This is a genomic window from Kitasatospora gansuensis (assembly GCF_014203705.1).
GTDB classification, from domain to species: Bacteria; Actinomycetota; Actinomycetes; order Streptomycetales; family Streptomycetaceae; genus Kitasatospora; species Kitasatospora gansuensis.
The window spans coordinates 3773001-4227798 of record NZ_JACHJR010000001.1; the positions used below are offsets into that span (position 1 = coordinate 3773001).

Consider the following 454798-nt stretch of genomic DNA (forward strand, 5'->3'; position numbering starts at 1 on the left):
ATGTTGGTGTGCTGGAGCCTGGCGACCGCCTGCGCCTCCCGGCGGAACCGCTCCCGGAAGGCCGGTTCCCGACCCAGCTCGGTGTGCAGCGTCTTCACCGCGACCTTGCGGTCCAGCACGGTGTCGTGGGCCAGGTGCACGGAGGCCATCCCACCCTGGCCGAGCAGGTGCCGCAGCACGTACCGGCCGCCCGCCAGCGAGTGGCCCTCGACCGTGCTGCCGTCCTCGCCGCTCATGCTCCCCTGCTTCCCCCTCCGGCTGTGGAGGTGTCCCGGCTGCGCGGCCGTCCGGGTGCAGAACCGGACCGACCCCGGCCGCCGGCCCGCGAGGGCCCGACGACAGGGGTCAGGGTATCGGCTCGACCCACCGCCATCAGGGCCGGGGCGAGGCCGTGTCCGAGCTGGAACGAAGTCCGCGCAGCAGCTCTACAGGTAGGGGCCCGAACGGATGCCGCGGCCCTCCACCGGCTCGTCGAACTCCGCCTCGGCGCCGTGGCTGCCGGGCGGCAGCGCGCGCCGCATCTGCTCCAACTGGGCCCGGGCCGCCATCTGCTGGGCGAACAGCGCGGTCTGGATGCCGTGGAACAGGCCCTCCAGCCAGCCGACCAGCTGGGCCTGGGCGATCCGCAGCTCGGCCTCGGTCGGGATGGAGTCCTCGGTGAACGGCAGCGAGAGCCGCTCCAGCTCCTCCACCAGCTCCGGCGCCAGGCCGAGCTCCAGCTCCTTGATCGAGCTGGCGTGGATGTCCTTCAGCCTCGCCCGGCTGGCCTCGTCGAGGGGGGCCATCCGGACCTCCTCGAGCAGCTGCTTGATCATGCTGCCGATCCGCATGACCTTGGCGGGCTGCTCGACCATCTCGGTCACCGGCAGCTCACGCGGCTCCATCGCCTCGCCCTCCCCGATCCGGCCGAACCCGGACCCGGGGACCGCGCCGACCGGCATCCCGTCCGGGCCCACGATCAGCACCTTCGGGGCGTCCTCCGACTGCGACCGTTCGTTCATCGGCTTAGTCATAGCTCCTTCATATGCTTCACGCGGGGGGAGGGTCAACTCACCCACCATCATGCCGGGTACGAGGCCGCCCGCGCCGGTGATCCGCCCTGACCCGGCGTCAGCGGCGGCGCAGCCGCAGGCCCACCAGCGCCAGCCCGCAGCCGATCATCGCCAGCCCGGCACCGAGCGGCAGCTGCAGGTTGGAGGCGTCGGTCCAGCGCAGCGGGGCGGCGAAGTCGGCCGCCATCCGGACGGCCGCCGGGGCCCGGTCGGCCACCTCGGCCGGAGCGGACGGTTCGGCCTCTCCCTCCCACTCGACCGGCTCGGCCGGGGCGGCCCAGCCGGGCAGCGGGACCACCGGCTCGGCGGCGGGGGCCGCCGGCGCGGGCGGCCGGGGCGAAGGCTCCTGCTGCTGCCGGGCGGGCGCCACCGGCAGGACGGGCGCGGCCGGACGGGCCGGGATGGCCGGGGTCGCCACCGGGCTCGGGAGCGGGGTCGGGGTGGGCTCCACCGCCGCCCGGGTGGGCGTCGGGGCCGGGCTCGGCTCGGCGGACGGCTCGGCACTGGGCGCGGCGCTCGGCGTCGGGGCGGGCGAGGGCTCCACGGACGGCACCGGCGAGGGCTCGACCGGCTCCGACGGCTCGGGCTTCGCCGGGACGGACCGTACCGGGCTCGAACTCGGGACGACCGGGAGCTGAACGGTGGGCAGCACGGGCAACGCGGGCAGCTGAGGGAGTACAGGCAGCGCGGGGAGCTGGGGTATCAGCACCGGCGGCACGGTGGGCAGCACCACCGCCACCTGCGGCGGACCGGCCTGCTCCCGCTCGTCCGCCAGCGCGGTCGGCCCGGCCAGCAGCAACGGCACCGCCACCCCGGCCAGCACGGCGGTGCGCCACACCACCAGGACCGGAACGGGACGTGCTGAGAACGCGAACGGAAGTGCGGCCACGACGGGAGGTCCTTCCGACGGCCGACCGCGCTGCGACGCGGGCGGCGGCGGGACAGCTCCGCACCAGACTCACATACTCCGACAATCAAGGCATTTCGGACTCGCCGGGAGCTCGCCGGGCCGACCGCACCTGCGGCCGGCCCCCGGTGCTCAGCGTGCCAGCAGCACCTTGCCGACCTGCTCGCCCGCCTCCACCACGCGGTGCGCCTCGGCCGCCTCGGTCAGCGGCAGCACCCGGTCGATCACCGGCCGCACCACCCCAGCCTCGATCAGCGGCCAGACGTGCTCGCGGACGGCCGCCACGATCGCCGCCTTCTCGCCGAGCGGGCGGCTGCGCAGCGTGGTGGCGGCCACCGCGGCCCGCTTGGCGAGCAGCTTGCCGAGGTCCAGCTCGCCCTTCACCCCGCCCTGCAGACCGATCACGACCAGGCGGCCGTTGGTGGCCAGCGCGTCGATGTTCCGGTCCAGGTACTTGGCGCCAATGATGTCCAGGATCACGTCCGCCCCGGCCCCGCCGGTGGCGGCCGCGACCTCCTCGACGAAGTCCTGCTCGCGGTAGTCGATGCCGACGTCCGCCCCGAGTTCGGCGCAGCGGGCCAGCTTGTCGGGGCTCCCCGCGGTGACCAGCACCTTGGCACCGACCGCCTTGGCGAGCTGGATCGCCATCGTGCCGATACCGCTGGCACCGCCGTGCAGCAGCACGGTCTCGGCGGGGCGCAGGTGGGCCACCATGAAGAGGTTGGACCAGACCGTGCAGGCCACCTCGGGCAGCGCGGCCGCCTCGGTCACGCTCAGCCCCTCCGGTACCGGCAGCAGTTGGCCGACCGGCACGGCCACCAGCTCGGCGTACCCGCCGCCCACCAGCAGCGCGCAGACCTGGTCGCCGACCGCCCAGCCGGCCACCCCGGGCCCGAGGGCGACGATCCGCCCCGAGCACTCCAGCCCGGGGTACGGCGAGGTGCCGTCCGGCGGTGCGTAGCGGCCCTGCCGCTGCAACAGGTCGGCCCGGTTCACCGCGCTGGCCGTGACCTCGACCAGCACCTCCCCCGCGGCGGGCACCGGATCGGGCACCTTCGCCCACACCAGCGCTTCGGGACCACCGGGCTGAGGAATCGTCATCGCATGCATGCGTCCGACGGTACTGCCCCGGCCGGGGCCGATCACGGACGCCGCCGGGGCGGTCTCAGGCGGGCTTGATGGTGATGACGCGGTCGGTGAGCTGCAGGACGGCGGCCTCAGGTTCGGTGTAGTTGAGGACCCGCCGGCCGCGGACCACCGCGACCACCAGATCCACGCAGTCCCTCGGGCTGTGCCCCGCCTCGGCCTTGGTGACCGGACGCTCCACCACGTCCAGCCCGTTCCCGTACGTCAGCAGATCCTCCATCACCGCCCCCGCATGCGGACTCAGCATCGACATCCCCAGCAACCGACCCGCCGAACTCGAACTCGTCACCACCACATCAGCACCGCTCTGCCGCAACAACGGCGCGTTCTCGTCCTCCCGCACCGCCGCCACCACCGTCGCGTGCTTGTTCAACTGACGCGCCGTCAAGGTGACCAGCACCGAGGTGTCGTCCCGGCCCGGGGCGACCACCACCCGGGCGGCGCGCGCCAGTTCCGCGCGGAGCAGGGTCTCGGTGCGGGTGCCGTCGCCCTGGACACCGACCAGCCCGTCCATCGCGACCTGATCGATCACCTTGGCCTGCGGGTCGACGATGACGATCTCCCGCCGGTCGACCCCCTGACCCAACAGGGTGGCCACCGCATGGCGGCCCTTGGTGCCGTAGCCGATGACGACGGTGTGCTCCCGCACGGTGTCCTTCCACCGGCCGATCCGCCACTGCTGGCGGGTCCGTTCGGTCAGCACCTCCAGGGTGGTGCCGACCAGGATGATCAGGAAGACCACGCGCAGCGGCGTGATCACCAGGATGTTGGTGAGCCTGGCCCCGTCGCTGACCGGGGTGACGTCGCCGTACCCGGTGGTGGAGAGCGTGACGGTGGCGTAGTACGCGGCGTCCAGCAGGTCCACCGAACCGTCGGAGTTGTCGTTGTAGCCGCTGCGGTCCAGCCAGACGATCAGCGTGGTGGCGACCAGCACCGCCAGGGCCAGCACCAGCCGCCTGGAGACCTGCCGCAGCGGCGGCTGCGGCGGCTGGGTCGGCAGGGTGATCCGGCTGCCGGACTCGGGGTCCGAGTCCGGGCGTCTGCTCAGGCGGTACCTCGATCGCCGCGAGGGGGTGCGGCCGGGCCCGGAGGGCTGATCGTTTTTCGTCACGTGGACCAGGATGCCGCCGACCGTCGCACCAGGGCCGCTCCGGCCTGGCGAGTCGCGGATCCCTGACGGCCCGGCCGTGACCGGGTATCGTCTCGCGCACGCCAAGTGGGCCAGGACGGTGCCCACTTCGGGATTCCTCTGGAGGAACGTCTTGAGTCTCAGCTTCCTGCTGACGTCCCTCGCCATCGTCGCGACGCCCGGCACCGGTGCCCTGTACACCGTCGCGGCCGGCCTGTCCCGCGGCACGCGAGCCAGCGTCGTCGCCGCCGTCGGATGCACGCTCGGCATCGTGCCCCACATGATCGCCGCGATCACCGGCCTGGCCGCGCTGCTGAACACCAGCGCGACGGCCTTCCAGACGATCAAGTACGCCGGTGTCGCGTACCTGCTCTACATGGCCTGGGGCACGCTGCGGGACAAGGGCGCGCTGGCCGTCGAGGAGGACGCGCCCGCGCTGCCGGCCCTGAAGGTGATCACCACCGGGGTCGCGATCAACCTGCTCAACCCGAAGCTCACCATCTTCTTCTTCGCCTTCCTGCCGCAGTTCGTGGACTCCGGCCGTCCGGACTCCTGGCTGCGGATGACGGAGCTGAGCCTGGTGTTCATGGCCCTGACCTTCGTCGTCTTCGTGGCCTACGGCCGCTTCGCCGCCGCCTTCCGGGACCGGGTCGCGGCCCGTCCCTCGGTGGTGACCGGCATGCGCCGCACCTTCGCCGGGGCCTTCGCCGCGCTGGCCGGTGTGCTGGCTTTCGAGATCTGACCGCTGTCGGGGGCGTGAACGCCGTCGACCGGCCGGTGGGCTCGGTATCGTCGCCAGCACGCCCAGTCGTCGACCCGCTGGAGGTCCACCGTGCGGGAGCACACCGTCGTCATCGGCTACGGCACCAAGGGCCGCCATGCGGTGGCCACCCTGTTGGGTCAGGGGGTCGACCGGCGGGAGATCGTCATCGTCGACCCGCAGCGCAAGGTGATCGACCAGGCCACCCGGGACGGACTGACCGGCGTGATCGGCGACGCGACCAGGACCGAGACCCTGCTGCGGGCCGAACTGCCCACCGCCAGCCAGGTGGTGGTCGCACCCGAGCGGGACGACACCGCCGTACTGGTCACCCTGACGGCCCGCCAGCTCAACAAGACGGCCACCGTCGTGGCGGCGGTGCGGGAGGACGAGAACGCGCCGTTGTTGCGGCAGAGCGGTGCTGATGTGGTGGTGACCAGCTCCAGCTCGGCGGGTCGGTTGCTGGGGATGTCGATGCTGAGTCCGCATGCGGGGGCGGTGATGGAGGATCTGCTGACGTACGGCAACGGGCTGGACGTGGTGGAGCGTCCGGTCACCAAGGCCGAGGCGGGGCACAGTCCGAGGGACTGCGTGGATCTGGTGGTCGCGGTGGTCCGCGGCCGGCGGGTCCTCAACTACACCGAACCCGAGGCCGCCGTCCTGCAGCTCACCGACCGCGTCATCACCATCAAGCCCGCCTGACCGGGGGTCAGGGCGTGGCCAGGGTCTCGGCCCGGCCGTCGGCCGGCACGCCGCCGGGCGGGACCACCGCGAGTGCCTCGGCCAAGGCCAGGCCGCGCAGCATCGCCGGACCGTCGAAGGCCAGCGGCACCAGACCCCGGTCGGTCCTGACCACCGGGAGCAGCCGGGTGTCGGTCGGATGGCCCGGCAGCGCGGCGGCCACCGGCTCGGTCCGCAGCTCCGGGCCCGGGCGGCCGGCCAGCCGGCCGAGCAGCGGCAGGGCCAGCGTGACGGCGCCCGCGACGGCGGCCAGCGGGTTGCCCGGCAGGCCCACCAGGTGGCGGCCGTCCGGCAGTTCGGCCAGCAGCATCGGGTGGCCGGGGCGGACCGCCACCCCGTCCACCAGCAGCCGGGCGCCGGTGGCGGTGAGGGCCTCGTGCAGGAAGTCCACCGGCCCGGCGGCCGTCCCGCCGGTGGTGACCACCACGTCCGCGGGCGAGTGCCGGATCGCGTCCCGGAGCAGCCCGAAGTCGTCCCCGACCCGGCGCTGTCCGATCAGCTCCGCACCCGCGGCGGCCAGCCACGGCGGCAGCAGCGGCCCGAGCGCGTCCCGGACCAGACCCGCCCCCGGGAGGCCGGAGTCCAGCAGTTCGTCACCGAGCAGCAGCAGCTCGACGGTCGGACGGCGGTGCACGGTCAGCCGGTCGTACCCGCAGGCCGCGGCCAGCCCGAGCACCGCCGGGGTCACCACCGTCCCGGCCGGCAGCAGCGGCTCACCCCGGCGGCACTCCTGGCCACGCGGCCGGACGTCCTGACCCGGCGTCACTTCGCCCAGCCCGTGCAGCACCACCCCGTCGGTCCGGCCGTGCTCCCGGCGCAGCACCCCGGTGGCACCCGGCGGCAACTGCGCCCCCGTGGCGATCTGCACCGCCGCCCCGTCGGCCAGCGGCCCGCACGACTCCCCCGCCAGCACCCGGCCCGCCAGCCGCCACGGCCCGGGACCGGCCACCGCCCAGCCGTCCATCGCGGACGTGTCGAAGGCCGGCAGATCGGTGAGCGCCTCCAACGGCCCCGCCAGGGTCTGCCCGAGCGCCGCACCCAGCGCGAGCCCGACGGTCGGCAGCGGCTGACGGACCGCCAGCCGGGCCGCCCGCCGCGCCTGCGGCCACGGGCAGTGCCGCAGGGCCCGTACGGGAGCGGCGGCCGCCACCGTGGTCACTCCTGCTCCCCGGCCCAGCGTTCGGCCAGCGCCGCCGTCCTGGCCTGCGCCCGGGCCACCTCGGCCGGTCCACCGCCCTGCTGGGCGGCCGCGTAGCCGACCAGGAACGCCGTCAGCGGCGCGGCGGGCCTGGCCACCCCGTGCGCCACCACCCGGGCGAGGTCCAGCAGCCCGGCCACGTCCACCTCCAGGTCGATCCCCAGCTCGGTGGCGACGTCGGCGATCCAGTCATCCAGCGTGCGCTCCATGGCCCCATGCTGCCTGATCCACCGCCGCCCACCACGCTCCGGGCCATGAGCATCGCGCGTCGTTTCCCTCACCCGCCCCGGGGCTCACCCGTGAGCTCGACGCCAGGTGGCACACGCAGGGGCTCCGTCCCCCTAAGACATGTCTGCACGCCGGATTGCGTGCTGACGGTGGCCCCGCCCGGATCTCGCCGGAGCGGGGCCATGGTGGTACTACTGCTGGCCGAGGAGCTTCCGCACGGCGGGAGCGTCCTCGGGGCAGGCGTAGACGGACCATGCGGGGCCGCTCTGCCGCTTGATGGCGCCGACCAGCACCGGGGTAGCCGTAGGCCGGTTACAGCGGCAGCAGCGCTGTTTGATGGGCTCGGCCTGCCGGGGGCCGAACTCGCGGTCGCAGAGCTGACAGTCCCACGGCCCGGAGCATCGCCGCTCGGTGCTGTCGTTCTGCGGCCACTGGTCCCCGAGGCCGTTCGCGTGGTCGTCCTGGTGCTCGGGGTCGAGTACGCACGGAATGCGGTGCCGCCCGACAGGGAATCCGTTCTCCCATCCGGGACGGCGCGCGCCACAGGTGGGCGTCTTGGTGGTGGGCTTGGTCATCACGCCACAGCCCCGGCGAGGCAGTGCGCACCTTCGTACGTGTAGCCGGGATCGGGCAGCTCATTGGACACCACCGCGAGGGTGCGTCGTCGCTCGACTCGCTGCCGTTCTTCGTCCCGCTCCCACAGCGGCACCACCTTTACGGGCTCGGGCTCCACCTCGGAAGTCGGCTCGGACTTCGGCTCGACAGCCGCGGGGATGTGGTGGGCTCGCCGCTCCCGCTCGACTGCTGCGGCGGCGACTTCCTGCCGGGTCGGGCCGACGGGCAGAATCCGAACCGGGGCAGGCTGGACTGCGGGCGACGGGTTCGGCTCGGGGGTGGTTACGGGGAACACGGGCCGCTCGCGGTAGTGGTAGGCGGGCACCCGCAGTGCGGGCACGTCCACGGGGATCGGTCGCGGTGCTCCGACTCGGTGGCGGCCGGTCGGGGTGTTCGTCGCGCCGCTCATGTAGAGCGCCAGGACGAACGCTGCGACCAGGCAGCCGGCCACTGTGTATAGCCAAGCCCTGAATATAAGGTCGGACATGTCGGCAGCTCCCTAAAGCTGTGCAGACGTGCCCCGGTGACTGTTAGCGCAGTCCCGGGGCGTTTCAGTTACGACGGTAGACCAACTCCTCTACCCTCGTCTACCAACGTTGGCCTATAGCTTGGGATGTCCCCCGTTGTCTACCCTTGCGGGATGGCCTCGGAAATCGACTACGACTCGCCCACCCCGCCGTACCAGCAAATTGCGGCGGAGATCATCCGCGACATCGAGTCCGGGGCCCTCGCGGTGGATCGGCCCATCCCGTCAGAGTCCAAGCTGATTCAGCGATGGGGCGTGGCACGGGACACCGCTCGACGGGCGGTCCGGCATCTGCGCGAAGAGGGGTACGCGTACACCGTCCCGCAGCGCGGCACCTACGTTGCGGATCGGAGTGGCACCACACCGCAAACCCGATCGGGCGATCCCAGCTAGTTGCGGAGGCAGACAGCCCGCAGCATGGCGGCATGGCTATTGACGCGAACGAGTACGTACGCAGTAGCACTGAGGCGCTTACTCGCATCTGGGGCCTGAGCATGGGCCATCCCGTCCCGCGAGAGATCCTGGCGGCCGTGGCTGACCTGACTCAACTGGTGATCGACTTGGAGACCGATCAGAACGTCTCTCCGAAGGTCACGGACCAACTTAGGGCGACCGCTAAGAGCTGGGAGGCTGCCAATCGAGGGGCGTAAGCCCCGCCGCCGACGCGAAGCAACCCCGCCCGGGTCACCTCCGGACGGGGCTGGCCACGCTGACGGCGTCAGCTTTCGAAACTCTCGCCTGAGCGCTGCTGGTGAACCCCGGCCAGCAGGTAGCCGAGTTGGTCACTGTTCAGCGCGTCGCGCAGGGCTGTCAGTTCGGCGGGGGTACCAACGACCACGGCGCCGGGGCTGGCCACGTTGGCCAGTGCGATTCGGCGGTCGGCCATGACGGCCAGCACGAACCCGTCCACGTCTCCGTCATCATCCGGCGGTGCCGCTGCTTCCCAGTGCAGGCCCCAGAACCCGTCCGGGTAGAACTCGACTGTACTCACTGCTTCTCCTCCGGCATCTTCACATGTACGTCGGTCCAAATCGCTTGCCAATCAAGCCTGTTGATGTGTCCGTACCTGTCGCCCTGCTCCATCACCCGCAGTGTGGCCATGGTCAACGCTTCGTCAGGCTGCTCCGTGAGCCGCAGAGACACCCGCAGGTGCCCCTCCTCAGTCCATGTGATCGACGGCGGACGCCCGTACAACATGTGAAGCGCCTTGGCGATCTCCCGCGCTCGTGCCTTGGCGTCTTCGCGCGGCGACGCCACTACGCCGCCGCCGGCTGAATCGTCACCAGATGGGACCAGCCGACCAGCGCGAACGACAGGTCGAGACGACCGTCACGGGTCAGAAACTCCGTCACTCGTTCCACCGCATCCGGCCGGGTCAGGAAGTACTGGTAGGCGTCCGCCTGCACCGCGCCGAGCGGCAGCACCCGCAGCGACTCCCACAACGCCGCCAGTGCGTCCGGCAGATGCTTGAACGTGGCGGGCTCGGTGATGCCCTCGATGGACACCGTTACGGCGGTCGTCGTTCGCTTTCCCAGCAGTACCGACATGGGCTGCTCCCCTCGCTGTGGAGACGCCAGGTTGGCACTCCCTTTCGGACGTATCAGGCCCATAGCCCAGACAGTTGGCGCGTTCCGGCGGTAGCGTCAGAGAACGCCCAAACGTCTATGGGGGATGACTTGAACACTGCCCTACGATCAGCTATGTCCGCTGCTGGTCTTACGCCACGCCAGTTGGCGGGCCGTGTGGGAGTGACGGGCAAGACGGTCGAACGCTGGCTGTCGGACGATGACCTGATCCCCCACGCGCGGAACCGGGAGGACGCCGCTCAGGCGCTGGGAGTTGACGCAACTATGCTGTGGCCGAAGGCAGTTCGGGACGTACTGAAGACCGGGTCAGATCGGGAGATCGTCCGCAGCTACCCGTACCGATCGGCATGCCCGTCCTCTGTATGGGGAGAGCTGATCACAAGCGCGAAGTCCGAACTCTTCTTTGCCGGATATACGAACTACTTCCTGTGGCTCGAACAACCGAACCTGGTCGAGACACTCCGACGCAAGGCCGCCGCAGGCTGCCGGGTCCGCTTCCTCATGGGTGACCCTGCCGGGGAGGTCACGCGTCAGCGCGAGGCCATCGAGGACGTGGCACTCACCGTCTCCACCCGCATCCGGATCACCTTGGAGCACCTGCACCGGCTCGGGCCCGTCGAGGGCGTGGAAGCTCGGTTCACTGCCCCGGAAGACGCGATGAACCACGTGAGCCTGTCCGTGTTCAGGTTCGACCACAGCGCCCTGGTGACGCCACATCTCGCCCGCCTCGTCGGACACGACTCACCGCTCATGCACCTGCGAGGCGCAGGGGAGGGCGGAATGTGGTCCCGATTCACCGACCACGCCGAGGAACTGTGGGAACGAGCAACCCCCGCGCTCTGAACCGTCTCAGCACGTCAAGGTCCGGAAATGCCGAAACGGCCCCCGACCCACCGCCCGCTAGGGGAGGTAGATCAGGGGCCGTTGTGATGCTGGTTGCGGGTCAGTCCCAGATATCGGAGTCGTCGTCCGGTTCGGGTGGGGCGATGGCGACCCGCGCGCTCGGCGAGAGCCCCAATTCGCGGATGTAGCGTGCGAGTTGTGAACGGTATTGCGCAGCGATGGTGGCGGCGCCGTTCTTCACAGTCCCGCGCTCGGCGGTCACCATCAGCCCGCGCTCCGAGAGGTCCCGCTCCGCCTGGTCGATGCGGGCCACGCAGACGCACAGGTCCTTGACGGTGGTGTGGTCCACCTCGCCGAGGCCGGCTGCCACCTCAAGCGCGGGAACGACGCGCCGCCACTCCTCGGACGCCACCGCGCGGCACCGGGCGTTGGCGCGCTCGGTCTCAGTGAAGCGGGACGTGGTGAACACCTGCCGCCAGTCGGGTTCGGTGAGCACGGCGCGCGGGACGATCACCCCCTCTTTGATCTCTCGTTTGGATGGATTCCCTTCCCGTACCCGCACGTTGGCGGGTGTGGGTCGGTATCGGTCGGCCATTCGGTCTCCTCTCGGCATCGTGTCCGGGATGCCGGGCTGCCCAAAAACGGTCACAGCTCCGGCGAGAGTTTTTTGCCTCCCGCCCGCGCTTTGGGCCCCGGGAGGGGAGTCACCCCCCTGGGCAACGCCCCTGGTCAGGGCCTCGGAGGGGCTTGACGCGCTCGCTGGCCCATCCTCCGGGCTGGTGAACGGCCGTCTCGCGGCTGTGACACGACGTGCACAGCGGGCGGAGCCGTGACCAAGCGTCAGGATCGGGCACGCCTCGGGCGACCAGCGATCGGCGCGACTCGGGGAAGTGGTCAGCCACCACCGCAGCGCGAGCACAGAGCAGACACCACGGGTGCGCGTAGATGAACGCCTTCCGGATGCGTGGCCAGCGAGGGCCGTACGCGCTTCCGCCTGGTGTCTCGCGCTGTGCGTCCGCCTCGGCCTGGTGGCGAGGGCAACGACCACCAGTGGTCAGCTCGGGGCACCCGGGCACCGAGCATGGGGGGCGAGGCTTTCGCGGCATGGCGCTCCAAGAGTCGCGGGCTTGTGACGCCGGTTGCATGATTTATATATGGACATGACGCCCGATTTGGCAAAGCAATGCGCGGTAATCATTCCGGCATTAAGTATCGCCATTGCCGTCCAGATTAACGCTGCACATGCAGAGCTGCAACGAAAAGACAAGAAAGCTCACGCCCTTCGACAGAAGGCCCGCTTGGAGAATTTAAAGTACGAGAGCGGATCCGTAGAGGCGGAAACGATTAGGGAGTCTCACCAGCACTTCCAGCCATGGGTCGTCGCCGGAATCTTTGCTTACTTCTATGCGGGGGCCGCAGGTCATGCAGTAATGCTTTGCTTGAGATTTTTGGCAAACAGTCCCGGACCCGATCCCGGGAGTTGGAATGCGGCGTATCTCGTTACCATCGTGGGGGTGGGTTTCGTTGGAGCCTTGGCAATTCCCTTTGTGAAGTTCATCGAAATTACCGTCTATCGCCACGAAAGTAGAAAATTGGCCCTGAAGAGCATCGAAGAAAAAGAAGACAAACTAGACTAATAGATGACTTCAAAGTCTTCACTTGTCTTGAGCCTGTGGCAGGCCCTACAGAGCGCCCACACGTTCGCGTCTGTGTCCTCGCCACCGAGGGCGAGCGGGGTCCGGTGGTCTATGTCGACCAGCTCGGCGGGGAAGTCCTCGCCGCACAGCTCGCACCGTGCCGAGCCCGCTCGGTCGACCAGCCGGCGAAGCCTCTCGGTGCCGCTGTGGTGGCGTGAGACCAGCCGTTGCAGCCGTCTACGGGCTCGAACACTCGGACGCGCTTCGTAGGCCGTGTGATGGGCTCTACAGCGCCCCCGGTGCGTCGGTGCGTCGGGGCAGTCGATACAGCGCACGATGCCCCCTGGTTGGTAGTTGGGTCCTGGTGCCCGCCCCCGGACTCGAACCGGGATGACACGCGCCGTGGTTGGCGCGCTGCCTCGCCGTTTGGGCTAGGTGGGCTCTGTGTGGCAGGCGAACCGCTTCACCCCTGCCTCGGACACCCCGGAGCTTCCGCCGTTGGTGTCGTTCCTGTTGGTCCTAGTGCCCCTCGCGGGGCGGTGGGGACCGCACTCGGTTAGTCCCTTTCGGTGCGCCCTGGCGGACGCCGTTACTCGGGCTGGTGCGGTCCCCTCGCTCTGCCTCACGACTCCGGCGGGACTACCGGCGGGTTGATCGGTCGGCCGTCCGACTGCCTCGGTGTCACGTCGACGGCCAGCAGCCGGCCGGGGTCGTGGGGGGCGCGCATCGATTGGACACCTCGCGGCATCGGCGACCCACCGTTGGTTACTGGCAGGCCAGTTGGAGAGTCGGACCACACGGGCCACCCCTGCGCATCGCGGGGAAAGTACGGATAGGTCCCGTCCGGGCCGGGGTCGAGTGCGTCAACGGCCATGTCAGTCTGCCGCTTCGATGTAGGCGGTTCGCTTGGCGTCCAGTTCCTCGGCGTAGTCCGCGCCGATCTCAGCGGCCATGCGCTCGGTGGTCTCGATGAGGTCGTCCACCAGACGCAGGTCGTACATGCGCGGATCTGGCACAGTGAGATTCTGGCCAGTGGCGGACTGGGCTCGCTGGGCGGCGTGCATGATCTTCTCCCGCTTATACCGCTCGGCCCGGGACGCCATGTACGCCATGAACCACGGTTCTTCGGCGAGCAGTTCGGCGAACCGTTCCCGGTTGGCCTTGTCGGCATCGCTGGCCTGCTGTGCGCGCTCACGCCACGAAGCGGCGAACGCGCGGTCATACTCGGCGGCTCGCTCGGTACGACGGGCCTGTTCGGCCTCTTCGGCGACCGCTAGGGCGGCTTCGGCCTCGGCGAGCGGAGTCGTGAACTTGTCGGCCTGGGCGCGCAGCTTGGCGAGCTTGTCGGCGGCCTTGGAAACGTCGGGGTTCATGGTCAGACCTCGCGATCGGTGGGGGCGGAAACGTTGCGGCCGAGCTGCACGGCGGCAGCCTTCGCGATCTCGTAGTGGCCGAGGGAGATGCGGGAGAGCGGGTTCATCTGGTCGTACTGCTCGGGGCGGTCGCGCTTCATCTCGGCAAGGTGCTCCATCGTGGAGTCGTACTGGAACGAGTCGGCGCGCAGACGGAGCTTCGCGGTCGCCCGGTCCTCGTAGGTGTAGGTGAAACTGCCAGGGTTGCTCACGGTGCTACCTCCGGTGGGCCGCTTGTCGACGGCATAAAGAAGCCCCTGCCCGGGGCGCCGGGAAGGGGCGGTGAAACTGGTCCTGCCCCAAATCGGCGGGCAGGCTGTACGGATGTAGGGGCGGGCACTCGGCCGGTCGGTTCCCCTCGGTGGGGTGTGCGGTAGTCCTGCGCTCAGTCCCTCAGCAGTAGAAGAGGGGGACGGTATCCCGCGGCCCGCTGTGCAGCGCCGTCCGGGTCGTTCCGTCCCGCTCCCTCTTCCTGGGAGTAGAAGAGGGGGACGAATTCCCGCGGAGCCCGAGGGGTGGTGACGGGTGACGTTGGAGACGCAAAATCTAGGTTCTTCTATACACACGGGTGTCTAGATAAAACAGAAAACACCCTCTCGAACGTCACCCGTCACCACCCCCGCCGTACGCGCCGCGAGCACGGCGAAGCCCCGACCGGTCGACGGGACCAGCCGGGGCTGCGATGGGCTGTCAGGCTGCCAGGCCAACGCCCTTCCGCCGGGTACGCCGAGAGGGCACCTGACCGGGCGCCTCGGGCCGGGGAAGGATGATCCGCAGCACAGGCGGACCCTGCACCAGGGACGTGGATCCGGCGAGCCGGACCGACGTGCGATCGGTCGGCGTGTCGGTCACCGGTGTCTCGACCGGCGGGGCCTCGGGACGGCTCGGGTCGCCCTCGACAACTGCCAGCACCTCGGCCGACGGGTCGTCAGGGATCTCCGCCGTCACGGTCACCCGATCCTCTGCGTTCCGGCCTGGACGCACCTCGACCCGTACGCCGTGTTCGATCAGCATCTCCCGTCGTCCCTGAACGTCTTCCCTTGCCCACCGGTCGGCGACGGTCTCACCGGTCGGGACAGTGATCCACCCGCCGGGCCGCTCGGGCTGCTTCTCCAACTCCCTGATCTCGGCGTTGCACGCCTTGAACTGCTGCTGGAACGTCTCCGCGTCCTCGGGCTCGTCGTAGATCCCAGCCTGACGGTCCGCCAGAAGTCGGGCCTTGACGGCCTTCAACTCGGCTATCTGCGAGCCAAATCCGGTCCCGGGCTCGTAGATCCGGCGCATGAGCTGGCCGGCCCCGTAGCGGGCGAGGAACCGGGTTTCCACGATCTTGTCCAAGATCGCGCCCGCCATGATCGGCGCGGGACTGCACTCCTCCGACCCCGGGATGCCCCGTGCCCGGCCCTGGCAGGAGTAGGCGGGCACGCACTTCCCCTTGGTGCGGCTCGACCCGTTGCGAGTCATCCCGTTCCCGCAGTTCCCGCAGTCGGCACGCTTGGACAGCAGCACCGGGCGGTTGCTGAACCGCTCCGCCTTCACCTCCGGCGACAGCTTCCGGAACTCCGGACGGATCTTCGCCTTGAGTGCTTCGTGCGTCGCCCGGTCCCACAGCTCGGGAGCAACCCGAACGGGGCGGCTGGTCTCCGCCGAAAGCTGGACCTTCCCCTTGACGGTGTGGAACCCAAGGGCGTTCTCGCTGCACAGGATGTGCGCCAGGGTCTTGCGGTGCCACCGTCCACCCTGCGGTTCACGGCCGTACAGCACGGCCAGGCGGTCGCTCGGGCACATCACCCCGGCACGGTTCAGCCGGGCGATCTCGCCGTCCACCGTCACGGTTCCGGTGGTGTCCGACAGGATGCGCCGCACGCACTCCAGCAGCACTCCGTGCGCCTCCTGGTCGATCACCCTCTCGACCTTGGACGTGGGCGTTGCCCGGACGTGCATGAAGCCGTACGACGGCGCCCCGTTCACCCGCCCGGCCGTCTTGGCTCGCTTGGACTCGTCCCGGTTACGCTTCTGGATGTTGCGCAGCTCCATCTGCGACGCCCATGCCTTGAGCATGAAGTCGTTTTCCTGCGCGGGATCGGTCAGGTCCCAGATGCCCTCATGATCGGCGGTCACCAGCAGCCGCCCGGCTTCGGTGATCATCGCTTCGGTGTTCAGCGCGTCCCGGACGTTGCGCCCGATCCGCTCAACCGACGCACCCGCCAGACCGTTGTACGGACCCATCTCCTCCCGCAGCCAAGGCCCGAGCGCCGGACGCCTGAGCGGGTCCACCGCCCCCGACACCTCCCAGTCATCGGCCCAGGCAATGACGTGCCCGCCGACCTTGGCCACGGCCTCAAGGATGAAGTCCCGCTGCTTCTCCGGGCTACCGGTCGGCCCGACCACCCGGGACAGCCTCCGGGTCCCGACGAAGCACATCCCACACCCGTCGTACGGCGTGACAGGGGCGTTGTCGTCAAGAGCAAGCTTCTTCGATGCCATCGTGGCCCTCCCTGGGGTTCCCCAGTAGAAGAGGGGGAGGATTTCCCGCTGTGGCCACTCAGACATGCCTTAAGCGACCCACGCAGGGGCTCGGGGAACTGCGACGCCGACCTCCGGAGCGCTGCACCTGTGTGGATGGTCAGGCACTTTCGCAGTGACCCGAGCGCCAGATCTCCTCGCAGTTCCCCGAGCCCCTGGACAGTGCAACCGAGCCCCTGCCGAAAAGCCTAGGTATCCCGGAGCCGCGCGAGTTCGAGGTCTTCCCAGGTGTCGCAGTCGTACGAGACCCCGTCCGGGTCCGCCAGTCGCGCCAGCCGGAGCGGAGCGAGCAGTCGCCGGAGCGGCAGCCCCACCGGATCGCCGAGCCCCGCCAGAGCCGACCGGAGGGCGGTGGTGCGGTAGGCACCGGCCAGCGGCTGGTCCCGGCCGCCGGCGTCGACCAGCAGGGCCCCGTCGTGCTCCGCGAGAGCGTCCAGCAGCCGTTCGACGGTGCGGGTGTCCAGGAACGGCAGGTCCGCCGCGAGCAGCAGGACCCGGTCCGCGGTGATCTGTCCGAGCCCGGCCGCGACCGCCGCCACCGGGCCGCCGCCGGGCGGGTCCTCCCGGGTCCAGCGGAGACCGCCGCGTTCGGTCGGCCGCTCGGGGCCGACCACCACCACCGTGCGGGCGTCGGGGCAGGCGGCGAGCACCCGGTCGAGCAGGGTGTGCCCGCCGACCGTCAGGCCCGGCTTGTCCACCCCGCCGAGCCGGCGGGCCGCGCCGCCGGCGAGGACGAGTGCGTCGTAGGCCGTCATACGGCCAGTATTCCGCTCAGGGGTCCTCGACGATCTCCGCGTCCACGATGCCGTTGTCCCCGCCGGACAGGTCCTCGGGGGTGAGCACGTTGGCCGCCGCGCTGAGTTCGAGCACCACCGGGAGGGTCAGCCCGCCGTAGCGCTCGTTGACCATCGCCACCAGGGCTTCGGCGTCGTCGGGGTGGGCGGCCAGGGCGCGGTCGAAGTCCTGGAGGTACTCGCTGGTGAAGGTGAGCACCCGCATCGCGTCGTCGTCGGCCCCGGGGGCCCGGTGGCCGGCGATGACCCGGTCGGCGCCGAGGTCGGCCAAGCGGGCCAGGTTGTGCGACCACTGCTCGCGTTCGGCCGGGTCGGTGTCCGCCGTCCAGACGTGGGTGCCGTTGTAGACGAAGTCCCCGGCGACCACGGTGCGGCTGCCCGGGACGTGGACCACGGTGGAGCCCGCGCTGTCGCCCTGGCCGAGGCTGAGCACCCGGATCAGCTGGCGGTCGATCATCAGCGGCTGCGGCAGCAGCGGGGCGGGGACCAGCGGGTGGTCGGGGATGTCGTCCCCGTACACGGGCTTCCACTGGGCGACCTTGGCGGCCAGCGTGGCCATGATGCCCTCCACCACCAGGGGGGCGGCGAGCAGCTGGGCCTTGGGGAAGAGCCGGAGCACCTCCTCGGCACCGAAGTAGTGGTCCGGGTGCTGATGGGTGATCACGATGGCGAGCAGCTGGCGGCCCTTGCCCGCCACCCACTCGGCCAGCTCCCGGCCGGCGCTCCGGGTCAGCTGGGCGTCGACCAGGATCGCGGTGCGCTCGCCCATGATCAGGCTGGAGGTGGCGAAGAAGGACGTTTCGGGGCCGGTGAAGACCTCGATCCGCAGGGGGGCCGGTGCCGGGCCCGGCTGCCCCGGAGCGGCCGGTTCGGCTCCGGCGGTCCCTTCGGGCTGGGACGGCGTCACATCGGCTCCCTGGTCGGCACTGGGGCCCGTGCCGGGACCCGTAGGGCTCCAGCTTGGGAGGAAACCGCCGGGATTGCCGGGTAGGCGCGCCCAGGTGAGTGATCAACCACCTGTCCCGGGCGCCGCCACCGCTGCGGCTACTTCTTCCCGAGGAGCTTGTCGAGCCGGGCCGAGAGGCCCCAGGCGGTGACCCGCCAGAGGGCTTCGACGACGATGCTGCGGCTCATCTTGGAGGCGCCCAGCTCGCGCTCGACGAAGGTGATCGGCACCTCGGCGACCTTGTAGCCGGCCTTGACGGTGCGCCAGGCGAGGTCGACCTGGAAGCAGTAACCGGCCGAGGCGACCTGGTCCATGCCGAGGCCCAGCAGGGTCTCCTTGCGGAAGGCGCGGTAGCCGCCGGTGACGTCCCGGATCGGCACGTCGAGCATCAGCCGGGAGTACAGCGAGCCGCCGCGGGAGAGCAGCAGGCGGGAGCGCGGCCAGTTCACGACCTCGCCGCCGGGGACCCAGCGCGAGCCGAGCACCAGGTCGGCGGTGCGCAGCGCGGTGAGCAGGCGGTACAGCTCCTCGGGCTGGTGGGAGCCGTCGGCGTCCATCTCCACCAGGACCTGGTAGCCGTGGTCGATGCCCCAGCGGAAGCCGGCCAGGTAGGCCGCGCCCAGCCCTTCCTTGCCCTTGCGGTGCAGCACGTGCAGGTGATCGTCGGCCGCGGCGAGCTTGTCGGCGATGTCACCGGTGCCGTCGGGGCTGTTGTCGTCGGCGACCAGGATGTGCGCCTCGGGAACGGCCGCGCGCACCCGGGCGGTGATCCGCTCGACGTTCTCCGCCTCGTTGTACGTCGGAATGATCACCAGCACCTCACCGAGATCGGCGAAGGAACTCTCCTGGTCAGCCGTGGTCACGTCTCTGATGCCTTTCGGGTACAGCGGGTGAGCAGCGAGCCCTGGTGGCCGCTGTCCGGGTCAATGAGGCGCACCTCGCGGTGCCCGGGCTCCTCGGATACGAAACAAGTGCAGGAATAGCGCATGCTACGACGACCAGCTTCCCCGGCGGTCGCCAGGGCGGTGCTGCACTCCACTCACCAGATAGTCTTCCTGTTCAACTTGCACACCCGTGGGTCGCGAAGCAACCGGTCGCTCGCGTCCGCCTCGCCCGCCCGCTCGCGCGCCCCCTGCGCTGGTGGGAGCACCCGGGAGGTCGGACCTTGCCCGCGCCGGTGTCGACCGAGAACGTGCGGCACCGCCGCACCGAGCAGGGTGGAGTGCCGGACCGATGCGGGACTTGAAGCAGCTGGTGAAGGCGTACGACGTGCGTGGTGTGGTGCCGGATCAGTGGGACGAGTCGTTGTCGTTCGCGTTGGGTGCGGCGTTCGTGCGGGTGGTGGGCGCCTCCGCGATCGTGGTGGGCCATGACATGCGCCCCTCCTCGCCGTCCCTGTCGCGTGCGTTTGCCGAGGGCGCGGCGGGTTCGGGTGCGGATGTGGTGGAGATCGGGCTGTGCTCCACCGACCAGCTGTACTACGCCTCGGGGTCCCTCGACCTGCCGGGTGCGATGTTCACGGCCTCCCACAACCCGGCGCAGTACAACGGCATCAAGCTGTGCCGCGCGGGCGCCTCACCCGTGGGTCAGGACACCGGGCTCTCCGAGATCCGCGAGCTGGTGGAGTCCTGGACCGGGCCGGACGACACCGTGACCGTGCCCGCCCTGGACGTAACCCCGGGCACGCTGTCGGCGAAGGACACCCTGGGCGGGTACGCCGGTCACCTGCTGGGGCTGGTGGACCTGTCGGGGATCAGGCCGCTGAAGGTCGTCGTCGACGCGGGCAACGGGATGGGCGGGCACACGGTACCGACCGTGTTCGCGGGGCTGCCCATCGACCTGGTGGAGCTGTACTTCGAGCTGGACGGCACGTTCCCCAACCACGAGGCGAACCCGCTGGACCCGGCCAACCTGGTCGACCTGCAGGCCAAGGTCACCGAGTGCGGCGCCGACCTCGGGCTGGCCTTCGACGGCGACGCGGACCGCTGCTTCGTCATCGACGAGCGCGGCCAGGCGGTGTCGCCGTCGGCGATCACCGCGCTGGTCGCCGCCCGCGAGATCACCCGCGCACAAGCGAACGGTGAGGCCAACCCGGTGGTGATCCACAACCTCATCACCTCCCACACCGTCCCCGAGGTCGTCCGCGAACTCGGCGCCACCCCCGTGCGCACCCGCGTCGGCCACTCCTTCATCAAGCAGGAAATGGCCACCACAAACGCGGTATTCGGCGGCGAACACTCCGCCCACTACTACTTCCGCGACTTCTGGCGCGCCGACACCGGCATGCTCGCCGCCCTCCACGTCCTGGCCGCCCTCGGCCACCAGAACCACCCCCTCTCCACCCTCACCACCCAGTACGACCGCTACGCCGCCTCCGGCGAGATCAACTCCACCGTCACCGACCAGCAGGCGGCCACCGACAAGGTCCGCACCCACTACGCCACCTTTGAGGGCGCCACCACCGACACCCTCGACGGCCTCACCATCACCACTCCCACCTGGTGGCTCAACCTCCGCGCCTCCAACACCGAACCCCTCCTGCGCCTCAACGTCGAAGCCGACGACCCCGCCACCATGGCCACCGTCCGCGACACCGTCCTCACCCTCATCCGCGCCTGACACCCGCAGCCGCACCCAGGACCGGCCCGCCGGACCGCTCGCACCGCAGCGGGTCGGTTAGGGTCGGTCCACTCCCGTACGAGAGCGAACAGGACGTGCCCATGGACCGGCTCGCCAACACCGTCCGCCCCTATGCCTGGGGGTCGGTCACCACCATCCCCGCGTTGCTGGGCGTCGAGGCGACCGGCGAACCGCAGGCCGAACTCTGGATGGGCGCCCACCCGGGCGCCCCGTCCCGGGTCGACCGGGGTGGCGGTCCGCGTGCCCTGAACGAGCTGATCGAGGCCGACCCGCAGGGTGAGTTGGGGGCCGAGACGGTGGCCAGGTTCGGGCCGACCCTGCCGTTCCTGTTCAAGGTGCTGGCCGCCGGGCTGCCGCTCTCCATCCAGGCGCACCCCACCCGTGCCCAGGCCGAGGCGGGCTTCGCCGCCGAGGAGGCCCGGGGCATCCCGCTGGACGCCCCGGAGCGGAACTACCGGGACACCAACCACAAGCCCGAACTCATCTGTGCGCTGGACGAGTTCGAGGGTCTGTGCGGATTCCGCCGACCGGCCGAGGCAGCCGATCTGCTCGCCTCGCTGGAGGTGCCCGAGCTGCTGCCGCTGGTCGAACTGCTGCGCAACAAGCCGGAGTCGGAGGCGCTGAGCCAGGCGGTGGCCGGCATCCTGTCGATGACCGGCGAGAGCGCCACCGCCGTCGTCGCGGCCACCGCCGCCGCGATCGAGCGGGCCGCCGCGACCGACGACCCGACCGGGCAGTTCGCCGGATACGCCTTCGCCGCCCGGGAGTTCCCCGGCGACACCGGGCTGCTCATCGGCCTGCTGCTGAACCACTTCCTGCTCCAGCCGGGCGAGGCGCTCTATCTCGGCGCCGGGCTCCCGCACGGGTATCTGCGGGGCACCGGCACCGAGATCATGGCCAACTCCGACAACGTGCTGCGCTGCGGGCTGACGCCCAAGCACGTGGACGTGGCCGAGCTGCTCCGGGTGGTCGACTTCCGGGCCGGTCGCCCGGCGGTGCTGCGGCCGACCGCCGACGCGGCAGGCGAGGAGCTCTACCCCGTACCGATCGACGAGTTCCGGCTGTCCCGGTTCGTGCTCGACGGGACGGCCCGGGTGCTCGACGGCCAGGCTCCGCAGATCCTGCTCTGCACCGAGGGCAGCGCCGAACTCACCGCCGCCGACGGCACCGTGCTCACCCTGGACCGCGGCCAGTCCGCGTTCCTCCCCGGGACGGGCACCGCGACCTCGCTGACCGGCTCCGGCGCGACCGTCTTCCGGGCCACCGTCACCCTCTGACCGTCGCCGGTGCCCGATCCAGCACCAGCTGCGACCAGCTCACCCCCGACCGGCCGTGCTTGTCCGCGCGCTCGCCCCGGTACACCTCGGTCAGACCGAACTCCGCGCCCAGTTCGGCCGTCTCCGCCGCCGTCACCTCGAACATCCGCCGCCCCTGCGGGACCGGCCCGTGCCGCAGGTGGAGCACGAACCGGCCACCCGGGGCCAGCAGTTCGGCCACCCGGCCGGTCGCCGTCCGCCGCTCGGCCGGATCCAGGTGCATCCACACCGCCGTGGCCAGCACCAGCCCGAACCGGCCCGTCACCCGGGCCAGGGCGGGCAGTTCGTCGACCACCCAGTCGATCCCGGGGCCCTCGTGCACCCGCAGCTCCACGATCGGCTCGACCGCCGTCACCCGATGCCCCCGGGCCGCCAGCGCCGCCGCGTCCCGGCCGGTCCCAGCGCCCAACTCCAGGACGTCCATCGGCTGTTGGGGCATCAGGTGGAGTATCTCGCGGTGCACCTGATCGAAGGTCACGCTCTCGTACTGGGTCACCAGCAGCGGCGCCTCCTCCCGGTACCCCGCCGTGCTCGCCGACCGCTCGCCCATCCGTACTCCCTCAGCCTGGGACCGGCGATCCCAGGGTCGGCCGTGCTCTGCCGCCCCGGGTCGTCCGGTGGAAATCTCCTCGGTGTCAGCAACGATCACCCGCACCGAGGAGTGCCACCATGCGCGCAGTCACCGTCCGTACCTTCGGCTGCCCCGAGGTCATCGAGCTCGCCGACGCCCCGCTGCCCCAGCCGGGACCCGACGAGCTGCGGATCCGTACCCGGGCCTCCGCCGTCCACCCGGCCGACCTGGCGGTCCGCTCCGGGGCCGTCGCCCACCACCTGCCGGCCGAGCCTTCGTTCCGGCTCGGCTGGGACGTGGCCGGCGAGGTGGACGCCGTCGGCGAGGGCGTGACCGGCTTCCGCCCCGGCGACCGGGTGATCGGCCTCTCGCACTGGTTCGCCACCCGGAACGGCACCCACGCCGAGTACGTCGTGCTGGCCGCCACCGCCGTCGCCCCGGTCCCGGCCGGTGTCCCGGACACCGTCGCGGGGGCCCTGCCGCTGAACGGTCTGACCGCCCTCCAGGCCGTCGAGGCCACCGGGCTGACCCGGGGTCAGACCCTGCTGGTCACCGGAGCGGCGGGCAACCTCGGCGGCCTGGTGGTCCAACTCGCCGTCGCCCAGGGCCTCCGGGTGATCGCCCTGGCCCGGCCCGAGGACCACGAGTTCGTCACCGGGCACGGCGCCCGGCACACCGACGCGGTCACCCCCGGCGAGGCGGACGCGGTCGTCGACACCGCCCTGCTCGGCGCCGCCGTGCTGCCCGCCCTCCGGGACGGCGCCGCCTTCGTCGCCGTCCGCCCCGGCCCGCTCGCGGTCGAACGCGGCATCCGGCACACCGTGCTGAACGTCCGCCCCGACAGCGCCCAACTCGCCGAGCTGGGCGAGCTGGTGGCGGCCGGACGGCTCACCGTCCGGATCGCCGCCGAGCACCCGTACACCGAGGCCGCCAAGGCGCACGAGCAGGCCGAGCAGGGCGGCCTGCGGGGCGCGGTGGTACTGACCTTCTGAGGCTCAGCGGTCCGCGTCGTCCTTGCGCCGACGGGCCACCAGGACCGCCCCGGCGCCCAGCGCCAGCGCCGCCGCACCGGCCACCGCGAACACCGGCGAGGCCGAGGAGCCGGTCGCGGCGAGCTCACCGACCGGGGCGGCCGACGGCACCGGGGTGGGTACGGCGGACGGGATCACCGAGGCGGTCACCGGACGGTCCTCGGCCTGGTCCGAGGGGTCCTCGTCGACCGCCGGGGCGGGGGGCGACGTGGGCGTCGGCGTCGGCGTGGCGGTGGCACTCTCGGCCGGGGTCACCGGGGTCGGCGTCGGCTGCTGCGCCTCGGCCGCCCGCGCCTCGGCGAGGGCCCGGTCCGCTGCCTGACTTGCCGCCAACGCGTCGGCCACCGCCTGCCGGGAGCGGCCGACCTGCCTGGTGACCTCGACCCGCCAGTCATCGCCCTGATCAACCGCCGCAGCAAGCTCCCGCTCCGCTCCGGCCAGCGCATCGGCGGCGGCCTTGGCGGCGAGATCGGCCCGGTGCAGCTCCCGGAACGCCGCCACCCGCTCGTCCTCGGTGGTGGTGGCCGGCAGCGCGTCGATCGCGGCACTGCGCTCGCTCCGCACCCGCTCGGCGTCCGCCTTGGTGATCTTGGCCTGCTGCACCGCCGCCGTCGCCGCGTCCCGCCGGGCCCGGATCGCCTCGGGCAGCTCCCCGCTGCTCAGCAGCGCGACGAGCTCCTGCTCCCGGGCGGTCTCCTTGGCCAGCACCGCTTCGTAGGTGGCCCGCGCGTCGGCGGCGGCCTGCTCCAACTGCGCGACGCTGCTCTGGGACCGGACCACCGTGGCGGTCCCGGCGAAGGCGGGGCTCACCGCGAGCGCGGTCGGCGCCGAGACGGCGATCAGGGCGACGGCAAGGGCGGTACGGAACTTCACGGGAACTACCTTCTGACTGGCAAGCAACAAATGAGCGAGGAGGGTGGACTGACGATCAGTCAGCTTTTGTCGTAGTAGCCGAACATGTCGACCACCAGGTCGGCGTCGCCACCCCCGGCATTCCAGAAATCGACGATCCCGTACGGCCCGGGAACCGCCTGGACCAGGTTGGGGACGGTCGCCCCGGGCCGCTGCCAGTTCAGCGAGGAGACCGTCGGGCGGTCCGGCCAGACCGCCGTCCGGTCCTGGTACTGGGCAAGGGAGTTCGGGTCCGGCGCGACGGTCAGGAAGCCCGCGCTGCGGGTCCCCGTCACGGTGGTGTTCAGCACGAAGCCGGTCACGCCGGGCATCCCGTCGCCGAGCGCCAGCGGGAGGTAGCCGCCGCCGGGCACCGGGGTGCTCGACCACTCGGCGGTCCGGGTGTCGGCCAGCCGCTCGGGGTCGATCGGCAGGTAGCTGCTGTTGCCGTCCGCGCTGTAGTAGCCGACCACGTCCACGATCACGTCGGCCGGATCCCCGCTGCCGTTGAAGACCTGGATCTTCCCGTCCGAACCGACCGGCACCACCACCGAGTTGGCGATGGTCTGTCCCGTACCGAAGTTCAGGTTCGAGGCGTTCGGCCGGGCCGTACCGCTCGGGTGGACGGTCAGGAAGCCCTGGTTCCGGCTTTCGGTGGCGGTCACGTTCAGCGCCACCGCGGTGATGCCCGCACCGGGCAGCCGGCCGACCCCGGCGACCTGCACCGGGATCGAGCCGCGGCCCGCGATCTGGCCGCGCGGGGCGCCCAGGCCGTCCCGGGTGTCCACCAGCCGGGCCGGCGGGACCGGGGTGTAGCCGCTGGAGACGGACTGGGTGAAGTAGCCGCTGACGTCGGCGATCATCTGCACCGCACCACCGCTGCCGTTGTACAGCTGCACGCTGCCGTCCGCGCCGACCGGCACGATCACCATGTTCGGCACCGTCTGACCCGCCGTGAAGTTCACGTTCGAGGTCGCCGGGCGGTTACCGCCGTACGGGAAGGCGGTGAGGAAGCCGGCCGACTCGGCCTCGGTGACCGTGACGTTCAGCACCACGGCGGTGACCCCGGCCGGGATGCCGCCGTTGCCGCCGATCCGCAGCTTCACCGATGACCAGCCCTGCACCTTGCCGCGCTCACGGGTGTCCATCAACCGGGTCGGACCGTACGGCGTGTAGTGCGACCCGGCCGTGGTCACCTCGACCGAGTTGCTCGCCGTGGTCCCGCCCGAGCCGGCCGTGACGGTGATCGTGTAGCTCCCGAGCTTCGGGTAACTGTGCTGCGCGGAGGCGACGTTGTGGCCGCCCTCGACGAGGCCGGAGGTGGCGGTGCTCACACTGCCGTCGCCCCAGGCGATGCTCACCGAGGTCCCGGCCGGGGCGCCGCCCAGGTCGGCCGCGAGCTCGATGCCGCGCCCGCTGATCCCGTACGCCTCCAGGTCGACCGAGAGCGCGCCGGCGGCCGTACGCGGCCGGACCGACGGCCCGGCAGGGCTGCTGAAGGTCCTGAACGCCGAGGACTTCGACAGCGCCTCGGCGTCGGACGACCGCGGAACGGGGGCCGGGCCCGCCGCCTGGGCGGTGGCGGGTATCAGGACGAGGCCGGCGGCGAGCATTGCGGCGGTCGCGATGAGGCGGCGGTGGGACACCGGCACTCCAGTCTTGTGAAGAATCCGTAAAGGTGGCCCGATGAGCTTACGGGACGCATACGACCCATCTGACCAATCCCCTACCCGCCGGTACGACGACGGGCCCACCCCCCTGTGGGAGTGGGCCCGTCCTGTCGTGCGGCGGAGGTCAGAGCTCGTCGTAGAAGCCGAACGCGTCGACCACCAGGTGCGTGGTGCCGGAGCTGCCGTTCCAGAAGTCGATCACGTTGTACCGACCAGCACTCGTCTGGACCAGGTTCGGCACGGTCTCACCGGCCTGCCAGTTCAGCGCCGAGACCGTCGGACGGACCGGCGGGGTGGCCGTGCCGTTCCGGTACTGCTCGGGCGAGTTCGGGTCCGGCGCGACGGTCAGGAAGCCGCCGGCCCGGGTGTCGGTCACCGTGGCGTTGAGCACGTAACCGGTGATCCCGACCTCGCCCTCGTCGAGGCTCAGGTGCTCGTAGCGACCACCGGCGATCGGCTGGTTCCCGAACTCGGCGGACCGGGTGTCCACCAGCCGCTTCGGGTCGACCGCGACGTAGGCGCTGCGGCCGGCGGCGCTGTAGTAGCCGACCACGTCCACGATCACGTCGGTGGGCGAACCGCTGCCGTTGAAGACCCGGATCTTCCCGTCCGGACCCACGGGCACGATCACCGAGTTGGCGATGGTCTGCCCCTTGCCGAAGTTCACGTTCGACGCGTTGGGCGTCGCCGTCCCGTTCGGATACACCGTCAGGAAGCCGCCCGAACCCGCGCCCGTGGTGGTCACGTTCAGCGCCACCGCCGTGATGCCACCGGGCAGTTGACCGACCGGGCTGTTGGCGACCTGCACCGGGAACGACGCCCGGCCCGCGACCTGGCCCCGGGTGGTGCCCAGGCCCTCCCGGGTGTCCACCAGCCGTGCCGGGGCGACCGGCGTGTAACCGCTGGAGACCGAGCGGGTGAAGTACCCCGCGATGTCCGCGATCAGGTCGACGCTGCCGCCGCCACCGTTGAACAGCTCCACGTAACCGTCCTCGCCGACCGGCACGATCACCAGGTTCGGCACCGTCTGCCCCGCCGTGAAGTTCACGTTCGAGGTCGCCGGGCGGTCCCCGCCGGAGCCGTACGCGGTGATGAAACCGCCCGAACTCGCGTTGGTGACCGTCACGTTCAGCACGGCGGAGCTGGCCTGCGCCGGGATACCGCCGTTGCCGCCGACCTTCACCCGCACCGAGGACCGGCCCGCCACCTTGGCGGTCGGGGCGCCGATGCCCTCGCGGGTGTCCAGCAGCCGGGTCGGGCCGTACGCGGTGTAGTGCGACCCGAGCGTGGTCACCTCGAGGGTGTTGGACGCCGTCACGCCGTCCGGGTCGGTCAGCGTGACCGTGATCCGGTACGTCCCAGGGTCGAAGTAGGTGTGATCGGCGTCGAACTGCCGGCCGCCCTGGGCGGTGGTGGTACCGGTGTTGCCGTCGCCCCAGGCGATGTCGACCTTCAGCGGCACGGCGTCGCTGACGGTGTATCCGGTCAGCCCGATCCCGTGCCCGCTGGTGCCGATCGCGTCCAGGCCGACCGACAGGTTCGGGTTCCCGGCGTACTTCACCGCCCCGCGGTTGTTCTGCACGGCGATGCCGTAGAAGTCCGAGGACAGGTGGCCGGGCGCGTTCACGTTGGCCGAGCCGATCACGGCCGAGCCCGACTGCACCCTGGCGTCGACGTTGTTGGACTTGTTCGGCCGGAGGTAGACGTAGCCCGCCTTCTTGGGGTCCACCAGGTCGTGCGCACCCTGCCCAGGGACACCCGCCCGGAACGCGGCCAGGGTCGAATAGCCGGTGCCCGCCCAGGAGTAGGGCGCGGTGGCGTTGTCGCCGTAGCTGTAGAAGGCGTTGTAGTCCGCGGTGGTGGCCGCGGCCGAGTCGGCCGCGACGCTGAGGTCCGGGGCCCAGCCCTGGCCGTACTTGAGGCAGTCCGGCTTGAGCCCGCCCTTGTAGGCGGTCTCCGGGTTGGTGTCCTCCAGCAGGTTGTTCTGGATGCTGACGGCGGTGGAGCCGCCCTGCACCGTGACCGCCGGGGCGCAGCCGCGCTGGATGGTGTTCCCGTCCACGATCAGGCCGTTGACCCCGGTGGCGGTGATCCCGGTGGCCGCCAGGATGTTGCCCGCCAGGGTGACCTGCTTCGCCCCGGCCGCGACCGCGATGCCGGAGGCGCCCTGGGTGTAGTACCCGGTGTCCACGTAGGTACGGCTCACCGTGACGTTGCTGGACGTCCCGTCGATGGTGATGCTGTCGGTCGGCCCGTTGACGTTGCCGAGGTCCACGTAGCTGGAGTCCAGCGTGACGTCGGAGGAGTTGGTGATCCGCACCGCGCTGCTGAACCAGGCGCCCAGCATCAGGTTCTGGACCGTCACATCGGTCACGCCGTCCAGGGTCAGCGCGGGCGCGGTGCGGGCGTCGATCCACGCCTGGGTGCCGACGCCGATGATCGAGATGCCCGAGGTCCGCACGGTCAGCGGCCGCTGACTGAAGTACCCGACCGAACCCAGCAGCTTGACGGTGTCGCCGGTCGCCGCCGCGTCCACGGCGCTCTGCGGCAGGCAGTAGGGGCTGGCCTCCGTCCCGGCGCCGGTCTCGGCGGTGCAGGATCCCGAGGTGCTCGCGAAGATCGTCTTCCCGTTCCGGACCCCGCGGCTCCCCACCTCCCCGGCGGCACCGCCCTGCGGCCGGACGGAGTTCGTGGCGGCACTGCTGAAGGTGTCAACTCCCTGAGGGGTCAGCTCGGTTGACTGTCCAGGGGTGGCCGGGCCGGCCGCCATGGCGGGCCCCGGTATGAGCACGAGACCGGCCGCCACCAGGGCAGCCGTCGCGCTGAAACGGCGGTGGTACACCGATTCTCCAGTTCTCGTTCGGGTGGAGCGCGCCGAGCTTAGCGAGCAGGCCGGGCCGACCCGCAGACGGGTACCCCGGGGAACGCCGCCGGCCCCGGAGCGGCGCTGCTGCGCGCTCCGGGGCCGGCGGGGTGACGAGCAGTCAGCCCTTGTCGTAGAAGCCGAACATGTCGATCACCATGTGGGTGCTACCGGAGCTGGCGTTCCAGAAGTCCACCCCGCCGCCCGGACCGGCGGGCGCCTGCACCAGGTTCGGCACCGTCTGACCCCGGGTCCAGTTCAGCGTGGAGACGTTCGGCCGGGTCGGCTCCACCCAGCTGCCGTCCCCGAGGTTCGGGTCCGGCGCGACGGTCAGGAAGCCGTCGGCCTGGGTCGCCGTCACCGTGCTGTTGAGCACGTAGCCGGTGACGTCAGGCCCGCCGGCCGGGAAGATCATCGGGATGTACTCGCCGCTCGGCACCGCGCCGTACTGCCACTCACGGGTGTCGAGCAGGCGGAGCGGGTCGATCGGAATGTAGGCGCTGGCGCCGGCCGCGCTGTAGTAGCCGACCACATCGACGATCACGTCGGTGGGCGCGCCACTGCCGTTGGACACCCGGATCTTGCCGTCCGCGCCGACCGGCACGATCACCGCGTTGGCGATCGTCTGGCCCGGCCCGAAGTTCAGGTTGGACGCGAGGGGCTTCGGCACGTCGTTCGGGTAGATGGTCAGGAAGCCACCGCCCTTGGCGGCGGTCGTGGTGACGTTGAGGGCCACGGCCGTGACACCCGAACCGGGCAGCGGAGCCTGGTCGCTGCCGAAGATCTGGACCGGGAACGAGCCGTTGCCGGCCACCTGGCCCCGGGTGGTGCCCACGCCCTCGCGGGTGTCCACCAGACGTGCCGGGCTGATCGGGGTGAAGCCGCTGGAGACCTTCTGACTGAAGTAGCCCGCGATGTCCGCGATCACGTCGACCGTGCCGCCGCTGCCGTTGTACAGCTCGACGTAACCGTTGGCGCCGACCGGCACGACCGACAGGTTCGGCACCGTCTGCCCCGGCGTGAAGTTCACGTTCGAGGTCGTCGGGCGGGGGTCTTCGCCGCCGGACGGGTAGGCCGTGATGAAGCCACCCGTCTGGGGGTTGGTGACCGTCAGGTTGAGGACCGCGGCGGTCACGCCGGCCGGGATGCTCCCGTTACCCGCGATCTTCAGTCGGGCCGTGGCGCCCGGAGCGATGCTGGCGCCGCGGGTGTCGAGCAGACGGGTCGGGCCGTAGGCCGTGTAGTGCGAACCGGCGGTGGTGATCGCCATGCTGTCCGAGACAGCACCGCTCGCGTCAGTGGCCGTCACGGTGATGGTGTACGTACCCAGCTTGGCGTACGTGTGGTTCGCCTCTGCGAAGTTCTCGGCGTCCGTGTTCGCGGTGCTGGTGGTTCCGTCGCCCCAGGCGATGGTGACCGGCACCGAGCCGGAGTTCCCGCCCACCGAGGCGGTCAGCGAAATGCCGCGCCCGCTGTTGGGAATGGCCATGAAGCCCACGATGAGATTGGACTCCGCCCGGGGGCTGACTTCACCCTTGGCGGCGCGAGCCTTGATCGCCTTCTCGCCGGGGCTGACGAAGGTCTGGAAACCCGAGGACTTGATGTCCTCCAGGGTCTTGGAATTCACCGGCTTGGAAACAGCCTTGGCCGGAGCGGGCTCGGCAGCCTGGGCAGAAGCCGGGATGAGCGTGAGACCGGCCGCGAACAGTGCAGCGGTCGCGATGAAACGACGGTGGGACACCCGTGCTCCAGTGATTGTATGAAGAGACGGCAAAGGCCGTGATCGCTGAGCATACATAGCACCGGGGACACTCAAAGCGCCTCCCCCACATGGCTGTTCGTGTCATGCCTTTATTGCTGATTTGTCCGTATTGAAGCCCGCGCAGTGACTCCCGGACCTCTGCATGCCGTCCAAGGAGCGAAACTCCGCACCCCCGCCCCCACCCCACTGCCAGGATCACCGCCATGACCCACGACCTGCGCATCTGCTTCGTCGGCGACTCCTACGTGGCCGGCGTCGGCGACCCCCGGTTCCTCGGCTGGGCCGGCCGGCTGGCCGCCCGCACCATCGCCGCCGGACAGCCTCTCACCGGCTACAACCTCGGTGTCCGGCGCCAGACTTCGAGCGATGTGCTGAACCGCTTCGAGGACGAGTGCGGCCAACGGCTGGCCCCCGCCACCGACCCCCGGGTGGTGCTCTCCGTCGGCGTCAACGACGCCACCCTCGAGAACGGCCGTCCCCGGGTCGCCCCTGACGAGTCGTCGGCCAACCTGACCCGTCTGCTCGACCGGGCCACCGCCAACGACTGGTCCGTCCTGGTGGTCGCCCCGCCCCCGGTCGCCGACCCCGGTCACCAGGCCCGTACCGCCGGGCTGGACCGGGAGTTCGCCCGGATCTGCCGCACCGCGGGCATCCCCTACGTCCCCGTCCACCAGCCCCTCGCCGCCAACCCCGTCTGGATCCACGAGGTCCGAACGGGCGATGGCGCCCACCCCGCCGAAGCGGGATATGACGCCATTGCCGACCTGATCGCCCCGCACTGGGACACCTGGCTCAGGGCTGTTCCGACTACTTCGGGTCGCGGTTGAAGACCGCCTTCGACCAGCGGTAGCCGAGCACGGAGAGCGCCAGGCACCAGGCGACCGCGAGCCACCCGTTGTGGCCGATCTCGGTGCCGAGCAGCAGCCCGCGCAGGGTCTCGATGGCCGGCGTGAACGGCTGGTACTCGGCGATCGGCTGGAACCAGCCCGGCATCGCGTCGACCGGGACGAAGGCGCTGGAGATGAGCGGGAGGAAGATCAGCGGGATCGCGTTGTTGCTGGCCGCCTCGGCGTTCGGGCTGACCATGCCCATCCCGACCGCGATCCAGGTGAGCGCCGTGGCGAAGAGCACCAGCAGTCCGAAGGCCGCGAGCCACTCCAGCGCGGTCGCGTCCGTGGAGCGGAAGCCGATGGCCACGCCGACGGCGCCGACCAGGACCACGCTGGCGACCGACTGCAGCACGCTGCCGACGACGTGCCCGACGAGCACCGAGCCGCGGTGGATCGCCATCGTGCGGAAGCGGGCGATGATGCCCTCGGTCATGTCGTTGGAGACGGAGACCGCGGTGCCGATCGTGGTGCTGCCGATGGTCATCAGCAGCAGGCCGGGCACCAGGTAGGCGATGTACGCGGAGCGGTCCGCACCGCCGCCGCCGATGCCCGCGCTCATCACGTCGCCGAAGACGTAGACGAAGAGCAGCAGCAGCATGACCGGCGTGAGCAGCAGGTTCAGGGTGAGGGACGGGTAGCGGCGGGCGTGCAGCAGGTTGCGGCGCAGCATCGTGGACGAGTCGCGCACGGCGAGCGAGAGGGAGCTCATCGGACAGTCTCCTTGGGCTGGTCGGTGCCGGTCAGGGCGAGGAACACGTCGTCGAGGTCGGGGGTGTGCACGGTCAGCTCGTCGGCCTCGATGCCGGCGGAGTCCAGCCGGTCGAGGAGGGTGCGCAGCTCGCGCTGGCTGCCGTCGCTGGGGATCTGCAGCGCGAGCGCCTCGTCGTCCCGGGTGACCTCGCGCAGCGCCGAGGCGGCGCGCTGGTACGTGTCCGGGTCGGCGAACCGGAGCCGGACGTGGCCGCCGGGGATCAGCCGCTTGAGCTCCTCGGCGGTGCCCTCGGCCGCGATCCGGCCGTTGTTGAGCAGGGCGATCCGGTCGGCGAGCTGGTCCGCCTCCTCCAGGTACTGGGTGGTGAGGAAGACGGTGACGCTGTCCGCGACCAGCTCGCGGATGATCTGCCACATGGTGTGCCGGCTGCGCGGGTCGAGGCCGGTGGTCGGCTCGTCGAGGAAGATGATCCGCGGGTTGCCGACCAGCGTCATGGCGATGTCGAGGCGCCGCTTCATGCCGCCCGAGTACGTCGAGGCGGGCTTCTTCGCCGCCTCCGCCAGGTCGAACCGCTCCAGCAGCTCGGCCGCCACCCTGCGCCCCTCGCGCTTGGACAGGTGGTGCAGGTCCGCCATCAGCAGCATGTTCTCCTCGCCGGTGATCAGCCCGTCGACGGCGGAGAACTGCCCGGTGACGCCGATCGCGGCCCGTACGGCCTGCGGGGCGGCGGCCAGGTCGTGGCCCGCGACCTGGGCCTGGCCGCCGTCGGCGGTGATGAGCGTGGAGAGGATCTGCACGGTGGTGGTCTTGCCCGCGCCGTTGGGCCCGAGCAGCGCGAAGACCGAACCGGCCGGGATCCGCAGATCGATGCCGTCGAGGACGGTCTTGTCGCCGTACGACTTGCGCAGGCCGACGACGGAGACGGCGGCGGGGGTACCGCCATCCTGCCTGGGCGTGGGCATGACAGATGAAGGCATGGAGCCCTCCCCTTTCGAAGGGTGAAGAGATCGGGGTGAGTCGGGCGAGCTTGCGGGGGCGGTGCTCAGGCCTTGGCGCGGCGGATCTCGATGTTGCCGTACCGGGTGCGGGCCCGGACCTCGACGGTGTCCTCGCTCTGCTCCGGGGCCTCGGAGGCGGTGAGCGTGTTGCGCACCTGGCCGGAGCCCGAGCTGACGTCGAGCCAGGCGGCCGTACCCTCGCGGACACCGACCTCGATGGCGCCGTACGAGGTGTCCAACTGGACGGTGCCGCGGGCCACTTCACCCACCCGCAGGGTCCCGTGGGCGGTGGTGGCGGTGACCGAGCCCTCGGCCCGCCGGATCTCGATGTCGCCGTTGGCGCCACTCACCCGCAGGTCGCCGGTCGCGGCGTCGACGGTCGTGGTGCCGTGCGAGTTCTTCAGGACGGCGGAGCCGTCGACCACACCGATCCGCAGGCTGCCGGAGCTGGTGGTGATCTCCGCCGAGCCCTCGACCCGATCCACGGTGATCGAGCCGTGCGAGGCGATCAGCTTCAGCGGTCCCGTGGTGTCGAGGCGGACGTCACCGGACGAGGTCTTCACCCGGGCCTCGCCCAGCCGGCCCTCGCCGAGCACCTGGGTCCAGGCGCCGGTCACGTCGATCCGCGAGCCCGTGGGCAGTTCGACCGTCACGTCCACGACACCGGTGCGACCGAGGCCGAGCAGGTTGGACTTGGGCGTCCTGACGGTCAGTACGCCACCCGCGAAGGTGACCTCGGTCTGGTCGGCCGTCCGCACGTCCCGGTCCTTCTTCGGGTCGCGGGGACGCACCTCGACGACGGTGTCGGGGCGGTCCCCCGCGATGAACTGGATGGCACCGGCCTCCACGTGCGCCGTGGCCGAGATCGCGTCAGGAGTGTCGAAAGAAGGCATGGCTGTCCCGTCCTCTTGGGTCTTCAGGGCGTCCCCGCTGGTGGGACGTGGTGTGGGTGAAGTGGTGCGGGCGAGCAGGGGCGCGACTAGCGCACCCAGCCCGTGATGCTCTGTCCGATGGTCTGGGTCTTCTCCGGCGTACGCGGCCGGGTGCCGCCGTCGACCGCGGCCGACACGGCGCGGACCAGCCACGCGTTGACCGACAGGCCCTCGCGGCTCGCGGCCTCCTCGGCGCGGGCCTTGAGGTGGGCCGGCAGCCGAAGGTTGACCCGGGCGGTGCCGCCCTCGTCGCTCTCGGCCGGGGCCTGCAGCGGTTCGGCGGGCGCGGCCGGCGCCACGGGGGCACTGCCGCCGGTGGGCGGCAGGGTCACCACGAAGTCGGGGTCGAGCCCACGCAGCCGTACGTCGACCGAGCCCGGGGCGAGCTCGCGGGTCACCTCGTCCATCGCGGCGGAGAGCACGTTCAGCATGGTCAGCCGGGTCGCCGACTCCAGGGGGGCGGTGAGCCTCTCTGCCAGCTCGCGGGCTTCTTCGCCGCCGGCCTCGGCGGCCACCGCGAGTTCGCGGCGGAGGGTGTCGACATACGGGGTGAGGTCCATGACGTCATCATGGCACCACTATGGCGCCACACGCAAGCCCCGATGGCACCTTCGGCGCGGCGAACTCGCCGCCAGCCGTTCTACCTGCGAAAACGCACCGGCATCAGCCTGAGCCAGTGTGGCACCATGCTTGCCTGAAGGGCTGCGGGCGCACGAAGTGGCACCGGGTGGCATCACCTGGCACCAGGTGACGCCACCCGGTGGCACACCGCTACAGCCGGGCCAGCAGGCGGTCCAGCGGCCGAGGCACCAGGGCGAGGTCCAGGTCGTCCACCAGCGCTCGCGCGTACTGGCTCTTCCGGCCGCTGATGGTCCCCATGAAGCGCCGCAGCTGCCGCTCGACGCTCCGCTCCCGCTGGGCGGGCTGCTTCTGGAAGACCCGGAACGCCCGCAGGTCGCCCTGCGCCTCGAACACCTCCTGCACGGCGGCGGCACCGAGCGAGCGGATCAGCTCCTCCTCGAGGTCGGCGACGCACACGTAGAAGCCGAGCGGCTCCATGTCGGCCCGCGTCAGGTCGGCCCCGAGGCCCGCCCGCTCCAGGGCCCGGGAGAAGTAGCCCTCCTCGCCGGCGTCACACAGCCCAGCCACTCCGACACCCAGCCCCTGCGGCCCCAACAGGCTCAGGAACCTGCCGATGTTGGTGACGCCCCCGAGCGGGATGACCGCGACACCCTCCGCACCGAGCGCGCGGCCGTGCCGCCCGGCCAGCGCTTCGACCGCCACCTGGTCGCTGACCCCCTCGACCAGTACGGCCGTGCGCACGGCGCCGCCACCGGCCAGTTCACGTGCGGCCGCAGCGGCCGCAGCGGCCGCCGGAGCCCCCGAACCGCCGCCCGCCCACTCCATGGCCGCCAGCCGGAACCGCCCTGTCGCATCCATGGCCCCACCCTCTCAGCCGCACCCGGCCGAGCCGGAGGGATTTCCTCAAGATCGGATCATCGGCCACCCACGAGCCTGCCGGGCGACGGACAGCTCGCAGCGACCGTCCACACACGAACGCTCCAGCCGCCCGTTCGAGACGGTCTGCAGCAGCCCGATCGCCCAGCACATCGGACACCCGCGCAGCGCGAACAGACCGACCGGCGCCAGCAGCAGGCCGACCGGTCCGACCACCGGAAGGAGCAGCAACGAACCGGCCAGGGCGCCGAATCCCAGCGCGCCGCGCACCAGGTGCCGGGGCACCGAGGCGCTGGCGAAGTCCTGACGGTCAGTCATCACCGCCTCCCGGGAAGGGCTCGGACGTTCCCTGCAAGGTCTGACGCACCGTCGCGCGGGCGCGGTGCAGCCGCGACTTCATCGCGGCGGTGCTGAGGCCGAGCGCATCGGCGACCATCCGCCCGCTGTAGCCCTGGATGTCCCGCATGATCAGCACCCGCCGCTGGTCGGCCGGCAGAGCGGCGATCGCCGCCGCCACCCGGCCCGCCTCCAGCCGCTGCAACACCTCGTCCTCGAAGGACGGCACGACGGCGTCCGGCACCGGCCCGTGACTGCGCAGCACCAGCCGCGCCCGCCGCAGGCACTCGTTGCGCACGATCCGGAACATCCACGAAGCCAGCGCCCCGGAGGCCCGCAGCATCCCGATCTTGCGGTACAGGATGATCAGCGCCTCCTGCGCGGCGTCCTCGGCATCCTGCGGCGAGGCGCACAGGGAGCGCGCGAACCGCTGCACGTGCGGGTGCGAGCCGGACACCAGGGCCGCTGCGGCCTCGGCATCACCCTCCTGCGCCGCGGCGATCAACTGCTCGCCGGGCCACCTGAACTCAGCCATGCGAACGCCCCCGCCGACGCCGCACGACGACGGCGCACGCGCAGATGAGCACGGCCGCGATGATGACGGCACCAATGATCACGACAAACCTCCGGCTCCCGTGCCGACCCTGTTGCCCGCACGGACATGAGAGGCACGACCACCGCCAAAGGATTCACCCCGGTCGAAGAGTTTCCCGCGCGCCGGTCCGTACACGTGAGACCGACTCCCGGAAGGCTGGCGCCATGCGGAAACTGATCTACGGCATGAACGTGAGCCTGGACGGCTACATCGCCGCGCCCGGCGACGACATCGGCTGGAGCGTGCCCAGCGACGAGCTGTTCCAGTTCTGGTCCGACCGGCTGCAGGCGACCGACCTGTCGCTGTACGGGCGCAAGCTGTGGCAGACGATGAGCCCCTACTGGCCGACCGCCGACCAGCAGCCCAACGCCACTCCGGCGGAGATCGAGTTCGGGCGCCGCTGGCGGGACATGTCGAAGGTGGTGTTCTCCTCGACGGTCGACCAGGTCGACTGGAACACCCGCCTGGTCACCGGCGACGCGGTCGCCGAGATCACCCGACTCAAGGCCGAGGACGGCGGCCCGATGGACATCGGCGGCGCGACGCTCGCCGGGGCGGCCATGCGGGCCGGGCTGATCGACGAGTACGTGCTGGCCACCGCGCCGGTCCTGGTGGGCGGCGGCACGCCGTTCTTCACCGCGCTGGACGACTGGGTGAACCTCAACCTGGTGGAGACGCGAACGCTTCCCTGCGGCGTGATCCTGACCAGGTACGAGACGAGGCGCTGAGCGCCCGGACTATCCCCGAGCCATCTCTCACCTTCAGGTGCGGGCGAGGGCGGTGAGGGTGCGGTGGCGGGGGAGGATGCGGGCGGCGGCGAGGAGCAGGCGGTTGGCCGTGCCGGGCACGACCGTGGGGCGGCTGCGGCGGCGCAGGGCGCGTAGGGCGGTGGCGACGACCTGTTCGGGGGTCTGCACCAGGGCGGCCGGTGCGTCGTCGTGCGACTGCGACTCGGTGGCGGTCATGCCCGGGCAGAGCGCGAGGACGTGGATGCCGGAGGCCCGGTGCTCGGACCAGAGTGCCTCGGAGAAGGCGGTGACGAACGCCTTGGTGGCGCTGTAGACGGCGAGGTCCGGCAGCGGGGTGTGGGCAAGGGTGGAGGAGACGTTCAGCAGGGCGTCGCCGGGTCGGGCCTGGGCGAGGAAGGCGTGGGAGAGCGTGACGAGGGCCTCGCAGTTGAGGCTCAGCATCTCGTGGGCGTGGGTGAGTGGGGTCGTGGCGAAGGGGCCGGTGGTGGCGGTTCCCACGTTGTTGACCAGGAGGTGGACGCGTCGGTCGGCGAGGAGTCGGACGGCCTTGTGGCGGCCGTCGGGGTCGCCGAGGTCGGCGGCCAGGTGGTCGTGGCCGGGGCCGAGTTCGGCCATCAGGGCTTGGAGTCGCTCCTCGTTCCGGGCGACGGCGATCACCCGGTGGCCGCTCGCGGCCAGGCCGCGGGCGAAGGCGCGGCCGATGCCGGCGCTGGCTCCGGTGACCAGGGCGGTCGGCTGGGTGGTGGGCATGAGGGCTGCGTCTCAGTTCGCGGCGGGTCGGGTGGCCGGCTGGAAGCGGAAGGAGACGGCCTCCATCAGGGGCTTGCGCTGGGTCTTCTGGACGGCGGCGATCCGCCACCGTCCATCGGCCTCGCGCACCACCGTGTACGTGGCCAGCTTGCCGAGCTTGCCCTGCTTGCCGCCCTGCTCCGGGGTGCCGCCCTTGCGGACGTCGCCGCGGGTGACGACCACAGCCGCGTCGGTGCCGTAGAAGCGCAGGTCGGTGATGTCGAGGATCAGCCGGGTGCCCTTGAGGAAGCTGTCGAACAGGGCCTGGTGAGCGCGGCCGATCTCCTCACCGCCGTGGTAGACGGTGCCGACGTAGGTGACATCGGTGGCGTCCTCGGTGAAGCAGGCGCCGTACGCGGTGCCGTCGCCGTCGGCCCAGGCTGCGGCGCCGCGCTCCAGCAGGGCGCGGATCGCGGCGGCGTCGGTCGCGCGGGGGGCGGCGGTGTGGTGGTTGGCGGTCGTGGTCTCGTGCTCGGTCATGGTCTCCCCTTCCATGATAACTTCTTTGAAGAAGTTACTTCGTCGAAGATTTCTCTTCCTTGAGGAAGAGATTAGGGAGTGAAGGAACCCGTGTCAACGCCTGCCGTGCCATCCGATGCGAGTGAGGTCTACCGCCGGTACCTGAGCGCCGTGATGCTGCACGGCCATGCCAGCGCCAAGGCCTGCGAGCTCGGCGCCACCGACCTCTACGCGCTGAACATCCTGCAATTGACCGGCCCGATGACCCCCGGCGAGCTCGGCGCCCGCACCGGCCTCACCACCGGGCCGACCACCCGCCTCATCGATCGCCTCGAACAGGCCGGCTACGTGCGCCGGGCCCCGGACCCCGGAGACCGCCGCAAGTTGATCGTCGAACCGATCGGCAAGCCCGCCGACCTCGACCGGGTCATGGCCCCGGCCCGGCAGCGGATCGGCGAGCTCCTCAGGGGCTACTCACCCGAGCAGCTCGCAGTCCTCTTCGACTACTTCGCCCGCGCCACCGACGCCTACCAGGAAGCCGCCGAGCAGCTGCGCACCCACAACGCCGACTGAAGCGCCGCCGCGGATCACGGAGACCTACAGGTCAGGTCAGGTCATGTAGGTTCTCAGCCGCGATGTCATCCGACGAGGTCCTGACCTGGACGTCTTCGGTCTGTCTCACGCCGTGTCAGGCGAGCCCAGTCTCAGATCCGTGTCGGTGTCTGTGCCGATGGTGCAGCGTGCCTCGGTGGCCATGTCCATCCCATGCTCCACCTGGGTGACCGTGGCTCCGCCCAGTGTCGGTGGCATAGACGTGGTAGTCGGCGAGGTCGGCTGCACCCCGCCGTCGGCTGCCGCGCGCGCCCGCGGACCGTGTGCCACGCTCGATCCACGCAGGCCCACTGCGGCCCGGGCACCTGGGCAAGGAGTGCGCCATGGACGCTCCCCAGCGATATTCACCCGGACGTTTCTTCCGGGACCGCGAAATCAATGAGAAGGTCGGCATCAACTCTGAAAAGACCCTATGGGAGTGGATAGAAGCAGGCGCACAGCCTCCACGACCAAAAGGAAGCGTGCCTCTACCTCCAGAGTCCGAGCAGACTCTCTACCGCGGCCAGCCCGATGCTGGCTATGCACTAACCTCCCGGCTCTTCCGGGAAATATGGGCAAACGACCGCGCCGCGACTGAGAGTAAAATGCAGAATGCCGAGCGGCACCTTCTGAAAGTCCTGAAGTACGGTGAAGGGCTTGGACGACTGATGACAGACGGCGAACTCCTCGCCGTTCTCCAGCATCACGGAATTCCTACCCGGCTCATCGACGTATCCGCTGGACCATTCGAAGCCCTCTTCTTCGCCGTCGACCATGCAGAGGACACCGACGGCCGCCTCTTCATCATCGAACTCCCCGCCGCCAAGGATGGCCTGCCCGACACCATCGACCTCACCGCCCAGGAGCCACTGGAGTGGGAGGGCACCGCGCTCGGGCCCCACTACGCCAAGTCCACCTGGACGAACCGGGTCGCGGTGATTCACCCCCACGACCTCGACCCCCGCATGCGCGCTCAGCGGGGCCGCTTCCTCGTCGGCGGCCTGACCGCCAGCTATCCCGACCGAACCATGATGTTCAAGGGAAAGCGGCTCGCCGCACAACAGTTGGATGAGACTTCTAATCTCAGTATCTTCTTCCCGAAGAATGCAGTCTCCGGCACCAAGTGGCCAGCCAAAGCTTGGACCGTGCGCATCAAGAAGCAATGGAAACGCGGGCTGCGCGACCGCTTGAAGGCCCTGGACAAGCCGATCACCATGGACAGTATGTATCCGCCGATCGGCGAAGTTCGCAGATTGGCGCTACGGGAGATTGGCAGATTATCCCGGACATACTCGATTCCGGCAAAATGAAGGCTACCGGCCGCGTCGCCCGTTTCGATGTGACGGACAGTTCCTCTGCGCGATGCCATTCCCTCAGACCGCGTTTGAGATCTGCCGTGTCCCGTGGCTGGAGTGCCACCAGAGCGACCGCCGCGCTGCTGAGAATGGTGTCGGGCAACGTGGCAGATGGGGCACGGGTGGAAGCGTTGCCTCGTCAGCCAAGGGGCCTGGCACGTGGATCAGTCATTCCAGAGTTCGCTAATGTCCGAGCATGGCCGACAACGACACGCTCCGGACAGCACCTACCGACCCTGTGGCAGCCCAGTGGCAGCTCGTGCGGGAGATGAAGGCGAACCACATCGACAGAGCCCTTGTAGAGGCGGCGTATGCAAACCCTGTCCTCCGGGGCCTGTTTCCGCTCGTCAGTCATGGATCGCTTCAGTTCAGCCGCTGCACTGGCTTCCCTTGGTCGAAAGACGTGCCCTCGATCTTTCCCGACCACGGAGGGTTCCGCGTGATTCGGCTGTATGAGCCGGGAGGGCAGGTCATTGGCTCCCTTACAGCCGATGCGGCCGTGGAGCTCGTAGTCTCGCACCTTCCTGCGGACTGCGGTCCTGCCATTGACGGAACACCCGACGTCCTCGAACCGCTCAGCTGAGTCAGACAACTTATCGGGATGCGGAGCCCACGAGCGGGCGCGGGCCTGGGCGGGTGGCTGGCCGGCCTCGGGTGAGTCGGCGGACCATGATGCCGATCATTGCCCAGCGGATCATGGTCTCCGATCGAGCCGGACTGGTCTCGTAGTCCCGCGCGAGGCGCCGGTGGGCGATGAGCCAGGAGAATGTGCGTTCCACCGCCCACCGCTTGGGCTGGACCTGGAAGCCGCGCTGGTCGGGGTCCTTGCGGACGATCTCCAGGTCGCGGCCGAGGATCTGGGCGGTCCATTCGACCAGGCGGCCGGCGAATCCCTGGTCGGCCCAGACCTTCCGGACGCCGGGGTGGTCGAGCCGGGTCCACAGCAGCGGCCGTCTGGCGCCGTCACGGTCCTGGACGTTGGCCGCGACGACGTGGACGGCCAGGAGCAGGCCGAGGGTGTCGGTGACGATGAACCGCTTACGGCCCTTCACCTTCTTGCCCGCGTCGAATCCCCTGGTCGTGGCCGGCACGGTGTCGGCGGTCCGCACGGACTGCGAGTCGATCAGTCCCGCACTCGGCTCGGCCTCCCGACCGTCGGCCTCCCGGACCCGCCCACGCAAAGCATCGTGAATCCGCTCGACAGTGCCGTCGTCGTGCCACCACGTGAAGTACCAATACACGGTCGGCCACGGCGCGAAGTCATTCGGCAGCTGCCGCCAGGCACACCCGGTCCGCACCACGTAGAAGATCGCATCCACGATCCACCGCCGCGGATGCTTCTCCCGCCGACCACCCTTCGGTCCCACCCGAGCCGGCGGCAGCAACGGCTCCACCAATGCCCACTGATCATCCGTCAGATCCGACGGATACCCACCCCTGTCAGCACTCACTCAACGCTCAACGACCCCACAAGCCGCGGGACACGGCAGATCTCAAACGCGGTCTCAGACCGTCCAGCCGGCTGCCACGCTGCCGGGGCGTCATGAACCTGAGCCGTCAGCCATCCGTTCCATCCACTCGCGCACGGTCACCGCGTGCTCGATGCGGTTGACGATGGCCTTCTTGGACGCCGTGTCCAGAGTCTCCGGGATCTTGTCGAAGGTGTTGGGAAGGACGTCGAGCAGACCCCAGATCTGTTCGCCAGTGTTGACGGTCAGCAGTTGCTGGCACCTCCACTGCAGCGGCATCTCGAGACGGTGCGTGAGCCGCTGCACGAGCGTCGGGAGCAGGTAGTGCGTCGCCTCCGCAGCGAGGTGCTCCCGGAGCCAGTCGACCGGGAGCCGCTGGCTGAAGCTGTGCATGGCGGCCTCTTGGGCCAGGTCCAGGAGCTGAGCGGTGTCGACGGCTCGAACAGTGCGAGGAAGGCTCGGGGTCATGTCGCGATGATGCCAAGAAGTCCCCGCGGGGCCGAGAGGTCAGCTGGCCCAGGATGCGATCTGCCGACGGGCAGGGCCCCAGACTTCCTCGAACTCCTTGGAGGTGAGTTGCTCGGGGTCGTGGCCTTCCCATTCCGAGATGGGCAGCTCGGCGGTGATCCCGAACCTACTGTCGTACTCATCGAGGTGGCCTGCGTCGCGGGCCCGCTGCCACTCGGCGAGGGAGGCAGCTGCGACCGGGGTCAGCTCAGGCCCTTCGAGTTCGACCTGCCGGATCACCCAGCCTTCGGGGGCGACCTCAAAGTAGAACCAGGTGTCTTCCTCGTCCCAGTAGCAGCGCATCCATGTCGTCACCAGGCCATGATGCCGGGCCAGATGCGCCGCCCTCCTCCGGTTCGAGCTGGCAGATCCCAGAGCTGAGCTCGTTACTCGTCTTCGTCGTCGAAGGCGTAGGGCGGGATGGTCCATCGCATCACCGTCTCGCCCGCCTCGTCGGCTTCGAGCGTGACCGGATAGACCTGGCCGGCGTCCCGCTCACCGCGGTGCCTCATCGAATGATCGCCTTGATCCCATTCGATGCCGAGCACCTGGCAGCCACCGACCTCGATTGCTCCAACGCGGAGCGGGTGGTGCCACCCTGCTCGCCGGAAGCGGTGGAAGTCGGTGTGCTTGTCGATGGAGACCATGAGGCCCTTGCCGTGGAGGCGGTCGCACCAGGCAGTGAGTTCAGCGGCGCGTGCGGCTGCCTCGGCCAGCGGGAGGTCAAGCCACCCGTGCGGTCCGTCGACGCCGTACTGCGCGATCCGATCGCCGCCGAACTCGGCGTGTGCGTCGTCCGCGTACCGGCCCCAGTAGGTGACATCGGCGAGCCCGTCGGCCGGCTCGTCGTTCATCCCCGTCCAGGCGTCCAGGTCGTGTCCCGTGGAGTGGTGTAGTGGTCGTGCGCCAACGGTCATGCGGTGGGCGGTAGTTCGTCGCGGGCGTGTTCGGCGGGGTAGATCTGGTCCATGCTGCCCTCGGGTAGGTAGCGGCGGGGGAAGGCGATCCATTCGTCGTGCATCTCGAACAGCACGGCGGTGACCAGCCGCAGGAGCGCGTCGTCGTTCGGGAAGACCTGGACGACGTCGGTGCGGCGTTTGATTTCGCGGTTGATCCGCTCCAGCGGGTTGGTGGACTGGATCTTCTTCCAATGTCGCTCCGGGAAGCCGGCGAAGGCGGTGAGGTCGTCCTTGGCCTCCAGCAGCATCGCTTTGACCTTGGGGAACTGCTTGCCGAGCATGTCGGCGACGGTGTCCAGCTGAGCTCGGACCGCGGCTTGGGTGGGTTGGGCGAAGATCGTGCGGATGGTCGCGGCGACCATCTCGGCCGCGTCCTTGGGGATGATCGCGAAGGTGTTGCGCAGGAAGTGGACGCGACATCTCTGGTAGGCGGCTCCGAGCATGACCTTGCGGATCGCCTTGACCAGGCCGCTGTGGTGGTCGCCGATGACGAGGCGGACCCCGGTCAGGCCGCGTTCGCGCAAGTGACGCAGGAACTCGGCCCAGAACACCTCGGTCTCGCTGTCGCCGACCATCACCCCGAGCACCTCGCGGCCGCCGTCCTCGGTGATGCCGGTGGCGACGACCACGGCCCGGGAGACGATCTGGTGGTTCACCCGCGCCTTGCAGTAGGTCGCGTCCAGGTAGATGTAGGGGAAACGGGTGTGGCCGAGCGGCCGGGTGCGGAAGGCGGTGAGCTGTTCGTCCAGGTCAGCGCAGATCCGGGAGACCTCGCTCTTGGAGATGCCGGTGTCCGCTCCGAGGGCTTTGACCAGGTCGTCGACCGAGCGGGTGGACACGCCCAGGACGTAGGCCTCCATGATGACCGCGTAAAGGGCCTGGTCGATGCGGCGCCGGCGCTCCAGCAGGCTGGGGAAGAAACTGCCCGTGCGGACCTTGGGGATGGCCAGCTCCAGATCGCCGGCCTGCGTGGTCAGGGTCTTGTCCCGGTGGCCGTTGCGCCAGGTCGTACGGGCCTCGGTTCGCTCGCCGGGCTCGGCGCCGATCCGGGCGGTGGCCTCGGCCTCGATCAGCTCCTGCAGGATCCGCTGGGCGAGGGTCCTGATCAACTCGATTCCGTCGGCCGAACGCAGTGACTCCATGAGGCGGAGTAGGTCAGACTGGGATAAGGCCATCGCGTACCTCCCTGGGTGAACTCGCCGTTCTACACAGAGAGTTGCGCGATGGCTGCCCCATGACCAGGGGTCACTCCAAGATCCCTGCTACACCACTCCACGGGACGCCATCGGCGTCCAGCCCCGCAGCGTCGCCGATGACCATGCCGCACCGGTCGACGGGCAGGTCCCCGAGCGGAATCCGCACCGACCGGTCCGCGGCCTCGGGCCACTTGCGACCGAGGCTGATTTCCAGGGTCGCGATCGTCGGCTCCTCATCGAACGGGGACGGCGAGGTGCTCGCGCTCACCCTCAACGGCCGGTCGGCGGCGGCCGGGACGGCGGCCGCCTCGCACAACCACTCACGAAGATGGCCTCCTCCCGAGGACGCGACCGTCCTGGCGCGCTCAGACAGGGGCTGGCCCAGCTCCCGCCAGTAGTCGATCCACCCGGCCATGCCGAGCACCAGCACTCCGGACGGCACGTTGACGGTTCCGAGGTCGACGAAGGTCTCAGGCATGCGCCGATTGTGCCTTGCCAGTACGGCAGGATTCGTTGCGAGGTATCGGCACCCGTCGCCGGAGCCTCCGAGCCGCGGTGGCGACCTCCTCGCCAACCGGTGTCAGCCTCATCGGGCGGCCGCGCTCGGCGCGCTCAAACAGGGGGTGCCCGAGGTCCCGTTCGAGACGGCTGATCTGGGTCACGAGCGCCGACTGGTTGATCCCGAGGGCTGCGGCAGCCTCGCTCATCGTCGGGTAGGAGACGGCCGCCAGGAAGCGATCCAGTCGTTGCCACGCGTAGGGGCTGGTGAGGGCCAGCCGCAGGATGGGTGGCAGCTTGGCGGTCGCATCGGGAACCCGCAGGGCGGCGTCATGGCTTCCCCCGCCGCGCGGCCGAAGCGGGATCTCGTGGCTGCGGGCCCACCTGGCCATGTTCGCGGTGCTCATGCCTTTCTCGCGGGCGAGGTCGGGCAAGGTCCGCCGGTGGTGGACGTACTGCTCGAAGAGCCAGTCGCGTTCGACGTCACCGCATCGCTTGTAGTCCTGTGGGCCGTTGCGGAGGGGGATGCCGTATTCGCGGGCGAGGCCGGTCAGGACGCTGCGGGAGAAGCCGGTGAGGGTGGCGATCTGCTTCAACGAGCGGTGTTCGCTGAGGTAGAGGCGGGTGAAGGTCTCCTTCGGCAGTTCCCGACGGGCTTGGAGCCGGATGTGGCCGGTGGCTCTGGCGGTGTTCTTCGTCATAGGGGGTGGGGGTGCTGGATGTTCGTCGAGGAGCTGCCGGATGGCCTCGACAGTCGTGCCCAGGACTTGGGCGGCGTGCTGAACGGGGTGCTGACGTTCTCGGACGAGCTGGTGCAGGCGAGGCAAGTCGATGTGCGCCGGGTCGGGTCCGGGAAGGGAGAGACCGGCCAGCAAGGCGGTGGGAGGCTGCCAGGTCACGGGCTCGTCGTGGATGTCGTGCGAGGCCAGGAAGCCGAGGGCTTCCTGCTGGAGGGCGTGTGCGAGTTCGGGGGTCTGAAGAGCGGTGAACCGCACGGAGGTTGCCCGAAACTCTGCGCAGTCGAGCCCGCCCAGTTCGTCGGGGAATGACTCGGCAGGCAGGCCGCTGAGGCGGCGGAAGAGCTGGCTGCGGGCGATGCGTTCGCGCCGACCAGCCCCCGGAGGTGTTCCTGTACGGAGACAGATCTCCAGCCAACGGTCGTGGGGAAGCAGGCCGGTGTAGTCCAGGATTCGGCGCCGCCCGTAGTCGATGGGGGTGTTGTCGGCGTCGAGGTGGTCGGTGAGCCGGGTCAGGGCGGTGACGATGTCCGGCCAGTGCGGAAGATCATCGAGTTCCTGGAGGAGGCGGGAGATCTCGATGCCGTCGGTGACGTCACCGGCCAGGACGGCGGCCTGATCCAAGGAGACCCGGCCGTCGGGGATCAGTAGCAGGGCGGCGAGGACGGGGCCCAGGGTTCGTGCGTGGATTCCTTCGGCTGGTGCGAGCCGGACCGTCCATGCCGGCCAGAAGAGCGTGGGGATCTTCCTGGAGCGTTGCTCAATGGCCAGCGCGGTCCTGGTCGGCCGTCGTGGCGACTGGGTCGCAGTGCGGTAGCGCAGGTGCTCACTGGGCCGCAGGGACGGGGCGAGCGCGGCCAAGTGCACGGACTGCAGCACCGGGCTGATGCCCTGTCCCCAGTCGTCGATGCTGGTCACCGAGATCTGTGTGAGCTCGTCGCGTACAGCTTCCAGCAAGCCTCGCAGGGCCTCGCCGGCCGGACGGATTCCGGGTCTCTGCAGGATATTCAGGGCGCCGGTGATCGCGACCGCAGTGTCTGCGGCCCGCGGCGGGGCCATGAAGCCCGGGCGGTCCCCCGCCTGCCCGGCAGCGGCGGGCCCCTGGGAGAGATATGCCGTCGTGATGTCTTCGGGGAGCCACTGCCCCAGGGCCTCGGCAGGGAGGTCTGCCAGGAAGCGGATGCCCAGGGCCCTGATGTCGGCCAGGACGGCTGCCGTCGGCTGCGGGGTGGCCGCGTAGGGGCCGAAGGAGGCGGTCATGGTGTCGATGGCGGCCATCACCCGGTCCTGCGCTGTGAGAACGGGGTGCCCGGGAGGCAGGAGGAGTGTCGGAACACGGCGAAGGTCGCTGCCACATCCGACGGTGACCGGGCCACCGGGCCGGACTGGCGGGTTGCCGCAGAGTTCTGGCCGGGGAACGGAGCGGCCCGAACAGGGCCGCTGTCTGGGAACCCTCCCGCAATCCGGACAGCAGTCGGCCAGCAATCTGCGGTGACGGGTGCAGGCGAAAGAGAAACCGAGCCGCCAGGACAACTGCCAGCGACCGTCGGCGCTCGCAAGGCAGTCCGGGCAGAACCGGGAACCCCGCCCGCGGCCCCAGAGGACATGCCGCGACACGAACCGTCCACCCGCACTCGTCCGCAGGGCCCGCCCGTCGTAGTGGGCCAGCGTCAGTGCGGTGATCGCCTGCGAGCTGATGCCGGTCGCGTGCGCGACGGCAGCGGTCAGCCGCTCGTCGAGGAAGATCGTCCAGTCGGCCGGGATGCCGTGGTACTGGTTTCCGGCCCGCTGGCGGACCGGGAAACCAAAGTGCAGCAGGACATCGCCGAGTGTGGTGTCCATCCGTCGGGCCGCCGCTTCCAGCCAGGAATCCAGGGCCTCGCCGGGCAATGGGGGAAACCGGATCGGCAGGGTGCGGGCCGGCGGTCTCATGCGGCTCGTCGGCTTCGGGATCGTGGGCGGCTGGTCAGCCGCTTCTTCTCCAGCGCGACCTGGAGTTCGAGGCGGGCCGCCTCGGATGCTTCGTCGTTCTTCACCCGGTCCATCAGCTCCTGATCCAGCCGTTCGGCGCCGGTGCGGACCGCCCGCTGGCAGCCGCGGTTGATCAGCGTCATCAGCGAACCGATGTGTCCGGTGCTGCGAGCGAAGAGGTAGTCCGACAGGTCGTCCGCGAGCATGCCGGGGTGCTTGTCGGCAAGGACGACGCGCTGTTCGAGAGCCAGCAGCATCTGCCGCCATTCCCAGCGCCCGGCTTCCCCGTCGATGGTGAACGGGCGAAGCCCCAGACGGGTGGTGCGACGGCCGGTCTGAGCCAGAGCGGTGTCGCGCCCGTTCGTGCCTTCACCGAACAGGCCCTTCTCCGCGAGCTCGACCCCCACCATCAGCAATGTCACCGGGAACTCGTTGGCGATCCACTTCAGGTGATTGCTCACCTCGATGCCGCTCTTCTGCCCCCACTTCAGGAAGTGCAGATCGTCCAGAACCAGCACACGGACATCACAGGACAACACGCAGTCCAGCACCCGCCGTCCGAACTGGGCGGTGGTGCCCCGCCCCTGTCCGGGGTGGCCGAAGAACTCCAGCATGGCCCGGTTGAGGTCCTTCATCCCGGTGTTCCCGGTCAGCCCGACCCGACAGACAGGAATCCGCTCGTGCCCCTGGCTCGTGAACGGGCCCGACTCATCGATCTCCCGCTGGTGGAAGTCGCGGGCGAAGGCCAGCACCGAGGTCGTCTTGCCGAGCCCCGGGAACGCGTCGACGGCCACCGCTCCCTTGGCCTTGTCGCCGTCCTGCTCGTTGCTGTCGACGATGTCCCACAAGTCCTCGTGGAGCTCCGCCAGTTGCGGTGTCTTGACCGGGCCGATGTTCGCGTGCCACATCCGGCGCCGCCGGTCGTAGTCCGCCCGCTCCTGTGTGGCCAGGGACTTCAGCTGCTTGCGGGTCAGCAGATCGGGCCGGCTGCGGCGCGGACTCTCGGCGAACGCCTTGAAGTCCTCCTTCCGCGACAGGGCGAGATTGGCCGGCCCCGGAACACTGTCCTCGCTCACACGTCCTCCAGCGCATCGGCGTAGAAGTCGTTCTCCGCAGCGAGGTCCTCCAGATCGGCCTCGTCGTCGTCCCCCGCCTCCGCCACCATGTCGGGCTCCCGCGGTTTTGCGGGCTCCTCGTCCTGACCGAGGGCCTTGCGTACAGACGGAAGCGAGACGACCGCCTCCTCCTCGCTCTCGGGAAGCTCGATGGCGGCCTGCTCGCGCGAGAGCCGCAGGGCCATGCGCCGCTCGGCAATCGTGGTGCCCAGCCCGAGGTTCCACCGCTGAAGCAGATCGGCGACAGCGAGCCGGTCGTCGGGGAAGCGATACTTCGAGGCGGCCAGCCGACGGGCGAACATCAACGCGTCCTCGCTCAGCGGCATCTCGGCCGACGGTGCGTGCTCCCAGACCAGCGTGTGCCAGGACCCGGTCACCGGATCGCGGAAGTAGATCCGGGTGATGTCGTCGGGGTCCACCTGGAACGGCCAGCCGTTCTTCATCGGCGAGTCGTAGGGACTGCGGATGCCCGGCTCCGGCAGGCCCGGGCCGCTGTAACGGCGGCGGCCGATCTCCACCCCGTAGTGCTGGACCGTGCGCCACTCGGTCTTCAGGAACTCAAAGGCCAGGTCCTGGTCGCGGGGTGCTTCGATGTAGCCCGCCCGCGCCATGCCGTGCTCGAACATCTTCGCCGGGGACATCCGCAGCCCCGGCAGCCCTGGATCGATCAGACTGGAGTGCGGCCTGCAGTGATAGACCGTCGCGGTCCACTCCCGGATGATCGCCTCCAGCTCGTCGAGGAAGAAGAACGCTTCATCCTCGGGGCTCTCGCCCCGCGAGTGGATATCGGGCCCCTTGTAGCCGGGCAGCACCTGCAGCAGCCCTTCCCGCAGGGTCCGGAAGTAGCGCTCCACCGGTCCCTTGTCGCGGCCCGTCCGCAGGCGGGCCGGCTGGATGGAGATGCCCATACGGCGGCAGACGCTGGTCAGATGCTCCGAGACGTAGACCTTGCCGTGGTCGACCACCAGCGTCTCGGGAACCAGGGGCGGCGAGGCCAGCCCCGGCCCGGTGACGCCCTCGACATCGACCAGGACGGTGCGGGGAATGCCGTGCTCGGGCCAGACCGCGTGCCGCGGCCAGTCCCGTCCCGCCGGCCTCGGCCGAAACGACTGGAAGAGCACCGCGCTGACATCCGCCGCCTTCGTCGAGACCGGCGTGAGCCGGATCCCCGTGATGCAGCGGGTGTACCAGTCCATCCCGACGCTCAACTCGGCCTGCACCCACTTGAGCGTCAGCGGATCGAACGCGAAGACATCCAGACGGGTGGAGTCCATCACCAGGTACTCGCCCGGCCGCGTGGGCCGCAGCTTGCCATACGGGCCCTCCGGCCGACCGGCAATGTCCCGATTGCGCTTCGTGCTCAGCCGGAACAGCGGATGGCGTCGCTCCAGCTCCTCCATCAGCCGAAACGCCGTCGCCCGACTCGGCTGCGGCACCACTCCCTCACCGAACCGCGCAATCACCCGGGCCCGGGTCCGCTCGATCACCATCGTCCGCGACGGCCGCGACCGGTCGATGTGCTCGACCATCACCTCCACCGCGGTCTCCACCCACCGGTCATCGACCGAGGTCTGTGACCGCTCCGAACGCGTCCTCCTCGGTGCAAGGCCGGCCTCGCCATGCTGGAGAAATCCAGCGACCCAGCGCTCGATGGTGCGGGCCGTCACGCCAAGTTCCGCAGCTTTGGCAGCCTTCCTCGCTTCCATCGGCACTGCCGTGGCGTAGGCGGCCTTCGGTTCGTCGTCGGCCGCCAACTCCCCGCTGCCGGAGCGGTAGCCGGTCAGTACCTCGCGGACGTGCCCAGCTCGCTCCAGGACTTTCTGTCTCTCCTCCGCATCGAGTTGCCCAAGGACCACGGAGGCGATCTCGCCTTCGTCATCTGCGGCCGGTCCCGGGCCATCAGGACTGATCGCGGCACGGTCAGAGAACAGCAACTCCTTGAGCGACAGCCGCAGAAGCCGCCCGTGACCATCCTTCAGGACGACTTCATTACCCGCTGTGGTCGCGGCCATCTCCACCACCTCGACGGATTCCCCGTCGTAGCGGAAGCGCGTACCAACTCCGACTCGGGTCGCCGCCCTGCTCACGCTGACCTCCGCAGGATGCGCGAAGGGCCGAGAGGCTGGTCGAGATCGGTGACGAAAGTCTGCTTCCAGAGCAAATGGTAGAGAGTGGAACGGACTTGAGGTTCCGGATGATCCGGCAGACACCTCATGGCTTGTCCAAGAGGAAGCCCGTCAAGATCCGCTTCCCGCAGCGCTTCCAAAATCTCGGGCTTGAACAGCCAGTCCCTGCGGTAGCCCGCGAGGAACCGGATGTTCTCCAGCTCTGCGGCCGGAGGCTCGCTCCAGACCTCGTACTCCCATCCCCGGGATTCCACCGCCCTCCGAGTCCAGTCGAAGGTGAACGCCACCTCCGGCTTGGACAACCGCTGCAACGGCTTGACGTCGACAACCACCGGCACCGGCCCGGTGAGCAGAAGATAGTCCGGGATGTGCCGACGCGTCTTCCCCTCCAGCACCGTCTGCAGCAGAAAGGGCTGGGCCACAACAGCGCGTACAGACGGATCAAAATCGGCGAAGAGCAGACGCGACAACTCAAGCCGTGACTCGTAGATCACGTGATCGCGCATCGTCGCCGACCAGTAGGTGCCCGAGTAGTGCTTCTGGTCCCTGTACCAGCGGAACGTCCGCCACGGATGAGCTATCTGCAGCGACGCCGGCGCCACAGACGCCCATGAGCACTCTTCAATCCCGCCACCGTGCCCACGAAAGCTGACAGTCGCTTCCATCCCCGCTCCCGAGTTGGAGTTGCCCCTCGACAGCACGATGCTCCCGCCCAACATGCTGACGGGAGCACAGCAGCAACACTCACTCGAACGAGGTACGGCAGCGACCTGCGAATCTCAGATCGGTGTCGGATCCGACTTCGATCCGACACCGATCATGAGATTCCGACACGAAATTTGAGACCCTACAGGTCAGGTCACGTCCCGGGTCATGTCGACGAAGCGGGAGTAGTGGCCCTGGAAGGCGACCGTGATGGTGGCGGTCGGGCCGTTACGGTGCTTGGCGACGATCAGGTCGGCCTCGCCGGCCCGGGGGGACTCCTTCTCGTAGGCGTCCTCGCGGTGCAGCAGGATCACCATGTCGGCGTCCTGCTCGATCGAGCCGGACTCGCGGAGGTCGGAGACCATCGGCTTCTTGTCGGTGCGCTGCTCGGGACCACGGTTCAGCTGGGAGAGCGCGATGACCGGGACCTCGAGCTCCTTGGCCAGCAGCTTGAGGTTTCGGGACATGTCGGAGACCTCCTGCTGCCGGCTCTCGGCGCGGCGGGAGCCACCGGACTGCATCAGCTGGAGGTAGTCGATGACCACCAGCTTGAGGTCCTGACGCTGCTTCAGCCGGCGGCACTTGGCGCGGATCTCCATCATCGACAGGTTGGGCGAGTCGTCGATGAAGAGCGGTGCGGCCGTCACGTCCGGCATCCGCCGGGCCACCCTGGTCCAGTCGTCGTCGGTCATGTTGCCGGAGCGCATGTGGTGCAGGGCGACCCGCGCCTCGGCCGAGAGCAGGCGCATGGCGATCTCGTTGCGCCCCATTTCGAGCGAGAAGATCACGCTGGGCAGGCCGTTGGTGATCGAGCAGGCCCGGGAGAAGTCCAGCGCCAGCGTCGACTTGCCCATCGCGGGGCGGGCCGCGATGACGATCATCTGGCCCGGGTGCAGGCCGTTGGTGAGCGCGTCCAGGTCGGCGAAGCCGGTCGGGACGCCGGACATCTGGCCCTGGCGGGAGCCGATCGCCTCGATCTCGTCGAGGGCGCCCTCCATGATGTCGGCGAGCGGGGCGTAGTCCTCGCTGGTGCGCTGCTCGGTGACGGCGTAGATCTCGGCCTGGGCGGCGTTGACGATCTCGTCGACGTCGCCCTCGGCGGCGTAGCCCATGCCGGCGATCCGGGTGCCGGCCTCGACCAGGCGGCGGAGCACCGCGCGCTCGTGCACGATCTGGGCGTAGTACTCGGCGTTGGCCGCGGTCGGGACGGAGTTGACCAGGGTGTGCAGGTAGCCGGGGCCACCGACCCGGACCAGCTCGCCGCGCTTGGTGAGCTCGCTGGCGACGGTGATCGGGTCGGCCGGCTCGCCCCGGGCGTAGAGGTCGAGGATGGCGCTGTGGATCAGCTCGTGGGCCGGGCGGTAGTAGTCGAGCGGCTTGAGCACCTCGACCACGTCGGCGATGGCGTCCTTGGAGAGCAGCATGCCGCCGAGCACGGACTGCTCGGCCGCGAGGTCCTGCGGCGGCACCCGCTCGAAGGCGTCCGAGCCGGCCCGCTCCTCGGCCGAGTCGGAGCCGGCGGAGTCCTTGCGCTTGCCACCGCGCTGGAAGTTGCCCTTGCCGAAGTTGCCGCCGCCACCGCCGCCGAAGCCGCCCTCGCTCTTGCGGCTGACCGGGAGCCGGTCGCCGGGGCCGTCCGGAAAGTCCGCCGGGCCCGGGGGGAAGGCGTCGTCGGACGGCTGCCAGTCATCCTCCGGCGGCGGGGCGTCGTGGTCGTCGTACTGGGGGCCGGTCACGCGTCTTCCCCGATCAGCGAGTGGTGCGAGTTGTTGCCAGGCGGAGCGAATGGGGGTGGTCCTCCTTCTTACGCCACCGCACCGACAAATCGCCCGAGAGCGACCAACGCTAAGGCCCGGACACCGATCGGCCAAGATGGTTATCCACAGGGCATGTGGACGACGGGCCCATACCTGTGGAGAACTCCCGCAATCCTGTGCACAACTCTGTGGACCCCGCTGTGGACAACCCGCACAGCCGTTCAATGCACCGGCTCTGACCTGCGACGACCGATCCGGACGGCTGTGCATGAGAAATTCTTCACACAACCGCCCGGACGGCGGCCCAACGGCCCCACCCGACCACTCGCTCAGCGTTTCGAGTAACAGATCAATGACCCTTGTGGTCATTACCTGTGGATGAGTAGCCTTGCCAGCATGAAACCCGCCGCCGTCACCCGCCGCCGACACGACCGGGAGATCCTCGCCCTGGCGGTCCCCGCGTTCGGCGCCCTGGTCGCCGAACCGCTCTTCCTGATGGCCGACTCCGCCATCGTCGGCCACCTCGGCACCGCCCAGCTGGCCGGTCTCGGCATCGCCACCGCCGTGCTCTCCACCGTCACCGGCGTGTTCGTCTTCCTGGCGTACGCGACCACCGCCGCGGTGGCCCGCCGGATCGGCGCGGGCGACCGCCGGGCCGCCGTCCAGCAGGGCATCGACGGCATCTGGCTGGCGCTGCTGCTGTCGGCCGGCGTGGTCGCGCTCACCATCCCGTTCGCCCCGCAGGCGGTGGACGCGCTCGGCGCCTCGGCGACCGCCGCCCCGTACGCCGTCACCTACCTGCGGATCAGCGCCCTGGGCATCCCGGCGGTGCTGCTGGTGCTGGCCGCCACCGGCGTCCTGCGCGGCCTGCAGGACACCCGCACCCCGCTCCGGGTGGCGATCGCCGGCTTCGCGGCCAACCTGCTGCTGAACCTCGGCCTGGTGTACGGGGCCGGGCTAGGCGTGGCCGGCTCGGCCTGGGGCACCGTGCTGGCACAGACCGGGATGGCCGCGGTGTACGTGCTGGTGGTGGTCCGCGGCGCCCGCCGGGAGGGGGCCGGGCTGCGGCCCGACCTGCCCGGCATCCGGGCCTGCGCCAAGGCCGGCGGCCCGCTGCTGGTCCGTACGCTCAGCCTGCGCGGGGTGCTGATGGTGGCCACGGCGGTGGCGGCCACCCTCGGCGACGTCGAGGTGGCGGCCCATCAGATCGCCATGACCATCTGGGTGTTCCTGGCCTTCGTGCTGGACGCGATCGCGATCGCCGGGCAGGCCATCATCGGCCGCTACCTGGGCGCCGCCGACGTGCCGGGCACCCGGGCGGCCACCCGCCGGATGATCGAGTGGGGCCTGCTGGTGGGGGTCCTGCTCGGCCTGCTGCTGGTGCTCACCCGCCCGCTGTACGTACCGCTGTTCAGCACCGACCCGGTGGTCCGGCAGCAGCTCTCGGACATCCTGCTGCTGGTCGCGCTGACCGAGCCGGTGGCCGGGGTGGTGTTCGTGCTGGACGGGGTGCTGATGGGCGCCGGGGACGGCCGCTACCTGGCCTGGGCGGGCGTCGGCACCTTCGTGGTGTTCGCCCCGGTGGCACTGCTGGTCCCGACGCTGGGCGGCGGTCTGGCGGCGCTCTGGTGGGCGATGAACCTGTTCATGCTGTGCCGGGCGGCGTTCCTCTGCCTCCGGGTCAGGACCGGGCACTGGCTGGTCACCGGCGCCGTCCGGAGCTGAACCGGCGAACAGCAGAACGGCCCGGCTCCCCCGAGGGGGAACCGGGCCGTTCGGTGCTACGGCGTAGCTCAGGCAGCGACGACGGCGACGTCGAGGTTGGCCTGGACGTCGGCGTGCAGCTTGACCGAGACCTTGTGGGTGCCCACGGTCTTGATCGGCGAGGCGATCGCGACAGCGCGCTTGTCCACGGCCGGGCCGCCGGCAGCCTTGACGGCAGCCACGACGTCGGCCTGGGTCACCGAGCCGAACAGGCGGCCGGCGTCGCCGGAGCGAACGGCCAGCTTGACCTGAAGGCCCTCGAGCTGACCCTTGACCGCGGTCGCGGCCTCGAGGGTCTGGATCGAGTGGATCTTGCGGGCGCGACGGATCGCGTCCACGTCCTTCTGGCCGCCCTTGGTCCAGCGGATGGCGAAGCCACGCGGGACCAGGAAGTTGCGGGCGTAGCCGTCCTTGACCTCGACGACCTCACCGGCACTGCCGAGGCCGGGGACCTCGTGAGTGAGGATGATCTTCATTCTTCGGTCACCCTCTCTTAGCGCGTGGTGGAGGTGTAGGGCAGCAGCGCCATCTCACGGCTGTTCTTCACGGCCGTGGCGACGTCGCGCTGGTGCTGGGTGCAGTTGCCGGTGACCCGGCGGGCGCGGATCTTCCCGCGGTCGGAGATGAACTTGCGGAGCAAGTTCGTGTCCTTGTAGTCAACGTAGTTGACCTTGTCCTTGCAGAAGACGCAAACCTTCTTCTTAGGCTTGCGAGCAGGCGGCTTCGCCATCATGTGCTCCTGTGATTACGAAATCTGTCAGCATTCCGGGCCGGAGGGCCCGGTAGCACCGCTTTAGAACGGGGGCTCTTCCGAGAAGCCGCCACCGGCCGGGGCACCCCAACCGCCGCCGCCACCCTGGTTTCCACCAGGGGCCGGAGCGCTGGAAGCCCACGGGTCGTCGGACGGAGCGGACTGGCCGCCACCGGAGTTGCCACCCCAGTTGCCGCCACCCTGGCCGCCACCGGAGCCGCCGGAGCCGCCCCAGGAACCGCCCTGGCCGCCGCCACCCTGCTGGCCGCCGCCGCTGAAGCCACTGCCGCCACCAGGACCGCCGGAGCGGTTGGCGCGGGTGACCTTGGCGGTCGCCGAACGCAGGCTGGGACCGACCTCGTCGACCTCGACCTCGAAGACCGTCCGCTTCTCGCCTTCCTTGGTCTCGTAAGACCGCTGGCGCAGTCGGCCCTGCACGATCACGCGCATGCCGCGCTGCAGCGACTCGGCCACGTTCTCCGCCGGCTGACGCCAGACGTTGCACGTGAGGAAGAGGCTCTCGCCGTCCTTCCACTCGTTGGTCTGACGATCGAACGTGCGCGGGGTGGACGCGATACGGAACTTCGCGACCGCCGCACCCGACGGGGTGAAGCGCAGCTCGGGGTCGTCGACGAGATTGCCGACGAGGGTAATGACGGTCTCGCCTGCCATGGTGGTGGTGACCTCTCGGAAAGAAGTTCTGCGGTGCTCGTCCGCTGTTTCACGTGAAACAGCGAACGTGAGCCCACCTGACGCCTAGGGCGTCAGGAAGTGGCTCAGTGGGTGTCCGGGCGCAGGACCTTGGTCCGCAGAACCGACTCGCTCAGGCTGAGCTGGCGGTCGAGCTCCTTGACGACCTCAGGCGTGGCCTTCAGGTCGATGACCGAGTAGATGCCCTCGGACTGCTTGTTGATCTCGTACGCCAGGCGACGACGACCCCAGGTGTCGATCTTCTCGACCTTGCCGCCACCGGTGCGGACAACGTTGAGGAAGTTCTCGATCAGCGGGGCGACAGCGCGCTCCTCGACCGAAGGGTCGAGGATGAGCATCAGCTCGTAGTGACGCATGGGTAACCCACCTCCTTTGGACTCAGCGGCCACGGTCTCTCCGTGGCAGGAGGGTTGTGCAGCGTCGGCACCGATGTGGTGGCGCCGTACCGAGAACGTAGCCCTCGGCACTGACAACCGGCCCCCAGCCCGGTGAAGGGCAGACGGGGGCACAACTACACCAGTGCAGACCGCACAGCCTACCCGCACCCGTACGGCCCAACAAAATTTTTGCGGCAAAACACCTACGGGTTGTGATCCGCCACTCAATCGCCGCAATCTGGACAGAACGGCTCTTCCACCCAGGAGGTGGGCTCCAATGGCACAGTCCGTCCGCCGTACTCCGCCGTTCACCCTCAACACCGACGGTCACCGGCATCCGCGGGAGAACACGCTGGTCGGCATCGCCGCCGTGCTCGGCCTGCTGGCCTTCACCACGGCGTTCTTCCACAACCTGCACCTGATCAGTTCCTGGTCCGGGCTCTTCGGCGTCCTGACCGCGCTCTGGGGCCAGTTCGTCTCGGTCACCACGGCGGAGCGGTTCGCGCTGATGGTGTCGCTGGTGATGGCCGCGGTCGGCTTCTACCTCGGGGTGGCCCACGGTGGCCTCTACGGGGGCGCGTGACCGGCCCCGCGCGCTGACTCGTCGAAGACGATCCCCGCGCCAGGCGTAACCTCCGGCGCCCCCGTCGCGTACTTCCTGTGCACAGCTTCGCGACGGGGGCGCCACCATGCCTTCCGGCGGCCCCGGGCAGCCGAGCCCGAAACGGACCATTCGGGCGATAGGGTCACCACTGGACCGGCCGACCCAGAAGGAGCAACCCCAGCATGAGCCTGCGCCTGAGGACGATCACCCGTGAGGAACACCTGGCGTTCATCCGGACGCGCCCGTCCGCCAGCCACATGCAGGTGCCGTCCTGGGGCGACGTCAAGTCCGAGTGGCGCACCGAGAGCATCGGCTGGCTCGACGAGTCCGACCAGCTGGTCGGGGCCGGCCTGGTGCTCTACCGCCAGCTGCCCAAGCTGAAGCGCTACCTGGCCTACCTGCCCGAGGGCCCGGTGATCGACTGGTTCGACCGGGACCTGGGCCGGTGGCTCGACCCGATGCTGGCGCACCTCAAGTCGCAGGGCGCCTTCTCGGTGAAGATGGGCCCCCCGGTGGTGATCCGCCGGTGGAACGCGCCCACCATCAAGGAGGCGATCGCGGGCGGGCAGGCCAAGCGCCTGCGCGACCTGGAGCCGGACTGGTACGAGCCGCGCGCCTTCGAGCTGGCCGAGCGGCTGCGCAAGTCCGGCTGGCTGCAGGGCGAGGACGGCGGCGCGGGCTTCGGCGACGTGCAGCCCCGGTACGTGTTCCAGGTGCCGCTGGCCAACCGCTCGCTGGACGACGTGCAGAAGGGCTTCAACCAGCTCTGGCGCCGGAACATCAAGAAGGCCGAGAAGAGCGGCGTCGAGGTGGTCCAGGGCGGCTACGAGGACCTCGCGGTCTTCCACAAGCTGTACGTGGTGACCGCCGAGCGGGACCACTTCACGCCCCGACCGCTCTCCTACTTCCAGCAGATGTGGACGGCGCTCACCGCCGAGGACCCGAACCGGATGCGGCTCTACCTGGCGTACCACGAGGGCGAACCGCTGGCCGCCACCACCATGCTGACGGTCGGTGAGCACGTCTGGTACTCCTACGGCGCCTCGGCCAACCACAAGCGCGAGGTCAAGCCGTCCAACGCGATCCAGTGGCGGATGATGCGGGACTCCTACGCCCTCGGCGGGAGCATCTACGACCTGCGCGGGATCAGCGACACGCTCGACGAGGACGACCACCTGTTCGGGCTGATCCAGTTCAAGGTCGGCACCGGCGGCCAGGCCGCCGAGTACGTCGGCGAGTGGGACTTCCCGCTCAACAAGCTGCTGCACAAGGCGCTGGACATCTACATGTCCCGCCGCTGACCGACCGTCACACCGCCCGGGGAGAGAAGCCGATGACCCTGTCGCTGTACCTGGACACCGCCCGGTGGCGGGCCCACCAGCAGTCCGTGCTGGCCGAGTTCCCCGGTCTGGTGCCGGTGGCCAAGGGCAACGGCTACGGGCTCGGCAACGCCCGGCTGGCCGAGGAGGCGACCCGGCTCGGCGCCGGGCTGCTGGCGGTCGGCACCGCCGACGAGGCGCGGGCGGCGGCCGGGGTCTTCACCGGCGAGCTGCTGGTGCTCACCCCGTACCGGACCGGCGAGGAGCCGCTCCCGCTCGGGGTGATCCGCACCGTGGCGCACCTGGAGGCGGCCCGGGCGCTGCCGGCCGGCTCCCGGGTGGTGGTGGAGTGCATGACCTCGATGCGCCGGCACGGCATCGCGCCCGGCGACCTGGCGCACCTGCCGACCGACGGGGTCACCCTGGAGGGCTTCGCGCTGCACCTGCCGCTGGACCGGCCAGGGGGGTCCCCCCGCCCGGAGGTTGGGGGAGGTTCCGAATCGGTGGCCGAGGTGGCCGACTGGGTGGACGCGATCGCGGCGGCCGGGCTGCCGACCGGCACGGTCTACCTGAGCCACCTCGGCTCGGCCGACCTGGCGCGGCTGGCGCAGCGCTACCCGGCCACCGCCTTCCGGTCCCGGATCGGCACCCGGCTCTGGCTCGGCGATCCCGGCGCGCTGCAGGCCAGGGCCACCGTCATGGACGTCACCCCGGTGGCCAAGGGCGACAGGTACGGCTACCGCCAGCACCGGGCGCCCTCGGACGGTCACCTGCTGGTGGTCTCCGGCGGCACCGCGCACGGGGTGGGGCTGGAGGCCCCCAAGTACGTGCACGGGATAGTGCCCCGGGCCAAGGGCCTGGCCCGGGCGGGCCTGGCCACCGTCAACCGCACCCTCTCGCCGTACGCCTGGACCGGCCGGCAGCTCTGGTTCGCCGAGCCGCCGCACATGCAGGTGAGCATCCTGTTCCTGCCCACCGGCGGCAAGCCGCCGGTGATCGGTGACGAGCTCGCGCTGAACACCCGTCACACCACCACCCACTTCGACCGGGTGGTGGACGGCTAGTCGTTCAGTCGTTCGGGACGGAGCTCTGCTCGGGCAGCCAGTCGGCCTGCTCCGGCAGCTGGTAGTCCTGGTACGTGCGCTCCTCGCGCAGCCGGCGGGCCTGGCCGAGCACGAAGACGTCCGGGGCCTGGTCCAGCACCCCGCCCGACGGGTCGTCACTGCCGTCCCAGCGGACCGGATCGAGCTCCGGGCGAAGGATGTCGCGGACCACCAGGTAGCACAGGTACAGGGTGCCGAGCAGGTGCAGCACGATCGCCAGGTGGTACCAGTCCTGGCCGATGCCGTGCTGCTTGGAGTCGCCGGTGAAGGCCAGGTAGGACCAGACGCCGAGGAAGTACAGCACCTCGCAGGCCTGCCAGATCAGGAAGTCCCGCCAGCGCGGCCGGGCCAGCGCGGCGAGCGGGATCAGCCAGAGCACGTACTGCGGCGAGTAGACCTTGTTGGTCAGGATGAACGCGGCCACCACCAGGAAGGCCAGCTGGGCGAAGCGCGGGCGGCGCGGGGCGGAGAGCGCGAGCCAGCAGATCCCCAGGCAGCTGACGATCAGCAGGCCGGCGATCCAGGTGTTCAGGGTCTCCAGCTGCTTGCCGCGGTCCTGCATGAGGATCAGCCAGAACGAGCCGAAGTCCTCCTTGCGGGTCTGGCTGAAGGTGTAGAAGGTGGCCCAGCCCTTCCAGTTGGCCGCCATCACCGGCAGGTTGACCAGCAGCCAGGCGCCGAGCGCGCCGCCGGTGGCCGCCCAGAAGGCGCGCCAGCGGCCGGCCCGCCAGCAGAGCACCAGAAGCGGGCCGAGCAGCAGCAGGGGGTAGAGCTTGGCCGCGGTGGCCAGACCGATGAAGACCCCGGCCCAGACCGGGCGGCGGCCGGACCAGTAGGCCATCGCGACGGCGCAGAAGGCGACCGCCAACAGGTCCCAGTTGATGGTGAAGTTGAGCGCCAGCGCGGGGGCCAGCGCGAACAGCAGCGCGTCCCAGGGGCGGCGGCGGTGGGTCCGGGTGAGCGCGACCACGGTGACCACCGCGCAGACCATCAGCATCCCGGCGTTGATCAGCCAGAACAGCTGCTCGCGGGTCTCGGTGGAGCCGCCGCCGGGCGTCAGCCAGGCCGCCACCTGCATGAACAGGCCGGTCAGCACCGGGTATTCGAGGTACTGCATGTCCGGGCTGGGCTGCGGCAGCATGTCGACGTACGGGGTCAGCCCGGTGGCGAAGCCGCGCCAGGTGTACAGGTGCGGGATGTCGCTGTAACAGGCGTGGGTGTACTGGGTGGTGGCGCCGCGGAACCAGCCGCCGTCGTAGCAGGGCAGCTTCTGGATCATGCCCAGCACGCAGACCACGATCACCGCGACGGCCAGGAAGCGGGCCGGGATCCACCAGTTGACGCCGAGCAGGGCGCGGCGTCCCGGCGGGCCGCCGAGCAGTTCGCTGCCCGCGGCGGAGACCGGGTCCTCGTCCGCGGGGACGACCACCGTGTTCGGCAGCGGGCCCGCCTCATCGTCCACCGGCACCGTGGCCGTGCTGCCGTTCTCGTCCCGAGCGCTCGACGTCATGGCGGACATGATGCCGCACCGTTCCGCTCCGTAGGAGCTGCCCCCGCCAACCGGTTCCGAACGGACCGGTGGCGGCCCTCCGAGGAGGACCGCCACCGGGTACTTCGGGTTCCGCGTCGGTCAGGGACTGGTGCCGTTGGGCGCCACGCCGTTGGCCGGGTCGCTGGAGGGACTGCCGCTCCCCGACGGCGAGCCGGAAGGACGGCCCGACTTGCTCGGCTTGGGCGAGGCCGACCCGCTCGGGCAGAACGCCGGGATCAGGCAGGACTCGGTGGCGCTCGGCGTGTTGCTCGGCGTGGCCGGCGCGCTCGGGGTGAGCGTCGGGACCGTGGGCGCGATCGTGGTCGGGTCGGCGACCGGCGCGGTCGCGCTCGCCGAGGCGGAGGCCGAGGCGGTGGCCGGGGCGCCCGAGGAGTCGATCTGCTCGCCGATCTCGCCCGGCTTCGGGAAGGTCTCCTTCGGCTGACCGTTCAGGATGATCTTCATGTAGCGGGTGAAGATGTCGGTCGGGAAGTCACCACCGTGCACCTCGTCCTTGCCCGCGGTGCCGTCCAGCGTCTGCAGGCCGGGCTTGCCCGCCTCCTCCCGCCACATGCCGACCGAGGTGACCAGCGAGGGGGTGTAGCCGACCCACCAGGCGGACAGGCCGCGGTCGGTGGTACCGGTCTTGCCGGCGATCTGCCGGCCGAGCGCGTTGGTCTTCTCACCGGTGCCGTTCTTGGCCACGTTCACCAGCACGTCGGTCACGTTGTCCGCGACCACCTCCTCCAGCACCGCCTTGGGCGTGGGCTTGGCGAAGCTCTTCAGCTCGGCGCCCTCGCGGATCACCTTGCTGACCGAGTACGGGTCGGTCTGCTGGCCGCGGGCCGCGAACACCGAGTAGGCCGAGGCCAGTCGGATCGCACTGGGGGTGGAGGTGCCGAGCGGGAAGGTGATGGTCGAGGAGTCGGTCAGGCTCTCCTTGCGCAGGCCCATCTGCTCCACCAGGTTGCCCACCACCTTGGTGCCGACGTCCTGGCCGAGCTGCACGAACGGCACGTTGTACGAGTTGCGCATCGCCTCCTTGAGCGAGACGTAACCCGGCATCCCCTTGCCGCTGTTCTTCTGGTGGTACGGCTTGCCGTCGTCGCCGATCACCGGCGAGCCGTCCAGCTTGTGGATCTCCGTCTTGTCGTCGGCGAGGTAGCGGCTCTCCGCGTTGATCCGCTTCGGCTTGCCGTCGTTGCCGGTCTCGGTCTGCACGCCGTACTGCATCGCGGCGGCCAGCACGAAGGGCTTGAAGGTCGAGCCGACCGGGACGCCGAGGGTGTCGGCGTTGTTGGTGTGGTGGCCCGTCTCGACGCCGGGACCACCGTAGATCGCCACGATCGCACCGTCGTTGGGCAGCACCGAGGCCGCGCCGATCTGGACGAACTTGTCCTTCTCGCGCTTGTCCGGCTTCAGGGTCTCCGCCTGGAAGTCGTCGACCGCCTTCTTCAGCGCGTCGACCTTGTCCTTCTGGAACGTGGTGTGGATCTGGTAGCCGCCCTTGGCGAGCGCGGCCTCCGTGATGGTCTTGTCCTTGCTCATCAGGTACTTGTTGACCACCTCGACCATGTAGCTGACCTGGCCGTTCATGCTGGCCGGGGCCTTCTTGGCGGTCGGCTCGGGGAAGACGGCACAGGTGGCCCGCTTCTCCTTGGTGATGGCGCCGGTGGTGACCATCCGGTCCAGCACCTCGTTCCAGCGCTTGACCGCCCGCTCGTGGTTGGCCGGGCTGGTGGCCGGGTCGTAGAGCGCGGCGCCCTTGAGCAGACCGGCCAGCAGCGCGCTCTGGCAGAGGTCCAGGTCCTTCGCGTTCACCCCGTAGTACGCCTGGGCGGCGGCCTGGGCGCCGGTGGCGCCGCGGCCGAACCAGCTGCTGTTCAGGTAGCCGGTGAGGATCTTGTCCTTGCCGTACTCCTGGTTCACCTTGAGGGTGATGAAGAGCTCCCTGGCCTTACGGCTCAGGGTCTGGTCCTGGTTCAGGTAGGCGTTCTTGACGTACTGCTGGGTGATGGTCGAGCCGCCCTGGGTCTCACCACCGGTGGCCATGTTGTAGACCGCCCGGGCGATGCCCTTGGGGTCGATACCGCTGTCGTCCCAGAACGACGCGTTCTCGGTCGAGATGGCCGCGTTCTGCAGGTCCTTGCTGATGTCGCCGAGCTGCACCACCTGTCGGTTGGTGTCGCCCTGACGGGTCATCTCGCTGCCGTCGGCCCAGTAGTAGATGTTGTTCTGGGTCTCCACGACCTTGTTCACGTCGGGGATCGGCGTCATCGCGTAGGTCACGCCGACCGCGCCCACCCCGGTCCCGAAGAACAGCAGGAAGGTGCTCAACTGCAGCTTCCAGGACGGGATCCAGCGCCGGAAGCCGGTCTTGCCGAAGCGCGGGTAGTCGATGAAGCGCTTCTTGGCCGGCTTGCCGTTCCGCCCGACCGGGGGCGCACCGGCGGCGGCCGCACCGCGGCCGGCGGTGCCGCCACCACTGCGGGTGGCCTGCTGCCTGCGCATCTCGGCCCGGGTCAGCCGCGGCTGCTGGGCGGTCGGCCGGCCCCCCGAGGGGCGTTCGCCGCCACGGGTGTACGAGGGCGCGCCCTCCGGCGGGCTGCCGTAGGCGTACGGGCGCCCGTCGTCGGCCTGCTGGCCCGACGGTTCCTCGCCGCCCGGGTTGGACGACCTCCGACGGTGTTCGCTCATCTTCCAGCCACTCCTCGGTCCTCGCGCACGACCGACAGCCCGTGCACACGCGACAGAGTACGCAGCTGGAAATCGCACCTAATCGGGCATCAGGTGTCAACTGCCGCATAACGGCACCAGATCATTACATGCCCGTTGCCAACCTGGCCCCGGACAGCCCTTGACGGCCGCTCAGCTCCGCCGTCCGGACATCCTGTGATCACATTCACCCGAGTCGCTCTTGCCCGTTCCGTGACCCAGGTTTACTGTTCTCGATATATCGAGCCGATACATCGGAGCGACATAACGGCCGGGCATACCGGCGGAGGGAGGCGGAACGACAGTGAGCAGGCGCTCGGGAGTCCTGGAGTTCGCCGTCCTCGGCCTGCTGCACGACGCCCCGATGCACGGCTACGAGCTGCGCAAGCGGCTCAACGTCCTGCTCGGCTCGTTCCGCGCGTTCTCCTACGGCACGCTCTACCCCTGCCTGAAGAGCCTGGTGGCCCAGGGCTTCCTGGTCGAGGACAACCCCGACACGGAGTACGTCCCCGCCACCGCGCTCAACGGCAAGCGGTCGAAGATCGTCTACCGGCTGTCCGCCGAGGGCAAGCAGCGCTTCGAGGAGCTGCTCGCCGACTCGGGTCCGGACGCCTGGGAGGACGAGCACTTCGGGGTGCACTTCGCCTTCTTCGGTCAGACCGACCGGGCCGTGCGGATGCGCGTCCTGGAGGGCCGCCGCAGCCGGCTGGAGGAGCGGCTGGAGCGGATGCGCAGCTCGATCGCCCGTACCCGCGAGCGGTTCGACGACTACACGCTCGAACTGCAGCGGCACGGTCTCGAGTCGGTGGAGCGCGAGGTCCGCTGGCTCAACGAGCTGATCGAGACCGAGCGGGCCAACCGGACCGGGCGCCCCGGCGCCGCACCCGGTGACACCAGTACTTCGGACGGCCGTGGCCAGGAGGCCGGGTCTCCTGACCCGCCGAGGCCACCGCACGACCGCCCGGGGCGTTCCTGACGGGAACGCTGACCTCGCCGCCACCCTCGGGTGCGTGCGGCGGGACTGGGCGCGTCGCGCCCACCAGAGAAGAGAAGTTGAGCGAGACCGCCCGATCGGGTGGGCCTCATGAGATCAGAGGGAGCAACCGGAATGGGTTCGGTTCGCGTAGCCATCGTGGGCGTCGGCAACTGTGCCGCGTCGCTGGTTCAGGGTGTCGAGTACTACAAGGACGCCGACCCCGCCGGCAAGGTCCCCGGGCTGATGCACGTGCAGTTCGGCGACTACCACGTCGGTGACGTGGAGTTCGTCGCCGCGTTCGACGTCGACGCCAAGAAGGTCGGCTTCGACCTCGCGGACGCCATCGGCGCCAGCGAGAACAACACCATCAAGATCTGCGACGTGCCGCCGACCGGCGTCACCGTGCAGCGTGGTCACACCCTCGACGGTCTCGGCAAGTACTACCTCGAGACCATCGAGCAGTCCGACGAGGCCCCGGTCGACGTCGTCCAGGTCCTGAAGGACCGCCAGGTCGACGTCCTGGTCTGCTACCTGCCGGTCGGTTCCGAGCAGGCTGCCAAGTTCTACGCCCAGTGCGCCATCGACGCCAAGGTCGCGTTCGTCAACGCCCTCCCGGTCTTCATCGCCGGCACCAAGGAGTGGGCGGACAAGTTCACCGAGGCCGGCGTGCCGATCGTCGGTGACGACATCAAGTCGCAGGTCGGCGCGACCATCACGCACCGCGTGATGGCGAAGCTCTTCGAGGACCGCGGTGTCCTGCTGGAGCGCACCATGCAGCTGAACGTCGGCGGCAACATGGACTTCAAGAACATGCTCGAGCGTGAGCGCCTCGAGTCCAAGAAGATCTCGAAGACCAACGCCGTCACCTCCCAGGTCCGCGACCGCGACATGGGTGCCAAGAACGTCCACATCGGCCCGTCCGACTACGTCGCGTGGCTCGACGACCGCAAGTGGGCGTACGTCCGCCTCGAGGGCCGCGCGTTCGGCGACGTCCCGCTGAACCTCGAGTACAAGCTCGAGGTCTGGGACTCCCCGAACTCGGCCGGTGTCATCATCGACGCCGTCCGCGCCGCGAAGATCGCGCTGGACCGGGGCATCGGTGGCCCGATCCTGTCGGCGTCCTCGTACTTCATGAAGTCCCCGCCGGTGCAGTACTTCGACGACGAGGCCCGCGACAACGTGGAGAAGTTCATCCGCGGCGAGGTCGAGCGCTGAAGCGCCTGAGCTGACGACCCGAGGGGCCCTGACCAATGGTCAGGGCCCCTCGGGCTTTTCTCCGCTGACCCCGGGTCGACGGAGCCCGTGCGGGATCCGGCCATGTTTCACGTGAAACATCGGCACCGGCCATGGCACCCTGGGCGGGTGGCTCAGACGGGGAACGGCGGCAACTCACTCACCGGCCTGTTCCGGGCTGCCGATTTCCGGCGGCTGCTCACCGCCCGGGTGCTCTCCCAGCTCTCCGACGGCGTCTTCCAGGTCTCGCTGGCCTCGTACGTGATCTTCTCTCCCGAACGGCAGTCCAGCCCGGCCGACATCGCCTCGGTGCTGCTGGTGCTGCTGCTGCCGTTCTCGCTGATCGGTCCGTTCGCCGGGGTGCTGCTCGACCGCTGGCGCCGCCGGCAGGTGCTCTACCTCGGCAACCTGGCCCGCTGCGGCCTCGGTCTGGTGACCGGCGCCCTGCTGCTGGCCGGGGTGCCCGACTGGCTGTTCCTCGGCGCGGCCCTGCTGGTCACCGCGCTCAACCGGTTCATCCTGGCCGGACTCTCCGCCGCCCTCCCCCGGGTGGTCTCGCGTCCCGAGCAACTGGTCACCGCCAACGCGCTCTCCCCCACCCTCGGCACCGTCGCCGCGTTCTGCGGCGGCGGCCTCGGCTTCGTGGTCCACCTGATCCTCCCGCCGGGCTCCCGGGCGGATGCCCTGCTGGTCACCCTCGCCGCCCTGCTCTACCTGAGCGCCGCCCTGACCGCCCTGCGGATGGACCCCGACCTGCTCGGCCCCGACCACCACCCGGACCGGCCGCCCCTGCGCCGGGCCCTCGGCCTGGCCGCCCGCGAACTCGCCGACGGTGTACGCCACTTGGTCCGGGACTGCCGACCGGCCTCGCACGCCCTGGCCGCCGTCACGGCCGCCCGGTTCTGCTACGGCATCCTGGTCGTGGTTCTGCTGATGCTCTCCCGCTACACCTTCAACGACCCCACCGACAGCGCCGCCGGCATGACCACCCTCGGCAAGGCCCTCCTCGTCTCCGCCATCGGCTTCTTCGTCGCCGCCGTCATCAGCCCCTGGTGCACCCGCCGCCTCGGCCTCTCCGGCTGGCTCACCACCTGCGCCGCCTCCGCCGCCGTCTTCGTCCCCGCCCTCGGCCTGACCTTCTCCTTCGGCCCCATCATGGCCGCCGCCCTGCTCCTCGGCGTGGTCACCCAGGGCATCAAGATCTGCGCCGACACCGTGGTCCAGGAGTCCGTCGAGGACGCCTACCGCGGCCGCGTCTTCGCCATCTACGACGTCCTCTTCAACCTCGCCTTCGTCGCCGCCGCCTTCGTCACCGCCCTCGCCCTCCCCCTCGACGGCCGCTCCGTCCCCCTGATGCTCACCGTCGCCGTGCTCTACGCTCTGACCGCCACGCTCTACGCCCGCGCGGCCCGCCGGTCCCCCGTCCCGGCCTGACCGGCCCTTCGAACGGCCGGGGGTGGGTAATTGAGGTATCCACCCCCGGCTCTCTCACCGGCGCACGGCTAGACCAACTCGTCGAGCTCCTCCGCCGTGGCCCCCTCGTCGATCGCCCGGAGCAGCCTCAGCCGCCGCCGGGCGATCGCCTTCTCCTCGTCGTCCAGCACCACCCGCTCCAGCCGGTCGACCCGGTCCGCCATCGCGTCGATCTTCCGGCTGTTCCGGCCGACCTCCACCGCCAGCGCGTTCAGCAGCGGCACCACGCTGGTCCCGATCACCGACCGGACCGCCCGCTCGGCCACCGTCGCGACCGCCGCGTCCACCGACCCCTCGGGGTACGGGAACCGGTTGTCCACAACCCCGTCCACGGGGTTGTCCACAGCCTCCTGCCTGGCCTGCCGCTCCACGTCGAGCAGGTAGCACCGCACCTGACGTGCGGTTTCGCTGTCCCGCAGCAGCATCGCCACGTTCAGCACCGTCCGCCGGCTGAACAGCGCGAGCGACCTCGCCCGCGACTGGATCCCACTGAGTTGCTTGAAGCAACCCAGTTCGTCGCCGGTCAGCACCTGGTATCCGTTGCCGATCAGCTCCTGCCGGTGGTCGTGGACCACCGCCTTGATCACGGTCTCCCCCACCCCGAAGTACCGCGCCACCGCATCGGTGGTCACGTGCACCCCGTCCGGCAGGAAGGCCAACGCCTTCACCCGGTCCAGCACCTCGACCCGCTCGGCCACCGTCGCCCGCATCGTCGGGGACTCCAACAGGATCTCGTCCACAGCCATCGCTGCGTCCTCTCGTTCCGGAGGGAGGAATGTCCTCCCCCTCGGACGGACCAACGTGACGACTCATCAGCAAGTCACACCCAGCGACTCCGTCCACTCAATCGAGCGGATTCGCTAAAGCGACACATGTTCACGCGATCTTGTGATCCGACAAATCGGGCGGGGCGATCACGGTTGGATGTCCTTTCCCCCACCCGAGGGGAACTGGCTTCCGGATGCGGCTGACCTGCCGATACCTTGCACCGTTCACTTCAGCCACATCAGTCACATTCGGGGGATTCCCTTGTCCACTCCGCCTCCTCAGCAGGTGCCGTACGGCGCTCCGCCCGTCGACCCCACCGCTGGCATTCCGGCTCAGCCGTTCGAGCAAGCCCAGCAGTTCCAGCAGGGGCTGCCGGCCGGTCCGTTCTGCCGGTTCTGCGGGTCGGCCCCTGCGGTGGAGGCCACCATCCGCGGGCACCAGGGCTTCCTGGTGATCATGAAGTTCCTCAAGCTTCAGGGGCCGTTCTGCCGGAACTGCGGCATCGCCGCGCACCGGGACATGACGACGAAGAGCCTCTGGCAGGGCTGGTGGGGCATCGCGTCGATGGTCATCAACCCGGTCACCATGCTGATCAACATCCCGCAGCGGGCGAAGATCAACAAGCTGGCCGAGCCCATCCCCGGCGCCCCTGGGCAGCCGATGAACCCGGGCAAGCCGGTGTTCCAGCGGCCGGCCATCCTGGGCGTGCTGGTGCCGGTGCTCGCCGTGCTGGCGATCGGCCTCTCGGTCAAGGGCGACCCGGAGTACGCCTCGATCGGTGACTGCGTGCACAACCGGAACACCACCGTGGCCGCGGGCACCGAGGACAACCACCCCGACGTGGTGGTGCTCGACTGCTCGGACCCGAAGGCCGAGGCGAAGATCGTCGGCAAGGTGGAGAACACCACCGACAGCAAGGCCTGCGACAAGTTCAGCGACGCGGACGGCTACTACTACGAGCAGCAGGGCTCCCGGAAGTTCATGCTCTGCCTGGGCTTCCTCAAGTAAGCCCGGCAACGAACTGAGGGGGCGTCCGATCCGGACGCCCCCTCAGTTCGTTCCCACTGCGGTGCCTACTGCTGCTCCGCCCACCACTCGCGCAGCGCCGCCTCCGCCGCCTCGAGCTCCATCGGCCCGTGCTCCAGCCGGAGTTCGAGCAGGTGCTTGTAGGCCTTGCCGACCTGCGGCCCCGGCTTGAGGTCGAGCAGCTGCATGATCTGGTTGCCGTCCAGGGCGGGGCGGATGGCGTCCAGCTGCTCCTGCTCCTGGAGTTCGCCGATCCGGATCTCCAGCGAGTCGTACGTCCGGGAGAGGGCGGCGGCCTTCTTCCGGTTGCGGGTGGTGCAGTCGGAGCGGGTCAGCTTGTGCAGCCGCTCCAGCAGCGGGCCCGCGTCGGTGACGTAGCGGCGGACCGCCGAGTCGGTCCACTCGCCGCCGCCGTAGCCGTGGAAGCGCAGGTGCAGCTCGACCAGCCGGGAGACCTCGTCGGTCAGGTCCTTGGAGTACTTCAGGTCCCGCATCCGCTTGCGGGTCATCTTGGCGCCGACCACCTCGTGGTGGTGGAAGGACACCCGGCCGTCCGACTCGAACCGCCGGGTCCGCGGCTTGCCGATGTCGTGCAGCAGCGCGGCGAGCCGCAGCACCAGGTCGGGCCCGTCCTGCTCCAGCGCGATGGCCTGCTCCAGCACCGTCAGCGAGTGCTCGTAGACGTCCTTGTGCCGGTGGTGCTCGTCGCTCTCCAGCCGGAGCGCGGGGAGTTCGGGCAGCACGTGGTCGGCCAGGCCGGTGTCCACCAGCAGCCGCAGGCCCTTCACCGGGTGCTCGGCGAGCAGCAGCTTGTTGAGCTCGGCCTGCACCCGCTCGGCGGAGACGATGGTGATCCGCTCGGCCATCGCGGTCATCGCGGCGACCACCTCGGGGGCGGGCTCGAAGTCCAGCTGGGCGGCGAACCTGGCGGCCCGCATCATCCGCAGCGGGTCGTCGGAGAAGGACTCCTCGGGCGTGGCGGGGGTGCGCAGCACCCGGGCCTCCAGGTCGTCCAGCCCGTGGTGCGGGTCGACGAAGCCGCGGCCGGGCAGGTCGACGGCCATCGCGTTGACGGTGAAGTCCCGCCGGACCAGGTCCTGTTCGATGGTCTCGCCGTAGGTCACCTCGGGCTTGCGCGAGGTGCGGTCGTACGCCTCGCTCCGGTAGGTGGTGATCTCGATCAGGAACGAACCGTCGGTGGTGTCTTTACGGGCGCCGACGGTGCCGAAGGCGATGCCGACGTCCCAGACCGCGTCCGCCCAGCCCTTCACCAGCTTGAGCACCTGCTCGGGGCGGGCGTCGGTGGTGAAGTCGAGGTCGTTGCCGAGCCGGCCGAGCAGCGCGTCCCGGACCGATCCGCCGACCAGGGCCAGCCGGTGCCCGGCGGCCTGGAACCGCTCGGCGATCTCGTCCGCGACCGGGGAGACCCGGAGCAGTTCTTGCAGGCCGAGGGCCTGCGCCTCGCTCAGCCCTGGGGCGGCGGCACGGGCGTCGGTGCTGGACGGACTGGCGCTGGACTCATTGACAGTGGACACGGCTCACAAGGGTACGTGGCCACCCCGCCCCGCCGTCGCCACCTTTTCCCCCGTCAGCCCCAGGCCCGCAACACCACCGCGCCACCGGCCTCGTTACCATGCCGGTGGAGAGATCCCGGCCCGGGCCGTCGGCCGCCGCCGCGGCGTCCCCCTGCCAAGGACCGAAGCAGTTCCAACCCGATCCAGAACGACGAGGTCGAAACGCGTGGTTGAGCCGGTACGGCAGTCGGGTCCGCGTACGGCAACCCGCACCCGATCGGGCCGTTTGGCCAGCCGGCTCTCCGGCCTGCTGGCGTTCGGCGCCGTCCTGGTCCCCGGGGTGGTGCCCGCCGCGGCCGCACCGGCCGGCTTCGTCGCCGCCGCCCCGGAGTACCCGGCCGTCGTCGCCGTCGACTCGGTCACGCCCCAGGTGGCGGAGGCGGGCAAGACCGTGGCGGTCACCGGAGTGGTCACCAACTCCGGTCAGGCCGCGCTGAAGGACGTCACGGTGAGCATCCGGCAGCAGTCGGCCGGGGCGGTGCGCACCCGCAGCGGCCTCGACCAGATCGCCCGGCGCGGTGAGCCGGCCCCCGCGGACGGCAGCCCGGTGGCCGCGAGCCGCAAGGGCCTGGGCACGCTGGCGGCGGGGCAGAGCAGCCCGTACACCGTCGACGTCCCGGTCGCCGATCTCAAGGTCGGCAAGGGCGGAGTGTACGAGCTGGCGGTGGACGTGGCCGGCGTCACCCCGGACGAGGACTCCCCGCACACCCTCGGCATCGCCCGGACCTTCCTCCCGTACAAGAGCGAGGCGATCCCCCACCCGACCCAGCTCGCGGTGGTCTGGCCGATCACCCACACGCCCGAGCTGGTCGCCCAGACCATGCAGGACAACGACCCGGTGCCGGTGCTGCGGGACGACAACCTGGCCACCGAGCTGGCCCAGGGCGGGCGGCTGCACCAGCTGGTGAAGACCGGCGGTCAGCTGCCCGGGCTGACCTGGGTGATCGACCCGGACCTGCTGGACACCGTGTTCGCGATGACCAAGCCGTACCGGGTGCAGAAGCCGAACACCGCCGGGGAGCCGGCCAAGGAGAGCAACACCGTCCCGGGCACCGGCAAGGACGCCGCGACGGAGTGGCTGAAGCAGCTCCGCACCGCGGTGGCCACGGCGGGCAGCCAGGTGGTCTCGCTGCCGTACGCCGACCCGGACCTGGCCTCGATCGCGCACAACGGCGCCGGGCTGAGCGGGATGGAGGCCGCGCTCCGGAAGGCCGGTACGGCCGGTGAGGTGACGGCCGAGGGGCGGCTGTCGGCCGACGCCCGCTCCGACGTCGCCTGGCCCTACCAGGGCTACCTGGACCAGCAGATCGCCGCCACCGCCCGGACCGCCGGGGAGAACCTGGTGCTGACCACCAGCGCGAGCATCTCGGACGCCCCGCTCAACCACACCCCGAGCGCGGCCCGCCCGATCGGCAACGGGCAGACCGCCGTGGTCGCCGACTCGACCGTCTCCGACCTGTTCCAGCCGGACCTAGCCTCGTCGCAGGCCCGTACCGGGGCCGTCCAGCGCTTCCTGGCCGAGACCATGATGATCAACCGTCAGCTCCCGGAGACCCCCCGCACCCTGCTGGTGCTGCCGCCCCGCAACCTCACCGCCGCCTCCGCCGGTGCGCTGGCCGAAGCGGTCAGCTTGGCCCAGCAGGGCGGCTGGGCCAAACTGGCGAACCTCCAGACGGTGGCCACCGCGCCGGCCGACCCGGAGGCCAACACCGCCGTCCCCGCCCCGGCCGACTACCCGCAGCGGCTGCGCGCGAGCGAGCTGTCCGCCGCGACGCTCGGTCAGGTGATGGACATTCAGGGCAGGCTGGACCAGCTGCTGTCCGTCCTCACCCAGCCGCAGCGGGTGCGCGGCCCGTTCAGCGCCGCCATGGTCCGCTCGATGTCCACCGCGTGGCGGGACCAGGCCCCGGAGGGCAGCTCCTACCGGGCCGGCGTGCAGAGCTATCTGGTCAGCCTGACCGGCGCGGTCAAGCTCACCCCCAAGAGCACGGTCACCCTCGCAGGTGACACCGGCACCGTCCTGGTCAGCGTCAAGAACGACCTCAACCAGGCCGTCGGCAACCTCCAGGTCAAGCTGAGCTCCAGTCAGCCGAACCGGGTCAACGTGGCTCTCCCGCAGAACGTGCTGCTGGAGGCCACCACCAGCCTGACCCTGCGCTTCCCGGCCAAGGCCCGGAACAACGGCCCCGTACAGATGACCGCCCAGCTGATGACCACCGGCACCCCCTCGCAGGCGTACGGCGAGCCGGTGGTCTTCACGGTCGAGGTCACCTCGGTCACCTCCGGCGTGCTGTACGTGATCGGCGGCGGCGTGGTGCTGATGCTGCTGGCCGCGCTCCGGTTCACCCTGCAGCGCCGCAAGCGCGCCGCTGAGCCGGATGACGAGCCGGATGACGAGCCGGAGGACGGGCCGGAGGATGAGGGAGGCGCGGCGGAGGAGACCGGCGCAGCTGCCGTGGAACACGCCCCCGGTGATGAGAAGGTGGGGCACTGAGGCGGCCCCTTCCGGGCGGCCCTACCCGAACATCGATGAGGTGGCATGAGCGGGCCGCGCGAGGAGCGAGCACAGGGTCGTGAGCAGGGTCGCGCCGCCGCGGGCCGGGACGGTGCGGCCGAGCAGCCCGCCGACTGGTACCTGACGGACACCTACGCCCAGGACCCGTACGCCGCCGACCCGTTCCCGAGCGGGGCCGGGCCCGACCCGTACGGTCTGCGGACCCCGGCGCTGCCACAGCAGCAGGCCACCCAGGACGACCCGCAGACCCTCCAGCTGCGGCCGCCGCAGCCCGAGTCGGAGACCGAACCCGAGCCCGAGACCGGCCTGACCGCGCCCACCCCGCGCTGGCCCGTCGTGGCCGCCACCGAGGCGCCGACCGGCGACGCCACCGGGCCGGCCGGCTCCCCCGAGTACGTCGGTGTGGACACCCTGCTGGCGAAGGCCGAGGAGCCCCGCCCGTTCGTCCCGCCGATCGAGTTCGACCCGCCGCTCTCCGAGGCGGAGACGGCCGGCCCCGAGCCGTCCGCCGAGCCGCCGGCCGAGCCAGTGGCGGAGCAGCGCCCCGAGCCGTCGGGCGGGAAGGTCGGCAGTCTGGTCAACTCCAGCGCGATCATGGCCGCCGGCACCCTGGTCTCCCGGGGCACCGGCTTCCTGCGCACCATGGTGATCGCCGCCGCGATCGGCGTCGGCACCATGGGCGACTCGTACAACGCCGCCAACACGCTGCCCACCCTGCTCTACATCCTGATCGGCGGCGGGGCGCTGAACGCGGTGTTCGTCCCCCAGCTGGTCCGCGCGATGAAGCAGGACGAGGACGGCGGCACCGCCTACGCCAACCGGCTGCTCACCCTGGTGATGGCCGGCCTGGCCGGGGTCACCTTCCTGGCCGTGCTCGGTGCCCCGCTGCTGGTCCAGCTGATCTCGCACTCGCTGATGCGCGACCCCGCGAGCGCCGACACCACGGTGGCGCTGGCCAGGTACTGCCTGCCGACCATCTTCTTCATGGGCATCCATGTGGTGATGGGTCAGATCCTGAACGCCCGGGGCCGGTTCGGCGCGATGATGTGGACCCCGGTGCTCAACAACATCGTGGTGATCTTCACGTTCGGGATGTACATCTGGGTCTTCGGCACCTTCCAGCGCACCGAGGTCACCCCGGCCACCGTCTCCCCCGAGGGCATCCGGCTGCTCGGTCTGGGCACCCTGATCGGCCTGGCCCTGCAAGCGCTCTCGATGGTCCCGTACCTGCGGGCCGCCGACTTCCACTTCAGGCCGCGCTTCGACTGGCGCGGCCACGGCCTCGGCAAGGCCGCCCGGCTGGCCAAGTGGACCTTCCTGTTCGTGCTCGCCAACCAGGCCGGATTCCTGGTGATCACCCAGCTCGCCACCGCGGCCGGCGCGGCAGCCGAGAAGACCGGTCACCTCGGGGTCGGCCTGGCCGCCTACTCCAACGCCCTGCTGATCTGGCAGCTCCCGATGGCCGTGATCACCGTCTCGGTGATGAGCGCGGTGCTCCCCCGGCTCTCCCGCTCGGCCGCCGACGGCGACGCCGGAGCGGTCCGGGACGACCTCTCGTACGGGCTGCGCACTTCGGCGGTGGCGATCGTGCCCGCCGCCTTCCTCTTCCTCGCGCTCGGCCCGGTGATCGGCAGCGCGATCTACGGCCTGGGCAACGGCGGCTCGGTCGCGCACAGCACCACGGCGGTCGGCTACATGCTCTCCGCCTTCGCGCTGGGGCTGATCCCGTACTCCGTCCAGTACGTGCTGCTGCGCGGCTTCTACGCGTACGAGGACACCAGGACCCCGTTCTCCAACACCCTCTGGGTGGCCCTCTGCCAGGCCGTCACGGCCGTGCTCTGCTGGTTCGTGCTGCCCGCCCAGTGGGCGGTCACCGGGATGGCACTGGGCTACGGCCTCTCCTACGCGGTCGGCGTCGCGGTCGCCGTACCCAAGCTCAAGGCGAAGGTCGGCGGCCTGGACACCGGACGGATCGCCAAGACCTACATCCGGCTGGCGATCGCCTCGCTGCCCGCCGCCGTCCTCGGCCTGGCGGCCAGTCTGCTGCTGAACGACCTGCTCACCGGGTGGCTCGGCGACTGGGCAGGCGCGGTGCTGACCGTCCTGCTCGCGGGCGGACTGCAGCTCACCGTGTTCGGCCTGATCGCCCGCCGGATGCGGATCGAGGAGCTGAACGCGATGATCGGTATGGTGCGCAGCCGCCTCGGCCGCTGACCCGGCGTCAGCCCGGACCCTCCGCTCCCTCAGGCCGCGTACCACCGCCCGGAGTCGGGCCGGACGGTCGCAACCGGAACGCAACCAGCCGGACCACCCAACGGTCGTAGCAGGGGAGGAAGAGTGGGCACAATTGTCCTGGCACGCTGCCGCCCCCAGGGGCCGGACGGACGGCCGGTTTTCCGGGACCCGGGGCGACACAAGGGGAGGCAGGACAACGGTGGCTGATGGCACCAAGGCGGTTGTCGGCACGTCCGTGACGGACGACGAGACGGCACCGGCCACCACAGCCGGGGAGACCCCGGCCAACGAACCGACGGCGGAGAGCGCCGCCGAGGCCACCGCCCCCCTGTCGGCCGCCGAGATCGCCGCCGAACTCACCGGCCGGACGCCGAAGTCCGGCCCGGCCGACGAGGCCGTACCGGCCGACGACGAGGCCGAGGACGAGCCCGCCGCCCAGCCCGCCGCCGACATCGCCGAGGAGGAGCCGGAGTTCGACCCGGCCGCCACCCTGGACCAGCCGACCGGCGAGCTCCCGCTGCTCCGCCCCGCCCCCGACCGGCACAGCGGCGACCGGATCGCCGACCGCTACCGGCTCGAGGAGTGCACCACCCAGTCCGAGTTCTTCAGCAGCTGGCGCGCGGTCGACGAGAAGCTCCGCCGCGCGGTCGGCGTCCACCTGCTCGCCGCCGGGCACCAGCGCGCCCGCGGCGTGCTGGCCGCCGCCAAGTCCGCCGCCCTGCTCGGCGACCCGCGGTTCGTCCAGGTGCTCGACGCGGTCCAGGAGGGCGACCACGTCTACGTGATCCGGGAGTGGCTGCCCGGCGCCGCCGATCTCGCCCAACTGCTCGCCGACGGGCCGCTGGAGCCGTACGACGCGTACCAGATGGTCCGTCAGGTCTCCGAGGCGATCGCGGCCGCCCACAAGCGCGGCCAGGCCCACCTGCGGCTCACCCCGAGGTGCGTGCTGCGCACCGAGAGCGGGCAGTACCGGATCAACGGCATCGCGGTGGACGCCGCGCTGCGTGGGCTGCCCGCCGACGATGCCGCGCTCACCGACACCCGGGCGATCGGCGCGCTGCTGTACGCGGCGCTGACCCACCGCTGGCCCTACCCCGAGGACCGGTACGACCTGCAGGGGCTGCCCAAGAGCCTCGGCTGCGTCCCCCCGGACCAGGTCAGGGCGGGCGTCCACAAGGGCCTGGCCGAGATCGCGGCCCGGGCCCTGTGCGAGCAGCCGCCGCACCACCAGGACCCGATCACCACCCCGGAGGAACTGGCCAGGGCCATCGCGCTGATGCCGAAGATCCGGCAGCCCGAGCCGCCGGCCTACACCCCGCCGCCCCGGCCGCAGCCGCGCCCGCAGCCGCAGCAGCCCCGCCCGCAGATCCGGCTCGCCGACGGCCCGGCCACGGTGGTCACCTCGACCGCCCCCGCCCGGCCGAGCCGCCCGCGGCTGCGCCGGCTGATCCGGGTGACCGCCTCGCTGGTCGCCCTGGCCGCCATCGGGGTGGCGTCCTGGCAGCTCGTCAGCACCCTCAACAAGACCGAACGCAACAGCGAGGACGGGCAGGTCCAGCCGCCGCCCAGCCAGGGCGGCAGCGCCACTCCGGTGGCCCCGGCCGGAAAGCCGGTCGCGATCGCCGGAGTGGTCTCCTTCAACCCGCTGGGCGACGGACCGGAACACGCCGGCGAGACCCAGCTGGCCTACGACGGTGACCTCGCCACCAGCTGGCAGACCTCGGGGTACAACCAGGACCTGGGTGGCGCCTACAAAGCCGGTACCGGACTCCTCGTCGACCTCGGGTCGGTCCAGCAGGTCGGCTCGGTCCAGGTCCAGTTCGCCGGCACCACCAAGGTGGAGCTCCGGGCCGCACCGGCGGGCAGCACTCCCGAGACCAGCAAGGCGGGCCTGGAGAGCCTCGGTACAGCGGTGGCCACCCAGACCGGCAGCACGGTCGAGCTGAAGCCGGGCAGCGCACTCAGCACCCGTTACCTCTTGCTCTGGCTGACCGGTCTCCCCAAGGATGGCTCCGACAATCAGTACCGCGGCAAGATCGCCGAGGTGAAGGTCACCAGCTGACGGAGAGGGGGCGACCATGACGGAGCAGATCCCGGACGCCACCCTGCTGGCCCGGCACACCGCCGGGGACCCGGACGCCTTCGGCATCCTGGTGCACCGTCACCGGGACCGCCTGTGGGCGGTCGCCCTGCGCACCCTGGGCGACCGCGAGGAGGCCGCCGACGCCCTGCAGGACGCCCTGGTCTCCGCCTTCCGGGCCGCCCACACCTTCCAGGGCCGCTCGGCCGTCACCACCTGGCTGCACCGGATCGTCGTCAACGCCTGCCTGGACCGGGCCCGCCGCGCCGCCAGCCGTCCGGCCACCCCGCTGGACCACGAGCAGCACCGGCTGGACGCGCTGCTCGGCAGCGCCGAGGCGACCGAGACCCTGGTGGTCCGGGCCGAGCTCCAGCGGGAGGTGACCGCCGCGCTGGCCGCACTCCCGGTCGAGCAGCGGGCCGCCCTGGTGCTGGTGGACATGCAGGGGTACGGCGTCGCCGAGGCGGCCGAGCTGCTCGGCGTACCGGTGGGCACGGTGAAGAGCCGGTGCGCCCGGGGGCGGGCCAAGCTGCTGCCGCTGGTCCGGCACCTGCGCACCGTTTCACGTGAAACACCGTCGGACGCCGCTGCCGCTGACGGTGTTTCACGTGAAACCGGCACGCCCGGAAGCACCGCTGGGAACCAGGACGGCCCGCGATCCGTCCCATCACCGCCACTCCCCGGCCAGGCCCTGAGAGGAGACGTGACACCACGATGACCCCCTCCTGGACCGAGGCCGGCCACCCCGACGTCGAGCTGCTGGCCGACCTGGCCGAGGACCTCACCGACCCGGCCGAACTGCCGCTGCTGCGGGCCCACCTGGCCGACTGCGCGGAGTGCGCCGACACCTACGCCGCACTGGCCGAGGTCCGCGAACTCCTCGGCTCGGTGGAGGACTTCCCGCCGCTGCCGGCCGAACTGGGCGACCGGATCGACGCCGCGCTCGCGGTCGAGGCGGCCGTCCCGGTGACTCCCGCCGCCGACCCGGACGCACCGCTCACCCGACGCCCGGCCGGGCCGGCCCGTCGCCTCCGGCGCCGGGGCCGTGCGCTGCTGGCGACCGCCGCCTGCCTCGCCGTCCTGGGCCTGGGCGGCACCCTGCTCAGCCAGCAGTCGGCGACCTCCGGCGCCGACACCGGCACGGCGGCGGGCGCCGCCGCCAAGCAGCCGGCCGCGGCCGCCGGGTCTCTGGTCTTCACCGACGCCGAACTGGCCGGTCAGATCCGCCTGTTGGCCCGGGGCACCACGGCCAGGACCAACGGCCAGGGCCCGGCGGACTCCACCGTCAAGGCGCCCTCACTCGGCGCCGGGTCCAACCCCGAGTCCGAGATGATGTCCGCATCCGCTCCCTGCCCGGCCACCGCACCCGGCAGGCCAGTGCTCACCGCCCCCGGCACGTTCGGCCCGGATCAGGTCACCGCCCTGGTCTACCCGCTCTCCGCCGACCAGTTGGACGTCTACCTGGTGACCGCCGACTGCCGGGTACGACTGCACCGCACCGTCCCCGCCCGGTAGTTCCGTCCGCTCCGACCGTCCGCTCCGACCCGGTCGGCTCGTCCCATCCGGACGACCACTCTGCGAGCGCCTGCTGCAACGGCACCTGGGAATGAGCGACACTGGTGCATCGTTGTCCCGGGCGGCGGAGCAGGACCGCCCTCCCCGCAAAAGCGCGGGTCGCGATGCGAACCAGGAGATGCAGTGAGCGACGTCCGTAACGTGATCATCATCGGCTCAGGCCCGGCCGGCTACACCGCAGCCCTCTACACGGCCCGAGCCTCCCTCAAGCCCTTGGTCTTCGAGGGAGCCGTCACCGCCGGTGGCGCGCTGATGAACACCACCGAGGTCGAGAACTTCCCCGGCTTCCGGGACGGCATCATGGGCCCCGAGCTGATGGACAACATGCGCGGCCAGGCCGAGCGCTTCGGCGCCGAGCTGGTGCCGGACGACATCGTCTCGGTCGACCTCACCGGTGACATCAAGACCGTCACCGACTCCGAGGGCACCGTGCACCGGGCCCGCGCCGTGATCGTCACCACCGGCTCCCAGCACCGCAAGCTCGGCCTCCCGAACGAGGACAAGCTCTCCGGCCGCGGCGTCTCCTGGTGCGCGACCTGCGACGGCTTCTTCTTCCGCGACCAGGACATCGCCGTGGTCGGCGGCGGCGACACCGCGCTGGAGGAGGCGACCTTCCTCTCCCGGTTCGCCAAGTCGGTCACGATCATCCACCGCCGGGACAGCCTGCGCGCCTCCAAGGCGATGCAGGAGCGGGCCTTCGCCGACCCGAAGATCAGCTTCGCCTGGGACAGCGCGGTGGAGGCGATCCACGGCGACCCGAAGCTGAGTGGCGTCACCCTGCGGGACACCACCACCGGCGAGACCCGCGAGCTGCCGGTCACCGGCCTGTTCATCGCGATCGGCCACGACCCGCGCACCGACCTGTTCACCGGCCAGCTGGACCTGGACGCCGAGGGCTACCTCAAGGTCGAGGCCCCCTCGACCCGGACCAACATCCCCGGTGTCTTCGGCGCCGGCGACGTGGTCGACCACACCTACCGCCAGGCGATCACCGCCGCCGGCACCGGCTGCTCCGCCGCCCTGGACGCCGAGCGCTACCTGGCCGCGCTGGACGACCTGGAGACCCAGGCCGTGGCCGTCGCGGTCTGACCCGCACCGCCGCACCGCCAGCTCTCCCGCTCCCCGTTTCACGTGAAACAGCCCTTTCGGGCCACTCCGGCGAAACGGGGAGCGCCGCAAGAAACAGAACGGCCTCCGCCGTTGTTCTTCTCAGCACCACCTCGTTCTGACCCTTAGGAGCTCCCGTGGCCGGCGCCACCATCACCGTGACCGACGCGACGTTCGACGCCGAGGTTCTCAAGAGCGACAAGCCCGTCCTGGTCGACTTCTGGGCCACCTGGTGCGGCCCGTGCCGCCAGGTCGCCCCGATCCTGGAGGAGATCGCGACCGAGCACAGCGACAAGCTGACCATCGCCAAGCTCGACGTCGATGCCAACCAGGGCACCGCCGCCACCTACGGCGTGATCTCCATCCCGACGCTGAACGTGTACCAGAACGGCGAGCTGGTGAAGAGCATCACCGGCGCCCGCCCGAAGGCGGCGCTGCTCCGCGAGCTGGCCGAGTACATCTAGTCCTCAGCTCGCACCGCACGGAAAGAGGGGCCCCTCCACAGGGGCCCCTCTTTCACATGCCGCCAGACCTTTCACACCGCCAGAGCACGCCGTCAGAACGGCCGCAGCGCCGGTTCCTTCCGGGGCCCGCCCCTGGCCCCGCCGAGCAGCCGCTCCAGGGCCACCTCCACGTCGCCCTTCCAGGAGAGCGTGGTGCGGGCCTCCAGCCGCAGCCTGGGGTAGCGGTGGTGCGGCCGGACGGTCTTGAAGCCGACCGCCCGCAGGTGGTCCGCCGGGAGCAGACAGCTGGGGGTCTCCCGGCCGGCCGCGCCGAACGCCTCGATCGCCTTGAACCCCCGGCCCACCACGTCCTTCACCACGGTCTGCACCAGTACCCGGCCGATCCCCTGCCGCTGGTAGCCGGGCAGCAGCCGACTGACCATCAGCTGCACCGCGTCCGGCGAGACCGGGCTGGTCGGGAAGGCCGAGGACCGCGGCACGTACGCGGGCGGGGCGTAGAGCACGTAGCCCACCGGCAGCTCGTCCACGTAGACCACCCGGCCGCAGGACCCCCACTCCAGCAGGACCGCGGAGATCCAGCCCTCCTTCTCCAGCTCCGGCTTCCCGCTCTCCTCGGCCACCCTGGCACTGACCGGATCCAGCTCCCAGAAGACACAGGAGCGGCAGGGCAGCGGCAGATCCCCCAGGTTGTCCAACGTCAGCGGAGCGATCCTGCGCCCCATGACTCATCCCTCCTCCGCGGCCCCCCGACGGACCGTCACCACCGACCGGCTTCTCCCCCGTACGACGAACGACGATGGGTGCATGTTTCACGTGAAACATGCACCCATCGGAACCGACCGGCAACCCGGGCCGCCGGCGGCCTCAGCTTCCGGACAGCCGGAGCCCCTCGTCACCCGGCGCCAGACTGTCCAGGATCCGGTTCAGGTCCTCCACCGAGGCGAACTCCAACACCACCTTGCCCTTGCCGAGCTTGCCGTTGCGCTGCGAGACCTCGACCTTGACCCGGGTCTCGAAACGGTCCGAGAGCCGCTCCGAGAGGTCGTTGAAGGCCGGCGAGAGCAGCCGGCCCGCCTTCGGTCCGGTCGGGCGCTGCGGCTTCTCGTCCCGGTCCATCACCGCGACGATCTCCTCGGTGGTCCGCACCGAGAGCCCCTCCGCGATGATCCGCCGGGCCAGCTGGTCCTGCCGCTCCGCGTCCGGCACCCCGAGCAGCGCCCGGGCGTGACCCGCCGTCAGCACCCCGGCGGCCACCCGGCGCTGCACGGTCGGCGAGAGCTTCAGCAGTCGCAGGGTGTTGGAGACGTGCGAGCGCGAGCGGCCGATCCGGTCGGCCAGCTCGTCGTGGGTGCAGGAGAAGTCCTGCAGCAGCTGGTCGTAGGCGGCCGCCTCCTCCAGCGGGTTGAGCTCGGCCCGGTGCAGGTTCTCCAGCAGCGCGTCCAGCAGCAGCTTGTCGTCATCGGTGGCCCGGACGATCGCCGGGATGAGGTCGAGACCCGCCTCCCGGGAGGCCCGCCAGCGCCGCTCGCCCATGATCAGCTCGTAGCGGTCCGCACCGGTCTGCCGGACCACCACCGGCTGGAGCAGACCCACCTCCTTGATGGAGGCGACCAGCTCGGCCAGCTTGTCCTGGTCGAAGACCTCCCGCGGCTGCCGCGGGTTCGGCACGATCGAGTCCAGCGGCAGCTCGGCGAACCGGGCACCCTCCACCGGGGCGAGCGCCTCCTCCAGCACGCTGCGCCGCGGCAGTCCCGACTGGTCCCGGGCGATCTCGGCCGCCACCTTGGCGGCCACCGTGCCCCGGTCGGTCGGCAGCACCGGCACCGCGGCCGGGGAGACCGCACCGGCCGACTGGACCGGCGCCGTCCCCGGCCTGGCCGGGGCCACGGTGGCCCCGGTCGCGGGCGTCGCCGCCGGAATCAGTGCCCCGAGCCCACGTCCCAGGCCCCTGCGCCCACCACTCACCGGTTGTCCTCCATCGTGCCGCCGTGCTGTGCCATCGGAGCCGCCGCGCCGTTGCGCTGCTGCCCCACCGCGGGTACCGCGAATCCGTCCGTCGCCGCCCCGACCGCCCGCAGGGCGAGTTCCCGCCCGGCCTCCAGGTAGGAGAGCGCCCCGGTGGAGCCCGGGTCGTAGGTCAGCACGGTCTGTCCGTAGCTGGGTGCCTCCGAGATCCGGACCGAGCGCGGGATCGCCGTGTTCAGCACCTGCTCGGCGAAGTGCGTCCGGACCTCCTCGGCCACCTGGGCGGCCAGCCTGGTCCGGGCGTCGTACATGGTGAGCAGGATGGTGGAGACGTGGAGCGTCGGGTTCAGGTGCGCCCGGACCAGCTCGACGTTCCGCAGCAGCTGACCCAGGCCCTCCAGCGCGTAGTACTCGCACTGGATCGGGATCAGCACCTCCTGACCCGCCACCAGGGCATTGACCGTCAGCAGGCCCAGCGAGGGCGGACAGTCGATCAGGATGTAGTCCAGCGGCTGCTCGTACGCGGTGATCGCGCGCTGCAGCCTGCTCTCCCGGGCCACCAGCGAGACCAGCTCGATCTCGGCGCCGGCCAGGTCGATGGTGGCGGGCACACAGAACAGCCCCTCCACGTCCCGGACCGGCTGCACCACGTCGGCCAGCGGCTTGCCCTCGACCAGCACGTCGTAGATCGACGGCACATCGGCGTGGTGGTCGATGCCGAGCGCGGTGGAGGCGTTCCCCTGCGGGTCGAGGTCGACCACCAGGACGCGCAGCCCGTGCATGGCCAGTGCGGCGGCGAGGTTGACGGTGGTGGTGGTCTTCCCCACCCCGCCCTTCTGGTTGGCCACCACGATCACCCGGGTCGAGGCGGGCCTGGGCAGCCCCTCACCGGCCCGTCCGGCAGCCGCCACCGCGGCCATGGCGGCCCGTGCGATGGGCGTGTCATCGACCTGGTCGATGGTCTCCGAGTCCTGCATGGGGGTCAGTGTTTCACGTGAAACCGGAGCGGCAACAGTCACCATCCGGCTGCGGCCGAGGATTCCGGAAAGCAGGGAGCGACGTTTCACGTGAAACACCATGCCCACAATGTCGGAAATCTGACGGTGCGACACTCCGACCGGCCCCGGACGCGGCGGAGCGGGCACCCGTCCGGGTACCCGCTCCGTCAGTCCACTGCTCCGGCCGGCCGCAACGACGGCCCGGCCGGATCGGCTCAGCGGCGGCGCCGACCGCCACTCCGGCCGGCCTCGGCCGACCGGCTGCCGCGCCCGGCCCGGGCCGCCTTGGCCCGCCGGGTCGCCGCCTTCACCCCGCCGGGGCTCTCCCCCGCCTCCACCCGGACCACCCGGGTCGAGGTCTCCAGGGTGCCCTCACCGACCGCCAGCACCGACCACTTCACCGCGCCCAGCTTGGTCAGCGCGGACCGCGAGTCGGCCAGCTCCTGCTCGGCGGTGTCCCCCTTGAGCGCCAGCATCTGCCCGTACGGCCGGAGCAGCGGCAGGCCCCAGCCCGCCAGCCGGTCCAGCGGGGCCACCGCGCGGGCGGTCACGATGTCCACCGCGAGCTTGCCGATCATCTCCTCGGCCCGGCCGCGCAGCACCGTGACGTTGTCCAGGCCGAGCTCGCGGACCACCTCCTCCAGGAAGGTGGTCCGGCGCAGCAGCGGCTCCAGCAGGGTGACCGAGACGTCCGGGCGGGCCATCGCCACCGGGATGCCGGGCAGCCCGGCGCCCGAACCGACGTCGCAGAGCGAGGCGTTGGGCGGCAGCAGCTCGGCCAGCACCGCGCAGTTCAGCACGTGCCGGTCCCAGAGCCGGGGCACCTCCCGGGGGCCGATCAGGCCGCGCTGCACACCGGCCGTGGCCAGCAGCTCGGTGTAGCGCACGGCCATCGGGTACCGGTCCCCGAAGATCTCCTGGGCCACCGCCGGAGCCTCCGGAAGACCCTCCGGCCCGCCCTCCTCGGGAGTGCCCTCGGTCTCCACGCCGTCCGTCTCCATCTCTGCCTCTCCGCTCACCGTCTGCACCGCCCACGCTGGCAACCACTGTGTCACGCAGGAGCCGTTTCACGTGAAACAGCGCACTCATGACGCTCACTCAGCCCGGCCGTCCGGCGGGCCCGAGCGGACGACGACCCCGCCCGCACGAGGCGGACGGGGTCGTCGGACCGACCGGCTGCGGCGCGTCAGCGCGGCAGCACGACCACGCAACGCTGGGGCTCCTCGCCCTCCGACTCGCTGCTCAGACCCGCCGCCGCCACCGCGTCGTGGACCACCTTGCGCTCGAACGGCGTCATCGGGCGCAGCTTGACCTGCTCACCGGAGGACTTCGCCTGCTCGGCCGCCTCGGCACCCAGCTGCGCCAGCTCCGACCGCTTGCGCGCCCGGAACCCCGCAATGTCCAGCATGAGGCGGCTGCGCTCACCGGTCTCCCGGTGCACGGCCAGCCGGGTCAACTCCTGGAGTGCCTCCAGCACCTCACCGTCCTGGCCGACCAGCCGCTGCAGCGAGCGGTCGTTGCCCTCGCCGACGATGGAGACCAGAGCGCGGTCGCCCTCGACGTCCATGTCGATGTCACCGTCCAGGTCCGCGATGTCGAGCAGACCCTCCAGGTAGTCGGCCGCGATGTCACCCTCCTGCTCGAGGCGGGCAACGAGGTTGTCGGCGGACGAGCTCTCGGTGGCGGTGGTGCCTTCCGTCACTGGTGGACTCCTTCTGGAATGGGCCCTCGGGTGGGGCCGCGAACGAAGATCAGTGGGCCGTTACGGCCAGGATCGGACCGGTCAGGGCTTCTTCTTCGGCCGCTGGCCACCCGGCTGCCCGGTGCGCTTCGGCTGCTGGCGCTGGCCGCTCCTGGCCGCCGTCGGCTTCGCGGCCGCGGGCTTGGCCTCGGCCGACCCGGACTTCTCCAGGCTCGGCTTGGCGTCCTCGGTCACGCTCTCCGCCTCGCCGGCGGCCGACGTGCCGCCCGCGCCCTGCTGGCGCTGGGCCTTGGTCAGCTTCTTCGGCTGCTGCCGACGGGCCTGCACGGCGTCCTGGACGGCTTCCTCGGCGGTGCTGGCGGCCGACGACGAGCCCTTGCCGCCCCCGGAGACCAGCGACAGCAGGCCGGCCTTCTTCACCGAGCCGTCCGGGTTCAGCCGGCCGGCCTTCTTCAGGCGAGCCTGCCGCTCGTCCCACGCCTTGCTGCCCGGCGTCGGGTTGTTCCGGATCACGATCAGCTGCTGGCCCATCGACCAGACGTTGGTGGTCAGCCAGTAGACCAGCACACCGACCGGGAAGTTGATGCCCATCACGGCGAACATGATCGGGAAGATGTACATCATCATCTTCTGCTGCTGCATGAACGGCGTCTTGACCGTGAGGTCCATGTTCTTCGTCATCAGCTGGCGCTGGGTGATGAACTGCGACAGCGACATCAGGATGATCATCACGGCCGTGACGATCTTGACGCTGACCTCGCTGCTGCCCAGGAAGGTGGCCGACAGCGGGGCACCGAAGATGTGCGCCTGCTGGGCACTGTTCAGCAGCGTCGGGGTGATGACACCGATGGTCTTGTCGTTGGCGACCGAGGCCAGCACACCGTAGAGCGCGGTGAAGAACGGCGCCTGCACGAGGATGGGAAGGCAGCTGGAGAACGGGTTGGTACCCGCCTCCTTGTACAGCTTCATCATCTCTTCGGACTGGCGCTGCTTGTCGTTCTTGTAGCGCTCCTGGATGGCCTTCATCTTCGGCTGGATCGCCTGCATGGCCCGGGTCGCCTTGATCTGCTTCACGAACAGCGGGATCAGGCAGATCCGGATGACGACCACCATCGAGGCGATGGCGAGACCCCAGGCCCAGCCACCGTTCGGGTCGAAGACGTGGCTGTACAGCGAGTGGAACTGGACGATGATCCAGGACACCATCGTGTAGAGGGGACTCAGAAAACCGAAGGTCACCGGTCAGACTCCTTGGACATCGGGCTTCGCCACCGGCTCCGGCTCGGCGGTCCCGCTCGTGGGGCTCAGCAGATCGCGCAGCCGGCGATGCCACACCGGGTGCCTACGCGGCGGTACGTGGTCGACCCCACCGGGGGACCAGGGATTGCAGCGCAGGATGCGCCAGGCGGTCAGCCCGCTGCCCTTGATCGCACCGTGCGACCGCACCGCCTCGTACCCGTAGTGCGAACACGACGGGTAGTAGCGGCAGACCGGGCCGAGCAAGGGACTGATGGTCCACTGGTAGAGCCTGATCAGCCCCATCAGCAGGTACTTCATCGCCCCGCTCCCGTCGGCGCGCCGCCGGTCGGCTCCGCCCGGAGCAACCGCCGCAGCGCCGCGTCCAGGTCCTGTTCGAGATCGTGGTACGTGGCCGCCCCGGCCTGGGGCAGTGCGCGCACCACGATCAGGCTACCTGCGGGCAGCCCGGACAGACGTTCACGGACCAGATGACGTAGACGCCGCTTCACCAGATTGCGCACGACCGCCGGACCGACGGCCTTGCTCACGACGAAACCCGCACGCGCCGAAGGAAGCCCCTCGGCGACGTGCGGGCGGGAGTCGCTGTTCCGGTCGGTCTGCCCCCCTGGCTGCCCATCTCTGTTGAGATGGACCACCAGCAGGGGCCGACCGGCCCGACGACCGCGTTTGACCGCGGTCGCGAAGTCCTGGCGCCGCCGCAGCCGATTCTCGGAGGGCAGCACTGCAGTCCCTTAGATGCGAATCAGGCGGAGATGTTGGTACGGCCCTTGGCGCGGCGGGTCGCCAGGATGGCGCGGCCGGCGCGGGTACGCATCCGCAGCCGGAAGCCGTGGGTCTTCGCGCGACGACGGTTGTTCGGCTGGAAGGTGCGCTTGCTCACTCGGGGGCTCCTGGGGTGAATCGAAGGATGACGGGGTATCGCTTGGCCGTCACCGTGCGTCCGCGTGATCTCCCCTTGATGGGAAATCCGGCCTCAACTTCCCAGGTCGGCTGGGGGTTGAGGTAATCCACGGCGCCCGTGCTGCGCGCCTTATGGATGCGGGCGGACCCGCGGACATGCGGCAGCGGCCATCGACAACTCGACCTGGTCACGGTACGCGGGACGGGTGCGGGGGGTCAAACCGGGTGTTCGTCACCGGTCCGCCGGATCACCCACGGCGGCTGTCCGATCATGATAGAGGCCAGGCGCCGCAAGGCCGACACCGACGGCACCCGCCCGGACCCGGTCACCCGACCGCCCTGCCCACAGCCTGTGGACAACAACTTGAATCAGTCCAGTCGGCTGACTACCGTTGCAGGACTTGTCGGGTTTGTTCGTCTGGATCGGACCGGTACCCGAGTCCTTTGAGACCCCCGCTCCGGGGAACGAGAAAGCGTGCACCAGTGGCTGATGTCAACAGCGATCTCGTCGCGGTCTGGGCGAGGGTCGTCGAGCGGCTGGTCAACGACCCGGACGTCGGGGACAGCGACAAGATGTGGCTGCGGCGCACCCAGCCGATGTGGATGATGCACGACACCGCCCTGCTGGCGGCCCCGAACGAGCGGGCCAAGCAGGTGCTGGAGGGCCGGCTGCTGCCGCCGCTGACCGAGGAGCTGAGCCGGGGGTTCGGCCGGCCGGTCCGGATCGCCGTGATGGTGGACGCCAACGCCGTGCCGCCGCCGCCCGCGCCGCAGGCCGCGGCCGAGCAGCCCGCCGAGCAGACCCAGGGCGAGGAGTGGCCGCCCCGTCAGCAGTACCGGGAGGAGCCCGCCGGGTACGACAACCGGCAGCCGGAGACCGGCCGTTGGCCGTCGCAGAACCAGGACGGCTACCAGGCCCCGGAGGAGTACTCCCGGCCGTACGAGGCGCCGTCCGAGCAGGGCTACGAGCGCGGCCGGTACGACACCGCGGGCTACCAGCAGCGCCCCGCGCCGTACGGCGGCGGCGAGCAGCAGCCGTCCTGGTCGGCCGCCGAGAACCCGCCCGAGCACCGCGGCTGGGAATCCGGCTACCCGGGCCGGGAGACCGGGCAGGACGACCTGTTCGGTGGCGCCTACAGCGCCCCGGCGCAGGGTGCGCCGGCCCGCCGGACGCCGCCCCGTCCGCCGCTCGGGCAGCCCGAGCAGAGCTCCCAACTCCCGGACGTCCGACCGCAGTCGGGCCCGCAGCGGCCCGGTGGCATGCCGGACCGCACGCCCAGCCCCGGGGTGCCCGCGCCGCCCGGCGCACCGCCGGCCGGCGGCAGCTCGCGCAAGGACGAGCCGGCCGCCCGGCTGAACCCCAAGTACCTGTTCGACACCTTCGTGATCGGCGCCTCCAACCGCTTCGCGCACGCCGCCGCGGTGGCGGTGGCCGAGGCGCCGGCCAAGGCGTACAACCCGCTCTTCATCTACGGCGAGTCCGGTCTGGGCAAGACCCACCTGCTGCACGCGATCGGGCACTACTCGCGCAGCCTGTTCCCGGGCACCCGGGTCCGGTACGTGAGCTCCGAGGAGTTCACCAACGAGTTCATCAACTCGATCCGGGACGGGAAGGCGGACGCCTTCCGCAAGCGGTACCGGGACATGGACATCCTGCTGGTCGACGACGTGCAGTTCCTGGCGTCCAAGGAGTCGACCCAGGAGGAGTTCTTCCACACCTTCAACACCCTGCACAACGCCAACAAGCAGATCGTGCTCTCCTCGGACCGGCCGCCCAAGCAGCTGATCACGCTGGAGGACCGGCTCCGCAACCGCTTCGAGTGGGGGCTGATCACCGACGTCACCCCGCCGGAGCTGGAGACCCGGATCGCGATCCTGCGGAAGAAGGCGATCCAGGAGCAACTGAACGCTCCCGCCGACGTGTTGGAGTTCATCGCATCCCGGATCACCCGGAACATCCGGGAGCTGGAGGGCGCCCTGATCCGGGTCACCGCGTTCGCCAACCTGAACCGGGCGCCGGTCGACCTGGAGCTGGCCGGGATCGTCCTGAAGGACCTCATCCCGGGTGGCGACGAGGACGCGGGGCCCGAGATCACCGCGCAGGTGATCATGCAGCAGACCGCCGCGTACTTCGGTCTGGGGGTGGAGGACCTCTGCGGCTCCTCGCGCAGCCGGGTGCTGGTGACGGCCCGCCAGATCGCGATGTACCTCTGCCGGGAGCTCACCGACCTCTCGCTGCCGAAGATCGGCGCCCAGTTCGGCGGCCGGGACCACACCACCGTGATGCACGCCGACCGGAAGATCCGCTCGCTGATGGCCGAGCGGCGCTCGATCTACAACCAGGTCACCGAGCTCACCAACCGCATCAAGAGCTGATCCCGGGGCGGTACCGGGTGTTTGAAGGGGAGTCGGCGGCGCCGGCTCCCCTTTCGCGTACCCACTGTCAGGCGTCCGTACGGGGCCTCGGCGGCGAAATCAGGTGTGGAGCGACGGCGGGCCGGGCAGTAATCCACCGACTGACGCTCCGCCAGGCCGACTGCCACACCGAACAACTGACCAGCTATTCGAACAGGTCAGAGCCGCAGGGCCGCAATCCACAGGATCGGGTGGTTTTTCCCCGTCCACAGCCTGGGGAGCTCGAAGTTATCCAGAATTCCTCCACAGGCCGGGCGCCGCTACGCTCTTCGACGCAGGTCAGACCCCTGTGTACTTGTGCACAACAGTTATCCACAGGATGTGGACAGTTGACGGACCGCCAGTGGGCCGAATGGGTTGTCCACCGCTTGTCCCCAGGACCAGGGCGGTTATCCCCAGGTTCTCCACAGCGGCGTCCACAGTTCGACAACATTGGCGGCCTGTTCACCAGCCGGTGTGAAAGCCGTCACGTGATGTTGACCGGGCCCCGTGGATAACCGGTCCATGATCTGGGGACGGCCCTGGGGATAACCTGTGGATACTGAGAGTGCCCTGTGGGTAACGCTTGGTCGTCCACAGCAGGGCCTGGTTGTCCACACTCCGGGTCCACAGGCGCTGTGGACAAAAAACCGGGTCTGACCTGCGGAAACGGGGTTATCCACGGTATCCACAGGCCCTACTACTACCACTACACCTATAGACCCCTGAACATGCTTAATCGTGGGGTGGGCCGAAATCTGTGGACAACCGGATCGCGACATCTGTTCGGTTGGCTTCCGCCCGTGTGCCCCGTCTGTCGGTGGAGTAGGAGAGACTGTTCTCCGGCAACCGGAGCCGAGGGGCTCAGCCCAGTGGGTCCGGTCCGGCCAGACGATCAAGACGCTGACAACAGCAGGACCCAGGAGGCGGTTACCGGTGAAGTTCCGGGTGGAGCGTGACGTCCTCGCGGAGGCGGTGGCCTGGGCTGCCCGCAGCCTCCCGGCGCGGCCGCCGGTGCCGGTGCTGGCCGGCCTGCTGCTGACGGCGCAGGACGGCAGCCTGGCCCTCTCCGGCTTCGACTACGAGGTCTCGGCCCGGGTCGAGCTGGCGGCGGAGGTCGAGGAGGCGGGCACGGTGCTGGTCTCCGGCCGGCTGCTGAACGACATCTCCCGCAACCTGCCGAACCGGCCGGTGGAGATCTCCACCGACGGCATGCGGGTCAGCGTGGTCTGCGGCTCCTCGCGATTCACACTCCCCACGCTTCCTGTGGACGAGTACCCGTCGCTGCCGCAGATGCCCACCGCGACCGGCACGGTCTCCGGCGAGGTCTTCGCCTCGGCCGTCAGCCAGGCCGCCGTCGCGGCCGGCCGCGACGACACCCTGCCGGTGCTGACCGGTGTCCGGGTGGAGATCGAGGGCGACAAGATCACCCTGGCCGCCACCGACCGCTACCGCTTCGCGGTCCGCGAGCTGATGTGGAAGCCGGAGCAGGCCGACATCTCGGCGGTCGCCCTGGTGCCCGCCAAGACCCTGCAGGACATCGCCAAGTCGCTCGGCAGCGGCGACACGGTCTCCATCGCGCTCGCCTCGGGCGGTGCCGGTGAGGGCCTGATCGGCTTCGAGGGCGCCGGCCGGCGGACCACCACCCGTCTGCTGGAGGGTGAGTTCCCGAAGTTCCGCAGCCTGTTCCCGACCGAGTTCAGCGCGGTGGCCGCGATCCAGACCCAGCCGTTCCTGGAGGCGCTCAAGCGCGTCTCGCTGGTGGCCGAGCGGAACACGCCGGTCCGGCTGAGCTTCGAGCAGGGCGTGCTCACCCTGGAGGCGGGCTCGGGCGACGACGCCCAGGCCACCGAGCGGGTCGAGGCCGACCTCGAGGGCGACGACATCTCGATCGCCTTCAACCCGGGCTACCTGGAGGAGGGCCTGAAGGCCATCGACTCCGCGTACGCCCAGCTGAGCTTCACCACCTCCACCAAGCCGGCGCTGCTCAGCGGCCGTCCGGCGGTGGACGCCGAGGCGGACGAGGCGTACCAGTACCTGATCATGCCGGTCCGCCTCTCCGGCTGACCCTCTCCACAGGCTGTGGACGGCCTCCCCCGACCGGCCCCGGTCGGAGGAGGCCGCGCTGGTTCCCGGCGTAGGCTCAGCCTGTGCGGCAACGGCGCCGCCGTCAGGCACGTCACCACAGGTAAGGACTTGTCATGGAGCTCGGCCTCATCGGTCTCGGCAAGATGGGCGGCAACATGCGCGAGCGCATCCGCCGCGCAGGGCACACCGTCATCGGCTTCGACCGCAACCCGGAACTCGCCGACGTGGACAGCCTCGAGGAGCTCGTCGGCAAGCTTGAGGCGCCGCGCGTGGTCTGGGTGATGGTCCCGGCCGGCGGCCCGACCCAGGACACCGTGGACCAGCTGGCCGAGCTGCTCTCCCCCGGCGACGTGGTCGTCGACGGCGGCAACTCGCGCTGGACGGACGACGTCAAGCACGCCGAGGCGCTGGCCACCAAGGGCATCGGCTTCGTCGACTGCGGCGTCTCCGGCGGCGTCTGGGGCCTGGAGAACGGTTACGCGCTGATGTACGGCGGCGAGGCCGCCGACGTCGCCAAGGTGCAGCCGGTCTTCGACGCGCTCAAGCCCGAGGGCGACTTCGGCGCGGTGCACGCGGGCAAGGTCGGCGCCGGGCACTTCGCCAAGATGGTCCACAACGGCATCGAGTACGCCATGATGCAGGCGTTCGCCGAGGGCTGGGAGCTGCTGGAGGCCGCCCCCGAGGTCACCGACGTGCGCGAGGTCTTCCGCAGCTGGCAGGAGGGCACCGTGATCCGCTCCTGGCTGCTCGACCTGGCCGTCCGGGCGCTGGACGACGACGAGCACCTGGCCAAGCTCAAGGGCTGGGCCGCCGACTCGGGCGAGGGCCGCTGGACGGTCGAGGCCGCGATCGACCACGCGGTGCCGCTGCCCGCGATCACCGCCTCGCTGTTCGCCCGGTTCGCCTCCCGGCAGGACGACTCCCCGCAGATGAAGATGATCGCCGCGCTCCGCAACCAGTTCGGCGGCCACGCGGTCGAGTCCAAGTAGGACCGACTCCCCAGAAGGCGAGCGCAGTTCACACCCATGCATGTCGCGCATCTGTCGCTCGCCGACTTCCGTTCGTACGCCGGGGTCGAGGTGCCCCTCGACCCCGGCGTGACGGCCTTCGTGGGGCCGAACGGCCAGGGCAAGACCAACCTGGTCGAGGCGATCGGCTACATCGCCACCCTGGGCAGTCACCGGGTGGCCACCGACGCCCCGCTGATCCGGCTCGGCGCCGAGCGGGCGGTGATCCGCACCAGCATCCTGCGGGACGGCCGGTCCACCCTGGTCGAGCTGGAGATCACCGCGGGCAAGGCCAACCGGGCCCGGATCAACCGCTCCGACAACGTCCGGCCCAGGGACGTGCTCGGCCTGCTCCGCACCGTGCTGTTCGCCCCCGAGGACCTGGCCCTGGTGAAGGGCGACCCGGGTGAGCGCCGCCGCTTCCTGGACGAGCTGCTGACCGCCCGCGCGCCCCGGCTGGCCGGGGTCCGCTCCGACTACGAGCGGGTGCTGAAGCAGCGCAACGCCCTGCTGAAGACCGCCGCGGCGGCCCGCCGGGGCGGCGGCGGCAAGGGCGCCGACCTCTCCACCCTGGAGATCTGGGACGGTCATCTGGCCCGCTCCGGCGCCGAGTTGACGGCCTTTCGGCTCCAGCTGGTGGCCGCCCTGCAGCCGCTGGTGGCGCAGGCGTACCAGCAGCTGGCACCCGGCGGCGGGGAGACCGCGCTGGAGTACCGCAGCTCCTTCGAGGGCGCGCTGCCGACCAGCCGGGAGGAGGCCGAGCAGCAGCTGCTCGACGCGCTCCAGCAGGCCCGCCCGCAGGAGGTGGCCCGCGGCCTGACCCTGGTCGGCCCGCACCGCGACGAGCTGGGCCTGCGGCTCGGCCCGCTGCCGGCCAAGGGGTACGCCAGCCACGGCGAGTCCTGGTCGTACGCGCTGGCGCTCCGGCTGGCCTCGTACGAGCTGCTGAAGGCGGACGGCGGGGAGCCGGTGCTGATCCTGGACGACGTCTTCGCCGAGCTGGACGCCCGCCGGCGGGACCGGCTGGCCGAACTGGTGGCCGACGCCGAGCAGGTCCTGGTCACCGCCGCCGTCCCGGAGGACGTGCCGAAGGCGCTGGCCGGCGCCCGGTTCGCAGTGGCGGACGGAACAGTGACCCGGCTGACCCCGTAGCCGTACTCTGGAAACTTCATCCACAGCCTGGGGAAAAGGAGTGCCGCCATGGGCGAGACACCGGAGCTCTCGGGCGTGGACCTGGCCCGGGTCGCGCTGCGCGCGGCGAAGGAGCAGGCCAGGCAGCGGGGCGAGCAGGTCCGCGAGAAGCGTGAGGCGAAGCGGCACGGGCTGCGCAGTGGGGCGCGCGCGGACGGCCGCGATCCGGTCCCGCTGGGAGCGGCGCTGAACCGGCTGATCACCGAACGGGGCTGGGAGGCGCCGGCCGCGGTGGGCGGGGTGATGGGCCGGTGGCCGCAGATCGTCGGTCCCGACATCGCGGCGCACTGCGTGCCGAAGGAGTACGCGGAGGCCGAGGCGGTGCTCACCGTACAGTGCGACTCGACCGCGTGGGCCACCCAACTTCGGCTGCTGGCACGTCAGTTGGTGGCCCGGCTGAACCACGAGCTGGGGCACGGCACGGTCAAGGTGATCAAGGTGCTGGGGCCGGCCGCGCCGCAGCGCGGGTACGGCCGGCTGCGGGCGCCGGGGAGCAAGGGGCCGGGCGACACCTGGGGGTAGCCCGGGTGCCGAAGGGAAGCAGATCTTCCGGAACCGCTGACGGCCCTTTTGAGCGGTCTCAGCCCCCCTGGCGAGTATCGGGACATGTCCCGAGGGGATTCAGGGCGGCTCATCTGCCTTCTGAGGCTGCCAAACGGCCATCTATGTCAGTCGTACCGGTAGACTGAGAGCCAAACACTGTTGCTCGTAGCAACCGAGTCGAAACGCCGTGGTCGCAGGCTCGCCCGTCCGATGGGCAGGTCTGCGGCCCGCGCTGTGCCAGAGAGGGCGCTTCGTGGCCGATTCCGGCAACTCCAGCCAGACCCCAGACCCCACCGACCAGGCGGCCGCGCCCCTCGACGCTAGTGGGGCGTACGACGCCAGCGCGATCCAGGTGCTGGAGGGCCTCGACGCCGTCCGCAAGCGCCCGGGCATGTACATCGGCTCGACCGGTGAGCGCGGACTGCACCACCTGGTGCAGGAGATCGTGGACAACTCCGTCGACGAGGCGCTGGCGGGGCACGCCGACGCCATCGACGTGACGATCCTCGCCGACGGTGGCGTACGGGTCATCGACAACGGCCGCGGCATCCCGGTCGGCATCATGCCGGGCCAGGACAAGCCCGCCGTCGAGGTCGTGCTGACGGTTCTGCACGCGGGTGGCAAGTTCGGCGGTGCCGGCTACGCCGTCTCCGGCGGTCTGCACGGTGTCGGCATCTCGGTGGTGAACGCGCTCTCCACCCGCCTTGCGGTGGACATCCTCACCGACGGCGCCCGCTGGACGCAGGAGTACAAGTCGGGCGTACCGACCGCGCCGCTGGCCAAGCACGAGGCCACCGACCGGACCGGCACGACCGTGACGTTCTGGGCCGACCCGGAGATCTTCGAGACCACCGTCTACTCCTTCGAGACGCTCTCCCGCCGCTTCCAGGAGATGGCCTTCCTCAACAAGGGCCTGTCCATCTCGCTGACCGACGAGCGCCCGGAGCACGCGGACGACGAGGGCAAGCCGCTCTCGATCACCTACAAGTACGACGGTGGCATCGCCGACTTCGTCACCCACCTCAACTCCCGCAAGGGCGACGTCATCCACCCCTCGGTGATCGACTTCGAGGCGGAGGACAAGGAGAAGAAGATCTCGGTGGAGATCGCGATGCAGTGGAACAGCTCCTACACCGAGAGCGTCTACTCCTTCGCGAACACCATCCACACGCACGGCGGCGGTACCCACGAAGAGGGCTTCCGCGCCGCGCTGACCGGCCTGGTCAACCGCTACGCGCGGGACAAGAAGCTGCTCCGGGAGAAGGACGACAACCTCTCCGGCGAGGACATCCGCGAGGGTCTGACCGCGATCATCTCGGTCAAGCTCGGCGAGCCGCAGTTCGAGGGCCAGACCAAGGACAAGCTGGGCAACACCGAGGTCAAGACCTTCGTCCAGCGGGTGGTGCACGAGCAGCTGAACGACTGGCTGGACCGCAACCCGAACGAGGCCTCCGACATCATCCGGAAGTCGATCCAGGCGGCCACCGCCCGGGTCGCGGCCCGCAAGGCGCGCGACCTGACGCGCCGTAAGGGCCTGCTGGAGTCGGCCTCGCTGCCGGGCAAGCTGAGCGACTGCCAGTCCAAGGACCCGTCCGAGTGCGAGATCTTCATCGTCGAGGGTGACTCGGCCGGCGGCTCGGCCAAGCAGGGCCGCGACCCGCGGATCCAGGCCATCCTGCCGATCCGCGGCAAGATCCTGAACGTCGAGAAGGCCCGGATCGACAAGGTGCTGCAGAACACCGAGGTCCAGGCGCTGATCTCGGCCTTCGGCTGCGGCATCCAGGAGGACTACGACGAGTCCAAGCTCCGCTATCACAAGATCGTCCTGATGGCGGACGCCGACGTCGACGGGCAGCACATCCGCACCCTGCTGCTCACCCTGCTGTTCCGCTTCATGCGGCCGCTGGTCGAGGGCGGGTACGTCTACCTGGCGATGCCGCCGCTGTACAAGATCAAGTGGGGCAAGGACGACTTCGACTACGTCTACTCCGACCGCGAGCGGGACGCGACCATCTCCGCGGGTGTGGCGGCCGGCCGCCGGCTGCCCAAGGACGACGCCATCCAGCGGTTCAAGGGTCTCGGCGAGATGAACGCCGAGGAGCTCCGGATCACCACGATGGACCAGGAGCACCGGCTGCTCCAGCAGATCACCCTGGAGGACGCGGCCCGCGCCGACGACCTGTTCTCGGTCCTGATGGGCGAGGACGTCGAGGCCCGCCGGTCCTTCATCCAGCGCAACGCCAAGGACGTCCGCTTCCTGGACGTGTGACGCACCCTCAGCACACTCCAGTCCGCGTGAAAGGAAACTGACCAGCAGTGGTCGACGAAAACCGTCCTGACGGCGAGCAGCCGGACACCCTCTCCACCGACACCTTCGTGTCCCGGGTCGAGCCGATCGAGCTCGAGACCGAGATGCAGCGCTCCTACCTCGACTACGCGATGAGCGTGATCGTCAGCCGGGCGCTGCCCGAGGTGCGCGACGGCCTCAAGCCGGTGCACCGCCGGGTGCTGTACGCGATGTACGACGGTGGCTACCGGCCCGAGAAGGGCTACTACAAGTGCGCCCGCGTGGTCGGCGACGTGATGGGCAACTACCACCCGCACGGCGACACCTCGATCTACGACACCGTGGTCCGGCTCGCGCAGCCCTGGTCGCTGCGGATGCCGCTGGTGGACGGCAACGGCAACTTCGGTTCCCCGGGCAACGACCCGGCCGCCGCGATGCGGTACACCGAGTGCAAGATGATGCCGCTCGCCATGGAGATGATGCGGGACATCGACGAGGAGACCGTCGACTTCGCCGCCAACTACGACGGCCGCTCGCAGGAGCCGACCGTCCTGCCGGCCCGCATCCCCAACCTGCTGATCAACGGTGCCACCGGCATCGCGGTCGGCATGGCGACCAACATCCCGCCGCACAACCTGCGCGAGGTCGCCTCCGGCGCGCTCTGGGCGCTGCAGAACCCCGAGGCCTCCAACGAGGAGCTGCTCGAGGCGCTGATCGAGCGGATCAAGGCGCCGGACTTCCCGACCGGTGCGCTGATCGTCGGCCGCCGCGGCATCGAGGACGCGTACCGGACCGGGCGCGGCTCGATCACCATGCGCGCGGTGGTGGAGGTCGAGGAGATCCAGGGCCGGCAGTGCCTGGTGATCACCGAGCTGCCGTACCAGGTGAACCCGGACAACCTGGCGCTGAAGATCGCCGACCTGGTGAAGGACGGCCGGGTGGCCGGCATCGCCGACGTCCGGGACGAGTCCTCCAGCCGGACGGGCCAGCGCCTGGTGGTCGTGCTCAAGCGCGACGCGGTCGCCAAGGTGGTGCTGAACAACCTCTACAAGCACACCGACCTGCAGACCAACTTCGGCGCCAACATGCTGGCCCTGGTCGACGGGGTGCCGCGCACGCTGTCGCTGGACGCCTTCATCCGGCACTGGGTCAACCACCAGGTCGAGGTCATCGTTCGCCGGACCACCTTCCGGCTGCGCAAGGCCGAGGAGCGCGCGCACATCCTGCGCGCCCTGCTCAAGGCGCTGGACCAGATCGACGCGGTGATCGCGCTGATCCGGGCCTCGGACAGCGCGGACTCGGCCCGCAGCGGCCTGATGGGCCTGCTCGACATCGACGAGCTGCAGGCCAACGCGATCCTCGAGATGCAGCTGCGCAGGCTGGCCGCGCTGGAGAGCGCGCGCATCCTGAGCGAGCACGACGAGCTGCAGGCCAAGATCAACGAGTACAACGCGATCCTGGCCTCGCCGTCCCGCCAGCGCGAGATCATCTCCGAGGAGCTGACCGCGATCGTCGAGAAGTACGGCGACGAGCGGCGTTCCACGCTGATCCCGTTCGACGGCGACATGTCGGTCGAGGACCTGATCGCCGAAGAGGACATCGTCGTCACGATCACCCGGGGCGGCTACGTCAAGCGCACCCGCTCGGACCTCTACCGCTCGCAGAAGCGCGGCGGCAAGGGCGTCCGGGGTGCGCAGCTGAAGCAGGACGACCTCGTCGACCACTTCTTCGTGACCACCACGCACAACTGGATCCTGTTCTTCACCAACAAGGGCCGGGTCTACCGGGCCAAGGGCTACGAGCTGCCGGACGCCGGCCGGGACGCCCGCGGCCAGCACGTGGCCAACCTGCTGGCCTTCCAGCCGGAGGAGCACATCACCCAGGTGATGGCGGTCCGCACCTACGAGGACAAGCCCTACCTGGTGCTGGCCACCCGGGGCGGTCTGGTGAAGAAGACCCCGCTGAAGGACTACGACTCGCCGCGCTCCGGCGGTCTGATCGCGATCAACCTCCGGGAGATCGAGGACGGCCGGGACGACGAGCTGATCGGCGCCGAGCTGGTCTCCGCCGAGGACGACCTGCTGCTGGTGTCGAAGAAGGCCCAGTCGATCCGGTTCACCGCCACCGACGAGGCGCTCCGGCCGATGAGCCGGGCCACCTCCGGGGTGAAGGGCATGGCGTTCCGCGAGGACGACGAGCTGCTCTCGATGAACGTGGTCAGGCCCGGCACCTTCGTCTTCACCGCCACCGACGGTGGGTACGCGAAGCGGACCTCGGTGGACGAGTACCGTGTCCAGGGTCGTGGCGGTTTCGGCACCAAGGCGGCGAAGATCGTCGAGGGCCGGGGTTCGCTGGTCGGGGCGCTGGTGGTCGAGGAGACCGACGAGATCATGGCGATCACCCTCTCGGGCGGCGTCATCCGGACCAGGGTTTCCGGAGTTCGTGAAACCGGACGTGACACGATGGGCGTCCAACTGATCAACCTCGGAAAGCGCGACGCGGTGGTGGGCATGGCCCGCAACGCGGAGGCGGACGACGAGGAGGTCCTGGAGGACGAGGGCGTAGCCCCCGACACCTCCGTGGCCGCCGACGGTGTGACCACGGCTGACGACGTGGCCGAACAGGCCTGATCGCGAGCTCTGGTGGCCGGTGCCCGACCCTTGCGGACGGGCACCGGCCACTGACCAGTACCGGGCAATCCGGCCGGGCGCTGGAGCAGTTGAAACGAGCAGGGCGGTGACCACCCGACCTGCCGGGTGAGTTGCGGGAGGACCAGGGTGAGTGGAGCCACGGGTGCTGCGGGCGGTACCGGGGGCGGACTGCCGGGCGGCGGTTCGTACGGTGGAGCCGGTGGCGCGACCGGTGGGCTGCCCGGGGTGCCGCCGCGCCCGGCCGGGGCGCCCCCGGTCGCGGGTGAGTCCGCCGCCTCGACCTCGCTGATGCCGCCGGTCGCGGCCGGCGGTGCGGGCGGGTACGGCTCGGCCCAGCAGCCGCCCGCCCAGCAGCCGGCCGGCTTCTCGCAGCCGACCACGTACACCAAGGGGCAGCCCACGCCGCCCCGGGGCACCAGGACCGGCCCGCCCGGGCCGGCCGCCCCGGCGGCCGCCGCCGCGCGCCGTCCCGGCCCCGCCGCGCCGGTCGGCCGGGTCCGCAAGGCCCGGCTGCGGGTCACCAAGGCCGACCCCTGGTCGGTGATGAAGGTCAGCTTCCTGCTCTCGCTGGCCGTCGGCGTGGTCATCATCGTGGCCACCGCGGTGCTCTGGATGACCCTGGACGCGCTCGGGGTCTTCGACTCGCTGTCGAGCACCCTGAAGGAGATGACCGGCAACGAGTCCGCCGGTGCGGTCGACCTGATGGACTACGTCGGCTTCGGCAAGGTGATGATGTTCACCGTCCTGATCGCGGTGGTGGACGTGGTGCTGATGACGGCGCTGGCCACCCTCTCCGCGTTCATCTACAACACCGCGGCCGGCTTCACCGGCGGCATCGAGCTCACCCTGGCGGAAGAGGACTGACGTACCGTCGGTTGTTTTGAGCCAGCTTCGCTCTCCCGTTCGGAGATCGGAATCTGCGGGCCCCCACTGCTGTTTGAGCGGTGGGGGCCCGCTGCATTCGGGTGACAGCTGTCCGGCCCCGGCGTGCCGTCGGAGAGGCGGCGGGCCGGGCTGTGTTGGCTGTTCCGCGGAGGAGGGGGCCGGCAGAGGCGATTCGGCGGTCGGAGGCTTGGCATGGCTCAGCTCGCAACACAACTGCTCGGTGCGGTCGAGGAGGTGCTCGGGGCCCGGATCCCGCTCCGGGTCCGGCTCTGGGACGGCAGCGAGGCCGGCCCGTCCGACGGCCCCTTGGTGGTGTTGCGCAACCGCCGGGCCCTGCGGCACCTGCTCTGGCAGCCCGGCGAGCTGGGCCTGACCAGGGCGTACGTCTCCGGCGACCTCGACCTGGCGCCCGGCGCCGACCTGTACGAAGTCCTGTCGCTGGCCGCCGAGTTCGCCGAACGGCCGGAGATCCTCCAGCTCCGGCTCGGCCCCCGGGACGTGGTCGGCCCGGCCGCTCGCCGGCTGCTCGGCCTCGCCCTGCGGGCCGGGGCGCTCGGCCCGCGGCCCACTCCCCCGCCGGAGGAGGCCAGGCTCGGCGGCGGCCGCGCGCACAGCCGGGGCCGCGACCGGGCCGCGATCAGCCACCACTACGACGTCGGCAACGAGTTCTACGGCCTGGTGCTCGGCACCTCGATGGTCTACTCCTGCGCCTACTGGGAGCCCGCGGCCAAGAGCCTGGAGGACGCCCAGGCGGCCAAGCTCGACCTGATCTGCCGCAAGCTCGGCCTGCGGCCCGGCATGCGCCTGCTGGACGTCGGCTGCGGCTGGGGCTCGCTGCTGCTGCACGCGGCCGAGCACTACGGCGTCCGGGCGGTCGGTGTCTCGATCTCGGCCGAGCAGGTCGCGCTGGCCAGGCAGCGGGTCGAGCAGGCCGGGCTCGGTGACCGGATCGAGGTCCGCCTGCAGGACTACCGGGAGATCACCGACGGCCCGTTCGACGCCATCTCCAGCGTCGGGATGGCCGAGCACGTCGGCGCCGTCCAGTACCAGGTCTACGCGAGCGGCCTGTACGGGCTGCTCGCGCCCGGCGGCCGGCTGCTGAACCACCAGATCGCCCGCCGCCCCGACCTGCCCGGCATCCCGTACAGCCCGAGCCCGTTCATCAACCACTACGTCTTCCCCGACGGCGAGCTCTCCCCGGTCGGCTCCACCGTCGGCGCCCTGGAGGAGGCGGGCTTCGAGGTCCGCGACCTCGAATCGCTCCGCGAGCACTACGCCCTCACCCTCCGCGAGTGGGTCGCCAACCTGGAGGCCCACTGGCCCGAGGCCACCCGCCTGGTCGGCCAGGGCCGGGCCCGGGTCTGGCGCCTGTACATGGCGGCCTGCGCCCTGGCCTTCGAGCAGAACCGGATCGGCGTGAACCAGATCCTCGCCGTCCGCCCCACCGCCACGGGCGCCAGCAAGCTGCCCCCGACCCGCTCCCAGTGGCTCGCCGCAGTCCCTGAGCTGGGCCCCGCCGATACGGATTTGGGAGATCGGCCGTCGGTCCGCTAATCTTTCAGTGCGGCAAGGGCCTATAGCTCAGACGGTTAGAGCGCTTCCCTGATAAGGAAGAGGCCACAGGTTCAAGTCCTGTTAGGCCCACCTGCGGAAACGCCCCCGATGGATATCCATCGGGGGCGTTTTGTTTGCCCCTACGCCAACGCTTTACGCCAACGCCTGCGGCGGTCGGCGAGATGACGGCAGAACAGGCGCCGAGCTGATTCCCTGGCGGAGGGTGTCGCTCAGCTTCGCGGCGGCGGCCCGCTGTGTGGCAGTCGTCACGTGGGTGTAGATCTCCAGGGTTGTCTGGATGCGGGCATGGCGGAGGATCTTCTGCGCGTCGTTCGGGTGGACGCCGAGATGGGCGAGCAGACTGCCCACTGTGTGACGCGTCACCTTGAGCGGAACCCGTCGGACGCCGGACCGCAGCACGCGCCGCTCGAAGGTCTCTGAGAACCCGTCAGGATCGACCATTCCGCCGGTCTCGGTGCTGAAGATGAGGTCCATGTCGGTCCAGTCGATCCCGGCCCGGACCTTCTCCCGCTGCTGCAGTACGCGCCGCTCCCCCAGCGCCTCCAGGCAGAACCGAGGCAGCGGCACGGCGCCCGTGGACGCCTCGGTCTTCAGGTCCACGTGGACCAGCCCCACCCCAGTCCGCCGGCGCACCTGCTTGCGCGGGTGGATCGTCCCGGTGGACAGGTCCACGTCGATCCAGCGCAGGCCCAACAGCTCACCCCGCCGGAAGCCGAGCACGAGAGCGAAGACGAACGCGGCGTGGAGCCGGTGGGGGCGGGCCGAGCGGAGGAAGGTCAGCGCGTCTTGGGCGGTCCAGGGGATGACCTCCTTGCGGGACGCCTTGGGCATGTCCACCAGCCGGGCGACGTTCCGCAGCAGTAGCTCCTCCTTCATGGCCTGGGTCAGTGCGGCCCGGAGGGTCTTCATCACCTCCTGGCGGGTCGCGCCGCCGACCTCATCCCGCTCCAGCTTGTTGAAGAACGCGCGGACGCCCCGGACGTTCAGCTTGGTCAGGGCGCCCTTTCCCAGGCCGGGCTTCAGGTAGAGCCGCACCATGGTCTCGTGCTTGTCGTAGGTGCCGAACCCTCGGTTGGGCTTGATCACCTGATCCAGCCAGTAGTCGAGCCACTGGTCCGTCTTCCATGCCTTCGACGGGGTGGGGACGCCCTTGTCCTCCAGCTCCTTGGCCTTGGCCAGCTTCTCGGCTGCCTCGTCGTAGGTCTTGCCGTACCGGGAGATCCGCTTGCGCTCGCCGTCGGTCGTGGTGACGTAGACCCGGGCCTCGTAGCTGCCGTCCTTCCGTCGGCTGACGCTGCCGGCGCCGTTCGGGTTTCGCTTGGTCACTAGTCGGTGCTCCTGGGCTGGTTGCGGATGTAAGTGGCGAGATCTTCGCTGGAGATCCGGCGGGCACGGCCGATGTGGAAGCTCGGCAGCGCACCGAGACGGAGCAGGTCGTAGACCGCGCTGCGGCCGAGGCGGAGAGCGGTCATGACTTCGGGCACGGTGAGGGCTTCGGGCGTGGCGGTGGTCATGCTCGGGTTCCTTCCGTGGTGCGGAGGTCGGTTGGAGTGTTGCTCGGCCGGGCTGGTTGGTCGGCTTCACTCTGGGGAATCCGCTACAGCCGCTACGCCGCTACGTGGCAGGTCAGACGGGGTGTGGTTGTAGCGGATGGTGTAGCGGTAGCGGATGGGTCGGTCAGCCGACGGTGGTGAACTCCGCCGGGGTGCCGGTGGCGGGGGCCGGGGATGTAGCCGCTACGGCTACCTCTGCCGCTACAGAAAAGAGGGCCCTGACCTGCGGTGTAGCGGACGTAGCGGGTGTAGCGGATTCCTCGGAGAGCGGCGGGCAGTACCGCAGCCAGGCGTCGGCGAGGTCTTCGGCGTAGTAGCCCTTGAGCACGGTCTTGGGGCCGGTCCGGATGTTGCGGGGCTTGATGGCCTTGCCAGCCGGGGTGACGTACTCGCCGAGCATCTGGGAGAGGGCACGGGTGGTGAGCGGCCGGCCGTCCAGGTCGGCCCAGGGGGCGTCGTCCAGGTCGTTGAGCTGTTCCACGAGTGCGGTGCTGAGCAGCCGCTCGGCGGTGCCGAAGATGGTCCGCAGGTCGGTGAGCAGGCGGATGCCGATGGAGCTGCTGTCGTCGCCCTGGGCCGCCTTGACCAGGTGGACGCACGCGGCGCGCGCCCGTGCGGGCCAGGCGCCGCCGGCCGCGTCGGCGACGGCGAGCAGGGGCTCCCACACGTCGGCGGGCCGGTCGGCGATGCCGTCGGGCATCTCGGGCCACGCTCCGTCGACCTGTTCGCGCACCGACTCGGCCCAGTCGGCGAGTCGGTCGCGCAGCACGTGGCCCTCGGGCTCGTTGATGCGCTCGCGGAAGGACTCGACCGTCTCGTTGGGTGCGCGGCGGCGCATCCGGATGACGATGGAGCGGCTCATGATCGTGTCGGGGAGGCCGCCGAGTCCGGCGAGGGCGAGGGCGGCGTAGACCGGGAACTTCACGATCTTGTGGTTGTCGCCTTCGCGGACGCTGCGGATGACTCCGCCGGTGCGGCGGTAGCCGGAGTTGATGAGACCGCGCAGTTCCTCGTTCCCTGCTGCCTTGGGGCCGAAGATCGCGTCGACCTCGTCCCAGAGGATCGTGGGGCGTCCGGCGGAGTCGCTGGAGACGGAGCGGAACAGCGCGCTGGGGCTGATGTCGTTGGTGACCAGCGGCCGGGGCGTGAGGGTCTGGATGATCTCCAGGGCCCGGGTTTTTCCGCTCTGCGGTTCCGGGGAGAGGAACGCCAGGCGCGGGGTGGTTCCGAAGCAGTCGATCAGGTGGGTGTGGGCGTCCCACAGGACCACGGCGACGTAGGCGTGTTCGCTCGGGAAGGCGTTGAAGCGCCGGTGGTGGGCCTCGATCGCGTCGAGCAGTTCGGCGCCGTTCTCCGGCGTGGGCGGGGTGGGATCGGTCATGCTGGTTCTCCGTTCGATAGGGCGGAGCCCAAGGGGCGGCCGGGTTCTTTGGCGAGAGACGGCCGCCCCTTGGGCGTCAGTAGGTGAGTTCGAGGCCCCGGGTGACGGAGCGGAGCGCGTAGGCGTAGGGGACGCCCACGGACTCGGCGGCGGCGACCAGTTCGGCCGCGGCGTCGTCCAGGTGGCAGGGGCCGGGGCAGGTGCGGTGCTGGGCGGCGAGGAACCGGGCGGCGCTGTGGGCGGCGGTGCCGGCGCCGTGCTCGCGGTGGGAGCGGATGCGGGCCAGGCCCTGGTTGAGGCCGGTGCGGATGAACCGCTGGGTGTGGCGGCACCCGGGTGTCGCGGTGCGGGACCATCCGCCGCCGGGAGTGGAAGACACCAACGTCCGCCGCGCCGGAAAGGGGTTGGTGTCTTCCCGTTCCGCCAGCGTGCGGACGGCATCGGGCAGGTCGGTGAGGGTGCCGGTGCCGTGGCCGAGCCAACGGGCGTACTGCATCAGGGACTTGATGTCCACACCGTCCCTGACCCCGTTGGAGGAGCGCATCGTGCCCCGGTAGATCCAGTGCTCACCCCGGGTACTGGCCACCGTGACCGTGGCGGGCAGGTTGGCGCGGGCCCAGGTGACGGCTTCGGCCGTGTCGAGGTCGAGGACGGTCACCCCGGCCCCGCCCGGGTGGTAGGCCACCGCCACCGCGTCCCGCCATGCCCTGGCCCACGCGGCGCTGGTGAGGATGTTCGGGTTGGTGGTGGCTGCGGCCCAGGCGTGGCACGGTCGCGGGCAGCGGCAGGGCCCGGGGATCAGCATGTTCGGCCGACCGCCGCACGCGTTGCCGTGACAGGTGCGGCAGTTGCCGACCGGGCCCTTGCCCTCCCGAACCGGCATCACCGGCAGCCCGGTCCGGGCGAGGTCGAGGGCCAGCGCGACCAACGGCACCGCGGTGCCGTTCAGAACGGCGGCTCCTGGCTGTAGCCGCTGCCGACCGGCTGACGGCGGCGGGGCAGCGGGAGAGCGAGCAGAGGCTCAGTGGGAGCGCAGGGGCAGTGCTCCCACCAGCCTTCCTCGGTCTCGTTGTTGCCGTCGTACCAGCCGCCGTGACCGTCACAGTCCCAGCAGTTCGGGTTCGGCAGCCGGTAGAGGCCGAGACGGCCGCGCTCCCACCCCCCGCGCCAGACTGCGAGTTGGAAGTGGCTCAGGAAGCGGTTCAACATGTTGGTCTCCCCGTGGAGTTGTTGCGGTGTGGGCTTCGGCGCAGACCTTGTGCGAGGGGCGCCGGTGGTCGTCGCGGAGCGGGGTGGCCCTGCCGCACCAGCGGCAGGGCAGGTTGCGAGTGGCGTCGAAATGGGACGAGTCGCGCCAGTCCAGGGAAGCCACGACCCGCGCCCGGTCAGCCGGTCAGGTCGATGACCAGCGCGGTGGCGTTGTCGGCGTTCTGGGTGTTGCGGACGGCCAGCTCAGCGAACCGCTGCGCGACCCACTCCCGGGGGCCGGTGAGCACCGGGGCCAGGAAGCGGCCCCGGCGGGTAAGGGAACCGGTCCCGTCGGGGGTGGGGAAGATGCCGGCGTTCTCGTGCGGGAGGTAGGCGCCGTCCGAGGCGAGCAGGAGGCGCCGGGTTGCCCGGCGCGGGCCGAACCGGACCTTGGTGCTGGCGATCTCGCCGCCGAGGAACATCAGGGAGGAGGTCAGGCGGTCGTGCGCGTCCGGTGCGGGCTGCTGCCCTGCCCGGCGCTGTCGGGCGGCTTCGTTGTGGTCGGTGGTCAGCAGGTGGGCCCGGCCTCGTTCGGCGAGGTAGGCGCGGCAGTCTCCGGCCCAGGCGATGTGCAGGTCACTGGAGTTGGTGAGCACGGCGATGATCACGGCGGCGTCCGCCGGCCACTTCTTCGGGTGATCGAGGTGGGCGCGCTCGGCGTGCAGGACGGGACGGGCCAGCTCGATCGCCGCACGCGGGTCCCCGAGACCGGCGGCGGTACCCGCCAAGGCGAGCGCGGTGCGGGGCGTCCAGGCGGCGACGTGCTCGCGGTCGCCGATGCCGTCCAGCAGGACCCACGCGGTGTGGCCGGTGATCGGGTTGTGGTGGTGGGCGGCGGCGTCCGCCTGGTGGGTGCGTGCCCCGAGCTGCTGGGAGACGGTGTGGTCAGTGGTGTACACGGGAGGCTCCTCGTGGTCAGCGGTTGCGGTTGTTGACGTTCATGTGGACGTTGACCGCTCCCCGGCCTGAACTCCCGCTGCTGCTCTGGTTCTTGAACAGGTAGCCGAGGGCGAGGACGGCGGCGAGCAGACCGAGGCCGGTGGTGGCGGCGGCGATGGCCTGGAGCAGGAAGGCGGTTCCAACGCCGGCGGCGCCGATTCCGATGCCGCCACAGAGCAGCCGAGCGGGCCACGGGTCTCGGCCCGGTCCGGCGGCGTACGGGGCCGGGGGGTGGACGGCGGTCGGGTGGAGTACCTGCGGCGCGTACTGCTGGGCCGTCAGGTACTGGACTGGAGCGCCCTGGTAGGGAATCAGCGGCGCTGCACCAGCGGGGGTGCTGAAGTACTGGTGGCCGTCGGTGGGGGTGGGCACCGGGGCGACGTAGAGGGGGTAGGGCTGGTTGGGGTCCACGGTGCTCTCCTCCGGGCTGGTGTCAGTTGAGGGGCAGGAGGCCGACGACGGCCGATATCGCGGAGTTGATGGGGCCCTGGATGCCGGTCTGGGCGAGGGTGAAACCGGACAGCCAGAGCACGAGCGCGGTCGGCAGGGAGACGCGGCGGCCACGGATCAGCAGGACGCCGCTGCCGGTGAGGACGACGGTCAGGGAAGCGGAAACGATCACGGCGGTGCCTTCCTCGGTGCGGATGGAGTGGGTGGGTGCCGCCCGGTCAGGTGGGCTGCGGGCGGAGCCGGTGGCCTGTCATCCGGCCTGTCATGCGGAGGTGTCTGTCACCTGTCGCCTGTCACCTGTCTGTCACCTGTAATCCGCAGGTCACAGCGGGGGTTTCAGGCTTCGGTGCCGCCGGAAGGCCCGTTCCAGCGGCCCGGGTGACAGGTGACAGGCGAGGGGTGGTTCAGGCGCCGTCGGCGTGCAGGCGGTGGACGTAGCGGACCTTGCTGCCCTCACCGACGCGCACCACGTCGCCGCTCTCGGCCCATGCCTTCAGCCAGTTCTGGATGACCGGCCGGCGGGTGCCGAAGCTGTCCTTCAGCGCGCGCTCCATCGCGGAGGCGCCGGTGCCGTCGGGCCCGGCCGCGAGCAGGAGCGCGAGGGCGGCATCCTTCGCCCCGGGCTCTTCCACCGAAGCAGGTTCGTCCCGGCCGCTGGTCCAGGTGCTCGGGTCAGACCAGTCGGTCGCCGTCGCCGCCGACGGTTCCTCGGCCGGCGGCAGGAGCCAGATGCTCTCCAGCTCGTCGTCCGAACCGGGGGCCGGCCGGTCCCAGTTGGCGGTGGCCTTCCACTGCGCGGGTAGCGGCCCGGCCCCGGCCTGCCCCGCCGCCGCACCGCTCGCGGCCACCGTGGTCTGCTCGGCGGTCTCGGCGGTGTTCCAGAGGTGGCCGCAGCGCGGGAGAGTCCACCGCTCGGTGTAGTCCTCGCCCGCGGCTTCGAGCGACGGCCCGTCCAGAGCCGGACGGCGGTGCGCGGTGACCGCGCTGATCTCCTCGATCTGGGCGGGGGTGATGCGCCACTGCCTCGCCTTGGCGGGCTGCTTGCCCTCGGTACCGACCAGCAGCGACCCCGGACCGGAGAACGAATCCTCCGCGCGGAGGGCGCGCCAGCCGAAGAGGTGGCCCAGCTCGGAGTCCTCGTAGGCGCCGGTGGCGACCCGGTTCGAGGCCATCTTGCGCACCAGCGGATCGGGCATCACGTCCGAGGTGACCCGCAGGACCGACACCACGGCGCGAATGGCCATGGCGCGGGCAATGCGGATGACCTCGGAGACCCCGGCGAGAACGGCGCGGGCCTCGCGGGTGGCGGCGACCTCGGCGCCCTCGTCCATGATGATGACGATCTCCGGGACGCTCGGCCCGACGGGCAGCTTGTCGTCGTTCGCGTCGCGCATCGCGTCCTGGTAGGCGACCTTGCGGCGCTTGGCGATCCGCACCGCGGCCGCCAGCATCCGCTTCGCCTCACCCGGAGTCGAGGCCACCCAGTCCACCCCGGGCACCGGCACCTGCTCCTTCGTCCAGCGGGCACCGTCGCGGCCGGTCTGGGCGTCGTGCCAGGCGTTCAGCCACGGCAGGCCGATCGACCCGGCGTTCAGGTCGATCACCCACACCAGCGTGTCGTTGGTGCCATTGAGCTCGGCGATCAGGGTGTGCAGCCAGTTCGTCTTGCCGGAGCCAGTGGGGCCGGTGACGATCGTGGACGCCTGCCGCAGGTCCAACTCCGCACGCGCCCCGTCCGAGAGCACGGCGATCGGCAGTGGGTTGTTCACCGTCGCCAGCTCGCTCAACTCGGCGACGGGGAACGGGATCTCGATCCCCGCCAGGGACTGGGTGGTGACCAGGATCAGCACCCGGCGCCGTGAGATGCCGGGCATGACCTGGAGGCCGCAGCCCTCGGGCAGGTCGAGGTCGGCGCCCAGGCCCTCGGAGCGGTCGGTGATGGCCCGTCGGGTGGTGCCGCCCTCGGGCAGCTCCACTTCGAGGGTGTATCCGGCGCCGCTCGGCCAGTGCTCGATGCCGAGCACGGTCACCTGGACGTTGCAGACGCGCTGGATCCGGTCGGTCCAGTCCGCGGCCATCTGCCGGCGGGCACCGATCAGGAGCAGGTGGCGGCGGGCTTCCTGCTCGATCTCCTCGTGCCCGGCCAGCACCGGCGCCAGGCACCCGCCCGCGATCCCGGCGACGGCGAGGGTGCCGACCTGCGGCCAGTGCCACGGCCCGCCGTTCGCAATCGCCCACGAGGTCCAGCCGCCGGCGGTCAGCCAGCACGCGGTGCGGAACGTGAGGGTGGCGGTGGTCAGGCGGCGCCGGGCCGAGGCGTACGCGGTGGCCATCGCACCGGCGGCACCGGCGGCCAGGGCCCATCCGGCGGGCATCCCGGTCGAGTGCCCGAGGGAGGCTGCGGCGAGTGCGCCAGAGACGGAGTTGACGGTGCCGGTCAGCGGCGTGTGCCCGGCACTCCAGTCCAGCCGGTCCAGCAGAGCGGGGTTCTTGCGGTTGTTCTTGGTGAACGTGCTCATGGGGCGTGCCCTCCTTGGGCGAAGGGGACGGGCCGTCCACAGGGTGTGGACGGCCCGGTCAACAGCGGCGGGGGGTTGGTGTCTTGGCTGGTCAGACGTTCCACTTCCGCTCGGCGTCGAGGCCGTTGCGGGGGTTCTCGGTGCGGTCGATGTCGACCTGGTGGGCGCGGCGGTAGGTCGGGCCGACCTCTTCGAGGGCCTGGACGACCTTGCTCATCGCGCGGTATCCCTCGCCGATCTCCTCGACCACGACCGGCTCCACCGGCAGGCGCTCCATGGCCAGCTCGGTCAGCACCCGCAGGGCCTCCTGGAGGGTGGAGTAGGCGGTGGGCAGGTCGTTGATCAGCTGCTCGAACTCCGCCATCTGCTCCGGGTCGAAGGACGCGGCGGCCTGCAGCAGGACGTCGGCGGCCGAGGACAGGGAGAACGCGGGAACGGTCGATCCGGACTGCTGGTCGGTCACGGTGCTCTCCTTCACGGTGGACTTGCCCAGGCTGATCGGGGACGCCGCCGCTCCGGCACCCGGCGCGGCGCCGGTCCGCTTGGCGGCGGGGTGGTGTGCGGCAGGCCAGTTGACCTTCGTGGCCGGGACCGGCACGGCCGCCTTGCCACTGCTGTCGAGGCCCTGGCCGAGGATCGCGGCGTCACGGCGGTCGCGGGCGGCACGGGCCCGGGACGACAGCCGGGCCCACGTCCGGCGGACGTGAGAAGACACCAACCCCCGCTTGCGCCAGTTCCCCGCCAGCACCGACAACGCACCGACCCCGGCGGTGGCGAGCACCGCGCCGCCCATCCGGGCCTTGAACCGGCCGGCCGAGCGCTTGAGCCGCTTGTGCTGCTCAGCACTCAGCCCCTCTGGCGTACGGGACTTGGCGTCGTTGGTGCCGGTCTTCGAGCCGGTGGGGGTGATTCCGGCGCGGCGCTCGGCACGCGCCAGGCCCTTGGCCAGGCGAGCGTCGGTGCGGGCGGCCCGCCGGTCCTGCCTCTTCGCCGTTCCGCCCGGCGACAGCGCGCCGCCGGACGGCCGGGCCTTGTCGAGGGAGCGGGACACCCAGCCGGGCCGCTGTCCACCGTGGGATCCACCGGAGTGGCCCGAGTGGCCGCGTCCGGCGTGACGCTGACGGTCCTTCTGGTCGGAACCGCCGTACGTGGAGCCCTGGTTGGAGCCGCCGACGGTCGGGCGGTGGCTGGGCCGGGGCGGGACGGCGGCAGCGGTCTGACCGAGCGCGGCCGTGCTGCGGGCAGGGACACCGGCGGCGGAGCGGCCGGTCGAGGGCCGGGTCTGCTGACCGGGGACGTGCAGGGAGTTGGTTCGGCGGCCGGCGGAAGCCGGGCCGTAGGCGGTGCTGGGCATCGGGTGCCGGGCGACGGTACGGGCGAGGTGGCCCGCGTTCGCGGCACGGATGGCCTGGTGAGCGCGGGTGCGCCCGGTGCGGCGCCGCAGGGCTGCGGCACCTGCCGCCGCACCGGCCACGGCCCCGGCAACGGTGAGGCCGAGCGGCCCGGCGACGACAGCACCTGAGGCGATGCCGGCGGCGGCATTCGCGGCGGCGACCGCCAGCGGCATCCCCGGCAGCACCGAACCACCAGCAGAGGCCGGGGTGTTGGTGCGGGGAGCGGGCGGCGTGTTGGGGGGTGGTGCGGTGGTGGTGACCTCGACCACGGTCGGGGCATCGGACATGATGACAACTCCGGATCTCTCGCAGGGAGTTCTGGGAACCCGGGACGGCCGGACAAGCTGCCAGGCCGTGTGGCCGTCCCGGGGCAGGTCAGAGCTTGTTGCTGCCGAGCGAGAAGTGGATCGTGGCGGTGGCGGAGACGCCCATGCGCTCGGCCACCAGCCGCAGGGCCTCGTAGTAGACGCTCTGCCGGGTGATGCCGGGGCGGTCCGGGGTGAGACCGTCGAAGGTCTCCAACTGCCCGTTCACGCGCTGCACCGTGAGGATCCAGTGGTGGATCACCTGCTCGGCCGGGCCCGGGGCGCTCACTGGCCCTTCCCCTCGGACGGGCCGCTCGGCGGCGGGGGCGGGTTCGGGATCTTCGGCGAGCCGTAGCCGCCGTTGGTGTTGTAGTCGCTCATGACGGTGGTCTCCTGTTCTGGGTCAGCTCGGTGCCGTCGGCGCAGGGGATGCAGGTGCCGTACCGGACGGGCAGGACGTATCCGGCGTCGCGGCCGCAGTCCGGGCACATGCGGCGGGCTCGGTTCGCCGCGGCCAGTGCGGCCCGGCGTCTGGGGGTCATCTCCCGTACCGGGGAGGCCAGTTCAGGTCGGTAGAGCAGGGCCAGGCCGGTTCCGCCGAAGCGGGAGCGCCACTGGATCTGCGCGGCGACGTCCTGGCCGTTCGGCCGCAGGCCCCGGGCACGGAGCTGGCGGCGGGTCAGCAGGCCATCGGGTGCCTGACGCCAGCGGTAGGTCGGCAGGACCCCGGGCCCGGTCGGGCAGTCCGGGACTGGGTGTCGGGGGCGGCTCACCGCAGGGCCATCCCGACCGCCAGCGCAACGGGTGCGTGCTCGCCGGATCGCAGTTCCTGGAACCGGGCGGCTACCCAGCCGGCGGACCAGCCGGTCACCTCGACCACCCGCCGCTGCGGAATCTCGGTGGCGATCGCCACCCGGACGATCATCCGGGCTTCCATCTCCGACACCCGGTCAGCGGCCGGCTCGGCACTCAGCAGCTCGTGCCGCAACCGCGCCAGGTGCTCGCGCTCAAGTTGCTCACGCTCGCTCACCTCATGCTCACGGCGCTCGCTCTCGGCCCGCTCAGCGGCCTCCAGCCGCTCCCGCTCGGCCCGGTCGGCGAGGAGGAGTTGCTGCTCGTGCTCACGCTGCTCGCGCAGCAGGGCGGCTTCGTGCTCACGGCGCTCACGCTCACGCCGCTCGGTCGCCTCGAACTCCGCCAGCCGCTCGGCGCGCTCCCGCAGCCGCTTCTCCTCCGCGACCCGTTCCCGCTCGGCCCGCTCAGCGCGCTCACCGGCCTCACGGCCGGCCAGCGCGGTGCCGATCGCCCGGCGGTAGGCCAGGGAGGCTTCGGCGGTGACGATCAGTAGCAGCGGCGCCACCGCATGCACCGCCACCCCCACCCCGTCCCGCTCCAGCGCGGACAGACCGACGTTGAGCAGCAACGTCATCGCGCCGGTGAGCCAGCGCAGCACCACCGGCCACCGGCCGCCCTGCCCGCCGAGACGGGCCAGGATCGCGTCCATCCGGACCACGATCACCACCGCCGCGTCCACCACCAGCGGCAGGATCGGCGCCGTCCACTCCCACCCCTCGGGGGAGTGGACGCGCATCAGCGGGGTCACCGTGAGCACGCTGTAGAGGACCGCGCCGAACGTGATCGTCCACGTCCCGGCGGTCAGGGCTCGCTCCGCCGAGCGGATCTGATCGGCAGTCACCGAAAGCCTCACTCCGACCACCCCGCCAGTGCCGACGGGTGGATGGTGAGCGCGGGGTGAGCGGCCGTGAGCGCGGTGAGCACCGCACGGTCCCACTCCCGCAGAACGTCCAACTTCTCCTGCTGCCGACGGGCCGCGGTGGCGTTGAGCTCGGCCGCCAGACGTACCCGGCGCAGCGACTCGTCCACGTCCGTACGGGCGGTCATCACGCCGCCTCGCCGAACGCGCCAGCGTGCGGGCGGCGACGGACGGTCAGCTGGACCAGCGAGACCGGCGCCGACTTCAGCAGCCGCTCCGCGTAGGCGGCCAGCTCGAAGTCCTCCCGGCGCAAGTCCTCCAGCACCGCACCGGCCACCTCCAGCCGAACCACCCGCTCCTCCGACGACTCCCCCGGCACACCGGCGAACAACTCGGCGTCCACACCGAGCGCCAGCTCCGCGAACTCCTCGGCACCGAAAGCCGTCTGGCCTGCAACAATCGACCTCATGGGTCTACCTCTTCCAACTAGGGGTGTAGGCCCGAGAGACCGCCGCGCGACCGGCCAAGGAAGGCGCGGCGGTCTCGTCATGTCTGGGCCCGACCACTCGTACGAGTAGCCATGGATCCCGGCTCGCCCAAGGTGGGCGGGCCGGTCACCAAAGTGACTCGTTCGTTGATCAGCACACTGTTCAGTTCTCAAGGAACTGCGATCACGACAGCCCGTGGGCGTGCGGCAAAGCCGCCTTCCCCGACAACCGTCAGTCGCATTTGCGCAGTTCAGGCCAGCCCAAAGAAGGGTCAGCAGTTCGTCTGCCTCATCATGCGAGACATGTTGAACATGTCTCTTACGATGACGTGGAGTCGACGCTGCGTCAAGTCCTTCGGTGTTTTCGCTGGCGAGTCTCTCGACCGCGCACATCTAGATTCGCCTGTTGGGGCCTGTCGAGATACGGCGCCACTGGACGGCTTCGATCCGGCTTCGCTACCGTCAAGTCGTCCCGCATCGTCCAAGCGCCACAACTTCGTCCAGGGGAGGGCGAGATGGCTAATGAACGACTCCGAGGCGCCATCCTGGCCAGCGGCTTGACGGTCGAACAGATCGCCGTCCAGCTCGGGGTGAGCGCCCGCACGGTAGAGCGCTGGGTCGAGGCCAAGGGTGAGCGCCGGCCGTACCAACGCTTCCAGTACGCCCTCGCGCAGCTTCTGCAGTGCGACCTGTCGAAAATCTGGCCGGGCGAACAGACCACGAGTGCGACCACCGAGGCGGGGAGGGCCGAGCTCGTCACGGTGTACCCACACCGGGCTGGAGTGCCTAAGGAGCTGTGGACCTCGCTCTATGCCGAGGCGACCACGCACTTCGACCTGGTGGTCTACTCGGGCTTCTGGCTTTCCGAAGACCCGATGTTCTTTCGCCTGATCCGAGAGAAGGCCCAGGCCGGGGTACCGGTCAGGCTCATGCTGGGGGATCCCGATTCAGTCTGTGTGGCCCAGCGCGGCCAGGACGAAGGGATCGGTGCTGCAATGGCAAGCAAGATCCGGAACGCGCTGGCGAACTACGCGCCGCTGTTCGGCGTGCCAGGGGTCGAGTTCCGACTTCACGCCACCACGCTCTACAACTCCCTGTACCGCGCCGACAACGACATGCTGGTGAACGGGCACGTCTACGGGGTCGGGGCCTACCTCGCGCCGGTCCTGCACCTGTCTCAGGTACCGGGTGGTGAGCTGTTCAGCACCTACGAAGCGAGCATCGAGCGAATCTGGGAGAGTGCTCGGACGATCAAGTCCCCTGCCCTTGAGAGCGAGGCAGCGTGAGCCGCATCGACTACTTCCATGATCCTGAAGCGCCTTCGGCCAACTCCGTCGTTCCGTCCGTCACGGCGGTGGTGACGGACGATGCCGGGCGACTCCTGCTGATCCACAAGACGGACAACGACCTCTGGGCCCTGCCAGGGGGCGGCCACGACATCGGGGAGTCCGTGGCACGGACGGTGGAGCGCGAGGTGCGGGAGGAGACGGGCATTCTCGTCGAGGTGATGGCAGTGACCGGTTTGTACACCGACCCCGGGCACGTCATGGCGTACGACGATGGCGAGGTTCGTCAGCAGTTCTCGATCTGCTTTCGAGCCCGACCGGTCGGCGGCGAGTTGCAGACCAGCGAGGAGTCGAAGGAAGTCCGCTGGGTGGAGCCAGCGACCCTCGGTGATCTGGACATCCACCCGTCCATGCGGCTCCGGATCGAGCACGGTCTTGACCCGGAACGGAGCCAGCCCTACATCGGCTAGGCCCTCGTACGTGCCTGCGACAGGCGCTCTTCCACGCGATGAGCCGCAGCCTCGATCTCGGGCTCGGCACGCCGGATGAACCGGCCGACGATGCTGTCAGGCCCGTAGCGGCCCACGATCTCGGCGACCCGCGCCGGCGTAGTGGTCGATGTGCCGTCGGGGGTTGTCGTCATGTCGCAGTAGATCAGCGCGTCCACGAGGTGCGGCTCCTCCAGGGGGAACTCAGCCTCCAGCTCCTGGCGGAGCCCACGCTCTTCAGCCTCCAGGAGAGCGCACGAGTGGTGGGCCACGAGACGGATCACACGTTCGTCCACCTGCTCATTCCGAAGGAATCGTGCCCCGTCCAGCGGATGAAAGCCGGTGGAGGTCAGCCGCGGTGAGTAGCCGATGTCGTGGAGCACCGCCGCCGATTCCAGCAGCTCAGCCTCCGGGCCAAGGATCAGGGACAGCTCTCGGGCTCGGCCGGCCACACCTTGGGAGTGCGCCCAGCGACGCGGCAGCTCGGTGGACAGGAGAGATTCAGCAAGTTCGTAGGCCCACACAGTGAGATCCGTTCCTAACGAGGTGGCTGGTCAGACGTGCAGGTGCGGCAGGGTACGGACGTACCGGCCTTTCCCGTGGCGGGCTTCGAGGACGCCGGCGCCCTCCAGCTGAGCGAGGACTCGCCGCACCGTATGGCGTGAGGCGCCCGTCCGCTCGGTGAGCACCTTTTCGGACGGGAACGGGTCGCCGATCTTGAGCTGGTCGATCTCGATGTACCCGGTGATCCGGTCCAGGAGAGGGGGCTCGGTGTCTCCACCTACGACGGACCACCCGACCCCAGGTTGGGACTTGATCAGACCTTCAGTGGCGAGAACATCGAGTGCCCGCTTCACCGTGCTCCGTGCGACTCCGTGCGCCGCCATCAGCTCGGCCTCGGAGGGCAGGTTGGTGACCTGCGGGTCGCCACCGATCTCGGCGCGCAACGCGTCGGCGATCTGCAGGTATGTGCCGCGCGGGCTCCGCTCGATCACTGGCCGCTCCTTCCAAGGGGATGAGTACCTGAACAGGATGGACCGTGCATATGCACAGGGGCCAGCGTCCATGGGCGTACGCCAGTAGTGCACGCCAACGCGGTCACACGGCGGCGGAAGTCGGTGGACGCCAGCGGACTCCGCTCACCCCGCCACCTGCAGCTGATGTGCCCACGGATTTTGGATCGCCAAACTGATAAGGAAGAGGCCACAGGTTCAAGTCCTGTTAGGCCCACCACCGCAGAAGGTCCGGAGTGGATTTCCACTCCGGGCCTTCTGGCGTTTCCGGGGGCGGGGTCGGAGGATGGGGGTCTGCCGAGCTTGGGGTGTGAGTGGTGTGGCGATCTTCTGGGCGATGAGTCTGCCGGGGCTGGTCTGCGCGTTGGTGCTGGTGGCCTTCCTGGACCAGTTGGCGCTGCGGGCCGGGCGGTCGAAGTGGGTGCCCTGGCGGGGGACGGGGCGGGAGGGGCAGATCTCGGCGACCGGGTTCGAGCAGTTGCACGCGCAGTTCGCGGCCGGGAAGCAGCACGAACTCGAGCAGCGGAAGACCACGTTGATGCTGCGGGACGAGGAGGGCGACGGTGCCCCGCCGCTCGGTCCGGTGGATCTGGACGGTGGCCGGGCGGTGCTGCGGCTGCCTCGCGGATAGGCGCTGTTGTACGACAGGAGGCACGGCGTCAATCCCGGGTGTCGGTCGGGCGGTTGACGAGTCGCGGTGACCTCTCGGGAACGGGTTACCGATGTGTATCATCGGCCGCAGGGCGGTCCGCAGTCCGGCCGCCGGTTCGTGCTCGTACATACCGAGGGTCCGCGGTTCTCTGGGCCCATCCACAGCAAGAAGGACGAGGTCCCCGCGGTGAAGAAGCTTCTCCTGGTCGCCCTGGTCGCCCTCGGCGGCTTCTTTGTCTACCGTCAGGTCCAGGCGGACCGCGCCGAGCAGGACCTGTGGACCGAGGCCACCGACCCGGTCCCGGCCGGTCGCTGACGCGACGGACGATCTTTCGCGGGTCGGCCCTGGCCCCTCGGCCGGGGCCGACCCGACGTCCGTTCCGGACGGGGTAATTTTTGCGGGATTGCCGGGGGGAACGGGTACGCTGGTGCGCAGCACGGCGACCACGGGGCTTTAGCTCAGTTGGTAGAGCGCTGCCTTTGCAAGGCAGATGTCAGGAGTTCGAGTCTCCTAAGCTCCACAGCGTGGTGACAGTACGGCCGCTGACCTGGGATCAGGTCAGCGGCCGTACTGCGTTTTCCGGTGCGTGAGGGTGTCGGCGCGTCAGTGCGGCTTGCGCGGGTCGTGCGGCTTCGGCCGGTCCTCGTGGTCGGGGTCGTCCTCGGACGGCTTCGGGGCCGGTGCGGAGGAGGGCGACTGGGTGGACGTGGCGGTGGCGCCGGTGCCGAGCGGGCCCGAGCCGTTGAGTTCGGATCCGGAGGCCGACTCGGCCGGCGGCTCGACCAGCCACTGCGGGTTGCTGCGGCCGCGCCACCACTGCCAGGCCACCAGCCCGGAGGCGATCGCCAGCGCGCCGGCGACGGCCAGGCCGGTGGCCCAGCCGTGCCGCTGCTCCTTCTTGACGTTCTTGGCGGCCAGCCGGCTGATCTCGGCGGCGCTGACGTGGCCCTGCAGGGCGGTGAACGCGGCGGCGCCGCGGAGCTGGGCCTCCTGGGCGACGGGGGTGATCCCGGCCCTGGCCTGCTCGACCGCGTCGGTGACCCGGGGGAGCACCGTGACCCGGGCCTGGTCGGCCGCCCGGGTGGCGGAGAGCTTGGCCGCCAGAGCGGCTTCCTGGGCCCGGTGCACGGCCTTCAGGGTGTTCTGCTGGGTGTGCGGCGGCAGCGAGCCGAAGGCGTGCTCCAGCTGCGGGGCGAGGTGCTTCACGTACTGGACCCTGGCGGCCTGGGCCGCCTGGCCGGCACCGGTCCTGGCCTGGCTGCCGGCCGCTTGGACCTTGGGGCCGAGGCGGTGCCTGGCGTCGTCCATGACGGCCGCGTAGTACTGGGCGGTCTCCTTGGCGGTGGCGGCATAGGGCGCGAGGGTGTCCCTGGCCTTGTCGGCGGTGTCGCGGGCTGAGTCCAAGCGGGTCACGAGCTTCTCCTCCTCGGTGGCGTCCTGTATGCACATTTCCACCTGATTGGAGATCATGCATGTCAGTTTGTCCGACGGCGCGCCGGGTTGCTCCGGACGCGGGTGTCGAAAGGCGTGCACTGCCCCGGACGGCGGACAGGTCATGGGATGATTCGAAGGTCAGTTGACCTAGAGAGAGAAGGAAGGCACACCGTGGCCGAGAACCTGATCGCGACCCTGAAGACCAACCGGGGCGACATCGTGGTCGAGCTCTTCCCGAACCACGCGCCGAAGACGGTTGCCAACTTCGTGGAGCTCGCCGAGGGCACCCGTGAGTGGACCGACCCGCGCACCGGCCAGAAGTCGAACGCGCCGCTGTACAACGGCACCGTGTTCCACCGCGTGATCGAGGGCTTCATGCTCCAGGGCGGCGACCCGCTGGGCACCGGCACCGGTGGCCCGGGCTACAAGTTCGCCGACGAGTTCCACCCCGACCTGGCGTTCACCCAGCCGTACCTGCTGGCGATGGCCAACGCCGGCCCGGGCACCAACGGCTCGCAGTTCTTCATCACGGTCGCGCCGACCACCTGGCTGACCGGCAAGCACACCATCTTCGGCCAGGTCACCGACGCGGCCAGCCAGAAGATCGTGCAGGAGATCTCCGAGGGCCCGACCGGTCGTAACGACCGCCCGACCAAGGACATCGTGATCGAGTCGGTCGAGATCACCCGCGGCTGACGATCCGTCGGCAGTAGCCTTGCGGTCCCGGTGGTACCCCGCTGTGCGGTGGCGCCACCGGGACCGGTCGTTGTTGAGGGAGGGAACCGCGGATGCTTCCGGACGAGCCGGCCAGGACCGGCGCCGAGGGCGGCCACCGGCTGCCCGGCTGCTACCGGCACCCCGAGCGGGAGACCGGGATCTCCTGCGGGCGCTGTGGGCGGCCGATCTGCCCGGAGTGCATGGTGAGCGCCTCGGTGGGCTTCCACTGCCCGGAGTGCGTCCAGGGCGGCCACCAGGACGCCCGGCAGGCCAGGACCAGGTTCGGCGGGCTGCCGGTCGCGGACGGGGCGCTGGTCACCAAGACGCTGATCGGGCTCAACCTGCTGGTCTTCGTGCTGACCGAGTACATCCGGCCGGAGTGGTGGGACACACTGGCGCTGCAGAGCGCGGTGCCGCCGCACTGGTTCGAGGCGTACGGGGTGGCCGCCGGCCCGGACGAGTGGTACCGGCTGGTGACGGCGATGTTCGTGCACGGCGGGGTGATGCACCTGGTGATGAACATGGTGTCGCTCTGGGTGCTGGGCCCGCAGTTGGAGCTGGTGCTCGGGCGGCTGCGCTTCGTCGGTCTCTACTTCGCCTCCGGGCTGATGGGCGGGGCCTTCTCGTACCTGTTCGCCGGGGAGAAGCTGAACTCGGTCGGTGCCTCGGGTGCGATCTTCGGGCTGCTCGGGGCGACGGCGGTGCTGTACCGGGTCAGCCGGGTGCCGCTCGGGCCGGTGATCGCGCTGCTGGTCTTCAACCTGGTGATCACCTTCTCGCTGAGCAGGGTGATCGACTGGCGCGCGCACCTGGGCGGGCTGATCGCGGGGGCCGTCACGGGAGTGGGGCTGATGTACGCCCCGCAGGCCAGGCGTGGGCTGGTGCAGGGCCTGACGGTGGCCGCGGTGCTGCTGGCGGCGGTGCTGATCGTGGTGCTGCAGACGGCCCGTCTGAACGGTTGATCCCCAGGGCCGGACCGGTGTTTGTCCACAGTCCCGGCCGGGGTACGCACAGCCGATGTCAGTGGGAACTGCTAGGTCCTCGGTCTACGCGCGTCCTCCTGGTAATTCGACCGGAATTCGGAGAAAGCTGCGGAGCTCGAACGGAAAAGTTATCCACAGGCCGGGTCGACTTTTCCCCAGTGTGGATAACCGTGTGGACAACCCGATCGTCCGATCGCCGGGAGCACCCGTTCCAGGCACGCCGAAGCACCGCTCCGGTCGCCCGGAGCGGTGCTCGGGAAGAACTCAGCGGGGGAGCGTCACTTCCACTGTGTGGAGACGCCGAAGCCGGCCGCGATGAAGCCGAAGCCCGCCAGGATGTTCCAGTTGCCCCAGTCCTGGATCGGCCAGCTGCCGCTCGTCACGTAGTAGGTGACGATCCAGACCAGACCGATCAGGAACAGCGCGAGCATCAGGGGTGCCACCCAGCTGCGCCCGGAACTGAGCTTCACCGCTGTCGTGCCGGACGGCGGCGGGGTGTAGTCGGACTTCTTGCGGAGTCGAGACTTCGGCACGAGGGGTTCTCCTGTCGATGCGCTGTGACCGCGCAGGGTGCAGCGGGGGCGGGCGGCTGTGGGGACCGGGCAGGTACGGAAACGGTCGGTCCGGGTGTCCACGGGCCGAAAACCCGCAGCATGGACCGGACCGGTGCTCCGCACATGCCACCGGCGTCCGTTAGCGTAGTGGCTCGCCGGGTCGTAAGGAGATAAGGGTACGGTGCCGAATTCCACGATTCCTTCCCGTTCCGGGCCGGAGCGCGCTCCGCGCACCCGAATTGTCGGACGTGCCCTGACCTGCACCGTGTTCGCGATGGCGGGTCTGCTCTTCTACATCAGCGCGGACACCGCCCGCGGCACCGATCTGCGCACCGACAACTCGCTGCTCAGACTCAGCGACGTGATACGCCAGCGGAGCACCCAGAACCAGCAGGCGCAGGCCGAGCTCAGCGATCTGCAGGGGCAGGTGGACGCGCTCGCCAAGGGCCGGGGCCAGAGCCCCGCCGAGGCCGACCGGCTGACCGTGCTCCAGCAGGAGGCCGGTCTGCAGGCCCTGCAGGGCCCCGGGCTGACCGTCACGCTCAACGACGCGCCGCCCAACGCCACCGCCCGGCTGCCCGGCATCCCGGCCCCCGGCGTCAACGACCTGGTGATCCACCAGCAGGACATCCAGGCCGTGGTGAACGCGCTCTGGCGGGGCGGCGCCGAGGGCATCCAGGTGATGGACCAGCGGCTGATCTCCACCAGCGCGGTCCGCTGCGTCGGCAACACCCTGCTGCTGCAGGGCCGGGTCTACTCCCCGCCGTACGTGATCAAGGCGGTCGGGAAGACCGACCGGCTGCGGTCCGCGGTCAACGCCGACCCGACCATCGCCAACTACCTCCAGTACGTCGAGGCGTACGGCCTCGGCTGGAAGCTCCAGGAGAGCAACGACCTCGCGGTGCCCGGATACACCGGAACGGTCGACCTGCGCACGGCTTCCGGTCAGTAACGGGACAGCGCACCTGCCCGGCGGGGGCCGCCGTCTACTCTTGACCCCGACCCGAACTCCGAGGAGCACCATGTACGGCTGGATCTGGCGGCACCTGCCGGGGAACGCTGCTGTCCGCGCGGTGCTCGCGCTGCTGCTGGTGCTCGGAGTGGTCTACGTCCTGTTCCAGTTCGTCTTCCCGTGGGCGGAACCATTGCTCCCCTTCGGTGACGTCACGGTGGACGAGGGCAGCGGCGTCGGCTGAGCCGCGTCACCTCCACCGGTCCGACCAGTACCAGCCCAGGAGTAGCGCACCGATGACCGCCGCAGGCAACCCGCCCCGGATTCTCGTGGTCGACAACTACGACAGCTTCGTCTTCAACCTGGTCCAGTACCTCTACCAGCTCGGCGCCACCTGCGAGGTGGTCCGCAACGACGAGGTGACGGTGGATCACGCCGTCCGCCGGGACGGCGCGCTGGGCTTCGACGGGGTGCTGCTCTCCCCCGGCCCCGGGGCGCCCGAGGAGGCCGGGGTCTGCATCGAGATGGTGCACCACTGCGCCCGGATCGGGCTGCCGCTGTTCGGCGTCTGCCTGGGCCTGCAGTCGATCGCGGTGGCGTACGGCGCGGTGGTCGGCCGGGCGCCCGAGCTGCTGCACGGCAAGGTCTCGCCGGTCACCCACCGGGACGGCGGCGTGTTCGCCGGGCTGCCCTCGCCGCTGACCGCCACCCGCTACCACTCGCTCGCGGTCGAGCCGGCCACCGTGCCGGCCGAGCTGGACGTCACCGCGGAGACCGCCAGCGGGGTCATCATGGGCCTGAGGCACCGTGAGCTCCCGGTCGAGGGCGTGCAGTTCCACCCGGAGTCGGTGCTCACCGAGGGCGGGCACCGGATGCTGGCCAACTGGCTGGCCGAGTGCGGCTACCCGGAGGCGGTCGGCCGCTCGGCCGGGCTCGCCCCGGTGATCGGCCGGGGCTGAGCCGTGACGGCGGTACGCCCGGAGGGGCGCGCGCAGGGCGATCCGGCGGGCGGAGCGGGTGACTGGGGAGTCTACGAGCCGGTCGAGGACCAGCCTTGGTCCGACGACCGGACCATGCAGCTGCGGGTGGTGCCCTCCCAGGTGCTGCCCCCGCCGGGGCGGCGGGCCGACCGGCGCCGTACCGGGCTGAGTTCGGGCAGCGGCCGCCGCCGGGCCGCCGGGCGGGCCGGCGTGGGCGTGGCCCGGCCCAAGGAGCGCCGCCGGGTGGTGGCGGCCCGGGTGGTCGGTGAGCTGTTCATCACGCTCGGCCTGGTGATGCTGCTGTTCGTCTCGTACCAGCTGTGGTGGACCAACGTGCAGGCCGACGCGGCCGCCGACGGCACCCGCAGCCAGCTGGAGCAGCAGTGGAGCCAGGCGCTCCAGACACCGCCCGCCACCCCCGCGCCCGGGGCGAGCCCGCCGCCGGTGGGCGCCTTCGAGCCTGGGCAGGGCTTCGCGATCCTGTACATCCCCAAGCTCGGCCTGAAGTACCCGATCGCCGAGGGCACGGTGAAGGAGAAGGTGCTCGACAAGGGCCTGGTCGGCCACTACACCGGCACCGCGATGCCCGCCGACAAGGCCGGCAACTTCGCGATCGCCGCGCACCGTACGACGCACGGTCAGCCGTTCCGGAAGATCGGCCAGTTGGTGCCCGGCGACCAGATCGTGGTGGAGACCGCGACCTCGTACTTCACCTACCAGGTCGCGGGCGGCATCCCGGAGACCCCGCCGTCGAACGTCACGGTGATCCAGCCGGTGCCGAAGGGCTCGCCCTTCAAGGAGGCGGGCCGCTACATCACCCTCACGACATGCACGCCGGAGTTCAGTGCCAGGGGAAGGCTGATCGTCTTTGGCAAGATGGTCGAGGAACGACCGAGGAGCCAGGGACAGCCCGCCGCACTGAACGGCTGACAGGCCGACAGAGGGGCACACCGTGGAGAGCCAGCTCACCTCCGCTACCGGGCGCCGCAGTCGGGGCGCGGCCGTGCTGGGCGTGGTCGGCGAGCTGCTGATCACCGCCGGGCTGGTGCTGGCCCTCTTCGTCGGCTACTCGCTGTGGTGGACCGGGGTGGTGGCGGACCGTCAGGCGGACACCGCCACCGACCGGCTGCGGGACACCTGGTCCGCGGCCCCGGCCGTGCCCGGGGCTCCGGCGGCCGCCGGCCCGCCGGTGTACGCCGTCGGTGACGGCATCGGCTTCCTGCACGTCCCCGCCCTCGGCAAGGGCAACCAGACGCTGATCCGGATGGGCACCGAACCGGCGATACTCAACGAGGGCGTCGCCGGGGTCTACGAGGGCCCGTACCGCTCCGCGATGCCCTGGGACGCCCAGGGCAACTTCACCCTGGCCGCCCACCGCGACGGCCACGGCGCCCGCTTCCACGACCTGGACAAGGTCGCCCCGGGCGACGCCGTCGTCGTCGAGACCCGCGACCACTGGTACGTCTACCGGGTCGACGGCGCCCTCCCACAGACCTCCAAGTACGACACCGGCATCATCGCCCCGATCCCCAAGGGCTCCCCGTACACCGGCCCCGGCCGCTACCTCACCCTGACCACCTGCACGCCCGTCTACACCTCCCGCTACCGGATGGCGGTCTGGGCCTCGCTGACCCGGGTGGACCCGGTGGACGCCGACCGGACGCCGCCGGCGGAGCTGCGCTGACCTGGTGTGTTCCGGCCGGTGAGCGCTCCCGGGGCACACCCGTGCGCTCGGCTGGGGCAGTGACGGCCAGTCAGAACTCCTCGTTTGGTAGGGCGGTGCCGGGCCACCAGGGCCCGGGCCGTACGACCGAGGTGAGAATCATGGACCGTGAAGCGGTGTTGCTGGAGTCCCGGACGATGCGCGGCGGGATGGTCGAGCGGACCGAGCTGCTCGACCGGGTCAAGGCGCTGCTGCTGCTCCCGGACGGGGTGCACGTCACCGGGCGGATGGTTGCCGACTACTTCGAGGTTGGGGACAAGGCTGTGGAAAGCCTGGTGCACAGGCACCGGGCGGAGTTGACGGAGCACGGCTACCACGTGCTCAAGGGCGCTGACCTGCGGGAGTTTGTCTCCTTCAACATGAAGGAGACTAAAGCCCCCGGATCCGGCCTGGGGATTTTCCCCCGCAGGGCGGTGCTCAACGTCGCCATGCTGCTGCGTGGCAGCGCCGTGGCCCGAGCCGTCCGCCGGGAGCTGTTGGAGCTGGCCGACGGGTCGGGGGAGGACACCGCCGCGCTGCGGCGGGAGGTTGCGCAGCTGCGGGCGGAGGTGGCCGAGCTCAGGGTGTTGGTGCTGGCGATGCACCGTCAGGCCCGGTTGGACCGGGAGATGATAGCCGGGCTGAGCGTCCGGATGGCGTCCTGCCAGGGGGAGGTGCGGACGTTGGGCGGGCGGGTGGATCTGCTGTGCACGATGCTCGCGTCGCCGCACGGCGGGCGTCGTCGGCGGCGCTGACCGGGAACGCGTGAGGGGCCGCCCAGCTGGGCGGCCCCTCACGGTCTGTCAGTTGTTGCCCGGGGGTGGGGAGGAGGAGCCGGGCTTGGGGGGCATGGTGTAGAGCTGGATGGGGGTGCCGGCGTCCACCAGGGTGTTGGGGCCGGGGTTGGTGTTGACGACGACGTTGGCGGTGTCGCCGCCGGCGCCGGCGAAGGTCCACTCGAGGCCCTGGGACTTGAGGGCGGCGGTGGCGTCCTTGACGGTCTTGCCCTTGATGTCGGGGACCTGGACCTTGTCGGCGGCCTTGTAGACGGTCAGGGTGACCTTGCTGTTCGGGGCGGCCTTCTGGTTGGCCTTGGGGTCCTGGGAGGTGACCTGGCCGATCTTGGACTGGTCCTGGGTCGGGGTGGTCTTGACCTCGACCTGGAAGCCCGCGGTCTCCAGGGCCTGCCGGGCGGCGTCCTCGGTCTGGCCGACCACGCCGGGCACGTTGACCTTGGACTGGCCGGCCGAGATCACCAGGTTGATGGCGCTGGTGGGGGCGGCCTTGCCGACCGGGTCGTACCGGATGACCTTGTCCGGGGCGACGGTGTCGCTGGCCTCGGAGGTGACCTTGCCGAGCTGGAAGCCGGCCTTGGTCAGGGCGTCCGTCGCGGCGTCCTTGGTCTTGCCGGTCAGGTCGGGGACGTCGGCGGTGGCCGGGCCGCTGGAGACCTGCACCCTGATCTTGGAGTCAGCGGCGACCTGGGTGTTGGCGGGGACGTCCTGGAGGCAGATCTGCCCCTTCTTCACCGCGGCGTCCGGGCAGGCGATCTCGTCGCCGGTGACCACCTGGAGCTTCTCGTTGACGTTCCTGGCCTTGGTCTTGGCGTCGTCCAGGGTCAGCCCGACCAGCTGGGGGGCGGTCACCTTGCCGCCGCTGGCGCCGCCGCCCTTGGTCATCGCGTCGACCACGAAGTAGGCGCCGACCAGCACCAGCACCGCGGCGATCGCCAGGATCACCCAGGAGGTGTTGTTGCTCTTCTTCGGCTGTCGGCCGCGACCGCGGTCGTAGTCGTCGTAGCCGCCGTTCCCGTTCCCGCCGTTGCCGTAGCCGTCGTCCTGGTAGCCGTAGCCCGGCTGCTGGGCGCCGACCTGCGGCAGCATGGTGGTCGGGCCGGCCGCGCCCTGCTGGGGCAGCAGGTTGGTCTGGCCGTACGGGTCGTGCTGGGCGTTCGGGTAGCCCTGCTGGTCGTAGCCGTACCCGGCGGCGCCGTAGGCGGCGGCCTGCTGGGCGGCGGCGACCGGGAGGCCGTCGAGGAAGCGTTCGATGTCGTCGCGCATCTCGTCGGCGCTCTGGTACCGGTAGTCCCGATCCTTGGCCAGCGCCTTGAGCACGATCGCGTCGATCTCGGGGCGCAGCTCCGGGTCGTACGTCGAGGGCGGCAGGGGCTCCTCGCGGACGTGCTGGTAGGCGACCGCGACGGGGGAGTCGCCGACGAACGGCGGGCGCACGGCGAGCAGCTCGTACAGCAGGCAGCCGGCCGAGTAGATGTCGGAGCGGGCGTCGACGGTCTCGCCCTTGGCCTGCTCCGGGGAGAGGTACTGGGCGGTGCCGATAACGGCCGAGGTCTGCGTCATCGTCATGCCGGCGTCGCCCATCGCGCGGGCGATGCCGAAGTCCATCACCTTGACGTTGCCCTGCCGGGTCAGCATCACGTTGGCGGGCTTGATGTCGCGGTGCACGATGTTGGCGCGGTGCGAGTACTCGAGCGCCTGCAGGATGCCGATGGTCATCTCGAGCGCGCGCTCGGGCAGCAGCCGCCGCCCGGAGTGCAGCAGCTCGCGCAGGGTGGACCCCTCGACGTACTCCATCACGATGTAGGGGATGGAGATGCCGTCGATGTAGTCCTCGCCGGTGTCGTACACGGCGACGATCGTGGGGTGGTTCAGCGAGGCCGCGGACTGGGCCTCGCGGCGGAACCGGGCCTGGAACGACGGGTCGCGGGCCATGTCGGCGCGGAGCGTCTTCACGGCGACGGAGCGGCCGAGCCGGGTGTCATGGGCGAGGTACACCTCGGCCATGCCGCCACGTCCGAGGACGCCGCCGAGCTCGTACCTGCCGCCGAGGCGACGAGGCTCTTCCATAGTTCCGACCCTCTCCCCCACCGGCTGGTGAGGATGTGACGTAGGTGGTCCCCGCACGCTGTGTTGGACGCTGCCGCCGTCACCTCGGTTCTGTGACGTCGGCCCCACGGCCGGAGCCGTGGGCGGCGGTGGGCGGACCCGCTGCTTGCGGATACGCTACCCGCCCAACCTGAGGGGGCCGGAACAGCCCGCAGGCTGAGACCGGACCGGTACCGACCGGGCGGGTCCCATTGTGACAAAGGACCGACCGGGTCGGAACGGAATCCGGCTAGCGGTCCAGCGCCGCCTTCATCACGGCCTTGGCGATCGGGGCGGCCAGTCCGCCGCCGCTGATCTGCTCCCGCTCGGTGGAGCCGTCCTCGACCACCACCGCGACCGCGACCTGCCGGCCGTCGGGCGCCTTGGCGTAGGACATGAACCAGGCGAACGGCAGCCCGGCGTTGTTCTCGCCGTGCTGGGCGGTGCCGGTCTTGCCGCCCACCTTCAGGCCGTCGATCTGGGCCTTCTTGCCGGTGCCGTTCTGCACCACGCTCTCCATCAGCTGCTGGAGCTTCTGCGCGGTGGCCGGGCTGACCGCCTGGCTGAGCTGGCGCTCGGAGTGCTTGGAGATGGTGGTGAGGTTGGACGCGCGCTCCTCGTCCACCAGGTACGGCGCCATCAGCCGGCCGTCGTTGGCGATCGCCGCGGCGACCATCGCCATCTGCAGCGGGGTGGCCCGGGTGTCGTGCTGGCCGATCGAGTCCATCGCGGTGCCGTCGGCGCTGGACTTCGGGGGGAAGTACGACTCGGAGGCGCGGATCGGCACGTTGATGCCGGGGTTGTTGAACCCGAACCGCTCGGCCTGGGTGCGCATCTTCTCGCCGCCCAGCTCGGCGCCGATCTTGCCGAAGACGGTGTTGCAGGAGAAGTCCATCGCGGTCTTGACGGTGGCCTTCGCGCAGGGTTCGTCGGCCGAGGCGTTCTTCAGCTCGACGTTGGTGTTCGGCAGGACGTAGTGGTCCGGGGTGTCGGTGACGTCCTCGATGTTCTGGTAGCGGCCGTTCTCGAACGCGGCCGCGGCGGTCACCAGCTTGAAGGTCGAGCCCGGCGGGTACGTCTCGCGCAGCGCCCGGTTGAGCATCGGCTTGTTCGGGTCGGCGTTGAGCTCCTTCCAGGCCTTCTCGTCCTCCCCGCCGGTGCCCGCGAAGCGGCCGGGGTCGTAGGACGGGGTGGAGACCAGCGCCAGGATCGCCCCGGTGCGCGGGTCGATCGCGACCGCCGCGCCCTTCTTGGCGCCGAGCGCGTCGTACGCGGCCTTCTGCGCCTTGGCGTTCAGGGTGGTGACCACGTCGCCGCCCTGCTTCTCCTTGCCGGTCATCATGTCCAGGGTGTTCCGGAAGAACAGCCGGGAGTCGGAGCCGGACAGGATGCCGTCGGAGAGCGACTCCAGCTGGCTGGTGCCGAAGGCCTGCGAGGAGTAGCCGGTGACCGGGGCCCACAGCGGGCCGTCCACCCAGGAGCGCTTGTACTTGTAGCGGTACCCGTTGACGAAGTCGGACTTGGTGATCGGCTGGCCGCCCGCCACGATGATGTTGCCGCGCGGGTAGGCGTACCGGTCGTACTTGTTCCGGTCGTTGTGCGTGTTGCTCGCCCAGGCCTCGGCCTGCACGCCCTGCACCCAGTTGACCCGGACCATCAGCGCCAGCACCAGGACCAGGCAGAAGATCGAGACCCGTCGGATCGGCTTGTTCACGCGAGGGCTCCCCTGGTCGGTTCGGTCGCGCCGTCCACCGTGGTGGTCGGTGCCGGCTCGGCGGCGGGGCGGCGGGCGCTGTCGCTGATCTTCAGCAGGATGGCGATGAGGGCCCAGTTGGCCACCAGCGAGGAACCGCCCTGGGCCAGGAAGGGCATGGTCATACCGGTCAGCGGGATCAGCCCGGTGACACCGCCGGCCACCACGAAGACCTGGAGCGCGAAGGCGGAGGACAGGCCGACCGCGAGCAGCTTGCCGAACGGGTCGCGGGTGGCGACCGCCGTCCGCAGACCGCGCTGCACGATCAGGCCGTAGAGCAGGAAGATCGCCATCATGCCGGTCAGCCCGAGCTCCTCGCCGAACGAGCCGAGGATGAAGTCGCTCTTGGCGGCGAACTGGATCAGCCAGGACCGCCCCTGGCCGAGCCCGGTGCCGGTGGTGCCACCGGAGCCGAAGGCCATCAGGGTCTGGCCGATCTGCTCGGTGGCGGTCTTCGGCGGGTTGGGGGCGAACGCGCGCATCGGGTCCAGCCAGGCGTCGATCCGGGTCTTCACGTGCGGCTCGGAGGTGGCCACCAGGGCCGCGCCGCTGATCGACATCAGCAGACCGAAGACGATCCAGCTGGTCCGCTCGGTGGCGACGTAGAGCATCACCACGAACAGGCCGAAGAACAGGAACGAGCTGCCGAGGTCGGTCTCGAACACCAGGATCAGGATCGACAGCAGCCAGACCACGATGATCGGCCCCAGGTCGCGCCCGCGCGGCAGGTACATCCCCATGAAGCGGCGGCTGGCCAGCGCCAGCGCGTCCCGCTTGACCATCAGGTAGCCGGCGAAGAACACGGTCAGGATGATTTTGGCGAACTCGCCCGGCTGGATCGAGAAGGAGCCGAACCGGATCCAGATCTTGGCGCCGAAGTCCTCGTCCCGGCTGGGGAAGAAGGCCGGGGCGGCCAGCAGCACCAGGGCTACCACCATCGAGATGTAGGTGTAGCGCTGGAGGATCCGGTGGTCCTTGAGCACCATCACCACGCCGATGAACAGCGCCACCCCGAGGGCCGACCACATCAACTGGTTGGAGGCCGCCGGGAAGTTCTTCCGGAGCAGGCTGCCGGCCTTGTCGAGCCGCCAGATCATCACCAGCCCGAGGCCGTTCAGCAGGGTGGCCAACGGCAGCAGCAGCGGGTCGGCGTACGGCGCGAAGCGTCGCATCACCAGGTGGGCGACCAGCGCGAGCGCCCCCATGCCGAGGCCGTAGCCCAGCATTCCGGAGGGCAGCTTGCCGTCCATCGCCAGGCCGACGTTGGCGTACGCCAGCATCGGCAGCACGACCGCGAAGGCGAGCAGGACCAGCTCGGTGTTGCGGCGGTTGGGGGCGCCCTGGGGGGTGATGGTGGTGTTCTCCCTGCGTTTGGTGCGAGGGGACTCACCACCGGTCTGACTACTGCTCAGGTCAAAGGTGCTCACGTGACGGCCGCTCCCCGACGGCGTGGGACCAGCTGGAGGTCGGTGTCGCTACTGGGTCGGGCAGGAGGAGGCCAGCTTCTGTTCCTGCTCGTTCAGGGTCGGTGCGGTGCCGGGCGGCGTGGCGGCCACCTTCTTGCAGACGGCCACCTGCTCGCCCAGCTGCTTCACCTGGTCCTCGGCATCGGTCAGGCTGGTGGCCTGGATGGTCTTGGTCACCTGGGTCCGCTGGTAGGCGGGCAGGAACTTCAGCTCGACCTCGCTGTGCTGACGGTAGACCGAGGACAGGTCGAGCCCGGCCAGGTTCTGGTTGATGCCCCGGTAGACCGCGACCGAGTCGCCGTCCGCGCCGACGTAGTACTGGTCCTGGGTCCAGCGCCAGCCGAAGTACCCGGCGCCGCCGAGCAGCCCGAGCAGCACCAGCAGGGCGACCGAGAACTTGAGCCAGCGGCGCTTGCGGCGCGGCCGGTCCTCCTCGTACTCGTCGTAACCCTGCTGCGCGGCGTAGCCCTCGGCGGGGCCGAAACCGGGCTGGTAGCCGTCGGCCGGGCCGAAGGCGCCCTGCGGGGCGGCCGGCCGGCCCAGACCGGCCGCGCGGCCGGCCGGGGTGTTCAGGATCGCCTGGTCGGTGGCGCCCGGCGGGGTGTCGGCCACCGCGCCCACCACGATCGGGACATCGGCGAGGCCGCCGCTCAGCAGGTCGGTGGCGCCGACGTCGAGCACGTCCGCCACCACGCAGGTGATGTTGTCCGGGCCGCCGCCGCGCAGTGCCAGCTGGATCAGCTCCTGGACGGTCTGCTCGGGGGAGTAGAAACTCCCGAGCGTCTCCTCCAGGGTCTGGTGGCTGACCGGGCCCGACAGCCCGTCGGAACAGATCAGGTAGCGGTCGCCGGCCCGGACCTCACGGATCGACAGGTCGGGCTCGACCTGGCCGCGGCCGTCCAGCGCGCGCATCAGCAGGGAGCGCTGCGGGTGGGTCTCGGCCTCCTCCGGGGTGATCCGGCCCTCGTCCACCAGCCGCTGCACCCAGGTGTGGTCCTGGGTGATCTGGCTGAGCGAGCCGTCCCGCAGCAGGTAGGCGCGGGAGTCGCCGATGTGCACCAGGCCCATCCGCTGACCCGTCCACAGCATCGCGGTCAGGGTGCAGCCCATGCCCTCGAGCTGCGGGTCCTCGTCGACCATCTGACGCAGCCGCTCGTTGGCGCCGTGCACCGCGTCGTTCAGCAGGGTGAGCAGGTCGGCGCCGGGTACGTCCTCGTCCAGCCGGACGATCGAACCGAGCACCTCGGAGGAGGCGACCTCGCCGGCCGCCGCCCCGCCCATGCCGTCGGCCACCGCCAACAGCCGCGGGCCGGCGTAGCCGGAGTCCTCGTTCCCCTCCCGGATCAGCCCCTTGTGGGATCCGGCGGCGAAGCGCAGCACGAGACTCATGCGGTCCGAGCCCTCCTTCGGGTGGACGGTGTGCTGTCCCTCATGCGCCGCTACTTCCGCAGTTCGATGACGGTCCTGCCGATTCGGATCGGCATGCCCGGTTGGAGCGGCGTCGGCGTGGTGAGCCGCTGCCGGTCCAGATAGGTGCCGTTGGTGGAGCCTAGATCCTCGACCGTCCACTGCCCAGTCTGATCCGGATAGATCCTGGCATGACGGGAGGACGCGTAGTCGTCGTCCAGCACGATCGTGGAGTCATGGGCCCGGCCCAGGGTGATGGTCTGCCCCTGCAGGGCGACCGTGGTGCCGGCCAACGAGCCCTGGACGACCACGAGTTGGGTCGGCCCGCCGCGGCGGCGACCGCCCTGGGTGGGCGGCCCGGACGACTGCTGCGGCGGCCTGGCGGGCCCGCCGGGACCGGCCGTCGCGGGCGCCGGGGCGGCCGAGCGGCGGGCGGTGCGCTGGTTCACCTTGGTGCCGAACAGGTCACTGCGGATCACCTGCACGGCCACGATGACGAACAGCCACAGCACAGCCAGGAAGCCCAGCCGCATGACCGTCAGGGTCAGTTCTGACATAACCGCGCGCTCTACCCTTCGACCTGTCGGTAGACGATGGTGGTGCTGCCCAGGACGATCCGTGAGCCGTCGCGGAGCGTAGCGCGCTGGGTGTGCTGTCCGTCCACCACGATGCCGTTGGTCGAGCCGAGGTCCAGCACCATCGCGGGTGTCCCCGGACGGATCTCGGCGTGCTTGCGGGAGACCCCGGGGTCGTCGATCCGCACGTCGGCCTCGGTGGAGCGGCCGAGCACGCAGGCGTTCCCGGTGATCTGGTGCCGCTGCCCGTTGACCTCGATCCAGCGCCGGGTGGCGGCGCCGGTGTGGCCCGCCCCGGGGAACGGCCGGACGTTGCCGCCCGGCTGAGGGGGCGTCGGAGGCATCGACGGGGGCGCGGCGGGTGGCGGCGGCGCACCGTACGGGGCCGCGCCCTGCTGCTGCCACGGTGCGCCGGGGGCCGGCGGGGTCGGCGGTCGGCCGTACCCGGGCGGGGCTCCCGGTGCGGGGGCCGGCGGCGCGGGCGGCTGCTCGGAGGCCAGCGTGCGGCTGCGCACCCGGTAGAGCCCGGTGTCCAGGTCGTCCGCCTTCTCCAGGCTGACCTGGAGCGGCCCCATGAAGCTGTACCGCTGCGCCTCGGCGTACTCGCGCACCATCCCGGCCAGCTCGGTGCCGAGCTGGCCCGAGTAGGGGCTGAGCCGCTCGTGGTCGTGCGGGCTGAGCTCGACGATGAAGTCGTTCGGCACCACGGTGCGGTCGCGGTTCCAGATGGTGGCGTTGTTGTCGCACTCGCGCTGGAGCGCGCCCGCGATCTCCACGGGCTGGACCTCGGACTTGAACACCTTGGCGAAGGTGCCGTTCACGAGACCTTCGAGTCGCTGCTCGAACTTCTTCAGTACTCCCACTGGGGCACCCCCTTCCTAGGGGTCCGATCCGGCCGCTGCTCGGGGACCGACAGCGGTACTTCCGTGCTGATCGTATCCACGCCGGGGCCATCCGTACGGTTCCCCGGGCACGGCGGGCCGCAAGCCAGGGCTACCCGGAGCGGGCCGGGCTCACCCCTCGCTCACCCGTTCGCCTGCACCCGACCGGCCCCCGATCGGGGTGCTCCGCCGACTGCCGCGCTCCGGTTGCGGACCGCCGCGGGAAGGGATTCGTAGTGCACCCGCAGGTCGTGCTAATGTTTTCCACGTCGGAAGGGGCAGCCGCAAGGCAGCCGGACGGAAGGCCAGCGAGACTCAGGTCGAGCCAGTCGGAAGAACTTACGGCGACACCCATGCGCGGGTGGCGGAATAGGCAGACGCGCTGGATTCAGGTTCCAGTGCCCGAAAGGGCGTGGGGGTTCAACTCCCCCCTCGCGCACCAGCAAAGGGTGCCTCTCGAAAGAGAGGCACCCTTTCTTGTTTTTCCCGGGACCGGCCGGTCGTGCCAGGTCCGGACGGGTTCGTCGGATTGACGGAGGATCAGGGCCGGACGGAGTAGTGCGGCGGACCGGCCGTCCCGTGTCCGAACTGTCATTTGGGCCTGGTACAACCTCTCTGGGGGAAGTCCGTTCGACTGTTCGGTGGCATGTCCGTTTCTTCCTGCTTTTGGATGAATTGGTCTGCGCCGACGGGGGTTGAGCAGCCATCAAGGTGACGATCTGTCGGATTTCTCCGCGTTTCCGCACCCACCCATCCCAAGGAGAACGCGGATGCAACGAGCACGACGGTCAGCCGGCCGCGCCACCGCACTGATAGCCGCGACGGCGGCCCTGGTCGCCGGAGCCGGCCTGCCGGTCGCCACCGCGACCGCCGCCGACAGCGCGACCGAGCGGGTCGGCAGCGCCCCGGTGGCCCCGAAGGGTGCCGTCCGGACGGACGCGCCCACCGGTGGCACCGAGCTGGACCTGAGCATCACCCTGGAGCCGCGCAACGCGGCGGAGCTCGCGGGCTTCGTCAACGCGGTCTCCACCCCGGGCTCGCCGCAGTACGGCCAGTACCTGGCCACCGGCGAGTTCGGCCGACGTTTCGGTGCCACCCCGGCCGCCGTCGAGAGTGTCCGCAAGGCGCTCCGGGCCGCCGGTCTGACGCCGGGTGAGGTCGGGGCCAACGGCCTGACCATCCCGGTGAAGGCCACTGTCGAGCAGGCCGCCAAGGCCTTCGACACCGGCTTCGCCGGCTACCGGCTGGCCGATGGCTCGACCGCCCTCGCCAACACCGAGGCCCCGGCCCTGCGCGGCGGCGCCGCCAAGCTGGTGGCCGGTGTGACCGGCCTGGAGACGGTCGGCAAGCAGAAGCCGCGGAACGCCCTCAAGCAGCGCATCGCGGTCCCCAGGACGGACGCGACCGGCGTGGAGCCGCGCAACATCGGCTCCACCCCGAGCCTGTGCAGCAGCTGGCGGAACTTCCTGGCCACGCCGAACCAGAACAGCGACGCCCGCTACGACGGCGTGGACTACTACAGCTCGGGCGCACTGGCCGAGGCGTACGACGTCAACGGGCTCGCGGACGGCGCGGCCGGCAGCACCGTCGCGGTGATCTCCTTCGAGAACTACTCGTACGAGGCGATCCAGGCCTACCAGGCCTGCAACGGCACCAAGGCCGCGGTCAGCAACGTCCGGGTCGGTGGCGTGGACGCCCCGCCGGACGTCGAGAACGGCGAGGGCGGCGAGACCGCGCTCGACGTGGAGACCATCGCCAGCCTCGCCCCCGGCGCCTCGATCCTGGTCTACCAGGGCGCGAACACCGGCCAGGGCGTCCTGGACACCTACCGGCGTGTGGTCGACGAGAACCGCGCCCAGGTGATCTCGGTGAGCTGGGGCCGCTGCGAGGCGCGCCGCGACAGCTCGGCCGAGAACACGCTGAACCTGACGCTCCAGCAGGCCGCCGCCCAGGGCCAGTCCGTGGTGGTCGCCTCCGGCGACGCGGGCTCGACCGACTGCGGCTCGGAGAACCCGACCCTGCTGAACGTGGACAGCCCGGCCTCGCAGCCGTACGCCACCGGCATCGGCGGCACCTCGCACAGCGGCCTGGGCAAGTTCCCCGGCCCGATCTCGGTCTGGAACACCGGTGGCGGCGGTGGCGGCGGTGGCGTCTCCACCCGCTGGGCACTGAGCAACACCACCTTCCCGTGGAACTCGGCCACCGCCCCCGGCTACAGCAACCTGTGCGGCGCCGTGGCCGGCCAGACCTGCCGTCAGGTCCCGGACGTCTCCGCGCTGGCCGACCCGAACGTCGGCTACCTGGTGGCGGACTACGCGACCGCCAGCACCGCGTACATCGGCATCTACGGCGGCACCAGCGGCGCCGCCCCGCTGTGGGCCGCGCTGATCGCGCAGGCCAACGCCTCCACCGCGTGCGCCGCCAAGGGCCCGGTCGGCTACCTCAACCCGAAGCTGCGCGCCCTGACCGGCAACAGCTCCGCGCTGAACGACGTCACCCTCGGCAACAACGACATCGGCGGGGTGGGCAAGTACGCCGCCGCGGCCGGGTACGACCTGGCCTCCGGCGCGGGTTCGCCGAAGGGCCGGGGCCTGATCAACGCGCTCTGCCAGGCGCTGCCGGTGCAGCCGGCCGGTACCTTCAAGCCGGTCCAGCCGGAGCGTCTGCTGGACACCCGGGACACCGGCAAGGTGGCCGGCCTCGGCACCGCGTCGGTCCAGGTCACCGGCCGGGCCGGGGTGCCCGCGGGTGCCACCGCCGCGGTGCTGAACGTCACGGTCACCGACGTCGCCGCGGGCGGCTACCTCACCGCGTACCCCTCGGGGACGCCCAAGCCGACCTCGTCCAACCTGAACTGGGCCGGCGGTCTGACCGTGCCGAACCTGGTCACCGTGCCGATCGGCGCGGACGGCAAGGTCAACCTGTTCAACGGCAGCGGCTCGCCGTCGCACTTCATCGCGGACATCTCCGGCTACTACGTCGCGGGCACCAGCGGTTCGACCCTCACCCCGGCGGGCCCGACCCGGCTGCTGGACACCCGGGAGAACGCGAGCACCCTGGCCGCCGGCCAGTCGCTGGACCTCCAGGTCTCCGGCCGGGCCGGTCTGCCCGCCTCCGGGATCACCGCGGTGATCCTGAACACCACGGTCGACCGCGCCCAGGGCGGCGGTTACCTGACCGCCTGGCCGTCCGGCCAGCCCCGCCCGGTCTCGTCCAACCTGAACTGGGTGCCCGGGCAGGTGGTGCCGAACCTGGTGATCGTGCCGGTCGGTGCCAACGGCAAGGTCAGCCTGTTCAACGGCAGTGGCGGCCGGGTCGACGTGATCGCCGACGTGTTCGGCTACTTCTCGGCCGACGCGGCCGGCGGCAAGTTCCACAACGCGGGCCCGAAGCGGCTGATGGACACCCGTAGCGGCCAGGGTGCGCCCCAGCCCGCCGCGCTGACCAACAACCAGGTGGTGCACCTCAACCTGGACGACAACGGCGCGCTCAAGGGCGCCACCTCGGTGGTGCTCAACGTCACGGTGACCGAGACCACCGACGGCGGCTACCTGAACGTCTGGCCGGGCAACACCGCCCGCCCGGGCTCCTCGAACCTGAACTGGTCGAAGGGCAAGACGATCGCCAACCTGGTGACCGTGCCGATCAAGGACGGCGTGGTCGACCTCGCCGCGTCCAGCGGCGGCACCACCCAGGTCATCGTGGACCTGTTCGGCTACTACAGCTGACCCGTCCCCGGTAGTACTCCGGCGCCCTCCCGTGCTTCACGGGAGGGCGCCGTTCGCTATTCCCCCGCCGCGGGCAGCTCGGCCCGGACCACGAAACCGCCCTCCGGGGTGGGCGCCGCGAGCAGGCTGCCGCCCAGCAGGACGGCCCGCTCGCGCAGCCCGACCAGGCCGTGACCGCCGCCTGGCAGGGCCTGCGCGGTGTCCGCCGGCCGGGTCGGCGGGCCGTTCCTGACCTCGACCTGCAGCCGGGTGCCGCGGGTGCTGAGCCGGACCTCCACGGCCGCGCCGGGGGCGTGCTTGCTGATGTTGGTGAGCGCCTCCTGGACGGTCCGGAAGGCGGCCCGCTCGACCGCCTCCGGCCAGGGCCGGTCCCCGGACACCAGGCTGCTGCTGACGGTCAGTCCGCTGTTCTCGATCAGCCGGGGCAGATCGGCCAGCCGGGGCTGCGGGGCGAGCGGATCAGCGCTCCGTACGCCGGCCGCGCGGAGCACCCCGACCATCTGCCGGAGCTCCTCCAGGGTGCGTACCGAGAGCTCCCGGATGGTCCGCGCGGTGGCCTGCGCGGCCGGGTCGGCGGTGCTCACCTGGAGCGCCCCGGCCTGAATGCTGATCAGGCTGACCTGGTGCGAGACCACATCGTGCATCTCCCGGGCCAGCCGGGCCCGCTCGGTGCTCAGCACCCGGTCGGCGAGCAGCCGGTTCTCCCGGTGCCGACCCTCGGTCAGCTCGTCCAGCCGGGCGGCCAGTTCGGTCCTGGTCCTGGCCAGCAGGCCGATCGCGGCCGGTGCGGCGCCGAGCATCACGCACTGGATGGCGTACAGCGCGTTGTCCCGGTCGAGCGCCAGCGGGTGGTCCTCCAGCGGCCAGTGGAAGAACTCGACCAGCGCGAAGACGCTGGCGCAGAGTGTGGTGGTGCGCAGCCCGGGCCGGTACGCGGCGACCGAGTAGACCGCGGTGATCGGGGCGATCCAGATGTAGTTCACGAAGGTGCCGGGCAGCACCAGCAGCAGGGTCAGCAGCGGGCAGCGCCGGCGCAGCAGCAGCGCCCCGGTGGCCAGCCCGGAGAGCGTGAGTTCCCACCAGGAGGAGTTCTTGGCGACCAGCGCGGCGTCCATGGCGGCCAGCAGCACCGGCAGCAGCAGCATCGGCCAGGGCGCGGTCAGCCGGGCTCTGGCGGTGGCTCTCATGCGCCCGGCTCGGGCGGGGTCCGGACCAGCCCGGCGCGGTTGGCCAGCACGGCGGCCTGCACCCGGTTGGCGGCGCCGAGCTTCCCGAGGATGGCGCTGATGTGGTCCTTGACGGTGCCGGTGCCGAGGAACAGCCGGTCGGCGATCTCGGCGTTCGACAGGCCCTCGCCGAGCAGCGCCAGCACGTCCAGCTCACGCCCCGTCAGGCTGCGGGCCAGCGCCGCCGCCTCGGCGTCCGGGCCGCCGCCCTCGACGTAGCCGCTGATCACGGTGCGGGCCACGGTCGGCGAGAGCACGCTGCCGCCGGCCGCCAGCACCCGGACGGCGTGCACCAGCTGTTCGGGGGCGGTGTCCTTGAGCATGAAGCCGGCCGCCCCGGCGCGCAGCGCGGTGCCGATGTACTCGTCGGTGTCGAAGGTGGTCAGCATGGCCACCGCCGGGGGGTTCGGCAGGGCGCGCAGCCGGCGCAGCACCGAGATGCCGTCCAGGTCGGGCATCCGGATGTCGAGCAGCACCACGTGCGGACGCAGCTGGGTGACCTTCTCCTCCGCCAGGCCACCCGAACAGTCGCCGACCACCTCCAGGTCGGGGGCCGAGCCGACGATCAGGCCAAGGCCGGAGCGGACCAGGATCTCGTCGTCCACGATCAGGACGCGGATCGCCGTCATGGTCTCTCCCTCGGGGTGGTGGGGCGGCTGGTGCTCCGAGCCTAGGGGCAGGTCGGAGCGGGTGTGACGGCGGCCGGAGGGAGACCACCCCCGCCGTTCGGCGGGGTGCGGAATCCGCTACCGGGTTCACGTAATTCTCATCCGCTGTGAGCAACCATGGAATGCGGTGTAACCGCCCGTAGGTGATCTCGTGCGGATGCGCCCCCACAACTGATCGTTTGGAATTGAGCTGTGTCCTCCACCGTGAAGCCGGAGCCTCCGAGCACCACCCCTGACGAGCGCCCCGGCGCCGCCGCCCGGCTGCTGGCCCGCTGGCGGCCCAGGGCCGCCCGGGCGACCGTCTGGTACCTGCGTCTGCTGGCCCTGCTGAACGTGGTGGCGGTGCTCGCCGTCCCGTTCCGGGACCAGGTCCAGACGCACAACGAGGGCGAGTACTTCACCCCGTACCTGATGACCGCGGGCCTGACCTCGGCGGTCCTGTCGCTGCTGCTCGCGGTGGCGATGCGGCGTCGCAAGCGGGCCGCGTGGATCTTCAACACGGTGGTCTCGGGGCTGTTCTTCCTGCTCTACCTGGCCGCGATGGTCTGGACGGAGGACGGGGTCCGGTTCAACCACCACGCGTTCAACTACTTCTCCACCGTGCTCACCGGGCTGTTCTTCCTGGCCCTGCTGGTCGGGCGCAAGGAGTTCACCTCCAAGGGTGACCGCTCCAACCCGAAGGCGGCGGTGGCGGCCTTCGCGGGCGGCCTGCTGCTGGGCGGCGGGATCGGCGCGCTGCTGGTCGGGATGACCAACACGGTCGCCGGGGCCGGCTTCGGCGACCGGTTCGGCTACTCGATCGCCCGGATGATCACGCTCCAGCCGACCGAGCACGCCTCCAGCGTGATCTCCGTCCCCACCTGGGTGAACGGGTCGATCAACCTGATGAGCGCGGTGCTCTTCCTGCTGGTGATGTACGTGGCGTTCCGCTCGCCGCGCGGGCAGGAGCTGCTGACCCCCGAGGACGAGCTGCAGCTGCGCACGCTGCTGGACAAGCAGGGCGAGCGCGACTCGCTCGGCTACTTCGCGCTGCGCCGGGACAAGGCCGTGATCTTCTCCCCCAGCGGCAAGGCGGCCGTCGCCTACCGGGTGCTCGGCGGCGTCTCGCTCGCCTCCGGCGACCCGATCGGCGACCCGGAGGCCTGGCCGGGCGCGATCGACGCCTGGCTGTCCGAGGCCCGCGAGCACGCCTGGGTCCCCGCGGTGATGGGCGCCTCCGAGGACGCCGGCGTGATCTACGCCCGGCACGGCCTGGACGCCCTCGAACTCGGCGACGAGGCGATCGTCGAACTCGACGAGTTCTCTCTCGACGGCCGCGCGATGCGGGTGGTCCGGCAGGCGTACAACCGGGTCAAGCGGGCCGGGTACACCGTCCGGGTCCGCCGCCACGAGGACATCCCCGAGGCGGAGATGGCCGAGCTGGTCCACAAGGCCGACCACTGGCGTGACGGCGCCACCGAGCGCGGCTTCTCGATGGCGCTGGGCCGCCTCGGCGACCCGGACGACGGCCGTTGCGTGATGCTCGAGTGCCACGACGCCGACGGCGAACTGCAGGCGCTGCTGAGCTTCGTCCCCTGGGGCGCGAACGGACTGTCGCTGGACCTGATGCGCCGTGCCCGGGACACCGAGAACGGCCTGATGGAGTTCATGGTGATCGAACTCCTCCAGCGCGCCAAGGAGGTCGACCTGGAGCGCGTCTCGCTGAACTTCGCGATGTTCCGCTCGGTCTTCGAGCGCGGCTCGAAGCTCGGCGCCGGTCCTGTGCTGCGGCTGTGGCGCTCCGTCCTGGGCTTCTTCTCCCGCTGGTGGCAGATCGAGTCCCTCTATCGGGCGAACGCCAAGTACCGGCCCATCTGGGAGCCGCGTTATCTGCTGTTCGAGAAGAGCAGCGAGATTCCCCGGATCGGCATCGCCAGCGCCCGCGCCGAGGGTTTCATCACCGCCCCCAGTCTTCCCGCCCTGTTCCGCCGTCGGCACGCCCGGCCCACCGCCGATTCGGCGGCTGCGGCCAGCTTGCCGGTCCCGGAACGCGGCGGGGAGGGATAGTCCTCCGCCGGGGGGCGGAGGACTTCCGGCCGCTACCAGCCGACCGGGGGAGGCAATCCCGGTTTTGTCCCCCTGGAGGATGACCTGACTTCCACTCAGGAGCTGATGCGGCCCGTTTATCGGATACCTACTGTTGATGTAGGACACCACGCATTAATGGGTGTGCGGGAAATGTAGGAGTGAGAACGGGGACAGCAGTGAACCAGCAGCACGGAGTGCTCAGGCGGGCCGCAGCGGCCGAGTGGGGTGTGCTGTTCTCGACCCTCAGGTCGGAGATCGCGCGCAAGCGGTTCGCCGCCGTCCCACTGGCCACCACCGCCACCTTGCTGGTCCTGCTCTTCAGCATCGTCCAGCACCTGCCCGGCGGGGAGCGCTTCGTCACCCACGTCGGAGTGGTCAAGGCCGGTCTCCCGCTGGACGTCTCGCTGCTGCGCACCCCGCTCTCGCTGTACGTCCCCGCGCTCGACCTGCCGGTCTGGGGCGCGCTGGTGCAGGTCTTCCTGGTCTTCGGCCTCGCCGAGCTGGTGCTCGGCCGGCGGCTCACCCTGGTGGTGGCGTACGTCTGCACGCTGGCGGGCACGCTGTTCGCCCGGGTCGGCGTGGCGATCGGCCCGGATCACCTGTTCGGCTTCCCCGCCGCGGTGGCCCACGTCCGGGACACCGGCCCGTCCGCCGCCGTGGTCGCGCTGGCGATCGTGGTGGCGATCCGCTGCCGGGCCTGGTGGACGGCCGGTCTGGTGGCCGCGGTGATGATCGGTGAGGCGATCGTGCTGCCCAACCTGGCGGGCCTGGAGCACGTGGTGGCGCTGCTCGCGGCGGTGCTGCTGGCGGCCGCGGTCGAGGTGTTCGGCGACTTCTGGCCCCGGGTGCTGGCCGTGGTCGGCGCCGCCACCTCGGTCGCCACCGAGGCACGGCGCCGCCGGGCGGCGGCCGCCGCCGGTGCCGTGGTCTCCTGACCCCCTGGCCAGCTTCGCGGGTCAGCTTCGCGGCAGCATCAGTTCGAACCAGACCACCTTGCCGACCGCCTTGCGCGCGGTGCCCCACTTCTCGGCCAGCTTGCTCACCAGGTTGAGGCCCCGGCCGTTCTCGTCCAGCTCCTCGGACGGCTCCAGCGAGGGCAGGTTGTGGTTGTCGTCGCTGACCTCGACCAGCAGCTTGTCCACCCGGATCAGCTGGAGCTGGACGTGGTCCCTGGCGACCCGGACGGCGTTCGTCACCAGCTCGCTGACCAGCAGCTCGACGGTGTCGGTGAGCGCGGTCAGCTGCCAGGCGGCGAGCTGCTCGCGGACCAGCCGGCGGGCCCGGCGGACCTCGGTCTCGTCCACCGCCAGCTCCCAGGTCGCCACCTCGGTCGGGGCGACCCCGTCGAAGCGGGCCACCAGCAGGGCGATGTCGTCCTGCCGGTCCTCCGAGTGCAGCCGCTCCAGCACCACGTCGCAGGCCTCCTCCGGGCTCTGCTTCGGGTCGATCAGATTCCCGCAGAGCGCCGCCAGGCCCGCTCCTATGTCGCCGCCCCTGACCTCCACCAGGCCGTCGGTGCAGAGCACCAGCATCGAGCCGTCCGAGACGTCGATCTTCTTCGAGACGAACGGCACCCCGCCGACCCCGATCGGCGCGCCGGACGGGATCTCCAGCAGCTCGCCGGTGCCGTCCGGGTGCACCAGCACCGGCGGCACGTGCCCGGCGCTGGCCAGCTCGCAGGTCCGGTTGATCGGGTCGTAGACCGCGTACAGGCAGGTGGCCAGGTGGTCGTCGCCGAGCTTGTGGGCCAGGTTGTCCAGGTGGCGCAGCAGCTGACCCGGCGGCAGGTCGAGCGCGGCCAGGGTCTGCATCGCGGTCCGGAAGCGGCCCATCGCGGCCGCCGAGAGCAGGCCGTGGCCCATCACGTCGCCGACCACCAGGGCGACCCGACTGCCGGGCAGCTGGATCGCGTCGAACCAGTCGCCGCCGACCTCGGCCTTCTGGTCGCCGGGCAGGTAGCGGTGGGCGATCTGCACGCCGGGGATCTTCGGCGGGCGGGTCGGGATCATCGAGCGCTGCAGGATGGTGGCGGTCTTCGCCTCCATCCGGTGCAGCCGGGCGTTGTCCAGCGAGAGCGCGGCCCGGGCGGCCAGCTCGCGCAGGGTGGCGGCGTCGGCGTGGTCGAACGGCGCCCGGTCGGGGAGCCGGAGCAGCTTGAGGATGCCGAGCACGGTGCCCCGGGCGGACAGCGGCAGCACCAGCATCGAACGGCCCATCACCACCGGCACCAGCTCCGGGCCGCCGAGCGAGGCGGCGTAGTCCACCGCCACGTCCGGGTTGATCACCGGGACCAGCACCGGGTGGTTCTCCTGGAGGGCCAGACCCGGCGGGGTGGAGCGCGGCATCGCCAGCAGCGCGCCCTCCTCCAGGACGTGCTCCCACTGGCCCACGGTGGCGTTGAAGGACCGGGCCACCCGGCGCAGCATCGTGTTGTCGGAGGGGCGGCTGGTCGGCAGCACCGAGTCGGAGATCAGGCCGTCCCGCAGGTCGACGCAGGCGAAGTCGGCGATGCTCGGGACCAGCACCTCGCACAGCTCGCGGGCGGTGGTGTCCAGGTCCAGCGTGGTGCCGACCCGGCTGCCGACCTCGCTCAGCAGGGCGAGCTGCTCCCCGGCCGGACTGCTGGTCAGCACCTCGACGGCGGGTGCGGCGGCGGGCGAGGCGATCGGCGATGCGACGGGGGGCCGCGGCGGGACGGTCTTGTGGACCCACCCGCCGGTGCCGTTGCTCCTGGTGCGGTCGGCTGCTGACTCGATGGCGGGGCCTCCCGGGGTAGGTCCGGTGGACGTACTGGGGCTCGCGTCACGCGGGGCGGGGACCGAACCGGCGCCGTTGGCCAGCACCTGGAGCGAGCCGCCGGTGGCGGGGCGCTGCGCCTCGGCCGGGCGGCGCCCGGCGCGCGGCTGGGCGGCCCGCTGCTGTGCGGTCGGGTACCGGCGGCCCAGGCCGGTGGCGGCGGCCCTGGCGGTGCCGGCCGGCTCGTACGGCTGCACCGGGAGCCGGGTGGTGGCGTCCACCCAGAGGGCCGGCAGGCCGGCCGCGCGGAGCTGGCCGAGCAGGCGGTGCCGGCGTTCCTCGGAGCAGGTGGACAGCAGGGCGGCCAGCGGGCCGGTGTCGCCCTGCCCGGCCGGGGCGAGGTCGGGGCGGAGCCGGTGCAGGCCGCCGACCGGACCGGGGGAGGGGGTGAACGGGAGCTGCCGGCTGCCGAGCGCGATCCGGGGGCCGCCGGCCCGCAGCGGACGGGCGTCGGCGGCCAGCGCCAGCAGGCCGCGGCCGGTCGGTTCGGTCAGCGGGTAGGCCCACCAGAACACGTCCCGCAGCCGCTCCTCGCGGTCCACCACGGCCATCGAGCCCGCCCACGGGGCCGGGCCGGTCTGGGTCAGGTCGCCCAGGGTGTCCAGCGCGTCGCACCGGCGGGCGGCGCCGCCCGCCCGGGGCAGCAGCGGCTCCGGCCGGGGCTCGACGGCGGGCAGCAGCCCGGAGGCCGTCCGCCCGAAGGCCACCTCGGCCCGGTGGCCGAACAGCTCCTCGGCGGCCCGGCTCCAGTACGTGATCCGACCGTCCGGATCGATCAGCACGACGGCCAGTCGCACCAAGGCGACGACGGCCGGCTGGTCGGCCGACGGTGGGGAATCTGGCTGGTCCACCATGAATTGGGTCTGCTCCCGCCTGGCCGCCGCTTCCTGTCTGTGCCGGTCCCGCTGCACCCTCCAGCGAAGCACGGCGGGGGGCGGCACTGAAAGCGAAACGGGGAGATTCGTAAGTATCAGTTGCGTGTCACCCTCTGTGCGCCCCGTTGTACCACCGGTACACCCGGCGGCGCCCCGGTAGACATCGCACGTGATTAAGCGTCAAGCGGTGGACATGTCGAGGGAGGGTCCCTCGCTGTAGCTGGGTCCTGGGAGCGCCGCGGCGTGCAACGTTCGCTCTGTCTGTCGGGTGGGGCAGGATGGCGGCATGAGTGAGCACGCTGTGTCGTTGTCCTGGCAGCGGATCGACGCCTGGCTGGCGGTCCATGCCCCGGCGACGTTGGCGCTGCTCGAACCTCCTGTGGCTCCGGAGGAGCTGGAGGCGGCTCAACGTGTGCTCGGCGTGCAGTTCCCCGTCGAGCTGTGCGAATCGTTGCGGTGCCACAACGGCGTGAGCCAGTGGGCGAGCCTCCTGCCGGAGCAGTCGCCACTCGGTGCGGCCGGCATCGCGGAGCACTGGCGGATGTGTCTGGAGATCGCGTCGGACAATGACGGCCTGGTGGCGCGGCCCGGGGATGACGAGCCTTGGTGGCACCCCCTGTGGGTTCCCTGGGCCGAGAGCGCGGACGGCAACGCCCAGGTGATCGACCTGCGACCTGGAAGCGAGCCCGGGCGACTGGGTTGGGCCGGCCACTCCGGCGGTGGCGACTTCTCCGACCAGTGGCCGGGCTTGGCCCCGTTCCTGCACGAGGTCGCCCAGGCGCTCTATCGCGGCAGTGGCGTGCGTGACATGTACCCCTATCTGACCTCGGACGGCCAGCTCTGGTGGGATCTCGGCAAGAACTGCCAGGACCTGAACGGTGAGCCGCTGACTGCGGCACCAGCAGGCCTGGGCTGAAATCGGCAGGCCACGGGCTGGGACACCACCGCCGCAACAACCGGCATCCATCACGCCGCAGCAGCTGCCGCCGGAGCGGCTGTGGGGAAAGCGGTGCCTTCGTCGAACCGTTCGTGGTGCTGGAGGCAGTGGTGGAGTTGCCCGAGCAGTCGGTTGAAGAGGTGGCGTTGGGCGGCGGCGTGCCAGTCGCCGTGTTCGCGGCGGGCGCGGTAGTGGGCGCCGGCGCCGGGTGAGGCGGTGAGGGCGGAGAACGCCCAGAGGTAGCCGACGTGGTTGAGGCGGTCGTTCTTGACCATGCGTCTGCCGATGTGGCTCTTCTTGCCGGAGGCGCGCGTGATCGGTGCGGCTCCGGCGTAGGCCTTGAGGCCGCGGGCGTCGGCGAAGCGGGTGTGGTCGTCGCCGACCTCGGCCAGGACGCGGGCGGCGAGCTGGGTGCCCAGGCCGGGGAAGCTGAGCAGGATCTCGGCGTCGGGGTGCTGGGGGAAGAGTTCCTCGACGGCCTGGGCGAGTTCGTCGGCGGCCTGGCAGGTGGCGTCGAGCTGGTGAAGGAGGGCGAGCATCTGCCTGCCGAGGGCGTCCTCGACCAGTTGGGGCTGGTGGGCGTACTGGCCGCGGAAGACCTCGCGCAGGCGGTCGGTCTCGGTGTCGAGCTTGCGGCTGCGGCCGGCCCGCTTGAGGGCGGCGGCGATCTGGGCGCGGGTCAGGCGCGCCGCGCGGGCCGGGGTGGGCGCCAGACGCAGGAGTTCGCGGGCCTCCGGGCGGCACAGGCCGTTCTGCCAGGGCGCGAAGGCGTCCAGGGCGGCGGGGTAGTACTCGCGCAGCAGGGAGCGGAGCTGGTTGGAGATCACCTGTCGGTTCCACGTCGCGTCCTGCTGGGCCCGGGCCAGCACCGCGATGGCGCGGGCGAGGTCGGTGTCGGCGGGCATCGGCCGGTGCATCGGCATGTCGGTACGCAGGATGTTCGCCAGCACCAGGGCGTCGCCGGGGTCGGACTTCTTGCGGCTGACGCCGTGGCGGTCACGGTAGCGGGCGGCGGCCATCGGGTTGATCGCGAACACCTTGCGGCCCCCGGCACGCAGGATCGCGACCAGCAGACCGCGGCCGGTCTCGATGGCGACCGGGATCGGGTCCTCGGCGGTGTCGCCGTGCTCGGCCAGGAGGTCGAGCAGGAGCTGGTAGCCGGTCGCGTCGTCGGTGATGCGGCGCTTGGCCAGCAGCTGGCCGCTGTCGTCGACGAGGGCGACGTCGTGGGTCCGTTCGGCCCAGTCGATCCCGCAGTAGATCATGCTGTTCTCCCTGGTCAGGGCATGCTCGGGCACTGATCCGCGAGCACGTGTGGGGCCACTCAGCTCCCTAATTCCAGGCCTCGTTCCGGGCCGACATCGCACTAGTTGTTGCGTGGCACCAGCTCGCTCCGCGGGCCTCGGTCTGTGCCAGGGCTCAAGGCTCGGGCCTTTCGAGAGGTCACCGTGGAACGGGCTCGCACCGCCAACATCACCAACGAACGATCACCATCGCCCGCCGACGACCCCGGAGCACCAAGCACCGCAGCTCTGCCAGAAGGCGTCGAACGCCGGGTCTGGCAAATGCGTCCGCATAGCGCCCCGAGGGCCGACGGACTGAGTGCCGAGGCCGTCCGCCGCTCTACCGGTAGGCTTCCGAGGCCCGGGTGACAACAGGCGTCACCGCCCCAGCACCTGCACGGTCCGGCCGAAAACCACTTCGGTTCCACGGACCGCTAATAAGGAATTAGGGTGACAGGCCGTATCCCCCGGACGGAGGCACAGCAGGTGAGCGCGGAGAGCAGCAGCCCCGTCCAGTGGGCCGATCAGGAGCGCTGGCAGCTCGAGGAGCGGGTGGCGGCGACCGAGCTGGCCTGGTTGACGCTGGAGGTGGACGTCGAGACCCTGCGGGTCGAGATCGACAACTTCGCGCTGATCCACCATCAGCTGCTCGGCCCGCTGTACGCGCGGCTGGACGAGCTGGACGCGCTGGTCGCGGAGACCGTGGCGGCCCGTACCGGTGCCCCCGAGGACCTTCGCCGGGCGGCCGAGGCCAGGCAGCGGGTGGACGAACTCCCGGACCTGGACGCGCTGTTCGACAGCCTGCAGAACGAGCCGGCGGCGGAGCGGCCGGCCGAGCCCGAGCCGCCCCGCCGGGTCCGCCCCGGCAAGGACGCGCAGCGGCTCTACCGCGAGCTGGCCCGCCGGGCGCACCCGGATCTGACCACCGACCCGGCCGAGCAGGAGCGCCGGGTGGCCTTCATCGCCCGGGTCAACGAGGCGTACGCGCACGGCGACGCCAAGGCGCTGGCCGAGCTGACCGAGGAGTGGTCCACCGCGCCGGAGGCCGCCCCGGCCCCGGAGGCGCCGGACCGGCTGGACTGGCTGCGGCAGCGGCTGGAGTGGCTGACTGGGAAGATCGGCCGGCTGGCCACCGAGCAGGTCCGGCTGGAGAACACCCCGATGGGCGAGCTGCTTCGGCTCGCCCCGCAGGAGCCCGACCGCCTGCTGGAGGAGCTGGCCGACCAGCTGCTCGGGCAGGCCGCGGCCAAGCAGGCCGAGTTGGAGCGGCTGTTGGCCGGGTCGGGCGACAATGGCGTTGACCACCAACGGACACAGGAGACCCAGACGATGTTCGCCCAGCAGCTCCCCACCACCGACGCCGCCTCGGTGCCCACCGAAGCCCCGCTGCTCGACGTCCGCGAGCAGGACGAGTGGGACGCCGGCCACGTGGACGGCGCCCTGCACATCCCGATCGGCGAGGTGATCGCCCGGATCGAGGAGCTGCCCGACGAGAAGCTGTACGTGCTCTGCCGGGTCGGCGGCCGGTCCGCCCAGGTGGTGCAGTACCTGGTGGCCCAGGGCCGCGAGGCGGTCAACGTGGACGGCGGGATGTTCGCCTGGGAGGCGGCCGGCCGCCCGATGGTGAGCAGCGACGGCCGGGACGCTTTCGTTCTCTAGTCGCTCCGGCCCCGGTAGGGCAGGATGACCGGGCACACCGCAGCCCGAGGGGAGATCCGGCCGTGCGTACCTGGTCCACCCCGGCGCTGCTGGTGCTCTGTACCGCCGGGGCGGTGCTGCTCGGCGGTACCGCCCTGTTCCTGGCCGCGCTGTTCCTGCACTCGGCGCCGTCCAACGCGCTGTCCAAGCAGTACCGCGCCGAGCTGGACGCGGTGGTCTACCCGGAGTTCGAGCAGAACTGGCGGCTGTTCGCGCCCAACCCGCTGCAGCAGAACGTGACGGTGGACGCCCGGGTGCAGACCATCGCCGCCGACGGCACGGTCAGCACCCGGGAGTGGGCCGGGCTGACGGCGGGTGACATCGCGGCGGTCCGGCACAACCCGGCGCCCAGCCACGTGGACCAGAACCTGCTGCGCCGGGCCCTGGACTTCTACGACTCCACCCACGCCGAGCAGCAGGTCATCGGACCTCGGGCCGGGCTGGCCGAGCAGTACCTGAAGCGGGTCGCGCTCCAGCGGCTCGGCCCGGCCGACCGGGGCCTGCGGCTGTTCCAGGTCCAACTGCGGGTCGGGACGGCCGAGCTGGCCCCGCCGGAGTGGAGCCGGGAGCAGGTGGACACCGAGCCGAAGTACCGCGAGCTGCCCTGGTGGCCGGTGGGCGAGAACGACCTGCGGGGGCTGTGGTGAGCACCCCGCAGCAGGACACCGAGCAGTCGACGGACCGTCAGCTGCTGGGCGGCATCCCGCGCCAGCACGACCCCCGGCGGCACTCCCCGCGCGGGCTCGGCCGCCGGGTCCGCCGGTCGCACCGGCTGCGGGCCGCCTTCGGCACCTTCACCGGCCGCCCGCTCGGCCCGTACCAGGCGGCGGTGGCCCGGATCGGCTTCGGGCTGGCCTGGGCGGGCTACCTGATCCGGGAGTGGCCCAACCGCCGGGTGCTGTACGGCGACCGCTCGCCCTGGTCGGCAGAGCTGGCCGACCGGCTGCTGGCGGAGAACCACGCGTTCACCGTGCTGCCCTGGTTCCAGGGGCGGTTCTGGTTCGAACTGGTCTACCACCTGGCGATCCTGGCCGCCGTGCTGTTCACGCTCGGCTGGCGGACCAGGGCGAGCGGCGCGGTCTTCCTGGTCACCGTGCTCTCGCTGCAGAACCGGAACGTCTTCGTCGGCGACGGCGGCGACAACGTGGTCCACCTGATGGCGGTCTACCTGGTGCTGACCCGGTGCGCCCGGGTCTGGTCGCTGGACGCCCGACGCGGCCGGGACGGCGGTGCGGTCTGGCTCTGGCTGCTGCTCGGCGCCCTGCTGGCGGCCGGTCCGCCGTCCTGGCCGTGGCTGCTCTGGCTGGTGGCCGGGATCTGGTGGGCCGTCAACCGGTGGCGTCCGGACGGCGAGGCGCGCGCGGTGCTGGACGCGCTGGCCACCATGCTGCACAACTGCGCGATGCTGGTGATCGCCGTCCAGGTGGTGCTGATCTACGCCACGGCCGGCTGGTACAAGGTGCAGGGCTCGCGCTGGCAGGACGGCACCGCGCTGCACTACCCGCTGCACCTGGACTACTTCACGCCCTGGCCCTGGCTCTCCGGGCTGGTCGGCTCCAGCCTGCTGCTGGTCTTCCTGTTCAGCTACGGCACGGTGATCCTCCAGGTCGCCTTCCCGTTCACGCTGTTCAACCGGCGGCTGAAGAACGTCCTGTTGGCCATGATGATCACCGAGCACCTGGCGATCGCGGTCCTGCTCGGCCTGCCGTTCTTCTCGCTGGCGATGGTCGCGGCCGACGCGGTCTTCCTGCCGACCGCCGCCCTGCTGTGGATCGAGCGCCGGGTACGGGGTCCGAGGGCCGACAGCGTCTAAGCTGTGCCCTATGTCCTGGTTTGCGGCCCTGCGCGACAGTGTGCGCGCCGGGTTGAAGGTGGACCGGACGCTCTCCAGCCCCAAGCGCGCGCTGCGCGGCGCGGTCGCCGCCGCACTGGTGGTCTTCCCCACCCTGGCGCTGGCCGGACCCGGCCCCGCCACCTCGGCCGCGATGGGCGCCTTCATCGCGGGCACCGCGACCTTCCAGCGCAGCTTCCGCCCGCGCGCCTCGCTGGCCGTCGCAGCGGGGATCGGACTGGGCGTCAGCACCTTCTGCGGCTACCTCGCGGTCGGCATCCCCGGCGCCTTCCCGGTGCTGCTCGCGGTCTGGGCCTTCGCCGCCGGGCTGGCCTGGTCGATCGGCCCGAGCGGCGGCGTGGTCGCCAGCACCACCGTCTCGGTGATGCTGGTGGTGGTCCAACTGCCCGTCAGCGTGCCCACCGCACTGGGGCACGGGCTGCTCTGCGCGCTCGGCGGCGGCACCCAGGCACTGGTCGTCACGCTCTGGCCGATCGAGAGCTGGCGGGCCCAGCGGGACGCGCTCGCCGACACCTACGCCGAACTCGCCCACTACGCCCGCCGGCTGCGCCAGGACCCGGTCGCGCACGTCGACCCGGCCCCGTTCATCCTGGCCAGGCAGGCCGCCGCGCTGACCCCCTGGCAGGCCAGGCACCGCCCGGCCGAGCTCAAGGGACTGCGCGGCATCGCCGAACGCGTCCGCCCCACCCTGGCCGCGCTCGCCGACCCCAAGGTCGGCGCTCCCGCCGAGGGCCCCGAACGGGACCGGGCCCGGGAGGTGCTGGCCGCCGCCGCCGAGGCGATGGACGCGCTGGCCCGGGCGATCCGTACCGGCGACCCGCTCCGGCTGCCCAAGTCCACCCCCGCGCTCACCATGGTCGGCCGGGAGGGCCGGGACACCGAGGACGGCCGCAGCGTGCTCACCGGAGCCGCCCGCCGCTCCGCCCGCCGGCTGACCAGCCTGCTCCGCAAGGCCGTCGACACCCTGGACAAGCACGACCAGGACACCGTCAGCAGCCCGGTGATCGGGCCGGGACTGCGGCGACCCTCGCTCTTCCGGCTGCTGCCGGACGCCGCCCTGGCCGTCCGCCGCCAGCTCCAGCCGCACTCGGCGGTCTTCCAGCACGCCGTCCGGCTCTCCTGCGTGGTCACCGCCGCCTACCTGGCCGCCAAACTGCTCCACCTGCACCACGGCTACTGGGCCCCGCTGACCGCCGCCATGGTGATGCGCCCCGACTTCGCCCAGACCTTCAGCCGGGGCGTGGCCCGGCTGGCCGGCACCGTGGTCGGCGTCGCGGTCAGCACCGCCGTGGTCCAGCTGTTCCACCCCGGCCAGTGGCTCTCCGCCGCGCTGGCGGTGACCTTCATCGGCGGTGCCTATCTGACGCTCCGTACGGGCTACGCGGTGATGACCGCCTGCGTCTCCAGCTACGTGGTCTTCCTGCTCGGCCTGCAGCCGGGCGACCCACTGCAGACCGCCGCCGAACGGATCACCCTGACCCTGCTCGGCGGCTCCATCGCGCTGCTCGCCTACGCCCTCTTCCCCACCTGGCAGACCGCCCGGCTGGCCGAGCGCCTCGCCGAGTGGCTGGCCGCCGCCGGACGGTACGCCGCCGCGGTGCTGACCGTCTTCGGCGACCCGGCGGGCTCGGAGCACCGGACCGTCCGGACTGCCCTGCTGGACTCCAGGGAGGCTCGCTCCGAGCTGCTCCAGGCGATCGAACGAGCCGACGCGGAGCCGGTCAGGCACGACTCGCACCTGCCCGAGCTGACCCGCAAACAGGTCGACCGGGCCCGCGCCGCGATCGGACTGCTCGGCCGCAGCGCCGTCCTGATGGAGGCTCACCTGCCCACCGAGGACGCCGACCCGGTGCCCGGCGCGACCGAGTTCGCCGAGGAGCTCCGGGACGCCACCGCGATCGCCGCCGCCGCCCTGCTGGTCGGCGACCCGGTCGATCTCACCGGGCTGCGGGCCGCGCACCGCCAGTGGGACGACCGGCTGGCCGGCCTGCCCGCCACCGACCGGGTCGAGGTGGCCCGGGCCGGCTCCCGGCTGCTGCTCTCCGCCCTGACCGACCTCGAGAAGACCACCCGCGCCAAGCGCCCCGTACCCTCGGGGGCGTGAGCAGCAGCATCGGTACCCCGCACGCGGGCGAACAGTATGACGACGCCTTCGCCCCCGCCGGCGACGACGAGCGTGAGATCGGCGTAGGCCCGCACCCGCTGCCGTGGCCGGCCGGTCCGCAGTACGACCCCGAGCTGCTCGCCCACGGCGACCGCCGCAACGTCACCGACCAGTACCGCTACTGGACCCGGGAGGCGATCGTCGCCGACCTGGACACCCGGCGGCACGGCTTCCACGTCGCGGTGGAGAACTGGCAGCACGACTTCAACATCGGCTCGGTGGTGCGGACGGCCAACGCCTTCCTGGCCGGTGAGGTGCACATCGTCGGGCGGCGGCGGTGGAACCGGCGCGGCGCCATGGTCACCGACCGGTACCAGCACGTCCGCCACCACGACTCGGTCGCCACCCTGGCCGCCTTCGCCGCCGCCCACGACCTGCCGATCATCGGGATCGACAACCTGCCCGGCGCCGTCCCGATCGAGACCTTCCCGCTGCCCGCGCGCTGCATCCTGCTGTTCGGCCAGGAGGGCCCGGGCCTCACCGAGGAGGCGTGGGCGCACGCCACCGCGGTCTGCTCGATCGCGCAGTACGGCTCGACCCGCTCCATCAACGCGGGCGCGGCCGCCGCGATCGCGATGCACAGCTGGATCCGGACGCACGCTGCGCTGAGCTGAGGCGTCAGCCATCAGGGGCTCGGGGCTCTGCTGATGTGCGGCTCCGCCGCGTGGGCGACGCCGACCTCGTGCAAGGTGATCGCGCGTAGGTGGTCAGGCACTTTCGCAGTGACCCGAACGCCAGATCTCCTCGCAGTTCCCCGAGCCCCTGGATAGTGCAACTAGGGGTCAGCTGAACAGCAAGCGCCAGGTGTGCGGCCCCGGAAGGCCGTCCGCTTCGCTGCCCGTCCAGCCCTGGGCGGTCTGGAAGTCGGCGACGTTCAGCCGGTCGCTCTCGGACCAGGACGGGCCGGGGCCTTCGCTGTAGTGCCGGCCGTAGCCCTTTCTGACGAGTTGTTCGCCGAGCTGCTGGATGTACGGGTTGGACCGCCCGGGCCCGAACGCGTCGGCTCCCGGATACGCCGGGGCACCGGCGGGCGGCGGGGGCGGGGTGGCGGCGGCCGGGATGTCCTGGCCCTTGCCGTTGACCAGGTAGTCCCAGGTGTCCTTGCCCGGCAGGCCGTCGGCCTCGGACCCGCGCCAGCCCTGGGCCAGCTGGAACGCTTCGGTCGCCCGCCGGTCCGGCTCGCCCCAGCTCGGGTCGGGGCCCTCGCCGTAGAACCGTCCGGCCCCGCGCTTCACCAGCATCTCGCCGAGCTGCTGCACGTACGGGTTGGACTGCCCGGGCCCGAACTTGTCCGCGCCGGGGAAGCCGTCCGCCCGGGTACCGTCCAGGCCCCGGTGGCGGTAGGCGACGTAGGAGGCCGAGTTGCTCCAGTACGCGTACGGGGTGGCCCGCTTCCGGGTGCCCGGCCTGGTCTGCTCGTACGCCACGTACTGGGTCTGCGCCGCGCTGGTCCAGCCGCCGAAGATGACGGTGTGTGAGCCCGCCCCGGGGTTGGCGGGGTTGTTGTAGATCAGGGCGTCGCCGGGCTGGAGTTCGCTGCGGTCTGTTCGGGTGGCGAAGTCCGGCAGGGTCCAGGTGGTCTGACTGCTGCCCAGGCCCCAGGCCATCGAGACGAAGCCGGAGCAGTCCTGGCGGTAGCCGTCGGACCAGTAGCTGCTCATGCTGTACGGCACCTGCTGGTCCACCCAGCGCTGGGCGCGGGCCAGGATCTCGGTGCGGGTGGTGGTGCCGACGGAACGCAGCCGGGGTGCCTGGTCGCTCTGGCGGCCGAACAGCGGGCTGACCGCGCCCTGCGGGGTGGAGCCGGTGGCGCTGCCGCTGGGCTGCGGGGCGGGTGTGGGGCCGGTGGTCCCGGCGGCCGCACCGCCGCCGAGGACGGTGCCGACCGCCGCGACCAGGACCGCCGCCCGGCGGGCGCCCCGGGCCGAACGGTGGCCGCCGTCGGCCGGACCGGCCCCGTGCATCCGGGCCAGCCGCCGGGCCGAGCAGCCCGCGCAGGCGCAGCTCCGGTCCGGTTCTATCTCGGTGAACTCGATCAGCACGGTCTGACCCTGCCTCTCCTCGGGTGTGCCGGAGGAGATGTGTTCCACCGTGAACTGTCGGTGTATCAGGAGAAAGGTAACAAATAGGATTTATGCCCGGATGATCGGCGGATTGGCGGGGGAGTACTCGGGCTCGCTCCAGGTGAGCGGGGTGGCGTGGGCCAGTTCGACCACCCGCTCGACCGTGAACCACACCGTGCGGTCGGCGTCCGGCTCGGCCTGCCCCGAGACCAGCAGGGCACCGCCGGTCTCCCAGTCGGGCAGCAGCAGCCCGGCGGCGGGGTTCAGCTCCATGTTCCCCAGGGTCATGAACATGTTGTTGCCCGGGTAGTCCGGCCAGCTCAGCAGCTCGGGGCCGTGCACGGAGAGGAAGCCCGGGTGCCCGCCCCGGTGCGAGGCGTCCACCCGGCCGTCCGGTCCCGCGGTGGCGACGAAGAACGTGTCGGTGGTGGTCGCCGCGAGCTGCTGGCGGGTGCTCAGCCGGGAGCCCGAGCCGAGCAGTTCGGGGGTGGACGGGGTGTCCAGCGGGTGCCGGCGCTGGATGTACTTCGGGCAGTTGGCGTACACCTGCTCGGCGGTGATCAGCAGCCCGCCCCGGCCGTCCGGGACGGAGCGGCCGTTCAGCCGCATCCGCCGCCGGCCGGCCGAGTCCAGCGCGATGGTGCCGACCTCGGCCGGGGTCTCCAGCACCGCCGCCAGCGGATCGCCGGGCACCGGGCGGGCGGCCACCGCGAGGGTGCTCTCGCCGTCCGCCGCCAGGAATCCGGCGGGCCCGCTGAGCATGCTCGCCCAGACCCGCCCCTTCTGGTCGGTGGCGCCGACCACCAGCGTCCGACGGTCACTCAAAAACCGTGCTGCCACGGCCGGGATGACCGCGCCGATGCCCCGGCCGACATGCTCCGCACGGTCCTGCACCCCGGCCCGGGCCTGGACCGCCCGCTCGCCCGGGTGGAAGGTCTCGACAGTCATGGTGGTCCGCCTCCGTCTGGTCGGCAGTCGTCTCTAGAAGAATCCGCAGGTCGGAGCGGCCGCGACCGGGGCGGGCGTGCCTTCGAGGCCGGCCGGGGCGTAGATCTCCAGCCGGATGCCGTCGGGGTCGGTGAAGAAGATCCCGCCGGAGCCCGCCCCCTCGCCGTGCGGGACCACGCCGTCGTACGCGAACTCGGCGTCCAGCCCGCGCAGCCGCTCCTCGGCGGCCCGTACCTCGTCCAGCGACTCGACCTGGAAGGAGAGGTGGTGCAGGCCGGCCGTGCCGGTGTCGAAGCGCTCCTTGCTCTGCTGCCAGAGCGTCAGCAGCAGCTTGCCGTCCAGGGCCAGGAAGGCGAAGCGGCGGTCCGCCTCGGTCCCCTCACCGGCCAGTTCCAGGCCGAAGACCTCCCGGTAGAAGGCGATGGAACGGGTGACATCGGTGACGTTGAGCCCGACGTGGCCAGTCTGCATGACAGCTCCCGAAGCGAAGTGGCTAACCTGTATTCACGACTGTAGAGGTTAGGTTTCGAAAGCGTCAACCACTACTGCCCTGAGAACTGGTTAGAAGTAGACTCGGCGCCATGGCAGACCCCCGTGACCCGCGCCCCCTGCTCGGCGAGCCGCTCTCGCTCGACCTGCTGAACACGCGCTGGAACGGCGGCGGCGTCCAGGACCTGCTGGCCAGGCCGGACGGCTACGCGATCTGGCTCTCCACGGCCGGTCTCGCCGACCGCAGCCCCGCGGACGACGCGGGCTTGGCCGCCGCCCTGACCGCCCGGGACGCCCTGGCCGGGCTGGTCCGCGCCGCCGAGGAGCAGCGCGAGCCCGAGTTGGACGCCCTGAACCAGGTCCTCGCCCACGGCCGGCTCCGCCACACCCTCACCGCGGCCGGCCCCACCGAGACCGTCGAGGTCGACTCCCCCGAGTGGCTGGCCGCCTGGCTCGCCGCCGACGACTACCTCGCACTGCTCCGGCAGGGCGCCCACTGGATCAAGGCCTGCGCCCACGAGAACTGCATCCTGCACTTCTTCGACACCTCGCAGAACGGGCGCCGCCGCTGGTGCTCGATGGCCGTCTGCGGCAACCGCGCCAAGGCGGCCCGCCACTACGAGAAGGCCGCTCGCTAGGCGTACCGACGCGGGAAGGCCGGCCCCCCGCAGCTGAGGGGCCGGCCTTCTTCCGTCGAGGGTCAGGCGGCGAGCTCCGCCTCCGGGGCCGCGGCGTCGGCGGGCTTGCGGTCGCGCATCACCAGGGTGGCCAGCAGGGCGGCGGCCAGGACGCCGATCGCGCTGATGGTGAAGGTGGTCGACATCGAGCTGGTGAAGGCCTCCCGGGCGGCGGTGACCAGGGCGGTGTCGCCCTGGGCGGCGGCCAGCGCACCGGCGATCGACTGCTTGGCCGGCTCGGGGGCGTCGGCGGGCATCGCACCGGCGTAGCCGCTGGTCAGCAGCGAGCCGAGGATCGCGATGCCGAGGGCGGTGCCGGCCTGCTGGATGGTGTCGTTCAGGGCCGAGCCGACGCCCGCCTGCTCCGGCGGGATGGTGCCCATCAGCGCACCGACCGCGGCCGGCATGGCCAGGCCCGCGCCGAGGCCGAGCAGGCCGAGGGCGACGGCCGGGACGGCGAAGCCGGTCTCCGCGGTGACGGTCGCCAGCAGGACGAACGAGGCGGCCATCACCAGCATGCCGACCAGGATCAGCAGGCGGTTGCCGATCTTCGCCGCCAGCCCGGCGCCGGCGCCGTTGCCGATCAGCGCGGCGACGGCCAGCGGGACGAAGGCCAGGCCGGCCTTGACCGGGGAGTAGCCCAGCACGAACTGCAGGTACTGGGTGAGCACCAGCAGCAGGCCGCCGTTGCCGATCTGAACGAGTGTCAGCGAGAGCGAGCCGCCGCTGAAGTTGCGGTGCTTGAACAGGGCCAGCGGGACCATCGGCGAGGAGGTGACGTTCTCCCAGATCACGAACCCGCCGAGGGTGAGCACCGCGACCACCAGGGTGATCAGCGACCGGCCCGCGAAGGCGCCGTGCTGCGGGATCTCGATGATCCACCAGATCAGGGCGGTCATGCCGACGGCGGAGAGCACGGCGCCCAGCGGGTCGGCCTTCCGCCACGGGCCCTTGGACTCCGGCATCAGGAGCAGGCCGGCCAGCACGGCCAGGGCCACCACCGGCACGTTCAGGAAGAAGATCGAGTGCCAGGAGAAGCGGTCGATCAGCAGGCCGCCGAGCACCGGGCTGCCGACCAGGCCGAGCATCGACACCGAACCCCAGGCCGCCATCGCCTTGCCGCGCTCGTCCTCCTCGAAGACGGTGATCAGGATCGACAGCGTCGAGGGCATGATCAGCGCGCCGCCGACACCCATCGTGATCCGGGCCGCGATCACCTCGCCGGGGCTGCTGCAGAAGGCCGCGGCCAGTGAGGCCAGGCCGAACAGCAGCAGGCCGATGATCATCACCTTCCGGCGGCCGAACCGGTCGCCCAGGCTGCCCGAGGTGAGCAGCAGTCCGGCGAAGACCAGGATGTAGGAGTCGAGGATCCACTGGATGTCCTGGGCGCTCGCGCCGAGGTCGGCGGACATCGACGGCACCGCCACGGTCAGCGCCATGCTGTCGATGACCAGGACCAGCGTGCTGAGGCACAGCACGATCAGGATCCACCAGCGGTGGGGGTTGCGGGTTTCCATGGCCAGCCCTTTCGGATGCGCACACTGTTCCTTCGGTGGGAACACTGTACGCAGCTGCGCACAGTGTGCGCAACCCCCGTCATGTGTACGCTGGATGCGAACGCTGTACGCACCGAGGAGTGAGATGGCAGCCAAGACGAACCCCACCCCGTCCGTGTGGACCCGGCAGCGCCCGGCCGAACAGCCCGGGCTCAGCCAGCCGGCGATCGTCCGGGAGGCGATCGCGATGCTGGACGCGGACGGCATCGACGCCCTGAGCATGCGCAAGCTGGGGGCCAGGCTGAACGCGGGCGCGACCTCGCTCTACCGGCACGTCGCCACCAAGGACGAGCTGATGGAGCTGGCGGTGGACGCGGTGGTGGCCGAGATGTCGGTACCGGCCGCCGGCGGTCCCGACTGGCGGGCCGACGTCACCGCGGCCGCCGCCTCGTTCCGGGCGGTCGCCCTACGGCACCCGTGGCTGTCGGCGGTGCTCGGCCAGGCCGGCCTGGCCTACCTGGGCCCCAACCTGATGACCTACGGGGAGCGGCTGGCGGCGCTGTTCGCCGAGGCCGGCTTCCCCGAGCCGAGCCCGGCGATCGACACCGTGCTGGCGTACGTGATCGGGATGAGCACCACGGAGGCGGCCTGGCTCATCACGGTGTCCCGCTCCGGTGAGACCGAGGCCGCCTTCGTCACCCGCCTGCTGCCCGAGGCGCAGCAGGCGGCGACCGGACACCAGCACCTCAACGAGGCCTACCAGGAGGCCGAGGCGGGTGCCGCCGACCCGGCCGCGGTCCGGGACGCCAAGTTCGGCTACGGCCTGGAGGTGGTGCTGGACGGGCTGGCGCTGAGGCTGCCTCAGGCCTCAGGACCGAGCAGCTGAGTGATGGCGTGTCGGATCTCCGCCCGGCTGGGGTCGACGCCGGCCCAGGCGGCGTGGCCGTCGGGGCGGACCAGCAGGACCGTGTCGCGGAGCTTCCCGTGCGGGGAGGCGGGTGCGGCGGTGACCAGCCGGTCGGCCCAGGGTTCGACCACCAGCTGCTGGTCGTCGTTGGAGACCAGGACCGCCCGCCCGCTGCGGAGCGCCTCGTACAGCCGGGACGGTGCGCCGGGTGAGTCCACCGCGAGCCGCAGGTCGGGGATCCGGCGGCCGACCAGGTGGTGGGCGTCCTTCGGGGCGGGGTACTGGATGGCGATCCCGGAGACCTGGCGGGCGCCCAACTCCCCCAGCGGGCCGAGCAGGTTGGCCGCCGAGACCAGGGTGGAGCGCAGCAGCCTGGTCGGCACCGAGTTGGCCAGCGCGAGCCGGACCAGGGCGCCGGAGCTGCGGACGGCGGCCCGGCCGACCGGGTGACGCTCCGTCTGATAGGTGTCCAGCAGGGCGTCGGGGGCCCAGCCGCGGACCGCGCTGACCAGCTTCCAGCTCAGGTTGGCGGCGTCCTGCAGCCCGGTGTTCATGCCCTGCCCGCCCGCCGGGGAGTGGCAGTGCGCGGCGTCCCCGGCCAGGAAGACCCGCCCGGAACGGTAGTTGGGCACCTGCCGCTCGTCGCTGTGGAACCGGGACACCCAGCGGGCGTCGTGCAGCCCGTGGTCGACCCCGAAGGCGTCCCGGGCGATCGCGCTGATCTCGCCGAGCTCCACCGGTGCGCCGTCCGGGAGTTGGCGGTTCCGGTCCCAGGCGATCACCCGGTACCAGCCGTCGCCGAACGGCACCAGGAAGGCGAAGCCGTTCTCCCCGGCGGCGACCGACAGCGTGTCGGTGGGCGGCTGCTCCAGCCGGACGTCGGCCAGCAGCACCGAACTCACCACCGACTCCCCGGGGTACGGGATCCCCAGCAGGTCGCGCACCGCGCTGCGGACGCCGTCCGCGCCGACCACGTAGCCGGCCCGGTAGCTCTCGCCGCCCCTGGTCTCCAGCTCGACGCCCCCCGGGTCCTGCCGCAGCCCGGTCACCTCGGCGCCCCGGACCAGCACCGCACCGGCCTTCACGGCCCGCTCCTGGAGCAGTCGTTCGACGTTGTACTGCGGGGTGATCAGCACGAACGGGAACCGGCTGGGCAGCTTGCCCAGCTCCACCTTGAGGCTCCCGAACAGCCGCAGGTCGGCCAGCGGCGTCCCGGTGGCGATCAGTTCGTCGGCCAGCCCCCGGGCGTCCAGCTGCTCCAGGGTGCGGGCGTGCACCGCGAAGGCCCGGGTCAGGTTGGACTCGGCGCCGCGCTTCTCCAGCACGGTCACCCGCAGCCCCGCGGTGGCCAGGTCACCGGCCAGCAGGAGCCCGGTCGGGCCCGCGCCGACGATCACCACGTCGGAGGCCAGCTGATTGTCGGACATGCCATCTCCCGTTGATCGGACCAGCGTTCGGCTCAGCACCTGAGCCTTCTAAGCTCCCTCTCAGCCTTCCATCATCGCGGGCCCATCAGACGCTGTGAATCTCACTGGCATGACAGAGCTCGCACCCCGGGGCACGACCGTGGTCGGCCCGCCCCCTGCCAACGAACGTCCGACCAGGACGAAACTCGTCGAGGTGGTCGTCCCGGTCTACAACGAGGAGCACACGGTCGAGCGGTGTGTCCGCCGACTGCATGCCTACCTGGGAGAGACCTTCCCCTATCCGTACCGGATCACCATCGCGGACAACGCGAGTATCGACGGCACCTGGGCGGTGGCCACCGCGCTGGCCGCCGAGATCCCCCAGGTCGAGGCGGTCCACCTGGACCTCAAGGGCCGGGGCCGGGCGCTCCGCCAGGTCTGGGGCGACAGCGACGCCGACGTGGTGGCGTACATGGACGTCGACCTCTCCACCGGCCTGGAGGCGTTCCTGCCGCTGGTCGCGCCGCTGCTCTCAGGCCACAGCGACCTGGCCATCGGCAGCCGCCTGCACCGGGGTTCGGCGGTGGTCCGGGGAGCAAAGCGGGAGTTCATCTCGCGCGGGTACAACGTGCTGCTGCGGGCCACCATGGCGGCCAAGTTCTCGGACGCCCAGTGCGGGTTCAAGGCCGCCAGGACCGAGGTGGTGCAGCAGCTGCTCGGCTCGGTCGAGGACAACGCCTGGTTCTTCGACACCGAACTGCTGCTGCTGGCCGAACGCACCGGCCTGCGGATCCACGAAGTCCCGGTGGACTGGGTGGACGACCCCGACAGCCGGGTCGACATCGTCCGCACCGTCCTGGACGACCTCAAGGGCATGAGCCGGGTGGCCCGTCGCACCCTCACCGGCGCGGGCCGGGTCGACCACCTGCCGACCCGGGTCAGGCAGGCCCAGCTGCCGCCCGGCCTCGGCTGGCAGCTCGCCAGCTTCGCCGTGGTCGGCACCCTGAGCACGCTGGCCTTCATGCTGCTGTTCCTGACCACCCGTCAACTGGTGCCCGCCTTCTGGGCGAACGCCTTCGCCCTGGCCGTCACCGCCGTGGCCAACACCGCCGCCAACCGCCGCTTCACCTTCGGCGTGACCGGTGCCCGGGACGCCCTCAAACACCAGATCGAGGGCGGCATCGCCTTCCTGATCGGCCTGGCCCTGAGCAGCGGGGCGATTGCCCTGCTCCCCGCTGACCGCTCCCACGCCGCCGAACTCACCACCCTGGTGGCGGCGAACGCCCTGGCCACGCTGCTGCGCTTCCTGCTCCTGCGGGTCTGGGTCTTCAACCCCAAGCGTGCGCTGAAGCGTTGACCACCAGGGGCCCGGGGCTCTGCTGATGTGCGGCTCCGCCGCGTGGGCGACGCCGACCTCAGCAGAGCCCCACCACATCAGCTGTGGCGTCGCACCTCGACCGTACGGAACCGGCTCGCCACGAACGCGCCGTCGCAGTAGGCCGCGTTGGCCGCCGGGTTGGCGCCCGTCCCGTGCAGGTCGGAGAAGGCCGCCGTCTGGTTGGCGTAGACCCCGCCGGTGAGGTTGAGCGAGAGCGAGACGCCGGCGTCCAGGCAGGTGGCCACCAGCGCGGCCTCCACCGCGTCGTCCACGGTGTACCCGGCCGCAGTCATGGCGCCCTGCTCGCGGACCGTCCGGCCGAGCAACTCCACTGCGGCCTCGGCGGATTCGACCGCGACCACGAAGGAGACCGGGCCGAAGCACTCGCCGAGGAACGCCGCCCGGTCGTCCGGCTTGTCCGCGTCCACCTTGACCAGCGCGGGCGTCCGCACGGTCGCCGCCGGGAACTCCGGCGAGGTCACCACCCGGGGCGCGAGGGCGAGTTCGCCGTACTCGCCACCGGCGGCCCGGACCGTGCGGCCGAGCACCCCGGGGTTGACCACGGCGCCGAGGATGGCGGCGGCGCGGGCGTCGTCCGAGAGCAGGCCCTCGATCGCGGCGGCCAGGTCGGTCACCACCTCGTCGTAGGACTTGCCGCCCTCGTCGGTGCGGACACCGGTGCGGGGGATCAGCAGGTTCTGCGGGGTGGTGCACATCTGGCCGCTGTAGAGCGAGAGCGAGAAGGCCAGGTTGGCGAGCATGCCGCGGTAGTTGTCGGTGGAGTCGATCACCACCGAGTTGACCCCGGCCTTCTCGGTGTAGACCAGCGCCTGCTGGGCGTTGGCCTCCAGCCAGTCGCCGAACTGGGTCGAGCCGGTGTAGTCGATCAGCTTCACCTCGGGCCGAACCGCCAGCGTCTGCGCGATGGTCGAACCCTCGTGCTCGGCGGCCAGGCAGACCAGGTTGGGGTCGAAGCCGGCCTCGGCCAGCACCTCGCGGGCGACCTGCACGGTGAGCGCCAGCGGCAGGGTGGCCCGCGGGTGCGGCTTGACCAGCACCGGGTTGCCGGTGGCCAGCGAGGCGAACAGGCCGGGGTAGCCGTTCCAGGTCGGGAAGGTGTTGCAGCCGATCAGCAGTGCCAGGCCGACCGGCACCGGCACGAACTCCTTGGTCATGGTGAGCGGGTCCCGCTTGCCCTGCGGCTTGGTCCAGCTCGCCCGCTCGGGCAGCCGGGTCTGCTCGATGAAGGCGTACGCGACCGCCTCCAGGCCCCGGTCCTGCGCGTGCGGGCCACCGGCCTGGAAGGCCATCCCGTACGCCTGTCCGGTGGTGTGCATCACCGCGTGCGCGAACTCGTGCGAGCGGGCGTTGATCCGGGCCAGGATCTCCAGGCAGACCGCCGCGCGGACGGTCGGGCCGGCCGCCGCCCAACCGGGGCGGGCCAGTTCGAGCGCGCCGATCAGCGCCTCGACGTCCGCGTGCGGGTAGCTGACGCCGAGCTCGATGCCGTACGGCGAGGACTCGCCGCTGACCAGCTCACCGTCGGCCGGCTGGCCGTCCAGCGTGAACACGCTGCCGAGCAGCGCGTCGAAGGCGGCCTGGCCGTCGGCCTGGCCGGTCTCGCCGTACGCCTTCGGGAACTCCGGGTACGGCGACCAGTAGTCCCGTGCCGTGGTGGCCTCCACCGCGCGGGTGAGAGTGGGCTGGTGACGCTCGATCAGCTCGGCGACGACGGGGTGGGTGGCCGCTGCGGTCATGACGCGCTCCTTTTGGGGCGGACTGGTCACCCCTCAGCGTAACCGAACGATCGGTCGGGTCAATGGGGCAGTTTTGCCGGACCGGTGGCGTGTGCCCCGGGGACGGCGGCCATACTCGTTCACATGGCCGAGAACTCCACCCGTACCGCCTACACCGTCGACTCGCTGCTCGCCGTCACGGTCGGGGTCTTCAACGAGCGCGGATACGACGGCACCTCGATGGAGGACCTCTCGCGGGCGGCCGGGATCTCCAAGTCCTCGATCTACCACCACGTGCGCGGCAAGGAGGAGCTGCTCAAGCTGGCGGTCGGCCGGGCGCTGGACGCGCTGTTCGGCATCCTGGCCGAGCCCGAGGCCCTGACGGGCCGTTCGGTGGACCGGCTGGAGCACGTGGTCCGCCGCACCGCCGAGGTGCTGCTCGCCGAGCTGCCGTACGTCACCCTGCTGCTCCGGGTCCGCGGCAACACCGCGACCGAGCAGTGGGCGCTGGAGCGCCGCCGGGACTTCGACCACCAGGTGGCCGAGCTGCTCGCGGCCGCCGTGGCGGCGGGGGAGCTGCGCGCGGACGTCGAACCCCGGCTGGCCACCCGGTTGCTGTTCGGGATGATCAACTCGATCGTGGAGTGGTACCGGCCCGGCGGCAAGCACGCCGACGGCGTCGCCGAGGCCGTGGTGCACCTGGCCTTCGACGGTCTGCGCGCCTGACAGTGCCCGCTGGCAGACTCCCGGTATGACCGAGATCCCCGCACACTTCGCCCCGCCGCTGGCCGAGGACGCCCGGGAGTCGCTGCCGCTCACCGGCACCGAACGGGAACTGCTCACCGCGTACCTGGACTGGCACCGCGAGACCCTCGCCCTCAAGTGCGCCGGCCTGTCCGACGCCGAGCTCTCCACCCGTCCCGTACCGCCCTCCGGGCTCAGCCTGCACGGCCTGCTCCGGCACCTGGCCGGGGTGGAGCGCTGGTGGCTCCGGATGCAGTTCGCGGGCGAGGACCTGCCGCTGCTGCACTACTCCGACGACGACCCCGACCAGGACTTCGACCGCCTGGACGGCAGCGTCGCGGAGGCGCTCGCGCTCTGGCGCGAGGAGTGTGACCACTCCCGCCGGATCGTGGCCGCCACCGCCGACCTGGACGCCACCGGCACCCACCGCGCCACCGGGAAGCCGGTCTCGCTCCGGCGCATCCTGATCCACATGCTCGCGGAGTACGCCCGGCACAACGGGCACGCGGACATTTTGCGCGAGCGCCTGGACGGTTCGACGGGCTACTGATCGCTCCGGGCACCAGCCACCAGGAGCCCGGGGAACGGCGGCGGTTCGTGGCTGGCGGGTATCACTGCGAAAGTGCCTGACCGCCTACGCACGGATCACCTTTTTCGAGGTCGGCGTCGCAGTTCCCCGAGCCCCTGGTGGTTGCTCTTCAGACCGGAGGGACCTGGTCCGTCTCTTCGAAGACCAGCAGGGTCTGCGTGGCGAGTACCTGGGGGATGCCCTGGATCTGGCCGAGGACCAGTTCGCGCAGGGCGTGGTTGTCCGCCGTGTGCACCAGCAGGAGGACGTCGAACTCGCCGCCGACCAGTGCGATGTGCGCGACGCCCGGCAGGGCGAGCAGCTGCTCGCGGACCGTCCGCCAGGAGTTCTGCACGATCTTGAGGGTGATGTACGCCGAGGCGCCCTGCCCGGCCCGTTCGTGGTCTATCCGGGCGGTGAAGCCGCGGATGATGCCGTCCTCGACCATCCGGGCGATCCGGGCGTAGGCGTTGGCCCGGGAGACGTGCACGCGTTCGGCGACCGAGCGGATCGAGGCCCGGCCGTCCTGCTGGAGCAGTCGGAGGATCGACCGGTCGACCCGATCCAGCCTGGACGTCTGTTCAGTGGACACGGCCCCCGACCCTCCCGAAATGGACATGCTGTCTTCAATAGACCGCCGTTCGGGCCGATTGTCCACCACCTTGGCGCAGCTGTGGCCAGATTGAACAGACAACCGAACAATCGGTAGGGAGGAGCTGCTCCGGCGACCAGCCATGTCACCCCTCGCGCACCACCGGCATCACCTGCCCCTGTCGCACCCTCCCCCACCCTCTGGAGGTGCCCGAGATGACCGTTCTCGATCATCGACACCTGGCCGCCCCCGTGCCCGGCTGGCGTCCCGACGCCACCGGTCCGCGGACCGATCCCGCTCCGCTGCTCCCCGACGAGTCCCCGCACCGGGTGCTCGGCACCCCGGCCGCCGAGAAGGCGGACCCGGAGCTGCTCGCCGAGCTCTACCGCCGGCTGGTGGTCGGCCGTCGCTACAACCAGCAGGCCACCACGCTGACCAAGCAGGGCAGGCTGGCCGTCTACCCGGCGTCCACCGGCCAGGAGGCCTGCCAGGTGGCGGCCGCGCTGGCGCTGCGTCAGGACGACTGGCTGTTCCCGAGCTACCGGGACACCCTCGCCGTGGTCTCCCGGGGCGTCGACCCGCTGGAGGCGCTGACCCTGCTGCGCGGCAACGCGCACACCGGGTACGACCCGAAGGCGACCCGGACCGCCCCGCTCTGCACCCCGCTGGCCACCCAGGCCCCGCACGCGGTCGGCCTGGCGTACGCCGCCCAGCTGCGCGGCGAGGACACCGTCGCGCTCGCGCTGCTCGGCGACGGCGGCACCAGCGAGGGCGACTTCCACGAGGCGCTGAACTTCGCCGCCGTGCTGAACGCCCCGGTGGTCTTCCTGGTGCAGAACAACGGCTACGCGATCTCCGTCCCGCTCACCCGGCAGTCCGCCGCGCCGACGCTCGCCCACAAAGCGGTCGGTTACGGGATGCCCGGCCGGCTGGTGGACGGCAACGACGCGGTGGCCGTGCACGCGGTGCTCACCGAGGCGGTCGAGCGGGCCCGTTCCGGCGGTGGCCCGACCCTGGTCGAGGCGCTGACCTACCGGATCGAGGCGCACACCAACGCCGACGACGCGACCCGCTACCGGCAGGACGAGGAGATCGCCGCCTGGCGCGAGCACGACCCGATCCTGCTGATGGAGCGTCACCTCCGGGGCACCGGGCAGCTGGACGACCGGCTCGCCCAGGCCGCCACCGAGGAGGCCGAGGCGCTGGCCGCCCGGATGCGCGCCGAGTTCCACACCGACCCCGAACTGGACCCGATGTCGCTCTTCGCGCACGTCTACGCCGAGCCCACCCAGCAACTGGCCGAGCAGGCTGCGCAGTTGACCGCCGAGCTGGACGCGGAGGAGCAGGCCCGATGAGCACCGCAGTCGAGACCCGCACCATGGCTCAGGCGCTCAACTCCGCCCTGCGGGACGCGATGCGCGCCGACGAGTCGGTGCACGTGCTGGGCGAGGACGTCGGCGCGCTCGGCGGGGTCTTCCGGATCACCGACGGCCTGACCGCCGAGTTCGGCCCCGAACGCTGCCTGGACACCCCGCTGGCCGAGGCCGGCATCCTCGGCACCGCGGTCGGCATGGCGATGTACGGGCTGCGCCCGGTGGTGGAGATGCAGTTCGACGCCTTCGCCTACCCGGCGATGGAGCAACTCGTCTCGCACGTCGCCAAGATGCGCAACCGGACGGCCGGCCGGATGCCGCTGCCGATCACCATCCGGATCCCGTACGGCGGCGGCATCGGCGGCGTCGAGCACCACAGCGACTCCTCCGAGGCGTACTACACCCACACCCCCGGCCTGCACGTGGTCACCCCGGCCACCGTGGCCGACGCGTACGGGCTGCTGCGGGCCTCGATCGCCTCCGACGACCCGGTGGTCTTCCTGGAGCCGAAGCGGCTGTACTGGGGCAAGGACGCGCTGGACGCGACCGCGCCGGTGGAGCCGATCGGCCGGGCGGTGCTGCGCCGGCCGGGCCGTTCCGCGGTGCTGATCACCTACGGGCCCTCGCTGCCGGTCTGCCTGGAGGCGGCCGAGGCGGCGAAGGCCGAGGGCTGGGACCTGGCGGTGCTGGACCTGCGCTCGCTGGTGCCGTTCGACGAGCAGACCGCCGTCGAGCTGGTCCGTTCGGTCGGCCGCGCGGTCGTGGTGCACGAGTCGACCGGCTTCGGCGGCGCGGGCGCGGAGATCGCCGCCCGGCTGACCGAGAAGTGCTTCCACCACCTGGCCGCCCCGGTGCTCCGGGTGACCGGCTTCGACATCCCGTACCCGGCCCCGATGCTGGAGCACCACCACCTGCCCGGGGTGGACCGGATCCTGGACGCCGTGGCCCGGCTGCAGTGGGAGGACTGACGATGATGCCGGTGGTACGCGAGTTCACACTGCCCGACCTCGGTGAGGGTCTCACCGGGGCCGAGGTGGTCCGCTGGCTGGTCGAGGTGGGCGAGGTGATCGCCGTGGACCAGCCGGTGGTGGAGGTGGAGACCGCCAAGGCGGTGGTCGAGGTGCCCTGCCCGTACGGCGGGGTGGTCACCGCGCGGTACGGCGCCGAGGGCGAGGAAGTCCCGGTCGGCGCACCGCTGGTGACGGTCGCGGTGTCGCCCGGAACCCCCGGTTCCGAGGGGCCGGACGAGCCGGTGGAGCGGCCGTTGGTCGGCTACGGCGTCGCGGAGCGGCAGCCCGGCGCCCGCCGGGCCCGGGTCGGCGCGAAGGCGGCGGCCCCCGTCCCGGTCATGGTGATCGAGGCGCCAAGGGTCGAGGCGCCCGTGGTGCTGCCGGTGATCTCGCCGCTGGTGCGCCGGATGGCGCGGGAGCACGGCCTCGACCTGGCGAAGGTGACCGGCAGCGGCCCGGACGGGCTGATCATGCGCCGGGACGTCGAGCAGGCGCTCGCCACCCCGGTGGCGGCGACACCGGTCCAGGAAAACGTGATCCCGCTGCGCGGCCTGCGCCGCACCGTGGCGGAGAAGCTGACCCGCAGTCACCGGGAGATTCCCGCCGCCACCTGCTGGGTGGACGCGGACGCGACCGCCCTGATGGAGCTGCGCGCCCAGCTGAACCGTTCGGCCGGGCCCAAGGTCAGCGTGCTGGCCCTGCTGGCCCGGATCTCCACCGCCGCGCTGGCCCGCTTCCCGGAGCTGAACTCCAGCGTGTCGGAGGACGGTTCGGCGATCGTCCGGCACTCCGCCGTGCACCTCGGCTTCGCCGCGCAGAGCGAGCGCGGCCTGGTGGTCCCGGTGATCCGGGACGCCCAGCTGCTCGGGACCGAACAACTCGGCGCCGAGCTGTCCAGGTTGACCGAATCGGCGCGGGCCGGGCGGCTCACCCCGGCCGAGCTGACGGGCGGCACGTTCACGCTCAACAACTACGGCGTCTTCGGCGTGGACGGCTCCACGCCGATCCTCAACCACCCCGAGGCGGCCATGCTCGGAGTTGGCCGGATCACGCCCAAGCCCTGGGTGTACGAGGGCGAGTTGGCGGTCCGTCAGGTCACCCAACTGTCGTTCACCTTCGACCACCGGGTGTGCGACGGCGGTACGGCGGGCGGGTTCCTGCGGTTCGTCGCGGACTGCGTGGAACAGCCCGGAGTACTGCTCCGGCAACTGTGAGCGAGGAAGCGTAGCGCCGTGGAAGCCCGGGTGTCCGGGCTTCCACGGATTTGTCCGATGAGCTGTACGGCCGTGCCAGTCTGCTGAGCCCCAGCAACTGGTCCGACCGGAAGCGAAACGATTCTCTTGGGCACTCGTCAAATCGCGGTGAAGACAGCCTCGTTGAGGGTCCGGGCGGGGCGCGGCTCGGTCGCGGTGGCCGCCGTACCGGGCCTTCCGCCGGTGACATCCGAGCCACCCGTACGGGTGGAACCCCCCGAGCCGAAGCCACTGGCCCTCGGTCCGGTGAAGGCGGTGACCGCCCCGGCGGAGCCCCCCGCCGGGCTGGTCGTCCCGGAGCGGCCCGCGCACCCCCCGGCCGTCCCGGCGCCGACTCCCGCGCCCGTTCCCGCGCCGGTGATCGAGCCGCTGTTCGCCCAGGCCCCCGGCCTCAACTGGGCGGGCCCCGGCGACCACTGGAGCCGGGCCTGGGCGCTGGACACCCTGGGTGAGGTCGCGGCCCCGGCCGCGCAGACCCCGGCGGCCGACCTCCGGGCCGCCGCCGAACAGCCCCCCACCGCCCGGGACATCGAGCTGATCCGGGACAGTCTGGCCGTGGTGGAGCCGCTCGCCGACCGGGCCACCGCGCACTTCTACGCGCTGATCTTCGTGCACCACCCCGAGGTCAGGGCGCTCTTCCCGGCCGCCATGGACGTTCAGCGCGACCGGCTGTTCCGCTCACTGCTGATGGCCGCCCGCAGCGCGGACGACCCGGCCGGGCTGACCGAGTACCTGACCCGGCTCGGCCAGGGGCACCGCAAGTACGGGACGCTGACGGGTCATTACGCCCCGGTCGGGGAGTGCCTGGTGGCCGCGCTGGAGAAGTACTGCGGCAGCCGCTGGGACGCTGACACCGAGCTGGCCTGGCGCCGGGTCTACGGGCTGATCGCCAAGGTGATGACGGACGCCGCCGAGGCGGCCGCCAAGTCCTCCCCGCCGTGGTGGCAGGCCGAGGTGGTGGACCACCGGCTCCGTACCTCGGAGATCGCGGTGATCACGCTCCGCCCCGACCAGGCGTACCCGTACCGGGCCGGGCAGTACGCCACGTTGGAGACGCCGTGGTGGCCCCGGGTCTGGCGGCACTTCTCGTTCGCCACCGCGCCCCGGCCCGACGGGCTGCTCACCCTGCACGTCAAGGCGGTGCAGGCGGGCTGGGTCAGCAACGCGCTGGTGAACCGGGCGGCCCCGGGCGATGTGCTCCGGCTCGGCCCGGCGGCCGGCACCATGCGGGTGGACCACGAGCGGGGCGCCGACCTGGTCTGCGTCGGCGGCGGCACCGGGATCGCCCCGATCGCCGCGCTGGTCGAGGAGGTGGCCGAGCGCGGTGCGGCCGGCCGCTCGGTGGACGTCTTCTACGGCGCCCGCCGCCCGGAGGAGCTGTACGAGCTGGACGCGCTGCGCCGGCTGGCCGGACGACACCCCTGGCTGACCGTCCACCCGGTGCTCTCCGAGCAGCAGGCGGTCGGCCTGCTGGCCGGGGAACTCCCGGACGCGGTCTCCCGGTACGGCAGTTGGGCCGGCCGGGACGCCTTCCTGAGCGGCCCGCCCGCGATGGTCCGCCGAGCGAAGCAGGCCCTGACCAGGGCGGGCGTGACCGCCGACCGGATCCACCACGACCTGGACGCGCTCTGACGGGCACTCAGCCCAGGTCGGTGGCGAGCAGTGCCCGGACGCCCTCGATGTTCGCCGCCAGGTAGGCCCGCAGGCTCGGCGGGACCACGTTGACCGAGGTGACGCCCTCGCGGGTGAACGGGAGGCGGACGATCTCGTACTCGCCCTGCGGGTCGTCCACTTCGGGGCCGTGCCGCCGGGCCGGGTCCATCGAGCTGAGCCGGCAGACGAAGAAGTGCTGGACCTTGACGCCGTGCGGGTGGGCGAGGGTGCCGTCCTCGTGGTGCGAGTGCGAGACGGTGTCGACGAAGGCGGGGACCACGTCCTCGACCTTGCCGCCGAGCTCCTCGTCCACCTCCCGGTGCAGGGCCTCGACCACCGTCCGGTCGGTGGGTTCGACCCCGCCGCCGGGGGTGATCCAGTACGGCTTCGCCCCGGTCCTGGTCCGTTTGATCAGCAGGATGTCGGCGGGCGAGTGCGGGTCGTCCGGGTCCAGGTCCAGCAGGATCGCCCGCGCGGTGCGCTTGACGACAGGGCGGACGGGGCCGGCCATGACCACCTCCGGGGCAGGAGCGTTGTGCGGGATTCTCCCGCTCCTCGGGACTGTCGAAACTCGTACAGACGCGCGAACTGGACGCTTCAGTTCCGCCGAACGGCTGATTCGGCGTGCCCGAGCGTGTCAAGCCCTCAGCGGGCAGTCGGGCGCAGTGGATCTTCGATACCAAGGCATATGCCAGACGAAGATCACCCCAGCGGGCCGATGCTCCGGCCCTGGCCTTCGAATCAAAGGTTTTTCGACGGCATTGCTGGCGGGAATGATTGCAGGCATGCCCGCCCTGTGCTGCAATGAGCGCCAATCGGGCAGATCGGAGCTTTCCGGTCCGGATGCCCGCATCTGCACTGACTCGGGCAGGGGGCTGGGTATGGCAGTCGATCAGATCGCGCAGACGACTCGGAACATACGGGACGTCAGGTCCCCGACCCGGGTGGCCCGGGAGCCGACCCTGATCGCCTCGGTCCAGCGGGCGCTGCGCCTGCTGGAGGAGGTCGGCGGTCACCTGCAGGGTGCCACCGCCAAGCAGTTGGCCCGGGCCGCCGGCCTGCCGCTCGGCACCACCTACCACCTGCTCCGCACCCTCACCCACGAGGGCTACCTCCGCCGGGCGGAGGGCCGGTTCTTCTACGGCGCCTCGGTCGACGGGATCGGCCGGGCCGACCACCGGCAGTCCGAGCGGGCCGACCTGCGCAGCCGGATGGTGCGGCTCGGCGAGGAACTGGAGGCCGCGGTCTACTTCGCGGTCTACGAGGACGGCGAGATCCGGGTGGTCGACATCGCCGACGGGCCGAACCGGCCGGCCGTCGCCGAGTGGGCCGACTTCCGCAGCACCGCGCACGCCCACGCGGTCGGTCAGTGCCTGCTCTCCCAGCTCGGCGCGGAGGCCCGCCGGGACCACCTCGACCGCCACCCACCGGTCGAGCTCACCCCCTCCACCGTCACCGACCGCTCGGTGCTGCTCCGCCGACTGGCCGCCGCCGAACCGACCCGGCCGGTGCTGGAGCGTCAGCAGTACGCGCTCGGCACGGTCTGTGCCGCGGTGCCGATCACGGTCGGCTCCGCCGTCGCGACGATGGCGCTGTCGCTCCCGATCGACCAGGCCGAACGGCTGCCGGACAAGGCCGAGCGGCTGCGTTCACTGGTCGGAGCCATGTCTCCGTCATTCGTCCACTGATTCCCCGTTCGTGTCCGTTCACCATTTGAAAAAGCGCATCTTGTCCACTTCGTCCCCAAACCAGGACGATGGTGGTGAACGGGGACATGGGGACAACTCCTGAGCCGTAGCTTGCACCCCCTCGGCCACCAGGGCCGGCGGCCGCCCTCTCCGGGGCGCCGTTCCACTACATCGAATCGCATGTCCGGCCACAGCGACGCACCCTCAGCACGTCGGAGGGCCGGGCAGAACGAGAGGTACTGGCGCATGCACAGCACAGTCCAGGGCCACGTGGTGATGAACCTCGTGGTCTCGCAAGAGCTCTCCTTCCGCCTCGTGGTCGATCTCGACTACGACCCGGTGGACCCGTTCGCGGTCCGGTGCACCTTCCACCTCCCCGGCGACGAGCCGGTGACCTGGGTCTTCGCCCGGGAGCTGCTGCTGGACGGCATCAGCCGGCCGACCGGTGAAGGTGACGTGCACATCCACCCGGTCGGCGAGGAGCTGTCCGAGGTCTGCATCGTGCTGCACTCGCCGGACGGCGACGCGCTGCTGAGCGCCTCGGCCCCGCCGCTGATCGCCTTCCTGGCCCGCACCGACCGGCTGGTCCCGATGGGCCAGGAGCTCACCGGGCGCGAGCTGGACGAGCAGCTCGCCGACATCCTCAGCCGGGGCTGCGAGAACCTCGGCTGACACCCGGTCGGTCGACCGGGTACGGCGATGGGCCCACCGCAGGAGCGATGGGCCCATCCCTGCCGTCCGGCTGAGGCCGGGTCAGTCGTCGTCGCCGAAGGCCAGGTTGAGGCCCCAGGACACCACGCTGATGATCAGCGCACCGAGCAGGGCCGCCCAGAAGCCCTCGACGTGGAAGTCCAGGTCGAGCTTGTCGGAGGCCCAGGAGGTCAGCCAGAGCATCAGGGCGTTGATCACGAAGGTGATCAGGCCCAGGGTGAGGATGAACAGGGGCAGCGAGAACAGCTTCACCAACGGCTTGATCAGGAAGTTCACCACGCCGAAGATCAGCGCGACCGCGATCACCGTGATGGTCTTGCTCTGCCAGTCGTCGCCGGACAGCGTGATGCCGTCCACGATCCAGGCGGCCACCCAGATGGCGGCCGCGTTGATCAGGGTCTTGAGGACAATGCTCTTCATGGGCCAGAGCCTCGCAGGCGGCCGGGCCCCAGGGGAAGCTCTCCGCGCGCATGTTGTTCAATGTGGCCATCGCGACAAGGAGGGTGTGCCCCGATGAAGGTCTTCCGCCTGGACCAGCTGGACGCCGAACGGGCCGCCGAGGAGGGCGCGTACCTGCGCTTCCTGAAGGAGCGGAACATGTCCGCCGGGCTGTACGCGCTCTCGCCCGGTGACACCGACACCCAGTCCAGCCACCCCCAGGACGAGCTCTACCAGGTGATCAGCGGCCGGGCCGAACTGACCGTCGGCGCCGAGACCACCACGGTCGGCCGGGGCAGCGTGGTCTACGTCCCGGCCGGTGTCCCGCACCGCTTCCACCACATCACCGAGGAGCTCCGGGTGCTGGTGGTGTTCTCCCCGCCGGAGACCTGAGGTCACGTCAGGGTTAGGGTCGGTCCGGGCCGACCAACCGAGGAGAATCCCGTGACCTTCACCGACGAGCTCTGGTCGGCCATCGAGCCGATCTACGCCGAGATCCTGGCGCACCCCTTCATCGGCGGGCTGACCGACGGCACTTTGCCGCAGGACGCCTTCCGGCACTTCGTGGTCCAGGACTCGCACTACCTGCGCGACTACGCCCGCGCGCTCGCCGTCTGCGCGGCCAAGGCCCCCGACGAGCAGGACGTCCGGGCCTTCGCCGACGACGCGGTCGGCGCACTGGCCGCCGAGCAGGGCATGCACGCCGAGTTCATGGGCGCGTTCGGTGAGAGCGCCGAACAGGCCGCCGCCGAACCGGTGCTGCCCACCACCCGGGCCTACACCAGCTACCTGCTGGCCACCGTCTACGGCGGCTCGTTCGCCGAGGCGGTCGGTGCGGTGCTGCCGTGCTACTGGATCTACGCCCGGGTCGGCGAGCAGCTGCTCAGCAAGTCCTCACCCGACCCGCTGTACGCCAAGTGGATCGCCACCTACGGGGACGAGACCTTCCAGGCGGTGGTGCGCCGGGTGCTCGCGCTGACCGACCGGCTCGGCGAGCAGCTCGCCCCGGCCGAACGTCGCCGGGTGATCGAGCACTTCACCACCACCTCGCGCTACGAGTGGATGTTCTGGGACGCCGCCTGGCGCCGCGAGGTCTGGCCGGTCTGAGTCTGACGGTACGGCAGTGGGGCCCCGCGACCGAGTGGTTGCGGGGCCCCACTGTCGTACTCAGCGGCCCGAGGTGAAGTACCCGGACAGGTCGGCGATCACGTGGGTGCGGCCGGCCGGGTTGTAGACCCTGGCCCGCCCGTTGCCCAGCGGGGCGAGCACGTGGTTCGGCACGGTCTGCCCGGCCAGGAAGTTGAGCACCGAGGTGTTCGGACGGGCGGTGCCGTCCGGCCAGACCGTCAGGAAGCCCGCCGTGGTGGGCTCGGTGGCGGTCACGTTCAGCACGGCGGCGATCGCGTCGTTCGGTACGGCGTTGGCACCGCCGACCTGGACGGCCAGCTCACCACCGGCGCCGAGTGGGGCGTTGTTCGCGCGGGTGTCGGTGAGCCGGGTCGGCGTGACGGGCATGAACTCGCCCTTGCTGTCCCAGGAGTAGTAGCCGACCACGTCGGCGATCACGTGGGTGTCGCCGGCCCCGTTGAACAGGTCGATCTTCCCGTTCCCGCCGATCGGCACGATCGCCTGGTTGGCCACCGTCTGACCGGCCGTGAAGTTCACGCTGGAGACGTTGGGGCGGGTGTTGCCGTGCGGGTAGGCCGCGAGGTAGCCGCCGGTGCTGGGCTCGGTGACGGTCAGGTTCAGCACCACCGCGCTCGCCGAGTTCGGCACCCCGGCCTGGCCGGTCACCTGCACCTCGCGGACCTGACTCGGGGTCAGCCGGGTGTCCGGCTGTCCGTCGCCCGCCCGGGTGTCCAGCAGCCGGGTGGGGCCGGTCGGGCTGTAACCGTTGCCGGTGTCCGGCTGGTAGTACCCGAGCACGTCCACGATCACGTCGACGCTGCCGGCCGGGTTGTAGATCTCCACGCTGCGGTCGTAGCCGACCGGCACGGTGACCAGGTTGGCGACCGTCTGTCCGGCCTTGATGTTCAGGTTGGAGGCGGTCGGCCGGGCCTGCCCGGACGGGTAGAGCGTCAGATAGGTGTCCTGGGTGGCCTGGGTGGCGGTGACGTTCAGCACCACGGCGGTCATGCCGTCGGACATCTGGTTGTTCTCGGAGTGGCCCCAGCTGGACAGGTTCAGGGTGCGGGGCAGCACGCTGCCGACCGGGTACTGGTTGGTCCGGGTGTCCAGCGCGCGGTACGGCTTGACGGTGGTGTACCTGCCCGCCAGGTAGCGCACCTGGTGCACCGTGCTGGTGGTGGACTTGTGGCCCTGGCTGTCCGTGGTGGTGACGGTCACGGTGTAGTCGCCGGGCTGCCGGTAGGTGTGCTCCAGCTGGTCCAGCGAGAGCGAGGGCTGGTAGCCGTCACCGAAGTCGTACGCGTAGTTGACGATCGGCCAGGAGGAGTCGGTGGCGCTCGCCCGGGCATCGGCCCGCACGGTGAACGGCGCGGTGGCCGACCAGTCGGTCTTGGTGGGCCGCACGTCGGTGACGTCAAGCCGGGCGGTGAGGGTGTCGGGTGCGGTGACCCTGAACGGGTCGCTCAGCTTGTTGTCGGACTGCTTGCCGCTCAGGTCGGTGACGGTCAGCTTCGGCACGCAGGCGCAGGCGGCCGCGTAGGTGTGGCTCGCGGTCGGGGAGCCGGTGGTCTCCGACGTCCCGTCACCGAAGTCGTAGGTGTAGCGGAGCGTGCCGGGCCAGCGATTGTTCGCGTGGGCGGTGAAGTTCAGCTTCGTCCCGGCCGGTGCCCAGCTCTGGTCGACCGCCAGGGTCACGTAGACCTCCAGCTCGTCCGAGACCTCGGCGGCGCCCCGGTCGAGGTGGCCGGTGCCCCGGTTGGCGACGTACGGGTGGTCCACCCGCAGGTTGCCGTCGATGTCGCTGTCGAGCACGCCGGGGGCGTCGGCCTTGGCCGAGTCGATCGCGGGGGAGCAGGTGGCGGGGTCCGGCTTACCGCTGACCAGGTCGCAGTCGTTCAGCACCGGACCGTAGACGTTGCGCAGCCGCGGGTCGCCGATCAGGTCGTTCGCGCCCTGGCCGGTCGCGGCGTGGAACGCCTCCACCGTCGCGTACTTGGCGTCGCCCCAGCCGTACGGCACCCAGCCGGCCCCGGCCCGGAGCAGGTTGTAGTCGGCCACGGTGCCGGCCACCGAGTCGGCCGCGACCTGGAGTTCGCTCGCCTCCTCGGTGGCGACGCAGCTGCGCAGCTCGTCGGTGCCGTGATCGACCACGATGTTGTTGTGGATGGCCGCCCCGGTCGAGCCGCCGAACAGCTTGATGCCGGGGCCGCAGCCGTACCCGACGGTGTTGTTGGTGATGACGACGCCGGGCGTGCGGGACACCACGATCGGCACGCCGACCGAGCGCATCAGGGCGTTGTTGCTGAGCACGACGCCGGTCGAGCCGCCGTCCACGGCCAGCATGTTCAGGTGGTTGCGGGTCACCGAGACGTTCCGGTTGCCGGCGCCGACCTTGATCCGCGCGGCCGCGGCCGAGTTCCGGTCGAGGGTGATCCCGGTCGAGTTCTCGATCAGGACGTCCCGCAGGCCGAAGTCGCGGATCACCACGTGCTGGGCACCACTGAGGGTGAGCGCGGCGGCGGAGTCGCCGGTCCTGCCCTCCAGCGACGCACTGCCGCCGAGGAAGGTGATCGGAGCCTGCGCGCTGCCCGAGCGGGTGATCCGGACGTTCTCGACGTACGTGTCCTTGGAGACCCGGACGGTCTGTCCGGGCTCGGCCACGGCGGCTGCCGCGCCGATCGTGCAGAACGGCCTGGCCTGCGAACCAGGGCCGCTGTCCGAGCAGTTGGCGCTGGCCTTGGTGACGTACAGGGTGTCGCCGGTCGCTGCGGTGGCCGCGGGTGCGGGCAGGCCGAGCACGGCGGTGAGCGCCGCGGCGCTCAGACTGAGGGCGCGGGGTATGCGCACGTTTGGTTCCCCCCGGTATGTGTGCTTGTACGTCCGAGATTAACCGGGCTCCCAGGGGTGACCCTCGTCCGGGTCTCGGGGTGATCTCCGGGTTCTCTCCGGGCCGCAAGCCCTCGGAAGGCGGCCTCGGGGCCTGTACGGTCGAAGTATCGAAAGCAAGCGGGACGCGACGGAACAGCCGTCACCGGCCCGAGGGGAGAGAAGGAACGGACATGGCTGAGCTCTGGAAGTCGCTGCCCTCGTGGGTGCGCAACATCGTCGTCCCGATCGTGGTGCTGATCCTCGCCTGGAACCTGATCTGGTTCGTGATCGGAGCGGTCACCTCGCTGATCGCCTTCCTGATCAAGGCCCTGGTCCTGGTCGCCGTCGCGGCCGGTGTGGTGATCCTGGTGAAGAAGGCGGCCAAGAGCTGACCCAGCGTCCGGCGGACGCCCGGGCCCGGTACCCCTCGCGGGGTGCCGGGCCCGTCCGCATTCCGGTCACCGGTGGGGGTGCCCTGGACCATCCCGGAACGGACCGCTACGGTGTTGGACGTTTGTTGCAGGCAATTCCGCCTGTGGACACGGGAGCTCGGAGCACCGGGCTGAGAGGGCGCTGAACGGTACGTCACCACACGTACCAACCGCTGCGTCGACCGCAGGAACCTGACCGGGTAATGCCGGCGTAGGGAGATAGAGGTCTCATGACCACGTTCGACGCACAGCAGAAGTCTGCCCAGAGCAGCGTCACCAGCGCGACCACCGGTTACCCGACCCCCGCCTGGCGCAAGGCGTACCGCGAGGGCTCCCGGCCCGACCTGCGGGTGCCGTACCGCGAGGTGCTGCTGACCAACGGCAAGTCCGTTCCGCTGTACGACACTTCGGGCCCGTACACCGACCCGTCCTACCAGCCCGACGTCCGGCGCGGACTGCCCGCGCTGCGTGACCCGTGGATCCGCCTGCGCGGGGACGTCGAGGAGTACGACGGCCGGGAGGCCAGGCCCGAGGACGACGGGATCAAGCACACCTCGCCGCGCGGCGGGAACCTGCGCAACCTGGACGCGGTCTTCCCCGGCCGCCCGCGCCGTCCGCTGCGCGGCCGGGACGGGGTGGCGGTGACCCAGCTCGCGTACGCGAAGCGCGGGATCGTCACGCCGGAGATGGAGTTCATCGCGCTCCGTGAGGGCCTGGACGCCGAGTTCGTCCGCAACGAGGTGGCGATCGGCCGGGCCGTGATCCCGCTGAACGTGAACCACCCCGAGGTCGAGCCGGCCATCATCGGCACCAACTTCCTGGTGAAGATCAACGCCAACATCGGCAACTCGGCCGTCACCTCCTCGATCGAGGAGGAGGTGGAGAAGATGACCTGGGCCACCCGCTGGGGCGCCGACACCGTGATGGACCTCTCCACCGGCCGCAACATCCACACCACCCGCGAGTGGATCCTGCGCAACTCCCCCGTGCCGATCGGCACCGTGCCGCTCTACCAGGCGCTGGAGAAGGTGGACGGCAAGGCCGAGGAGCTGAGCTGGGAGGTCTACCGCGACACCATCATCGAGCAGTGCGAGCAGGGCGTCGACTACATGACCGTGCACGCCGGTGTGCTGCTGCGGTACGTGCCGATGACCGCCCGCCGGAAGACCGGCATCGTCTCGCGCGGCGGCTCGATCATGGCGGCCTGGTGCCTGGCGCACCACAAGGAGAACTTCCTCTACACCAACTTCGAGGAGCTCTGCGACATCCTCGCCGCGTACGACGTCACCTTCTCGCTGGGTGACGGCCTGCGTCCCGGCTCCACCGCGGACGCCAACGACGAGGCGCAGTTCGCCGAGCTGCAGACGCTGGGCGAGCTCGGCCGGATCGCCCGGGCGCGCGACGTCCAGGTGATGATCGAGGGCCCCGGCCACGTCGCGATGAACAAGATCAAGGAGAACATGGATCTCCAGAAGGAGATCTGCGACGAGGCGCCGTTCTACACCCTCGGCCCGCTCACCACCGACGTCGCGCCCGGCTACGACCACATCACCTCGGGCATCGGCGCCGCGATGATCGCCTGGTGGGGCACCGCGATGCTCTGCTACGTCACGCCCAAGGAGCACCTGGGCCTCCCCAACCGGGACGACGTCAAGACCGGCGTGATCACCTACAAGATCGCCGCCCACGCCGCCGACCTGGCGAAGGGTCACCCCGGCGCCTCGGACTGGGACGACGCGCTCTCCGACGCCCGCTTCGAGTTCCGCTGGGAGGACCAGTTCAACCTGGCCCTCGACCCGGAGACGGCCCGCGCCTTCCACGACGAGACGCTGCCCGCCGAGCCCGCCAAGACCGCGCACTTCTGCTCCATGTGCGGCCCGAAGTTCTGCTCGATGAAGATCTCGCAGAAGATCCGCGACGAGCACGGCGACGGCTCCAGCGCGGTGGCGACCGAGTTCGACGCGGACGCGCTGGCCGGCATGCAGGCCAAGTCCGAGGAGTTCGCGGCCACCGGCAACCGGGTGTACCTGCCGCTCGCCGACTGACCCGGCGTCACCCACCGGTCCGCGCTTCAGAGGGGGAAGCGCGGGCCGGTGTCGCCGACCCGGTTCTCGTGGCACCGTGGTCCGCACTGCCATTGCTGTGAAGGGGGATCGATGGCGTTGGAGGATCAGTTACCGGCTCTCGTCGGGGTGGTGGTCGGGGCGGTCGGCTCGTACGTCGCGGCGCACTTCACCGAGCGGAGCCGATGGCGCCGGGCGCGGGCCGAACGGTGGGACGAGAAGCGGTTCCACACCTATATGACCTATGCGAACACCCTGAAAGCCCAGCTCCGCGTCGCGCAGCGGATCGGCGCGGCCAGGGGCTTCCAGAACGTCGCGGACCCGCTGGAACCGGACGAGGGTCTGGCGCTGCTCGCCGATGCCGAGTCGCGGCGGGCGTCCGAATGGGAGGCGGTCCTGCTGGTGGGGGACGCCGAAACCATCGGCGCGGCTCGGGCCTGGCACGAAGCCGTGTGGAACCTCGAGTTGTACGCGCGGGGAATGCGCGAGGATCCGGCCGGGTGGTCCCGGGCATACGGGCAGATCAGCCAGGCGCGGGACGCGTTCTACGCCTGTGCGCGACGCGATCTCGGGATCACGGGGCCGCCTCCGCCGTCGGGACGTTGGCCTCGGCCGTGGCAGCAGCCGGACCTGAGCTGACCCGGCGTCACTGAACCGCGCTGCTCCGGGGGGCGGAGGGGATCCCCCGGGGCAGCGCTTCGGCGTTTTCGGCGTAGCCCTGCCGGGACGGGGTCAGGCCTGCCAGTGCGGTTTGCCGCTGACCATCCGGCAGTAGATCATCCGGCCGGTGGCGTCGTGGGTGCTCCGGCCGAGGTCGGCGTCCCGGCAGAACTGGCCCGCCTTGTAGCAGTTGCCCGCGTTGGAGACGATCTCGCAGCTGCCGACCGGGGCGGCGGTGGGTGCGCTGCTGGTGCGGCGCGGCTCGGCGGCCTTGGTGCTGGCCACGGGCGCGGGGGTCCTGGCGGGCGGCGGGGTGGTCTCCGCCGGTGCGGGCGGTGGCGGCGGCGCGGTGGTGGTGGCCGCGGTGGGGGAGGGCGTCGGAGTCGGAGTCACGACGGCCGGTGCGGTGGTGGTCGCGGCGGCCGGGCTGGAGACCACGGCGCCGGCCGGCATGCCGCCGCCCGTGGCCACCGGGCCGCAGCCGGTCAGGGCGAAGCCGACTGCGAAGACGAAGCCGGCCGCGGCAGCGAGTCGCCGGTGGCCGGCAGGTATGGACGAGGACATGGGTGTGGAGCACTCCGATCCGTCTCAGGTGCGCAGACGGGGAGTCAACCAGAGGATCGGCCCGGTGTTCACCGTTCCGGCACGGATCCCTCACCCGTTGGGAAACCGAGACCTTGCGACCGCACCGGCTGAGCCGGCGTCACCGAACCAGGGCTGCCGCCCGGCTGGTCACGCCGGTGTCAGCAGATCGGTGACCCGGGCCGAGGTGATGACGCCGAGCAGGTAGCCGTCGTCGTCGGTGACCGGCCAGACCGTCAGGTGCTTGGTCTGCATCGCCAGGGCGGCCACCGCCAGACTCATGGTGGGCCAGGCGAACGGGCCGCGCTGGTGGGCCGTGGCACCGACCAGGGTTCGCTCGGAGTACGGGGAGCGGGAGAGGAAGGGGCTCATGCCGATCCGGGTGAGCAGCCCCTCGCAGCGGCCGTCGTGGTCACGGACCAGCAGGTAGGGGACGTGCGCGCTGCCGAAGATCTCGTTGGCGTGGCCGATGGTCCGGTCGTCGGTGATCTGGAAGTCGTGGCTCTCCAGAGCGTTGGCGACGGTCAGCCGGTCGGTGGTCGGGTAGCTGGTCACGGTGTCACCGGTGCCTGCCCCGGGTAGCGGCTTCGCCGTACCCGGTGTCGTCCTGCGACCAGGACGGAGCCGGAAGACCGGACCGCGGAAAGCCCTGGAGAAGGCCCAGGCTACTCCGGCGGCGGAGCACGCGGAGTACCGTGGGCAGTACCGAGGAAACGTCGACCACCGGCAGCCCGCCGGTGCCCGCCCTGGGTCGTGAACGGTCCCTACCAGGGCCGGATGGGCGGCTTCCGATGAGGATCGTCAATCTCCCCGACAGTTCCGCTGGTTGGTCCAGCCCCGGGATGCCGCCGCTGCCCCGGCTGCGGCTGGAGCGGACGCGTGGCCGGGACGGTCTCTTCGACGGGGCCTGGTGGCCCCGTTCCTCCGACCTCAGTGCCGAGCTGCCCGACCTGATCAGCGCGCTCTCCGCGCACCCGGGCGGCCGGATCCGCCGGGTCGGGATCGACCCGGCGGGCTGGCGTCGCCTGCCGGTCGCGGTGGCCGCGAACGGCCATCCGGTGCGGGTGAGTTGGTGCTCGTCCAGCGTGGGCACCATCACCCTGACCCGGGGTGACCAGGACCAGCTGCTGCTCCTGGTCGTCCCGCCGGGCACCGGCGAAGCCGTCGCGACGCGCGCGATGGCCGGCGCGGCCGCCACCGGCAACCACACCCCGGCGGCCGAACTGCTGGCGCGGTAGGCCGCCCGACCGGGGTCAGCCCAGGGTGCGGGCGCGCTCCAGGACCTCGGGGGTGGCCTTGGCCACCGAGCCGGAGTCGTACGGGGGTTGGGGGTCGTACTCGGTGTAGAGCTGGATGGCCTGCGCGGTGGTCTCGTCGCTGAGCAGGGCGACCAGCCGGATGGCCATGTCGATGCCGGAGGAGACGCCGGCCGAGGTGATGATCCGGTCGTGCCGGACGACGCGCTCGGGGGTGTAGACCGCGCCGTACGCCTCGAGGTCGGCGACGGCCGCCCAGTGGGTGGTGGCGGTGAGGCCGGTGAGCAGGCCGGCCGCGCCGAGGACGACGGCGCCGGTGCAGACCGAGGTGGTGAAGCGGGTGGTGGCGTGGATCCGGCGGACCCAGTCGAGGAAGTCCCGGTCCTCGGTCAGGGTGTAGGCACCGCCGCCGCCGGGGACCAGCAGGACGTCGCAGGACTCCACCTCGGAGTAGTGGGTCGCCACCTCGACCGGGAGTGCGCCCAACACGTCCTGCACGCGGCCGGTTTCGGGAGCGACGAAGCGTACCGTCGCTCCCGGCAGGTGGCCGAGGATCTCGTACGGACCGATCGCGTCGAGCGGCTCGAAGCGGTCGAAGAGCGGGATCACGATGTTCATGCGGGCCAGGGTAGTGCCAACTGGTTCAGACCTCGTCCGGCCCGGTGAAGTCGGGTGAGCTGTACCCGGGGCCGGTGAACTCGGCCGGTCTCGGGGTGCGCCCGTCCGGCTCGGTGACACCCTCGGTGCCGGGGCTGGTGAAGCCCGGGCTGCTGTAACCGGGCGGGCCGGGGCGGGTGTTGGCGCGCGGGGCGGGCAGCGGGGCGGGATCGGTGTACAGGTTGGCGAGCAGCCAGGGCAGCAGGGCGCGTTCGCGGAGGGCGACCTGCCAGAGCCGGCGGGCCTCGGCCAGGTCGCCGTCCGGTCCGGTGGTGCCCGAGGCGCCGTCCCGGAGGGCGGTGAGCAGCAGACCGACTATCCCGACCAGCAGGGCGGCGCCACCGACCGCGAGCGAGACCAGACCAGCCGTCACCAGCGCGTGGGCGAGCGGGAGTTCGGGGGCGGCGCCGCGTACCGCGTAGCCGATCAGCAGCAGCACCAGGCCGCCCGACCCGGCCAGGATCGGGGTGAGCACGGTGAGCACCGGGAGCAGCCCGGCGCCCTCCTCGGAGCGGAGCCGGTCGGTCAGCCCGAGCGGCGCGGGCGGGCCGGCGTCGCGCAGGGCGGTGTAGCGCTGGTACTCCGGTTCGGCGGGGGCCGCGATGGTGTCGGCCAACGAGGCCGCCTTGGTGCGCAGTTGGGCCGCGTTCAGGTGCGGGCCCGGTGCTCGGAGCGCCTCGGTGAGGCGGGCGTCGCGGAGCGCCTCGTCCAGGGCCCGGTCGAAGTCCGGACGGTCTTCGGCCAGCAGGTGCGGGGTGGTGTCGACCACGGGGTACCCCGTTCCGTAGCAGGTGAGGTGCGGGGAGGGGAAGGTGTGCCGGTGCCTTGATGGTAGGGGCGGGAACTGACCGGGACACAGTCGGTTTCCGGAATTTCAGCCTGTTCGGGACGAGGTCAACACCGCTCAGTGACAGTTCAGTTCAGCGGCAGCCGGGCGACCAGCAGCCGCCCGTCCATGGTGACCCCGCCGTCCATCGCGATCGCTAGCTCGTCCGCGTAGATGTACGGGCCCGGGATGTGCGGCGGCGCGCCGTCCTCGGCGTGCGCGGTGCCGGTCAGGTACGGGATCGGGCTGTGGCCGTGCACCACCCGGTGGCCGCCGTACGCGCCGAGCAGCTCGTGCACCGCCTGCGCCCCCGCCTCGCCGCGGAAGGCGAACCGCTTGGTGAAGCGGCGGAAGCAGTCCCACCACTCGTCCGCGCCCTCGCCGGCCAGCAGCCGGTGCACCGACTCGTTGACGTCGTCGATGGTGGCGCCGTACTCGAGGTAGGCGGTGGTGTCGGAGTGCAGCAGCAGGTGGCCGTCCTCCAGGGCGATCGCGGGCAGCCGGGAGAGCCAGCTGACGTGGTGGGCCTCCAGCCGTTCCAGGTCGGTCTGCTGACCGCCGTTCAGCCGCCAGGCGGCCAGGAAGGAGGCGGTGCCGGCCGTGGACTGCACCGGCTCGTCGCCGTACCGGGCGGCGCCCAGGAAGAGCAGTTCGTGATTGCCCATCAGGGCCCGGCAGTACCCACCGGCGGCGGCGGCCTCGGCGGCCAGCTGCATCACCAGGTCGATCACACCGATGCCGTCGGGGCCGCGGTCGGTGAAGTCACCGAGGAACCAGAGCCGGGACCGGCCGGCCGACCAGCGGCCCTCCGCGTCGATCAGGCCCTGCTGGTGCAGCGCGGCCAGCAGCTCGTCGAGGTAGCCGTGCACGTCGCCGACCACGTACAGCGGGCCGGGCGCCTCGCCGGGCTCGGGCTGCGGGTAGGGGTAGTGCAGCTCCTCGGCGGGCACCGGGGGACCGAGCTCGATGGTCGGCGGGTCGTCCGAGGGGGCCGTCTCCGGAAAAGCGGGTTCCGAGAGGGCGGGTTCCCCGAAGGCGGGGGCGGTCTGACTGGCCGTCGGCCAGTGCTGTTCCAGGAAGCGGGCACCGCCGTAACCGCTGTAGGTGGCGTCGTAGCCGTAGCCGCCCACCGGCTCGGGCGGTTCGAAGTAGGAGCCGTACGGGAGCACGTCGAGGTCCTGCTGCTGGCGGTGGCCTGACTCGGGCAGCTCAGGTCCGGGGAGGCGGTCCTCGGGTGTCATTCGCCCATCATAGGAAGAGCCCTCTCCCGTCGTCCTCACCCGGTGCCCACCAATTGCCCACGGTACTGACCGGTACGGGCCCGCCGGCCGCCCGGGGGCGGCCCCGCCGGGGGGCGAGGCCGACCTCGGAGACGGCGCGAGGGCCGGGTGCGGTGCGGTGGTGGCTGCCGTCAGACCTCCCCGGGCGGGCGGGGCGGGCTGACGGTGGTGCGGGGGCTGCGGCGCTGGGAGGAGGCCCGGACGATCAGTTCGGTGGGCATCAGGGTCCCCGGCGGCGGGCCCGCCGAGGCGGTCCGGAAGCGGGGCGGGAAGAGCCGCCCGACGTCCACCCCGGTACCGGAGTCGACTCCCTCGATCGCGTCGATGAGCAGGTTGACCACGGTGGTGCCGATCCGACGGGGTTTCAGCGACAGGGTGGTGATCGGCGGCTCGGTGCCGGCGTACACGTCGCTCTCGCTGCAGCAGACCAGCAGCAGGTCGTCCGGCACCCGCATCCCGTACCGCCGGGCGGCGGCCAGCAGGTCGGTGCCGTTCGGGTCGAACAGGCCGTAGACCGCGTCGGGGCGGTCGGGCCGGGCGAGCAGTCGGTCGGCGGCCACCGCTCCGGCGGCCGGGTCGTGGGCGGGGTAGGTCTCGTAGACCGGCTCCTGGCCGACCCGGCGGCACCAGTCGAGGTAGGCCTCGGTGGAGAGCCGGGTGTAGGTGTCGGTGGAGGTGCCGGTGAGCAGGCCGATCCGGCGGGCGCCGGCCTCGCTCAGGTGGTCGAGGATGTTGAGCACGGCGGCCTCGTGGTCGTTGTCCACCCAGGCGGTGACCGGGCAGTTGCCCGGCTTGCCGTCGCTGACCACCGGGACGCCGGACCGGTAGAGCTCGCTGACCAGGGGGTCCTGGTCGGGCGGGTCGATGACCACGGTGCCGTCCAGGGCGATGTTGCCCCAGACGTCGTGCCGGGAGGAGGCGGGGAGCACGACCAGCGCGTACCCCCGGCTGAGCGCCGCGCTGGTCGCGGCTCGCGCCATCTCGGCGAAGTAGGCGAACTCGGTGAAGGTGAACGGCTCCTCGCCGTAGGTGGTGACGGTCAGTCCGATCAGGCCGGACCGGCCCGTGCGCAGGGTGCGGGCGGCGGCGGAGGGGCGGTAGCCGAGGCGCTCGGCCACCTCGCGGACTCGGCTTCTGGTCTCGTCGGGCAGGCGGCCCTTCCCGTTCAGGGCGTCCGAGACCGTGGTGATCGACACTCCGGCGGCTGCTGCCACATCCCGGATGCCGGCCCGTTCCAGTCGCCGCGAGGTGGTGGGTCGCCGACCGCTCTGATTGGCTGCTGCTGTCATGGCGGACCGATCGTATGGCTCATGACGCCCTCTTGTGACCGGGGCCGACCGGAGGGGAGGAGAACCGTTTCTCCATGAGCCAAGGCGGTGCTCCCCCTTGGATACCGGCCCTGTTCCAGGCGTCTTACCTCTGACATGTGCCATAGGAACGGGGCAGAATGGCTGATCGGTATCCGTACCCCGAACGAGCAACTCACCCCTACGGGTGAGCGGCCTCGGTATCGTTCGGGGCACCCGACCGGGGTGGTACGGATCCGCACCAAGGGCCGAGCGCGCACGGCGATCCCGGCCGCGCAGGGCACCACTGATTTCGCTAAGGAGAGCACCGTGACCGGTACGGCAGCGCAGGGTCCCCGGCTGAGGCCGACCCTGGACGGCATCCCGACCTACAAGCCCGGCAAGCCGGCCAGCGCCGACGCGTACAAGCTGTCCTCCAACGAGAACCCGTACGAGCCGCTCCCCGGCGTGCTGGACGCGGCCGTCGCGGCGGCCGGCTCGTTCAACCGCTACCCGGACATGGCCTCCAGCGAGCTGGTCGCCGAGCTCGCGGCCCGCTTCGAGGTGCCGCTCGAGCACGTCGTGCTCGGTACCGGCTCGGTCGGCGTCGCGCAGTCCCTGGTGCTCTCCACCGCGGGGCCCGGCGACGAGGTGATCTTCGCCTGGCGCTCCTTCGAGGCGTACCCGATCATCACCCAGGTCGCCGGGGCCACCCCCGTCCCGGTCCCGCTCACCGCCGGTGAGGAGCACGACCTGGACGCGATGCTCGCCGCGATCACCCCGCGGACCCGGCTGATCTTCGTCTGCAACCCGAACAACCCCACCGGCACGGTGATCCACCGCGCCGAGCTGGAGCGCTTCCTGGACGCCGTCCCGAGCGACGTCCTGGTCGTGGTCGACGAGGCGTACATCGAGTTCATCCGGGACGAGCGGGTGCCGAACGGCCTCGACCTCTACCGCGGCCGCCCCAACGTCTGCGTGCTGCGCACCTTCTCCAAGGCGTACGGTCTGGCGGGCCTGCGGGTCGGCTTCGCCGTCGCGCACGAGCCGGTGGCCACCGCGCTGCGCAAGACCGCCGTCCCGTTCGGCGTCAGCCAGCTCGCCCAGGACGCCGCGGTCGCCTCGCTGCGCGCCGAGGACGCCCTGCTGGTCCGGGTCGAGGCGCTGGTCGCCGAGCGCGGCCGGGTCGCCGCCGCACTGGCCGCCCAGGGCTGGGAACTCGCCGACACCCAGGCCAACTTCGTCTGGCTCCGGCTCGGCGAGCGCACCCTCGACTTCGCCGCCGCCTGCGCCGCGGCCGGCGTCGTGGTCCGCCCGTTCCCCGGCGAGGGCGTCCGCGTCACCATCGGCGAGGCGGCCGGCAACGACATCTTCCTGACCACCGCCGAGACCTTCCGCAAGTCGCTCTGAGCACGGCTGGGTGCCGGGCCGGGGACTCCGGCCCGGCACCCGATGGCATTCACGTGGGCTGCACAATTCCGTCACGATTCACGCATCCGGTCGGATGTGTACGGAGCGATGGCCGAGGATGGACCGGGGCGGAGCCGCCGCCCGCTCCCTGCTCATCGAGAGAACCACCATCGTGCGCACTGCCCGGATCGCCGCCGCCGCTCTGCTGCTCCCCCTCGCCGTCGCGCTGACCGCCTGCGGTGCGAGCGGAACGGCGGCTCCCGAGCGGTCGCCCAAGGACACGCTCAAGGCGGCCGTCGCCGTGATGGCGCAGGTCGGCAGTGCCGAGGTCGCGCTCGACGGGGGCTGGTCGGGGCGGGCGTCCTGGCGGCCCGGCGTGCGGCTGACGCTGTCGGGGGCGGCGGACACCCAGTTGCTGGCCCTGGGTGAGGGGTTCTACGTGCGGGCCGCCGATACGGGGGCCCGGACCGGGGGCCGGGTGTGGGAGAAGCTGGCGGGTCCGTTCGAGAGTGCGGGGCGAGGGGAAGCGCTCGGGCTCGGGCCTGCGCTGGCGTTCAGTCAAAGGCTGGACCCGGCAGGGGCGTTGGAGCAGGCCGCCCGGGGGACGGTCACCGAGGTGGGGCGGGAGAGCATCGACGGGGTGGCGGCGACCCACTACCGGGCGGTGCTGGACGGTGCGGAGTACTTCGCCGACGGCCGGGGCCTGAACGACGAGCGCCGTCGCGCCCTGGCTGCGGCCTTCCGCGCCAGTGGCCCGACCACCGCCACCGTCGATCTCTGGCTGAACGGCGCCGACCAGCTGGTGCAGAAGACCGAGTCCGGCAACCCGACGGTCACCGACGGGACCAGCACCGTCCGCTACGCGCACCTCGGCACCCCGGTCGACCTCACGCCGCCGTCCTCCGTCGACGTCCTGGACCCGATGACCGCCGCCGGGTGAAGGTTGGCCGCCCTGGCTGGGAACTGGCTGGGAGCGGCCCCCGATCGCCGGGCCGTCCGCCCCGTGCGGAGCACTGCCGGGGCAATTGTCCGGTACCGACGGTCAGGGAACTCCCAGGTGGGGCACAGGGATTGGCAAGGGCTCGGCGGCAGGCTGTGCGACATGAAGGCGCTCCCTCGACGGCGTGCTGCCGTCCTCGTCAACTCCGCGCTCGTGGTGGCCCTGCTGGGTGGAGCGGTGGTGGTGTACACCACGCTCGACAGCGGGACCAGTACGGCGGCCAGCAAGTCACCGACCCGGTCGGTCACCGTCTCGAAGGGCACGGTCCTGGCCACGGTGTCCGGATCGGGTGCCCTGTCGTCACCGTCCGACGCCGGGCAGGACTTCGTCACCGGCGGGAAGCTGACCGCCGTGAAGGTCTCGGTCGGGGACGCGGTGAAGAAGGGGGACGTGCTGGCGACGGTGGCCACTACCGAGGCGCAGCAGCAGGTGGACGCCGCCAAGAGAGCGCTGACCACGGCCGAGGCGAACCTGACCAAGGCCGAGGCGGGCCAGAAGGTCACCACCAGCACGCCGGGCACGACGGACGCCAAGACCGGGAAGCAGGCCCCGGCGACCAGCACGACCACCACCGAGGTGGACGACGCCCAGGTGGCCCAGGCCGAGCAGCAGGTGGAGACCGCCCAGACCAGCCTGGCCAACGCCCAGACCGCGCTGACCGGCACCACGCTGACCGCCTCGGTGGACGGCACGGTGGCCTCGGTCTCGGGCAAGGTCGGTGACACGGTGACCGGCAGCGGCACCAAGAGCACCGGCAGCACGACCACCACCAGCTCGGCCCCGACCGGCTTCATCGTGCTGACCAACCCCACCGGCATGCGGGTCACCGCGAGCTTCTCCGAGCTGGACTCGCTCAAGCTGAAGAAGGGGGCCTCGGCCACCGTCACCCTGAACGCGCAGTCCGACACCAAGCTCAACGCCACGGTGCTGTCGGTGAGTTCACTCCCCAACAGCAGCAGCGGCAGCGGCGCCGGCAGCAGCAGCGCGGTGCAGTACAGCGCGGTCCTGCAGATCACCGGCGACACCAGCAAGCTCCGTACCGGCCTGAGCGCCACCATCTCGGTGATCACCGGTCAGGCAGACAACGCGCTCTCCGTGCCGACCGCCGCGCTCTCCGGCACCGGCAGCGCCCGGACCGCGACCCTGGTCAAGCCGGACGGCAGCACCGAGCGGGTCAGCGTGACCGTCGGGGTCGAGGGCGACAACGCCGTCCAGGTGCTGGAGGGGCTGAAGGAGGGTGACCAGGTCCAGCTGATCAGCACCACGGTCAGCGGCACCAACGGCTTCCCGAGCGGCAACTTCCCCGGCCTCGGAGTGGCCGGCGGCGGTGCCCAGACCGGCGGCGGTGCGCGCAACGGCGGTACGGGCGGCACGCGTTGATGGCGAGCAAGCCTCCGGTCATCCAGCTCCGCGGGGTCGCCAAGCGCTACGGCCACGGTGACGCCACCGTGCACGCGCTGCGCGGGCCGGACGGGCCCGACGGCAGCCCGCTCGGCGTCAGCCTGGACATCGAGGAGGGCGACTTCGTTGCGGTGATGGGCAGTTCGGGTTCCGGCAAGTCCACCCTGATGAACATCCTGGGCTGCCTGGACGTCCCGACCTCGGGCCGTTACCTGCTGGACGGCACCGATGTCGGGCACCTGGACGAGCACCAGCTCTCGCTGGTCCGCAACCGCAAGATCGGCTTCATCTTCCAGTCGTTCAACCTGGTGCCCCGCACCACCGCGCTGGCGCAGGTGGAGCTCCCGCTCGCGTACGCGGGCGTACGCTCCGCCGAGCGCCGCCGCCGCGCGCTGGCCGCGCTGGACCGGGTCGGGCTGGCCGACCGGGCCGGGCACAAGCCGAACGAGCTCTCCGGCGGCCAGCAGCAACGTGTCGCGGTGGCACGGGCGTTGGTGACTGCCCCGGCCATGCTGCTGGCGGACGAACCGACCGGCAACCTGGACAGCCGCTCCACCGACGAGGTGCTCACCATCATCGAAGGACTCAACCGGACCGGCCGCACGGTCGTCCTGATCACCCACGAGGACGAGGTCGCCGAGCGGGCCAAGCGCGTGATCCGCCTGGTCGACGGCGCCATCGCCTCGGACGTCCGGCAGGGGGTGGCGGTGTGATCGCCTGGCAGATGATCCGCTTCGCCTTCGGCGGCCTGGCCGCCAACAAGGTCCGGTCCGCGCTGACCATGCTCGGTGTGCTGATCGGGGTGGCCGCCGTGATCCTGCTGCTCGCGGTCGGCAACGGCTCCTCGGTCGCGGTGAAGAACTCCATCACCGCGCTCGGCACCAACTCACTCACCGTCAGCTCCAGCAACCTGCGCGGCTCGGCCACCGCCGCCAAGCCGCTCACGGTCAAGGACGCCAAGGCGCTGGCCGAGGCGCAGGCCCCGGCCATCAAGTCCGTCGCCCCGGTGGTCACCACCTCGGGCACGGCGCTGTACGGGAACATCTCGCACGCGCCGGGCTCGATCGTCGGCACCTACCCGGCGTACTTCGAGACCGCCAACCAGAAGATCGCCAAGGGCGACTACTTCTCCAACGACGACGTGCTCAACTCCCGCAAGGTGGCGGTGATCGGCTCCACCACCGCGACCCAGCTGTTCGCCGGTGAGGACCCGGTCGGCAAGCGGATCGTGATCGGCGGCACCCCGTTCACCGTGACCGGTGTGCTGCAGACCAAGGGCAGCAGCGGCTTCAACGACCCGGACGACGTGGTGATCGCACCCCTGCCCACCGTGCAGAACGCGTTCACCGGCTTCGGCTCGGTGAACCAGATCCTGGTGCAGGCGAGCAGCGCCGAATCGACCACCGAGGCGCAGGCCGAGATCAGCCGGGTGCTGCTCGGTGCGCACGCGATCGCCGACCCGACCAAGGCGGACTTCCGGATCAGCAACCAGACCTCGCTGCTGACCGCCCGAGAGTCCACCACCAAGACCTTCACCGTGCTGCTCGGCGCGGTGGCCGCGATCTCGCTGCTGGTCGGCGGGATCGGGATCACCAACATCATGCTGGTCACCGTGACCGAGCGGACCAGGGAGATCGGCATCCGCAAGGCGCTCGGCGCGCCCCGGGCCGCTATCCTCGGCCAGTTCCTCACCGAGTCGACCCTGCTCTCCGTGCTCGGCGCGGGGCTCGGGGTGGCGGCCGGCCTGTTCGGGGCCCGGTTCACCATCGTCGGCATCACCCCGGTGGTGATCCCCGAATCGGTGCTCGGGGCGTTCGCGATCGCGGTCGCCATCGGCCTGTTCTTCGGCAGCTACCCCGCCAACCGGGCCGCCGCGCTGCGCCCCATCGAAGCCCTCCGCCACGAATAAGGAGCCACCATGACCACCGACGATCCGATGCCTCAGGACCCGCTCGCCACCCCGCCCGACGCCCGGGACGTGACCGCCGAGCTGGCCGCGGCCCCCCGGCGCCGGCTGCCCTGGCCGACCCTGGTGCTCTCCGGTGCCGTGCTCGCCACCCTCGCCTTCGCGGGCGGCGTCCAGTACCAGAAGAGCAACGGCACCCCGGACGGCCAACAGCGGGCGGCGAGGACCAACCAGCAGTCGACGGGCCAGAACGGCTACCCCGGCGGCGGCAACCGCCGCGCCCAGAACGGGACCGGCGGCACCGGCAACCAGCCCGGCTTCACCCGGGGCACCGTCAAAGCGGTGGACGGCTCGACCGTCTACCTGACCGACGCCAACGGAAACACCGTCAAGGTCACCACCACCGACGCGACCAAGGTGCAGCTCGCGAAGGAGGGCAAGGCCGCCGACCTGCAGCCCGGCCAGACCGTCACCGTGGTCGGCACCCCGGACGCCTCCGGCGGTTACGCGGCCACCCAGCTGACCGAGGGCGGCGCCCTGGGCGGCTTCGGCGGCGCCCGCCCCGGCGCGGCGGCCTCCCCCACCGGCTGACCGCCAACTCATCAGGTCCTCATCAATCGGACGTACGCTCCCCGGGCTATCGTCCATGGAGGACCCAGCCCGACCGGGAGGCGGATCAGCAGTGCAACGGACAGCGACCACGACGATGAGCCCGACCAGTGCCGCCACGGGTGAGGCGTACCTGCTGGTGGTGGACGACGAGCCGAACATCCGCGAACTGCTCTCCGCCTCCCTCCGGTTCTCCGGCTTCCGGGTGGCCTCGGCCGCCACCGGCGAGGAGGCGCTCAGCTCGATCGCGGCCGAGCGCCCCGACCTGGTGGTGCTCGACGTGATGCTCCCCGACCTGGACGGCTTCGCCGTGGTCGAGCGGCTCCGCGAGCAGGCCCAGTGGCCGCAGCCGGCCGACCACGTGCCGGTGCTCTTCCTCACCGCCAAGGACGGCACCACCGACAAGGTGCACGGGCTGGCGGCCGGCGCGGACGACTACGTCACCAAGCCGTTCAGCCTGGAGGAGCTGATCGCCCGGATCCGGGCGATCCTGCGCCGGGCCGGCGGCCCGGTCGAGGACGGCCGGCTGACGGTCGGTGACCTGACCCTCGATCCGACCGCGCACGAGGTGACCAGGGCGGACCAGCCGATCGGCCTGTCGCCGACCGAGTTCAAGCTGCTGCACTACCTGATGGCCAACGTGAACCGGGTGGTCTCCAAGGCGCAGATCCTCGACCACGTCTGGGCCTACGACTTCGGCGGCGACCTCTCCATCGTCGAGTCGTACGTCTCCTACCTGCGCCGCAAGCTCGACTCGGGCCCGGCCCACGGGCCCAAGCTGATCCACACCGTCCGCGGCATCGGCTACGCGCTCCGCCGCCCGCTCTAGGCCCAGGTCCTCTCCTTGATCTCCCGGCTCTCGCTCCGCACCCGACTCCTGCTGCTCACCCTGCTGCTGGTCACCACCGGCCTGGCGGCCAGCGACGTGTTCGTGCTGGCCACCGTCCGGGGCAATCTGGTGGACCGCGCGGACGAGCAGCTGCAGCGGTTCGCCGATCCGATCTCGCACCGGGACCCGGAACGCACCATCGAGGCCCGCCAGTTGAACCAGGCGGCCGGGCGCCGGATCGCCCCGGCGCTGCCCAGCCAGTACCTGGTGCAGTTCCTCGGCGCGAACGGCGGCGTCGAGCAGGTGCTCCGCGAGCCGATGAGCGACGCCGACCCGGGCCCCAAGCTGACCGGTCTCGGCCCGCTGAACCGTCCCTTCGACGCCCCCGGCGAGCACCCGGGCCACCGCTGGCGGGTGCTGGTCCTGCCGATCGCGAAGAGCACCCCGGCCACCCCGCAGTACGTGCTGACCGCGATCTCGCTCGACGACGTCGACTCCACCGTCTCCCGCCTGCAGACCTCCTTCCTCGCCATCGGCGGGGTGGTGCTGCTGCTGATCGCCGCCCTCGGCACCTTCGCCGTCCGGGCCGGGCTGCGCCCGCTCGCCCGGATCGAGCAGGACGCCGAGCTGATCGCCACCGGCGGGCTCTCGCACCGGATCACCCAGCCCCCGACCACCACCGAGGTCGGCCGCCTGTCCGCCGCGCTGAACAGCATGCTGGGCCAGCTCGAGGCGGCCTTCGCCGCCCGGGCCCGCTCGGAGGCCCGGATGCGCCGCTTCGTCGCCGACGCCTCGCACGAGCTGCGCACCCCGCTCGCGGGCATCCGCGGCTTCGCCGAGCTGCACCGGATGGGCGCCCTGCAGGACGTGGACCGCGCGATGGACCGGATCGAGTCCGAGGCGATCCGCCTCGGCACCCTGGTCGAGGACCTGCTGACGCTCGCCCGGCTGGACGAGGAGCGCCCGCTCGACCTGGCCCCGATGGACCTGCGCACGCTGGCCGCGGACGCCCTGCACGACCTGACCGCGCTCGACCCGGGCCGCCCGGTCTCGCTCACCGGCCCGGCCGGCACCGGCGCCCCCCAGCCCGCCCCGGTGCTCGGCGACGAGGCCAGGCTCCGCCAGGTGGTCACCAACCTGGTCGGCAACGCCGCCAAGCACACCCCGCCCGGCACCCCGGTCCGGATCGGCGTGGGCCGCCAGGGCACGTACTGCCTGCTCGAAGTGGCGGACTCGGGCCCCGGCCTGACGCCCGATCAGTCCGCCCAGATCTTCGACCGCTTCTACCGCGTCGACCTCTCCCGCAGCCGCCAGGACGGCGGCGGCGCCGGGCTCGGCCTGGCCATCGCGCACGCCCTCACCAGCGCGCACCACGGCTCCCTCACGGTGGAGTCCGGCGCGGGCGAGGGCGCGGTCTTCCAGCTCCGGCTGCCCCCGGCCTGACCCCGGTGTTCGAACCGATCTAAGCATCGTGGATACTCTCCTTGTGAACGTGTTCACGTTCACAAGCGGACAAGCTTCGATGGCATATCGGCACAACTCTGCTAAAGATGCTCTTTGTCCGTTATGTGAGTATTCACCGGTCAGAGAGAGGGCGAAGTGGAGCTAGCAGTCGCTCACGAGACCATCGCGCGATGGCAGTTCGGGATCACCACCGTCTACCACTTCCTCTTCGTGCCGCTGACGATCAGTCTGGCGTCCCTGGTGGCGGGGCTGGAGACGGCCTGGGTCCGCACCGGCAAGGAGAAGTACTTCCACGCCACCAAGTTCTGGGGCAAGCTCTTCCTGATCAACATCGCCATGGGTGTGGTCACCGGCATCGTCCAGGAGTTCCAGTTCGGGATGAACTGGTCCGACTACTCCCGCTTCGTCGGCGACGTCTTCGGTGCCCCGCTCGCGATGGAGGCGCTGATCGCCTTCTTCTTCGAGTCCACCTTCATCGGCCTGTGGATCTTCGGCTGGGACAAGCTGCCCAAGAAGATCCACTGTGCCTGCATGTGGATGGTCGCGATCGGCACCCTGCTCTCCGGTTACTTCATCCTGGCGGCCAACTCCTGGATGCAGCACCCGGTCGGCTACACCATCGACCCGGTCACCGGTAAGGCCCAACTCACCGACATCGCCCGGGTGCTGTTCCAGGACACCACGGTGGTCGTGGTCCTGCACACCATCACCGCCGCCTTCCTGACCGGCGCCGCGTTCATGGTCGGCATCAGCTCCTTCCACCTCTGGAAGACCAAGCGCAGCAACACCCCGGACCCCAAGAAGACCGCCGCGATGCGCACCTCGCTCCGGCTCGCCCTGGTGGTCGCCGTGATCGCCGGCCTCGGCACCGCCTTCAGCGGCGACAGCCTGGCCAAGGTGATGTTCCGTCAGCAGCCGATGAAGATGGCCTCCGCCGAAGCCCTCTGGGACACCGAGGCCCCGGCCCCGTTCTCGATCTTCGCCGTCGGTAACGTCAACGAGGGCCACAACTCGGTCGCCCTCGAGATCCCCGCGATACTGTCCTTCCTCGCCAACAGCGACTTCACCTCGGCCGTCCCCGGCATCAACGAGACCGCCGCCTCCGAAGCCGCCCGCTACGGCGGCGACCCCAAGGACTACATCCCGAACATCTTCGTCACCTACTGGGGCTTCCGCCTCATGATCGGTTTCGGGATGACCTCCTTCGTGGCCGCCCTGATCGGCCTCTGGACCACCCGCCGCAAATTCTGGCTGGCCCCCGAACACCGCACCGGCTCCGACGAAGTCCCCAAACTCATGCTCACCAAGAACCGTGAGCTGAACGGCTTCCTCACCAAGTGGAGCTGGCGGATCGGCATCCTCACCATGGGCTTCCCGCTGATCGCCAACAGCTTCGGCTGGATCTTCACCGAGATGGGCCGTCAGCCCTGGGCCGTCTTCGGCCTGATGAAGACCGCCTCCGCGGTCTCCCCGACCGTCACCGTCACCACCCAGGTGATCGCCCTCTCCACCTTCACCCTGCTCTACGCGATCCTCGCCGTGATCGAGGTCCGACTCCTCGTCAAGTACGCCAAGGCGGGCCCGGTCACCACCGAGGAACCCCCCACCAAGGACCCGACCCTGCGCCCCGGGCCCGAAGACGCCGACAAGCCCCTCGCCTTCGCCTACTGAGGACTCCCGATGCAACTCCACGACGTCTGGTTCATCCTGATCGCCGTCCTCTGGATCGGCTACTTCTTCCTCGAAGGCTTCGACTTCGGCATCGGCGTCCTCACCAAGCTGCTCGCCCGCAACACCGCCGAACGCCGCGTCCTGATCAACACCATCGGCCCGGTCTGGGACGGCAACGAGGTCTGGTTGCTCACCGCCGGCGGCGCCACCTTCGCGGCCTTCCCGGACTGGTACGCCACTCTCTTCTCCGGCTTCTACATCCCCCTCCTCCTCATCCTGGTCTGCCTGATCATCCGGGGAGTCGCCTTCGAGTACCGCGCCAAGCGGCCGGAGGAGCGCTGGCAGCGGAACTGGGAGCAGGCCATCTTCTGGACCTCCCTGATCCCCGCCTTCCTCTGGGGCGTGGCCTTCGCCAACATCGTGTACGGCGTGGACATCGACGAGCGCAAGAACTACGTCGGCACCCTCTGGGACCTGCTCAACCCGTACGCGATCCTCGGCGGCCTGGTCACCCTCACGCTCTTCACCTTCCACGGCGCGCTGTTCGCCGCCCTCAAGACCGAGGGCGAAATCCGCGCCCGCGCCCGGGCGACCGCCCTCCAACTCGGCCTGCTCACCGCCGTCCTGGCCCTGGTCTTCCTGATCTGGACCCAGTCCGACAGCGGCAACACCTGGAGCCTGATCGCCCTGGTGATCGCCGTAGTGGCCCTGCTCGGCGCCCTCGGTGCCAACCAACTCGCCCGCGAGGGCTGGGCGTTCATCCTCTCAGGGATCACCATCACGGCCGCGGTGGCGATGCTCTTCCTCGCCCTCTTCCCGGACGTGATGCCCTCCACCCTCAACCCCGAGTGGTCGCTCACCGTCAGCAACGCCGCGTCCTCGGCCTACACCCTCAAGCTGATGACCATCGTGGCGGCGATCTTCACGCCGCTCGTCCTGCTCTACCAGTCCTGGACCTACTGGGTGTTCCGCAAGCGGATCGGCACCCAGCACATCCCGGCCGCGCACTGACCATGCGACCCGTCGACCCCCGCCTGCTGCGCGAAGCCCGCACCACCCGCGCCTTCCTCGCCGGATCAGTACTCCTCGGCGGGGTCGGCGCGGTCCTCACCGTCCTCCAGGCCGGCCTGATCGCCGACATCGTGATCAGCGCCTTCCAGCAAAAGAACTACGCCCTCACCACCCCCCTCACCCTGCTCGCCGCCACCGCCCTGGGCCGCGCCGCGGTTGCCTGGCTCACCGAACTGACGGCCCACCGCTCGGTCGCCAAGGTGAAGTCCACCCTCCGCCGCCGCCTGCTCGACCACGCCACCGCCCTCGGCCCCGGCTACCTCTCCACCCGCCGCACCGGCGAACTCACCACCCTGGCCACCCGGGGCGTCGACGCCCTGGACGACTACTTCGCGCGCTACCTCCCCCAGCTCGCGCTCGCCGTCGTCGTCCCCGCGATCGTCCTGCTCCGCATTCTCGGCGCCGACCTCACCTCCGCCGCGATCATCGCCGGGACGCTCCCGCTGATCCCGCTCTTCATGGTCCTGATCGGCCTGGCCACCCAGAACCTGATGGACCGCCAGTGGAGCAGCCTCGCCCGGCTCAGCCACCACTTCCTCGACGTGGTCGCGGGCCTCCCCACCCTCAAGATCTTCAACCGCGCCAAGCACCAGGCCGCCACCATCGCCCGGATCACCGACGACTACCGAAAGGCGACCCTCCGCACCCTCCGGATCGCCTTCATCAGCTCCTTCGCCCTGGAACTGCTCGCCACCCTCTCGGTCGCCCTGGTGGCCGTCTCCATCGGCTTCCGCCTGGTCAACGGCACCCTGACCCTGGAGACCGGCCTGCTCGTCCTGATCCTGGCCCCCGAGGTCTACTTCCCGATCCGTCAGGTCGGCGCGCTCTACCACTCCAGCGTCGAGGGCCTCTCCGCCGCGAACGAGATCTTCGAAGTCCTCGAAACCCCGCTCCCCACCCCCGGCACCACCCCGGTCCCCGACCTCCATTCAGCCACCATCACCCTCACCGCCCTCGCCGTCACCGACCGCCTGTCCCCCACCACCCTCACCCTCGCGCCCCACACCGTCACCGCCCTCACCGGCCCGTCCGGCTCCGGCAAGACCACCCTCCTCTCCACCCTGCTCGGCTTCACCACCCCCACCGCCGGCACCATCCGCATCAACGGCCACGACCTCACCACCCTCGACCCGGCCGGCTGGCACCGCCAGATCGCCTGGGTCCCCCAGCACCCCCACCTCTTCGCCGGCACCGTCGCCGACAACATCCGCCTGGCCCGCCCCGACGCCACCGACGAAGACCTCCGAGCCGCCCTGACGCAGGCCCACGCCACCGACTTCGCCGACCTCACCATGACCCTCGGCGAGAACGGCGCCGGCCTCTCCGCCGGCCAACGCCAACGCCTCGCCCTCGCCCGCGCCCTCCTGACGGACCGTCCGCTCCTCCTGATGGACGAGCCCACCGCCAACCTGGACAGCGCCAGCGAACAGGCCATCGTCGCGACCCTCCAGGCCATGAAGACCCGCACCGTCCTCTTCATCGCCCACCGCCCGGCCCTCCTCGCAACGGCGACGCACCACCACCTGACCAGCCCCACCACCCCCACCACCCCTGAAGGGCGAGAGGGTCTGCTGCGGGAGCGGACCGTCCCGTCCGGCGCCCCCGGTCCCCACACACCCGAGAGCCCCGCCGTAAACCCCGCCACCCACCCCCGCCTCACCCTCGCGACAGCCCTCGGCACCCTCGCCCTCACCTGCGCCGTAGCCCTGATGGCCACCTCCGGCTGGCTCATCTCGTACGCCTCCGAGATGCCCCCGGTGCTCTACCTGATGATGGCCGTCACCTCCGTCCGCGCCTTCGGCATCGGCCGCAGCGTCTTCCGCTACGCCGAACGCCTGGTCTCCCACGACGCGGTGCTCCGCGCCCTCGGCGCGATCCGCACCACCGTCTACCGCCGCCTCGAACTGCTCGCCCCGACTGCTCTCCCGGCCTTCCGCCGGGGCGACCTGCTCTCCCGCCTGGTCTCCGACGTGGACGCGATCCAGGACCACTACCTCCGCTGGAAGCTCCCGGCCGCCATCGCCGTCACCGTCTCCGTGCTCTCCTCCCTCGCGCTCGGCGCCTTCCTGCCCGCCGCCGGTGCCGTCCTCGCCGTCGGCCTGCTGCTCGCCGGAGCGGTCGTACCGGCCCTCGCCACCCGCCTGTCGGCCCGTACCGAACGCCAACAGGCCCCGGCGCGCGGCGAGTTGGCCACCGCCGTGGTCGACACCCTCACCGGCACCGCCGAACTCACCGTCGCGGGCGCCCTCCCCGCCCGCCTCCGCACCGCGCACGCCGCCGACGGCCGCCTCACCACGCTCGCCGCCCGCTCCGCCGCCACCCTGGCCGCCTCCACCGGGCTGACCACCGCGCTGACCGGACTCACCGTCACCGCCGCCGCGGCCGTCGGCGTACACGCCGTCAGCACCGGTGCGCTGCCGGGGGTCTGCCTCGCGCTGGTGATCCTGCTGCCGCTGGCGGCCTTCGAGGCCGTCACCGGCATGCCCACCGCCGTCCAGGCCAGGGCCCGCAGCAGGTCCGCCTCGGCCCGGCTCGACGAACTCCTCCGCACCGAACCAGCCATCGTCGAACCAACCGACCCCACCACTGCTCCCACCACCGCCCACCTGACGGCCCACCAGCTCTCCGCCCGCTGGCCCGGCCGCAGCACCGACGCGATCCACGGCATCGACCTCGACCTCACCCCGGGCCGGCGGATCGCCGTGGTCGGCCCGTCCGGCTCCGGCAAGACCACCCTCGCGCACACCCTGCTCCGCTTCCTCGACCCCAGCTCCGGAAGCGTCACGCTGAACTGTCCACAGCCTGTGGACACCCGCACCATCCCGTCCGACGAGGTCCGCCGCTCGGTCGGCCTGTGCGCCCAGGACGCCCACATCTTCGACAGCTCGCTCCGCGAGAACCTCCGGCTGGCCGCACCCACCGCCACCGACCAGGACCTGTCCGCCGCCCTCGCCTCGGCCCGCCTGCTCAGCTGGGTGCAGACCCTCCCAGACGGCCTGGACACCATGGTCGGCGAGCACGGCGCCCGGCTCTCCGGCGGCCAGCGCCAGCGCCTCGCGCTGGCCCGGGCGCTGCTCGCCGACTTCCCGGTCCTGATCCTGGACGAGCCCGCCGAGCACCTCGACCTCCCCACCGCCGACGCGCTCACCGCCGACCTGCTGGCCGCCACCACCGGCCGGACCACCCTCCTGATCACCCACCGCCTGGCCGGCCTGGAAGCGGTGGACGAGATCCTGGTCCTCGACCACGGCCGGGTGGTCGAACGCGGCACCTGGTCCGAGCTCACCGCCGACCCCAGCACCGCCTTCGCCACCACCTGGCACCGCGAACAGCTCGCCGACCTCGGCGCCTCCGCTTCCATCCCCTCCGCCCGCCACACCATCGAACAGCCGCAACCACCACTCCAAACCACCACAAACTAGGCTCATCCCATGGAGACCCAGCCCGACCCGATCACCCCGAACACCACCAGTGAGCCCATCCCCCACCGCGTCCCCGAGATCGCGTCCCTGGGCCTGGACACCCTGGTCACCGAGGTCTCCGAACGCCTCCAGTCCGCCGCCGCCGTCACCGACCGGATGCAGCGGCTGCTCGAAGCCGTGGTCTCGGTCGGCGCCGGTCTCGACCTGCACGCCACCCTCCAGCGGATCGCCACCGCCGCCGCCGAGCTGGTCGACGCCAAGTACGCCGCTCTCGGCGTGGTCTCCCCGCACGCGGACGGGCTCTCCGACTTCATCCACGTCGGCATCGACGACGAGACCGCCGCCAGGATCGGTGAACTCCCCACCGGGCGCGGCATCCTGGGCGTCCTGATCGACCACCCCGAGTCGCTCCGGCTGACCGACCTCTCCGCCGACCCCCGCTCCACCGGCTTCCCGCCCGACCACCCGCCGATGAAGTCCTTCATCGGCGAGCCGATCCGGGTCCGCGGCGAGGTGTTCGGCAACCTCTACCTGACCGAGAAGAAGACCAGCAGCGGCGCCTTCACCCCCGAGGACGCCCAGGTGGTGCACGCGTTGGCGGCCGCCGCCGGGGTCGCGATCGAGAACTCCCGCCTGTACGAGGAGGGCCGGCGTCGCGAGCGCTGGATCGCCGGCGCCTCCGCCGTCACCACGGCGCTGCTCTCCACCGACCGGGCCCAGGTCGCGCTGACCGTCGCCGCCGAGCAGGTCCGCGAACTCGCCGACGCCGCCCTCGGCATGATCCTGCTGCCCACCGGCGACGGGCAGATGAGGGTGGCCCACGCCTCCGGCGAGAAGGCCGAGTTCGTCCGGGGCGAGCTGCTGCCGCCCAGCAGCTTCGCGGCCCAGCTGCTCCAGGGCGAGAGCGTCTACCTCGACGACATGGCGAGCGACCCCGACGTGGTGATCCGGCTGGCCAAGCTGTTCGGTGCCTCGATGGCGGTGCCGATGATCGCGGCCGGCCGGGTGCTCGGCGGCCTCTGCGTCTGGCGCAGCCAGGGCGCACCGCCGTTCACGGAATCCGAGAAGCAGCTCGCCGAGGCGTTCGCCTCGCAGTCCGCGCTGGCCCTCCGGCTCGCCGAGGGCCAGCGTGACCAGCAGCGCCTCGCGGTCTTCCAGGACCGCGACCGGATCGCCCGCGACCTGCACGACCTGGTGATCCAGCGGCTGTTCGCCACCGGCATGATGCTCGAAGGGGCCGCCCGCCGCGCCCTGGTCCCCGAGGTCAAGACCGGCATCGGCAAGGCCGTCGACGAACTCGACGCGACCATCCAGGAAGTCCGCACCACTATCTACGCGCTCCAGCACGACGACCACGGCGACGAACCCGACACCCTGCGCACCCGGGTGCTGCGTGAGGGCAGCCAGGCCGCCGCCGCGCTCGGCTTCAAGCCCTCGATGACCTTCACCGGGCCGGTCGAGAGCCTGGTCGGCGAGAAGAGCGGACGTCAACTCCTGGCCGCACTACGGGAGATGCTCTCCAATACGGCCCGGCACGCCCGGGCCTCCCGGGTCGGCGTGGAGATCGACGCCACCGTCCATCTGGACGCCGAGGGGCACCCGGTCTCCGGCGACCCGGACGGGTACGACCGCCCGGGCTGGCCCGGTGTGCTGCTCACCGTCACCGACGACGGCGTCGGCATCCCGGACGGTGGCCGCCGCAGCGGTCTGCGCAACCTCACCCGGCGCGCCGAGACCCTGGGCGGCGCCGCCTGGCACGAGCCGGGGCCGGACGCCAAGGGCACCCGGGTCCGCTGGTCGGCCCGCCTCTGACGAGGGCTCAGCTACTGCGGTGCCGCTGCCGTCCCCAACAGCTGCTCCAGCACCGCCGCCACCCCGTCCTGCTCGTTGCTGACGGTGTGCTGGGCCACCGCGGCCAGCACCTCCGGGTGCGCGTTGGCGACGGCGTACGCGGTGCCCGCCCAGGCCAGCATCTCCAGGTCGTTGGGCATGTCGCCGAAGGCCACCACCTCGCTGCGGTCGATGCCCTGCGCGTGGCACCAGTCGGCCAGCGTGGACGCCTTGGTGACCCCGAGCGCGCTGATCTCCAGCAGGGCGAACGGCGAGGACCGGGTGATCTCGACGTACTCGCCGGCCACCTCGCGGGCCTTGCCCAGGAAGATGTCCGGGTCCAACTCCGGGTGCTTGACCAGCAGTTTGAACAGGCCCTGGACCTGACCGTCGGCGAGCAGCAGCTCGGCAGGACCCACCGCGTGCGGCTCGTCCGAACCCCACATCCGCAGCTGGTACTCGGCCTCCCGGGCGAAGCCGCCGGGGAACTCGAACGCGAACGCCGAGCCGGGCAGCTCGGCCCTGAGCAGACCCACCACCTTCAGCGCGTCCGCCGGCGTCAGCGGGTACGTCCGCAGCAGCTCGCCCCGCCGGACGTCCACCACCGCGCCGCCGTTGGAGCAGATCGCGATCCCGTGCCCGCCGATGTGCGCGCTGACCTGTTCCATCCACCGCGGTGGCCGGCCCGTGACGAAGACCACCTGGACGCCCGCTCGCTCGGCGGCGGTGAGCGCGGCCGCGGTCCGGGGCGAGACGCCGCCGCCGGGGCAGAGCAGGGTGCCGTCCAGGTCGGTGGCGATCAGACGGGGGAGCGCGGGGGAGGCGGTGGAAGTCACCGCTCCATCTTCGCTCACCCCGCCCGATCCGCCGCCGACCGGGACGGCACCTGTGACCGGGCCCGGTCAGGCGTGCCAGATCTCCTTGATCTCGGTGATCTTCCCGGTGCCGTCCAGCGCGATCTCGTAGATGCCGCCGGAGCAGCTGGCCGGGTCCTTGACCGGCTCGCCCAGCAGGCAGTCGCCGATGTGCGTCCACAGCTCGCCGACCGGCACCGTCTTGAACTTGCCCGGGCCGTTGGCGATCTGCGCCGTCACCTTCGCCGCGAACCCGTACGTCTTCTCCGCGCCCGCACCGGCGTAGTGGCCGTCGTTGGGGTCGCAGACGAACTTGGCGTCCTTCACGTACAGGGTGTCCTGCTTCGGCGGCTTCACCGCCTGGACGTACTTCCGCCCGGCCTTCGGCGCGGGGGTGGTGCAGCTCCCGGCGCCGTCCGGGTCGTCGGACGAGCTGCTCGCCGACGGGGTCGGGGAACCGGTGGTCTTCTCCACCGGGGCCGGCGGCGTGGTGCTGGCCGCCGGGGCCTGGACGTGGTTGCTGCTGCTCCCGCGGGTGGAGTGCTTCTGGCACCCGGTCAGACCGATGACGACGGCCGAGACGACCGCAACACCCGTGAGCAGCCTACGAGCTGACATATCGCTGGTTCCCCCATGATCGATGGACGCCGCCGTGACCGGCGCGTCACTGACGACCCGACAGGCTACCCACTCACCCCGACGGCACGCGCCCTGCCCCCGCTCCCGCGGCCGGTACCGCAGGTCACCAGGTGCGTTCGGCCAGCGCGTCGACCAGCGCGACCGCGACGGCCCGCTGCCCGTCCGGGGTGAGGTGCACGCCGTCCTCCGACAGGTGCCCGCGCCCGGCCGCCCGGGTGTCGACGACCGGTTCGGGGCGGCCGAGCAGGAAGCCGGCGGTGCCGTCGATGTCCTCCTCGGACCAGCTGAGGCCGGCCCGCCGGAAGTGCGGATAGGCGGCGACCCGCTCCGGGTCCACGCCGGTCGGGGTGAGCCAGACCCACCGGGCCGCCGTCCGCCGGACGGTCAGCTCGCACAGGGCGGCCAGGCTGCGCCGGGTCTCGGCCGCGCCGACCAGGGGGACACCGTCGATCCGCTGGGCGTCGTTGGCGCCGAGCATGCAGAGCACCCAGTCGGGGCGCTGGAAGCCGAGCAGCGGCAGCTGGGCCAGCGCCTGGACGCCGGTGCTGCCCGAGACGGCGAGGTTGCTGAACCGGACGCCGTCCGGCAACAGGTGGCGCAGGATCTCGAACCAGGAGAGCCGGTCGGCGGTGGTGCTCTCGCCGACGGCGACCACGTGCTGCCCGGGTGCGAACGGCAGTCGGGCCACCCGCGCGGCGAAGCCGGGGTCGGCCAGCAGCTCGGCGGCGGTCCGCCTGTTCTGCTCGTCGAACCGGGCGAGCAGCTCCCGGTACCCGGCCTGCTCCAGCCCGAACAGGGCGGCCAGCCGGGATTCGTCCAACTCGCCGAGGTAGCGCAGGGTCTTCTCCGGCTGCTGGAACCGCACCAGCCGCTCGGCCTGACCGTCCGTCATCGTGCGGCCGTCCGTCATGACGTCAGCTCCCGTTCCCGACTCCGTTCCTGACTCCGGACCCGGCGGCGGGGCAGCAGGAACCCGGCCGCGATCAGCCAGGCCAGCCCGGTGAACCTGGCCAGCGGCAGCAACACTGCGGCGCCGTCCAACAGCAGGGCCAGCGTGGACAGTTCGGCGACGGCCGCCACCGCGAGACCCGCGATCGCCAGCGGCCGCGGCAGCAGCCCGGCCAGCAGCCCGGGTACGGCGAGCCCGGCGACCAGCAGCCCGAGCGGCACCACATGCCCGGGGCCGCCGAAGCCGAACGCCAGGAACTGCAACGCCCGTACCAGCGCGGGCTGTTCCAGCACCTCGGGCCGGGACAGCACCCAGGTCACCAGCCCGGAGCAGGCCAGCGCGGCCGAGGCGAGCCCGCCGCCGGCCAGCGCGATGGTCGCGCCGGGGGCGCGGACGCCCAGCTTGTGCAGCCGGGCCGAGACCGTGGCGGCGTACACCGCCAGCGGTACCGAGGCGGCGAACTGCAGGGCGCCCGCCACCCGCATCGCGTCGGTGTGCTCACGGAAGTACGCCACGATCCCGTCCGTGGCGCCGAACGGGGAGGGGAAGGGGTGGCCGTCGGCCAGCAGGGTGCTGACCACGAGTCCGGCGATGAACAGGCCGGTGAAGACCACGGCGAGGATGCCCGGCGGCGGCCCGCCCTGGGCCTCCCGCCGGGTGGGGGTGTCGGTCGACTGCACGGCAGGTCCGTTCTCTTGGATGAATGGTTCACTGTAGAGAATCGTTCTTGTCCCGTACGATAGCCCCGTGAGCAGCCCCCGGCAACCAGACCAGAGCCCCGGCCCCGGCGCCCCGGGCCCGCGCGGCGCGGCCTTCCTGCTCGCCCAGATCGGCGCGCACGCCGCCGCGCTGTTCGCCGAGCGCGTGGCGGAGCTCGGCCTGACCCCGGCCGACGTCGGACTGCTGCGCATGATCGCCGGGCGGCCCGGCCGCAGTCAGCGCGCGCTGGCCACCGACCTGGGCGTGGTGCCCAGCCGGGTCGTCGCCCTGATCGACAACCTGGAGACCAAGGGCCTGGTCGAACGCCGCCGCAGCACCGAGGACCGCCGCAACCACGAACTGCACCTCTCCCCCGAGGGCCGGCACACCCTCACCAGGGTCTCCCGCTCGGCCGCCACCCACGAGGACACCCTGCTCGCCGCCCTCGACCCGGCCCAGCGCGCCCAGCTCACCCAGCTGCTCGAACTCATCGCCGCCCAACAGGAGTTGACCCCGGGCGTGCACCCCGGCTACCGCCAGTCCCCGAAGCGGTCGTAGCAACGACGAAGGGCCCGGCCATCCGGCCGGACCCCTAGTGGTCCTCGTTGGCGGCGCGCCGGTAGGCCGAGGGGGTCAGGCCCGTCCATCTCCGCACGGCGCGGGTGAAGGCGGCCGGGGTGGCGAAGCCCACCCGTGGCGCGATGGCGGTCACCGGCAGCCCGGTCGGCTCGGGCTCGGCCAGCAGGGCCAGCGCACGGTCCCGTTGCACGGCCTCCACCAGGGTCGAGAACGAGCACCCCTCCTCCTGGAGCCGCAACTGGAGTGTCCGGCGGCCGACCGCCATCGTCCGCGCCACCTCCGCCAGCCGAGGCGGGTGGGCCGACCCCACACCCTCGTGCAGACTCGCCCGGACCGCTGCCGACCACGGTGTCCGGTTCAGCGCGAGCTGCCGCTGCGCGTACGGGGCGAGCATCGCCAGCACCACCGGATCGGCCTGCCGTACCCGAGCGCCCAGCGCGGCCGGTCCGAACACGCAGGCGTCCGACGGCTGCCCGAACGCCACCGGGCCGAGCGCGTGGTGGTACGGCTCCGGCCGCGCGGGTCCGGGCCGCCGCAGCAGTACCCGGTCCGGGCCCGCGCCCTCCCCGGCGAGCCGGCGAACGGTGCGGCACAGCATGGCGAAGCAGGCGTCCACGGTGTCCGGATGTGCCGCAGCGCCGTCCAGGGCCCGCAGGCTCACCGACACCGTGGCGGGCCCGCTGCCGGCGGGGCGCCGCCGTACGACCAGCTCGTTGCGGCCGATCAGGGGGTGGAAGCGCTCCAGGCTGTCCAGCACCGAGGCGATGTCGGGACTGTTGGCGAGGATCGGCGCCAGGACCCCGCCGAGCGCGGTGGTCTCGGCCGACGCGGCGAACGCCAATCCGGGGTGCGCCGAACCGGCCAGGCGCAGCGCGTCCCAGTGCGGTTCCAGCCAGTCGCCCTGCGCTCCGGCCTCCCGGAGGTCCGGCAGCGCCACGTCCCGCGCGAGGGCGTAGGCCCGCAACTCCGCCTCCAGCAGGTCGGTGCTGCTCGGGCTGCCGTGGTCGTCGTCCCGGGATGCGCGAGAAGGCAAAAGCGGTACGCCCACGGGAAAGCACGCCTCTCGGGTCAACTGCGAAGTTGGCGGCATGGAACTCGACACACCGGCACGGCCGGGTCTGACCTACGGTACCTACCCCCTGCTGGCCACGGCCACGGCCGTCGTCGTCTGGGCAGCCGTCACCCACCGCCTGCCGATCTCGCGGGACGCCGCCCTCGCGCTGCTGACGGTCGGCACCATCGTGGTCGCCTTCACCGTCGAGCGGGTCAACCCGCTGCTGGACCGCTGGCGGATGACCCGGGACAGTTTCGTCGGCCGCGACCTGCCGTTCATCGGACTGGCCTTCGTGGTCGAGCAGGTCGCGACCATGGGTGTCTCCCTCATCGCCGCCCGATTCGTCCCGGACGGCGGCTTCGGACCACTCGCCGAAGTCCCGCTCCTCGTCCAGGCCCTGGTGGTCCTGCTGGCCCTCGACCTGCTCTGGTACGCCTACCATCGGGCCGCCCACGCCATCCCCCGGCTGTGGCGGGCGCACGGAGTGCACCACGCGCCGTCCCAGCTGTATGTCCTCATGCACCCGGTCTTCCACCCGATCGACCTGCTGGTCTCCCGGTTCGTGATCTCCCTGCTGGTGTTCCGGTTCAGCGGCGCGACCCCTGACGCCGCCTTCCTGGCCCTGGTGGTGCTGAACCTTCAGCAGACGATCAGTCACATCAACTCCGACCTCCGCACCGGGCCGCTCAACTACCTGCTGATCGGTGCCGAGACCCACCGCTGGCACCACGGCGCAGGCGAACGGGTCAACTACGGCTCGGTGCTCGCGGTCTGGGACATCGCCTTCCGCACCTTCGTGTACGAGCCCACCCGGGTGCCCGACCAGCTCGGGCTCGACGACCCGTCCTCCTACCCCGACCCGCGCCGCTTCCACGCCACCCTCGCCTGGCCGCTCCGGCGAGCCAAGGTGGTGTCGCCGCGCTGACGGTGGAGATGGTGCGGCGGAGGCGGACGCGAGAGAGGTGCCTTGCTTCCGGCGGGCCGGAAGCAAGGCACCTCTCTGCGTCATCCCTGTTCCGCGTCGGTCACCGACCGGAATGCGGGCTGAGTGGGCGTCAGCCGTTCTGGTAGTAGCCGAAGATGTCGACGACCAGGTCGATGTTGCCGGAGCTCTGGTTGAAGAAGTCGATGACGCCCCGGCCCGGCGTGACCTGGACCAGGTTCGGCACGGTGCTGCCGCGCCGCCAGTTCAGCGACGAGGTGCTCGGCACGTACACCGGAGACGGGTACCCGCTCTGGTAGTCGGCGAGGGTGTTCGGGTCGGAGGCCACGGACAGGTAGCCGTCGGCGCCGGTGTTGGTGACGGTGGCGTTGAAGACGAACGCCGGGATGTCGAGGCGCTTGGTCATCGGCAGGTAGGCGTAGTAGCCGCCCTTCAGCGGGCCGCCGCCCCAGGTCGCCGGGTCACGGGTGTCGAGCAGCCGCTCCGGGTCGACCGGGATGAACGCACCCAACTGGTAGGCGCTGTAGTAACCGACCACGTCGATGATCACGTCGACCCCGGCCCCGGTGCCGTTGAACACCCGGATCTTGCCGTCCGCGCCGACCGGGACGACGACCGAGTTGGCGATGGTCTGTCCGGCGGTGAAGTTCAGGTTGGACGCGGTGGGCATGTCCTGCCCGCTCGGGTAGGCGGTCAGGTAGCCGTCCCCGCGCGGGTTGGTGACGGTGACGTTCAGTGCGACTGCGGTGATGCCGGTGGGCAGGCCGGGGGCGGCGTCGGCGATCTGCACCGGGATGGAGCCGCGCCCGGGGATCTGGCCGCGCGGGGCGCCGGTGCCCTCCCGGGTGTCGACCAGCCGGCTCGGGCCGACCGGGGCGAAGCCGGCCGCGGGCGTCGGGGTGAAGTAGCCGGTGATGTCGGCGATCAGGTCGGTGCTGCCCCCGCTGCCGTTGTACAGGTCGAGGTAGCCGTTGGCGCCGATCGGCACCATCACCAGGTTCGGCACGGTCTGCCCGGCCCGGTAGTTGACGTTCGAGGTGGTCGGCCGCTGGCCGCCGTCCGGGTACGCCGTGATGTAGCCGTCGGCGGCCGGACCGGTCACGGTCAGGTTCAGCACCGCGGCGGTCGCGTTCGCCGGGATGCCGTTGGCACCGCCGACCTTGAGCTTGACCGTCCCCGACGCCGGGACCCGGCCGGCGGCCGGGAGACCTGTGCCGTCCCGGCTGTCCAGCAGCCGCTTCGGGCCGTACGCGGTGTACTGCGAACCGAAGGTGGAGACCTTCACCGTGTTGCGGATGGTGTTGCCGGTCTTCTCGTAGTCGGTGACGGTGATCGTGTAGTCGCCGAGCTTCTTGTAGACGTGGCCGGCTGTCGTCTTCACCGGCTTGTTGCCGTAGAAGTTGAGGACGTCGGTGCTGTCGTCGCCCCACTGGATGTAGATGTCCTGGGCCACCGGCAGGGTGGTCACGTCCAGGTCCAGCGAGACGCCGTACGCGCTGGTGTTCTTCGCGGTCAGCGCCATCGCGAAGCCGGGGTTGTTGCTCTGGAACTTGACCGCGCCCCGGTCGGTCATCGGCCCGTGCCCGAAGTAGTCGGTGGTCAGGGCGCCGGGCGCGGACTGGTTGGCGGTGCCGATCGCGGCGGAACCGGTCTGCAGGGCGTAGGCGATGCTCCCGTTGACCCGCTGCGGCGCGACTGTCTCGACGGTGTCGTGCGCGCCCTGGCTCTGCGCGGCCTTGAAGGCGGCCACGGTCGGGTACGCGGTGCCTGCCCAGCGGTAGGGCCCGGCGCCGGTGGCGGACTCGGCGTAGAAGTCGTTGTAGTCGGTGGTGGTCGCCGGGGCGGACTCGGCCGAGACCGTCACGGCGGGCTGACCGGAGTCGCAGTCGGCCACGGCGGCCGTCTCGACCAGCACGTTGTTCTGGATCGACACGGCGGTCGAGGCGCCGTCCACGGCGATGGCCGGGAGGCAGCCACGCTGGATGGTGTTGCCGACGACGTTCAGGCCCTGCACTCCGGTGGCAGCGATGCCGCCGGTCGCCTGGTACTGCGTCTGGCTGTTGTCCGTGGTGGCGCCTTGGACCAGGTTGCCGGCCAGGGTGACGTCCTTCGCCCCGGCGGCTACCGAGATCGTCGAACTGCCGATGACCGGCCAGGACATCCCGACGTTCGACCTGGTCAAGGTGATCGTGCTGGACGTGCCGTCGATGGCCAGGGCGTTGCCGCCGGACCCGGTGAGCTGATCGGAGTCGAGGGTGATCCGGCTGGAGCCCTTGATGAGCAGGCCCGGCGCGTTGCCCCCGCTGAAGGTGAGGTGACTGATCGTCACATCGCTGACCCCGTCGAGGGTCAGGGCGGGCTTTCCGGCCGCGTCGTTGAACGACATCATCCGCGGTGCATTGGTACCGGCGAGGAGGGTCAGGCCGGAGGTGCGGACGACCACGGCCTCCATGGCACTGGGCGGACTGGCCCCCTCGTCCTTCCCGTCGACCTGGACGGTGTCGCCGGGGACGGCCGCGTCCACACCGCGCTGCAGGCTGCAGAACGGCGCCGCCTGGGTGCCCGTCCCGGTGCTGGTGCAGGTGGTGCGGGTGACGACGTAGATGGTCCGGCCGGTGGACGGCACGGCGGCGGACCGGGCGGCGACCGCGGCCTCGCCCTGCACCCGGGACGAGTTGCCCGCCGGGCTGGTGAACGTCTTGGCGCCGGGAAGCTCCCACCCGCTCCGGGCGGGAGCCTGTACGGCGTTCGGGGCCGGGTCGGCGGCATACGCCTGGCCCGGCAGGAAGGCGAACCCGGCGGCTAGAGCCGCAGCGGTCGCAACGATACGGCGGTGGTGCACCGACCCCCCAGATTTTTCAAATGTATGACGATCGCTTCTTTGGCGGGGTCAGGCTACAAGCAGCCGTGCGAGCACCGACAACCGGTTTCCAGTGCGTCCGGCTAGGGTCGACAGCATGCGACTGAGCACGGTGATCCTCCCCATCCACCGGTGGAGCGAGGGGCAGAAGATCTGGCGGCAAGCCGAGGACCTCGGCTTCCATGCCGCGTACACCTATGACCACCTCTCCTGGCGGTCGTTCCGGGACGAGCCGTGGTTCGGGGCGGTTCCGACGCTGACGGCGGCGGCCGCCGCGACCGAGCGGATCCGGCTCGGCACGTTGGTCACCTCGCCGAACTTCCGTCATCCGGTCACGCTGGCCAAGGAGTTGGTGTCGCTGGACGACATCTCGGGCGGGCGGGTGACGGTCGGGATCGGGGCCGGCGGGATCGGGTTCGACGCGACGGCGATGGGGCAGGAGGCGTGGTCGCCGAAGGAGCGGGCGGACCGGTTCGGCGAGTTCCTGCCGTTGCTGGACAAGCTGCTCACCCAGGACGCCACCACCGAGACGGGGACGTACTACTCGGCGGTCGAGGCGCGGAACATCCCTGGCTGTGTGCAGCGGCCCCGGGTGCCGTTCTACGTGGCGGCGGCCGGGCCGCGCGGGATGCGGCTGGCGGCCGAGTTCGGGCAGGGGTGGGTGACGTACGGCGACCCGAAGGGGCCGGCCGAGGTGCCGGTGGAGCAGGCGCCCGCGGTGATCGCGGCGCAGCTGGCGAAGCTGACGGCGGCCTGCGAGGCGCAGGGCCGGGACGTGGACGAGCTGGCGAAGGTGCTGCTGCAGGGCTCGACGGCGGAGAAGCCGCTGGCCTCGCTGGACGCGTTCGTCGACTGGGCCGGTACCTACCGGGAGTTGGGCATCACGGAGCTGGTGATCCACTGGCCGGTGCCGGACTCGATCTTCGCCAACGACCTCGCGGTCTTCGAACGGATCGCCACCGAGGGCCTCGCGCAGCTGGGCTGAACCGTCCCGGCCGGGGCCGACCAGGCCGGCCCCGGCCGGGCTCGTTGCGGTTCGATCACGACGTGTCCGATTGGTTCGGCAATGCGGGGGAGTGTCGGGCACAACTGTGTTGGTGGTGGGGGCAATGGCCTCTCATAATTCTGCTGACACACGTGACAGTCGGCTTTGGCAGGGGCGGAATCCAGCACCCCGGCGGGGGAGCGGCGCGCGTTCCGTTCCTTCTGGGGGAGTCCCTTGTCTGCGCCTGAGAGCGCACCGGAGAGCGCGCCGACAATCGCGCCCGAATCGGTGCCGGAATCCATACCCGAGCCGACGGTCGAGCCGCTGTCAGAGGCTGAGGTCGGGGCCGAGCCGGTCCGGAAGCTGCCGCGCGCGGTGCTCGTCGCGCTGACGGTCACCGGCCTGCTCGCGGTGACCGCCGCCAGCGCCACCGTCACGGTGGCGATCGGCAAGCCGGACCGGAAGCCGCACACCGTCGCCGCCGCACCTGCGGCGAGCGGCAGCCCGAGCGCGAGTCCGAGCCCGAGTGCGACCCCGTCGCCCGCCGCCGAGCCGACCCCGACGCCCACTCAGGTGCCGTCCCCGGTCAGCACCTTGCACGGCACGGTGGACGGCAGTACGCACGGTGGCGACCTGCGGTTCTTCCTGCTCCCGATGCCCGCGGGCGCCGAGTCCTACGGCTCCGCCGACGGGGCCAAGGTCGAGCGGGACGCGGTGAAGAAGGACTTCGAGAGCGACTCCGCCGCCGAGCAGACCCTCGACTACCTCGGCTACAAGGAGGGGGCGACCCGTCGCTACCGCTCCGCCGACGGGCAGCAGGAGGTCGAGGTCCGGATGTTGCGCTTCAAGTCGGCGGCGGACGCCCGCAGGTTCGCGGACAGCAGCAGCTACAAGGACGTCCAGGAGTTCGACATCGACGGCGACGCCAAGGGGAAGGGCGTGCTGATGAAGCCCAAGCAGGAGGCGTGGACCGGAATGCTGGTCGGCGTCTCCACGGTGGGCGACGTCGAGTACGAGGTCACGGTCCTGGTGAAGGGCACGCCCGACAAGGCGCCGCTCCAGGAAGCGATGAAGCGTCAGCGGGAAAGGCTGAACTCCGGTGGCTGAGCCGAACATTTCCCCCGAGCCCGAGCGCGAGCCCGCTGGGATCCCGTCCCAAGAAGGCGAGTTCGGCCAGGCCGAACTGCTCGCGGCGGGCACCGAGGAGCAGCCGCCCGCCACCCCGCGCCGCCCGCTGGGCACCGGGAAGCTGCTGCTGGCCGCGCTGCTGGTCGGTCCGCTGCTGGGCGGGTCGGTCGGTTACGCGATCCAGTCGGCCCGGCCGGCCACCCCGCTGCCCGAGCTGCAGGTCGCCGCGCCGCGGTACCCGGCCGCTCCGGCGGACGAGAAGGCGGTGGCCGACGGGACGCTGAAACCGCTGCAGATCGACGGTGACCTGCGCAAGCTGCTGATCGCCAAGCCGGACGGCGCCGAGGTCTGGGACAACAACGGCCGTGGCGACGACAGTGGTTGGATCAGCGCGGGCGAGAAGGCGATGTCGTACGGCCAGGCCGACGACGTCTTCCGTCGGCTGCTCCGCGAGGGCTTCCGCCGGGACGCGATCGTCACCTGGCGCAAGGGCGAGACCAAGTGGCGGGTGGAGCTGATCCAGTACCAGTCCGACCTGGCGGATTCGGCCCAGCAGAACGCGGTCGACCGGAGCTTCAGCGGATCGACACTTCCGTTGCCCGGTACGGCCAGTGGGGTCTACATGACCCCGCACGAGGCGCGGAACTACGCCCAGAGCACCGAGAAGTACTACTTCGGACAGGCCCTGGCAAGGCGCGGTGACCTGGTGATGCGGATCAGCGTGTACTCGCCCGCACAGGTCAACGCGGACGAGCTCAAGGACGTCGCCAAGCGGCAGTGGGAGCGACTGGTATGAGCATCACCGAGACACCACCGGCCGACGGGCAGCAGCCCCAACTGCCGCTCCCCGCCCAGCTGGAGGACCAGCCGCCGGCACCGCGTCGCGCGCTGCACCCGGCCCTGCGGGCGGGCGCCGCCGTACTGGCGGCCGCCGTGCTCGGGGTCGGCATCGGCGTCGGCATCCTGCGCACGCAGTACTCGGACGAGGACACCGCGCCGGTCGCGGCGGCCACCCCCTCGACGGCGCCGGGCGCGAGCGCGTCGCCGTCGTTCGGCGCCAAGTCCAATGGCACGCACTTCGGTTCGCTGCGCGAGCTGCTGCTCCCGATGCCGGAGCAGTACCGGCTGGGGCCCGACGCGGGCACCTACGGCAACGACACCGACCTGACCGAGGACCAGCGCAAGAGCTGGGTCGAGGACCAGGTGCGCGGCCTGCCGAAGAAGCTCCAGGACGCGCTGCGCAAGGAGTGGGAGAGCACCCCGCTGAAGGGCGGCGGTGTCCGCACCTACATCTCGCCGACCGGCGACTACACGGTGACGGTCTGGCTGCTCCAGTACCACCAGGACGCGGTCAAGGCCGACGCCGCCTGGAACAGCGTGCTGGCCTCGGACTCCGGGCTGTTCCGGCTCGGGCCGAAGGTGCCGGGGCACGAGCAGGCGAGCTGCTTCCTCCCGGACGCCGATCCGGGCGACAAGATCGACCGCCTGGTCTGCTCGGCGGCGGAGGGTGACCTCCGGGTCGAGATGGAGGTGGAGGGGATCGCCCCGCTGCCCAAGGACAAGGCCGTGAACCTCTTCAGCCGGCAGCTCGACCGGCTGGCCCGCCCGGGAGCGTCCGTATGACCGATCAGACCGAGACCACCGGCCCCGTCCCGCCGGAGCCCACCGCGGCGCCGGAGCCCACCGCGGCGCCGGAGCCCACCGCGGCGCCGGACGCACCGCCGGCCCCCGAGCCCGGCACCGGCCCCGTCGAGCTGGACGCCTGGGCGCTGACGCCCGAGGCGGCGGCCGAGGAGCAGGCCCGCCGGCCCCGTCGGCGGATCAAGGTGCGCTGGGCGGCCGCCGCGCTGGTGGTGCTGCTCACCGGCACCGCCGCCGCGTTCGCGATGACCTCGGTGGAGCGCACCGACCTGCCCGGACTGGAGACCCCGAACGACGGCCGGTACGTCTTCCAGCCCCTGACGCTGCCTCCGCTCCCGTCCGGCAAGCCCTCCCCGGGCGCGACCGAGGCGAAGCGCCGTCACCACGCCGACCTGCGCCTGCTGGTGCTCCCCGCTCCGGTCGGCGGGACGGTCTCGCCCGCCCCGGCGCCCGGTCAGCCCGCCGCCCCGGCGGACTGGAAGACCTGCGAGGACTACGCCCAGCTCGACAAGGACCCGGTCAAGATCAAGGAGCTGCTGGACGAGAACGCCTGCCGCGGCGCGGTCCGCCGGATCTGGACCGCGGCGGACGGCACCCGGGCCGAGACCTGGCTGCTCAAGTTCGGCTCCGCGAGTGAGGCGGAGGCGTTCCACCTCAAGATGAGCGGCGGTGACCTCAAGGAGCCGGCCGACCTGTCGCACGGCACGTCGGAGCTCGACCCCACGCTGACGCGACTGTCGGTGGAGTTCACCAAGACCACGGTCGGTGCCGCCAAGGAGCCGGTCGGCCGGGCCGTCTACCTGCAGAACGGCGATGTGGTCGCGCTGATCCTGCTGACCAACCCGAAGGGCGTGCCGGCGCAGGCGTTCCGTCAGGTGGCGGTCCTGCAGAACGACCTGCTGAACTGACGGTGAGTCAGCGGCCCGACCCCTGCTACCCCTAGGGGTCGGGCCGCCGCGCGTCATCCTGCAGGGCTACCCGGACCTCGTCATCCCAGCTCATGTCGCCCGGCCGGGGCGAGCACTAGGTTGGGGACCGTGTCCACTGTCATCAAGACGGACGGCCTCACCAAGAAGTTCCCCCGGGTCACCGCACTGGATCGGCTCACCGTAGAGGTGCAGCCCGGTGTGGTCGGTCTGGTGGGCGCCAACGGGGCGGGCAAGTCCACACTCATCAAGATCCTGCTCGGGCTGGCCCCGGCGACCTCGGGGACGGGCCAGGTGCTCGGCCTGGACATCGCCACCGAGGGCTCGGCCATCCGCGAGCAGGTCGGCTACATGCCCGAGCACGACTGCCTGCCGCCCGACGTCTCGGCGACCGAGTTCGTGGTGCACATGGCCCGGATGTCCGGCCTGCCGGCCGCCGCCGCCCGTGAGCGCACCGCCGACACGCTGCGTCACGTCGGCCTCTACGAGGAGCGGTACCGCCCGATGGGCGGCTACTCGACCGGCATGAAGCAGCGGGTGAAGCTGGCTCAGGCCCTGGTGCACGACCCGAAGCTGGTACTGCTCGACGAGCCGACCAACGGCCTCGATCCGGCCGGCCGGGACGACATGCTGGCGCTGATCCGCCGGGTTTACACCGACTTCGGCATCTCGGTGCTGGTCACCACCCACCTGCTCGGCGAGCTCGAGCGCACCTGCGACCACCTGGTGGTGATCGACGGTGGCCGACTGCTGCGGTCCTCCTCCACCGCCTCGTTCACCGAGGCGACCCAGCTGATCGCGGTCGAGGTGACGGACCGTCCGGACGACCCGGCCTTCGACGCCGACGCGGCCGTGCTGGCCCGGCTCACCGCCGCGGGGCTGTCGGTCCGTACCGACGGCACCAAGATCATGCTGGTCCAGCTCAGGGACGACGACACCTACGACGCCATCCGGGACACCGTGGCCGACCTCGGCCTCGGCCTGGTTCGGCTGGAGCAGCGCCGCCACCGGGTCGCCGAGATCTTCGCCACCGAGACGGGAGGGCCCTCCGATGTCGCTGCCTCCTGACCACACCGCGCCCGACAGCGGGGTCATCCACAACATCGGCTACCGCGGCTACCAGGGCCCCCGCCTCGGCCGCGGCTACGCCACCCGGTCGCTCTTCGTGCAGGGCCTGCGCGCCGCGTACGGCCTGGGCCGCTCCGGCAAGTCCAAGGTGCTGCCGATGCTGGTGGCCGCCGCGCTGGCGGTGCCCGCGCTGGTCATCGTGGCGGTCGCGGTCATCATGAAGCTGGACAAGCTGCCGGTGGGGTACGCGGACTACATCTCGCTCTCGCTGCTGGGCCTGTTCGTGCTGATCTTCCTGGCCGCGCAGGCCCCGGTGCTGATGTCCCGTGACCTCCGGCACAACACCGTGCCGCTGTACTTCTCCCGGCCGATCACCCGGGGCGACTACGTCAAGGCGCGCTTCCTGGCGATGGCCGCCGCGCTGATGCTGCTGATGACGGTGCCGCTGGTGGTGCTGTACCTGGGCGCACTGCTGGCCGGTCTGCCGTTCGGCGAGAACACCGCGCACTTCGGCCAGAGCCTGGTCGCCGCGGCGCTCTACTCGGTGCTGTACTCCGCGATCGGCCTGCTGATCGCCGCCGCCACCCCGCGCCGCGGCTTCGGCGTCGCGGCCATCATGGGCGTGATGTTCGTCAGCAGCCTGCTGGCCGGCATCGTGTACGGCCTCGGCAGCGGCGTCGGCCCCGCCCCGGAGTCCGCCAACTGGGCGGCCGTGCTCTCGCCGAGCACCGTCTCCCAGGCGCTGGTGAACGAGGTCTTCTCGATCACCACGGGCGGCTCGATGCACGCGCCCGGCGGGCTCGGCATCGCCGTCTTCGCGCTGGAGACCGCCGTCCTGATCGGCGGCTCGTACTGGCTGCTGCTGCGCCGCTACCGGAACATCTGAGAGGTCGTCATGGCAGTCATCACCATCGACAAGGTCTCCCGCTGGTTCGGCAACGTGGTCGCCGTCAACGACGTCACGATGGAGATCGGCCCGGGCGTCACCGGGCTGCTCGGCCCCAACGGCGCGGGCAAGTCCACCCTGATCCACATGATGAGCGGCTTCCTGGCCCCGTCCTCCGGGACGGTCACCCTGGACGGCGCGCCGATCTGGCGCAACCAGCAGGTGTACCGGCAGATCGGCCTGGTGCCCGAGCGGGAGTCGATGTACGACTACCTGACGGGCTGGGAGTTCGTGCTGGCCAACGCCGAGCTGCACGGCCTGGCCGACCCGGGCGCCGCCGCCGAACGGGCCATCGGCCTGGTCGAGATGAAGTACGCGCAGGACCGGAGGACCGGGACGTACTCCAAGGGCATGAAGCAGCGGGTCAAGATGGCCTCCGCGCTGGTGCACGACCCGGCCGTGCTGCTGCTGGACGAGCCGTTCAACGGCATGGACCCGCGCCAGCGGCTCCAGCTGATGGAGCTGCTCCGGCAGTTCGGCGCCGACGGCCGCACCGTGCTGTTCTCCTCGCACATCCTCGAGGAGGTCGAGCAACTGGCCCGGCACATCGAGGTGGTGGTGGCCGGACGGCACGCCGCCTCCGGTGACTTCCGCCGGATCCGCCGGCTGATGACCGACCGGCCGCACCGCTACCTGATCCGCTCCAGCGACGACCGCAGGCTGGCCGCCGCGCTGATCGCGGACAGCTCCACCGCCGGTATCGAACTCGACTGGCACGAGAAGGCGCTGCAGGTTCAGGCGATCAACTTCCCGCAGTTCACCGCACTGCTGCCGAAGGTCGCCAAGGAAGCCGGCATCCGGCTCTACACCGTCTCGCCGGCCGACGAGTCGCTGGAGAGCGTCTTCTCCTACCTCGTCTCCTCCTGACGCCCGTCGCTCCGAAAGGCTGACCCCGTGAACCTGACCGTCGCCAGGCTGACCGTACGCGGCCTGCTGGGCCGCCGCCGCGGCATCCTGCTGCTGGTCGCCCCGGTCCTGCTGTTGGTCGTCTCGCTGATCGCCCGGTACCTCGACCAGCAGTCCGCGGCCACCGACATCCTCGGCCGGCTCTCGCTCGGCACCCTGGTGCCGATCCTCGGCCTGGTGATCGGGACGGGCGTGATCGCCACCGAGATCGACGACGGCTCGATCGTCTACCTGCTGGCCAAGCCGCTGCCCCGGTGGAAGATCATCACCACCAAGCTCGCGGTCGCGGTCGGCACCACCTGGCTGTTCGCCGCCGTCCCCACCCTGCTGGCCGGCCTCGTCCTGGTCGGCACCCAGGACAACCTGGCCGTCGCCTACACGGTGGGCACGCTGGTCGCCGGGGCCGCGTACAGCGCGGTCTTCCTGCTGCTCGGCGTGGTCACCCGGAACGCGGTGGTGGTCGGCCTGGCGTACGCCCTGGTCTGGGAGAGCCTGTTCGGCAACTTCGTCGAGGGCGCCCGCACCCTGAGCATCCAGCAGTGGGGCCTCAGCCTCGCCAAGACGGTCGCGGCCGACGGCGCCATCGTCGCCCCGGTCTCGCTCGGCGTCGCCGTACCGCTCCTGATCATCGTCGCGATCGCCGCCACCGCCCTCGCCACGGTCAAACTCGCGGGGCTGACACTCTCTTCCGACGAATAAGTGGCACCACTCAGGGGCCCGGGGAACGGCGGCGCCGACCTCAGGAGCGTTCAACGTGCGTGTGTGGTCAGGCACTTTCGCAGTGATGCCCGCCAGTCACGAACCGTCGCAGTTCCCCGAGCCCCTGGTGGCTGAGCCCGGAGCGCTAGCGCAGGACGCGGTTGCGCCCCGCCCCCCAGCCCGCGGCGGCGGCCATCGCGGCCATCACCAGCAGCAGCGCCAACGGCAGCTCCCACCCCCCGGTGAGCTGGTGCAACGCCCCCGCGCCGACCGGCCCGGCCGCGGCGACCAGGTAGCCGACCGCCTGGGACATCCCGCCGAGCTGGGCGGCGCCGAGCGCGGAGTCGGTTCGCAGCACCAGGAAGGCCAGCGCGAGCCCGAGCGAACCGCCCTGGGCGAGGCCGAGCACGGTGGCGGAGACCCAGGCGCCGGAGACCGGCGCCAGCAGCAGGATCACCACGCCGGTGGCGTTCAGGGCGGCCATCGAGACGGCGAGGCCGCGCTGACGGGTCATCCGGCCGGCGATCAGCGGGACCAGGAAGGCGCCGGCCACCTGCACCAGGTTGCTGAACGCGAAGACCAGACCGGCCTCGCCCCTGGCCATGCCGTGGTCGACCAGGATGGTGGGCAGCCAGGCGATCAGCGTGTAGACCATCAGCGAGGAGATGCCCATGAAGGCACTCACCTGCCACGCGAGACCGTTCCGCCAGATCCCCTCGATCGGTCGTCCGGCCGGAGCCGCCGCGACCGCCGCCCGCTCCTGACGGGACCTCAGCACCTGCGGCAGCCACGCCAGGGCCGCCACCAGCGCGAGCAGCGACCAGGCGCCGAGCGAGCCCTCCCAGCCGCCGCCGAACACCTTCTCCAGTGGCACCGAGACGGCCGCCGCGAGCGTCGCGCCGATCAGCATCGAGGTGGAGTAGACGCCGGTCATGGCGGCCGCCCGGCCGGGGAACTCGCGCTTGACCAGGCCCGGCATCGAGACGTTCAGCACCGCGATGGCGATCCCGATCACCACGCAACCGGCGTACAGCGCGAAGGAGTTGGGCAACACCCGGAGCAGGATGCCCGCGCCGAGCGTGAGTACCGCGCCCAGGACCACCTTCTCCGCGCCGAACCGCCGGGTCAGCCGGGGCGTCAGCGGGGCGCCGAGACCCTGGAACAGCACCGGCACGGTGGTGATCAGGCCGCTCGCGGTGGCGGACAGGCCGAAGGTGCGCTGGATCTCGCCGAGCAGCGGGGAGATGGCGGCCAGCGAGGCCCGCATGTTGAGGGCGACCAGCACGATGCCGAACAGCAGCAGAGCGGGGTGCGCGAGCTTGGTGCGGGTACGGACCGTGGTGGCGACGGCCGGCTGGGCCTGGGTGACCGACATGGTGCTGTTTTCTCTCCGGGCAGGAATGAACGATGAAGGGACCGACGGGAACTGTCCCGTCGTCACTTCCGCGCGGCGATGGCGGCGAGCAGCTGCTCGACGGCGCCGATCGGCTCGGCCAGCAGGGACCGGCAGGCCGCCTCGGCCAGCTCCGGGTCGCCGCTCTCGATCGCGTCGACCAGGGCCTGGTGGGTGGCCACCACCACCTCGGGCATCTCGTGGTCACCGAACGAGGCCTTCATCGACTCGCGCACCGAGGCGCCGAAGTAGCGGTACACCTCGGTCAGCGCGGGGTTGTGCGCGGCCTCCACCACGGCGGTGTGGAACTCCAGGTCGTGCTCGACGGTGGCCTCCCGGCCGGTCCGCTCGGGCTCGGTGGCGATGATCTCGGCCTCCCGGGCCAGTGCGGCCCGCATCCGGGCGATGTCCTCGGGGGTGTGCCGGAGCGCGGCCAGCCGGGCCGCCTCGGTCTCCAGCGCGGCCCGCACCTCCAGGACGTCCCGGACGCCCGAGCGCTGCACACCGCGCAGCACCGAGGCCGGGTCGCTGGTGCTCCGGACGAAGGTGCCCTCGCCCTGCCGGGAGACCAGCATCCCCGCGTGCGCCAGCACCCGGATCGCCTCCCGGACGGTGTTGCGCCCCACCCCGAGCCGCTCGGCCAGCTCGTGCTCGGTCGGGATCTTCCCGCCGACCGGCCAGCTGCCGGCGCTCAGCTGCTCCCGCAGCTGCTCGATCGTCTCGTCCACCAGGGAGCGTCGCCCGGCGGCCTGCAGTCCGTCGCTGCTCATCGGGGGCTCCTCTCGCGGTGGACAGCAGTCATCCTACAACTGCTTGCCCGGTCATCCTACAACTGGGTCGGATGTCCGGGTCTGCGATGTCATGGCCACCGGGAACCGCGGGGCCGAAACCTGCGTTTCTCCGTTCGCCGTTCCCTTTTCCGGAGTTGGAGTACCGCCCCATGGTGTTCAAGAAGCTGCTCGGTGCGTTCGGCGTGGGTGGCCCCACCGTCGACACCGTGCTGGCCACCCCGTCGGTGCAGCCCGGCGGGCTGATCCAGGGGCAGGTCAACCTGGTCGGCGGCACCCAGGAGGCGAAGATCTCCGGCATCACGCTGACCCTGGTGGCCCGGGTGGAGATCGAGCACTCGGAGGGGGAGAGCGACGGTCTGGCCTCGTTCGCCCGGTACTCGGTCAGCCCGCCGCTGATCCTGGCCGCCGGTGAGCGGTGCTCGGTCCCGTTCGCCGTCCCGGCGCCGTACGAGACCCCGGTGACCTCGGTGGCCGGGCAGCACCTGCACGGCATGTCGCTCGGCGTCCGGACCGAGGTGGAGATCAGCGGGGCCCGGGACAAGGGCGACGTCGACCCGCTCGGGGTCGAGCCGCTGCCGCTCCAGCGCCAGGTGCTGGAGGCCTTCGCGGCGCTCGGCTTCCGCTTCCACAGCGCCGACCTGGAGTCCGGCCACATCCGGGGCACCGGGCAGAGTCTGCCGTTCTACCAGGAGATCGAGTACCTGGCCGGGCCGCAGTACGCGCACCTGTTCAAGGCCCTGGAGCTGACCTTCCTGGCCGCCGCGGACCGGGTCGAGGTGGTGCTCGAACTCGACCGCCGCAGCAGCGATGTGATCAACCATCACGTCCTCGACCGCAGCTCGGCCGGGCAGGACCTGACCGCCGTGGTGGACGGCTGGATCCAGCAGGCGCTGGCGCACGGCGGGCACGGACACGGCTCGCACGGGCACGGTTCCGGCGGTGCGCTGCTGGCCGGTGCGGCGGTGGGTGTGGTCGGCGGACTGGTGCTGGAGGAGATCATGGACGAGGTCGTCGAGGAAGCCTTCGAGGAGATCTTCGAGGACTGATCCGGAGGCTGCCCGTCCGAACGGCAGCCCGGCCCGTGACTCCGCAATGTTGCCTTTATATGCTCCGCAGAAGCTCTGAAGGGCTGTATGCGGTTCTTTCCGACAACAGGCCCCACGGGAGCGATCCTGACCGAGCTGTCCCTGCCTGCTGGTGGAAGGTGTGCGTATGTCTGGCCAGAGGCCGGGGTCCTCGGACCACGACGCCGAGTGGTGGCGTGACGACGTCTCCCACGGCGCGCCCTACCGCGACCCGTACCAGGAGCAGCCTGCTGCTCAGCAGCCCCAGGGCTACCGGCCGCAGTCGACGCCCCGTCAGGCCGTACCGGGCCAGCAGGGCGGCCGGGCCGAGGCCAGGCGGGCCCAGCAGCAGTCCCGAGCCGAGGTGCCGCCGCCCGCCGGGCCTGGCGGGCGGGCGGCCGCCCGGGCCGCTGCCAAGGGCAAGGGCGGACCCGTGGGTCCGGGCGGGAAGAAGAAGCGCAACCGGAAGAAGGTCGTGGCCTGGGTCGCGGCCGGGGCGCTCGGCCTGGTGGTGGTCACCGGCGGCGCGCTCTACCTGAAGATCAACGGCAACATCAGCACCTTCGACAAGGACGGCCTGAGCTCCGACCGTCCGGACGCCGCCGCCCCCGACGCGAACGGCAACACCCCGATCAACGTGCTGCTGATCGGCTCCGACTCCCGGGCCGGCGGCAACGCCGACCTGGGCGGCGGCGAGGACGGCGGGGCCCGCTCCGACACCACGATCCTGCTGCACGTCTACGCCGACCGGAAGCACGCGGTCGGCGTCTCCTTCCCGCGGGACGCGATGGTCGCCCGGCCCAAGTGCAAGCTGCCGAACGGGAAGTGGACCAAGGAGGAGACGAGCGTCATGTTCAACTCCGCCTTCTCGGTCGGCGAGACCGACGCCGGCAACCCGGCCTGCACCCAGAACACCGTGGAGAAGCTCACCGGCCTCCGGGTGGACCACACCATCGTGGTCAACTTCCAGGGCTTCGCCGCGATGACCAGCGCGGTCGGCGGCGTCACCGTCTGCCTCCCGAACGCCATCTACGAGGGCAACCTCAACCCCAAGCTCGGCCGCAAGGGCAAGGAGATCTTCCCCAAGGGCGAGCAGAAGGTGTCCGGGCAGAAGGCGCTGGACTACGTCCGGCTCCGGCACGGCATCGGCGACGGCTCCGACATCGGCCGGATGAAGCGTCAGCAGGCCTTCCTGTCCGCCCTGATCAAGGACGTCAAGAGCAAGGGCATGGACGCCACCACCCTGCTCCCGCTGGCCGACGCGGCCACCAAGTCCCTGATCGTGGACGAGGACCTCGGCTCGGCCGCCAAGCTGCTCTCGTTCGCGCTGTCGATGAAGAACATCGACCTGCACAACATCCAGTTCATCACCACCCCCTGGCGCTTCGACGGTTCCCGGGTGGCCCTGGTGAAGCCGGACGTCGACGTGCTCTGGCAGGCCCTCAAGTCGGGCAAGACCCTGGACGGCCAGGACGCCAACGCCGCCGGGCCCGCCCCGAGTTCGGCCCCGCCCGCACCCGCGAGCTCGGCGCCGGCCGCACCGCCGGCCTCCGTCAAGGGCACCGGCATCAAGGTCTCGGTCTACAACGGCACCACCACCGCCGGACTCACCACCGGGGCGGTGAACGCCCTCAAGGAGTCCAAGTTCACCGTCGGCACGGTCGGCAACGCCTCCACCCAGAACCACGCCACCACCGTGGTCCAGTACGGCCCCGGCCAGAAGACCTCCGCCCAGACCGTCGCCGAACTCTTCCCCGGCGCCACCCTGGAGTCCTCCACCAAGGCGGGCATCAACCTCGTCCTCGGCAAGGACTACGCGGCCACCAACGGCGGCACCACCACCCCGGCCACCACCCCGACCGCCATCCCCAGCAGCATCGCCCAGGCCGCCCGCCCCGCCGACACCGCCGCGTGCGACGACGTCTCCTACGGCAGCGCAGGCTAGGCACCACCAGGGGCCCGGGGAACGGCGGCGCCGACCTCAGGAGCGTTCAACGTACGTAACTGGCTGGGCACTTTCGCAGTGATACCCGCCAGCCACGAACCGTCGCCGTTCCCCGAGCCCCTGGTCTCACGTGGCCGAGCGCCTGCCTACGAGAAGAGCCGTTCCAGCACGACGGCCACGCCGTCCTCGTCGTTGCTGACGGTCACCTCGTCCGCCACCGCGAGCAGCTGCTCGTGCCCGTTGGCCATCGCCACCCCGTGCGCGGCCCAGCCGAACATCGGCACATCGTTCGGCATGTCCCCGAACGCGATGGTCTGGGCGCCCTTGACGCCGAGCCGGTGCGCGGCGACCGCGAGGCCGGTGGCCTTGGTCAGGCCGAGCGGGAGCAGCTCCACGATGCCGGCCCCGGCCATGGTGACGCCGACCAGGTCGCCGGCGACCCGCTGGGCCACCTCCGCCAGGGAGTCGTCGTCGTGCCCGGCGTGCTGGACGTAGAGCTTGCTGATCGGAGCCACCAGGAGCTCCTCGACGCCGACCTGACGGATCGGCAGCCCGGTGCCGATCTCCAGCTGGTAGCCGGGCCCGCACAGCACCTCGCCGTCCAGCCCGTCCTGGTTGGCGGCGATCGCCAGCGTGCCGATCTCGGCCTCGATCTTGGCGATCGCCTCGGCCGCCGCCCGCCGGTCCAGGGTGAGCGAGGTGAGCAGCCGGTGCGCCCCGGCGTCGTAGACCTGGGCGCCCTGCCCGCAGACCGCGAGGCCGGTGTAGCCGATCTCGTCGAACACCGGCCGGGCCCAGACCGCGGACCGGCCGGTGACGATGATGTGCAGCGCCCCGGCCGCGACGGCCGTGGCCAGCGCGGCGCGGGTGCGCGGGGTGACGGTCTCCGCCGAGTTCAGCAGTGTCCCGTCCAGGTCGGTCGCGACCAACCGGTAGGGCAGGGTGGTCACTTGACCGGTTCCAGGACGGCTCGCCCGCCCAGGAAGGGCCGCAGCGCCTCCGGTACGGCGACCGAACCGTCGGCCAGCTGGTGGTTCTCCAGGATGGCCACGATCATGCGCGGGACGGCGACCAGGGTGCCGTTCAGGGTGGCCAGCGGGCGCACCTTGTTGTCCGCGTCGCGGAGCCGGATGGCGAGCCGACGGGACTGGAACTCGGTGCAGTTCGAGGTCGAGGTGACCTCGCGGTACTTGCCCTGGGTCGGGATCCAGGCCTCGATGTCGAACTTCCGCACCGCCGAGGAGCCGAGGTCGCCGGAGGCGACGTCGATCACCCGGTAGGGGAGTTCGAGCGCGTTGAGGAAGTCCTTCTCCCACTGGAGCAGGCGGCGGTGCTCGGCCTCGGCGTCCTCGGGCGTGGTGAAGACGAACATCTCCACCTTCTCGAACTGGTGCACCCGGATGATGCCCCGGGTGTCCTTGCCGTAGGTGCCGGCCTCGCGGCGGAAGCAGGACGAGTAACCGGCGTACCGCAGCGGCAGCTTGTCCGCGTCGATGATCTCGTCCATGTGGTACGCGGCGAGCGGGACCTCGCTGGTGCCGACCAGGTAGCGGTCCTCTTCCTCGAGGAAGTAGACGTTCTCCGCCGCCTGGCCGAGGAAGCCGGTGCCGTCCATGGCCGCCGGGCGGACCAGGGCCGGGGTGATCATCGGGGTGAAGCCGGCCTCGACCGCCTGCGCGACCGCCATGTTGACCAGGGCGAGCTCGAGCAGCGCACCGACGCCGGTCAGGTAGTAGGAGCGCGATCCGGCCACCTTGGCGCCGCGCTCGGTGTCGATCGCGCCGAGGACCTTGCCCAGCTCGACGTGGTCCTTGGGCTCGAAGCCCTCGGCCGCGAAGTCGCGCGGGGTGCCGATCTCCTCGAGCGTGACGAAGTCCTCCTCGCCACCGACCGGGGCGGCGGGGTCGATCAGGTTGGCCAGCAGCCGGAGCAGGCGGTCGGCCTCCTCGTTGGCCTCGCGCTGCTCGGCCTCGGCGGCCTTGACCTCGGCGGAGAGCTCGCCGGTGCGCTTGAGCAGCGCGGCCTTCTCGTCGCCCTGGGCCTTGGGGATCTGCTTGCCGAGCGTCTTCTGCTCGTTGCGCAGGTCGTCGAAGCGGGTGCCCGAGGAGCGGCGCCGTTCGTCGGCGGAGAGGAGGGCGTCGACCAGGTCGACGTCCTCACCACGGGCACGCTGCGAGGCGCGCACTCGGTCGGGGTCCTCACGGAGCAGGCGAAGGTCAATCACGGGGCCCAGCCTACCGGGGCAGGACTGCTGGACCGGTACCTGTTTTGGTGTCGCAGCACGGGCCGGTGGGGCGGGAGGGGCCGGAGTGTCGACTCCCTGTCGGATATGTCGCTTTCTGCCCGTTTCTCTGGCATCCTGCCCCCGGCCGTCCGCCTCGGCGCAGGTCAGCGGGGTGTGCGCGCCCCCGGAAGCCTGGGGATAACTGCCGTCAACCTGTGGATAACTGCCGTGCAGAGCCCCGCCTGCGCCGGTCATCCACAGGCCCGGCCCCGAGCCTGTGGATGACCGGCATGTGCAGGCCGGGCCGTTGATCTGCGAAGGAATTGAGGTTTCAAACCTCGATTCCTCCTCTCGGGTGAGGGAATTCGCGCACTCGGACGGGTGATTTGGAAGAAGAAGGATGACTCTGGTCCGATTAGTCGGCTCTGGCGGAGAAGCGGATGATCTGACCGGCCCAGCCAGTGGATATGCCGGTTTGTCGACTCGTCCCCAAGCCTGTGGATAACTGTGGATAACTCGGCTGTCGCCCGCCTGTGGATGGACCGGGGGACTGTGGACGAAGCCGTCCGCCCGCCGACGGATGCGGCGGGCGGAGGTCCGGAACGGTCGGTCGCCCGGCCGGGTGAAGCTATCGGCGTGTCGAAAAGTGGCATTTCCAGGCGCGAAATGATCGATTTAGATCATCTTCGGCCGGAGTGCCCTCAAGCCTCGCCGCGCCCGTCCAGTGCCCGGGAGAGCCAGTCCGCGGCCAGGCTGAAATCCTCGTCCGAGGTGCCGGGCCGCAGCGCGGTCGGCCGGCCCTGGTCCGCCCGCGGATAGGAGCCGAGGAACCGCACCTGCGGGCAGATCCGCCGCAGCCCCATCAGCGCCTCGCTCACCCGGCGCTCGCTCAGGTGCCCCTCGCAGTCGATCAGGAAGCAGTAGTTGCCGAGCCCCTCGCCGGTCGGCCGGGACTCGATCCGCATCAGGTTGATGCCGCGCACCGCGAACTCCTGGAGCAGCTCCAGCAGCGCGCCCGGGTGGTCGTCCGGCAGCCAGACCACCATCGAGGTCTTGTCCGCCCCGGTCGGTGAGGACACCCGGCCCGGCCGCCCCACCAGGACGAACCGGGTGGTCGCGTTGGCCGCGTCGTGGATGTCGGTGACCAGCGGTTCAAGACCGTAGATCGGCGCCGCGAACTCCCCGGCGAACGCCCCGTCGAACCGGCCCTCCTGCACCAGCCGCGCGCCGTCCGCGTTGGAGGCGGCCGACTCCCAGCGGGCGTCCGGCAGGTTGGCGGCCAGCCAGCGGCGCACCTGGGGCTGGGCCACCGGGTGGCTGGTGACGGTCTTGATGTCGTCCAGCGCCGTCCCCGGCCGCACCAGCAGCGCGAACGAGATCGGCAGCAGCACCTCGCGGTAGATCATCAGGGCCGTGCCGGTGGCGAGTTCGTCGCTGGTGGCGGTGACGGCGCCCTCGACGGAGTTCTCGACCGGGACGAACGCACCGCTCGCCTCGCCCGCCCGCACCGCGTCCAGTACGGCCGGCACCGAGGCCAGCGGCACCAGCTCCCGGGTCGCGGCCTCCGGCAGCGTACGCAGCGCCGCCTCCGTGAACGTTCCGGCGGGGCCGAGGTAGGTGTAGCGGGTGGCCGACATGCCGCCTCCGTACGAAATGCATCTGGTGCTGCCCGACCAACCCACCTTAGTCAGTCCGCGACCCGGCCACCGAAGCGTCCGTCCTCTGGGCAACGGCGGCCGACGACCCGTCAGGCCGGGCCGGCCTCGACGGCGGGCCCCGCCGCCGCGGTCCCGGCGCCGAGCACGGCCGGGTCGTCGGCGACCTTGGCGAACAGCACCATGCCCTCCAGCTGGGCCACCGCTGCCCGGGCACCGGCCCGGCCGGCGACTACGTCGAGCACTTGCTCGGCTGAGTTTTCGGCAGACGGTCCGGCAGACAGGGGCTCGGGGAACTGCGACGCCGACCTCGGTAAAGGTGATCCGTACGTAGGCGGTCAGGCACTTTCGCATGTGACCCGCACGCCAGATCTCCTCGCAGTTCCCCGAGCCCCTGGATAGTGCAACCTCAGGAGGTGCCTCAGTCGAGCAGTGCCTGCCCCACGTACCCACCCTCGGGCGCCCCCGGCGGCACCGCGTAGAGCCCGCTCGACTCGTGCCTGATGAACCGCGAGAGCCCGTCCCCCCGGGCCAACTTCCGCTGCACCGGCACGAACCCCTTCATCGGGTCGGCCTGGAACGCGACGAACAGCAGCCCGGCATCCGGCGACCCGTCGGCCAGCACCCCGTCCGCGTAGGAGAACCCGCGCCGCAGCATCGCGGCCCCACCGTTGGAGCCCGGTGCCGCGACCCGGATGTGTGCGTCGGCGGGCACCGCGAGGGCGCCGTCCGCACCCCGCGCGGTCAGGTCCACCGCCGTGGTCTCGGTCCCGCCCGAGAGCGGTGCGCCGTCCGACTTCCGTCGGCCGATCACCCGCTCCTGACGGTCCGTCGGCAGGTTCTCCCAGTTGTCCAGCAGCATCCGGATCCGCCGGACCACCGCGTACGTGCCCCCGGCGAACCAGCCGTCGCCACCGGTGAAGATCTTCTCCTCGAAGCCGTCCTGGCCCGGCTTCGGGTTGTTGGTGCCGTCCACCTGGCCCATCAGGTTGCGTCCGGTCATCGGGTGCGGGGTGGCGCCGGGGGTGCGGCCGAAGCCGGCCATCTGCCAGCGCAGGGTGGCGGTCCCGGCGGCCTGGCGCTGGAGCACCCGGAGGGCGTGGAAGGCGACCAGCGCGTCGTCGGCACCGATCTGCACCCACAGGTCACCGTCGCTGCGGGCCCGGTCGATCGCGTCCTCGGGGAAGTCCGGCAGCGGGGCGAGCGCGGCCGGCCGACGGTCCGTCAGGCCGGTCTTGTCGAAGAGCGAGGCGCCGAAGCCGAAGGTGACGGTCAGTGAGCAGGGCCCGGCGTCCCGCGCGATCTGGTTCTCCGCCGACGGCGCGTCCTCGCCCCGGGCCAGCCGCGCGGCCGTCGCCGACCACTGCCGCAGCAGCTTCCGCAGCCCGTCCCGCGATCCCGTTCCACCGGCCCCGTCGGCCAGGTCGAAGGCGGCCAACTGCACCCGGGCCTGGGCGGGTTGCAGGATGCCCGCCTGCCGGGGCCCGTGGAACGGGATCGTGGCCCGGCCGAGCGCGGCGCCAGTGCTGCCGCCCGTACCGGCGGCCGGGGCGGCCAGGGCCTGCTGCCCCAGCGCGCCGCCGACCGCCCCGACGGCCAGGCCGGCGGCCCCGGCGCTGCCGAGCAGCGCCCGGCGGGAGAGGCGGGGGAGTCCGGAGGACGAGGTCATACGGTGTCAGCCGATCTTGAGCGGTTTTACCTCGGTCACCTGGTCGATGTCGGAGGACCGTACGGTCACCGACAGCACCCAGTTGCCCGCGAGCGGGAGTTGGCCGGTGCCGGACCAGCGGCCCGGGCCCTCGGCCTTGAGGGTCACCGGGAGCGGGCCGAGGTCGCGGTCCGGCAGGGTGAAGGCGAGCTCCACCTCGGGCACCTCGACCGGCTGACCGGCGGTGTCGGTCAGGGCGAGCCGCACGTTGTTCAGCCCGACGTCCGCCGGGTTGAGGGCGACGGTGGCGGTGCCCTTGGCGTTCGGGGTGCGGCCGCCGGTGTCGTACGGGAGCTTGAGCTCCACGGTCTTCCCCGGCACGACGCTCGCGCCCGCGGCCGGCGTACCGGCGGGGCTGCTGCCCGGGGCGGCGGCGACCGCCTCGGCCACCTTGCCGGGCGGGGTGTTGGTCAGCATGGTGGTGACCACCAGCACGACCACCGCGACCGCGGCCTCGACCAGGACGGACCGGCGCAGCCCGGCCCGCGCGGGCGTGCCGTCGCGCTCCTGACGCACCGTCGCCTCGTCCCGGGCGGCCCGCTGTCTGGCCAGCTGCGCGGCCCGGACCGGGTCGGTCCCGTCCGCCACCGCGGCCTTGGCCGGGGCGGCGGCCTGCGCCGGAGCAACAGCCGGACCCGAGCGCAGCCGGGCCACCCAGCCCCGGGAGAACCAGGCGACGCCCACCATCGCGACCACGGCACCGGTCTTGATCAGCAGCAGCCGCCCGTACTCGGTGTCCACCAGCGCGCCCCAGCTGCCCAGCCCGCGCCAGGCCTGGTAGACGCCGGTCAGCACCAGTACCGCGACGGCGCCGAACGCCAGCCGGGAGAACAGCTCGACCGCCCGCGGCCCGACCCCGTTGCGGAGCGCGAGCAGCAGCGTGGTCAGCCCGCCCAGCCAGAGCGCCATCGCCAGCAGGTGCACCATCGCGGCCGGCAGCGCCAGCCAGACCTGCTCGCCGACCGAGGCGTGGTCCGCCCCGGCCCAGGTGGCGGAGAGCGCCACGGCCAGCACCAGACCGGCCACGCCGAGGCCCAACCGGGCGTCCCGGAGCGGCCGTTCGGCGGCCCGCTGCTCCAACTGCCGCAGCTCGTCGGGCTCCTCATCACCCTGCGAAGCGGCCTCCGGAGCAGCCTCCGACGTGGCCTGCGGAGCGGTCTCCGGCCTGGTCTGCCCCAACTGCCCGACCAGCAGCGAGAGGAAGACCCCCGCCGCCGCGAGCAGCAGCAGCCGGACCGACAGCGCCGTCCCGATCCGCTCGTCCAGGGTGCTGCGCACCAGCGAGAGGTCGAACGCCTGCCCGATCCCGGTGCCCCGCTCGTACGGGCCGCGCAGCAGCAGCACCGCCACCGTGGACACCAGCAGCGAGACCCAGCCGGTCATCAGCAGCCGCTGCACCGACCGGACCGCCGCCCCGGCGGGCCAGCAGATCAGCACGAACGCGGCCGCCCCGGCCAGCAGCGCGAACGCGGCGTACGCGACGGTCCTGCCGGTGCCGTAGGCGAACGCGACCGCGCCGTCCGCCTTGACGTCCTGGAGTGCGGCGGCCGAGACGGTGGTCGCCGAGGGGGCGCCGATCGAGAAGGTGAAGGCCCCGCCGATCGGGTGCGAGTCCTCCGAGACGGCCCGCCAGGCCACCGTGTAGGTGCCGTTGGCGAGGCCCGGGCGCAGCGCGACCCGGGCGGTGGCGGCCTTGCCGTCGACGTGGCCGGGTTCGCCGGAGTCCACCGACGTGCCGTCAGGTCCGAGCACCCGGACCGAGTCGGGAGAGAGCGAGACGCCCTCGCTGAAGGTCAGCGTCACGGCGGCCGGCGCGGTGGCCACCACCGCGTTGTTCGCCGGGTCGGTGGAGACCAGCGTCGCGTGCGCGGACGCCGTACCGGCGCCGCCGATCAGCAGCAGCACGGCCGTGACCACGACCGTCAGCAGGGCACCAAGCCTCTTCCACATGAGCTACTTGCTCCCGGGTCGGTAGGTGAGGGACTCGACCGGCACCTGGACGGCGATGGTCTCGCCCTTGGCGAAGGTGAGTTCGAGTTCGAGCCGGTCGCCGACCACGGGTGCCTTCGTCCAGCCCATGATCATGAGGTGGTTGCCGCCCCGGGCGAGCTGCAGTTCGCCGTTGGCGGGCACCGGGAGGGACGGCACCTCTTCCATGGTCCGTTCGGTGGAACGGTGCATGGTGACCGAGCTGGCTCCGGGGCTGCGCACCGCGATCAGCTCGTCGCTGCCCGCCCCGGTGTTACGGACCGTCAGGTAGCCGGCGGCCATCCCGCCCGGGCTCGCCGGAGCCGGGATGTAGGAGTCGACCACGCTCAGCCTGGCCACCGCGGCCGGGCCGTCGGACCCGCAGCCGACCAGCACCGTACCGGCGGTCAGCGCGGCGGCCAGACCGGCGCCGTACAGGGCCCGGCGGCGGAACGGACTCATGCGGGCACCCCCTTGGCCAGCAGCGGCAGGTCGTGTTCGAAGGTCTGCACCGAGGTGCTGCTCAGGTAGAGCAGGTGCGCCTTGTCGTCCTGCGGCAGGAAGGTCAGCACCTGGGCGCCGTGCGAGGAGGTGACGCTGCCGTCCTTGTTCACGATCGGGTCCTCGACCAGGACACCGAGCGACTTGGCGGCGGCCTTCACCTGGTTCAGGTCACCCGTCAGCCCGATGAAGTTCTTGCCCATCGCGTCCAGCCAGGTGCGCAGCACCTGCGGGGTGTCCCGCTGGGGGTCGGTGGAGACGAAGACCACGTCGATCTTCTTCTGCTCCTCGGCCGGGAGCTTCGACATCGCCACGCCGATGTCGCCCATCGTGGTCGGGCAGACGTCCGGGCAGCTGGTGTAGCCGAAGAACAGCAGGGTGGGGCGCCCGGTGGTCTGCTTGCGCAGGTCGAAGGGCTGCCCCGAGGTGTCGGTGAGGGTCAGCTCGGGCTTCTCGAAGTGCTTGCCCAGCAGGGTGGCCTGGTAGGGCGAGTTGCTGCTCGCCTTCGAGACCTTGGCCGGGCCGTCGGCGCTGCTGCCGCCGGAGCCGCAGGCGGTGAGGGCGAGGGCGGCGGTCAGCGCGAGGGCGGCGGCGCCGAGCAGTCGGGGGGAAAGGGTACGTGCCATTGCGGGGGTCCGATCGTGGAGCGTGCTGTGGCGGGCCCCGGCCGCCGCGTGGCTCGCGGCGGCCGGGGCCCGCCCGGAATCAGGAGGCGCCGTTCTTGCGGCGCAGGCCGACCACACCGAGCGCGGCGCCGAGCACGCCGACCACGATGCCGACCACACCGAGGGTGCGGGCGGTGGAGTCGTCCGAGCTCATCGAGGCGTGGTCGGCGGCCTGGTCCTTGGAGGCGTCGGCGGAACCGGCGTGGTGGTCGCCACCGGCGGCGGCGGGGGCCTTGGTGAGGGTCAGCACCGGGGCGGGCTTGGCGGGCTCGGCCTGGCCCTCCTTGGCCTCGTCGATCCAGCGCACCACGTCACCGTTGTCGTACGTCTGCAGCGCCTTGAAGGTGAGCTTCTCGGTGTCGGTCGGCATCGCGCCGAGCGAGACCTTGAAGTCCTGGAACTGGCCGGGGCCGATCTTGACGCCCGGGTCGGCGGTCCAGGTGATCTTGGAGACCGCCTCGGTGATGTCCTTGCCGTGCGACTTCAGCGGCTTGTCGAGCTTGGACTTCTCCAGGGTCGCGGTCCAGCCCGCGATCGGCTGGGTGCGCACCGAGGCCATCGGGTGGTCCAGCGGCAGGTTGACCTCCAGCTTCACCGTCGAGGCGGTGTCGCTCTCGTTCGGCACCCGGAAGTCGACGGCGCTGTAGCCGCCCTGCTGGACCGAGCCCGGCTGGACGGTGACGTGCGCGAAGGCGGGGGCGGCCAGCGCGAGCACGGAGGCGGCGGCGACGGTGGCGGCGGCGGCGAGACGACGGGCAGGAGAGATACGCATGGCTGTGGGCTCCAACGGGAGACGGGCACGCGGGCAGGCCGGAACGGCGGCGCGCGTACGCGGGGAAGTGACGGACAGACAGGTCTGTGCGCGCTCCCCGGACGACGTCTCGGGTCAGCGCGCGTACGCGTACGCGGGCGGACCCCGGCGCGCCAGGCTGTGCCGCAGGGTGGCCGCGCCGGGCAGCCGCCAGTCACCCGCCCGGGGTGCGCCGGGCCGGGCCCGGCCGGTCGCCGCCGGGCCGATCAGCAGGGTGAGGAGCAGCGCGAAGGCTGTCCGCAGCGGGGCGGCGAACTCCTGCGCCACGTCCGCCGTCAGCCGCAGCAGCCGCCACAGGGCGGCCTCGCCACGGCGCAGCCACCAGCCGGCCAGGACGGCGGCGGCCAGGTGGCCGAGCAGCATCGGACCGGTCAGCCCGAGCCAGCCGCCGGCCTCGGGCCCGGCGGCCGCGGGGTACGCGTCCGGGTCGAGCCCGGCCGCGCTGACCAGCCCGCCGGGGTTGTCGATCAGGGTGGCGGTACCGCTCTCGTCGCAGACCAGCCGGCTCGCCACCTGAGGCAGCGTCAGCGGGTCGCCGTGGTGCATGCCCGGCATCGCGGCGCCGCACAGGAAGTGGAAGACCAGGTGCAGCCCGAGCTGACCGGCACTCAGCGCACCGGCGATGGCGAGCAGCGAACGCTCCCGCCCGCCGAGCAGCATGGCCAACGCGCAGACCGCCGCGAACCCGACGGCCAGCGCGGGCGCACCGACCTCGCCGTCGCCCACCAGGGCGTGCCCGGCGGCCGCGATCAGCGTGCACACCAGGGCGAACGGCACCGCCCGGGCAAGCCGCAGATCCCAGGCGGCGGCCGGGGCACGGAGGCCCGCTGCGGCAGCACCCGGGGGCGGGGCGAGGCGGTGGTCGGTCATGGCTGAGCCATCCTCTCACCGCCTACACGGGCCGTTGGGGGAGGGGCTGAAAATACCGGCGATTGGCCCGTTCGGGCCCGGCGTGCGCGCGGGGCCGTGCGCCGTTCGGGCACACCCTGCTGCACCAGTCCATCCGCCGAACGGGCGGTAGTGGGCCCTCTGCACGGTTCACCGCGGAATCGACCGGAGATACCTAGTTGTATGTGGAGCCGCAGCCAGGAGGGACCTCCCGTGGACATCTGGTGGACTCTGCACCTCAAGCGCGACCCGGCCAGCGTTCCGCTCGCCCGGCGCATCCTGCTCGGCGCGATGGACTCCGCCGGTGTCGATCCGCAGGTCGCCTTCGACCTCGGCATCGCCCTCACCGAGGCCTGCGCCAACGCCGTCGAGCACGCCACCTCCACCCGCCCGGACGAGGGCTTCCAGGTCACCGCGTCCATCTCCGGCGACCGCCTGCGGATCGAGGTGACCGACACCGGCCCCGGCCTCCCACCGGCCACCGGCGCGTCCCGGCCGCTCACCCTCCCCCCGCTGCGCCGCCAGGCCGGGCCCGCCATCCGCCCCCCGGGCCGCTGCCGCACCCGCCGCGGCCGGGCCACCCTCCCGGCCCCCGCCCTCACCGCACACCGCCCCCGCACGGGTGACCACCCCGCCCCGTACGACACCCACGTCCTCCCGGCCGGCCGCCCCACCACCGCCCGCCCGATCGACCTGGACACCCTCCCCGACCTCACCGCCGAGAGCGGCCGCGGCCTGTTCCTGATCCACGCCCTCACCGACCACGTCCAGCTCCGCAACCACCCCCTGCGCGGAGCCATCGTCAGCTTCGACAAGGTCCTCAAGTGGCAGGACGACGCGCTGCTGCGGGCGGCTTCCTGAGCTCGCCGGGCTGATCTCCCGTCAGGCCCGCCTCCTCGCGCAGGGCGTGGACGAGCCGCGCGACGTGCGGCCGGTCGCCGCGGCCGAGGGTGGCGACGCCGATGTGCCGGACCGGCCCCGGCGACGTGATCGGTGCGGTGCACAGGCCGGGGATCTCCGGGGTCAGCGCGATGGAGGGGATCAGCGAGATGCCCACCCCTGCGGCGACCAGCGAGCGGGCGAAGAAGTAGTCGGTGGTGGTCCCGCGCACGTCCGGATCGAAGCCGGCCCGCTCGGCGTAGCGGCGCAGGTACGCCTCGGTCTTCAGGCAGCCGAGCACCCAGGGCTCGCCTGCCAGCTCGGCGAGGTCGAGCGCCTCGTGGCCCGCGAGGCGATGCCCCTGCGGCAGGACGACGTGCAGGGGGTCGGCCAGGAGCGGTGTCCACTCCAGGCCGGCGCCGCCGCCCGGTCCGACCGGGAGCGGGCCGTCGAAGTGGTAGGCGAGCGCGAGGTCCACGGCGCCCTGGCGGACGAGCGGCAGGGTGTCCTCGGGTTCGCCCTCCCTGACGTGGAGCACGGTCTCGGGGTGGGTCGCCATCAGCCGGGAGAAGGCGGCGGGCAGCAGCAGCCGGCCGCCGCTGGTGAAGGTGGCGACGGTGAGCTGCACCCGCCCGGTGTCCAGCTGGGAGACCTGCCGCCGTGCGTGCTCCAGCTCGGCCGCGACGGATTCGGCGGCGCCGAACATGATCCGGCCGGCCGGAGTGAGGGTGACCCCACGGGTGCTGCGGTCGACCACCAGGGTGCCGAGGGAGCGCTCCAGCGCGGCCACGTGCTGGGAGACGGCCGACGGGGTGAGGTGCAGGGCGGTGGCCGCCCGGTTGAAGCTGCCGTGCTCCGCCACCGCCCGCAGGACGCGGAGCCGCTGCACATCGATCAACAGTTTTCCTTAATACCAGGTCAGTTGGCCGGGACTTCTGCTGGTGACGATAGGTCGCCACGATGAGGGCATGCAAAGGATCTGCGTGATCGGCGGAAGCCGGTACTTCGGAAAACTCCTGGTGGACCGCCTGCGGGCCGCAGGCCACCAGGTGACCGTGATCAACCGGGGCTCCACCGCGCCGCCCGCCGGTGTCGAGCACCTCGTCGTCGACCGGAACGACGAAGCCGCCCTGACCGCCGCGCTGGACGCCCGCACCTTCGACGTCGTGGTGGACCAGGTCTGCTACACCCCGGTGCAGGCCGCGATCGCCGTCCGCGCCTTCGCCGGCCGGACCCGGCGCTACGTCATGACCTCCACGATCGAGGTCTACGACCCCGGGTCGGCGGCGCTGCCGACCGTGGCGGCAGGTACGCCGGTGCCGGAGGAACTGGTGGACCCGGCGACCTGGCGGGTGGCCGCCGACCTGCCCTGGCACGACGACGCGTACCTGGAGGCGCACTACGCCGAGGGCAAGCGGCAGGCGGAGGCCGTCTTCACCCGGGCCGACGGCTTCGAGTTCGCCACGGTGCGCAGCGCCCATGTGCTCGGCGGCGGCACACAGGAGTTCACCGGCCGGCTGGCGCACTACGCCGCGCGCGTCGTCGCGGGGGAGGAGATCGCCGTGCACGCGCAGGTGCTGCCCACCGTCTTCATCCACCACGAGGAGCTGGCGGAGCTGCTCCGGTGGGCGGCCACGGCCGACTTCACCGGTCCGCTGAACGCCTGCTCCGACGGTCCGCTGGACGTTCACGACCTCGTCGCCGTGATCGCGGCGCAGGCCGGCCGGGCGCCGGTCCACCGGACCGTCCCGGCGGGTGGGAAGGCTTCGCCGTTCTCCTACGACCGGCACTACGCGATGAGCAACGCTCGCGCCAAGGACCTGGGCTTCTCCTTCTCCCACACCGCCGACTGGCTGCCCGGCGCCGTCGCCGAAGCCCTCACCCAGTCGGTTCCCAGCATCTGAGCACTGCAAGATATTTCAGAAACTTTCTGCAAGGTATTCCAGTTCGGCTCGAACGTCACTACGGTCCTGAAGGCCACCCCAAGCCTGAGGAGTTTGCCGTGTCCCAGACCGCAGTTGACGCCCTGTTGGAAGCTCCGTCCCCCGCGCTCCGCTCCGGCTGGTGGCGGGACGCGGTCATCTACCAGGTCTATCCGCGCAGCTTCGCCGACTCGAACGGCGACGGCATGGGTGACCTGCCGGGCGTCCGCAGCCGGTTGCCGTACCTGAAGGCTTTGGGGGTGGACGCGGTCTGGCTGTCGCCGTTCTACGCCTCACCGCAGGCCGACGCCGGGTACGACGTGGCCGACTACCGCGCGGTGGACCCGATGTTCGGCAACCTGTCGGACGCCGATGAGCTGATGCGGGACGCGCACCAGCTGGGCCTGCGGGTCATCGTGGACCTGGTGCCCAACCACTGCTCCGACCAGCACGACTGGTTCCAGCGCGCGCTGCGCGAGGGTCCGTCCTCCCCGCTGCGCGAGCGCTACCACTTCCGCCCCGGCAAGGGCGCGAACGGTGAACTGCCGCCCAACGACTGGGAGTCCATCTTCGGCGGCCCGGCCTGGACCAGGACCACCAACCCGGACGGCACCGACGGCGACTGGTACCTGCACCTGTTCGCTCCCGAGCAGCCCGACTTCAACTGGGAGCACGCCGCCGTCCAGGACGAGTTCCGCTCCATCATCAGGTTCTGGTTCGACCGGGGCATCGACGGCATCCGGATCGACGTCGCGCACGGCATGGTCAAGGCCCCCGGCCTGCCCGACCACGGGCAGCGGGGCCGGCTGCGCCTGCTCGACGGCGAACGGCTGCCGTTCTTCGACCAGGACGGCGTGCACGAGATCTACCGGGACTGGCGCCGGGTGGTGGAGGAGTACGGCGGCGAGCGGATCTTCGTCGCCGAGGCGTGGACCCCGAGCGTCGCGAGCACCGCCAGGTACGTCCGCCCGGACGAGCTGCACCAGGCCTTCAACTTCCACTACCTGTCCACCGAGTGGGAGGCCGAGGCGTTGCGCGAGGTGATCGACACCTCGCTGGACGCGATGCGGGCAGTCGGCGCACCGCCCACCTGGGTGCTGTCCAACCACGACGTCACCCGGCACGCCACCCGGTTCGCCAACCCGCCCGGCCTGGGCACCCAGATCCGTACCCCCGGCGACCGCGAACTCGGCCTGCGCCGGGCCCGCGCCGCCACCCTGCTGATGCTCGCGCTGCCCGGCTCCGCCTACCTCTACCAGGGCGAGGAGCTCGGCCTGCCCGAGGTCACCGACCTGCCCGATGCCGTCCGCCAGGACCCGTCCTTCCTCCGGCAGGCCGGCCAGGACGGCTTCCGCGACGGCTGCCGCGTCCCGCTCCCCTGGTCGGGCACCGAGGCGCCGTACGGCTTCGGCCCGGAGACCGGCGGCCCGAGCTGGCTGCCGCAGCCCGCCGAGTGGGCCGCGCTCAGCGTCGAGGCGCAGACCGGCGACCCGACCTCGACCCTGGAGCTCTACCGCAGCGCCCTGGCGATCCGCAGGCAGCACCCCGCCCTCGGCGCCGGGGCGTCGGTGACCTGGCTGGACGCGCCGCAGGGGCTGATCGCGTTCCGTCGTGACAGTGAGGCGGGCTCCTTCGTCTGCACGGCGAACGTCACCGGCGCCCCGATCGGGCTGACGGCGCCGGGCCGGGTGCTGCTCGCCTCGTCCGGCGCGGGAGGTGCGGTGATCGAGGCCGACACCACCGTCTGGTGGGACGTCAGCTGACGAGGAGTCTCCCGTACGGGCGATCAGGAATTGCCGGTGGTCCGTGCCCTCCGGAGCATGGGGGCATGGAGCACCAGATGCGAGCCGAGTACGGTCCCGACGGGCAGTCGGGCGGAGTGAAGAGCTGGCACATCACGGTGGGGGACACCATCACCGCGATGTGCGGGCACGAGCTGGTGGCGGGGGGCGAGACCCGCGAGCCGACCCGGTGGTCCGAGCAGCCCGACCTCAACTGCCACACCTGTGGCGCCCTCTTCCTGCGCGAGGTGCCCTACCTGCCGAGCGAACACATCTACCGCGAGCAGCCCTAGCCCGCGGGTATGGAGCCGACCGAGCTGGTCGAGGAGCTGTGCGCCCGGATCGACCGGATCGACCCGCTGCTGCACGCCTTCACCCCGGAGCCGGGCCGCTACCTGCGGCTGGCCGCCGAGGCCAGGGAGCTGGAGCGCCGGTACGGCGGCGGGGCGCACCCGCCGCTGTACGGCGTACCGGTCGGGATCAAGGACGTGATCCAGGTCGACGGGCTGCCCACGCACGCCGGGTCGGCCCTCCCGCCGGGCGTGCTGGCCGGTCCGGAGGCCACCGTGGTGCGACGGTTGCGGGCCGCCGGCGTGCTGATCGCGGGCAAGACGGTGACGGCCGAGTTCGCCCTCAACGCCCCCGGCCCGACCCGGAACCCGCACAACCCGGCCCACACCCCGGGCGGTTCGAGCAGCGGCTCGGCCGCCGCCGTCGCGGCCGGGCTGGTGCCGCTGGCCATCGGCACCCAGACGGTCGGCTCGGTGATCCGCCCGGCGGCGTACTGCGGAGTGGTCGGTTTCCGCCCCAGCTACGGCCGGATCCCGACCGACGGGCTGATCGCCGGCGCACCCAGCCTGGACACGGTCGGGATCTTCGCGCCGGACCTGGCGGGCGTCGAACGCGCGGCGGCGGTGCTCTGCGACGGCTGGCGCCCGGCGGCCGCGCCCGGCCGCCCGCCGGTGCTGGGCGTGCCGGTCGACTACCTCGCGGCGGTCTCACCGGCCGGCCGGGACGCCTTCGAGCGCACCGGCCTGACGGCCCGACAGGTGACGCTGCCGTGGAGCCTGGCCGAGCTGGCCGAGGACATGCGGGTGATCAGCCGGTACGAACTCGCCCGGGTGCACCACGAGTTGTTCCCCCGCTTCGCCAACCTCTACCGCCCCGAGACCGCCTCGGCGATCCGGCACGGCCAGGAGATCAACCCCACCGCGTACGCCGCTGCCCTGCGCGCCCGCAGCCGCTACCGCCGCCGGCTCACCGACCTCACCACCGCGGAGGGCATCGACCTCTGGGTCACCCCCGCCGCCACCGGCCCGGCCCCGCTCGGCCTGGAGAGCACCGGCGACGCCGTGATGTCCCTCCCCTGGAGCCACGCCGGCTGGCCCGCGATCAGCCTCCCCGCCGGCACGGTCGACGGCCTCCCGGTCGGCCTCCAACTGATCGCCCCGGCCGAAGCGGACGAGCAGCTGCTCGCCTGGGCAGGCACATGCTGCGGCAGCCAGGGGCTCGGGGAACTGCGAGGCCAGCCTCGTACAAGGTGATCCGTACGTAAATGGGCAGGCACTTTTGCCGTTCCCCAAGCCCCTGGACCGTAAATGGTGGACCGCCGGCAAAGCCTATGCTGGGCAGCCGGAGGTGTGCGGTGACCGGTGCAGTGACGGACGGACGGGTCCAGCGGGGCAACGAGACGCGGCGAGCGGTCCTGAGCCGGGCCGTGGAGGTTGCCTCGGTCGAGGGTCTCGGCAGTCTGTCGATCGGCCGGCTGGCCACCGATCTCGGGCTGAGCAAGAGCGGGGTGTTCGCCGCCTTCGGCTCCAAGGAGGAGCTGCAGCTGGCGACCGTCCGGGCCGCCCGCCGGATCTTCTACGACGCGGTGATCGTCCCCGCCGAGCAGGCTGCCCCGGGGCTGCCCCGGCTCCGGCTGCTGTGCGAGAGCTGGCTCGCGTACACCCAGGCCAAGATCTTTCCGGGTGGCTGTTTCTTCCAGTCCGTCTCGGCCGAGTTCAACACCCGGCCGGGGCCGATCCGGGATGCGCTGGCGGTGGCGGCCCGGGACTGGGAGGGCCTGCTGGTGGACCTGATCCGGACCGCCCGGGCCAACGGCGAGCTGGCCGCGGACGTGGACCCGGAGCAGCTGGCCTTCACCCTGATCGGGCTGATGGAGACGTCCAACGCGCACGCCCTGCTGCTGGACGACCCCACCCGCTACGCCCGCGCCGCCACCGCGATCGCGTACGCCCTCAGCTCAGCACAGTCGGCATGAGCAGCGAGAACGTCCCCTCCCGGTCCGGGTAGCGAATCGCCAACGGCGCGACCGGGCCGCCGAGTTCGAGTGTCAGCTGATCCCGCCGACCGGCCGTGATCGCCTCCAGCAGGAACTCCCGGTTCACCCCGATCCGGAGCGCCTCACCCGCTGCACCCTCCTCGTCAGCCACCCCGAGCGCACCGTCCGTGCCGACGGTGAGCACCGAGACCTGCTGCTCCACGCCGTCCTGGCTCCGCGTCAGGCTGCGGGTCGCCCCGGCGGACAGCTCGGCCCGCAGTTCGGCGGCGTCCACCGCCAGTCGGCGGGTCGGCTCCAGGCGCAGCATCGGCCGGTAGTCCGGATAGTCCTGGCCGACCCGACGCCCGGTCACCTCTCGCTCGTCCCCGGTCACGGTGAGCGTCAGCAGATCGCCGTCGACCGTCAGCAGCGCGTCCTCGGCACCGTCCAGCAGGGCCCGGACCTCGTCCACGAAGGCGGTCGCCGCGATCGCGCTGACCGGCGGGCCGTCCAGGGCGGTCGCCGGGGCGAGCGAGACGGCCAGCCGGTAGCGGTCGGTGGCGACCAGGCGCAGGCCGTCCGACGCGAGTTCCAGCAGGACGCCGCAGAGGGCGGGCTGCTCGGGGTTGCTGCCCACGGCGAACCGGACGGCGTCCAGGGCGGCGGCCAACTCGTGGGCGGGGGTGGTCAGTCGGGTCTGGTTCATCGGGTGCTCCCTCTGGTCGAGCAGTGCGCGGACCGTAGAGAGTTCGCGACGCGCGTCGGAGAGGCCGTCCTCCAGCCGACGCAGGTGCGTGTCCAGGGTCTGCCGGGCCACGGCGGGATCGGCCGACAGCACCCGGGAGATGTCCGGCAGCGGCATCCCGACCCGGCGCAGCCGGGCGATCAGCCGGGCGTCCCGGAGCTGCTCCTCGGCGTACCAGCGGTACCCGCTCTGCGGGTCCACCCAGGCCGGGCCGAACACGCCCGCGCCGTCGTAGAACCGCAGCGCGCTCACGCTGAGCCCGCTGTGCCGGGCCATCTCTCCGATGCTGCGCATCACGTTCTCCACGCCGGGGACTCTGGGGGCTCGACCAGGTCGAGGGTCAACCCGGCTCACGGTAGACCCGTCAAGCGCCAGAGAAACTGTACGAACGGTCGTGCTAATATCTCCCCCTGATCGGCTGCGCACCCAGGCCGCAGCCCTGCCGGGGGAGTGTCCATGGATCTGTCCGCAGCCCTGCTCCGCACCGCACTCAACGCCACCGCGACGGTCTCGCCCCGGGCGGCGGGCCAGGGCGCTTTCGCGCTGTTCCACCGCCCGGTGCTCCGCAGCCGGATCAGGCCGGACGAACGGGAGCAGCACGACCGGGCGGTGACGGAGCAGCTCACCGTCGGCGCCCGGGAGGTCACCTCTTACCGCTGGGGGAGCGGCGAGCGTCCCGTCCTGCTGGTGCACGGCTGGCGGTCCCGGGCCTCCCGGTTCGCGCCGATGATCCCCCGTCTGCAGGCGCTCGGCCTGAGCCCGGTCGCCTTCGACGCCCCCGGGCACGGGGACTCCGGTGGCCGGACCACCACGATCCTCGACTACCGCGAGGTGATCGGCCGGCTGCACGACCGGTACGGCCCCTTCGAGGCGGTGGTGGCGCACTCGCTCGGGGCGGCCGGGGCCTTCCTGGCGCTGCGCGAGGGAGTGAAGGCGGGCCGGGTGGTGACGATCGCGGGGGTGGCCGAGTACGGCTTCCTGGTCGAGGCGTTCCGGGTGCAGCTCGGGCTCGGCCGCTGGGCCGGGCCCGAGCTGGAACGCCGGGTCGCCGAGGTGCTGGCCGCCGGCCGGGACCGGGCCGACTTCGACCCGGTGCACCGGCCGGGGGACTTCGACTTCCCGATGCTGGCGGTGCACGACCGGGACGACCGGGTGGTGCTGCCCGGCCAGGCCGACCTGTTCCGGGCCGCGTACGGCGAGCGGCTCCAGCTGCTCACCACCGAGGGTCTCGGGCACAGCCGGATCCTCGCCGAGCCCACGGTGCTGGACCACGTGGCGGGCTTCCTCGCGGCGGAATGACCGAGGGGCGGAATGACCGAAGGGCGGCTCCCCGGTCGGGAGCCGCCCCTCGTCGAACGACCGTCAGCCGCCGCTCTTGCGGCGGAAGTTGCGCTTGCCACCGGCAGCCGCGTGCGTGCCGTGGACCTTCGACTCACTGCCCGGGCCGCCGCCGGAGCCGTCCGTCCGGACGCCCTGCTTGCGCTCCAGGGCGGCCAGGAACTTCGCCTTCACGTCGTCGGGCGCGGCGGGAGTCTGCTCCGTGCTCTGCGGTTCGACGGATTCGGGTGTGCCGCTGCTCATGGGTTGACCTCCAGAAGACCAGTGTTGCCAGCCTCACCATGTCATGCCGGGACCGGTCGGTCCCACCATTTGGTGCTCAGTGCGGCTGGTCCCGGTAGTGCGGGCCGCCGATCATGAAGAGCAGCAGGGCGGTCGGGAAGGCGAGGGCCGCGATCACCACGACGAAGAACTCCAGCACCATCACAGCGGTCTCCTGGGGGAGAGAGCGGAAGCAGACAAAACTGACGGTATGTCCGGATTCACCCGGCTGCCACTTCCCTCACCCCACCGAGGGATCATCGTCCGAACCCTGTCCGCCCGTCCGCTCCGCCGCCACACTGACGTGATGCAGGTAGAGCTGGCGGGCGAACCGCAGAAGCCGGGGCAGCAGAGCGAGGACTTCGCCGTGACCTCCCCGGAGGCCCTGGTGCTGCTGGACGGTTCGAGTGCGCCGGACGGCCTCGAGTCGGGCTGTCGGCACGGCACCCCGTGGTACGTCCGGCGGCTCGGCGTGCACCTGCTCGCCCGGCTGACCGACCGGCCCGACCGCTCGATCGCCGAGTGCCTGGCCGACTCCATCGTCGAGACCGCCGCCCTGCACGGCGGCCGCTGCGACCTGGCCCACCCCAACACCCCGGCCGCGATGGTGGTCGCCGCCCGGCTGCACGGCAGCTCGCTGGAGTACCTGGTGCTCGGCGACTCGATGCTGGTGCTGCAGCTCAAGGAGGGCCCGCCCCGGGTGATCGGCGACAACCAGCGCTTCCCGGCCGGCGAACTGCTCCGCCGGCAGATCTGGTCCACCGTCCCGGGCACCGCCGAACGCCACGAGCTCCACCTGCGGTACGCCCTGGCGGTCCGGGCGGCCCGCAACTCCGGCCACGGCCCGTGGATTGCCGCCGCCTCGCCGCGCGCCGCGGCCCACGCCGAGACCGGCTTCGTCCGGCTCGCCGCGCTGCAGGCGGTGGCCGCCCTCAGCGACGGCGCCGCCCGCTACACCGAACGCTTCGGCCTCGGCAGCTGGTCCGACGCGCTCCACCTGCTGGCCGAACGCGGCCCCGCCGAACTCATCGCCCAGGTCCGCTCCACCGAACGCACCGACACCCGCTGCGAACGCTGGCCGCGGGGCAAGGCCCACGACGACGCGTCGGCGCTGTACGCGCGGATCTGAACTGTTGGCAGGTGATCGAGCATCTACGGTCAGGGGCTCGGGGAACTGCGACGCCGACCTCGAAAAAGGTGATCCGTGCGTAGATGGGCAGGCACTTTCGCAGTGACCCGCACGCCAGATCTCCTCGCAGTTCCCCGAGCCCCTGGACCGTAGGTGCCTGAGCCCTGTCAGTCGGTGGGCTGGCCGAAGGCGCCGGACTGGAAGTCCCGCATGGCCTGCTCGAGCTCCCGGTGACTGTTCATCACGAACGGCCCGTAGTGCGCCACCGGCTCACGGATCGGCTGCCCGCCCAGGATGATCACGTCCAGGTTGGGGTGCCGGGAGTCCTGCTTGGCGTCGGCCGAGATGGTGAGGGTGTCGCCCTCGCCGAAGACCGCGGCCTGCCCGCTCCGGAACGGCCGCCGTTCGGAGCCGACCGTGCCGTCGCCGTTGAGGACGTACGCCAGCGCGTTGAAGTCCTTGCGCCAGGGGATGGTGATCTCGGCGCCCGGCGTCACGGTGGCGTGCAGCAGGGTGATCGGGGTGTGGGTGACGCCGGGGCCCTCGTTGCCGGCCAGTTCGCCGGCGATCAGCCGGAGGATCGCGCCGCCGTCGGGCGAGGTGAGCAGCTTGACGTGCCCGCCGTGGATGTCCTGGTAGCGCGGGGCGGTCATCTTGTCCGCGGCCGGGAGGTTGACCCAGAGCTGGATGCCGTGGAACAGGCCACCGGTCAGGACCAGCGACTCGGGCGGGGTCTCGATGTGCAGGATGCCGGAGCCGGCCGTCATCCACTGGGTGTCGCCGCCGCCGAGGTGGCCGCCGCCGCCGTGCGAGTCCTTGTGGATGAACTCGCCGTCGATCAGGTAGGTCACCGTCTCGAAGCCGCGGTGCGGGTGCCAGGGGGTGCCCTTGGGCTCGCCCGCGGCGTAGTCCACCTCGCCCATCTGGTCCATCATGATGAACGGGTCGAGGTACTTGGTGTTGATCTTCGCGAAGGCCCGGCGGACCGGGAAACCCTCGCCCTCGAAGCCCTCGGGAGCGGTGACCACCGCCAGGACCGGACGCGGCACGTTGGTCGCGGGGTCCGGGGTGGCAACGCGCGGAAGGGTCAACGGGTTCTCGACGGTCACGGCGGGCATGTCGGCCTCCTTCTGGGGTCTGTGGCCTACATCGGCAAAGGTAGTTCAACTCTCAACAAGAAGCAAGTTGAAACTTGAACCATATGAAGATGTCGGGGCCGGTCCGGGGAACCGCGGATCTCAGCCGTACATCCGGCGCATGGTGAAGTCGACCATCTGCTCCACTGCCTTGGCGTCGAACACCATCCGGTGCTCGCCCTCCATGTCCAGTGCGAAGCCGTACCCGGTCGGCAGCAGGTCGAGCACCTCGGCGCCGGTGACGCTGAAGTGCTTGGAGTCCTTGCCGGCGTACCGGCGCAGCTCCTTGAGCGAGCTGAACATCGGGATCACCGGCGTGGGCGTGTTGTGCAGCGCCAGGAAGCCGGGGCGGTCGCCGCGCGGGCAGTGCACCTTCGAGGTGATGAAGATGGCCTGGAAGTCCTCGACCGGCATCGACCCGGTGGTGAAGGCCCGGACCGCGTCCGCGAGGGATGGCGGCGAGGGTTCGGGGTAGAGAGACTGCTGAGGGGCCGCCTGCGGCGGCTGCTCGCCGTACTGGCCGGGGCCCGGCATGCCGTTCATCCCCTGCTGCTGGGCGTGCTGTTGCTGCGCCTGCTGCTGGTAGGGGTCGCCCTGATACCCGGTCTGCTCGTAGCCGTACACGAGGCAAGGCTATCGGTGGACGTGACCGTGTTCATAGCCCTATCGCGTCCAGGGGCTTGAACAAGTTACTTACGGGTAGCATCATGGTGCCTACTGGTGGGTAAGTGGGGCGCTCGAAGGCGGCGGACCCCGGAAGCGACGAACCGGAGAAACGGTCATGGGTCACTACAAGTCCAACCTGCGTGACGTGGAGTTCAACCTCTTCGAGGTGTTCGGCCGTGACCAGGTGTACGGCACCGGTCCGTTCGCCGACATGGACGTCGAGACCGCGAAGAACATCCTCAGCGAGATCTCGCGGCTCGCCGAGAACGACCTCGCCGCGTCCTTCGTCGACGCCGACCGCAACCCGCCGGTCTTCGACCCGGAGACCAACACGGCGCCGATCCCGGCGACCTTCAAGAAGAGCTACCAGGCGTACATGGACGCCGAGTGGTGGCGCCTCGGCATCCCGGAGGAGATCGGCGGCCAGGTCACCCCGTCCTCGCTGATCTGGGCCTACGCGGAGCAGATCCTCGGCTCCAACCCGGCGATCTGGATGTACTCGTCCGGCCCGGCGTTCGCCGGCGTCGTCTATGACGAGGGCACCGAGGAGCAGAAGAAGGTCGCCCAGCTCATGGTCGACCGCCAGTGGGGCGCCACCATGGTGCTGACCGAGCCGGACGCCGGTTCGGACGTCGGCGCCGGCCGCACCAAGGCGATCAAGCAGGAGGACGGCTCCTGGCACATCGAGGGTGTGAAGCGCTTCATCACCTCGGGCGAGCACGACATGTCCGAGAACATCATCCACCTGGTGCTGGCCCGCCCCGAGGGCGGCAAGCCGGGCACCAAGGGCCTCGGCCTGTACATCGTGCCGAAGTTCGACTTCGACTGGGAGACCGGCGAGCTCGGCGAGCGCAACGGTGCCTACGCGACCAACGTCGAGCACAAGATGGGCCTCAAGGCGTCCAACACCTGTGAGATGACCTTCGGCGCCAAGCACCCGGCCAAGGGCTGGCTGGTCGGCGAGAGCGTCGACGGCATCCGCCAGATGTTCAAGATCATCGAGTTCGCCCGGATGATGGTCGGCACGAAGGCCATCGCCACCCTCTCCACCGGCTACCTGAACGCGCTGGAGTACGCCAAGGAGCGCGTGCAGGGCGCCGACATCTCCAACTTCCTGGACAAGGCCGCCCCGCGCGTCACCATCACCCACCACCCGGACGTCCGCCGCTCGCTGATGACCCAGAAGGCGTACGCCGAGGGCATGCGCGCCCTGGTGCTGTACACCGCCTCGGTCCAGGACGACCTGGTGGCCGCCCGCCTGCGCGGCGAGCACGACGACGCCGCCGAGCGCCTCAACGACCTGCTGCTGCCGATCGTGAAGGGCTACGGCTCGGAGAAGTCCTACGAGCAGCTCGCCCAGTCCCTGCAGACCTTCGGTGGCTCCGGCTTCCTGCAGGAGTACCCGATCGAGCAGTACATCCGCGACGCCAAGATCGACACCCTGTACGAGGGCACCACCGCGATCCAGGGCCTGGACTTCTTCTTCCGGAAGATCGTCAAGGACGGTGGCCAGGCGCTCACCGTGGTCTCCGAGCAGATCAAGAAGTTCCTCGCCACCGGCGAGGGCGGCGACGCCCTGGCCACCGAGCGCGAGCTGCTCGGCAAGGCGGCCGGTGACCTGGAGGCGATCGTCGGCAAGCTGCTGGCCGACCTCTCCTCGGTCGAGCAGGACGTCAAGAACATGTACAAGGTGGGCCTCAACACCACCCGCCTGCTGATGGTCTCCGGCGACGTCGTGGTCGGCTGGCTGCTGCTCCGTCAGGCCGCCGTGGCGCTGGCCAAGCTGGAGGCGGGCGCCAGCGACAAGGACGTCCCGTTCTACCAGGGCAAGGTCGCCGGGGCCCGCTTCTTCGCCCGCAACGTGCTCCCGACCGTCACCCCGCAGCGCCTGATCGCCGAGGGTGTCGACAACGAGATCATGGAGCTCGCGGAGGAGGCTTTCTAAGCCCCCACCCGAAATACCGCCTGACACACCCTCAACACCGCGGGGCCCGGTTCACCACGACCGGGCCCCGCGGTGTGTTCTCAGCCGCTCCGCAGTGCTTTGAGCGGGTCGGTACGGGCCGCTCGCAGCGACGGGTACAGCCCGGCGAGCAGTCCGATCACGCTGCCGATCAGCGGGGCGGTCAGGGTGGCGGCGGGCTGCATCACCGCCGTCCAGTCCCGGGCGGCCGCCACCGCGAGCACGGTCAGTACGCCCAGGCTGGTGCCGACCAGGCCGCCCAGGGTGCCGAGCACGGTCGACTCGGTGAGGAACTGGGCCGCGATGTGCCTGGTCCTGGCGCCGAGGGCGCGGCGCAGGCCGATCTCCTCGGTGCGTTCGAGGACGGCTACCAGGGTGGTGTTGGCGATGCCTACCGCGCCGACCAGCAGGCAGATCGCGGCCAGGGCGAGGAAGAGCCCGGTCAGGTCGGAGGTGACCTCGTCGCGGAGGCTGTGCGGGTCCGGGGGCGGGGTCACGGTGAAAGCGGTTGGGGTGTCCGGCCGGAGGGCGACGGCGGCCTGTTCGGCGACCACGGCCGCCGCGCCGACCCGGGTGGCGATCAGCCCCTGGGCGCTGCGGTCGCCCTCGGTGCCGGGGTTGCCGAACTGGGCCAGTGCCGTACTGGCCGGGATGATCGCGCCCAGCAGGGTTGCGGACTGCCGTCGGACGTCCGAGTAGATCCCGATCACGGTGTACGGCAGGCCGTTGAGGAAGACGGCGGGCTGGGCGTCCAGCCGGCTCACCCCGAGCCGCTCGGCCGCGGCCTGACCGAGCATCACCACCGGCTGCGCGGTGTGCTCGGCGAAGGCGTCCAACGGCACGCCGGTCAGCAGGGTCGGGGCCATCGCCGCGACGGCGCCGGGGGTGGCGGCGAAGACGGTCGGGCCTGGGGTCTCCGTGCCGGTGGGCCGGCTGGAGAGCACCGGGTTGCCCGGCACGGTCCACCAGACCCCGGCCGCCTCGACGCCGTCGATCCGGCGCAGCCGCTCGTCGGCGTCCGCCGGGAAGCTCATCGGCGGGTTGACCCCCGGGGGGCCGGTGTCGGTCCCGGGGCGGTCGGCGACAGTCACGGTGGTGGCCCTGGTCAGGTCGAACTGCTCGCCGATCTGTCCTGAGGCGGTCGCGGTCAGGCCGAGCACCGCGACCAGGGCGCCGACCCCGAGCACGGTGCCCAGCGCGGTGAGCACCGAGCGGCCGGGGCGCTGGAGGATGCCGGACAGCGCCTCCGTACCGAGGTCCCGGGCGCTGAGCCGCGAACCCGGCTCCGGCAGGGTGCTGTCGGCCATCAGCTGATCGCCTCCGTCGGCTCGGACAGCACGCCGTCCCGGAGCGCCACCCGCCGTCCGGCCCGGGCGGCGACCGCCGGGTCGTGCGAGATCACCACCAGCGTGTATCCCTGCGCGTGCAGTTCGTCGAAGTGGTCCAGCACCGCCCCGGCGCCGGCGGAGTCGAGATCGCCGGTCGGTTCGTCACAGAGCAGCAGACTCGGCCGGTTGACCAGCGCCCGGGCGATCGCCACCCGCTGCCGTTCGCCGCCGGACATCGTGGTGGGCAGCGCGTCCTGCCGGTGCGTCAGTCCGACCAGCCGCAGCGCCTCCCGCGCCGCCTCGGCCCGTCGGGCCCGGGGCACCTGGTGGTAGACCTGAGCCAGCACGACGTTCTCCTCGGCGGTCCGGTGCGGCAGCAGGTGGAAGGACTGGAACACGAACCCGATCCGCCGCCCGCGCAGCGTGGACCGGTCCCGGTCGCCGAGCGCGCCGGTGTCGATGCCGTCCAGCTCGTACCGGCCCCCGCTCGGGGTGTCGAGCAGGCCGAGCAGGTGCAGCAGGACGGACTTGCCGGAGCCGGACGGGCCGGTGACGGACAGGTACTCGCCCTGACGGACGCTCAGGTCGGCGGGGTGCAGGGCGGTGAAAGGCGGCTTGCCGCCGAAGCTGCGGCTGATCCCGCTGAGCCGGATGACGGGGGCCGGCCGGACGTCGGTGCTCACCTCCCGACCACCACCTGGTCGCCCGCCCGCAGCTCGCTCCCGTCGGCCGGGACGACGGCGACCATGCCCTCGGCCGTGACGCCGGTGGTCACCGCCACGGTCGTCCGGTCGCCGTCGGCGTTCACCGTGGTGACCGTGGTCTTCCCCGCGGCGTCGGTGGAGATCGCCGCCACCGGGACGGCGGTGACGGGCCGGCCGGAGTCCTGCTTGCGGATGGTGATCCGGACGTTCCGGCCGCTCAGTGCGCCGGGCGGGTCGGCGGCCGGGGTGACGGTGACCGGTACGTAGGGGAGGGCGTCGGCGGTGGGCACCGGGGGAGCTGCGGCCGGGGCCGTCCCGCCGATGGTGACCACCCTCCCGGCCGGCGGGGTGGTGCTCAGGGCGCCGAGCTCGGCGACGGTGCCGGTGAACCTGGTGCCGGTCTCCTCGGCCAGGATCTCCACGGTCATGCCCGGTACGACCGTCGCGGCCTGAGCGGGCGTCAGCTGCCCGGTGACGGTCAGGCCCCCGCTGCTGAGCGAGAGCAGGGCGCCCGACACCGGCATGCCCACCGAGCTGGTCACGGCGGTCACCGAGGCGGGCAGGGCCGGCAGGAAGACCACGTGCGCCGCCGGGACCATCGGTCCGTTCGCCGCGACGGCCTTCGCCAGCGCGGCCTTCTCGGTGGCCAACTGGCGTCTGGCCGCCGAGAGTTGCTGGTCGATGCCGGGGGCGTACCGGTCGTTCTGTCGCTGCGCGGTGAGGGTGTCCACGGCCTGCTGGGCGGCGTCCACGGCCTTCTGGCCCGCGTCCACCGCCTGCTCGGTGGCCGCGCCGGTGACCGGTACGGGATGGTCGATGGCCCGGTAGAAGGCGGTCACCGCCCGTTTGGTGCCGGGGCCGAAGAAGCCCTTCTGGTCGGAACCGGCCTGGTGCCCCAACTCCGCCAGCGCCTCCTGGAGTTCCACCACGTCGGGGCCGCTGGACCCGGGCTTCAGGTCCCGGTAGGCGGGGACCGGGCCCTTGAGGAGGTACAGCGGCTGCCCGGACACCTCGGCGAGCAGCTGGCCGCTGCCCACCGAGTCGCCCGGCTTCACGTACAGCCCGGACAGGTAGAGCTGGGTGACGTCGGGGGAGGCCGGGACCGGGACCACGTCGTACCGGGTCACCGGGTGGACCGCCGCCCGCGCGGTCACCGCCGGATTCAGCACCCGGCTGACCACGGCGGCGGTCAGCAGGCTCCGGGGCGGCGGCGCGGTCTGCGCGGCGCGCTCCGCCGGGGACTTGACCAGGGTGGCGGCGGCCATGCCGCCCAGCGAGACCACGGCCGCTCCGGTGGCCACCGCGACCAGGACGCGCCGACGTCGGCTGCCGGTGGGCCCGGTCACCGGACCACGACCGGGCTGCGCGAACTTCCCATGCCGAAACAACCGTCCCATCCGATGTCTCCAGCCCCACTGCTCGGCGTAGCTGCTCTCGACCTCCAGGACCACCGTGCTCCAGGACCACCGCGTCCGTCCCATCCTGCCGTCGATCCCCGCCGGGGCGGTGGCGAGCGGCCCGGGGCTCGCCGTCGGCAGCCCGGATGGCCGATGCGGGCACCGGCCGAGGCACCCGCGCTTCACCGTTGTGTCACCGTTGTTGAGTTCACAGCGTCATGTCCGTGTACGGGCATATGCTCGGGGTCGAAGACCGGTCCCCCATCCGGCTTCCGCCCTCCCTCAACTCAGGAGCAGCATGTCGACCGCCGTCCGCCCGGCCTCCTTCGACCGAACGCACACCGACGACCTGATCGCCTTCCTCGGCACCTCGCCGTCACCGTTCCACGCGGTGGCCAGTGCCGCCGAGCGGCTCGAGAAGGTCGGCTTCCGTCGAGTGGCCGAGACCGAGGCCTGGGACGCGGCCGCCGGCGGCCGGTACGTCATCCGCGGCGGCGCGCTGATCGCCTGGTACGTCCCCGAGGGGGCCGGTCCCGAGACCCCGTTCCGGGTGGTCGGCACGCACACCGACTCGCCGAACCTGCGGGTCAAGCCGGTGCCGGACACCGGCTCGGCCGGCTGGCGGCAGATCGCGGTCGAGGTCTACGGCGGCGTCCCGCTGAACACCTGGCTGGACCGCGACCTCGGCCTGTCCGGCCGACTGGCGCTGCGCGACGGCAGCGTGACGCTGGTTCAGATCGACGAGCCGCTGCTGCGGGTGCCGCAGCTGGCGATCCACCTGGACCGCCAGGTGAACGAGGGCCTGAAGCTCGACAAGCAGCGTCACCTGACGCCGATCTGGGGGATCGGCACGGTCAACGAGGGCTCCCTGGTCGAGTACGTGGCCGAGCGGGCCGGGGTGCCGGCCGACGCCGTCGTCGGCTGGGACTTGATGACGCACGACGTCCAGCCGCCGTCCTACCTGGGCCGCGACCGCGAGCTGCTGGCCGGGCCCCGGCTGGACAACCTGCTCTCGGTGCACGCCGGCACCGCCGCGCTGGCCGCCGTCGCGGGCACCGCGCTGCCGTACATCCCGGTGCTGGCCGCCTTCGACCACGAGGAGACCGGCAGCGAGTCCGACACCGGCGCCCAGGGCCCGCTGCTCGGCAACGTGCTGGACCGCAGCGTCTACGCCCGGGGCGGTACCCCCGAGGACCGCGCCCGCGCGCTGGCCGGGACGGTCTGCCTGTCCTCCGACATGGGGCACGCGGTGCACCCCAACTACAGCGAGCGGCACGAGCCCGGGCACCACCCGATGCCCAACGGCGGCCCGATCCTCAAGGTCAACGTCAACAACCGCTACGCCACCGACGCGGTCGGCCGGGCGGTGTTCGCCGCCGCCTGCGAGAAGGCCGGCGTGCCGTGGCAGACCTTCGTCTCCAACAACTCGATGCCCTGCGGCACCACGATCGGCCCGATCACCGCGGCCCGGCTCGGCATCACCACGGTCGACTGCGGCATCGCGGCGCTCTCGATGCACTCGGCCCGCGAGCTGTGCGGCGCGGACGACCCGTACCTGCTGGCGGCGGCGCTCAAGGCCTTCCTGGAGGGCTGACGGACGCCGAAGGGGGCGCCCACCGGATGGTGGGCGCCCCCTTCGTGACGTTCGGTCTTATGACGCTCGGTCAGGCGATCGAGGCGGCGATGATCGCGGCCACCGCGAGGTTGCAGCTGGCGGTGACCCAGACCGCCGGGTGCGGCTCCGGGTCGACCAGGATGGCGCCGAGCTTGCCCGGGGTGACCACGTCCAGCAGCCAGAAGGCCACCGCCATCAGGACCAGGCCGAGCAGGCCGAAGGTGGCCGTCGCGGCCAGGCCCTTCCCGAAGTCGTCGTAGGTGTACATGATCGCGGTGAAGACGATCCCGCCGATCCCGAGCAGCGCGGAGCTGAGCACCACGGCCGCGTTGCGGTTGCGCTCCACCCAGATCTGGTGGCCGAGCTTGCCGGGCGTCAGCACGTCGACCAGCCCGACGCCGAGCAGCAGCAGGACCACCCCGACGGCGCCGAATACGGCAGCCGCGCCAAGCCCGTTGACGATGTCGTGCACGGTGAGCCCCCTGGGAGGAACGAGTCGGTGTCCCGGCCCGGGACCGGCCAAAAGATATCCCATCGGGTCGGTTTCCGGACCTCCCCAGTAGCATCGTCGGCCATGACCTCCACTCCGGTACCCGAGCGCAGACGCTCGGGCTTCGTCGCCCTCGGCATGGTCGGCACCCTGGCACTGGCGCTGACCAGCTGCTCGTCGAGCGGCAACGCGCCGCGCCGCTGCGTCGACCCGGGCAGCCTCAAGGTGCTGGACAACCACTCCTGCTCGGACGGCAAGACGGCGGCCGGCCGCTGGTACTACTGCGGCTCCGGCTCGGGCATCGCCACCGGCGGCACCTTCGCCAAGGGCGACACCAAGCGCGGCGGCTTCGGCTGCCCGAGCGGCTCGAGCGGTTCGGGCGGAGGTTGATCCTGATGCGCCGTCACACCATCGACCCCCGCCCCGACTGGCAGCCCACCGTGGAGGGCCAGGGCCTGATCTACGCGGTCTGCGAGGACCCCTGCAACCAGGGCGGCCCGCACGCCTACTGGGACGAGAGCGCGTACTACGAGTTCTCGCTGCCCGAGGTCGAGGCGCTGGAGGAGGTGGTCGAGGAGCTGCACGAGCTCTGCCTGACGGCCGTCGAGCACGTGGTGCGGACGGAGCGGTACGCCGACTACGGCCTGACGGACCCTCGGCTCACCGCGGTGATCGCCGAGTCCTGGCGGCGCCGCGACGAACAGCCGTCGGTGTACGGGCGGTTCGACCTGGCGTACGACGGCGTCGGCCCGGCCAAGCTGTTCGAGTACAACGCGGACACCCCGACCTCGCTGATCGAGGCGGCCGGCCCGCAGTGGTTCTGGATGGAGGAGCGCTTCCCCGGCGCCGACCAGTGGAACTCGCTGCACGAGCGCCTGGTCGCCTCCTGGCAGCGGCAGAAGCACCTGCTGCCGCCCGGTCCGGTGCACTTCGCGCACTCGCGTGGCGACAGCGAGGGCGAGGACTGGATGACCACCCTCTACCTCCAGGAGACCGCCGAGCAGGCCGGGATCGAGACCGTCGGCATCGCCATGGAGGACATCGGCCTGGACGGGCTGACCGGCCGGTTCGTCGACCTCGACCAGCGGTTCATCCGTTCGGTCTTCAAGCTCTACCCGTGGGAGTGGCTGACCGAGGAGGAGTTCGCCCCGGCCCTGCTCGGCGGGATCGACCTCGGCGGCTCCACCGGCAGCACGCTGTGGATCGAACCGGCCTGGAAGATGCTGCTGTCCAACAAGGCCCTGCTCGCCGTCCTCTGGGAGCTCAACCCCGGCCACCCCAACCTGCTGCCCGCCTACCTGGACGGCCCGCGCGAGCTGGTGGAGACCGGGTACGCGATGAAGCCGCTGCTCGGCCGCGAGGGCGCGGGCGTCCGGATCGTCGAACCGGACGGCAGCCAGACCCGGCTGGCCGCGTGGGCGGGCGATCCGGACCGGTACGGCGCCGAGGGCTTCTGCTACCAGCAGCTCTGCCCGCTCCCGGACTTCGACGGCAACCGCCCGGTGCTCGGCACCTGGGTGGTCGACGGCGAGGCCGCCGGCCTCGGCATCCGCGAGACCGACGACAGCCCGATCACCCACCAGGGCGCCCGCTTCCTGCCGCACCTGATCCGCTGACGGGCCTGCTGGGGCCTTTGCGTACCGGAATCAGCCGTGGCCCGATGCGGTTGGATGGGGGCATGGCTACTCGTGCACGTGTCCGCGCCCCCGAACTGGTGGGGAAGGGCGGCTGGCTCAACACCGGCGGCAAGGATCTGTCGCTGGCTGACTTCCGCGGCAAGATCCTGGTCCTCGACTTCTGGACCTTCTGCTGCATCAACTGTCTCCACGTCCTGGACGAGCTCCGGGAGCTCGAGGAGAAGCACCGCGACACCGTGGTGATCGTCGGCGTCCACTCGCCCAAGTTCGTGCACGAGGCCGACCACCAGGCCGTGGTGGACGCGGTGGCCCGGTACGAGGTGCACCACCCGGTGCTGGACGACCCGGAGCTGGTGACCTGGAAGCAGTACGCGGTCCGGGCCTGGCCGACGCTGGTGGTGATCGACCCGGAGGGGTACGTGGTCGCCCAGCACGCCGGTGAGGGGCACGCGCACGCGATCGCGAAGCTGGTCGAGGAGCTGGAGGCGGAGCACGCGGCCAAGGGGACGCTGCGGCGCGGCGACGGCCCGTACGTGGCGCCGGAGCCGGTCGCGGGGGACCTGAAGTTCCCGGGCAAGGCGGTCCGGCTGCCGGACGGGCACTACCTGGTCGCGGACTCCGGGCACCACTCACTGGTGGAGCTGGCCGAGGACGGCGAGACGGTGGTGCGGCGGATCGGCGACGGCGAGCGCGGGTTCGTGGACGGTACGGCGCCCCGGTTCAGCGAGCCGCAGGGGCTGGCACTGGCCCCCGAGGGGCTCGGCTACGACGTGGTGGTGGCCGACACGGTGAACCACGCGCTGCGCGGGGTCCGGCTCTCGGACGGTTCGGTCAGCACGCTGGCCGGTACCGGCAGGCAGTGGTGGCAGGGGTCCCCGACCGAGGGCCCGGCCACCGAGGTCGACCTCTCCTCGCCCTGGGACGTGGCGTTCTTCGACGGCCGGGTCTGGATCGCGATGGCCGGCGTGCACCAGCTCTGGGCGTACGACCCGGCCACCGGCACCGTCGGGGTCGCGGCCGGCACCACCAACGAGGGCCTGGTGGACGGCCCGGTGGCGGAGGCGTGGTTCGCCCAGCCGTCCGGCCTGGCGGTCTCGGCGGACGGCGAGAAGCTCTGGGTCGCCGACTCGGAGACCTCGGCGGTCCGCTGGGTTTCACGTGAAACACAGTCCGTGCACACCGCGGTCGGCACCGGCCTGTTCGACTTCGGCCACCGGGACGGCGCGGCCGACCAGGCGCTGCTCCAGCACCCGCTCGGGGTGACCGTGCTGCCCGACGGCTCGGTGGCGATCGCCGACACCTACAACCACGCGCTGCGCCGCTTCGACCCGGCGACCGGCGAGGTCAGCACGCTGGCCACCGACCTGCGCGAGCCCTCCGGCGCGGTGCTGGTCGGCGAGGACATCGTGGTGGTCGAGTCGGCCCGGCACCGGCTGACCAGGCTCCGGCTCCCCGAGGAGGCCGTCCGGGTGGACGCGGTCGCCCACCGCACCCAGCGCGCCGCCACCGAGGTGGCACCGGGCGCGCTCCGCCTCGACGTGGTCTTCCAGGCCCCCAGCGGCCAGAAGCTGGACGAGCGCTACGGCCCGTCCACCCGCCTGCTGGTCAGCTCCACCCCGCCCGAACTCCTGCTCTCCGGCGCGGGCCCCGACTCCGACCTCACCCGTGAGCTGGTCCTCTCGGACCAGCTCACCGAGGGCGTCCTGCACGTCTCGGCGATGGCCGCCTCCTGCGACGACGACCCGGAGATCGAGTACCCCGCCTGCCACGTCCACCAGCAGGACTGGGGCGTCCCGATCCGGATCACCCCGGCCGGGATCAGCCGGCTGCCACTGGTGCTCGCCGGTCTGGAGTGACCTCGGACGCCGGCTGCTCGGCGGTGGCCGGACGGGAGGTGGGGAACTTCCGGTCCAGCCACTTGATCAGCCGGCGTCCGTTGCCGATCATCGGCTGCTCCACCCAGCGGTACAGCCCGTCGGCGGCGAACAGCGCGACCAGCGTGACGGCGGTCGCGAACAGCGGCGTGCCACCGGGCAGCCACGGCGCCAGCACGGCGACCACGCCGACCGCCAGGGCCTGCAGCAGGTAGACGCCGTACGAGCGCTCGCCGACGAAGACCAGCGGGCGCAGCGAGAGCACCCAGCGGCCGGGGCCGGGGCCGAACAGCGAGGGCAGCAGGACGGCGACGGCGAGGCCGTAGAGGAAGACGGCGGGCTGCTCGCCACCGAAGTACTTGACCAGGTCCCGCAGGTGCAGGTGCAGGACCAGGAAGGCGGCCGCGACCGCCACCCCGGTCAGCGGGTGGGTGAGCGGACGGAACAGGGCGTACCCGCGCCGGTGGTGCAGCACCACGGCGAGCAGCGCGCCGGTCAGCAGGACCGAGTAGTGGATGCCCATGCCGTGCCAGGTGTCCGACCACCGGATCAGCACCAGGACGATGGCCGCCACGGCGAGCGGCGCCCGGAGCTTCCGGGAGATCGCGCCGACCAGGATCAGCGCCAGCGGCCAGACCAGGTAGAACTTCTGCTCGATGCCGATGGTCCAGGTGTGCAGGTACGGGGTGTCGCCCGCGAGGTGGTACTCGCTCATGAAGCCGAGGAAGTGCGGGAGGTGGTTCATCAGCACGTTCCAGCTGTAGCCGGAGTGGTAGACGCCCAGGGCCGTGGCCGCCAGCCCCAGGTAGTAGAGCGGCACGATCCGGAAGATCCGGCGCAGGTAGAAGTTGCGCAGCGATATCCGGCCGGTCCGGTCCTTCTCGCGGAGCATCAGCGTGGTGATCAGGAAGCCGGAGACCACGAAGAAGATGTGCACACCGATCCAGCCGGACAGGAACACCACCTTGCCGCCGCCGTAGTGGAAGAAGATCACGATCACGGCGGCGATCGCCCGGAGTCCGTCCAGCGCGTCGAACCTCCTCAGCGCGAGGAATTCGGCGTGGGTCAGGGTGCGCATGGGGCGTCTCCGGGCTGATGGGCTGACAGGCGGGGGATGGCACATCATCGCCGATGGGCGCCTGGCCCGGCGAACGGGCCCCCGGATGTCAGCCCGAACGGGCGTTGCTGCTCAGCCCGAACGGCCCTTGGCCCTCAGCCCGGACGCCCCCGTGCCGTCAGCCCATCGGTCCCGCTGCCAGGCGGGTGGTCAGGCGGTCCTTCGCCGTGGGCCACTCGTCGGCGAGCATCGAGAAGTACACGCTGTCCCGCCAGCTGCCGTCCCGGCGCTGGCGGGAGCGGCGGAAGGTGCCCTCGTACTGGGCGCCGAGGCGCTTGATCGCGTTCTGCGAGCGCTCGTTGAGGTGGTCGGTCTTCCAGCAGACCCGGCCCATGCCGAGGTCCTCGAACGCGTGGGTGAGCAGCAGCAGCTTGGACTCGGTGTTGACCTCGGTCCGCCAGACCTGGCGGCCGTACCAGGTGCCGCCGATCTCCAGGCTCTCGTCGTCGGCGGAGGCGTCGAAGTAGCAGGTGACGCCGACCGCCTTGCCGGTGCTCAGGTGGATCACCGCGAAGGGGTCGCAGCTCGGGTCGTCGATCCGGGCGGTGAGGTTGTCGGCCATCTCGGCCGGGGTGGTGGGGATGGCCACCGGCACCCAGCGAAACACCTCCTCGTCGTTGCCGGCCGCCTCGAAGAGGTCGGCGGCGTGGGCGGGGGTGAGGGGCTCCAGCCGGACATGACGGCCGGTCAGGACAGTGGGGGAGGGCAGCTTCGCGGTCATGGGGAAACGCTAACGCGTCATTGAACTAGGTGCAACACATATTTGCACTAGTGCAAAGGCTGCCAGGTTGCTGCCACCGCGCCTGCAGCTTGCTGACCCCGGAACCCCTGGGAGGGGCAGGGGCGGCCCGGCATCGTTTTCGGAGTCGTACCGACTCCAAGAAAGCGAGCCCGCTCCGATGGCTGTCCTGGCCGAAACCCCCCTGGTGGCAGACCCGCCGCCGGCCCCGACCCGGTTGTCGGGTCAGCACAAGCTGATCCTCGCCCTACTGCTGGGCACCCAGTTCATGCTCACGGTCGACTTCTCGATCCTGAACGTCGCGCTGCCCGACCTCGGCGCGGACCTGGCCTTCTCGAAGGCGAACCTGCAGTGGGTGGCCACCGCCTTCGCGCTGCCGGCCGCCGGCTTCACCCTGCTGTTCGGCCGCTTCGGTGACCTGTTCGGCCGCCGCCGGCTGTTCCTCGGCGGGATGGGCCTGCTGGCCGCCGCCTCGCTGCTCGGCGGTCTGACGGACAGTCAGCAGCTGATCATCGTGGCCCGGGTGCTGCAGGGCCTGGCCACCGCGATGGCCACCCCGGCGGCGCTCTCGCTGCTGACCACCGCCTTCCCGGAGGGCGCGCTGCGTGACAAGGCGCTCGGCCTCAACGGCGCGCTGCGTGACAAGGCGCTCGGCCTCAACGGCGCGCTGCTGTCCGGTGGTTTCACCGTCGGCGCGCTGCTCGGCGGCGTCCTGACCGATGTGCTGACCTGGCGCTGGGCCTTCCTGCTGAACGTGCCGATCGCGCTGCTGGTGCTGTTCGTGGCGCCCGCCGTGATCAAGGAGAGCCGGACCCCGGACAAGGTGAAGCTGGACATCCCCGGCGCGATCACCGTCACCGCCGGCCTGCTCGCGCTGACCTACGGCTTCACCGCCGCGGGCACCGAGGGCTGGAGCGACCCGGTCGCGCTCGGCTCGCTGGCCGCCGCCGTGCTGCTGCTCACCGCGTTCTACCTGATCGAGCGCAAGGCGGTCGCCCCGCTGGCCTCGGTCCGGATCCTGAACCGCCCCTCGGTCAAGTGGGGCAACGTCGGCGGCTTCCTGGCCTTCGGCATGGAGACCGCGGTGGTCTTCATGATGACGCTGTACCTCCAGGAGGTGCTGCACTACTCGGCGATGGCCACCGGTCTGGCCTTCGCGGTGCCCGGTGTCGCGGCGGTGCTGGCAGGTCTCGGCGCGCCGAAGCTGATCGGCCGCTTCGGCAGCCGCAACGTGCTGGTCGGCGGTCTGCTGGTGCAGGCGGTGGCCAACCTGCCGCTGCTGCTCCTGGACGTCGAGAAGGGCTGGTTCGGCCTGGTCCTGGCGGTGCTCGGGATCGGCTTCTACGGCAACGTGACCGCGATCGTCGCCTTCAACGTGACCGCCACCTCCGGCCTGCCGAACGAGGAGCAGGGCCTGGCCACCGGCCTGACCACGCTCACCCAGCAGATCGGCTTCACCCTCGGCATCCCGCTGCTCAGCTCGATGGTGGCGCTCGGCGCCTCCGGCCACCAGGACAGCGGCTCCGCCGCGGCCCTGCTGGACGGCATCCACCTCGGGGTCGGCGTGGACGTCGCGGTGACCGCGGCGGGCCTGGCCCTGATCGCCACCTTCCTGCGCTCGGCCCGGCAGCCCTCGGCCTGAGTCCGTCCGAATTCCCACACCCGAGGAGAACCATGAGCACCGCAACGGCCGAACAGCTGGCCCCCGCCGTCGACGCGGCGGACCCGGTCCCCGGATTCGGCGCCCAAAAGTCCCGTGAGTTCGTCGAGTGGTTCCTGCCCTGGCTGACCCGGGGCGCCGAGGAGCTGGACCGGGCCTTCGGCGAGCCCGCCGTCCAGGCCGAACTGCTGGACGCCGTACGCTCGCTGGCCGTCCTGCGGGAGTCCGGGGACGAGGACGCGTTCTTCGCGCAGCAGTACCTGCTGTCCCGGATCTACGCCCTGCACCTTCAACTCCCCAGCGGCGCCTCGGCGGAGGGCTCGGTCGTGCTGCACGCCGTGACCCGGCGCCTGGAGCTCGACACGATGGCCGCCGAGGACGCCCGGCTGGACGAGGAGGTGCTGGTCGGCGCGCCCGAGGACGCCGAGGCGTACGTGCCGTGGCTGAAGGAAGTCACCCGCGCGCACCGGGCGTTCAAGCACCCGTACTACCACGAGTTCGTCCGCAACGAGGCGAACCCCTCGGACCTGCGCCGGTACATCGTGCAGGAGTCGGCGGTCGACTCCCGGTTCGACGACCTGCTGGCCCTGATGCAGCTCGGGACCAGCGGTGGCGCCAAGTTGGAGATCGCCACCAACTTCTGGGACGAGATGGGCAACGGTGACCCGCTGCAGGTGCACACCCTGCTGTTCGGCAAGATCATCGACTCGTTCGGGATCAGCGACGCCGAGCTGGAGGGCGGCCTGACCGCCGAGGCGCTGCTGAGCGGCAACCTGGCCGTGCTGTGCTGCCGTTACCGCAGCCTCTTCCCGGAGGCGGTGGGCTTCCTGGCGATGACCGAGTGGCTGGTGCCGGACCGCTTCTCCCAGGTGCTGCACGCCTGGCGCCGGCTGGACCTGCCGCCGGCCGCGATCGTCTACCACGACCTGCACATCGGGGTGGACGCGCACCACGCCAGCGGCTGGTTCGCCAACGTGGTCAAGCCCGCGGCAGCCGACCCGGCCACCCGTCGGGCGATGACCCGGGGCGCCCTGTGGCGGCTCAACTCCTCGGCCAGGTACCTGGATCACAGCCTGGCCTGGTCCCGGTGACCAGTTCGCACCGGCGGTTCCAGGTCATCGCCGCACTGCTCGCGGTGTGGGTGCTGTGGGGCTCGACGTTCCTCGGCATCCGGGTGATGGTCGGTGCCGCGCCCCCGCTGTTCGCGGCCGGGGTCCGGTTCACCGCCGCCGGGGCGATCCTGCTGACGGCGGTGGCCTGGGCCGCCCGTCGGCGCAACCGGCACAGCACCCCTGACGGGCACGGGCCCGGCGTCCGGGAGCGGCTGCGCGGCCGGGCCGGGCGGTTCGCCCTGCTCGGGGTGCTGCACTTCCTGTGCGCCAACGGCCTGGTCAGCGTGGCCGAGCAGCGGCTCCCCTCGGCGGCGGCGGGCGTCTGCTTCGCCACCGTGCCGCTCTGGACGCTGCTGCTGCGCGCGGTCACCGGCGGCCGGCCGACCGCGGCCGATCTCGCCGTGGTGGCCTGCGGGTTGGGCGGGGTGGCGCTGCTGCTCGGCTTCCAGGCCGGGCCGCTGCTGCCCTCGCTCCAGGTGCTGGCCGCCGCCGCGGTCTGGGCGCTGGCCGGCCACCTGGCCGCCCGTCCGGACCGGGCGGCCGGGCCGCCCGCGGGCCCCGCGCTCAGCTCGGCGGTCCAGATGGTCTCTGGCGGACTGGCCCTGCTGACCGCCTCGGCGGTCGGCGGCGAGTGGTCCCGGATCAGGCCGGAGGCGCTCACCTCGGTGTCGTTCTGGCTGGCCGGGGCGCACCTGGTGCTGCTCGGCTCGCTGGTCGGCTTCTGGGCCTACATCTGGCTGGTGACCAAGGTCGACCAGCGGCTGGCCGGCACCTACGCGTACGTCAACCCGGTCGTCGCGGTGCTGCTCGGCTGGCTGCTGCTGGGCGAACGCCTGCCCACCGGCGCCCTGTTGGGCACCGCGTTGGTCACCGCCGCGGTCGCCTGGACGGTGCTCTCGCAGGGCGCCCGCCGCGACCGCCCGGCAAAATCCTCCCCTCCCATTCCCCTCACTCAGACAACGAAGGCGAACACATGAGCACCATCGTGGCCGACACGGTCCGGGACAACCTGATCCAGACCCTCGGCGTGATCAAGAAGCGCGAAGTCGGCGCCGAGCTGGCCGCCGACGACAACTTCATGCGGGCCCTGAACATGGACTCGCTGGACGCGGTCGAGCTGACGGTCCGTCTGAGCAGCGACCACGGCGTCGAGTTCGGCGCCGAGCCGGACGACCTGGACGCCCTGGAGAGCCTCAGCGCGCTGATCGACCTGGTGGTCCGCCGGGGTACCAGGTGACCGGCAGCCTGCTCCGGGCGCTGGCCGGACACGCCGGGACGGCGCCGGGACGGGCCGCCCTGGTCACCTCAGGCCGGCGGCTGAGCTACCGCGAGCTGTACCGGGAGGCGGCCGCGGTCGCCTCCGGTCTGGCCCGGCGCGGTGTCGGCCGGGGTGCCCTGGTCGGGGTGCACGGCGAGAAGTCGGCCGCCGCGGTGACCGCCCTGCTGGGCGTGCTGCTGGCCGGTGCGGCGTACGTACCGCTGGACCCGTCCGCCCCGGCGGCCCGGCGGCGCGGCCTGGTCGGCGACGCCGGCCTGGCGGCCGTACTGGGCTCCAGGACCAGGCTGCCCCGGCTGACCGCCGAGCTCGGGCCGGTCCCGCTGCTGGCCGTGGAGGACCTGGTGGAGGAGCACGGCGCCGAGCCGTTCACCCCCGTCGAGGTCGGCCCGGAGGACCTGGCGTACGTGCTCTACACCTCGGGATCGACCGGGCGTCCGAAGGGCGTCTGCATCCCGCACCGGGCGCTGGACGCGTTCTTCGCGGGGGTCGGGCCGCTGCTGGAGATCGGCCCCGAGTCGGTCTGCCTGAACACCTCGGCGCTGCACTTCGACGTCTCGGTGGTCGACCTGCTGCTGCCGCTGCTGCACGGCGCGACCGTGCACCTGGGCCCGGCGCTGCCGCTGCCCGCGCTGCTGCTGGACCTGATCGAGCGGGAGCGGGTCACCCACCTGGCGGCGGTCGGCTCCACGCTGACCCTGCTGGCCCAGCAGGGCGACGGGCTGACGGGCCGTCGGCTGGGCGCGCTGCGCCGGATCATGACCGGGGCCGAGGTGCTCAACCCGGCCACCGTGCAGTCCTGGCTGGCGGCGGCGGAGCAGGTCCGGGTGGTGAACGGGTACGGCCCGACCGAGGCGACCTGCCTGGTGGTGGCGCAGCCGATCGCCGAGCGCGAGCCGGGCCGGACCGCGCACTACCCGATCGGCCGGCCGCTGCCTGGTGTCACGGTGGCCTTCCGCTCGCCGGACGGCACCGTCACCGAGCACGGACCCGGCGAACTCCTGATCGCCGGAGACCAGTTGATGACCGGTTACCTCAACCGTCCGGAGGAGCAGGCGGCCGCCTTTCTGGAGGTGGCCGGGGTCCGCCACTACCGCACCGGCGACCTGGGCGAGCGCGGCCCGGACGGCGTGATCGCCTTCGCCGGGCGGGCCGACGACGAGGTGAAGATCCGGGGCTACCGGATCAACCTGAACGAGGTGCGCGGCTCGGTGGAGTCCCACCCGGCGGTGGCCCAGGCCTTCGTGGCCGCCGCCCCGGACGAGCGGGACGGCCTGGCGCTGGCCTGTGTGGTCCGGCTGCGGCCCGGGGCCGAGGCGGACCAGGCGGGGCTGGCCGCGCACGTGGCCGGGGCGCTGCCCCGGTACATGGTGCCGCGCGAGTTCGTGCTGGTGCCCGAGTTCCCCGCGCTGTCGACCGGCAAGCCGGACACCGTCCGGCTGCGTGAACTCGTGGGGGCATGATGACCGTCCTGCAGGGTGTCAGAACGGGCTGGTTCACCCCGGCCCAGGAGGAGTTGCGGGCGGGCCTGGCCGCCCACCTGGCGGCCGAGGTCGAACCGCACATCCCGGCCTGGGAGGCGGCCGGCCGGTTCCCGGTCCGCGAGGTGCTGGCCGGGCTCGGCGCGGGCGGCTGGCTCGGGCTGCGCTTCCCGCGCGAGCACGGCGGCGCCGGCGGCAGCGCCTGGGAGCACGTGGTGTTCGCCGAGTGCCTGGGCGGGCTGTCCTCGGACAGCGTCGGCATGACGCTCACCGTGCACAACGACATGGTCGCCCCGATGATCGCCGAGGGCGGCACCCCGGCTGCGGTGGACCGGTTCCTCCGCCCGGCGCTCACCGGGGAGTACGTGCTGGCGCACGCGGTCTCCGAGCCGGGCGCGGGCTCCGACGTGGCCGCGGTGACCTCCACCGCCACGCCGGTGGACGGCGGTTACCTGCTCACCGGCAGCAAGCGCTGGGTGGTCGGCGGCCTGTACGCGGACGCGTTTGCGGTGCTGGCCCGGCTGCCGGAGGCGCGCGGACCGTTCGGCCACGTGCTGCTGATGGTGCCGTTCGGCGAGGGCGTCACGGTGACGGCGGGTGCCCCGACGCTCGGACTGCGGGCGGCCGGGGTGGCGGGCACGGTCGACTTCGACCGGGTCTTCGTCCCGACCGAGTACCGGATCGGCGGCCACGGGCTCGGACTGGTCACCCAGCTACGGCAGTTCGAGCAGGAGCGGATCATCTCCGCCTGCCGTGCGCTGGCGATCGCCGACCGGCTGCTGGAGCGCACCAGGGAGCGGCTGGACCAGCGGATCAGCTTCGGCGCCCCGATCGGCAGCCGACAGGACGTCAGCTTCCGGCTCTCCCGGCTGCGCGCCGAGGTGGAGAGCGCCAGGCAGCTGGCGTACACCGCGATCGACCGCTGGGAGGGCGGCGCCGACTACCGCTCGGCCTCCGCCGCGGTGAAGCTCCGGTCCAGCCGGCTGGCCCGCACGGTGGCCCGTGAGTGTCTCCATCTGCACGGCGCCGCCGGGCAGTTGACCGAGAGCCCGGCCAACCGGGCGTTCCGCGATGCCCGGCTGTTCTCCATCTCCACCGGATCGGACGAAATGATGATGACCACCCTGGCACGGCTGGCGGGCTGGGATGACTGACACCGCCGCACCTGACACCGCGAGCTCCACCGCCGCGCCCCAGCGCGACCTGGCCCCGCTGGTCGTCCGCCGGGAGCCGGCCGCCAACCCCGACCAGGACTACGCGGACCGGGTGGCCGCCTTCGTGGCCGCCCACCCGGAGCTGCTGGCCACCGACCGCTGGGAGGACCCGGCCGTGCCGCCGGTCCGGGAGCTGATCGGCGCACTCGGCGCGGCCGGTCTGCTCCGGGCCGCCTGGCCGGCCGCCACCCCCGAGGTGGACGGCCGCAGCCCGCGCTGTCTGGCGCTCGGCCGGGCGATCCAGCTGCACACCGCCTTCGCCCAGGTCGCGAACGGTGCCCCCGGCGCCGCCGTACTGACCCAACTGGAGGTCGGCACGCGGCTGTTGACCGGCCACCCGGAGCTGCTGGACGGCCTGCTGGACGGCACCGTCACGGTCTCGCTGGCCGCCACCGAACCGGACGGCGGCAGCGATCTCTCCACCCTGACCACCCGGGTCGGCCGGGACGGTGAGCGGCTCACCGTCACCGGGGAGAAGTGGTTCATCAGCAACGCCCCGTTCGCCGACCTGCTGCTGGTGCTGGCCGAGGACCCGGAGCAGCACACCGGGCCGCGCCCCGGCCCGGCCCTGCTGCTGGTGGACACCAGGCAGGCCGGGGCCGGCGAGGTCGAGGTGACCGCGCTGGGCGGCTCCGGCCACACCGGGCTGACCGGCTCGATCAGCCTGCGCTCGGCCCCGGTCCGGGCCGTGCTGGCACCCGCCGGGCAGGGCCTGCTGACCCTGATGCGGCACTGGATCCACGAGCGGGTGATGCTCACCGTCCGGATGACCGCGCTGGCCCAGGCGGTGCTGGACGACGCGGTCAGCGGGGCCCGGCACCGGAGCACCTTCGGCAGCCCGCTGCTGACCAATCAGCACGTCCGCTTCCTGCTCGCCGAGCTCTCCGCCGAGGTGGCCGAGGTTCGCTCGGCCGCGCTGCAGGGCGTCCGGCTGCTGGTGGAGGGCGGCTGCACGGCGGCGTACGCCGCGATGTGCAAGTACCGGGCCTCGGTGCTGCTGCGCCGGGTCGCCGACGAGGCGATCCAGCTGGCCGGCGCCGACGGCTACCGCACCGGCCACCCGGCCGAGCGGGCGCTGCGCGACGGCTTCGGTCTGGCGCTGGCCGGTGGCACCGACGAACTGATGCTCATGCAGATCGAGAGAGGATGACGATGACTCAGGAAATCCTGGAGCAGCCCGTCGAGGTCCCGGCCTGGGACGCGGGCCGCTACGACAGCCAGTTCGGCTACGTCTCCCGGCTGGCCGGCGGGGTGCTCGACCTGCTCGCCCCGCAGCCCGGCGAGACGGTGCTCGATCTCGGCTGCGGCACCGGCGAGTTGGCCGAACAGATCCGCGACCGGGGCGCCCGGGTGCTGCTGGTGGACAGCGACCCGGCCATGGTGGTGGCCGCCAGCCAGCGGTTGCGGCAGCCCGCGGTGCTGGCCGACGGCCACGACTTCAAGGTGGTCGAGCCGGTCGACGCGGTGTTCTCGAACGCCGCGCTGCACTGGATGACCCGCCCAGAGCAGGTGATCCGCTCGGTCCGCACCGCGCTCCGCCCCGGCGGCCGGTTCGTCGCCGAGATGGGCGGCGCCCGCAACGTCGCCGGGATCGTCGAGGCGCTGCGCGCCGCGCTGGCCGAGCGCGGCCAGGACGCGGGCCTGCGCTCGCCCTGGTACTTCCCCGAGCCCGGCGAGTACGCCGAGCTGCTGGAGAACAACGGCTTCCGGGTCAGCCGGATCGAGCACTTCCCGCGCGAGACCGAGCTGCACGACTGCCCGGACGGGGTGGTGGACTGGCTGCGGATGTTCGGCTCCGCCCTGGTCGCCCACCTGCCCGAGGCCGAGCACGAGGAGGTCTTCCGCCGGGCCGGCGAACTGGCCGAGCCCACCCTGCGCCGGGACGGCCGCTGGTACGCCGACTACTGGCGGCTGCGGTTCGTGGCGGTATCGGCGGAGACGGAGACGGCCCGATGACCGTCGCCGCCGAGCGGGCCACCGCGGGGCTGGACTCCCCGGCCTTCCGGCTCGACCCCTACCCCGCGTACGCCCGGCTGCGCGAGCAGGGCCCGCTGGTCTGGTCCGAGCCGGACCGCACCTACTACGTGACCACCCATCAGGCGGTCGGCGCGGTCCTGAAGGACAAGAACGCCTCGGTGGAGAGCCCGTTCCGGGCCTCCCGGGTGCTGTTCGGCCGCACCGTGATGGACGTGGACGGCCGCGAGCACGCCCGGCTCCGCTCGCTGACCAACCGCTCCTTCGCCGCGCCCGCCGTGCCCGGCTACCTGGAGGACCTGGTCCCCAACTCGGTGCACCGGGTGATCGACGGTCTCGGCGGCAGTGGCCGGGCCGACTTCGTGGCCGGCTTCGCCAACGAGGTCCCGATCCGGGTGATGTCCCAGATCATCGGCGTCCGGACCGAGGACGTGGAGGAGTTCCAGTCCTGCACCGACGCGGTGATCGGCTACTTCGACGCCGCCACCCCCGACACCCGGCGGGCGGCCGTGACCGCCTGGGCCGGTATGCGCGAGCTGCTGCACCGCCGGGTGGACGAGCTCCGCCCGGCCCCGGACGGCAGCGTGATCGGCCAGTTGCTGACCGCCGCCGCCGAGGGCGCGGAGGTGGACGACGACGAGATCGTCCGGCAGATCGGCCTGCTCATCCCGGCCGCCATCGACACCAGCAACCGGCTGCTCGCGAACGCCCTGCACGTGCTCTGCACCCGGCCCGAGCTACTCGAACGAGCCTATGCGGAGCCGGAGTTGCTGGAGGGCATCGTCGAGGAGACGCTGCGCTTCGAGCCACCGATCCACAGCACGGTACGGATCTGGACCGGCGGCGAACTGCTCGGCACCGAGGTGCCGCGCGGCTCGCTGCTGACCATCCTGCTCGGCTCGGCCAACCGCGACCCCGAGGTCTTCCCCGACCCGGACGTCTTCGACCCGGAGCGCCCGGCCGCCCGCCACCTGTCGTTCGGCGCGGGCCGGCACCAGTGCATGGGCCGCCGGATGGCGCTCGCCGAGGTGATCACCGCCCTGCGCATCCTGCTGGAGCGCTGCCCCGACCTCCGGTTCGCCGAACCCCACCCCGACCCGATCGAGGGCTTCTCGTTCCGGTCCCCCGCCAAACTCTTCCTCGCCTACGGGAGCACCAGATGAACGCCGGTCAGATCAGCCACCGCTCCGGGGTCACCGGGCTGGAGTGGGACGCCGTGGAGAGCGTCTACTACGACTGCCACGTGGTGAGCCTGGCCCAGCTGCTGCCCAGCCGCCTGTTCGCCGCCTTCCTGCTGGTGGCCGGCGCACCCCGGATCCAGGCCGACTGGGGCGGCCTGACCTGCCGCAACCTGCTGGACAGCGAGGCGGCCAGGGACGTGGTGCTGCTCCAGGAGTTCGGGGTGGAGAAGTACCACCTGCCGGTGGAGGGCGACCTCGCCGCCACCATCGAGGCCACCGTGCGCGAGCACGGCCACTGCATCGCCCGGGTGGACAGCTACTACCACGAGCACTTCCAGGAGTACTACCTGCAGGAGCACCGCACCAACGGCCACAAGGTCACGGTGATCGACTTCGACGCGCAGACCTGGACGGGCATCGACAACGTCGGCACCCGCACCCTGGCGCTCACCTTCGACCGGCAGCTGTTCGTCGAGTCGGTCCGCTCCAACCTGTTCCACGTCTACGAGAAGCATGACACGCTCTACCGGCTGAACGTCGGCGAGCGGGCGCTCGAGCTGCTCAAGTCCGGTGCGGTGCGCGAGCGCGAGGCGCGCGCGGTGGACGAGTTCCTGGCCGACCGGGCCCGGCTGGCCGGGGAGATCGAGGCGTACCGGCAGGCGTTCACCGACGCGCTGGCCGAGGGCGGGATCCGGCGGTACGCCCAGTTCGCCAACTCGTACACCTCCGCGCTGATGACCGAGCGGGCCTACCTGGCGCTGATCGAGGCGTACTCCCGCAGCACCGAGCCCTGGGAGCTGCTGCCGGACGGCGGCGAGGGCCTGATGGCCGCGCTGAACGAGGCGGTCCGGGCCTGGCGGATGCTCAAGATGCTGTGCCGGACGGCCCAGTTGGGCAACGAGGTGAAGGACAGCGCGCTGCTCGGCGCGCTCGGCCGGGTGGTGACCGCCGAGCTGGCCACCGTCGGCGCGGCCGCCGTGCCGGTGCCCGCATGAGGGTGTTCCTGCTCCCCCCGGCCGGTGCCTCGGCCGGGGTGTTCAAGGACTGGATCGAGCCGTTGAGCGCTCTCGGCGTCCAGCCGGTGGCGGTCGAACTGCCGGGCCGGGGCACCAGGTTGGGCGAACCGCTGGTGGATTCGGTGCCCGCCCTGGTGGACCGGCTAGTGGCCGAGCACACCCCGGCCCAGGGGGAGCGCTGGGCGGTGGTCGGCCACAGCATGGGCGCGCTGCTCGGCGCCGCCTGGGCGGCCCGGGCGCACGCCCTCGGCCGGGCGGCCCAACTGTTGCTGGTGAGCGCCTCGGCGCCGCCCTGGCTGCACTCGACCGCCGCCGAACTGGTCGGCACTGACGATGAGTTGTGGCAGCGGGTCGCCGACCTGGGCGGGCTGCCGCCGGCCCTCAGGGCGCACCCGGCGGCCCGGCTGCTGTTCGGCCGGGTGCTCCGGGCGGACGTCACGGCGGCGGCCCGCTACCGCCCGGCCGGCCCCGAACCGGTCGGCTGCCCGGTGCTCGCGGTGCGCGGCGCGGACGATCCGCTGGTGACGGCCGGGCTGCTGTCCGGCTGGGCCGGTCTCACCGACCGTGCTTTCGAGGAACTGACCCTGCCCGGTGGGCACTTCTACCGCGACGGGCTGGCCGACCTGCTCCCGGTGCTGGCCGCCCGGCTGACCGCAATCGGCCCGGCTGTCAGCAACCTGTCAGCGCCGGACAGCTTGCTGACGGACGGTCCGTCAGTTGGACGGTCCCCCCGTGGAGATGATGGTGCACCTACCAAGTTCACCGAAAGGGTCGCCCGTTGATGGAGAGCACTACGCCGTACCGGGTGCTGGTCGGGACCGAGGACGCGCTGGCCGCCGGGGTCGCCCCGATCGGCGCGGTCCGGCTGCTGGCCCAACTGCCGCCCGGCTGGCGGACCGTCCACCGCGCGCCGGCCGCCGGCCTGCTGGAGCTGACCGGGTACGCCCCCAGTCTGGCCGAGCTGCGGGCCGAGGTCACCCGGGCGCTGGCCGACCCGGCGCTGCGGACCTGGCGGCTGGCCGAGGGGTGACCCGGGGGTGGCACCAAGATGTCGCCCGCTGGCAGCTTGCTGGTGGCCCCGACCCGTCCGAACCGCCCGCCGGGGCGGCAGACTTGACGAAGTCGGGCAGCGGGCCCGGCGTGACGGCACGTCACGGACGGACGGGGGAGCGAAATGGACCACGGCAACGGCTGGGAGTAACGGACCGCACGCGGCCGACCGGTTCCGAAGCCCCTAGATCCAGCCCGCCTCCTTGGCGAGCATGGCGGCGTGGAACCGGTTGGCGGCGTTCAGCCGGAGCATCAGATCGGCCACGTAGCGCCGGAAGGTCCGCAGCGAGACCCCCATCTGCCGGGCGCCGATCTCGTCCTTGTCCACCGCGCACAGGATCCGCAGCACCTCCCGGTCGGCCGCGCTGAGCGCCCCGGCCGCGGTCGGCCCCTCCAGGTCGTACGCCGAGGACCAGATCTCCTCGAACAGCCGCACCATGCTGGAGACCAGCCCCGGCTGACGGATCACCAGCGCTCCGCGCGCGCTCCGCCGCGGGTCCACCGGCACCACCGCGACCTCCTCGTCGTACGCGACCAGCCGCTCCACCGCGCGGTCGCTGACCCGGATCCGGGCCCCGAGCCCGGCCAGTTCGCGCAGGTAGGCGTGGGTCACCGGGTGCTCGGCGGCCTCCTGGGTCACCACGGTGCGCAGGCCGACGCCCCGGCGCAGGCAGCGCAGGTCGAGCGGGCGGGCCACCGCGATCATCTCGGGGGAGTACGAGGGCTGCAGCGCCAGCACCTCGCGGCGGGCGAAGAAGGCCAGGTCGTCCAGCCGGGACCGGACCTCGGCCACCCCCTCCAGCCGTTCGATCTCCACCGGCTGCTCGTCCCGGTGGCCGTCCCGGAAGGCGGCGCAGAGCTCCGGCAGGGCGGTCCGGACGGCGGCGACCCGGCGCAGGTCGTCGTTGAGCTGGGTGAACCGGCGCTCGATCAGCCGCTCCACCGCCCCGGCCGGGTCCACCACGGCCCAGGGGCTGTCACCGGGCCCGGGTCGCACCAGGCCGTGGCCGGCCAGCACCGCGAGGGCCCGCTCGGCCTCCCCGGCCGGCAGCCCGCTCTCGCCGGGCAGGTCGGTGCAGCGCGGGTGGTCGAGCAGGTGCAGGTAGATCCGGAGGGCGTCCGGGCCGATGCCGAGGCAGGCCAGGTCGAGCGTGCTGGTCATCTTCGTTCGGCTCCGTCCGGTCGGCCGTGCAGCGTGACCTCGTTCATGCCGTCCCCCGTTCTCTGATGGCTCGTCATTAATATACCCTCGGGAAGGTATTTTTTGATGGCCCAATACGGCGGCGACCCCGGAGTCCGGGGTCGCCGCAGGTCAGTGGCCCAGCACCCGCCAGCCGGCCCGGGCCGCCTGCTCCGCCAGCCCTGGGTCGGTGCCGACCGCGACCGGGTGGCCCACCGTCCGCAGCATCGGCAGGTCGGTGGCGTCGTCGCCGTACGCGTAGCAGTCCGCCGTCCGCAGGCCGAGCGCGGCGACGGTCCGGCGGACCGCGGCCGCCTTGGCCTCGCCGATCATCGGCTCGACCACCTCGCCGGTCAGCCGGCCGGAGTCGTCCAGCTCGGGTTCGGTGCACAGGATCAGCTCCGCGCCCAGCTCCTCGGCCAGCGGCTCCAGCAGCTCCCGGCAGGAGCCGGAGACCAGGGCGATCCGGTGACCGGCCGTCAGGTGTCCGCGCAGGGCGGCCACCGAGCCGGGCAGGAAGGCGTCCGGCCGGTCCCGGAAACCCCGGTACCACTCCGCGCCGGCCGCCCGCAGCCGGTCCGCCGGCACCCCGGCGAACAGCCGGAAGTACGCCCGGTTCCGCTCGGCCCTGGGCAGCGGCCCGGTGAGCAGCGAGCGAAGCTCGTCCGGGCGGTCCGGCGCCCAGTGCTGCCAGAAGGCGACCATGCTCTTGGCGGCGATCAGCGTCTCGTCCACGTCGAAGAAGGCCACCGCTCGGCCCGTCGTCGTGCGGCTGCCCCGCACCCGCCGGTCGCAGCGGCCGTTCGCCCGGTGCTCCGCCGCCGCGAGGCCACCGTCGGTCCGAAGTTCCGTCAGCACGAGGCCACCGTCCGGGCGTTGAACAGCGCGGAGGCGACCTGGCGGCCGTCCTGGGTGGCCAGGGTGAGGATTCGGCCGTCCTCGACCCGGGCCGAGACGGTCACCTCCCGGTGGTGCTCGCCGAAGGAGTGGAAGACCAGCCGCCCGTCGGTCGGCGACCAGCCGGGTACGGCCCTGGCAGCCGCCTGGCGGAGCGCCTCCAGCAGCACGGTGCCGGGCACGTGGTCACAGGGGTGGTCGAACAGCACCGGGTGGGTGGGGTCGGCCAGCAGTCGCCAACTCCCGTGCGGCAGCGCGGGATCGTCGGTCAGCAGGACGTCCCGGCGGTCGGCAGGGCCCGGCCGGCCGACCGGCCCGGCCCCGGCCAGGTAGCCGGCCCGCTCGCGCAGCAGCGCGTACGGCGCGGGCGGCAGCACCTCCCAGCGGACCCCCATCCGGGCGCAGCGCACCCCGTCCACCAGCAGGGTCGCCTCCAGCGCGAACCGGAACCGCCGCCCGGTGATCCGGCGGACGCAGGTGGCGTCCAGCAGCACCGGCAGCCCGGCCCGGCCGCCCCCCGGCAGTCGGTCGCCGAGGAGCTCGAAGTCCAGGTCCTGCATCACGAAGGGGTGCCCGGCCGGGACGTCGAGGAAGCGGTGCGCCAGGTGGATCGCGGCCTGCCGGACGGTCTCCACCAGCAGCAGCGGATCGCTGGTCAGCGCCTCCGGGCGGTGGCCGAGCAGGTGGTTCCTGGACCAGCGGGCGGCGACCGCGTAGCGGTCCCCGGTCAGCTGCCGCGCGTCGGTGATCAGCACCTCGCGGTCGGCGCTCTTGTGCACGCTGGCCCGCGACACGGGCCGGTCGAAGCTGAGCGGCCGACGGGCGGAGTCGGCCCCCGCGGCCGCTCCGATCGCGGCCGGTGCGAGTGGTGCGAGTGGTGCGCAGGTGGTGGTGGCAGGCGACATGGACGAACCCTCCCCTTGGGAATTTCCATGAGCTACGAAGCCTGTCCGGGCGGTCGGCGCGCCGTTGCGCGACCGGGTGCGGTCAGGTGAGTGTTCCGAGCGGAATGTTCCGGCTGCGGGCCGGGCGGTGCGGCACGGGTCGTGGCGGGTCCGCTGTACGGACGGCTCGTCGTGCGGGTACCGGCCGGCTGGACTACGAGTCCTCGGCCGAGCGGGCGGTCACTGCGCCGATGGCGGTGACCTGGCCCGACTCCTCGGTGCGCCTGGGTGACTTGGTGATCACGTTCGGCGCTCGGCAAAAATATACCTGCCGGGATGTATATTGCAATGCCCCACCCGGGGATACCCTCAGCGACACAGCACAACGCACCACCGGAAGGCCCACAGCGTGGAAGACGCACCGAAGCTCGCAGGCTGGGAGAGCACTCCGCCCAGCGCCCGCCGGAGTCCCGACCTCCGGCAGGACCGTGCCCAGCGGACCCGGGAGCTGGTCCTGAACTGCGCCGCCGAGCTGTTCGCAGCTCGCGGCTTCCACGGCACCTCGGTCCAGGACGTGGCCGCCGCGGCCAAGATGACCAAGGGAGCCGTCTACTTCCACTTCCCCGGCAAGGAGGTCCTCGCGGTCGCCGTGGTGGAGGCCCACTACACCCGCTGGCCCGCCCTGCTGGAGCGCGCCAAGGCCCAGCAGGCCGGCCCGCTCGGCACCGTGCTGGCGATGGTGGACGGCGCCGCCGAGGCGTTCGCCGACGACGTGGTGGTGCAGGCCGGGGCCCGGCTGCAACTGGAGTCCATCCTGATCGGACTCCCGCTGCCGACCCCGTACATCGGCTGGATCGAACTGCTCACCGACCTGCTCGGCCAGGCCCTGGAGCAGGGCGAGCTGCGCCCCGACGTGGACCCGGGCGCCGCCGCCAGGACCATCGTCTCGGCCTTCTTCGGCATGCAGCACATCTCCGCGACCCTGTACGACCGGGCCGACCTGCGCGAGCGCTGGAGCGAGGTCCGCGAGCTGGTGCTGCTCCCGCTGCGCGCCTGAACCGACGCCGAAGGGCCCCGCGCAGCAGGATCGCGCGGGGCCCTTCGGGTGTTCAACTACCCGATCAGACGAACGAGTTGATCTGGATCGTCTCGGTCCGGCCGGGGCCGACCCCGATCGCCGAGATCGGCGCGCCGGACATCTCCTCCAGCGCCTTCACGTAGGCCTGCGCGTTCTTCGGCAGGTCGGCGAAGGTCTGCGCCTTCGAGATGTCCTCGGTCCAGCCGGGGAAGTTCTCGTAGATCGGCTTGGCGTGGTGGAAGTCCGACTGGTTGTACGGGAGTTCCTCGACGCGCTTGCCGTCGATCTCGTACGCCACGCAGACCGGGATCTGCTCCCAGCCGGTCAGCACGTCCAGCTTGGTGAGGAAGAAGTCGGTCAGGCCGTTCACCCGGGTCGCGTACCGCGCGATCACCGCGTCGAACCAGCCGCAGCGCCGGTCACGGCCGGTGGTGACACCGCGCTCGCCACCGATCCGCCGCAGCGCCTCGCCGTCGGCGTCCAGCAGCTCGGTCGGGAACGGGCCCGAGCCGACCCGGGTGGTGTACGCCTTCAGGATGCCGATGACCCGGTCGATCTTCGTCGGGCCGATGCCGGCACCGGTGCAGGCACCGCCGGCGGTCGGGTTCGACGAGGTGACGAAGGGGTACGTGCCGTGGTCGACGTCCAGCAGGGTGCCCTGGCCGCCCTCCAGCAGGACGACCTTGTTGGCCTTCAGCGCCTCGTCCAGGACGAGCGTGGTGTCGGCCAGGAACGGGCGGATCTTCTCGGCGTAGCCGAGGTACTCCTGGACCACCAGGTCGGCCGGGATGGCGCGGCGGTTGTAGAGCTTGACCAGCAGCTGGTTCTTGTCGTGCAGGGCCGCTTCGACCTTCTGGACGAGGATCGACTCGTCGAAGAGGTCCTGCACCCGGATGCCGACGCGGTTGATCTTGTCCGCGTAGGTCGGGCCGATGCCGCGGCCCGTGGTGCCGATCCGGCGCTTGCCGAGGAAGCGCTCGGTGACCTTGTCCAGGGTGCGGTGGTACGGCGTGATCAGGTGGGCGTTGCCCGAGATCAGCAGCTTCGAGGTGTCGATGCCGCGATCGTTCAGGCCGCTGAGCTCGGAGAGCAGCACGCCCGGGTCGATCACCACACCGTTGCCGATCACCGGCGTCACGTTCGGGCTGAGAATGCCGGAAGGCAGCAGGTGCAGGGCGTACTTCTGATCGCCGATGACCACCGTGTGACCGGCGTTGTTGCCGCCCTGGTAGCGAACGACGTAGTCGACGGAGCCGCCGAGGAGGTCCGTCGCCTTCCCCTTGCCCTCGTCTCCCCACTGGGCACCAACGAGCACGAGTGCCGGCACAGGCGTACACCCCTTCCGGTTGGGGCATCCTGCGTAGGCCGCAGTCTGCCCCGAGATAGACGAAGCCCCTGGCGCAATAGCGCAAGGGGCTCTTGCACCGAGAGATTACCTGAGGAAGGACCGGTCGTGTCGTCGCTGTCCACGCCCGAAGACCGCGCCGTCGATCCGGACACCCCTGGTCAGCTGCTGGTCCTGCTCGACCCGGCGGCCCGGCAGGCCGACGGCGAGTCGGTCCGGATCGCCCGGGACGTGCTCTGCGGGGGCGCGGACGTGAAGGTCGCACTGCCGGAGAGCCCGTCCGAACTCGACCGGGTGCTGGCTCATCGGGGCCGTCGCCGACCGGTTGTGATCGGTTCCGATCTGGCGCTGCAACGCGTGCTGCAGGCCCTGCACCGGCAGCGTGAGCTGGGCACCGACCCGATCGGCCTGATCCCGGTCGGCCGGCCCGAGGCGCTGGCCACCGGACGTTCGCTGGGCGTTCCCGGGCAGCCGGTGGCGGCCGCCAGGGCGGTCCTGCACGGCGCCGCCCGCAAGCTCGACCTGCTGGTGGACGACGGCGGCGGGGTGGTGTTCGGCGGGGTCAGCATCCACGCCCACGGCGCGAGCCGCCCGACCGGACTGCGTTCGCTATGGGCGAAACTGGCTGCGGCCGAGCAGGGGACCTCACTCGGTTCCGACGACCCCCGGCTCCGGGTCGAGGCGGACGGCCGGCTGCTGGTCGACCTGGACGAGCCGGTGCACCGCCTGCAGGCCGCCCTCTCGGCCGGTTCCGGCGAGATGGAGCTGCTGCTCCAGCTGGCCCGCGGCCCGCGCACCGTCCGGGCCACCCGGCTGGCGGTGACCGGCCGCGACTTCGGCTACCAGGCGGACGGCTGCCGGGTCGGCCCGGTCCGGGCCAGGGTCTGGACCCTCCATCCGGGGGTCTGGCAGCTGCTGCTGCCGGTCGCGTGAGCAGGGTCACGTCCGGGGCCGCGATCCGACGGGTCGTCAGCTCCCGGAACGGGCCGCAGTCCGGGTGCGACAAGGCCCGACACGCATTCAACGAATTGTTGCCGGGAAAAGCGGGGGAGCGGTAAGGGGTTTTGTCTACGCGCGTCGCTATCGGATCGGCCAATTCACCGCCCGTTCGCTGTTCGGGAAGGCGTACGGAACTGCCCTAGACTCGAAGACGTGCCACGTGGAGACGGACGACTCAACCACGATCTTCTTCCCGGCGAGAAAGGCCCCCAGGACGCTTGCGGCGTCTTCGGTGTCTGGGCTCCCGGCGAGGAGGTCGCAAAGCTCACGTACTTCGGCCTCTATGCCCTGCAGCACCGCGGACAGGAATCCGCGGGCATCGCAGTCAGCAACGGAGCCCAGATTCTCGTCTTCAAGGACATGGGACTTGTCTCCCAGGTCTTCGACGAGGCCTCCCTGGGTTCGCTGCACGGTCATATCGCCGTCGGACATGCCCGCTACTCGACCACCGGGTCCTCGGTCTGGGAGAACGCCCAGCCGACCTTCCGGGCGACCGTTCACGGTTCGCTGGCCCTCGGCCACAACGGAAACCTGGTCAACACCGCCGAGCTCGCCGAGATGGTGGCCGCACTGCCGGGCGAGGAGCACGTCTCGCGCTCCGGCCGCTCGGCCGCGACCAACGACACCGACCTGGTGACGGCGCTGCTCGCGGGCCACCCCGATCTCTCGATCGAGGAGACCGCCAAGCTGATCCTGCCCAAGGTCAAGGGCGCGTTCTCGCTGGTCTTCATGGACGAGCACACCCTCTACGCGGCCCGCGACCCGCAGGGCATCCGCCCGCTGGTCCTCGGCCGCCTGGAGCGCGGCTGGGTGGTGGCCTCCGAGACGGCCGCCCTCGACATCTGCGGCGCGTCCTTCATCCGCGAGGTCGAGCCCGGCGAGCTGATCGCCATCGACGAGAACGGCATGCGCACCTCGCGCTTCGCCGAGGCCAAGCCCAAGGGCTGCGTCTTCGAGTACGTCTACCTGGCCCGCCCCGACACCTCCATCGCCGGCCGTAACGTGCACCTCTCCCGCGTGGAGATGGGCCGTCGGCTGGCCAAGGAGGCCCCCGTCGAGGCCGACCTGGTGATAGCCACTCCGGAGTCCGGCACCCCCGCCGCGATCGGCTACGCCGAGGCCAGCGGCATCCCGTACGGCTCCGGCCTGGTGAAGAACGCCTACGTGGGCCGCACCTTCATCCAGCCCAGCCAGACGATCCGTCAGCTCGGCATCCGGCTGAAGCTGAACCCGCTGCGCGAGGTCATCCAGGGCAAGCGCCTGGTGGTCGTGGACGACTCGATCGTCCGCGGCAACACCCAGCGCGCGCTGGTCCGGATGCTCCGCGAGGCGGGCGCCGCCGAGGTGCACATCCGGATCTCCTCGCCGCCGGTCAAGTGGCCGTGCTTCTTCGGCATCGACTTCGCCACCCGCGCGGAGCTGATCGCCAACGGCATGACGGTCGAGGAGATCGGCCGCACCCTCGGCGCGGACTCGCTCGCCTACATCTCGATCGACGCCATGATCGAGGCCACCACGATTCCCAAGGACCGGCTCTGCCGGGCCTGCTTCGACGGCGTCTACCCGATGGAGCTGCCGGACCCGGCGCTGCTCGGCAAGCTGCTGCTCGAGGCCGAGATCGCCGGTGGCAAGCAGCAGCCCGCGGTCCGCACCAAGCCGACCGGCACGGACCTGGACGGTGTCCAGTCCCTGCTCGGCGGTCACGGCGCGGCCGACGCGCTGCGGCGTCCGTAGTTTCTCCGTCCCCCGACCCGAGAGGGCCGTCAGCAGTGACCAGCAACCAGAGCAGCGGCGCCACCTATGCCGCCGCAGGTGTCGACATCGAGGCGGGCGACCGCGCCGTCGAGCTCATGAAGCAGTGGGTGAAGAAGGCCGACCGCCCCGAGGTGGTCGGCGGACTCGGCGGCTTCGCCGGGCTCTTCGACGCCTCCGCCTTCAAGCGGTACGAGCGCCCGCTGCTGGCCTCCGCCACCGACGGGGTCGGGACGAAGGTCGCCATCGCGCAGGCGATGGACAAGCACGACACGATCGGCCACGACCTGGTCGGCATGGTCGTCGACGACCTGGTCGTGTGCGGCGCCGAGCCGCTCTTCATGACCGACTACATCTGCGTCGGCAAGGTCGTGCCGGAGCGGGTCGCGGCGATCGTCAAGGGCATCGCCGAGGGCTGCGTGCTGGCCGGCTGCGCGCTGGTCGGCGGCGAGACCGCCGAGCACCCGGGCCTGCTGGGCCCGGACGAGTACGACGTCGCGGGCGCCGGCACCGGTGTGGTCGAGGCGGACGCGCTGCTCGGCGCGGAGCGGGTCCGGGCGGGCGACGTGGTGATCGCGATGGCCGCCTCGGGTCTGCACTCGAACGGCTACTCGCTGGTCCGGCACGTGCTGCTGAACGAGGCGGGCTGGAAGCTGGACCGCAAGGTCGAGGAGTTCGGCCGGACGCTCGGCGAGGAGCTGCTCGAGCCGACCCGGATCTACTCGCTGGACTGCCTGGCGCTCACCCGGGCCACCGAGATCCACGCCTTCTCGCACGTCACCGGCGGCGGCCTGGCGGCCAACCTGGCCCGGGTCATCCCGACCGGCCTGCACGCCCGCCTGGACCGTGGCACCTGGTCCCCGCTGCCGGTCTTCCAGACCGTGGCCAGGGTCGGCAACATGGCCGCCCTGGAGATCGAGAAGACCCTGAACATGGGCGTCGGCATGGTCGCCGTCGTCCCGCCGGAGTCGGTCGACACGGTGCTCGCGATCCTCGAGGACCGCGACGTGGAGGCCTGGCTGCTGGGCGACATCGTGGACCGCACCGACGAGCACGGTGACGCCGCGACGCTCTACAACGCGTACGACGGCTTCCAGCTCAGCTGATCCCGCCGTCCTGAGGGCCCCTCCGGGGGCCCTCAGTCGTTTCCGGAACCCGCCTGCCACCCACCCGTCGCGCGGGAACGCCGAAAACCGGCTCGGCACCCTCGGGTACCGAGCCGGTCAGGTCAGGCCCGCGCGGCGGAGCCGCACATCAATGCCTACGCGCGACGGGACTGGCTACTGCCGGCGTCCGCTTCCGCGTCGTCATCCTCGTCGGCGTAGAGGTCCGCATACGCCGCGTAGGGATCGTCCTCTTCCTCTTCTTCGATCGGTTCTGGCTTGATCGAAGCGGTGGAGGGCGATACACCCAGCTCGCTGGACAGACGGTTGGCGTCAAAGCCGCCGCCGTTGTACTTCAGCTCGCGGGCGACCTTCGTCTGCTTGGCCTTGGCCCGGCCGCGCCCCATGGGTCGACCCCCTCAACGATGGGGCTCACGGCCCCGAGTCTGACACGTGTTCATGATCAGGAGCGGTCTGCCCGAAGTGGGAGAACCGTCCCTTGGAGCATTAACGGTACCTGTTTCCGCCGCCGAACGGTACGTCGCCGGTGTGACGTGGCGCGCACTGCCACCCCCCGAAACCAGGTCCTTCCAGGTCACGAGGGGATTTTCGGGCTTTCGCAGGCTGTTCAGAGCCTGCCCAGGCCGGTTGTTCCGGGACCGATTATCCCCCGACCGGGGGCTCGGAACCGCCCGTTCGGGCTACCAATCGAGAATCCGGTTCCACATCGTGATGCGGGGGAGGCACGCCTCCCCCGCATCACGGCTCAGCCCTGGCGGGCGCCCGGCAGCAGCACCGAGCGGAGCGCGCTGATCTCGCGCATCCGCTTCTCGGCCAGCCGGTCGGCGGCCACCGCCGGGGGCACGCCGTCGGCGGTGGCCCGGGTGAAGATCTCCAGCGTGGTGTCGAAGATCTTGGTGGCCTTGGTCTTGGCCCGGTCGAAGTTGTAGCCGCCCTTGTGCTGCGACTCGAACTCGTCGGCCACCTGGATCACGCCGCCGGAGTTCACCAGGTAGTCCGGCGCGTACAGGATGCCGCGGCCGGCCAGGTCCTTCTCGACGCCCGGGTGGGCCAGCTGGTTGTTGGCCGCGCCGCAGACCACCGCGGTGCCGGCCGCGCCGAGCGCGCCGACCGTGTGGTCGTCCAGCGCGCCACCGAGCGCGCAGGGGGCGTAGACGTCCAGCCGGGCCTGCAGCAGCGCGGCGGTGTCCGCGACCACCTCGACGTCCGGGTAGGCGGCCCTGACCCGGTTCACGGCGGCCTCGGAGACGTCCGTGATCACCACGGTGGCACCGTCCGCGACCAGGTGGCCGACCAGGTAGTGGCCGACCTTGCCGACGCCCGCGACGCCGACCCGGCGGCCGCGCAGGGTGGGCTGGCCCCAGCTGGCCTGGGCGGAGGCGCGCATGCCCTGGAAGACGCCGAAGGCGGTCAGCACCGAGGAGTCGCCGGCGCCGCCCTGCTCGGGTGAGCGGCCGGTCACGTAGTCGCACTCACGGGCCACCACGTCCATGTCCTGCACGTAGGTGCCGACGTCGCAGGCGGTGACGTAGCGACCGCGCAGCGACTGCACGAAGCGGCCGTAGGCGCGCAGCATCGCCTCGTTCTTCGCGGTGTTCGGGTCACCGATGATGACGGCCTTGCCGCCGCCGAGGTCGAGCCCGGCCAGCGCGTTCTTGTAGCTCATCCCGCGCGAGAGGTTGAGCGCGTCCTCGAGCGCCGCCTCCTCGGAGACGTAGGGGAAGAACCGGGTACCGCCGAGGGCCGGGCCGAGGGCGGTGGAGTGGATGGCGATGATGGCCTTCAGGCCGGAGGCGCGGTCGTGGCAGAGCACGACCTGCTCGTGGCCGTCGTTCGGCGCGCCGTCCTGCTCGGTACGGAAGATCCTGCTCAGCACGCCGGGTGCGGGGTGCGAAGCGGACAGAGTCTGTACGTCGGTCACTGTGGTGACTCCAGTATCTGTGGCCCACTGCTGTGGTGTGGGCGCCTGTAACGAAGCCTAGTCGCGGGGCTGTGGCCCGTTCTGCCCCTTGGCACAACGATTCAGATCCTTCCGGGGTACCCGGTCGGCTCCCCCGTGCGACGATGCCGGGTGTGACCGCTGTGCGTACCTCGGTGCTCCCGCCCTACGCGGCCCATCTGCGTGTGTACGAGCCGCTGGCCGCCTATCCAGGGCCCGAACGGGCCCGCTGGCAGGCCTACGCGGCCCGGTACGGCCCGGACGCCGTGGAGGCGGCCCAGGCGGTGGCTCCGGCGGTGCTGGCCGAGCAGCGGGGCGCGCTGGCCGAGCTGCTGGCCCGGACGCCGCGGGCGCTGCCCGAGCGGGAGAGCGAGCGGGCCTTCGTCCGGGTGCTGGACGGGGTGACCTACGTCTGTCCGTGGGCGACCAGGCTGCGCAGCTGGCAGGCGATGGAGGAGCTGGCCGAGTCGCTGCCGGTGGCGCTGCTGGACACCGTGCTGCCACCGGTGGTCCGGGCGGCCGCGCAGGCCGACCGGGAGCGCTGGCGGGCGGCCCACCCGGACGCCCGGCCGTGGATCCTGACCAACCGCTGGGAGGTGCCGGTGCGCTGGTTCCTGCCGTTCGGCACCGAGGACCGCTGCTTCCTGCCGGCCGGACCGCCGGACCGGCCGGCCGCGCTGTTCTACCTGACGCCGATGTCGCAGGCCCGGCGTCGGGTGGCCCGGGCGTACCGGGCGCTGCGCGAGCGGGTGCCGAGCGGGGCGCTGGCCAGCGGGGTGGAGGGGCTGGGGCGGTGGCTGGAGGAGTTCCACCCGCGCTCGCTGGTGGAGCTGGACTACGGCGGTCTGGTGCACCTGCTGGGCGCCGGGCTGGCAGAGGAGGACTCGGTCGGTGAGATCGAGGCGGGGGTGGCGGCGCTGCGGGCCGGCGACGGCCCGGAGGCGGCCCGGATGTACGAGACCGTGACCGAGCGCTGGCGGCGGGTGCACGCGCTTCGCTACGCGAGCTGACACCTGGTGCGCTGACGAGGCGTCAGTCCCGGTCGGGGCAGGTGTCAGTGCCGCAGGCGATGATGGTTGGGACCTTTGGTTCTGAGGTCCGGGACGAAGGTCCCGGTTCGGGTCAATACCCCTCGAACGTGACACTACTCACCGTTGACGCTTACTTACGCCTATGTGTAAAAATGGGACAACCAGCCCAAGTTCACTCAGATGTGTCCACTTCTGGGTGGATCTGGGAGTAGTGCCTGTTTTGCGGGGAAACGAAGGGTCTGGTCCTCTCATAACCGCTTGTCACCGATTGGTGACTGTCCGCTATGGGACGGTCCATGGCCATCCGTCGCTCTTGAACCCGTGAGGGGTCAATTTTGGCGGTTTGGCCGATGGGGCTGGACGAATGGTGTAGTTGTAGACACCAGGACAAGCCGTTCGTCCTATTACCGACTCGGCCCGTCTATGCCATTTCGGGCATCGCGGGCCAAGGTGCAGAATTTGAAGGATAGAACCGCCCTGGTTCGGTTCTCCCGAGGAGGCCGCTCATGACCGCTCGTACCCCTGACGCCGAGCCTCTGCTGACGCCGGCAGAGGTCGCCACCATGTTCCGCGTTGACCCCAAGACGGTCACCCGCTGGGCCAAGGCGGGCAAGCTCACGTCGATCCGCACTCTCGGCGGCCACCGCCGGTATCGCGAGGCGGAGGTGCGCGCACTGCTGGCCGGTATTCCGGCGCAGCGCACCGAAGCCTGAGAAGGCCCCTCCGGGGCCTTTTCACCAGCTCACTGCAAGGGGCCGCATCCCTGACTCCGCCGGGTCGGGGAAGCGGCCCCTTTCGGCTTGCCCGGAATCCCCTGTTCCTATTGGGGCTGGTGTGAGGTGGGGGGAAAGGCGGGGAATGCATGTGCAATTTTATATATTAAATCAGTGACCCCCGAGCAGGGGTCCGACCTGTCCGGTCTCAAGAAAAGATAAGTGACGACCATCACAGCGGCGTTATCTTGTGGTCTAGACCTAGGGTGACGTAGAAGCTGACACCCGGTCAGCGGCAACACGAAGAGGCCCGGAGCCTGATGGCTCCGGGCCTCTTGCGAACTGCGATCCTGACGGGACTTGAACCCGCGACCTCCACCTTGACAGGGTGGCGAGCTAACCAACTGCTCCACAGGACCAGAGTGTTACTGCGATCTGTCTTGTTCGTCTGCTTCTCGCTCGCGAACAAGACAGATCGTACTGCATCCTGGGCCTCCAGGTCGAACCGGTCCTACAGCCCCGCCGCGGCCGCCTCCATCGCCTTCAGGATGCGCTTCTCCGAGACGGGCGTCGGCGTGCCGAGGCCCTGCGCGAAGAAGCTCACCCGGAGCTCCTCGAGCATCCAGCGGACCGCCCGCAGTTCGGCCGACGGCTCCCGGCCGGCCGGGACCTTCGCCAGCAGCTCGCCGTAGGCGTCCTGGACCTGCTGGACCTTGTGCAGGTGCAGCAGGTCGCGCTGCGGGTGGTTGGGCAGTGCCTCCAGCCGGCGGTCGACCGCGAGCAGGTAGCGCTTCAGGTCGGGCAGCCGCTGCCAGCCGGTGGCGGTCACGAAGCCGGGGTGCACCAGCGAGGCCAGGTGCAGTCGGACGTCGTTCACCGCGGTCAGCAGCACCGGGCTGGAGACGCTCTTCAGCCGGTTGGACGCCTTGTGGAAGGCGATCAGCGCGGTGGCGGTCTTCAGCGTGGTGTCGGCGGACAGCTCGTACAGGTCGGCCCTGACCTTGTCGTACAGCTTGGTGAAGGACGGCTCGTCCCAGGCGGGCCCGCCGTGCAGCGCCATCAGCCGGTCGGTGGCGGCCGCCACGATGTCCTCGAACAGCGCCGGGATCGACCCGTGCGGGCTGTACGAGAGCGCCAGCTTGGCCTGGTTGCCGAGCCGCTGCTGGATGGACTTGGCGGGGGAGTTGATGCTCAGCATCAGCAGCCGCCGGGTGCCCGCCCACATCGCCTGCTGCTGGGCCTCGGGGGTGTCGAAGAGCCGGATCGCCACCGAGTCGCCCTCGTCCACCAGGGCCGGGTACGCGCGCAGCGAGTGGCCGCGCGAGCGCTGCTCGAAGGTGCGCTGGAGCACCGGCAGGTCGGCCGGCCAGCCGGTCAGGCCGGTCTGTTCGATGCCCTGGCCGGAGGCGGCCGAGGAGAGGGTCTCCTTGAGCTTGGGCTTGAGCTTGAGCCGCAGGTCCTCGAGGTCCTTGGACTCGGCCAGCTTCTTCTTGCCGTCCACCACCCGGAAGGTGATCCGCAGGTGGTCCGGGACCCGCTCGTCGTCCCAGGCCTCCGGCGGGATGGTGATCGCCGTCATCCGCTTCAGGACGTGCTCCAGGGTGGGCAGCAGCGGCTCCTGACGGTCCTTCACCTGCCGCAGCGCGGCGGTGGCGAAGTCCGGGGCGGGCACGAAGTTGCGCCGGATCGCCTTGGGCAGCGCGCGGATGTACGCGGTGACCAGCTCGGTGCGCAGCCCGGGGATCTGCCAGTCGAAGCCCTCGGCGGTGACCTGGTTGAGCACCGGGAGCGGGATGTGCACGGTGACGCCGTCCGCGTCGCTGCCGGGCTCGAACTGGTAGGTCAGCTTGAAGCGGAGCTTGCCCTGCTGCCAGTAGTCCGGGTAGTCCGCCTCGGTGACGCCGTCCGCCGAGTCGTTGATCAGCATCGACTTCTCGAAGTTCAGCAGGTCCGGCTGGTCGTGCCGGGCCTTCTTCCACCAGGCGTCGAAGTGCCGGGTGGAGACGATGTCCTCGGGCAGCCGGGTGTCGTAGAAGTCGAACAGGGTCTGGTCGTCCACCAGGATGTCCCGGCGGCGCGCCCGGTTCTCCAATTCCGCGACCTCGCTGAGGAGTTGGCGGTTCTCGCCCCAGAAGCGGTGATGGGTCTCCCAGTCGCCCTCGACCAGTGCGTTGCGGATGAACAGCTCCCGGCAGAGCTCCTGGTCGATCTTCCCGTAGTTGATCTTCCGCTGGGCGACGATCGGCATCCCGTACAGGGTGACCTTCTCGTACGCCAGCACCGCGCCGGCCTTCTTCTCCCAGTGCGGCTCGCTGTAGCTCTTCTTGATCAGGTGCCCGGCCAGCGGCTCGACCCACTCGGGCTCGATCTTGGCGTTGATCCGGGCCCACAGCCGGGAGGTCTCCACCAGCTCGGCCGACATCACCCAGCGCGGCGGCTTCTTGAACAGGCCCGAGCCGGGGAAGACCGCGAAGCGCGCGCCCCGCGCGCCGGCGTACTCGCGCTTCTCCACGTCGAACAGGCCGAGGTGGGAGAGCAGGCCGGACAGCAGCGCCTGGTGGATCCGGTCGGCGTCCGGCTCGACGTCGTCATGCGGCTCTTCGATGGTGACGCCGAGCTGCTTGGCCACGGTGCGCAGCTGGGTGTAGATGTCCTGCCACTCCCGTATCCGCAGGTAGTTCAGGAACTCGGACTTGCACATCCGGCGGAAGGCCGAGGAGGAGAGCTCCCGCTGCTGCTCCTTGACGTACCGCCACATCGCCAGGAAGGCCAGGAAGTCGGAGGTCTCCGAGTTGAACCTGCGGTGCCGCTCGTCGGCCGCCTGGCGCTTCTCGGCGGGCCGCTCGCGCGGGTCCTGGATGGAGAGCGCGGCGGCGATCACCATCACGTCCCGGACGCAGCCGAGCCGGTCGGCCTCGATCACCATCCGGGCCATCCGGGGGTCGACCGGCAGCTGGGCCAGCTTGCGGCCGAGCGGGGTGAGCCGCTTGCGGTGGTCCTTCTCGGCCGGGTCGAGCGCGCCCAGCTCGTGCAGCAGGTTGACGCCGTCCTTGATGTTGCGCGAGTCCGGCGGGTCGAGGAACGGGAAGGCGGCGATGTCGCCGAGCCCGGCGGCGGTCATCTGCAGGATCACCGAGGCGAGGTTGGTGCGCAGGATCTCCGCGTCGGTGAACTCGGGCCGGGAGAGGAAGTCCTCCTCCGAGTACAGCCGGATGCAGATGCCGTCCGAGGTACGGCCGCAGCGGCCCTTGCGCTGGTTGGCGCTGGCCTGGCTGACCGCCTCGATCGGCAGCCGCTGGACCTTGGTGCGGTGGCTGTAGCGGGAGATCCGGGCGGTGCCGGGGTCGATCACGTACTTGATGCCGGGGACGGTCAGCGAGGTCTCGGCCACGTTGGTGGCCAGCACGATCCGGCGGCTGTTGGAGTGTTGGAAGACCCGGTGCTGCTCGGCCGAGGAGAGCCGGGCGTACAGCGGCAGCACCTCGGTGAACTTCAGGTTGAGCTTGTTGAGCGCGTCGGCGGTGTCGCGGATCTCCCGCTCGCCGGAGAGGAAGACCAGGATGTCGCCGGGCCCCTCGGCCTGCAGCTCCTGGGCCGCCTCGCAGATCGCCTGCACCTGGTCGCGGTCGCGGTCGACGTCGGCGTCCTCCTCGCCCTCCTCCAGGATCGGGCGGTAGCGGACCTCGACCGGATAGGTGCGTCCGGAGACCTCGATGATCGGCGCGTCGCCGAAGTGGTTGGCGAACCGCTCCGGGTCGATGGTCGCCGAGGTGATGATGACCTTGAGGTCGGGCCGGCGCGGCAGCAGCTGTTTGACGTACCCGAGGATGAAGTCGATGTTGAGGCTGCGCTCGTGCGCCTCGTCGATGATCAGGGTGTCGTACTGGCGGAGCTCCCGGTCGGTCTGGATCTCGGCCAGCAGGATGCCGTCCGTCATCAGCTTCACCAGGGTGTCCGGCCCGACCTGGTCGGTGAAGCGGACCTTCCAGCCGACCGCCTCGCCGAGCGGCGTACGCAGCTCCTCGGCCACCCGCTCGGCCACCGTCCGGGCCGCGATCCGGCGCGGCTGGGTGTGGGCGATCAGGCCCTTCACCCCACGGCCCAGCTCCAGACAGATCTTCGGGATCTGGGTGGTCTTGCCGGAGCCGGTCTCACCCGCGACGATCACCACCTGGTGGTCCCGGATCGCCGCCAGGATGTCGTCCTTCTTCTGGCTGACCGGGAGCTCGGCCGGGTACGTGATCTCCGGCACCGCGTTCCGGCGCTGTTCGACCCGGAGCTCGGCGCGGTCGATGTCCGCCGCCAGCTCCGCCGCGATCTTGTCGCGGGCCTCCGGCTTGCGGACCCGGCGCGCCCCGTCCAGCCGCCGGCCGATCCGCTGCTGGTCACGCAGTGTCAGCTCGGGCAGCCGAGCGGCCAGCTCCCCGACGGTGGGTACATCGGTGGGCTGGGCTTGGGGAGAACTCACTGCGGACATCCCTCTAGGTTCGCAAGGAGGGGCGGGCTGACGCACCTCGGTTTTCGAGCACCTCCAGTGTCACAGACCGCCGACGGACCCCCGTCGTAGGCTGCGGCAGGACCAGCTGAGGGGTGGACATGCAGGAATTCGACATGCACGAACGCCGGATGTGGGGCGCCGACGGCGTGCCGGCCGCCTACCGTCGCGGCTTCGCCGGGCTCTGCGCGGGTGCGGTGCCCGCCCTGCTCGACCGGGTGGCGGCCGGGCCCGGCCTGCGGCTGCTGGACGTCGGTACCGGTACCGGCACGGTGGCCGCCGTCGCGCTGGCCAGGGGTGCCGCGGTGACCGCCGTGGACGCCGAGCCGCAGATGGTGAAGTCCGCCTCCGAGCGACTTCCCGAGGTGCCGGTCTCGCACGCGCTGCTGCCGGAACTCCCGTTCGCCGACGGTGAGTTCGACGCGGTGGCGGCCAACTTCGTGGTCAACCACGTGGCCGACCCGGTGGCCGCGCTGGCCGAGCTGCGCCGGGTGGTCCGCCCCGGCGGCCGGGGCGCCGTGACGCTCTGGCCGGCCACCGGCAACCACGCGATGGACCTGTTCGGCGAGGTGCTGGACGCGGTCGCGGTGGAGCGTCCGGCCTTCCCGTCCGTCCCGGTCGCCTTCGAACGGACCCCGGCCGGCCTGGCCGGACTGCTCACCGAGGCGGGCTGGCAGCAGGTCGAGGCCACCGAGCTGAGCTGGACGTACCGGGTCGACCCGGAGGACTGGTGGGCGGGCCCGGCCGGCGGCGTGGCGAACATCGGCCTGGTCGTCACCACCCAGCCGCCGTCCGTGCTGGCCGCGCTCAAGCAGGCGTACGACCGCCTGGCGGCGGACCGGCTGGACGCGGACGGGCTGCTCGTCCTGGAGGCCCGCGCCGTCCTGGCCGACGGCACCCGGTGACCGGCCGGGGCGTCCGAGGGACGGGCGGACTCCCCGGGACTTCGGTGTTCGGATAGCCTTTTGACGGATTGTCATCCTGCAGGTACGAGGTTCCGGGGGAGCCACTTTGAACTTCATCAGCGAAGCATGGGACGACGCCAAGGACCTGGTCGGGGCAGGTGCCAAGGTGGTCAAGGACATCGTCATGGCACCCGCCGAGATCGCCCGCTGGGCCCTCGGTGAGATGTTCGGCGGGGGCGAGGACGAGCTGCGCCAGATCGCCAAGGAGCTCGCCGAGCTCGGCAAGGAGTTCGACAAGCTCAGCACGGACGTCAACTCCGCGCTCGGCAAGCTCACCTGGCACGGCCCCGCCGCCGACGCGTTCACCACCCACGCGCAGGGCCGGGTCCGGGAGATGGCCGGGGTCGCGGACGAACTGGACGGGCTGAGCAAGGCGGTCGAGCGCCTGGCCAGCTTCTGAGGCCCGCCGGCGAAGATCATCACGAGGACAAGGGGTACGGGGAACCATGGCCGGTGAAAAGTTCGGCGTAGAGCTGCAGGAACTCGGCAGGATCCAGCAGGACTGGCAGCAAGCCAGTCAGCGGATGGCCGAGATGCAGAAGAGGCTCGGCAAGATCCAGGAAACGCTGGCGAAGGCGGTCGCGGTCGACCTGGCCGCCAGCCCGCTGGCCGGCATCGTCGGCTTCGGCATCGCCTTCGACGTGCTCCGGGACGCCAAGGACGTCGAGTCCCGCGCCCGGCACCTGATGGAGACCAAGGCCAAGCTCACCAAGGCGATCGCCGAGGACACCGAGAAGCTCAAGTCGGTGATCAAGTCGTACACCGAGGCGGACCGCAAGGTCGAGGACGACATGAAGGGCCAGGACAAGGCCCGTCCGAAGGACGACGGCGGATCCACCCGGATCAACGGCAAGGACAACGGCGGCGGGGGCGGCCAGTCCAAGCCCAAGGGCGGCGGCGGCGACGGTGGCGGGGACCACAGCAAGTACGGCGACCACAGCACCGACGACCGTGGTGTGAAGTACATCAACGGCGACAGCTGGGAGGACTGGAACGCCGGTGACCCGACCAGCAGGCGCCCGCACCCCAAGAACGGGCAGGGCCAGGGGGCCAAGGTCCGGCCGAACATGGACGGCCTGACGGACGAACGCCGGGAGATCCTGGAGCGCGCCATGAAGCGCGTGGACATGAAGCTCGGCTACAGCCAGGGCGCGATCACGGCCGGCTACCGGGTGGACTGCTCGGGCTTCGTCACGGCAGCCTGGGGCATCCCGCCGAACTCGGTGGGCGGTCTGAACACCGGGGGGCTGATGAGCCCGAGCGTCTCGGAGAAGATCAGCAAGAGCGATCTGCAGCCGGGCGACGCCCTGATCAACAGCGGGCACACCATCCTGTTCGGCGGATGGGCCAACGCGGAGCACACCAAGTACATCGCCATCGAGAACGCCAGCCAGGCCGGGACGGTCTCCCGGGTGGCCACGATGGACAACCAGTACGGCTTCTACCGCCGCAAGGACCTCTGAGCCGCCGGTCGGTCACCGCCACAGGGCGGTGACCGACCGGGGTCAGAGCAGGAAGAGCTTGGCAAAGGGTGCTGTGATCCGCACCTGCCGTGAGCCGAAGTCGACGAGCACCGCGAGCTCGCCCTCGACGGCGATGGCCCGGCCCAGGCCGTACTCGTCGTGGGAGACCCGATCGCCGACGGCGAACCGCTTGATCTGCGGCGTGGGCGCGGGGCGGAAGGGGCTGGTGGGGAGATGGCGCCGTGGCGCTGAATTCGTCATCCGTGTCAGTATGCGCCCAAATCCGGGCGGAGGGACCAGCCGCCAGGTAACGGATTTTCGGATTTTCTGGATCATGGAGTTTTCGCTGCCGCAGCAGGCCGGGCGCCGGTCCCCCGGGGAGGCCCCGCAGACTGGGCGTGTCGGATCCCCCCGCTGTGGCGCGAACCCTGCTACAGTCGTGGTAGTTGCAGTTGTGGTTCCCATGAACTTGTGTGCGCCTGCTGGTTGTAACGGCAGGCGCGTTTTTTGTTTCCCGGCTCTTTCCCCGGGCGGGCCCATCACGGCGACGCGGAGCTTGCGAAATGTGAGCTCTGGACAGTCCCCTGAAGGAGTTTTAAATGGCTAATGGCACCGTGAAGTGGTTCAACTCGGAAAAGGGCTTCGGCTTCATCGAGCAGGAGGGTGGCGGTCCTGACGTGTTCGCCCACTACTCGAACATCAACGCCAACGGCTTCCGTGAGCTGCTCGAGGGCCAGAAGGTCGAGTTCGACGTCACCCAGGGCCAGAAGGGCCCGCAGGCGGAGAACATTCGCCCGCTCTAAGTAAGACCCATGCCCGTACGGCCGCTCCGGCGGCCGGGGGCAGCATGTCGCAGCCCCCGAGTGCTTCACTCGGGGGCTGCACTGTTTGGGGCTGCACTGCTTTCTGACGCCTTGTTCGGTTGCCCGGCCGGCCGATGACGTGGAGAAGTGGTGGAGAACGAGAAATCCCCCGGTGAGTGAACTCACCGGGGGATTTCTCAGCAGTTGTGGCCAGGGCCGGGGTCGAACCGGCGACCTCCCGCTTTTCAGGCGGGCGCTCGTACCAACTGAGCTACCTGGCCGTACTGCACCGCCCCTTACGGGACGAGCGATCCTGACGGGACTTGAACCCGCGACCTCCACCTTGACAGGGTGGCGAGCTAACCAACTGCTCCACAGGACCTCGTGCGGAGCGCATCCGCCTCGGTGTCTTTCGACGCCGACTTTACTACGGTACTGCCGTGCCCCCAACGGGATTCGAACCCGTGCTACCGCCTTGAAAGGGCGACGTCCTGGGCCACTAGACGATGAGGGCTTGCGGCCCGCCCGGCTGACTTGCAGCGGTCGGGGACGTGAGAAGCATATGGGATGCCGGGCGGGAACGCCAAAACGGTTTCGGCCACCCGGAGCGGGGGCGGGCTCAGGACCAGCCGAGTTCGTGCAACTCGTGGTCGTCGAAGCCGAAGTGGTGGGCCACCTCGTGGATGACCGTGGTGCGGACCTCCTGGACCATCTCGTCGTAGGTCTCGCAGAAGCGGGTGGTCGGGCCCATGTAGATGATGATCCGGTCGGGCAGCACGCCGGCGTACCACTCGCCGCGCTCGGTGAGCGGGGTGCCCTCGTACAGGCCGAGCAGCTCCGGGGAGGACGGGTCGGGCTCGTCCTCCACGAAGATGGCGACGTTGTCCATCATGGCCGCCAGTTGCGGCGGGATCTGGTCCAGGGCATCGGAGACCAGCGTTTCGAACTCGTCCCGGGTCATGTCCACCGACTCATTGTCAGGTGTGAGGTGACGCCGTGCCAGATCATCGGCGCCTCGATTGCCGGTGATTCACTGGACCGGTGCTGATCGATCGGGTGAGTCTGCGGAGCGAGGGGCCGGTGCTGGCCGCGGTCGCGCTGGGCGGGGTGATCGGCGCCTGCGCGCGGTACGGGGTCGGACTGCTCCGGCCGCTCGGGCCGCTGGCCTTCCCGTGGAGCACGCTGCTGGTGAACGTGGCCGGCTGCGCCGCGATGGGTGTGCTGATGGTGCTGGTCACCGAGGTGCTGACGCCCCATCGGCTGGTCCGGCCGTTCCTCGGCACCGGGGTGCTGGGCGGGTTCACCACCTTCTCGACGTACGCGGTCGACGTGCACCGGCTGGTGACGGGTGGTGAGCCGGCCCGGGGGCTGGCCTACCTCGGCGGCACGCTGGTCACCGCGCTGGCGGCGGTCTGGGCCGGGAGCGCGGTCACCCGGCGGCTGGCGGTGCGCCGGTGAACTGGCTGCTGGTGGCCGCCGGGGCCGCGGTCGGCGCCCCGCTGCGCTATCTGACGGACCTGCTGCTGCGGGCCAGGTACGGCGCCGGGTTCCCCTGGGGCACCCTGGCGGTCAACGTGGGCGGGTCGCTGCTGCTCGGGGTGGTGGCCGGGGTCTGCTCGGCGCGCGGGCAGCTGCTGCTCGGCACCGGCCTGTGCGGGGCGCTGACCACGTACTCGACCTTCTCGTACGACCTGCTGCGGCTGACCGAGGGCGGGGGCGGGGGCGGTGCGCGGGGGCGGGCGGCGGGGTATCTGCTGGCCACGCTGGTGGCGGGGATCGGTGCGGCCTGGGTGGGGGCCGGGCTGGCGGGGGTGCTCTGACCGGGCGGTGCCGACCGGGCTGGTGCTGACCGGGTGTCAGGCCGGTTGGCGGGGGTGCGGCTTGCGGAGATCGGGGGCGGGCCGTGTCCTGTCGGGGCCGGTGCGCGTTGGTCACCACAGGTGGCCGGGCGCGGCTGGTGAGCAGGGGAGGTGCCCAGGTGGCGGTGGTACGGATGCGGACGGGGCGGCAGGTCGCGGGAGTGCTGGTGCTGGCCCTGGCGGGGGCCGGGCTGACGGGCTGCATGTCGGTCGGCGGCGGCTCCGCCGACACCTTGCCGAGCAACGCTCCGGCCGGTCGGAGCGGCACGCCGGGCAAGGCCGGGAGCGGGGCGCACGTGCCGGGGCGGGGCAGCAGCGGGCAGCGGGTGGAGCACCTGGGGGGCGTGAACTCGTCCGCGCCCGCCGGAGTGACGGAGGCCACACCGGGCGCCATTGTGCCGGGGATCACCCCGGCGCCCGGAGCGCCCGTCCAGCCGGGTCGGAGCGAGGCGCCCAGCAGCGCCCCCAGCGGTACGGCCACTGGGCCCCGCCCGGGTTCCGGCGGCACGGAGCCCGGGCCGAGCGGCCACCCGCAGCCCTCGCCCAGCGATGCGTCGAGCCCCTCGCCGACCCCGTCCGCCCCGAGCTCTCCGGTACCCTCGGGAAGTGACCCCGGAACTGCGGCCCCGAGCCCCAGCTCCGCCGGGCAATAGCGGTCTGGCCAGCAGGTTTGCCTTAGATCCTGAGGCTGCCGTATGGTGGTAGATCGTTACTTTGATTCATTTGATTGGCGCCCTGAAATCCCCCTGGCGCCCTTGGCGCGTTCCGGCGATTCGGTGGCTGACCGCATAGAGGCGGTTTGTAAACAGAACCCCGGACTTTGGCGCGTGCCACTTCCGGAAGGTTTTGCATGTCCCTCGTTGACAACGACCGCTTCGCCATGCCCGCGAACGGTTCGGACGCCCTCGACACCCTGGTCGAGACCCCCGAGGTCGAGATCCTCGACGACTCCCTCCTCGACGACTCCGCCGAGCTGGTCGACTCTGCCGAGCTGGTCGAGGAGACCGAGGCCGAGCCCACCGAGCCCACCGTCACCTTCGGCGACCTCGGTCTGCACGACGACGTGGTGCGGGCCCTGAACAAGCGCGGCGTCACCACCCCGTTCCCGATCCAGGCCGCGACCATCCCGGACGCGCTGGCCGGCAAGGACGTCCTCGGCCGTGGCCGTACCGGCTCCGGCAAGACCCTGAGCTTCGGTCTGCCGATGCTGACCCGGATCGCCGGCGCCGAGGGCCGCACCAAGCCCAAGCACCCGCGCGGCCTGATCCTGGTCCCGACCCGCGAGCTGGCCATGCAGGTCGCCGACGCGCTGGAGCCGTTCGGCTCGGTGCTCGGCCTCAAGCTCAAGGTCGTCTGCGGTGGCACCTCGATGTCCAACCAGATCTACGCGCTGGAGCGCGGTGTCGACGTCCTGGTCGCCACCCCCGGCCGCCTGCGTGACCTGATCAACCGCAACACCGCCAAGCTCGACGAGGTCATGGTCACCGTCCTGGACGAGGCCGACCAGATGGCGGACATGGGCTTCCTGCCCGAGGTCACCGAGATCCTCGACAAGGTCCCGAGCGGCGGCCAGAGCCTGCTGTTCTCGGCCACCCTCGAGAACGAGATCGACAGCCTGGTCAAGCGCTACCTGAAGAACCCGGTCACCCACGAGGTCGACGCGGCCCAGGGCGCGGTCACCACCATGAGCCACCACATCCTCGTGGTGAAGCCCAAGGACAAGGCCCCGATCACCAACGCGATCGCCGCCCGCAAGGGCCGCACGATCATCTTCGTCCGTACCCAGATGGGTGCCGACCGGGTGGCCGAGCAGCTGATCGAGGCCGGTGTGAAGGCCGACGCGCTGCACGGCGGGATGACCCAGGGCGCCCGTACCCGGGTGCTCGGTGACTTCAAGGACGGCTACCTCAACGTGGTCGTCGCCACCGACGTCGCCGCCCGTGGCATCCACGTGGACGACATCGACCTGGTGCTGAACGTCGACCCGGCCGGTGACCACAAGGACTACCTGCACCGCTCCGGCCGGACCGCTCGCGCGGGCCGCTCCGGTGCCGTCGTCACCCTGGTGCTGCCGCACCAGCGCCGTGGCGTCTTCCGCCTGATGGAGGACGCGGGCGTGGACGCCTCGCGTCACATCCTCGACCACGCCTTCGACCCCGAGGTGGCCCGGATCACCGGCGCCCGCTCGCTGGTCGAGGTGCAGGCCGAGTCGGCCGCCGGGATCGCCGGTGCCGCCGAGCGTGAGGTCGCCGACATGGCGCGCCAGCTGGAGCGCGCGCAGCGTCGCGCCAACGAGCTGCGCGAGGAGGCCGACCGGCTGGCCGCCCGGGCCGCTCGCGAGCGGGCCGAGCTGGGCATCGAGGACGAGCCGGTCGTCGAGACCGCCGCTGTTGAGGCGTCGGAGGGTGGCGAGGCCGCCGAGACCGTGGCCGCGCCGGCCGAGGTCGAGGCCGACCGCGCCCCGGCCTACCGCGAGGCGCGCAACGAGCGTCCCTCGTACGGTGACCGCGAGCAGCGTGGTGGCGGCTTCAACCGCGACCGCGATGACCGTGGTGGCCGTTCGGGTGGCTTCAACCGCGATGACCGTGCCCCGCGTACCGGTGGTTTCAACCGGGACGACCGTCCGGCCCGTTCGTTCGGTGACCGTGACAACCGCTCCGGTGGTTTCAACCGCGATGACCGTGGTGGCCGTTCGGGTGGCTTCAACCGCGATGACCGTGCCCCGCGTACCGGTGGTTTCAACCGGGACGACCGTCCGGCCCGTTCGTTCGGTGACCGTGACAACCGCTCCGGTGGTTTCAACCGCGATGACCGTGGTGGCCGTTCGGGTGGCTTCAACCGTGACGACCGTGCCCCGCGCACCGGTGGTTTCAACCGCGACGACCGCCCCTCCGGTGGCCGTTCGTTCGGTGGTGACCGTGACAACCGCTCCGGTGGCTTCAACCGTGACGACCGTGCCCCGCGTACCGGTGGTTTCAACCGGGACGACCGTCCGGCCCGTTCGTTCGGCGACCGCCCGTCCTTCGGTGACCGCGACAACCGTGGTGGCGGCAGCCGTCCGTTCGCCCGTCGTGACGACCACCGCTCCGGTGGCCGCCCGCAGACCGGTGGCACCGGTGGTGGCTTCAACCGTGACGACCGCGGCGGCCGCCCGTCCTTCGGCGACCGCGACAACCGTGGCGGCGGCTCCTTCGGTGGCGGCGACCGCAACAAGCCGCGCTGGAAGAACTGACGCTCGGTAGCTCCTGAGACGGGCCCGCTCCACTTCGGTGGGGCGGGCCCGTTTCGTTTATTGGCGTGCCGTGGGGGCGCAGGGGTCGCTAGCGTCCTGGGCATGAGCAGCAGAATGCACGAAGTGGCCACCGTGAACGAGGCGATCGCCGAGCGGGGGAGCTACCCGGTCGGCGGTGTCGAGGTCGAGGTGGGCGGGCTGCTGGCCGCGGCCCGGGCCGGGACGGTGTCGTACGGTCCGTCGGATCGGCCTGCGGCCACCGGGGCGTTCGGTGGGGTGCCGGAGGTGACGGCCGAGGGCAGCATGCAGGCCGCCCGGCGGCTGACCGAGGAGGGCGGCTCGCACGTCGCGGTGCTCAACTTCGCCTCGGCCCGCAACCCCGGGGGCGGCTACCTGCGCGGGGCGAAGGCGCAGGAGGAGGACCTCTGCCGCAGTGCCCTGCTCTACCACTGCCTGCTGGCCGCGCCCGACTACTACGAGGCGCACCGCGCCTCCGGCGACCTCCACTACAGCCACCGGGTGATCTGGTCCCCGGCGGTGCCGGTGATCCGGGACGACCGGCGCGAGCTGCTCGCGCAGCCGTACACCGTCTCGTTCCTCACCTCGCCCGCGCCCAACGCCGGGCAGCTGACGCTCCGTTCGGAGGGCCGGCCGGTGGACGTCCGGGCGGTGCTGGCGGAGCGGGCCGGGCGGGTGCTCGGGGTCGCGGCGGCGCACGGGGTGCGGGAGTTGGTGCTCGGGGCCTGGGGCTGCGGGGTGTTCCGCAACGACCCCGCCGAGGTGGCGGAGGCGTTCGCGGAGGCGCTCGGCTCGTACGGGGGGAGCTTCGACCGGGTGGTGTTCGCGGTCTGGGACCGTACGCCGGTCTCGGCCAACCGGGCCGCCTTCGAGGCGCGGTTCGGGGCCTGACCGGCTGAGCCGCTGGCGGTTACGGGCGGAGGGCGTCCCGGAGGGTGTCGAGCTCGGTGTCGGTGACGCCGTGGGCGCGGAGGTAGGCGGGGATGGAGCCGTGCAGGGCGTCGATCCGGGCCAGGGCCGCGAGGAGGTTGTCGGAGCGGACCGGGTGGGCGAACTGTTGGCGGCCGTGTTCGTCGGTGTAGGGGAGCGGGCCCTGGTCGAGGCCGAGGCCGGCGTTGGAGCGCAGGTAGTCGGTCATGATCTCGGCCTCGGAGAGGCCGGCCAGTGAGTGGATCACCGCGATGGTGAGGCCGGTGCGGTCCTTGCCGACGGCGCAGTGGATCACGGCGGGGAAGGCGTCCGGCTCGGCCAGCCGGCGGACGGCGCCGGCCACGGCGGGCCCGCCGACCTCGGCCATGAAGGGGTAGGCCTCCGCCTGGGTGGCCGGCCAGGTCGGCTTCGAGCCGTCGTTGTCCGGGACCAGCGGGAGGTGGTGCTGCCGGTACGTCAGGCCGTGGCGCTCGTTCGGCCAGACGGCGAGCTCGGCCGCGGTGCGCAGGTCGATGACGGTCCGGACGCCGAGGGCCTTCAGCCGCTGGGCGCCGTCCGGGGTCATCCGGTTGAGGGAGCCGGAGCGGAACAGCAGGCCGGTGCGGAGGCCGCCCACCCCCGCGTCGCGGAAGTTCTGCACGTCGGGTACGGCGAGGAGGGTGGACGTGGCATCGAACTCACGGTCGGTCGTCATGGCCGTCACCGTAGCGTGCACGGCACGGGGGGAAGGGCGAATTCCGGCAACCGGGACGGCCGTTGGTCAGCGGCCGCCGGCCAGGTCGAGGAAGGCGCCGGTGACGTACGAGGCGCCGGGCGAGAGCAGGTACAGGATGCCCTCGGCGACCTCCTCCGGGCGGCCGCCCCGGCCCATCGGGAGCAGCGGTCCGACCCGGTCCACCCGGGCGGGTTCGCCGCCGAGGGCGTGGATGTCGGTGTGGATCAGGCCGGGGCGGACGGCGTTGACCCGGATGCCCTCGGCGGCGACCTCCAGGGCCAGTCCGGTGGTCATGCTGTCCAACGCGCCCTTGGAGGCGGCGTAGTCGACGTACTCGTTGGGCGAGCCGAGCCGGGAGGCGGCGGAGGAGACGTTCACGATCGCCCCGCCCCGGCCGCCGTACCGGGTGGACATCCGGCGGACGGCGGCGCCCGCGCAGAGGAACGGGCCGGTGATGTTGGCGGCCCAGATCCGGGCCAGCCGGTCCTCGTCCAGCTCGTCCAGGCGGCCCTGCTTCTCCAGCGTCCCGGCGTTGTTCACCAGAGCGGTGAGCGGGCCGAACTCCTCGTCCACGGTGCGGAACAGGCGCTCGACCTCGGTGCTGCGGCTGACGTCCGCCCGGACCGCGAGCGCGCTGCCGCCGGCCGCCTCGATCCGCTCCACCACGCCGGCCGCCGCGGCCTCGTCGGTGCGGTAGTTGACGCACACCCGGTAGCCGCGTTCGGCGGCCAGCAGTGCGGTGGCGGCGCCGATGCCGCGGCCGCCGCCGGTGATCAGGATCACTTCATCACTCATGGGCCGACCGTAACCGATGGGCCGGAGCGGGTGGTTGCGGGGCTGCCTACCTGGTCACCGGGAGGCGGCTGAGGCGGCCCGGATGGCGGCGATCTTCGGGGCGCGGCTCTTCGGTGAGTCGAGGCTGAAGCCGCGGGCGTCGCCGAGCTGGTCCCGGACGAAGCTCTCGGTCCTGGCCACCGCCTCGCGCAGCGCCTCGTCGGGCGGCACGAAGAGCTGGTGGACGATCTCGCCCTCCTCGGGGTCGTACTCCCAGATCCCGACGATCCGGCCCCGGTCCACCACCAGGTGGCTCTGCGGGTCGGCCTCGGTGCCGAAACTGCGGCCGTCCTTGGCGGCGGGGGAGGAGCGCTCGGCGTCGGCGGGGTCGAGCAGGCGGGGCAGGTCGCGGTGCAGCAGGTGCAGGCCGTCGATGCCGGCCAGCAGCGCGTACGACGGCGTGGTGGGAGTGCTGAACTCGTCGAATTCGAGCTGGAGTTGAGTGGGAATCAGCAGGTCGGTGCCGGGTAGTTCGGCCAGGTCGAGCGGGGCGGTGGCGGCCTTCGCGGTGGCGGCGGTGAAGCCGGTGAACCAGCGGAAGTGCTTGATCGAGGCCGGGGCGGCCCAGGAGAAGTACCGCTCGGCCAGCTCGGTGGCGGAACCGTGGACCGGCTGGTCCCAGCTGACGTAGCCGTAACGCTGTTGGTCCAGGCGGCCGTTGACGGGGACCCGGCGGATCAGCCCCCGGGCCTGCAGCAGGCCGAGGGCGATCGGCAGGGTGGTGGTCCGGCCGCGTTTGCGACCTGCGTCGCCGAGGCCGCGGACCGCGTCGCCGACCGCCGCGCGGATCGCCGGGGGCTCCAACGGGTCGGTGTCGGAGAGGACTTGGGAGATCGCCAGGCAGAGTTTCTCGATCTCGTCCCGGCTCACGCCGAGGTGCTTCCCGGCCATCGCCACGTCGCTCTCGGGCGCGGCGGCCCCGGCCGCCAGGCCGAGGGCGAAGTCGGCCGCCGGGAGCACGTACGTGCAGCCCCGGGCGGACGGCAGCTCGTGCACCTCCAGTGCGGCCACGGCGGCGTCCACCGCCACCCGGTCCAGCCCGGCCCGGGCGAACAGGCCCAGGTACGGGGCCGCGCCGCCGACCGACCGGGCCCAGCCGGTGGCCGTCAGCACCTCGGCCGCCGAGGCGCCCGGGTGGCCGCCGTCCAGCCACTGCCGGTGCGCCCACCAGCCGCGGAGCTTCGCCGTCGGGATCCCGCTGTTCGCCATGGGGCCAGTATCGGTGGGGCGCGGGCCGGGCGGGTGCAGCGCTCCTGATGTGTCGCCGCCCGGGACTGGATAACTGTTCGACTTCCGGGCGCCGGAGCCGGGAGACTGCGGTGACTGCCAGCGGCCGCCGAGGAGGCGCACCCATGCACGTCCTGCTCTCCGGCATCGTCGGTTCCACCGCGTACGGGCTCGCGCACGCGGGCTCCGACCTCGACCGGCTCGGCCTGTTCGCGGCGCCCACCGAGGAGTTCCACGGCCTGCACCGCCCGTCCGAGTCGCACGTCACCACCTCGCCCGACCGCACCCTGCACGAGGCGGCCAAGTGGTGCCGCCTCGCCCTCGGCGGCAACCCGACCGCGTCCGAACTGGTCTGGCTGCCCGAGGAGCTGTACGAGGTGCGTACGCCGCTCGGCGAGGAACTGATCGCGATCCGTACCAGCTTCCTCAGCGAGCGCGCGGTCAAGAACTCCTATCTCGGCTACGCCACCCAGCAGTTCAGGAAACTGACCACCCGGGACACCACCGACCCGGTCACCAGGGCCCGGGCCGCCAAACACGCCCGCCACCTGATCCGTCTGGTCCGCCAGGGCATCGCCCTGCACGAGACCGGCCACCTGGAGATCCGGCTCGCCGACCCGGACGGGGTCCGCGCCTTCGGCGAACGCATCGCCGACCACCCGGACCTCGCCGCGTCGCTGCTCGCCGACGCCGAAGACCGCTTCGGCCGTCCCGGTGTGCTGCCGGCCGCTCCGGACGAGGCGCCGGCCGAAGCCTGGCTGCGCCGGGTGCGGGCGGCGCACCTCGCCGGCAGCGCCTGACGGCGGGCGCGGCGCGCACGGCAATCTGGTGGCCAGACAGCAGGGGGCACCGGGTAGGATCACGGTGGCGGCGCCCAGGTATGACGGGGGCGCAGGCTGATGGGCCGCTAGCTCAATTGGCAGAGCTGCGGACTTTTAATCCGTAGGTTCAGGGTTCGAGCCCCTGGCGGCCCACCGTACTGAGACCCAGGTCAGGCACCAACTGACCTGGGTCTTTTCGTTTCTGGCAGCTCGTCGAGGGCGGACGCCGGCATGTGGTGAGCGAAAAAGCTCTCGGCTCGTGGCAACCCTTTGCGGGGTCGGTGACCACAAGGGGGTGGACCCGGGCAGTGCCGGTGCCCGGGTCCACCTTTCTCTCGAGACCAGTTCGCAAGGAGAACGTCCACCCATGAGCAACCCCTCGAACGGCGGGCGCCGCGGGCGTCACCGCCGTCGCTGGAGCGCCGCCGCTCTGCTGCTCGCCGTGCCGCTCGCCGCGGTGCCGTACTTCCTGTTCACCCAGGAGGACTCCCAGGCCGCGGCGGTGGAGGACGGTGCCTACTACCGGCTGGTCTCCGTACGCAGCGGCAAGGTGCTGGACGTCAACGGCTTCTCCACCGCCGACGGCACCCGGCTCCAGCAGTGGACCGACCAGAACACCGCGAACCAGCAGTGGCGGCTGAAGCCCACCGGGGACGGCTGGTACGAGCTGGTGAACCGCAACAGCGGCAAGGTGCTGGGCATAGCGGGCGGCTCGACCGCCCAGGCGGCGGTCGCCGAGCAGCAGACGGACAGTTCCTCGGCCTCCCAGCAGTGGCGGATCGAGGATGTGAGCGGCTCCGACGCCGTCACCTTCACCTCCCGCAGGAGCGGGCAGGTGCTGGACGTGTCCGGAAGCTCCCCGGACCAAGGCGCGCAGATCATCCAGTGGCCCGGCAAGGGCAGCAGCAACCAGCAGTGGAAGCTGGTGAAGACGGCCGAGGCCCCGCCGTCCGGGCCCGGTGGGGCGCAGGGCGGGAACGGCTCGTACGTGTGGCAGAACGCCCAGGTGGTGGGTGGTGGTTACGTCACCGGGCTGGTCTTCAACCAGAAGGAGAAGGGCCTGCTGTACGGGCGCACCGACATGGGCGGCGCCTACCGCTGGGACACCGGGGCCGAGCAGTGGATCCCGCTGACCGACTGGGTCGGCGAGAAGGACTGGAACCTGCAGGGCATCGATGCGGTGGCCACCGACCCGGTCGACCCCAACCGGCTCTACCTCGCGGCGGGCACCTACACCAACGAGTGGGCCGGCAACGGCGCGATCCTGCGCTCCGGCGACCGCGGCCGGACCTTCCAGCGCACCGATCTGCCGTTCAAGCTGGGCAGCAACGAGGACGGCCGCGGGGCGGGTGAGCGGTTGGTGATCGACCCGGCGGACCACGAGACCCTGCTGCTGGGCAGCCGCAAGAACGGCCTGTGGCGCAGCACCGACCACGGTGTGACGTGGAGTCAGGTCTCCTCGTTCCCGGTCAAGAACGGGGCGAGCAGCGGCGGGGGCATCACCTTCGTGACGTACGGCCCGGCCGGCAGCAGGACGATCTACGTCGGTGTCGCCGACAAGTCCACCAACCTCTACCGCTCCACCGACGGCGGCGGCACCTGGCAGGCCGTATCCGGCCAGCCCACCGGCCAACTGCCGCAGCACGGCGTGCCGGCCGGTGACGGCTCGCTGTACCTGACGTACACCAACGCCCTCGGGCCCAACGGCGTGACGGCGGGTTCGGTGTGGAAGTACACGCCGTCCGGCGGGGCGTGGAAGAACATCTCCCCGTCCCAGGGCAGTTACGGGTTCGCCGGTCTGGCCGTCGACCCGCAGAAGCCGTCCACGGTGATGGTCACCACCCTCGACCGCTGGTGGCCCGAGGACGAGATCTACCGCTCCACCGACGGCGGCACGACCTGGAAGGCGCAGGCCGCGAAGTCGGTGCGGGACGCCTCCGCCGCCCCGTACCTCGGTACCGGCATCGGGCACTGGATGACCGCCCTGTCCATCGATCCCTTCGACTCCGGGCACGTGCTGTACGGCACCGGGAACGGCATCTGGGCCAGCAAGGACGCCAACGCCACCGACGGCGGCGGCACCAGCCACTGGACCGTCGGAGCCCGCGGTCTCGAGGAGACCGCGCTGGCGGACGCGATCGCTCCGCCCGGCGGCGCCACCCTGCTCACCTCCATGGGCGACCAGGGCGGTTTCCGGTACGACTCGCTGAACAAGGTGCCCGCCGGGCGGCTGAACAGCCCGACGATCTACCACAGTTCCGACATCGACTTCGCGCAGTCCAACCCCTCGACGATGGTCCGGGTCGGGCGTGGCGGCGAGCAGGACGGCGCCTACTCCACCGACGGCGGCCTCAACTGGAACGGCTTCAAGGCGGAGCCGGTGGGCAGCGCGGACAGCGGCCACATCGCGATCGCGGCGGACGGTTCCAGCATCGTCTGGGCCGAGGTGGGCCAGGCCCCGTACCGCTCGACCGACAAGGGGGCGAGCTGGTCGAAGGTCAGCGGCCTGGGCACCGACGCCGTGGTCGTCGCCGACCGGTCCGCGGCCAACACCTTCTACTCCCTGGCCGGCGGCACGCTCCACGCCAGCACCGACGGCGGCGCGACCTTCTCCGCCCGGGCCGGCAACCTGCCCTCCGGCCGGCTCACCGCCGTCCCCGGCATCGCCGGTGACCTGTGGATCGCCGACGGCGGCAAGGGGCTGTTGCACTCCACCGACGGCGGCCGCACCTTCACCACGCTCACCACGGTGAAGTCCGCCACCGGCCTCGGCTACGGCAAGGCCGCACCGGGCGCCTCCTACCAGGCCCTGTACCTGATCGGCACCGTCAAGGACGTCGCCGGAGTCTTCCGCTCCACCGACAAGGGCGCCACCTGGGTCCGCATCAACGACGACGCCCACCAGTGGGGTAACTTCGCCGGCCAGGGCATCGTCACCGGCGACCCCGACACCTACGGCCGCGTCTACATCGGCACCAACGGACGCGGTCTCCAGTACGGCGACCCTTCCTGATCCGACGTCACCCGAGCGGGGCCGCAGGCATCACGCCTGCGGCCCCGCGTGTTGTGGGTCAGGCGACAACAGGCCGATAGCTCAGGTGAGTTGAGAGATCTCGACCAGGTCGGGCAGGCGGGCGTACGTCTCGGCGTCGAAGTGGCCGGCCTGGGGGGTGAGGACGGTGGCGGCGGAGAGGGCGACGGCCTGCCTGAGGCGGTCCGGCCAGGGGGTGCCGTGCAGCAGGCCGATCGCGAGGGCGGCCACCGCCGCGTCGCCTGCGCCGGTGGGGTTGCCGGGGACGCGGGTGGGTGGGGTGGCGTGCCAGGTGCCGGTGGGGGTGGTGGCGATCAGGCCGTTCGGGCCGAGGGAGGCGGCGACCGAGGTGGCGCCGAGGGCGCGGAGGCGGCGGGCGCCCTCGTGGGGGTCCTCGGTGCCGGTGGTTGCGGCGAGTTCGTGTTGGTTGGGCTTGACCAGGGTGGGGTGGGCGGCCAGGCCGTGCAGGAGGGCGGGGCCTTCGGCGTCGAGCAGGACCGGGATCTGCCGGTCGCGGGCCAGTTCGCCGAGGGTGCGGTAGGCGTCCGGCGGCAGTCCGGCGGGGAGGCTGCCGGAGAGGACCACCACGCCGGTGTCGGCGAGCAGTGAGCGGTAGAGGGCCAGGAAGGACTGCCACTCCGCCGGGGTGACGGTGGGGCCGGGTTCGAGGTAGCTGGTGGCGTCGCCGGCCCGCTGCTCGACGACGGCCACGGTGCGGCGGCTCTCGCCCGCGATGCCGAGGAGCCGGGCGGTCAGGCCGGAGGCGGTGAGTTCGGCGGTCGCGGCCTGTCCGGTGGGGCCGCCCGCCAGGCCGGTGACCAGCGTGTCGTGGCCGAGGGCGGCCAGCGTGCGGGAGACGTTGACGCCCTTGCCGCCTGCCTGGGCGCTGACCTCGCGGACCCGGTTGCTGCCGAAGCGCTGCACCTCGTCCAGGTGGTAGGTGACGTCCAGGGCCAGGTTGAGGGTGACGGTCAGGATCGTCTGGCTGGGCACGCGGCGGCTCCTGCTGCTCGAATGTGCTTGATTTATAGCGTTCGCGAGCAGGAATGCGCAATCCGAGATTCTTCGGTGGCCGGGTCGAGAACGCCCGCCCACGATCGACGTGGAGGTAGGAACACCGGAACACCGATACGGAGAGGGCGTGGCGACATGCGGTTCATGGTGCTGGTGAAGGGCAACGAGGAGTCCGAGTCGGGTGCGCTGCCCAGCGCGGAGCAGATCGCGGACATGGGCCGGTACAACGAGGAGCTGGCCAAGGCCGGTGTGCTGCTCGCCCTGGACGGGCTCCAGTCGAGCGCCAAGGGCGTGCGGGTCCGGTTCGACGGCGACCGCCGGACGGTCATCGACGGGCCGTTTGCGGAGACCAAGGAGCTGCTGGCCGGCTTCTGGATCCTCCAGGTGAAGTCGAAGGAGGAGGCCGTCGAGTGGGTCTCCAGGGCCCCGTTCGAGGAGGGCGAGCTGGAGGTGCGGCAGATCTTCGAGCTGGAGGACTTCCCGGTGGACGTGCTGTCGCCGGAGGAGGCCGAGCGGGAGGCGGTGCTGCGCCGCGGTCTGGCCGGTACGGACACCCAGGGCTGACCGCGCGTCCAGAGGCCAGCGCGACAGCAGGGCTGACCGCGCGTCCGCCGGGCCGCCGTCGGTGGGATCTGGTCTGATGGACCGTCGTGACGGCCCATCAGACTTCCGAGGATCCTGCCGCGGCGGCCCGCCGTACGGTCGAGGCGGTCTGGCGGATCGAGTCCGCCAAGGTGATCGCGGTGCTGGCCCGGCTGGTCCGCGACGTCGGGCTGGCCGAGGAGCTGGCGCAGGACGCGCTGGTCGCCGCGCTGGAGCAGTGGCCGGTGGAAGGGGTGCCGCGGAACCCGGCCGCCTGGCTGACCACCACCGCGAAGCGCCGGGCGGTCGACCTGATCCGCCGGCAGCGGGTGCTGGACCGCAAGCTGGCCGAGCTCGGGCAGCGGCTGGAGACGGCGGCGCCCGAGCCCGACCCGGCGGAGATCGAGGACGACCTGCTCCGGCTGGTCTTCACCACCTGCCACCCCGCGCTCCCGCTGGAGGCCCGGGTCGCCCTCACCCTGCGGCTGCTCGGCGGCCTGACCACTCGGGAGATCGCCCGGGCCTACCTGGTCGCCGAGACGACGGTGGCGCAGCGGATCGTCCGGGCCAAGCGCACCCTGGCGGAGGCCGCGGTCCCGTTCGAGGTGCCCGGTGGGCGGGAGTTGGCGGAGCGGCTGGCGGCCGTGCTCGAGGTGATCTACCTGATCTTCAACGAGGGCTACTCGGCGACCGCCGGTGACGACTGGATGCGGCCCGCGCTCTGCGAGGAGGCGCTGCGGCTCGGCCGGGTGCTGGCCGGGCTGGCCCCCGCCGAGCCCGAAGTGCACGGGCTGGTGGCCCTGTTGGAGCTCCAGGCGTCCCGGATCAGGGCCAGGACCGGGCCGGACGGCGAGCCGGTGCTGCTGCTGGAGCAGGACCGCGGCCGCTGGGACCACCTGCTGATCGGCCGGGGGCTGGTGGCGCTCGAACGGGCCGAGAAGCTGGCGGCGGGCAAGCCGGGGCCGTACGCCGTGCAGGCCGCGATCGCCGCCTGCCATGCCCGGGCCGGTACGGCGGAGCAGACCGACTGGGTCCGGATCGCCCTGCTGTACGGGCAGTTGGCCGCGCTGACCGCCTCGCCGGTGGTGGAGCTGAACCGGGCGGTCGCCCTCGGCATGGCCTACGGTCCGGCGGTGGGGCTGGAGTTGGCGGATCAGCTGGCCGGCGAACCGGCCCTGCGGGCGTACCACCTGCTGCCGGTGGTCCGGGGCGATCTGCTGGCCCGGCTCGGGCGGTCGGCCGAGGCGGCGGCGGAGTTCGAGCGGGCGGCCGGGCTGACCGGCAACGCGAAGGAGCGCGAGGTGCTGCTCGGGCGGGCGGCGGAGGAGCGGGGGCGCTGAGCTGCGGGTGGGTCAGCGCAGCAGGCGGCGTTCCTTGGCGGCGGCGACCGCGCCCGAGCGGGTGTCCACGCCGAGCTTGTCGTAGATCCGGCCGAGGTGGGTCTTCACGGTGGCCTCGCTGATGAAGAGGGCCCGGGCGATCTCGCGGTTGCCGAGGCCCTGGGCCAGCTGGGCGAGGATCTCCTGTTCGCGGTCGGTGAGTTGGGGCGCCGGGGTGCGGAGCTGGGCCATCACCCGGGAGGCAACGGGCGGGGAGAGGGTGGTGCGGCCCTCGGCGGCCGCGTGGATGGCGGCGAAGAGCTCTTCCGGACGTTCGGCCTTGAGCAGGTAGCCGGTCGCCCCGGCGGCGATCGCCCGGTTGATGTCGGCGTCGGTGTCGTAGGTGGTGAGCACCAGTACGTAGGGTGCGCCGGGCCGTCCGGCGATCCGGCTGGTGGCCTCCACCCCGTCGATGCCGTCGCCGAGTTGAAGGTCCATCAGGACCACCTGGGGGTGCAGCTTGTCGGCCAGGGCGACCGCTTCCTCGCCGCTGCCGGCGGCGCCGACCACCTCGATGTCGTCGGCGCTGCCGAGCAGTGCCAGCAGTCCGGCCCGGACCACGGCGTGGTCGTCACAGACCAGCAGGCGGACGGGAGTTGTGCCGCTCACGATGTCTCCAGTCACGGTGCCTCCAGAGGGATCGCCGCGGTGACCACGGTGCCTTCGCCGGGGGTGCTCTCGACGCTCAGCGTGCCGCCGAGCTGCCGGACCCGGGCCCGCATCGCGGGCAGCCCGTGGCCCCGGCCCTCGGACTCGGGCTCGGACTCGGCCGGGCTGCCGAACCCCTGCCCGTCGTCGCCGATGTCCAGCACCACCTGGTCGCCCAGGTAGGACAGGGTGAGTGCGGCGGTCCTGGCCCCCGCGTGCTCGCGGACGTTGGCCAGCGCGCCCTGGGCGATCCGCAGCAGTGCGCTCTGGACGGCGTCCGGCAGCGGCACCGGCGTGCCGTCCAGGTGGCACCGGACGGTCAGTCCGCTCTCGGCGGTCTCCCGTTCGGCCAGGATGCGGAGCGCCTGGTCGAGACCGGTCCCGTCGGCCAGGTCGGCCGGGGCGAGGTCGCGGACGAAGCGGCGGGCCTCGGCCAGGTTGCGGGCGGCGATCGAGGCCGCGGTGTGTACGTGGGACCGGGCGGTGGCCGGGTCGCTGTCCCAGGTGCGGTCGGCCGCCTGGAGTAGCATCTGCTGGCTGGAGAGGCCCTGGGCCAGCGTGTCGTGGATCTCGATGGCCAGCCGCTGACGCTCCGCCAGGGTGCCCTCGCGCCGTTCGGTGGCGGCCAGTTCGGTCCGGGTGGAGACCAGGTCCTCGATCAGCGCGCGCTGCCGTTCGGCCTGCCGTTCCATCTGCAGGAAGACCACGGTGGCCAGCCCGGCCACGGCGGGCGGGGCGATCAGGCCGACCGGGTCGAGGCCGGTGAGCTTCTCCTCGGAGTACACCACCAGCGCGGTCATCGCGATCACCAGTGGGATCGCGGCCCGGGCCGGCAGGGTGCGCAGCGCGGTGTAGATCAGCGGCACCGCGCACCACGCGAAGCTCGGCGCGAGCAGGACCAGGACCGCCCAGAGCCAGGCCACCACGGCCAGCCGGACCACCCGGACCGGGCGCGAGCCGGTCCGCAGCCAGGGCAGCTCCGGCAGTTGGGCCAGCGCCAGCGCCAGGCTCAGCCCGATCACCCAGCCGGCCCGGTCGCTGTCGCCGTGCCGGAGCAGGTAGCGCAGCAGCGAGGCGCCGAGCAGCAGCAGGAACGCGCCGTACATCACCACGGTGAGCCGGTCGGTGCCCGGATCCCTCGTGCTGCTGCCCGACACTGCGGCTCCTCCGCTCATGGGTGCTGTCCGTTTCGTACCCATCCTCACCCGAGCACGGCTCCCCGGCATCAACCGATCGGCTGACCCGGCGCGCCGCGCCCCGGCGGCTCGGCCGGGCTCGGCCACGATGGGGGCATGCCTCAGATGACCGAGCCCCAGTGGCGCGCCTTCCTCTCGGCCGGGACCCGTACCGGCAAGCTCGCCACCACCCGGGCGGACGGCAGCCCGCACGTGGCGCCGGTCTGGTTCCTGCTGGACGGGGACGACCTGGTGCTGAACACCGGCGCCGACACGGTGAAGGGCCGCAACCTGGCCCGGGACGGCCGGGCGATGCTGTGCGTGGACGACGACCGGCCGCCGTTCGACTTCGTGCTGGTCCGGGGCAAGGCCACGCTCAGCGAGGACCTGGCCGAGGTCAGGCACTGGGCCGCCCGGATCGCGGCCCGCTACATGGGCGAGGACCGGGCCGAGGAGTACGGGGCCCGCAACGGGGTGCCCGGCGAGCTGCTGGTCCGGATCCGGATCCAGAAGGTCACCGCGGTCGGTGCGGTGGCCGACTGACCGTCCCGTCCGGAGCCGTGGGCCCGTCGGTACGATCACCGGATGATCTCCAACGACCCGGCTCCGACGGACCGTCAGTTCCTCTTCGTGCTCGGCTCCGCCCGCTCGGACGGCAACACCGAGCAGCTCGCCCGGCTGGCGGCCGAGGGCCTGCCCGCCTCGGTCGGACAGCGCTGGCTGCGCCTCACCGACTTCCCGCTGGACCCGTTCGACGACATCAGGCACACCGGTGACGGGACCTACCCCGAGCTCACCGGCAACGGCCGGGAGCTGTTCGAGGCCACCGTCGGCGCCACCGATCTGGTGATCGTCTCGCCGCTCTACTGGTACACCGTCTCCACCAGCGTCAAGCTCTACCTCGACCACTGGTCCGGCTGGTTCCGCGCCCCGGGGACCGACTTCCGCGCCCGGATGAAGGGCCGCACCCTCTGGGGTGTCACCTCGCACTCCGGCAACAACTCCGACGCCGACCCGCTGATCGGCACCCTCCGGCTCACCGGCGACTACATGGGCATGCACTGGGGCGGCGTGCTGCTCGGCACCGGCGGCCGTCCCGGTGACGTGCACCGGGACGAGCTCGCGCTGGCCGAGGCGAAGAACTTCTTCGCCGACGTCATCTGACGAAGCGTCAATTGGCGGGCAGGGATCAGCGGTAGAAGAAGCCGTTCAGGTCGGCGATCACGTCCGTCCGTCCGCCCGAGCCGTTCAGGAACGACACCGAACCGTCGGAGCTGAGCGGCGTGGTGGCCGCGGCGGCCACGGTCTGCCCGGCGGTGAAGTTGAGGTTCGAGGTGCCAGGCACGGTCGCCCCGGTCGGGTAGACGGTCAGGTAGCCGGCCGAACTCGGGCCGGTGACCGTGGTGTTGAGCACCGGGGCGAGCAGACGGGTCGGGTCGATGTCGAGGTCCCAGCCCACGCTCCAGCGTGCCGACACCGAGACCGAGCTGCTGGGGGAGACCGGGAGGGCGTTGTTGGTCGCGGGGTTGAGCACCCGGGTGTCGAGGATCCGGCGCGGCGTCATCGGACGGAACGCCAGCCCGCCGTCGGCCTGGTAGTAGCCCTGCAGGTCGGCGATCAGGCTGACCGGCGCGCCCGAGCCGTTGTACAGCGTCACGCTGCCGTCCGAACCGACCGGCACCACCGCGCTGTTGGGCACGGTGGTGCCGGCCCGGAAGTTCAGGTTGGAGACGGTCGGCCGGTCGCTGCCGGTCGGGTAGGCGGTGACGTAGCCCGGCGTGCTGGTGTCGGTCGCGGTCAGGTTGAGGGTGACCGCACTGGCCGTGGCCGGGACCGGCCCGGTGCCCGCGACCTTGACGGTCACCGAGCTGTTGGCCGGCACGTACGCGGCCCGGTCGATCCGGGTGTCCAGCACCCGGGTCGGGGCCAGCGGAAGGTAGCCGTCGCCGGCGTACCGCGCGTAGTAACCCTGGACATCGACCACCAGGTCGGTGGCGGTGCCGGAGCCGTTGTACAGCTCGATCTTGGCGCAGCAGACGGTGGCCTGGTTGGCGACGGTGACGCCCGGGGTGAAGTTGAGCACCGAGGTGTTCGGCCGCCCTGCACCGGCCCCGTACACGCTCACGAACCCGGCGGAGGCCGGGTCGGCCGCCGTGATGTTCAGGACCACGCCCTCGGGCTGCGAGGTCGGCAGCAGCTTCTCCAGGTCGAGCACCCGGGAGCCGTTCGCGGGCACCTTCACGGCCGGGCCGCCGATTCCGTTCCGGGTGTCCAGCGCCCGGAACGGCGTGACCGGGTGGTACTGCGCGCCGACGGTGTTCACCGGGACCCGGTTGGTGGTCGTCGCCCCGTCGGAGGCCTTGGTGGTCAGGGTCACCCAGTACTGGCCGGCCCGCTGGTACTCGTGCTCCTGCTGGAAGGTGGTGGTGCCCTGCAGGGGCGTCGTGGAGCTGGTGCCGTCACCCCAGTCGAGGCTGAGCGTGCCGGGCAGGTTCCAGGTCTGCCAGACGGTGGAGTTCAAGCTGACGCCTCGGGCGCCCTGCATGCGTACGGCGTTGTCCAGCAGGTTCTGGTCGATGCCGGTGCAGTTCGGCCGCTCCACCGCGCCCCGGTCCAGGTGGCCGGTGCCGGTGTCGGCCACCAGCGGGTCGTCCACCCGGGCGCTGCCGTAGAAGTCGGTGGGCAGCACACCGGGTGCGGAGGCGTCCGCCGAGTCGATCACCGGCGAGTGCTCGACCGGGACCGTGCGGGTCTGGCACAGGTACTGCTTCTCGCTCGCGGCCGTGCCGGTCAGGTCGTGGCCGCCCTGGCCGGTGGCGGTGCGGAAGGCGTCCAGGGCCGGGTACGCGGTGCCCGCCCAGCGGTACGGCACGGTGCTGCCGGTGAGTTCGAAGAGGTTGGAGCCGGTCCGGGTGCCGGTGGCCGAGGGGGCGACCGTCACGGCGGCGGCGGACGCGCAGGCCGGATCGGCGGCGCCCGCCTTGACCACGTTGTTGAAGACCGCACTGCCGGTGGCCGGGCCGTCGAGGCGGACGGCCGTGGCGCAGTTGAGGGTCAGGGTGTTCCCGGTGATCGCGGTACCGGACGTGCCGTTGACCGCGAAGACGGTGCCGACCGCTGCTGCGGCGTCCTGGGACACCACGTTGCCGGCCAGCACGACGTCGGCGGAGGTCCCCTCGACCAGGACGGCGGGGTCGGTCCCGGTCGGCCTCCCGGTGAAGGTGCTGCGGGTGACCGCGACCCGGCTGGAGTCGGTCACCCGGATCTGATGGGGCGCCAGCGTGAAGGACCCGTGGTCGACGGTGATGTCCCGGGAGCCGGAGACCGAGAGGCTCTGGGCGACGCTGATCCCGGTGAGCCGGACGTGTTCGACGTCGACCAGGGTGAAGCCGTCGATCCGGGGCGGGGTCATAAGGTTGGGCACGCCGACGAAGACGATCGGCGCCCCGGCCCGGCCGGAGCGGGGCAGCCGCACCGTCTCCGGGTAGATCGCCCTGGCGATCTCGACGGTCTGCCCCGGCTGCGCCGCGTCCGCGGCGGCCTGCACGCTGCAGTACGGCGCAGCGGCCGTGCCGGTGCCCTGATCGGTGCAGGCGGTGTTCCACCTGCTCACGTGCAGCACCGGGTCGGTGTCGGCGGCGTGGGCGAGGCCGGGCAGCAGCCCGGCTCCCAGCGCGAGCACGGCCGCGCCGGACAGAATTCGTGCTATTCGCACGTGAAACCCCCAAAAGGACCGGGTCATCCCGGAGTTGATCACGCATACTTTCGCGCAGCAGGGGGTATCACGCAAGATCGATCCGAGTCGGCCGGTGCTCAGCGCACCAGCAACTCCCGGGCGTCGTCCGGTACCCGGTCGCGGCTGCGGCCGAACAGCACGGCCACCAGCGCCAGTCCGGCCGCCGCGCCCACGCACTGGGCCAGCACGAAGGCCGGTACCGAGCCCGGCGCGATGCCGGTGTAACTGTCGCTCAGCGCGCGGCCGACGGTCAGGGCCGGGTTGGCGAAGCTGCCGGAGGAGGTGCCCCAGCAGGCGGCGCCGATCCAGCCGGCCACCGCGACCGGTGCCCAGCCGCCGTGGCCCGCCCTGAGCAGGCCGAACACCAGCAGGATCAGCACCCCGGTGGCCACCGCCTCGGCCAGCCAGAGGTGTCCCGCCGAGCGCTGCCGGCCGGAGAGTTCGAGGAACGGCCGCTCGAACATGGTGTTGGCCAGCCCGGCCCCGGCCACCGCGCCGAGCAGCTGGGCGGCGACGTACCCACCCAGCTCACGCAGCGTCAGGCCGGTGCCGCTGCGCCGCTCCGTCCACCAGACCGCGGCCGACACCAAGGGGTTGAAGTGCGCGCCCGAGACCGGTGCGAGCAGCGCGATCAGCACCGCCAGCGCCAGCACCGAGGCGAGCACGTTGGCGGCGAACCGCATCCCGCCGTCCGCGCTCAGCGCGGCGGACTGGATGCCGGAGCCGATCAGCACGGCGGCCAGCAGGGCGGTGCCGACGGCTTCGGCGGCCAGCCGCCGGGGCAGGGAGGGGGTCATCATGCCGCCCATCGTCGCCAGCGCCCCCGGGCCCGGACAATTGGCCGGTACACCCAAGGTCGGGCCGCTGCCGGGGCGCCCGCTCGGAGACTCGTACGGCGTGCGCCCCGAGCTCGTACGGCGCGAGCAGGCCGCTCGCCCGGCGCGGGCTTGACCCTCACGCGACGTGAGGCGGCAGAGTCGGGGGCAGCAAGGAGGGAGCAAGCGATGAGCACGGAACTCTCGGTCGGTCAGGTCGCCGCGATCGCCCAGGTGACGGTACGGACCCTGCACCACTACGACGAGATCGGACTGCTGTCGCCCGGTGGCCGGACCCCGGCCGGCTACCGCCGCTACCGGGACACCGACCTGGACCGGCTGCAGCAGATCCTGTTCTACCGCGAACTCGGCTTCTCCCTCGAGGAGATCGCGGCCATCCTGGACGACGGCACGGTCAGCCCGACCGAGCACCTGCGCCGGCAGCGCGACCTGCTGCACGCGCGGATCGGCCGTCTCCAGGAACTGGCCGCGGCGGTCGAACACGCCATGGAGGCGAGCAGGATGGGCATTCAGCTGACCCCGGAGGAGAAGTTCGAGGTCTTCGGCGCGGACTACCAGGAGAGCTGGGAGACCGAGGCCGAGCAGCGGTACGGGGACTCCGACGCCTGGCAGGAGTCCAGGCGGCGGACCGCCCGCTACACCAAGGCTGACTGGGAGCGGATCAAGGCCGAGGGCGATGCCCTCAACGTCCGCTGCGCCGCCGCCCTGACCGCCGGCGTCGCCCCGGCGAGCGCCGAGGGCATGGCGCTGGCGGAGGAACACCGGCAGCAGATCACCGGCACCTACTACGACTGCGGGTACGCGATGCACCGCTGCCTGGGCGAGATGTACGTCGCCGACGAGCGGTTCACCGCCACCTACGACCGGGTCGCGCCGGGCCTGGCGCAGTGGCTGCGCGACGCCATCGTGGCGAACGCGGACGCCCACGAGGGCCGCTGAACGGGCTTGGGCCCGTACTCCGGTGTGGGAGTACGGGCCCAAGTGGGTTGTTGCGGTTACGGCTTGGAGAAGTAGCCGAACATGTCGACCACGGCATCCGTGTCGCCGCTGCGGTTGTAGATGTCGAACCTGCCGTTGGTGCCGAGCGGGGTGGTCACGTGGTTGGCGACGATCCGGCCGGGCGGGAAGTTGACGTTGCTGGTGCCGGGGCGGGTGGTGCCGTCGCCCCAGAGGGTGAGGTAGCTGCCGGTGGTGGAGCGGGCGGCGGTCACGTTGAGGACGGCGCCGGTGGCTCCGGCGGGCAGCTTGGTGGCGACCGCGCGCCACTGGTCGGCGTGCAGCGAGCCGGCCGGGTCCTCCCGGGTGTCGGTCAGACGGACCGGCGGGACCGGGGTGAACAGGCTGCCGCTCTTCGGGCTGTAGTAGCCGAAGATGTCGGCCACCACGTGCAGCTTGCCGGCACCGGTGCAGAACCAGATCGTGCGGTCGGATTCGGCCGAGACGATCACCTGGTTGGCGACGGTCTGGCCAGGGACGAAGTTGAGGCTGGACGTGCCGCCGTAACCGTTGCCGACCGACAGGTAGCCGGGCTGCTCGGGCTCGGTCACCGTCACGTTCAGCACCACGTCGGTGGCGTCGGCCGGCACACCGGGCAGGTCGCTCATCCGCAGCGCGGTCTCCGGCTCACTGCTGGTGTGGCCGCAGACCGAGGTCAGCTTGCCGACCTTCACGCCGCCGGTGCCGTCCCGGGTGTCGAGCACCCGGCTGGGCTCCAGCGGGTTGTAGTAGCTGCCGTAGTCGGGGTTGTACGAGCCGATCATGTCCACCACGACGTCCAGCGGGGAGCCGGTGTTCCAGATCGCGACGGTGCCGTCCGAGCCGACGGGCACGGTGACCATGTTCGGGACGATCGAGCCCTTGGTGTAGTTGACGTTGGAGCTGTTCGGCCGGGGCACCCCGCCGGGGGCCACCGTGAGGAAGCCGTCGCCGGAGGGCAGTACGGCCGTCACGTTGAGCACGATGGCGTTGTCCCGCCAGCCGCCCCTACCGCCCTGGCCCACCTTCACGGTGAGCTTCGAGCCCGAGCCCAGCCTGGTGTAGTCGCCGGTGCGGGTGTCGATCAGCCGGATGTGGCTCCCGCCGGGGTACCGGGCGGCCTGGTAGCCGATGGTGACCGTCTTGGTGAGCGAGCCGGTCTGGCCGTGGTTGTCCTTGGCGGTGACGGTGATCTTGTAGTCACCGGGCACGGCGTAGAGGTGCGGCTCCGTCAGGCTGTCGGTCGGAGCGCTGCCGTCGCCGTAGTCGATGGTGTAGCCCGCGATCGGCCAGGCGGCCGTGGTCGCGCTGGGGTCGATCACGTAGGCGAGCGGGCGGAAGCAGCTGTCCGGGGTGCTGACGGCGCAGTGCTTCGCCTCGAAGGAGACCTTGGGCACGCCCGGTTCGTTCACCGTGATCCGCTGCGGGCCGGTGAAGGTGACCGGGGCCGCGTAGCCGGTGGTGACGGTCGCGGTGACCTCGAACCGGCCGCTCCGGGTGTAGCTGTGCTCGGCCTCGGGCTTGGTGCTCGCGACCGGTGCCGAGCCGTCGCCGAAGTCGTAGAGGTAGTTCACCGTCTCCGGCCAGTTGGACTGGATCTCGACGGTGGCCTTGGTGGTGTACGGGTACGGGGCGGGCCCGGCCGGACCGTCCGTCAGGCCGAGCGGCACCGTGCCGACCAGCTCGAACGCGCCGCGGTCGCGGGAGCTGCCGCCCGCTCCGGTGTTGGCCACCTGCGGGTCGTCGAGGGCGGAGCGGCCGAACCGGTCGGTGGCCAGGATGCCCGGCGCGTTCGGGTCGGCGCTGTCGATCGCGGTGGAGCCCGGCTGAAGGGCCGTCAGCTCGTCGCCCAGCTGGACCGAGTTCCGGTCGGTCAGGGCGTCGTGGCCGCCCTGTCCGGTGGCGGTGGTCAGCGCGGCGGGAGTGGGGTAGTCGGTGTCGGCCCAGCGGTACGGAACCCCGGAGGGGCCCGGCAGCAGGTCGTTGTAACCGACGGTGGTGCCGGCCGTGGCGGTGGCCGCCACCTCCAGCACGGGGTCGTGCACCGGGCAGGAAGTGTCCTGCTGGGGCAGGGTGCCGATCACGTTGTTGTGTACGGCCGCACCGGCCGAGGCCCCCGCGAACCGGATCGTCGTCCCGCACTGCTGGGAGACGCTGTTGCCGGTCAGGGTGGTGTTCGGAGCGTCCTTCACCGAGATCAGCGGCAGGCCCCAGCCGAAGATCTGGTTCCCGGTGAAGGTGCTGCCCCGGACGCCGTCCACCTGAACGGCAGTGCCCTGCCGGGGGCCCGACACCAGGCTCCGGCTGAGCGTCACGCCGCTGCCGGTGCCGGCGATCCGGACGGCGCCGTCCAGCGCCCCGTAGCTGGTCAGATTGAGGGTGTCGAGCCGGATGTCGGTCGAGTTCTCGATCAGCAGGGCGTTGTCGGTTGAGGTGATCGTGAAGTTCTCGATCGCCACGTCGTGCACGCCGGAGAGCTGCAGCCCGATGTCGCGGCCACTGATCGTCGCCGAGCTGCCCCCGTACAGGCCGGTGCGTTCGGTGGTGAAGGTGATCGGCTTGCCCGGCGCACCGGACCTGACGATCCGGGCCGGGTTGTAGGTTCCAGGGGTGACCTGGACGGTTTGCCCGGGCTCGACGATCAGCGCGGCTGCGGAGATCTGACAGAACGGCAGTTCCTTGCTGCCGACGCCCTGGTTGGAGCACGGGGCGCTGTTGCTGACGTAAAGGGTGGTGACCGGTTCGGCGGCGACGGCGGCGCTCGGCAGGCCGAGCCCCAGAAGGAGCGCGACGGAGCCGGCCAGGCCGGTGATTCTCTTGGTGGACACGGAGCTTTACTTCCCCCGGTTGTAGCTCGTCCCCAGCCCGTCGGCCAGGGCGCGAGATGGTTCGAACGTAGGATCGTATCCTTGCCGATCCTGGTCGAACTGTCACGCTGATAGAGCGTCAGTCCTGGCCCCGTGAACGGAGTTGGGCCCGTACTCCGGTGTGGGAGTACGGGCCCAAGTGGGTTGTTGTGGTTACGGCTTGGAGAAGTAGCCGAACATGTCGACGACGGCGTCGGTGTCGCCGCTGCGGTTGTAGATGTCGAACTTGCCGTTGGTGCCGAGCGGGGTGGTCACGTGGTTGGCGACGATCCGGCCGGGCGGGAAGTTGACGTTGCTGGTGCCGGGGCGGGTGGTGCCGTCGCCCCAGAGGGTGAGGTAGCTGCCGGTGGTGGAGCGGGCGGCGGTCACGTTGAGGACCGCGCCGGTGGCTCCGGCGGGCAGCTTGGTGGCGACCGCGCGGGTCTCCTCGGGCTTGAGGGAACCGGCCGGGTCCTCCCGGGTGTCGGTCAGACGGACCGGCGGGACCGGGGTGAAGACGCTGCCGCTGCTGCTCGGGCTGTAGTAGCCGGAGATGTCGGCCACCACGTGCAGCGAACCGGCGCCGGTGCAGAACCAGATCATGCCCTCCGAGTCGGGAGCCGCGATCACCTGGTTGGCCACCGTCTCGCCCTTGGCGAAGTTGAGGTTCGAGGTGCCGGTGTAGCTGTTGATCGAGAGGTAGCCGGGCTGCTCGGGCTCGGTCACCGTCACGTTCAGCACCACGTCGGTGGCGTCGGCCGGTACGCCGGGCAGGGTGCGCGCGTTCAGCTTGGTCGGCGGGGTCGCCGAGGAGTAGCAGACCGACTTCAGCTTCCCGGCGTTCACGCCGGTGCCGTCCCGGGTGTCCACCACCCGACGGGGCGTCACCGGGTTGAAGTAGCTGCCGTAGTCGGGGTTGTACGCGCCGATCCGGTCCACCACGATGTCCACCGGCGCACCGGAGTTCCAGATCGCGACGGTGCCGTCCGGGCCGACCGGGACGGTGACCAGGTTCGGGACGATCGAGCCCTTGGTGTAGTTGATGTTCGAGCTGGCCGGCCGGGGCGTCCCGCCGGGGGCCACCGTGAGGAAGCCGTCGCCGGAGGGCAGTACGGCCGTCACGTTGAGCACGATGGCGTTGTCCCGCCAGCCGCCCCAACCACCCTGGCCGGCCCGGACGGTGACCTTCTCGCCCGAACCGACCTTGACGGGGGACACGCCGGTACGGGTGTCGAGGATCCGCTCCGGGCAGCAGCCGGTGAACCGGGCGGGCTGGTAGCCGATGGCGACCGTCTTGGTGAGCGAACCGGTCTGGCCGCCCTTGTCCTTGGCGGTGACGGTGATCTTGTAGTCACCCGGCGCGGCGTAGAGATGCGGTTCGGACAGGTTGCCGGTCGGGGCGCTGCCGTCGCCGTAGTCGACGGTGAAGCTGTCGAGCGGCCAGGGGGCGGTGGTCCCGGTGGTGTCGATCACGAAGGCCAGCGGGCGGTAGCAGCTGTCGGGGTAGGAGGCGGCGCAGTGCTTGGCCTCGAAGGCCACCTGGGGCAGACCGGGCTCGTTCACCACGACCGGCTGGAACGAGCTGATGGTGCTCGGCTTCCCGTCCGCGCCGCTGACGCCGGCGGTGATGGTGAACTTCCCGCTGCGGGTGTACGTGTGGTCGACCTTGGGCGTGGTGGAGGCCACCGGCGCCGAGCCGTCCCCGAAGTCGATCAGGTAGCTCAGCGGCTCCGTCCAGTTGGACTTGGCCCGGACCGTGACCGTGGTGGTGAGCGGGTACGGAGCCGGCCCCGGGTTGGCGAGCTGCATGGGGAGGGCCACTGCGCCGACCAGCTCGTAGGCCCCCCGGTCACGGAAGCTGCCGCCTGCTCCGGTGTTGGCCACCTGCGGGTGGTCGGCGGCGGAGCGGCCGAACCGGTCGGTGGCCAGGGCGCCGGGGGCGTTCGGGTCGGCGCTGTCGATCGCGGTGGAGCCCGGCTGAAGGGCCGTCAGCTCGTCGCCGACCCGGACCGAGTTCAGGTCCGTCAGGGCGTCGTGGCCGCCCTGGCCGGTGGCCGCGGTCAGCTCGGCGGGAGTCCGGTAGTCGTGGTCGGCCCAGCGGTAGGGCGCCGCGTTGGGAGCCGGCAGCAGGTCGTTGTGACCGACGGTGGTACCGGTCGCGGCGGCCGCCTCGACCAGCACCGCCGGGTCCTGCTCCGGGCAGTTCGACGGCTCGGCGGCCGGCACGCCGATCACGTTGTTGTGCACGGCCGAGTTGGCCGAGGCCCCGGCGAGCCGGATGACGGTGCCGCACCGGAGCGACAGCGTGTTGCCGGTCAGCCTGCTGTTCGGGGCATCGCTGACCGAGATCAGCGGCGAGCCCCAGCCGGTGATCTGGTTCCCGGTGACCGTGCTGCCCCGGACCCCGCTCTCCACCTGGAGGGCGCGGCCCGGCTGCGCGGTGCGCACGATGCTCCGGCTCAGCGTCAGATCGCTGCTGGTGCCGGTGAGCCGGGCGGTCGGGGTGGTCACCTGGTCGGTGTCCAGGGTGAGCGTGTCGAGCCGGATCCGGTCCGAGTTCTCGACCAGGAGAGCGGTCCCGGTCGTGTTGACGGACAGGTTCTCGATCGCCACGTCGTGCGCCCCGGACACCTGGAGCCCGGTGCCGCTGTTGATCCACGCGATGGTGTCGCGCCACCGGTCGAGCCGGTCGCCGGTGAAGGTGATCGGCCGCTCCGGCGTACCGGAGCGGGAGATCTTCACCGGGCCGTAGTAGCCCCTCGCGATCTTGACGGTCTGACCCGGCAGCACCACGGCGGCAGCGGCGGATATCTGACAGAACGGCAGTGCCTGGGCACCGGTGCCCTGGTCGGAGCAGGCCGCGCTGTTGTTGACGTAGAGCGTGTCGGCGGGTTCGGCGGCGGCCGTGGCCGGCAGGCCGAGGCCGAGAACGAGGGCGATGGAGCCGGTCAGGCCGGTGATTCTCTTGGTGCGCACGGAGCTGGGGATCCCCCGGGTGATGCTCGACAGCCGGCCCGTCGGCCAGGTCGAGAGACAGTTCGAAAGTAGATCCGCATCATCGCGGATCCGGCTCGAACTGTCACGCCGTCACCCGGGCTACGCCACCCCGCGCCCGAAGGCCCGTCGGTACGCGGTCGGCGAGGTCCGCATGGTGCGTCCGAAGTGGTGCCGGAAGGTGGCGGCCGACTCGAAGCCGACCGCCGTCGCGATCTCCTCCACGGTGCCGTCGGGGGTCTCCAGCAGCGGGAGGCTGGCGGCGATCCGCTGGGTGATCACCCAGCGCATCGGGCTGGTGCCGTTGCGGGCGGTGAAGTGCCGCAGGTACGAGCGGTCGGACATCCGGGCCGCGCGGGCGAGTTGGGTGATGGTGAGCGGGGTGGACAGGTGGTCCAGGGCCCACTGCATCGAGCGGCCGATGCCGTCGTCCTCCTCCTTGACCGGGCGGACGGCGGCCTCGATGAACTGGGCCTGGCCACCGGCCCGGTGCGGCGGGACGACGAAGCGGCGGGCCACCGTGTTGGCGACCTTGGCGCCGTGGTCGCTGCGGACCAGGTGCAGACAGAGGTCGATGCCCGCGGCGCTGCCCGCGCTGGTCAGCACCGAGCCGTGGTCGACGTACAGCACGTCGGGGTTGACCTTGACCAACGGGTAGCGCTGCTGGAGGAGTTCGGCGTACCGCCAGTGCGTGGTGGCCTCCCGGCCGTCCAGCAGACCGGCCGCGGCGAGGGCGAAGGCGCCGGAGCAGATCGAGACGATCCGGGCGCCGCGCTCGTGCGCCGTGCGCAGGGCGGCTACCAGGCCGGGGGAGACCTCGCCGCTGAAGGTGTTCGGGACGGCGACCACGATCACGGTGTCGGCGGCGGCCAGTTCGTCCAGACCGTGGTGGGCGGTGATCGAGAAGCCGCCGACCGCGGTCAGCGGGGTGCCCGGCCGGTCGGCGCAGACCTTCAGGCCGTACCACGGGGTGGCCAGCAGGCCGGTCAGCTCGGGCCGGGCCAGCGCGAACACCTCGACCACCACGCCGAGTTCGAACGGGGCCATGCCGTCGAAGGCGTACACCGCGATGGTGTGCACCGGCTCGGGGCGGGGGCCGATGCTGACGGCGACAGGGGCGGAGACGGGCGCGGCGACGGGGTGGGCGGGCGGCTGGGCGGCCATCGGACACTCCTGGACGGGCTGGCGGGATCTTGGCGAGTGTAGTCGTGGACGCCACTGTCGGCGGCCGGTGCCCGGATCGCAGGATGGAGTCGCCAGCCAGCGAGCACAACCGACCGACCGGAGCCCGGACATGACCACTCTCACCGCCACCTCGCCCGTGACCGCGATCCCGGCCGTCTCGCCCGAGCGGGCGTTCGCCTTCTTCGCCGAGCGGCTCGGCTGCCAGGCCGACCCGGCGGACGTCTGGTACGCGATGCGGGACAGTCGTGAAAAGGGCACTGCGCAGGACTTCACCGTCATCGACGTCCGGGCCGAGGGCGCCCACCGCAAGACCCACCTGCCCGGCGCGATCAGCCTGCCGCTCGCCGAGATCACCGCCGAGCGGGTGGCCGAACTCCCGGCCGGGCTGCTGGTGGTGTACTGCTGGGGCCCCGCCTGCAACGGCTCCACCAAGGGCGCGATGAAGCTCGCCGCGCTCGGCCGCGAGGTCAAGGAGATGATCGGCGGCCTGGAGTACTGGATCCGGGAGGGCTGGCCGACCGAGGGCCGCCGCCCGGTCGACCCGAAGACCGCCACCCCGGCCGACCTCGGCCTGGTCTGCTGAGCCGCCTACCGCTTGCCGAAGTACCCGAACAGGTCGACCACCGCGTGGGTGCGGCCGGCCACGTTGTACAGCCGGGCCCGGCCCTCGGGGCCGAGCGGGACGGTCGCGTGGTTGGGCACGGTCTGACCGGCCGTGAAGTTCAGGTTCGAGGTGCCGGGGCGGCTGCCGCCGTCCGGGTACAGGGTGAAGTACCCCGCCTGGCCGGGCTCGGTCGCGGTCAGGTTGAGCACCGCGGCGGTGGCGTCCGCCGGCACGCCGTTACCGCCGCCGACCGGGACGACGGTGCTGGAGTCCGGACCCAGCGCGCCGCCGGGGCGGGTGTCCAGCAGCCGGGCCGGGGCGACCGGGGTGAACAGCGAGCCGCCGCTCGGACCGTAGTAGCCGAACAGGTCGGCCACCACGTCGGTGCTGCCACCGGAGTTGAAGACCGTCACCCGGCCGTCCGCCCCGATCGGCACCAGGACCTGGTTGGCCACGGTCCGGCCGGGCGTGAAGTTCAGGCTGCTGGTGCCGGGCCGGGCGGTGCCGCTCGGGTAGGCGGTGAGGTATCCGGCCGAAGTGGGCCCGGTCGCGGTCAGGTTGAGCACGGCGGCGGTGGCGTCCGCCGGGACGCCGTGGGTGCCGCGCAGCTGGATCGAGGTGGTGCCGCCCGGTCCGACCGGCGCGCTCGTGCGGGTGTCCAGCAGCCGGGCGGGGGTGACCGGGTCGAAGCCGTCGCCGGTGCCGGCGCGGTAGTAGCCGACGGCGTCGACCACCACGTGGGTGCCGTTGGCGGACGGGATGATCTCCACCTGGTCGGTGACGCCGACCGGCACGGTCACCAGGTTGGCGACCACCTGCCCGGCGGTGTAGTTGAGGTTCGAGGTGCCCGGCAGCGAGGTCTGACCGTCGGGCCGGACGGTCAGGTACCCGGGCTGCGAGCCGGCCACTGCGGTGACGTTGAGCACCACCGCCTCCGGCCGGACGCCGTCCGGCAGTTGAGGCAGCTTCACCTGCGTCTGCTCGCCGGCGTACAGGGCTGGGCCGGACTCCCGGGTGTCCGCGACCCGGGTCGGCGTGATCGGGACGTAGCCGGAGGCCGAGTAGGCGACCTGGAGCTGCTGGGTGCTGGTGGCCCGGCGGCCCGAGGAGTCGCTGCCGGTGACGGTGACCTGGTAGGTCCCCGGCCGGGCGTAGCTGTGCGCGGCCTCCGGGCCGCCGGTCCAGCGTGGGGTGCCGTCCCCGAAGTCGTACTCGAAACCGGTCAGCGGCCACGGGCTGGTGCTGCCGGTCGCGTCGAACTCGTAGGCCAGCGGCCCGCCGTAGTACTGCCGCGGCTTGACCGAGAGCTTCGCGACCAGATCGCCCGGTGCCACCACGGTGACCCGCTCGGGGCGGGACGAGAGCGACCGGCCGGAGGCGGGGTCGGTGGCGGTGACGGTGACCTGATACGTCCCGGTGGCCGGGTAACTGTGCTGCACGGTGGGCTCGTTGGAGCGCACCGGGGCACTGCCGTCGCCGAAGTCGAAGCTGTACGAGGTCTCGCCCGGCCAGTTGCGCACCAGCTTGGCGGTGGCGGTCACCGGCAGCGGGGTGGGGCCGGTGGTCTGATCGACGCTCAGAGCGAGCGAGTCGATCGCCTGCAGCTCGATCGCCCCTCGGTCGTGGAAGCCGGTCGGGGAGTTGGGCCGCAGGGGGTTGTCGGCCCGGGGGTTGCCCAGCAGGTCGATATCCAACTGGCCCGGGGCCGAGGCGTCGGCCGAGTCCTGGGCAACCGAGTCGGCGGGCGTGGGCGAGCCGTAGCTGCTCCGGGACACCTTCGGGTCGTCGCCGAGGTCGTGCGCCCCCTGTCCGGTGGCGGCGGTCAGCTGCTCGGGGGTGGTGTGGTTCGTCCCGCCCCAGCGGTAACCGGCGCCGCCCATCAGCGGGTGGACCACGTTGTGGTCCACCGTGGTGCCGGGCACCGACCCCTCGGACACCCGCAGTTGCACGTTGGCCGTGCAGTGGTCGGAGTCCGTGATGACGTTGTTCCGGACGGCCGTGCGGGGGGAACCGCCGACCAGGGCGACGCCGCCGGCGCAGTTCCCGATCAGGGTGTTGCTGGTGATCACGGTGTCGGGTGCGTCGGTGGCCACCACACCGCCACCCCGGTTGGCCACGATCACGTTGGTGCTGACCACCGCGCCGGTGACCCCGGCGTCGACCGCGATGCCGTGGCTCTCGTTGTAGAGCACGTGGTTGCGGCGTACGACCGCCCCGGTGGTCGCGCCCGCCAGCCGGATCGCGGGGGTCGGGCCGAGCCGTCCGCTGTTGTCGGCCTGGTTTCGCTCGACCGTGACCCGCTGCGAGTTCTCCACCAGGACGGCTTCGGAGCTGGTCCAGAAGCGGAAGCCACGGACCGTCACGTCGTGCACGCCGGAGAGCACGAACCCCCGGGGCCGCTGCTCGTTCCCGTACGTGGAGATCTCGACGTCCGGCCACGTCGGCTGGTCCCAGCCCGTCGCCTGGATGACGATCGGCCGCCCCGGCTCGCCGGACTGCCGGACGGTCACCTGCTCCTGGTACCCGCCCTCGTGCACCAGCACGGTCTGCCCCGCCCTGGCCGCGTCGGCCCCCGCCTGCACCGTGCAGAACGGTGCGGCGGCCGAGCCGGACCCGGCGTCCGAGCACTGCTTCGACCGCCGGTCGACGTGCAGCACGGTGACGTCCTCCGCCGCGACGGCGGGCAGGGCGGTGGCGGCCAGCACGGTGGCCACGGCGGCGGGCAGCACGAGGCGGCGCAGGTACATCGGAGCATCCCCCGGGGAGTGGTTCTGGTCGAGCTCCGACGGAGCATCCCGAGCGTGTCACATGGTTCGTGGGCAGAGTGATGATCCGGCGGACTTGTGTGGGAAATGTGCGTGGATCGTTACGGCGGGGCCGGTGGGAAATCTCCGAACCGGCCTGCAACCTCCCCGGGGGATGCACGTCTATCAGGTTGAGAGCGGCCCGGCCGACCGCGTGCAGGCACAATCACGCAGGCCACCGCAGGTGGTATCAGGTGATGACGTCGTACAGGCCCTGCCGAGCGACGTCCCGGGGGAGAGTGGAAGCAGATGTCCATAGCGATCGCCCCGCAGCCCGGATTTTCCGGGAGCGGCGCGTTCAGGGGGGTGTGGCGGCTCCTGTTCGGAGCCGAGCCCGCAGCCGAGCCGGCCGACCTCGACCGGCCGGCCGGGGCCGGGCGCCGATCGGGCCTCCGGGTGGTGGGTGCCGGGCCGTCGGGCGAGGAGCGCCCCACGCTGACCGAGCTCTACCACGCGCACCGACTGGGCCTGGTCCGGATGGCGGTGCTGCTGGTGGACCGTCAGGACCTGGCCGAGGACGTCGTGCAGGAGGCGTTCACCGCGCTGTACCAACGGCACGGCGAGACGCTCGACGACCTGGACAACGCCCTCGGCTACCTGCGGACCTCGGTGGTCAACGGCGCCCGTTCGATGCTGCGCCGACGCAAGACCGCCCGGGAGTACGTACCGCCGCACGTGGCCGACGCCGCTTCGGCGGAGGAGCACGCGGTGCTCAACGACGAACACCGCCGGGTGCTGGTCGCCCTGCAGGAGCTGACCTCCCGTCAGCGCGAAGTACTGGTGCTGCGCTACTGGTCCGACCTGTCGGAGGCGCAGATCGCCGAGACCCTGGGCCTGTCCCGGGGCGCCGTGAAGTCCACCGCCAGCCGGGCTCTCGACGCCCTCGAGAAGCAGTTGGAGAAGGTCCGATGACGGAGAAGAACGACCTCGGAACGCCGACCGAGCAGCTGCTCCGGGAAGCCCTGGCAGCCCGCGCCAACGCGATCTCGCCACACGACCTGCGCCCGGCCCAGCCGCCCTCCGGCCGCCTCCGCCGACTCCGGCCCGTCCGACTCGTCCTGGGCATCGCGATGTTCGGCCTGGCCGCCTCGGTAGCCGGCTACCTGACCTTCAACGGGACCCCGACCGCCATCCACCAGGACCCGGCGCCTGCTCCGCCGAGCGTGAGCGCGTCGCCGACCCCGACCGAGTCGCCCACCCCGTCGCCGTCACCGAGCACCTCGGCCGAGCCTTCCGGGAGTCCCAGCGCGAGCAGCAAGGCTGCGCCGACGCCGACCACCTTCCGCAACGTCACCTTCGGTCTCCCGGCGGGCTGGACGATGGAGAGGCCGGACCCGGCGTACGGCCAGGTGTGCCTGTTCGCCCCTGACGCGCCTGCCTCGGCACGTGCGAAGGCGGGCATCTGCGATCCCTACGGCGTCCTGATCAGCGTCTGGAACACCGCGACGGAGGTGGAGAACGCGATCTGGCCCTACGAGAGCAGCCTGGACGTGGACGGCGGCTGGGGCACCCAGCCGTACTGCCCCGTGTGGGACGGCCCGCACGGAATCGGGTCGGGCGACGACCTCAGGCTGGTGGGCAAGCCGGAGCGGTCGGTCGCCGCAGTAGGCGGCCACTACGCGCAGACCACCAAGTGGCTGGTGCAGTGCAACGCCAGGGAGCGCTTCACCACCCAGATTTGGTCCTTCCACAAGGAGCAGGTCCTGGTGTCGACGAGCGGCCTGCGGGACGACTACCGGGACGACCTGCTGTCCATCGTGAACAGCCTTGACCTGAGCAAGCACGCCGATCCCCTGAACCGGGGGGAGAGCAGCGACATCCGGATCGGGTTCGGTGCCGCGACCACCAGCGTGGAGGGAGACCGGGAGGTGGTGACCTTCCCGGTCACCTGGACCAACATCAGTGCCACCGCCTACAACGCCGTCGAACCGGTGCTGACCGGTGACCCGTTGGACGGCCCGGTCGACGTGACCAAGCGGCCGGACGGCGTGCTGGAGCGCAAAGACGGTGCCGGCTGGACCTCGGTGCCGGCCTTCTGGCAGCACTCCGACTGGGCGTACACCGCCACGTCCGCCGCGTTCCCGCTCGCACCCGGGAAGAGTCGTACCGTCACCTTCCGGGTCAGGATCACCCGTCAGGACCAGATGAATTCCCACCACTTCTCCGCCATGGCCTTTGTCAGCAAGGGGATTCGGTCGCTCGGTAAGGCGGAGTACGAGCTGCCGATCCACGTGAAGACGCAGTGACGCCGGAGGGCCGGCACCCCGGGCGGGGTGCCGGCCCTCCGTCAGCCGGCGGGTTGTCAGCCGCTCAGCCGGGCCATCCAGGCCTCGACCTCGTCGGCCTGCCGGGGCAGGCCGGCCGAGAGGTTCTCGTTGCCGTCGGCGGTGACCAGGATGTCGTCCTCGATCCGGACGCCGATGCCGCGGTACTCCTCGGGGACGGTGAGGTCGTCCTGCTGGAAGTACAGGCCGGGCTCGACGGTGAGGCACATGCCGGGCTCGAGCAGGGCGTCCACGTACTGCTCGCGGCGGGCCTGCGCGCAGTCGTGCACGTCCAGGCCGAGCATGTGGCCGGTGCCGTGCAGGGTCCAGCGGCGCTGCAGGCCGAGCTCCAGGACCTTCTCGACGTCGTACACCGAGGCGTCCAACAGGCCCCAGGCGAGCAGGCGTTCGGCCAGCACGCGCTGCGAGGCGTCGTGGAAGTCGCGGAACCGGCCGCCGGGCTTGACGGCGGCGATGCCCGCCTCCTGGGCGTCGTAGACGGCTTCGTAGATCTTGCGCTGGAGCGCGTTGAAGCGGCCGTTGATCGGCAGGGTGCGGGTGACGTCGGCGGTGTAGAGGGTGTGCGTCTCGACGCCGGCGTCGAGCAGCAGCAGCTCGCCCGGGCGGACGTCGCCGTCGTTGCGGACCCAGTGCAGGGTGGTGGCGTGCGGGCCGGCGGCGCAGATCGAGCCGTAGCCGATGTCGTTGCCCTCGACCCGGGCGCGGCGCCAGAAGGTGCCCTCGATCCAACGCTCGGAGGTGGCCACGGCCTGGCCCAACTCCCGTACCACGTCGGTGAATCCGTTGACGGTGGCGTCGCAGGCGGCGCGCAGCTGGGTGATCTCCCAGTCGTCCTTGACCAGCCGCAGGCCGCTCAGGAAGGTCTTGAGCTCCTCGTCCCGGTCCTCGTCCAGCACCTCGGCCAGCGCGGACTCCAGGCCGGCGTCGTACCTGCGCACGATCCGGGTCGGCGCTTCGGGCGCGGCCTGCAGCTCCTCGACGGCCTTGCGGACGTCCCGGCAGGGCAGGCCGAGCAGCTGCTCGGCCTCGGTCAGGCTGTGGCGGCGGCCGACCCAGAGCTCGCCGTTGCCGTCCAGCCAGAACTCGCCGTTCTCACGGTTGGAGCGCGGCAGCAGGTAGAGGCTGAACTCGTGACCGCCGTCGACCGGTTCGGCCACCAGCACGGCGTCCTCGGTCTGGTCGCCGGTCAGGTGGACGTACTCGCTCGCGGCGCGGAACGAGTACTCGGTGTCGTTGGCCCGGGTGCGCAGGTTGCCCGCGGGGACCACCAGCCGTTCGCCGGGGAAGGCGGCCGACAGCCTGGCCCGCCGCTCGGCCGCGTACGAGGCCTGGGCGACCGGCTCCAGGCCGCGCAGCTCGGTGTCGGCCCAGCCGGACTTCATCGAGGTGGCCAGCTCGTCGGAGACCTCTCCGTACAGCCCGTTCTTGCGGCCCTTGACGGGCTGCTCCTCGGCCTGGTCACCGCCTGCGGCACCCTCGGGGTTCTCGGCTGCCGCCGGGCTACGGTCCTCGGTCACGTACGTCGCCTCCTTGCGAGTGGTTCCGCCCCGGACGCATCGGATCGCGACGCGCGTGGGCGGCCGTAGGCCCCATGGTACGGACCCCGGACCGAACGACTGAGCGGGAGACACCCCCTACTCGAACCGGGCCGCCAGCAGCACCAGGTCGTCCGAGCCGTCGGCGGCGGCCGGGGCGGCGGCCAGCAGGTGGCCGAGCAGCCGGTCCGGGTCCTGCCGCAGCTCGCGCGGGGCGTCGGCGGCGGCCCGGCGCAGGGCGTTCTGGCCGGCGTGCAGGGTGGTGCCGCAGCGGCGGGCCAGGCCCTCGGTGTAGAGCACCAGCAGGTCGCCGGGCTCGGCGTCCAGCTCCACGCCCGGGGCCTCCCAGCAGCTGAGCATGCCGAGCGGGGCGGAGAGCGAGGTCTCGACGAAGTTGGCGCCGTACCGGGTGACCAGGATCGGCGGGCAGTGCCCGGCCCCGGCGAGCGTGATCCGGCGCTCCTCGGGCTGCACCCAGGCGTAGAGCGCGGTGGCCGAGCGGTTCGGTTCGGTGGTCTTGAGCAGCAGCTCCAGGTCGCCGAGCACGGAGACCGGGTCCTCGCCCTCCAGCACCGCGTACGCCCGCAGCGCGGCCCGGACCCGGCCCATCGCGGCGGCCGCGCCGGGGGCGGAGGCCGGGCCCGCGCCGGGGCCGTCGCCGGAGACGCTGCCGACGGTCAGTCCGAAGGTGCCGTCGGGCAGCGCGATGGCGTCGTACCAGTCGCTGCCGGCCGAGCGCTCCAGCGCGGCGGGTACGCAGCGGGCGGCCAGCCGCAGGCCGGGAGAGACCGGCAGCCGGTCGGGCAGCAGGCCCCGGCGGAGCGCCTCGGCCTGCTGCTCGGCCCGGTCCGAGACCAGCTGCTTGGCCAGCAGCGGGGCGGCGAACTCGCAGTACCGCTGCACCAGCAGCCGGCGGCCGGGGTCCGGCTCGGCGGGCTCGTCGTAGAACCAGACGACGGCGCCGAGCGGGCCGTCCCGGTCGGTGCCGAGCGGTACGGCGTAGCAGGCGCCCAGGCCGAGCTGTTCGGCCACCTGACGGAACCTCGGCCCGGCCGCCGGGTCGGTGGCCAGGTCGGCGATCAGCAGCCGGCCGGGTTCGGCGGGGTGGCTGAGCAGCCCCGAGAACGGGCCGTGCTCGGCCGGGACGGTCTCCAGCGCGCCGAGCTCGGACCGGTCCAGGTTGAGGCCGACCGGGCGTCCGGCGCCCCGGGCGGTGGTGGTGATCAGCCCTCGACGGGCGCCGAGCAGCGCGGCGCCGGAGGCCAGTACGGCCGCCAGGGTGTCGGCCAGGCCGCGGGCCTGGGCCAGCAGTTCGGTGTGCTCCTGGAGGACGGTCAGGTCGGACAGCTGCCCGGCCAGCCGGTCCTGCAGACCGGCCGTCTCGCTGATGGCGAGGAAGCCGAGATCAGGCAGCACGGTGGCGGTCGCCGCCAGAGGCTTGGCGTCGGTCATGTCCCAACTCCCCACACAGTGGTATGTGTCACGCAGAACCACCAGGACCGCCCAAAAACGATTCCTAAGTCACTACTCGGCATTAATCCACCACTTGTACACAGGCCGATCGGGGCATGTCCAGAATCAGGACAAGGTCGGTCGGCGGGTTCCGCAGCGCCCGGACGGGGCGGATCCGCCGCTCCGGGAGCACGTCGGTGTCCCGACGCTCCGTCAGTCGGCCGTCCGGATCGTATGGTTCGGGGAGTCGCCGCCCGGCCGGGCCGGAGCTCACTCACCCTTACGGTGGAACCAACCGTCTCCGACGGGCGTCCATCTGGTCGCATGCGGGATTCTCGTTCCGGAGGCCGTCCGCTCCAGGCCCCCAGCCCCTCCCTGTCGTTCAGGTCACTCCCGCCCCTCCGTCCGCACCGGTGCCGCCCACGCACCCAGGGCGCAGCCGCGGTCGACGGTCCGACTGCCCGAGCCCCACGGTCGCGGAAAGGAACGAGCGCAGATGCCATGGACGCGTCCCCGTCTGAACCGGAGCAAGGCCCGGAGCAAGTCCGGGAGCAAGGCGCACCGCAGGTACAGCCCCTCCCCCCGGTCGCCCTGGCTGCGCTGGCCCGGCAGCCGGCGCCGGGTCAGGGCGGCCCTGCTGGCGGCGGCCCGGACCGCCGCCGGGTACGGCTGGCCGGTGCTGCCGGGCGCGTACGCGGTGCCGGGTCTGCTCGGGCCCTGCTCCTGCGAGGACCCGGCCTGCCCGGCCCCCGGCGCCCATCCGCACCAGCCGCCGCTGCCCGCCGCCACCACCGACGCCCGGATGGTGGGCTGGTGGTGGGCCGAGCGCTCGCCGGACGCGTCGGTGCTGGTGGCCACCGGGCGGACGGTCAGCGCGGTGAGCCTGCCGGCCGACGCGGGGGCCAGGGCGCTGGAGTACCTGGAGGTGCTGGACGTGCCGGTCGGCCCGGTGCTGCTGGCCCAGGACCGGTACGTGCTGCTGGTGGCGCCGTACACACTGGCCGAGTTGGGGGAGCTGCTGGCCGAGCAGCCGTGGGTGCCTGGGGTGATGCGCTATCACGGACCGGACGGCTACCTGCTGCTGCCGCCCAGCCGGACGGCGGAGGGCGGGGTGCGCTGGGTCAGGCCGCCGGTCGGCGGGCGGCCGTGGCTGCCCGAGGTGGGCGGTCTGCTGGGTGCGCTGATCGCGGCGAGTTCGGTGGCGGCGGACGGGAGCAGGTTGGCCGGCTGAACCACGGCGAGCGCTCAATTCCCGTACGGAAAAAGAAGATCCGGCCGCTGGCGACGGGGGATGCACCAGCGACCGGACTGTTTAAATGGTAACAAAGATCCGCGTGCGCGCCAATTTGTCCGCACACTCTGTCACCTGGCAGTTTTCCTTCCGGTCCGAAAATGTGACGCGAGTCACTTTTCGGGCCAAGGGCTCCGGGAAGAGCCTCAGTTGAGCGTCACCTGACGGCTCACCAGGTGGGCCCGGGCCCGGCGCTCCTCGGCGGTGAGCGGGGTCTCGTCCTTGAGCGTGGCGGCCAGTCGCTCGGCGAACTCGGCGGCGGGCGCCTCGCAGTCGGCGGCGGTCATGCTCTGCGGCAGGTCCCAGACCGGCACGGTCAGACCGTGCGCGCGGAACGAGCCGACCAGCCGGGTGTCCGCGCCGAGCGAGGACTGCTCGGCGGCGGTCAGCTTGGCCAGCGCGTCCAGGAGCTGCTCCTCCGGCACCGTCATGACCCAGCGCAGGTGGTTCTTGTCCGGCGCGGCGCACCAGTACGAGGACGGCACGCTGCTGAGCTTCTCGGTCGGGATGGCGGAGGCGTTGGCCCGCTCCAGCGAGGCGGCCACGTCACCGGTGGCGGTCTCCGCGTCCTCCAGCCAGAACTCGAAGCCGGTGTGCACGGCCGGGGCGAACTCGGCGTCCAGGTCGAGCAGTTCCTGCAGGCGGCGGCCACCGGGGACGGTCCGGCGGGCGGGCACGGGGCTGCCCGGCTCGGTGGTCAGGGCCAGCTCCAGGGCGTCGCCGAGGTCGCGGCTCAGGTCGCCGGAGGCGGACTGGGTCTGCAGACCGAGCAGGATCGAGCCGTCCGGGCGGCGCAGCGCGGGCCAGGCCAGCGGCAGCACGGTGGCCAGCGTCACCGAGGGCACCGGACCGGTGGCGCCGTCGGCCACGCCCTTGGCCAGGGTGAGCGGGACGGTGGCGGCGGGGACCAGCTCGCGCAGCGCGACCCAGTCGGCCTCGCCGGGCAGCCCCTCGAACGGGCGGTGGACCAGCTCCTGGACCGCGTGCGCGGCCTCGCGCCCGTGGCAGGCCTTGTACCGGCGGCCGGAACCGCACGGGCAGTCCTCGCGGGCCCCGACCACGGGGATCTCGCCCGAGGTCACGACGGTGGACGGACGGTTCTGCGGCGACTTCTTCGCGGCCTTCTTGGCCATGGTGCGGCTCTCCCGGTACGGCGACGTGCTTGCCCGGGCAGCCTACTGAGCTTTCCCGGCGGACCGGTCAGGTCCGGCCGACCGACGCCCGTCCGAGTGTCGTCCGCGGTTGTCGGTCAGGCGCTCCGCGCGCCGTGCTCCGCCCGCAACGGGAGCTCGGCCCAGACCGTCACCTGCCCCGGTGCGTCCCGGACGCCCCAGTCGTCCGCCAGCCGGCCGACGATGGTCAGCCCGCGGCCGCCGCGCGAGGTGAGCGAGGGCCGGGCCGGCGTCGGCCTGGTCACCGCACCGCCGTCGGTCACCTCCAGGACCAGCTGCCCCTGCCCGGACAGCACCCAGCGGACCGTCACCCCGCCGGGTTCACCGTCCTCGGCGGACCGTACGCCGACCAGGACGGGGGCCGGCACGGGGGCCGGCGCGTCGTCCTTCAGGTCGGCCAGCCTGCCCAGCGGCCGGGCGTACCGGCAGGAGTTGCTGAGCAACTCGGACAGGATCAGGACCGCGTCGTCGATCACCGTCTCGGCGACCTCGTGGTCACCCAGATCACGGCGCAGTCGGCGTCGTGCCGCTCCGACACCGGCGGGCCCGTGCGGCACCGCCATGGTCGATGAAGTCGGCACCTCGTGTGCCACCATCAACGCCACCCCCGGACCTCCTTCAGCATTCGCCGAGGGATGGATGCCCCTTGGTAATGGGTCGGAAACGGGCATCCGGCGATCGCGGCGGGACATTAACGGGCAGCGCAACTCACGGTACGCAAATGGTGATTGCCTGCTCACAGACCGTTGTCCAAACGCCCGGAATTGGCCACTCCCGGTACTTCACGCCGGAGTTCGCGCCAGTTCACGCCCCTCGCGCGGGGCGTTTATCGGCCGAGTTGTGCCAGCACGGCGCGCGGCCGATTGGTGATGATCGCCGAAACGCCGAGTTCCAGACAGAGTTCGACATCGGCCGCCTCGTCCACGGTCCAGACGTGCACCGAGTGCCCGGCCCGCCGCAGCGCGCGCACCAGCTCGGGGTTGGACCTGACCAGGTCAATGCCGGGTCCGGCGATCGGGGCGCCGCCGGGCAGCGTCTCGATCCGGCCGAGCAGCGGCAGCCTGCGGTCGAACAGGTAGACCGTCGGGACGGCGGGCGCGGCCCGGCGGATCCGGCGCAGCGAGAGCTCGGAGAAGCTCATCACGCGCACCGCTGACCCCTCCCGACTGTCCGGAAGCAGCCCGTACCGGGAGAGCAGCCGGAGCAGTTCGGCCTCGGTGCGCCCCGCGTACCGGGTCGGGTGTTTGGTCTCGATCGCCAGCTCCACCCGCCGACCGGCGTCCGCGACCAGTTCGAGCAGCTGGGCCAGCGTCAGCACCGGGCTGGGCTCGGGCGCCGCCGGGTCCTTCCAGGAGCCGAAGTCGAAGGCGTTCAGCTGAGCCAGCGTCAGGGCGGAGACCGCGCCCCGGCCGTCCGAGGTCCGGCGGACCGTCCGGTCGTGCACACAGACCAGCTGCCCGTCGGCGGTCAGCCGGACGTCGGCCTCCAGGCCGTCGGCGCCCTCCGCCACGGCGAGCGCGTACGCCGCGAGGGTGTGCTCGGCGCGGGCGGCCGAGGAGCCGCGGTGCGCGATCACCTGGACGGCACCGCGGTCCGCGGCGTCCTGGCTGGTCAACGGCTGGTTCCGGGTATCCACACCGGTAACCCTACGAGGCGCCGGACGACCGGTGGCCGCCGCCACGGGAAACTCCGGGTGAAGTTCCCGCTGCGGCGGCCGACGCGTCACTTCCGGCGCTGCACCGCCAGGGTGGCCAGCGCCGCGACCAGGAAGCTCAGCAGCGAGGCCGAGGTCCAGGGCTGCGCCTCGAAGCCGACCTTCGACTGCAGGTCCAGCCAGAAGCCGCGCCAGCCGTCGATCGCGGTCGGGGCGATGAACTGGTAGGTGGCGAAGCCGAGCGCCCACGGCAGCAGCATCAGCCAGCGGGCCGGGGCGTCCTCGGCCAGGTTCCAGCCGCGCCGGCCCGAGCCGAGGAAGTAGTCGGCCGCCAGCACCGCGAACATCGGCACGAAGACCGAGCCGATCAGGAACAGGAAGGCGGAGTACGACGCGGCGAACTCGTCGATGCACAGCGCCAGCCCGGTCACCAGCGCACCGATCCCGCCGGTCAGCAGCCGGCGGTCGACCTTCGGCAGCAGGTTCTGGATCGACATCGCGGTCGAGTACACGTTGGCGAAGGACTGGTCGGTCTCCCGGACCACCAGTACCAGCAGGAAGGCCCAGCCCGCGGCCACCCCGGTGAAGGAGGAGAAGATCAGGTTCGGGTCGCCGTCGGACTGCAGCAGCGCCACCGCACCCAGCAGGTAGCACCAGACCTGGGCCAGCGTGTAGCCGGAGAGGGTGGCCCAGAACGCGGTCCCGGCGGCGCGGGCGTGCCGGGTGTAGTCGGCGGCCAGCGGTACGAAGGAGATCGACATCGCGATCATCACGTCGGTGGCGGAGAGGAAGCCGCTCCAGTTGCCCGCACCCGGGTTCGGCACGCCCTGCCGGACCAGCTGGACGGTGAGGTAGACCATCGCGATGCCGACGGCGATCGTGACGTACTTGCGCAGCACCCCGATCGAGCCGAGCGGCCAGATGGTCAGCGTGGTGGTCAGCGCACCGCCCAGCAGCACGAACAGCCAGTGCCAGCCCTGGGTGCCGGTGACCGCCTGGGCGCCCATCGTGATCACCAGCAGCTCGTACACACCCCAACCGATGCACTGCACGATGTTCAGCACGGTGGGGACGTAGGAGAGCTTGGTGCCGAACAGGCCGCGCAGCACGGCCATGGCCGGTGCGCCCGTCCGGGCACCGATCAGGGCGGTCACCCCGAGCATCGCGGTGCCGATCACGGTGCCCACCACGGTGGCGGTGATCGCGGCGGCCAGCGAGAGCTCCGCGCCCTTGGCGCCGATCACGGTGGCCGCGCTGGTGAAGCCGATCAGGCTGACCCCGAGGTTGGCCCAGAGCGAGAACAGCGCCCGGAAGTCGAGGGTGCGAGGAGGTGCGGTGTCCAGCACGAGCGGCGCCTCGGCGCGCGCGGTCGCGGTCGGTTCCTGGACAGGGGCAGGCGAAACAGCCGTCATGGCCGAAGCTCCCTACGCCGGCATTACCCGGACAGGTTCGAGCGGTCTGCGCTCCCTCGCCGTAGGCCAGCAGCTGCATGGCGTACGGTCGTTCCGCGCACTCTCAGCCTGGACGGTCCAAGCTCCCGCGTGTCAGTTTGGAGCGCCAGGCTAGCCGCCGGGCCGCCGAACACCAAGGCGAGCGGGTGGCCGTCCGGATCGCGGGACGAAGCGGACCCCCCGGGGGCCGTGTCGGGAACAGGTAAGGATTCTTAAGAGTTCTTCACCGGGCCCCATACGACAACCGAATCAGCAATGCGAAAAACTGTGGACCAAGGTCCTGTCAGCTATGGAGGTCGTCCGTGAGCACCGAGCACGCGAGTGGTTCCACCCAGCCGGAGGCTGGTGGAGGGTCCACCGGGCCCGAGGAGCAGCGCACCTCCGCGGGCCAGGTCGCCGAGCCGACGCTGGCGTTCGGCAAGGTGACTCCGCCGGCCGCCCCGTCCTATCTGGACGCGCCCCCGCCGGTGCTGCCGCCCGCCCCGGCTCCGGCCGCCCCGCCCGCCCCGTCCTACCTGGACGCGCCGCCGCCGGCCCCGGCCCCGGCCGGCAACCCGTACGCGGCTCCGGCCGCCCCGCCCGCTCCGGCCGCCGAGCTGCCGCCGGTCGCCGCGGCCGAGCTGCCGCCGGTGCAGGTGGCCCCGCCGGCCGCCGAGCCGCCGCACCACCCGTTCGGCGCGGGTACGCCGCTCGGCAGCTGGGCCACCCCGCCCGGGGGCATCGACGGCCCGGGCGGCCCCGGCTTCCCCCAGTACCCGGGTGCGAACCCGGCGCCCGGTCGCAAGCGCGGCGGACTGATCGCGCTGGTCGCGGCCGTCGCCTTGGTGGCCGGTCTGGCCGGCGGCGCGATCGGCGTCTCGGTGACCGACCGGGACGGCGGATCCAACTCCTCGTCAGGCCGCGGCACCAGCACCACCGTCCAGGCCAGCGAGAACAAGCAGGCGGTCAACCGTCCGCCGGAGTCGGTCGCGGGCATCGCCGGCAAGGCGCTGCCGAGCGTGGTCACCATCAAGGCGCAGGGCTCGCAGGAGTCCGGCACCGGCACCGGGTTCGTCTTCGACACCGAGGGCCACATCCTCACCAACAACCACGTGGTCGCCCCGGCGGCCAGCGGCGGCAAGCTGACCGTCAAGTTCTCCGACGGTTCGTCCTACCCGGCCTCGGTGGTCGGCCGGGCGCAGGGCTACGACGTGGCCGTGATCAAGCTGGACAGCCCGCCCAAGGACAAGCTCGTCCCGCTCCCGCTCGGTGACTCCGACAAGGTCGCGGTCGGCGACGCCACCATCGCGATCGGCGCCCCGTACGGCCTGGAAGGCACCGTCACCACCGGCATCATCAGCGCCAAGGACCGCCCGGTGGCCTCCGGCGACGAGACCGGCGCCCAGGCCTCCTACATGAACGCGCTGCAGACCGACGCGTCGATCAACCCGGGCAACTCCGGCGGGCCGCTGCTGGACGCCGCGGGCGCCGTGATCGGCATCAACTCGGCGATCCAGTCCAACACCAGCAGCGGCAACAGCCGGGCCGGCTCGATCGGCCTCGGCTTCGCGATCCCGATCAACCAGGCCAAGCGGGTCGCGGGCGATCTGATCAAGGGCGGCACGCCGGTCTACGCGATCCTCGGCGTGCTGCGCAACGACGAGTTCAAGGGCGACGGCGCGCAGATCCGCGGCTCCGCCGTCGGCGAGACCCCCGCCGTCACCCCGGGCGGCCCCGCCGACCAGGCCGGCCTCAAGGCCGGTGACGTGATCACCAAGCTCGGCGGCCACGTCATCGACAGCGGCCCCACCCTGGTCAGCGAGATCTGGACCTACAAGCCCGGCGACAAGGTCGAGGTCGAGTACACCCGCGACGGCAAGGCCGCCAAGACCACCGTCACCCTCGGCGAACGCAAGGGCGACAACTGACAGCACCGGTGACCGCCCTGGCAAAAGGGTGTGCACGGAACCCCACCGGACCCGTTAGGCTGACCTCCGCCTGGAGAGTTGCCCGAGCGGCCTAAGGGACCAGTCTTGAAAACTGTCGTGGCGTAACCCGTCACCGTGGGTTCAAATCCCACACTCTCCGCTGGTGGAGGAAACTCCAGCTCAGGGCGGGTATCGGCGAGCAGCCGATACCCGCCCTTTGGCATGTTGTCTCACCGCGCGTCGCCGATATCCCGCGCGGATCCAGCCCGTGTGGAACATCTGTGGAACGCCGTCCCGGGGTGCTGACGGCCTACTCCTGCATGTCCTGACCGTTCAGGAACCGCTCGATCAGGGCGTTGGAGTGATCCTGACGGTTGTTCAGGATCTTGGCGTAGAAGCGGTAGAGCACCGCCACGCTGTGCCCAGCGCGCCGCGCCACCTCCACCGGATCGACGCCGGCCACCAGCCAGCCGGACACGGCCGTGTGCCGCAGCTCGTAGGGCACGTCCGCGAGCGGCGTCTCCACCTCATGGGGTGTCAGGACGAACGGCCGGGCTACCTTCCAGAGCGCGGCGTACTCCTTCGTGAGAAGTCGCCCGCCCTCGGTCGCCCGGAACAGTCGGCCATCGGACGCGACGCCGAACCGCTCGATGTGCTCGCGGAGGATCTGCACCAGAACCGGCGGAATGGGCACGTCGCGCGTGGCGCTGCGGGCCCGACGCTTGAGGCCGCGCTCCTCGTGTGACTGTCCGTCATCTGTCCACCGTGAGCCGACCCGTGGGGAGCTACCGGCCAGCACGATGCGCCCCCACCCGGTCTCCGGCAGGGTGCAGTCCGTGATCCGAATGTCCATCGCCTCGGCCGGCCGAGTAGCCGCATAGAGCATGCAGCCGTAGAACGCCCGCAGGTGGCTTCCGCGCCGCGAGACAGTGCCAGCAGCCTCGATCAGGGCGTGCCCCTGCTCCGGCCCCGGGACCCACCGCCAGTCGATCTCATCGTCTGTCTCCGGCGCATCCCAGTCCACGAACTGGAGCGGGTTGGCCGGCAGCCTGCGGCGCTCAACCGCGTACCGCAAGGCGTTGTTGAACACCATGCGCTTGCGGGTGATCGTGTTGTCCGCCGCGACCTCGCCGTTCAGGAGACGGGACAGGGCTTCAAGGGCGGTGCGTACCACCTCGGAATCCTCCAACTCCCCAATCCCGATGGACTTCTTGGCCAGCCACGCGAGCGCAGCGGTGACCTCTGCGGGCGGTTCCGGCTGCTGCGGCGAGAAGTTGAACGCCCAGCACGACAGAGCCTGACGGAGAACGCGGTGATCAGGCGCACCACGGCGGTCGGTGACCAGCGCGGGAGTGATGGTGGCAAGAGCGTCCGCACGTGCCGATCGGCTCTTGGCGGACGCTCGGGCCCACTTCTTCTCCGCGTACTCCTTCGCGTGCTCGAACCACGTGACCTGGTCGCGCTTCCGGAGTTCGGATACCGGCAGACCGCTGTCCGTGTCGAACTGCTCGCCCTTCTGGATCGCGGTCATCAGCTGGGCCCGCCGACCGTCCGCCAGGGTCTTCGTGGCGAACGTTCGGGAGTGCGGGTTCAGGCCTACGCGCCACCGGAGTTGGTGCGGCTTACGTCCGCGCTTGAGATCACGAATGGCATAGATGTACACCTCGAAGGTCAGCAATTCAGCTCCGTACGGATGAGGGGCCCGGCGAACTTGCCGGGCCCCGTTGGCGGTGGGTCGTCAGGCAGCGATCTGGCAAGCAGCCAGCCAGCTGTCGAGGTCGGCGCGGTCCACGCGGAGCTGAGCGTTGGGGAGCTTGATCAGGCGCGGCCCCTGGCCTCGGGCACGCATCCGGTAAAAGGCGGCGCGGCTCATGTTGATCTCTTCCAGGACGGCGGAGAGCTTGAGCAGTTCACGCTTTGCCATGCAGATCCTCCGATGAGCGGTTCGGGTGTGGCGGAATGGGCGCGACGGCCAGGCGGGCGCGCCTGTCCGAGGCTGGGATTTCTGCGTCATTGCGTCATCAGCGTCATTTGGGCCTGTGACCTGGGGTTCTGTGTGACGCAGCGTCAGGAGGGTGCGTCATGGGTGTGTCATGGGCTGCGTCATCGCATGTCGCAGATGACGCAGGATGACGCAGCGGCCGTCGTCTGCGTCATGGCTGTCTGCGCAGGTCAGGGGCCGGTTTTCGGTCCGAATGACGCACATGTCGCAGCGTCTTCCTACTTAGGAAAAAAGAGGGGTGGTTGTTGTAGTTCGGCACTCCCTCAGAGCGAAAGGAGGAGCCGCTTCGCGGCACGACCCTTGGGCGGCTTCGCCGAACAGCAAGAGGAGCACCACCTCGCGAGGCGTGCCAGTGCTCCTCTTGCTGTTCAGGTGGTGAGGTCAGAGCAGCCGGGGCTGCTCGTGCGGCGGCGTGACGGCCGGACGGCCCATCTCCAGATACCGGCCTTCGCAGGTGCGGCCCGAGTCCACGAGCACGCCTCGGGCCGCGAGGGTGGGTTGAAGGCGCTTGAGGCGGTCGGAGAGGACCTTGCCGGTGGTCGGCCAGCCCTTGGGCAGGGGCCGCAGGTCGGGTTCGCTGTAGAGGCGGCTGAGGCAGGTCAGCCACTCGGTCGAGGTCTGGCGCTGCGCCGCGCCCGGGGCGATGGTCTCGGCGTGCCGCAGGACGGTCTGCGCGAGGAGGTCGCCCTCGATCACGTCGTCGTTCAGGTCGTCCAGGCTGGCCCGGTACGCCGCCAGCACCCCCAGGCCGGTCGCGGCGTCGAGTTGCGCGCACAGGTGCGCGAAGTCCGCCATCCGCAGATCGGTCGGCGTCTCCGCCTGCGCGGCCCGGACCTTGACGGTCAGGTCGAGCAGCGACCCGAGCACGACGGGCAGGGCCTCTTCGTAGTCCGCCCACAGTGCCGCTTCGGTGACCCGGACCCTGGGCCGCTCCAGCCGCAGCGGCAGCAGCCGCTCGGCGAGGTCGGGTCGGATGACGCCGACGTCGATGCCGGTCAGCAGCAGCGGCCGGCGGTAGCTGGCCCGGACCACGTCGCCGTCGGTGAACAGGGCGCGCTTGACGCTCTCGGCGCCGGTGACGATGCAGCACATCGCGTCGGAGAGGTCGGGCGTCATGTGGGAGAGGTTGTCGAGGGCGGTGACCCATCCGGCCGCGACGGCGGCGATGAGGTTCTCCTCGTCCTTCGGGGCCCGGCGCAGGTCACCGCTCATGCCTTCGATGATCCTCACCAGCATTCGGCCGCCGGAGGACTTGCCAGCGCCCTGCGGCCCGGTCAGGAACGGTGCCGGAACGGGCACGGACGGCCCGAGGCAGCCGATCAGCCAGGCGATGGCCAGGCATTCGGTCTGGGCGTTGGCGAAGTTGCACAGCCGCATCAGCAGGTCGATGCCCTTGCCGTCGGTGTCCTTGACCGGCACCGGCAGCTCTCCGGTGAGCTGGGTGCGGCGCCAGCACACCTCACGCGGGTCGGGTACGACGGTGTCCCATCCGGTGGGGTGGATGCGCACCGAGAGCCCGTCGGAGCGGCCCAGGTCCAGCCACGTTGCCCCGTCGAAGCCGGGGGCGACGCGGATGTGGACGGGCTGCACCTCCTCCGTCAGGGCGAGCGCCTCGATCAGGTCCAGCGCCTCCTTGAGCGCGGTCCCGTTGAACACCCCGAGCCCGTCGCGGAACAGACCGACCATCAGTTCCTGGCGGTGGCTGCCGGTGGTGCCCTGGGAGCGGATCGGACGCGCCACCGGATGGCCCACCTTCTGCGCGTAGACGGTGCCGTCGGCGGTGCGGAAGTACCGGAAGTGGGCCTGCGCGTAGTCGGTGATGATCTCGCGTGCCGGGGTCTTCTCCTCCTCCGCCACGGCTACATCCCCAACCGGCTGAGGGCGTTGGTCCACGCGTCGGCGCAGTGCCGGGGCGATTCGCCCTTGGCCTGCGCGGCGGCGAACAGCCGCGCCGTGTGCGCGTCGGTGAGGCACCCGCACCGGCCGTGCGTGGCCAGCACGGCCAGGAACGCCCCGAACACGGTCGCGTGCACCGCACTGGCCGCCTCGGTGATGCGCTGCTCCGCCATGGTGATGCCGCGCTCCAGGTAAGCCGGTGTGCGGTGCGGGCACCGCCCGCCCCCGGCCGGCACGGAAACGGCCACATGCCGGGCCGGGGTGGGCTCGCGCACGATCAGGGCCCGGACGGTGTCGGGCAGCGCGGCGATGGCGCCTGCTCCGGGGCCGACCCAACGGGCGTAGGACATCAGCGACTTGACGTCGATGCCGGGCCGCACCGCGTTGGCTGACTGCATCGCGCCCCGGTAGAGCCAGTGCTCACCCCGAGTGGTCCGCACGATCCGGGTGCCGGGCAGGGCGGCCCGAGCCCAGGCGATGGCGTCCTCGTTGTCGAGGTCCACCACGGTCAGCCCGGCGCGGCCGGGGTGGTAGGCCACCCCGGCCGCGCCGAGCCACGCCCGCTCCCATTCCCGGGAGTTGAGGATGTTGGAGTCGGTGGTGGCGGCGGCCCAGCCGTGGCAGGGCGCAAGGCAGGTGCAGGGGCCGGGGGTCTTCATGTTCGGCCGGCCGCCGCACGTGTTGCCGGTGCAGGGGCGGCAGTTGCCGAACGGCACCTTCCCGGCTCGCAGCGGCAGCACGGGCACACCGGAAGCCGCCAGGGCGAGAGCAGCGGACAGGTGCTCTCCCCGGATGAGGGTCGGATCGGTCATGCTGGGTGTCTCCAGTTCTCTTCGAGCGTGCTGGATTGGCGGCGGCCCCGGTTCTTGGCGGAAGGGGGCCGCCGCCGTCGTTCGTCGAGTTCTCGGCGCAGACCTTGTGCGATGGCTGGCGCTGGTCGTCGCGAAGAGGGGTGGGTCTGCCGCACCAGCGACAGGGCTTGTCGCCGGTCCGGTCGAAGTGCCGGGCGTCGCGCCAGTCGAGCGACCGGCCCACGGTCAGCCGTCGTTCGGTGCGTTCCAGCGCTTGCGGGCGTCTTCCTGGATGCGGTCGATCCGGGCCTCGAACTTCGCGGTGGGCTTACCGCGGCTTTCGGCCCGCGCGGCGCGGGCGCAGAGCAGGAACACGCGGACGCTGCCGCCGATGGTGTCGGCGCCCATCAGCTCGGGGTCGAGGATCGAGCGGGGGTCCTTCTTGTTATCGGGCACGGTCGAACTCCTCCGGTCAGGCAGCACGGCGAGCGGCGGGGAAGGGCAGCACGGTGGCGAGCCGCGCGGTCGGTGCCGGCGCGGTCTCGGGGGCGGGTTCGCGATCGGTGGGCGGGGTGGGGCCGTCCTGCTCCAGTGCGGCGGCGGCGCGGGCGGCGGCGCTCTCGGCGAGGACCAGGTGGACGGCGGCGGAGTCGATGCGGCTGCGTCGGATCGAGGGCAGGACGGCGGCGGCCAGGGCGGTTCCGGGGCCGAACAGCACGGCGGCGGTCACCAGGTCGGCGGTGGTGCTCACGGGGTTCCTCCGGTTCGGGCGGCGAGCGCGAGAGAGTCCAGGACGGTGGTGCCGAGCGCGTTCAGGCGGTGTTCGAGGGCCTGCCAGGACTCGGGGTCGATGTGCATGAGCGCGGCCAGAGCGGCGGGGGCGTGGCCATCTGCGGCGGCGGTCAGGGCCTCGCGCAGGTGGACGGCGGCGAGCGGCCGGATGGCCGGTGCTGCGGGCATGGCGGGGAGTCCCTCCGGGCGGCAGAGCGGTTGCTGCGAGTGAGAGGGAGGGAGGCAGGGCGCCGGGCGAACAGGCGTCCAGGAGCCTCCACGAGGGCCCTGCGGGAGTGCTTCCCTGCCTCCCTGAGGCTCTGATCTGCGCATATCGCCGCTGATCAGGCCATGTGCGGGGCGTCAGGGAGGTGGGGAGGGAGAACTCCCTGCCTCCCTGGCACCTCCCTTTACGCTTCGTGACTATCGTCGGTGTCCTGGTCCCGCTCGGAGAGCGCCGCGAGGACCCGGTCCCGGCCGACGACCATCTGTCCGTCGGACTTGTACGGCGCCGCTCCGGCCGCCTCCAGCACCTGCTTGAGGTCGCCGAACGTCCACTCCCGGTACTCGCCCGGGTTGAGCGCGGCGAGCCGCTGCAACACCTCCTGCGTCCGCACCCGGGGAGCGTCGCCCAGAGCGGTGGCGACGTCGGCGAGCAGGTCCGCCTGCTCCACCGGCTCGGCCGAGTGCAGCGTGGTGACGCCAGCGCGCAGGGCCTTGGCGCGGTCGCCGATCACGATGGCGTCCTCGCCGGAGATGAAGTGCGTGCGGATGGTGATGGACGACTGCCCCGGGGCGAGCTTCACCCCGTCACCGGCGACGACGACGGTGCCCTTGTCGAGGCCCATGCGGAGCTTGTGCGGGGCGGCGCCGCCGTTGACGGCCTTGTCGCCCAGCGCCATGCGGGCCTGCTCCTCGCTGCCGAGCACGAGGGACGCCCGGATGTGCGCGCCCTCGCGGACCAGCTTGGGCAGGTTCTGGTCGGTCGGGTCCTGGGTGCCCTGCCACAGCACGACGTTCACGGCACGGCCCTGGTTGTGAATCTTGCGGGCTGCCATGAAGTACCGGCTGGTGGCCTTGGTCCCGCCGTACGGGCGCTTGTCGTCGCCGACGACCGGGCACATGAACGCCACCTGCGCCTCGTCCACCAGCAGCACGATCGGGTGGAACCTCGGGTCGTTGCGCGCCATCTCCCGCGTCACACCGTCGGTGGCGCCGGACTGCTCCAGCAGCACGAGCCGCTGTTCCATCTCCCGAACGGCCGCCTCCAGCATGTGAGTTGCCTCGATCACGTGCTCATCGGTGGGGCCCTGGATCAGGACGGTCGCCAGGCCGTCGAAGACGCGCCAGTCACCCACGCCCTTGAGGTCGGCGAGCCGGAACTCCACCGACGTGTCCAGCGCCAGCCACAGCGCCAGGGCCCGCAGCGAGGCGGTCTTGCCCTGGTTCGACAGGCCCGTGATCAGCAGGTGCCGCTGAAGCAGGCTCAACAGGGCGGCGTCCCCGCGCAAGTCCTGGCCCCAGGGGGCGCGGCCGGTGTACAGGTCGGCACTCATGTCCGCGTCGGTGACCAGCGGGGACGGGCCGATCGGCTCGTCCAGCGCACCCGAGTCGGCGATCCACAACCGCACCGTCCGCGCGGCCTGCGGAATGCTGATGAACACCTCGTGCTCGTGCCGGGACAGGTTCTCCGCCAGCTTGCGGCGGCGCTTCTGCACCTCCTCCGTCGACACCCCCGACGGCAAGGTCACGTCGACCTCGACGCCGCATCCGGCGATGCGGATCGGCCCGAGCATCCCCGCCCCCGCGTCACCCATGTCCTTGATGGCCGCCCGCATCGGAGCAATACCAAGGTCCCGCAGAGCAGTTACCACGATCGAGGGGGTGATGGGCGCGCCAACCGTGCTGACGGCTGCGGCCGGCAGGGTCCAGGCGGGGGCGGCCTGGCGCTTGCGCCCCACCGACCACAAGGCCAGCAACGCCAGCCACGGCGCCACGGTGACCAGCGGGCCCCACACGATGCTGACGAACACCACGATCCAGCGGATCAGCTCTATCACCGTCATCGTCGGCGCCACGACCAGCGCGAGGTCCTTCTCCGCGATCGCCAGCACCACCCCCAGCAGCAACAGCCCACCCAGGGCCGTGCCCGCGCCGATCGCGGCGCCCTTGGCGACGTGCTGAGGGGCCTTCAGCAGATCCATCCGGCGCTGGTGGCGGGCACTGCGGAACGCCGCCGCCCGAACCTCCCACTCAAGCGCCTGCTCGTGCATGCCCTGCGCCTCGGCGGTGCGCATCATCCGCTCGTACCGCGACAGGGTCCGCCCGTCCCACGCACGCCGGGCGGCGATCGCGCCCCCGGCGAACACGAACGCTCCGTGCCGCACCGCGAAGCGGGCACCGTTGCGGGTGCGCTCGTCGGCCAGCAGAACGCGCACCGCGTTGCGGCCCCGCGTCCACACCGGCGGCCGGTCCCCGTGGCGCGGGTTGGGCAGGACAACGCCCTGCAACGGCAGGGGAGTTGAGGCGGCGACTGGCGGTTCGGGGTCAGGGGTCGTGGTGCGGGCGGCGCGGGCCTTGTCCAGGTCGACGACGACACCGCCCGGGGCGGTGTCGGTGGTGCTGTGGGGCTGGTTCACTGGTGTTCCTTCCTCACAGAATCTGGTGGGTGCAAGGGGCCCGGGACGGCCGTCGTGCCGGCAAGCTGAGCGGCCGTCCCGGGGCGTTGTCAGAGCAGGCCGTCGTCCTCGTCCCGGCAGTCCTGGCGGAACTGGGCGTCCTGGGCAGCCTCGTTGGCACTCTGCTGATTGGCGGCCCGGCGCACGGCCCGGGGGCTGTTGCCGGTGATGCCGCCGGACAGGCCAGCGGCGAACGCCGCGCCGTCGGATCCGGCGTTGCTGGAGCTGGAGTTGCTGGAGCGGGTGAACAGGCCCATGGCGGGCCCCCTTTCGGGTCGGTGTGCTGTGGTGGGGGTCAGTGCTTGCAGTTGGAGCGGGTGCAGGTGCACGGCTGGTCGATGAGGGAGCGCAGGCCGCCGAGCGCCGCGTTGGACAGGGCGTCGGCGATCTTGCCGCCGGTCTTCCCGCCGACCTTGGTGCCGGTCTCGTACGCCTTGGCGGCGGTGCTGTCGATGGCCTTGGCGATCTTCTTGCCGAACATGGGGCACTTCCTGTCTGAGTCCATGCGAAGTGGAGCGGGGAGGGGTGGCGCTGTTCCTCGGGAGGCTGGTCAGGAGGCGGGCGGGATCAGGGTGGTCACGACGCCAGTTCCTCAACCGCCGACGTCTCGGCGTCCGGCACGGCGTGCAGGATGGTCGGCACCAACTCCGCTGCACTGGCAGCTCGTTCAGTCCTGAGGGTGTCCCGCAGGACGCGGGCCCGGGCGGTCGACGTGCGGACGGCCGCCCGGATGGCGTCGGCGGTGAGCTTGTCGTCCGACCAGTCGGCCGTCGCGGTGCGGGCCTCGGTGAGCAACTGGTCGGGGGTGCGGGTCGGCCGACCGGTCCGGGCGGACGGTGGCACCTTGGCGGCCGACTTGCGGGCCCGCCCGGTCGGGGCCGCAGCCGACTTGGCCACCTTCACCGGCACGACCGGAACGGAGGTAGGGGGAGCGATCGGCGCCTCGGTCGGGGCCGACGGGGCGGGCGACTCGTACACCGACTGCTCGACCTCGACCGGTGCGGGTTCGCGCAGGTCAGACCCCGACCGATTTGCAGTGGTCTGGTCTGTTTCTGCTAGTTCAGGGCGATGATGCAGGACCTTGGCGACCAGGTCCGAACCGAAGTAGATCGACCCGACCGGAAGGCTGCTGGCCAGCAGGACCAGGGCCCAGTGTGCGGGCGCCCAGTCGGCCAACCGCATCCGACCGGCGCCGTGCAGATCGGGCACCAAGCCGTGCACATAGTTGAGGACCAGACTGGCGGTCGTGTAGCCGACCAGAACCCGCAGGGCGAACCTGCGATCGGTCCCGGTCAGGACCAGGACGGCGACCAGGGCCAGGGCCATCAGGCCGTCGACCACCAGCGGGTAGACGTTGGCGGCGGTCGGGTCGGCCCCGATCGCCTCGACCACGTCCTTGAGCGCGCTCCAGGAGACCCGGAATGCCATGACCACCACGGCCAGCAGGCCGGTGACCATCGCCGCTTTCGCCTTGCGGGTCACTGGCCCTTTCCCTCACTCGGCGCGCCGGTGGGCTGCGGAGCGGGGGCCGGTTCGTGGCCGTACCCGCCGTTCACGGTGTGGTCGCTCATGCCGCCACTCCCGACCAGACCGGCCGGCGCCCCGCCACCCGACGAACCAGCGGCACCGGAGCCGAGCGCATCAGCTCGGCCGCCACCGCGGCCGACTCCGGGTCGTCCGCCATCAGCTCGGCCAGCACCTCGCGGGCCACGGCGGTACGTGCCGCCCACTCGGCGGCCGACTCACCCGGCACACCGCCGAACAACGAGCCGAACGGGTCCACGTCGGCGTCCACGCCGAACGCCAGCTCGGCGAACTCCCGGGCCGAAACGGCCCAGTGCCCTGCAACAATCAGCTTCACGGGTCTACCTCTCAAAGGGGGTGTGGGCCCCAGAGACCGCCGCGCTACCGGCCAAGGAAGGCGCGGCGGTCTCGTCTGTCTGGGCCAACTACTCGTCGGTGACGAGCAGTCATGGGCCCGACCCGCACCCGCCGAAGCGAGGGCGGATCGGGGACCAAAAGTGCTCGTACAGTGCGTCTTTGCGGGGGCAAGCCCCGTTTTAGGCAGACGCGGACCTCTCGGTCACTGCCCTCCGGCTGACAAGGCGCCGGGTACCTCAACCCCATCTGTCCGGGGCTCCTGGTCGTGCGTTTGTGCAGTTCAGAGCAGCCCGAAGAAGGCCCCTCTTGTCTCGCCCCTGTCTCGCTCGGTGCGATGTGCTCAACATAGGCAACCTGCTTAAGCAGGTCAAGAGGGATGGGTTCCTCGCCCATGTTGGGCACCTGCTCTAACATGGGTTCATGAGCCTTGACCCGGATGACTCCCGCCCGCCGTATCAGCAGGTCAGCAGCTCTTTGCGGGCCTCGATCCTCACCAAGAAGCCGGGCTTTGAGCCGGGCGACAAACTCGCGTCGGGCCCGCAGCTCGCCAAGCACTTCGGCGTGGCGCGAGGGACGGTTGACCGAGCGTTGGAGATCCTCCGAAGCGAAGGGCTGATCGTGACCCGGCAGGGAAGCGGCAGCTTCATTCGGGAGCGCACGTCACGGCCGGTCGGTCTCCGGCCGCACATCGAGGCAGCCTTCGAGCAGCAGCAGGTGACGCTCGACTTCGCGGGCTTTTCAAGTGAGACGCTGCACAACGCCCTGCAAGAACCGCTCGATAAGGTCCGCTCCGGGCGGCTCGCCCCGGAGTCCATCGCTGTGCGGCTGCTTCTGCCGGACACGTCGGAGCCGATGGCGGTGCCAGTGCTGGTGGACGGCCTTAAGGACGAGGTGGCGCTGCGGGAACGTGCTCGGAACATCGCGCTCACCAACGCGGGCGGCATCGCGCACTCAGTCGAGATGCTGGCGGAGTTGGGCCTGATCCAGTCGGCCACTGTGCAGGTCAAGGTGCACCGGGCGTCCAGCCTGTTCAAGCTCTACATCCTCAACCGTGCCGAGGCGTTCTTCGGGTTCTACCCGCTCCGCGAGCGGACGGTGGCGATCGGCGGCGGTGACCACACCTTCTACGACGTCACGGGCAAGGACACGACCCTGTTCCACCACGCCGCTGGTCCGGATGATGCATCGCTCGGATCGCAGTACGTTCAGCAGGCGCAGATGTGGTTCGACAGCGTGTGGTCCACCATCGCGTACGAGAGGCAGTCGTGATGCCGGCGGCCCCGTCGATCGCGGATCTGCTTCGGCCCGTACGGCACGTGCTGCTCGACTTCGACGGCCCACTGTGTTCCGTGTTCGCTGGCTTCCCCGCACCGGAAGTTGCCGAGCGTCTTCGCTGGGGCCTGCTCGCTCAGGGTGAGCAGGCTCCGCCTGGTGGCGAGACCGAGACCGATCCGCTCGCCCTGCTTCGTCTAGTCGCGGACGCCCGTCCAGATCTGGCTGTGGTGACGGACCAAGCTCTCACCGGGCTGGAGACGGACGCGGTCCGAGTTGGCCGGCCGAACGAGGGCGGCGAATCGCTTCTGCGCGCTTGCGCCCGGTCGGGCCGGTCCGTGTCCGTGGTCAGCAACAACGCAGGGGCGGCAATCACCGCGTATCTCGTCGAGCGGGAGCTCGACCGGTACGTCGTGGGCGTCTTCGGGCGGGTTGTCGGCGATCCGGCGTCTATGAAGCCGAGTCCGCGGCTGCTGATTGATGCGATGGACGCACGCGACAGCAAGCCGGGAGAGTGCATCTTCATCGGCGACGCGGCCAGGGATGTGGAGGCCGGATTCGCCGCAGGGATCTCCACCATCGGCTACGCCAACAAGCCGGGCAAGGAGGCTCGGTTGGCCGAGGCCGGTGCGGTGCTCGTTGTGGACTCGATGCAGACCATCGCGGACGCCCTGCTCTGAGTCGCAGGGCCATCTGGAGAGTGGCCATAGAGCATTCGTGGAACGCCAGCGCGCCATTGGCGAGAAGACGCAGGTGAGCGGCGGTATCCGCGATGTTCTTGAAGGCTGTCGTGCATGAGTTGCGTAGAAATCTTCTCTATGGGTCTATGGCGCACCCGCGCGTTCGCTACCGCTCCTGCCCTCGCTCGCTTCGGCGGCAGTTTGCCATTCCAGGTGAGGACCGGTCCGAGGATGGCTCAACCGAGCCGTGGCGGCGGGCGAGTCTGCGGCTTTATCCACCAGCCAGAACCGTCGGGGTCGAGCGGTGAGCGCTCAGCGCCGGAAGGTTTCGTTGCTGCCTTGACCTGCGGAGGCGTCAAGATGCAACCCAGTCATTAAGGGCGCATACTATTCTCGCGGCAGTTTTCAACAGGGCCATTATCCACCCCAAGGGGCGATGAAGAGATGATGGATTTTCCCCCCGCCAATGAAGTCTCCCGGGATCGAGCCATAGAGATTGTCGGTTCTTGCCGTCGGGAAGCCTTATGGATAGCAGAATCGGGAAAGCATCTCGATGCTGCCGAACTTTTGGAGGCCGCATCTGACTGGTCGTCGCATGCTTTGAAGAATGTCGGCTGGTATTTGCCTTTGGTGCTGGAATCAGTTGCACTGCGGGCTGACTTGGGGGCTACCTACTTAGCTTCGGGCGAGCCGTCCAAGGCCCTGTATGAATTTGACGCACTTCGGGAGCTTGTGCAGTTGTCTGCCGGTCACTGCCCGTGCGGAATTGAGAGCACGACTGACGGGGCATGCCCGGCGAATCCGTGCCGCTGGCCTGGCGGGTGAGTCGATTGAAGATCCTGCTGAGTACATTCCTGTCGATAGTCATATTAGGTCGCCTCGCATGGGCGGAGGAATATATTCGCAGGTACTGGATTCACATGGGGACTCTTGATAAAGCCCTGCGGAAGACTAGAGCTCAGATAAATGACTCTGATAAAACCAAGAGGACGGCAGCTCGACTGCAGCGGCAGTATGTCGAGGCTGCTCGTCGACAGTTCGAGACATCTCTATTGGGCGGGACACTTGCAATTACGGCCTGGAGTGCTCTCTATGCCGCTCATGCCGGGGATGGTTTCCAGATTTCTGGATTCAGTCTCGGATTACTGTTTATCGGAGCGTTTAGCCTTGTGGCGGGTCCTGTCATTGTGAAAGCGGAGGCCCTATTTGTTAGCTATATGATACGCGAATCTGCTGGCCATGTCGGATTTAGTGCATTGTTCTTTTCTCTGTGTTCGATCGCATGGGACATTTCGGGGCGAGCTGGAGGGATTCCCATGGCGGCACTCTCCTTTCTTGTTGTAATTGGCGACCTAAAGCAAGATGTGACACTCATAGGCTTCTTGAGGCAGGGGATTCCGAAGATGCCCTCGCCTTATCTATTCACCCCCTAGGGTCGCTCAATGGCCTAATAGGAATCCGGTCCAAGCGGCGCTGCTGACCTTCCCTCAACGGGGCATCAAGCGGTCGCATCGGCGAACCGAGTGACACCCGCCGATGGGCTTCGAGCGCTTCCTCCCAGCGGTCGAGGCCGAAGCGGTGATCGTCGTGGACTCGATGCAGGTCACCGCGGACGCGCTGACCTGACCAATCGCTTGGAGGCGTGCTGTGGAACATGCGTGGAACGACAGCAGACTCTGGCTGGCAACGCGCAGGTGAGCGGCGGCATCCGCGATGTTCTTGAAAACTGTCGTGGCGTAACCCGTCACCGTGGGTTCAAATCCCACACTCTCCGCCGGAGTACGGCCCCCGACCAGCATCGCTGGCCGGGGGCCGTCGGCGTTTCCCGGGGGCAGCTGACGGAGTCGGGCCGAGCTGATTGCCCGTCAGGGGGCGGGCGCGGAGAGTCGGTTGGTACGCCGTTGTCGCCGCCCGGAGAGGACCGCCCACGTGATGGAGACTCGGGGAGAGAGCCGGGGCGGGTACGTGCTGGTCGAGGCGGGCGGCGGGGTGCCCGAAGTGATCCTGGTGGCGGCCGGGGGTGAGGTGCCGGTGGCGTTGCGGGCCCGGGAGATCCTGGAGGCCGACTCGATCGCCACCCGGGTGGTGGCGATGCCCAGTGCCGAGCGGTTCGAGCGGCAGCCGGCCGCCTACCGGGACGCCGTACTGCCCAGGGGGGTCGCGGCCCGGGTCTCGGTCGGGGCGGGCTCCGCGCTCGGCTGGCACGCGCTGGCCGGCGAGGCCGGGGTGGCGGTCGGCCTGGACCGGTCCGGGCTGTCCGCGCCGTACCGGACGCTGTACGAACAGCTCGGCTTCACGCCCGAGCGGGTCGCGGCCCAGGCCCGTCGCAGCCTGGCGAAGGCTCGCGAGCGGGCCGCCTGACCCTCGGTCAGCTCGTTCCACGAACGTTCCACGCAGCGCCGTCCGGCCGGTCCGGGCGGCGCTTCGCCATGTCCGGGGCGGGACGCGGCACTCGGTGCCACCCGGCCCGGCAACCTGACAGGAAATCAGCCGGACTGTGTCGGAATCATCGCGTCCGGGAATTCTCCGAAGAGCGGCTCCATTTCGAAAAACAACCAAACCGGATGGTATTCAATGACACAGTGTCCGGCACCTGACGGAGTTCGAAACACGCCGTTGACCTCGTAGTTTGCCCTGCTCAGACTCATGAAAGGTTGCCCTCCGCGCCGGACCAGAACGCAGCGGCGGTATTCGCAGCCGCCCTTTCCCGGCAGCCGAGGAATTAACGACCACGGAGGTTCTGAGTGAGTAGCGACGTCATCGCGGCACGATCGGCCGAGACCGGTCCGCCGCTGCCGGAGAGCGAACTCGACTACTGGAAGTCGCTCCCGGCCCAGCAGCAGCCGTCCTGGCCGGACCACCGGCGGCTGGCCGAGGTGGCCGACGAGCTGGCGGACCGGCCCGGGCTGGTCCGCTTCGCGGAGCTCATCGAGCTGCGCGCCCTGCTGGCCGAGGTGGCCGCCGGCCGGCTCCAGGTGGTCCAGGCCGGGGACTGCGCCGAGGACCCGGCCGAGTGCGAGCCGGGCTATGTGGCCCGCAAGGTCGGCCTGTTGGACGCGCTGGCCGGGGTGGTCTCGATGAACACCCTGCGCCCGGTGATCCGGATCGGCCGGCTGGCCGGGCAGTTCGGCAAGCCGCGCTCTCGCCCGACCGAGACCGTCGACGGGATCGAACTCCCGGTCTACCGGGGGCACATGGTGAACAGCCCGGAGCCCGACCCGGTGCTCCGCCGCCCGAACCCGAACCGCCTGCTGAGCGGCTACGACGCGGCGGCGACCGCGTTCGCCGCGCTGCGGGCCCGCCAGTCCGCCGGTCTGCCGCCGGTCGGCGCCCCGGTGTGGACCAGCCACGAGGCGCTGCTGCTCGACTACGAGGTGCCGTTGCTGCGCCGCACCGACCAGGGCCGGTCCTACCTGGCCTCCACCCACCTGCCCTGGATCGGCGACCGGACCCGCCAGTTGGACGGCGCCCACGTGGCGCTGCTCGCCTCGGTGGCCAACCCGGTGGCGTCCAAGGTCGGCCCGGACATGAGCGTCGAGGACCTGCTGACGCTCTGCGCGAAGCTCGACCCGAACCGCGAGCCCGGCCGCCTCACCCTGATCGCCCGGATGGGCGCGGACCGGGTCGCCGACCGGCTGCCCGCGCTGGCCGCGGCGGTCAAGGCCGCCGGTCACCCGGTGGTCTGGCTGACCGACCCGATGCACGGCAACACGGTGAACGGGCCCGGCGGCCTGAAGACCCGGCTGGTCGGGACGGTGGTGCAGGAGGTGCGCCGGTTCCAGCTGGCGCTGCTGAGCGTCGGCGCGGTGCCCGGCGGTCTGCACCTGGAGGCCACGCCGGACCACGTCACCGAATGCGCCTCGGACGAACGGCAGTTGGCGCACATCGGCGACAAGTACACCAGCTTCTGCGACCCCCGGTTGAACCCGGAGCAGGCCCTTGAGGTCGCGGCTGCGTGGCGGGGCTGAAGGGCCCCTTCGGATCAGTCATCCATCGGCCGACAGCGGTCGGTCATCCTCGGTCTTTGGGGTCGCTATGAGTGTCCATGGAATGGAAAACAGGGTCGCGCTGGTCACCGGGGCGGCCGGCGGTATCGGCGGAGCCGTGGTGCGCGCGCTCTCCGAACGTGGCGTCACGGTGGCCCTGGTCGACCGCGACGGTGACCGGCTCACGGAGCTCGCCAAGGAACTGCGCAACGCGGGCGGCCGGGCGGAGGCGTTCCCGGCCGACGTGACGGACAGCGCCGAGGTGGAGGCCGTGGTCGAGGCCGTCGAGCAGCAGCTCGGCGGTATCGACTACCTGGTCAACGGCGCCGGCGTGCTCCGGCTCGGGGCGGCCAAGGACCTGACCGACCAGGACTGGTCCGCCACCTTCGCGGTGAACACCACCGGGGTCTTCTTCATCTCCCGGGCGGTGGTCAACCGGATGGTGGCCGCCGGCCGGCGGGGTGCGATCGTCACGGTGGCGTCCAACGCGGCGGGCACCGCCCGGGTCGACATGTCGGCATACGCGGCCTCCAAGGCGGCAGCCACCATGTTCACCAAGTGCCTCGGCCTGGAGGTCTCGAAGTTCGGCATCCGCTGCAACGTGGTGGCGCCGGGTTCGACCGACACCCCGATGCTGTCCGCGCTCTGGGAGGACGACAGCGCCGCTCAGGCCTCCATCGACGGGGTGGCCTCGGCCTACCGGGTCGGCATCCCGCTCGGCCGGATCGCCCAGCCCTCGCACATCGCCGACGCGGTGCTGTTCCTGCTCTCGGACCAGGCCGCGCACATCACCATGCACGACCTCACCGTCGACGGCGGCGCGGCGCTCGGCCACTGACCCTCCGGTCCGGGCGCCCCACCGCTCGGCCGTCCCCGCGGCGGGCTGCCCCACCAGCCCGCCGAGTGACTGCCCGTCAACCAGCAACGGTGACCCGAGACTCGAGAGGGACTCCGCATGGCCATCCCGACCATCAGCCCGTACCCGATGCCCCAGCAGGGCGACCTGCCGGAGAACACCGCCCGGTGGACGGTCGATCCGCGGCGGGCGGTGCTGCTGATCCACGACATGCAGCGGTACTTCCTCAAGCCCTTCCCGGCCGGTGAGTCCCCGGTCACCGAGCTGGTCGCGAACGTGACGCTGCTCCGGCAGCGCGCCGCCGAGCTGGCGGTCCCGGTCGCCTACACCGCGCAGCCGGGCGGCATGACGCGCGAACAGCGCGGCCTGCTGGCCGACTTCTGGGGGCCGGGAATGACCCCCTCGCCCGAGGACCGGCAGGTGGTCGAGCCGATCCGGCCGGCCGAGGGCGACCTGATGCTGACCAAGTGGCGCTACAGCGCCTTCCACCGGACCGTGCTGCTGGAGTCGCTGCGCGAGCAGGGCCGGGACCAGCTGATCGTCTGCGGGGTGTACGCCCACGTCGGGGTGCTGGCCACCACGCTGGACGCCTACTCCCACGACATCCGGACCTTCCTGGTCGGTGACGCGATCGCCGACTTCACCCTGGAGCACCACCGGCAGGCGCTGACGTACGTGGCCGAACGCTGCGGGATGGCGGTCACCACCAAGGCCGTGCTCGCCGATCTCGGCTGAGCCCGGCATCGACTGAGCTGGACCTCGGCTGAGCCGGACCTCGACAACTCAATTGGTAGGAGCAGAACATGACGGAGCGTCCGGTCGGTGAGGCGCTGCTGAGCCGGATCCTGGCCGGACAGCAGCCCGAGTTCGCGCTGCTGTACCGCCCGGTGACCGGCTCGCCGGACCGGGTGGACGTGCTCGGCGGCACGGTGGCCGAGCTGTCCAGGCTGGCCGACATCCCGCTGACGGCCGACCGGGCGCCGACCGGCCGGGACGAGCACGAGGTGCTCGCAGTGGTCCCGTACCGGCAGATCGCCGAGCGCGGCTTCGCGGCCGCCGACGACGGCGCGCCGCTGCTGGCGCTCGGCGTGCGCGAGCAGGACTCCGTGCCGCTGGCCGAACTGCTCCGCCAACTGCCGGAGCTGGACATCGAGTTGACCGACGGGCGGTACGACATCGACGACCCGGCGTACGCCGACGTGGTGCGCCGCATCCTGGCCAACGAGATCGGGAACGGCGAGGGCGCCAACTTCGTGATCCGCCGCGCCTTCGTGGCGGACATCTCCGACTACACCCCGGCCGCCGCGCTGACCTTCTTCCGCCGGCTGCTGGAGCGCGAGCGCGGCGCGTACTGGACCTTCATCATCCGCACCGGTCTGCGGACCTTCGTCGGCGCCACCCCCGAGCGGCACCTCAGCCTCTCCCGCGGGGTCGCGGTGATGAACCCGATCAGCGGCACCTACCGGTACCCCGAGTCCGGCCCGACGCTGACCGGGGTGCTCTCCTTCCTGGCCGACGCCAAGGAGGCCGACGAGCTCTACATGGTGGTGGACGAAGAGCTCAAGATGCTGGCCCGGATCACCGACGCGGGCGGCCGGGTGACCGGACCGCACCTGCTGGAGATGGCCAGGCTCGCGCACACCCAGTACTTCGTCGAGGGCGAGACCTCCCGCGACCCGCGCGAGATCCTGCGCGAGACGCTGTTCGCTCCGACCGTCACCGGCAGTCCGCTGGAGAGCGCGGCCAAGGTGATCAGCCGGTACGAGCCGGGGGGCCGGGGCTACTACAGCGGCCTGGTCGCGCTGATCGGCCGGGACGCCGAGGGTGGCCGGACCATGGACTCCGCCATCCTGATCCGCACCGCCGACATCTCCCCGACCGGCCGGCTGACCATCGGGGTCGGCGCCACCCTGGTCCGGGACTCGGACCCGGAGTCCGAGGTGGCCGAGACGGCGGCCAAGGTGGCCGGCCTGCTGACCGCCCTGGGCACCAGGGGGCCGGTCCCGAAGCAGGCGGCCGCGCCGCCGGAGTTCGCCGAACACCCCTTGGTGCTCGACGCCTTGGGCCGGCGCAACGTCGGACTGGCGCCGTTCTGGCTGGCCGACACCGAGCTGCGCGGACGTCCGGTGCCCGAGCTGATCGGGCGTCGGGTGCTGGTGCTGGACGCCGAGGACACCTTCACCGCGATGTGGGACCACCAGCTGCGGGCGCTCGGACTCGCCGTCACGGTACGGCGGTTCGACCAGGAGTACTCCTTCGACGGGTACGACCTGGTGGTGCTCGGCCCCGGCCCGGGGGACCCACGGGACACGGCCCACCCCAAGATCGCCCACCTGCACCGGGCGACCCGTCAACTGCTGGCCAGTGGGCGGCCGTTCCTCTCGGTCTGCCTGAGTCATCAGGTGCTCAGCACGGTGCTCGGCTTCGACCTGGTCCGCCGGCAGCGGCCGAACCAGGGAGTGACCCGGACGATCGACCTGTTCGGCCGGGCCGAACGGGTCGGCTTCTACAACACCTTCGCCGGACGGGCGGACCACGATCTGGTCGAACTCCCGGTCGGCACCGTCGAGGTGAGCCGCGACCCGGCGACCGGGCAGATCCACGCGCTGCGCGGCCCGGGCTTCCGCTCGATGCAGTTCCACCCCGAGTCGGTGCTCAGCCGGGACGGGCTGCGCGTCATCACCGACACTCTGCTCACCCTGCTGGCGGACCGTTCACCCGCCCTGGCCGGGCGCGGCGGCTCTACCCACCACTGAAGTCCGCTACTTCACCGGGAGCTGAAATGACCAGTCCGGTCGTCGTGTTGATCGGCCCACCCGGAGCGGGCAAGAGCCACATCGGCCGGGCGCTCGCCGAATACCTCGGGGTCGGCTTCCGGGACACCGACACCGACATCGAGCGCTCGGCCGGGTGCCGCATCGCGCAGATCCTGGAGCGGGAGGGCGAGGCGCACTTCCGGGTCCGCGAGCGCAGGGCGGTGCACCGGGCCCTGGCCGGGCACTCCGGTGTGCTCGCGCTCGGCGGCGGCGCGGTGCTGGAGGAGGCCACCCAGCGACGGCTCGGTCGCCACCGGGTGGTCCATCTGGCGGTCGCACCCCAGCAGTTGGCGGCCCGGATCGGCTCGGCCGCCACCCGGCCGCTGCTCGCCGACGACCCGGAGGGCCGGCTGCGCACGCTGCTCGCGGTGCGCAACCCGATCTACCGGCGGCTGGCCACCTGGACCGTCCCGGCCGGTGGCCGGAGCCACCTGGTGGTGGCCCGGATCGCCACCCTGCTGGCCGAGTTGCCCGCTGCCCACGGGCCCGCCCCGGCCGCGGCCCGCCCGCCCGGGCCACCGGCTCGGTCAGGCGCGGCGGCGCACCGAGGCCCGGGCGATCCGCTCGGGCGTGAGGTGGGCGGTGGTCTTGGCCGAGCCGCCGAGCTCAAGACCGGGGATCAGCTCCGGCTTCACCAGCCCGGGCACCAGCAGCGCCCACCAGCCGGCCACCCGCTCCAGCAGGTCGGCCCGGCCGCTCAGCACCTGTGAGGTGAGCTGGATACCGGTGAACGACGAGGTGATCGTCGGTGCGGCGACGTTGATGTCCACGCCCGGCAGCAGGTCGTCCTGGGCGGCCAGCAGCAAGTCCCGGACCAGGTTGATGTTCACCTCCCAGGCTTCGATCTGCGGCTTGTCGAAGGCGCCGTGTTCGATGACCAGGCGTACGGTGGCCCGGATGATCGGGTCGTTCTGCAACGCGCGCGCGTACGCGACGGTCAGGTCGATCACGCTCTGGAAGCCGGGGCCCGAGAGGTCGAGCTCCTCCAGCCAGGGTGACTGCGCTTCGGTGACCGCGAGGGCCAGTTCCTCCTTCGAGGCGAAGTGGAAGTACACCGCGCCCTTGGTGAGACCCGCGGCGGTCAGGATCTCGGCCATCGTGGCCGCCGCGTATCCCCGCCTGGCGAAGACCTGAGCGGCAGCGTTCAGGATCTGCTGCCGGGTGTGCACTGCACGTGCCTGCTGAGCCATCGTTCTCCTGTTTTCTGGTGCGCACCCTCACACTACAAACCGACCGGATGGTACTCTATCGTTGCCTGGAGCGACGGCGCACCAGGGCTTGGCGCGGTGAGTGGCCGAGGAGGGCGGGACTACTTGTCTGGTCGAACCACGTGCTTCGCATGCGACTTGCTCGGGCGGCCCGTTCCAGGACCCCTGCCGGTCGACTCTGTCTGAACCTACGACTGAGTCGGTCGACGACTGACTGTCAAAGCCTATCCTGGCGCGGCAGCGCGCACGATGAATGGCTACGGAGCAGGCCTTGAAGGGCCTCGCACCCTCCGTAGGTTCCGCGACGTTCTCATGCACCGAGGTTACCCGGCGGTTCGGACAGCATCCGACCGTCGTCACGAGTCCCCCTGCCATTGGGCGGTGGACTCAATTACCCATCCCTGGGGGAGATTGCAAATGGGGTCAGTGCTGTCGGAAAACGGATGCCCGTCACAGTCGGTGGGCATGGACCAAATGGATCCGGAGCTCCACGAGCAGACCGTGCCGCGACGTCTTGTGCATCGGGCCTCGATATCCGAGGTCATGCTCACCGGATGGCGCCAGACCGGCGCCGACCGGTTTCTGCTGGGCGCCCAATGGCCGAGGTCACACAGTTTCTACCGGCCGATCGCAGGATGCTATGACCCGCTGCTGCTGGCCGAGACGATCCGGCAGTCCGCGATGCTGATCTCCCATGCCGGGTACGGAGTTCCTACGGACTACCCGTTCCTGCTCTGGAGCCTCTCGTACCGGGCCGAGCCGACCGCCATGGTGGTCGGTCAGACCCCGGCCAATCTGACGATCAGCGCGACCTGCCAGGACATCCGGTTCCGCCGGGGAATCATGGCCGGAATGCAGTACGAGACGGTGATCCACCGTGGCGCCACCCGGCTGGGGACGGGGTCCTTGCGGATGGACTGCATGGCCCCCGACACCTACGCCCGGCTCCGCGCACCGCAGTTGGCCCAGCGGATGCCCGACATGGTGCCGCCGCAGGGCGAGTACCAGGACGACAAGGCCAACTCGGTGCTGGTGCCCACCGGCGAGTGGTACACCTGGCGGCTCCAGGCCGACCGCCGGCACCCGGTGCTGTTCGACCACCCGGTCGACCACGTGCCGGGCATGGTGATCGTCGAGGCGATGCGGCAGGCCGCGAACAGCGTCGCCGGCGTGGCCGCGGTGGCCCCGTTCGAGATGGACACCAATTTCATCCGTTACGCGGAACTGCACCTGCCGGTATTCGTCCGGGCATTCCCCGGGCCGATCGGCCCGAACGGCGAGCTGAGCGTCCGGGTCACCGTCGAACAGGACGGAGTCTCGGTCGCCACCGGCCAGTTGATGACCCGCCAGATCGTCCGGGAGGAATCCCGGGAGGAATTGCTCGCGGTCCAGAAGGTCGGCTGACGGTGGGACACCCCAAAGGTGTGCTGATCACCGGCGGCACCGGATTCATCGGAAGTCGGGTGCTCGGTCTGATCGCGGCCGAGACGACACCGGACGCTCCGGTCAAAGTGCTGACGAATCGTCGCTCCCTTCCACTGGCCGAATTAGGCACCGTGCAACCGTTCCACGGCAATCTCGCCGACGCCGCCTCCCTGTACGGCGCCTGCGAAGGTGTGGACACGGTCGTTCATCTCGCGTCACAGATCGGTGGTGACCCGGATTCCCTGCGCCGGGTGAACCAGCTGGGTACCGAGGCACTGCTCGCCGAAGCCGCCAGGGCGGGGGTTCGGCGAGTGCTCTACCTCAGTACTACAGCGGTCTACCGGGACGGCGTACACCGGAACTTGACGGAGTATCAGCCGGATCTGGTGCCCGGATCGGAGACCAGCAGGACCAGGCTGGCGGCCGAACGGGCGGTGCTCGCGGCGGGCGGTGTGGTGATCAGGCCGCACCTGGTCTACGGGACGGGTGACACCTGGGTCGTCCCGGCGGTGGTGGATCTGCTGGACCGGCTGCCGCACTGGATCGACGGCGGGCGGGCCAGGATGTCGGCCATCGCGGTGGAGGACCTGGCCCGGCCGATCGCGGCGCTGGCCCGGCAGTGCTGGGAGCCCGTGCCGGGCGGGCAGGTCTACCACGCGAGTCACCCGGAGCCCGTCGTCATGCGGGAGTTGGTGACCCGGGTCTGTGAGGCCCTGGGGCGTCCGCTGCCCGAGGGCGAGCTCACCCTGGAGGAGGCCCGACGGCGGCTGGAGGGCGTCGGGTCCGTCTCCTGGGGGCGGCGGCTGTCACTGCTGGCGATCGAGCACCGGTACGAGAGCAGCCGGCTCTGGCTGCGTACCGGCTGCGACCCGGGCCCGGGCCTGGCGGCCCGGTTCCCCGGTCACGTCCCCTGGTACCGCGAACTGATGCTTCGGTCGGGCGTGTCGGCGGAAGCGGCCGGGTGACCCGGCGCGCCGGACCGGCCGGCCTCGACCCGAGGCCGGCCCTTCGGCGTGCTGGGCGTGTCGTCCGGGCCCGGCACGCCGCGGGTGGCCGGCGTGGCGGCCAGGGTGGCGACCGGGCGGTCGGGCCGGAGCTCGTCGGTCGGGTGCGGGCGGCCCGGTGCGGGCACGCCGGCCCGCTCGTGCTCGACCGGCGTGGTGCGCAGCCTGGCCAACCCCTCGGGGGTGGTCAGGGCGGGCAGCACGGCCTGCCAGAGCAGCGAGATCACCCGGGAGCTGAGCCAGTCCGGGTCACGCCTGGCGAGGGCCTCCACGCCGGCGCCGGCGGCCGCCAGCAGGGCCGCGCTCTCATCGGTGAGGATCTCGGGCCGCAGGCCCTGGCGGGCCGCGGCCCGGTCCAGCAGCCGGCGGATCATCAGCGCCCAGCCGGGGTGCGGGTTGGGCCGCAGCTTCTCGGCGAGCGCGCCGTCGTCGGTGAGCCGGAGCCCGGCCCGGAAGACCACGTCCTCGGCCAGTCTCCTGGCCAGGCCGTGGCTCAGGTCGATCAGGTACTGCAGTGGGCAGTCGCTGGAGTGCCGGGCGGAGCGGATCGCCTCGCGCAGTCCGGCTCTGGACTCGGCCATCACGGCCTCGGCCAGCTGCTCCTTGGAGCCGAAGTGGAAGTACAGCGCGCCTTTGGAGATGCCGGTGGGCCTGATGACGTCGTTGAGCCCCGTCATGGCGAAGCCCGCCTGGTCGAAGGAGGCCGAGGCGGCCTCGATGAGCAGTTGGCGGGTGCGCTGCGCCCGTTCCTGACGGGGCATCGATGATCTCCCTCGGGGAGTCGGTCGGCGGCGGGCCGGCCGAAGGCGGCCCGGGTCGACTGTTTTCAAGTGGTTGCATCGCATCGTAACAAACCAACTGTGCGGTATCTAGTATGCTGCGTCAGGTCAAGGCCGCGTGGGCGTTGTGATCCGACCCCGACCGTGCCAAGATGACGAAGTAGATGAAACCAACCAGTCGGTTCTGTATCGTATCCATCACCAGCACCTCGCAACTGGCTCATCGTCGCCGACCGGCGCTCGGAGCCCGCCAGGTTCGCGACCGCAGAAGAGGGGACGGGGGCTGTGGAAGGTCTAAGCGACAAGAACGTTCCTGAGCACATCTGGGGAGACGTGGCGGATGACTTCGTGACGGAGTTCTCCCGCCGGATGCTGGCCTCGCTGAAGCGCCGTGACCAGCGGGCCAGGGGCGAGTGGTACATCTCGGGGCTGCTCTCGGTGCCCGGCCGCAAGTCGATGCGCGCCCTGGCGGCGGTGGCCGGCTACGGCGCCGCCGAGCAGAGCCTGCACCACTTCATCAGCGACTCCTCCTGGCGCTGGGGGCCGGTCCGGCAGGCGCTGGGCAAGCACCTCGACCGCGTCCTGCTGCCGCAGGCCTGGGTGCTCAACTCGATGGCCATCCCGAAGGCCGGCGAGCACTCGGTCGGCGTCGAGGAGTCCTTCCGGACCGAGCTCGGCCGAGTGGTCAACAGCCAGCAGGCGTACGGTGTCTGGCTCGCCAGCGAGGACATGAGCGCGCCGGTGAACTGGGGGCTGGTGCTCCCGGCGGACTGGCTGGCCAACGAGGAGCGCCGCAAGCGCGCCAAGATCCCGGACGAAGTCTCGGCCACCACACCGGAGTTGTGCGCGGTGAACAGCGTGATCGAGCTGGCCGGGCCGGACTGGGGGCTGCGCCGCCGCCCGGCCGTGCTGGACGCGCGTGAGCTCGACGCGCCCGTCCTGGTGGAGGAGTTCTGCCGCCGCGGGGTCCCGTTCGTGATGCGGGTGAGCGGCTCGACCAGGCTGGTCGGCTTCGACGGCAGCCTGCCGGGCCGGGGTGAACGGGTCTTCCAGGCCCAGCAGTTGATCGAGTGGGCGAAACGCTTCTCCCGCCCGGTCGGTTGGGTGGACCCGGAGTACTCGATCACCAGGTCGATACTCGTGAGCGGGACCAGGGTCACCATGCCGACGGTCCGCCGGCCCGGCGTGGTGGCCCCGCCCGAGCGGGCGCTGGCCCTGGTCGGCGGCTGGTCCGGCGCCAAGGGCAAGCCCGCCGAGCTCTGGCTCTCCAATCTGGTGGACGTACCGCCGGTGGCGCTGCTCCGGCTGGGGCGGCTCACCCGACGGGTGGCCAAGGACTTCGCCGAGGTCAGCGGGCGGGTCGGGATGCGGGACTTCGAGGGCCGCTCGTACGCCGGCTGGCACCGGCACGCCACGCTCTGCTCGGTGGCCCACGCGATCTCGGTGCTCTCCACCGCGCGTCGGCAGGGTTTCGACAAGTCCCAGGAGCTCTCGGCCTGATGACGACCGGGCGGGCGGGGGTGCGGCGCGGGTGCGGTGGGCGGTGGCCGGTGTGGTCCGGCCGCCGTCAGTCCGCCCGCTGGAGCAGCTCGGCGTGGGCGGCGCGGCGCATGACCTGGATCGGGACATCGCTCCGGCCGGTCATCAACTCGAGCTGCCGGGCGGCCTGGTGGACCACGAAGGACAGCCCGTCGACCACCGTGGCGCCCGCGAACCCGGCCGCCTTCGCCAGCCGGGTCGGCCAGGCCGAGCCGACCACGTCGAAGACCGCCGCCCGGGTGTGCATCACGGCCGTGGCGAACGGGTCGGCGGCCCCGGCCGGCAGGGTGGAGATCACCAGCCCGGCGCCGGGCAGCAGTTGGTGCAGCTCGCCGAAGGTGTGCACGTCCACCGCGATGCCCAGCCGGCCGGCCGCCGCCGTGGCCTCGGCCGCGCGGCTCTGCTCCCGGACCACCACCGAGGGCTCCAGTACGCCGAGTTCACGCAGCGCGGCGAGCGCCGAGCAGGCGGTCGAGCCGGCGCCGAGCACCACCGCGGAGCCGGGTGAGCCGACCCCGGCCTCCTGCAGCGCGGTGAGCATCGCGTACACGTCGGTGTTGTCGCCGTAGCTGCGGCCGCCGCGGTAGACCACGGTGTTCGCGCCGCCGACGTCCAGGGCCAGGTCGCTGACCTCGTCGATCAGTGGCAGCACCGCGCGCTTCAGCGGCATGCCGATGGAGAGCCCGGCCAGGCCGGCGCCCGGCGTTGCCAGCACGTCGGACAGCTCGGTCTCGTCGCACTCGATGCTCTGGTAGCTCCAGTCCAGCCCCATCGCGGCGAGCGCCGCGCGGTGCATGACCGGGGTGAGCGACTGGCCGACGGGGGAGCCGAGTACCGCCGCGCGACGGACCGTCTGGCGGGGCGGCACGCTGCTCTCCAGCACTGGTGGCTGTTCGGTGCGCATCGGTGGTGCTCCTTTCGCCAGGGGAACGCCCGCCCGGACCATTGAGTTCCGATTGCCGTCCCCGTTGCCCCCCCAACGATAGGTACTCGGTACCCGGAGGGGTTGCCCGGGTTGACACAGAGTCACCTTCGCGGACGACCTGACACAGTCACCCGCCGATCTCGTCACACCGGCCGGTCGAGTGGAGGCGATCTTCACGGATTGTCGGGGGGGATCCGATCACCGCCGGGTACGGCGTCCACCGCGCGAAGCGGTGATCCGACCCGTCGTCAATTCGTTGACGGTTCAAGGTGATGAAGTCGGCGAACCCCGATTGCCGCCCGTTCGGCGGCTGGGGGAGAGTCGAGGGGACGGGGTGACCGCAGGGATCCCGAATCTGACGAATTCCGAATGGGAGCAGCGACCGTGACCAACGTCGCCATCATCTACTACTCGTCCACCGGCCACGTGCACAAGCTGGCGGAGGAGGCCGCGGCGGCCGCCGCGAAGGCGGGCGCCGAGGTCCGGCTGCGTAAGGTCGCCGAGCTGGCCCCGGCCGCCGTGGTCGCCACCAAGCAGGAGTGGGCCGACCACGTCGAGGCCACCAAGGACGTCGTCGAGGTCACCCTCGACGACCTGGAGTGGGCCGACGTCGTCCTGTTCGGCACCCCGACCCGGTTCGGCCTGCCGGCCGCCCAGCTCAAGCAGTTCATCGACACCACCGGTGGCCTGTGGTTCCAGGGCAAGCTGGTGAACAAGGTGGTCTCCTCGTTCACCTCCACCTCCACCCTGCACGGTGGCCAGGAGAGCACCCTGCTCGCGCTGAACAACACCTTCTACCACTGGGGCGCGATCATCGTGGCCCCCGGCTACTCGGACGGGATCCAGTTCGCGCCGAGCAACGGCAACCCGTACGGCACCAGCCACGTCTCCAACAACCTGGTCGGCGCGCCGAACGAGGAGAACCTCGAGGCGATCGCGTACCAGACCCGGCGTGCGGTGCAGATCGCCACGGCGCTGAAGGTCGGCCTGGCCGCCGCCTGACGGTCCGTCAATGCGGCCTGTGGTAAAACGACACGGGGGATTCCGGATTCTTTCCGGAATCCCCTCGTGTCGTTTTGCGTTCCGGCAACTGACGAAGTAGCCGAACCATTGTTGCCGCCGCTGCCGGATTCATTCAGAGTTCTGCACAGAGAGTACGGCTCGGTAATTCCGGTGGGAGGATCGACAGATGTCAGCGGTGACCATCGCCTGGACCATACCGGTCAATTCCGGGGCGACCCCCGAGTGCGAACAGCTCGATGCCCGAGGGCTCTGGCGGCAGTTGCTGGCGAAGGCGGAGAATCCTGTTCCGTATCTTCCCGCGATCACCGAGTGCACGGTGCTCGACCGTTTCTCCGGCGGGTTCACCCGCAGCATCGTGCGGGACGGCCGGACGGTGTTCCAGCGGGTCGAGGTCGAGCCGGGGGAGTCGGTGCTCTACCGGCAGCCGGCGGATCCGGAGATCAAGGCGATCGGCAACCGGATCGACCGGACCGAGGACGGCGCGCTGGCGCTGACCATCTCGGTCGAGCTGGCCCCGGCCGGCATCGAGCGGGCGGTCCGGGAGAGCAGGTTCCTGGAGGCCGCGGACGCCTACTTCACCGACGCGCTGCGGGCCTCGATCGACGAGATCCGGGCGGCCGGCCCGGCCCTCGACGCTCCGTCCGCCGGGCTGACCCACGCGGCTTGAGGCCGACCCACCCCCACAGGAGGAACCTGATGACCGCACGATTCGACGGCAAGGTCGCCCTGGTCACCGGCGGCGGCTCCGGTATCGGCCGGGCCACCGCGCTGGCCTTCGCCCGTGAGGGTGCCACCGTCATGGTGGCCGGCCGGGAGCCGCACGAGCTGCGGGAGACCGTGGCGCTGATCGAGAAGGAGGGCGGCACCGCCGACTGCGCCCGGGCCGACGTCACGCACGGGATGGACGTCATCAAGCTGATCCGCTCCACGGTCGAGCGGCACGGCGGTCTGCACGTCGCCTTCAACAACGCCGGCGTGATGGGACAGGCCAGCCCGCTGGCCGAGGTCTGCGAGGCGGTCTGGGGTGACATCCTGGCCACCAACCTGACCGGCGCCTGGCTGCTGATGAAGCACGAGATCGCGCACATGAAAGCGAACGGCGGCGGCGTCATCATCAACACCGCGGCCAACATCAGCATCCACGGCCGGGTGCCCGGCTTCGGCGCCTTCGCGGCCTCCAAGGCCGCGCTCTCCACACTGACCCGCTCCGCCGCCCGGGAGTACATCAAGGACGGCATCCGGATCAACGCGATCAGCCCCGGCACGGTCGACACCGACCAGGAGCGGCGCTCCGACGAGACCGAGCAGCAGCGCGCCGAGCGGGTCAGAGCCGGGGTGCCGGTCGGCCGGGTCGCCAGGACCGAGGAGATCGCCGACACGGTGCTCTGGCTGGCCAGCCAGGACGCCCGCTTCGTGGTCGGCCACGACCTGGTGCTGGACGGCGGGGCCACCGCCTGATGGTCGGGATCCTGCGCGAGCTCTCCGGGGAGGGCGTCTCCCTGTGGCTGGACGGCCTCGGCCGCGACCGGCTGGCGGACGGCGGCTTGACCCGCCTGGTCCGCGACCGGTGCGTGGTCGGCGCCACGGGTGCGCTGGGCGACGGCGACGCGTACCGCGAACAGCTGGCCGCGCTGGCCGCCGGCGGTGCCACCGCCGCGATCGCGCTGCGCGAGCTGACGGTCAGTGACCTGCGCTGGGCCTGCGAGGTGCTGGAGCCGGTGTACCTGCGGACGGCCGGTCTGGACGGGCTGGTCTCGGCCCGGATCGACCCCTCGTTCATCGAGGGCACCTGCCTCACGCTGGCCGAGGCCCGCTCGCTGCACCTGGCGGTGGACCGGCCGAACCTGCTGATGGAGATCCCGGCCACGCCCGAGGCACTGCCCGCGATCACCCGCTGCCTGGGCGAGGGGATCGGCGTGCACGTCTCGCTGGTGCTCACCGAGGAGCGCTACCGCCAGGTGCTGGAAGCCTTCCTGGCCGGTCTCGAACTGGCCGTCGCGAACGGCCTGGACGTCTCCCGGATCAACTCGGTGGCCGGCCTGCCGGTCGGCCTGCTGGACACCGTGCTGGACCACGAGCTGGACCTGATCGGCACCCCGGAGGCCCGGGCGTTCCGCGGCCAGGGCGGGATCGCGCTGGCCCGGCTGGCCTACCGGCGGTACGAGCGCGCGCTCGGCTCGGCCCGCTGGACCGGGCTGGCCGCCCGCGGCGCCCGGCCGCAGCGACTGCTCTGGGACGCCACCGAGGTGATGGACCGTCGGTACCGGGACACCCGGTACGCCGAGGAGCTGGTGGCCGCGAACTCGGTCACCCTGCTCTCCGAGCAGACCCTGACGGCCCTGGCCGACCACGGCCGGCCCGCCTCGGCGGACCGGTTCGCCGGCGGGTACGCGGACGCCGAGCAGGTGCTCGGCTACCTGGACCGGTTCGGCGTCGACCTGCCGAAGCTGCTGGCCGCCGCCGAGTGCGAGGCCCTGGCCGACCTGCGCCGGGCCAGGGTGGAGCTGCTGGAGCGGGTGCAGGCCCGGCTGGCCGAGTTCGGCACCGCCCCCTGACGGACCGGCAGCCCCGACCGACGTCCCCGATCCCATGACAGGCAGGAAGAGTTCCGATGGCGAAGATCCTGATGGCCGGCGGCGGCATCGGCGGCCTGGCGACGGCGATCGCGGTGGCCCGGCAGGGCCACCGGGTGGTGGTGCTGGAGAGCCGGGATACCTTCACCGAGCTCGGCGCCGGCATCCAGCTCGGCCCGAACGCCTTCCACGCCCTGGACCACCTCGGGGTCGGCGCCGAGGTCCGGGCCCGCGCCGTGTACATCGACGGACTGCGCTTCATGGACGGCACCACCGGTGAACTGGTGGCCCGGATGCCGCTGACCGGCGCGTACCGGGCGCGGTTCGGCAACCCGTACGCGGTGGTGCACCGGATCGACGTGTACGCCCCGCTGCTGGCGGCGGCCCGGCTGGCGCCCGGCATCGAGCTCCGGACCGGCACAGCCGTCCGGGGCTACCAGCGGACCCCGGACGGCGTCACCGCGCTGCTGGCCGACGGCGGACAGGTGCACGGCGACGCGCTGATCGGGGCCGACGGCATCAACTCCGCCGTCCGCGCGCAGCTGGTCGGCGACGGCGCCCCGCAGGTCTCCGGACACACCATCTACCGCTCCGTCATCCCGATGGCGAAGGTGCCGGCCGAGCTGCGCTGGAACACCGTCACGCTGTGGGCGGGCCCGAAGTGGCACTTCGTGCACTACCCCATCGGCGGCGGCGAGTACCTCAACCTGGCGGCGACCCGGGACGACGGCGCCCGCCGGGCGGTGACCGCCGTCCCGACCGGGCGGGACGTGGTGCTGAACGAGTTCCCCGAGCTCGGCGAGACCCCGCGCCAGCTGCTGGAGCTGGGCGAGGACTGGCGCTCCTGGGTGCTCTGCGACCGCGACCCGGTGGAGCGGTGGACCGACGGCCGGGTGGTGCTGGTCGGTGACGCCGCGCACCCGATGCTGCAGTACGCCGCCCAGGGTGCCTGCCAGGCGCTGGAGGACGCGGTGGTGCTCGGCCGGCTGATCGGCACCGAGGCCGGGGAGTTCGAGCAGCGCTTCGAGACGTTCGCCGGTGAGCGGCGCGAGCGCACCGCCGCCACCCAGCTGCTCGCCCGGGAGCTGGGCCGCCGGCTGTACCACCCGGCCGGTGAGCGGGCCGGTGAGCGCAACGCGATGCTGGCCGTGCTCTCCCCCGAGGAGCTGTACCGGAAGGTCGAGTGGCTGCACGGCGCCCGGGTCGGCGAAGACCGGGTCACCGACCCGCCGCTGATCGGTCGTCAGGAACTCGTCGCCCACTGAACCAGCGGGTCGGACCCCACGCCCCCTGGGGACCGGCCCGCTATCTTTTTAGGACTGACAGAATTTCCGTCATTCACATCACCGTCCGATGGATTCGGCCGATGGCCGAACACTCCGGCCGGAATGGCTGGATCGTGCGCCAGGGGGCGTGCGTGACGGGTGAGTGCGCTGGGGTGGCGCGTGACAGGTCGACAAATCGGCCTGCGCGCCGGGGCGATGACCGCACCGCGCTGCCGCCATTCGGTGGTCACTGCAGGTGGATGCCAGTGTGTCTGTTCACGAACCGGCTATTCCCGGACTATGCGGATCCGGGGTCACGTCACGCGAATGGGCGAAAAGCCCCGCCGGTACTGGCGCTTTGTCGATTTGTTGCGGAAACCTGTTGCTCGGCGTCGCAGCCCCGCAGCTGTTCGTCTGGCCGCGAACTCCTGCAAGCAGTAAGCGCAGTACCGGAAGTACCGCAGCAGCTATCTGGAGGCTTTACATGGCTCGCACTCGCACCACCCGACTGGTCGGCCTGCTGGCCGCCGCCCCGCTCGCAGCCGCTCTGCTGCTCGTGGGCGCCGGCGCCGCCTCGGCCGACAACGGAGCCCTGGCGGGAGACGGTTCCAACAGCAGCGTGGTGTCCAACGTCGGCAGCGGGAACATCTTCGGCACCGTCACCGGCAACTACAACCAGACCCAGCAGGTGGCCACCGGCTCCGGCGCGTCGAACCAGAACAACAACTTCCAGGCCAAGGACAACACCGGCTTCATCTTCAGCGACCAGGGCAACCGGGACTTCAACTTCGTCTTCGCGCCGGTCTTCCACTGAGTGGTCCCGCACCGTCCGGCGGGGGCGCCGGACAGCGGGAGCGGGCCCGGGTGAGCTGAGCACCCGGCCGTAGGACCGACCGAGCCGTACGGGGTGGAGAGGGTCACTCACTCCCGGTTCAGCGCGCACACCTCTGTGGGCGGTGCCGTTCGACGGCACCGCCCACGGGCATGTCCGGAGTGCACGGGTAAGGACCACGGCTCCGGCTAGCGCCTGACCCGGCGGGTGCGGACGGGTGAATTCCCGGGCCGGTCCTCGCATTCGTCTGACGATCGGTCAGTATCGAGAGGTGATGCGCTATCTGGGCCCCGCTGCCCTCACCGCGGCCTCCCTCGTCCTGCTGCTCGCCACGGACGGGCTGCCCGACGGCAGCACCGCGTCGGCGGTGGAGCCGGTGGCGATTGTCGGACCAGGCCCGGCCGGGCCGCCGCCGGCCGCCGCCGTAGCCGCTGCCCCCGCCCCGGTCGTGCTGCGGGCCACCGTGCTGGCCGACCGGCCCGGGATCAGGCCGCAGCCGGCCCGGCGGCTGTTCACCGGGCCCGGCTTCGACGCCTGCACCGCCCCGCCGCTGGAGACCATGACGGCCTGGAAGCAGAGCTCCCCGTACGGCGCGGTCGGCATCTACGTCAGCGGTGGCCAGCGCGGCTGCTCCCAGCCCCGGCTGACCGCCGACTGGGTCCGTCAGGTCCGGGCGATGGGCTGGCAGCTGATGCCCACTCACGTCGGCCTGCAGGCCCCGTGCAGCACCCTCGGCAACAAGCCGAAGCGGATCGACCCGGCCACCGCCGTCCAGCAGGGCCAGGCCGAGGCGGCCGAGGCCGTCGCCGCCCTGCGCGCCCTGGGCCTGGGCCCGGGCAGCCCGGCCTACCTGGACATCGAGTCCTACCCGCGCGGTGACCAGTCCTGCGCCCAGAGCGTGATCGACTTCACCGTCGGCTGGACCCAGAAGCTGCACCTGGAGGGCTTCCGCTCGGGCTTCTACTCCAGCGCGGACTCCGGCATCTCCGACCTGGCCGCCGCCGCCCGCGCGGGCAGCGCCCCGCTCCCCGACGCGATCTGGTACGCCCGCTGGGACGGCAAGGCGGACACCGCGGGGGCGGGCGGCCTCGAGCCGGGCCAGTGGTCCAACCGCCAGCGCGTCCACCAGTACCAGGGCAACGTCCAGGAGACCTGGGGCGGCGCCACCCTCACCGTCGACCGGGACCAGCTGGACGGACCGGTCGCGACCTGAGGCCGGTCGGCAGGGGGACGGCGTGACTTTCGCCGCTGACAGCCCGGTGCCTTGACGACACAATCGGGGCCGAGCAGCATCTCACTACTCGCCAGTAGTCGTGGCGCGCTGCCCTGCCCGCCCGGTCAAGGAGGACCCGCGTGTTCAGCACGATGCAGGACGTACCGCTCACCGTCGCCCGGATTCTGACGCATGGCTCGACCCTGCACGGCAACTCCACCGTCACCACCTGGGACGGCACCGGACCGGTGGTCCGCACGTACGCCGAGGTCGGCGCCCGGGCCGGTCAGCTGGCGCACGCGCTGCGGGACGAGCTCGGGGTGACCGAGGGCACCACCACGGCGACTCTGATGTGGAACAACGCCGAACACCTGGAGGCGTACCTCGCCGTCCCGTCCATGGGCGCGGTGCTGCACACCCTCAACCTGCGGCTGCCCGGGCACCAGCTGGCGTTCATCATCAACCACGCCGCCGACCGGGTGATCCTGGTCGACGGCAGCGTGCTGCCGCTGCTCGCCGCGGTGCTGCCGCAGCTCAACCCGACCCTCAAGCACATCGTGGTGAACGGTCCCGGCGACCGCTCGCTGCTGGACGGCTTCCCCGGCCGGGTGCACGACTACGAGGCGCTGATCGCGGACCGGCCCACCGACTACCCGTGGCTGACCGACATCGACGAGCGCCGGGCGGCCGCGCTCTGCTACACCTCCGGCACCACCGGCGACCCCAAGGGCGTTGCGTACAGCCACCGTTCGGTCTACCTGCACTGCATGCAGGTCAACTCCGCCGACAGCTTCGCCCTGACGGCCCGTGACATCGCGCTGCCGGTGGTCCCGATGTTCCACGTGAACGCCTGGGGCATGCCGTACGCCGCCTTCATGTCCGGCGCCCGGCTGCTGATGCCGGACCGCTTCCTCCAGCCCAAGCCGCTGGCCGAGATGATCGACCGGGTGAAGCCCACGGTCGGCGCCGCCGTGCCGACCATCTGGAACGGCCTGCTGGACGAGCTGGACGCGGGCTCCTACGACACCTCCTCGCTCCGGATGGTGGTGATCGGCGGCTCGGCCTGTCCGCCCGCCCTGATGCGCGGCTTCGAGGACCGGCACGGCATCCGGGTGGTGCACGCCTGGGGCATGACCGAGACCTCGCCGCTCGGCTCCTTCGCCCAGCCCCCGGCCGGCCTGACGCCGGATCAGGAGTGGCCCTACCGGGTCAGCCAGGGCCTCTTCCCCGCCTCGGTGGAGGCCCGGCTGATCGGGCCCGGCGGCGAGCGGATGCCGCACGACGGCGTCGCGGCGGGCGAGTTGGAGGTCCGCGGACCGTGGATCGCCGGAGCGTACTTCGCCGGCGCGGGCAACGAGCCCGAGCGGCCCGAGGACAAGTTCAGCCCGGACGGCTGGCTGCGCACCGGTGACGTCGGCACCATCACCCCCGACGGCTACCTGACCCTGACCGACCGGGCCAAGGACGTGATCAAGTCCGGCGGCGAGTGGATCTCCTCGGTCGAGCTGGAGAACCACCTGATGGCCCACCCCGAGGTGGCCGAGGCCGCCGTGGTGGCCGTGCCCGACGAGAAGTGGGGCGAACGCCCGCTGGCCACCGTGGTCCTGCGCCCCGGCGCCACCGCCGGCCTCCCCGAACTGCGCGCCTTCCTCGCCGAACGGGTCGCCTCCTGGCAGCTGCCCGAGCGCTGGTCGATCGTCGAGTCGGTCCCGAAGACCTCGGTCGGCAAGTTCGACAAGAAGGTCATCCGCGCCCAGTACGCGGCGAACGACCTCGACGTGACCCTTCTCGCCAAGAGCTAGTTGCACCGTCAGGGGCCCGGGGAACGGCGGCGGTTCGTGGCTGGCGGGTCAAAATGCAAAGTGCCTGACCACCTACGCACGTGTGACCTTTTCCGAGGTCGGCGTCGCAGTTCCCCGAGCCCCTGGCGTGCGCCACTCAGCGCTGCGACGCAGTGACTTCGCCGAGGCTGCCGATCCGCCCGAGCAGGTCGACGATGCGGGACTGGACGTCCTCGGAGGTCGAGCGTTCGGCGAGGAAGAGCACGGTCTCGCCGGTCCGCAGCCGGGGCAGCTCCTGCGGGTCGAGGTCGACCGAGGTGTAGACGACCAGCGGGGTGCGGTGCAGGCGGTCGTTGGCGCGCAGCCAGTCGAGCAGGCCGACCCGGCGGCGCCGGATCTGCAGCAGGTCCATCACCACCAGGTTCGGCTGCACGCTGCTGGCCCGGGAGACGGCGTCGTTCTCGTCGGTGGCGTGCTCGACGTGCATCCCGCGCCGCTCCAGGCTGGCGATCATCGCGGCCGCGATGTCCGGGTCGGACTCGACCAGCAGCACCCGGGAGGAGTGGTTCTCGCTGTCCTTGGGCGCCAGCGCCCGGAGCAGGACGGCCGGATCGGCCCCGTACGCGGCGTCCCTGGTGGCCTGCCCGAGACCGGCGGTGACCAGCACCGGGACCCGGCTGTTGAGCGCGGCGGTGCGCAGCGACTGCAGCGCGGTGCGGGTGATCGGCCCGGTCAGCGGGTCGACGAAGAGCGCGGCGGGGTACGCGGACACCTGGGCGTCCACCTCCTCGCGGGAGCGGACGATCACCGGCCGGTAGCCGCGGTCCTGGAGCGCCTGCTTGGTGGACGGATCGGGCTCGGGCCAGACCAGCAGCCGGCGCGGGCCGCCGTCGACGGTCGGCACCACCATGGTCGGCGGGTCCTCGGCGCCGGTCGCCGACTCCCGCCCGGCCAGGGCGAGTTCGGCGGTCGGCCGAGGGGGCGTACGGGGCTCGACGGGCGCCGGGGGCTCGCTGCTCTGCTCCGGCGCACTGGCCAGGGCGGGCAGCGCGGGGCGCTCGACCGGGGCGGACTGCTGGGGGAAGGCGTTCGGGAACGCCCCCGCGAAACCGCCCGACGGGCGTGGCGGGGTCAGCTCGCCGAGCCCGCTGCCGACCGGCCGCGGCTGCTCGGGCGCGGCCTCGGCCGGCTCGGTGCGCGGCTGGAGCGCCGACTCCGACCGGCTCTCGCCGGACGGGAGTTCCAACGCCCTGCGGGGCTCGGGCGCGGGGGCAGGCGCGGGTGCGGCCTCCGGCTGGGCGGGCAGCGCCAGCCGACGGCGGCGGCCGGTCGGCTGGACGGCCGGCGGTTCGGCCGGGGCGGGCGGCGTCTCGGGCAGCGCCAGTTCGAGACCGGGGTAGACCGGCGTACCGGGGTCGGGCACCCCGGGGATCGACAGCGACTCGGGCAGGCTCCGACGGCGGCGTCCGCCGCGCCCGTTCTCCTCCTCGGCCACGACCGGTTCGGCGGCCGTGGAAGCCGAGGCCGGGCCGGGCCCGAGTGCGATCGGACCCCGGGCGGGTTCGGCCTGACGATCCGTCGGTTCTTCCACCGACTGCTGCTCGGCCGCCCCCTCGGCCGCCGGTGCGGCTGGTTCCGGCTCCGGCTCCTGCTTCCGCTCCGGCTCCTTGGCGTCCGCCGGGGGCACCTCGGGCAGGTCCGGCAGCATCGCGGTGTCGGTCTCCTTGGGCACGTGGTGGTGCTGCACCGCCCCGCCCCCGGCCACCGCGGCCGGGTCGAGCGGGAGTTCCACCACGTACGTCGTGCCGGCCCGGGACGGGAGTTCGTGCCGCTGGAGCACCCCGCCGTGCCGCTCGACCGTGCCCCGGGCGATCGGCAGGTGGACCGGGTTGACCGTACGGGAGGGCCCGCGGACCTCGATCCGGGCGACCTCGCCGCGCTGGGCGGCGGCCAGCACCACCATCGGTGCCTCGGCCGCGCCGTCCGAGTCGGCCGCTTCCAGCGAGAGCGCCACGCCGCTGACGTCCGCGACCAGGTGGGCCAGGGCCCGGGCGAGGCGCTCGCGGTCGGCGACCACCTTCACGCCCGCGGCGTGCACCGAGTACCTGACCCGGCCGGCGCCGACCAGTTCGCCCGCCTGCTCGACGGCGCGCTGGACGACCTTGTCCAGCCCGACCACTCGGCGGTCCAGCTCCTGCTGGCCGTTCTCGGCCTCGCTCTCGAACCGCTGGTGGGTGAGCACCCCGTCGATCAGGGTGCCGAACCGGCGGCACTCGTCGGCCAGCCGCCGCAGGGTCCAGTTGGCCTCCGGCCAGAGCTGTCCGGCCGGGTCGGCGGCCAGCGCGTCGATCCGCCGGTGCAGCGCGTCCAGCGCCCCGCCCAGTTCGCTCTCCAGAACGGCCGTCAGATGCTCGTTCCGCGCGACCAGCGCCAGCTCCCTGGTCCGGTCGGTGAACGTCATCACCGCGCCGACCAGTTGGTCGCCGTCCCGGACCGGGGCGGTGGTCAGGTCGACCGTCACCGGCCGCCCGTCCTTGCGCCAGAGCACCGCGCCCCTGACCCGGTGCTTGCGCCCCGAGGTCAGGGTGTCCAGCAGCGCCGAGCCCTCCAGGGCCAGCGGGCTGCCGTCCGCCTGGGAGTGCTGGATCAGCGGGTGCAGCTCGCGGCCGCCCAGCTCGCTGGCCCGGTAGTCGAGGATGTGCGCGGCGGCCGGGTTGACCAGCACCACGCGGCCTTCGAGGTCCACCCCGAGCACGCCTTCGGCGGCGGCCCGCAGGATCATCTCGGTCTGCTTGTGCTGCCTGCGCAGCTCGGCCTCGACGCCGAGCCGGCTGCTCAGGTCGCGGACCAGCAGGAGCAGCAGCTCACCGGCGGAGCCGCCGTCCTGGGGGTAGAGCGAGGTGTAGCCGGAGCCGCCGCGCTCCTCGCCGTCGTCCGTGAAGTCGTTGCCGGAGACCTCGACCGGGAAGGTCGAGCCGTCCGTGCGCCGGGCGGTCATCCGGACCGGCCGGTCCAGCCCCTCGGGCTCGCGCGGGGCGGGCCGCATCGAGCCGGGGATCCGGCTCGGGTCGAACTCGGGCAACAGGTCCAGCACGCCCATCCCGACCAGCGAGGTGCCCGGGGTCTGCATCGCCTGGACGGCGGCGGAGTTGGCGTCCACGACGGTGCCGTTGCTGTTCACCAGCAACAGTGCGTCGGGCAATGCGTCGAGTATGGCGGCGAGGCGAGCAGCGCCTCGGATCGGCCTGCTGCTCACGTCGACAGGTCTCCTCACGGCTTGCGTCACGGCGTGCGACCGGCGGCTCGCGCTCTCCTCGGGAGACTGGAGTATCTCATTCTTCTTTGCGCCGTGGACGACCCGGCCGGTAACGTTGTCGGTGGTTGGTGTCAGGCCTTGGGGTTGTGGCATCATCTCAGTCGCACGGAGTGCACCGCTGGTCGGTGCGGTCCGTCGTGGAGGAGGCTTCGCCTAGTCCGGTCTATGGCGCCGCACTGCTAATGCGGTTTGGGCCTTCAAGCCCATCGAGGGTTCAAATCCCTCAGCCTCCGCCACTGGAGCCCCGTCGGTCGAGAGACCGGCGGGGCTCCTGTCGTAGCCCCGGGCAATCGATTTCGCCCCAGGTCGAGGGTCATGTAATGTTGCTTCCGCACCGCCCCGCAAGGCCCAGGCCGCACGGGGCGAGCGCTCATAGCTCAACGGATAGAGCACTTGACTACGGATCAAGAGGTTGCAGGTTCGAATCCTGCTGAGCGCACCACGCACCATCGCTCCGCGGCTTGCAGGTTGAGCCGTCCGAGCGCTCATAGCTCAACGGATAGAGCACTTGACTACGGATCAAGAGGTTGCAGGTTCGAATCCTGCTGAGCGCACAGATCGAAGGCCCCGGGTTCACCACCCGGGGCCTTCGCCGTTCCCGGGTCCCACCGGTCACCGGGTCCCGCCGGTCACCGCGCCCACGGCGCGGCCCTGGGGGTGAGGAACCACTCGGACGAGGAGAGCGGCCGGCCGCTGCGCGCGGTCAGCGGCGCCGGGTCGTACCGGATCAGCCCGGGTTCGGCGTGCAGTTCGACCAGCAGGTCGGCGAGTTCGGGCGCGAGGTCCGGCGGGCCGCTGAGGTAGATGTCGTGGCCGGACCAGTCGGAGATGTGCCGCAGGCCGGTCCGCAGCAGGTCCACCGCCGCCTCCCGTTCGGCGCCGTCCTCGGGGGCCGCCAGCACCACCTCCAGCCAGGCGTGCTCGGCGACCAGTGCCTTGACGGCCGGCAGGTCGTACTGGTCGGCGTCCTGCCGGGCGGCCAGGAAGACGGTGGCCGAGCGCTCCCGGCCCCGGGCCAGCTGCTCGATCAGCGCTTTGACGGTGGCCCAGCCGGTGCCGCCGGCCACGGCCAGCAGCGGCCGGTCGGAGCGCTGGTCGAGCACGGTGTCGCCGATCGGCGGGCCGAGCAGCAGGGTCTCGCCCGGCAGCACGTCGTTCACCAGCAGGCTGCTCAGCTGCCCGCCGAACACCCGGCGGACGTGCAGCTCCAGGGTGCCGTCGGCGCGGGGCGCGCCCGCGATCGTGTACGAGCGCCAGAGCCGGGGGAGCCGGGGTGAGCTGAGCGAGAGGTACTGGCCGGCCGTGTAGGGGTACGGGCGGTCCGGCCGGAGGGTGAGCACCACCAGGTCGGCGGCCGCCCGCCGACGCTCCGTCACCTCGGCCTCCCACCAGGCCGGGGCCTCGGCGGCGGCCCTGGCACCCTCCAGCATGGTCTGCGAGATCACCGTGTACGCCTCGGTCCAGGACTTCTCGATCTCCTGGGTCCAGGAGTGGCCGGAGAAGTGCCGCAGCGCGGCGAGCAGGCTGGCTCCGACGGCGGGGTAGTGCTCGGCGGCGGCCTGGAACTTCCGGTGGTCCCGGCCGAGTGCGCGCAGGTACTCGGTGAGCCGGTCCGGCCGTTCGAGCTGGAGCACCAGCTGGGTGAGCGCGTGGAACAGGCGGTCGCGCTGCTCGGTCAGCTCCTTGGGGAACAGTCGGCGGAGCTCCGGGCTGTGCGCGAAGAGGTGCACGTAGAAGTACTTGACCAGCTGGTCGGCCCGGCGCTCGACGACGGCGAAGCTGGCGCGGATGAGCGCGGGGTCGAAGGACACTGCGCAGATTCTACGCAAGGTGCGAATTATTCGAACAGGTATCGGTAATGAACGGTCAAGCACCGGACAGTAACGACCGGTTGGCCACCAACCCCGAGTGGCTGAAAACGGATGGGCCGTCAACTTCCTAGGCTGCCGGACGAGTGACCGCCAATCGGGTAGCAGTAGGGCATTCGTCGCGGTGTCACGGTATGACGGACTCCAGATCGTGATTCCGTTTTGTCAGAACTTATGCCTGCCGCGCCGGTTGGCGGCCGACACCGAAGGAGAGCCGGATGAGCCGACAGTCCTCCCACGCCGCCGAGTCGTCAGCCACCAGCTCGGGCCGGTGGGCCGCGAGACCGCCGAGACGGAACGGAATCACCCGGAGAATGGCCGCGATCACGGCCGCCGGGCTCCTGGTCGGCTGGAATTCGACCCTGCTCGGCCCGGCCGCCGAAGCCCAGCAGACCCCGGATTCCTGGACCGCCGAGCGCCGGGCCGTGCTGCCGTCCGGCCTGGGTATCCAGTTCGACTTCGCCCCCCTCCCCGGCATCGCCGTCAGGACCGCCCCCGGAAAGCTCGCCACCGGCGGCCCCGGATACGCGGACGGACTGCGCGGCGGCGACCCCGCCACCGGCTTCGAACTCGGCGTGGAACGCCCGCTGACCGACGGCTCCTGGCGCACCCTCGGCACCCTCCAGCTCTCCTTCAGCCGCGCGGTCCGGAACCCCCGGCTGCACCTCAGCGGCCTGGCCGCGCTGGCCACCGGCAAGGGCGGCTCCACCGGGACCGCGAGCCGACTGACCGTCACGGGCGGTTCCCCGAGCGCCCCCAGCCTGGTCGCCCGCACCGACTGGGCCGGCTGGACGGTCGGCGACAACGCCCTGACCCCGACCGGTACGGGCGCCACCGACGGCACCACTCCCGGCAGCGGCACGCTCGAACTCTCCGGCACGGTCAGCACCGTGACCTTCCGGGTGGAACAGCGCAGCACCGCCCGGGACGGCTCCACCACCGCCCCCGAGTCGCCCGCGCAGGCGTACACCGTGACGCTCGACGAAGGCGTCGGCACCGCCCCGCAGGGGTACGGCAACGTCTCGCACCTGGTCTCCGACGTCTTCCTCGGCCGGACCGCCAGCGGTGCCGCCGGGGTGCGCCCGACCGTCGCCGCCACCTCCGCGCAACGGCTGCTGCCCCCGGGCGGCTCGGCCCCGCAGGAGCCGGCCGAACTGCGCGAGCGGGACCAGCCGATGGTCGAACTGGACGGTGGCGCGAGCCGCCGCAGCCCCTGGGCCAACCCGGCCCCGCCGGAGCTCCAGCCGGGACGCGGCGAGTACCAGGGCGCCGACCCGACCGTCCCGTTCCCCGCCGAGGCGGCGATCGGGCGGTACTACGACCTCACCGTCCCGGTCAGTCCGGGCCCCGGCCCGGCCACCCTGGCCGGCTGGATCGACTTCGACCACAACGGGAGGTTCGACGCCACCGAACGGGTGCAGAGCGAGGTGCTGGTCGGCGCGAAGAGCGCGCAGCTGGAGTGGACCGTGCCCGGCAACGCCGCCGCCGGCGAGACCTGGGCCCGGCTGCGGATCGCCCGCAACTCCGCCCAACTCGTCACCCCCGGCGGTTACGCCGACTCCGGCGAGGTGACCGACCAGCGGATCAAGCTCACCGTCGGCGCCGCCCGGCCGGAGATCACCGGCCCGGTCAGCGGAGCGGTGGTGGCCGACGCCCGCCCGGAGATCCGGGGCGAGGCCGGGGTGCAGGGCGCCACCGTCGCGATCATGGCCGGTGACACCACGCTCTGCCGGAGCACCGTCGCCAAGGACGGCCGCTGGAGCTGCCGGCCCGACACGCCACTCCCGGCCGGTGCCCACACCCTCACCCCGGTGGAGACCACCAAGGGCGGCGTGGTGCTGCGCGGCGAGGAGATCCGGATCACCGTCAAGACCGACCCGCCGGCCGCGCCGGTCCTCACCCTGCCCGAGTACACCAACGACCCGGGCCTGCTGCTCACCGGCACCGGCGACCCCGGCAGCACCGTCTCGGTGGTGGACGCCGCCAACGCCCCCGGCGCCGGACGGATCGCCGGCGAGCTGTGCAGCACCGCCGTGGCGGCCGACCGCAGCTGGTCCTGCCTGCCGGTGGAGAACCTCGCCGACGGCAAGCACCAGCTGACCGCCTCGGCCACCGACGGCGCGGGCAACCGGACGGCCGGGAAGCCGGTGCCGCTCACCGTCGACACCGTGGCACCGCCCCGGCCGGTGCTCGGCTCGCCCGCCGCAGGTGCCGAACTCACCTCCGCCCGCCCCCGGCTGACCGGCCGGGCCGAGCCCGGCTCCACCGTCACCGTCACCACCCGGGGCGGTACGGCGGGCGAGCGGGTGGTGCTGTGCACCGCCGTGACCGGGGTGGACGGGGCCTGGAGCTGCACGCCCGCCCGGGATCTGACGGCGGGTGAGCAGTCCCTGGTGGTCACCGCCACCGACCGGGCCGGCAACGCCACCTCGGCGGACGCGGTCACGGTCACGGCGCGGCCGGTGGCGGAGCCGTCTCCGTCCTCCTCTCCTTCGGCGTCCGCGTCGGCTGCGGCCTCTGCTCCTGCGGTGCCGTCGGTCATGCCGTCGCCGTCGCCGGTGCTGCCGTCGGCCGGGGTCACTCTCCCCTCACCGTCGGCCTCGGTGTCGGCACCGGTGGTGTCCGCCTCGGCGGCACCGTCGCCGTCGCCCTCGGTGTCGGTGGGCGCGGTCGAACCGCCGTTCGGCGAGCCGGTGTTGACCCCGGAGGAGGCGGCGGCGATTCTGCCGATCGTGATCCCGCCGGTGGTGATCGAGCTGCCCGTGGTGCTGCCGTCGCCGGCCGTCAGCCCGGTGCTGTCGCCGTCCCCGGTGCCCTCGGCGCCCTCGGCCGCACCGTCGGTCCCCTCGGCCGCGCCATCGGCCTCGGTGGCCGCGCCGGTCGGCGGGTCGGCCTCCCCGGCGGTCGGCGCGGCGGTGGTGGCGAGTGCCACGCCCGCAGCGAGCGCCGCTCCCTCGCCGGCAGCCGGTACGGCTCCCTCGCCGACAGCGAGCGCAAGCGCCACCCCCGCCGCCGGCAAGCCCGCCGTGGCCGCCGCCCCCGCCCCCGCCGCGCCTGCCGCGCCGAAGGCGTCCGGCGTCCCGTCCGCCTCGCCGGTGTCGGTCGATCCGATGGCCCCGGAGCCGCGCAACCTCGCCGCGCCGCCGGTGGGCGCCGAGCGTCCGAGTTCCGAGACGTGGCGTACGGCGGCCTGCGGTGTGCTGCTGATGCTGGCGGCGGTCGGGTTGCTGACCCGGCGGGTGTTCGGTCGTGGTCCGGGCGGTCGGCGACGCCGCTGAGCTGGGGATCTGACGGCGCGTCGGCCGACGCGCCGTCAGATAGGCTGCGACACGCCGCGCACTAAATGTCGCATTTGATGACTTATCAACTTAGCCTGAATCTGGCACCGCCCGTCAGATCCGGGCCGCCCGTTGCGCGACACACCGACCCCGAGGAACCGTGCATGGACGTCACCCGCGAATCTTCGCCGCGACCCAATTCCTGGCCCCCGGCCCCGCCGGAGCTGCCCCAGCGCGGCGGTGGCGCCACCCAGCTGAGCAAGGCGGTCGCCGACGCGGTCGCCAGGCCGTTGATCAAGGCCCGGCCGGTGACCGTCCAGGACGAGCTCGACACCGACCACGATTCCGCCGCCCGGACGCTGGTCGGTGCCCTGGCCGGGCCTGACACGCAGACCGGACGCGCCGTGGTCGACACGCCGTTCGAACCGCCGGTCGGCGCGTCGAGCAGCGAGTCCCGGGCGAGTCGCCGTCCGCCCCGGACCGACCCCGCCCTCCGCGAGCAGCAGGCCCGTTCATTGCCGGGCTGGCTCGCGCTGCTGGTCCTGCTGGCCGCGCTGGCCGGAGTGGTCCTGGTGCTCGCCCGGGCCGGGGTGATCCCGCACCTCGACGGGCTGCCCGACCTCCGCGGCGCCGCCGCCAAGGCCGGCGGCGGGGCCGAGATCACCGCCCGTTCGATCGCCGCCGTCTCGGCGGCCGGGCTTGTGGTGCTGGCGACCCTGGCCGGACTGCTGGTCAACGCCGGTGGCGAGACCCGGGTGCTCACCCGCTGGGGCCGCTACCGGGGCACCGTCCGGCGCACCGGCCTGCTCTGGGTCAACCCGCTGCTGCGCCGCCGCCGGGTGGACATCCGGCTCCGGCATTGGCGCAGCGAGCCGGTGCAGGTCGCGGACCGTACCGGCACCCCGATCGTGGTCCGGCTGCTGATCGTCTGGCGGGTCAAGGACACGGCCAGGGCGACGCTCGCCATCGCCGGGCACGAGGACTACCTGCGCGAGCAGGTGCACGCGGTGCTCACCCGGACCGCCAGCGCCCTGCCCTGCGACAGCAACTCCGCGCCCGGCCCCGCCCTGCGGGACGGCCAGTGGTTCGCCGACGAGCTGACCAGGTCGCTGGCAGCCGAGGCGGCGCCGGCCGGGATCGAGGTCTACTCGGTCCAGCCGCTCGCCCTCGACTACGCCCCCGAGGTGGCCGACAGCATGCGTCGGCGCCGCCTCGCGGACCTGGACGCGGGGCTGCGGACCGTCCTGGTGGACGACGCGGTCGAGGCCGCCGCCCTCGCGGTACGCCGCCTGGAGCGGGCCACCGCCCACGAGTTGGACGAGGCCGCCCGCAGCGCGCTGATGGAGCAGCTGCTGGTCGCGTTCGTGGCCCCCTCCGGGGTGGCCGCCTCGGTACCCTCGCCGGCCGCCCGGGCCGGGAGGAAGGAAGGAAAGCTCGCGTGAAGATAGCCACCGACCCCGCCCTGATCGGTTTCGCCGACCTCACCCCGACCGCCGGTCCGTGCGGCTGCGCCCACTGCCTGGCCGTCTCCCGCCGACTGGCCAGGGCCCGGGGCGCAGTTGGGCCCGGCAGTGCCGACGGCGGCCGAATACACCGGGCGGTCCGGGCCACCTGTGTCGCCACCACCGTGCTGGCCGGTGCGGGAGTGATCGGGCTCGGACTGGGCGCGACCACCGCGAACGCCATGCCGGCGCCCAGCAAGCAGGGCTGGGACGGTACGAAGTACTGGTTCAAGAACGCCAACGGCGAGTGGCGCTACACCAGTTACCTCTCGGTCTACCAGGCGCGCACCGCCCAGGGCTCCACTCCGCCCTCCGCTGCCTCTACCAACTCCGTTGGTATCCAGCAGGGTTGGGATGGCTCGAAGTACTGGTTCAAGAACAGCAGCGGCGAGTGGCGCTACACCAGCCATCTCTCGGTCTACCAGGCCCGCACCGGCCAGTCCGGCGGCGGCACCGCCCCGGCCCCCGCGCCCGCCCCGCCGACGGCGCCCTCGACGCCCGCCTCCGGCAGCATCGAGTCGGCGATCGCCTTCGCCTCGGCCCAGCTCGGCAAGCCGTACGTCTGGGGCGGCAACGGCCCGTCCGGCTTCGACTGCTCCGGCCTGGTCCAGCAGGCGTACCGCCGGGCCGGGATCAGCCTGCCGCGGGTCGCGGACGACCAGTACGCGGCCGGCACGCCGATCAGCTCGGGCCAGCTCCGCCGCGGCGACCTGATCTTCTGGTCCAACAGCAGCCGGGCCTCCGGCATCCACCACGTCGCCATCTACCTCGGCGACAACAAGTACCTGGAAGCCGCCCGCCCCGGCACCACCATCCGCATCTCGACCCTGAGCAAGGGGTACTTCCCCACCCACTTGGCCCGCCCGTAGCGCACGGGCGGCGCCAGGGGCGCGGAAGCCCGCGCGAGCCGCCGCTCCAGCAGCTCGCGCGGGGCCCGCGCCCCGATGCGCCGTCAGGTAGCGCGCCGTCAGGCAAGCCACCCTCAGGCCGAGGCCGCGTCCAGCAGAGCCAGCTCCGCCGGCCGGAGCCGCAGCCGGGATGCCGCCAGCAAGGGCGGCAGCTGCTCCACCGTCCGCGCGCTGGCGATCGGCGCGGCGACGGTCGGCTGCGCGGCCAGCCAGGCCAGCGCGACGGTGGCCTGCGCCACGCCGTGCTCGGCGGCGACCTGGTCGAGGGCGTCCAGCACCTTCGGCCCGCGCGGGTCCTCCAGGTAGCGCGCGGCGCCGATCGCCCGGGCGCTCTCCACCGCCGCGCCGCCGGGCCGGTACTTGCCGGTCAGGAAGCCGGAGGCGAGCGCGTAGTACGGCACGGCGGACAGCCCGTGCGCCGCGACCACCTCGGCCAGCGGGCCCTCGTACGTGCCCCGGGAGACCAGGTTGTAGTGCGGCTGCACCGCGACGTACGCGGCCAGCCCCTCCCGGGCCGAGAACTCCAGCGCCTCGGTGAGCCGCTCGGCGCTGATGTTGGAGGCGGCCACCGCCCGGACCTTGCCCTCCCGGACCAGCTGGTCGAGCGCGGGCACGAACTCCTCGACGGGCGTCCCGGTGTCGTCCCGGTGGGTGTAGAGCAGGTCGATGTGGTCGACCCCGAGCCGGCGCAGCGAGTCCTCGGTGGCGGACTTGATGGTCACCGCGGACAGCCCGCTGGCCTCGGGGTGGGCGCCGACCTTGGTCGCCACCACGATGTCGGCGCGGTTGGCCCGGCTGCGCAGCCAGTCGCCGATGATGGTCTCGGACTCGCCGCCGGTGTTGCCCGGCACCCAGGACGAGTAGACGTCCGCGGTGTCGACGAAGTTGCCGCCGCCGGCCGCGTACGCGTCGAGGACGGCGAAGGACTCCGCCCGGTCGGCGGTCCAGCCGAACACGTTGCCGCCGAGCGAGAGGGTGGACACGGCGAGATCCGAACCGCCGAGGGTCACCTGGTGGGGAGCGTCGCTGAGGTTGTCGGTCATGACCGGAGTCAACCGGATCCCGCAGATCGCCATTCCATCTCCGGGCACTCTTCACGAGCCTGTCGCATGCCCGTCGCAGACCGCTGGCCGGTCACTCCTACGAGGGGTCCGGGGTGTTCCCCGGCCAGGCGGGTTGGCTAGAGTCCTGCCATGGCTGACAACGACTACGACCCCGCCGGCAACACCCAGATGTTCCGGGCGTTCGTCGAAGAGACCCCGGCCGCCCAGGCGCCCGGTTCGGTCACCACCTACGGCAGCGCCAGTGGCAGCAGCAACCGCACCGGCCTGTTCGCCGGCATCGCGGTGGTCGCCCTCCTGGTGCTCGGCGCCGTCATCTGGCTGGCCGTCAAGTAAGACCCTCCGCGGTACCCGGCCCCCAGGCGGGCCGGGTGCCCGGTGCTGCCCACGGACGCGGCGGATCCGACCGGACTGAACCTAGACTGGCCGGGCCCGAGCGATCCGTACACCAGTGCCACCGGAGGCCCCCGTGACCCAGCAGTCCACCGAGATCGCCCGCAGCCTCGGGCTCGCGGGAGCGGCCAACGCCCGCGACCTCGGCGGCTACCGGACCACGGACGGCGCGGTGCTGCGCCACGGCGTCGCGCTGCGGGCCGACGCGCTGAACCGGCTCAGCGCCGAGGACGGCGCGCTGCTGGTCGCGGCCGGCGTCCGCCGGGTGGTCGACCTGCGCAGCACGGACGAGGTCCGCGAGGCGGGCCCCGACCTGATACCCGGTCTGCCCACCGCCGACCTGGTCGAGCTCGCGCGTTCCACCGAGCCGGTCACCGTCGAGCCGGTCGGCACGGCCGGTCCGACCCTGCACCACCTGCCGGTGTTCGCCGCCGACTTCGACATCTACGTGGCGCTGCGCGACGCGCTGGCCGACCGGGACGCGGACAAGCAGTTCGCGCTGCTCGGCAACGGCAAGGCGGCCGGGATGATGACCGGCCTCTACCGCTGGTTCGTCACCGACCCGGTCGCCCGGGACCGGTTCGCCACCGTGCTGCGGCTGCTGGCCGCGCCGGACGGCCCGCCGGTGCTGTTCCACTGCTCGGCGGGCAAGGACCGGACCGGCTGGGTGGCCGCGCTCACGCTGACCGCGCTCGGCGTCGACCGGGAGACCGTGTTCGAGGACTACCTGCTGACCAACACCCGCTCGGCGGCGCTGATCGCGCGCATCATGGAGAGCTTCGGCACCCAGGGCCTGATGAAGGACCCGACCCTGCTGCTGCCGGTCTTCCGGGCCGAGCGGGAGTACCTGGAGGCGGCCTTCGAGGAGGTCGCGACCGGCTGGACCTCCTTCGAGCACTTCTGGCAGGCCGGCCTCGGCCTGGACGACACCGTGCTGGCCGGCCTGCGCGCCAACCTGCTGGTCTGAGTCCGGGCCGAGTACCGCTACTCGCTGATCAGCCCGGCCCGCAGCTGGGTCAGCGTCTTGGTGAGCAGCCGGGAGACGTGCATCTGCGAGATGCCGATCTCCTCGCCGATCTGGGACTGCGTCAGATTCCCGAAGAACCGCAGCATGATGATCCGCCGCTCGCGCGGCGGCAGCTTGGCCAGCAGCGGCTTCAGCGACTCGCGGTACTCGACGCCCTCCAGCGCCAGGTCCTCGTAGCCGAGCCGGTCGGCCAGCGGGCCGTCACCGTCCTCCTCGCCGGGGGTGGAGTCCAGCGAGCTGGCGGTGTACGCGTTGCCGACCGCCAGGCCCTCCACCACGTCCTCCTCGGTGACGCCGAGGAAGACCGCCAGCTCGGCGACGGTGGGGGAGCGGTCGAGCTTCTGGGACAGCTCGTCGCCGGCCTTGGTGAGCGCCAGCCGCAGCTCCTGCAGCCGCCGCGGCACCCGGACCGACCAGCTGGTGTCCCGGAAGAAGCGCTTGATCTCGCCGACCACGGTGGGCATCGCGAAGGTCGGGAACTCCACCCCGCGCTCCGGGTCGAACCGGTCGATCGCCTTGATCAGGCCGATCGTGCCGACCTGGACGATGTCCTCCATCGGCTCGTTCCGGCTGCGGAAGCGCGCGGAGGCGTACCGGACCAGCGGCAGGTTGAGCTCGATCAGGGTGTCGCGGACGTACGTGTGCTCGACGCTGCCCGGCTCCAGCGCGGCCAGCCGCTGGAACAGCGAACGCGACAGCGTCCTGGTGTCCAGCGTGCGGTCCACGGTGAGGAACGGCGAAGCCGTCTGCTGTGCCGGGATCTGCGGCCCCGTCACCTGGTGCCCCGTCACCTGCTCAGCCACCGGCGCGAGGGCCGTCGTCATACCGTGGCCCTCCGCACTGCCCAGCTCTCCGGACATGCTCCCCACCCCCTCGTGACTGACTGTTCAACGGGTATCACCCAGTGACAGTTCCCGGAGCCGGACGACCCCTCCAGCTCAATACCGGACCACGCGCCCCGGCAAACCCGAACGTCGCAAGATGTCACTCAGCGGTAACGCGCAGCGAGGACCCTACTCCTCCCAGGAGTTCCCGGTCCGTAGTCTGGTCAGGATTCTGGACAGTAGCCGGGACACGTGCATCTGCGACATGCCCAACTCGGTGCTGATCTGGGACTGTGTCAGGTTCGCGAAGAACCGCAGCATGATGATCCGCCGCTCCCGCTCGGGCAGTTGCACCAGCAGGTGCCTGACCATGTCCCGGTGCTCCACGTCGGCGAGCGCCGAGTCCTCGTAGCCGAGCCGGTCCAGCAGGGCGAGCCCGCCCTCGTGCTCCTGGGCGGCTTCCAGCGAGGCCGCGTTGTACGCCCGGCCGGCCGCCAGACAGGCCCGGACGTCCTCCTCCGGGATGCGCAGGTTGGCCGCGATCTCCGGCACCTTGGGCGAGCGGCCGTGAGTGATCGTCAGCTCCTCCATGGCGCCGCTGACCTGGACCCAGAGCTCCTGGAGCCGGCGCGGTACGTGCATGGTGCGGACGTTGTCCCGGAAGTACCGCTTGATCTCGCCGAGGATGGTCGGCAGCGCGTAGGTCGGGAACTGCACGCCCCGGGTCGGGTCGAACCGGTCGATCGCGTTGATCAGGCCGATCGTGCCGACCTGGACGATGTCCTCCATCGGCTCGTTCCGGCTGCGGAACCGGGTCGCGGCGTAGCGCACCAGCGGAATGTTCGCCTCGATCAGCGCCGCCCGCACCCGCTCGCGCTCCGGCGCACCCGGTGGCAGCTCGGCCAGCCGCTCGAACAGCACCCTGGTCAGCGTCCGGACGTCCACCGAACTCCGGGCGCCCGGCGGACGCTCCCTCAACTCCACCAGCGGGTCGACCTGCTGAGCCTCTTCGGGCTCCTTGGGCACGGTCTCCTCGCCGGTCTCCGGCGCGCTGCTGCCCTGTGTCTGCACGGACACGTCACCCCTCCCTAGTCCCTGCGAATCCGACCCACCGGCTGTGGTCCGCGCTCGCTCATCACCTCGCCAGGTTCCGGCAAAACCGGTCATAGCATCACAAGTCGTGCACATCGCGGGCAAGCACCGGCGGTAGGCGTGTTGGCGGATTGTCGGGAGAGCTGCCGGGCACGCGAAGGCCCCCCGGCGTCCTGCATGCCAGGGGGCCCAACGGTGCTATGGGTACGATCGTTCAGCTTTGGACGATCAGACCTCGATGTCGGCGATCACCCAGGTGGCGAACTCACGCCACTGTCCGGCGGCAGCCTGATGGGCCGGGTGGCCGATGTACGCGGCCAGCGCCTCGCGGTCCTCCACCTTGCTGTTGATCGCGTAGTCGTACGCGATGTCCCGCTCGGTGGTGTTCCAGCCGCACTCCCACTCGCGCAGCTCGGGGATCACACCGCCGAGCTCGTCGAACGCCTTGGCGCCCGCGAGCGCCCTCGGGTCGTCCTTCGCTACGCCGTCGTTGAGCTTGAACAGGACCAGGTGCCGGATCACGCTGCCGCTCCTAGCGGGGGGTGAGGGTGTACTGCTCGAACCCGCCCACCGTAGCCCGGGACATCCCCGGTCAGCTCACCAGTCCGGTCATGAACGTCCCGACCGCCTTGGCCGCGTCCGAGATCCCGACGAACCCCGACTGGACCAACTCGGCAGCCCTGGTCGGGGAAGTGATGACCGTGTAGATCACGAAGATCAGCAGCATCCACATGCCGATCCTCTTCGCCTGTGCCACCCGAACCGCCCGCCTCCCGATCGCCGCACCACCTGCCCCGCAGCTTATCCACCGGACGGCCCATCAGGTGAGGCCCCCGTTCACTCCCCGGGACGAAGGTCCCCGCAAGAGGGGCCCTTCTCCGGATGCCCGCCCCAATCCCGTCCCGCAGGATGGAACACGTACCGAGGGATCTGGCAGGAATCCACGGTACGTGGACCGGAGCTCCCCGCTGTGGGACCGGGCGTCGTGACTTCCCCCCGACACGACCCCGGTTGTGGGACTCCGCCGGGGCAGCCGTCCGTCCCCCCGGGACGGCTGCCCCCTCCAAACCCGAAGCAGGCCCCGCACTCCCCGGGCAACGCCCCGAGTGCGGGGCCTGCTCCGTTTCACGACGCCGTCCGCCGTCCGCTGCGTCCGGGCAACGCGAAGGGCCCCGATCCGGTGGATCGGGGCCCTTCGTCGAGCTGGCGGTAGCGGTGGGATTCGAACCCACGGTGAAGTTGCCCCCACACACGCTTTCGAGGCGTGCTCCTTTGGCCGCTCGGACACGCTACCGAGACGAGACTCTACCGGACGGGGTGGGTGGGGACGAAATCAGTTCAGCGGTGGGCGTCGAAGAAGGTGCGGAGCTGGTCGGCGCAGGGGGTGGCGAGGACGCCGTGGATGACCTCGGGGCGGTGGTTGAGGCGGGGGTCGCGGAGGACGTCGAGGAGGGAGCCCGCCGCGCCGGCCTTGTCGTCGTAGGCGCCGTAGACGACCCGGCCGACCCGGGCGAGGACGATGGCGCCGGCGCACATGGTGCAGGGCTCGAGGGTGACCACCAGGGTGCAGCCGGCCAGGCGCCATTCGCCGAGGGCGGCGGCGGCCTGGCGGATGGCGACCACCTCGGCGTGCGCGGTGGGGTCGCCGACGGCCTCGCGCTCGTTGTGGCCGCGGCCGATGACCGTCCCGTCGGGGCCGAAGACGAGCGCCCCGACCGGTACGTCGCCGGTGGCGGTGGCGAGTGCGGCCTCGTCGATGGCGAGGCGCATCGCGTCCGTCCAGCGGTCGCGTACCGGGTCGGGGCGTACGGGGGCCGGGAGCGGGGCGATCTGCATGGGACCAGTGTCGGGCACCGCGGGACCGGCTAGCGCACCGCCTCCAGCACCTCGCCGCAGCCGATCGCGTCGGCGATCTCGGAGAGGGCGTCGCCGGGCATCGCGCCTTCGCCGCTGAGGTCGAGCAGCCCCTCGGCGGGCAGGCCGAACTCGATCAGCAGCTCCGGGTCGCCCAGCGGCCCGACCGGGACGCCGCCCGGACCGGTGGCGCCGGCCGCCTCGTCCTCGTCGTCGTCCTCGGCGTTCTGGTCCGCGTCCTCGTCGTCGAGGTCGGTGACCAGGCTGTCGAGGTCGTCGAAGTCGGCGTCGCCGACCCGGTCGAGCAGTTCGTCGGTGAGGATCGAGCCGTAGGAGCTGCGCGCGGCAGCGGCTCCGTCGGAGACGAAGATCCGCGGATCCTCCTCGCCGTCCACCCGGAGGACGGCGAACCAGGCGTCCTCCTGTTCGATGAAGACCAGGACGCTCTCGTCGTCCTGGGCCGCCTCCCGGGCCAGGTCGGCCAGGTCGGCAAGGGTCTCGACGTTGTCCAGCTCTGTCTCGCTCACATCCCACGCGCCGTCGGTGCGAGCAAGCACTGCAGCGAAGTACGCCACCAGGGACTCTCCCAAGATTGGTCTCGGCTGTAGGCGATCTCGGGCGAACGCGGTCTGGCCGCCCCCGCGCCAGAGGCGGCCCGCTGTTCGGACCGTCCCTCCGGCATCGTGACAGAAAGCCGGGCCCCGCGGGGAGTGTTCGGCAGCGCGTCTTCGCAGGTCGTGTCGGAAGAGGACGCTGGATGGCCGACGCGCCGTCAGATTCGGAAGGTTCGCATCCGGAGTGCCTCGCGCATCCGGCGCTCCTTGGTGCGCCGGGGCTGCACCCTGGCCCGCAACTCCCGGGCCTCGGCCAGCTCACGGAGGAAGCGGGCGCGCCGTCGGCGGCGTTCCGCTTCGGTCTCGGGTGGGGCCTCGGGCTGCTCTGTCGAGCCGGGCCCGGCGTGCGGGGTGCTCTTCATACCGTCCGACTTTCCCAGAACTGTCCGGTAAATACCACAGGAGATGAGGAGGTATCGGGATTACCGCCGCGCGCCGGGGAGAAGGGGTGGTGAAGACGTGCAGGGCCCCCACCGGGCGCTGGGCGGGCCTGGCAGGTCGTACATGTGTCTCGTTGACCGTTATGGTCGGAGCATGCGTCTCCATGTCGTCGACCACCCGCTGGTGGCCCACAAGCTCTCCACCCTGCGCGACGAGCGCACCGACTCGCCGACCTTCCGTCGGCTGACCGACGAGCTGGTCACTCTCCTCGCGTACGAGGCCACCCGGGACGTCCGGACCGAGCAGGTGGAGGTCACCACCCCGGTCGCGGTCACCACCGGCACCCGGCTGAGCTACCCGCGCCCGCTGGTGGTGCCGATCCTGCGCGCCGGGCTCGGCATGCTGGACGGCATGACCCGGCTGCTGCCGACCGCCGAGGTCGGCTTCCTGGGCATGGTGCGGAACGAGGAGACCCTGGAGGCGTCCACCTACGCCACCCGGATGCCGGACGACCTCTCGGGCCGTCAGGTGTACGTGCTGGACCCGATGCTGGCCACCGGCGGCACGCTGGTCGCGGCGATCCGGATGCTGATCGAGCGCGGCGCCACCGACGTCATGGCCGTGGTGCTGCTGGCCGCGCCGGAGGGCGTCGCGGTGATGGAGCGCGAGCTGGCCGGGCTGCCGGTCACCGTGGTCACCGCCGCCGTGGACGAGCGGCTGAACGAGAACGGCTACATCGTGCCGGGCCTGGGCGACGCGGGCGACCGCCTGTACGGCACCGCCGGCTGACCGAACGGACACCACGAAGGGCCCCACCTCCGCACTCGGGAGGTGGGGCCCTTCGTCGTACGGACCGGGCGGGGCGGGTCAGCAGCTGCCGGGCACCGGGGAGGGCGTCGGCGACGGCTTGGTGGCGACGGCCAGTGCGGCCGCGGCCTGGGTCGGGTCGAGCAGCGCCGTGAAGGCGTCGCCGACCACCACGTCGACCGAGGGGTCGACCCGGGTGTCGGCCGACTTGGTGGCGCCGGTGACCTGGGCGGCGAGCAGGGTGGCGCCGCCGAGACCGGCCGGGCCGCTGATCACCTGGATGGTGGTGGTGGGCAGCTTCTCGACGGTGGCCGGCGCGTTGCCGACCTTGCCGATGGTGAAGCCGCGCTTCTTGAACTCCTCGGCGGTCCGCGCGGCCAGGCCGGACTTGGCCGTGGCGTTGTAGATGTTCACCGTGACGGCGGCCGGCTGCGGTACGGCGGTGCTGCTCGGCACTGCCGAGGGCGCACCGGGTGCGGCGTCCGGCGCGGCCAGCGGCTTGCCGGAGACGGCCGAGCTCGGGGAGGCGCAGGCCTGGGCGGTACCGCTCCGGTTCTTGCCGGAGAAGATGTCCACCAACTGCACTCCGCCGAGGCCGATCAGGGCGAGGGCGAGCAGCGAGCCGATCAGGGCGAGGACCTTACGGCTCCTGCGGGGCGGGCGTCCAAGGCGGGGGTAGGAGTTACCGGTGATCCGGTACTGCTTCCCCTTCAGTCCCTGGGGAGTCAACATGCTCACGGGTCGGTCTCCCCCTCGTGCCAGGGCAAGGCTCGGTGACGGGTGCGGCCGGGAGGGCGGAGCGCCGGATACTTTTCGGCCGTACTCAGCAGATTAGTGCCACTCCGGGTGCGAAGGTACTAAATGATCATCATCTGGAGTACGCGGGCACTCGAAAGGATGTACCGGCCCCCGAACGGCTGCGCGGAGGGGTGACGGCAGGTCAGCGGGTGACGACCGGTCAGCAGGCGGGTCAGGAGACCGGCGGGTAGTCCATCTCCAGCACCCGGGCGTGCAGCACCTGCCGCTGCTGGAGCGCGGCCCGCACCGCGCGGTGCAGTCCGTCCTCCAGGTAGAGGTCGCCGTGCCACTTCACCACGTGGGCGAAGAGGTCCCCGTAGAAGGTGGAGTCCTCGGCCAGCAGGGTCTCCAGGTCGAGTTGCCCCTTGGTGGTCACCAGCTGGTCCAGCCGCACCGGGCGCGGCGCTACGTCCGCCCACTGGCGGGTGCTGGTCCGGCCGTGATCCGGGTACGGCCGTCCGTTGCCGATGCGCTTGAAGATCACACGGAAAGCCTACCGTCACGCCGCCCCGAGGCACAGCAAGCGCGGCCCGGCCTGCGTTCGGAGATTCATAGGGATTACATAGGAAGTGTCCCCATTTGTGGGGTAACAGTTCTGACGATGCCTCCGAACCGAGCGGGAGTCCGCCCAGATGACCACCCAGGAATTGCCCTCCGCCGTCCGGGACATCGCGGCCGGGTACGCCTTCACCGGCCCCGCGCTGGAACTCGGGGCGGTGCTGCTGGACGGCGCCGCGTACCCCGGGGCGCAGGTCCGGATCCCGCTCGGTGTGCTCAACCGGCACGGGCTGGTGGCCGGCGCGACCGGCACCGGAAAGACCAAGACCCTGCAGCTGATGGCCGAACAGCTCTCGGCCCAGGGCGTGCCGGTCTTCCTGGCCGACGTCAAGGGCGACGTCTCCGGCATCTCCGCCCCGGGCGCCGCCAACGACCGGGTGAAGGCCCGGGCCGGGGAGGTCGGGCAGGAGTGGCAGGGCCAGGGCTTCCCGACCGAGTTCTACGCCCTCGGCGGCCTCGGCAACGGCATCCCGCTGCGGGCCACCGTGACCAGCTTCGGTCCGCTGCTGCTCGCCAAGGTGCTGGAGCTGAACGAGACTCAGGAGTCCTCGCTCGGCCTGATCTTCCACTTCGCCGACAAGAACGGCCTGGAGCTGTACGACCTCAAGGACCTCTCGGCGGTGATCTCCTTCCTCACCTCCCCGGAGGGAAAGGAGCAGCTCAAGGGCATCGGCGGGCTGTCGTCGGCGACCGCCGGGGTGATCCTGCGTTCGCTGACGGTGCTGGAGAACGAGGGGGCCGGGGCGTTCTTCGGCGAGCCGGAGTTCGACACCGCGGAGCTGTTGCGGACCGCGCCGGACGGGCGGGGCGTGGTCTCGGTGCTGGAGCTCCCGGCGGTGCAGGACCGGCCCCGGCTGTTCTCCACCTTCCTGATGTGGCTGCTGGCCGACCTCTACCAGGAGCTGCCCGAGGTCGGGGACCTGGACCGGCCGAAGCTGGTGTTCTTCTTCGACGAGGCGCACCTGCTCTTCAAGGGCGCCTCGAAGGGCTTCCTGGAGGCGATCACCCAGACCGTCCGGCTGATCCGCAGCAAGGCGGTCGGGATCTTCTTCGTCACCCAGACCCCGAAGGACGTCCCGGCGGACGTGCTGGCGCAGCTCGGCAACCGGGTCCAGCACGCGCTGCGGGCCTTCACCCCGGACGACGCCAAGGCGTTGAAGGCGACCGTCTCCACCTTCCCGAGGTCCACGTACGACCTGACCGAGGTGCTCACCCAGCTGGGGACGGGCGAGGCCGTGGTGACGGTGCTGTCGGAGAAGGGCGCGCCGACGCCGGTGGCGGCGACCCGGCTGCGGGCGCCGCAGTCGCTGATGGGGCCGGTGGAGGAGGGGGTGCTGCGGGCGGCGGTGGACGCCTCTCCGCTGACGGCGCGTTACCGCGACGCGATCGACCGGGAGTCGGCGTACGAGAAGCTCGCGGCGCGGCCGGAGCCGGCGCCCTCGGCGGCGCAGCCGGAGCCGGTGCCGGAGCCGCAGCCGGTGCCCGCGCCGAAGCCCGCTGAGGAGGGTGGTGGGCTGCTCGGTTCGCTGCTGAGCAACCCGATGCTGAAGTCCTTCGCCCGGTCGGCCGGGACGCAGCTGGGCCGGGAGATCTCGCGGAGCCTGTTCGGGACGTCCCGGAGGCGCCGTTAGGCCAGGGCGCGGCCGATCCGGTCCATCGAGGAGAGGCGCATCAGGCCGTAGTTGTAGAACTCGACCTCGGGGACGCCCAGCTCGCGGAGGACGGTGATCTTGGCGGCCAGGTTCTCCGGGCCGTCGCAGTCGGAGGCCATGGGGCGCAGGATGACCGCCATCTCCTCGGGGCGTACGCCGTGCAGGGCGAAGGCGGCGACCTTCTCCCGGACCGCCTCGGGAGTGGTGGCGTAGCCGAGGGTCTCGATCTGGTGAGCGACCTTGGTGAGGGCGGGCAGGTCGATGCCGGAGAGCCAGCCGGTGCCGGGGCCGCCGCCGTCCATGAAGGTGAGCCGCATGCCGCCGGCGCTCGCGGCTTCGGCCACCTCGGCCGCCAGCGAGGTGACGGTGCGGGCGGAGGCGTCGATGTAGGCGGCCACCGCGCCGTCGGCCAGTTCGTCCAGGGCGACGGGCTCGGCGGCCCGGCGCTCGTCGGCCAGCCGGGCGCGCAGCTCGTCCCGGACCGCGGTGCGGACCCGCTCCGCGTCGGGGCCCGCGTTGGCCAGGCAGTGCGGGCAGAAGCAGACGCCGAGCAGGGCCTCGGCGACCGGTCCGAGCTCCTCGAAGTAGCGCTCGTGGTGGTAGCCGTGCCGCAGGCCGTGGAAGTGCAGCGACTCGGCGCGGATCGCGTCCACCCCGTACCGGGCGAACTCGCCGACCAGGGTGGTGGCGTACTCGCGGACCTCGGGGTTGGCCGGGCAGAGCTCGGTCAGGTGGCGGTCGCCGAAGGCGTTCTCGGGGGAGACGTCGGGGTGCCGGAAGCCGAGCCGGTCGTTGTGGCAGAAGACCGTCCAGGCGTGCAGCTTGAGTCCGCGCCGCCCCGCCTCCTCGGCCGCCTCGGCGAACGGGTCGCGGTCGCCGATCGCGGTGGACGGCAGCGGGGTCAGCCGCCGCCCGGCCCAGCGGGCGGGGTCGGGGCGGAAGTAGGCGGCGCCGGGCTCCAGGTAGCGGATCACCCGGCGGGGGTTGTGCGGGAAGACGTCGCGCGCCTCGTGGTAGACGGACGCGAGGGTGACGCCGCCGACGCCGGCCCGGTCGGTCAGGTTGCCGAAGAAGGTGTCGGCGCCCTCGTCGATCAGGTCGGTGGCGAAGGCGAGGACGGACGACTCCACGGGGCGGCTCCGGGGCAGGTGGTGCGGGGGAGCCCACGCTAGCCCGGGATGCCCGTATTGGTCTATACCTGATGCCTCGGACGGCTCACAGGCCGAGGTCGTCCAGCTCCTTGAGCAGCTGCGCGCGCTCGCTCTGCGGGGCTTCCGCCCGAGTGGGTACGGGGGCGGCGTCGGCGCCCTTCCTGGTGCGGAAGATCCAGGCGCCCGCCAGCCCGCCGAGCAGGCCGCCGAGGTGGCCCTGCCAGCTCACGCCCGGCGTGCCGGGCACCGCCGTGGTGAGGATGTAGGCGAAGGACGCGCCCATCACCACGCCGATCAGACTGTCGATCAGGTTCCGGTCGATCAGGCCGCGCAGCACCACGTAGCCGAAGTACCCGTAGATCACGCCGCTCGCCCCGACCGTCACCGAACGGTCGTCCGAGAACAGCCAGACCGCCGCCCCGCTGGTCAGTACGAGCAGTGCGGTCAGCCCGAGGAAGCGCTTGATGCCCCGGTAGGCCGCCAGGAAGCCGAACACGAACAGCGGGCCCGAATTCCCTTCCAGGTGCTGCCAGTTGACATGCAGGAAGGGTGCGGTCAGCAGGTCGGCGAGCTGGTCGGGCCGGCGGGCCAGGATGCCGCCCTCGACGGTGAGCCGGTAGTCGCTCAGCCAGTTGGCCAGCTGCACCACCCAGACCAGGCAGAGCACGCCGAACATCACGAAGAAGGCCCGCCGGGCGTCGGCCACCATCCGGGCCGGGTCGGGGAGACTGCTGGGCGTGTTGTCGGCTGCCATGACCTCGACTCTACGGGGCGCTCTCAGAGCCTCCGGCGCTTGGTGGGCGGCGTCGCGTCGCCGGGGCACGCGCCCTCCTTGCCCGGCATCGGGCAGGAGTGGCCCTTCGCCGGCTTCTCGTCGGTCGCCGATGCTCCGCATGGACTTCCTCCTCGGCGCCGCCGAGGCACGCACCCCAACGCCGCTCCTTCATCCGCCCACCAAGCGCCGGAGGCTCTTAAACTGCGGGGAGACGCCTGCCACAACGAGTGAGGATGCCCCCGCGATGAGCCAGCGCGCGCCGATCCCGTACGAATTCCTGCCGCCCGTACCGTCGTTCGAGCTCACCAGTGCCGATCTGACGGACGGTGGGCGGACGCCCGCCGTGCACGTCCACAGCGGCGGCAACGAGTCCCCGCAGCTCTCCTGGTCCGGCTTCCCGGCCGGGACCCGGGGCTTCGCGGTCACCTGCTTCGACCCCGACGCGCCCACCGCCAGTGGCTGGTGGCACTGGCTCGCGGTCAACCTCCCGGCCGGCACCACCGAACTGCCGCGCGGCGCGGGCGCGTCCGACGCGAGCCTGCCCGGCGCGGCCTTCCACGTCCGCAACGACTCCTCCGGCCACCGTTACGACGGCGCCGCCCCGCCGCCCGGGCCGGCCCACCGGTACGTCTTCGCGGTGCACGCCCTCGACGTCCCGGCGCTGGACCTCGGCCCGGACACCCCGGCGGCCGTGGTCGGCTTCCAGCTGACCTTCCACACGCTCGGCCGGGCGCTGCTGACGGTGGAGCACGCCAGGGCCTGACCCGTCCGCCGTAGTGGACCTGATGGATCCGGGGTGATCCTCGGGGCGCCTTCCGGGCCCTCCGTACGGGGACGAAAGTCCTGGTGGCGGCCGGTCCGCCGGTGTCGCGGAGGCGGGTGGGGGATGCCGGTCGGGTGCCGCCGGGCCAGTAAACTGGCGGCATCCACCGCGCAGCCACAGGGAGAACCGAGCCGCCATGTCACTGACCGGGAAGCACATTCTCTCCAGCGATCTCTTCGACCGTGACGAGTTGGAGCGGCTCTTCGAACTGGCCGATCTGCTGGTGCCGGTGGCCCGGGGGCAGCAGGTCACCCGGGTGCTCGAAGGGGCGGTGCTGGCCAGCCTGTTCTTCGAGGCCAGCACCCGGACCAGGCTCAGCTGCGAGACCGCCTTCCTCCGCCTCGGCGGCGGCGTCACCTCCACCACCGGGATGGAGGTCACCTCGATCGCCAAGGGCGAGTCGCTGGCCGACACCAGCCGGGTGGTCAGCGGCTACTGCGACCTGGTGGTGATGCGGCACCCCGAGGTCAGCTCGATCCACGAGTTCGCCGCCGCCACCAACGTGCCGGTGATCAACGCGGGCAACGGCGCGGGCGAGCACCCGACCCAGGCGCTGCTCGACATGTTCGCCATCCACCGGGAGTTCGGCCGCCTCGGCAAGACCGTGGACGGCAGCCGGATCGCCCTGGTCGGCGACCTGCGGCACGGCCGTACGGTGCACTCGCTGGTCAAGCTGCTCTCCCGGTACGACGACCTGACCATCGTCTGCGTCGCCCCGGACGAGCTGAACATGCCCGCCCACCTGCTGGAACTGGCCGCCGAGCGGGGCCACCGGGTGGAGGAGAGCGACCAGCCGAGCCTGGGCCTCAAGGACGCCGACGTCGTCTACACCACCCGCCTGCAGACCGAGCGCTTCAAGGACCGGCCGCTGCCCTACAGCGACGACTTCCGGGTGGACGCGGCGCTGGCCGACCGGGTGTTCCGCTCGGACGCGGTGATCATGCACCCGCTGCCCCGCGACGGCCGCCCCGGCTCCAACGACCTCAGCCCGGACCTCAACCGCGACCCCCGGCTGGCCATCTTCCGGCAGACCGACGCGGGCATCCCGACCCGGATGGCGCTGTTCGCCTCGGTGCTCGGGGTGGCCGACGAGATCCGCGACTCGCTCCGCCCGGCCCGCTGGTACCGGCCGGAGTACGTCGGGCCGGACGACGCGCCGTTCTACAAGTAGTCAGCCCCTAGGGAGTCGGCCGGTCCTCGGGATCGGTCGGCTCCGTCGCCTCCATCAGCCGCTCGGCGAGGTCGTCGACCCAGCCCTGGGCCCAGCCGCGCAGCGCCGGTACCTGTGCGGGCGTCAGCCCCAGCGCGGTGAAGCTCGCGTCGTCGATCCAGTCCGCGCCGCTCAGCCGGGCCTGCAGCTCCGTCAGGTCAAGACCGTCCGGGCCGGTGTGGTGCCGGCCGAGGGTCTCCAGCTCCGGGTAGGACCAGCGGTCCGAGACGGCGTACAGATCCACCAGGTCCCTGGCCAGTCCCCGGTCCGCCAGCGCCCGGACCTCCGTCCCCGCCAGGTCCTCCAGCGCCAGCACCGGACCGTCCGGGCCCTGTACCGGCCGCTGCCAGAAGGTCTCCTTCCGGAGCTCCACCCCGTACTCCTCGGCCGCCCCCGGATCGGTCGCCGTCAGCGCCGACACCAGCGGATCACCCACCAGCACCTGGACCGACCAGCCCCGCCGCGCCAGCCCGTCGGCCACCGCCCCGGTCAGCTCCGCCAGCGGCACGGGGCTCTCGGTGGCCAGCTCCACCGTGCGCACCGGCCGCTCCCGCAGCCCGTGCGCCCGCGCGGCGCAGTCGCCGCCGAGCACCAGCGGGTACGTCCGGCCCACCACGAGCAGGTCGGCGAGCAGACGTCGGCCTGCGTCGGTCATCGGTGACATACCGTCAGTATTCCGTACGTACCATGAAGGTGCGGAGACGCCATGAACCGTCAACGGGTGGAATCCAGCTGCCTACGCTCCGTCGGCCACCAGGGCACGACGCTCGAGCTCGAGTTCCACAGCGGCTCGGTCTACCGCTACCTGGGCGTGCCGCCGGAGGTGCACCGCTCGCTGCTGGCCGCGCCGAGTCTCGGCCGCCACTTCCACCAGCACATCCGCGACCACTACCCGTACGAGCGGCTCACTTGAGCTTCGCGGCCTTCTCCGCCTTCGCCGCCTGCTTCATCTCCTGTTTGTGCGCCCGCACCTTCACCAGCGACTCGGGCCCGGTGATGTCCGCCACCGAGCGGTAGCTGCCCTGCTCTCCGTACGCCCCAGCGGCCTCCCGCCAGCCCTTCGGCCGGACCCCGTACTGCTTGCCCAGCAGCGCCAGGAAGATCTGCGACTTCTGCTTGCCGAACCCCGGCAGCGCCTCCAGCCGCTTCAACAGCTCGGCCCCGGTCGCCACCCCCGCCCAGACCGCCGCCGCCTCCCCGCCGTACTCCGCCACCAGGAACTGGCACAGCTGCTGCACCCGCTTCGCCATCGACCCCGGATACCGGTGCACGGCCGGCTTCTCCGACACCAGCGTGGCGAACTCCTCGGGGTCGTACGCGGCGATCCGGTGCGCGTCGAGATCGTCCCCGCCGATCCGGTCCAGGATCGTCCGCGGCCCGGTGAACGCCCACTCCATCGGGATCTGCTGATCCAGCAGCATGCCGACCAGCGCCGCCAACGGGCTGCGCCCGAGCAGTTCGTCCGCCTCGTCCTGCTGTGCCAGGTGGATTTCGGTAGCCATGGCCGAAGCCTAGGCGCGCGGAGCAGGCCGGGCCGGACGGCACTCCGCAGGGCTTCACCTCGGGCTGTGCGGGGGGTTCAATGCGAGCTATGACGGATCAGACGGTGTGGGCACGCAACTCGTTCCTGGCGAAGCTGCCCCAGGAGCAGGCCGCGCACCTGCTCGGGCTGGCGCGGCAGGTGCGGTACGAGCCCGGCGAGGTGATCCTGCGGCAGGGTGACCGGGACACCCACGTCTGCCTGCTGCAGCCGGTCGACCGCGATGCGGTGGCCTGCGCCAAGGTGACCGCCACACTGGAGAACGGGGCCGAGGGCCTGCTCGGCATCCGGGTCAGCGGCGACCTGGTGGGCGAGCAGGCGGCGATCGCCCACGGGCAGCGGTCGGCCACCGTGACGGCCTGCAGCGCCGTCCTGGTCGGTCAGGTGACCAGCGAACGGTTCCTGGCCTTCCTCGCCGAGCATCCGGGCGCCTGGCGGGCCGTCACCGAGGTGGTCAACGACCGGCTCAACTCGGCCAACCGGCGGCGGCTCGACTTCGCCGCCTTCGACGTGGCCGGACGGCTCTCCCGGGTCCTGGTCGAGCTGGTGGAGCTGCACGGCCAGGCCGTCGGTACCAGCCACACCATCGGGGTGGAGCTGTCGCAGCCGGAACTGGGCCGCCTGATCGGCGCCGGTACCGACGCGGTCGGCCGGGCCATGCACCGGCTCAAGGCCGCTGGACTGGTGCGGTCGCAGTACCGGAGCGTCACGGTGCTCGACCTGGCCGCGCTGCGTGGATACGCGGACGACCAGGGCTGAGGTCACCAGGAGCGGAGCAGCGCCGCGCCCACCCCCAGGACCAGCATCGCGGCTGTCCAAGGGGTGGCCCTGGCCAGGTGCTGGTTCTTCACCAAGGCTATCTGCGCCAGCAGTTGGGCCATCGCCCAGGCCTCGATGCGTTGGGCGGCCGGATCGACGCCGGTGGCGTGACCCAGGCCGAGATGGTTGATCCCGGTGATGGCGAACCGACTGGGTGGGACGGGTGGATCGAGCCTGGGCCGCAGCGCCTGCAGGACGTGGAAGCCGGAGAGCAGGAAGGCGATCGCGAACCCGGCCATCACCAACAGGGTCGGCAGCGGGAAGCGCACCGGTGCGTCGCGCCCCGCGAGCGCGCTGACCACCGCGACCACTCCGCCGGTGTGCACCACCAGCAAGGTGTTGACCTTGCTGTCGGCCTGCTGCACGTACCCCTGGAACGCGGTCAGGGCGCTGAGCGCGACAGTGAGCGCGGACGGCTCCGGATGTGACTCCATGTCGATTTGACGATCCGTCAAAGCCCCCCCTTGGTTCGGATGTTCGTATCTCCATGGGAACTCGGTAACGAAATGGAGACCCCGGACGAATCCGTGATCCGCTGTGTGAGCATGGTCACTCGCTCAGAGCGCGATCGACCGGGGGGAATCCGTATCGATCCGGGATGTCTGCTGCCCCCGCGCTCCACACTGGCGACTCACCACGTACACCACCGCAAGGAAGGCTGAACGGAGTTGAGCAGGTTTCAAGGAGGTCCCCGTCGGCTGCTGCTCTCCGCTGACGTCAAGGGCTACGGGCAGGAGGACGAGCGGTCCCAGTTCGACATCCAGCGGGCCCTGGTCCGGATACTCGACGAAGCGGCGGAGGCGGTCGGATTCGACCGTACGGCCTGGATCAGGCAGGGGGCGGGGGACGGCGAGCTGGCCATTCTGCCGGATGGGGTCTCCGAGGCAAAGGTGGTCGACGACTACGTGGCCGAACTACAAGCCGTCCTGGAGCGCCATAATCACCGGGTCCGGACCGAGCACTGGCTCCGGCTGCGACTGGCCGTCCACTTCGGCACGGCCCACCCGGCCGACAACGGCTATGCCGGCCACGGAGTGGTGCTGGTGAGCCGGCTGGTGGACAGCGACCCGCTCAGGCAGGCGCTGATCGCGGCGCCGGAGTCCTGCCTGGCGGTGATTCTCTCCGAGCAGGTGTACACCGACACCGTGCTCCAGCGGCTCACCAAGCTCTCGCCGAAGGAGTTCCGGCAAGTGGCGGTGGAGAAGAAGGAGCGTCAGGTCACCGCCTGGCTACGGGTGCCCGGGGCGAACACCCATGCACTGGACCTCGGTGCGACGGCATCCGTTCCCGTCGCACCCGTTCCCGAGTCGGCAGCGCGCCCGGCGCCTGCTGGGATCGTGCTGAACGGGCCGGTCCACGCGCCGGGTTCGGTGTTCGGCGTGGGGACGGTCAACAATCACGGGGTGCCGAGGTGAGTGCGGAGGAGGAGCCGGAGTCGGCCATGGAGGAGTCCGAGCCGGACCCGGCCAAGGACCCGATGGCGGATGAAGGGCTGCCGCCCGAAGGCGAGGCGGCCGATCAACTCGCCAAGCTCACCCAGGTGTTCCAGGTTTTTGCCGGGCCGGTCGACGCACGGAACAGCACGTTCGGCGACGGCTCCGCCGGAGCCGATCGGCCGCCGAGCCAGCTCCAGCGGCGAGGCGCCGACACCGGACGGCTGACCGAGGAGGACCTCGCCGAGGCCACCACCGGGTTCGCCCGGCCGGAGCCGTACGACCGGGCGCTCGCGAAGCTGGAGAAGCACCAGGTGGTCGAGCTCTGGGGACCGGCCGGGACGGGTCGGCGGGCGGCTGCGATTGTCCTGCTGGACGAACTCCTGGAGGGGCCGGTCTACTTGCTCCGCCCGACCCTCTCCCTCAGGCAACTCGCGGGGCGCGACTACAAGCGGGGCTGCGGCTACGTGCTGTCCGGTCGGCTCACCGACGGTACGTCGACCGAGGACTCCGAGCACCTCTGGCGCCGGGTCAGGACGACGGTCCGGGACTGCGGTGCCCACCTGGTGGTCACCTCGGCCCAGCAGACCCCGGGCTCACCCTGGCGGGTGCCCTGGGAGCGGCCGGAGCCCCGATGGTTGCTGCTCGCAGCTCTGGGGGACGCGGACGTGGCCGCCAGCGAGATCGAGGCGGTGCTTGCCGGGGTGCCGTCCGACTTCCGTCCGCAGGACTTGCGCGAGGTGGCCCGGCGGCTGGCGGCCGGCGCGGGGGCGGCTGCCGCGCTGGAGCAGTTCTCGCTCGCCGCGTCCGCCACCGTGGCGGAATGGTTCGAGGCGGCACCGCCGCCGGCCGAGGTGCTGGAGGTGACGGCCCTGGCCTTCACCGAGGGGACCAGCACCCAGGAGTACGAACACGGGCTGGCCGAACTGGCCCGCCGAATGGCGGAGTCGGTGCCCTCCCTGGCCTCGGCAGAGGAGGCCGACCCGGACGAGCCGGTGGCACCCGTACTTCCGGCCAGCAGGGCTGCCCGGGCCCGTCCGGATGGACTGACCCGTCATGAGCGGCTCTCCGACGGGGTCCGGACCAGGACGGTGGTGGTCTTCCGGGAGCGGGTCTACCGCGAGCGGGTGCTGGCCGAGCTCAACGATCGCTACGACGTCTCGTTCTGGCGGGGCGTCACCAACTGGCTCGGCGGGCGGGTGCGCAGTAGGCCGGGCGCCGACCCGCAGGTCCGGGCGGCGGTGGCAGCTGGGTTGGCCGAGCTGGCCCGGCTCGACGTGTACGAGGTCGAGCAGTCCTGCCTGCGGCCCTGGTCGGCCGGGCAGTTGGGCTGGGCGGGGCAGCAGACCGCCGTGCTCACCCTGTGGCTGATGTGCCGACTGGACGACACGCTCGCCCCGGTCGCCCTGAGCGTGGCCGAGGAATGGGCCACCGACCCGAGCCAGGGCCGCCGTTGGGCTGCGGCTGTCGCCTTCACCGGCGAACTCGGCCTGCGCTATCCGCACGAGGCGGCCGGACGGCTGCTCGGCATGGTGGAGACCGACGCTCGGTTGCGCGGGCCGGCCCAGCAGGCGCTGGCTCAGTTGTTCGCGATGCTCACCGCCGAGGGCAAGTCGGCCGGTGTGGTGCTGGCCAACCTGGAGCGGATGCGGAGCGCCCACGGCCGCCGGCTTCCCGAGCTGCTGCTCGGCACAGTGCTGGCGGTGGTGTCGGCCCCGGCCGAGCGGACGGACGGCTTGGCGGTGATGAGCTACCTGTCCGAACACCCGGCCAAGATCGACCGGGTAGCCCGGCTCTGGGCGCTCGTGTTGTGCCACCGTCCGCTCCGCCGACGGGCGTTGACGGCGGTGGTGAACGCGCTGGCCGGTCTGGACTCGGCGACCGCGAAGGAGGAGGCGAGCCGGCTGGGCCAGGGGTTGGCCCGGGCGCTTCCTGAGCGTGAACTGGGCCCCTTTCGCGACGAGTTGGCCCGACTGGTCGACACTTCTCGGCGTCGGCCGGGTCCTGATGAACTGATCGATGTACTGCTAGCGGCGGTGGAACATGACCACGGCCGCCCGGCCACGGAGGACGGAACATGAGCAAGCCCTACCCGGTGGTGCACCAGCGACCGCTGGCTGAGCCGCCCAAGCGCGGGCCGTTCGGGCTCGGTACCAGGCGGCGGACGGCGGACGAGCTGCCCCCCGTGGCGGCCCATGAGGTGTTGGTGTTCCGGGTCGAGGGACGGCACGTCCTGGACACCGGCCGTCGGCAGCTGCACGACGAGCAACTGGTGAACGCCACCCACGTCAGCGTCGTGGACCTGAGCCGGAACGTCCTGGTGACCGCCCGGCTGACCATCCCGTCCGCCGAGGCGGCCGAGTTCACCGTGGACGTCACGTTCAACTGCTCGGTGATGGACGCGGCGATGGTGGTGCAGGAGGGCCAGGACGACGCGGAGCGGGTGCTGTTGGCCTACCTGCGGCGGCACAAGCGGTTCTTCGAGCTCGGGCTCGACTTCCGGATTGCCGACATCTCCGAGTTCCGACGGAGCGTCAACGCGCAGGTGATGGCGTACACCGCGGTCACTCCGCCACAGGTCCCCGGGCTGGCGGTGGCGTACGCGAGCGTCCAGGTGATGGAGCCGGAGGAGCTGATCGGCTTCGAGAAGCAGCGTCGGGACCAGGGGCGGAGCAACGTCCTGGCGACCGAGAAGCTCACCTACAACCACCAGCTCGACTTCACCCGGCAGCGCCAGGACCAGCTGCGGCAGAACCACCAGCGCACCCACGAGCGAGGGCAGGACCTGGAGAGCCAGGAGCACCAGCAGATGCTCGCCCGGGAGGCCCGGGAGTTCGCCCGTCGGGAGGCGATCCGGACGGCAGAGGTCATCGGGGACGACCCGGACGCGGCGGCCTACTGGGTGGAAGCCAGTGGCCAGATGACGGCCGCCGAACTGCGGGACCAGTTGCTGCGCCGGGACGAACTCAGGCAGCAGGAACAGCAGGAGCGCAGGGCACTCGACCGGGAGGACCGCTTGCGGCGGCAGGACCGTCAGTGGGAGGTCCAGCGGGAGCGGATCGAGGTCAAGCGACACCGCCGGGCCGAGCTGGAGGACCGGATCAGGCTGGACCAGAAGGAGAAGGCGGCGCTGGACCGCGCGCTGGTGGCCGATCAACAGGCGAACGAACGGGCGGACCGGGCCTGGGAGCGAACCGCGACCCTCGAGGTGGTCCGGGACCTGATCAAGCGTGGCCACGGGGACCAGACCTTCGTGGACGTCGAGCGGATGTTGGACAAGTTGGGTGCCTCGCAGGCGATCGGGAGCGGGGAGGAGCCGGCCGAGCTGGCGGCGGCGGACGCCGATCAGCCGGCTGGGTTCAGTGCGGTGGGGGAGGACGACGATGACGACTGAGCAGCCGTCGACGGATTCATCGTCGGATCAAGTATCGGAGTCAGGGCCAGAGTTGGAGTCGGTTGGCGTTGCGGAAACGCTGCGGGACCCGGAGCGCGAGAGTGTGGCGGGGCCGGATCCCGGCCCTTCTGCCGTGGCGTACCCGGAGCCCGAGTTGGTGTTCCGGCCAACGGCACCGAGCGGCGGTCTGGGCCGGGCGATCCGGCGGGTGGCCGGGGTGGTCGAGGATGTCCTGGACTGGGTGCCGGAGGAGCGCCGACGGTACACCTGGATGGGTCTGGTGATCGTCAATACCGGCCTGTTCGCCGGGGTTTCGCTGCTCAGCGCGATGAACCGCTTCCTCGGGGCGCCGTGGTACCTGTTGCTGATCCCGGCGCTGCTCTGGTCGTGGGTGATCGTCTGCCTGGACGGCATGATGATCGCCAGTTCGCACGGCAAGCTCGGAGCCGGGCGCTGGCGCGCGTTGCTGCCCCGGCTGGCGCTCTCCGTCCTGCTCGGGCTCTTCATCGCGGAACCGCTGATCCTGCGGGTATTCGAGCCGGCCATCCATCAGGAGGTCAAGGAGCACCGGATCGCCACGGTGGGCAACTACGAGGACCTGCTGCACCGTTGCAACCCGCTCGACAGTTTGCGCTCCACGGCGGGGGAGTGCCGGGACAACCCGGTCTCTGTCCCCGACACCCGGGCGGCGGCCAAGCAGCGCCACGGCGACGCCAAAGCAGCCCGGGACCGGCTCGGCAGTGACGTGGACCGGCTCGGGAAGCTGATGCGGGATCAGCAGACGCTGGCTCACGACGAGTGCACTGGCGCCTCCCGTCAGGGCACCACGGGGCGAGCCGGGATCGGCCTCAACTGCCTTCAGGACCGTAGGGAGTTGGAGGGTACGACGGCTCTCCTCGCCCAGCAGCAGGTCCTGCTGGACCAGGCGGCCGGAGAGCTCGCCCGGTACGCGAGCGAGGAGAGCGCGGCCGCTCGGACGTACACCGAGGCGCTGAACAAGGAGATCGAGCGGGCGGTCGCCGAGCGGAAGGCCACCCAGGGCCGGATCGACCTGCTGGACGAGGTGGCGGCACTGGACCGGCTGGCAGACCGCAATTGGGTGGTTGGGCTGACCGAGTGGCTGGCCCGGCTGGTGCTGATCGTGCTGGACTGCCTGCCTGTCCTGGTCAAGGTGATGAGCGGCACCACTGCCTACGACCGGCGACTGGCCCGGCAGTTGGCGGCCGACGAGACGCTGCACGAGGCTCGGAAGGAGCTTGAGGAGACTCTCGGCATGTCGGACACCAAAGTCCGCCTCTCCCAGCTGCGCTACCAGGAGCGACAGCGCCTGGCCGCGCTCGACCAGGCCGACCTGGACAAGCAGGCCAGTCGAGAGGCCGAGGTGGACGCCGAGATCGAGGCCTTGGCCGCCAAGTTCAGGCGCCAGAGCCGTCCGAACGCCGAGCCGCCCAGCCCACACGACCTGGGCGAACTGGCCGACGATGACCGCTACCGACGGGAGCCGGTGGGGTACTGAGCCCGGCGGGGCGGGTGAGGTGCCGTGGTCGTGGGCGGTCCGCGTCGGACGACGACGTGGACCGCCTGATGTGTGGGGCGGTGCTATTCGGCGGTGGCCCACTCGACGAGCTGGACGGTCACGCCGTTGGGGTCGGTGACCTGGAACAGGCGCTCGCCCCAGGGCTCCTCGCGCAGCTCCATGGTGATCGGCACGCCTTCGGCCCGGAGGCGGGCGTACTCGGCGGCCAGGTCGGTCACCACGAAGGCCAGGATCACCCCGGCGGCGTGCTGGTCCCGGAAGCCCTCCGGCAGCACCTCCAGCCCGCGCCGCAGGAAGACCACGTTGGGGGCGCCCTCCCGGGCGAGCGAGGCGAAGCCGTCGGCGGCCATCGTCTCCTGGAAGCCGAAGTGGCTGGTCAGGAAGGTGGCGGAGGGCTCGACCCGGTCGACGGTGAGCGAGATGGCGGCGGCGGTGATCTGCATGGGGCTCCTTGGTCGGCAAACTCTGTACGGCGTACGCTATACGGCGTACAACGATAGTGCCAGGGGTTTATTCCCAGCCGTCCGGACAGGAGAGGATGGGGCCATGGCCAAGGACCGAAGCAGCGCAGGCGACCCCTCCCGCACCCTCGCGCTGCTCTGGCGCGAGCCAGGTCGGCCGCCGGCCGCCGGGCGCGGCCCCCGGCAGGGGCTCACCGTGGACGCGGTGGTGCAGGCCGCCCTCGAACTCGCCGACGCCGACGGCCTGGACGCCGTCTCGATGCGACGGGTCGCCCAGCAGCTCGGTGTGACGCCGATGACGCTCTACACGTACGTGCCCGGCAAGGCCGAGCTGCTCGACCTGATGCTCGACACGCTCTTCCAGTGGATGCCCCGCTCGGTGACCGCCGACGCGCCATGGCGCGAGCGGGTGACCGCCGTCGCCGAGGCCAACCGGGCGCTCTATCTCGCCCACCCCTGGGTGGCCGCGCTGCCCGCCACCCGGCCGCCGCTCGGCCCCGGGCTGATCGCCAAGTACGAGCACGAGCTGAGCGCCTTCGACGGCCTCGGCCTCCCCGACCTGGACATCGACGCCGCCCTCACCCACCTGCTGGGCTTCGTCCGGTCCACCGCCCGGACCGCCCTGGAGACGCAGGCCGCGGCAGCCGACAGCGCGATGTCCGACGCCGACTGGTGGGAGGCCAACGCCCCGATCCTGGCCCGGGTCTTCGACCCCGAACGCTTCCCCCTGGCCACCCGGATCGGCTCGGCCGCGGGCGAGGCCCACCAGGGTGCCTACAGTGCCGACCACGCCTACGAGTTCGGCCTGGCCCGGGTCCTCGACGGCTTCGCCGCCCTGATCACCGAGCGGGCTGCCGCCCGGGGGTGACGGTCGGTCAGTCCTGGCCGTCGCAGGGGGTGCCGGCGTCCGGGGTGGTGCGGAGGCGGGGGAGGACGGATTTGAGGGTGGCGATCTCGGCCGGGGTGAGGTCGCGGAAGAGGTCGGCCTGGACGGCTTCGACGGTGCGGTGGAGTTCGGTGACCAGGGTGCTGCCGCGAGGGGAGATCTCGACGATGTGGCGGCGGCGGTCGGCGGGGTCGCGGCGGCGTTCGGCCAGGCCGTCGCGTTCGAGGTCGTTGAGCAGGGCGACGATCACGCTCTTGTCCACGCCGAGGGTTTCGGTCAGGAAGTGCTGGCCGACTGCGCCCTCGTCCTGGAGCACCATCAGGACGTGCCCGTGTCCGGGCTTCAGCCCGTGCTCCGCCATCGCCTTCCTGACCCGTACGCCGGCGGAGTGGCCTTGGAAGGCCAGGGTCAGTACGGGAAGCTCCTCCATCACGCCGTCAACCCTACCGGGGCGGAAATCGTCAATTGCATTCAATGGTTGATAGGTATCAACTATCTGCTAGCCTCCACGACATCAGTCCGCGATCCGTCCGTCCGGAGGCCCGTCGTGTTCATCGCCTATGCCGTTACCGCGTCCCTGCTCGCGCTGCTCCTGCTGGCTTCGGCCTCGGGCAAGCTGCGGCGCGACGAGAAGATGGTGGCGAGTTTCACCGAGATCGGCGTGCCGCTCAGTTGGCTGCCGCTGCTGGCCGCCTGCGAGATCGCGGGCGCGCTCGGCCTGGTGGCCGGGATCTGGGTCGGGCCGCTCGGGGTGGCGGCCGCCGTCGGCGTCGTCCTCTATTTCGTCGGCGCGGTCGGCGCCCACCTGCGCAAGGGAGACCTCAAGGGGACGCCCCCGGCCGCAGTGGTGCTGGTCGTCTCGGCAGCCGTGCTGGCCCTGGGCGTCGCGGCGCTCTGAGCGAAGCACGCAGGGCTGCCCGGCTCAGCGTCGAGGTTTGAGCTGGCGCAGGGTGAGGCCGGCGCTGGCCTGTTTGAAGAGGTATTCGGCGCGCTCGTACGAGAGGCGGGCCCGGCCGGTTTCCGGGCAGAGGTCGGCGGTGGGAGTGCGGGCCGGGCCGGGGCGGCGGTCGGTGAGGAAGAGCGGGCCCCGGGTGCGGCCGACCAGGAGGTGGGGGAGCAGGCGGGCGGTGCCGGAGCGCCAGGTGATGCCGGGGGTGGCGGTGCGGTCGTCCAGGTCGAGGTCCTCGACGTTCAGGGCGAGCGCGGCGCGTACTCCGGCGCCCGACTCGTTCAGCAGGCGCCACAGGGTCTGCTCGCGCAGGGCCAGGCCCGGCCGGGCGCAGAGGGCGTCCAGCCGGCCGGGGGCGAGCGGTGTGGTGGTGCTGCGGGGTTCGGCGCGGCGCTCCAACCGGGCGGCGGGCTCCGGCAGTTCGGCCCAGGTGGCGAAGGAGCGGACGGCCGCGCGGTGCCGGTTCCAGGTCCGGGCGGCCGCACCGCCCCAGGCGGTCGCGAACACCTCGGCCACCTGATCGGCCGTCAGCTCGGCCAGCGGCAGCCCTTCGCCGAGGGCCAGGCCGAGCCGGCCCAGGGTCTGTCCGTACGAACGGACCGTCGCGGCGTCCAGCCCGGCGTCGGCCAGGAAGGCGCGAGTGGCCGAACCGAGGGTGGGCCCGGTCGTGGCGGGTACGGCGAGGGCGTCGGCGCGGCGGAGCAGGAAGGCGCGCTCGGCGGCGTTCCGGGTGAGCGCGGCGGCCCGCTGGAACTCCAGCCGGGCTTCGGCGGGCCGGCCGAGCCGGGCCAGCAGGTCGCCCCGGACGCTCGGCAGCAGGTGGTAGTCCCGCAGCGCGGGGTCGCCGGTCAGCGGGTCGGTCAGGTCGAGCCCGGCCTGCGGGCCACGGGCCATGCCGACCGCCACCGCGCGGTTCAGCTGCACCACCGGGGTCGGCAGCAGCCGGGCCAGCGCCCCGTACAGGGCGGCGATCTGCGCCCAGTCGGTCTCCTCGGCAGTGCGGGCCTGGGCGTGGCAGACCGCGATCGCGGCCTGCAGCACGTACGGTCCCGGCGGCCCGCCGAGTTCGCGGGCCCGGAGCATCGCGGTGAAGCCGCGCCGGATCAGCAACTGGTCCCAGCGGCCCCGGTTCTGCTCGTGCAGCAGGACCGGTTCGCCGGACGGGCCGGTGCGGGCGGCCGAGCGTGAGGCCTGCACCTCCATCAGCGCGACCAGGCCGTGCACCTCGGCCTCGCGCGGGGCCAGTACGGCCAGCAGACGGCCGAGCCGGAGCGCCTCCTGGCACAGGCCGGGCCGCATCAGGTCGTCGCCCGAGGTCGCCGAGTAACCCTCGTTGAAGATCAGGTAGATGACCTCCAGGACCGAGGAGAGCCGGGCGCCGAGCTCCTCCTCGCCGGGCAGTTCGAAGGAGACCTGCCGCTCGGCCAGCGTCCGTTTGGCGGCGGCGATCCGCTGGGTGACGGCCGGTCCGGTGCTCAGGAAGGCGCGGGCGATCTCCTCCGCCGTCAGGCCGCCGAGCAGCCGGAGCGTCAGGGCGGCCCTGGCCTCGGTCGGCAGCACGGGGTGACAGGAGATCAGCATCAGCCGCAGCAGGTCGTCGGGCTCGGGGTCCGACTGTCGGTCCAGCTCGTGGGCGAGCTGCTCCTGCTTGCGCACCTGCAGCTGGGAGCGCCGGATGTGGTCGACGGCGCGGCGTTTGGCGATCGCGGTCAGCCAGGCGCCGGGGTTGTCCGGGACGCCGGTCCGCGGCCACTGTTCGAGCGCGGCGACCAGGGCGTCCTGGGCCAGCTCCTCGGCCAGGCCGACGTCGCGGACCAGCCGGGCGAGGCCGGCGATGATCTTCGCCGACTCGAGTTTCCAGACCGCATCGATCGTGCGGCGGGCATCCAGCACGGGCACCATGACAGCACACCCGCCCCGGCTCACTGTCGAGCCGGGGCGGGTGCTGACGGTACGGGTGCTGACGCGGCCTCAGTCGGTGAAGACCTGCTGGATCCGGCTCTGGCCGTCGCCGACGATCCGGCGGAACCGGCGGGCCAGCTCGATCGCCTCCTCCTCGGAGCGGACCTCGACCAGCGCGAAGCCGGCCACCGCCTCCTTGGCCTCGGCGAACGGCCCGTCGGTCACCGTGATCTCGCCGCCCGAGGAGCTCACCAGGATGCTCGCCGGCCCGAGGCCGCCGGTGGCCAGCAGGACGCCGGAGGCGGTCAGCTCCTCGATGAACCGGCCCATCTCGGCGAACAGCGTCTCGTCGGGAGCGGAGCCGTCGGCGTTGGTGGTCATCAGGTAGCGCATGGGGTGCCTCCAGTGGGTGTCGTATCGGTGCTTCTGCCGGTACGTCGAACGAGGTGATGTGACAGGGAATGTCGGGCGTTCCCTGTCACATCGCCCGGACGACGTGTCAGCGAGAAACCGAAGAGAGACCGAACTCCGGAAGGAACGACCGATCATGACCACCGTTCAGCTCCCCGTCGCCGCCCGCACCGTCAGCACCCGCTCGCTGCTCACCTGCGCGGTGGTGGCGTCCCCGCTCTGGGCCGCCGTCTCGCTGGCCCAGGCCGCCACCCGGGAGGGCTTCGACCTCACCCGGCACCCGCTCAGCGCGCTGAGCAACGGTGAGCTCGGCTGGCTCCAGATCACCAACTTCCTGGTCTCGGGCGTCCTCACCGTCCTCGGGGCGAGCGGGCTGCGCCGGGCGATGCGGGGCACGGCCGGCGGCACCTGGGTGCCCCGGCTGGTCCGTCTCAGTGGCCTCGGGATCATCGCCGCCGGGGTGTTCGTGATGGACCCGGCCGACGGCTTCCCGGTCGGCACGCCGTACGGGATGCCGACCGCGCTGACCTGGCACAGCTATGGCCACATGCTGGCCGGTCTGGTGGCCTTCGGCGCCCTCGGTGCCGCCTGCTACGTGCTGGGCCGGCACTTCCGCCGGGCCGGGAGCCGTGGTCTCGCCATCGCCTCCCGGGTCGCCGGGACGGCGTTGGTGCTCGGCAACGCCTGGGCGATGGGCGGCGGGCGGGCCGGCACGCTGACCCTGGCGGTCGGGGTGATCGCCGCAATGCTGTGGATCTCCGTGATCGCCGCCAGGTACCGTCAGGGCCGCTGAGACACCGTCAGCCTGACGCGGGGGAGTGGACATGTTCGAAGGCAAGCTGGTCAGGCTGCGGGCGCTGCGCGCCGAGGACGCGGAGCACCACCTGCGCTGGCGCAACGACCCCGAGGTGGTCCGGCTGGCCGCCGCCGGGGACCCGTGCTTCGGGCCGGTCACGGCGGAGGCGGTCGGGCTCGGCTTCGACACCATGCTGCGGCTGACGCCGCGCGAGTCGGCGGTCTTCACCGTCGAGGACCTGACGGACGGTCGGGTGATCGGCATGGCCGACTACCGCGACCTGGACCCGTACGGCGGGTCCGCCACACTGGGCGTGACCATCGGCGAGCGGGAGTACTGGGGTCGGGGCCACGGCTCCGAGGCGCTGGCCCTGGTGGTCGACCACCTGTTCGGCACGTACGGGCCGCACCGCCTGGAGCTGGACACCTGGAGCGGCAACGAGCGCGCGGTCCGCGCCTTCACCCGGCTCGGCTTCCGGGAGGAGGGCCGCCGCCGCTCCGCCGTGCTGGTGGCGGGGGAGCGGTACGACCGGGTGCTGTTCGGGCTGCTCCGGGAGGAGTGGGCGCGGCGCGCCTGACGGGTGACCGTCCACAGCCTGGGGACGGTCACCCCGAGGTCACCCCGGCGGCTACTCCCGGGCGCCGATGGCATCCGCCGCGTTGGCCCGCAGGGCCAGCCGGGCCGGCAGTGCGGTCGCCGTGAAGGCGAGCGCGGTGGCCACCCCGACCACGGCCAGATAGGTCAGCGGCGGGGCGTACGGCGTGGCCGAGCCGGTCATCCCGCTGCTGTACGCGCCGAGCGTCAGGTAGGCCACGGCGGTGCCGAGGGCGACCGCCAGCAGCGCGACCGTCAGGGTCTCCCAGCGCAGCATCGCCCTGATCTGGCGTCCGGTGGTGCCGATCAGCCGCAGCATGGCGAACTCGCGACGGCGGGCGGCGGTCGCCATCACCAGGGTGTTGACCACGGCGATGCCGGTGAAGGCGATGATCAGGCCCATCGCGACGTAGTTGACCTGGGCCTGGGTGCCCGCCTTGGCCTGCTGCGCGGCGTCCACCTGGTCCCGGTCCAGCACCCGCACGGCGGGGAAGGCCCGGACGGCGGCCCGCAGCGCGGTGGCGTCGGCCGTACCGGCGATCAGCACCGAGGAGGCCAGCGGGTTGTCCACATGGGCGGCGACCAGCCGGTGCGGGAGCGTCAGATCGCCGTGGCCGAGGCCCCGTTGGTAGACCGCGACCACCCGGAGCTGCACGGTGGTGCCGTCCCCGAGGGTGACCGGGAGCCGGTCGCCGACCTCGACGCCCTTGGTGAGCGCGGCCAGTTCGCTGACCGCGACCGTGTCGTCCGCCAGCGCGTCCAGCGATCCGGCGGTGACCTTCGGGTCCAGGGTGCGGGCCAGGCCCGGCGAACTGACGCCCTGGGCGGGGAACTTGTCCTGCCCGGCCCGCACCGTGGTGCGGAGCACCTCGGTCACGGCGGTGACGCCGGGCACCTGCCGGACGGCCGCGGCAGCCGCCTCGGGCACGCCGGGACCGGCCGCCGCCAGCACGTACGGGGCCAGCGTGCCCTGGACGGCCTGCTCGCGGGCCGCGTGGCTCGCGGTGGTCTGGGTGAACAGGATGGTCGAGGCCATCGCGACCGCCAGGCTGAGCGGCGTCACCACGGCGGCCAGCCGCTGGGCGTTGGCCCGGGTGTTCTGCGCGGCCAGGAAGCCGGTGGCCGGGGAGACCAGCTGCCCGACCCGGCCCAGCACGGCGGTGGCGACCCGGGTGACCAGCGGGCCCAGCAGGGCGATCGCGGCGGCGGCCAGGATCACCGACAGGAAGGTCACCGGGGTGGCGGCGGCCTCGGTGCGCAGACCGGTGAGGACGAACACCAACACCGCGTACCCGGCGGCCACCAGCAGTCCGGCGATCAGCCGGACCGGCCCGATCCCCGGCTTCGGCATTGCGGCCTCGGCCAGCCCCTCGGTCGGGTGCACCCGGGCCGGACGGCGGGCCGACACCCTGGCCGCACCCCAGGCGGCGAGCAGCGTGGCGAGCACGGCCAGGCAGGGCGGGAACGCACTGAGCGTCAGTTCCAGGGTGTCCGGCAGCGCACCGACCTCGACGAAGCGACCGTGCATCCAGCGCGCCAGCGCGAGCCCGGCGAACGCGCCGGGCACGCCGGCCAGCAGGCCGACCACCTGCGCCTCCCGGCCGACCATCCGGCGGAGCTGACGGGGCGTCGCCCCGACCGCGCGCAGCAGGGCCAGCTCCCGGGCCCGCTGCTGGATGGAGAGCGCAAAGGTCCCGGTCACCACCAGCAGCGCGACCAGCAGTGAGGTGCCGCCCATCGCGGCGCCCAGAGTGACCAGGCTGACCCGGGCCTTGCCCGCGTCCAGGAACTCGGCCTCGCCCCGGCCCTCGCCGGTCCTGACCTGGAGGGTACTGCCCGACAGGGCGTCAAGCGCCGTTCGCCGTACGGCAGTCGGGTTTGCACCGGGGGCGGTCAGCAGGCCGATCGCGGCCACCTGACCGGGGTGACCGGCCAGCCGGCGGGCCTCGGCGGTGCTGAAGAACAGCGTGGACTGGCGCTTAAGCGCCGGGCCGTCGGCCGGAGCGGCGAGGCCGACCACCCGGTAGGCGGTGGGTGCGGCGGTGGACTGCACGGTGACGGTGCCGCCGACCGCGACGCCGAGGGCGGCGTCGAGCACCACCTCGTCCGTGGCGGCGGGGGCCCGGCCCGCCCGCAGCTCGAACGGCGTCAGCGCGGCGGACTCCCAGGAGTGGCCCCAGGACGCACCGCCCGCGACCCGGCCGTCCGGCGCCACCAGGTGGGCGGGGAAGGTGAGTTCGGGCAGCGCGGCGCGGACGCCGGGCAGCGTGGCGAGCCGCTCGACGGTGGCCGCGTCCAGCCAGGCCCGCTCGGTCAGCGGCTTGGCCTTCTCCTTGGTCTTGCCCTTCTTCTCCTCGGTCCAGTGCACCTCCTGGTCCGCGGTGACCAGCAGCGGGGTGCCCGCGTACCGCTCGGTGGGGATCCTTCCGCGCAGACCGGTCTCCAGCAGCGCGGCACACGCGGTGACCAGCACGGCCGCGCAGAACAGCGCGACGAACGCGCCGACGAAGGCCCCCTTGCGGGCCCGCAGCGTACTCAGGGCGAGGGTGAACATCAGGCCCACGCACCCAGGCGGCTCATCCGGTCGGCGACCCGGTCCACGGTCGGCGCGGTCATCTCGTCCACGATGTCGCCGTCGGCGAGGAACAGCACGCTGTCGGCGTACGCGGCGGCGACCGGGTCGTGGGTGACCATCACGACCGTCTGGCCCAGCTCGTCCACGGTCTGCCGGAGCAGGCCGAGCACCTCCTTGGCCGTCATGGTGTCCAGCGCGCCGGTGGGCTCGTCGCCGAACGCCACCTCGGGCCGGGTGACCAGCGCCCGGGCGATCGCCACCCGCTGCTGCTGGCCGCCGGACAGCTCGGCCGGGCGGTGGCCGGTCCGGCCGGTCAGGCCGACCCGCTCGACGATCTCCGCCAGCCACCGCTGGTCGGCCTTCCGGCCCGCCAGCAGCAGCGGCAGCGTGATGTTCTGAAGCACCGTCAGGGACGGCATCAGGTTGAACGCCTGGAACACGAAGCCGATCCGGTCGCGGCGCAGCCGGGTCAGCGCGGTCTCGTCCAGTCCGCCCAGCTCGCTGCCGCCGAGCGCGACCGCGCCCTCGGTCGGCCGGTCCAGGCCCGCCGCGCAGTGCAGGAAGGTGCTCTTGCCGGAACCCGAGGGCCCCATCACGGCGGTGAAGCTGCCGCGCGGGATGTCGACGGTGACGCCCCGCAGGGCGTGCACGGCGGCGGTGCCGCGGCCGTACACCTTGCTGACCGAGGTCAGCCGGACGGCCGCCTCGGGAGTTCTGCCGAGGCCGTGGGCCGGTGCTGCGGTCGGGTGGGCCGCCGAGGGAAGGATCTTGGACATGACCCCAGCCTGCTGGCCGGGCGGGACTTGATCTAGTGTCAGAACAGGCAACGCGTGACAGCTTGTTGCCAGTCTCGACCGGGGGATCGGGGGAGCGATGTCGAGTTTGACCGCACTTGGGGTGTCCGACGAACACCTGCGGCTGTACCGGTACTTCCTGCGCCATCCGGGGCACGAGGCGGCGCAGGCGGTGGCCGCGTTCGGTCTTGACCAGGCGGAGGTCGGCGAGGCGCTGGCCGCACTGCAGGGCATGGGGCTGGTCCGGCTGTCCGAGCGGCAGTCCGTGCTGGTCTCCGACCCGACGGTGGCCGTGGAGTGGCTGGTGGAGCGTCAGCTCGGCGAGCTGAAGAGCGCCACCGACCAGGTCGCCGCCGCCCGCAAGGTGATCCCGGTGCTCGCCGAGGAGCACCGGCACGGCCTGGAGGAGACCCCGGTCGGCGAGATCGAACGGGTCGACGGCGTGGACGCGATCCGCGAACGGCTCACCGAGCTGGCCTTCTTCACCTTCCGCGAGCTGACGGCGCTGCTGCCCAACCGGTGGCAGCCGGAGAGCATCGCGCAGGCCAGGGAGTCCGACCTGCGGATGCTCAGACGGGGCATCCGCTGGCGCACCGTGGTCGGCCCGGACGCCCGCGCCGACCCGGCGACCGTCGCCTACCTGCGGGAACTGGTCGGGCTCGGCGCCGAGGTGCGCTGCACCGACCAGGCGATCCGCCGGATGGTGATCTGGGACCGCAGCGTCGCCATGGTCCCGGTCGACCCCGACGACTACCAGCAGGCCACCCTGGTGGTCCGGCAGCCCGGGGTAGTGGCCAACACGGTCGCCTGGTTCGACCAGGTCTGGGCCGCCGCCCGCGAACTGCCCACGGCGGAGGCGGCGGGCGACGGCCAGGCCGCACCGCCGCTCTCCGACATCGAGCGCCGGGTCCTCGACGTGCTCACCCGCACCGACAAGGACGAGGCCGCCGCCCGCGAGATGGGCGTCTCGCTGCGCACCTTCCGCCGCTACATCGCGGACATCATGCTCCGGCTCGGCGCGGCCAACCGCTTCCAGGCCGGCCTGCTGGCCAAGGAGAAGGGCTGGATCTAGCCGCGGTACGGCGGCGTGATGCCCCAGTCCCAGCGCGGCATCGGGGTCTCCGGGAGCGGCGGCGGATTGGGGCCCGAGTAGATCAGCGCCATCCGGGTGCCCCACTCCAGGTAGTACGCGAGCACGCCCCGGAACTCCGGATCGGCCGGCAGGCCGACCTGGTCGGCGGTGTCCAGCAGCAGGGCGACCCAGCGGCTGCGCTGCTGCTCGGTGACGCCCCGGCCGAGGTGACGGGAGGCCATGTGCCGGTGGCCGCCGAGCTCGGTGCTGTAGCGGGCCGGGCCGCCGAAGACCTCGCCGAGCCAGGCCGCGACGTGCTCGGCGTGGTGCGGGTCCATCCCGGCGAACACCGGGGCGAGGATCTCGTCCTCGGCGACGCGCTCGTAGAAGCGGCTGAACAGCCGGTCGAAGGCGGCGGCCCCACCGGCCCACTCGTACAGGGTCGGGGTCGATCCGCCCTTCCCCTCGACGGCGGTCACCTCGTAGTGGCGCATCTCCTCGATCGCCTCGACGTACGGCTTGATCTCGGCGAAGAAGGCGGCGAAGTGCTCGCCCTTGCGGAAGCCGCCGAGGTGGTCCTCGGCGGAGGTCCAGCGGATCCGCAGGACGTAGGCGGCGGGGTCCTCCGTACAGCGGGCCAGCTCGTAGTCGACACACTGCTCGGCCGCGCCGAGCGGGCCTGCGGCTCGGAGGTACGCCTGCTCGAAGGCGGCGCGCTGCGGTTCGGCGATCCGGTACCGGATGTACTCGACAATCATGTGCTGACTCAACATCACCATCGTTGCGCAGACAAGGACTTGACGCGGAGAAGCGGTGTCGGCGGGCCGGGGTTCAGGTCAGGTTCCTGGTCATCCGTTCGAGGACGTCGACGGCGGTCCGGTACTCCTCGGGGGAGATTCCGGCGGTCGACAACTCGCGGAAGACGGCGACCCGTTCGGCCACCGCGGCCAGCCGGGTGCGGCCGTCGGCGGTGAGCGCGAGGCGGTCCAGGTCCGGCCGGGTCAGCCAGCCGTCGGCGAGGGCCGTGCCGATCGCGTCGGTCAGGGTGGCCGGGTCGGCGTTGGCGGCCAGCAGGGCCAGCACGTCGGTGTCGGCGACCTGCGGGCCGTCCGCGACGACGTTCAGGACCTGCCAGCCGATCCGGGTGAGCCCGTACCCGGCCAGCAGGGTGTCCATCCGCCGGGTGAGGGCCTGGTCGGTGCGGTTGAGCCAGTATCCGATGGGTTTCATGGCGGGTCTCCCTCAGTGCTGCACGGTGAAGGCGTCGGCGTTCTCGGCGGCCCACTGGCGGAAGGTGCGGGCGGGGCGGCCGAGCAGGGTCTCGGTGGTGTCGGCGATGGCCGCGGGCTGCTGTTCGGCGGCCTGCCACAGGTCGAGCAGCGCGGCGACCATCACCGCGGGCATGAAGCGGCCGAGCTGCTGCTCGGCCTCGGCGCGGGTGATCCGCTCGACCGGGATCTCCCGGCCGACGGTGTCCGCCAGGACGGCGAGCTGGTCGCGGAAGGTGAGGGTCTCGGCGCCGGTCAGGGTGACGGAGCGGCCGGTGAGGGTGTCCCCGGTCAGGGCCGCGACCGCGACGTCGGCGATGTCCAGCGGGTGGATCGGCGCGATGTCGGCGTCCGGGTAGGCGAGTTGGACCGGCTGGGCCTGGCCGACGAACCACGCCCAGCCGAGCGCGTTGCTGGCGAAGGCGTCGGGGCGCAGGAAGGTGCTGGTGAGTGTGGAGGCGGTCAGGGCGCGCTCGACCTGCAGGCTGTGGCTCGCCAGGGCGTCCTGCTCCGGGTCGGGGCCGAGCACCGAGGAGGAGGACAGCAGGACGACGTGCTCGACGCCGGCGGCCTCGGCCTCGGCGATCAGCTCGTGGATGCCGGCGGGCTCGGGATAGAGGAAGACCTGCCGGACGCCCCGGAGCGCGGCGGCGAAGGTCTCGGGCCGGCCGAGGTCCAGCTCGGCGACCTCGACACCCGCGGGGACGGTCAGCTCGGCGGGCTTGGCGCTGGCGGCCCGGACGGTGTGACCGGCGGCGTGCAGGCCGGCGAGGACGGCCTGGCCGACCTTGCCGCGGGCGCCGGTGATGAGGATGGTCATGGTGTGCCCCGTTCATTCCTTGGTGAAGACATATGCATGCTTGCATGCACACGTTTTCGTGTCAACACATGTATTCACGGGGTCATGCAGATATGATCGGCCCATGACGAAGAGCGAGCCGAGCGCCTCCGAGCGGCTGCTGGACACCGTGGGCCCGGCCTTCGGGAAGCTCCGGCGGTCCTCGCTGCTGGAGGTCGAGAACCCGATTTCCCCGAAGGACCTGAGCCGGACCCTGGTCCTCAACATCGTGCTGGAGGCCGAACAGGACCCCGAACCCCGGGAGGTCACCGTCGGCGCGGTCTCCACTCATCTGGGGGTGGATCCTTCGGTGGCCAGCCGGATGGTCTCCGACGGCATCTCGGCCGGCTACCTGATCCGCGCCGCCTCCCAGCAGGACGGCCGCCGGACGGTCCTTCACCTCAGCCCCGAGGGCCGGGAACTGATGGCCCGTTTCCGCCGCCACCAGCGCGCCGCCTTCGAGGCGATCACCGCGGACTGGCCCGAGGACGAGCGCCTGGAGTTCGCCCGGCTGATGCTGAAGTACGTCGCCAGCCAGGACGCCCTGCGGAACCGCTGACAACATCTGTTGCCGTCTCCGGGACGAGGGGGTGGAATGCCCGGATGGACACCCCAGCGCCGTACCAAGCCGTCCTCGACGAGGTCGGCCCCCGGCTCCGCCGGCTGCGGACAGACCGGGGCCTCACCCTCGGCGCGGTCTGCGAGAGCACCGGTATCTCCAAGAGCACGCTGTCCCGACTGGAGTCCGGCCGGCGCCGCCCCAACCTGGAGTTGTTGCTGCCGCTCGCCGCGCTGTACCGGGTGCCGCTGGACGACCTGGTCGGCGCCCCCGAGGTCGGCGACCCCCGGGTCCGGCTGGCGCCCCGGCAGTTGGCGAACGGGGGCACCTTCCTGCCGCTCTCCCGGACACCCGGGCCGCTCCAGGCGTACAAGATGATCATCCCCGACCGGGGTGCCGAGCCGGAGCTTCGCACCCACGAGGGCTACGAGTGGATGTACGTACTGGACGGGCGGCTCCGGCTGGTCCTGGCCGACCACGACTTCGTGCTCGGCCCCGGCGAGGTGGCGGAGTTCCCCACCCGGGTCCCGCACTGGTTCGGCAGCGCGGACGGGCGGCCGGTCGAGGTGCTCAGCCTGTTCGGCCGCCAGGGCGAGCGGATGCACGTCCGGGCCAGGCCACGGAGCGCCGACTGACCCGCGCCCCGGTCGGCCGCAGTATCCGGCGCAAGCGGGTGAACGGCTCGTCAGGACGTTCGTTCACCGGCCTCGCCACGGTATGTCTGCGGGCACTGAGTATCCGTCAGGGAGCGGGCGCGCGGCCCGGAACAGGTGGGTTCATGATCCCTCGAAGCTGGCGCACGCTGGCCACCGCCCTCACCACGGCGGTGGCCACGGCCATGACCGTCGGTGCGGCGGGCCCGGTGCCCGATCAGTACGACGAATTCGGCCCGGAGATCGCGGCGATCATGAACAAGCCGGCCTACCAGCACGCCCAGTGGGGCCTGCTGGAGATCGACGAGGCCACCGGGCGGGTGATCCACTCGCGGTACGCCGACCAGTTCTTCATCCCCGGCTCGACGGCCAAGCTGGTCAGCGTGTCGGGCGCCTGGCACACCCTCGGCGGCGACCACCGCTTCACCACACCGGTGCAGGCCGTCGGCGACCGGGACGGTACGGCCCTGAACGGCTCGCTGGTCCTGATCGCGCAGGGCGACCTCACCATGGGCGGCCGGACCAAGCCGGACGGCAGCGTCGACTTCACCACGATCGACCACACCTACGCGGACGACGTCCCGGGCGCGACCCTCACCCCCGAGAACCCGCTCGCCGGACTGGACGAGATCGCCGGCCAGGTCCGCGCGTCCGGCCTCACCGAGATCCGGGGGGACGTCGCGATCGACTCGCGGCTCTTCACCACCTCCCCGGGGCTCGACCCCGGCCCGGACCCGCTCATCATCAACGACAACGTGATCGACCTGCTGACCACCCCGGCCGCCCCCGGGCAGCCCGCGCAGCTCAGCTGGCGGCCGCAGATCGCGCCGTACCAGGTGGAGTCGACCGTGCAGACGGTCGCCGCGGGCGGGACCACGGACATCGCGGTCACGGCCTCGCCGGACGGCACCCACATCACGCTGTCGGGCACGATCGCCGCCGACGCCCCGCCGACCCTGAAGATCTCCCAGGTCAAGGACCCGGACGCGTTCGGCCGGACGGCGCTGATCGAGGCGCTGGCCCGAGCGGGCGTCACCGTCACCGCGCCGCCGACCGGACCGAACCCGGTCGGTGCGCTGCCCGCCACGTACGACGGCACCCAGCGGGTCGGCGCGTACGTCTCCCCGGTCTTCGCCGAGTACGGGAAGCTGATCCTGAAGGTCAGTCACAACCTCGGGGCGAACCTGACGATCTGTCTGATGGCCGTCACGGCGGGCAGCCACCAGTGCGACGGCGGCTTCCCGGTGCTCAACGGCTTCCTGCGGCAGGCCGGCATCGACCCGACCCAGCTGCAGCTGCTCGACGGCCGCGGCGGCAACCCCGTCGACCGGGTCACCCCGCGGGTCGAGAACGAGATCCTGCACTACTGGCAGGGCACCCCGGAGGCGGACCGCTTCCGCGAGGCGCAGCCGATCCTCGGCGTGGACGGCTCGCTCGCCACCGCATGCGAGGGCTGCCCGACCTGCCCGGGCAAGGGCAAGGTGTGGGCCAAGCCCGGCTCGGTCGTCGGGTACGACGCGGTCAACCAGCGGCTGGCCGTCGGCGGCGAGACCCTCGGCGGCTACCTCGACGCGGGCCACGGGCGGCTGCACACCTTCTACCTGGCGGTGAACGGGGCCTCCACCCCGGACATCATCAGCTTCTTCGACGTCATCAACGACCTGTCCCGGATCTCGGGCCTGCTCCAGGAGCAGGCGGCGGCCTGACCCGCCGCGCACGCCGAAGGCCCCGACCGTCCGGCGGTCGGGGCCTTCGCGTGCACGGCGGGTCAGGCCCGGAGGTCGTCCACCGTCGCGACCACGACGCCGAACAGGTCGGCGATGGTGGTCAGGGCGGCGGCCTGCAGCGCGGCGGCGGGCAGCAGGCCGCCGTCCGGGCCGGTCAGGGTACGGGTGGCGGTGGTCTCGGCGACCACGGTCGAGCGGTAGCCGAGGTTGAAGGCGCCCTGGGCGGTGTAGCTGATGCACATGTGCGTCATGAACCCGGCCAGCACCAGGTCCTTCTTGCCCGGGGCGGCGCCCAGGTCGGTCAGGACCTGCTCCAACTCGGTGGCGTGGAAGGCGTTGGGGACCTGCTTGACCACGACCGCCTCACCCTCGACCGGGGCGACCTCGTCGCTGATCGCGCCGATCTGCGTGCGGATGTCGTACGGGGTGCCCTCGCCGCCGTCGTTGAGGACGTGGACGACGGGCGTGCCGGCGGCCCGGGCCCGGGCCAGCAGCCGGGCGCCCGCGGCGAGGGCCTGCTCGGCGCCGTCGAGGGTCATCACGCCGGTGCGGTAGGTGTTCTGAAAGTCGATCATGATCAGGACGGAGTCGCTCAGCCGGGGCGGCTCGTTGTCCAGCCCGCTCAGGTCGCGGAGGGTGCTGGAAGGGCTGACGGTGCTCATTCTTCGGGCCTTTCGGTCGTCTTTCGGGCATGGCGAAGCCGGGCGGCTCGCCCGTGGGGAATGTGAGGGTGGGTCAGGCGGTCTGGGTGCGGAAGCGGCGGCGGTACGCGGCGGGAGTGGTGGCGAGCTGGCGCCGGAAGGCGCGGTGCAGCGTCTCGGCGGAGCCGAAGCCCGCGACCCCGGCCACCTGCTCCAGCGGACAGTCGGTGCTCTCCAGCAGCCGGCGGGCCGCCTCCACCCGGGCGGCCTGGACGTAGTCGGCCGTACTGGTGCCGGTCTCCTGCTTGAAGACCCGGGCGAAGTGACGCTCGCTCAGGCACATCCGGGCCGCCAGGGCCGCCGCGGACAGGTCCTCGTCGAGGTGATCGGCGATCCACAGCCGCAGTTCGTCGATGTCGCGGCGGGCGGAGGCCGGGCGGCTGAGCGGCACCGAGAACTGACTCTGGCCGCCCTGCCGCTTGAGGTACATCACCAACTGCCGGGCCACCGCGAGGGCCGGCTCCTCGCCCTGGTCCTCCGCCACCAGGGCGAGCGCCAGGTCCAGGCAGGCGCTGATCCCGGCCCCGGTCCAGAGTCGGCCGCGGTCGGTCCGGACGAAGATCGGATCCGGGTCGACCGTGACGGACGGATGGTCGGCGGCCAGCTGGGCGGCCGTCGACCAGTGCGTGGTCGCCGTCCGCCCGTCCAACAGCCCGGCCGCCGCCAGCACATGGGCGCCCACACACACCGACGCCACCCGCCGGGCGTGCGGCGCGGTCTCCCTGACCCACGCCACCACCGCCGGGTCGACCTTCGCGACCGGGCCGTCCTCGGTCAGCTCCACCGCACCCGGCACCAGCAGCGTGTCCACCTGCCCCCCGACCTGATCGAACGTCAGATCGGTGAGCAGCCGTACCCCCGCCGAGGTCCGTACCTCACCGGCGGTCGGCCCCGCCAGCCGGACCTGGTAACCGGCCCGGCCACCGGTCTCCCGGTTGGCCAGCGCGAACACCTCGGCCGGGCCGGTCACGTCGAGCAGATCGACGTCGGGGAAGACCGCGATCACGACGCGGTGGGGAGTGGGCATGCCCCTATCGTGGTCGCCGTCGGCGATGGCCGCAATGACGATTCCCTGTCAGATCCGGACATGCGCTTCGGGCGTCCGATGCCCAAGGGCGGGTGCTGGACGGGCGGCGACGAAAGCACCGTACTGTCGGCGGAGGACGGTGGAGAGCGGGTGCGCCATCGCCCAACGCCGCGCCCGTCCATGGGCCCTGACGAGAGGATTGACATGCGGCTGCGCTGCGCCGTGCTCGACGACTTCCAGAACGCCGCCGGCACGATGGCCGACTGGAGCCCGGTCCAGGACCGGGTGGAGGTCGTGAGCTTCACCGAGCACTTCGCCACCGAGGACGAACTGGCCACCGCCCTCGCGGAGTTCGACATCGCGGTGACCCTGCGCGAGCGCATCCCGTTCCGCGCGTCGCTGCTCGACCGGCTGCCCCGGCTCACCCTGCTGATCGCCTCCGGCCTGCGCAACTCGGTGATCGACTACGCGGCCGCCGAGCGCAACGGCGTCACGGTCTGCGGGACGCAGAGCTCCTCCACCCCGCCCGTGGAGCTGACCTGGGCGCTGCTGCTGGGCCTGGCCCGCGGCATCGTCACCGAGAACAACGCGCTGCGGGCCGGCGGGCCCTGGCAGTCCACCGTCGGTGCCGATCTGGACGGCCGTCGGCTCGGGCTGCTCGGCCTCGGCAAGATCGGCAGCCGGGTGGCCCAGGTCGGCCTCGCCTTCGGCATGGAGGTCACGGCCTGGAGCCAGAACCTCACCGAGGAGCGGGCGGAGGCGGCCGGGGTCCAGCTCGCCGCGTCCAAGGAGGAACTGCTGGAGACCAGCGACTTCGTCTCCCTGCATCTGGTGCTCGGCGACCGCACCCGCGGCCTGCTGGGCGCCTCGGAGCTGGCCCTGATGAAGCCGACCGCCTACCTGGTGAACACCTCGCGGGCGGCCCTGGTCGACCAGGACGCCCTGCTCGCCGCCCTGCACGCGGGCAGCATCGCCGGAGCCGGTGTGGACGTCTTCGACATCGAGCCGCTGCCCGCCGACCACCCGGTGCGCACCGCGCCGCGACTGCTGGCCACCCCGCACCTGGGCTACGTCTCCCAGCGCAACTACCGCACCTACTACGGCCAGGCCGTCGAGAACATCGAGGCCTATCTGGCCGGCGCGCCGCTCCGCCGCCTCGGCTGAGCCTGCCTGCGTTGAGACTTGAGCCCTGGTCAGTACGTTTCGCGGTGCGGCAGAATGAGCGCGCGCTGGGGAGCGGCCTGACGTAGGGGAACATTCATGACCGTTTCGGTGACGCCCGACTGGCTCCGGCAGCGGGGAGCCGACTGCGACCGGTTCGCCGAGCAGTTGGGGCAGCAGCGGGGTCCGGGGCTGGCGGCGTGCGACGCGCTCAGCGGCGCGGCCGAGGGCTGGGAGTTCAAGGGGAGCCTGGACCAGCTGGCGGACCGCTGGGAGGACCTGAACAAGCTGCTGGAGCAGCGGATGTCCAAGGTGGCCGACAACTTCCGCGACAGCGGCGGGAATTGGGACGACCACGAGAACGGGATCGTGGAGTTCTTCCGCGGCCTGTTCGGCTGACGCGATCCGACGGGGAGCAGCAGAGATGGTGGACTTCAACGCGCTGGTCCGGCTCGACGTGGGGAGCGTGGACCGCTTCATCGGGGAGTGGCAGGCGATCATGACCCGGCTGGTCGAGACCCGTACGGGCTTCGAGGGCCAGGTGACGGCCCCGCTGGCAGCCGGTGGATGGACCGGCAAGGACGCCGAGGCGGCGGTGCAGCACTGCAGGCGGGTCGGGGGCAGCCTCGAGGCCGTCTCGAAGGAGGTCGAAGGGCTGGTCAGCTTCACCCGGAAGATGACCGACGGCGGCGAGGAGGGGCTCCAAGGGCTGCGCGAACTCAACCGCCGGGCCAAGGAGTTGGAGCGGCGGGCCGGAAGCCACGGGCTGGCCGTCGCGGCGGACGGCACGGTGTCCTCGACGGTGAGCCGGCCGTCCGACCCCAACCCCTCGGCGGAGACCGTCCGGGCGGAGGCCGAACGGGCCCAGTACGCCGCCCAGTTGCAGCAGGCGGCGCAGGAACTGCTGGAGAAGGCCCGGAAGGCCGACGAGTGGCTCGCGCTCAGCCTCAAGGTGGTGATCGGCACCGAGGACAACTTCGAGACCGAGAACCGGGCGTTCGACCAGTCCGCACCCGACCTGAGCGACTACACCACCGAGGGCAAACTCAAGGCCGTCGAGCTCGCCCTGCAGTACAAGATGGGGCTGCCGGACGCCGCCGACCTGCTGAACCACTGGCTGGGCGCCAGCGGCAAGCCCTACCAGGTCGACCCGGCCCGGATGATGCAGGACATGCCCAGCACCTTCGGCAACGACGTCAAGCTCAGACTGGCCGAACTGCACAAGCAGCACGACGGCTCGTTCAGCACGCCGTGGAAGCCCAGCGCGCCCGACACCGACAAGGACAAGGGCGGCCTCAACTGGTACTACGCGCTGAACCACTTCCAGTACCGCCTGGTGGGCGAGAAGCACCACGGCACCATCACCTACCGGGTCGAAGTGCAGAAACGCTACAACTGGGGCACCCCGAGCGAACACCGGCGTGACCTCGACAAGACCCCGCTGATCCACCTCGAACAGGCCGACATCGCCCACCTCCACTCCACCGGCCTCGCCCAGGACTTCGACGTCAAGGGCACCACCGGCCCCCTGACCTCCCCGGGCTGACCGGCCGCCTGACGAGGGCCCCGACCGCCGGGCGGTCGGGGCCTTCGTGCGATTCGAGGACCGACAGGGCGGTGCGCAGAGCTCGATTTTCCTACTTCTTTGATAATCTTGGGTCCATGACTGAGATCCCCTACGGCATCGGCGAGGGGCCGGCGACAAGGGTCAGCCTGTCCCTGCCTGAAGGTACGGCCGAGGCGATCCGCCAACGAGTGGGCAAGCGCGAGTTCTCGGCGTTCATTGCTGCGGCCGTCGAACGCGAGCTGCGTGGTCAGATCCTGGATGAGTACCTGGCTGACTATGAGCGCCGGAAGGGGCCGATCTCGGCAACGGAGCAGGATCGGGCACGTCAGGTCTTCGACGAGGTTTTCGCCGAGGAGGGCGGATGGCCCGTCGCAAGCTGAGCCACGAGGGCACCTTGGTGCTCGACTCCGAGGGTCTCTCCAAACTGCTCAACGACCATGAGCCCGCCGTCGCGCTGGTCGCGGAGGCCCGGAAGCGAGGCATGGAGGTGGCGATCAGCGCTATGACCATCATCGAGGCCGTGCACAGCCGTACCGACCAGGCACGTCTTCGATGGATTCTGTCCGGGCTGCGGATCGTTCAGGTGGGTGATGAGGAGGCCCGAGCGGCGTCCGCGATGCTGATCGCCGCAGGTCTTCACGGCCACAAGTACGCGATCGACGCGGCGGTGGCCGAGATGGCACTGCGGCAGCAGCGGCCGATCGTCCTGCTGACTTCGGACATCGACGACATGACCAAGCTCTGCGGTGATCGTGTGCGGCTCGTGGCTGTCTGAGCCCATCGAGGCTCGACGCACGGCCGTTCTCAGCCGTCGAATGCCGCCGCCATCTGGTCGAGGTCGGCGAGGAGTTGGGCGAGGCGTTGCTCCGGGACGGCGTCGGTCATGCGCTGGTCGATGGCGTAGACGACGGCGCGTGCCGCGGCGAGGCGGCGGTGGCCCTCTTCGGTGAGGTGGGCGGGCAGGGCGCGGCCGCGGTCGGTGGTGGCCGGTCGGGTGATGAGGCCGGCGTCTTGTAGTCCGCGCAGGACGACGTTCATGGACTGCCGTGTGACGAAGGTACGGCGGGCCAGTTCGGCGTTGGACAGGCCGGGGTGCTGGTCGAGGTGTTCGAGGCAGGCGTACTGCGGGACCGTCAGGTCGTGCTCGCGCAGTGCTCTCTCCATCGCGCCGCGCAGTGCGGCGGCGGCGCGCTTGAGGCGGTAGCCCAGGCGCTCGGTCACGTCGGCGGCCGGGGCCTGGCTGGAGGGTGTCCCATCGTGCCGCTGCCGGGCGTGGATCTCGACGCCGTCCAGCGACCGGGTCTCGGGGTCGCCCTGTGGTTCCGGGCCACTGGCGTGCAGGCGCTGCACGACCGGCTCCATGCCGCCGGGGTCCCCATCGTCAAGGCCCCCGAGGACGGTCCGTTCGGCAGGATGTTCACCTTCGTCGGCCCCGAGGGCTACGCCATCACCACCCACGAAGGCTGACCGGGCGGTACCCCAGCCGATGCACGGCCGGGGTACCTCCCGGGGATTGCCGCGGATCAGGCAGTCAGCGCTGCAGGGTGAGGACACCCGGCCGGTACGGCAGCTTGTCGTAGGGGCCGCCCGCGTTGGGGGCCTTGCCCTGGTAGAGGAACTGGAGGTTGCAGGGGTCGATGGTCATGGTCTGGTCGGGGTTGTTGCGGACCAGGTCGCCGTGGCTGATGTCGTTGGTCCAGGTGGCGCCGCTGTTGGCCTTGCCGGCGAAGGGGTTGTTCTCGGTGGCGGCCTGCGGGGTCCAGGAGCCGTTCAGGCTGGTGGCCGTGAACGAGCGGAAGTAGCGCTGCTCATTCGTACCCCGAGCCTCGACGATCATGAGGTACTGGTTCTGGCCCTTGACCTTGTAGACCTGCGGTGCCTCGAACAGGTTGGCCGTCGTGTCGGTCATGATCGTGGTGTAGGAGGAGCCGAAGCTGCCGGGGAAGTTCCCGATGGGCATGCTGGCGCGGTAGATGTTGCCGTTGTCGCCGGCGAAGAACAGGTACATGTTCTGGTCGTCGGCGATGAGGGTCTGGTCGATGGGGCCGGTGCCGGAGTTGGGGATGCTGCCGGTGAACAGCGGCTGCGGCGCGGACCAGCCGTTGGGGTTGGTGGGGTCACTGGAGGTGCGGTAGATGAACGGCCACGCGCCCCACTGGTAGGCCAGCACCCAGATGTTCTTGGGCGCGAAGTAGAACAGCGTGGGCGCCACCGCGCCCTGGCTCATCCCGGTCTGGGCGGTGGACGCCATGTCGGACCAGTTGGTGAAGGGGGCGAACGCCATCGACCCGTACGACGACCCGTTCACGTTCGACGCGTAGACCAGGTGCTTGCCGTTGTACACGGCGTTGGTGAAGTCCTTCACCGACGCCCAGCCGTTCGCGGGCTGCGCGAGTGCGCCGGTCGAGCTCCACCGGTACGTCGACGGAAGGGCACAGGCGCCGCCGGTGGAGGTCGGCGTCGGGGTCGGCGTCCCGGTCAGGCCGGTCCACTTCTGGTTGTCGGCGGTCCAGCAGGAGTACAGCTGGATCTTGGTCCCGTTGCCGGTGCCCGCGCCGACGGCGTCGAGGCACAGCCCGGACTGGACACCGGCGATCGTGCCGTTGGAGTTGACGGTCCACTGCTGACCGGCGCCACCGGTGCAGTCCCCGATGACCACCGCAGTGCTGTTGCCGGTGCCCTTGGCCTCCAGGCACTTGTTGCCGTAGACCATCAGCTGCTTGCCGGCGGTGTAGGCCCAGCGCTGGTTGGTCTGCCCGTTGCAGTCCCACAGCTGCGCCTGGGTGCCGTTGGTCTTGGAGAAGCCGTTGATGTCGATGCAACGGCCGGAGGCGACGCCCTTGATCTCCCCGCTCCCGCTCCCGCCGGTGCCGGTGCCGGGGGCGGCCTTGAGGGCGTTCATGACGGCGGTGTAGGCGGCCTTGGGCTTGCCGTTGTTGTCGAACAGCAGCGCGTTCTCGCCGCCGCGCCAGGAGTCGCTGTCCCGGATGCCCCACACCGTGATGCCGGTGCAACGGGCCACGGACAGGCAGGAGTTGACCGCGTTGGCGTAGTTGGTGGCCGACGCCTGGGCGATGTCCAGCTCGGTGATCTGGACATCGACGCCCAGGGCGGCGAAGTTGGACAGGGTGGTCTGGAAGTTGGACGGCTGGCCGGCGGCGCTGAAGTGGCTCTGGAAGCCGACGCAGTCGATCGGCACGCCGCGGGACTTGAAGTCCTTGACCATGCTGTAGACACCCTGGGTCTTGGCGTCCGACCAGTTCTCGATGTTGTAGTCGTTGTAGCAGAGCTTGGCTGCCGGGTCGGCCGACCGGGCGGTGCGGAACGCCTCCTCGATGAAGCCGTTGCCCAGCACGTTCTGGAACACCGAGCTGCGGTGCTTGCCGCTGCCACCGTCCTCGAACGCCTCGTTGACCACGTCCCAGGCGTAGATCTTGCCCTTGAAGTGGGTCATCTCGGTGGTGATGTGATTGTTCATCACGCTGCGCAGCGTGTTCGCGTCGCCGATCGAGCTGACCCAGGACGGGAGCTGCGAGTGCCAGACCGTGGTGTGGCCGCGCATGCGCTGCCCCTTTGCCACGGCACGGTTGACGATCTGGTCGGCGGCACCGAAGTTGAAGTTGCCGCGGGACGGCTCGATGGCGTCCCACTTCATCTCGTTCTCCGGGGTGATCATGTTGAACTCCCGGTCCGCGATCGCGGCGTACGTCGAGTCGCCGAGCCGGCCGGCGGCCACTGCGGTGCCGAAGTACCTGCCGGAGGGGGCCGCCTGCGTACTCAGGACCGCGGCTCCGGCGAAGTTGGGGAGGAGCGGCACGACACCGGCCACCACGGCGGCTGCCGACAGTCCTATCGTCCAGTTCCGGCGACGCCGGCTGAGCCGGTGCAGGCCCTTCAGGCGAGGCCGTTCCTGGGTACCGGTCACCTGGGGTTCATCGGTGTGTCGCGTCATTGAAGGCGCTTTCGTCAGGGGATACGTCAACGGAGGAAGCCGGGAAACCCGCCTCCTGAAGTGGAGGCTCCCGAACCTGCGGGCCCGTAACGAAAAATTTGTGCCGCCCTGATCACTGCTGGAGCGTCTTGGCCCCGCGTACGAAGAACGAAGCCTGGCCGGCGAAGGCCCGCGTGCCGTCGGAGCCGTCGAGCCAGATGCCACCGTCGCGGTGGCGGAGGACCGAGCCCGGATAGTTGTGCGCCCGCAGGGTCACCGAGTCGGCGACCGCCCCGGGCCGGGGACAGAAGGTGGCGTCCTCACGGAACAGTTCGCTGCCGTCGTCGGTGCTCAGCCGCAGCCGCAGGTCCCGATGGCGCAGATAACGGCCGTCGGCGGCGCGGAAGGTGACGCACCGTGGGTCGGCCACCCCCTCGACGACCGTGAAGGTGGCCCGCTGCCGGGTCTGCGCGTTGCTGGACGCGGAGACCGGGCCGAGCGTCGCGAAGTCGCCGGCATACGTGAGGTAGAGGTTGGGGTCGTCGACGGCCACCAGCGACTGCGCGCCCAGCGGAACGGTGGCCGCGACGGCGGACGGACTCACCGGGGCCGGTCCGGCCGAGGTGGGGGGAGCGGCGACGACACCCGGTGCCCGATGCTCCGGTTCGGGCCAGGCCGCGTAGGTGACGGTCCCGGCGACGAGCACCGCGCCGGTGGCGAGGCTCACCACCGGATGGGCGGTCAGCGCAGAGAACTTGCCGATCAGCGAACCGTGCAGAGCGCTTCCCCCTGTCGCCGTGCCGACGGCGCTCGCGGCCGTACCCGACAGCAGGCCCTTGGCGGCCAGCGCGGCGAAGAGTCCGGCCGGTACGGTCAGCGGCGCGAGGCTGAGGAGCAGTCGTTCGGCCGGTACCCGTTCCGCCGTCGTCGCCGCCATGCAGACCGGGCAGTCGCGGGTGTGCCGCGCGATCCGCTTGCGCCACACCGAGGCACGGCGGCCGTCCCAGCCGGCGACGGTCTCGTCCAACTGCGGACAGCGCGGATCGGCCTGCAGCGCGGCGTCGATCGTCCGGCTCAGTTCCAGCTGCTCGCGCATGCGTTGTACGCGTACCCCGACGTGAGCGACCGTCAGCCCCGTCGCGGCGGCGATCTCGTCACGGCTCAGTGAGCCGGCGCACTCCTGCCACCACAGCGACAGCAGCGCCTGATGGTCCGGGTCGAGCCACCGGCGGGCTTCGACGACTCGACGGCGCTCGTCCGACACGTGCAGCCGCAGGATCGTCACGTCCTCGGACTCGGCGCCGGCGTCCGGTAGCTGGCACGCCTCGTCGATGACCGTGGTCCGGTCGGCGCTGGCGCGTTGCCGGTGCCAGTGGGTGTTGATCTGCCGGAGCGTGATCGACACCAGCCAGGACCGGAAGCTCTCCGGGGCACGCAGGGCAGGCAGGTCGCGCACCACCCGCAGCAGGGTCTCCTGGACGACGTCGTCGACGTCGGCATGCCCGCCCAGCGCCCGCCCGACGATGTTGTAGAGCAACGGCAGGTACGCGGCGATCAGTTCCTCGCGCGCCCGGTCGTCACCGGCCTGCGCCGCGACGACCAGCTCCGCGTGGTCCGCATCCATGTGCCCCATCCCCCACCTCCGTCAGGCGAGCGATCCGCCGAGTACGGCGCCACACCCTAGCGTCGGCAAGGTACGCGGCCCAAGCCTGTGCCCAGCCAGGCGACGACGGCGACATCCTGCACGTGGCCACGATCGACGCCATGAGTCATGGGCTCGTCACCGCGCAGATGTGGACCGGGGGCGAGCCCGAGCGGGGTGTGCGCCGATCCCCCGGTCGCCGTTGGCCCGTCCGCCTCATACGGTCGTGTTCCGGGCAGGATCGTTGTCACAGGAGGCCACGATGGGGCAGTACCGCTGGGTTCTGGATACCCAGGATGACGATGGCCACTGGTCCCGGCAGGACGGTGCTCCCATGCAGAACCCGCTGGAGTACGACGGGCCGCCCCAGCGGGCGGCGAACCACCTGCGGGACGTGTTCGTGCGCACGCTCTCCCGGCCTGCTCCCAGCCCCCGGGCGGTCAGGATTCGCCTCTGGGAAGGGGCCGATGCTGTTGGCGAGCCGCAGGCCCAGACCGAGTGGTCACGCGAGTGACACACCCGGCCCCGGACGGACGGGGCGTCCGCCGGTTACGCGGATGCCGGCCAGGCGGCGGCCCGGCTTCGGGCGAGGTCCGCTCGCCCGTCGGCGTCACCGACGCCGTCGGAAGGTGCGACGGCCGACGGCAGGAAGTCGGAACCTGGCTGCGGCTGGGCCGCACCGCCGTCCGTCTCCGGAGCGAGCAGGGAGCTCGCGGTCCTGGTGTTCGCGGGGTCGGCGGCCTCGGTCATCAGCCGGGCGGCATCGGCGGTATCCGTCTGCGGCGGGACGACCAATAGGTTCAGCCGGTGCGGGGCGTACGAGCAGACCATGATCGTGTGCTCGTCCTGCTCGGTGGTGAACCAGCCGGCGTGGACGGTGTGCCCCGCGACCGGGATCCGCTGGGGGATGACCGGCCACTGGGCGGGGTTCACGGTGATCCGGGTGACCCGGCCCCACCGCTCGTCGAGCTCGGCGGCGAGGGAGGGGAGTTCGAGAAGAAGATCACGCGACCGGGGCCACCAGGCCCCGTCCAGCCGACCGGCCCGCGCGCCGTCGGGCGTCATGGAGAGCCGCACGGTGGATTCGGGTGCGGTCGGTGCCGTTGCACGATCGAGGATCACAGTCATGATCAAGGGCCTGTCTCCGGGACCGCCCCAGGGGCCGGGTCCGGGATCGCCATCCGCCGGAGACGACGCCAGTGTCCGGTGCCGGCATACGAAGTGCCTTCGGTGATGCCCAGGCTACTCTCGCGAGGGCGGCCGGCAGGGATGCCTGCGTATGGGGGACGGGCGTGCGAGCCGTCGACATGTCCCGGATCCGTTCCACTGTTCACCCTCCTGCGCGTTGTCCCTGGTCACGCGCGGTGTCTTTCGTCCCGCACGCGCACCGACGACTACCTTCCCTGCGGACGCCGAAAAATCTGTGCTGGCTGGAGTAGACATTGGCCTGGGGCGTGGTTAGTGTTTCTCTCGTAGCCAGCAGTCAGCGGTACCCGCCAGACACGAACTGGCGGGAGCAGTACCGGAAGTTCGCAGGTCGGCGCGGTTGTGGGGTTCTGAAGCCAGGGTTGGTGCAGGACGGCGACAGGACCGGCGACCGGGCCGGGCGGCCCGCAGTGATCAGGGGCTGCCGACCAGCGGTATCGCAGTTGGTACCGGTGAAGTTGAATCGCAGTCACCAGCGGTTGCAGTACGCAAGGTCTCAGCAAAGGCGCCGGACTGCGGGCGCGCGTGCCGGGAATCAGGCAGTACGTAGTACCAGCAGTTGGCAGTACCGAAATTCCAGCAGTTCGCAGGATGTCCGCAGAGGAAGAACGGAGGGCGCAAGCGCCATCAGGATCGCCCGGCCCGTGAGGCAGCAGTTTCGTCCGGGCGGACACCGCAGACCCCTCAAAGCACGAAGGACGGTGGTTTCCGGTCACGCATACGCGATCCCCGCAGTCCTCCTCCCCCGAGGAGTTGCGGACACAAGGACCGGCCCAGGGCCGGTAGATGGTGAAGTTCCCCTTCGGGGCCCCGGAGCCGCAATGGCGCCGGGGCCCCTCCACGCGTCCCCGAACCCCACATGAAGAGGTGCAGTGACCACGACCACCAACCGACCGGACACCCCAGACGCCGTCAGCTCCTTCGACGATGACGACTATCCCGCCTACACCATGGGCCGCGCCGCCGAGATGACCGGCACCACCGCCGGCTTCCTACGGGCCCTCGACGATCAGGGCCTCATCACCCCACTACGGTCCGAGGGCGGACACCGCCGCTTCTCCCGGTACCAACTGCGCATCGCGATGCGTGCCCGCGACCTCGTCGACCAGGGCACCCCGATCGAAGCCGCCTGCCGCATCGTCATCCTCGAAGACCAACTCGAAGAGGCCCTGCGCATCAACGAACAACTCCGCCGGTCGAACAACGACCCCCAGGCAGCCGCCGACACCTGACCGCCCGGCGCCGTCCGCCTGTCCGCGCGAGGCAGGGGTGTGCTGTTGTTTTCCTGCCCTGCCCTGCCCTGCCTCCGCAGACCCGCGGTGTCGGTGGTTCGGGCTTGCCGTCCTACGAGGCGAACAGGCCGATGGCGTGGCCGTCGTGGTCGATGACCGGCCATGCGTCGAGGCCGCGGGCGCGCATGGCGGCGACCGCCGAGGCCGCGGGCATGTCGGCGGTGGCGAACGGGGCACGGTCGTGGAGGATGTCGCGGACCGGGGTGCGTTCGGTGTACCAGGAGCGGGCCTGGAACGGTGCCAGGTGCAGGCGGGTGAGCAGGCCGGCGCAGCGGCCGTCCTCGTCACGGACCAGGAGGTGCTCCGCGCCTGAACTGAGCAGGACGTCCATCGCTGTGTCGGCCATGGCATCGTCACTGATCTGCAGCTCGGGGTGTTGCATGAGGTCGCCGACCGTGGCGGTGGCGACCGGCTGTTCGAGAGTGAGGCTCACGGGCGGGTTCCTTCGTGTCGGTCTCGTCGGTGACGACAGGTGCCCCGCTCCGCGTGGCGGAGCGGGGCACCTGTGCTCGGCTACGCGGCAAGGGCGATACGACTGGGCGCTGCGCGGCGGTTGTCGGCGGACTGAGTGCCGCGAACGGTGGTGGGGCGGCGGCGACGGTTGCGGTTCGAGGAGGCGCTGCGGCTCGGACGCTCGACGACGGGGGCGGCGATCACCGTGGGGATGCCGGTGGGGACCCGGGCGCCGGTGATGCGGGCCAGTTCCTCGTCGGTGGAGTGGACCCGGACGGAGGAGGCGGGGGTGATGGCGGCGGTGGTCAACATGCGGGCCATCTCGCGGCGCTGGTTGGGCAGCACCAGGGTGACGACGGTGCCGGACTCGCCGGCCCGGGCGGTGCGGCCGGCCCGGTGCAGGTAGTCCTTGTGGTCGTTCGGCGGGTCCAGGTTGACCACCAGGTCGAGTCCGTCGACGTGGATGCCGCGGGCGGCGACGTTGGTGGCGATCAGCGCGGTCACCTGGCCGTTGCGGAACTGCTCCAGGGTGCGGGTGCGCTCCGGCTGGGACTTGCCGCCGTGCAGGGCCGCGGCCTTCACCCCGTTGGCGAGCAGGTCCTGGACCAGGCGGTCCGCGCCGTGCTTGGTGTCGATGAACATGATCACCCCGCCGTCCCGGGAGGCGATGTGGGCGATCGTGGCGTTCTTGTCGGCGTGCTGGACCTGGAGCACGTGGTGCTCCATCGTGCTGACCGCTCCGGCGGACGGGTCGACCGAGTGGGTGACCGGGTCCTTGAGGAAGGTCCGCACCAGGCGGTCGACGTTGCGGTCCAGGGTGGCGGAGAACAGCATCGTCTGGCAGCCCTCGGCGACCTGCTGGAGGAGCTCGGTGACCTGCGGCAGGAAGCCCATGTCGGCCATCTGGTCGGCCTCGTCCAGCACGGTGATGCCGACGCCGTCCAGCTGGCAGTCGCCGCGCTGGATCAGGTCCTTGAGCCGGCCGGGGGTGGCGACGACGATCTCGGCGCCGCGGTTGAGCGCCTGTGCCTGGCGTCCGATCGACATCCCGCCGACCACGGCCGCCATCCGCAGCCGCACCGCATGGGCGTAGGGGGTGAGGGCTTCGGTGACCTGCTGGGCCAGCTCACGGGTGGGGACCAGGATCAGGGCCAGCGGGCGGCGGGGTTCGGCGCGCTGTCCGGCGGTGCGGGCCAGGACGGCGAGACCGAACGCGATGGTCTTGCCGGAGCCGGTGCGGCCCCGGCCCAGCACGTCGCGGCCGGCCAGCGAGTTGGGCAGCGTGGCGGCCTGGATCGGGAACGGCGAGGTGACGCCCTGGCGGGTCAGCACCGACAGCAGTGCCTTCGGCATGTCCAGCTCCTCGAAGGACTCGACCGGCGGCAGTGCCGGGGTGGTGCTCACCGGCATCGCGAACTCGCCCTGCGGGGACGAGTTCTGACGGCCGTTCCGGCCGGAGGAACGCCCGCCGCCGGCCGGGCGGTCGCCGTAGAAGGAGCTGCCGCCGGAGCGGGACCTGGAGCCGGCGCCGCCACCGGAGCGGGAGGACGCGGCGGAGCGGGAGCTGGCGTTCTGGTAGGAGGAGCGACTGGAGCGGTTCATGGGCAACCTTCCTGGGCGGCACGTCGCGCGGAGGCTCCGCAGCGCGGGGCGCCGGCAGGAGGTCACAGGGGAACGGGCCGAAAGTGTGGGGGAGCGGGGCGTGGACGGTGAAACCGTGCGGCACGTCACCTCAGGTCGGCGCTCACCGCAGAGGGCGGGAGCGAAGATCCTCGAACCGTGAGATCTCACGGCAGGGCACCGATCCGGACGCGGCGCTGTACTGCTCGCGTGGGGACGGCTGCCGGTGGCGGAGCCAGGGGGCCTGAACGGCCCGGGGTCGATCGTGGAGCAATGCCGAGGGGCCCGCACCGGGCGTGTACGCGGTGCGGGCCCCTCGCTGCCAGGCGGGTGCCGGGGCAGGAAAACTACAGCGGACGAATGTTCTCGGCCTGCGGGCCCTTCTGGCCCTGCGTGACGTCGAACTCGACCTTCTGGCCCTCGAGCAGCTCACGGAAGCCGTTGGCGTTGATGTTCGAGTAGTGGGCGAACACGTCAGGACCGCCACCCTCCTGCTCGATGAAGCCGAAGCCCTTTTCCGCGTTGAACCACTTCACAGTGCCATTAGCCATAAAAAATCTCCTTCAAAGGACAGTCCAAAACCCGCACAGTGCGGACTTCGAGTCGCCGTGACGAGCACCCACCCGGGGAAAGAGCCGGGAAACAAAAAATGCGCCTGCGACACATCAGCAGGCGCACACAAGGTTCATGGGGACCACTACTGCAACTACGACGACGATAGCAGGCCGGGGCTCACAATGGTGGGATATTTTGCCTTCGGTTTCTCGGTGGCTCACCTGGAGCGGCAGTCCGCCGCGCCGTCGCGTCCATCAACATGCCTTGCTGGCACGGTAGTTGGGCTTCATGCGCTGCCACTGCCGATGACTCCCCGGGGAGGGTGACTTGCGCGGTTGCGGAGCCCTGCCTCGCCGTGGCGGCCCCGCACGGGCGGCGTATCGCACTCCCGGCTCTCCGGTCCGGAGAATTCCGTACGGTGCGCACGGGGGTCCAGTCGGCCTGGAAGCTCGAATCCTTCGGAATTCCCGCTCTCGTACCTTCCGGCTCACGCTCGGCGAAATCTGGACCGGTCCGCTGTCCTTTGCCGGCCGGTCCCTTCGAGGGGCGGAGCAGAACACCGCGCAAGCACTTCGCCGTCGGACCGGGCTCAGGACGCCGTACGAGGCCCAGGCTTCCGGCCGGGGCCAGGACTGAGGGGGACGGTACGACGAAGGCCCCGACCGCTGGGCGGTCGGGGCCTTCGTACAGGCGGAGGATACGAGATTCGAACTCGTGCGGGTTTTATCCCAACACGCTTTCCAATTCTCCCGAACGCCGTCCGCCGGGATCCGTACCCGTTCTGAGCTGCGGCGGAGCAAGTCGCCGCTGGAGCGTTGAGCCGGGCTGGACGGGGGTGAATGAGACCAGAACTGAGACCAGAGCTGCCACGGTGGCCCAGCGCGTTGTATGGCCCGGCGACGGGCGAAGTGAGGCCTGGGCGTCAGAGCCAGCCCTTGTGGGCGGCTTTGATGCCTGCTTCGAAGCGGCTGGCGGCACCGAGGCGTTCCATGATGGACGCCATGTGGCGGCCGACGGTGCGGGAGGAGATGCCCAGGCGCTGTCCTGCCGCGTCGTCGGTGAGTCCTGTGCCGAGCAGGCGCAGCAGCTCGCGTTCGGTGGGGGTGAGTCCGGTGGCCGGGTCGTCGGGCTGGGCTGCGCCGAGCGGGACGGCGGTGTTCCAGGCTTGCTCGAAGAGGTCGAGCAGGGCGTGGAGGATGCCGGGCTCTGTGACGTGAAGCGCGCCTTTGCGGTTGTCGGCGGGGTCGATGGGGACGAGGGCCTGGGCACGGTCGACGATGACCATGCGCTGGGGGATCGCCGGCGCGGTACGGACCTCGCTGCCCTGACTGAGCAGCCAGTGGGCGTAGGTGGTGACGTGGGGCTGGTGGCGGGTGGAGTCCTGATAGAGGGTGCGCATGGTGACGCCACGGGCCAGGACCTTGGCGTCCGCGGGGCGGCTGGCGGTGAGATCCTCCGGGCGCTGGTTGCCGGGCTGGCTGCTGAGGACCTCGCTGGTGGTGGAGTGGCCCATCTGTTCGAGGCGGGCGTGGATCGCGTCCATGCCCAGGAGGTGTTCGCCATGGGTGGCGCGGTGTTCGGCGCGGTCGGCGACCATGCGGGTGACGGCGGCGCGGGAGGCGGCGAGGCGGGCCTGGCGGGCCGCGAGTTCGGCTTCCTGGCGGGCGAGCATGTCGGCGAGGCCGACCTCGGGGTCGATGGCGCGCATCCGTCCGGGATGGTCGGCGGACGCGCGCACCAGCATGAGGCCGGCGAGCTCGTCGAGGTGGTCGTGGACCTGCGTGGGAGAAAGGGCGCACTGCGCGGCGATCTCATCCACGCCGTGTCCGGGGTGGTCGAGCATGGCCCGGTAGACCACAGCCCCCGTGGCCGACAGGCCCAGTGCCTCCAACATGACGATCCCCCCGGTGTCGTGGTCCCACCGCCGGAATGTGGCGATGACATGCGCATCCTTCCAGGGCGACGGAACCGCTTCAAGATCCGTTAAGCGCCCTTCGTTGCAGCTCGCGGCATATGCCGGGCAACTCTGCGCCTCCACATCACTCCGGCCGCCCCACGCCTGAAAGGACGTGGCATGGACATGGTTGGCTGTCTGGAGTCGGACTGTCCGGTTGGCGACAGCCGTAGGCCCTTTCCAGGGGTACCGGTGGGCGGCGAAGCTATTGATCGCCGGCAGGGAAGCAACCCGAACGGCAGCCGGACGAGGCGTCAACCGCGGGACGCACGCCGGAAATCTCCCTCGCCATCCCGACAGAGCAAAGGACCACTCCCGTGATCAGCACCCGTATTGCCCAGGCCGCCGCGGTCCTCGCCGTCGCCCTGAGTGCACTCGTCGTCGCACCCGCCGCCGTCGCCGTCACGGCCGCGCCGGTCCCGGTCACCGTCCAGAGCTCCGACAGCCTCGGCTGGGGTGGCTGAGCCACCGGTGGAGATCGTCTACACCAGCCTGCACCGCCGACACCCCGCCGTGGCACCAGCGCCCGGCGAAGCGGCCGAAGTCCTCGGCGCCGTGTGGGCGCACGCCCTTCCCGACGACGGACTCCAGCACGTATCCGCCCGCAGTGAGGACAACCGCATCGACCTCCTGCTCTACCTCCTCACCTCCGATCCGGACACCCCTGGCACGCACTGCCCTCTCCAGCGAGCCACCGCCCTGATCGCCCGCAGCCACCAGGCCTCACCTTCGCTGCGGCACCAGTTCCTGTTGCCGGACCCCTCCGCCTGACCCCGGTCCGGCGCTCGTCCGACAGCCTGGTCACAGCCTCCGCGTGAACACTCCGCGCACTCGCACGTCACTCCACGGCACCCGCGTGCCGTCCCGCAACGGCACCCGTGTGCCCTCCCACAGGAGAATCCCCATGTCCAAGCCCGCTATCCGCCGCATCGCCGCCCTCGCCACCGCCTCCGCCTTCCTGCCCGTCTCGATGGTGCTCGGCGCGCAGAGCGCCTCGGCGTCGGTCGGCTCGTCGATCGTCAACATCGCCCAGGCCAACATCGGCGACGGCGCCTGCTCCACCAACAGCGCGGGCGGCACGGGCTTCTACAGCAGTTGCACCGGCGACGCCGGCTCGCCCGAGAACTGGTGCGCGGACTTCGCCAAGTGGGTCTGGTCGCAGAGCGGCGTCAACGTCACCGGCCTGACCGCCGGCGCGGGCAGCTTCGCCCAGTACAACGGCGGTCTGCACAGCACCCCGCACGTCGGTGACGCCGTGGTGTTCAACTACGCCGCCGGCTGGGCCTCCCACGTCGCGATCGTGGCCTCGGTCAACACCGACGGCACCATCACCACCATCGGCGGCAACGAAGGCGGCATCAGGGGCACCTATGCCTCGACCTCGCACGTCCGCCAGTCCTCGAAGTTCAGCGGCGCGGTCGGCTACAGCTCCTACTACGGCATGCGCATCAGCGGTTACGCCTCGCCCATCGGCGGCAGCGACAACACCGCGCCCACGACGCCGCCCGCCGCGACCGTTCCCACCACCGCCCACCTGTTCGCCCTCGGCTCGGACAACCGCATCTACAACGACGAGGGCGACTACGCGGCCGGCAAGTGGAGCGGCTACGACATGGTGGACAACACCGCCGGCTTCAAGAAGACCGCCGCCGCGACCGTCGGCACGACCGTGCACCTGTTCGCGATCGGTTCGGACGACCGCGTCTACAGCAACGACGGCAACTACGCCGCCGGCAGCTGGAACGGCTACAAGCTGGTGGACAACGCCGCCGGCTTCAAGCAGATCACCACCGCCGTCACGGGCAACACCGTGCACCTGTACGCCATCGGCTCCGACGACCGCGTCTACAGCAACGACGGCGACTACACCACCGGCAGCTGGAGCGGCTTCAAGCTGGTGGACAACACCGCCGGCTTCAAGCAGATCACCGCAGCCGCCACCGGCAACACCGTCCACCTGTACGCGATCGGCTCCGACGACCGCGTCTACGGCGACAACGGCGACTACGCCACCGGTAGCTGGAGCGGCTTCAGCCAGGTGGACAGCACCGCCGGCTTCAGCCAGATCACGGCCTCGGCCACCGGAAACACCGTCCGCCTTTTCGCCATCGGCTCCGACAAGCGGATCTACGGCGACAACGGCGACTACTCCGCCGGCAAGTGGAGCGGCTTCAGCCAGGTGGACAACGCCGCCGGCTTCAACCAGATCGCCTCCGTCGCCCTCGGCAACACCGTGCACCTGTACGCGATCGGTGCGGACAACCGCGTCTACGACAACGCCGGCAACTACACCGCCGGCAGCTGGAGCGGCTTCAGCCAGGTGGACAACACCGCCGGCTTCCAGCAGATCACCGTGGCGCCCGGCGCCTGACCGCGAAGTGCCGAACCTGCCCGCCGACGGCTCGACCGAGCCGTCGGCGGGCAGGTGCCCATCCCGGCCGAACCTGGAGATCCCGTGAACCGCTTCACCACCCTCGGCGCCGCCGCCGCTCTGCTGCTGGCGGCCGGAGCCACCGCCACCCCGGCAACGGCCGCCGCCGCCGACGCTGCCGCCGCCGCAGTCGCACCGCGGACCGTCCGGGTCATGCCGTTGGGCGACTCGATCACCTACGGTCAGGGCAGCTGCACCGGCGGGGGCTACCGGCTGCCGCTGCGGAACCTGGTCGCCGGCCAGAACCGCTACGCCGTGGACTTCGTCGGTGCCCAGCAGCGCGGCATGATGGCCGACCCGGACCACGAGGGCCACCCCGGCTCCACCATCGAGCAGATCCGCAACGGGGTCGACAGTTGGCTCTCGGCCGCCCAGCCCGATGCCGTCCTTCTGCACATCGGCATCAACGACCTCAACCAGAACCTCGACGTGACCCACGCCGCAGACCGCGCGACGCTCCTCGTCGACCAGATCTTCGCCGACCGGCCGGGTGTCACGGTCATCATGCAGGGCCTCGTCCCGACCACGCCCGGCTGGAGCTACCAGGGCCTGACCGAGTCGGTCGCCCAATACAACAGCCGACTCAAGCAGCTGGAGACCGTCGAACAGCTGGCCGGCCGGCACTTCGAGTTCGTCGATGCACCTGCGCTGACTCCCACCAACCAGGCGGACGCGGCCCACCCGGCACAGATGGCCGACGGCCTCCACCCGAACGACCCCGGCTACGCCCGGCTGGCGCAGAACTTCTTCACCCCGCTGGACCAGGCCTACACCGCGGGCTGGTTCACCGGGAGCTCCTCGCCGTCGAACCCGCCGCTGCCGCCGAACACCGTCCACCTGGTGAACATCACGTCCGGCTCCGGTCTGAAGAACGCCGAGGGCAACTACTCGGCGGTGGGCTGGAGCGGCTGGAGCGACCTGGACGCGAGGGGGATCAAGGAGGTGGCCGCCGCCGCGACCGGTCGGGTGAACCACGTCTACGCGATCGACGGTGACGGGCGGATCCACGAGAAGGACGTCGACTACGCCACCGGAACCCAGTCGGGCTGGTTCCCGCTGACCGGTGCCCCGGTCGCCGCCGCTGCCATCACCGCCTCATCCTGCGGCAGCACTGTCCACCTGGCCGTCATCGGCACCGATGGACACCTCTACAACTCCGACGGCGACTACAACGGCGGCGGCTGGAACGGCTGGACCGACCACGGCGGCACCGACCTCAAGCGACTGGCCAGCGCGGCAACCACCGACAACGTCAACCACCTCTTCGCCATCGACGGCAACAGCCGGCTCCAGGAACTCGACGCTGACTACAACACCGGCGCGTGGAACCGCTGGACGCCGGCCGGCCCGGTCGGCGGCAGCACCGCTACGGACGTGACCGCCTCGGCGAGCGGCGACACCGTCCACCTGGGCGTCATCCGCACGGACGGCAACTGGTACAACGCCGAAGGCAACTTCGCCAAGGGCACCTGGACCTCGTGGACGAACATGGGTGGCAACGGACTCAAGCGCATCGCCAGCGCTGCCGCCAACAACGTCAACCACGTCTTCGCCGTCGACCGCGACAACCGCATCGTCGAACGCGACGGTGACTACAACACCGGGAACTGGACCGGCTGGGCCGAACCGGCCGGCGGCGCCGACTCCCTCGGCATCACCGCCTCCTTCACCAGCTGAACCGAGGGGCCGTGAACGACGAAGGCCCCGACCGCTGGGCGGTCGGGGCCTTCGTGAAGGCGGAGGATACGAGATTCGAACTCGTGAGGGTTTTATCCCAACACGCTTTCCAAGCGTGCGCCCTAGGCCACTAGGCGAATCCTCCGTGGGAGAGCTTAGTACATGTTCGGGGGTGCTCGCGACCACCCATCCGCAGGTGGGTGGGGGTGGTCGCCTGCGGATCGTGGAGGTGGGGTGGCGGTACAGCTTGGGTCGCGGATCCGCTACTCTTGGGGCAGCCCCTCGTGTGGCGTTATCTCTCTGAACTCCCCCAGGGCCGGAAGGCAGCAAGGGTAGGAGGGCTCTGGCGGGTACACGAGGGGTCCTTGCGTTTCCGGGGCGGCCGCGTTTGTCCGTGCGTCCCGATATCGTCGGGGGTGTGTCCCTAGCCCTGTACCGCCGCTATCGCCCCGAGACTTTCGCCGAGGTCATCGGGCAGGAGCACGTGACCGCTCCGCTCCAGCAGGCCCTGCGCAACAACAGGGTCAACCACGCCTACCTGTTCAGCGGCCCGCGCGGGTGCGGGAAGACGACGAGTGCCCGCATCCTGGCCCGCTGTCTGAACTGTGCGCAGGGCCCGACGCCCACTCCCTGTGGTGAGTGCCAGTCCTGTACGGACCTGGCGACCGGGGGGCCGGGTTCGATCGACGTGATCGAGATCGACGCCGCCTCGCACGGTGGTGTGGACGACGCGCGTGAGCTGCGGGAGCGGGCGTTCTTCGCGCCGGTGCACAGCAGGTACAAGATCTTCATCCTGGACGAGGCGCACATGGTGACCCCGGCCGGCTTCAACGCGCTGCTGAAGGTGGTGGAGGAGCCGCCGGAGCACCTCAAGTTCATCTTCGCGACGACCGAGCCGGAGAAGGTGATCGGGACGATCCGGTCCCGGACGCACCACTACCCCTTCCGGCTGGTGCCGCCCGGCACGCTGCGGGACTACCTGGCGCAGGTGTGCGGGCGGGAGCAGATCGCGGTCGAGGACTCGGTCTTCCCGCTGGTGGTCCGGTCCGGGGCCGGTTCGGTCCGGGATTCGATGTCGGTGATGGACCAGCTGCTCGCCGGGGCCGGCGAGGGCGGCGTCACGTACGCGATGGCCACCGCGCTGCTCGGGTACACCGACTCGGCGCTGCTGGACGAGGTGGTGGACGCGTTCGCCGCGCACGACGGGGCGACGGTGTTCCAGGTGGTCGATCGGGTGGTCGAGGGGGGCCACGACCCGCGCCGGTTCGTCACCGATCTGCTGGAGCGGCTGCGTGACCTGGTCATCCTGGCCACCGTGCCGGACGCGGGGGAGAAGGGGTTGATCGACGCCCCCGCCGACCGGGTCGCGATCATGCAGGCCCAGGCGGACCGGTTCGGTCCCGCTGATCTGAGCCGGGCGGCCGACCTGGTCAACACCGGGCTGACCGAGATGCGCGGGAACTCCGCGCCGAGGCTGCAGCTGGAGCTGATCTGCGCCCGGGTGATGCTGCCCGGCGCGTACGGGGACGAGCTGTCGCTGCAGGCCCGGCTGGACAAGCTGGAGCGCCGGGCGGCCACGGGCGGGTTCGCCGCCCCGACGGCCCAGGTGGCCCCGATGGCTCAGATGGCTCCGGCCGCCCAGCAGATCCAGCAGGCTCCGCCGATGCAGGTGGCGCAGTCCGCCCCGGTGGCCCAGCCGGCCGCGCCCGAGCCGGTTCAGCCGTCGCCCGCCCCGCCGGTGGAGGTGACGCCGAGTCAGCCCGCCGCCGCGCCCGGCGCGTGGCCGATCCCGCGCAGCTTCCCGTCCGCCGGTGCCCCGGCGCAGGCTCCCCCGGCGCCCGCCCCGGTCGCCGCGCCGGTGCCCACTCCCGCTCCCGCTCCGCAGGCCGCACCCGCCCCGCAGGTGACGGGCGGTCAGCCCTCGGTCTCCGCCCAGCAGGGCGCGGGCCAGGTCCGGCAGCTCTGGCCGCAGATCCTGGAGGCGGTGAAGAACCGCCGCCGTTTCACCTGGATCCTGCTCAGCCAGAACGGCCAGGTGGCGGGCTTCGACGGCAGCACGCTCCAGGTCTCGTTCATCAACGCGGGTGCCCGCGACAGCTTCGTCGGCAGCAACAGCGACGACGTGCTGAAGCAGGCGCTGGCCGACTCCCTCGGGGTGGACTGGCGGGTCGAGTGCATCGTCGACCCGTCCGGCGGCACCAGCGGTGGCGTGGCGGCCGGTGGCGGCACCCCGCCGACGGCCGGCGGCTGGGGCGCCCCGCAGCAGCAGAGTCAGCAGCCGCAGCAGCCCGTCCGGCCCGCGCCGATGCAGCCGGTGCAGCCGGTGCAGGCCGCCCCGCCGCAGGCCCAGCCGACCGCGCCCCCGTTCCAGGCGGCGGCCCCGTCGGCGCAGCCCCAGGCACCCGCGCCCGCCCAGCGGCCCGCGCCGGTCCACGCGCCCGCCCCGGTCGAGGGGCCGCCGGCGGACGAGTACCCGCCGGACGACTACGACCTGGAGGGCGACGCCAGCTTCACCGGCCCCTCGCCCACCCAGGTCGACCAGGGGGCGAACAGCCAGGAGCTGATCGTCCGTGAGCTGGGGGCCACGGTCCTGGAGGAGATTCACCACAACCGCTGAGCCCCGGCGACGTAGGCTCGGACCGGACGATTTCCGCAGTAGTACAGGTACAGGAGTGAGCCGTGTTCCCTGGTGGTGGCCAGCCCAATATGCAGCAGCTGCTGAAGCAGGCGCAGAAGATGCAGGAGGAGCTCGCCAAGGCGCAGCGCGAGCTGGCCGAGGCGCACGTCGCCGGTTCGGCGGGCGGCGGTCTGGTCGAGGTGACGGTGACCGGCGCGGGTGAGCTGGTGTCGCTGACCATCGCGCCGGCCGCGGTCGACCCGGAGGACACCGAGACGCTGGCCGACCTGATCCTGGCCGCGGTCCGGGACGCCAACGCGACGGCGCAGAAGATGCAGGCCGAGCGGATGGGCCCGCTGGCCCAGGGCCTCGGCGGCGGTATCCCGGGCCTTCCGTTCTGACGGAAAGTTCACGGAGCGAGATTTATGGTGAGTCGGGCGTCGGACGGTGTGTCCGGCGCCCGATTCGTTGGATGATGGCACCGGAGCCGACGGCACCGCCGGCGGTCTGGGCCCGAAGGAAGGCGCGAAGTTGTACGAGGGCGTGGTTCAGGACCTGATCGACGAACTGGGCAGGCTGCCCGGCGTCGGGCCCAAGAGCGCGCAGCGGATCGCCTTCCACGTGCTGCAGGCCGACCCGGTGGACGTACGCCGGCTGGCGCACGCGCTGCTGGAGGTCAAGGAGAAGGTCCGGTTCTGCGTGGTCTGCGGCAATGTCGCGGAGGCCGAGCAGTGCCGGGTCTGCCTGGACCAGCGTCGCGACCGCGCGGTGATCTGCGTGGTCGAGGAACCCAAGGACGTGGTGGCGGTGGAGCGGACCCGCGAGTTCCGCGGCCGGTACCACGTGCTGGGCGGCGCGATCAGCCCGATCGAGGGCATCGGCCCGGACGACCTGCGGATCCGGGAGCTGATGACCAGGCTCGCGGACGGCACGGTGACGGAGCTGATCCTGGCGACCGACCCCAACCTGGAGGGGGAGGCGACCGCCACCTATCTGGCCCGGCTGTGCAAGCCGATGGGCCTGAAGGTGACCCGGCTGGCCAGTGGCCTGCCGGTCGGTGGGGACTTGGAGTACGCCGACGAGGTCACCCTCGGACGGGCCTTCGAAGGGAGACGACTTCTCGATGTCTGAGCAGCCCAGCAGCACCCAACCCAGCAGCGGCACACACCCCGCCGGCACCGGGCACAAGCACGAGCCGGACGACTTCGCGGTGCAGATCGCGGACTCGGTGGAGAGCTTCGTGCTCGCGGTGACCGAGGTCGCCAAGGGCGACGAGCCGGGCAGCGTGGTCTCGCTGCTCCTGCTGGAGGTCTCGCAGCTCCTGCTGGCCGGTGGCCGGCTGGGCGCGATCGAGGACGTCGTGCCGGAGGACCGGTTCGAGCCGGACGCGGGCCCGGAGCCGGACGGGGTCGAGCTGCGCGAGCGGCTGGCCGAGCTGCTCGCCCCGATCGATGTCTACCACGAGGTCTTCGACCCGTACGGGCCGCCGGAGAAGCCGAGCGCGTTCCGGATCTCGGACGACATGGCGGGTGTGGTCGCCGAGCTGCGGCACGGGCTGACGCACTACCAGGAGGGCCGGGTCAGCGAGGCGCTCTGGTGGTGGCAGTTCTCCTACCTGTCCAGCTGGGGTTCGACCTGTACGGCGGTGCTGCGGGCGCTGCAGTCGCTGATCGCGCACGTCCGGCTGGACAGCCCGATCGGTGCGGCGGCGGACGGTGCGGACACTGACGACGACGGGCTGACGGACGAGCAGCTGGAACAGCAGGCGGGCGACCTGATGGCGGCCGAGCTCGGCCTCTGAACCAGCGCGGTGTGACGAAACCGTCACCGCGCGGGCGGCGGAGCGAAATTCGAGGTGTCGCGCCCCCCTCCCCGGCAATTCTCCGGGGAGGCCGGGGGCGGCCCGCAGACCTGCCGGTCCTGACGGTCGGACCGCTGCCCACCTCGTGATATCCGCGTCTCAGCATATGGAAACCGCCGGTCGGCCCCGGGGCGCTCGCTAGACTGGCGCCGACCGCAGAGCCCCCGTCCGCCGGGGGTGCGGGGGCCACCAGTCCCCCGAAAAACGACACTAGTCGAGGAGCTTTCGTGGGCCTTGTCGTGCAGAAGTACGGCGGCTCATCCGTTGCGGATGCCGAGGGCATCAAGCGCGTAGCCCGCAGGATCGTCGACACCAAGAAGGCCGGCCATGAGGTCGTCGTCGTGGTGTCCGCCATGGGCGACACGACGGACGAGCTCATCGAACTCGCGGAGCAGGTCTCCCCGATCCCCTCCGGGCGCGAGTTCGACATGCTGCTGACCGCCGGAGAGCGGATCTCGATGGCCCTGCTGGCCATGGCGATCCGGTCCCTGGGCCACGAGGCCCAGTCCTTCACGGGTAGCCAGGCCGGGGTCATCACCGACTCGGTCCACAACAAGGCGCGCATCATCGACGTGACGCCGGGCCGGATCCGGAACGCCCTGGACGAGGGCAACATCGCGATCGTGGCCGGTTTCCAGGGCGTCTCCCAGGTCAGCAAGGACATCACCACGCTGGGCCGGGGCGGCTCGGACACCACCGCGGTGGCGCTGGCCGCCGCGCTGAGTGCCGAGGTCTGCGAGATCTACACCGACGTGGACGGCGTGTTCACCGCCGACCCGCGGGTGGTGAAGAAGGCCCGCAAGATCGACTGGATCGGCTTCGAGGACATGCTGGAGCTGGCCTCGTCCGGCTCCAAGGTGCTGCTCGACCGCTGTGTGGAGTACGCGCGGCGCTACAACATCCCGATTCACGTACGCTCGTCCTTCTCCGGATTGCCGGGGACCATTGTCAGCAGCATCAACCCGACCAAGCCCGAAGGGGGCGAGATGGAGCAGGCGATCATCTCCGGAGTCGCCCACGACACGTCCGAGGCCAAGGTCACGGTCGTTGGCGTGCCCGACAAGCCGGGCGAGGCCGCCCGGATCTTCCGCGCCATCGCGGACGCCGAGGTCAACATCGACATGGTGGTGCAGAACGTCTCGGCGGCGTCCACCGGTCTCACCGACATCTCCTTCACCTGCCCGAAGACCGAGGGCCAGAAGGCCATCGACGCACTCGGCCGGGTGAAGGACGGCATCGGTTTCGAGTCGCTCCGCTACGACGACGCGATCGGCAAGATCTCGCTGGTCGGCGCGGGCATGCGCTCCAACCCCGGCGTGACCGCGACCTTCTTCGAGGCGCTCTCCGAGGCCGGCGTGAACATCGAGCTGATCTCCACCTCGGAGATCCGGATCTCGGTGGTCACCCGCGCGGACGACGTCAACGAGGCGGTCCGGGCCGTGCACAGCGCCTTCGGGCTGGACAGCGAGACGGACGAGGCGGTCGTCTACGGCGGTACCGGCCGGTGACCCCGGAGCGGAGGCCGAGCCTCGCGGTGGTCGGCGCCACGGGCGCCGTCGGAGCCGTGCTGCTCGGCCTCCTCTCCATCCGGCGGGACGTCTGGGGCGAGATCCGGCTGGTCGCCTCGTCGCGCTCGGCGGGCCGTCGGCTGACGGTCCGTGGGGTGGAGACCGAGGTGGTCGGGCTCTCCGAGGAGGCGTTCGACGGGATCGACGTGGCGATCTTCGACGTACCGGACGACATCGCCGCCCGCTGGGCCCCGATCGCCGCCGCCAAGGGCGTGGTGGTGGTCGACAACTCCGGCGCGTTCCGGATGGACCAGGACGTCCCGCTGGTGGTCCCCGAGGTGAACGCCCCGGCGGCGCTGATCCGGCCGCGCGGCATCATCGCCAACCCCAACTGCACCGTCCTCACCATGATCGGCGGGCTGGCCGCGCTGCACTCCGAGTACGGGCTGAGCGAACTGGTGGTCGCCGCGTACCAGGCCGCCTCCGGCGCCGGGCAGAGCGGGGTGGACACCCTGCGGGCCCAGGTCGCCGAGGTGGCGGGCACCTCGGTCGGCGAGCAGACCGGTGACCTGCGGGCCGTGGTCAGCGACAACGGCCCGTTCGCCGCGCCGCTCGTCCTGAACGCGGTGCCCTGGTCCGGCACGCTGGAGGACGGCGGCTGGTCCTCCGAGGAGCTCAAGGTCCGTAACGAGTCGCGGAAGATTCTCGGCCTGCCGGGCCTGAAGGTCTCCGCCACCTGCGTCCGGATCCCGGTGGTCACCACCCACTCGCTGGCCGTGCACGCGGTCTTCGAACGCGAGGTGAGCCAAGCCGCCGCGCGGGAGATCCTGCAGAACGCCCCCGGCGTGGTGCTCTACGACGACCCGGCGGCGGGGGAGTTCCCCACCCCGAACGACGCGGTCGGGACGGATCCGGTCTGGGTCGGCCGGGTGCGGGTGGCGCTGGACGATCCCACCGCGCTCGACCTCTTCGTCTGCGGCGACAACCTGCGCAAGGGCGCCGCCCTGAACGCGGTGCAGATCGCCGAGCTGGTGGCGGCGGAGTTCTCGCTGCTGGGCTGAGCCGGTGAAGCTGAGCCCGGTGACGTGGAGCCCGGGTGAAGTTGAGTGCTGATGAACAGGAGACGATCCGTCAGATTCCCCCGCAAGGGCACTGGAGGCGCCCCGGCC

At 71.4% G+C, this 454798-nt stretch carries 421 protein-coding genes, 15 tRNA genes, 1 other RNA gene and 4 pseudogenes (1 of these 441 running past the window's edge); 221 read left to right on the plus strand and 220 right to left on the minus strand.

What is annotated here, in order from left to right:
* The 5 genes and pseudogenes from F4556_RS16515 to F4556_RS16535 form a co-directional block, all read right to left on the minus strand.
* Positions 1-236 (minus strand): annotated as a pseudogene (locus F4556_RS16515) (protein kinase domain-containing protein); its annotated part reaches 1108 nt to the left of the window's first position; the annotation flags it as partial.
* 189 nt (positions 237-425) lie between these two features.
* Entirely contained in the window at positions 426-1013 is a 588-nt protein-coding gene (locus F4556_RS16520; protein WP_184916225.1) for a bacterial proteasome activator family protein, read from the minus strand.
* A 97-nt stretch (positions 1014-1110) separates the two neighbouring features.
* Positions 1111-1941 carry a hypothetical protein gene (locus tag F4556_RS16525; RefSeq protein WP_184916229.1) on the minus strand — a complete coding sequence of 277 codons (831 nt, stop codon included), beginning with the start codon at positions 1939-1941 and terminating at the stop codon, positions 1111-1113.
* 150 nt (positions 1942-2091) lie between these two features.
* Positions 2092-3069 (minus strand): NAD(P)H-quinone oxidoreductase, encoded by a 978-nt coding sequence (locus F4556_RS16530; protein ID WP_184916233.1) that lies wholly within the window; start codon positions 3067-3069, stop codon positions 2092-2094.
* 55 nt (positions 3070-3124) lie between these two features.
* Positions 3125-4216, minus strand: coding sequence for a potassium channel family protein (locus F4556_RS16535; protein WP_376775710.1), 1092 nt, complete (start codon positions 4214-4216; stop codon positions 3125-3127).
* Between the two features lie 151 nt (positions 4217-4367).
* Here F4556_RS16535 and F4556_RS16540 point away from each other — a divergent pair, with 151 nt between their 5' ends.
* Positions 4368-4976 (plus strand): LysE family translocator, encoded by a 609-nt coding sequence (locus F4556_RS16540; protein ID WP_184916239.1) that lies wholly within the window; start codon positions 4368-4370, stop codon positions 4974-4976.
* A 75-nt stretch (positions 4977-5051) separates the two neighbouring features.
* A pseudogene (locus F4556_RS16545) lies at positions 5052-5696 on the plus strand (potassium channel family protein); the annotation flags it as partial.
* Positions 5697-5703: 7 nt separating this feature from the next.
* On the opposite strand, the gene F4556_RS16550 reads toward F4556_RS16545, so the two are convergent.
* From F4556_RS16550 to F4556_RS16565, 4 genes are all read right to left on the minus strand, one after another.
* On the minus strand, positions 5704-6894 hold the full coding sequence (locus tag F4556_RS16550; protein ID WP_313068328.1) for a molybdopterin molybdotransferase MoeA: 1191 nt from the start codon (positions 6892-6894) through the stop codon (positions 5704-5706).
* On the minus strand, positions 6891-7142 hold the full coding sequence (locus F4556_RS16555) for a DUF6457 domain-containing protein (RefSeq protein WP_184916242.1): 252 nt from the start codon (positions 7140-7142) through the stop codon (positions 6891-6893). Before F4556_RS16555 ends, F4556_RS16550 begins: the two co-directional genes overlap by 4 nt.
* 210 nt (positions 7143-7352) lie before the next feature.
* Positions 7353-7736 carry a hypothetical protein gene (locus F4556_RS16560; protein WP_184916245.1) on the minus strand — a complete coding sequence of 128 codons (384 nt, stop codon included), beginning with the start codon at positions 7734-7736 and terminating at the stop codon, positions 7353-7355.
* The gene (locus F4556_RS16565; protein ID WP_184916247.1) at positions 7736-8263 is read right to left on the minus strand and encodes a hypothetical protein; all 528 of its coding nucleotides are present in this window, start codon (positions 8261-8263) and stop codon (positions 7736-7738) included. Before F4556_RS16565 ends, F4556_RS16560 begins: the two co-directional genes overlap by 1 nt.
* Positions 8264-8416: 153 nt before the next feature.
* On the opposite strand from F4556_RS16565, the gene F4556_RS16570 reads away from it, so the two are divergent.
* Positions 8417-8695 (plus strand): GntR family transcriptional regulator, encoded by a 279-nt coding sequence (locus F4556_RS16570; RefSeq protein ID WP_246511032.1) that lies wholly within the window; start codon positions 8417-8419, stop codon positions 8693-8695.
* A 325-nt stretch (positions 8696-9020) separates the two neighbouring features.
* Here the strand turns inward: F4556_RS16570 and F4556_RS16575 are convergent, their stop codons facing one another.
* Complete coding sequence (locus tag F4556_RS16575; RefSeq protein ID WP_184916253.1) at positions 9021-9293, minus strand: hypothetical protein; 273 nt, start codon at positions 9291-9293, stop codon at positions 9021-9023.
* A gap of 265 nt (positions 9294-9558) precedes the next feature.
* Positions 9559-9849: a hypothetical protein gene (locus F4556_RS16580; RefSeq protein WP_184916256.1), complete on the minus strand. Its 291-nt coding sequence runs from the start codon at positions 9847-9849 to the stop codon at positions 9559-9561.
* Positions 9850-10152: 303 nt separating this feature from the next.
* On the opposite strand from F4556_RS16580, the gene F4556_RS16585 reads away from it, so the two are divergent.
* On the plus strand, positions 10153-10731 hold the full coding sequence (locus tag F4556_RS16585; RefSeq protein ID WP_344370832.1) for an XRE family transcriptional regulator: 579 nt from the start codon (positions 10153-10155) through the stop codon (positions 10729-10731).
* A 100-nt stretch (positions 10732-10831) separates the two neighbouring features.
* On the opposite strand, the gene F4556_RS16590 is transcribed toward F4556_RS16585, so the two are convergent.
* Positions 10832-11326 (minus strand): phage terminase small subunit P27 family, encoded by a 495-nt coding sequence (locus F4556_RS16590; RefSeq protein ID WP_184916262.1) that lies wholly within the window; start codon positions 11324-11326, stop codon positions 10832-10834.
* A 559-nt stretch (positions 11327-11885) separates the two neighbouring features.
* On the opposite strand from F4556_RS16590, the gene F4556_RS16595 reads away from it, so the two are divergent.
* Positions 11886-12368: a Rossmann-fold NAD(P)-binding domain-containing protein gene (locus tag F4556_RS16595; protein WP_184916265.1), complete on the plus strand. Its 483-nt coding sequence runs from the start codon at positions 11886-11888 to the stop codon at positions 12366-12368.
* Here F4556_RS16595 and F4556_RS39455 read toward each other — a convergent pair.
* From F4556_RS39455 to F4556_RS16635, 8 genes and pseudogenes are all read right to left on the minus strand, one after another.
* Entirely contained in the window at positions 12365-12703 is a 339-nt protein-coding gene (locus F4556_RS39455) for an HNH endonuclease (protein WP_184916268.1), read from the minus strand. The genes F4556_RS16595 and F4556_RS39455 overlap by 4 nt on opposite strands.
* Positions 12704-12730: 27 nt before the next feature.
* Positions 12731-12809, minus strand: a tRNA-Gly gene (locus F4556_RS16605).
* A gap of 434 nt (positions 12810-13243) precedes the next feature.
* The gene (locus F4556_RS16610) at positions 13244-13741 is read right to left on the minus strand and encodes a hypothetical protein (protein WP_184916271.1); all 498 of its coding nucleotides are present in this window, start codon (positions 13739-13741) and stop codon (positions 13244-13246) included.
* Positions 13742-13743: 2 nt separating this feature from the next.
* Positions 13744-13992, minus strand: coding sequence for a hypothetical protein (locus F4556_RS16615; protein WP_184916274.1), 249 nt, complete (start codon positions 13990-13992; stop codon positions 13744-13746).
* A 478-nt stretch (positions 13993-14470) separates the two neighbouring features.
* Positions 14471-16171, minus strand: a complete 1701-nt coding sequence (locus tag F4556_RS16620; RefSeq protein ID WP_313068329.1) for a recombinase family protein — start codon at positions 16169-16171, stop codon at positions 14471-14473.
* Positions 16172-16503: 332 nt separating this feature from the next.
* Positions 16504-17061: pseudogene (gene mobA, locus F4556_RS16625) on the minus strand (molybdenum cofactor guanylyltransferase); the annotation flags it as partial.
* A 16-nt stretch (positions 17062-17077) separates the two neighbouring features.
* Positions 17078-18007: an MBL fold metallo-hydrolase gene (locus F4556_RS16630; protein WP_184916282.1), complete on the minus strand. Its 930-nt coding sequence runs from the start codon at positions 18005-18007 to the stop codon at positions 17078-17080.
* Between the two features lie 137 nt (positions 18008-18144).
* Positions 18145-18909 (minus strand): polyprenol monophosphomannose synthase, encoded by a 765-nt coding sequence (locus F4556_RS16635; RefSeq protein ID WP_313068330.1) that lies wholly within the window; start codon positions 18907-18909, stop codon positions 18145-18147.
* A 370-nt stretch (positions 18910-19279) separates the two neighbouring features.
* Between F4556_RS16635 and F4556_RS16640 the strand changes: the two genes are divergently transcribed.
* Both F4556_RS16640 and manA read left to right on the plus strand, forming a co-directional pair.
* Complete coding sequence (locus F4556_RS16640; protein WP_184916284.1) at positions 19280-20665, plus strand: phosphomannomutase/phosphoglucomutase; 1386 nt, start codon at positions 19280-19282, stop codon at positions 20663-20665.
* Between the two features lie 101 nt (positions 20666-20766).
* The gene (manA, locus tag F4556_RS16645; RefSeq protein ID WP_184916287.1) at positions 20767-21963 is read left to right on the plus strand and encodes a mannose-6-phosphate isomerase, class I; all 1197 of its coding nucleotides are present in this window, start codon (positions 20767-20769) and stop codon (positions 21961-21963) included.
* Here manA and F4556_RS16650 read toward each other — a convergent pair.
* Positions 21953-22552, minus strand: a complete 600-nt coding sequence (locus F4556_RS16650; protein WP_184916290.1) for a class I SAM-dependent methyltransferase — start codon at positions 22550-22552, stop codon at positions 21953-21955. The genes manA and F4556_RS16650 overlap by 11 nt on opposite strands.
* A 119-nt stretch (positions 22553-22671) precedes the next feature.
* On the opposite strand from F4556_RS16650, the gene F4556_RS16655 reads away from it, so the two are divergent.
* Positions 22672-23565, plus strand: a complete 894-nt coding sequence (locus tag F4556_RS16655) for an NADP-dependent oxidoreductase (protein WP_184916293.1) — start codon at positions 22672-22674, stop codon at positions 23563-23565.
* 3 nt (positions 23566-23568) lie between these two features.
* On the opposite strand, the gene F4556_RS39460 is transcribed toward F4556_RS16655, so the two are convergent.
* The 4 genes from F4556_RS39460 to F4556_RS16675 form a co-directional block, all read right to left on the minus strand.
* Positions 23569-24477, minus strand: coding sequence for an LPXTG cell wall anchor domain-containing protein (locus F4556_RS39460; protein ID WP_184916296.1), 909 nt, complete (start codon positions 24475-24477; stop codon positions 23569-23571).
* 59 nt (positions 24478-24536) lie between these two features.
* Positions 24537-26141 carry a hypothetical protein gene (locus tag F4556_RS16665; protein ID WP_184916299.1) on the minus strand — a complete coding sequence of 535 codons (1605 nt, stop codon included), beginning with the start codon at positions 26139-26141 and terminating at the stop codon, positions 24537-24539.
* Between the two features lie 148 nt (positions 26142-26289).
* Positions 26290-29007 (minus strand): PKD domain-containing protein, encoded by a 2718-nt coding sequence (locus F4556_RS16670; RefSeq protein WP_184916302.1) that lies wholly within the window; start codon positions 29005-29007, stop codon positions 26290-26292.
* Positions 29008-29149: 142 nt separating this feature from the next.
* Complete coding sequence (locus tag F4556_RS16675) at positions 29150-30769, minus strand: PKD domain-containing protein (protein ID WP_184916305.1); 1620 nt, start codon at positions 30767-30769, stop codon at positions 29150-29152.
* Between the two features lie 224 nt (positions 30770-30993).
* On the opposite strand from F4556_RS16675, the gene F4556_RS16680 reads away from it, so the two are divergent.
* On the plus strand, positions 30994-31617 hold the full coding sequence (locus F4556_RS16680; protein ID WP_184916308.1) for a GDSL-type esterase/lipase family protein: 624 nt from the start codon (positions 30994-30996) through the stop codon (positions 31615-31617).
* Here the strand turns inward: F4556_RS16680 and F4556_RS16685 are convergent.
* The 7 genes from F4556_RS16685 to F4556_RS16715 form a co-directional block, all read right to left on the minus strand.
* The gene (locus F4556_RS16685; RefSeq protein ID WP_184916311.1) at positions 31598-32389 is read right to left on the minus strand and encodes an ABC transporter permease; all 792 of its coding nucleotides are present in this window, start codon (positions 32387-32389) and stop codon (positions 31598-31600) included. The genes F4556_RS16680 and F4556_RS16685 overlap by 20 nt on opposite strands.
* Entirely contained in the window at positions 32386-33369 is a 984-nt protein-coding gene (locus tag F4556_RS16690; protein ID WP_184916314.1) for an ATP-binding cassette domain-containing protein, read from the minus strand. The genes F4556_RS16685 and F4556_RS16690 overlap by 4 nt, the downstream gene beginning before the upstream one ends.
* Positions 33370-33434: 65 nt before the next feature.
* Positions 33435-34283, minus strand: coding sequence for a DUF4097 family beta strand repeat-containing protein (locus F4556_RS16695; RefSeq protein WP_184916317.1), 849 nt, complete (start codon positions 34281-34283; stop codon positions 33435-33437).
* 86 nt (positions 34284-34369) lie between these two features.
* Positions 34370-34882: a toxin-antitoxin system HicB family antitoxin gene (locus tag F4556_RS16700; RefSeq protein WP_184916320.1), complete on the minus strand. Its 513-nt coding sequence runs from the start codon at positions 34880-34882 to the stop codon at positions 34370-34372.
* A gap of 211 nt (positions 34883-35093) precedes the next feature.
* Complete coding sequence (locus F4556_RS16705; RefSeq protein WP_184916323.1) at positions 35094-35762, minus strand: ATP-dependent endonuclease; 669 nt, start codon at positions 35760-35762, stop codon at positions 35094-35096.
* Positions 35763-35807: 45 nt separating this feature from the next.
* Entirely contained in the window at positions 35808-36098 is a 291-nt protein-coding gene (locus F4556_RS16710) for a hypothetical protein (protein ID WP_184916325.1), read from the minus strand.
* A complete protein-coding gene (locus F4556_RS16715) occupies positions 36091-36651 on the minus strand; it encodes an RNA polymerase sigma factor (RefSeq protein ID WP_184916328.1) in 561 nt (186 codons plus the stop codon). Before F4556_RS16715 ends, F4556_RS16710 begins: the two co-directional genes overlap by 8 nt.
* A gap of 224 nt (positions 36652-36875) precedes the next feature.
* Here F4556_RS16715 and F4556_RS16720 point away from each other — a divergent pair, with 224 nt between their 5' ends.
* On the plus strand, positions 36876-37439 hold the full coding sequence (locus tag F4556_RS16720) for a dihydrofolate reductase family protein (RefSeq protein WP_184916331.1): 564 nt from the start codon (positions 36876-36878) through the stop codon (positions 37437-37439).
* Positions 37440-37472: 33 nt separating this feature from the next.
* On the opposite strand, the gene F4556_RS16725 is transcribed toward F4556_RS16720, so the two are convergent.
* Both F4556_RS16725 and F4556_RS16730 read right to left on the minus strand, forming a co-directional pair.
* Positions 37473-38210 carry an SDR family NAD(P)-dependent oxidoreductase gene (locus F4556_RS16725; RefSeq protein WP_184916334.1) on the minus strand — a complete coding sequence of 246 codons (738 nt, stop codon included), beginning with the start codon at positions 38208-38210 and terminating at the stop codon, positions 37473-37475.
* A gap of 12 nt (positions 38211-38222) precedes the next feature.
* Positions 38223-38729: an SgcJ/EcaC family oxidoreductase gene (locus F4556_RS16730; RefSeq protein WP_184916348.1), complete on the minus strand. Its 507-nt coding sequence runs from the start codon at positions 38727-38729 to the stop codon at positions 38223-38225.
* Positions 38730-38834: 105 nt separating this feature from the next.
* Here F4556_RS16730 and F4556_RS16735 point away from each other — a divergent pair, with 105 nt between their 5' ends.
* The 3 genes from F4556_RS16735 (at position 38835) to F4556_RS16745 (ending at position 41237) form a co-directional block, all read left to right on the plus strand.
* On the plus strand, positions 38835-39281 hold the full coding sequence (locus F4556_RS16735; protein ID WP_184916360.1) for a MarR family winged helix-turn-helix transcriptional regulator: 447 nt from the start codon (positions 38835-38837) through the stop codon (positions 39279-39281).
* Between the two features lie 362 nt (positions 39282-39643).
* A complete protein-coding gene (locus tag F4556_RS16740; protein WP_184916364.1) occupies positions 39644-40609 on the plus strand; it encodes an FRG domain-containing protein in 966 nt (321 codons plus the stop codon).
* 241 nt (positions 40610-40850) lie between these two features.
* Complete coding sequence (locus F4556_RS16745) at positions 40851-41237, plus strand: DUF6193 family natural product biosynthesis protein (RefSeq protein ID WP_184916367.1); 387 nt, start codon at positions 40851-40853, stop codon at positions 41235-41237.
* Positions 41238-41247: 10 nt separating this feature from the next.
* Here F4556_RS16745 and F4556_RS16750 read toward each other — a convergent pair whose 3' ends face one another.
* The 11 genes from F4556_RS16750 to dnaB form a co-directional block, all read right to left on the minus strand.
* Positions 41248-42105 carry an IS5 family transposase gene (locus tag F4556_RS16750; RefSeq protein ID WP_184916370.1) on the minus strand — a complete coding sequence of 286 codons (858 nt, stop codon included), beginning with the start codon at positions 42103-42105 and terminating at the stop codon, positions 41248-41250.
* Positions 42106-42195: 90 nt separating this feature from the next.
* The gene (locus F4556_RS16755; protein ID WP_184916373.1) at positions 42196-42591 is read right to left on the minus strand and encodes a hypothetical protein; all 396 of its coding nucleotides are present in this window, start codon (positions 42589-42591) and stop codon (positions 42196-42198) included.
* 39 nt (positions 42592-42630) lie between these two features.
* A complete protein-coding gene (locus tag F4556_RS16760; RefSeq protein WP_221504257.1) occupies positions 42631-42933 on the minus strand; it encodes a hypothetical protein in 303 nt (100 codons plus the stop codon).
* Between the two features lie 83 nt (positions 42934-43016).
* Positions 43017-43484: a hypothetical protein gene (locus F4556_RS16765; protein WP_246511033.1), complete on the minus strand. Its 468-nt coding sequence runs from the start codon at positions 43482-43484 to the stop codon at positions 43017-43019.
* A 59-nt stretch (positions 43485-43543) separates the two neighbouring features.
* Positions 43544-44764, minus strand: coding sequence for an IS256 family transposase (locus tag F4556_RS16770; RefSeq protein ID WP_184910583.1), 1221 nt, complete (start codon positions 44762-44764; stop codon positions 43544-43546).
* 70 nt (positions 44765-44834) lie between these two features.
* Positions 44835-45263 (minus strand): hypothetical protein, encoded by a 429-nt coding sequence (locus F4556_RS16775; RefSeq protein WP_246511034.1) that lies wholly within the window; start codon positions 45261-45263, stop codon positions 44835-44837.
* Entirely contained in the window at positions 45256-47952 is a 2697-nt protein-coding gene (locus F4556_RS16780; protein WP_184916378.1) for a TniQ family protein, read from the minus strand. Before F4556_RS16780 ends, F4556_RS16775 begins: the two co-directional genes overlap by 8 nt.
* Positions 47949-49067 carry an AAA family ATPase gene (locus F4556_RS16785; RefSeq protein ID WP_184916381.1) on the minus strand — a complete coding sequence of 373 codons (1119 nt, stop codon included), beginning with the start codon at positions 49065-49067 and terminating at the stop codon, positions 47949-47951. The genes F4556_RS16780 and F4556_RS16785 overlap by 4 nt, the downstream gene beginning before the upstream one ends.
* Positions 49064-51193 (minus strand): TnsB C-terminal domain-containing protein, encoded by a 2130-nt coding sequence (locus tag F4556_RS16790; RefSeq protein WP_184916384.1) that lies wholly within the window; start codon positions 51191-51193, stop codon positions 49064-49066. The genes F4556_RS16785 and F4556_RS16790 overlap by 4 nt, the downstream gene beginning before the upstream one ends.
* Positions 51190-51897 carry a TnsA-like heteromeric transposase endonuclease subunit gene (locus F4556_RS16795; RefSeq protein ID WP_184916387.1) on the minus strand — a complete coding sequence of 236 codons (708 nt, stop codon included), beginning with the start codon at positions 51895-51897 and terminating at the stop codon, positions 51190-51192. Before F4556_RS16795 ends, F4556_RS16790 begins: the two co-directional genes overlap by 4 nt.
* A 189-nt stretch (positions 51898-52086) precedes the next feature.
* On the minus strand, positions 52087-53673 hold the full coding sequence (gene dnaB / locus F4556_RS16800; RefSeq protein WP_313068331.1) for a replicative DNA helicase: 1587 nt from the start codon (positions 53671-53673) through the stop codon (positions 52087-52089).
* 417 nt (positions 53674-54090) lie between these two features.
* Here dnaB and F4556_RS16805 point away from each other — a divergent pair, with 417 nt between their 5' ends.
* Positions 54091-55419: an MATE family efflux transporter gene (locus tag F4556_RS16805; RefSeq protein ID WP_184916390.1), complete on the plus strand. Its 1329-nt coding sequence runs from the start codon at positions 54091-54093 to the stop codon at positions 55417-55419.
* Positions 55420-55487: 68 nt separating this feature from the next.
* On the opposite strand, the gene rplI is transcribed toward F4556_RS16805, so the two are convergent.
* The 4 genes from rplI to rpsF all read right to left on the minus strand — a co-directional run bounded on the left by rplI (position 55488) and on the right by rpsF (position 57276).
* Positions 55488-55934 carry a 50S ribosomal protein L9 gene (gene rplI / locus F4556_RS16810; protein WP_184916392.1) on the minus strand — a complete coding sequence of 149 codons (447 nt, stop codon included), beginning with the start codon at positions 55932-55934 and terminating at the stop codon, positions 55488-55490.
* Between the two features lie 17 nt (positions 55935-55951).
* The gene (gene rpsR / locus F4556_RS16815) at positions 55952-56188 is read right to left on the minus strand and encodes a 30S ribosomal protein S18 (RefSeq protein WP_030270170.1); all 237 of its coding nucleotides are present in this window, start codon (positions 56186-56188) and stop codon (positions 55952-55954) included.
* A 63-nt stretch (positions 56189-56251) separates the two neighbouring features.
* Positions 56252-56881, minus strand: a complete 630-nt coding sequence (locus F4556_RS16820; protein ID WP_184916395.1) for a single-stranded DNA-binding protein — start codon at positions 56879-56881, stop codon at positions 56252-56254.
* A 104-nt stretch (positions 56882-56985) separates the two neighbouring features.
* Positions 56986-57276: a 30S ribosomal protein S6 gene (gene rpsF, locus F4556_RS16825; RefSeq protein WP_057228543.1), complete on the minus strand. Its 291-nt coding sequence runs from the start codon at positions 57274-57276 to the stop codon at positions 56986-56988.
* A gap of 298 nt (positions 57277-57574) precedes the next feature.
* Here rpsF and F4556_RS16830 point away from each other — a divergent pair, with 298 nt between their 5' ends.
* The 3 genes from F4556_RS16830 (at position 57575) to F4556_RS16840 (ending at position 60284) form a co-directional block, all read left to right on the plus strand.
* On the plus strand, positions 57575-57880 hold the full coding sequence (locus F4556_RS16830) for a hypothetical protein (RefSeq protein ID WP_184916398.1): 306 nt from the start codon (positions 57575-57577) through the stop codon (positions 57878-57880).
* 203 nt (positions 57881-58083) lie between these two features.
* Positions 58084-59202: a lipid II:glycine glycyltransferase FemX gene (locus tag F4556_RS16835; protein ID WP_184916401.1), complete on the plus strand. Its 1119-nt coding sequence runs from the start codon at positions 58084-58086 to the stop codon at positions 59200-59202.
* 32 nt (positions 59203-59234) lie between these two features.
* Entirely contained in the window at positions 59235-60284 is a 1050-nt protein-coding gene (locus tag F4556_RS16840) for an alanine racemase (protein WP_184916404.1), read from the plus strand.
* 4 nt (positions 60285-60288) lie between these two features.
* Here the strand turns inward: F4556_RS16840 and F4556_RS16845 are convergent, their stop codons facing one another.
* The gene (locus tag F4556_RS16845; protein ID WP_184916407.1) at positions 60289-61833 is read right to left on the minus strand and encodes a glycosyltransferase family 87 protein; all 1545 of its coding nucleotides are present in this window, start codon (positions 61831-61833) and stop codon (positions 60289-60291) included.
* Between the two features lie 120 nt (positions 61834-61953).
* A complete protein-coding gene (locus tag F4556_RS16850; RefSeq protein ID WP_246511035.1) occupies positions 61954-64551 on the minus strand; it encodes a transglycosylase domain-containing protein in 2598 nt (865 codons plus the stop codon).
* Positions 64552-64873: 322 nt separating this feature from the next.
* On the opposite strand from F4556_RS16850, the gene F4556_RS16855 reads away from it, so the two are divergent.
* From F4556_RS16855 to F4556_RS16865, 3 genes are all read left to right on the plus strand, one after another.
* Complete coding sequence (locus F4556_RS16855) at positions 64874-65545, plus strand: PadR family transcriptional regulator (protein ID WP_184916410.1); 672 nt, start codon at positions 64874-64876, stop codon at positions 65543-65545.
* Between the two features lie 132 nt (positions 65546-65677).
* Positions 65678-66760, plus strand: a complete 1083-nt coding sequence (locus tag F4556_RS16860) for an inositol-3-phosphate synthase (RefSeq protein WP_184916413.1) — start codon at positions 65678-65680, stop codon at positions 66758-66760.
* Positions 66761-66907: 147 nt separating this feature from the next.
* On the plus strand, positions 66908-68212 hold the full coding sequence (locus F4556_RS16865; protein WP_313068332.1) for an MFS transporter: 1305 nt from the start codon (positions 66908-66910) through the stop codon (positions 68210-68212).
* Positions 68213-68280: 68 nt separating this feature from the next.
* On the opposite strand, the gene F4556_RS16870 is transcribed toward F4556_RS16865, so the two are convergent.
* Positions 68281-68997 carry a restriction endonuclease gene (locus tag F4556_RS16870; RefSeq protein ID WP_184916419.1) on the minus strand — a complete coding sequence of 239 codons (717 nt, stop codon included), beginning with the start codon at positions 68995-68997 and terminating at the stop codon, positions 68281-68283.
* 283 nt (positions 68998-69280) lie between these two features.
* On the opposite strand from F4556_RS16870, the gene F4556_RS16875 reads away from it, so the two are divergent.
* A complete protein-coding gene (locus F4556_RS16875; RefSeq protein WP_184916422.1) occupies positions 69281-70027 on the plus strand; it encodes an LppU/SCO3897 family protein in 747 nt (248 codons plus the stop codon).
* Positions 70028-70092: 65 nt separating this feature from the next.
* Here F4556_RS16875 and F4556_RS16880 read toward each other — a convergent pair whose 3' ends face one another.
* On the minus strand, positions 70093-71514 hold the full coding sequence (locus tag F4556_RS16880; protein WP_184924697.1) for a CCA tRNA nucleotidyltransferase: 1422 nt from the start codon (positions 71512-71514) through the stop codon (positions 70093-70095).
* 331 nt (positions 71515-71845) lie between these two features.
* Here F4556_RS16880 and F4556_RS16885 point away from each other — a divergent pair, with 331 nt between their 5' ends.
* From F4556_RS16885 to trxA, 7 genes are all read left to right on the plus strand, one after another.
* Positions 71846-74113: a DUF6049 family protein gene (locus tag F4556_RS16885; protein WP_184916425.1), complete on the plus strand. Its 2268-nt coding sequence runs from the start codon at positions 71846-71848 to the stop codon at positions 74111-74113.
* 45 nt (positions 74114-74158) lie between these two features.
* Positions 74159-76348, plus strand: a complete 2190-nt coding sequence (gene murJ, locus F4556_RS16890; RefSeq protein ID WP_184916428.1) for a murein biosynthesis integral membrane protein MurJ — start codon at positions 74159-74161, stop codon at positions 76346-76348.
* Positions 76349-76568: 220 nt separating this feature from the next.
* Positions 76569-78431, plus strand: a complete 1863-nt coding sequence (locus F4556_RS16895) for a protein kinase family protein (RefSeq protein ID WP_313068333.1) — start codon at positions 76569-76571, stop codon at positions 78429-78431.
* Positions 78432-78447: 16 nt separating this feature from the next.
* Positions 78448-79167, plus strand: coding sequence for an RNA polymerase sigma factor SigM (gene sigM, locus F4556_RS16900; RefSeq protein WP_184916431.1), 720 nt, complete (start codon positions 78448-78450; stop codon positions 79165-79167).
* Positions 79164-79964 (plus strand): anti-sigma factor family protein, encoded by an 801-nt coding sequence (locus F4556_RS16905; protein ID WP_184916434.1) that lies wholly within the window; start codon positions 79164-79166, stop codon positions 79962-79964. Before sigM ends, F4556_RS16905 begins: the two co-directional genes overlap by 4 nt.
* Before the next feature lie 183 nt (positions 79965-80147).
* Positions 80148-81113, plus strand: coding sequence for a thioredoxin-disulfide reductase (gene trxB, locus F4556_RS16910; protein WP_184916437.1), 966 nt, complete (start codon positions 80148-80150; stop codon positions 81111-81113).
* A gap of 155 nt (positions 81114-81268) precedes the next feature.
* Positions 81269-81595, plus strand: a complete 327-nt coding sequence (trxA, locus tag F4556_RS16915) for a thioredoxin (protein ID WP_184916440.1) — start codon at positions 81269-81271, stop codon at positions 81593-81595.
* Positions 81596-81687: 92 nt separating this feature from the next.
* Here trxA and F4556_RS16920 read toward each other — a convergent pair whose 3' ends face one another.
* From F4556_RS16920 to rpmH, 9 genes are all read right to left on the minus strand, one after another.
* The gene (locus F4556_RS16920; RefSeq protein WP_184916443.1) at positions 81688-82317 is read right to left on the minus strand and encodes a GNAT family N-acetyltransferase; all 630 of its coding nucleotides are present in this window, start codon (positions 82315-82317) and stop codon (positions 81688-81690) included.
* 142 nt (positions 82318-82459) lie between these two features.
* Positions 82460-83560 carry a ParB/RepB/Spo0J family partition protein gene (locus F4556_RS16925; RefSeq protein ID WP_184916446.1) on the minus strand — a complete coding sequence of 367 codons (1101 nt, stop codon included), beginning with the start codon at positions 83558-83560 and terminating at the stop codon, positions 82460-82462.
* Positions 83557-84582: a ParA family protein gene (locus F4556_RS16930; RefSeq protein ID WP_376775792.1), complete on the minus strand. Its 1026-nt coding sequence runs from the start codon at positions 84580-84582 to the stop codon at positions 83557-83559. Before F4556_RS16930 ends, F4556_RS16925 begins: the two co-directional genes overlap by 4 nt.
* 191 nt (positions 84583-84773) lie before the next feature.
* The gene (gene rsmG, locus F4556_RS16935) at positions 84774-85559 is read right to left on the minus strand and encodes a 16S rRNA (guanine(527)-N(7))-methyltransferase RsmG (RefSeq protein ID WP_184924701.1); all 786 of its coding nucleotides are present in this window, start codon (positions 85557-85559) and stop codon (positions 84774-84776) included.
* 185 nt (positions 85560-85744) lie between these two features.
* Complete coding sequence (locus F4556_RS16940; RefSeq protein ID WP_184916451.1) at positions 85745-86260, minus strand: Jag family protein; 516 nt, start codon at positions 86258-86260, stop codon at positions 85745-85747.
* Between the two features lie 81 nt (positions 86261-86341).
* Positions 86342-87499: a membrane protein insertase YidC gene (gene yidC, locus F4556_RS16945; RefSeq protein WP_184916454.1), complete on the minus strand. Its 1158-nt coding sequence runs from the start codon at positions 87497-87499 to the stop codon at positions 86342-86344.
* A 3-nt stretch (positions 87500-87502) separates the two neighbouring features.
* Positions 87503-87817, minus strand: a complete 315-nt coding sequence (gene yidD, locus F4556_RS16950) for a membrane protein insertion efficiency factor YidD (RefSeq protein WP_057228590.1) — start codon at positions 87815-87817, stop codon at positions 87503-87505.
* Positions 87814-88242 carry a ribonuclease P protein component gene (gene rnpA, locus F4556_RS16955; RefSeq protein WP_184916457.1) on the minus strand — a complete coding sequence of 143 codons (429 nt, stop codon included), beginning with the start codon at positions 88240-88242 and terminating at the stop codon, positions 87814-87816. Before rnpA ends, yidD begins: the two co-directional genes overlap by 4 nt.
* Before the next feature lie 20 nt (positions 88243-88262).
* Positions 88263-88400, minus strand: coding sequence for a 50S ribosomal protein L34 (gene rpmH, locus F4556_RS16960; RefSeq protein ID WP_035799375.1), 138 nt, complete (start codon positions 88398-88400; stop codon positions 88263-88265).
* A gap of 503 nt (positions 88401-88903) precedes the next feature.
* Here rpmH and dnaA point away from each other — a divergent pair.
* The 10 genes from dnaA to F4556_RS17010 all read left to right on the plus strand — a co-directional run bounded on the left by dnaA (position 88904) and on the right by F4556_RS17010 (position 103110).
* On the plus strand, positions 88904-90796 hold the full coding sequence (gene dnaA / locus F4556_RS16965; protein WP_184916460.1) for a chromosomal replication initiator protein DnaA: 1893 nt from the start codon (positions 88904-88906) through the stop codon (positions 90794-90796).
* Between the two features lie 954 nt (positions 90797-91750).
* Positions 91751-92881 carry a DNA polymerase III subunit beta gene (gene dnaN / locus F4556_RS16970; RefSeq protein WP_184916463.1) on the plus strand — a complete coding sequence of 377 codons (1131 nt, stop codon included), beginning with the start codon at positions 91751-91753 and terminating at the stop codon, positions 92879-92881.
* A 134-nt stretch (positions 92882-93015) separates the two neighbouring features.
* Entirely contained in the window at positions 93016-93891 is an 876-nt protein-coding gene (gnd, locus tag F4556_RS16975) for a phosphogluconate dehydrogenase (NAD(+)-dependent, decarboxylating) (protein ID WP_184916466.1), read from the plus strand.
* 36 nt (positions 93892-93927) lie between these two features.
* Positions 93928-95061: a DNA replication/repair protein RecF gene (recF, locus tag F4556_RS16980; protein ID WP_184916469.1), complete on the plus strand. Its 1134-nt coding sequence runs from the start codon at positions 93928-93930 to the stop codon at positions 95059-95061.
* 48 nt (positions 95062-95109) lie between these two features.
* Positions 95110-95622 (plus strand): DciA family protein, encoded by a 513-nt coding sequence (locus F4556_RS16985; protein WP_184916473.1) that lies wholly within the window; start codon positions 95110-95112, stop codon positions 95620-95622.
* Between the two features lie 274 nt (positions 95623-95896).
* The gene (gyrB, locus tag F4556_RS16990; RefSeq protein ID WP_313068334.1) at positions 95897-97912 is read left to right on the plus strand and encodes a DNA topoisomerase (ATP-hydrolyzing) subunit B; all 2016 of its coding nucleotides are present in this window, start codon (positions 95897-95899) and stop codon (positions 97910-97912) included.
* A gap of 47 nt (positions 97913-97959) precedes the next feature.
* Positions 97960-100560, plus strand: coding sequence for a DNA gyrase subunit A (gyrA, locus tag F4556_RS16995; protein ID WP_376775711.1), 2601 nt, complete (start codon positions 97960-97962; stop codon positions 100558-100560).
* A 147-nt stretch (positions 100561-100707) separates the two neighbouring features.
* Positions 100708-101445 carry a DUF3566 domain-containing protein gene (locus F4556_RS17000; protein ID WP_313068335.1) on the plus strand — a complete coding sequence of 246 codons (738 nt, stop codon included), beginning with the start codon at positions 100708-100710 and terminating at the stop codon, positions 101443-101445.
* Between the two features lie 213 nt (positions 101446-101658).
* Complete coding sequence (locus F4556_RS17005; protein ID WP_184916476.1) at positions 101659-103020, plus strand: class I SAM-dependent methyltransferase; 1362 nt, start codon at positions 101659-101661, stop codon at positions 103018-103020.
* A gap of 16 nt (positions 103021-103036) precedes the next feature.
* Positions 103037-103110, plus strand: a tRNA-Ile gene (locus F4556_RS17010).
* A gap of 63 nt (positions 103111-103173) precedes the next feature.
* On the opposite strand, the gene F4556_RS39465 is transcribed toward F4556_RS17010, so the two are convergent.
* The 15 genes from F4556_RS39465 to F4556_RS17085 all read right to left on the minus strand — a co-directional run bounded on the left by F4556_RS39465 (position 103174) and on the right by F4556_RS17085 (position 115013).
* Positions 103174-104367 carry a site-specific integrase gene (locus tag F4556_RS39465; RefSeq protein WP_184916479.1) on the minus strand — a complete coding sequence of 398 codons (1194 nt, stop codon included), beginning with the start codon at positions 104365-104367 and terminating at the stop codon, positions 103174-103176.
* On the minus strand, positions 104367-104555 hold the full coding sequence (locus F4556_RS17020; protein WP_184916481.1) for a helix-turn-helix domain-containing protein: 189 nt from the start codon (positions 104553-104555) through the stop codon (positions 104367-104369). The genes F4556_RS39465 and F4556_RS17020 overlap by 1 nt, the downstream gene beginning before the upstream one ends.
* A gap of 163 nt (positions 104556-104718) precedes the next feature.
* Positions 104719-105975 (minus strand): DUF3631 domain-containing protein, encoded by a 1257-nt coding sequence (locus F4556_RS17025; RefSeq protein ID WP_184916484.1) that lies wholly within the window; start codon positions 105973-105975, stop codon positions 104719-104721.
* A gap of 76 nt (positions 105976-106051) precedes the next feature.
* Positions 106052-106858, minus strand: a complete 807-nt coding sequence (locus F4556_RS17030; RefSeq protein WP_246511594.1) for a bifunctional DNA primase/polymerase — start codon at positions 106856-106858, stop codon at positions 106052-106054.
* Positions 106859-106920: 62 nt separating this feature from the next.
* Positions 106921-107184 (minus strand): hypothetical protein, encoded by a 264-nt coding sequence (locus F4556_RS17035; protein ID WP_184916486.1) that lies wholly within the window; start codon positions 107182-107184, stop codon positions 106921-106923.
* A gap of 176 nt (positions 107185-107360) precedes the next feature.
* Positions 107361-108122: a PP2C family serine/threonine-protein phosphatase gene (locus F4556_RS17040; protein WP_184916489.1), complete on the minus strand. Its 762-nt coding sequence runs from the start codon at positions 108120-108122 to the stop codon at positions 107361-107363.
* A 16-nt stretch (positions 108123-108138) separates the two neighbouring features.
* Positions 108139-108573: a hypothetical protein gene (locus F4556_RS17045; protein WP_184916492.1), complete on the minus strand. Its 435-nt coding sequence runs from the start codon at positions 108571-108573 to the stop codon at positions 108139-108141.
* Positions 108574-108595: 22 nt separating this feature from the next.
* Positions 108596-108784 (minus strand): hypothetical protein, encoded by a 189-nt coding sequence (locus F4556_RS17050; protein WP_184916495.1) that lies wholly within the window; start codon positions 108782-108784, stop codon positions 108596-108598.
* A gap of 232 nt (positions 108785-109016) precedes the next feature.
* Positions 109017-111131: a P-loop NTPase family protein gene (locus F4556_RS17055; protein WP_184916498.1), complete on the minus strand. Its 2115-nt coding sequence runs from the start codon at positions 111129-111131 to the stop codon at positions 109017-109019.
* Between the two features lie 91 nt (positions 111132-111222).
* A complete protein-coding gene (locus F4556_RS17060) occupies positions 111223-112812 on the minus strand; it encodes a hypothetical protein (RefSeq protein WP_184916501.1) in 1590 nt (529 codons plus the stop codon).
* Between the two features lie 88 nt (positions 112813-112900).
* Complete coding sequence (locus F4556_RS17065; protein WP_184916504.1) at positions 112901-113119, minus strand: hypothetical protein; 219 nt, start codon at positions 113117-113119, stop codon at positions 112901-112903.
* A gap of 88 nt (positions 113120-113207) precedes the next feature.
* Complete coding sequence (locus F4556_RS17070; protein ID WP_313068337.1) at positions 113208-113603, minus strand: RRQRL motif-containing zinc-binding protein; 396 nt, start codon at positions 113601-113603, stop codon at positions 113208-113210.
* Positions 113600-114526: a DUF2637 domain-containing protein gene (locus F4556_RS17075; RefSeq protein WP_184916507.1), complete on the minus strand. Its 927-nt coding sequence runs from the start codon at positions 114524-114526 to the stop codon at positions 113600-113602. The genes F4556_RS17070 and F4556_RS17075 overlap by 4 nt, the downstream gene beginning before the upstream one ends.
* A gap of 8 nt (positions 114527-114534) precedes the next feature.
* Positions 114535-114732, minus strand: coding sequence for a hypothetical protein (locus F4556_RS17080; protein WP_184916509.1), 198 nt, complete (start codon positions 114730-114732; stop codon positions 114535-114537).
* On the minus strand, positions 114732-115013 hold the full coding sequence (locus F4556_RS17085) for a hypothetical protein (RefSeq protein ID WP_184916512.1): 282 nt from the start codon (positions 115011-115013) through the stop codon (positions 114732-114734). The genes F4556_RS17080 and F4556_RS17085 overlap by 1 nt, the downstream gene beginning before the upstream one ends.
* 533 nt (positions 115014-115546) lie before the next feature.
* On the opposite strand from F4556_RS17085, the gene F4556_RS17090 reads away from it, so the two are divergent.
* Positions 115547-116317 carry a helix-turn-helix domain-containing protein gene (locus F4556_RS17090; RefSeq protein ID WP_184916514.1) on the plus strand — a complete coding sequence of 257 codons (771 nt, stop codon included), beginning with the start codon at positions 115547-115549 and terminating at the stop codon, positions 116315-116317.
* Positions 116314-116787, plus strand: coding sequence for an NUDIX domain-containing protein (locus tag F4556_RS17095; RefSeq protein WP_184916517.1), 474 nt, complete (start codon positions 116314-116316; stop codon positions 116785-116787). Before F4556_RS17090 ends, F4556_RS17095 begins: the two co-directional genes overlap by 4 nt.
* Here the strand turns inward: F4556_RS17095 and F4556_RS17100 are convergent.
* Both F4556_RS17100 and F4556_RS17105 read right to left on the minus strand, forming a co-directional pair.
* The gene (locus F4556_RS17100; protein WP_184916520.1) at positions 116784-117329 is read right to left on the minus strand and encodes an HD domain-containing protein; all 546 of its coding nucleotides are present in this window, start codon (positions 117327-117329) and stop codon (positions 116784-116786) included. The genes F4556_RS17095 and F4556_RS17100 overlap by 4 nt on opposite strands.
* Before the next feature lie 30 nt (positions 117330-117359).
* Positions 117360-117800 (minus strand): GntR family transcriptional regulator, encoded by a 441-nt coding sequence (locus F4556_RS17105; RefSeq protein WP_184916523.1) that lies wholly within the window; start codon positions 117798-117800, stop codon positions 117360-117362.
* A 355-nt stretch (positions 117801-118155) separates the two neighbouring features.
* Here F4556_RS17105 and F4556_RS17110 point away from each other — a divergent pair, with 355 nt between their 5' ends.
* The 3 genes from F4556_RS17110 to F4556_RS17115 all read left to right on the plus strand — a co-directional run bounded on the left by F4556_RS17110 (position 118156) and on the right by F4556_RS17115 (position 118990).
* Entirely contained in the window at positions 118156-118449 is a 294-nt protein-coding gene (locus F4556_RS17110; protein ID WP_184924713.1) for a DUF6191 domain-containing protein, read from the plus strand.
* A gap of 207 nt (positions 118450-118656) precedes the next feature.
* Entirely contained in the window at positions 118657-118785 is a 129-nt protein-coding gene (locus F4556_RS37600) for a DLW-39 family protein (RefSeq protein ID WP_014137031.1), read from the plus strand.
* A 132-nt stretch (positions 118786-118917) separates the two neighbouring features.
* Positions 118918-118990: transfer RNA gene (locus F4556_RS17115), tRNA-Ala, on the plus strand.
* Between the two features lie 83 nt (positions 118991-119073).
* Here the strand turns inward: F4556_RS17115 and F4556_RS17120 are convergent.
* Positions 119074-119940 carry a DUF5324 family protein gene (locus F4556_RS17120; protein WP_184916526.1) on the minus strand — a complete coding sequence of 289 codons (867 nt, stop codon included), beginning with the start codon at positions 119938-119940 and terminating at the stop codon, positions 119074-119076.
* Between the two features lie 135 nt (positions 119941-120075).
* Here F4556_RS17120 and F4556_RS17125 point away from each other — a divergent pair, with 135 nt between their 5' ends.
* On the plus strand, positions 120076-120600 hold the full coding sequence (locus tag F4556_RS17125; RefSeq protein WP_313068338.1) for a peptidylprolyl isomerase: 525 nt from the start codon (positions 120076-120078) through the stop codon (positions 120598-120600).
* Between the two features lie 92 nt (positions 120601-120692).
* Positions 120693-121583: a rhomboid family intramembrane serine protease gene (locus F4556_RS17130; RefSeq protein WP_184916533.1), complete on the plus strand. Its 891-nt coding sequence runs from the start codon at positions 120693-120695 to the stop codon at positions 121581-121583.
* A 299-nt stretch (positions 121584-121882) separates the two neighbouring features.
* Here F4556_RS17130 and crgA read toward each other — a convergent pair whose 3' ends face one another.
* Complete coding sequence (gene crgA / locus F4556_RS17135; RefSeq protein WP_057228623.1) at positions 121883-122137, minus strand: cell division protein CrgA; 255 nt, start codon at positions 122135-122137, stop codon at positions 121883-121885.
* 295 nt (positions 122138-122432) lie between these two features.
* Between crgA and F4556_RS17140 the strand changes: the two genes are divergently transcribed.
* The 6 genes from F4556_RS17140 to F4556_RS17165 all read left to right on the plus strand — a co-directional run bounded on the left by F4556_RS17140 (position 122433) and on the right by F4556_RS17165 (position 126547).
* Positions 122433-123110, plus strand: a complete 678-nt coding sequence (locus F4556_RS17140; RefSeq protein ID WP_184916536.1) for a DUF881 domain-containing protein — start codon at positions 122433-122435, stop codon at positions 123108-123110.
* Positions 123111-123180: 70 nt separating this feature from the next.
* Positions 123181-123354 carry a hypothetical protein gene (locus F4556_RS17145; protein ID WP_184916539.1) on the plus strand — a complete coding sequence of 58 codons (174 nt, stop codon included), beginning with the start codon at positions 123181-123183 and terminating at the stop codon, positions 123352-123354.
* Between the two features lie 52 nt (positions 123355-123406).
* Positions 123407-124069 (plus strand): aminodeoxychorismate/anthranilate synthase component II, encoded by a 663-nt coding sequence (locus tag F4556_RS17150; RefSeq protein WP_184916542.1) that lies wholly within the window; start codon positions 123407-123409, stop codon positions 124067-124069.
* A gap of 3 nt (positions 124070-124072) precedes the next feature.
* Complete coding sequence (locus F4556_RS17155; RefSeq protein ID WP_313068339.1) at positions 124073-125020, plus strand: class E sortase; 948 nt, start codon at positions 124073-124075, stop codon at positions 125018-125020.
* A gap of 22 nt (positions 125021-125042) precedes the next feature.
* The gene (locus F4556_RS17160; RefSeq protein WP_184916545.1) at positions 125043-125774 is read left to right on the plus strand and encodes a class E sortase; all 732 of its coding nucleotides are present in this window, start codon (positions 125043-125045) and stop codon (positions 125772-125774) included.
* Between the two features lie 140 nt (positions 125775-125914).
* On the plus strand, positions 125915-126547 hold the full coding sequence (locus tag F4556_RS17165) for a hypothetical protein (protein WP_184916548.1): 633 nt from the start codon (positions 125915-125917) through the stop codon (positions 126545-126547).
* Positions 126548-126595: 48 nt separating this feature from the next.
* Here the strand turns inward: F4556_RS17165 and pknB are convergent, their stop codons facing one another.
* From pknB to F4556_RS17195, 6 genes are all read right to left on the minus strand, one after another.
* Positions 126596-128656, minus strand: a complete 2061-nt coding sequence (pknB, locus tag F4556_RS17170; RefSeq protein WP_184916551.1) for a Stk1 family PASTA domain-containing Ser/Thr kinase — start codon at positions 128654-128656, stop codon at positions 126596-126598.
* 268 nt (positions 128657-128924) lie between these two features.
* On the minus strand, positions 128925-130388 hold the full coding sequence (locus F4556_RS17175) for a peptidoglycan D,D-transpeptidase FtsI family protein (RefSeq protein WP_184916554.1): 1464 nt from the start codon (positions 130386-130388) through the stop codon (positions 128925-128927).
* Complete coding sequence (locus F4556_RS17180) at positions 130385-131839, minus strand: FtsW/RodA/SpoVE family cell cycle protein (RefSeq protein WP_246511597.1); 1455 nt, start codon at positions 131837-131839, stop codon at positions 130385-130387. The genes F4556_RS17175 and F4556_RS17180 overlap by 4 nt, the downstream gene beginning before the upstream one ends.
* Positions 131840-131902: 63 nt before the next feature.
* Positions 131903-133282, minus strand: coding sequence for a PP2C family protein-serine/threonine phosphatase (locus F4556_RS17185; protein ID WP_184916559.1), 1380 nt, complete (start codon positions 133280-133282; stop codon positions 131903-131905).
* A gap of 50 nt (positions 133283-133332) precedes the next feature.
* A complete protein-coding gene (locus F4556_RS17190) occupies positions 133333-133857 on the minus strand; it encodes an FHA domain-containing protein FhaB/FipA (protein WP_184916562.1) in 525 nt (174 codons plus the stop codon).
* Positions 133858-133868: 11 nt separating this feature from the next.
* Positions 133869-134738, minus strand: coding sequence for an FHA domain-containing protein (locus tag F4556_RS17195; protein WP_184916564.1), 870 nt, complete (start codon positions 134736-134738; stop codon positions 133869-133871).
* A 373-nt stretch (positions 134739-135111) separates the two neighbouring features.
* Here F4556_RS17195 and F4556_RS17200 point away from each other — a divergent pair.
* Both F4556_RS17200 and F4556_RS17205 read left to right on the plus strand, forming a co-directional pair.
* Positions 135112-135198 (plus strand) — tRNA-Leu (locus tag F4556_RS17200).
* A 328-nt stretch (positions 135199-135526) separates the two neighbouring features.
* Positions 135527-138484 carry a S53 family peptidase gene (locus tag F4556_RS17205; RefSeq protein ID WP_184916567.1) on the plus strand — a complete coding sequence of 986 codons (2958 nt, stop codon included), beginning with the start codon at positions 135527-135529 and terminating at the stop codon, positions 138482-138484.
* A gap of 56 nt (positions 138485-138540) precedes the next feature.
* Here F4556_RS17205 and F4556_RS17210 read toward each other — a convergent pair whose 3' ends face one another.
* A complete protein-coding gene (locus F4556_RS17210) occupies positions 138541-139671 on the minus strand; it encodes a sensor histidine kinase (protein WP_184916570.1) in 1131 nt (376 codons plus the stop codon).
* Entirely contained in the window at positions 139668-140339 is a 672-nt protein-coding gene (locus F4556_RS17215) for a response regulator (protein WP_184916572.1), read from the minus strand. The genes F4556_RS17210 and F4556_RS17215 overlap by 4 nt, the downstream gene beginning before the upstream one ends.
* A gap of 231 nt (positions 140340-140570) precedes the next feature.
* On the opposite strand from F4556_RS17215, the gene F4556_RS17220 reads away from it, so the two are divergent.
* Both F4556_RS17220 and F4556_RS17225 read left to right on the plus strand, forming a co-directional pair.
* Positions 140571-142424: a phosphatidylglycerol lysyltransferase domain-containing protein gene (locus F4556_RS17220; RefSeq protein ID WP_184916575.1), complete on the plus strand. Its 1854-nt coding sequence runs from the start codon at positions 140571-140573 to the stop codon at positions 142422-142424.
* 197 nt (positions 142425-142621) lie between these two features.
* Positions 142622-143380, plus strand: a complete 759-nt coding sequence (locus tag F4556_RS17225) for a hypothetical protein (protein WP_184916578.1) — start codon at positions 142622-142624, stop codon at positions 143378-143380.
* Between the two features lie 21 nt (positions 143381-143401).
* On the opposite strand, the gene F4556_RS17230 is transcribed toward F4556_RS17225, so the two are convergent.
* Complete coding sequence (locus F4556_RS17230) at positions 143402-146095, minus strand: ATP-binding SpoIIE family protein phosphatase (protein WP_184916581.1); 2694 nt, start codon at positions 146093-146095, stop codon at positions 143402-143404.
* 307 nt (positions 146096-146402) lie between these two features.
* Here F4556_RS17230 and F4556_RS17235 point away from each other — a divergent pair, with 307 nt between their 5' ends.
* Positions 146403-147032: an SMI1/KNR4 family protein gene (locus tag F4556_RS17235; RefSeq protein WP_184916584.1), complete on the plus strand. Its 630-nt coding sequence runs from the start codon at positions 146403-146405 to the stop codon at positions 147030-147032.
* Positions 147033-147082: 50 nt separating this feature from the next.
* On the opposite strand, the gene F4556_RS17240 is transcribed toward F4556_RS17235, so the two are convergent.
* Complete coding sequence (locus F4556_RS17240) at positions 147083-148318, minus strand: IS110 family RNA-guided transposase (RefSeq protein WP_446684977.1); 1236 nt, start codon at positions 148316-148318, stop codon at positions 147083-147085.
* Positions 148319-148822: 504 nt separating this feature from the next.
* On the opposite strand from F4556_RS17240, the gene F4556_RS39470 reads away from it, so the two are divergent.
* The 5 genes from F4556_RS39470 to F4556_RS17265 all read left to right on the plus strand — a co-directional run bounded on the left by F4556_RS39470 (position 148823) and on the right by F4556_RS17265 (position 154664).
* The gene (locus F4556_RS39470) at positions 148823-149995 is read left to right on the plus strand and encodes a rhodanese-like domain-containing protein (protein ID WP_184916587.1); all 1173 of its coding nucleotides are present in this window, start codon (positions 148823-148825) and stop codon (positions 149993-149995) included.
* Positions 149996-150057: 62 nt separating this feature from the next.
* Entirely contained in the window at positions 150058-150681 is a 624-nt protein-coding gene (locus tag F4556_RS17250; RefSeq protein WP_184916590.1) for a DUF5819 family protein, read from the plus strand.
* Positions 150678-151847: an HTTM domain-containing protein gene (locus tag F4556_RS17255; protein ID WP_184916593.1), complete on the plus strand. Its 1170-nt coding sequence runs from the start codon at positions 150678-150680 to the stop codon at positions 151845-151847. Before F4556_RS17250 ends, F4556_RS17255 begins: the two co-directional genes overlap by 4 nt.
* A gap of 10 nt (positions 151848-151857) precedes the next feature.
* On the plus strand, positions 151858-153990 hold the full coding sequence (locus F4556_RS17260; RefSeq protein WP_184916596.1) for an FUSC family protein: 2133 nt from the start codon (positions 151858-151860) through the stop codon (positions 153988-153990).
* The gene (locus tag F4556_RS17265) at positions 153987-154664 is read left to right on the plus strand and encodes a TrmH family RNA methyltransferase (protein WP_376775712.1); all 678 of its coding nucleotides are present in this window, start codon (positions 153987-153989) and stop codon (positions 154662-154664) included. Before F4556_RS17260 ends, F4556_RS17265 begins: the two co-directional genes overlap by 4 nt.
* Before the next feature lie 168 nt (positions 154665-154832).
* Here the strand turns inward: F4556_RS17265 and F4556_RS17270 are convergent, their stop codons facing one another.
* The 3 genes from F4556_RS17270 to F4556_RS17280 are packed head-to-tail and all read right to left on the minus strand — an operon-like array spanning position 154833 to position 157532.
* Positions 154833-156140, minus strand: a complete 1308-nt coding sequence (locus tag F4556_RS17270; protein WP_313068340.1) for a peptidoglycan-binding protein — start codon at positions 156138-156140, stop codon at positions 154833-154835.
* Between the two features lie 42 nt (positions 156141-156182).
* Complete coding sequence (locus tag F4556_RS17275) at positions 156183-157061, minus strand: pyridoxamine 5'-phosphate oxidase family protein (RefSeq protein WP_184916598.1); 879 nt, start codon at positions 157059-157061, stop codon at positions 156183-156185.
* 33 nt (positions 157062-157094) lie between these two features.
* Positions 157095-157532, minus strand: a complete 438-nt coding sequence (locus F4556_RS17280; protein ID WP_184916601.1) for a VOC family protein — start codon at positions 157530-157532, stop codon at positions 157095-157097.
* 110 nt (positions 157533-157642) lie between these two features.
* On the opposite strand from F4556_RS17280, the gene F4556_RS17285 reads away from it, so the two are divergent.
* On the plus strand, positions 157643-158188 hold the full coding sequence (locus tag F4556_RS17285) for a CGNR zinc finger domain-containing protein (protein ID WP_184916604.1): 546 nt from the start codon (positions 157643-157645) through the stop codon (positions 158186-158188).
* Positions 158189-158250: 62 nt separating this feature from the next.
* On the opposite strand, the gene F4556_RS17290 is transcribed toward F4556_RS17285, so the two are convergent.
* Positions 158251-159744 carry an MFS transporter gene (locus F4556_RS17290; RefSeq protein WP_184916607.1) on the minus strand — a complete coding sequence of 498 codons (1494 nt, stop codon included), beginning with the start codon at positions 159742-159744 and terminating at the stop codon, positions 158251-158253.
* Positions 159745-159868: 124 nt separating this feature from the next.
* Here F4556_RS17290 and F4556_RS17295 point away from each other — a divergent pair, with 124 nt between their 5' ends.
* A complete protein-coding gene (locus F4556_RS17295) occupies positions 159869-160609 on the plus strand; it encodes a TetR/AcrR family transcriptional regulator (protein ID WP_184916611.1) in 741 nt (246 codons plus the stop codon).
* Here F4556_RS17295 and F4556_RS17300 read toward each other — a convergent pair.
* Positions 160585-162057: an FAD-dependent oxidoreductase gene (locus tag F4556_RS17300; protein ID WP_184916615.1), complete on the minus strand. Its 1473-nt coding sequence runs from the start codon at positions 162055-162057 to the stop codon at positions 160585-160587. The genes F4556_RS17295 and F4556_RS17300 overlap by 25 nt on opposite strands.
* 109 nt (positions 162058-162166) lie before the next feature.
* Here F4556_RS17300 and F4556_RS17305 point away from each other — a divergent pair, with 109 nt between their 5' ends.
* Complete coding sequence (locus F4556_RS17305; RefSeq protein ID WP_184916618.1) at positions 162167-163393, plus strand: glycosyltransferase; 1227 nt, start codon at positions 162167-162169, stop codon at positions 163391-163393.
* Between the two features lie 77 nt (positions 163394-163470).
* Here F4556_RS17305 and paaN read toward each other — a convergent pair whose 3' ends face one another.
* The gene (gene paaN / locus F4556_RS17310; RefSeq protein ID WP_184916621.1) at positions 163471-165171 is read right to left on the minus strand and encodes a phenylacetic acid degradation protein PaaN; all 1701 of its coding nucleotides are present in this window, start codon (positions 165169-165171) and stop codon (positions 163471-163473) included.
* 123 nt (positions 165172-165294) lie between these two features.
* Between paaN and F4556_RS17315 the strand changes: the two genes are divergently transcribed.
* Entirely contained in the window at positions 165295-165876 is a 582-nt protein-coding gene (locus F4556_RS17315; protein ID WP_184916624.1) for a TetR/AcrR family transcriptional regulator, read from the plus strand.
* Positions 165877-165901: 25 nt separating this feature from the next.
* Positions 165902-166444: a DinB family protein gene (locus F4556_RS17320; protein ID WP_184916627.1), complete on the plus strand. Its 543-nt coding sequence runs from the start codon at positions 165902-165904 to the stop codon at positions 166442-166444.
* 148 nt (positions 166445-166592) lie between these two features.
* Here F4556_RS17320 and F4556_RS17325 read toward each other — a convergent pair whose 3' ends face one another.
* Positions 166593-167081 carry an Lrp/AsnC family transcriptional regulator gene (locus F4556_RS17325; protein WP_057228673.1) on the minus strand — a complete coding sequence of 163 codons (489 nt, stop codon included), beginning with the start codon at positions 167079-167081 and terminating at the stop codon, positions 166593-166595.
* A gap of 188 nt (positions 167082-167269) precedes the next feature.
* Here F4556_RS17325 and pdhA point away from each other — a divergent pair, with 188 nt between their 5' ends.
* From pdhA to F4556_RS17345, 4 genes are all read left to right on the plus strand, one after another.
* Positions 167270-168409 (plus strand): pyruvate dehydrogenase (acetyl-transferring) E1 component subunit alpha, encoded by a 1140-nt coding sequence (gene pdhA / locus F4556_RS17330; protein WP_184916630.1) that lies wholly within the window; start codon positions 167270-167272, stop codon positions 168407-168409.
* Positions 168406-169395 carry an alpha-ketoacid dehydrogenase subunit beta gene (locus F4556_RS17335; protein WP_184916632.1) on the plus strand — a complete coding sequence of 330 codons (990 nt, stop codon included), beginning with the start codon at positions 168406-168408 and terminating at the stop codon, positions 169393-169395. Before pdhA ends, F4556_RS17335 begins: the two co-directional genes overlap by 4 nt.
* A gap of 5 nt (positions 169396-169400) precedes the next feature.
* Positions 169401-170651, plus strand: coding sequence for a dihydrolipoamide acetyltransferase family protein (locus tag F4556_RS17340; protein ID WP_184916635.1), 1251 nt, complete (start codon positions 169401-169403; stop codon positions 170649-170651).
* A gap of 246 nt (positions 170652-170897) precedes the next feature.
* On the plus strand, positions 170898-172322 hold the full coding sequence (locus F4556_RS17345) for a globin domain-containing protein (RefSeq protein ID WP_313068341.1): 1425 nt from the start codon (positions 170898-170900) through the stop codon (positions 172320-172322).
* 7 nt (positions 172323-172329) lie between these two features.
* Here F4556_RS17345 and F4556_RS17350 read toward each other — a convergent pair whose 3' ends face one another.
* Positions 172330-172854 (minus strand): NUDIX domain-containing protein, encoded by a 525-nt coding sequence (locus F4556_RS17350; RefSeq protein WP_184916637.1) that lies wholly within the window; start codon positions 172852-172854, stop codon positions 172330-172332.
* 370 nt (positions 172855-173224) lie between these two features.
* Between F4556_RS17350 and F4556_RS17355 the strand changes: the two genes are divergently transcribed.
* Both F4556_RS17355 and F4556_RS17360 read left to right on the plus strand, forming a co-directional pair.
* Complete coding sequence (locus F4556_RS17355; RefSeq protein ID WP_184916640.1) at positions 173225-174031, plus strand: IclR family transcriptional regulator; 807 nt, start codon at positions 173225-173227, stop codon at positions 174029-174031.
* A 246-nt stretch (positions 174032-174277) separates the two neighbouring features.
* A complete protein-coding gene (locus tag F4556_RS17360; protein WP_184916643.1) occupies positions 174278-174703 on the plus strand; it encodes an SsgA family sporulation/cell division regulator in 426 nt (141 codons plus the stop codon).
* Between the two features lie 81 nt (positions 174704-174784).
* On the opposite strand, the gene F4556_RS17365 is transcribed toward F4556_RS17360, so the two are convergent.
* Positions 174785-175162 (minus strand): phage holin family protein, encoded by a 378-nt coding sequence (locus F4556_RS17365; RefSeq protein ID WP_184916644.1) that lies wholly within the window; start codon positions 175160-175162, stop codon positions 174785-174787.
* Between the two features lie 93 nt (positions 175163-175255).
* Here F4556_RS17365 and F4556_RS17370 point away from each other — a divergent pair, with 93 nt between their 5' ends.
* Both F4556_RS17370 and tenA read left to right on the plus strand, forming a co-directional pair.
* Complete coding sequence (locus F4556_RS17370; RefSeq protein ID WP_184916647.1) at positions 175256-175573, plus strand: cupin domain-containing protein; 318 nt, start codon at positions 175256-175258, stop codon at positions 175571-175573.
* A gap of 51 nt (positions 175574-175624) precedes the next feature.
* A complete protein-coding gene (gene tenA / locus F4556_RS17375) occupies positions 175625-176287 on the plus strand; it encodes a thiaminase II (protein WP_184916650.1) in 663 nt (220 codons plus the stop codon).
* A 60-nt stretch (positions 176288-176347) separates the two neighbouring features.
* Here the strand turns inward: tenA and F4556_RS17380 are convergent, their stop codons facing one another.
* The gene (locus F4556_RS17380) at positions 176348-179155 is read right to left on the minus strand and encodes a PKD domain-containing protein (protein ID WP_184916653.1); all 2808 of its coding nucleotides are present in this window, start codon (positions 179153-179155) and stop codon (positions 176348-176350) included.
* 212 nt (positions 179156-179367) lie between these two features.
* Here F4556_RS17380 and F4556_RS17385 point away from each other — a divergent pair, with 212 nt between their 5' ends.
* From F4556_RS17385 to F4556_RS17395, 3 genes are all read left to right on the plus strand, one after another.
* Entirely contained in the window at positions 179368-179568 is a 201-nt protein-coding gene (locus tag F4556_RS17385) for a DUF5326 family protein (protein WP_184916656.1), read from the plus strand.
* Positions 179569-179837: 269 nt separating this feature from the next.
* Positions 179838-181652 (plus strand): phosphomethylpyrimidine synthase ThiC, encoded by a 1815-nt coding sequence (thiC, locus tag F4556_RS17390; protein WP_184916659.1) that lies wholly within the window; start codon positions 179838-179840, stop codon positions 181650-181652.
* A gap of 111 nt (positions 181653-181763) precedes the next feature.
* Positions 181764-182309, plus strand: a complete 546-nt coding sequence (locus F4556_RS17395) for a hypothetical protein (protein WP_246511037.1) — start codon at positions 181764-181766, stop codon at positions 182307-182309.
* A gap of 93 nt (positions 182310-182402) precedes the next feature.
* Here F4556_RS17395 and F4556_RS17400 read toward each other — a convergent pair whose 3' ends face one another.
* Together F4556_RS17400 and F4556_RS39475 are read right to left on the minus strand one after the other, a co-directional pair.
* Entirely contained in the window at positions 182403-182894 is a 492-nt protein-coding gene (locus F4556_RS17400) for a hypothetical protein (protein WP_184925813.1), read from the minus strand.
* A gap of 168 nt (positions 182895-183062) precedes the next feature.
* Positions 183063-183467 carry a CBS domain-containing protein gene (locus tag F4556_RS39475; protein ID WP_184916662.1) on the minus strand — a complete coding sequence of 135 codons (405 nt, stop codon included), beginning with the start codon at positions 183465-183467 and terminating at the stop codon, positions 183063-183065.
* Between the two features lie 236 nt (positions 183468-183703).
* Between F4556_RS39475 and F4556_RS17410 the strand changes: the two genes are divergently transcribed.
* The gene (locus F4556_RS17410; RefSeq protein ID WP_184916664.1) at positions 183704-184150 is read left to right on the plus strand and encodes a DUF5994 family protein; all 447 of its coding nucleotides are present in this window, start codon (positions 183704-183706) and stop codon (positions 184148-184150) included.
* A 15-nt stretch (positions 184151-184165) separates the two neighbouring features.
* On the opposite strand, the gene F4556_RS17415 is transcribed toward F4556_RS17410, so the two are convergent.
* The 4 genes from F4556_RS17415 to F4556_RS17430 all read right to left on the minus strand — a co-directional run bounded on the left by F4556_RS17415 (position 184166) and on the right by F4556_RS17430 (position 188220).
* Positions 184166-184786, minus strand: coding sequence for a DJ-1/PfpI family protein (locus F4556_RS17415; protein ID WP_184916666.1), 621 nt, complete (start codon positions 184784-184786; stop codon positions 184166-184168).
* Between the two features lie 25 nt (positions 184787-184811).
* Positions 184812-185594: a hypothetical protein gene (locus tag F4556_RS17420; RefSeq protein ID WP_184916668.1), complete on the minus strand. Its 783-nt coding sequence runs from the start codon at positions 185592-185594 to the stop codon at positions 184812-184814.
* A 146-nt stretch (positions 185595-185740) separates the two neighbouring features.
* Positions 185741-186892 (minus strand): metallophosphoesterase, encoded by a 1152-nt coding sequence (locus F4556_RS17425; protein ID WP_184916670.1) that lies wholly within the window; start codon positions 186890-186892, stop codon positions 185741-185743.
* Between the two features lie 170 nt (positions 186893-187062).
* Positions 187063-188220, minus strand: a complete 1158-nt coding sequence (locus tag F4556_RS17430; protein ID WP_184916672.1) for a LacI family DNA-binding transcriptional regulator — start codon at positions 188218-188220, stop codon at positions 187063-187065.
* Positions 188221-188547: 327 nt separating this feature from the next.
* Between F4556_RS17430 and hisC the strand changes: the two genes are divergently transcribed.
* From hisC to F4556_RS17490, 12 genes are all read left to right on the plus strand, one after another.
* The gene (hisC, locus tag F4556_RS17435) at positions 188548-189627 is read left to right on the plus strand and encodes a histidinol-phosphate transaminase (RefSeq protein ID WP_184916676.1); all 1080 of its coding nucleotides are present in this window, start codon (positions 188548-188550) and stop codon (positions 189625-189627) included.
* A 172-nt stretch (positions 189628-189799) separates the two neighbouring features.
* Positions 189800-190567: an SCO4651 family lipoprotein gene (locus tag F4556_RS17440; RefSeq protein ID WP_184916680.1), complete on the plus strand. Its 768-nt coding sequence runs from the start codon at positions 189800-189802 to the stop codon at positions 190565-190567.
* 162 nt (positions 190568-190729) lie between these two features.
* On the plus strand, positions 190730-192007 hold the full coding sequence (locus F4556_RS17445; protein ID WP_184916683.1) for an efflux RND transporter periplasmic adaptor subunit: 1278 nt from the start codon (positions 190730-190732) through the stop codon (positions 192005-192007).
* Complete coding sequence (locus tag F4556_RS17450; protein ID WP_184916686.1) at positions 192007-192741, plus strand: ABC transporter ATP-binding protein; 735 nt, start codon at positions 192007-192009, stop codon at positions 192739-192741. The genes F4556_RS17445 and F4556_RS17450 overlap by 1 nt, the downstream gene beginning before the upstream one ends.
* On the plus strand, positions 192738-193937 hold the full coding sequence (locus tag F4556_RS17455; RefSeq protein ID WP_184916689.1) for an ABC transporter permease: 1200 nt from the start codon (positions 192738-192740) through the stop codon (positions 193935-193937). The genes F4556_RS17450 and F4556_RS17455 overlap by 4 nt, the downstream gene beginning before the upstream one ends.
* Before the next feature lie 9 nt (positions 193938-193946).
* On the plus strand, positions 193947-194525 hold the full coding sequence (locus F4556_RS17460) for a DUF5666 domain-containing protein (RefSeq protein WP_184916692.1): 579 nt from the start codon (positions 193947-193949) through the stop codon (positions 194523-194525).
* Positions 194526-194640: 115 nt separating this feature from the next.
* Positions 194641-195372 (plus strand): response regulator transcription factor, encoded by a 732-nt coding sequence (locus tag F4556_RS17465; protein WP_184916696.1) that lies wholly within the window; start codon positions 194641-194643, stop codon positions 195370-195372.
* A gap of 15 nt (positions 195373-195387) precedes the next feature.
* Positions 195388-196815 carry a sensor histidine kinase gene (locus tag F4556_RS17470; protein ID WP_221503632.1) on the plus strand — a complete coding sequence of 476 codons (1428 nt, stop codon included), beginning with the start codon at positions 195388-195390 and terminating at the stop codon, positions 196813-196815.
* A 156-nt stretch (positions 196816-196971) separates the two neighbouring features.
* Positions 196972-198507: a cytochrome ubiquinol oxidase subunit I gene (locus tag F4556_RS17475; RefSeq protein ID WP_184916698.1), complete on the plus strand. Its 1536-nt coding sequence runs from the start codon at positions 196972-196974 to the stop codon at positions 198505-198507.
* A 9-nt stretch (positions 198508-198516) separates the two neighbouring features.
* Positions 198517-199518 carry a cytochrome d ubiquinol oxidase subunit II gene (gene cydB / locus F4556_RS17480; protein WP_184916701.1) on the plus strand — a complete coding sequence of 334 codons (1002 nt, stop codon included), beginning with the start codon at positions 198517-198519 and terminating at the stop codon, positions 199516-199518.
* Between the two features lie 2 nt (positions 199519-199520).
* Positions 199521-203000, plus strand: a complete 3480-nt coding sequence (gene cydD, locus F4556_RS17485) for a thiol reductant ABC exporter subunit CydD (protein ID WP_184916704.1) — start codon at positions 199521-199523, stop codon at positions 202998-203000.
* A 9-nt stretch (positions 203001-203009) separates the two neighbouring features.
* Entirely contained in the window at positions 203010-204812 is a 1803-nt protein-coding gene (locus tag F4556_RS17490; RefSeq protein WP_184916707.1) for a GAF domain-containing sensor histidine kinase, read from the plus strand.
* 11 nt (positions 204813-204823) lie between these two features.
* Here F4556_RS17490 and F4556_RS17495 read toward each other — a convergent pair whose 3' ends face one another.
* From F4556_RS17495 to F4556_RS17510, 4 genes are all read right to left on the minus strand, one after another.
* Positions 204824-205666, minus strand: coding sequence for an HAD family hydrolase (locus F4556_RS17495; protein ID WP_184916710.1), 843 nt, complete (start codon positions 205664-205666; stop codon positions 204824-204826).
* Positions 205667-205732: 66 nt separating this feature from the next.
* On the minus strand, positions 205733-206302 hold the full coding sequence (locus tag F4556_RS17500; protein WP_184916713.1) for a hypothetical protein: 570 nt from the start codon (positions 206300-206302) through the stop codon (positions 205733-205735).
* 124 nt (positions 206303-206426) lie between these two features.
* Positions 206427-207233, minus strand: coding sequence for an SGNH/GDSL hydrolase family protein (locus F4556_RS17505; RefSeq protein WP_184916716.1), 807 nt, complete (start codon positions 207231-207233; stop codon positions 206427-206429).
* Complete coding sequence (locus tag F4556_RS17510) at positions 207230-207952, minus strand: hypothetical protein (RefSeq protein ID WP_313068342.1); 723 nt, start codon at positions 207950-207952, stop codon at positions 207230-207232. Before F4556_RS17510 ends, F4556_RS17505 begins: the two co-directional genes overlap by 4 nt.
* 67 nt (positions 207953-208019) lie before the next feature.
* On the opposite strand from F4556_RS17510, the gene F4556_RS17515 reads away from it, so the two are divergent.
* A complete protein-coding gene (locus tag F4556_RS17515; RefSeq protein ID WP_184916719.1) occupies positions 208020-208529 on the plus strand; it encodes a MarR family winged helix-turn-helix transcriptional regulator in 510 nt (169 codons plus the stop codon).
* 34 nt (positions 208530-208563) lie between these two features.
* On the opposite strand, the gene F4556_RS17520 is transcribed toward F4556_RS17515, so the two are convergent.
* A complete protein-coding gene (locus tag F4556_RS17520; protein ID WP_184916722.1) occupies positions 208564-209583 on the minus strand; it encodes an AraC family transcriptional regulator in 1020 nt (339 codons plus the stop codon).
* Between the two features lie 55 nt (positions 209584-209638).
* Between F4556_RS17520 and F4556_RS17525 the strand changes: the two genes are divergently transcribed.
* Complete coding sequence (locus tag F4556_RS17525; RefSeq protein WP_184916726.1) at positions 209639-210529, plus strand: sterol desaturase family protein; 891 nt, start codon at positions 209639-209641, stop codon at positions 210527-210529.
* 130 nt (positions 210530-210659) lie between these two features.
* Here F4556_RS17525 and F4556_RS17530 read toward each other — a convergent pair whose 3' ends face one another.
* Complete coding sequence (locus F4556_RS17530; RefSeq protein ID WP_184916729.1) at positions 210660-213389, minus strand: right-handed parallel beta-helix repeat-containing protein; 2730 nt, start codon at positions 213387-213389, stop codon at positions 210660-210662.
* Positions 213390-213504: 115 nt separating this feature from the next.
* Here F4556_RS17530 and F4556_RS17535 point away from each other — a divergent pair, with 115 nt between their 5' ends.
* The 9 genes from F4556_RS17535 (at position 213505) to F4556_RS17575 (ending at position 221706) form a co-directional block, all read left to right on the plus strand.
* Positions 213505-214392, plus strand: coding sequence for an LLM class flavin-dependent oxidoreductase (locus F4556_RS17535; protein WP_184916732.1), 888 nt, complete (start codon positions 213505-213507; stop codon positions 214390-214392).
* A 288-nt stretch (positions 214393-214680) separates the two neighbouring features.
* Complete coding sequence (locus tag F4556_RS17540; RefSeq protein ID WP_184916735.1) at positions 214681-215499, plus strand: hypothetical protein; 819 nt, start codon at positions 214681-214683, stop codon at positions 215497-215499.
* A complete protein-coding gene (locus tag F4556_RS17545; protein ID WP_184916739.1) occupies positions 215492-216316 on the plus strand; it encodes a hypothetical protein in 825 nt (274 codons plus the stop codon). The genes F4556_RS17540 and F4556_RS17545 overlap by 8 nt, the downstream gene beginning before the upstream one ends.
* Positions 216313-217143, plus strand: coding sequence for a hypothetical protein (locus F4556_RS17550; protein WP_184916742.1), 831 nt, complete (start codon positions 216313-216315; stop codon positions 217141-217143). The genes F4556_RS17545 and F4556_RS17550 overlap by 4 nt, the downstream gene beginning before the upstream one ends.
* Complete coding sequence (locus F4556_RS17555) at positions 217140-218069, plus strand: hypothetical protein (protein WP_184916745.1); 930 nt, start codon at positions 217140-217142, stop codon at positions 218067-218069. The genes F4556_RS17550 and F4556_RS17555 overlap by 4 nt, the downstream gene beginning before the upstream one ends.
* A 129-nt stretch (positions 218070-218198) precedes the next feature.
* Positions 218199-219155 carry an ABC transporter ATP-binding protein gene (locus tag F4556_RS17560; protein ID WP_184916748.1) on the plus strand — a complete coding sequence of 319 codons (957 nt, stop codon included), beginning with the start codon at positions 218199-218201 and terminating at the stop codon, positions 219153-219155.
* A complete protein-coding gene (locus tag F4556_RS17565; RefSeq protein ID WP_184916751.1) occupies positions 219139-220041 on the plus strand; it encodes an ABC transporter permease in 903 nt (300 codons plus the stop codon). The genes F4556_RS17560 and F4556_RS17565 overlap by 17 nt, the downstream gene beginning before the upstream one ends.
* Before the next feature lie 9 nt (positions 220042-220050).
* Entirely contained in the window at positions 220051-220968 is a 918-nt protein-coding gene (locus F4556_RS17570; protein ID WP_184916754.1) for an ABC transporter ATP-binding protein, read from the plus strand.
* 27 nt (positions 220969-220995) lie between these two features.
* Positions 220996-221706, plus strand: a complete 711-nt coding sequence (locus F4556_RS17575) for an ABC transporter permease (protein WP_184916757.1) — start codon at positions 220996-220998, stop codon at positions 221704-221706.
* Between the two features lie 145 nt (positions 221707-221851).
* Here the strand turns inward: F4556_RS17575 and F4556_RS17580 are convergent, their stop codons facing one another.
* The gene (locus F4556_RS17580) at positions 221852-223081 is read right to left on the minus strand and encodes a CynX/NimT family MFS transporter (RefSeq protein WP_184916760.1); all 1230 of its coding nucleotides are present in this window, start codon (positions 223079-223081) and stop codon (positions 221852-221854) included.
* A gap of 62 nt (positions 223082-223143) precedes the next feature.
* Entirely contained in the window at positions 223144-223869 is a 726-nt protein-coding gene (locus F4556_RS17585) for a FadR/GntR family transcriptional regulator (RefSeq protein WP_184916763.1), read from the minus strand.
* Positions 223870-224039: 170 nt separating this feature from the next.
* On the opposite strand from F4556_RS17585, the gene F4556_RS17590 reads away from it, so the two are divergent.
* Both F4556_RS17590 and F4556_RS17595 read left to right on the plus strand, forming a co-directional pair.
* On the plus strand, positions 224040-224936 hold the full coding sequence (locus F4556_RS17590) for a sporulation protein (RefSeq protein ID WP_184916767.1): 897 nt from the start codon (positions 224040-224042) through the stop codon (positions 224934-224936).
* Between the two features lie 166 nt (positions 224937-225102).
* A complete protein-coding gene (locus tag F4556_RS17595; RefSeq protein WP_184916769.1) occupies positions 225103-226899 on the plus strand; it encodes an LCP family protein in 1797 nt (598 codons plus the stop codon).
* A 146-nt stretch (positions 226900-227045) separates the two neighbouring features.
* Here F4556_RS17595 and F4556_RS17600 read toward each other — a convergent pair whose 3' ends face one another.
* The 10 genes from F4556_RS17600 to F4556_RS17645 form a co-directional block, all read right to left on the minus strand.
* The gene (locus tag F4556_RS17600) at positions 227046-227849 is read right to left on the minus strand and encodes an HAD family hydrolase (protein ID WP_184916772.1); all 804 of its coding nucleotides are present in this window, start codon (positions 227847-227849) and stop codon (positions 227046-227048) included.
* A complete protein-coding gene (serS, locus tag F4556_RS17605; RefSeq protein ID WP_184916775.1) occupies positions 227846-229123 on the minus strand; it encodes a serine--tRNA ligase in 1278 nt (425 codons plus the stop codon). The genes F4556_RS17600 and serS overlap by 4 nt, the downstream gene beginning before the upstream one ends.
* A 701-nt stretch (positions 229124-229824) precedes the next feature.
* Positions 229825-230760 (minus strand): prephenate dehydratase, encoded by a 936-nt coding sequence (gene pheA, locus F4556_RS17610; RefSeq protein WP_184916778.1) that lies wholly within the window; start codon positions 230758-230760, stop codon positions 229825-229827.
* 110 nt (positions 230761-230870) lie between these two features.
* Positions 230871-231023, minus strand: coding sequence for a hypothetical protein (locus F4556_RS17615; RefSeq protein ID WP_184916781.1), 153 nt, complete (start codon positions 231021-231023; stop codon positions 230871-230873).
* Positions 231024-231199: 176 nt separating this feature from the next.
* Positions 231200-232447 carry an iron uptake transporter deferrochelatase/peroxidase subunit gene (efeB, locus tag F4556_RS17620; protein WP_184916784.1) on the minus strand — a complete coding sequence of 416 codons (1248 nt, stop codon included), beginning with the start codon at positions 232445-232447 and terminating at the stop codon, positions 231200-231202.
* Between the two features lie 6 nt (positions 232448-232453).
* The gene (locus F4556_RS17625) at positions 232454-234436 is read right to left on the minus strand and encodes a copper resistance CopC/CopD family protein (protein ID WP_184916787.1); all 1983 of its coding nucleotides are present in this window, start codon (positions 234434-234436) and stop codon (positions 232454-232456) included.
* A gap of 3 nt (positions 234437-234439) precedes the next feature.
* Positions 234440-234916: a copper chaperone PCu(A)C gene (locus tag F4556_RS17630; protein ID WP_184916791.1), complete on the minus strand. Its 477-nt coding sequence runs from the start codon at positions 234914-234916 to the stop codon at positions 234440-234442.
* Positions 234913-235581 (minus strand): SCO family protein, encoded by a 669-nt coding sequence (locus tag F4556_RS17635; protein WP_184916796.1) that lies wholly within the window; start codon positions 235579-235581, stop codon positions 234913-234915. Before F4556_RS17635 ends, F4556_RS17630 begins: the two co-directional genes overlap by 4 nt.
* 79 nt (positions 235582-235660) lie before the next feature.
* Positions 235661-236392 carry a YcnI family copper-binding membrane protein gene (locus F4556_RS17640; protein WP_184916799.1) on the minus strand — a complete coding sequence of 244 codons (732 nt, stop codon included), beginning with the start codon at positions 236390-236392 and terminating at the stop codon, positions 235661-235663.
* 114 nt (positions 236393-236506) lie between these two features.
* Positions 236507-237301 (minus strand): hypothetical protein, encoded by a 795-nt coding sequence (locus tag F4556_RS17645; protein ID WP_184916802.1) that lies wholly within the window; start codon positions 237299-237301, stop codon positions 236507-236509.
* A 231-nt stretch (positions 237302-237532) separates the two neighbouring features.
* Here F4556_RS17645 and F4556_RS17650 point away from each other — a divergent pair, with 231 nt between their 5' ends.
* A complete protein-coding gene (locus F4556_RS17650; protein ID WP_184916805.1) occupies positions 237533-238180 on the plus strand; it encodes an ATP-binding protein in 648 nt (215 codons plus the stop codon).
* Here F4556_RS17650 and F4556_RS17655 read toward each other — a convergent pair.
* Positions 238140-239096 carry a LysR family transcriptional regulator gene (locus F4556_RS17655; protein ID WP_184916809.1) on the minus strand — a complete coding sequence of 319 codons (957 nt, stop codon included), beginning with the start codon at positions 239094-239096 and terminating at the stop codon, positions 238140-238142. The genes F4556_RS17650 and F4556_RS17655 overlap by 41 nt on opposite strands.
* Positions 239097-239166: 70 nt before the next feature.
* On the opposite strand from F4556_RS17655, the gene F4556_RS17660 reads away from it, so the two are divergent.
* The 5 genes from F4556_RS17660 to F4556_RS17680 all read left to right on the plus strand — a co-directional run bounded on the left by F4556_RS17660 (position 239167) and on the right by F4556_RS17680 (position 244167).
* A complete protein-coding gene (locus F4556_RS17660; RefSeq protein WP_184916813.1) occupies positions 239167-240102 on the plus strand; it encodes an NAD-dependent epimerase/dehydratase family protein in 936 nt (311 codons plus the stop codon).
* Between the two features lie 98 nt (positions 240103-240200).
* The gene (locus F4556_RS17665; protein WP_184916816.1) at positions 240201-241883 is read left to right on the plus strand and encodes a glycoside hydrolase family 13 protein; all 1683 of its coding nucleotides are present in this window, start codon (positions 240201-240203) and stop codon (positions 241881-241883) included.
* A 65-nt stretch (positions 241884-241948) separates the two neighbouring features.
* A complete protein-coding gene (locus F4556_RS17670; protein ID WP_184916819.1) occupies positions 241949-242194 on the plus strand; it encodes a hypothetical protein in 246 nt (81 codons plus the stop codon).
* 9 nt (positions 242195-242203) lie between these two features.
* Positions 242204-243445, plus strand: coding sequence for an amidase (locus F4556_RS39115; RefSeq protein WP_184916823.1), 1242 nt, complete (start codon positions 242204-242206; stop codon positions 243443-243445).
* A gap of 101 nt (positions 243446-243546) precedes the next feature.
* Complete coding sequence (locus F4556_RS17680; RefSeq protein ID WP_313068343.1) at positions 243547-244167, plus strand: TetR/AcrR family transcriptional regulator; 621 nt, start codon at positions 243547-243549, stop codon at positions 244165-244167.
* On the opposite strand, the gene F4556_RS17685 is transcribed toward F4556_RS17680, so the two are convergent.
* On the minus strand, positions 244145-245206 hold the full coding sequence (locus F4556_RS17685; RefSeq protein WP_221503635.1) for a DNA polymerase III subunit beta family protein: 1062 nt from the start codon (positions 245204-245206) through the stop codon (positions 244145-244147). The two genes, F4556_RS17680 and F4556_RS17685, sit on opposite strands and share 23 nt — an antisense overlap.
* A gap of 162 nt (positions 245207-245368) precedes the next feature.
* On the opposite strand from F4556_RS17685, the gene F4556_RS17690 reads away from it, so the two are divergent.
* Entirely contained in the window at positions 245369-246211 is an 843-nt protein-coding gene (locus F4556_RS17690) for an alpha/beta hydrolase (RefSeq protein WP_184916829.1), read from the plus strand.
* Between the two features lie 63 nt (positions 246212-246274).
* On the opposite strand, the gene F4556_RS17695 is transcribed toward F4556_RS17690, so the two are convergent.
* Positions 246275-246493, minus strand: coding sequence for a DUF5302 domain-containing protein (locus tag F4556_RS17695; protein ID WP_184916832.1), 219 nt, complete (start codon positions 246491-246493; stop codon positions 246275-246277).
* Between the two features lie 325 nt (positions 246494-246818).
* On the opposite strand from F4556_RS17695, the gene F4556_RS17700 reads away from it, so the two are divergent.
* Positions 246819-247640, plus strand: coding sequence for an integrase (locus tag F4556_RS17700; protein WP_184916835.1), 822 nt, complete (start codon positions 246819-246821; stop codon positions 247638-247640).
* 167 nt (positions 247641-247807) lie between these two features.
* Here the strand turns inward: F4556_RS17700 and F4556_RS17705 are convergent, their stop codons facing one another.
* Complete coding sequence (locus tag F4556_RS17705; protein ID WP_184916838.1) at positions 247808-248758, minus strand: pirin family protein; 951 nt, start codon at positions 248756-248758, stop codon at positions 247808-247810.
* Between the two features lie 120 nt (positions 248759-248878).
* Positions 248879-249400, minus strand: a complete 522-nt coding sequence (locus F4556_RS17710; protein ID WP_057234384.1) for an SseB family protein — start codon at positions 249398-249400, stop codon at positions 248879-248881.
* Positions 249401-249557: 157 nt separating this feature from the next.
* Here F4556_RS17710 and F4556_RS17715 point away from each other — a divergent pair, with 157 nt between their 5' ends.
* Positions 249558-251387 (plus strand): acyl-CoA dehydrogenase, encoded by a 1830-nt coding sequence (locus F4556_RS17715; protein WP_184916841.1) that lies wholly within the window; start codon positions 249558-249560, stop codon positions 251385-251387.
* A gap of 80 nt (positions 251388-251467) precedes the next feature.
* On the opposite strand, the gene F4556_RS17720 is transcribed toward F4556_RS17715, so the two are convergent.
* From F4556_RS17720 to F4556_RS17730, 3 genes are read right to left on the minus strand one after another with little or no spacing between them, the layout of a single operon-like run.
* Positions 251468-252712, minus strand: a complete 1245-nt coding sequence (locus F4556_RS17720) for an ABC transporter permease (protein WP_184916844.1) — start codon at positions 252710-252712, stop codon at positions 251468-251470.
* Positions 252712-253416 (minus strand): ABC transporter ATP-binding protein, encoded by a 705-nt coding sequence (locus tag F4556_RS17725; protein ID WP_184916847.1) that lies wholly within the window; start codon positions 253414-253416, stop codon positions 252712-252714. The genes F4556_RS17720 and F4556_RS17725 overlap by 1 nt, the downstream gene beginning before the upstream one ends.
* Entirely contained in the window at positions 253413-254783 is a 1371-nt protein-coding gene (locus tag F4556_RS17730) for a peptidoglycan-binding domain-containing protein (protein ID WP_184916850.1), read from the minus strand. Before F4556_RS17730 ends, F4556_RS17725 begins: the two co-directional genes overlap by 4 nt.
* Before the next feature lie 349 nt (positions 254784-255132).
* Here F4556_RS17730 and F4556_RS17735 point away from each other — a divergent pair, with 349 nt between their 5' ends.
* A complete protein-coding gene (locus tag F4556_RS17735; RefSeq protein ID WP_184916853.1) occupies positions 255133-256428 on the plus strand; it encodes a M18 family aminopeptidase in 1296 nt (431 codons plus the stop codon).
* Between the two features lie 70 nt (positions 256429-256498).
* Here F4556_RS17735 and F4556_RS17740 read toward each other — a convergent pair whose 3' ends face one another.
* The gene (locus F4556_RS17740) at positions 256499-256921 is read right to left on the minus strand and encodes a DUF350 domain-containing protein (protein ID WP_184916856.1); all 423 of its coding nucleotides are present in this window, start codon (positions 256919-256921) and stop codon (positions 256499-256501) included.
* A 102-nt stretch (positions 256922-257023) separates the two neighbouring features.
* On the opposite strand from F4556_RS17740, the gene F4556_RS17745 reads away from it, so the two are divergent.
* From F4556_RS17745 to F4556_RS17755, 3 genes are all read left to right on the plus strand, one after another.
* Positions 257024-257329: a hypothetical protein gene (locus F4556_RS17745; RefSeq protein WP_246511038.1), complete on the plus strand. Its 306-nt coding sequence runs from the start codon at positions 257024-257026 to the stop codon at positions 257327-257329.
* Between the two features lie 5 nt (positions 257330-257334).
* Complete coding sequence (locus tag F4556_RS17750) at positions 257335-258555, plus strand: glutathionylspermidine synthase family protein (RefSeq protein WP_184916859.1); 1221 nt, start codon at positions 257335-257337, stop codon at positions 258553-258555.
* 62 nt (positions 258556-258617) lie between these two features.
* The gene (locus F4556_RS17755; protein WP_184916863.1) at positions 258618-260432 is read left to right on the plus strand and encodes an NHL domain-containing thioredoxin family protein; all 1815 of its coding nucleotides are present in this window, start codon (positions 258618-258620) and stop codon (positions 260430-260432) included.
* Here F4556_RS17755 and F4556_RS17760 read toward each other — a convergent pair.
* Together F4556_RS17760 and F4556_RS17765 are read right to left on the minus strand one after the other, a co-directional pair.
* Positions 260395-261528, minus strand: coding sequence for an acyltransferase family protein (locus F4556_RS17760; protein WP_221503637.1), 1134 nt, complete (start codon positions 261526-261528; stop codon positions 260395-260397). The two genes, F4556_RS17755 and F4556_RS17760, sit on opposite strands and share 38 nt — an antisense overlap.
* A gap of 157 nt (positions 261529-261685) precedes the next feature.
* Positions 261686-262288, minus strand: a complete 603-nt coding sequence (locus F4556_RS17765; RefSeq protein ID WP_184916866.1) for a GNAT family N-acetyltransferase — start codon at positions 262286-262288, stop codon at positions 261686-261688.
* A gap of 178 nt (positions 262289-262466) precedes the next feature.
* On the opposite strand from F4556_RS17765, the gene F4556_RS17770 reads away from it, so the two are divergent.
* The 12 genes from F4556_RS17770 to F4556_RS17825 are packed head-to-tail and all read left to right on the plus strand — an operon-like array spanning position 262467 to position 274250.
* The gene (locus F4556_RS17770; protein ID WP_184916869.1) at positions 262467-263948 is read left to right on the plus strand and encodes an MFS transporter; all 1482 of its coding nucleotides are present in this window, start codon (positions 262467-262469) and stop codon (positions 263946-263948) included.
* Positions 263949-263980: 32 nt separating this feature from the next.
* On the plus strand, positions 263981-265057 hold the full coding sequence (locus F4556_RS17775) for an iron-containing redox enzyme family protein (protein WP_184916872.1): 1077 nt from the start codon (positions 263981-263983) through the stop codon (positions 265055-265057).
* Positions 265054-266055, plus strand: coding sequence for an EamA family transporter (locus F4556_RS17780; RefSeq protein WP_184916875.1), 1002 nt, complete (start codon positions 265054-265056; stop codon positions 266053-266055). Before F4556_RS17775 ends, F4556_RS17780 begins: the two co-directional genes overlap by 4 nt.
* The gene (locus F4556_RS17785; protein WP_184916878.1) at positions 266052-266315 is read left to right on the plus strand and encodes an acyl carrier protein; all 264 of its coding nucleotides are present in this window, start codon (positions 266052-266054) and stop codon (positions 266313-266315) included. The genes F4556_RS17780 and F4556_RS17785 overlap by 4 nt, the downstream gene beginning before the upstream one ends.
* Positions 266312-267817, plus strand: coding sequence for an amino acid adenylation domain-containing protein (locus F4556_RS17790; protein ID WP_184916881.1), 1506 nt, complete (start codon positions 266312-266314; stop codon positions 267815-267817). Before F4556_RS17785 ends, F4556_RS17790 begins: the two co-directional genes overlap by 4 nt.
* Positions 267817-268989, plus strand: coding sequence for an acyl-CoA dehydrogenase family protein (locus F4556_RS17795; RefSeq protein WP_184916883.1), 1173 nt, complete (start codon positions 267817-267819; stop codon positions 268987-268989). The genes F4556_RS17790 and F4556_RS17795 overlap by 1 nt, the downstream gene beginning before the upstream one ends.
* Positions 268982-270199 carry an acyl-CoA dehydrogenase family protein gene (locus tag F4556_RS17800; protein WP_184916886.1) on the plus strand — a complete coding sequence of 406 codons (1218 nt, stop codon included), beginning with the start codon at positions 268982-268984 and terminating at the stop codon, positions 270197-270199. The genes F4556_RS17795 and F4556_RS17800 overlap by 8 nt, the downstream gene beginning before the upstream one ends.
* A gap of 2 nt (positions 270200-270201) precedes the next feature.
* Positions 270202-271005 (plus strand): class I SAM-dependent methyltransferase, encoded by an 804-nt coding sequence (locus tag F4556_RS17805; RefSeq protein ID WP_184916889.1) that lies wholly within the window; start codon positions 270202-270204, stop codon positions 271003-271005.
* Positions 271002-272186: a cytochrome P450 gene (locus tag F4556_RS17810; protein ID WP_184916892.1), complete on the plus strand. Its 1185-nt coding sequence runs from the start codon at positions 271002-271004 to the stop codon at positions 272184-272186. Before F4556_RS17805 ends, F4556_RS17810 begins: the two co-directional genes overlap by 4 nt.
* A complete protein-coding gene (locus tag F4556_RS17815; RefSeq protein ID WP_184916895.1) occupies positions 272183-273199 on the plus strand; it encodes a hypothetical protein in 1017 nt (338 codons plus the stop codon). The genes F4556_RS17810 and F4556_RS17815 overlap by 4 nt, the downstream gene beginning before the upstream one ends.
* Complete coding sequence (locus F4556_RS17820) at positions 273196-274002, plus strand: thioesterase II family protein (protein WP_184916898.1); 807 nt, start codon at positions 273196-273198, stop codon at positions 274000-274002. Before F4556_RS17815 ends, F4556_RS17820 begins: the two co-directional genes overlap by 4 nt.
* On the plus strand, positions 274002-274250 hold the full coding sequence (locus F4556_RS17825) for a hypothetical protein (protein WP_184916901.1): 249 nt from the start codon (positions 274002-274004) through the stop codon (positions 274248-274250). Before F4556_RS17820 ends, F4556_RS17825 begins: the two co-directional genes overlap by 1 nt.
* A 204-nt stretch (positions 274251-274454) precedes the next feature.
* Here F4556_RS17825 and F4556_RS17830 read toward each other — a convergent pair whose 3' ends face one another.
* The 3 genes from F4556_RS17830 to F4556_RS17840 all read right to left on the minus strand — a co-directional run bounded on the left by F4556_RS17830 (position 274455) and on the right by F4556_RS17840 (position 277252).
* Entirely contained in the window at positions 274455-275432 is a 978-nt protein-coding gene (locus F4556_RS17830; protein ID WP_184916904.1) for a helix-turn-helix domain-containing protein, read from the minus strand.
* Positions 275433-275582: 150 nt separating this feature from the next.
* Positions 275583-276308 carry an HAD family hydrolase gene (locus F4556_RS17835; protein ID WP_313068345.1) on the minus strand — a complete coding sequence of 242 codons (726 nt, stop codon included), beginning with the start codon at positions 276306-276308 and terminating at the stop codon, positions 275583-275585.
* Positions 276302-277252, minus strand: coding sequence for a ScbA/BarX family gamma-butyrolactone biosynthesis protein (locus F4556_RS17840; protein WP_184916907.1), 951 nt, complete (start codon positions 277250-277252; stop codon positions 276302-276304). Before F4556_RS17840 ends, F4556_RS17835 begins: the two co-directional genes overlap by 7 nt.
* A gap of 388 nt (positions 277253-277640) precedes the next feature.
* On the opposite strand from F4556_RS17840, the gene F4556_RS17845 reads away from it, so the two are divergent.
* Positions 277641-278288, plus strand: a complete 648-nt coding sequence (locus tag F4556_RS17845) for a ScbR family autoregulator-binding transcription factor (RefSeq protein ID WP_313068346.1) — start codon at positions 277641-277643, stop codon at positions 278286-278288.
* 64 nt (positions 278289-278352) lie between these two features.
* Here the strand turns inward: F4556_RS17845 and F4556_RS17850 are convergent, their stop codons facing one another.
* Entirely contained in the window at positions 278353-279636 is a 1284-nt protein-coding gene (locus F4556_RS17850) for an adenylosuccinate synthase (protein WP_184916910.1), read from the minus strand.
* Between the two features lie 126 nt (positions 279637-279762).
* Between F4556_RS17850 and F4556_RS17855 the strand changes: the two genes are divergently transcribed.
* The 3 genes from F4556_RS17855 to purM all read left to right on the plus strand — a co-directional run bounded on the left by F4556_RS17855 (position 279763) and on the right by purM (position 283511).
* Positions 279763-280587, plus strand: coding sequence for a diacylglycerol kinase (locus F4556_RS17855; RefSeq protein ID WP_313068347.1), 825 nt, complete (start codon positions 279763-279765; stop codon positions 280585-280587).
* A 219-nt stretch (positions 280588-280806) separates the two neighbouring features.
* Positions 280807-282387 carry an amidophosphoribosyltransferase gene (gene purF, locus F4556_RS17860; protein ID WP_184916914.1) on the plus strand — a complete coding sequence of 527 codons (1581 nt, stop codon included), beginning with the start codon at positions 280807-280809 and terminating at the stop codon, positions 282385-282387.
* Between the two features lie 35 nt (positions 282388-282422).
* A complete protein-coding gene (gene purM, locus F4556_RS17865; RefSeq protein ID WP_184916918.1) occupies positions 282423-283511 on the plus strand; it encodes a phosphoribosylformylglycinamidine cyclo-ligase in 1089 nt (362 codons plus the stop codon).
* A 155-nt stretch (positions 283512-283666) separates the two neighbouring features.
* Here the strand turns inward: purM and F4556_RS17870 are convergent, their stop codons facing one another.
* Both F4556_RS17870 and F4556_RS17875 read right to left on the minus strand, forming a co-directional pair.
* Positions 283667-283915: a DUF3073 family protein gene (locus F4556_RS17870; protein ID WP_184916921.1), complete on the minus strand. Its 249-nt coding sequence runs from the start codon at positions 283913-283915 to the stop codon at positions 283667-283669.
* Between the two features lie 359 nt (positions 283916-284274).
* Entirely contained in the window at positions 284275-285450 is a 1176-nt protein-coding gene (locus F4556_RS17875; protein ID WP_376775713.1) for a Glu/Leu/Phe/Val dehydrogenase dimerization domain-containing protein, read from the minus strand.
* Positions 285451-285593: 143 nt separating this feature from the next.
* Between F4556_RS17875 and F4556_RS17880 the strand changes: the two genes are divergently transcribed.
* Positions 285594-286478, plus strand: coding sequence for a DUF8083 family protein (locus F4556_RS17880; RefSeq protein ID WP_184916923.1), 885 nt, complete (start codon positions 285594-285596; stop codon positions 286476-286478).
* A gap of 527 nt (positions 286479-287005) precedes the next feature.
* Positions 287006-287212: a developmental transcriptional regulator BldC gene (bldC, locus tag F4556_RS17885; RefSeq protein WP_014137253.1), complete on the plus strand. Its 207-nt coding sequence runs from the start codon at positions 287006-287008 to the stop codon at positions 287210-287212.
* Positions 287213-287557: 345 nt separating this feature from the next.
* Here bldC and F4556_RS17890 read toward each other — a convergent pair.
* Both F4556_RS17890 and hrpA read right to left on the minus strand, forming a co-directional pair.
* Positions 287558-287631, minus strand: a tRNA-Asp gene (locus F4556_RS17890).
* 92 nt (positions 287632-287723) lie between these two features.
* Positions 287724-291689: an ATP-dependent RNA helicase HrpA gene (gene hrpA, locus F4556_RS17895; RefSeq protein ID WP_184916925.1), complete on the minus strand. Its 3966-nt coding sequence runs from the start codon at positions 291687-291689 to the stop codon at positions 287724-287726.
* Positions 291690-291808: 119 nt separating this feature from the next.
* On the opposite strand from hrpA, the gene F4556_RS17900 reads away from it, so the two are divergent.
* The 3 genes from F4556_RS17900 to F4556_RS17910 all read left to right on the plus strand — a co-directional run bounded on the left by F4556_RS17900 (position 291809) and on the right by F4556_RS17910 (position 294135).
* Complete coding sequence (locus F4556_RS17900; RefSeq protein WP_184916929.1) at positions 291809-292612, plus strand: class I SAM-dependent methyltransferase; 804 nt, start codon at positions 291809-291811, stop codon at positions 292610-292612.
* 106 nt (positions 292613-292718) lie between these two features.
* Positions 292719-293072 carry a WXG100 family type VII secretion target gene (locus tag F4556_RS17905; protein ID WP_184916932.1) on the plus strand — a complete coding sequence of 118 codons (354 nt, stop codon included), beginning with the start codon at positions 292719-292721 and terminating at the stop codon, positions 293070-293072.
* A gap of 46 nt (positions 293073-293118) precedes the next feature.
* Positions 293119-294135 (plus strand): NlpC/P60 family protein, encoded by a 1017-nt coding sequence (locus tag F4556_RS17910; RefSeq protein WP_184916935.1) that lies wholly within the window; start codon positions 293119-293121, stop codon positions 294133-294135.
* Positions 294136-294177: 42 nt separating this feature from the next.
* Here F4556_RS17910 and F4556_RS17915 read toward each other — a convergent pair whose 3' ends face one another.
* The gene (locus tag F4556_RS17915; protein ID WP_057234322.1) at positions 294178-294396 is read right to left on the minus strand and encodes a hypothetical protein; all 219 of its coding nucleotides are present in this window, start codon (positions 294394-294396) and stop codon (positions 294178-294180) included.
* Between the two features lie 338 nt (positions 294397-294734).
* On the opposite strand from F4556_RS17915, the gene F4556_RS17920 reads away from it, so the two are divergent.
* Positions 294735-294938, plus strand: a complete 204-nt coding sequence (locus tag F4556_RS17920) for a cold-shock protein (RefSeq protein WP_045694210.1) — start codon at positions 294735-294737, stop codon at positions 294936-294938.
* A 207-nt stretch (positions 294939-295145) separates the two neighbouring features.
* Here the strand turns inward: F4556_RS17920 and F4556_RS17925 are convergent.
* From F4556_RS17925 to F4556_RS17940, 4 genes are all read right to left on the minus strand, one after another.
* A tRNA-Phe gene (locus F4556_RS17925) sits at positions 295146-295219 on the minus strand.
* A 27-nt stretch (positions 295220-295246) separates the two neighbouring features.
* Positions 295247-295320, minus strand: a tRNA-Asp gene (locus tag F4556_RS17930).
* A 59-nt stretch (positions 295321-295379) separates the two neighbouring features.
* Positions 295380-295452, minus strand: a tRNA-Glu gene (locus F4556_RS17935).
* A 105-nt stretch (positions 295453-295557) separates the two neighbouring features.
* A complete protein-coding gene (locus tag F4556_RS17940) occupies positions 295558-295899 on the minus strand; it encodes a metallopeptidase family protein (protein WP_184924751.1) in 342 nt (113 codons plus the stop codon).
* Positions 295900-295979: 80 nt separating this feature from the next.
* Here F4556_RS17940 and crcB point away from each other — a divergent pair, with 80 nt between their 5' ends.
* The 4 genes from crcB to F4556_RS17960 all read left to right on the plus strand — a co-directional run bounded on the left by crcB (position 295980) and on the right by F4556_RS17960 (position 300938).
* Complete coding sequence (gene crcB / locus F4556_RS17945) at positions 295980-296396, plus strand: fluoride efflux transporter CrcB (RefSeq protein WP_313068348.1); 417 nt, start codon at positions 295980-295982, stop codon at positions 296394-296396.
* Positions 296393-296758, plus strand: coding sequence for a fluoride efflux transporter FluC (locus F4556_RS17950; protein WP_184916938.1), 366 nt, complete (start codon positions 296393-296395; stop codon positions 296756-296758). Before crcB ends, F4556_RS17950 begins: the two co-directional genes overlap by 4 nt.
* A gap of 889 nt (positions 296759-297647) precedes the next feature.
* A complete protein-coding gene (locus F4556_RS17955; protein WP_184916941.1) occupies positions 297648-300029 on the plus strand; it encodes a DEAD/DEAH box helicase in 2382 nt (793 codons plus the stop codon).
* A 102-nt stretch (positions 300030-300131) separates the two neighbouring features.
* Entirely contained in the window at positions 300132-300938 is an 807-nt protein-coding gene (locus F4556_RS17960; RefSeq protein ID WP_184916944.1) for a TIGR02452 family protein, read from the plus strand.
* 19 nt (positions 300939-300957) lie between these two features.
* Here F4556_RS17960 and F4556_RS17965 read toward each other — a convergent pair whose 3' ends face one another.
* The 3 genes from F4556_RS17965 to F4556_RS17975 form a co-directional block, all read right to left on the minus strand.
* Positions 300958-301671 (minus strand): tyrosine-protein phosphatase, encoded by a 714-nt coding sequence (locus F4556_RS17965; RefSeq protein ID WP_184916947.1) that lies wholly within the window; start codon positions 301669-301671, stop codon positions 300958-300960.
* Between the two features lie 66 nt (positions 301672-301737).
* Entirely contained in the window at positions 301738-302487 is a 750-nt protein-coding gene (locus tag F4556_RS17970) for an SDR family oxidoreductase (RefSeq protein ID WP_184916950.1), read from the minus strand.
* 54 nt (positions 302488-302541) lie between these two features.
* Complete coding sequence (locus F4556_RS17975; protein ID WP_184916953.1) at positions 302542-303735, minus strand: DNA glycosylase AlkZ-like family protein; 1194 nt, start codon at positions 303733-303735, stop codon at positions 302542-302544.
* Positions 303736-303878: 143 nt separating this feature from the next.
* On the opposite strand from F4556_RS17975, the gene F4556_RS17980 reads away from it, so the two are divergent.
* The 3 genes from F4556_RS17980 to F4556_RS17990 all read left to right on the plus strand — a co-directional run bounded on the left by F4556_RS17980 (position 303879) and on the right by F4556_RS17990 (position 307587).
* Positions 303879-304553: a nucleotidyltransferase domain-containing protein gene (locus F4556_RS17980; protein WP_184916956.1), complete on the plus strand. Its 675-nt coding sequence runs from the start codon at positions 303879-303881 to the stop codon at positions 304551-304553.
* Positions 304554-304654: 101 nt separating this feature from the next.
* A tRNA-Lys gene (locus F4556_RS17985) sits at positions 304655-304727 on the plus strand.
* Positions 304728-304941: 214 nt separating this feature from the next.
* Positions 304942-307587, plus strand: coding sequence for an RICIN domain-containing protein (locus tag F4556_RS17990; protein ID WP_184916959.1), 2646 nt, complete (start codon positions 304942-304944; stop codon positions 307585-307587).
* An 81-nt stretch (positions 307588-307668) separates the two neighbouring features.
* On the opposite strand, the gene F4556_RS17995 is transcribed toward F4556_RS17990, so the two are convergent.
* Positions 307669-308598 carry a 1-phosphofructokinase family hexose kinase gene (locus tag F4556_RS17995; RefSeq protein ID WP_313068349.1) on the minus strand — a complete coding sequence of 310 codons (930 nt, stop codon included), beginning with the start codon at positions 308596-308598 and terminating at the stop codon, positions 307669-307671.
* A 156-nt stretch (positions 308599-308754) separates the two neighbouring features.
* On the opposite strand from F4556_RS17995, the gene F4556_RS18000 reads away from it, so the two are divergent.
* Both F4556_RS18000 and F4556_RS18005 read left to right on the plus strand, forming a co-directional pair.
* Positions 308755-309183 (plus strand): YciI family protein, encoded by a 429-nt coding sequence (locus F4556_RS18000; RefSeq protein ID WP_184916963.1) that lies wholly within the window; start codon positions 308755-308757, stop codon positions 309181-309183.
* 86 nt (positions 309184-309269) lie between these two features.
* On the plus strand, positions 309270-310541 hold the full coding sequence (locus F4556_RS18005; protein ID WP_184916966.1) for an RNA polymerase sigma factor: 1272 nt from the start codon (positions 309270-309272) through the stop codon (positions 310539-310541).
* A 12-nt stretch (positions 310542-310553) separates the two neighbouring features.
* Here F4556_RS18005 and F4556_RS18010 read toward each other — a convergent pair whose 3' ends face one another.
* Both F4556_RS18010 and F4556_RS18015 read right to left on the minus strand, forming a co-directional pair.
* Positions 310554-311204 (minus strand): response regulator, encoded by a 651-nt coding sequence (locus tag F4556_RS18010; RefSeq protein ID WP_313068350.1) that lies wholly within the window; start codon positions 311202-311204, stop codon positions 310554-310556.
* A complete protein-coding gene (locus tag F4556_RS18015; protein WP_246511039.1) occupies positions 311201-312403 on the minus strand; it encodes a sensor histidine kinase in 1203 nt (400 codons plus the stop codon). Before F4556_RS18015 ends, F4556_RS18010 begins: the two co-directional genes overlap by 4 nt.
* Positions 312404-312520: 117 nt before the next feature.
* Between F4556_RS18015 and F4556_RS18020 the strand changes: the two genes are divergently transcribed.
* On the plus strand, positions 312521-312946 hold the full coding sequence (locus F4556_RS18020; protein WP_184916969.1) for a PPOX class F420-dependent oxidoreductase: 426 nt from the start codon (positions 312521-312523) through the stop codon (positions 312944-312946).
* A 42-nt stretch (positions 312947-312988) separates the two neighbouring features.
* Complete coding sequence (locus F4556_RS18025; protein ID WP_184916972.1) at positions 312989-313567, plus strand: flavodoxin family protein; 579 nt, start codon at positions 312989-312991, stop codon at positions 313565-313567.
* 25 nt (positions 313568-313592) lie between these two features.
* Here the strand turns inward: F4556_RS18025 and F4556_RS18030 are convergent, their stop codons facing one another.
* Positions 313593-316118, minus strand: coding sequence for a right-handed parallel beta-helix repeat-containing protein (locus tag F4556_RS18030; protein ID WP_184916975.1), 2526 nt, complete (start codon positions 316116-316118; stop codon positions 313593-313595).
* 98 nt (positions 316119-316216) lie between these two features.
* Complete coding sequence (locus F4556_RS18035) at positions 316217-316939, minus strand: aquaporin (protein WP_313068351.1); 723 nt, start codon at positions 316937-316939, stop codon at positions 316217-316219.
* Between the two features lie 204 nt (positions 316940-317143).
* Here F4556_RS18035 and F4556_RS18040 point away from each other — a divergent pair, with 204 nt between their 5' ends.
* Positions 317144-317914, plus strand: a complete 771-nt coding sequence (locus F4556_RS18040) for a MerR family transcriptional regulator (protein ID WP_184916978.1) — start codon at positions 317144-317146, stop codon at positions 317912-317914.
* Between the two features lie 56 nt (positions 317915-317970).
* Here F4556_RS18040 and F4556_RS18045 read toward each other — a convergent pair whose 3' ends face one another.
* From F4556_RS18045 to F4556_RS18055, 3 genes are all read right to left on the minus strand, one after another.
* On the minus strand, positions 317971-320778 hold the full coding sequence (locus F4556_RS18045) for a right-handed parallel beta-helix repeat-containing protein (protein WP_184916981.1): 2808 nt from the start codon (positions 320776-320778) through the stop codon (positions 317971-317973).
* A 192-nt stretch (positions 320779-320970) separates the two neighbouring features.
* Positions 320971-323772, minus strand: a complete 2802-nt coding sequence (locus tag F4556_RS18050; RefSeq protein ID WP_184916984.1) for a PKD domain-containing protein — start codon at positions 323770-323772, stop codon at positions 320971-320973.
* 120 nt (positions 323773-323892) lie between these two features.
* Positions 323893-324870, minus strand: coding sequence for a helix-turn-helix domain-containing protein (locus F4556_RS18055; RefSeq protein WP_446684978.1), 978 nt, complete (start codon positions 324868-324870; stop codon positions 323893-323895).
* A 214-nt stretch (positions 324871-325084) separates the two neighbouring features.
* Between F4556_RS18055 and F4556_RS18060 the strand changes: the two genes are divergently transcribed.
* Complete coding sequence (locus tag F4556_RS18060; protein ID WP_184916990.1) at positions 325085-325558, plus strand: rhodanese-like domain-containing protein; 474 nt, start codon at positions 325085-325087, stop codon at positions 325556-325558.
* Between the two features lie 5 nt (positions 325559-325563).
* Here F4556_RS18060 and F4556_RS18065 read toward each other — a convergent pair whose 3' ends face one another.
* Positions 325564-328326: a right-handed parallel beta-helix repeat-containing protein gene (locus F4556_RS18065; RefSeq protein ID WP_184916993.1), complete on the minus strand. Its 2763-nt coding sequence runs from the start codon at positions 328324-328326 to the stop codon at positions 325564-325566.
* Positions 328327-328689: 363 nt separating this feature from the next.
* Here F4556_RS18065 and F4556_RS18070 point away from each other — a divergent pair, with 363 nt between their 5' ends.
* Entirely contained in the window at positions 328690-329295 is a 606-nt protein-coding gene (locus F4556_RS18070; protein ID WP_376775715.1) for an RNA polymerase sigma factor, read from the plus strand.
* Positions 329292-330629 (plus strand): hypothetical protein, encoded by a 1338-nt coding sequence (locus tag F4556_RS18075; protein WP_184917000.1) that lies wholly within the window; start codon positions 329292-329294, stop codon positions 330627-330629. The genes F4556_RS18070 and F4556_RS18075 overlap by 4 nt, the downstream gene beginning before the upstream one ends.
* 56 nt (positions 330630-330685) lie before the next feature.
* Here F4556_RS18075 and F4556_RS18080 read toward each other — a convergent pair whose 3' ends face one another.
* Positions 330686-332185, minus strand: coding sequence for an aminopeptidase P family protein (locus F4556_RS18080; protein ID WP_184917003.1), 1500 nt, complete (start codon positions 332183-332185; stop codon positions 330686-330688).
* A 117-nt stretch (positions 332186-332302) separates the two neighbouring features.
* Positions 332303-333655, minus strand: coding sequence for a PP2C family protein-serine/threonine phosphatase (locus F4556_RS18085; protein ID WP_184917007.1), 1353 nt, complete (start codon positions 333653-333655; stop codon positions 332303-332305).
* A gap of 496 nt (positions 333656-334151) precedes the next feature.
* Between F4556_RS18085 and F4556_RS18090 the strand changes: the two genes are divergently transcribed.
* On the plus strand, positions 334152-334886 hold the full coding sequence (locus F4556_RS18090) for a bifunctional DNA primase/polymerase (RefSeq protein ID WP_246511040.1): 735 nt from the start codon (positions 334152-334154) through the stop codon (positions 334884-334886).
* 206 nt (positions 334887-335092) lie between these two features.
* Here F4556_RS18090 and F4556_RS18095 read toward each other — a convergent pair whose 3' ends face one another.
* The 4 genes from F4556_RS18095 to F4556_RS18110 all read right to left on the minus strand — a co-directional run bounded on the left by F4556_RS18095 (position 335093) and on the right by F4556_RS18110 (position 339184).
* On the minus strand, positions 335093-336079 hold the full coding sequence (locus tag F4556_RS18095; RefSeq protein WP_184917011.1) for a DUF5926 family protein: 987 nt from the start codon (positions 336077-336079) through the stop codon (positions 335093-335095).
* A 116-nt stretch (positions 336080-336195) separates the two neighbouring features.
* Positions 336196-336714, minus strand: coding sequence for an ATP-binding protein (locus tag F4556_RS18100; protein WP_184924769.1), 519 nt, complete (start codon positions 336712-336714; stop codon positions 336196-336198).
* A 230-nt stretch (positions 336715-336944) separates the two neighbouring features.
* Entirely contained in the window at positions 336945-337754 is an 810-nt protein-coding gene (locus tag F4556_RS18105; RefSeq protein ID WP_313068352.1) for a glycerophosphodiester phosphodiesterase, read from the minus strand.
* An 86-nt stretch (positions 337755-337840) separates the two neighbouring features.
* Positions 337841-339184: a purine-cytosine permease family protein gene (locus F4556_RS18110; protein ID WP_184917015.1), complete on the minus strand. Its 1344-nt coding sequence runs from the start codon at positions 339182-339184 to the stop codon at positions 337841-337843.
* A 341-nt stretch (positions 339185-339525) separates the two neighbouring features.
* Here F4556_RS18110 and F4556_RS18115 point away from each other — a divergent pair, with 341 nt between their 5' ends.
* Positions 339526-341130 carry a S1C family serine protease gene (locus F4556_RS18115; protein ID WP_184917017.1) on the plus strand — a complete coding sequence of 535 codons (1605 nt, stop codon included), beginning with the start codon at positions 339526-339528 and terminating at the stop codon, positions 341128-341130.
* A 72-nt stretch (positions 341131-341202) separates the two neighbouring features.
* A tRNA-Ser gene (locus F4556_RS18120) sits at positions 341203-341290 on the plus strand.
* 150 nt (positions 341291-341440) lie between these two features.
* On the opposite strand, the gene F4556_RS18125 is transcribed toward F4556_RS18120, so the two are convergent.
* From F4556_RS18125 to F4556_RS18180, 12 genes are all read right to left on the minus strand, one after another.
* A complete protein-coding gene (locus F4556_RS18125; RefSeq protein ID WP_184917021.1) occupies positions 341441-342808 on the minus strand; it encodes a tyrosine-type recombinase/integrase in 1368 nt (455 codons plus the stop codon).
* 60 nt (positions 342809-342868) lie between these two features.
* Positions 342869-343054, minus strand: coding sequence for a helix-turn-helix transcriptional regulator (locus F4556_RS18130; protein WP_184917023.1), 186 nt, complete (start codon positions 343052-343054; stop codon positions 342869-342871).
* Positions 343055-343513: 459 nt separating this feature from the next.
* Complete coding sequence (locus F4556_RS18135) at positions 343514-344989, minus strand: AICE element replication initiation protein (RefSeq protein ID WP_184917026.1); 1476 nt, start codon at positions 344987-344989, stop codon at positions 343514-343516.
* Between the two features lie 2 nt (positions 344990-344991).
* Positions 344992-345840 carry a bifunctional DNA primase/polymerase gene (locus tag F4556_RS18140; RefSeq protein ID WP_184917030.1) on the minus strand — a complete coding sequence of 283 codons (849 nt, stop codon included), beginning with the start codon at positions 345838-345840 and terminating at the stop codon, positions 344992-344994.
* A gap of 225 nt (positions 345841-346065) precedes the next feature.
* Positions 346066-346275 carry a hypothetical protein gene (locus tag F4556_RS18145; protein WP_184917033.1) on the minus strand — a complete coding sequence of 70 codons (210 nt, stop codon included), beginning with the start codon at positions 346273-346275 and terminating at the stop codon, positions 346066-346068.
* Between the two features lie 16 nt (positions 346276-346291).
* Positions 346292-346570 (minus strand): hypothetical protein, encoded by a 279-nt coding sequence (locus F4556_RS18150; protein ID WP_184917036.1) that lies wholly within the window; start codon positions 346568-346570, stop codon positions 346292-346294.
* The gene (locus F4556_RS18155; protein WP_184917039.1) at positions 346567-346779 is read right to left on the minus strand and encodes a hypothetical protein; all 213 of its coding nucleotides are present in this window, start codon (positions 346777-346779) and stop codon (positions 346567-346569) included. The genes F4556_RS18150 and F4556_RS18155 overlap by 4 nt, the downstream gene beginning before the upstream one ends.
* A gap of 221 nt (positions 346780-347000) precedes the next feature.
* Positions 347001-349106 (minus strand): FtsK/SpoIIIE domain-containing protein, encoded by a 2106-nt coding sequence (locus F4556_RS18160; RefSeq protein ID WP_184924774.1) that lies wholly within the window; start codon positions 349104-349106, stop codon positions 347001-347003.
* Between the two features lie 212 nt (positions 349107-349318).
* The gene (locus F4556_RS18165; RefSeq protein ID WP_184917042.1) at positions 349319-349525 is read right to left on the minus strand and encodes a hypothetical protein; all 207 of its coding nucleotides are present in this window, start codon (positions 349523-349525) and stop codon (positions 349319-349321) included.
* A gap of 38 nt (positions 349526-349563) precedes the next feature.
* On the minus strand, positions 349564-349749 hold the full coding sequence (locus F4556_RS18170) for a hypothetical protein (protein ID WP_184917046.1): 186 nt from the start codon (positions 349747-349749) through the stop codon (positions 349564-349566).
* 95 nt (positions 349750-349844) lie between these two features.
* Positions 349845-350750, minus strand: coding sequence for a DUF2637 domain-containing protein (locus F4556_RS18175; protein WP_184917049.1), 906 nt, complete (start codon positions 350748-350750; stop codon positions 349845-349847).
* An 85-nt stretch (positions 350751-350835) separates the two neighbouring features.
* Positions 350836-351129: a hypothetical protein gene (locus tag F4556_RS18180; RefSeq protein WP_184917052.1), complete on the minus strand. Its 294-nt coding sequence runs from the start codon at positions 351127-351129 to the stop codon at positions 350836-350838.
* Positions 351130-351569: 440 nt separating this feature from the next.
* On the opposite strand from F4556_RS18180, the gene F4556_RS18185 reads away from it, so the two are divergent.
* The 9 genes and pseudogenes from F4556_RS18185 to F4556_RS38275 all read left to right on the plus strand — a co-directional run.
* Positions 351570-352418, plus strand: a complete 849-nt coding sequence (locus tag F4556_RS18185) for a GntR family transcriptional regulator (protein WP_184917055.1) — start codon at positions 351570-351572, stop codon at positions 352416-352418.
* 47 nt (positions 352419-352465) lie between these two features.
* Positions 352466-353101: an HAD family hydrolase gene (locus F4556_RS18190; protein WP_313068353.1), complete on the plus strand. Its 636-nt coding sequence runs from the start codon at positions 352466-352468 to the stop codon at positions 353099-353101.
* 788 nt (positions 353102-353889) lie between these two features.
* Positions 353890-354534 (plus strand): hypothetical protein, encoded by a 645-nt coding sequence (locus F4556_RS18195; protein ID WP_184917061.1) that lies wholly within the window; start codon positions 353890-353892, stop codon positions 354532-354534.
* Positions 354535-355033: 499 nt separating this feature from the next.
* Positions 355034-355462: a transketolase-like TK C-terminal-containing protein gene (locus tag F4556_RS18200; RefSeq protein ID WP_184917064.1), complete on the plus strand. Its 429-nt coding sequence runs from the start codon at positions 355034-355036 to the stop codon at positions 355460-355462.
* 383 nt (positions 355463-355845) lie between these two features.
* The gene (locus F4556_RS18205) at positions 355846-357069 is read left to right on the plus strand and encodes a 3-deoxy-7-phosphoheptulonate synthase (RefSeq protein WP_184917067.1); all 1224 of its coding nucleotides are present in this window, start codon (positions 355846-355848) and stop codon (positions 357067-357069) included.
* An 82-nt stretch (positions 357070-357151) separates the two neighbouring features.
* Positions 357152-357925, plus strand: a complete 774-nt coding sequence (locus F4556_RS18210) for a 2,3-dihydro-2,3-dihydroxybenzoate dehydrogenase (RefSeq protein ID WP_184917070.1) — start codon at positions 357152-357154, stop codon at positions 357923-357925.
* Between the two features lie 117 nt (positions 357926-358042).
* A complete protein-coding gene (locus F4556_RS18215) occupies positions 358043-358678 on the plus strand; it encodes an isochorismatase family protein (protein ID WP_184917073.1) in 636 nt (211 codons plus the stop codon).
* A gap of 68 nt (positions 358679-358746) precedes the next feature.
* Positions 358747-360699: an anthranilate synthase family protein gene (locus F4556_RS18220; protein WP_184917076.1), complete on the plus strand. Its 1953-nt coding sequence runs from the start codon at positions 358747-358749 to the stop codon at positions 360697-360699.
* A 26-nt stretch (positions 360700-360725) separates the two neighbouring features.
* Positions 360726-361196, plus strand: a pseudogene (locus F4556_RS38275) (shikimate kinase); the annotation flags it as partial.
* 90 nt (positions 361197-361286) lie between these two features.
* Here the strand turns inward: F4556_RS38275 and F4556_RS38280 are convergent.
* On the minus strand, positions 361287-361949 hold the full coding sequence (locus F4556_RS38280; RefSeq protein WP_246511041.1) for a ScbR family autoregulator-binding transcription factor: 663 nt from the start codon (positions 361947-361949) through the stop codon (positions 361287-361289).
* A gap of 492 nt (positions 361950-362441) precedes the next feature.
* Here F4556_RS38280 and F4556_RS18230 point away from each other — a divergent pair, with 492 nt between their 5' ends.
* Together F4556_RS18230 and F4556_RS18235 are read left to right on the plus strand one after the other, a co-directional pair.
* The gene (locus F4556_RS18230) at positions 362442-363371 is read left to right on the plus strand and encodes a ScbA/BarX family gamma-butyrolactone biosynthesis protein (RefSeq protein WP_281403770.1); all 930 of its coding nucleotides are present in this window, start codon (positions 362442-362444) and stop codon (positions 363369-363371) included.
* 2 nt (positions 363372-363373) lie between these two features.
* Entirely contained in the window at positions 363374-364357 is a 984-nt protein-coding gene (locus F4556_RS18235; RefSeq protein WP_184917084.1) for an NAD-dependent epimerase/dehydratase family protein, read from the plus strand.
* Here F4556_RS18235 and F4556_RS18240 read toward each other — a convergent pair.
* Entirely contained in the window at positions 364294-365157 is an 864-nt protein-coding gene (locus tag F4556_RS18240; RefSeq protein ID WP_184917088.1) for a ScbR family autoregulator-binding transcription factor, read from the minus strand. The genes F4556_RS18235 and F4556_RS18240 overlap by 64 nt on opposite strands.
* Positions 365158-365460: 303 nt before the next feature.
* Here F4556_RS18240 and F4556_RS18245 point away from each other — a divergent pair, with 303 nt between their 5' ends.
* Positions 365461-366675, plus strand: a complete 1215-nt coding sequence (locus F4556_RS18245; protein WP_446684973.1) for an IS701 family transposase — start codon at positions 365461-365463, stop codon at positions 366673-366675.
* Positions 366676-366742: 67 nt separating this feature from the next.
* Here F4556_RS18245 and F4556_RS18250 read toward each other — a convergent pair whose 3' ends face one another.
* Positions 366743-367618, minus strand: a complete 876-nt coding sequence (locus F4556_RS18250; RefSeq protein WP_184917091.1) for a shikimate dehydrogenase — start codon at positions 367616-367618, stop codon at positions 366743-366745.
* 405 nt (positions 367619-368023) lie between these two features.
* On the opposite strand from F4556_RS18250, the gene wrbA reads away from it, so the two are divergent.
* From wrbA to F4556_RS18290, 8 genes are all read left to right on the plus strand, one after another.
* Positions 368024-368641: an NAD(P)H:quinone oxidoreductase gene (wrbA, locus tag F4556_RS18255; protein WP_184917094.1), complete on the plus strand. Its 618-nt coding sequence runs from the start codon at positions 368024-368026 to the stop codon at positions 368639-368641.
* A 187-nt stretch (positions 368642-368828) separates the two neighbouring features.
* Positions 368829-369329: an AtaL-like protein gene (locus F4556_RS18260; RefSeq protein WP_184917097.1), complete on the plus strand. Its 501-nt coding sequence runs from the start codon at positions 368829-368831 to the stop codon at positions 369327-369329.
* A gap of 29 nt (positions 369330-369358) precedes the next feature.
* A complete protein-coding gene (locus F4556_RS18265; RefSeq protein WP_184917100.1) occupies positions 369359-370120 on the plus strand; it encodes an SDR family oxidoreductase in 762 nt (253 codons plus the stop codon).
* Positions 370120-371217 (plus strand): transaldolase family protein, encoded by a 1098-nt coding sequence (locus F4556_RS18270; RefSeq protein ID WP_184917103.1) that lies wholly within the window; start codon positions 370120-370122, stop codon positions 371215-371217. The genes F4556_RS18265 and F4556_RS18270 overlap by 1 nt, the downstream gene beginning before the upstream one ends.
* A gap of 56 nt (positions 371218-371273) precedes the next feature.
* Complete coding sequence (locus F4556_RS18275) at positions 371274-372500, plus strand: 3-hydroxybenzoate 6-monooxygenase (protein ID WP_184917105.1); 1227 nt, start codon at positions 371274-371276, stop codon at positions 372498-372500.
* 484 nt (positions 372501-372984) lie between these two features.
* A complete protein-coding gene (locus F4556_RS18280) occupies positions 372985-373314 on the plus strand; it encodes a hypothetical protein (protein ID WP_184917108.1) in 330 nt (109 codons plus the stop codon).
* A gap of 292 nt (positions 373315-373606) precedes the next feature.
* Positions 373607-374545, plus strand: coding sequence for a DUF1906 domain-containing protein (locus F4556_RS18285; RefSeq protein ID WP_246511629.1), 939 nt, complete (start codon positions 373607-373609; stop codon positions 374543-374545).
* Between the two features lie 140 nt (positions 374546-374685).
* Positions 374686-376347 carry a long-chain fatty acid--CoA ligase gene (locus tag F4556_RS18290; protein ID WP_184917114.1) on the plus strand — a complete coding sequence of 554 codons (1662 nt, stop codon included), beginning with the start codon at positions 374686-374688 and terminating at the stop codon, positions 376345-376347.
* Positions 376348-376483: 136 nt separating this feature from the next.
* Here the strand turns inward: F4556_RS18290 and F4556_RS18295 are convergent, their stop codons facing one another.
* Positions 376484-379582 carry a hybrid sensor histidine kinase/response regulator gene (locus F4556_RS18295; protein ID WP_184917117.1) on the minus strand — a complete coding sequence of 1033 codons (3099 nt, stop codon included), beginning with the start codon at positions 379580-379582 and terminating at the stop codon, positions 376484-376486.
* A gap of 202 nt (positions 379583-379784) precedes the next feature.
* Here F4556_RS18295 and F4556_RS18300 point away from each other — a divergent pair.
* The 3 genes from F4556_RS18300 (at position 379785) to F4556_RS18310 (ending at position 380196) form a co-directional block, all read left to right on the plus strand.
* A tRNA-Ser gene (locus F4556_RS18300) sits at positions 379785-379878 on the plus strand.
* A 130-nt stretch (positions 379879-380008) separates the two neighbouring features.
* Positions 380009-380084, plus strand: a tRNA-Arg gene (locus F4556_RS18305).
* A gap of 39 nt (positions 380085-380123) precedes the next feature.
* Positions 380124-380196, plus strand: a tRNA-Arg gene (locus F4556_RS18310).
* A gap of 75 nt (positions 380197-380271) precedes the next feature.
* Here F4556_RS18310 and F4556_RS18315 read toward each other — a convergent pair.
* The gene (locus F4556_RS18315) at positions 380272-381453 is read right to left on the minus strand and encodes a globin domain-containing protein (protein ID WP_313068355.1); all 1182 of its coding nucleotides are present in this window, start codon (positions 381451-381453) and stop codon (positions 380272-380274) included.
* Positions 381454-381824: 371 nt separating this feature from the next.
* Here F4556_RS18315 and F4556_RS18320 point away from each other — a divergent pair, with 371 nt between their 5' ends.
* From F4556_RS18320 to F4556_RS18330, 3 genes are all read left to right on the plus strand, one after another.
* A complete protein-coding gene (locus F4556_RS18320) occupies positions 381825-384788 on the plus strand; it encodes an Ig-like domain-containing protein (RefSeq protein WP_184917120.1) in 2964 nt (987 codons plus the stop codon).
* Between the two features lie 164 nt (positions 384789-384952).
* Complete coding sequence (locus F4556_RS18325) at positions 384953-386230, plus strand: SPFH domain-containing protein (protein WP_184917123.1); 1278 nt, start codon at positions 384953-384955, stop codon at positions 386228-386230.
* Positions 386227-387159, plus strand: a complete 933-nt coding sequence (locus F4556_RS18330; RefSeq protein ID WP_184917126.1) for a C40 family peptidase — start codon at positions 386227-386229, stop codon at positions 387157-387159. The genes F4556_RS18325 and F4556_RS18330 overlap by 4 nt, the downstream gene beginning before the upstream one ends.
* Positions 387160-387272: 113 nt before the next feature.
* Here F4556_RS18330 and F4556_RS18335 read toward each other — a convergent pair whose 3' ends face one another.
* Positions 387273-388241: an aldo/keto reductase gene (locus tag F4556_RS18335; protein ID WP_184917129.1), complete on the minus strand. Its 969-nt coding sequence runs from the start codon at positions 388239-388241 to the stop codon at positions 387273-387275.
* A gap of 150 nt (positions 388242-388391) precedes the next feature.
* On the opposite strand from F4556_RS18335, the gene F4556_RS18340 reads away from it, so the two are divergent.
* On the plus strand, positions 388392-388595 hold the full coding sequence (locus tag F4556_RS18340) for a hypothetical protein (RefSeq protein ID WP_184917132.1): 204 nt from the start codon (positions 388392-388394) through the stop codon (positions 388593-388595).
* A gap of 133 nt (positions 388596-388728) precedes the next feature.
* A complete protein-coding gene (locus tag F4556_RS18345; protein ID WP_184917135.1) occupies positions 388729-389619 on the plus strand; it encodes a tyrosine-protein phosphatase in 891 nt (296 codons plus the stop codon).
* 17 nt (positions 389620-389636) lie between these two features.
* Here the strand turns inward: F4556_RS18345 and F4556_RS18350 are convergent, their stop codons facing one another.
* From F4556_RS18350 to F4556_RS18385, 8 genes are all read right to left on the minus strand, one after another.
* Positions 389637-390539, minus strand: a complete 903-nt coding sequence (locus F4556_RS18350; RefSeq protein WP_184917138.1) for an RNA polymerase sigma factor SigF — start codon at positions 390537-390539, stop codon at positions 389637-389639.
* A gap of 153 nt (positions 390540-390692) precedes the next feature.
* The gene (locus tag F4556_RS18355; RefSeq protein ID WP_184917140.1) at positions 390693-391580 is read right to left on the minus strand and encodes an RNA polymerase sigma factor SigF; all 888 of its coding nucleotides are present in this window, start codon (positions 391578-391580) and stop codon (positions 390693-390695) included.
* 243 nt (positions 391581-391823) lie between these two features.
* A complete protein-coding gene (locus F4556_RS18360) occupies positions 391824-392117 on the minus strand; it encodes a Dabb family protein (RefSeq protein WP_184917143.1) in 294 nt (97 codons plus the stop codon).
* Positions 392118-392187: 70 nt separating this feature from the next.
* A complete protein-coding gene (locus F4556_RS18365) occupies positions 392188-392352 on the minus strand; it encodes a hypothetical protein (RefSeq protein ID WP_184917147.1) in 165 nt (54 codons plus the stop codon).
* Between the two features lie 447 nt (positions 392353-392799).
* A tRNA-Ser gene (locus tag F4556_RS18370) sits at positions 392800-392889 on the minus strand.
* Positions 392890-392933: 44 nt separating this feature from the next.
* A complete protein-coding gene (tadA, locus tag F4556_RS18375) occupies positions 392934-393431 on the minus strand; it encodes a tRNA adenosine(34) deaminase TadA (protein ID WP_184917150.1) in 498 nt (165 codons plus the stop codon).
* Between the two features lie 29 nt (positions 393432-393460).
* Positions 393461-394024, minus strand: coding sequence for a tRNA adenosine deaminase-associated protein (locus F4556_RS18380; protein WP_184917153.1), 564 nt, complete (start codon positions 394022-394024; stop codon positions 393461-393463).
* 197 nt (positions 394025-394221) lie between these two features.
* On the minus strand, positions 394222-394425 hold the full coding sequence (locus F4556_RS18385; protein ID WP_057234184.1) for a hypothetical protein: 204 nt from the start codon (positions 394423-394425) through the stop codon (positions 394222-394224).
* Between the two features lie 172 nt (positions 394426-394597).
* On the opposite strand from F4556_RS18385, the gene upp reads away from it, so the two are divergent.
* Positions 394598-395233: a uracil phosphoribosyltransferase gene (gene upp / locus F4556_RS18390; RefSeq protein ID WP_184917155.1), complete on the plus strand. Its 636-nt coding sequence runs from the start codon at positions 394598-394600 to the stop codon at positions 395231-395233.
* A 78-nt stretch (positions 395234-395311) separates the two neighbouring features.
* Here the strand turns inward: upp and F4556_RS18395 are convergent, their stop codons facing one another.
* Positions 395312-395983 (minus strand): LytR C-terminal domain-containing protein, encoded by a 672-nt coding sequence (locus tag F4556_RS18395; RefSeq protein ID WP_221504302.1) that lies wholly within the window; start codon positions 395981-395983, stop codon positions 395312-395314.
* Between the two features lie 238 nt (positions 395984-396221).
* On the minus strand, positions 396222-396533 hold the full coding sequence (locus tag F4556_RS18400; RefSeq protein ID WP_184917161.1) for a type II toxin-antitoxin system VapB family antitoxin: 312 nt from the start codon (positions 396531-396533) through the stop codon (positions 396222-396224).
* Positions 396534-396681: 148 nt separating this feature from the next.
* Between F4556_RS18400 and F4556_RS18405 the strand changes: the two genes are divergently transcribed.
* On the plus strand, positions 396682-398238 hold the full coding sequence (locus F4556_RS18405; RefSeq protein WP_184917164.1) for a helicase HerA-like domain-containing protein: 1557 nt from the start codon (positions 396682-396684) through the stop codon (positions 398236-398238).
* Here F4556_RS18405 and F4556_RS18410 read toward each other — a convergent pair.
* Together F4556_RS18410 and F4556_RS18415 are read right to left on the minus strand one after the other, a co-directional pair.
* Positions 398235-399389 carry a glycoside hydrolase family protein gene (locus F4556_RS18410; protein WP_184917168.1) on the minus strand — a complete coding sequence of 385 codons (1155 nt, stop codon included), beginning with the start codon at positions 399387-399389 and terminating at the stop codon, positions 398235-398237. The two genes, F4556_RS18405 and F4556_RS18410, sit on opposite strands and share 4 nt — an antisense overlap.
* A gap of 85 nt (positions 399390-399474) precedes the next feature.
* Positions 399475-400164 carry a rhomboid family intramembrane serine protease gene (locus tag F4556_RS18415; protein ID WP_184917171.1) on the minus strand — a complete coding sequence of 230 codons (690 nt, stop codon included), beginning with the start codon at positions 400162-400164 and terminating at the stop codon, positions 399475-399477.
* Positions 400165-400429: 265 nt separating this feature from the next.
* On the opposite strand from F4556_RS18415, the gene F4556_RS18420 reads away from it, so the two are divergent.
* Both F4556_RS18420 and pyrB read left to right on the plus strand, forming a co-directional pair.
* Positions 400430-400948 (plus strand): YbhB/YbcL family Raf kinase inhibitor-like protein, encoded by a 519-nt coding sequence (locus F4556_RS18420; RefSeq protein WP_184917174.1) that lies wholly within the window; start codon positions 400430-400432, stop codon positions 400946-400948.
* A 196-nt stretch (positions 400949-401144) separates the two neighbouring features.
* A complete protein-coding gene (pyrB, locus tag F4556_RS18425; RefSeq protein WP_184917177.1) occupies positions 401145-402179 on the plus strand; it encodes an aspartate carbamoyltransferase in 1035 nt (344 codons plus the stop codon).
* Positions 402180-402186: 7 nt separating this feature from the next.
* Here pyrB and F4556_RS18430 read toward each other — a convergent pair whose 3' ends face one another.
* On the minus strand, positions 402187-402873 hold the full coding sequence (locus F4556_RS18430; protein ID WP_376775793.1) for a hypothetical protein: 687 nt from the start codon (positions 402871-402873) through the stop codon (positions 402187-402189).
* Between the two features lie 51 nt (positions 402874-402924).
* Between F4556_RS18430 and F4556_RS18435 the strand changes: the two genes are divergently transcribed.
* Complete coding sequence (locus F4556_RS18435) at positions 402925-403131, plus strand: KTSC domain-containing protein (protein ID WP_184917183.1); 207 nt, start codon at positions 402925-402927, stop codon at positions 403129-403131.
* On the opposite strand, the gene F4556_RS18440 is transcribed toward F4556_RS18435, so the two are convergent.
* Positions 403124-403720 carry an HhH-GPD-type base excision DNA repair protein gene (locus F4556_RS18440; RefSeq protein ID WP_184917186.1) on the minus strand — a complete coding sequence of 199 codons (597 nt, stop codon included), beginning with the start codon at positions 403718-403720 and terminating at the stop codon, positions 403124-403126. The two genes, F4556_RS18435 and F4556_RS18440, sit on opposite strands and share 8 nt — an antisense overlap.
* 89 nt (positions 403721-403809) lie before the next feature.
* Between F4556_RS18440 and F4556_RS18445 the strand changes: the two genes are divergently transcribed.
* Positions 403810-404517: a Crp/Fnr family transcriptional regulator gene (locus F4556_RS18445; protein ID WP_184917189.1), complete on the plus strand. Its 708-nt coding sequence runs from the start codon at positions 403810-403812 to the stop codon at positions 404515-404517.
* A gap of 2 nt (positions 404518-404519) precedes the next feature.
* Here the strand turns inward: F4556_RS18445 and F4556_RS18450 are convergent, their stop codons facing one another.
* Positions 404520-405032, minus strand: coding sequence for a Pycsar system effector family protein (locus F4556_RS18450; protein ID WP_184917192.1), 513 nt, complete (start codon positions 405030-405032; stop codon positions 404520-404522).
* A 213-nt stretch (positions 405033-405245) separates the two neighbouring features.
* On the opposite strand from F4556_RS18450, the gene F4556_RS18455 reads away from it, so the two are divergent.
* The 4 genes from F4556_RS18455 to F4556_RS18470 all read left to right on the plus strand — a co-directional run bounded on the left by F4556_RS18455 (position 405246) and on the right by F4556_RS18470 (position 410920).
* A complete protein-coding gene (locus F4556_RS18455; RefSeq protein WP_221503642.1) occupies positions 405246-405992 on the plus strand; it encodes a hypothetical protein in 747 nt (248 codons plus the stop codon).
* On the plus strand, positions 405989-408091 hold the full coding sequence (locus tag F4556_RS18460; RefSeq protein ID WP_184917195.1) for a hypothetical protein: 2103 nt from the start codon (positions 405989-405991) through the stop codon (positions 408089-408091). The genes F4556_RS18455 and F4556_RS18460 overlap by 4 nt, the downstream gene beginning before the upstream one ends.
* Entirely contained in the window at positions 408088-409404 is a 1317-nt protein-coding gene (locus tag F4556_RS18465; protein WP_184917198.1) for a coiled-coil domain-containing protein, read from the plus strand. The genes F4556_RS18460 and F4556_RS18465 overlap by 4 nt, the downstream gene beginning before the upstream one ends.
* A gap of 133 nt (positions 409405-409537) precedes the next feature.
* On the plus strand, positions 409538-410920 hold the full coding sequence (locus F4556_RS18470) for a DUF4407 domain-containing protein (RefSeq protein WP_184917201.1): 1383 nt from the start codon (positions 409538-409540) through the stop codon (positions 410918-410920).
* 83 nt (positions 410921-411003) lie between these two features.
* On the opposite strand, the gene F4556_RS18475 is transcribed toward F4556_RS18470, so the two are convergent.
* Entirely contained in the window at positions 411004-411384 is a 381-nt protein-coding gene (locus F4556_RS18475; RefSeq protein WP_184917204.1) for a VOC family protein, read from the minus strand.
* A gap of 103 nt (positions 411385-411487) precedes the next feature.
* Between F4556_RS18475 and F4556_RS18480 the strand changes: the two genes are divergently transcribed.
* Positions 411488-412270 carry a TetR/AcrR family transcriptional regulator gene (locus tag F4556_RS18480; RefSeq protein WP_184917207.1) on the plus strand — a complete coding sequence of 261 codons (783 nt, stop codon included), beginning with the start codon at positions 411488-411490 and terminating at the stop codon, positions 412268-412270.
* Between the two features lie 7 nt (positions 412271-412277).
* Here F4556_RS18480 and F4556_RS18485 read toward each other — a convergent pair whose 3' ends face one another.
* Positions 412278-412718, minus strand: coding sequence for a MarR family winged helix-turn-helix transcriptional regulator (locus F4556_RS18485; RefSeq protein ID WP_246511634.1), 441 nt, complete (start codon positions 412716-412718; stop codon positions 412278-412280).
* A 117-nt stretch (positions 412719-412835) separates the two neighbouring features.
* Here F4556_RS18485 and F4556_RS18490 point away from each other — a divergent pair, with 117 nt between their 5' ends.
* Positions 412836-413186, plus strand: coding sequence for a DoxX family protein (locus tag F4556_RS18490; protein WP_184917213.1), 351 nt, complete (start codon positions 412836-412838; stop codon positions 413184-413186).
* A gap of 24 nt (positions 413187-413210) precedes the next feature.
* Here the strand turns inward: F4556_RS18490 and F4556_RS18495 are convergent, their stop codons facing one another.
* A complete protein-coding gene (locus tag F4556_RS18495; RefSeq protein WP_221503643.1) occupies positions 413211-415139 on the minus strand; it encodes a DUF6596 domain-containing protein in 1929 nt (642 codons plus the stop codon).
* A gap of 69 nt (positions 415140-415208) precedes the next feature.
* Entirely contained in the window at positions 415209-415532 is a 324-nt protein-coding gene (locus tag F4556_RS18500; RefSeq protein WP_184917216.1) for a YciI family protein, read from the minus strand.
* Positions 415533-415686: 154 nt separating this feature from the next.
* Between F4556_RS18500 and F4556_RS18505 the strand changes: the two genes are divergently transcribed.
* Both F4556_RS18505 and F4556_RS18510 read left to right on the plus strand, forming a co-directional pair.
* Positions 415687-416343, plus strand: a complete 657-nt coding sequence (locus F4556_RS18505) for a DUF998 domain-containing protein (protein WP_184917219.1) — start codon at positions 415687-415689, stop codon at positions 416341-416343.
* Positions 416344-416374: 31 nt separating this feature from the next.
* Positions 416375-416923: a GNAT family N-acetyltransferase gene (locus F4556_RS18510; RefSeq protein WP_184917222.1), complete on the plus strand. Its 549-nt coding sequence runs from the start codon at positions 416375-416377 to the stop codon at positions 416921-416923.
* 51 nt (positions 416924-416974) lie between these two features.
* Here the strand turns inward: F4556_RS18510 and F4556_RS18515 are convergent, their stop codons facing one another.
* The gene (locus F4556_RS18515; RefSeq protein ID WP_184917225.1) at positions 416975-419494 is read right to left on the minus strand and encodes an ABC transporter permease; all 2520 of its coding nucleotides are present in this window, start codon (positions 419492-419494) and stop codon (positions 416975-416977) included.
* Positions 419494-420291: an ABC transporter ATP-binding protein gene (locus F4556_RS18520; RefSeq protein WP_184917227.1), complete on the minus strand. Its 798-nt coding sequence runs from the start codon at positions 420289-420291 to the stop codon at positions 419494-419496. The genes F4556_RS18515 and F4556_RS18520 overlap by 1 nt, the downstream gene beginning before the upstream one ends.
* A 121-nt stretch (positions 420292-420412) precedes the next feature.
* On the opposite strand from F4556_RS18520, the gene F4556_RS18525 reads away from it, so the two are divergent.
* On the plus strand, positions 420413-421381 hold the full coding sequence (locus tag F4556_RS18525; RefSeq protein WP_184917230.1) for a helix-turn-helix domain-containing protein: 969 nt from the start codon (positions 420413-420415) through the stop codon (positions 421379-421381).
* On the opposite strand, the gene F4556_RS18530 is transcribed toward F4556_RS18525, so the two are convergent.
* From F4556_RS18530 to F4556_RS18540, 3 genes are all read right to left on the minus strand, one after another.
* On the minus strand, positions 421378-422139 hold the full coding sequence (locus tag F4556_RS18530) for a group II truncated hemoglobin (protein ID WP_184917233.1): 762 nt from the start codon (positions 422137-422139) through the stop codon (positions 421378-421380). The genes F4556_RS18525 and F4556_RS18530 overlap by 4 nt on opposite strands.
* Positions 422140-422212: 73 nt before the next feature.
* The gene (locus tag F4556_RS18535) at positions 422213-422611 is read right to left on the minus strand and encodes a MarR family winged helix-turn-helix transcriptional regulator (RefSeq protein ID WP_184917236.1); all 399 of its coding nucleotides are present in this window, start codon (positions 422609-422611) and stop codon (positions 422213-422215) included.
* A 12-nt stretch (positions 422612-422623) separates the two neighbouring features.
* Entirely contained in the window at positions 422624-423469 is an 846-nt protein-coding gene (locus tag F4556_RS18540; RefSeq protein WP_184917238.1) for an NAD(P)H-binding protein, read from the minus strand.
* 103 nt (positions 423470-423572) lie between these two features.
* Between F4556_RS18540 and F4556_RS18545 the strand changes: the two genes are divergently transcribed.
* The 3 genes from F4556_RS18545 to dacB all read left to right on the plus strand — a co-directional run bounded on the left by F4556_RS18545 (position 423573) and on the right by dacB (position 426405).
* On the plus strand, positions 423573-424046 hold the full coding sequence (locus F4556_RS18545; protein WP_184917241.1) for a MarR family winged helix-turn-helix transcriptional regulator: 474 nt from the start codon (positions 423573-423575) through the stop codon (positions 424044-424046).
* Positions 424047-424090: 44 nt separating this feature from the next.
* Positions 424091-424681: a helix-turn-helix domain-containing protein gene (locus F4556_RS18550; protein ID WP_184917244.1), complete on the plus strand. Its 591-nt coding sequence runs from the start codon at positions 424091-424093 to the stop codon at positions 424679-424681.
* Positions 424682-424824: 143 nt separating this feature from the next.
* On the plus strand, positions 424825-426405 hold the full coding sequence (dacB, locus tag F4556_RS18555) for a D-alanyl-D-alanine carboxypeptidase/D-alanyl-D-alanine endopeptidase (protein WP_184917247.1): 1581 nt from the start codon (positions 424825-424827) through the stop codon (positions 426403-426405).
* 62 nt (positions 426406-426467) lie between these two features.
* Here the strand turns inward: dacB and F4556_RS18560 are convergent, their stop codons facing one another.
* Positions 426468-427088 carry an isochorismatase family protein gene (locus F4556_RS18560; protein ID WP_184917250.1) on the minus strand — a complete coding sequence of 207 codons (621 nt, stop codon included), beginning with the start codon at positions 427086-427088 and terminating at the stop codon, positions 426468-426470.
* 73 nt (positions 427089-427161) lie between these two features.
* Positions 427162-428154 carry a GlxA family transcriptional regulator gene (locus F4556_RS18565; RefSeq protein ID WP_184917253.1) on the minus strand — a complete coding sequence of 331 codons (993 nt, stop codon included), beginning with the start codon at positions 428152-428154 and terminating at the stop codon, positions 427162-427164.
* A gap of 204 nt (positions 428155-428358) precedes the next feature.
* Here F4556_RS18565 and F4556_RS18570 point away from each other — a divergent pair, with 204 nt between their 5' ends.
* From F4556_RS18570 to F4556_RS18590, 5 genes are all read left to right on the plus strand, one after another.
* Positions 428359-429318: a D-2-hydroxyacid dehydrogenase family protein gene (locus F4556_RS18570; protein WP_184917256.1), complete on the plus strand. Its 960-nt coding sequence runs from the start codon at positions 428359-428361 to the stop codon at positions 429316-429318.
* 96 nt (positions 429319-429414) lie between these two features.
* Entirely contained in the window at positions 429415-429714 is a 300-nt protein-coding gene (locus F4556_RS18575; RefSeq protein WP_184917259.1) for a hypothetical protein, read from the plus strand.
* Between the two features lie 25 nt (positions 429715-429739).
* Positions 429740-430861: a hypothetical protein gene (locus tag F4556_RS18580; RefSeq protein ID WP_184917262.1), complete on the plus strand. Its 1122-nt coding sequence runs from the start codon at positions 429740-429742 to the stop codon at positions 430859-430861.
* A 116-nt stretch (positions 430862-430977) separates the two neighbouring features.
* Entirely contained in the window at positions 430978-431262 is a 285-nt protein-coding gene (locus tag F4556_RS18585) for a hypothetical protein (protein WP_184917265.1), read from the plus strand.
* Positions 431244-431657: a PIN domain-containing protein gene (locus F4556_RS18590; protein WP_184917268.1), complete on the plus strand. Its 414-nt coding sequence runs from the start codon at positions 431244-431246 to the stop codon at positions 431655-431657. Before F4556_RS18585 ends, F4556_RS18590 begins: the two co-directional genes overlap by 19 nt.
* A 29-nt stretch (positions 431658-431686) precedes the next feature.
* Here the strand turns inward: F4556_RS18590 and F4556_RS38285 are convergent, their stop codons facing one another.
* Positions 431687-432103 carry a MarR family winged helix-turn-helix transcriptional regulator gene (locus tag F4556_RS38285; protein WP_313068356.1) on the minus strand — a complete coding sequence of 139 codons (417 nt, stop codon included), beginning with the start codon at positions 432101-432103 and terminating at the stop codon, positions 431687-431689.
* A 114-nt stretch (positions 432104-432217) separates the two neighbouring features.
* On the opposite strand from F4556_RS38285, the gene F4556_RS39735 reads away from it, so the two are divergent.
* Positions 432218-432349: a VOC family protein gene (locus F4556_RS39735; protein ID WP_376775722.1), complete on the plus strand. Its 132-nt coding sequence runs from the start codon at positions 432218-432220 to the stop codon at positions 432347-432349.
* 64 nt (positions 432350-432413) lie between these two features.
* Here F4556_RS39735 and F4556_RS18605 read toward each other — a convergent pair whose 3' ends face one another.
* Together F4556_RS18605 and F4556_RS18610 are read right to left on the minus strand one after the other, a co-directional pair.
* The gene (locus tag F4556_RS18605; protein ID WP_184924789.1) at positions 432414-434780 is read right to left on the minus strand and encodes a non-reducing end alpha-L-arabinofuranosidase family hydrolase; all 2367 of its coding nucleotides are present in this window, start codon (positions 434778-434780) and stop codon (positions 432414-432416) included.
* Between the two features lie 166 nt (positions 434781-434946).
* Complete coding sequence (locus F4556_RS18610) at positions 434947-436437, minus strand: sigma-70 family RNA polymerase sigma factor (RefSeq protein WP_184917274.1); 1491 nt, start codon at positions 436435-436437, stop codon at positions 434947-434949.
* A gap of 352 nt (positions 436438-436789) precedes the next feature.
* On the opposite strand from F4556_RS18610, the gene F4556_RS18615 reads away from it, so the two are divergent.
* Positions 436790-436969: a hypothetical protein gene (locus tag F4556_RS18615; RefSeq protein WP_184917277.1), complete on the plus strand. Its 180-nt coding sequence runs from the start codon at positions 436790-436792 to the stop codon at positions 436967-436969.
* 35 nt (positions 436970-437004) lie between these two features.
* Here F4556_RS18615 and F4556_RS18620 read toward each other — a convergent pair whose 3' ends face one another.
* Positions 437005-437583: a DUF5994 family protein gene (locus F4556_RS18620; protein WP_184917280.1), complete on the minus strand. Its 579-nt coding sequence runs from the start codon at positions 437581-437583 to the stop codon at positions 437005-437007.
* Between the two features lie 1028 nt (positions 437584-438611).
* Here F4556_RS18620 and F4556_RS18625 point away from each other — a divergent pair.
* On the plus strand, positions 438612-438893 hold the full coding sequence (locus tag F4556_RS18625) for a helix-turn-helix domain-containing protein (RefSeq protein ID WP_184924792.1): 282 nt from the start codon (positions 438612-438614) through the stop codon (positions 438891-438893).
* Positions 438894-439005: 112 nt separating this feature from the next.
* Here the strand turns inward: F4556_RS18625 and F4556_RS18630 are convergent, their stop codons facing one another.
* From F4556_RS18630 to F4556_RS18645, 4 genes are all read right to left on the minus strand, one after another.
* Positions 439006-439386 (minus strand): CBS domain-containing protein, encoded by a 381-nt coding sequence (locus F4556_RS18630; protein WP_184917283.1) that lies wholly within the window; start codon positions 439384-439386, stop codon positions 439006-439008.
* Positions 439387-439466: 80 nt separating this feature from the next.
* Positions 439467-441008, minus strand: coding sequence for a DEAD/DEAH box helicase (locus F4556_RS18635; RefSeq protein WP_184917286.1), 1542 nt, complete (start codon positions 441006-441008; stop codon positions 439467-439469).
* Positions 441009-441373: 365 nt separating this feature from the next.
* Positions 441374-441577 (minus strand): cold-shock protein, encoded by a 204-nt coding sequence (locus tag F4556_RS18640; RefSeq protein ID WP_030918248.1) that lies wholly within the window; start codon positions 441575-441577, stop codon positions 441374-441376.
* Between the two features lie 926 nt (positions 441578-442503).
* The gene (locus F4556_RS18645; RefSeq protein ID WP_184917289.1) at positions 442504-443475 is read right to left on the minus strand and encodes a LuxR C-terminal-related transcriptional regulator; all 972 of its coding nucleotides are present in this window, start codon (positions 443473-443475) and stop codon (positions 442504-442506) included.
* A 377-nt stretch (positions 443476-443852) separates the two neighbouring features.
* Between F4556_RS18645 and F4556_RS18650 the strand changes: the two genes are divergently transcribed.
* The 4 genes from F4556_RS18650 (at position 443853) to F4556_RS18665 (ending at position 447643) form a co-directional block, all read left to right on the plus strand.
* A complete protein-coding gene (locus F4556_RS18650; RefSeq protein WP_184917292.1) occupies positions 443853-443999 on the plus strand; it encodes a hypothetical protein in 147 nt (48 codons plus the stop codon).
* On the plus strand, positions 443992-444306 hold the full coding sequence (locus F4556_RS18655) for a hypothetical protein (protein ID WP_184917295.1): 315 nt from the start codon (positions 443992-443994) through the stop codon (positions 444304-444306). The genes F4556_RS18650 and F4556_RS18655 overlap by 8 nt, the downstream gene beginning before the upstream one ends.
* Positions 444307-444439: 133 nt before the next feature.
* Positions 444440-445906 carry a CHAP domain-containing protein gene (locus F4556_RS38290; protein WP_246511043.1) on the plus strand — a complete coding sequence of 489 codons (1467 nt, stop codon included), beginning with the start codon at positions 444440-444442 and terminating at the stop codon, positions 445904-445906.
* A gap of 84 nt (positions 445907-445990) precedes the next feature.
* Positions 445991-447643 (plus strand): GDSL-type esterase/lipase family protein, encoded by a 1653-nt coding sequence (locus F4556_RS18665; RefSeq protein ID WP_184917298.1) that lies wholly within the window; start codon positions 445991-445993, stop codon positions 447641-447643.
* Positions 447644-447703: 60 nt separating this feature from the next.
* Here F4556_RS18665 and F4556_RS18670 read toward each other — a convergent pair.
* Positions 447704-447788 (minus strand) — tRNA-Ser (locus F4556_RS18670).
* Positions 447789-447916: 128 nt separating this feature from the next.
* On the opposite strand from F4556_RS18670, the gene ffs reads away from it, so the two are divergent.
* The 7 genes from ffs (at position 447917) to F4556_RS18705 (ending at position 454690) form a co-directional block, all read left to right on the plus strand.
* Positions 447917-448013: signal recognition particle sRNA small type (gene ffs, locus F4556_RS18675), an RNA gene on the plus strand.
* Positions 448014-448061: 48 nt separating this feature from the next.
* The gene (locus F4556_RS18680) at positions 448062-450260 is read left to right on the plus strand and encodes a DNA polymerase III subunit gamma and tau (protein WP_184917300.1); all 2199 of its coding nucleotides are present in this window, start codon (positions 448062-448064) and stop codon (positions 450258-450260) included.
* A 62-nt stretch (positions 450261-450322) separates the two neighbouring features.
* Positions 450323-450661 carry a YbaB/EbfC family nucleoid-associated protein gene (locus tag F4556_RS18685; RefSeq protein ID WP_184917303.1) on the plus strand — a complete coding sequence of 113 codons (339 nt, stop codon included), beginning with the start codon at positions 450323-450325 and terminating at the stop codon, positions 450659-450661.
* 130 nt (positions 450662-450791) lie between these two features.
* A complete protein-coding gene (gene recR, locus F4556_RS18690; RefSeq protein ID WP_184924795.1) occupies positions 450792-451391 on the plus strand; it encodes a recombination mediator RecR in 600 nt (199 codons plus the stop codon).
* Positions 451384-452061 carry a DUF5063 domain-containing protein gene (locus F4556_RS18695; protein WP_221503647.1) on the plus strand — a complete coding sequence of 226 codons (678 nt, stop codon included), beginning with the start codon at positions 451384-451386 and terminating at the stop codon, positions 452059-452061. Before recR ends, F4556_RS18695 begins: the two co-directional genes overlap by 8 nt.
* 287 nt (positions 452062-452348) lie before the next feature.
* Positions 452349-453629: an aspartate kinase gene (locus F4556_RS18700; RefSeq protein ID WP_184917305.1), complete on the plus strand. Its 1281-nt coding sequence runs from the start codon at positions 452349-452351 to the stop codon at positions 453627-453629.
* On the plus strand, positions 453626-454690 hold the full coding sequence (locus F4556_RS18705; protein ID WP_184917324.1) for an aspartate-semialdehyde dehydrogenase: 1065 nt from the start codon (positions 453626-453628) through the stop codon (positions 454688-454690). The genes F4556_RS18700 and F4556_RS18705 overlap by 4 nt, the downstream gene beginning before the upstream one ends.
* The last annotated feature ends 108 nt before the right edge of the window (positions 454691-454798 follow it).

Bases quoted from the DNA above. Each gene is read 5' to 3' on its own strand.
- F4556_RS16520 (WP_184916225.1), bottom strand. From the start codon at position 1,013: ATGACTAAGCCGATGAACGAACGGTCGCAGTCGGAGGACGCCCCGAAG.
- F4556_RS16530 (WP_184916233.1), bottom strand. From the start codon at position 3,069: ATGCATGCGATGACGATTCCTCAGCCCGGTGGTCCCGAAGCGCTGGTG.
- F4556_RS16555 (WP_184916242.1), bottom strand. From the start codon at position 7,142: ATGGAGCGCACGCTGGATGACTGGATCGCCGACGTCGCCACCGAGCTG.
- F4556_RS16560 (WP_184916245.1), bottom strand. From the start codon at position 7,736: ATGACCAAGCCCACCACCAAGACGCCCACCTGTGGCGCGCGCCGTCCC.
- F4556_RS16565 (WP_184916247.1), bottom strand. From the start codon at position 8,263: ATGTCCGACCTTATATTCAGGGCTTGGCTATACACAGTGGCCGGCTGC.
- F4556_RS16570 (WP_246511032.1), top strand. From the start codon at position 8,417: ATGGCCTCGGAAATCGACTACGACTCGCCCACCCCGCCGTACCAGCAA.
- F4556_RS16580 (WP_184916256.1), bottom strand. From the start codon at position 9,849: ATGTCGGTACTGCTGGGAAAGCGAACGACGACCGCCGTAACGGTGTCC.
- F4556_RS16585 (WP_344370832.1), top strand. From the start codon at position 10,153: ATGCTGTGGCCGAAGGCAGTTCGGGACGTACTGAAGACCGGGTCAGAT.
- F4556_RS16590 (WP_184916262.1), bottom strand. From the start codon at position 11,326: ATGGCCGACCGATACCGACCCACACCCGCCAACGTGCGGGTACGGGAA.
- F4556_RS16595 (WP_184916265.1), top strand. From the start codon at position 11,886: ATGGACATGACGCCCGATTTGGCAAAGCAATGCGCGGTAATCATTCCG.
- F4556_RS16610 (WP_184916271.1), bottom strand. From the start codon at position 13,741: ATGAACCCCGACGTTTCCAAGGCCGCCGACAAGCTCGCCAAGCTGCGC.
- F4556_RS16640 (WP_184916284.1), top strand. From the start codon at position 19,280: ATGCGGGACTTGAAGCAGCTGGTGAAGGCGTACGACGTGCGTGGTGTG.
- manA (WP_184916287.1), top strand. From the start codon at position 20,767: ATGGACCGGCTCGCCAACACCGTCCGCCCCTATGCCTGGGGGTCGGTC.
- F4556_RS16650 (WP_184916290.1), bottom strand. From the start codon at position 22,552: ATGGGCGAGCGGTCGGCGAGCACGGCGGGGTACCGGGAGGAGGCGCCG.
- F4556_RS16655 (WP_184916293.1), top strand. From the start codon at position 22,672: ATGCGCGCAGTCACCGTCCGTACCTTCGGCTGCCCCGAGGTCATCGAG.
- F4556_RS16680 (WP_184916308.1), top strand. From the start codon at position 30,994: ATGACCCACGACCTGCGCATCTGCTTCGTCGGCGACTCCTACGTGGCC.
- F4556_RS16685 (WP_184916311.1), bottom strand. From the start codon at position 32,389: ATGAGCTCCCTCTCGCTCGCCGTGCGCGACTCGTCCACGATGCTGCGC.
- F4556_RS16690 (WP_184916314.1), bottom strand. From the start codon at position 33,369: ATGCCTTCATCTGTCATGCCCACGCCCAGGCAGGATGGCGGTACCCCC.
- F4556_RS16695 (WP_184916317.1), bottom strand. From the start codon at position 34,283: ATGCCTTCTTTCGACACTCCTGACGCGATCTCGGCCACGGCGCACGTG.
- F4556_RS16700 (WP_184916320.1), bottom strand. From the start codon at position 34,882: ATGGACCTCACCCCGTATGTCGACACCCTCCGCCGCGAACTCGCGGTG.
- F4556_RS16705 (WP_184916323.1), bottom strand. From the start codon at position 35,762: ATGGATGCGACAGGGCGGTTCCGGCTGGCGGCCATGGAGTGGGCGGGC.
- F4556_RS16710 (WP_184916325.1), bottom strand. From the start codon at position 36,098: ATGACTGACCGTCAGGACTTCGCCAGCGCCTCGGTGCCCCGGCACCTG.
- F4556_RS16715 (WP_184916328.1), bottom strand. From the start codon at position 36,651: ATGGCTGAGTTCAGGTGGCCCGGCGAGCAGTTGATCGCCGCGGCGCAG.
- F4556_RS16720 (WP_184916331.1), top strand. From the start codon at position 36,876: ATGCGGAAACTGATCTACGGCATGAACGTGAGCCTGGACGGCTACATC.
- F4556_RS16725 (WP_184916334.1), bottom strand. From the start codon at position 38,210: ATGCCCACCACCCAGCCGACCGCCCTGGTCACCGGAGCCAGCGCCGGC.
- F4556_RS16730 (WP_184916348.1), bottom strand. From the start codon at position 38,729: ATGACCGAGCACGAGACCACGACCGCCAACCACCACACCGCCGCCCCC.
- F4556_RS16740 (WP_184916364.1), top strand. From the start codon at position 39,644: ATGGACGCTCCCCAGCGATATTCACCCGGACGTTTCTTCCGGGACCGC.
- F4556_RS16745 (WP_184916367.1), top strand. From the start codon at position 40,851: ATGGCCGACAACGACACGCTCCGGACAGCACCTACCGACCCTGTGGCA.
- F4556_RS16755 (WP_184916373.1), bottom strand. From the start codon at position 42,591: ATGACCCCGAGCCTTCCTCGCACTGTTCGAGCCGTCGACACCGCTCAG.
- F4556_RS16760 (WP_221504257.1), bottom strand. From the start codon at position 42,933: ATGCGCTGCTACTGGGACGAGGAAGACACCTGGTTCTACTTTGAGGTC.
- F4556_RS16765 (WP_246511033.1), bottom strand. From the start codon at position 43,484: ATGAACGACGAGCCGGCCGACGGGCTCGCCGATGTCACCTACTGGGGC.
- F4556_RS16770 (WP_184910583.1), bottom strand. From the start codon at position 44,764: ATGGCCTTATCCCAGTCTGACCTACTCCGCCTCATGGAGTCACTGCGT.
- F4556_RS16775 (WP_246511034.1), bottom strand. From the start codon at position 45,263: ATGCCTGAGACCTTCGTCGACCTCGGAACCGTCAACGTGCCGTCCGGA.
- F4556_RS16780 (WP_184916378.1), bottom strand. From the start codon at position 47,952: ATGAGACCGCCGGCCCGCACCCTGCCGATCCGGTTTCCCCCATTGCCC.
- F4556_RS16795 (WP_184916387.1), bottom strand. From the start codon at position 51,897: ATGGAAGCGACTGTCAGCTTTCGTGGGCACGGTGGCGGGATTGAAGAG.
- F4556_RS16805 (WP_184916390.1), top strand. From the start codon at position 54,091: ATGAAACCCGCCGCCGTCACCCGCCGCCGACACGACCGGGAGATCCTC.
- rplI (WP_184916392.1), bottom strand. From the start codon at position 55,934: ATGAAGATCATCCTCACTCACGAGGTCCCCGGCCTCGGCAGTGCCGGT.
- rpsR (WP_030270170.1), bottom strand. From the start codon at position 56,188: ATGGCGAAGCCGCCTGCTCGCAAGCCTAAGAAGAAGGTTTGCGTCTTC.
- F4556_RS16820 (WP_184916395.1), bottom strand. From the start codon at position 56,881: ATGGCAGGCGAGACCGTCATTACCCTCGTCGGCAATCTCGTCGACGAC.
- rpsF (WP_057228543.1), bottom strand. From the start codon at position 57,276: ATGCGTCACTACGAGCTGATGCTCATCCTCGACCCTTCGGTCGAGGAG.
- F4556_RS16830 (WP_184916398.1), top strand. From the start codon at position 57,575: ATGGCACAGTCCGTCCGCCGTACTCCGCCGTTCACCCTCAACACCGAC.
- F4556_RS16835 (WP_184916401.1), top strand. From the start codon at position 58,084: ATGAGCCTGCGCCTGAGGACGATCACCCGTGAGGAACACCTGGCGTTC.
- F4556_RS16840 (WP_184916404.1), top strand. From the start codon at position 59,235: ATGACCCTGTCGCTGTACCTGGACACCGCCCGGTGGCGGGCCCACCAG.
- F4556_RS16845 (WP_184916407.1), bottom strand. From the start codon at position 61,833: ATGACGTCGAGCGCTCGGGACGAGAACGGCAGCACGGCCACGGTGCCG.
- F4556_RS16850 (WP_246511035.1), bottom strand. From the start codon at position 64,551: ATGAGCGAACACCGTCGGAGGTCGTCCAACCCGGGCGGCGAGGAACCG.
- F4556_RS16860 (WP_184916413.1), top strand. From the start codon at position 65,678: ATGGGTTCGGTTCGCGTAGCCATCGTGGGCGTCGGCAACTGTGCCGCG.
- F4556_RS16870 (WP_184916419.1), bottom strand. From the start codon at position 68,997: ATGGCTGTGGACGAGATCCTGTTGGAGTCCCCGACGATGCGGGCGACG.
- murJ (WP_184916428.1), top strand. From the start codon at position 74,159: ATGAGCGGGCCGCGCGAGGAGCGAGCACAGGGTCGTGAGCAGGGTCGC.
- sigM (WP_184916431.1), top strand. From the start codon at position 78,448: ATGACGGAGCAGATCCCGGACGCCACCCTGCTGGCCCGGCACACCGCC.
- F4556_RS16905 (WP_184916434.1), top strand. From the start codon at position 79,164: ATGACCCCCTCCTGGACCGAGGCCGGCCACCCCGACGTCGAGCTGCTG.
- F4556_RS16920 (WP_184916443.1), bottom strand. From the start codon at position 82,317: ATGGGGCGCAGGATCGCTCCGCTGACGTTGGACAACCTGGGGGATCTG.
- F4556_RS16930 (WP_376775792.1), bottom strand. From the start codon at position 84,582: ATGGTGACTGTTGCCGCTCCGGTTTCACGTGAAACACTGACCCCCATG.
- rsmG (WP_184924701.1), bottom strand. From the start codon at position 85,559: ATGGAGACGGACGGCGTGGAGACCGAGGGCACTCCCGAGGAGGGCGGG.
- yidD (WP_057228590.1), bottom strand. From the start codon at position 87,817: ATGAAGTACCTGCTGATGGGGCTGATCAGGCTCTACCAGTGGACCATC.
- gnd (WP_184916466.1), top strand. From the start codon at position 93,016: ATGGAGCTCGGCCTCATCGGTCTCGGCAAGATGGGCGGCAACATGCGC.
- recF (WP_184916469.1), top strand. From the start codon at position 93,928: ATGCATGTCGCGCATCTGTCGCTCGCCGACTTCCGTTCGTACGCCGGG.
- F4556_RS16985 (WP_184916473.1), top strand. From the start codon at position 95,110: ATGGGCGAGACACCGGAGCTCTCGGGCGTGGACCTGGCCCGGGTCGCG.
- F4556_RS17005 (WP_184916476.1), top strand. From the start codon at position 101,659: ATGGCTCAGCTCGCAACACAACTGCTCGGTGCGGTCGAGGAGGTGCTC.
- F4556_RS17020 (WP_184916481.1), bottom strand. From the start codon at position 104,555: ATGACCACCGCCACGCCCGAAGCCCTCACCGTGCCCGAAGTCATGACC.
- F4556_RS17025 (WP_184916484.1), bottom strand. From the start codon at position 105,975: ATGACCGATCCCACCCCGCCCACGCCGGAGAACGGCGCCGAACTGCTC.
- F4556_RS17030 (WP_246511594.1), bottom strand. From the start codon at position 106,858: ATGCCGGTTCGGGAGGGCAAGGGCCCGGTCGGCAACTGCCGCACCTGT.
- F4556_RS17035 (WP_184916486.1), bottom strand. From the start codon at position 107,184: ATGTTGAACCGCTTCCTGAGCCACTTCCAACTCGCAGTCTGGCGCGGG.
- F4556_RS17055 (WP_184916498.1), bottom strand. From the start codon at position 111,131: ATGAGCACGTTCACCAAGAACAACCGCAAGAACCCCGCTCTGCTGGAC.
- F4556_RS17060 (WP_184916501.1), bottom strand. From the start codon at position 112,812: ATGTCCGATGCCCCGACCGTGGTCGAGGTCACCACCACCGCACCACCC.
- F4556_RS17080 (WP_184916509.1), bottom strand. From the start codon at position 114,732: ATGACCGCCCGTACGGACGTGGACGAGTCGCTGCGCCGGGTACGTCTG.
- F4556_RS17085 (WP_184916512.1), bottom strand. From the start codon at position 115,013: ATGAGGTCGATTGTTGCAGGCCAGACGGCTTTCGGTGCCGAGGAGTTC.
- F4556_RS17090 (WP_184916514.1), top strand. From the start codon at position 115,547: ATGGCTAATGAACGACTCCGAGGCGCCATCCTGGCCAGCGGCTTGACG.
- F4556_RS17110 (WP_184924713.1), top strand. From the start codon at position 118,156: ATGAGTCTGCCGGGGCTGGTCTGCGCGTTGGTGCTGGTGGCCTTCCTG.
- F4556_RS17120 (WP_184916526.1), bottom strand. From the start codon at position 119,940: ATGATCTCCAATCAGGTGGAAATGTGCATACAGGACGCCACCGAGGAG.
- F4556_RS17130 (WP_184916533.1), top strand. From the start codon at position 120,693: ATGCTTCCGGACGAGCCGGCCAGGACCGGCGCCGAGGGCGGCCACCGG.
- F4556_RS17140 (WP_184916536.1), top strand. From the start codon at position 122,433: ATGGCGGGTCTGCTCTTCTACATCAGCGCGGACACCGCCCGCGGCACC.
- F4556_RS17145 (WP_184916539.1), top strand. From the start codon at position 123,181: ATGTACGGCTGGATCTGGCGGCACCTGCCGGGGAACGCTGCTGTCCGC.
- F4556_RS17150 (WP_184916542.1), top strand. From the start codon at position 123,407: ATGACCGCCGCAGGCAACCCGCCCCGGATTCTCGTGGTCGACAACTAC.
- F4556_RS17165 (WP_184916548.1), top strand. From the start codon at position 125,915: ATGGACCGTGAAGCGGTGTTGCTGGAGTCCCGGACGATGCGCGGCGGG.
- pknB (WP_184916551.1), bottom strand. From the start codon at position 128,656: ATGGAAGAGCCTCGTCGCCTCGGCGGCAGGTACGAGCTCGGCGGCGTC.
- F4556_RS17185 (WP_184916559.1), bottom strand. From the start codon at position 133,282: ATGAGTCTCGTGCTGCGCTTCGCCGCCGGATCCCACAAGGGGCTGATC.
- F4556_RS17190 (WP_184916562.1), bottom strand. From the start codon at position 133,857: ATGTCAGAACTGACCCTGACGGTCATGCGGCTGGGCTTCCTGGCTGTG.
- F4556_RS17205 (WP_184916567.1), top strand. From the start codon at position 135,527: ATGCAACGAGCACGACGGTCAGCCGGCCGCGCCACCGCACTGATAGCC.
- F4556_RS17210 (WP_184916570.1), bottom strand. From the start codon at position 139,671: ATGAGAGCCACCGCCAGAGCCCGGCTGACCGCGCCCTGGCCGATGCTG.
- F4556_RS17215 (WP_184916572.1), bottom strand. From the start codon at position 140,339: ATGACGGCGATCCGCGTCCTGATCGTGGACGACGAGATCCTGGTCCGC.
- F4556_RS17230 (WP_184916581.1), bottom strand. From the start codon at position 146,095: ATGGTGGACCAGCCAGATTCCCCACCGTCGGCCGACCAGCCGGCCGTC.
- F4556_RS17235 (WP_184916584.1), top strand. From the start codon at position 146,403: ATGAGTGAGCACGCTGTGTCGTTGTCCTGGCAGCGGATCGACGCCTGG.
- F4556_RS17240 (WP_446684977.1), bottom strand. From the start codon at position 148,318: ATGATCTACTGCGGGATCGACTGGGCCGAACGGACCCACGACGTCGCC.
- F4556_RS17260 (WP_184916596.1), top strand. From the start codon at position 151,858: ATGTCCTGGTTTGCGGCCCTGCGCGACAGTGTGCGCGCCGGGTTGAAG.
- F4556_RS17275 (WP_184916598.1), bottom strand. From the start codon at position 157,061: ATGACTGTCGAGACCTTCCACCCGGGCGAGCGGGCGGTCCAGGCCCGG.
- F4556_RS17280 (WP_184916601.1), bottom strand. From the start codon at position 157,532: ATGCAGACTGGCCACGTCGGGCTCAACGTCACCGATGTCACCCGTTCC.
- F4556_RS17285 (WP_184916604.1), top strand. From the start codon at position 157,643: ATGGCAGACCCCCGTGACCCGCGCCCCCTGCTCGGCGAGCCGCTCTCG.
- F4556_RS17290 (WP_184916607.1), bottom strand. From the start codon at position 159,744: ATGGAAACCCGCAACCCCCACCGCTGGTGGATCCTGATCGTGCTGTGC.
- F4556_RS17295 (WP_184916611.1), top strand. From the start codon at position 159,869: ATGGCAGCCAAGACGAACCCCACCCCGTCCGTGTGGACCCGGCAGCGC.
- F4556_RS17300 (WP_184916615.1), bottom strand. From the start codon at position 162,057: ATGTCCGACAATCAGCTGGCCTCCGACGTGGTGATCGTCGGCGCGGGC.
- F4556_RS17305 (WP_184916618.1), top strand. From the start codon at position 162,167: ATGACAGAGCTCGCACCCCGGGGCACGACCGTGGTCGGCCCGCCCCCT.
- paaN (WP_184916621.1), bottom strand. From the start codon at position 165,171: ATGACCGCAGCGGCCACCCACCCCGTCGTCGCCGAGCTGATCGAGCGT.
- F4556_RS17315 (WP_184916624.1), top strand. From the start codon at position 165,295: ATGGCCGAGAACTCCACCCGTACCGCCTACACCGTCGACTCGCTGCTC.
- F4556_RS17320 (WP_184916627.1), top strand. From the start codon at position 165,902: ATGACCGAGATCCCCGCACACTTCGCCCCGCCGCTGGCCGAGGACGCC.
- F4556_RS17325 (WP_057228673.1), bottom strand. From the start codon at position 167,081: ATGTCCATTTCGGGAGGGTCGGGGGCCGTGTCCACTGAACAGACGTCC.
- pdhA (WP_184916630.1), top strand. From the start codon at position 167,270: ATGACCGTTCTCGATCATCGACACCTGGCCGCCCCCGTGCCCGGCTGG.
- F4556_RS17335 (WP_184916632.1), top strand. From the start codon at position 168,406: ATGAGCACCGCAGTCGAGACCCGCACCATGGCTCAGGCGCTCAACTCC.
- F4556_RS17340 (WP_184916635.1), top strand. From the start codon at position 169,401: ATGCCGGTGGTACGCGAGTTCACACTGCCCGACCTCGGTGAGGGTCTC.
- F4556_RS17350 (WP_184916637.1), bottom strand. From the start codon at position 172,854: ATGGCCGGCCCCGTCCGCCCTGTCGTCAAGCGCACCGCGCGGGCGATC.
- F4556_RS17355 (WP_184916640.1), top strand. From the start codon at position 173,225: ATGGCAGTCGATCAGATCGCGCAGACGACTCGGAACATACGGGACGTC.
- F4556_RS17360 (WP_184916643.1), top strand. From the start codon at position 174,278: ATGCACAGCACAGTCCAGGGCCACGTGGTGATGAACCTCGTGGTCTCG.
- F4556_RS17365 (WP_184916644.1), bottom strand. From the start codon at position 175,162: ATGAAGAGCATTGTCCTCAAGACCCTGATCAACGCGGCCGCCATCTGG.
- F4556_RS17370 (WP_184916647.1), top strand. From the start codon at position 175,256: ATGAAGGTCTTCCGCCTGGACCAGCTGGACGCCGAACGGGCCGCCGAG.
- F4556_RS17385 (WP_184916656.1), top strand. From the start codon at position 179,368: ATGGCTGAGCTCTGGAAGTCGCTGCCCTCGTGGGTGCGCAACATCGTC.
- thiC (WP_184916659.1), top strand. From the start codon at position 179,838: ATGACCACGTTCGACGCACAGCAGAAGTCTGCCCAGAGCAGCGTCACC.
- F4556_RS17395 (WP_246511037.1), top strand. From the start codon at position 181,764: ATGGCGTTGGAGGATCAGTTACCGGCTCTCGTCGGGGTGGTGGTCGGG.
- F4556_RS17400 (WP_184925813.1), bottom strand. From the start codon at position 182,894: ATGTCCTCGTCCATACCTGCCGGCCACCGGCGACTCGCTGCCGCGGCC.
- F4556_RS17410 (WP_184916664.1), top strand. From the start codon at position 183,704: ATGAGGATCGTCAATCTCCCCGACAGTTCCGCTGGTTGGTCCAGCCCC.
- F4556_RS17415 (WP_184916666.1), bottom strand. From the start codon at position 184,786: ATGAACATCGTGATCCCGCTCTTCGACCGCTTCGAGCCGCTCGACGCG.
- F4556_RS17425 (WP_184916670.1), bottom strand. From the start codon at position 186,892: ATGACACCCGAGGACCGCCTCCCCGGACCTGAGCTGCCCGAGTCAGGC.
- F4556_RS17430 (WP_184916672.1), bottom strand. From the start codon at position 188,220: ATGACAGCAGCAGCCAATCAGAGCGGTCGGCGACCCACCACCTCGCGG.
- F4556_RS17445 (WP_184916683.1), top strand. From the start codon at position 190,730: ATGAAGGCGCTCCCTCGACGGCGTGCTGCCGTCCTCGTCAACTCCGCG.
- F4556_RS17450 (WP_184916686.1), top strand. From the start codon at position 192,007: ATGGCGAGCAAGCCTCCGGTCATCCAGCTCCGCGGGGTCGCCAAGCGC.
- F4556_RS17460 (WP_184916692.1), top strand. From the start codon at position 193,947: ATGACCACCGACGATCCGATGCCTCAGGACCCGCTCGCCACCCCGCCC.
- F4556_RS17465 (WP_184916696.1), top strand. From the start codon at position 194,641: ATGAGCCCGACCAGTGCCGCCACGGGTGAGGCGTACCTGCTGGTGGTG.
- cydB (WP_184916701.1), top strand. From the start codon at position 198,517: ATGCAACTCCACGACGTCTGGTTCATCCTGATCGCCGTCCTCTGGATC.
- cydD (WP_184916704.1), top strand. From the start codon at position 199,521: ATGCGACCCGTCGACCCCCGCCTGCTGCGCGAAGCCCGCACCACCCGC.
- F4556_RS17490 (WP_184916707.1), top strand. From the start codon at position 203,010: ATGGAGACCCAGCCCGACCCGATCACCCCGAACACCACCAGTGAGCCC.
- F4556_RS17500 (WP_184916713.1), bottom strand. From the start codon at position 206,302: ATGTCAGCTCGTAGGCTGCTCACGGGTGTTGCGGTCGTCTCGGCCGTC.
- F4556_RS17505 (WP_184916716.1), bottom strand. From the start codon at position 207,233: ATGACGGACGGCCGCACGATGACGGACGGTCAGGCCGAGCGGCTGGTG.
- F4556_RS17525 (WP_184916726.1), top strand. From the start codon at position 209,639: ATGGAACTCGACACACCGGCACGGCCGGGTCTGACCTACGGTACCTAC.
- F4556_RS17535 (WP_184916732.1), top strand. From the start codon at position 213,505: ATGCGACTGAGCACGGTGATCCTCCCCATCCACCGGTGGAGCGAGGGG.
- F4556_RS17550 (WP_184916742.1), top strand. From the start codon at position 216,313: ATGAGCATCACCGAGACACCACCGGCCGACGGGCAGCAGCCCCAACTG.
- F4556_RS17555 (WP_184916745.1), top strand. From the start codon at position 217,140: ATGACCGATCAGACCGAGACCACCGGCCCCGTCCCGCCGGAGCCCACC.
- F4556_RS17565 (WP_184916751.1), top strand. From the start codon at position 219,139: ATGTCGCTGCCTCCTGACCACACCGCGCCCGACAGCGGGGTCATCCAC.
- F4556_RS17570 (WP_184916754.1), top strand. From the start codon at position 220,051: ATGGCAGTCATCACCATCGACAAGGTCTCCCGCTGGTTCGGCAACGTG.
- F4556_RS17580 (WP_184916760.1), bottom strand. From the start codon at position 223,081: ATGTCGGTCACCCAGGCCCAGCCGGCCGTCGCCACCACGGTCCGTACC.
- F4556_RS17585 (WP_184916763.1), bottom strand. From the start codon at position 223,869: ATGAGCAGCGACGGACTGCAGGCCGCCGGGCGACGCTCCCTGGTGGAC.
- F4556_RS17590 (WP_184916767.1), top strand. From the start codon at position 224,040: ATGGTGTTCAAGAAGCTGCTCGGTGCGTTCGGCGTGGGTGGCCCCACC.
- F4556_RS17595 (WP_184916769.1), top strand. From the start codon at position 225,103: ATGTCTGGCCAGAGGCCGGGGTCCTCGGACCACGACGCCGAGTGGTGG.
- pheA (WP_184916778.1), bottom strand. From the start codon at position 230,760: ATGTCGGCCACCCGCTACACCTACCTCGGCCCCGCCGGAACGTTCACG.
- efeB (WP_184916784.1), bottom strand. From the start codon at position 232,447: ATGACCTCGTCCTCCGGACTCCCCCGCCTCTCCCGCCGGGCGCTGCTC.
- F4556_RS17625 (WP_184916787.1), bottom strand. From the start codon at position 234,436: ATGTGGAAGAGGCTTGGTGCCCTGCTGACGGTCGTGGTCACGGCCGTG.
- F4556_RS17630 (WP_184916791.1), bottom strand. From the start codon at position 234,916: ATGAGTCCGTTCCGCCGCCGGGCCCTGTACGGCGCCGGTCTGGCCGCC.
- F4556_RS17635 (WP_184916796.1), bottom strand. From the start codon at position 235,581: ATGGCACGTACCCTTTCCCCCCGACTGCTCGGCGCCGCCGCCCTCGCG.
- F4556_RS17640 (WP_184916799.1), bottom strand. From the start codon at position 236,392: ATGCGTATCTCTCCTGCCCGTCGTCTCGCCGCCGCCGCCACCGTCGCC.
- F4556_RS17645 (WP_184916802.1), bottom strand. From the start codon at position 237,301: ATGACCGACCACCGCCTCGCCCCGCCCCCGGGTGCTGCCGCAGCGGGC.
- F4556_RS17660 (WP_184916813.1), top strand. From the start codon at position 239,167: ATGCAAAGGATCTGCGTGATCGGCGGAAGCCGGTACTTCGGAAAACTC.
- F4556_RS17670 (WP_184916819.1), top strand. From the start codon at position 241,949: ATGGAGCACCAGATGCGAGCCGAGTACGGTCCCGACGGGCAGTCGGGC.
- F4556_RS39115 (WP_184916823.1), top strand. From the start codon at position 242,204: ATGGAGCCGACCGAGCTGGTCGAGGAGCTGTGCGCCCGGATCGACCGG.
- F4556_RS17685 (WP_221503635.1), bottom strand. From the start codon at position 245,206: ATGCGCAGCATCGGAGAGATGGCCCGGCACAGCGGGCTCAGCGTGAGC.
- F4556_RS17690 (WP_184916829.1), top strand. From the start codon at position 245,369: ATGGATCTGTCCGCAGCCCTGCTCCGCACCGCACTCAACGCCACCGCG.
- F4556_RS17695 (WP_184916832.1), bottom strand. From the start codon at position 246,493: ATGAGCAGCGGCACACCCGAATCCGTCGAACCGCAGAGCACGGAGCAG.
- F4556_RS17700 (WP_184916835.1), top strand. From the start codon at position 246,819: ATGCAGGTAGAGCTGGCGGGCGAACCGCAGAAGCCGGGGCAGCAGAGC.
- F4556_RS17705 (WP_184916838.1), bottom strand. From the start codon at position 248,758: ATGCCCGCCGTGACCGTCGAGAACCCGTTGACCCTTCCGCGCGTTGCC.
- F4556_RS17715 (WP_184916841.1), top strand. From the start codon at position 249,558: ATGGGTCACTACAAGTCCAACCTGCGTGACGTGGAGTTCAACCTCTTC.
- F4556_RS17720 (WP_184916844.1), bottom strand. From the start codon at position 252,712: ATGGCCGACAGCACCCTGCCGGAGCCGGGTTCGCGGCTCAGCGCCCGG.
- F4556_RS17735 (WP_184916853.1), top strand. From the start codon at position 255,133: ATGTCGACCGCCGTCCGCCCGGCCTCCTTCGACCGAACGCACACCGAC.
- F4556_RS17745 (WP_246511038.1), top strand. From the start codon at position 257,024: ATGACCTCCACTCCGGTACCCGAGCGCAGACGCTCGGGCTTCGTCGCC.
- F4556_RS17750 (WP_184916859.1), top strand. From the start codon at position 257,335: ATGCGCCGTCACACCATCGACCCCCGCCCCGACTGGCAGCCCACCGTG.
- F4556_RS17755 (WP_184916863.1), top strand. From the start codon at position 258,618: ATGGCTACTCGTGCACGTGTCCGCGCCCCCGAACTGGTGGGGAAGGGC.
- F4556_RS17760 (WP_221503637.1), bottom strand. From the start codon at position 261,528: ATGCGCACCCTGACCCACGCCGAATTCCTCGCGCTGAGGAGGTTCGAC.
- F4556_RS17765 (WP_184916866.1), bottom strand. From the start codon at position 262,288: ATGACCGCGAAGCTGCCCTCCCCCACTGTCCTGACCGGCCGTCATGTC.
- F4556_RS17770 (WP_184916869.1), top strand. From the start codon at position 262,467: ATGGCTGTCCTGGCCGAAACCCCCCTGGTGGCAGACCCGCCGCCGGCC.
- F4556_RS17775 (WP_184916872.1), top strand. From the start codon at position 263,981: ATGAGCACCGCAACGGCCGAACAGCTGGCCCCCGCCGTCGACGCGGCG.
- F4556_RS17785 (WP_184916878.1), top strand. From the start codon at position 266,052: ATGAGCACCATCGTGGCCGACACGGTCCGGGACAACCTGATCCAGACC.
- F4556_RS17795 (WP_184916883.1), top strand. From the start codon at position 267,817: ATGACCGTCCTGCAGGGTGTCAGAACGGGCTGGTTCACCCCGGCCCAG.
- F4556_RS17800 (WP_184916886.1), top strand. From the start codon at position 268,982: ATGACTGACACCGCCGCACCTGACACCGCGAGCTCCACCGCCGCGCCC.
- F4556_RS17805 (WP_184916889.1), top strand. From the start codon at position 270,202: ATGACTCAGGAAATCCTGGAGCAGCCCGTCGAGGTCCCGGCCTGGGAC.
- F4556_RS17810 (WP_184916892.1), top strand. From the start codon at position 271,002: ATGACCGTCGCCGCCGAGCGGGCCACCGCGGGGCTGGACTCCCCGGCC.
- F4556_RS17815 (WP_184916895.1), top strand. From the start codon at position 272,183: ATGAACGCCGGTCAGATCAGCCACCGCTCCGGGGTCACCGGGCTGGAG.
- F4556_RS17820 (WP_184916898.1), top strand. From the start codon at position 273,196: ATGAGGGTGTTCCTGCTCCCCCCGGCCGGTGCCTCGGCCGGGGTGTTC.
- F4556_RS17825 (WP_184916901.1), top strand. From the start codon at position 274,002: ATGGAGAGCACTACGCCGTACCGGGTGCTGGTCGGGACCGAGGACGCG.
- F4556_RS17830 (WP_184916904.1), bottom strand. From the start codon at position 275,432: ATGACCAGCACGCTCGACCTGGCCTGCCTCGGCATCGGCCCGGACGCC.
- F4556_RS17840 (WP_184916907.1), bottom strand. From the start codon at position 277,252: ATGTCGCCTGCCACCACCACCTGCGCACCACTCGCACCACTCGCACCG.
- F4556_RS17870 (WP_184916921.1), bottom strand. From the start codon at position 283,915: ATGGGGCGCGGCCGGGCCAAGGCCAAGCAGACGAAGGTCGCCCGCGAG.
- F4556_RS17880 (WP_184916923.1), top strand. From the start codon at position 285,594: ATGCCGGGTGTGACCGCTGTGCGTACCTCGGTGCTCCCGCCCTACGCG.
- bldC (WP_014137253.1), top strand. From the start codon at position 287,006: ATGACCGCTCGTACCCCTGACGCCGAGCCTCTGCTGACGCCGGCAGAG.
- hrpA (WP_184916925.1), bottom strand. From the start codon at position 291,689: ATGTCCGCAGTGAGTTCTCCCCAAGCCCAGCCCACCGATGTACCCACC.
- F4556_RS17900 (WP_184916929.1), top strand. From the start codon at position 291,809: ATGCAGGAATTCGACATGCACGAACGCCGGATGTGGGGCGCCGACGGC.
- F4556_RS17910 (WP_184916935.1), top strand. From the start codon at position 293,119: ATGGCCGGTGAAAAGTTCGGCGTAGAGCTGCAGGAACTCGGCAGGATC.
- F4556_RS17915 (WP_057234322.1), bottom strand. From the start codon at position 294,396: ATGACGAATTCAGCGCCACGGCGCCATCTCCCCACCAGCCCCTTCCGC.
- F4556_RS17920 (WP_045694210.1), top strand. From the start codon at position 294,735: ATGGCTAATGGCACCGTGAAGTGGTTCAACTCGGAAAAGGGCTTCGGC.
- F4556_RS17940 (WP_184924751.1), bottom strand. From the start codon at position 295,899: ATGACCCGGGACGAGTTCGAAACGCTGGTCTCCGATGCCCTGGACCAG.
- F4556_RS17955 (WP_184916941.1), top strand. From the start codon at position 297,648: ATGTCCCTCGTTGACAACGACCGCTTCGCCATGCCCGCGAACGGTTCG.
- F4556_RS17960 (WP_184916944.1), top strand. From the start codon at position 300,132: ATGAGCAGCAGAATGCACGAAGTGGCCACCGTGAACGAGGCGATCGCC.
- F4556_RS17965 (WP_184916947.1), bottom strand. From the start codon at position 301,671: ATGACGACCGACCGTGAGTTCGATGCCACGTCCACCCTCCTCGCCGTA.
- F4556_RS17970 (WP_184916950.1), bottom strand. From the start codon at position 302,487: ATGAGTGATGAAGTGATCCTGATCACCGGCGGCGGCCGCGGCATCGGC.
- F4556_RS17975 (WP_184916953.1), bottom strand. From the start codon at position 303,735: ATGGCGAACAGCGGGATCCCGACGGCGAAGCTCCGCGGCTGGTGGGCG.
- F4556_RS17980 (WP_184916956.1), top strand. From the start codon at position 303,879: ATGCACGTCCTGCTCTCCGGCATCGTCGGTTCCACCGCGTACGGGCTC.
- F4556_RS17990 (WP_184916959.1), top strand. From the start codon at position 304,942: ATGAGCAACCCCTCGAACGGCGGGCGCCGCGGGCGTCACCGCCGTCGC.
- F4556_RS18000 (WP_184916963.1), top strand. From the start codon at position 308,755: ATGCGGTTCATGGTGCTGGTGAAGGGCAACGAGGAGTCCGAGTCGGGT.
- F4556_RS18015 (WP_246511039.1), bottom strand. From the start codon at position 312,403: ATGAGCGGAGGAGCCGCAGTGTCGGGCAGCAGCACGAGGGATCCGGGC.
- F4556_RS18020 (WP_184916969.1), top strand. From the start codon at position 312,521: ATGCCTCAGATGACCGAGCCCCAGTGGCGCGCCTTCCTCTCGGCCGGG.
- F4556_RS18025 (WP_184916972.1), top strand. From the start codon at position 312,989: ATGATCTCCAACGACCCGGCTCCGACGGACCGTCAGTTCCTCTTCGTG.
- F4556_RS18035 (WP_313068351.1), bottom strand. From the start codon at position 316,939: ATGATGACCCCCTCCCTGCCCCGGCGGCTGGCCGCCGAAGCCGTCGGC.
- F4556_RS18040 (WP_184916978.1), top strand. From the start codon at position 317,144: ATGAGCACGGAACTCTCGGTCGGTCAGGTCGCCGCGATCGCCCAGGTG.
- F4556_RS18060 (WP_184916990.1), top strand. From the start codon at position 325,085: ATGACCACTCTCACCGCCACCTCGCCCGTGACCGCGATCCCGGCCGTC.
- F4556_RS18065 (WP_184916993.1), bottom strand. From the start codon at position 328,326: ATGTACCTGCGCCGCCTCGTGCTGCCCGCCGCCGTGGCCACCGTGCTG.
- F4556_RS18075 (WP_184917000.1), top strand. From the start codon at position 329,292: ATGACGGAGAAGAACGACCTCGGAACGCCGACCGAGCAGCTGCTCCGG.
- F4556_RS18085 (WP_184917007.1), bottom strand. From the start codon at position 333,655: ATGACCGACGCCAAGCCTCTGGCGGCGACCGCCACCGTGCTGCCTGAT.
- F4556_RS18090 (WP_246511040.1), top strand. From the start codon at position 334,152: ATGCCATGGACGCGTCCCCGTCTGAACCGGAGCAAGGCCCGGAGCAAG.
- F4556_RS18095 (WP_184917011.1), bottom strand. From the start codon at position 336,079: ATGGCCAAGAAGGCCGCGAAGAAGTCGCCGCAGAACCGTCCGTCCACC.
- F4556_RS18100 (WP_184924769.1), bottom strand. From the start codon at position 336,714: ATGGTGGCACACGAGGTGCCGACTTCATCGACCATGGCGGTGCCGCAC.
- F4556_RS18110 (WP_184917015.1), bottom strand. From the start codon at position 339,184: ATGACGGCTGTTTCGCCTGCCCCTGTCCAGGAACCGACCGCGACCGCG.
- F4556_RS18130 (WP_184917023.1), bottom strand. From the start codon at position 343,054: ATGGCAAAGCGTGAACTGCTCAAGCTCTCCGCCGTCCTGGAAGAGATC.
- F4556_RS18140 (WP_184917030.1), bottom strand. From the start codon at position 345,840: ATGACCGATCCGACCCTCATCCGGGGAGAGCACCTGTCCGCTGCTCTC.
- F4556_RS18155 (WP_184917039.1), bottom strand. From the start codon at position 346,779: ATGCCCGCAGCACCGGCCATCCGGCCGCTCGCCGCCGTCCACCTGCGC.
- F4556_RS18165 (WP_184917042.1), bottom strand. From the start codon at position 349,525: ATGGGCCTGTTCACCCGCTCCAGCAACTCCAGCTCCAGCAACGCCGGA.
- F4556_RS18170 (WP_184917046.1), bottom strand. From the start codon at position 349,749: ATGTTCGGCAAGAAGATCGCCAAGGCCATCGACAGCACCGCCGCCAAG.
- F4556_RS18185 (WP_184917055.1), top strand. From the start codon at position 351,570: ATGAGCCTTGACCCGGATGACTCCCGCCCGCCGTATCAGCAGGTCAGC.
- F4556_RS18195 (WP_184917061.1), top strand. From the start codon at position 353,890: ATGCCCGGCGAATCCGTGCCGCTGGCCTGGCGGGTGAGTCGATTGAAG.
- F4556_RS18200 (WP_184917064.1), top strand. From the start codon at position 355,034: ATGGAGACTCGGGGAGAGAGCCGGGGCGGGTACGTGCTGGTCGAGGCG.
- F4556_RS18210 (WP_184917070.1), top strand. From the start codon at position 357,152: ATGGAAAACAGGGTCGCGCTGGTCACCGGGGCGGCCGGCGGTATCGGC.
- F4556_RS18215 (WP_184917073.1), top strand. From the start codon at position 358,043: ATGGCCATCCCGACCATCAGCCCGTACCCGATGCCCCAGCAGGGCGAC.
- F4556_RS18220 (WP_184917076.1), top strand. From the start codon at position 358,747: ATGACGGAGCGTCCGGTCGGTGAGGCGCTGCTGAGCCGGATCCTGGCC.
- F4556_RS38280 (WP_246511041.1), bottom strand. From the start codon at position 361,949: ATGGCTCAGCAGGCACGTGCAGTGCACACCCGGCAGCAGATCCTGAAC.
- F4556_RS18230 (WP_281403770.1), top strand. From the start codon at position 362,442: ATGGATCCGGAGCTCCACGAGCAGACCGTGCCGCGACGTCTTGTGCAT.
- F4556_RS18240 (WP_184917088.1), bottom strand. From the start codon at position 365,157: ATGCCCCGTCAGGAACGGGCGCAGCGCACCCGCCAACTGCTCATCGAG.
- F4556_RS18250 (WP_184917091.1), bottom strand. From the start codon at position 367,618: ATGCGCACCGAACAGCCACCAGTGCTGGAGAGCAGCGTGCCGCCCCGC.
- F4556_RS18260 (WP_184917097.1), top strand. From the start codon at position 368,829: ATGTCAGCGGTGACCATCGCCTGGACCATACCGGTCAATTCCGGGGCG.
- F4556_RS18265 (WP_184917100.1), top strand. From the start codon at position 369,359: ATGACCGCACGATTCGACGGCAAGGTCGCCCTGGTCACCGGCGGCGGC.
- F4556_RS18270 (WP_184917103.1), top strand. From the start codon at position 370,120: ATGGTCGGGATCCTGCGCGAGCTCTCCGGGGAGGGCGTCTCCCTGTGG.
- F4556_RS18275 (WP_184917105.1), top strand. From the start codon at position 371,274: ATGGCGAAGATCCTGATGGCCGGCGGCGGCATCGGCGGCCTGGCGACG.
- F4556_RS18280 (WP_184917108.1), top strand. From the start codon at position 372,985: ATGGCTCGCACTCGCACCACCCGACTGGTCGGCCTGCTGGCCGCCGCC.
- F4556_RS18285 (WP_246511629.1), top strand. From the start codon at position 373,607: ATGCGCTATCTGGGCCCCGCTGCCCTCACCGCGGCCTCCCTCGTCCTG.
- F4556_RS18320 (WP_184917120.1), top strand. From the start codon at position 381,825: ATGGCCGCGATCACGGCCGCCGGGCTCCTGGTCGGCTGGAATTCGACC.
- F4556_RS18325 (WP_184917123.1), top strand. From the start codon at position 384,953: ATGGACGTCACCCGCGAATCTTCGCCGCGACCCAATTCCTGGCCCCCG.
- F4556_RS18335 (WP_184917129.1), bottom strand. From the start codon at position 388,241: ATGACCGACAACCTCAGCGACGCTCCCCACCAGGTGACCCTCGGCGGT.
- F4556_RS18340 (WP_184917132.1), top strand. From the start codon at position 388,392: ATGGCTGACAACGACTACGACCCCGCCGGCAACACCCAGATGTTCCGG.
- F4556_RS18350 (WP_184917138.1), bottom strand. From the start codon at position 390,539: ATGTCCGGAGAGCTGGGCAGTGCGGAGGGCCACGGTATGACGACGGCC.
- tadA (WP_184917150.1), bottom strand. From the start codon at position 393,431: ATGCAGATCGCCCCGCTCCCGGCCCCCGTACGCCCCGACCCGGTACGC.
- F4556_RS18385 (WP_057234184.1), bottom strand. From the start codon at position 394,425: ATGAAGAGCACCCCGCACGCCGGGCCCGGCTCGACAGAGCAGCCCGAG.
- upp (WP_184917155.1), top strand. From the start codon at position 394,598: ATGCGTCTCCATGTCGTCGACCACCCGCTGGTGGCCCACAAGCTCTCC.
- F4556_RS18395 (WP_221504302.1), bottom strand. From the start codon at position 395,983: ATGTTGACTCCCCAGGGACTGAAGGGGAAGCAGTACCGGATCACCGGT.
- F4556_RS18405 (WP_184917164.1), top strand. From the start codon at position 396,682: ATGACCACCCAGGAATTGCCCTCCGCCGTCCGGGACATCGCGGCCGGG.
- F4556_RS18415 (WP_184917171.1), bottom strand. From the start codon at position 400,164: ATGGCAGCCGACAACACGCCCAGCAGTCTCCCCGACCCGGCCCGGATG.
- F4556_RS18420 (WP_184917174.1), top strand. From the start codon at position 400,430: ATGAGCCAGCGCGCGCCGATCCCGTACGAATTCCTGCCGCCCGTACCG.
- pyrB (WP_184917177.1), top strand. From the start codon at position 401,145: ATGTCACTGACCGGGAAGCACATTCTCTCCAGCGATCTCTTCGACCGT.
- F4556_RS18430 (WP_376775793.1), bottom strand. From the start codon at position 402,873: ATGACCGACGCAGGCCGACGTCTGCTCGCCGACCTGCTCGTGGTGGGC.
- F4556_RS18435 (WP_184917183.1), top strand. From the start codon at position 402,925: ATGAACCGTCAACGGGTGGAATCCAGCTGCCTACGCTCCGTCGGCCAC.
- F4556_RS18440 (WP_184917186.1), bottom strand. From the start codon at position 403,720: ATGGCTACCGAAATCCACCTGGCACAGCAGGACGAGGCGGACGAACTG.
- F4556_RS18445 (WP_184917189.1), top strand. From the start codon at position 403,810: ATGACGGATCAGACGGTGTGGGCACGCAACTCGTTCCTGGCGAAGCTG.
- F4556_RS18465 (WP_184917198.1), top strand. From the start codon at position 408,088: ATGAGCAAGCCCTACCCGGTGGTGCACCAGCGACCGCTGGCTGAGCCG.
- F4556_RS18475 (WP_184917204.1), bottom strand. From the start codon at position 411,384: ATGCAGATCACCGCCGCCGCCATCTCGCTCACCGTCGACCGGGTCGAG.
- F4556_RS18480 (WP_184917207.1), top strand. From the start codon at position 411,488: ATGGCCAAGGACCGAAGCAGCGCAGGCGACCCCTCCCGCACCCTCGCG.
- F4556_RS18485 (WP_246511634.1), bottom strand. From the start codon at position 412,718: ATGGAGGAGCTTCCCGTACTGACCCTGGCCTTCCAAGGCCACTCCGCC.
- F4556_RS18495 (WP_221503643.1), bottom strand. From the start codon at position 415,139: ATGGTGCCCGTGCTGGATGCCCGCCGCACGATCGATGCGGTCTGGAAA.
- F4556_RS18500 (WP_184917216.1), bottom strand. From the start codon at position 415,532: ATGCGCTACCTGATGACCACCAACGCCGACGGCTCCGCTCCCGACGAG.
- F4556_RS18505 (WP_184917219.1), top strand. From the start codon at position 415,687: ATGACCACCGTTCAGCTCCCCGTCGCCGCCCGCACCGTCAGCACCCGC.
- F4556_RS18510 (WP_184917222.1), top strand. From the start codon at position 416,375: ATGTTCGAAGGCAAGCTGGTCAGGCTGCGGGCGCTGCGCGCCGAGGAC.
- F4556_RS18515 (WP_184917225.1), bottom strand. From the start codon at position 419,494: ATGTTCACCCTCGCCCTGAGTACGCTGCGGGCCCGCAAGGGGGCCTTC.
- F4556_RS18520 (WP_184917227.1), bottom strand. From the start codon at position 420,291: ATGTCCAAGATCCTTCCCTCGGCGGCCCACCCGACCGCAGCACCGGCC.
- F4556_RS18530 (WP_184917233.1), bottom strand. From the start codon at position 422,139: ATGATTGTCGAGTACATCCGGTACCGGATCGCCGAACCGCAGCGCGCC.
- F4556_RS18535 (WP_184917236.1), bottom strand. From the start codon at position 422,611: ATGAAACCCATCGGATACTGGCTCAACCGCACCGACCAGGCCCTCACC.
- F4556_RS18540 (WP_184917238.1), bottom strand. From the start codon at position 423,469: ATGACCATCCTCATCACCGGCGCCCGCGGCAAGGTCGGCCAGGCCGTC.
- F4556_RS18545 (WP_184917241.1), top strand. From the start codon at position 423,573: ATGACGAAGAGCGAGCCGAGCGCCTCCGAGCGGCTGCTGGACACCGTG.
- F4556_RS18550 (WP_184917244.1), top strand. From the start codon at position 424,091: ATGGACACCCCAGCGCCGTACCAAGCCGTCCTCGACGAGGTCGGCCCC.
- dacB (WP_184917247.1), top strand. From the start codon at position 424,825: ATGATCCCTCGAAGCTGGCGCACGCTGGCCACCGCCCTCACCACGGCG.
- F4556_RS18560 (WP_184917250.1), bottom strand. From the start codon at position 427,088: ATGAGCACCGTCAGCCCTTCCAGCACCCTCCGCGACCTGAGCGGGCTG.
- F4556_RS18565 (WP_184917253.1), bottom strand. From the start codon at position 428,154: ATGCCCACTCCCCACCGCGTCGTGATCGCGGTCTTCCCCGACGTCGAT.
- F4556_RS18570 (WP_184917256.1), top strand. From the start codon at position 428,359: ATGCGGCTGCGCTGCGCCGTGCTCGACGACTTCCAGAACGCCGCCGGC.
- F4556_RS18575 (WP_184917259.1), top strand. From the start codon at position 429,415: ATGACCGTTTCGGTGACGCCCGACTGGCTCCGGCAGCGGGGAGCCGAC.
- F4556_RS18580 (WP_184917262.1), top strand. From the start codon at position 429,740: ATGGTGGACTTCAACGCGCTGGTCCGGCTCGACGTGGGGAGCGTGGAC.
- F4556_RS18585 (WP_184917265.1), top strand. From the start codon at position 430,978: ATGACTGAGATCCCCTACGGCATCGGCGAGGGGCCGGCGACAAGGGTC.
- F4556_RS18590 (WP_184917268.1), top strand. From the start codon at position 431,244: ATGGCCCGTCGCAAGCTGAGCCACGAGGGCACCTTGGTGCTCGACTCC.
- F4556_RS18610 (WP_184917274.1), bottom strand. From the start codon at position 436,437: ATGGATGCGGACCACGCGGAGCTGGTCGTCGCGGCGCAGGCCGGTGAC.
- F4556_RS18615 (WP_184917277.1), top strand. From the start codon at position 436,790: ATGCAGAACCCGCTGGAGTACGACGGGCCGCCCCAGCGGGCGGCGAAC.
- F4556_RS18620 (WP_184917280.1), bottom strand. From the start codon at position 437,583: ATGACTGTGATCCTCGATCGTGCAACGGCACCGACCGCACCCGAATCC.
- F4556_RS18625 (WP_184924792.1), top strand. From the start codon at position 438,612: ATGGGCCGCGCCGCCGAGATGACCGGCACCACCGCCGGCTTCCTACGG.
- F4556_RS18635 (WP_184917286.1), bottom strand. From the start codon at position 441,008: ATGAACCGCTCCAGTCGCTCCTCCTACCAGAACGCCAGCTCCCGCTCC.
- F4556_RS18640 (WP_030918248.1), bottom strand. From the start codon at position 441,577: ATGGCTAATGGCACTGTGAAGTGGTTCAACGCGGAAAAGGGCTTCGGC.
- F4556_RS18645 (WP_184917289.1), bottom strand. From the start codon at position 443,475: ATGTTGGAGGCACTGGGCCTGTCGGCCACGGGGGCTGTGGTCTACCGG.
- F4556_RS38290 (WP_246511043.1), top strand. From the start codon at position 444,440: ATGTCCAAGCCCGCTATCCGCCGCATCGCCGCCCTCGCCACCGCCTCC.
- F4556_RS18695 (WP_221503647.1), top strand. From the start codon at position 451,384: ATGTCTGAGCAGCCCAGCAGCACCCAACCCAGCAGCGGCACACACCCC.